The 437,262-nt window shown below is 64.6% G+C and carries 403 protein-coding genes, 2 tRNA genes, 2 other RNA genes and 7 pseudogenes (1 of these 414 cut by a window edge); 216 read left to right on the top strand and 198 right to left on the bottom strand.

Annotation, left to right across the window (positions count from 1 at the left end; genetic code table 11):
• The coding region (locus R6258_RS04700; RefSeq protein ID WP_318448014.1) for a hypothetical protein at positions 1-234 on the top strand (234 nt) is incomplete at its 5' end.
• A 240-nt stretch (positions 235-474) separates the two neighbouring features.
• Here R6258_RS04700 and pssA read toward each other — a convergent pair.
• Together pssA and ilvC are read right to left on the bottom strand one after the other, a co-directional pair.
• Positions 475-1,350, bottom strand: a complete 876-nt coding sequence (gene pssA, locus R6258_RS04695) for a CDP-diacylglycerol--serine O-phosphatidyltransferase (RefSeq protein WP_318448012.1) — start codon at positions 1,348-1,350, stop codon at positions 475-477.
• A 142-nt stretch (positions 1,351-1,492) separates the two neighbouring features.
• Positions 1,493-2,509, bottom strand: coding sequence for a ketol-acid reductoisomerase (ilvC, locus tag R6258_RS04690; protein WP_318448010.1), 1,017 nt, complete (start codon positions 2,507-2,509; stop codon positions 1,493-1,495).
• A gap of 157 nt (positions 2,510-2,666) precedes the next feature.
• On the opposite strand from ilvC, the gene ilvY reads away from it, so the two are divergent.
• Positions 2,667-3,572 carry an HTH-type transcriptional activator IlvY gene (gene ilvY, locus R6258_RS04685; RefSeq protein ID WP_318448007.1) on the top strand — a complete coding sequence of 302 codons (906 nt, stop codon included), beginning with the start codon at positions 2,667-2,669 and terminating at the stop codon, positions 3,570-3,572.
• Positions 3,573-3,640: 68 nt separating this feature from the next.
• Here the strand turns inward: ilvY and ilvN are convergent, their stop codons facing one another.
• Together ilvN and R6258_RS04675 are read right to left on the bottom strand one after the other, a co-directional pair.
• The gene (gene ilvN / locus R6258_RS04680; RefSeq protein WP_031385249.1) at positions 3,641-4,132 is read right to left on the bottom strand and encodes an acetolactate synthase small subunit; all 492 of its coding nucleotides are present in this window, start codon (positions 4,130-4,132) and stop codon (positions 3,641-3,643) included.
• Positions 4,132-5,856: an acetolactate synthase 3 large subunit gene (locus R6258_RS04675; protein ID WP_318448004.1), complete on the bottom strand. Its 1,725-nt coding sequence runs from the start codon at positions 5,854-5,856 to the stop codon at positions 4,132-4,134. Before R6258_RS04675 ends, ilvN begins: the two co-directional genes overlap by 1 nt.
• A 511-nt stretch (positions 5,857-6,367) precedes the next feature.
• Here R6258_RS04675 and R6258_RS04670 point away from each other — a divergent pair.
• Positions 6,368-7,705 (top strand): sugar porter family MFS transporter, encoded by a 1,338-nt coding sequence (locus R6258_RS04670; protein ID WP_318448002.1) that lies wholly within the window; start codon positions 6,368-6,370, stop codon positions 7,703-7,705.
• An 82-nt stretch (positions 7,706-7,787) separates the two neighbouring features.
• Here R6258_RS04670 and clpB read toward each other — a convergent pair whose 3' ends face one another.
• The gene (gene clpB, locus R6258_RS04665) at positions 7,788-10,379 is read right to left on the bottom strand and encodes an ATP-dependent chaperone ClpB (RefSeq protein ID WP_318447999.1); all 2,592 of its coding nucleotides are present in this window, start codon (positions 10,377-10,379) and stop codon (positions 7,788-7,790) included.
• A gap of 257 nt (positions 10,380-10,636) precedes the next feature.
• Here clpB and treF point away from each other — a divergent pair, with 257 nt between their 5' ends.
• Positions 10,637-12,292 (top strand): alpha,alpha-trehalase TreF, encoded by a 1,656-nt coding sequence (gene treF, locus R6258_RS04660; protein WP_318447996.1) that lies wholly within the window; start codon positions 10,637-10,639, stop codon positions 12,290-12,292.
• Between the two features lie 25 nt (positions 12,293-12,317).
• Here treF and pgeF read toward each other — a convergent pair whose 3' ends face one another.
• The gene (gene pgeF / locus R6258_RS04655; protein WP_318447993.1) at positions 12,318-13,073 is read right to left on the bottom strand and encodes a peptidoglycan editing factor PgeF; all 756 of its coding nucleotides are present in this window, start codon (positions 13,071-13,073) and stop codon (positions 12,318-12,320) included.
• A complete protein-coding gene (gene rluD / locus R6258_RS04650; protein WP_318447991.1) occupies positions 13,070-14,029 on the bottom strand; it encodes a 23S rRNA pseudouridine(1911/1915/1917) synthase RluD in 960 nt (319 codons plus the stop codon). The genes pgeF and rluD overlap by 4 nt, the downstream gene beginning before the upstream one ends.
• Positions 14,030-14,183: 154 nt before the next feature.
• On the opposite strand from rluD, the gene R6258_RS04645 reads away from it, so the two are divergent.
• Positions 14,184-14,975 carry an outer membrane protein assembly factor BamD gene (locus tag R6258_RS04645; protein WP_318447988.1) on the top strand — a complete coding sequence of 264 codons (792 nt, stop codon included), beginning with the start codon at positions 14,184-14,186 and terminating at the stop codon, positions 14,973-14,975.
• 109 nt (positions 14,976-15,084) lie between these two features.
• Here R6258_RS04645 and R6258_RS04640 read toward each other — a convergent pair whose 3' ends face one another.
• Positions 15,085-16,716, bottom strand: a complete 1,632-nt coding sequence (locus R6258_RS04640) for an NAD+ synthase (protein ID WP_318447985.1) — start codon at positions 16,714-16,716, stop codon at positions 15,085-15,087.
• A gap of 152 nt (positions 16,717-16,868) precedes the next feature.
• Between R6258_RS04640 and R6258_RS04635 the strand changes: the two genes are divergently transcribed.
• On the top strand, positions 16,869-17,120 hold the full coding sequence (locus R6258_RS04635; RefSeq protein ID WP_318447983.1) for a PP0621 family protein: 252 nt from the start codon (positions 16,869-16,871) through the stop codon (positions 17,118-17,120).
• Positions 17,121-17,156: 36 nt separating this feature from the next.
• Here R6258_RS04635 and thiO read toward each other — a convergent pair whose 3' ends face one another.
• Positions 17,157-18,200, bottom strand: a complete 1,044-nt coding sequence (gene thiO / locus R6258_RS04630) for a glycine oxidase ThiO (RefSeq protein WP_412176353.1) — start codon at positions 18,198-18,200, stop codon at positions 17,157-17,159.
• 178 nt (positions 18,201-18,378) lie between these two features.
• Between thiO and R6258_RS04625 the strand changes: the two genes are divergently transcribed.
• On the top strand, positions 18,379-18,897 hold the full coding sequence (locus R6258_RS04625) for a GspH/FimT family pseudopilin (protein ID WP_318447978.1): 519 nt from the start codon (positions 18,379-18,381) through the stop codon (positions 18,895-18,897).
• Here the strand turns inward: R6258_RS04625 and R6258_RS04620 are convergent.
• The 16 genes from R6258_RS04620 to rplU all read right to left on the bottom strand — a co-directional run bounded on the left by R6258_RS04620 (position 18,894) and on the right by rplU (position 37,346).
• A complete protein-coding gene (locus tag R6258_RS04620) occupies positions 18,894-19,316 on the bottom strand; it encodes a type IV pilin protein (protein WP_318447976.1) in 423 nt (140 codons plus the stop codon). The genes R6258_RS04625 and R6258_RS04620 overlap by 4 nt on opposite strands.
• On the bottom strand, positions 19,316-23,833 hold the full coding sequence (locus R6258_RS04615) for a pilus assembly protein (protein ID WP_318447974.1): 4,518 nt from the start codon (positions 23,831-23,833) through the stop codon (positions 19,316-19,318). Before R6258_RS04615 ends, R6258_RS04620 begins: the two co-directional genes overlap by 1 nt.
• Positions 23,834-23,885: 52 nt before the next feature.
• On the bottom strand, positions 23,886-24,437 hold the full coding sequence (locus R6258_RS04610) for a PilX N-terminal domain-containing pilus assembly protein (RefSeq protein ID WP_318447972.1): 552 nt from the start codon (positions 24,435-24,437) through the stop codon (positions 23,886-23,888).
• A complete protein-coding gene (locus R6258_RS04605) occupies positions 24,434-25,207 on the bottom strand; it encodes a PilW family protein (protein ID WP_318447970.1) in 774 nt (257 codons plus the stop codon). Before R6258_RS04605 ends, R6258_RS04610 begins: the two co-directional genes overlap by 4 nt.
• Positions 25,204-25,665 (bottom strand): type IV pilus modification protein PilV, encoded by a 462-nt coding sequence (gene pilV, locus R6258_RS04600; RefSeq protein WP_318447968.1) that lies wholly within the window; start codon positions 25,663-25,665, stop codon positions 25,204-25,206. The genes R6258_RS04605 and pilV overlap by 4 nt, the downstream gene beginning before the upstream one ends.
• 125 nt (positions 25,666-25,790) lie before the next feature.
• Positions 25,791-26,744 (bottom strand): 4-hydroxy-3-methylbut-2-enyl diphosphate reductase, encoded by a 954-nt coding sequence (gene ispH / locus R6258_RS04595; protein WP_318447965.1) that lies wholly within the window; start codon positions 26,742-26,744, stop codon positions 25,791-25,793.
• 63 nt (positions 26,745-26,807) lie between these two features.
• Complete coding sequence (gene fkpB / locus R6258_RS04590) at positions 26,808-27,257, bottom strand: FKBP-type peptidyl-prolyl cis-trans isomerase (protein ID WP_318447963.1); 450 nt, start codon at positions 27,255-27,257, stop codon at positions 26,808-26,810.
• 23 nt (positions 27,258-27,280) lie between these two features.
• Entirely contained in the window at positions 27,281-27,760 is a 480-nt protein-coding gene (gene lspA / locus R6258_RS04585; protein WP_318448047.1) for a signal peptidase II, read from the bottom strand.
• A 64-nt stretch (positions 27,761-27,824) separates the two neighbouring features.
• Entirely contained in the window at positions 27,825-30,665 is a 2,841-nt protein-coding gene (gene ileS / locus R6258_RS04580; RefSeq protein WP_318447960.1) for an isoleucine--tRNA ligase, read from the bottom strand.
• Between the two features lie 10 nt (positions 30,666-30,675).
• The gene (gene ribF, locus R6258_RS04575; protein WP_318447958.1) at positions 30,676-31,743 is read right to left on the bottom strand and encodes a bifunctional riboflavin kinase/FAD synthetase; all 1,068 of its coding nucleotides are present in this window, start codon (positions 31,741-31,743) and stop codon (positions 30,676-30,678) included.
• A 106-nt stretch (positions 31,744-31,849) separates the two neighbouring features.
• Positions 31,850-33,373: a murein biosynthesis integral membrane protein MurJ gene (murJ, locus tag R6258_RS04570; RefSeq protein WP_318448045.1), complete on the bottom strand. Its 1,524-nt coding sequence runs from the start codon at positions 33,371-33,373 to the stop codon at positions 31,850-31,852.
• A 448-nt stretch (positions 33,374-33,821) separates the two neighbouring features.
• A complete protein-coding gene (gene rpsT, locus R6258_RS04565; RefSeq protein WP_136068395.1) occupies positions 33,822-34,088 on the bottom strand; it encodes a 30S ribosomal protein S20 in 267 nt (88 codons plus the stop codon).
• Between the two features lie 189 nt (positions 34,089-34,277).
• Positions 34,278-35,426, bottom strand: coding sequence for a glutamate 5-kinase (proB, locus tag R6258_RS04560; RefSeq protein WP_318448042.1), 1,149 nt, complete (start codon positions 35,424-35,426; stop codon positions 34,278-34,280).
• A 31-nt stretch (positions 35,427-35,457) separates the two neighbouring features.
• Positions 35,458-36,654 (bottom strand): Obg family GTPase CgtA, encoded by a 1,197-nt coding sequence (gene cgtA, locus R6258_RS04555; RefSeq protein ID WP_318447954.1) that lies wholly within the window; start codon positions 36,652-36,654, stop codon positions 35,458-35,460.
• A gap of 86 nt (positions 36,655-36,740) precedes the next feature.
• Positions 36,741-36,998, bottom strand: a complete 258-nt coding sequence (gene rpmA / locus R6258_RS04550) for a 50S ribosomal protein L27 (protein WP_318447951.1) — start codon at positions 36,996-36,998, stop codon at positions 36,741-36,743.
• 36 nt (positions 36,999-37,034) lie between these two features.
• Positions 37,035-37,346: a 50S ribosomal protein L21 gene (gene rplU / locus R6258_RS04545; RefSeq protein WP_318447949.1), complete on the bottom strand. Its 312-nt coding sequence runs from the start codon at positions 37,344-37,346 to the stop codon at positions 37,035-37,037.
• 313 nt (positions 37,347-37,659) lie between these two features.
• Here rplU and ispB point away from each other — a divergent pair, with 313 nt between their 5' ends.
• Together ispB and R6258_RS04535 are read left to right on the top strand one after the other, a co-directional pair.
• Positions 37,660-38,634: an octaprenyl diphosphate synthase gene (gene ispB, locus R6258_RS04540; RefSeq protein WP_318447946.1), complete on the top strand. Its 975-nt coding sequence runs from the start codon at positions 37,660-37,662 to the stop codon at positions 38,632-38,634.
• Between the two features lie 74 nt (positions 38,635-38,708).
• Positions 38,709-38,785, top strand: a tRNA-Pro gene (locus R6258_RS04535).
• A gap of 94 nt (positions 38,786-38,879) precedes the next feature.
• Here the strand turns inward: R6258_RS04535 and R6258_RS04530 are convergent.
• The 4 genes from R6258_RS04530 to R6258_RS04515 all read right to left on the bottom strand — a co-directional run bounded on the left by R6258_RS04530 (position 38,880) and on the right by R6258_RS04515 (position 44,219).
• Positions 38,880-40,181, bottom strand: coding sequence for a TRAP transporter large permease (locus tag R6258_RS04530; protein ID WP_318447943.1), 1,302 nt, complete (start codon positions 40,179-40,181; stop codon positions 38,880-38,882).
• The gene (locus tag R6258_RS04525) at positions 40,178-40,675 is read right to left on the bottom strand and encodes a TRAP transporter small permease (protein WP_318447941.1); all 498 of its coding nucleotides are present in this window, start codon (positions 40,673-40,675) and stop codon (positions 40,178-40,180) included. The genes R6258_RS04530 and R6258_RS04525 overlap by 4 nt, the downstream gene beginning before the upstream one ends.
• Positions 40,676-40,747: 72 nt before the next feature.
• Positions 40,748-41,776 carry a TRAP transporter substrate-binding protein gene (locus tag R6258_RS04520; protein ID WP_318447939.1) on the bottom strand — a complete coding sequence of 343 codons (1,029 nt, stop codon included), beginning with the start codon at positions 41,774-41,776 and terminating at the stop codon, positions 40,748-40,750.
• A gap of 94 nt (positions 41,777-41,870) precedes the next feature.
• Positions 41,871-44,219 (bottom strand): cytochrome P450/oxidoreductase, encoded by a 2,349-nt coding sequence (locus tag R6258_RS04515; protein ID WP_318447936.1) that lies wholly within the window; start codon positions 44,217-44,219, stop codon positions 41,871-41,873.
• Between the two features lie 165 nt (positions 44,220-44,384).
• Here R6258_RS04515 and R6258_RS04510 point away from each other — a divergent pair, with 165 nt between their 5' ends.
• From R6258_RS04510 to maiA, 4 genes are all read left to right on the top strand, one after another.
• On the top strand, positions 44,385-45,056 hold the full coding sequence (locus R6258_RS04510; protein ID WP_318447934.1) for an IclR family transcriptional regulator: 672 nt from the start codon (positions 44,385-44,387) through the stop codon (positions 45,054-45,056).
• 176 nt (positions 45,057-45,232) lie between these two features.
• Positions 45,233-46,543 (top strand): homogentisate 1,2-dioxygenase, encoded by a 1,311-nt coding sequence (hmgA, locus tag R6258_RS04505; RefSeq protein WP_318447931.1) that lies wholly within the window; start codon positions 45,233-45,235, stop codon positions 46,541-46,543.
• Positions 46,544-46,577: 34 nt separating this feature from the next.
• Positions 46,578-47,597: a fumarylacetoacetate hydrolase family protein gene (locus R6258_RS04500; RefSeq protein ID WP_318447929.1), complete on the top strand. Its 1,020-nt coding sequence runs from the start codon at positions 46,578-46,580 to the stop codon at positions 47,595-47,597.
• 12 nt (positions 47,598-47,609) lie between these two features.
• Complete coding sequence (gene maiA / locus R6258_RS04495; protein WP_318447926.1) at positions 47,610-48,251, top strand: maleylacetoacetate isomerase; 642 nt, start codon at positions 47,610-47,612, stop codon at positions 48,249-48,251.
• Positions 48,252-48,407: 156 nt separating this feature from the next.
• Here maiA and R6258_RS04490 read toward each other — a convergent pair.
• The 4 genes and pseudogenes from R6258_RS04490 to R6258_RS04475 form a co-directional block, all read right to left on the bottom strand.
• Positions 48,408-48,527 (bottom strand): annotated as a pseudogene (locus R6258_RS04490) (4-hydroxyphenylpyruvate dioxygenase); the annotation flags it as partial.
• 282 nt (positions 48,528-48,809) lie between these two features.
• Positions 48,810-50,078: an NAD(P)/FAD-dependent oxidoreductase gene (locus R6258_RS04485; RefSeq protein ID WP_318447924.1), complete on the bottom strand. Its 1,269-nt coding sequence runs from the start codon at positions 50,076-50,078 to the stop codon at positions 48,810-48,812.
• Positions 50,078-51,601 carry a Na+/H+ antiporter NhaC gene (gene nhaC, locus R6258_RS04480; RefSeq protein ID WP_318447921.1) on the bottom strand — a complete coding sequence of 508 codons (1,524 nt, stop codon included), beginning with the start codon at positions 51,599-51,601 and terminating at the stop codon, positions 50,078-50,080. Before nhaC ends, R6258_RS04485 begins: the two co-directional genes overlap by 1 nt.
• Before the next feature lie 64 nt (positions 51,602-51,665).
• Positions 51,666-52,622: an ornithine cyclodeaminase family protein gene (locus R6258_RS04475; RefSeq protein ID WP_318447919.1), complete on the bottom strand. Its 957-nt coding sequence runs from the start codon at positions 52,620-52,622 to the stop codon at positions 51,666-51,668.
• A gap of 120 nt (positions 52,623-52,742) precedes the next feature.
• On the opposite strand from R6258_RS04475, the gene R6258_RS04470 reads away from it, so the two are divergent.
• A complete protein-coding gene (locus tag R6258_RS04470) occupies positions 52,743-53,528 on the top strand; it encodes an AraC family transcriptional regulator (RefSeq protein ID WP_318447916.1) in 786 nt (261 codons plus the stop codon).
• A 655-nt stretch (positions 53,529-54,183) separates the two neighbouring features.
• A complete protein-coding gene (locus R6258_RS04465; protein WP_318447914.1) occupies positions 54,184-54,387 on the top strand; it encodes a hypothetical protein in 204 nt (67 codons plus the stop codon).
• Positions 54,388-54,406: 19 nt separating this feature from the next.
• On the opposite strand, the gene R6258_RS04460 is transcribed toward R6258_RS04465, so the two are convergent.
• Positions 54,407-55,654, bottom strand: coding sequence for a cation:proton antiporter (locus R6258_RS04460; protein WP_318447912.1), 1,248 nt, complete (start codon positions 55,652-55,654; stop codon positions 54,407-54,409).
• A gap of 302 nt (positions 55,655-55,956) precedes the next feature.
• Here R6258_RS04460 and R6258_RS04455 point away from each other — a divergent pair, with 302 nt between their 5' ends.
• Positions 55,957-56,139, top strand: coding sequence for a hypothetical protein (locus R6258_RS04455; RefSeq protein ID WP_318447910.1), 183 nt, complete (start codon positions 55,957-55,959; stop codon positions 56,137-56,139).
• A gap of 51 nt (positions 56,140-56,190) precedes the next feature.
• On the opposite strand, the gene R6258_RS04450 is transcribed toward R6258_RS04455, so the two are convergent.
• Both R6258_RS04450 and R6258_RS04445 read right to left on the bottom strand, forming a co-directional pair.
• Positions 56,191-58,248: a CocE/NonD family hydrolase gene (locus R6258_RS04450; protein ID WP_318447908.1), complete on the bottom strand. Its 2,058-nt coding sequence runs from the start codon at positions 58,246-58,248 to the stop codon at positions 56,191-56,193.
• Positions 58,249-58,315: 67 nt separating this feature from the next.
• Positions 58,316-59,617 carry an ATP-grasp domain-containing protein gene (locus R6258_RS04445; protein WP_318447905.1) on the bottom strand — a complete coding sequence of 434 codons (1,302 nt, stop codon included), beginning with the start codon at positions 59,615-59,617 and terminating at the stop codon, positions 58,316-58,318.
• A gap of 330 nt (positions 59,618-59,947) precedes the next feature.
• Here R6258_RS04445 and R6258_RS04440 point away from each other — a divergent pair, with 330 nt between their 5' ends.
• From R6258_RS04440 to R6258_RS04430, 3 genes are all read left to right on the top strand, one after another.
• Entirely contained in the window at positions 59,948-60,814 is an 867-nt protein-coding gene (locus R6258_RS04440; protein ID WP_318447902.1) for a RibD family protein, read from the top strand.
• 109 nt (positions 60,815-60,923) lie between these two features.
• Entirely contained in the window at positions 60,924-61,346 is a 423-nt protein-coding gene (locus R6258_RS04435) for a VOC family protein (RefSeq protein WP_318447900.1), read from the top strand.
• A 93-nt stretch (positions 61,347-61,439) separates the two neighbouring features.
• Complete coding sequence (locus R6258_RS04430) at positions 61,440-62,579, top strand: PQQ-dependent sugar dehydrogenase (RefSeq protein ID WP_318447898.1); 1,140 nt, start codon at positions 61,440-61,442, stop codon at positions 62,577-62,579.
• A gap of 16 nt (positions 62,580-62,595) precedes the next feature.
• Here the strand turns inward: R6258_RS04430 and R6258_RS04425 are convergent, their stop codons facing one another.
• Positions 62,596-62,847, bottom strand: coding sequence for a hypothetical protein (locus R6258_RS04425; RefSeq protein ID WP_318447895.1), 252 nt, complete (start codon positions 62,845-62,847; stop codon positions 62,596-62,598).
• A gap of 141 nt (positions 62,848-62,988) precedes the next feature.
• On the opposite strand from R6258_RS04425, the gene R6258_RS04420 reads away from it, so the two are divergent.
• Together R6258_RS04420 and rapA are read left to right on the top strand one after the other, a co-directional pair.
• On the top strand, positions 62,989-63,804 hold the full coding sequence (locus tag R6258_RS04420; RefSeq protein ID WP_318447892.1) for a TlpA disulfide reductase family protein: 816 nt from the start codon (positions 62,989-62,991) through the stop codon (positions 63,802-63,804).
• A 241-nt stretch (positions 63,805-64,045) separates the two neighbouring features.
• Positions 64,046-66,982 carry an RNA polymerase-associated protein RapA gene (rapA, locus tag R6258_RS04415; protein WP_318447891.1) on the top strand — a complete coding sequence of 979 codons (2,937 nt, stop codon included), beginning with the start codon at positions 64,046-64,048 and terminating at the stop codon, positions 66,980-66,982.
• 25 nt (positions 66,983-67,007) lie between these two features.
• On the opposite strand, the gene R6258_RS04410 is transcribed toward rapA, so the two are convergent.
• On the bottom strand, positions 67,008-67,919 hold the full coding sequence (locus tag R6258_RS04410) for a TIGR01777 family oxidoreductase (protein WP_318447888.1): 912 nt from the start codon (positions 67,917-67,919) through the stop codon (positions 67,008-67,010).
• Positions 67,920-68,179: 260 nt separating this feature from the next.
• Between R6258_RS04410 and R6258_RS04405 the strand changes: the two genes are divergently transcribed.
• From R6258_RS04405 to R6258_RS04365, 9 genes are all read left to right on the top strand, one after another.
• Positions 68,180-68,560: a CbiX/SirB N-terminal domain-containing protein gene (locus R6258_RS04405; RefSeq protein WP_318447885.1), complete on the top strand. Its 381-nt coding sequence runs from the start codon at positions 68,180-68,182 to the stop codon at positions 68,558-68,560.
• Positions 68,561-68,697: 137 nt separating this feature from the next.
• Positions 68,698-69,609, top strand: a complete 912-nt coding sequence (locus R6258_RS04400; protein WP_318448040.1) for a MerR family transcriptional regulator — start codon at positions 68,698-68,700, stop codon at positions 69,607-69,609.
• A gap of 35 nt (positions 69,610-69,644) precedes the next feature.
• Positions 69,645-71,060 (top strand): deoxyribodipyrimidine photo-lyase, encoded by a 1,416-nt coding sequence (gene phrB / locus R6258_RS04395; RefSeq protein WP_318447883.1) that lies wholly within the window; start codon positions 69,645-69,647, stop codon positions 71,058-71,060.
• A gap of 50 nt (positions 71,061-71,110) precedes the next feature.
• Entirely contained in the window at positions 71,111-71,539 is a 429-nt protein-coding gene (locus R6258_RS04390; RefSeq protein ID WP_318447880.1) for a nuclear transport factor 2 family protein, read from the top strand.
• 44 nt (positions 71,540-71,583) lie between these two features.
• Positions 71,584-72,381 (top strand): SDR family NAD(P)-dependent oxidoreductase, encoded by a 798-nt coding sequence (locus R6258_RS04385; RefSeq protein WP_318447878.1) that lies wholly within the window; start codon positions 71,584-71,586, stop codon positions 72,379-72,381.
• Complete coding sequence (locus R6258_RS04380; RefSeq protein WP_318448037.1) at positions 72,381-73,685, top strand: NAD(P)/FAD-dependent oxidoreductase; 1,305 nt, start codon at positions 72,381-72,383, stop codon at positions 73,683-73,685. Before R6258_RS04385 ends, R6258_RS04380 begins: the two co-directional genes overlap by 1 nt.
• A complete protein-coding gene (locus R6258_RS04375) occupies positions 73,682-74,470 on the top strand; it encodes a DUF1365 domain-containing protein (RefSeq protein ID WP_318447876.1) in 789 nt (262 codons plus the stop codon). Before R6258_RS04380 ends, R6258_RS04375 begins: the two co-directional genes overlap by 4 nt.
• Positions 74,467-75,747 (top strand): cyclopropane-fatty-acyl-phospholipid synthase family protein, encoded by a 1,281-nt coding sequence (locus R6258_RS04370; protein ID WP_318447874.1) that lies wholly within the window; start codon positions 74,467-74,469, stop codon positions 75,745-75,747. Before R6258_RS04375 ends, R6258_RS04370 begins: the two co-directional genes overlap by 4 nt.
• Positions 75,744-76,244, top strand: a complete 501-nt coding sequence (locus tag R6258_RS04365; protein ID WP_318447871.1) for a DUF2878 domain-containing protein — start codon at positions 75,744-75,746, stop codon at positions 76,242-76,244. Before R6258_RS04370 ends, R6258_RS04365 begins: the two co-directional genes overlap by 4 nt.
• Here R6258_RS04365 and R6258_RS04360 read toward each other — a convergent pair.
• Positions 76,222-78,075: a putative bifunctional diguanylate cyclase/phosphodiesterase gene (locus R6258_RS04360; protein WP_318447868.1), complete on the bottom strand. Its 1,854-nt coding sequence runs from the start codon at positions 78,073-78,075 to the stop codon at positions 76,222-76,224. The genes R6258_RS04365 and R6258_RS04360 overlap by 23 nt on opposite strands.
• A 220-nt stretch (positions 78,076-78,295) precedes the next feature.
• On the opposite strand from R6258_RS04360, the gene fabA reads away from it, so the two are divergent.
• Together fabA and fabB are read left to right on the top strand one after the other, a co-directional pair.
• Positions 78,296-78,811, top strand: coding sequence for a 3-hydroxyacyl-[acyl-carrier-protein] dehydratase FabA (fabA, locus tag R6258_RS04355; protein WP_318447866.1), 516 nt, complete (start codon positions 78,296-78,298; stop codon positions 78,809-78,811).
• A gap of 13 nt (positions 78,812-78,824) precedes the next feature.
• Positions 78,825-80,042: a beta-ketoacyl-ACP synthase I gene (gene fabB, locus R6258_RS04350; protein ID WP_318447864.1), complete on the top strand. Its 1,218-nt coding sequence runs from the start codon at positions 78,825-78,827 to the stop codon at positions 80,040-80,042.
• 106 nt (positions 80,043-80,148) lie between these two features.
• Here fabB and R6258_RS04345 read toward each other — a convergent pair whose 3' ends face one another.
• Positions 80,149-80,910 (bottom strand): lysophospholipid acyltransferase family protein, encoded by a 762-nt coding sequence (locus R6258_RS04345; protein ID WP_318447861.1) that lies wholly within the window; start codon positions 80,908-80,910, stop codon positions 80,149-80,151.
• Positions 80,907-81,779 (bottom strand): sugar nucleotide-binding protein, encoded by an 873-nt coding sequence (locus tag R6258_RS04340; RefSeq protein ID WP_318447858.1) that lies wholly within the window; start codon positions 81,777-81,779, stop codon positions 80,907-80,909. Before R6258_RS04340 ends, R6258_RS04345 begins: the two co-directional genes overlap by 4 nt.
• Before the next feature lie 197 nt (positions 81,780-81,976).
• Here R6258_RS04340 and R6258_RS04335 point away from each other — a divergent pair, with 197 nt between their 5' ends.
• On the top strand, positions 81,977-82,849 hold the full coding sequence (locus R6258_RS04335; protein ID WP_318447856.1) for an SMP-30/gluconolactonase/LRE family protein: 873 nt from the start codon (positions 81,977-81,979) through the stop codon (positions 82,847-82,849).
• A gap of 158 nt (positions 82,850-83,007) precedes the next feature.
• Positions 83,008-83,445: a hypothetical protein gene (locus R6258_RS04330; RefSeq protein ID WP_318447853.1), complete on the top strand. Its 438-nt coding sequence runs from the start codon at positions 83,008-83,010 to the stop codon at positions 83,443-83,445.
• A 213-nt stretch (positions 83,446-83,658) separates the two neighbouring features.
• Here the strand turns inward: R6258_RS04330 and ssrA are convergent.
• Positions 83,659-84,037, bottom strand: a transfer-messenger RNA (tmRNA) gene (gene ssrA / locus R6258_RS04325).
• A 58-nt stretch (positions 84,038-84,095) separates the two neighbouring features.
• Positions 84,096-84,575, bottom strand: coding sequence for an SsrA-binding protein SmpB (gene smpB / locus R6258_RS04320; RefSeq protein ID WP_318447852.1), 480 nt, complete (start codon positions 84,573-84,575; stop codon positions 84,096-84,098).
• Positions 84,576-84,707: 132 nt separating this feature from the next.
• On the opposite strand from smpB, the gene R6258_RS04315 reads away from it, so the two are divergent.
• On the top strand, positions 84,708-85,145 hold the full coding sequence (locus R6258_RS04315; RefSeq protein ID WP_318447851.1) for a type II toxin-antitoxin system RatA family toxin: 438 nt from the start codon (positions 84,708-84,710) through the stop codon (positions 85,143-85,145).
• The gene (locus R6258_RS04310) at positions 85,132-85,458 is read left to right on the top strand and encodes an RnfH family protein (protein WP_318447848.1); all 327 of its coding nucleotides are present in this window, start codon (positions 85,132-85,134) and stop codon (positions 85,456-85,458) included. The genes R6258_RS04315 and R6258_RS04310 overlap by 14 nt, the downstream gene beginning before the upstream one ends.
• Positions 85,459-85,489: 31 nt before the next feature.
• Here R6258_RS04310 and R6258_RS04305 read toward each other — a convergent pair whose 3' ends face one another.
• A complete protein-coding gene (locus tag R6258_RS04305; protein ID WP_318447846.1) occupies positions 85,490-85,975 on the bottom strand; it encodes an outer membrane protein assembly factor BamE in 486 nt (161 codons plus the stop codon).
• 33 nt (positions 85,976-86,008) lie between these two features.
• On the opposite strand from R6258_RS04305, the gene fur reads away from it, so the two are divergent.
• The gene (gene fur / locus R6258_RS04300; protein ID WP_318447844.1) at positions 86,009-86,458 is read left to right on the top strand and encodes a ferric iron uptake transcriptional regulator; all 450 of its coding nucleotides are present in this window, start codon (positions 86,009-86,011) and stop codon (positions 86,456-86,458) included.
• 106 nt (positions 86,459-86,564) lie between these two features.
• On the opposite strand, the gene R6258_RS04295 is transcribed toward fur, so the two are convergent.
• Positions 86,565-87,359, bottom strand: coding sequence for an SDR family oxidoreductase (locus tag R6258_RS04295; protein WP_318447842.1), 795 nt, complete (start codon positions 87,357-87,359; stop codon positions 86,565-86,567).
• Positions 87,360-87,861: 502 nt separating this feature from the next.
• Between R6258_RS04295 and R6258_RS04290 the strand changes: the two genes are divergently transcribed.
• Positions 87,862-88,077, top strand: coding sequence for a hypothetical protein (locus tag R6258_RS04290; RefSeq protein ID WP_318447839.1), 216 nt, complete (start codon positions 87,862-87,864; stop codon positions 88,075-88,077).
• Between the two features lie 67 nt (positions 88,078-88,144).
• Here R6258_RS04290 and R6258_RS04285 read toward each other — a convergent pair whose 3' ends face one another.
• Positions 88,145-88,357, bottom strand: coding sequence for a hypothetical protein (locus R6258_RS04285; protein WP_318447837.1), 213 nt, complete (start codon positions 88,355-88,357; stop codon positions 88,145-88,147).
• A 407-nt stretch (positions 88,358-88,764) separates the two neighbouring features.
• Between R6258_RS04285 and ybiO the strand changes: the two genes are divergently transcribed.
• Together ybiO and R6258_RS04275 are read left to right on the top strand one after the other, a co-directional pair.
• Positions 88,765-91,170, top strand: a complete 2,406-nt coding sequence (gene ybiO, locus R6258_RS04280; protein WP_318447835.1) for a mechanosensitive channel protein — start codon at positions 88,765-88,767, stop codon at positions 91,168-91,170.
• A gap of 152 nt (positions 91,171-91,322) precedes the next feature.
• Entirely contained in the window at positions 91,323-92,981 is a 1,659-nt protein-coding gene (locus tag R6258_RS04275; protein WP_318447833.1) for a dihydroxyacetone kinase subunit DhaK, read from the top strand.
• Between the two features lie 78 nt (positions 92,982-93,059).
• On the opposite strand, the gene R6258_RS04270 is transcribed toward R6258_RS04275, so the two are convergent.
• From R6258_RS04270 to hemC, 4 genes are read right to left on the bottom strand one after another with little or no spacing between them, the layout of a single operon-like run.
• A complete protein-coding gene (locus tag R6258_RS04270; protein ID WP_318447831.1) occupies positions 93,060-94,283 on the bottom strand; it encodes a heme biosynthesis HemY N-terminal domain-containing protein in 1,224 nt (407 codons plus the stop codon).
• Positions 94,280-95,800, bottom strand: coding sequence for a uroporphyrinogen-III C-methyltransferase (locus R6258_RS04265; protein WP_318447829.1), 1,521 nt, complete (start codon positions 95,798-95,800; stop codon positions 94,280-94,282). The genes R6258_RS04270 and R6258_RS04265 overlap by 4 nt, the downstream gene beginning before the upstream one ends.
• A 6-nt stretch (positions 95,801-95,806) precedes the next feature.
• Positions 95,807-96,589, bottom strand: coding sequence for a uroporphyrinogen-III synthase (locus R6258_RS04260; protein ID WP_318447826.1), 783 nt, complete (start codon positions 96,587-96,589; stop codon positions 95,807-95,809).
• Positions 96,589-97,521, bottom strand: a complete 933-nt coding sequence (hemC, locus tag R6258_RS04255; RefSeq protein WP_318447825.1) for a hydroxymethylbilane synthase — start codon at positions 97,519-97,521, stop codon at positions 96,589-96,591. The genes R6258_RS04260 and hemC overlap by 1 nt, the downstream gene beginning before the upstream one ends.
• Before the next feature lie 268 nt (positions 97,522-97,789).
• Between hemC and argH the strand changes: the two genes are divergently transcribed.
• The 6 genes and pseudogenes from argH to R6258_RS04225 all read left to right on the top strand — a co-directional run bounded on the left by argH (position 97,790) and on the right by R6258_RS04225 (position 103,195).
• Complete coding sequence (gene argH / locus R6258_RS04250; protein WP_318447823.1) at positions 97,790-99,190, top strand: argininosuccinate lyase; 1,401 nt, start codon at positions 97,790-97,792, stop codon at positions 99,188-99,190.
• Positions 99,190-99,297 (top strand): annotated as a pseudogene (lptM, locus tag R6258_RS18855) (LPS translocon maturation chaperone LptM); the annotation flags it as partial. The gene argH and the pseudogene lptM, both read left to right, overlap by 1 nt.
• Positions 99,298-99,434: 137 nt before the next feature.
• Positions 99,435-100,703, top strand: a complete 1,269-nt coding sequence (lysA, locus tag R6258_RS04240; protein ID WP_318447818.1) for a diaminopimelate decarboxylase — start codon at positions 99,435-99,437, stop codon at positions 100,701-100,703.
• Positions 100,703-101,536, top strand: coding sequence for a diaminopimelate epimerase (gene dapF, locus R6258_RS04235; protein WP_318447815.1), 834 nt, complete (start codon positions 100,703-100,705; stop codon positions 101,534-101,536). Before lysA ends, dapF begins: the two co-directional genes overlap by 1 nt.
• 56 nt (positions 101,537-101,592) lie before the next feature.
• Positions 101,593-102,309, top strand: coding sequence for a DUF484 family protein (locus tag R6258_RS04230; protein WP_318447812.1), 717 nt, complete (start codon positions 101,593-101,595; stop codon positions 102,307-102,309).
• A complete protein-coding gene (locus tag R6258_RS04225; RefSeq protein WP_318447810.1) occupies positions 102,293-103,195 on the top strand; it encodes a tyrosine recombinase XerC in 903 nt (300 codons plus the stop codon). Before R6258_RS04230 ends, R6258_RS04225 begins: the two co-directional genes overlap by 17 nt.
• Before the next feature lie 34 nt (positions 103,196-103,229).
• Here the strand turns inward: R6258_RS04225 and R6258_RS04220 are convergent, their stop codons facing one another.
• Positions 103,230-103,646, bottom strand: a complete 417-nt coding sequence (locus R6258_RS04220; RefSeq protein WP_318447809.1) for a hypothetical protein — start codon at positions 103,644-103,646, stop codon at positions 103,230-103,232.
• 105 nt (positions 103,647-103,751) lie between these two features.
• On the opposite strand from R6258_RS04220, the gene R6258_RS04215 reads away from it, so the two are divergent.
• From R6258_RS04215 to R6258_RS04195, 5 genes are all read left to right on the top strand, one after another.
• Positions 103,752-104,108 carry a metalloregulator ArsR/SmtB family transcription factor gene (locus R6258_RS04215; protein ID WP_318447806.1) on the top strand — a complete coding sequence of 119 codons (357 nt, stop codon included), beginning with the start codon at positions 103,752-103,754 and terminating at the stop codon, positions 104,106-104,108.
• Entirely contained in the window at positions 104,105-104,518 is a 414-nt protein-coding gene (arsC, locus tag R6258_RS04210; RefSeq protein ID WP_318447804.1) for an arsenate reductase (glutaredoxin), read from the top strand. The genes R6258_RS04215 and arsC overlap by 4 nt, the downstream gene beginning before the upstream one ends.
• Positions 104,515-105,231: an arsenical resistance protein ArsH gene (arsH, locus tag R6258_RS04205; RefSeq protein WP_318447802.1), complete on the top strand. Its 717-nt coding sequence runs from the start codon at positions 104,515-104,517 to the stop codon at positions 105,229-105,231. The genes arsC and arsH overlap by 4 nt, the downstream gene beginning before the upstream one ends.
• Before the next feature lie 14 nt (positions 105,232-105,245).
• On the top strand, positions 105,246-106,556 hold the full coding sequence (locus tag R6258_RS04200) for an arsenic transporter (protein WP_318447800.1): 1,311 nt from the start codon (positions 105,246-105,248) through the stop codon (positions 106,554-106,556).
• A gap of 79 nt (positions 106,557-106,635) precedes the next feature.
• Positions 106,636-107,433, top strand: coding sequence for an HAD family hydrolase (locus R6258_RS04195; RefSeq protein WP_318447797.1), 798 nt, complete (start codon positions 106,636-106,638; stop codon positions 107,431-107,433).
• On the opposite strand, the gene yihA is transcribed toward R6258_RS04195, so the two are convergent.
• Positions 107,420-108,037 carry a ribosome biogenesis GTP-binding protein YihA/YsxC gene (gene yihA / locus R6258_RS04190; protein WP_318448035.1) on the bottom strand — a complete coding sequence of 206 codons (618 nt, stop codon included), beginning with the start codon at positions 108,035-108,037 and terminating at the stop codon, positions 107,420-107,422. The genes R6258_RS04195 and yihA overlap by 14 nt on opposite strands.
• 347 nt (positions 108,038-108,384) lie before the next feature.
• Here yihA and R6258_RS04185 point away from each other — a divergent pair, with 347 nt between their 5' ends.
• The 5 genes from R6258_RS04185 to R6258_RS04165 all read left to right on the top strand — a co-directional run bounded on the left by R6258_RS04185 (position 108,385) and on the right by R6258_RS04165 (position 113,131).
• On the top strand, positions 108,385-109,017 hold the full coding sequence (locus R6258_RS04185) for a thiol:disulfide interchange protein DsbA/DsbL (RefSeq protein ID WP_318447794.1): 633 nt from the start codon (positions 108,385-108,387) through the stop codon (positions 109,015-109,017).
• A 4-nt stretch (positions 109,018-109,021) separates the two neighbouring features.
• Positions 109,022-109,834: an endonuclease/exonuclease/phosphatase family protein gene (locus tag R6258_RS04180; protein ID WP_318447792.1), complete on the top strand. Its 813-nt coding sequence runs from the start codon at positions 109,022-109,024 to the stop codon at positions 109,832-109,834.
• A gap of 125 nt (positions 109,835-109,959) precedes the next feature.
• The gene (locus tag R6258_RS04175; protein WP_318447790.1) at positions 109,960-110,517 is read left to right on the top strand and encodes a TRAP transporter small permease subunit; all 558 of its coding nucleotides are present in this window, start codon (positions 109,960-109,962) and stop codon (positions 110,515-110,517) included.
• On the top strand, positions 110,517-111,923 hold the full coding sequence (locus R6258_RS04170) for a TRAP transporter large permease subunit (RefSeq protein WP_318447787.1): 1,407 nt from the start codon (positions 110,517-110,519) through the stop codon (positions 111,921-111,923). Before R6258_RS04175 ends, R6258_RS04170 begins: the two co-directional genes overlap by 1 nt.
• A gap of 107 nt (positions 111,924-112,030) precedes the next feature.
• Positions 112,031-113,131 carry a TRAP transporter substrate-binding protein gene (locus tag R6258_RS04165; protein ID WP_318447785.1) on the top strand — a complete coding sequence of 367 codons (1,101 nt, stop codon included), beginning with the start codon at positions 112,031-112,033 and terminating at the stop codon, positions 113,129-113,131.
• Between the two features lie 102 nt (positions 113,132-113,233).
• Here R6258_RS04165 and nuoN read toward each other — a convergent pair whose 3' ends face one another.
• From nuoN to R6258_RS04095, 14 genes are all read right to left on the bottom strand, one after another.
• Positions 113,234-114,691: an NADH-quinone oxidoreductase subunit NuoN gene (gene nuoN, locus R6258_RS04160; RefSeq protein WP_318447782.1), complete on the bottom strand. Its 1,458-nt coding sequence runs from the start codon at positions 114,689-114,691 to the stop codon at positions 113,234-113,236.
• Positions 114,688-116,232 carry an NADH-quinone oxidoreductase subunit M gene (gene nuoM / locus R6258_RS04155; RefSeq protein WP_318447780.1) on the bottom strand — a complete coding sequence of 515 codons (1,545 nt, stop codon included), beginning with the start codon at positions 116,230-116,232 and terminating at the stop codon, positions 114,688-114,690. Before nuoM ends, nuoN begins: the two co-directional genes overlap by 4 nt.
• Before the next feature lie 87 nt (positions 116,233-116,319).
• Entirely contained in the window at positions 116,320-118,179 is a 1,860-nt protein-coding gene (gene nuoL / locus R6258_RS04150; protein ID WP_318447777.1) for an NADH-quinone oxidoreductase subunit L, read from the bottom strand.
• A gap of 11 nt (positions 118,180-118,190) precedes the next feature.
• The gene (gene nuoK / locus R6258_RS04145; RefSeq protein WP_318447775.1) at positions 118,191-118,499 is read right to left on the bottom strand and encodes an NADH-quinone oxidoreductase subunit NuoK; all 309 of its coding nucleotides are present in this window, start codon (positions 118,497-118,499) and stop codon (positions 118,191-118,193) included.
• Positions 118,496-119,041, bottom strand: coding sequence for an NADH-quinone oxidoreductase subunit J (gene nuoJ, locus R6258_RS04140; RefSeq protein WP_318447772.1), 546 nt, complete (start codon positions 119,039-119,041; stop codon positions 118,496-118,498). Before nuoJ ends, nuoK begins: the two co-directional genes overlap by 4 nt.
• A 27-nt stretch (positions 119,042-119,068) precedes the next feature.
• Complete coding sequence (gene nuoI, locus R6258_RS04135; RefSeq protein WP_318447769.1) at positions 119,069-119,608, bottom strand: NADH-quinone oxidoreductase subunit NuoI; 540 nt, start codon at positions 119,606-119,608, stop codon at positions 119,069-119,071.
• Positions 119,609-119,639: 31 nt separating this feature from the next.
• Complete coding sequence (gene nuoH / locus R6258_RS04130) at positions 119,640-120,620, bottom strand: NADH-quinone oxidoreductase subunit NuoH (RefSeq protein ID WP_318447767.1); 981 nt, start codon at positions 120,618-120,620, stop codon at positions 119,640-119,642.
• A complete protein-coding gene (nuoG, locus tag R6258_RS04125) occupies positions 120,617-123,397 on the bottom strand; it encodes an NADH-quinone oxidoreductase subunit NuoG (RefSeq protein WP_318447764.1) in 2,781 nt (926 codons plus the stop codon). The genes nuoH and nuoG overlap by 4 nt, the downstream gene beginning before the upstream one ends.
• Positions 123,398-123,430: 33 nt before the next feature.
• Entirely contained in the window at positions 123,431-124,789 is a 1,359-nt protein-coding gene (gene nuoF / locus R6258_RS04120) for an NADH-quinone oxidoreductase subunit NuoF (RefSeq protein WP_318447762.1), read from the bottom strand.
• Positions 124,786-125,295: an NADH-quinone oxidoreductase subunit NuoE gene (gene nuoE, locus R6258_RS04115; RefSeq protein ID WP_318447759.1), complete on the bottom strand. Its 510-nt coding sequence runs from the start codon at positions 125,293-125,295 to the stop codon at positions 124,786-124,788. Before nuoE ends, nuoF begins: the two co-directional genes overlap by 4 nt.
• A gap of 1 nt (position 125,296) precedes the next feature.
• Positions 125,297-127,072 carry an NADH-quinone oxidoreductase subunit C/D gene (gene nuoC / locus R6258_RS04110; RefSeq protein ID WP_318447756.1) on the bottom strand — a complete coding sequence of 592 codons (1,776 nt, stop codon included), beginning with the start codon at positions 127,070-127,072 and terminating at the stop codon, positions 125,297-125,299.
• Between the two features lie 40 nt (positions 127,073-127,112).
• Positions 127,113-127,793, bottom strand: coding sequence for an NADH-quinone oxidoreductase subunit B (locus R6258_RS04105; RefSeq protein WP_318447754.1), 681 nt, complete (start codon positions 127,791-127,793; stop codon positions 127,113-127,115).
• A 97-nt stretch (positions 127,794-127,890) separates the two neighbouring features.
• Positions 127,891-128,298, bottom strand: coding sequence for an NADH-quinone oxidoreductase subunit A (gene ndhC, locus R6258_RS04100; protein ID WP_318447752.1), 408 nt, complete (start codon positions 128,296-128,298; stop codon positions 127,891-127,893).
• Positions 128,299-128,544: 246 nt separating this feature from the next.
• On the bottom strand, positions 128,545-128,973 hold the full coding sequence (locus R6258_RS04095; protein WP_318447750.1) for a YqaA family protein: 429 nt from the start codon (positions 128,971-128,973) through the stop codon (positions 128,545-128,547).
• A 60-nt stretch (positions 128,974-129,033) separates the two neighbouring features.
• Between R6258_RS04095 and thiD the strand changes: the two genes are divergently transcribed.
• Positions 129,034-129,846 (top strand): bifunctional hydroxymethylpyrimidine kinase/phosphomethylpyrimidine kinase, encoded by an 813-nt coding sequence (gene thiD, locus R6258_RS04090; RefSeq protein WP_318447748.1) that lies wholly within the window; start codon positions 129,034-129,036, stop codon positions 129,844-129,846.
• Positions 129,847-129,951: 105 nt separating this feature from the next.
• Positions 129,952-130,803 (top strand): universal stress protein, encoded by an 852-nt coding sequence (locus R6258_RS04085; RefSeq protein ID WP_318447745.1) that lies wholly within the window; start codon positions 129,952-129,954, stop codon positions 130,801-130,803.
• A gap of 122 nt (positions 130,804-130,925) precedes the next feature.
• Here R6258_RS04085 and dctP (R6258_RS04080) read toward each other — a convergent pair whose 3' ends face one another.
• Positions 130,926-131,888 carry a TRAP transporter substrate-binding protein DctP gene (gene dctP, locus R6258_RS04080; RefSeq protein ID WP_318447743.1) on the bottom strand — a complete coding sequence of 321 codons (963 nt, stop codon included), beginning with the start codon at positions 131,886-131,888 and terminating at the stop codon, positions 130,926-130,928.
• 271 nt (positions 131,889-132,159) lie between these two features.
• Here dctP (R6258_RS04080) and dtd point away from each other — a divergent pair, with 271 nt between their 5' ends.
• Entirely contained in the window at positions 132,160-132,597 is a 438-nt protein-coding gene (gene dtd, locus R6258_RS04075) for a D-aminoacyl-tRNA deacylase (protein ID WP_318447741.1), read from the top strand.
• A gap of 26 nt (positions 132,598-132,623) precedes the next feature.
• Positions 132,624-133,403: an SDR family NAD(P)-dependent oxidoreductase gene (locus R6258_RS04070; protein ID WP_318447739.1), complete on the top strand. Its 780-nt coding sequence runs from the start codon at positions 132,624-132,626 to the stop codon at positions 133,401-133,403.
• A gap of 21 nt (positions 133,404-133,424) precedes the next feature.
• On the opposite strand, the gene R6258_RS04065 is transcribed toward R6258_RS04070, so the two are convergent.
• Positions 133,425-135,359, bottom strand: coding sequence for an ABC-F family ATP-binding cassette domain-containing protein (locus tag R6258_RS04065; protein ID WP_318447737.1), 1,935 nt, complete (start codon positions 135,357-135,359; stop codon positions 133,425-133,427).
• A gap of 53 nt (positions 135,360-135,412) precedes the next feature.
• Between R6258_RS04065 and R6258_RS04060 the strand changes: the two genes are divergently transcribed.
• The 3 genes from R6258_RS04060 (at position 135,413) to R6258_RS04050 (ending at position 138,045) form a co-directional block, all read left to right on the top strand.
• Complete coding sequence (locus R6258_RS04060; protein WP_318447735.1) at positions 135,413-135,952, top strand: TIGR02444 family protein; 540 nt, start codon at positions 135,413-135,415, stop codon at positions 135,950-135,952.
• Positions 135,953-136,087: 135 nt separating this feature from the next.
• The gene (locus tag R6258_RS04055; protein WP_318447733.1) at positions 136,088-136,717 is read left to right on the top strand and encodes a TRAP transporter small permease; all 630 of its coding nucleotides are present in this window, start codon (positions 136,088-136,090) and stop codon (positions 136,715-136,717) included.
• Between the two features lie 44 nt (positions 136,718-136,761).
• Positions 136,762-138,045, top strand: a complete 1,284-nt coding sequence (locus R6258_RS04050; protein WP_318447731.1) for a TRAP transporter large permease — start codon at positions 136,762-136,764, stop codon at positions 138,043-138,045.
• A 243-nt stretch (positions 138,046-138,288) separates the two neighbouring features.
• Here the strand turns inward: R6258_RS04050 and dctP (R6258_RS04045) are convergent, their stop codons facing one another.
• Positions 138,289-139,317: a TRAP transporter substrate-binding protein DctP gene (gene dctP / locus R6258_RS04045; RefSeq protein ID WP_318447729.1), complete on the bottom strand. Its 1,029-nt coding sequence runs from the start codon at positions 139,315-139,317 to the stop codon at positions 138,289-138,291.
• 194 nt (positions 139,318-139,511) lie between these two features.
• Here dctP (R6258_RS04045) and R6258_RS04040 point away from each other — a divergent pair, with 194 nt between their 5' ends.
• On the top strand, positions 139,512-140,267 hold the full coding sequence (locus R6258_RS04040; protein ID WP_318447727.1) for an FKBP-type peptidyl-prolyl cis-trans isomerase: 756 nt from the start codon (positions 139,512-139,514) through the stop codon (positions 140,265-140,267).
• Positions 140,268-140,291: 24 nt separating this feature from the next.
• On the opposite strand, the gene R6258_RS04035 is transcribed toward R6258_RS04040, so the two are convergent.
• Complete coding sequence (locus tag R6258_RS04035; RefSeq protein ID WP_318447725.1) at positions 140,292-140,546, bottom strand: hypothetical protein; 255 nt, start codon at positions 140,544-140,546, stop codon at positions 140,292-140,294.
• A gap of 139 nt (positions 140,547-140,685) precedes the next feature.
• On the opposite strand from R6258_RS04035, the gene R6258_RS04030 reads away from it, so the two are divergent.
• The gene (locus R6258_RS04030) at positions 140,686-141,600 is read left to right on the top strand and encodes an AEC family transporter (protein ID WP_318447723.1); all 915 of its coding nucleotides are present in this window, start codon (positions 140,686-140,688) and stop codon (positions 141,598-141,600) included.
• 285 nt (positions 141,601-141,885) lie between these two features.
• Here R6258_RS04030 and R6258_RS04025 read toward each other — a convergent pair whose 3' ends face one another.
• Complete coding sequence (locus tag R6258_RS04025) at positions 141,886-142,794, bottom strand: LysR family transcriptional regulator (protein WP_318447721.1); 909 nt, start codon at positions 142,792-142,794, stop codon at positions 141,886-141,888.
• Between the two features lie 91 nt (positions 142,795-142,885).
• On the opposite strand from R6258_RS04025, the gene R6258_RS04020 reads away from it, so the two are divergent.
• Positions 142,886-143,806, top strand: coding sequence for a DMT family transporter (locus R6258_RS04020; protein WP_318447719.1), 921 nt, complete (start codon positions 142,886-142,888; stop codon positions 143,804-143,806).
• Positions 143,807-143,829: 23 nt separating this feature from the next.
• On the opposite strand, the gene trmB is transcribed toward R6258_RS04020, so the two are convergent.
• The 4 genes from trmB to R6258_RS04000 form a co-directional block, all read right to left on the bottom strand.
• Positions 143,830-144,561 carry a tRNA (guanosine(46)-N7)-methyltransferase TrmB gene (gene trmB, locus R6258_RS04015; protein WP_318447717.1) on the bottom strand — a complete coding sequence of 244 codons (732 nt, stop codon included), beginning with the start codon at positions 144,559-144,561 and terminating at the stop codon, positions 143,830-143,832.
• 58 nt (positions 144,562-144,619) lie between these two features.
• Positions 144,620-145,417, bottom strand: coding sequence for a thiazole synthase (locus R6258_RS04010; protein ID WP_318447715.1), 798 nt, complete (start codon positions 145,415-145,417; stop codon positions 144,620-144,622).
• 56 nt (positions 145,418-145,473) lie between these two features.
• Entirely contained in the window at positions 145,474-145,674 is a 201-nt protein-coding gene (thiS, locus tag R6258_RS04005; RefSeq protein WP_318447714.1) for a sulfur carrier protein ThiS, read from the bottom strand.
• 95 nt (positions 145,675-145,769) lie between these two features.
• Positions 145,770-147,251 carry a sodium:alanine symporter family protein gene (locus R6258_RS04000; protein ID WP_318447712.1) on the bottom strand — a complete coding sequence of 494 codons (1,482 nt, stop codon included), beginning with the start codon at positions 147,249-147,251 and terminating at the stop codon, positions 145,770-145,772.
• 209 nt (positions 147,252-147,460) lie between these two features.
• Here R6258_RS04000 and R6258_RS03995 point away from each other — a divergent pair, with 209 nt between their 5' ends.
• On the top strand, positions 147,461-147,844 hold the full coding sequence (locus R6258_RS03995; protein WP_318447710.1) for a DUF423 domain-containing protein: 384 nt from the start codon (positions 147,461-147,463) through the stop codon (positions 147,842-147,844).
• 1 nt (position 147,845) lies between these two features.
• Here the strand turns inward: R6258_RS03995 and R6258_RS03990 are convergent, their stop codons facing one another.
• The gene (locus tag R6258_RS03990) at positions 147,846-148,265 is read right to left on the bottom strand and encodes a PaaI family thioesterase (protein ID WP_318447708.1); all 420 of its coding nucleotides are present in this window, start codon (positions 148,263-148,265) and stop codon (positions 147,846-147,848) included.
• 164 nt (positions 148,266-148,429) lie between these two features.
• On the bottom strand, positions 148,430-150,598 hold the full coding sequence (locus tag R6258_RS03985) for a malate synthase G (RefSeq protein WP_318447706.1): 2,169 nt from the start codon (positions 150,596-150,598) through the stop codon (positions 148,430-148,432).
• A 206-nt stretch (positions 150,599-150,804) separates the two neighbouring features.
• On the opposite strand from R6258_RS03985, the gene R6258_RS03980 reads away from it, so the two are divergent.
• The 4 genes from R6258_RS03980 to R6258_RS03965 all read left to right on the top strand — a co-directional run bounded on the left by R6258_RS03980 (position 150,805) and on the right by R6258_RS03965 (position 154,591).
• Complete coding sequence (locus R6258_RS03980; RefSeq protein WP_318447704.1) at positions 150,805-151,785, top strand: alpha/beta hydrolase; 981 nt, start codon at positions 150,805-150,807, stop codon at positions 151,783-151,785.
• Positions 151,786-151,787: 2 nt separating this feature from the next.
• Positions 151,788-152,300: a hypothetical protein gene (locus R6258_RS03975; RefSeq protein WP_318447702.1), complete on the top strand. Its 513-nt coding sequence runs from the start codon at positions 151,788-151,790 to the stop codon at positions 152,298-152,300.
• A 169-nt stretch (positions 152,301-152,469) separates the two neighbouring features.
• Entirely contained in the window at positions 152,470-153,573 is a 1,104-nt protein-coding gene (locus tag R6258_RS03970; RefSeq protein WP_318447700.1) for an aminotransferase class I/II-fold pyridoxal phosphate-dependent enzyme, read from the top strand.
• A 4-nt stretch (positions 153,574-153,577) separates the two neighbouring features.
• Positions 153,578-154,591 (top strand): DUF4105 domain-containing protein, encoded by a 1,014-nt coding sequence (locus R6258_RS03965; protein ID WP_318447698.1) that lies wholly within the window; start codon positions 153,578-153,580, stop codon positions 154,589-154,591.
• Positions 154,592-154,609: 18 nt separating this feature from the next.
• Here the strand turns inward: R6258_RS03965 and R6258_RS03960 are convergent, their stop codons facing one another.
• From R6258_RS03960 to R6258_RS03950, 3 genes are all read right to left on the bottom strand, one after another.
• Positions 154,610-155,665, bottom strand: a complete 1,056-nt coding sequence (locus tag R6258_RS03960) for a sodium:calcium antiporter (RefSeq protein WP_318447696.1) — start codon at positions 155,663-155,665, stop codon at positions 154,610-154,612.
• 162 nt (positions 155,666-155,827) lie between these two features.
• Positions 155,828-157,381, bottom strand: coding sequence for a YifB family Mg chelatase-like AAA ATPase (locus tag R6258_RS03955; RefSeq protein WP_318447694.1), 1,554 nt, complete (start codon positions 157,379-157,381; stop codon positions 155,828-155,830).
• Positions 157,382-157,559: 178 nt separating this feature from the next.
• A complete protein-coding gene (locus R6258_RS03950) occupies positions 157,560-157,913 on the bottom strand; it encodes an accessory factor UbiK family protein (RefSeq protein WP_318447692.1) in 354 nt (117 codons plus the stop codon).
• Between the two features lie 247 nt (positions 157,914-158,160).
• Between R6258_RS03950 and R6258_RS03945 the strand changes: the two genes are divergently transcribed.
• The 3 genes from R6258_RS03945 to R6258_RS03935 all read left to right on the top strand — a co-directional run bounded on the left by R6258_RS03945 (position 158,161) and on the right by R6258_RS03935 (position 160,305).
• On the top strand, positions 158,161-158,499 hold the full coding sequence (locus R6258_RS03945; RefSeq protein WP_031384898.1) for a P-II family nitrogen regulator: 339 nt from the start codon (positions 158,161-158,163) through the stop codon (positions 158,497-158,499).
• Between the two features lie 25 nt (positions 158,500-158,524).
• Complete coding sequence (locus R6258_RS03940; protein ID WP_318447689.1) at positions 158,525-159,772, top strand: ammonium transporter; 1,248 nt, start codon at positions 158,525-158,527, stop codon at positions 159,770-159,772.
• Positions 159,773-159,966: 194 nt separating this feature from the next.
• A complete protein-coding gene (locus tag R6258_RS03935) occupies positions 159,967-160,305 on the top strand; it encodes a P-II family nitrogen regulator (protein WP_136068168.1) in 339 nt (112 codons plus the stop codon).
• Between the two features lie 164 nt (positions 160,306-160,469).
• Here R6258_RS03935 and R6258_RS03930 read toward each other — a convergent pair whose 3' ends face one another.
• Entirely contained in the window at positions 160,470-161,246 is a 777-nt protein-coding gene (locus R6258_RS03930) for a ferredoxin--NADP reductase (RefSeq protein ID WP_318447685.1), read from the bottom strand.
• A 147-nt stretch (positions 161,247-161,393) separates the two neighbouring features.
• Here R6258_RS03930 and R6258_RS03925 point away from each other — a divergent pair, with 147 nt between their 5' ends.
• Together R6258_RS03925 and R6258_RS03920 are read left to right on the top strand one after the other, a co-directional pair.
• A complete protein-coding gene (locus R6258_RS03925) occupies positions 161,394-162,320 on the top strand; it encodes a LysR family transcriptional regulator (RefSeq protein WP_318447682.1) in 927 nt (308 codons plus the stop codon).
• Positions 162,321-162,435: 115 nt separating this feature from the next.
• Positions 162,436-164,208, top strand: a complete 1,773-nt coding sequence (locus R6258_RS03920; RefSeq protein WP_318447679.1) for a putative bifunctional diguanylate cyclase/phosphodiesterase — start codon at positions 162,436-162,438, stop codon at positions 164,206-164,208.
• A 19-nt stretch (positions 164,209-164,227) separates the two neighbouring features.
• On the opposite strand, the gene R6258_RS03915 is transcribed toward R6258_RS03920, so the two are convergent.
• Together R6258_RS03915 and R6258_RS03910 are read right to left on the bottom strand one after the other, a co-directional pair.
• Positions 164,228-165,232 carry a diguanylate cyclase gene (locus tag R6258_RS03915; protein WP_318447676.1) on the bottom strand — a complete coding sequence of 335 codons (1,005 nt, stop codon included), beginning with the start codon at positions 165,230-165,232 and terminating at the stop codon, positions 164,228-164,230.
• 33 nt (positions 165,233-165,265) lie between these two features.
• The gene (locus R6258_RS03910; RefSeq protein ID WP_318447673.1) at positions 165,266-166,063 is read right to left on the bottom strand and encodes an alpha/beta hydrolase; all 798 of its coding nucleotides are present in this window, start codon (positions 166,061-166,063) and stop codon (positions 165,266-165,268) included.
• Between the two features lie 216 nt (positions 166,064-166,279).
• Here R6258_RS03910 and R6258_RS03905 point away from each other — a divergent pair, with 216 nt between their 5' ends.
• Positions 166,280-166,843, top strand: coding sequence for a gamma-glutamylcyclotransferase (locus R6258_RS03905; protein WP_318447671.1), 564 nt, complete (start codon positions 166,280-166,282; stop codon positions 166,841-166,843).
• Positions 166,844-167,138: 295 nt separating this feature from the next.
• On the opposite strand, the gene R6258_RS03900 is transcribed toward R6258_RS03905, so the two are convergent.
• Positions 167,139-168,653 (bottom strand): sensor domain-containing diguanylate cyclase, encoded by a 1,515-nt coding sequence (locus tag R6258_RS03900; RefSeq protein ID WP_318447668.1) that lies wholly within the window; start codon positions 168,651-168,653, stop codon positions 167,139-167,141.
• A 109-nt stretch (positions 168,654-168,762) separates the two neighbouring features.
• Here R6258_RS03900 and R6258_RS03895 point away from each other — a divergent pair, with 109 nt between their 5' ends.
• Positions 168,763-169,722, top strand: coding sequence for a GlxA family transcriptional regulator (locus tag R6258_RS03895; protein WP_318447666.1), 960 nt, complete (start codon positions 168,763-168,765; stop codon positions 169,720-169,722).
• 129 nt (positions 169,723-169,851) lie between these two features.
• The gene (locus tag R6258_RS03890; protein WP_318447663.1) at positions 169,852-171,114 is read left to right on the top strand and encodes a TauD/TfdA family dioxygenase; all 1,263 of its coding nucleotides are present in this window, start codon (positions 169,852-169,854) and stop codon (positions 171,112-171,114) included.
• Between the two features lie 19 nt (positions 171,115-171,133).
• Here the strand turns inward: R6258_RS03890 and R6258_RS03885 are convergent, their stop codons facing one another.
• Positions 171,134-172,564: an FAD-binding oxidoreductase gene (locus R6258_RS03885; protein ID WP_318447661.1), complete on the bottom strand. Its 1,431-nt coding sequence runs from the start codon at positions 172,562-172,564 to the stop codon at positions 171,134-171,136.
• Positions 172,565-172,725: 161 nt separating this feature from the next.
• Positions 172,726-173,751, bottom strand: coding sequence for a GlxA family transcriptional regulator (locus R6258_RS03880; RefSeq protein WP_318447659.1), 1,026 nt, complete (start codon positions 173,749-173,751; stop codon positions 172,726-172,728).
• Positions 173,752-173,903: 152 nt separating this feature from the next.
• Here R6258_RS03880 and R6258_RS03875 point away from each other — a divergent pair, with 152 nt between their 5' ends.
• The 9 genes from R6258_RS03875 to R6258_RS03835 all read left to right on the top strand — a co-directional run bounded on the left by R6258_RS03875 (position 173,904) and on the right by R6258_RS03835 (position 182,805).
• Positions 173,904-175,106: a TauD/TfdA family dioxygenase gene (locus R6258_RS03875; protein ID WP_318447656.1), complete on the top strand. Its 1,203-nt coding sequence runs from the start codon at positions 173,904-173,906 to the stop codon at positions 175,104-175,106.
• The gene (locus R6258_RS03870; RefSeq protein WP_318447653.1) at positions 175,106-175,708 is read left to right on the top strand and encodes an HD domain-containing protein; all 603 of its coding nucleotides are present in this window, start codon (positions 175,106-175,108) and stop codon (positions 175,706-175,708) included. The genes R6258_RS03875 and R6258_RS03870 overlap by 1 nt, the downstream gene beginning before the upstream one ends.
• Positions 175,705-177,303 carry a 5-guanidino-2-oxopentanoate decarboxylase gene (locus tag R6258_RS03865; protein ID WP_318447650.1) on the top strand — a complete coding sequence of 533 codons (1,599 nt, stop codon included), beginning with the start codon at positions 175,705-175,707 and terminating at the stop codon, positions 177,301-177,303. Before R6258_RS03870 ends, R6258_RS03865 begins: the two co-directional genes overlap by 4 nt.
• A 42-nt stretch (positions 177,304-177,345) precedes the next feature.
• Positions 177,346-178,293, top strand: a complete 948-nt coding sequence (locus tag R6258_RS03860; protein WP_318447648.1) for an ABC transporter substrate-binding protein — start codon at positions 177,346-177,348, stop codon at positions 178,291-178,293.
• Positions 178,294-178,336: 43 nt separating this feature from the next.
• A complete protein-coding gene (locus tag R6258_RS03855; protein ID WP_318447646.1) occupies positions 178,337-179,521 on the top strand; it encodes a pyridoxal phosphate-dependent aminotransferase in 1,185 nt (394 codons plus the stop codon).
• A 101-nt stretch (positions 179,522-179,622) separates the two neighbouring features.
• A complete protein-coding gene (locus R6258_RS03850; protein WP_318447643.1) occupies positions 179,623-180,408 on the top strand; it encodes an ABC transporter ATP-binding protein in 786 nt (261 codons plus the stop codon).
• A gap of 90 nt (positions 180,409-180,498) precedes the next feature.
• Positions 180,499-181,272 carry a transporter substrate-binding domain-containing protein gene (locus R6258_RS03845; RefSeq protein WP_318447641.1) on the top strand — a complete coding sequence of 258 codons (774 nt, stop codon included), beginning with the start codon at positions 180,499-180,501 and terminating at the stop codon, positions 181,270-181,272.
• A gap of 75 nt (positions 181,273-181,347) precedes the next feature.
• Positions 181,348-182,052 (top strand): ABC transporter permease subunit, encoded by a 705-nt coding sequence (locus tag R6258_RS03840; RefSeq protein ID WP_318447639.1) that lies wholly within the window; start codon positions 181,348-181,350, stop codon positions 182,050-182,052.
• Between the two features lie 21 nt (positions 182,053-182,073).
• Complete coding sequence (locus tag R6258_RS03835) at positions 182,074-182,805, top strand: ABC transporter permease subunit (RefSeq protein ID WP_318447638.1); 732 nt, start codon at positions 182,074-182,076, stop codon at positions 182,803-182,805.
• Between the two features lie 400 nt (positions 182,806-183,205).
• Here R6258_RS03835 and R6258_RS03830 read toward each other — a convergent pair whose 3' ends face one another.
• The 5 genes from R6258_RS03830 to R6258_RS03810 all read right to left on the bottom strand — a co-directional run bounded on the left by R6258_RS03830 (position 183,206) and on the right by R6258_RS03810 (position 187,957).
• Positions 183,206-184,489 (bottom strand): TRAP transporter large permease subunit, encoded by a 1,284-nt coding sequence (locus tag R6258_RS03830; RefSeq protein ID WP_318447632.1) that lies wholly within the window; start codon positions 184,487-184,489, stop codon positions 183,206-183,208.
• Positions 184,483-184,980: a TRAP transporter small permease gene (locus tag R6258_RS03825; RefSeq protein WP_318447628.1), complete on the bottom strand. Its 498-nt coding sequence runs from the start codon at positions 184,978-184,980 to the stop codon at positions 184,483-184,485. Before R6258_RS03825 ends, R6258_RS03830 begins: the two co-directional genes overlap by 7 nt.
• Positions 184,981-185,003: 23 nt before the next feature.
• Positions 185,004-186,008, bottom strand: a complete 1,005-nt coding sequence (locus R6258_RS03820) for a C4-dicarboxylate TRAP transporter substrate-binding protein (protein WP_318447625.1) — start codon at positions 186,006-186,008, stop codon at positions 185,004-185,006.
• Positions 186,009-186,134: 126 nt separating this feature from the next.
• Complete coding sequence (locus R6258_RS03815) at positions 186,135-187,220, bottom strand: Ldh family oxidoreductase (protein ID WP_318447622.1); 1,086 nt, start codon at positions 187,218-187,220, stop codon at positions 186,135-186,137.
• Complete coding sequence (locus R6258_RS03810; RefSeq protein WP_318447619.1) at positions 187,217-187,957, bottom strand: SDR family oxidoreductase; 741 nt, start codon at positions 187,955-187,957, stop codon at positions 187,217-187,219. Before R6258_RS03810 ends, R6258_RS03815 begins: the two co-directional genes overlap by 4 nt.
• 247 nt (positions 187,958-188,204) lie before the next feature.
• On the opposite strand from R6258_RS03810, the gene R6258_RS03805 reads away from it, so the two are divergent.
• Complete coding sequence (locus tag R6258_RS03805; RefSeq protein WP_318447611.1) at positions 188,205-189,200, top strand: GntR family transcriptional regulator; 996 nt, start codon at positions 188,205-188,207, stop codon at positions 189,198-189,200.
• 13 nt (positions 189,201-189,213) lie between these two features.
• Here R6258_RS03805 and R6258_RS03800 read toward each other — a convergent pair whose 3' ends face one another.
• Complete coding sequence (locus R6258_RS03800) at positions 189,214-190,695, bottom strand: PLP-dependent aminotransferase family protein (RefSeq protein ID WP_318447609.1); 1,482 nt, start codon at positions 190,693-190,695, stop codon at positions 189,214-189,216.
• A gap of 99 nt (positions 190,696-190,794) precedes the next feature.
• Between R6258_RS03800 and R6258_RS03795 the strand changes: the two genes are divergently transcribed.
• The 5 genes and pseudogenes from R6258_RS03795 to R6258_RS03775 all read left to right on the top strand — a co-directional run bounded on the left by R6258_RS03795 (position 190,795) and on the right by R6258_RS03775 (position 192,879).
• Positions 190,795-191,244 carry a GNAT family N-acetyltransferase gene (locus tag R6258_RS03795; protein ID WP_318447607.1) on the top strand — a complete coding sequence of 150 codons (450 nt, stop codon included), beginning with the start codon at positions 190,795-190,797 and terminating at the stop codon, positions 191,242-191,244.
• A gap of 26 nt (positions 191,245-191,270) precedes the next feature.
• Positions 191,271-191,927, top strand: a complete 657-nt coding sequence (locus R6258_RS03790; RefSeq protein WP_318447604.1) for an FMN-binding negative transcriptional regulator — start codon at positions 191,271-191,273, stop codon at positions 191,925-191,927.
• A gap of 290 nt (positions 191,928-192,217) precedes the next feature.
• Positions 192,218-192,436: pseudogene (locus R6258_RS03785) on the top strand (general stress protein); the annotation flags it as partial.
• A 9-nt stretch (positions 192,437-192,445) separates the two neighbouring features.
• Positions 192,446-192,571, top strand: a pseudogene (locus tag R6258_RS03780) (general stress protein); the annotation flags it as partial.
• 104 nt (positions 192,572-192,675) lie between these two features.
• Complete coding sequence (locus tag R6258_RS03775) at positions 192,676-192,879, top strand: hypothetical protein (protein ID WP_318447601.1); 204 nt, start codon at positions 192,676-192,678, stop codon at positions 192,877-192,879.
• Positions 192,880-193,044: 165 nt separating this feature from the next.
• On the opposite strand, the gene R6258_RS03770 is transcribed toward R6258_RS03775, so the two are convergent.
• Positions 193,045-193,554 (bottom strand): ferritin-like domain-containing protein, encoded by a 510-nt coding sequence (locus R6258_RS03770; protein ID WP_318447598.1) that lies wholly within the window; start codon positions 193,552-193,554, stop codon positions 193,045-193,047.
• 333 nt (positions 193,555-193,887) lie between these two features.
• On the opposite strand from R6258_RS03770, the gene R6258_RS03765 reads away from it, so the two are divergent.
• From R6258_RS03765 to cyoD, 6 genes are all read left to right on the top strand, one after another.
• Positions 193,888-194,823: a manganese catalase family protein gene (locus tag R6258_RS03765; protein WP_318447595.1), complete on the top strand. Its 936-nt coding sequence runs from the start codon at positions 193,888-193,890 to the stop codon at positions 194,821-194,823.
• A gap of 826 nt (positions 194,824-195,649) precedes the next feature.
• The gene (locus R6258_RS03760) at positions 195,650-195,973 is read left to right on the top strand and encodes a hypothetical protein (RefSeq protein WP_318447593.1); all 324 of its coding nucleotides are present in this window, start codon (positions 195,650-195,652) and stop codon (positions 195,971-195,973) included.
• 272 nt (positions 195,974-196,245) lie between these two features.
• Positions 196,246-197,268 (top strand): ubiquinol oxidase subunit II, encoded by a 1,023-nt coding sequence (locus R6258_RS03755; RefSeq protein ID WP_318447587.1) that lies wholly within the window; start codon positions 196,246-196,248, stop codon positions 197,266-197,268.
• Positions 197,265-199,370 (top strand): cbb3-type cytochrome c oxidase subunit I, encoded by a 2,106-nt coding sequence (locus R6258_RS03750; protein ID WP_318447584.1) that lies wholly within the window; start codon positions 197,265-197,267, stop codon positions 199,368-199,370. The genes R6258_RS03755 and R6258_RS03750 overlap by 4 nt, the downstream gene beginning before the upstream one ends.
• Positions 199,367-199,990 (top strand): cytochrome c oxidase subunit 3, encoded by a 624-nt coding sequence (locus tag R6258_RS03745; protein ID WP_318447575.1) that lies wholly within the window; start codon positions 199,367-199,369, stop codon positions 199,988-199,990. The genes R6258_RS03750 and R6258_RS03745 overlap by 4 nt, the downstream gene beginning before the upstream one ends.
• The gene (cyoD, locus tag R6258_RS03740; RefSeq protein ID WP_318447572.1) at positions 199,987-200,337 is read left to right on the top strand and encodes a cytochrome o ubiquinol oxidase subunit IV; all 351 of its coding nucleotides are present in this window, start codon (positions 199,987-199,989) and stop codon (positions 200,335-200,337) included. Before R6258_RS03745 ends, cyoD begins: the two co-directional genes overlap by 4 nt.
• Positions 200,338-200,350: 13 nt before the next feature.
• Here cyoD and R6258_RS03735 read toward each other — a convergent pair whose 3' ends face one another.
• The 4 genes from R6258_RS03735 to R6258_RS03720 all read right to left on the bottom strand — a co-directional run bounded on the left by R6258_RS03735 (position 200,351) and on the right by R6258_RS03720 (position 203,601).
• Complete coding sequence (locus R6258_RS03735; protein ID WP_318447570.1) at positions 200,351-200,488, bottom strand: hypothetical protein; 138 nt, start codon at positions 200,486-200,488, stop codon at positions 200,351-200,353.
• A gap of 205 nt (positions 200,489-200,693) precedes the next feature.
• Positions 200,694-201,896 carry a nicotinate phosphoribosyltransferase gene (gene pncB / locus R6258_RS03730; protein WP_318447568.1) on the bottom strand — a complete coding sequence of 401 codons (1,203 nt, stop codon included), beginning with the start codon at positions 201,894-201,896 and terminating at the stop codon, positions 200,694-200,696.
• Positions 201,897-202,086: 190 nt separating this feature from the next.
• Complete coding sequence (locus R6258_RS03725; protein WP_318447566.1) at positions 202,087-202,875, bottom strand: sulfite exporter TauE/SafE family protein; 789 nt, start codon at positions 202,873-202,875, stop codon at positions 202,087-202,089.
• A gap of 48 nt (positions 202,876-202,923) precedes the next feature.
• Positions 202,924-203,601, bottom strand: coding sequence for a GntR family transcriptional regulator (locus R6258_RS03720; protein WP_318447560.1), 678 nt, complete (start codon positions 203,599-203,601; stop codon positions 202,924-202,926).
• Between the two features lie 152 nt (positions 203,602-203,753).
• On the opposite strand from R6258_RS03720, the gene dctP (R6258_RS03715) reads away from it, so the two are divergent.
• The 11 genes from dctP (R6258_RS03715) to R6258_RS03665 all read left to right on the top strand — a co-directional run bounded on the left by dctP (R6258_RS03715) (position 203,754) and on the right by R6258_RS03665 (position 216,065).
• Positions 203,754-204,752: a TRAP transporter substrate-binding protein DctP gene (dctP, locus tag R6258_RS03715; protein ID WP_318447558.1), complete on the top strand. Its 999-nt coding sequence runs from the start codon at positions 203,754-203,756 to the stop codon at positions 204,750-204,752.
• Between the two features lie 88 nt (positions 204,753-204,840).
• Positions 204,841-205,380 carry a TRAP transporter small permease gene (locus R6258_RS03710; RefSeq protein WP_318447555.1) on the top strand — a complete coding sequence of 180 codons (540 nt, stop codon included), beginning with the start codon at positions 204,841-204,843 and terminating at the stop codon, positions 205,378-205,380.
• Entirely contained in the window at positions 205,364-206,692 is a 1,329-nt protein-coding gene (locus R6258_RS03705; RefSeq protein ID WP_318447553.1) for a TRAP transporter large permease, read from the top strand. The genes R6258_RS03710 and R6258_RS03705 overlap by 17 nt, the downstream gene beginning before the upstream one ends.
• A 24-nt stretch (positions 206,693-206,716) precedes the next feature.
• Positions 206,717-208,075, top strand: coding sequence for a malonyl-CoA decarboxylase (locus R6258_RS03700; RefSeq protein WP_318447550.1), 1,359 nt, complete (start codon positions 206,717-206,719; stop codon positions 208,073-208,075).
• Positions 208,072-209,601: a malonyl-CoA synthase gene (locus R6258_RS03695; protein WP_318447548.1), complete on the top strand. Its 1,530-nt coding sequence runs from the start codon at positions 208,072-208,074 to the stop codon at positions 209,599-209,601. The genes R6258_RS03700 and R6258_RS03695 overlap by 4 nt, the downstream gene beginning before the upstream one ends.
• A 619-nt stretch (positions 209,602-210,220) precedes the next feature.
• Positions 210,221-210,886, top strand: a complete 666-nt coding sequence (locus tag R6258_RS03690; RefSeq protein WP_318447542.1) for an ABC transporter permease — start codon at positions 210,221-210,223, stop codon at positions 210,884-210,886.
• A 33-nt stretch (positions 210,887-210,919) separates the two neighbouring features.
• Complete coding sequence (locus R6258_RS03685; protein ID WP_318447541.1) at positions 210,920-212,086, top strand: ABC transporter ATP-binding protein; 1,167 nt, start codon at positions 210,920-210,922, stop codon at positions 212,084-212,086.
• Between the two features lie 4 nt (positions 212,087-212,090).
• Complete coding sequence (locus tag R6258_RS03680) at positions 212,091-212,822, top strand: ABC transporter permease (protein ID WP_318447539.1); 732 nt, start codon at positions 212,091-212,093, stop codon at positions 212,820-212,822.
• A 69-nt stretch (positions 212,823-212,891) separates the two neighbouring features.
• The gene (locus R6258_RS03675) at positions 212,892-213,773 is read left to right on the top strand and encodes a glycine betaine ABC transporter substrate-binding protein (protein WP_318447537.1); all 882 of its coding nucleotides are present in this window, start codon (positions 212,892-212,894) and stop codon (positions 213,771-213,773) included.
• 117 nt (positions 213,774-213,890) lie between these two features.
• On the top strand, positions 213,891-215,210 hold the full coding sequence (locus R6258_RS03670; RefSeq protein ID WP_318447533.1) for an MmgE/PrpD family protein: 1,320 nt from the start codon (positions 213,891-213,893) through the stop codon (positions 215,208-215,210).
• Positions 215,211-215,222: 12 nt separating this feature from the next.
• Positions 215,223-216,065, top strand: a complete 843-nt coding sequence (locus R6258_RS03665) for a nitrilase-related carbon-nitrogen hydrolase (protein ID WP_318447531.1) — start codon at positions 215,223-215,225, stop codon at positions 216,063-216,065.
• A gap of 111 nt (positions 216,066-216,176) precedes the next feature.
• Here the strand turns inward: R6258_RS03665 and R6258_RS03660 are convergent, their stop codons facing one another.
• The 11 genes and pseudogenes from R6258_RS03660 to R6258_RS18850 all read right to left on the bottom strand — a co-directional run.
• A complete protein-coding gene (locus R6258_RS03660; RefSeq protein WP_318447526.1) occupies positions 216,177-216,653 on the bottom strand; it encodes a YbhB/YbcL family Raf kinase inhibitor-like protein in 477 nt (158 codons plus the stop codon).
• 255 nt (positions 216,654-216,908) lie between these two features.
• Positions 216,909-217,424, bottom strand: coding sequence for a hypothetical protein (locus tag R6258_RS03655; protein ID WP_318447523.1), 516 nt, complete (start codon positions 217,422-217,424; stop codon positions 216,909-216,911).
• A pseudogene (locus R6258_RS03650) lies at positions 217,423-218,091 on the bottom strand (integrase core domain-containing protein); the annotation flags it as partial. The gene R6258_RS03655 and the pseudogene R6258_RS03650, both read right to left, overlap by 2 nt.
• A gap of 100 nt (positions 218,092-218,191) precedes the next feature.
• On the bottom strand, positions 218,192-218,818 hold the full coding sequence (locus tag R6258_RS03645) for a hypothetical protein (RefSeq protein ID WP_318447520.1): 627 nt from the start codon (positions 218,816-218,818) through the stop codon (positions 218,192-218,194).
• A gap of 342 nt (positions 218,819-219,160) precedes the next feature.
• Positions 219,161-221,515, bottom strand: coding sequence for a hypothetical protein (locus R6258_RS03640; protein WP_318447518.1), 2,355 nt, complete (start codon positions 221,513-221,515; stop codon positions 219,161-219,163).
• Between the two features lie 132 nt (positions 221,516-221,647).
• The gene (locus R6258_RS03635; protein WP_318447515.1) at positions 221,648-222,154 is read right to left on the bottom strand and encodes a hypothetical protein; all 507 of its coding nucleotides are present in this window, start codon (positions 222,152-222,154) and stop codon (positions 221,648-221,650) included.
• Between the two features lie 353 nt (positions 222,155-222,507).
• Positions 222,508-222,759: pseudogene (locus tag R6258_RS03630) on the bottom strand (aldehyde dehydrogenase family protein); the annotation flags it as partial.
• 108 nt (positions 222,760-222,867) lie between these two features.
• The gene (locus tag R6258_RS03625) at positions 222,868-223,104 is read right to left on the bottom strand and encodes a hypothetical protein (protein WP_318447509.1); all 237 of its coding nucleotides are present in this window, start codon (positions 223,102-223,104) and stop codon (positions 222,868-222,870) included.
• A 111-nt stretch (positions 223,105-223,215) separates the two neighbouring features.
• Positions 223,216-223,890 carry a hypothetical protein gene (locus tag R6258_RS03620; RefSeq protein ID WP_318447507.1) on the bottom strand — a complete coding sequence of 225 codons (675 nt, stop codon included), beginning with the start codon at positions 223,888-223,890 and terminating at the stop codon, positions 223,216-223,218.
• 136 nt (positions 223,891-224,026) lie between these two features.
• On the bottom strand, positions 224,027-224,368 hold the full coding sequence (locus R6258_RS03615; protein ID WP_318447505.1) for an SH3 domain-containing protein: 342 nt from the start codon (positions 224,366-224,368) through the stop codon (positions 224,027-224,029).
• Positions 224,369-224,786: 418 nt separating this feature from the next.
• Positions 224,787-224,930: pseudogene (locus R6258_RS18850) on the bottom strand (methylmalonate-semialdehyde dehydrogenase); the annotation flags it as partial.
• 435 nt (positions 224,931-225,365) lie between these two features.
• On the opposite strand from R6258_RS18850, the gene R6258_RS03610 reads away from it, so the two are divergent.
• A complete protein-coding gene (locus tag R6258_RS03610; protein ID WP_318447503.1) occupies positions 225,366-225,893 on the top strand; it encodes a TetR/AcrR family transcriptional regulator in 528 nt (175 codons plus the stop codon).
• A 274-nt stretch (positions 225,894-226,167) separates the two neighbouring features.
• Positions 226,168-227,358, top strand: coding sequence for an MFS transporter (locus R6258_RS03605; RefSeq protein ID WP_318447501.1), 1,191 nt, complete (start codon positions 226,168-226,170; stop codon positions 227,356-227,358).
• Between the two features lie 107 nt (positions 227,359-227,465).
• Here R6258_RS03605 and R6258_RS03600 read toward each other — a convergent pair whose 3' ends face one another.
• The 3 genes from R6258_RS03600 to R6258_RS03590 all read right to left on the bottom strand — a co-directional run bounded on the left by R6258_RS03600 (position 227,466) and on the right by R6258_RS03590 (position 231,235).
• On the bottom strand, positions 227,466-228,953 hold the full coding sequence (locus R6258_RS03600) for a CoA-acylating methylmalonate-semialdehyde dehydrogenase (protein ID WP_318447499.1): 1,488 nt from the start codon (positions 228,951-228,953) through the stop codon (positions 227,466-227,468).
• Positions 228,954-228,996: 43 nt separating this feature from the next.
• Positions 228,997-230,280 carry a Xaa-Pro peptidase family protein gene (locus R6258_RS03595; RefSeq protein ID WP_318447496.1) on the bottom strand — a complete coding sequence of 428 codons (1,284 nt, stop codon included), beginning with the start codon at positions 230,278-230,280 and terminating at the stop codon, positions 228,997-228,999.
• 67 nt (positions 230,281-230,347) lie between these two features.
• Positions 230,348-231,235, bottom strand: coding sequence for a hypothetical protein (locus R6258_RS03590; protein ID WP_318447492.1), 888 nt, complete (start codon positions 231,233-231,235; stop codon positions 230,348-230,350).
• Positions 231,236-231,341: 106 nt separating this feature from the next.
• Between R6258_RS03590 and R6258_RS03585 the strand changes: the two genes are divergently transcribed.
• Positions 231,342-232,226, top strand: a complete 885-nt coding sequence (locus R6258_RS03585; protein WP_318447490.1) for a LysR family transcriptional regulator — start codon at positions 231,342-231,344, stop codon at positions 232,224-232,226.
• Between the two features lie 135 nt (positions 232,227-232,361).
• On the opposite strand, the gene R6258_RS03580 is transcribed toward R6258_RS03585, so the two are convergent.
• The 7 genes from R6258_RS03580 to R6258_RS03550 all read right to left on the bottom strand — a co-directional run bounded on the left by R6258_RS03580 (position 232,362) and on the right by R6258_RS03550 (position 238,922).
• Positions 232,362-232,898 carry an HPP family protein gene (locus R6258_RS03580; RefSeq protein ID WP_318447487.1) on the bottom strand — a complete coding sequence of 179 codons (537 nt, stop codon included), beginning with the start codon at positions 232,896-232,898 and terminating at the stop codon, positions 232,362-232,364.
• Positions 232,899-233,031: 133 nt separating this feature from the next.
• Positions 233,032-233,463 (bottom strand): PaaI family thioesterase, encoded by a 432-nt coding sequence (locus R6258_RS03575; protein WP_318447485.1) that lies wholly within the window; start codon positions 233,461-233,463, stop codon positions 233,032-233,034.
• On the bottom strand, positions 233,460-234,287 hold the full coding sequence (locus R6258_RS03570) for a CoA ester lyase (protein WP_318447482.1): 828 nt from the start codon (positions 234,285-234,287) through the stop codon (positions 233,460-233,462). Before R6258_RS03570 ends, R6258_RS03575 begins: the two co-directional genes overlap by 4 nt.
• 10 nt (positions 234,288-234,297) lie before the next feature.
• Complete coding sequence (locus R6258_RS03565; RefSeq protein ID WP_318447479.1) at positions 234,298-235,503, bottom strand: CaiB/BaiF CoA-transferase family protein; 1,206 nt, start codon at positions 235,501-235,503, stop codon at positions 234,298-234,300.
• A complete protein-coding gene (locus tag R6258_RS03560; protein ID WP_318447477.1) occupies positions 235,500-236,912 on the bottom strand; it encodes an MmgE/PrpD family protein in 1,413 nt (470 codons plus the stop codon). The genes R6258_RS03565 and R6258_RS03560 overlap by 4 nt, the downstream gene beginning before the upstream one ends.
• A gap of 10 nt (positions 236,913-236,922) precedes the next feature.
• On the bottom strand, positions 236,923-238,086 hold the full coding sequence (locus R6258_RS03555) for an acyl-CoA dehydrogenase family protein (RefSeq protein ID WP_318447475.1): 1,164 nt from the start codon (positions 238,084-238,086) through the stop codon (positions 236,923-236,925).
• The gene (locus R6258_RS03550; RefSeq protein WP_318447473.1) at positions 238,086-238,922 is read right to left on the bottom strand and encodes a MaoC family dehydratase N-terminal domain-containing protein; all 837 of its coding nucleotides are present in this window, start codon (positions 238,920-238,922) and stop codon (positions 238,086-238,088) included. Before R6258_RS03550 ends, R6258_RS03555 begins: the two co-directional genes overlap by 1 nt.
• Before the next feature lie 143 nt (positions 238,923-239,065).
• Here R6258_RS03550 and R6258_RS03545 point away from each other — a divergent pair, with 143 nt between their 5' ends.
• Complete coding sequence (locus R6258_RS03545; protein ID WP_318447471.1) at positions 239,066-239,989, top strand: LysR substrate-binding domain-containing protein; 924 nt, start codon at positions 239,066-239,068, stop codon at positions 239,987-239,989.
• A 104-nt stretch (positions 239,990-240,093) separates the two neighbouring features.
• The gene (locus R6258_RS03540; protein ID WP_318447469.1) at positions 240,094-241,092 is read left to right on the top strand and encodes a TRAP transporter substrate-binding protein; all 999 of its coding nucleotides are present in this window, start codon (positions 240,094-240,096) and stop codon (positions 241,090-241,092) included.
• A 122-nt stretch (positions 241,093-241,214) separates the two neighbouring features.
• On the opposite strand, the gene R6258_RS03535 is transcribed toward R6258_RS03540, so the two are convergent.
• From R6258_RS03535 to uraH, 9 genes are all read right to left on the bottom strand, one after another.
• The gene (locus tag R6258_RS03535) at positions 241,215-242,519 is read right to left on the bottom strand and encodes a VOC family protein (RefSeq protein ID WP_412176352.1); all 1,305 of its coding nucleotides are present in this window, start codon (positions 242,517-242,519) and stop codon (positions 241,215-241,217) included.
• 279 nt (positions 242,520-242,798) lie between these two features.
• Positions 242,799-243,260: a ribose 5-phosphate isomerase B gene (rpiB, locus tag R6258_RS03530; protein ID WP_318447464.1), complete on the bottom strand. Its 462-nt coding sequence runs from the start codon at positions 243,258-243,260 to the stop codon at positions 242,799-242,801.
• A 20-nt stretch (positions 243,261-243,280) separates the two neighbouring features.
• On the bottom strand, positions 243,281-244,555 hold the full coding sequence (locus R6258_RS03525; RefSeq protein ID WP_318447462.1) for a TRAP transporter large permease: 1,275 nt from the start codon (positions 244,553-244,555) through the stop codon (positions 243,281-243,283).
• A gap of 9 nt (positions 244,556-244,564) precedes the next feature.
• Positions 244,565-245,032: a TRAP transporter small permease gene (locus tag R6258_RS03520; RefSeq protein ID WP_318447460.1), complete on the bottom strand. Its 468-nt coding sequence runs from the start codon at positions 245,030-245,032 to the stop codon at positions 244,565-244,567.
• Between the two features lie 71 nt (positions 245,033-245,103).
• Positions 245,104-246,090 (bottom strand): TRAP transporter substrate-binding protein, encoded by a 987-nt coding sequence (locus R6258_RS03515; protein WP_318447458.1) that lies wholly within the window; start codon positions 246,088-246,090, stop codon positions 245,104-245,106.
• A 7-nt stretch (positions 246,091-246,097) separates the two neighbouring features.
• Entirely contained in the window at positions 246,098-246,868 is a 771-nt protein-coding gene (locus tag R6258_RS03510) for a FadR/GntR family transcriptional regulator (RefSeq protein WP_318447456.1), read from the bottom strand.
• Between the two features lie 399 nt (positions 246,869-247,267).
• Positions 247,268-247,344, bottom strand: a tRNA-Arg gene (locus R6258_RS03505).
• An 89-nt stretch (positions 247,345-247,433) separates the two neighbouring features.
• A complete protein-coding gene (locus tag R6258_RS03500; RefSeq protein WP_318447454.1) occupies positions 247,434-248,183 on the bottom strand; it encodes a GntR family transcriptional regulator in 750 nt (249 codons plus the stop codon).
• Positions 248,184-248,264: 81 nt separating this feature from the next.
• Positions 248,265-248,618: a hydroxyisourate hydrolase gene (gene uraH, locus R6258_RS03495; protein ID WP_318447451.1), complete on the bottom strand. Its 354-nt coding sequence runs from the start codon at positions 248,616-248,618 to the stop codon at positions 248,265-248,267.
• A 185-nt stretch (positions 248,619-248,803) separates the two neighbouring features.
• Here uraH and uraD point away from each other — a divergent pair, with 185 nt between their 5' ends.
• Together uraD and R6258_RS03485 are read left to right on the top strand one after the other, a co-directional pair.
• Positions 248,804-249,331, top strand: a complete 528-nt coding sequence (gene uraD / locus R6258_RS03490; protein WP_318447448.1) for a 2-oxo-4-hydroxy-4-carboxy-5-ureidoimidazoline decarboxylase — start codon at positions 248,804-248,806, stop codon at positions 249,329-249,331.
• Positions 249,332-249,458: 127 nt separating this feature from the next.
• On the top strand, positions 249,459-250,286 hold the full coding sequence (locus tag R6258_RS03485) for an IclR family transcriptional regulator C-terminal domain-containing protein (protein WP_318447446.1): 828 nt from the start codon (positions 249,459-249,461) through the stop codon (positions 250,284-250,286).
• Positions 250,287-250,308: 22 nt separating this feature from the next.
• Here the strand turns inward: R6258_RS03485 and R6258_RS03480 are convergent, their stop codons facing one another.
• Entirely contained in the window at positions 250,309-251,025 is a 717-nt protein-coding gene (locus tag R6258_RS03480) for a GNAT family protein (RefSeq protein ID WP_318447443.1), read from the bottom strand.
• Positions 251,026-251,087: 62 nt separating this feature from the next.
• On the bottom strand, positions 251,088-251,942 hold the full coding sequence (locus tag R6258_RS03475; protein ID WP_318447441.1) for an SDR family oxidoreductase: 855 nt from the start codon (positions 251,940-251,942) through the stop codon (positions 251,088-251,090).
• Between the two features lie 263 nt (positions 251,943-252,205).
• On the opposite strand from R6258_RS03475, the gene R6258_RS03470 reads away from it, so the two are divergent.
• A complete protein-coding gene (locus R6258_RS03470) occupies positions 252,206-253,237 on the top strand; it encodes an aspartate carbamoyltransferase (RefSeq protein ID WP_318447438.1) in 1,032 nt (343 codons plus the stop codon).
• 2 nt (positions 253,238-253,239) lie between these two features.
• Here the strand turns inward: R6258_RS03470 and R6258_RS03465 are convergent, their stop codons facing one another.
• Positions 253,240-254,064 carry a helix-turn-helix transcriptional regulator gene (locus tag R6258_RS03465; RefSeq protein ID WP_318447436.1) on the bottom strand — a complete coding sequence of 275 codons (825 nt, stop codon included), beginning with the start codon at positions 254,062-254,064 and terminating at the stop codon, positions 253,240-253,242.
• Between the two features lie 148 nt (positions 254,065-254,212).
• Between R6258_RS03465 and R6258_RS03460 the strand changes: the two genes are divergently transcribed.
• Together R6258_RS03460 and R6258_RS03455 are read left to right on the top strand one after the other, a co-directional pair.
• Positions 254,213-255,025 (top strand): carbon-nitrogen hydrolase family protein, encoded by an 813-nt coding sequence (locus R6258_RS03460; protein WP_318447434.1) that lies wholly within the window; start codon positions 254,213-254,215, stop codon positions 255,023-255,025.
• 79 nt (positions 255,026-255,104) lie between these two features.
• Entirely contained in the window at positions 255,105-256,427 is a 1,323-nt protein-coding gene (locus R6258_RS03455) for an APC family permease (protein WP_318447432.1), read from the top strand.
• Between the two features lie 94 nt (positions 256,428-256,521).
• On the opposite strand, the gene ruvX is transcribed toward R6258_RS03455, so the two are convergent.
• The 9 genes from ruvX to R6258_RS03410 form a co-directional block, all read right to left on the bottom strand.
• Positions 256,522-256,974: a Holliday junction resolvase RuvX gene (gene ruvX, locus R6258_RS03450; protein WP_318447429.1), complete on the bottom strand. Its 453-nt coding sequence runs from the start codon at positions 256,972-256,974 to the stop codon at positions 256,522-256,524.
• Complete coding sequence (locus R6258_RS03445; RefSeq protein ID WP_318447427.1) at positions 256,974-257,531, bottom strand: YqgE/AlgH family protein; 558 nt, start codon at positions 257,529-257,531, stop codon at positions 256,974-256,976. The genes ruvX and R6258_RS03445 overlap by 1 nt, the downstream gene beginning before the upstream one ends.
• Before the next feature lie 14 nt (positions 257,532-257,545).
• Complete coding sequence (locus R6258_RS03440) at positions 257,546-258,499, bottom strand: TonB family protein (RefSeq protein ID WP_318447424.1); 954 nt, start codon at positions 258,497-258,499, stop codon at positions 257,546-257,548.
• Between the two features lie 67 nt (positions 258,500-258,566).
• Positions 258,567-259,538: a glutathione synthase gene (gene gshB / locus R6258_RS03435; RefSeq protein WP_318447423.1), complete on the bottom strand. Its 972-nt coding sequence runs from the start codon at positions 259,536-259,538 to the stop codon at positions 258,567-258,569.
• A gap of 76 nt (positions 259,539-259,614) precedes the next feature.
• Positions 259,615-260,370: a S1 RNA-binding domain-containing protein gene (locus R6258_RS03430; protein ID WP_318447420.1), complete on the bottom strand. Its 756-nt coding sequence runs from the start codon at positions 260,368-260,370 to the stop codon at positions 259,615-259,617.
• A 189-nt stretch (positions 260,371-260,559) separates the two neighbouring features.
• A complete protein-coding gene (locus R6258_RS03425) occupies positions 260,560-261,504 on the bottom strand; it encodes an STM4504/CBY_0614 family protein (protein WP_318447418.1) in 945 nt (314 codons plus the stop codon).
• A gap of 384 nt (positions 261,505-261,888) precedes the next feature.
• A complete protein-coding gene (locus R6258_RS03420; RefSeq protein WP_318447416.1) occupies positions 261,889-262,617 on the bottom strand; it encodes a 16S rRNA (uracil(1498)-N(3))-methyltransferase in 729 nt (242 codons plus the stop codon).
• A 43-nt stretch (positions 262,618-262,660) separates the two neighbouring features.
• A complete protein-coding gene (gene secB, locus R6258_RS03415) occupies positions 262,661-263,149 on the bottom strand; it encodes a protein-export chaperone SecB (RefSeq protein WP_318447414.1) in 489 nt (162 codons plus the stop codon).
• A gap of 51 nt (positions 263,150-263,200) precedes the next feature.
• The gene (locus R6258_RS03410) at positions 263,201-263,620 is read right to left on the bottom strand and encodes a rhodanese-like domain-containing protein (protein ID WP_318447411.1); all 420 of its coding nucleotides are present in this window, start codon (positions 263,618-263,620) and stop codon (positions 263,201-263,203) included.
• Between the two features lie 259 nt (positions 263,621-263,879).
• Here R6258_RS03410 and gpmI point away from each other — a divergent pair, with 259 nt between their 5' ends.
• The 3 genes from gpmI (at position 263,880) to R6258_RS03395 (ending at position 268,030) form a co-directional block, all read left to right on the top strand.
• Entirely contained in the window at positions 263,880-265,454 is a 1,575-nt protein-coding gene (gene gpmI, locus R6258_RS03405) for a 2,3-bisphosphoglycerate-independent phosphoglycerate mutase (RefSeq protein WP_318447409.1), read from the top strand.
• A 7-nt stretch (positions 265,455-265,461) separates the two neighbouring features.
• Positions 265,462-266,658: a murein hydrolase activator EnvC family protein gene (locus tag R6258_RS03400; RefSeq protein WP_318447406.1), complete on the top strand. Its 1,197-nt coding sequence runs from the start codon at positions 265,462-265,464 to the stop codon at positions 266,656-266,658.
• 67 nt (positions 266,659-266,725) lie between these two features.
• The gene (locus R6258_RS03395) at positions 266,726-268,030 is read left to right on the top strand and encodes a S41 family peptidase (protein WP_318447403.1); all 1,305 of its coding nucleotides are present in this window, start codon (positions 266,726-266,728) and stop codon (positions 268,028-268,030) included.
• Between the two features lie 15 nt (positions 268,031-268,045).
• Here R6258_RS03395 and R6258_RS03390 read toward each other — a convergent pair whose 3' ends face one another.
• From R6258_RS03390 to R6258_RS03375, 4 genes are all read right to left on the bottom strand, one after another.
• Positions 268,046-269,320 (bottom strand): UbiH/UbiF/VisC/COQ6 family ubiquinone biosynthesis hydroxylase, encoded by a 1,275-nt coding sequence (locus R6258_RS03390; RefSeq protein ID WP_318447400.1) that lies wholly within the window; start codon positions 269,318-269,320, stop codon positions 268,046-268,048.
• 39 nt (positions 269,321-269,359) lie between these two features.
• Positions 269,360-270,574: a 2-octaprenyl-6-methoxyphenyl hydroxylase gene (gene ubiH / locus R6258_RS03385; protein WP_318447398.1), complete on the bottom strand. Its 1,215-nt coding sequence runs from the start codon at positions 270,572-270,574 to the stop codon at positions 269,360-269,362.
• Between the two features lie 108 nt (positions 270,575-270,682).
• Entirely contained in the window at positions 270,683-272,035 is a 1,353-nt protein-coding gene (pepP, locus tag R6258_RS03380) for a Xaa-Pro aminopeptidase (protein WP_318447396.1), read from the bottom strand.
• 33 nt (positions 272,036-272,068) lie between these two features.
• Positions 272,069-272,653, bottom strand: a complete 585-nt coding sequence (locus tag R6258_RS03375; protein WP_318447393.1) for a YecA family protein — start codon at positions 272,651-272,653, stop codon at positions 272,069-272,071.
• Positions 272,654-272,808: 155 nt separating this feature from the next.
• On the opposite strand from R6258_RS03375, the gene R6258_RS03370 reads away from it, so the two are divergent.
• From R6258_RS03370 to R6258_RS03360, 3 genes are all read left to right on the top strand, one after another.
• Positions 272,809-273,108, top strand: a complete 300-nt coding sequence (locus tag R6258_RS03370) for a cell division protein ZapA (protein ID WP_318447390.1) — start codon at positions 272,809-272,811, stop codon at positions 273,106-273,108.
• 71 nt (positions 273,109-273,179) lie between these two features.
• A non-coding RNA gene (gene ssrS / locus R6258_RS03365) (6S RNA) lies at positions 273,180-273,364 on the top strand.
• A 26-nt stretch (positions 273,365-273,390) separates the two neighbouring features.
• Positions 273,391-274,020 carry a 5-formyltetrahydrofolate cyclo-ligase gene (locus tag R6258_RS03360; protein ID WP_318447388.1) on the top strand — a complete coding sequence of 210 codons (630 nt, stop codon included), beginning with the start codon at positions 273,391-273,393 and terminating at the stop codon, positions 274,018-274,020.
• A gap of 356 nt (positions 274,021-274,376) precedes the next feature.
• Here R6258_RS03360 and ilvA read toward each other — a convergent pair whose 3' ends face one another.
• Entirely contained in the window at positions 274,377-275,918 is a 1,542-nt protein-coding gene (gene ilvA / locus R6258_RS03355; protein WP_318447385.1) for a threonine ammonia-lyase, biosynthetic, read from the bottom strand.
• A 180-nt stretch (positions 275,919-276,098) separates the two neighbouring features.
• On the opposite strand from ilvA, the gene rpiA reads away from it, so the two are divergent.
• Entirely contained in the window at positions 276,099-276,770 is a 672-nt protein-coding gene (gene rpiA / locus R6258_RS03350) for a ribose-5-phosphate isomerase RpiA (protein ID WP_318447382.1), read from the top strand.
• A gap of 22 nt (positions 276,771-276,792) precedes the next feature.
• Here rpiA and waaA read toward each other — a convergent pair whose 3' ends face one another.
• Genes waaA through R6258_RS03335 form a run of 3 tightly spaced genes read right to left on the bottom strand, consistent with a single transcriptional unit; the run spans position 276,793 to position 280,593 of the window.
• Entirely contained in the window at positions 276,793-278,073 is a 1,281-nt protein-coding gene (gene waaA, locus R6258_RS03345) for a lipid IV(A) 3-deoxy-D-manno-octulosonic acid transferase (RefSeq protein WP_318447379.1), read from the bottom strand.
• A gap of 2 nt (positions 278,074-278,075) precedes the next feature.
• Positions 278,076-279,506 carry a bifunctional D-glycero-beta-D-manno-heptose-7-phosphate kinase/D-glycero-beta-D-manno-heptose 1-phosphate adenylyltransferase HldE gene (hldE, locus tag R6258_RS03340; protein WP_318447376.1) on the bottom strand — a complete coding sequence of 477 codons (1,431 nt, stop codon included), beginning with the start codon at positions 279,504-279,506 and terminating at the stop codon, positions 278,076-278,078.
• On the bottom strand, positions 279,496-280,593 hold the full coding sequence (locus R6258_RS03335) for a glycosyltransferase family 9 protein (RefSeq protein WP_318447375.1): 1,098 nt from the start codon (positions 280,591-280,593) through the stop codon (positions 279,496-279,498). Before R6258_RS03335 ends, hldE begins: the two co-directional genes overlap by 11 nt.
• Between R6258_RS03335 and R6258_RS03330 the strand changes: the two genes are divergently transcribed.
• The 4 genes from R6258_RS03330 to R6258_RS03315 all read left to right on the top strand — a co-directional run bounded on the left by R6258_RS03330 (position 280,592) and on the right by R6258_RS03315 (position 285,024).
• Positions 280,592-281,383, top strand: a complete 792-nt coding sequence (locus R6258_RS03330; protein WP_318447372.1) for a 3-deoxy-D-manno-octulosonic acid kinase — start codon at positions 280,592-280,594, stop codon at positions 281,381-281,383. The genes R6258_RS03335 and R6258_RS03330 overlap by 2 nt on opposite strands.
• 84 nt (positions 281,384-281,467) lie before the next feature.
• A complete protein-coding gene (locus R6258_RS03325; RefSeq protein ID WP_318447370.1) occupies positions 281,468-282,547 on the top strand; it encodes a glycosyltransferase family 9 protein in 1,080 nt (359 codons plus the stop codon).
• On the top strand, positions 282,547-283,320 hold the full coding sequence (locus R6258_RS03320; RefSeq protein ID WP_318447366.1) for a glycosyltransferase family 2 protein: 774 nt from the start codon (positions 282,547-282,549) through the stop codon (positions 283,318-283,320). Before R6258_RS03325 ends, R6258_RS03320 begins: the two co-directional genes overlap by 1 nt.
• A 123-nt stretch (positions 283,321-283,443) precedes the next feature.
• The gene (locus R6258_RS03315; RefSeq protein WP_318447364.1) at positions 283,444-285,024 is read left to right on the top strand and encodes a sulfatase-like hydrolase/transferase; all 1,581 of its coding nucleotides are present in this window, start codon (positions 283,444-283,446) and stop codon (positions 285,022-285,024) included.
• Between the two features lie 60 nt (positions 285,025-285,084).
• Here the strand turns inward: R6258_RS03315 and waaF are convergent, their stop codons facing one another.
• A complete protein-coding gene (gene waaF, locus R6258_RS03310) occupies positions 285,085-286,101 on the bottom strand; it encodes a lipopolysaccharide heptosyltransferase II (RefSeq protein WP_318447362.1) in 1,017 nt (338 codons plus the stop codon).
• Positions 286,094-287,050, bottom strand: coding sequence for an ADP-glyceromanno-heptose 6-epimerase (rfaD, locus tag R6258_RS03305; protein ID WP_318447358.1), 957 nt, complete (start codon positions 287,048-287,050; stop codon positions 286,094-286,096). The genes waaF and rfaD overlap by 8 nt, the downstream gene beginning before the upstream one ends.
• Positions 287,051-287,180: 130 nt before the next feature.
• Here rfaD and glyQ point away from each other — a divergent pair, with 130 nt between their 5' ends.
• The 3 genes from glyQ (at position 287,181) to gmhB (ending at position 290,944) form a co-directional block, all read left to right on the top strand.
• Positions 287,181-288,143, top strand: coding sequence for a glycine--tRNA ligase subunit alpha (gene glyQ, locus R6258_RS03300; protein ID WP_318447355.1), 963 nt, complete (start codon positions 287,181-287,183; stop codon positions 288,141-288,143).
• Positions 288,144-288,145: 2 nt separating this feature from the next.
• On the top strand, positions 288,146-290,212 hold the full coding sequence (glyS, locus tag R6258_RS03295; RefSeq protein ID WP_318447353.1) for a glycine--tRNA ligase subunit beta: 2,067 nt from the start codon (positions 288,146-288,148) through the stop codon (positions 290,210-290,212).
• Positions 290,213-290,344: 132 nt separating this feature from the next.
• Positions 290,345-290,944 carry a D-glycero-beta-D-manno-heptose 1,7-bisphosphate 7-phosphatase gene (gene gmhB / locus R6258_RS03290; protein WP_318447351.1) on the top strand — a complete coding sequence of 200 codons (600 nt, stop codon included), beginning with the start codon at positions 290,345-290,347 and terminating at the stop codon, positions 290,942-290,944.
• Positions 290,945-291,102: 158 nt separating this feature from the next.
• Here gmhB and gyrB read toward each other — a convergent pair whose 3' ends face one another.
• The 4 genes from gyrB to dnaA all read right to left on the bottom strand — a co-directional run bounded on the left by gyrB (position 291,103) and on the right by dnaA (position 297,350).
• Positions 291,103-293,523: a DNA topoisomerase (ATP-hydrolyzing) subunit B gene (gene gyrB / locus R6258_RS03285; protein WP_318447348.1), complete on the bottom strand. Its 2,421-nt coding sequence runs from the start codon at positions 293,521-293,523 to the stop codon at positions 291,103-291,105.
• Positions 293,524-293,526: 3 nt separating this feature from the next.
• Positions 293,527-294,636 (bottom strand): DNA replication/repair protein RecF, encoded by a 1,110-nt coding sequence (recF, locus tag R6258_RS03280; RefSeq protein ID WP_318447346.1) that lies wholly within the window; start codon positions 294,634-294,636, stop codon positions 293,527-293,529.
• A 67-nt stretch (positions 294,637-294,703) separates the two neighbouring features.
• Complete coding sequence (dnaN, locus tag R6258_RS03275; protein WP_318447343.1) at positions 294,704-295,807, bottom strand: DNA polymerase III subunit beta; 1,104 nt, start codon at positions 295,805-295,807, stop codon at positions 294,704-294,706.
• A 61-nt stretch (positions 295,808-295,868) separates the two neighbouring features.
• On the bottom strand, positions 295,869-297,350 hold the full coding sequence (gene dnaA, locus R6258_RS03270; RefSeq protein WP_318447341.1) for a chromosomal replication initiator protein DnaA: 1,482 nt from the start codon (positions 297,348-297,350) through the stop codon (positions 295,869-295,871).
• A gap of 570 nt (positions 297,351-297,920) precedes the next feature.
• Here dnaA and rpmH point away from each other — a divergent pair.
• The 4 genes from rpmH to mnmE all read left to right on the top strand — a co-directional run bounded on the left by rpmH (position 297,921) and on the right by mnmE (position 301,673).
• Positions 297,921-298,055, top strand: coding sequence for a 50S ribosomal protein L34 (gene rpmH / locus R6258_RS03265; protein WP_011508608.1), 135 nt, complete (start codon positions 297,921-297,923; stop codon positions 298,053-298,055).
• Positions 298,056-298,068: 13 nt separating this feature from the next.
• Entirely contained in the window at positions 298,069-298,452 is a 384-nt protein-coding gene (gene rnpA, locus R6258_RS03260) for a ribonuclease P protein component (protein ID WP_318447338.1), read from the top strand.
• A gap of 61 nt (positions 298,453-298,513) precedes the next feature.
• Entirely contained in the window at positions 298,514-300,193 is a 1,680-nt protein-coding gene (gene yidC, locus R6258_RS03255) for a membrane protein insertase YidC (RefSeq protein WP_318447336.1), read from the top strand.
• 103 nt (positions 300,194-300,296) lie between these two features.
• Complete coding sequence (gene mnmE, locus R6258_RS03250; protein WP_318447333.1) at positions 300,297-301,673, top strand: tRNA uridine-5-carboxymethylaminomethyl(34) synthesis GTPase MnmE; 1,377 nt, start codon at positions 300,297-300,299, stop codon at positions 301,671-301,673.
• Positions 301,674-301,676: 3 nt separating this feature from the next.
• Here mnmE and R6258_RS03245 read toward each other — a convergent pair whose 3' ends face one another.
• From R6258_RS03245 to rdgB, 4 genes are all read right to left on the bottom strand, one after another.
• Positions 301,677-302,531: a 23S rRNA (adenine(2030)-N(6))-methyltransferase RlmJ gene (locus R6258_RS03245; RefSeq protein ID WP_318447330.1), complete on the bottom strand. Its 855-nt coding sequence runs from the start codon at positions 302,529-302,531 to the stop codon at positions 301,677-301,679.
• Between the two features lie 68 nt (positions 302,532-302,599).
• Positions 302,600-303,274 (bottom strand): OmpA family protein, encoded by a 675-nt coding sequence (locus R6258_RS03240; protein WP_318447328.1) that lies wholly within the window; start codon positions 303,272-303,274, stop codon positions 302,600-302,602.
• Between the two features lie 49 nt (positions 303,275-303,323).
• Positions 303,324-304,499, bottom strand: a complete 1,176-nt coding sequence (gene hemW / locus R6258_RS03235; protein ID WP_318447326.1) for a radical SAM family heme chaperone HemW — start codon at positions 304,497-304,499, stop codon at positions 303,324-303,326.
• The gene (gene rdgB / locus R6258_RS03230) at positions 304,496-305,086 is read right to left on the bottom strand and encodes an RdgB/HAM1 family non-canonical purine NTP pyrophosphatase (protein ID WP_318447324.1); all 591 of its coding nucleotides are present in this window, start codon (positions 305,084-305,086) and stop codon (positions 304,496-304,498) included. Before rdgB ends, hemW begins: the two co-directional genes overlap by 4 nt.
• A 429-nt stretch (positions 305,087-305,515) precedes the next feature.
• On the opposite strand from rdgB, the gene R6258_RS03225 reads away from it, so the two are divergent.
• The 6 genes from R6258_RS03225 (at position 305,516) to R6258_RS03200 (ending at position 309,826) form a co-directional block, all read left to right on the top strand.
• Positions 305,516-306,187 (top strand): LuxR C-terminal-related transcriptional regulator, encoded by a 672-nt coding sequence (locus tag R6258_RS03225; RefSeq protein ID WP_318447321.1) that lies wholly within the window; start codon positions 305,516-305,518, stop codon positions 306,185-306,187.
• Between the two features lie 5 nt (positions 306,188-306,192).
• Positions 306,193-306,696, top strand: a complete 504-nt coding sequence (locus R6258_RS03220) for a CsgE family curli-type amyloid fiber assembly protein (RefSeq protein WP_318447319.1) — start codon at positions 306,193-306,195, stop codon at positions 306,694-306,696.
• A 34-nt stretch (positions 306,697-306,730) separates the two neighbouring features.
• The gene (locus R6258_RS03215; protein ID WP_318447317.1) at positions 306,731-307,129 is read left to right on the top strand and encodes a curli assembly protein CsgF; all 399 of its coding nucleotides are present in this window, start codon (positions 306,731-306,733) and stop codon (positions 307,127-307,129) included.
• A gap of 13 nt (positions 307,130-307,142) precedes the next feature.
• On the top strand, positions 307,143-307,979 hold the full coding sequence (locus R6258_RS03210) for a CsgG/HfaB family protein (protein WP_318447314.1): 837 nt from the start codon (positions 307,143-307,145) through the stop codon (positions 307,977-307,979).
• Positions 307,980-308,237: 258 nt separating this feature from the next.
• The gene (locus R6258_RS03205; protein WP_318447312.1) at positions 308,238-308,708 is read left to right on the top strand and encodes a hypothetical protein; all 471 of its coding nucleotides are present in this window, start codon (positions 308,238-308,240) and stop codon (positions 308,706-308,708) included.
• A gap of 95 nt (positions 308,709-308,803) precedes the next feature.
• On the top strand, positions 308,804-309,826 hold the full coding sequence (locus tag R6258_RS03200) for a hypothetical protein (protein WP_318447310.1): 1,023 nt from the start codon (positions 308,804-308,806) through the stop codon (positions 309,824-309,826).
• Positions 309,827-309,913: 87 nt separating this feature from the next.
• Here R6258_RS03200 and R6258_RS03195 read toward each other — a convergent pair whose 3' ends face one another.
• The 6 genes from R6258_RS03195 to R6258_RS03170 form a co-directional block, all read right to left on the bottom strand.
• On the bottom strand, positions 309,914-311,482 hold the full coding sequence (locus R6258_RS03195) for an AAA family ATPase (protein WP_318447307.1): 1,569 nt from the start codon (positions 311,480-311,482) through the stop codon (positions 309,914-309,916).
• A gap of 28 nt (positions 311,483-311,510) precedes the next feature.
• Positions 311,511-312,797, bottom strand: coding sequence for a glutamate-1-semialdehyde 2,1-aminomutase (hemL, locus tag R6258_RS03190; protein ID WP_318447305.1), 1,287 nt, complete (start codon positions 312,795-312,797; stop codon positions 311,511-311,513).
• Between the two features lie 75 nt (positions 312,798-312,872).
• Positions 312,873-313,514 carry a thiamine phosphate synthase gene (gene thiE / locus R6258_RS03185; RefSeq protein WP_318447302.1) on the bottom strand — a complete coding sequence of 214 codons (642 nt, stop codon included), beginning with the start codon at positions 313,512-313,514 and terminating at the stop codon, positions 312,873-312,875.
• Positions 313,511-314,341: a hydroxymethylpyrimidine/phosphomethylpyrimidine kinase gene (locus R6258_RS03180; RefSeq protein WP_318447300.1), complete on the bottom strand. Its 831-nt coding sequence runs from the start codon at positions 314,339-314,341 to the stop codon at positions 313,511-313,513. Before R6258_RS03180 ends, thiE begins: the two co-directional genes overlap by 4 nt.
• On the bottom strand, positions 314,341-314,772 hold the full coding sequence (gene hemJ / locus R6258_RS03175; protein WP_318447298.1) for a protoporphyrinogen oxidase HemJ: 432 nt from the start codon (positions 314,770-314,772) through the stop codon (positions 314,341-314,343). Before hemJ ends, R6258_RS03180 begins: the two co-directional genes overlap by 1 nt.
• Positions 314,773-314,790: 18 nt before the next feature.
• Entirely contained in the window at positions 314,791-316,539 is a 1,749-nt protein-coding gene (locus tag R6258_RS03170) for a chloride channel protein (RefSeq protein WP_318447296.1), read from the bottom strand.
• A 206-nt stretch (positions 316,540-316,745) separates the two neighbouring features.
• On the opposite strand from R6258_RS03170, the gene erpA reads away from it, so the two are divergent.
• From erpA to R6258_RS03060, 22 genes are all read left to right on the top strand, one after another.
• The gene (gene erpA / locus R6258_RS03165; RefSeq protein WP_318447293.1) at positions 316,746-317,099 is read left to right on the top strand and encodes an iron-sulfur cluster insertion protein ErpA; all 354 of its coding nucleotides are present in this window, start codon (positions 316,746-316,748) and stop codon (positions 317,097-317,099) included.
• Positions 317,100-317,210: 111 nt separating this feature from the next.
• Positions 317,211-317,990: a transporter substrate-binding domain-containing protein gene (locus R6258_RS03160; RefSeq protein ID WP_318447290.1), complete on the top strand. Its 780-nt coding sequence runs from the start codon at positions 317,211-317,213 to the stop codon at positions 317,988-317,990.
• A 108-nt stretch (positions 317,991-318,098) separates the two neighbouring features.
• Positions 318,099-318,770, top strand: a complete 672-nt coding sequence (locus R6258_RS03155) for an amino acid ABC transporter permease (RefSeq protein WP_318447288.1) — start codon at positions 318,099-318,101, stop codon at positions 318,768-318,770.
• 10 nt (positions 318,771-318,780) lie between these two features.
• Positions 318,781-319,569: an amino acid ABC transporter ATP-binding protein gene (locus tag R6258_RS03150; protein ID WP_318447285.1), complete on the top strand. Its 789-nt coding sequence runs from the start codon at positions 318,781-318,783 to the stop codon at positions 319,567-319,569.
• Between the two features lie 589 nt (positions 319,570-320,158).
• On the top strand, positions 320,159-322,069 hold the full coding sequence (gene mnmG / locus R6258_RS03145; RefSeq protein ID WP_318447282.1) for a tRNA uridine-5-carboxymethylaminomethyl(34) synthesis enzyme MnmG: 1,911 nt from the start codon (positions 320,159-320,161) through the stop codon (positions 322,067-322,069).
• A complete protein-coding gene (rsmG, locus tag R6258_RS03140) occupies positions 322,066-322,692 on the top strand; it encodes a 16S rRNA (guanine(527)-N(7))-methyltransferase RsmG (protein WP_318447280.1) in 627 nt (208 codons plus the stop codon). The genes mnmG and rsmG overlap by 4 nt, the downstream gene beginning before the upstream one ends.
• 40 nt (positions 322,693-322,732) lie before the next feature.
• Positions 322,733-323,500 carry a ParA family protein gene (locus tag R6258_RS03135; protein WP_318447278.1) on the top strand — a complete coding sequence of 256 codons (768 nt, stop codon included), beginning with the start codon at positions 322,733-322,735 and terminating at the stop codon, positions 323,498-323,500.
• A gap of 58 nt (positions 323,501-323,558) precedes the next feature.
• Complete coding sequence (locus R6258_RS03130; protein ID WP_318447277.1) at positions 323,559-324,473, top strand: ParB/RepB/Spo0J family partition protein; 915 nt, start codon at positions 323,559-323,561, stop codon at positions 324,471-324,473.
• A 308-nt stretch (positions 324,474-324,781) separates the two neighbouring features.
• Entirely contained in the window at positions 324,782-325,144 is a 363-nt protein-coding gene (locus tag R6258_RS03125) for an ATP synthase subunit I (protein ID WP_318447276.1), read from the top strand.
• Between the two features lie 165 nt (positions 325,145-325,309).
• Complete coding sequence (atpB, locus tag R6258_RS03120; protein ID WP_318447274.1) at positions 325,310-326,134, top strand: F0F1 ATP synthase subunit A; 825 nt, start codon at positions 325,310-325,312, stop codon at positions 326,132-326,134.
• A 38-nt stretch (positions 326,135-326,172) separates the two neighbouring features.
• Complete coding sequence (gene atpE / locus R6258_RS03115) at positions 326,173-326,457, top strand: F0F1 ATP synthase subunit C (RefSeq protein WP_412176351.1); 285 nt, start codon at positions 326,173-326,175, stop codon at positions 326,455-326,457.
• Positions 326,458-326,496: 39 nt separating this feature from the next.
• Positions 326,497-326,967 (top strand): F0F1 ATP synthase subunit B, encoded by a 471-nt coding sequence (locus R6258_RS03110; RefSeq protein WP_318447271.1) that lies wholly within the window; start codon positions 326,497-326,499, stop codon positions 326,965-326,967.
• A gap of 11 nt (positions 326,968-326,978) precedes the next feature.
• Positions 326,979-327,515, top strand: a complete 537-nt coding sequence (locus R6258_RS03105; protein ID WP_318447268.1) for a F0F1 ATP synthase subunit delta — start codon at positions 326,979-326,981, stop codon at positions 327,513-327,515.
• 16 nt (positions 327,516-327,531) lie between these two features.
• Entirely contained in the window at positions 327,532-329,076 is a 1,545-nt protein-coding gene (gene atpA / locus R6258_RS03100; RefSeq protein ID WP_318447266.1) for a F0F1 ATP synthase subunit alpha, read from the top strand.
• Positions 329,077-329,144: 68 nt separating this feature from the next.
• A complete protein-coding gene (atpG, locus tag R6258_RS03095) occupies positions 329,145-330,020 on the top strand; it encodes a F0F1 ATP synthase subunit gamma (RefSeq protein ID WP_318447263.1) in 876 nt (291 codons plus the stop codon).
• A gap of 36 nt (positions 330,021-330,056) precedes the next feature.
• Positions 330,057-331,436, top strand: a complete 1,380-nt coding sequence (atpD, locus tag R6258_RS03090; protein WP_318448030.1) for a F0F1 ATP synthase subunit beta — start codon at positions 330,057-330,059, stop codon at positions 331,434-331,436.
• 24 nt (positions 331,437-331,460) lie between these two features.
• Positions 331,461-331,889 carry a F0F1 ATP synthase subunit epsilon gene (locus R6258_RS03085; protein ID WP_318447261.1) on the top strand — a complete coding sequence of 143 codons (429 nt, stop codon included), beginning with the start codon at positions 331,461-331,463 and terminating at the stop codon, positions 331,887-331,889.
• Positions 331,890-332,166: 277 nt separating this feature from the next.
• Entirely contained in the window at positions 332,167-333,540 is a 1,374-nt protein-coding gene (gene glmU / locus R6258_RS03080) for a bifunctional UDP-N-acetylglucosamine diphosphorylase/glucosamine-1-phosphate N-acetyltransferase GlmU (protein WP_318447258.1), read from the top strand.
• Positions 333,541-333,552: 12 nt separating this feature from the next.
• Positions 333,553-335,388, top strand: a complete 1,836-nt coding sequence (gene glmS / locus R6258_RS03075) for a glutamine--fructose-6-phosphate transaminase (isomerizing) (RefSeq protein WP_318447255.1) — start codon at positions 333,553-333,555, stop codon at positions 335,386-335,388.
• A gap of 249 nt (positions 335,389-335,637) precedes the next feature.
• Positions 335,638-336,243: a hypothetical protein gene (locus R6258_RS03070; RefSeq protein ID WP_318447252.1), complete on the top strand. Its 606-nt coding sequence runs from the start codon at positions 335,638-335,640 to the stop codon at positions 336,241-336,243.
• Between the two features lie 212 nt (positions 336,244-336,455).
• Positions 336,456-336,884, top strand: a complete 429-nt coding sequence (locus R6258_RS03065) for a phage holin family protein (RefSeq protein WP_318447249.1) — start codon at positions 336,456-336,458, stop codon at positions 336,882-336,884.
• Positions 336,881-337,957 carry a DUF3618 domain-containing protein gene (locus tag R6258_RS03060; protein WP_318447246.1) on the top strand — a complete coding sequence of 359 codons (1,077 nt, stop codon included), beginning with the start codon at positions 336,881-336,883 and terminating at the stop codon, positions 337,955-337,957. The genes R6258_RS03065 and R6258_RS03060 overlap by 4 nt, the downstream gene beginning before the upstream one ends.
• 115 nt (positions 337,958-338,072) lie before the next feature.
• Here R6258_RS03060 and R6258_RS03055 read toward each other — a convergent pair whose 3' ends face one another.
• Positions 338,073-339,038: a murein transglycosylase A gene (locus R6258_RS03055; protein ID WP_318447243.1), complete on the bottom strand. Its 966-nt coding sequence runs from the start codon at positions 339,036-339,038 to the stop codon at positions 338,073-338,075.
• Between the two features lie 289 nt (positions 339,039-339,327).
• Between R6258_RS03055 and R6258_RS03050 the strand changes: the two genes are divergently transcribed.
• On the top strand, positions 339,328-340,197 hold the full coding sequence (locus R6258_RS03050) for a DUF72 domain-containing protein (RefSeq protein WP_318447240.1): 870 nt from the start codon (positions 339,328-339,330) through the stop codon (positions 340,195-340,197).
• A gap of 328 nt (positions 340,198-340,525) precedes the next feature.
• On the top strand, positions 340,526-341,887 hold the full coding sequence (locus R6258_RS03045) for a sodium-dependent transporter (protein WP_318447236.1): 1,362 nt from the start codon (positions 340,526-340,528) through the stop codon (positions 341,885-341,887).
• A 9-nt stretch (positions 341,888-341,896) separates the two neighbouring features.
• Here the strand turns inward: R6258_RS03045 and R6258_RS03040 are convergent, their stop codons facing one another.
• Positions 341,897-342,100, bottom strand: coding sequence for a PA3496 family putative envelope integrity protein (locus R6258_RS03040; protein WP_318447234.1), 204 nt, complete (start codon positions 342,098-342,100; stop codon positions 341,897-341,899).
• A 226-nt stretch (positions 342,101-342,326) separates the two neighbouring features.
• Between R6258_RS03040 and hexR the strand changes: the two genes are divergently transcribed.
• The 3 genes from hexR to R6258_RS03025 all read left to right on the top strand — a co-directional run bounded on the left by hexR (position 342,327) and on the right by R6258_RS03025 (position 346,684).
• Complete coding sequence (gene hexR, locus R6258_RS03035) at positions 342,327-343,190, top strand: transcriptional regulator HexR (protein ID WP_318447232.1); 864 nt, start codon at positions 342,327-342,329, stop codon at positions 343,188-343,190.
• 75 nt (positions 343,191-343,265) lie between these two features.
• On the top strand, positions 343,266-345,488 hold the full coding sequence (gene uvrD, locus R6258_RS03030; protein ID WP_318447229.1) for a DNA helicase II: 2,223 nt from the start codon (positions 343,266-343,268) through the stop codon (positions 345,486-345,488).
• A gap of 107 nt (positions 345,489-345,595) precedes the next feature.
• Complete coding sequence (locus R6258_RS03025; RefSeq protein ID WP_318447226.1) at positions 345,596-346,684, top strand: TRAP transporter substrate-binding protein; 1,089 nt, start codon at positions 345,596-345,598, stop codon at positions 346,682-346,684.
• A gap of 37 nt (positions 346,685-346,721) precedes the next feature.
• Here R6258_RS03025 and R6258_RS03020 read toward each other — a convergent pair whose 3' ends face one another.
• Positions 346,722-347,129: an acyl-CoA thioesterase gene (locus R6258_RS03020; RefSeq protein ID WP_318447224.1), complete on the bottom strand. Its 408-nt coding sequence runs from the start codon at positions 347,127-347,129 to the stop codon at positions 346,722-346,724.
• On the opposite strand from R6258_RS03020, the gene R6258_RS03015 reads away from it, so the two are divergent.
• From R6258_RS03015 to cysZ, 6 genes are all read left to right on the top strand, one after another.
• Positions 347,128-348,174 (top strand): phosphate ABC transporter substrate-binding protein, encoded by a 1,047-nt coding sequence (locus R6258_RS03015; protein ID WP_318447221.1) that lies wholly within the window; start codon positions 347,128-347,130, stop codon positions 348,172-348,174. The genes R6258_RS03020 and R6258_RS03015 overlap by 2 nt on opposite strands.
• A gap of 47 nt (positions 348,175-348,221) precedes the next feature.
• On the top strand, positions 348,222-350,432 hold the full coding sequence (locus tag R6258_RS03010) for an ABC transporter permease subunit (protein ID WP_318447219.1): 2,211 nt from the start codon (positions 348,222-348,224) through the stop codon (positions 350,430-350,432).
• Positions 350,429-352,009 carry a phosphate ABC transporter permease PstA gene (gene pstA / locus R6258_RS03005; RefSeq protein WP_318447217.1) on the top strand — a complete coding sequence of 527 codons (1,581 nt, stop codon included), beginning with the start codon at positions 350,429-350,431 and terminating at the stop codon, positions 352,007-352,009. The genes R6258_RS03010 and pstA overlap by 4 nt, the downstream gene beginning before the upstream one ends.
• A 53-nt stretch (positions 352,010-352,062) precedes the next feature.
• The gene (gene pstB / locus R6258_RS03000) at positions 352,063-352,836 is read left to right on the top strand and encodes a phosphate ABC transporter ATP-binding protein PstB (RefSeq protein ID WP_318448028.1); all 774 of its coding nucleotides are present in this window, start codon (positions 352,063-352,065) and stop codon (positions 352,834-352,836) included.
• A 34-nt stretch (positions 352,837-352,870) separates the two neighbouring features.
• Complete coding sequence (phoU, locus tag R6258_RS02995; RefSeq protein ID WP_318447214.1) at positions 352,871-353,599, top strand: phosphate signaling complex protein PhoU; 729 nt, start codon at positions 352,871-352,873, stop codon at positions 353,597-353,599.
• Between the two features lie 86 nt (positions 353,600-353,685).
• On the top strand, positions 353,686-354,411 hold the full coding sequence (gene cysZ / locus R6258_RS02990; RefSeq protein WP_318447211.1) for a sulfate transporter CysZ: 726 nt from the start codon (positions 353,686-353,688) through the stop codon (positions 354,409-354,411).
• Between the two features lie 33 nt (positions 354,412-354,444).
• Here the strand turns inward: cysZ and R6258_RS02985 are convergent, their stop codons facing one another.
• The gene (locus R6258_RS02985) at positions 354,445-355,428 is read right to left on the bottom strand and encodes a LacI family DNA-binding transcriptional regulator (RefSeq protein ID WP_318447208.1); all 984 of its coding nucleotides are present in this window, start codon (positions 355,426-355,428) and stop codon (positions 354,445-354,447) included.
• Between the two features lie 333 nt (positions 355,429-355,761).
• Here R6258_RS02985 and R6258_RS02980 point away from each other — a divergent pair, with 333 nt between their 5' ends.
• Genes R6258_RS02980 through R6258_RS02955 form a run of 6 tightly spaced genes read left to right on the top strand, consistent with a single transcriptional unit; the run spans position 355,762 to position 363,490 of the window.
• Positions 355,762-356,691 (top strand): tripartite tricarboxylate transporter substrate binding protein, encoded by a 930-nt coding sequence (locus R6258_RS02980; protein ID WP_318447206.1) that lies wholly within the window; start codon positions 355,762-355,764, stop codon positions 356,689-356,691.
• A gap of 30 nt (positions 356,692-356,721) precedes the next feature.
• Positions 356,722-357,159 (top strand): tripartite tricarboxylate transporter TctB family protein, encoded by a 438-nt coding sequence (locus R6258_RS02975; RefSeq protein WP_318447203.1) that lies wholly within the window; start codon positions 356,722-356,724, stop codon positions 357,157-357,159.
• Between the two features lies 1 nt (position 357,160).
• Positions 357,161-358,681 (top strand): tripartite tricarboxylate transporter permease, encoded by a 1,521-nt coding sequence (locus R6258_RS02970; protein WP_318447200.1) that lies wholly within the window; start codon positions 357,161-357,163, stop codon positions 358,679-358,681.
• Between the two features lie 39 nt (positions 358,682-358,720).
• Positions 358,721-360,478, top strand: a complete 1,758-nt coding sequence (locus tag R6258_RS02965; protein WP_318447197.1) for a solute:sodium symporter family transporter — start codon at positions 358,721-358,723, stop codon at positions 360,476-360,478.
• Between the two features lie 42 nt (positions 360,479-360,520).
• On the top strand, positions 360,521-361,672 hold the full coding sequence (locus tag R6258_RS02960) for a mandelate racemase/muconate lactonizing enzyme family protein (RefSeq protein ID WP_318447194.1): 1,152 nt from the start codon (positions 360,521-360,523) through the stop codon (positions 361,670-361,672).
• A gap of 27 nt (positions 361,673-361,699) precedes the next feature.
• Positions 361,700-363,490 (top strand): alkaline phosphatase family protein, encoded by a 1,791-nt coding sequence (locus R6258_RS02955; RefSeq protein WP_318447191.1) that lies wholly within the window; start codon positions 361,700-361,702, stop codon positions 363,488-363,490.
• A 66-nt stretch (positions 363,491-363,556) separates the two neighbouring features.
• Here R6258_RS02955 and phoR read toward each other — a convergent pair whose 3' ends face one another.
• From phoR to R6258_RS02935, 4 genes are all read right to left on the bottom strand, one after another.
• Positions 363,557-364,903 (bottom strand): phosphate regulon sensor histidine kinase PhoR, encoded by a 1,347-nt coding sequence (phoR, locus tag R6258_RS02950; protein ID WP_318447186.1) that lies wholly within the window; start codon positions 364,901-364,903, stop codon positions 363,557-363,559.
• 9 nt (positions 364,904-364,912) lie between these two features.
• Positions 364,913-365,602, bottom strand: coding sequence for a phosphate regulon transcriptional regulator PhoB (gene phoB, locus R6258_RS02945; protein ID WP_318447182.1), 690 nt, complete (start codon positions 365,600-365,602; stop codon positions 364,913-364,915).
• Between the two features lie 116 nt (positions 365,603-365,718).
• Positions 365,719-366,624: a 4-hydroxybenzoate octaprenyltransferase gene (gene ubiA / locus R6258_RS02940; RefSeq protein WP_318447180.1), complete on the bottom strand. Its 906-nt coding sequence runs from the start codon at positions 366,622-366,624 to the stop codon at positions 365,719-365,721.
• A 25-nt stretch (positions 366,625-366,649) separates the two neighbouring features.
• Positions 366,650-367,201, bottom strand: coding sequence for a chorismate--pyruvate lyase family protein (locus tag R6258_RS02935; protein ID WP_318447178.1), 552 nt, complete (start codon positions 367,199-367,201; stop codon positions 366,650-366,652).
• Between the two features lie 105 nt (positions 367,202-367,306).
• Between R6258_RS02935 and R6258_RS02930 the strand changes: the two genes are divergently transcribed.
• The 4 genes from R6258_RS02930 to yccS all read left to right on the top strand — a co-directional run bounded on the left by R6258_RS02930 (position 367,307) and on the right by yccS (position 371,597).
• Entirely contained in the window at positions 367,307-368,470 is a 1,164-nt protein-coding gene (locus R6258_RS02930) for an FAD-dependent oxidoreductase (protein ID WP_318447175.1), read from the top strand.
• A 117-nt stretch (positions 368,471-368,587) separates the two neighbouring features.
• Positions 368,588-368,863, top strand: coding sequence for an HU family DNA-binding protein (locus tag R6258_RS02925; protein ID WP_031385014.1), 276 nt, complete (start codon positions 368,588-368,590; stop codon positions 368,861-368,863).
• Between the two features lie 101 nt (positions 368,864-368,964).
• Positions 368,965-369,324: a hypothetical protein gene (locus R6258_RS02920; protein WP_318447170.1), complete on the top strand. Its 360-nt coding sequence runs from the start codon at positions 368,965-368,967 to the stop codon at positions 369,322-369,324.
• 98 nt (positions 369,325-369,422) lie between these two features.
• Positions 369,423-371,597, top strand: coding sequence for a YccS family putative transporter (gene yccS / locus R6258_RS02915; RefSeq protein WP_318447168.1), 2,175 nt, complete (start codon positions 369,423-369,425; stop codon positions 371,595-371,597).
• Positions 371,598-371,617: 20 nt separating this feature from the next.
• Here the strand turns inward: yccS and recG are convergent, their stop codons facing one another.
• Entirely contained in the window at positions 371,618-373,699 is a 2,082-nt protein-coding gene (gene recG / locus R6258_RS02910) for an ATP-dependent DNA helicase RecG (RefSeq protein WP_318447163.1), read from the bottom strand.
• Positions 373,696-374,622 carry a hydrogen peroxide-inducible genes activator gene (locus R6258_RS02905; RefSeq protein ID WP_318447160.1) on the bottom strand — a complete coding sequence of 309 codons (927 nt, stop codon included), beginning with the start codon at positions 374,620-374,622 and terminating at the stop codon, positions 373,696-373,698. The genes recG and R6258_RS02905 overlap by 4 nt, the downstream gene beginning before the upstream one ends.
• Before the next feature lie 70 nt (positions 374,623-374,692).
• On the opposite strand from R6258_RS02905, the gene R6258_RS02900 reads away from it, so the two are divergent.
• Positions 374,693-375,568, top strand: coding sequence for an SDR family oxidoreductase (locus R6258_RS02900; protein ID WP_318447158.1), 876 nt, complete (start codon positions 374,693-374,695; stop codon positions 375,566-375,568).
• 34 nt (positions 375,569-375,602) lie between these two features.
• On the opposite strand, the gene R6258_RS02895 is transcribed toward R6258_RS02900, so the two are convergent.
• From R6258_RS02895 to gmk, 6 genes are all read right to left on the bottom strand, one after another.
• A complete protein-coding gene (locus R6258_RS02895; RefSeq protein WP_412176350.1) occupies positions 375,603-375,941 on the bottom strand; it encodes an acyloxyacyl hydrolase in 339 nt (112 codons plus the stop codon).
• Positions 375,942-376,213: 272 nt separating this feature from the next.
• Positions 376,214-376,747 carry an RNA 2',3'-cyclic phosphodiesterase gene (gene thpR, locus R6258_RS02890; protein ID WP_318447155.1) on the bottom strand — a complete coding sequence of 178 codons (534 nt, stop codon included), beginning with the start codon at positions 376,745-376,747 and terminating at the stop codon, positions 376,214-376,216.
• A 28-nt stretch (positions 376,748-376,775) separates the two neighbouring features.
• The gene (locus tag R6258_RS02885; protein ID WP_318447153.1) at positions 376,776-377,165 is read right to left on the bottom strand and encodes a RidA family protein; all 390 of its coding nucleotides are present in this window, start codon (positions 377,163-377,165) and stop codon (positions 376,776-376,778) included.
• A gap of 122 nt (positions 377,166-377,287) precedes the next feature.
• The gene (gene spoT, locus R6258_RS02880) at positions 377,288-379,426 is read right to left on the bottom strand and encodes a bifunctional GTP diphosphokinase/guanosine-3',5'-bis pyrophosphate 3'-pyrophosphohydrolase (protein WP_318447151.1); all 2,139 of its coding nucleotides are present in this window, start codon (positions 379,424-379,426) and stop codon (positions 377,288-377,290) included.
• 143 nt (positions 379,427-379,569) lie between these two features.
• Positions 379,570-379,824: a DNA-directed RNA polymerase subunit omega gene (gene rpoZ / locus R6258_RS02875; protein ID WP_318447148.1), complete on the bottom strand. Its 255-nt coding sequence runs from the start codon at positions 379,822-379,824 to the stop codon at positions 379,570-379,572.
• 75 nt (positions 379,825-379,899) lie between these two features.
• Positions 379,900-380,532, bottom strand: coding sequence for a guanylate kinase (gene gmk / locus R6258_RS02870; RefSeq protein WP_318447146.1), 633 nt, complete (start codon positions 380,530-380,532; stop codon positions 379,900-379,902).
• 239 nt (positions 380,533-380,771) lie between these two features.
• Here gmk and R6258_RS02865 point away from each other — a divergent pair, with 239 nt between their 5' ends.
• The 3 genes from R6258_RS02865 (at position 380,772) to R6258_RS02855 (ending at position 384,435) form a co-directional block, all read left to right on the top strand.
• Positions 380,772-381,974 (top strand): MFS transporter, encoded by a 1,203-nt coding sequence (locus R6258_RS02865; protein ID WP_318447144.1) that lies wholly within the window; start codon positions 380,772-380,774, stop codon positions 381,972-381,974.
• 16 nt (positions 381,975-381,990) lie between these two features.
• A complete protein-coding gene (gene pyrC, locus R6258_RS02860; RefSeq protein ID WP_318447140.1) occupies positions 381,991-383,040 on the top strand; it encodes a dihydroorotase in 1,050 nt (349 codons plus the stop codon).
• A 192-nt stretch (positions 383,041-383,232) separates the two neighbouring features.
• Positions 383,233-384,435 carry an MFS transporter gene (locus R6258_RS02855; protein WP_318447137.1) on the top strand — a complete coding sequence of 401 codons (1,203 nt, stop codon included), beginning with the start codon at positions 383,233-383,235 and terminating at the stop codon, positions 384,433-384,435.
• 8 nt (positions 384,436-384,443) lie between these two features.
• Here the strand turns inward: R6258_RS02855 and R6258_RS02850 are convergent, their stop codons facing one another.
• Both R6258_RS02850 and R6258_RS02845 read right to left on the bottom strand, forming a co-directional pair.
• Complete coding sequence (locus R6258_RS02850; RefSeq protein WP_318447134.1) at positions 384,444-385,595, bottom strand: glycosyltransferase family 4 protein; 1,152 nt, start codon at positions 385,593-385,595, stop codon at positions 384,444-384,446.
• A gap of 256 nt (positions 385,596-385,851) precedes the next feature.
• A complete protein-coding gene (locus R6258_RS02845) occupies positions 385,852-386,694 on the bottom strand; it encodes an inositol monophosphatase (protein WP_318447132.1) in 843 nt (280 codons plus the stop codon).
• 226 nt (positions 386,695-386,920) lie between these two features.
• Between R6258_RS02845 and R6258_RS02840 the strand changes: the two genes are divergently transcribed.
• The 7 genes from R6258_RS02840 to R6258_RS02810 all read left to right on the top strand — a co-directional run bounded on the left by R6258_RS02840 (position 386,921) and on the right by R6258_RS02810 (position 397,132).
• A complete protein-coding gene (locus R6258_RS02840) occupies positions 386,921-388,084 on the top strand; it encodes a Fic family protein (RefSeq protein WP_318447129.1) in 1,164 nt (387 codons plus the stop codon).
• Positions 388,085-388,162: 78 nt separating this feature from the next.
• Entirely contained in the window at positions 388,163-389,881 is a 1,719-nt protein-coding gene (locus R6258_RS02835; RefSeq protein ID WP_318447127.1) for a class I SAM-dependent DNA methyltransferase, read from the top strand.
• Positions 389,871-391,265, top strand: a complete 1,395-nt coding sequence (locus tag R6258_RS02830; RefSeq protein WP_318447124.1) for a restriction endonuclease subunit S — start codon at positions 389,871-389,873, stop codon at positions 391,263-391,265. The genes R6258_RS02835 and R6258_RS02830 overlap by 11 nt, the downstream gene beginning before the upstream one ends.
• 196 nt (positions 391,266-391,461) lie before the next feature.
• On the top strand, positions 391,462-392,298 hold the full coding sequence (locus R6258_RS02825; RefSeq protein WP_318447122.1) for an SIR2 family protein: 837 nt from the start codon (positions 391,462-391,464) through the stop codon (positions 392,296-392,298).
• Positions 392,295-395,447: a type I restriction endonuclease subunit R gene (locus R6258_RS02820; protein WP_318447120.1), complete on the top strand. Its 3,153-nt coding sequence runs from the start codon at positions 392,295-392,297 to the stop codon at positions 395,445-395,447. Before R6258_RS02825 ends, R6258_RS02820 begins: the two co-directional genes overlap by 4 nt.
• A gap of 22 nt (positions 395,448-395,469) precedes the next feature.
• Positions 395,470-396,369, top strand: coding sequence for a GIY-YIG nuclease family protein (locus R6258_RS02815; protein WP_318447117.1), 900 nt, complete (start codon positions 395,470-395,472; stop codon positions 396,367-396,369).
• Positions 396,370-396,454: 85 nt separating this feature from the next.
• Positions 396,455-397,132 carry a hypothetical protein gene (locus R6258_RS02810; RefSeq protein WP_318447114.1) on the top strand — a complete coding sequence of 226 codons (678 nt, stop codon included), beginning with the start codon at positions 396,455-396,457 and terminating at the stop codon, positions 397,130-397,132.
• 209 nt (positions 397,133-397,341) lie between these two features.
• Here R6258_RS02810 and R6258_RS02805 read toward each other — a convergent pair whose 3' ends face one another.
• Complete coding sequence (locus R6258_RS02805) at positions 397,342-398,205, bottom strand: YicC/YloC family endoribonuclease (RefSeq protein WP_318447111.1); 864 nt, start codon at positions 398,203-398,205, stop codon at positions 397,342-397,344.
• 158 nt (positions 398,206-398,363) lie between these two features.
• Between R6258_RS02805 and rph the strand changes: the two genes are divergently transcribed.
• Entirely contained in the window at positions 398,364-399,101 is a 738-nt protein-coding gene (gene rph, locus R6258_RS02800; protein ID WP_412176349.1) for a ribonuclease PH, read from the top strand.
• Positions 399,102-399,219: 118 nt separating this feature from the next.
• Here the strand turns inward: rph and R6258_RS02795 are convergent, their stop codons facing one another.
• On the bottom strand, positions 399,220-399,987 hold the full coding sequence (locus tag R6258_RS02795; RefSeq protein WP_318447106.1) for an exodeoxyribonuclease III: 768 nt from the start codon (positions 399,985-399,987) through the stop codon (positions 399,220-399,222).
• Positions 399,988-400,201: 214 nt separating this feature from the next.
• On the opposite strand from R6258_RS02795, the gene pyrE reads away from it, so the two are divergent.
• From pyrE to mprF, 5 genes are all read left to right on the top strand, one after another.
• Positions 400,202-400,885, top strand: a complete 684-nt coding sequence (gene pyrE / locus R6258_RS02790) for an orotate phosphoribosyltransferase (protein WP_318447103.1) — start codon at positions 400,202-400,204, stop codon at positions 400,883-400,885.
• Positions 400,886-400,996: 111 nt separating this feature from the next.
• On the top strand, positions 400,997-401,551 hold the full coding sequence (locus R6258_RS02785; protein WP_318447100.1) for a YfaZ family outer membrane protein: 555 nt from the start codon (positions 400,997-400,999) through the stop codon (positions 401,549-401,551).
• 189 nt (positions 401,552-401,740) lie between these two features.
• Entirely contained in the window at positions 401,741-402,307 is a 567-nt protein-coding gene (trmL, locus tag R6258_RS02780) for a tRNA (uridine(34)/cytosine(34)/5-carboxymethylaminomethyluridine(34)-2'-O)-methyltransferase TrmL (protein ID WP_318447098.1), read from the top strand.
• A gap of 3 nt (positions 402,308-402,310) precedes the next feature.
• Positions 402,311-404,362 carry a DNA helicase Rep gene (rep, locus tag R6258_RS02775; RefSeq protein ID WP_318447095.1) on the top strand — a complete coding sequence of 684 codons (2,052 nt, stop codon included), beginning with the start codon at positions 402,311-402,313 and terminating at the stop codon, positions 404,360-404,362.
• A gap of 84 nt (positions 404,363-404,446) precedes the next feature.
• Positions 404,447-407,086, top strand: coding sequence for a bifunctional lysylphosphatidylglycerol flippase/synthetase MprF (gene mprF, locus R6258_RS02770; protein ID WP_318448023.1), 2,640 nt, complete (start codon positions 404,447-404,449; stop codon positions 407,084-407,086).
• A gap of 191 nt (positions 407,087-407,277) precedes the next feature.
• Here the strand turns inward: mprF and R6258_RS02765 are convergent, their stop codons facing one another.
• Positions 407,278-408,639 (bottom strand): NCS1 family transporter, encoded by a 1,362-nt coding sequence (locus R6258_RS02765; protein WP_318447094.1) that lies wholly within the window; start codon positions 408,637-408,639, stop codon positions 407,278-407,280.
• Between the two features lie 152 nt (positions 408,640-408,791).
• Positions 408,792-409,532: an aspartate/glutamate racemase family protein gene (locus R6258_RS02760; protein ID WP_318447092.1), complete on the bottom strand. Its 741-nt coding sequence runs from the start codon at positions 409,530-409,532 to the stop codon at positions 408,792-408,794.
• A gap of 302 nt (positions 409,533-409,834) precedes the next feature.
• Here R6258_RS02760 and puuE point away from each other — a divergent pair, with 302 nt between their 5' ends.
• Genes puuE through R6258_RS02745 form a run of 3 tightly spaced genes read left to right on the top strand, consistent with a single transcriptional unit; the run spans position 409,835 to position 412,128 of the window.
• Positions 409,835-410,770 (top strand): allantoinase PuuE, encoded by a 936-nt coding sequence (gene puuE / locus R6258_RS02755; RefSeq protein ID WP_318447090.1) that lies wholly within the window; start codon positions 409,835-409,837, stop codon positions 410,768-410,770.
• Positions 410,771-410,801: 31 nt separating this feature from the next.
• Entirely contained in the window at positions 410,802-411,629 is an 828-nt protein-coding gene (locus R6258_RS02750; RefSeq protein ID WP_318447088.1) for a bifunctional allantoicase/(S)-ureidoglycine aminohydrolase, read from the top strand.
• A gap of 10 nt (positions 411,630-411,639) precedes the next feature.
• Positions 411,640-412,128, top strand: coding sequence for an ureidoglycolate lyase (locus tag R6258_RS02745; protein ID WP_318447086.1), 489 nt, complete (start codon positions 411,640-411,642; stop codon positions 412,126-412,128).
• Between the two features lie 153 nt (positions 412,129-412,281).
• Here R6258_RS02745 and efeO (R6258_RS02740) read toward each other — a convergent pair whose 3' ends face one another.
• From efeO (R6258_RS02740) to R6258_RS02695, 10 genes are all read right to left on the bottom strand, one after another.
• On the bottom strand, positions 412,282-413,121 hold the full coding sequence (gene efeO, locus R6258_RS02740) for an iron uptake system protein EfeO (RefSeq protein WP_318447084.1): 840 nt from the start codon (positions 413,119-413,121) through the stop codon (positions 412,282-412,284).
• 82 nt (positions 413,122-413,203) lie between these two features.
• Positions 413,204-414,586 carry an iron uptake transporter deferrochelatase/peroxidase subunit gene (efeB, locus tag R6258_RS02735; protein ID WP_318447082.1) on the bottom strand — a complete coding sequence of 461 codons (1,383 nt, stop codon included), beginning with the start codon at positions 414,584-414,586 and terminating at the stop codon, positions 413,204-413,206.
• A gap of 34 nt (positions 414,587-414,620) precedes the next feature.
• Positions 414,621-415,763 (bottom strand): iron uptake system protein EfeO, encoded by a 1,143-nt coding sequence (gene efeO / locus R6258_RS02730; protein ID WP_318447079.1) that lies wholly within the window; start codon positions 415,761-415,763, stop codon positions 414,621-414,623.
• A 21-nt stretch (positions 415,764-415,784) separates the two neighbouring features.
• On the bottom strand, positions 415,785-416,621 hold the full coding sequence (efeU, locus tag R6258_RS02725; RefSeq protein ID WP_318447077.1) for an iron uptake transporter permease EfeU: 837 nt from the start codon (positions 416,619-416,621) through the stop codon (positions 415,785-415,787).
• Positions 416,622-416,821: 200 nt separating this feature from the next.
• A complete protein-coding gene (locus tag R6258_RS02720) occupies positions 416,822-417,586 on the bottom strand; it encodes a cytochrome c oxidase assembly protein (protein ID WP_318448022.1) in 765 nt (254 codons plus the stop codon).
• 24 nt (positions 417,587-417,610) lie between these two features.
• Positions 417,611-418,078 (bottom strand): DUF2243 domain-containing protein, encoded by a 468-nt coding sequence (locus R6258_RS02715; RefSeq protein ID WP_318447075.1) that lies wholly within the window; start codon positions 418,076-418,078, stop codon positions 417,611-417,613.
• 179 nt (positions 418,079-418,257) lie between these two features.
• The gene (locus tag R6258_RS02710) at positions 418,258-419,754 is read right to left on the bottom strand and encodes a sodium:solute symporter family protein (protein WP_318447072.1); all 1,497 of its coding nucleotides are present in this window, start codon (positions 419,752-419,754) and stop codon (positions 418,258-418,260) included.
• Positions 419,755-419,932: 178 nt separating this feature from the next.
• On the bottom strand, positions 419,933-420,325 hold the full coding sequence (locus R6258_RS02705) for a RidA family protein (RefSeq protein ID WP_318447070.1): 393 nt from the start codon (positions 420,323-420,325) through the stop codon (positions 419,933-419,935).
• Entirely contained in the window at positions 420,322-421,806 is a 1,485-nt protein-coding gene (locus R6258_RS02700; protein ID WP_318447068.1) for a D-aminoacylase, read from the bottom strand. The genes R6258_RS02705 and R6258_RS02700 overlap by 4 nt, the downstream gene beginning before the upstream one ends.
• A 2-nt stretch (positions 421,807-421,808) precedes the next feature.
• Positions 421,809-422,672: a MurR/RpiR family transcriptional regulator gene (locus tag R6258_RS02695; RefSeq protein WP_318447065.1), complete on the bottom strand. Its 864-nt coding sequence runs from the start codon at positions 422,670-422,672 to the stop codon at positions 421,809-421,811.
• A 207-nt stretch (positions 422,673-422,879) separates the two neighbouring features.
• On the opposite strand from R6258_RS02695, the gene R6258_RS02690 reads away from it, so the two are divergent.
• Together R6258_RS02690 and R6258_RS02685 are read left to right on the top strand one after the other, a co-directional pair.
• Entirely contained in the window at positions 422,880-424,106 is a 1,227-nt protein-coding gene (locus R6258_RS02690; RefSeq protein WP_318447063.1) for an amino acid deaminase, read from the top strand.
• 117 nt (positions 424,107-424,223) lie between these two features.
• A complete protein-coding gene (locus R6258_RS02685; RefSeq protein WP_318447060.1) occupies positions 424,224-426,338 on the top strand; it encodes a TonB-dependent receptor in 2,115 nt (704 codons plus the stop codon).
• Between the two features lie 126 nt (positions 426,339-426,464).
• On the opposite strand, the gene R6258_RS02680 is transcribed toward R6258_RS02685, so the two are convergent.
• From R6258_RS02680 to serA, 3 genes are all read right to left on the bottom strand, one after another.
• Positions 426,465-428,489, bottom strand: coding sequence for a CocE/NonD family hydrolase (locus tag R6258_RS02680; protein ID WP_318447058.1), 2,025 nt, complete (start codon positions 428,487-428,489; stop codon positions 426,465-426,467).
• A 10-nt stretch (positions 428,490-428,499) separates the two neighbouring features.
• Positions 428,500-429,849 carry an ATP-grasp domain-containing protein gene (locus tag R6258_RS02675; RefSeq protein ID WP_318447056.1) on the bottom strand — a complete coding sequence of 450 codons (1,350 nt, stop codon included), beginning with the start codon at positions 429,847-429,849 and terminating at the stop codon, positions 428,500-428,502.
• 230 nt (positions 429,850-430,079) lie between these two features.
• Positions 430,080-431,330: a phosphoglycerate dehydrogenase gene (gene serA / locus R6258_RS02670; RefSeq protein WP_318447053.1), complete on the bottom strand. Its 1,251-nt coding sequence runs from the start codon at positions 431,328-431,330 to the stop codon at positions 430,080-430,082.
• A 334-nt stretch (positions 431,331-431,664) separates the two neighbouring features.
• On the opposite strand from serA, the gene xseB reads away from it, so the two are divergent.
• From xseB to R6258_RS02640, 6 genes are all read left to right on the top strand, one after another.
• Positions 431,665-431,958, top strand: a complete 294-nt coding sequence (xseB, locus tag R6258_RS02665) for an exodeoxyribonuclease VII small subunit (protein WP_318447051.1) — start codon at positions 431,665-431,667, stop codon at positions 431,956-431,958.
• A complete protein-coding gene (locus R6258_RS02660) occupies positions 431,948-432,838 on the top strand; it encodes a farnesyl diphosphate synthase (protein ID WP_318447048.1) in 891 nt (296 codons plus the stop codon). The genes xseB and R6258_RS02660 overlap by 11 nt, the downstream gene beginning before the upstream one ends.
• A gap of 9 nt (positions 432,839-432,847) precedes the next feature.
• Positions 432,848-434,785, top strand: coding sequence for a 1-deoxy-D-xylulose-5-phosphate synthase (gene dxs / locus R6258_RS02655; protein ID WP_318447046.1), 1,938 nt, complete (start codon positions 432,848-432,850; stop codon positions 434,783-434,785).
• Positions 434,786-434,824: 39 nt separating this feature from the next.
• Positions 434,825-435,595, top strand: coding sequence for a co-chaperone DjlA (gene djlA, locus R6258_RS02650; protein WP_318447044.1), 771 nt, complete (start codon positions 434,825-434,827; stop codon positions 435,593-435,595).
• 90 nt (positions 435,596-435,685) lie between these two features.
• Complete coding sequence (locus R6258_RS02645; RefSeq protein ID WP_318447042.1) at positions 435,686-436,645, top strand: alpha/beta fold hydrolase; 960 nt, start codon at positions 435,686-435,688, stop codon at positions 436,643-436,645.
• Between the two features lie 55 nt (positions 436,646-436,700).
• A protein-coding gene (locus R6258_RS02640) for a glutathione S-transferase family protein (protein WP_318447039.1) crosses the window boundary here: on the top strand, positions 436,701-437,262 show its 5' portion. 68 nt of this gene lie beyond the right edge of the window; only the first 562 of its 630 coding nucleotides appear in the window; its start codon is at positions 436,701-436,703; its stop codon lies beyond the right edge, outside the window.

Below are 437,262 nucleotides of genomic sequence, written 5' to 3'. Positions count from 1 at the left end.
CGTCGCGCCATCGGGTGGCTCGCCAGCGCCCTGCGAGGAAGGCGTATTCTACCGATCCGGGCCGCGCTGTCAAGCGCGTCGTTCGCCGTGGCAACCGAAACCAACGTCTCGAAGGCCTGCCCGAAGCGCTTTCTGAAAAGCCGGTCCGAGCCGTCGGGCGAACCCCGATCGCGGGGCGCATTCTACCGCATCCGGCGTCCCTGTCAATCCTCGTTCGCTCGACCGAGCGACTGAAAACCTAATAGGAACAAGACCTTGCGCCACCTCCACCGCCTGCGACGTGGGTCCGTCGTGAGCAGCGGATGCGTACTTTACGGCCCGCGAGCGTCGCTGACAAGCCCCTGGGGCGAAAAAAGTGTGCGACGCGAAACGCGTTGATCCACACCCCCAAGCAAACCTTCGCGCGAAACCGGTCGTGGATAACAGAACGCCCGCACAAGGCGGGCGTTTTACAAGCATCGTGGCGAGAGTGAATCAGTCGGCCGATCGATCGGAGGCAGCCGGTTCGGTATCCGTCTGAAGATCAGGCGCCGGCTTGCCCTTCATCTTGCGCATCGCGGCCATGGCCGGCCCCGACACGACATAGCCGGCGAACAGCAGCAAGAGCATGACCGAAGGCTCGAGCGAGATCACCACGAACCCCAGCACGATCGCCAGCAGCGCCACGAAGGGCACCGGCCCCTTGAGGTCGATCTCCTTGAAGCTGTAATAGCGGATATTGCTGACCATCAGTGCCCCCGCGCAGACGACGACCAACGTCATCAATAGCTTGAAGGCGTAGGCCTCGATATCGAAGTTGTGAAAGACCCAGACACAGCCGGCGACCAGGGCGGCGGCCGAGGGGCTGGGCAGACCGATGAACCATTTTTTGTCGGTGGAGCCGATCTGCACGTTGAAGCGCGCCAGACGCAGCGCCGAACAGGCGACATACAGGAACGCGGCGATCCAGCCGAACTTGCCGACATCCTGCAGGATCCAGGTGAACGCCACCACCGCCGGCGCCACACCGAACGAGAGCATATCGGCCAAGCTGTCGTACTCGGCACCGAAGGCACTCTGGGTATTGGTCATGCGGGCGACCCGGCCATCGACGCCATCAAGCACCATGGACACGAACACAGCGATGGCCGCGGCCGAGAAATTACCATTGATCGCGGCGACCACGGCAAAGAATCCCGAAAACAGCGCCGAGGTCGTGAACAGGTTGGGCAATAGGTAGATGCCGCGTCGACGGACCTTCTTGCCGTTCTCGACAGTCTCTTCGACGACATCGGTCTCTCGTGCGAAATCGGCAAACTCGTTGCTGGCGGCCGGAGTCTCCGGCCTGTTCTGCTGAGGGTCTAAGGTCATCGCTGTCGTTCCGTTGCCGTATTCAGTGAATCCATTCTACACACTACTACGGTTAACGATAGGCGACGCCACGCACCCCGCAAAACGAGCCAGGGCGCGGATTTCCGCGCCCTGGCTCGTTTGGATGCCATGCATCAAGGTGCTAGTTCTTGCTCTTGTCGACCAGCTGGTTGGCGGCGATCCACGGCATCATCGAGCGCAGCTTCTCGCCGACCTGTTCGATCGGAAGTTCGGCATTGAGTCGGCGACGGGCATGCATCGAGGGATAGTTGGTATTGCCTTCCTGGATGAACATCTTGGCGTATTCACCGCTCTGGATGCGCTTCAGGGCATTGCGCATCGCTTCGCGCGACTGCTCGTTGATGATCTCGGGGCCGGTCACGTATTCGCCGTACTCGGCATTGTTGGAGATCGAGTAGTTCATGTTGGCGATGCCGCCCTCGTACATCAGGTCGACGATCAGCTTGAGCTCGTGCAGGCACTCGAAGTAGGCCATTTCCGGCGCGTAGCCGGCTTCGGTCAGGGTCTCGAAACCGGCCTTGACCAGCTCGACGGCACCGCCGCACAGCACGGCCTGTTCGCCGAACAGATCGGTTTCGGTTTCGTCCTTGAAGGTGGTCTCGATGATCCCGCTGCGTCCCCCGCCGATCGCCGCCGCGTAGGACAGCGCCAGTTCCTTGGCGGAACCCGAGGCGTCCTGCTGGATGGCGATCAGGTCGGGGATACCGCCGCCGCGGGTGAACTCCGAGCGTACCGTGTGACCCGGCGCCTTGGGCGCGATCATGATCACGTCGAGATCATTGCGCGGGATGATCTGGTTGTAATGGATGTTGAAGCCATGCGCGAAGGCCAGCGTGGCGCCCTGCTTGAGGTTGGGCTCGATCTGCTGCTCGTAGATCGCTTTCTGGTTCTCGTCGGGCGCCAGCATCATGACCACGTCGGCCTCGCGGCTGGCGTCGGCGACGGAGGCCACCTTGAGCCCGGCCGACTCGGCCTTGGCGGCCGACGAGGAACCCTCACGCAGCGCCACGATGACATCGACGCCGGATTCCTTGAGATTGTTGGCATGGGCATGGCCCTGGGAGCCGTAGCCGACGATGGCGACTTTCTTGGCCTGAACCAGCGACAGGTCGCAATCCTTATCGTAATAAACGCGCATAGGGTACTCCGGAATTCGTTGGATAGTGGTCGTGTCAGCGTTGATGGCCCGCCGTCTAGCGCGGCGTGGTCGAGCATTGAGGGTACGATACGGCAGACATTACGTTGCGTAAAACGCTATATTTGCAATACCACGATTCACGAAGTGAAATGCCAATATGGACCAACGCCCGCTACGCCACTTCCTGGCGCTCGCCGAAACGCTGCACTTCGGTCGCGCCAGCGACGCCTGCCACGTCAGCCCCTCGACCCTCAGTCGCAGCCTGCGCCAGCTCGAGGCCAGCCTCGGCGTGCGACTGGTCGAGCGCGACAACCGCACCGCCTACCTGACTCGCGAAGGTAGGCTATTCCAGCAATATGCGCGAGAGGCCCTCGAGCAGTGGGCGGCGCTGCGCCAGACTCTGATGGAGGAAGCCGGCGAGCTGGCCGGCGAGATCAGCATCTACTGCTCGGTAACGGCGAGCTACAGCTTTCTCTACGAATTGCTCAGCGAGTTCCGCCTGCGTCATCCGCGCATCGAACTCAAGCTGCACACCGGCGACCCGGCCGATGCCATCGCCCGCATCCTGGGCGGCGACGAGGACATGGCGATCAGCGCGCGCCCCGAGACGCTGCCGGCCCAGCTCGCCTTCAAGCCGATCGCCACTTCGCCGCTGGTGTTCATCGCCCCCCACGAGGCCGCGGACTGGCTGCCGGCGGAGAGCCAGCCGCCGCTGGCCGCGGCCTGGGCCGACACGCCGATGATCCTCTCGGAATCGGGGCTGGCCCGCGAGCGCACCGACGCCTGGTTTCGTAGCCTCGGCGTCAAGCCGCGCATCTACGCCCAGGTGGCCGGCAACGAGGCGATCGTCAGCATGGTCGGGCTGGGCTTCGGCATCGGCGTGGTGCCGCAGATCGTGCTCGACAATAGCCCGCTGGCAGATCGCGTGCGGACGCTCGAGGTCAGCCCCCGGCTCGCGCCTTACGACGTGGGACTCTGCGTGCTCGAAAAGAAGCTGCGCAACCCGCTGATCCGCGCGCTGTGGACGCAGGTAGCCGAGACGCCCCGCCCGGCCGACGCCTGAACCGAACGCTGCGGCCGCGCACAAAAAAGCCGCTCCGAAGAGCGGCCTGGGCGACGCGGCGGCTGGCCTCAGAGGCTCAGCACCTTGTCGCCGCGGGAGATTCCCGATACCCCGGTACGCGCCACCTCGAGGATGCCGATCGGCGCCATCGCCTGCAGGAAAGCATCCAGCTTGCCGGCATCGCCGGTGATCTGCACGGTGTACACGCTCGGCGTGACGTCGACGACCTGCGCGCGGAAGATATCCGCGGTGCGCTTGACCTCGTCGCGCGCCGCGCCCAGCGCCTTGACCTTGACCAGCATCAGTTCGCGCTCGATGTGATTGCCCTCGGTCAGGTCGACCAGCTTGACCACGTCGATCAGCTTGTTGAGGTGCTTGGTGATCTGCTCGATCACCCGGTCGTCGCCCACCGTGGTCACGGTCAGCCGCGACAAGGTGGCATCGTCGGTCGGCGCCACGTTCAGCGATTCGATGTTGAAGTTACGCTGCGAGAACAGCCCCACCACGCGTGACAGGGCGCCGGGTTCGTTTTCCATCAGGATCGAGATGATATGGCGCATCAGGTCCGCTCCGTCTTCGAAAGCAGCATGTCGCGCATGGAGCCCAGGGGCACATGCATCGGATAGACGTGCTCGCGCGGGTCGACGTAGACGTCGAGGAACACCAGTTCATCCTTGTCGGCGAAGGCCCGCTCGAGCGCCGGCTCGAGATCCTCCTGACGCTCCACCTTGATTGCGGTGAAGCCGTAGGCGCCGATCAGCTGCTGGAAGTCGGGCAACGACTCCATGTAGGAGTGCGCATGGCGCGACTTGTAGTTCAGATCCTGCCATTGGCGGACCATGCCCAGCGATCCGTTGTTGAGATTGACGATCTTGACGCCGATCCCGTACTGCTTACAGGTCGACAGCTCCTGCATCATCATCTGGAAGCTGCCCTCGCCGGTGATGCACACCACATCGTCGTCCGGGTAGCTCTGCTTGACGCCCATCGCCGCGGGAAAGCCGAAGCCCATGGTGCCCAGCCCGCCCGAGGTGATGAAGCGGTTGGGCTTGTCGAACTTGTAGTACTGCGCGGCGAACATCTGGTGCTGACCGACGTCGGTGGTCACGAAGGCCTCGCCGCGCGTCGCCCGGCAGATCGCCTCGATCACCGTCTGCGGCTTGAGCAGTTCGTCCGCAGCGGCCGGATCGAACAGCTTGCCGCGACGCTCGTCGCGCCAGCCGTCGATCTTCTGCCACCACTCCTCGAGCGCCTCGGGATTGGCCGGCTCGCGGCCCTGCACCAGGCTGATCATCTCGTTGATCACGCTCCCCGCCGGGCCGACGATCGGCACGTCGGCACGCACCGTCTTGGAGATCGAGCTGGGGTCGATATCGACATGCACGATCTTGGCGGTGGGGCAGAATTTCGAGGTGTTGTTGGTCACCCGGTCGTCGAAGCGCGCGCCGACGGCGACGATCAGGTCGGCGTGATGCATCGCCATGTTCGATTCAAACGAGCCGTGCATGCCCAGCCAGCCGAGTGATTGACGGTCGCTCTGCGGATAGGCGCCGATCCCCATCAGGGTGGTGGTGATCGGGTAGCCCAGTCGCTGGACCAGATCGGTCAGCGCCTCGCTGGCACGCCCGGTGATCACCCCGCCGCCGGTATAGAACACCGGACGACGCGCCTTGAGCATCATCTCCACGGCCTTCTTGATCTGGCCGGTGTGGCCGCGCGTCACCGGGTTGTAGGAGCGCAGCTTGACCTTCTTGGGATAGACGTACTCGTAGCGCTCGGTGGGCGCGGTCATGTCCTTGGGAATATCGATGACCACCGGCCCGGGACGCCCCGACGAGGCCAGGTAATAGGCCTTCTTCAGCACCGTGGGGATTTCCGACGGGTGCTTGATCGTGAAGCTGTGCTTCACGATCGGTCGGGTCACGCCGACGATGTCGGTTTCCTGGAAGGCGTCCTCGCCGATCAGGTGGCTGGCGACCTGGCCGCACAGCACCACCATCGGGATCGAGTCCATGTAGGCGGTGGCGATCCCCGTCACGGCATTGGTAGCCCCCGGGCCGGAGGTGACCAGCACCGTGCCCGGCTTGCCCGAGGCCCGCGCATAGCCGTCGGCGGCGTGGGTCGCGCCCTGTTCGTGACGAACGAGGATGTGTTTGACGGCATCCTGGCGGAACAGCGCATCGTAGATATGCAGCGCTGCGCCACCCGGATAGCCATAGATATATTCAACGCCCTCATCCTGCAGGAAGCGGGCGATCATATCGGCGCCGGAAAGCAATTCCACTGTGTTTCTCCCCTAGAGGTCTCGAGTGCGGTCTCGCGGCCCGGCATGGGTCGCGAAAGTCGAGTGCGGCGGTATGCCGCTGCCGGTCAACCCGGCACCTGATGCCAAACCCTGGCGTTGTTCGGCCCGGATGGGGCCTGCACTCTTCATCGCGACGGATCGCCGCGTCGGGGGTTGGGCCAGGCCAGGCGGTTAGCCCGCGCCCGGAAATCCGTTTAAGGCGGGTAAAGGCCCTACAGCCTACCCATCACGCAGCGCTCGGGGATCGCCCGTTGATGCCACGTCCATAAATCAGGAACGAACAAGATTCCAATAGCCTCACGGGGCTGTCAACCGTAAGCCGGCCGAGAGACGCGCCACAAGGGAGCGGCAATCGCCAGGTGCGACTAAAGTTGAAACCCCGGCGAGTAGTCATTCCAGCATCTTAAATGCTGTACTGGGGCCCGCTGACTCGATTCATCTGGGCTGATAAAGCCAAGGATCGCTATTTCGACGAACGGAGAGCGTCATCATGTCCAAGATTTTGAAATGGTCGCTCTTCGTGGCCATGGCCGGTTTCCTGTTCGGCTTCGATACCGCCGTCATTTCCGGCGCGGACAAACCTATCCAGGAGCTCTGGGGCCTCAGCGACCTGCAACATGGCCTGTTCATCATGTCGATGGCGCTGTGGGGAACGGTGATCGGGGCGATCTTCGGCAACTGGCCGACCGACCGGCTGGGGCGCCGCCCCACGCTGCTGATCATCGGCGTGCTGTATCTGGTGTCGGCCGTGGGCTCGGCACTGGCCGCCGACCCCATGTGGTTCTCGGCCTTTCGACTGATCGGTGGCCTCGGGGTGGGCATGTCGACCGTCGCCGCCCCCGCGTATATCTCCGAGATCGCCCCCGCCGAGCGCCGTGGCCAGTTGGTGGCGCTGTACCAGTTCAACGTGGTGTTCGGGATTTTCATGGCCTACGTCTCCAACGCCGCGCTCGGCGCCCTGCTGGATGCCGACGCCTGGCGCTGGATGGTGGGTATCGAGGCCCTGCCCGCGCTGGTCTATACCCTGCTGGTCTTTTTGGTGCCGCGCAGCCCGCGCTGGCTGATCCTCAACCGCAACGACGACGCCGGCGCCGCCGATGTCCTGCAGCAAATCGATCCCCGAGCCGATACCGGCCGGCAGATCGCCGAGATCCGCGCCGCCGACGAACGCGACCAGCGCTCGCACAGCCGCTTCTTCTCGAAGCGCTACCGGCTGCCCATCCTGCTGGCGTTTTTGATGGCCTTCTTCAACCAGTTCACTGGCATCAATTTCGTGCTGTATTACGCACCCCGCATCCTCGAGGCCGCCGAGCTGGGCAGCAACGCGGCGCTGCTGTCGACCGCCGGCATCGGGTTGATCATGGTGCTGTTCACCATGCTGGGCATCGCCCTGATCGACAAGCTGGGCCGCCGCACGCTGATGTACATCGGCTCGGCGGGCTATCTGATCTCGCTGTCGATCATCTCGCACGCCTTCTTCACCAATGATCTGGGTGGCGCGCTGATTCCCCTGCAACTGTGCCTGTTCGTGGCCGCTCACGGCATCAGCCAGGGCACCGTGATCTGGGTATTCATCTCGGAGATATTCCCCAACCGCGAACGCGCCCGCGGCCAGTCGCTAGGCAGCTTCACCCACTGGTTCTTCGCCGCGGCGATCACCCTGGTCACCCCCTGGGTGCTGGGCGCCTTCGATGGCGGCCCGGTGTTCGCCTTCTTCGCGGTGATGATGGTCCTGCAGGTCGTGTTCGTGGCCTGGCTGATGCCCGAGACCAAGGGGGTATCGCTGGAGGGGATCCAGCAACGCCTGACCGGCAAGGCGCAAGCCTGAGAGCACGCTCTTCCCGTCTCGCAACGGATAAATGAGAAGCCCGCCATAAGGCGGGCTTCTGTATTCCATCACAACAGAACGCTCACTTGGCAAAGGCCAGGTGGCCCTCCTCGGCACTGACGCGGATGGCATCGCCGGGGCCGAAACGGCCGGCAAGCAGTTCCCGGGCCAGCGGGTTCTCGAGCCGGTTCTGGATCGCCCGCTTGAGCGGTCGCGCACCGAACACCGGATCGAAGCCGACCACCGCCAGTTGCGCCAGCGCGTCGTCGCTGACCGTCAGCGTCATGTCGCGCTCGGCGAGCCGCTCGCGCAAACGCTGCAGCTGGATCTCGGCGATCTTCTGGATCTGCTCCTGGTCGAGCGGATGGAACACCACCACCTCGTCGATGCGGTTGATCAGCTCGGGCCGGAACTGCTGGCCGACCACTTCCATCACCGCATCCTTCATGCGGGTGTAGGCCTCCTCGCCCTCGCTGGCGAACTTCTGGATCAGATCCGAGCCCATGTTCGAGGTCATCACGATCACCGTGTTGCGAAAATCCACGGTGCGTCCCTGGCCGTCGGTCAGCCGGCCGTCCTCGAGCACCTGCAGGAGGATATTGAAGACGTCCGGGTGGGCCTTCTCGACCTCGTCGAGCAGCAGCACCGAGTATGGCTTGCGGCGTACCGCCTCGGTCAGGTAACCGCCCTCCTCGTAACCGACATAGCCGGGAGGCGCACCGATCAGCCGCGCCACGGAGTGTTTCTCCATGAACTCGGACATGTCGATGCGCACCATCGCCTCCTCGGTGTCGAACAGGAAGTTGGCCAGCGACTTGCACAGCTCGGTCTTGCCCACCCCGGTCGGGCCGAGGAACAGAAACGAGCCGTTGGGCCGGTTGGGGTCGGCGAGCCCGGCGCGCGAGCGGCGCACCGCATCGGCGACCGCCCTGACCGCTTCGTCCTGGCCGATGACCCGGTCGTGCAGCGCCTCCTCCATGCGCAGCAGCTTGTCGCGCTCGCCCTCGAGCATCTTGGCCACCGGGATGCCGGTCCAGCGCGACACCACCTCGGCGATCTCCTCCTCGGTGACGTTGGAGCGCAGCAGCACGTGTCTGGAGGTATCGGCCGCGCCGTCGCTCTCACTGGATTCGGCGATCTTCTTCTCGATGGTCGGGATCACCCCGTACTGCAGCTCGGACATCCGCCCCAGATCGCCCTGGCGGCGCGCCGCCTCGAGATCGATGCGCGCCTGCTCGAGCTCGGCCTTGAACTGCGCGGCGCCCTGAATGCTGGCCTTCTCGGACTTCCACACCTCGTCGAGGTCGGCGTATTCGCGCTCGAGTTCGCCGATCTGCTCCTCGAGGTTTTCCAGGCGCTTCTTGGAGGCCTCGTCGGTTTCCTTCTTGAGCGCCTCGCGCTCCATCTTGAGCTGGATCAGCCGGCGGTCGAGGCGGTCCATCTCCTCGGGCTTGGAGTCGAGCTCCATGCGGATCCGCGAGGCCGCCTCGTCGATCAGGTCGATCGCCTTGTCGGGCAACTGGCGGTCGGTGATGTAGCGGGTCGACAGCTTGGCGGCGGCGATGATCGCGCCGTCGGTGATGTCGACGCCGTGGTGCACCTCGTAGCGCTCCTTGAGGCCGCGCAGGATGGCCACGGTGTCCTCCTCAGAGGGCTCGTCGACCAGCACCTTCTGGAAGCGGCGCTCGAGCGCGGCGTCCTTCTCGATGTACTTGCGGTACTCGTCGAGGGTCGTGGCGCCCACGCAGTGCAGTTCGCCGCGCGCCAGCGCCGGCTTGAGCATGTTGCCGGCATCCATCGAGCCCTCGGCCTTGCCGGCGCCGACCATGGTGTGCAGCTCGTCGATGAACAGGATCACCCGACCCTCTTCCTTGGCCAGTTCGTTGAGCACCGCCTTGAGTCGTTCCTCGAACTCGCCGCGGAACTTGGCGCCGGCGAGCAGCGCGCCCATGTCCAGCGATAGCACCAGCTTGTCCTTGAGGCCTTCCGGCACCTCGCCGTTGATGATGCGCTGGGCCAGGCCTTCGACGATCGCCGTCTTGCCCACGCCGGGCTCACCGATCAGCACCGGGTTGTTCTTGGTGCGCCGCTGCAGCACCTGGATGGTGCGGCGGATCTCGTCGTCACGGCCGATCACCGGATCGAGCTTGCCCTCGGCGGCCCGCGCGGTCAGATCCAGGGTGTACTTGTCGAGCGCCTCGCGGCTCTCCTCGGCGCTGGCATCGTCGACGGCCTGGCCGCCGCGCAGGCTGTCGATGGCCGCCGTCAGCGCCTTCTTGGACAGCCCGGCCTGGGTCAGCACCTTGCTGATCGCGTGGTTCATTTCCAGCGCGGCGAGCAGCACCAGCTCGCTGGCGATGTATTGATCGCCGCGCGCCTGGGCCTCGCGGTCGGCGAGGTTGAACAGCCGCGCCAGGTCCTGACTCATGTTCACGTTGCCGTCGAACTGGCCGACGCTGGGCAGGTCGTCGAGATACTGGGCCAGGCCATCGCGCAGTTTGCCGAGATCGCCCCCGGCCTTCTGCACCAAGCCCTTGATGCCGCTATCACGGGCGTCGAGCAGCGCGCTCAGCACATGCCCGGGGTCGAGCTGATTGTGCGCACGCCCGACGGCCAGGGATTGGGCCTCGGCCAGGGCGTTCTGCAACTTGCTGGTCATGCGATCGATACGCATCGAAATCCTCCATCGGGGCGGCGGCGCGGTCGGACGCGCCGTGGGCCCATTGTCGCTATGTTTGACACTATCAATGGAGGTGTGTTGGGGCGCTTTCAAGTCGCGGCCCGGCGAATTGCCGTACGACTTGATCAACGTCAAGCGGCTGCATACCTTGAAGGCAGCGTCCGCACGAGGTCCGACGCAACGCCGATAGCCACGCGGATGCACCAGAGCCGGATTGCCCAACTGGATTTCACAACAACAAGGACGTCGCGATGAACATGGAGCAACGCACCTCTCGCCACCCCGCCTGGCTGAGGACCCTGGTGGTCGCCTGGCTCACCCTGCTGTCACTGGCCCTCCATGCGGCACCGCGCGATACGCCGGCGCCACCCGACGAACTCTGGGGCGAACTGTTCTATCAGGTCCAGATTCGCCAAATTTACGAAGACAGCAAGACCTTCGTCGACCTGATTCCCGACGCCTCGCCCGAGGCGATCCTCGCCGACTATCGGCAGCAGCGCGACGGCGCCCCCCTCGACGACGACGCACTCAAGGCCTTCGTCGAAGCGCACTTCAGCCATCCGGACAGGAATACCCACGCCGCGCTGCCCAGCGGCCAGCCGGTAACCGCACATATCGACGCGCTGTGGCCGATCCTCACTCGCCAACCGCAGCCCCTTGAAAGCCGCTGGTCGTCGCGATTGGCGTTGCCCAACGCCTATGTGGTGCCGGGCGGGCGATTCAACGAGATCTATTACTGGGATTCCTACTTCACCATGCTCGGGCTGGTCGAAAGCGGCCTGGAACAGCGCGTGCGCGACATGACCGACAACTTCGCCTTCCTGATCGAGCGTTTCGGGCATATCCCCAACGGTAGCCGCACCTACTATCTGACACGCTCGCAGCCGCCGTTCTTCGCCAGCATGGTCGACCTGGTCGCCGATATCGACGGGAGCGACGCCTATCGCCATTACCTGCCCGCGATGCAGGCCGAGTACGATTTCTGGATGGCCGGCGGCGAGACGCTCGAACCCGGCCAGGCGTATCGCCGCGTGGTACGCCTCGATGACGGCACGCTGCTCAATCGCTACTGGGACGACGTCGCCAAGCCGCGCCAGGAATCGTTCCGCGAGGACCTGACCACCGCCGAAGCGGCTTCGCGCCCTAAGGAGCAGGTCTGGCGCGATCTGCGCGCCGGCGCCGAAAGCGGCTGGGACTTCTCCTCGCGCTGGCTGGCCGATGGCGAGACACTGTCGACCATCCGCACCACCTCGATCGTCCCCGTCGACCTCAACAGCCTGCTCTACCATCTCGAACAGACGCTCGCCACGGCCTATGCCCTCGATGGCCAGCCCCGGCAAGCGGCGGACTACCGCGAGCGCGCCGCCGCACGCAAGCGAGCGATCCGCGACGTGCTATGGAGCGATGCAGATGGCGCCTTCGGCGACTACCTATGGCGCGAGGGCCGGCTGACCGGCACGCTGAGCACCGCCACCGCCTACCCGCTGTTCTTCGGCATCGCCGACGCCGAGCAGGCCGCCGCCGTGGCTCAGACCCTGGAGAACAAGCTGCTCAAGTCCGGCGGGCTGGTCACTACGCTCAACGACACCGGCCAGCAGTGGGATTCACCGAATGGCTGGGCGCCGCAGCAGTGGTTGGCCATCCAGGGGCTACGCCACTACGGCAATACCCGGCTGGCGCGGATGATCGCCGAACGCTGGATCGCCACCAACGTCGAGCGCTATCGCAAGGAGGGTAAACTGGTCGAGAAGTACAACGTGCTCAAGGACAAGCGTGCCGGCGGCGGCGAATATCCCGCCCAGGATGGTTTCGGCTGGACCAATGGCGTGCTGCGCAAGCTGCTCACGCTCTATCCCGAGGCGCTGCCGGCGCCGAGTCGCCAGCCGGCGACCGACCACGCCGGCTAGCGCGTGGTCGGAACGACGCTGCTGCTCAGCGCAGCCAGATCATGCTGGCCATGCGCCCGGTCACCCCGTCGTCGCGGCGGTGCGAGTAGAAGCGCCCCTCGCAAGCGGTGCAGAAGTGGCCGCCGCTGATGTGCGCCACCCCCAGCCGCTCGAGGCGCAGCCGCGCCAGCTTGTAGAGATCGGCCATGTAGTGCCCGAGCCGGTAGGGGCTGGGCTCGAAGGCGCTCTCGGCGGCGGGCTGCACGGCGACGAAGGCTTCGCGGACCTCCCCGCCCACTTCGAACTGGGCGTTGGAGATCGCCGGCCCCAGCCAGGCCATCAGTTCGTCGGGCGGACAGCCCAGTGCGGCGACGCTGGCCTCGAGCACGCCGCCGGCCAGGCTGCGCCAGCCGGCATGCGCCAGGCCTACCCGGGTGCCGCGCCAGTCGCAGAAGAACACCGGCAGGCAGTCGGCGGTCAGGATCACGCAGGCGTGGCGGTTGTCGAAGGCCACCGACGCGTCGGCCGGCGGCGGCTGTTCGGTGTAACTCGGCCGATAGTCCTGCGCCACCGCGGCGCCATGGACCTGGTCGAGCCACAGCAACGGCCGGGCATCGCCGACCTGCTCGCTCAACGACGCCCGGCAACGCGCCACCGTGGCCGGGTCGTCGCCGACATGCAGCGCCGGATTGAAGGCCGCAAAGGGGCCCTGACTGGGGCCGCTCTCACGGGTGGTGACCAGCGCACCGACGGTGGTCGGCGCCGGCCAGTCGGGCAACAGCAGCGTGGGTTGATCGCTCATGTTCGCTCCTCGCTATCGGCGCGCAGGCCATCCAGCAGTACCCAGAGATCGTCGGGCAACTCGGCGCGAAAGCTCACCGACTCGCCGCTCGCCGGATGGATGAAGGCCAGCTTTTGGGCGTGCAGTGCCTGACGCGGAAAGCTGCGCAACTGCTCCTTGAGCGCCTCGCTGGCCCCCGCCGGTAGCTTCAGTCGCCCACCGTACAGAGCGTCGCCGACCAGCGGGTAGCGGCGATGCGCCATGTGTACGCGAATCTGGTGGGTACGCCCGGTTTCCAGCCGACAACGCACGTGGCTATGGCCGCGGAAGCGCTCGACCACTCGATAGTGGGTCACCGCCGGCTTGCCCGATTCGGTGACTGCCTGGCGCTTGCGGTCCTTGGGATGACGGCCGATCGGCGCATCGACCGTGCCGCCGGCGGTCATCACCCCGGTGACCACCGCGGCGTATTCGCGCGAGACGCTGCGCGCCTGCAGCTGGCCGACCAGCGAAGTCTGCGCCGCCAGGGTCTTGGCGACGACCATCAGCCCGGTGGTGTCCTTGTCGAGGCGGTGAACGATCCCCGCCCGGGGGATCGCGGCGAGCGCCGGGCAGTGATGCAGCAGCGCGTTGAGCAGGGTACCGTCGGGATTGCCGGCGGCGGGATGCACCACCAGCCCGGCCGGCTTGTCGATCACCAGCACGTCGTCGTCCTCGTGAACGATGGCCAGTTCGATCGCCTGCGGCTGCCAGCGCACCTCCTCTTCGAGCACCGCCTCCAGCACCAGCCGCTCGCCGCCGTAGACCTTGTCCTTGGGCTTGGCGGTGGCCCCGTCGAGGGTCAGCGCGCCCGACTTGATCCAGCCCTTGAGCCGCTCGCGGGAAAAGTCCGCGAACAGCTCCGCGGCGGCCTGGTCCAGGCGGATACCGACCATTGAATCGGGAATGCGCTCGTCACGCTGCAGGATATCGGGCATAGCTCGCTGGGTGCCTGTGGAGGGTCGACTGGGGTGTTTTGCCGGCGGGGTGTCCCCGCTGGGGCGGTGTGCTTTATAGTGTGGGACTTTACGAGTCACCGGATCCGGCCGATTCTAGCATGGCCGTTGACGATTGCCCGATACGAGGATGACGATGCGCGTTTCTCCCCTTGCCGCCCTGGCCCTTGTCGCTGCCTTGCTCGCCGGCTGTGCCAGCAACGAGGTGGACCCTGACCTTCAGGAGCAGGAACTCTACCAGCAGGCCCAGTCATCGCTCGATACCGGGCGCTATAGCGCTGCCGTCGAACAGCTCGAGGCGCTGGATACCCGCTTCCCGTTCGGCAACTATGCAGAGCAGGCCCAACTGGAATTGATCTACGCCTATTATCAGATCGAGAACTGGGAAGCCGCACGCGCCGCCGCCAGCCGCTTCATCCGCCTGCATCCCGACCATCCGCAGATCGACTATGCCTACTACCTGCGCGGCCTGGCCGCCTACGAGGCCGGACGCTTCAGCCTCGAGGGGCTCGAGCTGATCGACATCTCCAAGCGTGACCTGGGCGCCTCGCGGGATGCCTATGTCGACTTCGGCGAACTGGTGCGGCGCTTCCCCGACAGCCCCTACGCCGCCGACGCCCGTCAGCGCATCATTTATCTGCGCAACGTCCTGGCCCGTCATGAGCTGCAGGTCGCCGACTTCTATCTGCGCAAGGGCGCCTACGTCGCCGCCGTCGAGCGCGGCCGCTGGGTGCTCGAGCACTACCCGCAGGCTACCGCCACCCGCGATGCGCTGGCGACCATGGTCGAGGGCTATCTGGGGCTCAACATGCGCGATCGCGCCCGCGATGTGCTCAAGACCCTGGTCGAGAACGATCCGGACAACGAACGCCTCGACGGTCGCACCTTCGAGCCGCGTCACGTCGATGCCAAGCCGCTGACGCTTTAACGGCTTCGGGCGGCAAGCTTAATCCTTCACCATAAAAACACCTCCGCGGGAAGTTTCCGGCGGAGGTGTTTTGCTTTTCGTAGCTCGCGGCGCGATGCCCGAAGCCGGGTTATTCGCCCGGCTGCCAACCGTTGACGATCGGATAGCGGCGGTCGCGCCCGAAGCCGCGCAAGGTGACCCGCACGCCGACCGGCGCCTGGCGACGCTTGTACTCGCTACGGTCGACCAGCTTGACGACCTTGTAGACATCGTCGCTGGCGAACCCCGCAGCGATGATCGCCTCGGCGCTCATGTCGCGCTCGATGTAGCGCTCGAGGATCGCATCGAGCGTGTCGTAGCCGGGCAGCGAATCGCTGTCCTGCTGGTCGGGAGCCAGCTCGGCCGAGGGCGGACGGGTGATCACGCGTTCCGGAATCGCCAGCCCCTGGGTATTGCGCCAGCGCGCCAGCCGGTAGACCCAGGTCTTGTAGACGTCCTTGAGCGCGTTGTACCCGCCAACCATGTCGCCGTAGAGCGTGGCGTAACCCACCGCCATCTCGCTCTTGTTGCCGGTGGTCAGCACCATCAGGCCCTTCTTGTTGGAGATCGCCATCAGCAGTACGCCGCGACACCGAGACTGCAGATTCTCCTCGGTGGTGTCTTCCGGCGCACCGGCGAAGCTCTCGGCGAGCGTTGCGTTGGCCGCCTCGACCATCGAGGCGATCGGCAGCGACTCGTAATGCACGCCGAGCAGCCGCGCCTGTTCGGCGGCATCGTCACGCGAGATCTGCGCCGTGTAGCGATAGGGCATCATCACCGCCTGGACACGATCGGGGCCCAGGGCATCGACGGCGATCGCCAACGACAGCGCCGAATCGATGCCGCCCGACAGTCCCAGCACCACGCCCTGGAAACCGCTCTTGTTGACGTAGTCGCGCAGTCCGGTGACCAGCGCGCAGTAGAGGTTTTCCTCGGTGTCGGGCAGTTCCTCGATCTCGCCGGCTTCCGGCGTCCAGCTACCGCCTTCGTTGAGAAAGCGCACCGGCATCAGTCCGACCTGCCAGTGCGGGGCGTGGACACGCAATTCGCCGGCCGCGTCGACGACCAGCGAGCCGCCATCGAAGACCAGCTCGTCCTGACCGCCGATCTGGTTGACGTAGACCACCGGGCGCTGCGCCTCGCGGGCGCGCTCGGCGAACAGCGCCAGGCGTTCGGCGGACTTGTTCTGATGAAAGGGCGAAGCGTTGAGGGTCACCAGCACGTCGGCGCCGGCGTCGCGGCACTGGCGTACCGGCGCGCCGTCCCATAGATCCTCGCAGATCAGGATGCCGAGCTTCGCACCGCCATGCTCGATGACCAGAGGCTCGCTGCCGGGCATGAAATAGCGCCGCTCGTCGAAGACCTGGTAATTGGGCAGCGCCTGCTTGGCGTACTCGCCCAGCCACTCGCCGTTGTAGAGCACTCCGGCCAGGTTGTGATAGCCACTGTCACGATGGCCGGGATAGCCGATCACCACCATCACGTCCTTGGCCACCTTTTGTGCCATGCGCGCACGCGCCGCCTCGAGCCGCGCCTCCATCGACTCGCGAAACAGCAGGTCTTCGGGCGGATAGCCGGTCAGGAACAGCTCGGGAAAGACGACGACGTCGGCCTTGTGCTCGATGCGCGCTTCGCGCACGGCCTCGATGGCGCGCTCGGCATTGCCGGGTATATCGCCCACCAGCGGGTCCAGCTGGGCCATTACCAGGGTCAAATCTTGCATGAGCGAACAATCCTCGCAGTAGCTGGGCCAGAAATGGGGCGGGGCGCGATTGGCGAGCCATGAGGCTGGCTTTACACTACCCCCTGACCCTCATTGTCCCGCAAGGGCTGTCGCGTGCAAAGCACCGCCGGGCCGTCATGGGAGACCAAGGAATGAACCTATTGATCATCCGCCTGATCATCTTCGCGGTGCTGTTCTGGGCCGGCCTCAAGCTCTATCGCATGTACCGTGAATGGAAGCTCGAGCAGGACGCGCCGCGCCGCGTCGAGGACGCCAAGATGGTGCGTTGCGCCTATTGCCGCGTGCACCTGCCCGAACAGGATGCCGTACGCCGCGACCAGCTGTGGTTCTGCTCCAGCGATCATCACGCACGCTTTCTCGAGGAGCAGACGCCTCCCTCCTGACGCCACGGCGCCCCGTGGTTCGACGCGGGCAACGATTCACCCCAAGCGATAGGGACGCGGATCGACGATCGGCTCGCGGCCAAGCAATTCGTCGACCAGCAGTCGTGTCGCCGCCGGCGCCAGCACCAGCCCGTTGCGATAGTGACCGGCGTTGACGTAGAGCCCGGCGACGCCCGGCACGCCGCCGATCATCGGCACGCCGTCGGGCGAGCCCGGCCGCAGCCCGGCCCAATGATGTTCTATCTCGCAGTCGGCCAGCGCCGGCACGATCCGCATTGCGCTCGCCCACAACGACTCGCGCGCGGCGGCGCTGGTGGTCTTGTCGAAGCCGCACTCTTCCAGCGTCGAGCCGGCCAGCACGCGGCCATCGGCCCGCGGGATCACATAGCGCCCATCGAGCAGCACCACCCGCTCGACCAGCCCGGGCGGCGCACGGAAGAGGATCATCTGCCCCTTCACCGGACGTACCGCCAGCGTATAACCGACGCTATCGAGCAATCCGGCGCTCCAGGCGCCGCCACAGACGATCACGCGGTCGGCCATGATCCGCTCGCCACCGGCCTGGACACCACCAACCCGTTCGCCCTCGACGAGCAGGCGCTCCACCGCCATCCCCTCGCGCAGGGTGACCCGCGGCATCGCCGCCAACCGCGCCCGCAAGGCTTGAGCCAGGCGCGGATTGCGGATACTACCCAGGGTCGGCATCCACAACGCCTGTTCGAAGCCCGGCGCGGCCTGGGGCTCCTTGCGATAGATGAATTCCCCATCGACACGCTCCAGCGGCTTGCCGACCTCGCGCGCCCAGTCGAGCGCCCGCGCTTCGTCGTCGACGCTCAAGTACAGCAATCCGCGCTGGCGATACTCGGGGTCGATACCGGTTTCTTCCAGCAGGCGCAGCGAGAGTTCGGGATAGAACCCCTCCGACCAGCGCGAGAGCGCCGAGACCGGCACCCCGTAACGCCAGGGATAGAGCGGCGAGACGATGCCGCCGCCCGCCCAGGATGCCTCGTGGCCACAGCGCCCACGCTCGATCAGCGTCACGCGTTGGCCGGCGTCCGCCAGTTGCAGTGCGGTCATCATGCCGATGACCCCGCCGCCGACGATCAGGAAATCGGGATGTTCGGAATGGAAGTGGCTGGCAGTCACGCAAAAGCCTCCAGGCTGCGTTAGTTACACAAGCTCACGGAACGCTTGATGCGCGGGGCGCTTTCCCGGAAGCTTCGTGGAGCCCCATTCTAATGCAGTGAGTGTCTTTCGCATGAGCGTGTCCCGTAACCGAGGTTTCACCTTGATCGAACTGTTGGTGGTGATCGCGATCATCGGCATCCTCGCGGGCTGGGCCGTGCCGAGCTTCTCGCAGCTGGCCGCACGCAACGCCCTCGACCGCCAGGCCGACCGCCTGTGGCAGGCTATTTCCGCAACACGGCTCGAGGCCGCCGAACGGCGGGCTACAGTCCACCTATGCCCGAGCGAGGACGACAGTACTTGTACGAACGACTGGCAGAACGGCTTGATAATGTTCGAGGATGCCGATGACGACGCCATCCTCGATGGCGGCGAGACGCTTATCCGGCGTTATCCGGCCAATGTCGGCGCGATAAGGATTACGAACAACAGTAATCAGTCCAACGGATTCAGCTATCAGCCTACGGGTTTCACCACGGAACCCGGCACCTTCGACCTGTGCCATCCCGACCTAAAGAGCGGCAATGCCCGCCAGATCGTCACCAGCTTCGGGCGGGTTCGCCGTGCCCGCGATGACAACGCCGACTGCTAGTTCCAGCAGTCGCTTGCCGCAGCCGTCTGAGTGCCATCCTGGCCAAGCGTCAGTGTACCGCACGGGTCGTCGGCTTGGGCGCCCTGTGGCGTTGCGGTGATGGTGAAGTTACTGCCATTGCCGGAAACCGTGACCTTTAGCGTATAGCGCTGAGTGCCGGAACTGGGGACGGCGTCGGGCGCTAACGCCGGCGTCATTGTCGACGGCACTTGATCGCTTCCATCGGTGCCGTAACTGTAGGTCTGGCTGTAGTAGCGCTCCAGGCGCTGGGCCATCTCGTGCATCGAGGCCTGAGCCTGGGCGCGGTAGGAGCGATCCACATAGCGTTCGTAGGAGGGCCAGGCGATGCCCGCCAGAATGGCGATGATCGCTACCACGATCATCAGCTCGATGAGTGAGAAGCCACGCTGCTTGTTCATCAGTTCTCCAATTCGCGCCATGAGACACGTCCCAGTTCCAGCGGATTCAAGGGCGTCCCGCGATAGCTTTGTGTCTGGGCTCCGGTATTTACCGAGAGCTTGTTCTCGGTATTGTCCTCTAGGTTGGTATCGATGACCGGCGTATAGATCGCGCCTTGCGTGCCGATACCTACCGGCACCACATCACCCCCGTTATCGGAATCAACGACCTTGTCTTGCCCATTGACGAGCCCATCGCCGTTCGCGTCATTGGCGGGCGCGTCTGGAGCCAGGCCATCGAATGCCGATAGCTCATAGAGAAAACCATTGTCCTCCGCGCCACATAGTCCCTGCCCTGGTATCAAGCTGGTAAAAATGATGTGATTGCCATGCAAGGCCGGCGCATCGATGACACGTTCGTTACCCGGAAAGTCCATATGCCAGCCATTGGCAGCGTACGTCCCCTTACTGGGCGGATTCTCGAAATAACGCAGCGTCACTGAATTGCCGTCCTCATCGATACGCTCCTGGGTCGCCAACGTACGCTCCGCCAAACTGGACCGTGTAAGCGGATCATCGGATGGCCCCCGGCTGCCGTCATCACGTATCGCATAGAAACCATCGACGGCGCCGCGTGCCTGGGATGTTGGCAGGGAACGCCCCGGACGACTCCCGGTACCGAAGAAAACCATTAACCCGCCCTCGGGATGCCGTCCTACTTCCACGGCTGTGGTGATCAATGGATAGGCATCACCTTGCTTGGCGGTAAACAGATGCGTAATGGAGTGCTGCCAGGTAGACGAGTCGCCGCTCAAGTCGAAACGCCAGAGGTTGCCCAGCAGGTCGCCGGCATAGGCGGTATCCATCTGACCATCCTTGTCCCGATCGATCAGGGATGCCGTGGAAAGGCCGTTCTCTCCGGCATTGGCCGCAGAAGGTGGCACCAGGCGCATCACGTCGCCGGTAGAGATGGTGCCGTCAGCGGCGGCATCAAGATAGATGATGTAAAGAGCAGCCTTGCCGGAGGGGCTGAAATAGCCATTGCCGAATACCAGCGCGTAACGTCCGTTCTCGAGCTGAACGATGCTTGGCCGCCCGTAGATATAGCCTAAATGCAGTTCATCTGTATCGGAGCCGGCGCTACCTTCCTCATCCTCGCCCTCATCGCCGCCTTCGCTGCCGCCAAACAGCCGCTGTTCGGTGGCCGGGCTATATTCGAAAAGCGCTAGCTGATTTGCATTCGCTTCACTGAAATTATCGGGATCGGTGACATCCAGCGTAAAGATACCCCGTCCGCCGGAGCCAAGCCCACTGGCCAGTACCGAATGCCAACTAGCATCGCTTTGCCCGCCCCAGCGCGCATCAAGCACCGTCGGACTACCATCGACATAGAAGCGATGCTCGTAGTCCGGGTCAGCCAACTCGGCGACCGAGTCAAGCAACATCCCCGGGACATAGGCAATTTCTTCATCGCCGGTTGCAGCGTTGAAGCCATGCAACATGGCGTCATTCGCTCCCACGTAAACCATCGGGGTGCGCTGCTTGTATTCGTTAACGAACTGGAGATACGACGTGTCTTCGACATTCTCAGGCACGTAGTAACTGTCGGGTGAAGCCACCACAAAAGGGCGCGAATCGATGATGTCGCCAAGTGGTGCCGCGCTATTGTCCAGCCAGAGTCGTTCTCGGAACTGGCCGTCTTCGCCGGGATCGCCTCTCAGGTAGCTCACGATAGCTTCGGCATCTTCAAGCTGCTGGGGTAGTTGATTGGCCTCGAACGGCACACCTTGCCCTGTCGCCGGATTGGTAGAGATGACCTGGCGATTGCCATTGCCGGATATCAAGGCATTCAAGCGTTCCCGCGCACTCCATTTACGGCCTGCTATTCCGGCCGACGAGGTGTTATAGGCAATAAGATCGCCCGACCAGCTATTGAGGTTATTGTAAACCGTTTGAAAGACCGCACCATCGTAGTTGGTGCTGTAACCCAACCCCGAGCCCGTCTGGTTGGAACTCGTCAGAACGCCACCCAGTACATTCCTCAGTGAGGCAGCAAGCTGGTTGATGTTATTGACTTCAAAATAAGCCTTTTCGCCCTCATCGTTACCATATTTTGCAGCGTAGTACAGCGGCGGCCTTAACGAAGAGGCACTGGCTGAGCTTCCAATATGGTAGCTCATAGTTGTAGCCGCATTGCCTACGGAGCACCCATTGCTACACAAAGAGCCTCTATAGTTGCCAACCCCGGAGTGAGCGACAAAGCCATCGCTAGCCACTCGTGTACCGTTGTTATTCATGACGAACTCGGTGCTCGAAGTCGAAGTGTAGCGGCCATCTGTGCCGCTCAGCACGTACCCGACTCCAGCGGTTCTGCCAGACGAGTCATTGACCACATCCGTCCTGATATTCAAACGATCCCCAACTCGTTCATAGGAAAAAGTCATTTCGTAATCGGAATCGTAATCGCCGCCGAACTCGGAATCCTCCCAGGTAACATCGAAGCTACCTGAGTTCTGACCTAGTTGCTTGGGTCTAAAATCGACGATCGAGCATCGCCCATTGTCCTGGGTATTGTTACAGGCGGGCACGATCTTGGCATCACCAAGATCGATAATGGGCGTGTTTGCCGCGAGTCTAACCGCATAGGTGCTGACGTTTTCACCCTGAGTGTCACTTTCATTACGGATAATGGGTGTTTCATAAGCATATTTGGCCAAACCAGCTACGTTATAGCTACCGCCGACCCCCGGCGCGCCTGGGCAGATACCTCTAACATTGGAAAAATTTCCCGAATTGACGGTCTTGGCAGTGCAAAGGCGGTCATTGTCCGCGCCCGACTCACCCACAAAATATTTCCCGCTGATATTTTCGCTTTCAGCAATTTTATTAGTCCAACTCCTTACACTACCGCTGCGCAAAGAAATCTTTGACAAGTCAGCGTCATTATCAAACGAGACTTCACTAGAGTTAATCAAAATCATGGAATGCGAGGCACACCACTCGGCATCACTATCGTTAGACCACTCGGGTGAGCTTAATCCTTTTACATAATTGCTTTCCACGCTTCCAGTTCCGACGCTGAATGACTCGGTCCTGGCAGCCCCCGTCAAGTAATTAAGGGCCTCAGCAGTAATTTCCGAGAATGGGTTACCCCAACTCGAGCATCGGCCATTGCCAACATTTCCAAAGTAGGTGCCCCACGTACAACTATCATTAGTATTATAAGTTCCATCATTGTTGCCATAGGTATAACGAGAAATACGGAAAGCATCGATATTACTGACTATGCCATCGACATCAAGAAACTCGCCTGTGCTAGGGTTTATTTCATCATTAAAACTGCGCACATTGGAGCGTAAAACGCCACCCTGAGTATTCTTAGCGTAGGAACCGGTTGTCAAGCCAAAATCGATACTGTCGGCATACTCGTGCAACAATCCGGTTGGCTTCAACTGCTGAGAGTCGGGATAGGCTTTGCACCCCTCTTTCGAGTGGCTACATACCTCGACCCGCACAAGATATTCCTCGCCCAAGCTGTTGCTCGACTTATCGGGGCGCTTACTACCATCTCCATTGCTACGCTTCGATTCGTTACGCCAGGTGCACTGCCAGCGTTCATTGGCAGCCCAGTTCCGCCACTCACCCTCGGCAACGCGAATCAACGGCGGTTCATCAACATCCTTTGACTGCCCAGTGCCGCCATAGCCTGTGGTATTGCAGAATGAAACTGAGCTGTTTCCGTCAAAGGGAGTGTGCCGATTAAGTAATGGCCTATTACTAACTACCTTTACAAAAGAGTGCGCATCGTAGGGCAGATAGGCACGTTCCAAAATAGTCGTCTGTGAATCATTGTCACGAAACCGCTTACCGCCATATAGGACCTTGCGTATTATATCCATCCGGGTCATAGAGACCCAATTCAGAAAATTGCCGCTCCATTTCTTATTGTCAGCACAGAAGTAGGCTCCATTAATCCTCGAGGAATATTCGAAAGCTCCCCCATCGAGCGAGGGATTATAAACATAGCAGGCATCACTATCAAAGTAGCCATAATACTTTATATCTTCGTCAAACGTGGCATCGATATCGCCATCGCCATCGACGTCGCTCCAGTCCGTGTAAGCCTTGAAGAAAAGCTGATGATCGTTTGACATGACTACCATGGAGCGCGGCTTGACATCCGCCTGGGCATTCTCCGGCGTTTTATAGGGAACCTCGGGGTAGCTTTCCACGATGTCATTATTCTCACCCGAGTCACCCGAACTACCCGAACTACCCGAACTACCCGAACTACCCGAGTCACCCGAACTACCCGAACTACCCGAACCACCCGAACTACCCGAACTACCCGAACCACCCGAACCACCCGAACCACCCGAACTCCCCATCGGATCCGCGCCTACACCTTCATTTCCTGCCGCGCTTTCACCGGCATCATTGCCGCTGCTATTTTCAGTGGGTGTCGGGAAATAACCCATGGCGTGCGCCATTGCAGGCGCAAGCACACATCCCAATACCAAGACCAGCAAGACAGCCAAGGCTCTCGTGCGCATTAGTCCGAATATGGCTAGTTTCCTCGGCGACGGATATTCAAAAAACATAACGGGCCTCGATCACGCGCGATAGCTGGCCTCTCGGACCAAAACCCTGGGCGTAAATACGGAAGAAATGATATTCGCCGACCGCCGTCTCGTTCTTGCCCTCGACCATACTCTGCGGCGGGATGTAATCCTCGATGGCGCCCTCGTCGACGCAGGTAATCACGTAGCGCGGCTGTGTACCTAGCGGCAGGTGCTCGCCATTATTGTCCCCCACCGTGAAATCGACATCGGTTCCATGGTCCGCCAGGCTCTGAAGTACATCGTCGGAGTTGAGCGTGGCCAGGCTATCGATCGTCGGACGGTTGGCTTTGCCCTTACAGAAGCTGGCTAACTGTGGCGCTCCGAGTATTTGTTCGACCGCCTCCTTGAGCGCGGCTTCAGCCGCCTGAAACGCGATCTGGGCCGCCTGATCGTTGCTCGCCAGACGTTGCTGCAAGCGTATGTTTTCGCTGCCGGAGAACGCCATGAGCGCCATCAGCGCGATCAACACCAACGTCACCAGTAGCGCCATTCCCGCTTGGCGACGAAGCGGAGCCATCATGAAGCCACCCCGGCGGAATTGCGCAGCGTCACGATGCGCGTGACTCGCGAGCGCATGTACCGATCAGTGAAGTCTTTGGTCGCGCTACCCGGCCATTGGAAGGACTGCTGGACCGGTGCGTCATAGGTCTGGGCTTCACTGCGAATCAGCAAATCCACCTGGATTGCACGCACGGAGGGCCAGTCGACCGCATCATTGTAAGTCTTGAACTCATCGGAGTCGTCGAGATAGCTGAAGGCGACGGCTTCGACACCATCGAGCAGAGGACTTGTCTGCGGGTCCCCGCCAAAACGGGTTTCGCATTTAAGCGTATCGTCCTCGATAAAGAGGTGTATCAAGGCAATATTGGTATTCTTGGTGATTTGCTGGTTATTGCAGGCCATAGTCGGCTGATTGGCTAGCGCCGCTCCCTGCATGCGCAACCAGAGTTCGCCTGGCTTATTGCTGGCGATGATCCCGCCCGCCGCGAATGGGGGAACTTCGCCACCGCCACCGCCGGTTGGGAAAACGGTCTCTTGATGCATCCACGAGTCGCTATAGCCAGCCAGCATCAACTGCCGGCGTATCTGCTGCATGGCGTAGCGCTGGGCGTCGGTCAGTTCGCTCGAGACGACCGTGGTCTGATAACTCTGACGGCTGGAAAGGTAATAATTGGTCACCAAGGCCACCAGTACCAGGCCGATGGTGATCGAGATCATCAACTCGACCAGCCCTACCCCCGACTGACGTCTTCCGGTCGTGGCTGCGCCGGTCAGGGCGGGGCGCATCATAGACGGGTTTCCAGCATCACACAGCCGCCCGAGTCGGCGGCGGTGCCACAACTGGGCAGCGGGTCGTTGGCCTCGGCGGGTTGCTGGCGCCAATGCAGCGAGATCGTCACCTGAGCCACTTCGCTGGCTTTCGCTACGGCGATCTTCGCCGCCCCGTTGGGCAAGGCGCGCTGTACCTCGCCCAACCAGTCGTGCATGCCGCTGCAGATACTCCCGCCTCCGGCGCAATTGGGAAAGGTGTCATCGTCGTAATCGATCATGAACGCCTCGGCCTGGTCGGGACTGGCGCGCATGCGCTCCAGCGCCGCGGAAGCCAGCGACGTCGCCTCGACGCGCCAGCGAGCATCGCGGGCATCCTGCAGCGTCACCAGTTGCAAGCCGGCGATACCCAGCAGTGCGATGCTGATCAGTAACAGCGCGATGAGCGATTCGATCAGCGAGACCCCGGCTTGTCGCACAGAAGACCCTCGAAAAAAGACAGATTTGTTTCAATATGTATCAGTCTAGCGCAGCACAGTAGCTTTTAATCCATAAAAAAGTCGGGCATAAGCCCGACTTTTCAACGTTCGACGAAGGAGCTATCTCAGCCGCTGACGATGACCTGCTCTCTCAGTTCGCGCGGCATGGAGAAAGTGATGTTCTCCTCGCGGCCCTCGAGTTCCTCGGGAATCTCGGCGCCCAATGTGCGCAGGCGCTCTATTACCCCTTTGACCAGCACTTCGGGCGCGCTGGCGCCGGCGGTGATGCCGATGCGCTCGACGCCTTCCAGCCATGCCGGTTCGATCAGGCTGGCGTCGTCGATCAGTTTGGCCGGTGTGCCCATGCGCTCGGCGAGTTCGCGCAAGCGGTTGGAATTGGAGCTGTTGACGCTACCCACCACCAGCACCAGGTCGGAGTCGGCGGCCAGTTCGCGCACCGCGTCCTGGCGATTCTGGGTGGCGTAGCAGATGTCGTCCTTGCGCGGTCCCTGGATGACCGGAAACTTGTCGCGCAGGGCATCGATCACCCGCGCGGTGTCGTCCATCGATAGCGTCGTCTGGGTGACGAAGGCCAAGCGCTCAGGGTCCTTGACCTCGAGGGCGGCGACGTCGGCCTCGTCCTCGACCAGGTAGACGGCGCCGCCGTGCGAGGTGTCGTAGCGGCCCATGGTGCCCTCCACCTCCGGGTGGCCGGCATGGCCGATCAGGATGCACTCCTGGCCGCGCTTGGCATAACGCAGCACTTCCATGTGCACCTTGGTGACCAGCGGACAGGTGGCGTCGAATATCTTCAGCCCGCGCCGCTCGGCCTCCTGCTGGACGGCGCGCGATACACCATGGGCGGAGAAGATCACCGTGACGTCGTCGGGCACCTCGTCGAGCTCATCGACGAAGATCGCCCCACGCTCGCGCAACGAATCGACCACGAAGCGGTTGTGCACGACTTCGTGGCGCACGTAGATGGGCGGGCCCAGCACGTCGAGCGCCCGGTTGACGATATCGATCGCCCGATCGACGCCCGCGCAGAAGCCGCGGGGGTTGGCCAACTTGATCTGCATGATTGCCTCGCTCGATACGCGCGGTATCAGTGGCGGTGTATAAAAACGCTACGCACGGTCGATTCAGTGAGTCGTCGCCGGCCGCACTTCGATCACCTCGACGTCGAAGGTCAGGGTACGCCCTGCCAGCGGGTGGTTGAAATCCACTTCGACGCGCTTTTCGCCGATCTCGGCGATCACACCCGGCAGTTCGCCGCCCGCCGGGTCGGCGAACGACATCACCAGCCCCTCCTCGAGTTCGGTTTCCGCGTCGAAGCTATCGCGGGGCAGCGATTGAATGTTCTGCGGGTTGTGCTGGCCGAAGGCGTGTTCGGGAGAGATCGTGTAGCTGCCGGTCTCGCCGTCGGTCAGGCCCTTGAGCGGCGCCTCGAAGCCCGGCGGCAGGTTGCCGTCGCCGACTTGGAACGTCGCCGGCTGCTTGTCGCGGGTGGAATCGACCACCGTGCCATCCTCGAGCTTTAGGGTGAAGTGCAGGGTGACTTCCATGCCCTCGCCGATCCGATATTCACTCATCTCATCGCTCCACGTCAGGAGTGTCAGGCCTTTGGACGCCGGGCATCGCGCAGGGTTTCGAGAATCAGCCCGATCGCTCCCAGCGTGATGGCCGTGTCGGCCAGATTGAAGGCGGGAAAATAGCTGCTTTCCCAGTGGAAGGAGAAAAAATCCACCACGTAGCCATGCACCAGGCGATCGTAGAGATTGCCCAGCGCACCGCCGATGATCAGCGCCAGTGAGCCGGCCAGCAGCACTTCACCGCGCTTCAGCCGGGTCAACCAGATACTCAGGCCGATGCTGGCGCCCACCGCGAGCAACGCGAATAGCCAGCGTTGCCAGCCGTCGTGCGTCGCCAGAAAACTGAACGCCGCGCCCGTGTTGTGCAGCAGTGTCAGGTTGAAGACCGGCAACACCTCGACCGGCTGGCCGTAGATCAGCAGGCTGCTGGCGAGCGCCTTGCTGCCCAGGTCGAGGACGACGACCAGCAGCGACAGCCATAGCCAGCGCAGCGGCCGGCGCATCGGCGCGGATGTAGCCTTTCGGGCGTCGCCGGTCTCGGCCGCCCGGGTCTCGGGTCCACTAGGCTCATGCATAGTGCCGCGTCTCCCCGGGACCGTCCGGCAGGTTGCTGATGCAACGCCCGCACAGGTCCGGATGCTCGTCGTGGCTGCCGACGTCCGGGCGATGCTGCCAGCAACGCTCGCACTTGGCGTGCGGGCTGGGAACGACCGCCACCCGCAGGCCGTCGAGCTCGCTGGCTTCGGCCTGCGCCGCGCCGTCGGCGCCCTGAGAGGCCAGATGCACCTCGCTGGTCAGCAGCACGAAGCGCAGCTCGTCGCCCAGTTGGCCCAGCGTCTCGCGCAGTTCGTCGCTGGCGTAGAGGGTGACCTCGGCGGCCAGGCCGTTCTTGATCTGCTTGGCGTTGCGCGCGTCTTCCAGGCACTTGTTGACCGCCTGCTTGACCTGCAGCACCCGCTCCCAGAAGTCGCGGCCGAACGCGGCGCCGTCGTCGAGCGTGGTCAGCCCCGTGTAGTAGCGCTCCAGCAGCACGCTCGGCTTACGCTCGCCGGGGATGTGCTCGTAGATCTCCTCGCCGGTGAAGGAGAGGATCGGCGCGACCCAGCGGGCGAGCGCCTCGACCACGTGATAGAGCGCGGTCTGGCAGCTGCGCCGCGCCAGCGAATCGGCCTGGGTGGTGTACTGGCGGTCCTTGATCACGTCCAGGTAGAAGCCACCCAGCTCGCGCGAGCAGAAGGTATGCACCTGCTGGTAGACGTCGAGGAAGCGGTACTCCTCGTAGGCCTGCTCGATACGCGTCTGCAACTGGGCGGCGCGGTCGACCACCCACTGGTCCAGCGCCAGCATGTCCTCGAAGGCGATGGCGTCGCGCGACGGGTCGAAGCCGTTGAGGTTGGCGAGCAGGAACCGCGAGGTATTGCGGATACGCCGATAGACGTCGGCGGTGCGCTTGAGGATCTCGTCGGAGACCGCCATCTCGCCGGAGTAGTCGGTCGAGGCGACCCACAGCCGCAGGATGTCGGCGCCGAGCTTGTCCATCACCTCCTGCGGGGCGATCACGTTGCCCACCGACTTGGACATCTTGCGGCCCTGGGCATCCACGGTGAAGCCGTGGGTCAGCAAGCCCTTGTAGGGCGGATGGCCGTCGATCGCGCAGCCGGTCAGCAGCGACGAGTGGAACCAGCCGCGGTGCTGGTCGGAACCTTCCAGGTACAGGTCGGCGCGCGGGCCCTGCTCGTGGCCCAGCGCGTGGGAGCCGCGCAGCACGTGCCAGTGCGTGGTGCCGGAGTCGAACCACACGTCGAGGGTGTCGGTGACCTTCTCGTAGTCGCCAGCCTCGGCGCCGAGCAGCTCGGCGGCGTCGAGACGGAACCAGGCGTCGATGCCCTCGGCCTCGATCAGCTCGGCAACCGCTTCCATCAGCTCGAGGGTACGCGGATGCAGCTCGCCGCTCGCCTTGTGCAGGAAGAACGGGATCGGCACGCCCCAGTTGCGCTGGCGGGAGATGCACCAGTCGGGACGGTTGGCGATCATCGAGTGCAGGCGCGCCTTGCCCCAGGCCGGCACGAACTGCGTCGCCTCGATGCCTTCCAGCGAACGCTCGCGCAGGGTCTTGCCATCCTCGCCCTGGATATCCATGCCCACGAACCACTGCGCGGTGGCGCGATAGATCACCGGCGTCTTGTGCCGCCAGCAGTGCATGTAGCTGTGAGTGATCTTCTGGTGGGCCAGCAGTGCGCCAACCTCCTCGAGCTTGGCGACGATCTGCGGGTTGGCCTTCCAGATCAGCTGACCGCCGAAGAACGGCAGGTCGTCGACGTAGACGCCGTTGCCCTGCACCGGGCTTTCGATCTCGCTGAACTCCATGCCGTGGGCGCGGCAGGTCACGAAGTCATCCATGCCGTAGGCCGGTGCCGAATGGACGATCCCGGTGCTGCCCTCGTCGGCGCCCACGTAGTCGGCCAGGTAGACCGGCGAGCGGCGATCGTAGAACGGGTGGCGGAATTCGATCAGATCCAGCGCCTCGCCCTTGGCGGTGGCGATCATCCGACCCTGCAGGCCGAAGCGCTCCAGGCAGCTCTCGACCAGCTCCTCGGCCAGCAACAGCAGGCGATCGCCGACATCGACCAGCGCGTAGCTGAACTCCGGGTGCACGTTGAGCGCCTGGTTGGCGGGAATGGTCCACGGCGTGGTGGTCCAGATCACCACGGCGGCGGGCTTGGGCAGCTCGCTCAGCCCGAACGCCGCGGCCAGCTTGGTGTCGTCGGCGCTGGCGAAGGCCACGTCGATGGCGTCGGATTGCTTGTCGGCGTACTCGACCTCGGCCTCGGCCAGCGCCGAGCCACAGTCGAAGCACCAGTTGACCGGCTTGAGCCCCTTGAACACATAGCCGTGGCGAACCATCTCGGCCAGCGCACGCACCTCGCCGGCCTCGTTGACGAAGTCCATCGAGCGGTAGGGATGCGCCCAGTCGCCGACCACGCCGAGGCGCTCGAAGTCCTGGCGTTGGCCCTGGATCTGCTCACCGGCATACTCGCGGCACAGCGCACGGGCCTGCTCCGGCGGCAGGTGCTTGCCGTGCAGGGTCTCGATCTTGTGCTCGATGGGCAGCCCGTGGCAGTCCCAGCCCGGCACGTAGGGCGCGTCAAAGCCCGCCAGGCCCTTGGCCTTGACGATGATGTCCTTGAGGATCTTGTTGACGGCGTGACCGATGTGGATGCTGCCGTTGGCGTAGGGAGGGCCGTCGTGGAGCACGAAGGATTCCCGCCCCTGCCCGGCGTCGCGCAACCGCTGGTAGAGATCGAGCTCCTGCCAGCGCGCAAGGCGCGCCGGTTCCCGCTTGGGCAGATTGCCGCGCATCGGGAAGTCGGTTTCTGGCAGGTTGAGGGTGTGCTTGTAGTCGCTCATAGCCTTGGAGTCAGCCGTCGTCGTTGTCGGCGGCTGGGGCCGCCGGGGATTCGGAAGTCGTCGGCATCGCCGCCAGCGGCGCCGATGCCAGAAAGGATTGCCAGGCCGAGTCGTCCGTGGCGGCCTCAACCGAGCCGCCATCCGCCAGCGCGACGCCCCGGAAATAGTCCCGTGCTCGCGCCTGGTCGCGTTGGATCTGGCGCTTGAGCGCCTCCAGCCCGTCGAAGGTCAGCTCGCCGCGCAGCCGCGCGCAGGGCACCACGGTGATGCGCTGGCCGTAGAGGTCGCCGTCGAAATCGAACAGATGGACTTCGAGCACCGGTCGCGGCGTGCCCACCGTCGGCCGCCAGCCGATGTTGGCGACCCCGGTGAACTCGCGACCATCGGCGAGCCGGGTGAGTACGGCATACACGCCGCGTAGCGCCATCGGTCCGGGCAGCAACGGCAGGTTGGCGGTGGGCACGCCGATCGTGCGGCCCAGCTGCTGATCGCGCACCACGCGTCCCGCCAGTCGGTAGGGCCGGCCCAGCATGCGCTGAGCCTGGGCGAAGTTGCCGCTGGCCAGCAGCGTGCGTACCCGCGAGCTCGAGACCCGTTCGTCGTCGAGCACGAAGGTGCGGGTATGCTCGACGGCGAAGCCGCGCGCCTCGCCGACCTCGCGCAGCAGCGCGAAGTCGCCGACCCGGTCGCAGCCGAAGCGGAAATCATCGCCGACGACTAGATGGCGAACGCCCAGCCCGTCGACCAGCACCCGGTCGATGAACGCCCGTGCCGTCAGGCTGCGCAGTGCCTCGTTGAACGGCAGGCAGACCACCCGCTCGGCGCCGTGTTCGGCAAGCAGCCGGACCTTGTCGCGCAGCCGGGTGAGCCGCGGCGGCGCCTGGTCGCCGGCGAAGTACTCGCGCGGCTGCGGCTCGAAGATCACCACCGCCACCGGCAGTCCCAGCGCGGCGGCACGATCGCGCAGCTGATCGAGAATCGCCTGGTGCCCGCGGTGCACGCCATCGAAATTGCCGATGGTCGCCACGCAGCCCCGGTGCTTCGCCGTCAAGTTGTGCAAGCCGCGAATCAGTTCCATACGTCCTTCACGATCACAAATGGCTCCATCACGCACCGGGAAAGCCTTCGATTATAACGAAGGGGGGTGGCCTTGACAGCCGTCGCACTGCATATCAACGCCGTGCTCAACTGCGCAGCCGGAAGTGACGCACGCGCACGCCGGTCACCGCCAGCCAGGCGAAGTACACCACGGCGCCCCCCGTGACCAGCGCGGCCAGCGTGCCGGCCCGGCGCCATACGCCCCACTCTAGCCACACATGCCAGTCGGGCGCGAACCACCACAGCGTCAGCGTCATCAGCGCACAGCCGCCCAACAGCTGTAGCGCGTAGCGTCCCCAGCCGGGCTGAAACGCCAGCACCCCGCGGCGGCGCAGCCCGCGGGCCAGCAGCCCGGCGTTGAGAAACGCCGACAGCGCAGTGGCCAGCGCCAGCCCGGCGTGGGCCAGCGGCAGTATCAACGCCAGGTTGAAGACCATGTTGGCGACCATCGCGACCACCCCGATCTTGACCGGCGTGGCGGTGTCCTGGCGGGCGAAATAGCCCGGCGCCAGCACCTTGATCAACATGAAGGCGATCAGCCCCAGGGCATAGGCGCGCAGGCTCATCGCCGCCATGGCGATATCGCGATCGGTCATCGCGCCGTAGTGGAACAGGCTGACCAGCAGCGGTTCGGCGAGCACTTCCAGCGCCAGCGCCGCCGGCAGCCCCAGCAGCAGTACCGCGCGCAGCGCCCAGTCGAGCATCTGCGCGAAGTGCTCGGCCGAGCGCTCGGCGTGACGCTTGGACAGCGCCGGCAAAATCACCGTGCCCAGCGCCACGCCGAACACCCCCAGCGGCAGCTCCACCAGGCGATCCGAGTAGTACAGCCACGACACGCTGCCGTCGCTGAGCAGCGAGGCCAGCACGGTATCCAGCAACAGGTTGATCTGCGACACCGAGACGCCGAACAGCGCCGGCGCCATCAACCACAGGATGCGCCTGACGCCGGGATGCCGGAAATTCGGCCAAGGCCGCGGCAGCAATCCCAGCCGGGCCAGGAACGGCACCTGGAACGCCAGTTGCGCGGCGCCGGCGATCAGCACGCCCCAGGCCAGCGCCATCGACGGCACGCTCATCCACGGCGTCAGCCATACCGCCGCGCCGATCAATGCCAGATTGAGCAGCACCGGCGTGAACGCCGGCACGGCGAAGCGGTTCCAGGTATTGAGCACGCTCCCCGAGAACGCCGTCAGCGAGATCAGCAGCAGATAGGGGAAGGTCAGCCGCAGCATTTCGGCGGTCAACGCCAGCTTGTCGGGGTCGCGGGCGAACCCCGGAGCGAAGGCTATCGCCAGCCATGGCGCCAGCACGATCGCCAGCGCGGTCATCAACGCCAGGACCACCGCCAGGCTGCCGGCCACGGCATCGAGCAGCTCGCGCACTTCCTCGCGGGTGCGTCGGGAGGCGTATTCCGAGAGCACCGGCACGAACGCCTGATTGAACGCACCCTCGGCGAACAGCCGGCGCAAGAAGTTGGGGATCTTGAAGGCGACGAAGAACGCATCCGCGCCGCTGCCGGCACCGAACAGCGCGGCGATCGTCACGTCCCGCGCCAGCCCCAGCACCCGCGACAGCATGGTCATCGCGCTGACCACCATGCCCGAGCGCAGCAGGCCGCCGCTCGCCGGCGTCGCGCGACCCGCTACGACGCCCGGCGCCGCGTCACTCGGCGCGGCATCGCCAGCGGTCGGGGCATCCAGCGAGACGGGATCGTCCTGCGCATCATGCACCGCTCTATTGGGCTCGTCGTCGGGCTGCACCGTGCTAATCCCTTCCCGTGTCCTGGCCCGCCATGTGCGGGCCTATCACGCCTGCATCGTAAGAGGGTGTTTAAAAAGGGCTACGCTCGACAATACGGCGTTAAAACCATCCTCAATATGCTCATTTAACCCCATGTAAACTCCGCTATTTCGTCTGATTTTGCCTTGCCTTGTCTTCGCTCGCCTGCTTTGAAAGCACCCTCTAAACGGCATGCACAAAAAAACCGGCCGCAGCCGGTTTTTCTCGGGTCTCCCGCCGCCCGTTGGGGCTAGGCGAGACACCTCAGCGACGTCCGGCTTACGCAGCCAGCGCCTTGACCCGCTTGTTGAGGCGGCTCTTCAGGCGCGCGGCCTTCTTCTTGGAAATCGCGTCCTTGTCGGCGATGCGGTCGATGACCGGCTGCGCCGCCTTGAAGGCGTCCATGGCCTGGGCATGATCGCCGCCCTGCACCGCCTTGATCACGCGCTTGATGTAGGTACGCACCATCGAACGCTGACTGGCGTTGTGCTTGCGACGCTGTTCGGCCTGACGGGCACGCTTCTGTGCTTGCTTGGTATTCGCCACCGTAATCTCCTTGGAGAACCATAAAATGCGGTGTAAGTGTTTGATCCGATTCGGTAATCAGATGCTTCCAAACCGGTCTGGCCATGCAGCAACGAACTCGCTGGTGACGGCCATGTCTGAGAGGATGCGGCATTCTATCACGCGCCACCGTGGCTTGCCACAGGGCGCATGACGACTGGCCTGCGAGGGTTAAACGACCACCAGATTGTCGCGGTGGATCAGCTCGGGGGCTTCCATGTAGCCGAGGATCGCCTCGATCTGATGGCTCGGCTGACCGGCGATGCGCGCCGCCTCGTCGCTGCCGTAGTTGACCAGCCCCTTGGCGACCCGCTCGCCCTGTTCGTCGACACAGACCACCATGTCGCCGCGCACGAACGCACCGCTGACCGCCTTAACGCCGACCGGCAACAGGCTCGAGCCCCGATCGCGCAGCACGCTGACTGCGCCGGCATCCAGCGTCAGGCTGCCGCGCACCTGCAGCTGCCCCGCCAGCCAGCGCTTGCGCGCCGCCAGCGGCGCATGCTCCGGACGCAGCAGGGTCCCCAGGCGTTCGCCGTCGACCAGCCGGGTCAGCACCTCGGCCTGGCGACCGCTGGCGATCGCCGTGACCGCCCCGGAGCGCGCCGCCAGCCGCGCCGCGCGAATCTTGGTGGCCATCCCGCCGCGCCCCAGTGCGCCGCCACCGCCGGCTACCGCGGCCAGTTGCGGATCGCCGGCCCGGCCCTCGTGAATCAGCCGGGCGGCGGCGTTGTGACGCGGGTCGGCGTCGAACAGCCCCTCCTGGTCGGTGAGGATGACCAGTACTTCGGCCTCGAGCAGGTTGGCGACCAGCGCGCCCAGGGTATCGTTGTCGCCGAAGCGGATCTCGTCGGTGACCACGGTATCGTTCTCGTTGATCACCGGCACCACGCGCAGGTCGACCAGCGTGCGCAGCGCCGAGCGGGCGTTCAGGTAGCGCTTGCGGTTGGACAGGTCGTCGTGGGTCAGCAGGACCTGGGCACTGCGCAAACCGTGGCGCGCGAAATGCCCTTCGTAGCACTGCGCCAGGCCGGTCTGACCGACCGCCGCCGCGGCCTGCAGCTCATGGACCGCCGACGGCCGCATGCTCCAGCCCAACCGGGCCATGCCCGCCGCCACCGCGCCGGAGGAGACCAGCACCACCTCGATGCCGCGCGCGTGCAGGGCGGCGATCTGATCGACCCAGCCGCCGATGGCGGCCTCGTCGAGGCCGCGTCCATCATTGGTCAGCAACGCACTACCGATCTTGACCACCACCCGACGCGCGCCGGTCAGCGCCTCACGGCCCGGGGCCCGCTCGCCCCTGTTATCTTCCGCCATCACGACCCAGCCTCATCTCAGCCACACCGCCCTACGGCGTGTATTCGACCTCGACGTCGTAGTCATCGTCATCGAAGTCGTCGTCGTCGTCCTGATCCGCCTCGACCGGCTTGCGCTTGCGGCTCAGCCGCGCCTCGGCACGCGCCACCGCCTCGGCCTCCATTCGCGCGCGCATCTCGCGCTCGAACTCGGCGGCCGACTCGTCCTCGGCCTCGAGCCGGCGCTGCTCGGTCAGCCAGCGATAGACCGCCTGGACCAGCGGCGCGGTGCCCTCGCTCGAGATCGCCGAGGTCCGAAATACCGGCCCCTGCCAGCCCAGCGCGTCGACGATCGCCTGGGCCCGCGCCTCGCGCTCCGCCTCGTGCAGCAGGTCGAGCTTGTTGAGCACCAGCCAGCGCGGTCGCTCGGCGAGCGCCGGGGAGAACTGCTCGAGTTCGCGGGCGATGGCGCGGGCGGAGTCCACCGGGTCCGACTCGTCGAAGGGCGCGACATCGACCACGTGCAACAGCAACCGCGTGCGGGTCAGGTGCTTGAGGAAGCGCAGCCCCAGCCCGGCGCCGTCGGAGGCCCCCTCGATCAAGCCCGGCACGTCGGCCATCACGAAGTGCTCGTGGGTGCCCAGCTTGACCACCCCCAGGTTGGGCACCAGCGTGGTGAACGGGTAGTTGGCGACCTTGGGCTTGGCGGCGGACACCGCGCGAATCAGCGTCGACTTGCCGGCATTGGGCATCCCCAGCAGACCGACATCGGCCATCACCTTCATCTCCAGGCGCAGGTTGCGGCGCTCGCCCGGCGTCCCCGGGGTGGTGCGCCGCGGCGCGCGGTTGGTCGACGACTTGAAGTGGATATTGCCCAGTCCGCGGCGCCCACCCTGGGCGACCAGCACGACCTGGCCGATCTCGGTGACGTCGGCGATCACCTCGAGGGTGTCCTCGTCGATCACCGTGGTGCCCACCGGCACCTTGACGTGCAGCTCGTCGCCGGCCTTGCCGCTCATCTGGCGACCCTGCCCGGGCTGGCCGTTCTGCGCCTTGTAGAAGCGCTGGTACTTGAAATCGATCAGGGTGTTCAGCGCGTCGTCACCGATCAGGTAGACGCTGCCGCCATGACCGCCGTCGCCGCCATCCGGGCCGCCCTTGGGCACATACTTCTCGCGGCGGAAACTCAGGCAACCGCTGCCGCCATTGCCGGCCTCCACGATGATCGAGGCTTCGTCGACGAACTGCATCTGACATTCTCCTGACGGCCACCGCCGCCATATACGAAAAGGCCCCGCGCTGGCGGGGCCTTTTCAGTGCTCGTTCGAGAGAGGTCTCAGGCGGAGACGACGCTCACGAACTTGCGGTTTTTCGGACCCTTGGTCTCGAACTTGATCACGCCTTCGTCCAGTGCGAACAGGGTGTGATCCTTGCCGATGCCCACACCGGTGCCGGCGTGGAAGCGCGTGCCGCGCTGGCGGACGATGATGTTGCCCGGGGCCACGACCTGGCCACCGAACAGCTTGACGCCCAAGCGCTTGGATTCGGAATCGCGACCGTTACGTGTACTACCGGCTGCCTTCTTATGAGCCATTGCAAAGTCCTCGCAGGTTCAGGGGAGTGCTACCGCTCAGGCGGAAATCCCGGTGATCTTGACTTCGGTGAACCACTGACGGTGGCCCTGACGACGCATGGAGTGCTTGCGGCGACGGAACTTGATGATGGTGACCTTCTCGCCACGGCCGTGGGACACGACCTCGGCGGAAACCTTGGCACCATCGACCAGCGGTGCGCCGACCTTGACGTCGTCGCCATCGGCGACCAGCAGTACCTGGTCGAAATCCAGGCTGTCGCCGGTGGCCACTTCAAGCTTCTCGAGCTTCAGGGTCTGGCCTTCCTGGACGCGGTATTGCTTACCGCCACTCTTGATAACAGCGTACATACTTTGTCTCCAGACACTCATCGGGGATTGGCTCTTCATCGGCCTGCGGCGAGTGGCGCCCCTTCCGGCAGCCATCTGACAGGGAGCGTGATGAGTTAGGGTCGCGGATTATAACCATCGGCGCCGGAGTTCACAAGGGGATCGCGCAGGTGGATCCCGCGTGACGCCTCGCCTTGACGCCCCCCACCCCCCCTCATAGCATAGCGGGCAAGCCATGGCCGGCGCCGGACGCAGGAGCGACCCATACGGCGCCTCGAAGAAACGCTGGACGCGCGTCCCGGGTTTCGCCAACTCCCTGACAGACAGCCACTACATGCAACCCAACGCATCGCCTATCCATGCAGCGGTGGCCGAGGACTTCGCCGCCGTCGACCGCACCGTACTCGCCCAGTTGAACTCGCGGGTTCCGCTCGTCGAGACCATCGGCCATTACATCATCGAGAGCGGTGGCAAGCGCCTGCGCCCGCTGCTGGTACTGCTTTCGGCGCGCGCGCTCGGCTATGCCGGCGACAAGCACATCACCCTGGCCACGCTGATCGAGTTCATGCACACCTCGACGCTGCTGCATGACGACGTGGTCGACGAATCCAGCCTGCGCCGCGGACGCACCACCGCCAACGAACACTGGGGCAACGCGCCCTCGGTACTGGTCGGCGACTTCCTCTATTCGCGTTCGTTCCAGATGATGGTCGAGGTCGGTTCGATGCGGGTCATGGAGGTGCTGTCCGCGGCCACCTGCACGATCGCCGAGGGCGAGGTGCTGCAGCTGACCAACGTCGGCAACCCGGACATCGACGAGACCGCCTACTTCGACACCATCCACGGCAAGACGGCAATGCTGTTCGAGGCCGCCTCGCACAGCGGCGCGATCCTCGCCGAAGGCAGCGACGAGCAGCAAGAGGCACTGCGTCTCTACGGCCGCTACCTGGGACTCGCCTTCCAGCTGATCGACGACCTGCTCGACTACCAGGGCGATGCCGACACCATGGGCAAGAACGTCGGCGACGATCTGGCCGAGGGCAAGCCTACCCTGCCGCTGATCCACGCCATGCGCGAAGGCAGCCCCGAGCAGGCCAAACTGATCCGCCGGGCGATCCGCCAGGGCGGCCTCGAACGGCTCGACGAGGTACTGACCATCGTCCACGCCACCGGCGCGCTCGAGTATACCCGCACGCGCGCCGAAGAGATGGCCGAGCGCGCGCTGGAACAGCTCGACATGCTGGCGCCGAGCCGCTATCGCGACACCATGGCGGAGCTTGCCCGACTGGCCGTGGACCGCCAGTCCTGAGCGTCGCACGGGGGTTGCCAAGCGCCTTGCAGTGCGTATAATGCACCTCCGTTGAGGCACACGCCCAACCGCGTCGGAGTATAGCTCAGCTTGGTAGAGCGCTGCCTTCGGGAGGCAGAGGTCGTAGGTTCGAATCCTGCTACTCCGACCAAGAACATCGCAAAAACCGCCACCGTCGGATCGCTCCGGGTGGCGGTTTTCGTATGCGCGCCATTCCTAGGCCGTAGTGACGCTGAGACCCGAGGTCAGAACATCTTTCCCGGTAGCCATAGCGTCAGCGCCGGGATTGCCGCCAGCAACACGAGCCGCACCACATCCGCCAGGATGAAGGGCAATATCCCGCGAATGACCGTCCGCTGGGTCAATTCCGGCTGGGTCGCCTGCACCACGAACAGGTTCATGCCGATAGGCGGAGTGATCAGGCCGATCTCGGCGACCGTCACCACGAGAATGCCGAACCACACCATGTCGAAATCCAGCGAGGCAGCGACCGGCGCCAGGAACGGCACGGTCAGCAGAATCATCGACATGGCATCCATGAAGCAGCCGAGGATGATGTAGAACAGCATGATCAGGGCCAGCACCATGGCCGGGGATAACCCGCTCCCGTCGATGCCGTCGATCAGCGCGCGGGGCAGCCCCGTGGTCTCCAGGAAGTAGTTGAACAGCGAGGCGCCGATCAGGATGAAGAAGATCATGCCGGAGAGCCCGGCCGTTTCCAGTACCGCCCCCCGCAGCGCATCACGCGTCAATTCGCCGGACAAGAGCGCCAGGACAAAGGCCCCCACGGCGCCGACCGCGGCGGCCTCGGTCGGCGAGAACCAGCCGAGATAGATGCCCCCGATCACCAGCGCGAACAGCACTACCACGCCCCAGACCCGGCGTAGCGCGGCCAGCCGCACGCCCCATCCCGCCCGGGGCGTGGATGGCGCCAGATGCGGCGCCATACGCACGCGCACCACGATCGCCAATCCATACAGCAGCGCACCGAGGATGCCGGGCAGGATGGCGCCGATGAACAGTTGGCCGATCGACGTCTGGGTGAGAAGGCCGTAGATCACCAGCAGGATGGAGGGCGGAATCAGTACGCCCAGCGTGCCGCCCGCGGCGATGGACGCCGACGACAGCGAGCCGTCGTAGCCTCGCTTCTGCATCTCGGGAATGGCTACCCGCCCCATGGTCGCGACCGTGGCCAGTGACGAGCCGCAGATGGCTCCGAAGATGGCGCAGGCGCCCACGCCGGTGACGGCGAGCCCGCCGCGAACATGGCCGAGAAAGCTGTTGACCATGTCGAACAACGAGCGCGACAGCCCGGCACGGGCCGCGAAGACGCCCATCATCACGAACAGCGGCACCACGCTGAGCGAATAGGGAAAGATCGCCTCGAAGGGGGAAGACCCCAGGATGAAGCCGGCGCCCATGACGCCGTTCAGCCACCAGAAGCCCCCGACACCGACGAGCGCCATGGCCACGGCAACCGGGAATCCGAACGCGATCAATACCAGGGTGAGGCCAAAGCCTGCCAGGCCGAGCATGGCACCGCTCATGGGCTTGCCTCCGTCGAGGGGACCGGCTGTCGAGACGGCGTCAGTCCCAGCGCGACCCCGACGATGGAGAGTCCGATGCCAAATAGCAGCGGCAGCCAGTAGTAGAAGATCGGGATGCCCAACTGTTGAGAGCGATCACCGAACATCATCTGCTGCTGGAAGGTGGCGTGACAGAAGTAGAGCATCATCGCCAGCAGCGCCATGGCCGCGAGCCCCGCGACGCCGCGCATCACGCCCGTCAGCCGGCGGGGCAGCGACTCGACGAGCAGGTCCACCCCCACGTGCGCCCCGGTCATGAAGGCGTAGGGAATGACCAGCCAGGCGCCGCCCAGCACGAACAGCTGGACCAGATCGACGACGCCGGGCACGGCGTGGCCCAGCTGGCGGCCGATGACGTCGGCCACGGTCAACAAGGCGGCCGCCGCGTAGGCGGCGACTCCCGTCACCGCGGACAGCGTGACGAGCGACCGCAACCCCGCTATCAGATAATTCATACAAGAACTCGCATCGCTAACGACATTCCGGCGCCGTAACTGGCGCCGGTCCGTTCAGGAAGGTTCCGTCGCTTATTGTTGCTGTTGCTTCTCGGCGAGCAGTTCACGCATGCGCTCATAGATCTCGCGTGCGTTGTCGACCCCCTGGTTGGCCGTCTCCTCGATATAGGCCTCGGTAACGGGCTGCAGCGTTTCACGCCAACGCTGGCGCTCGGCGTCCGAGAGATGGGTGATGACATCGCCGGACGCCTCGGCCTCCTCGCGACCCGCGGCATCCCATTTGTCCCACCAGTCACCGAACTTGGCCACCAGCGAATCGCCGGATGCCTCGTCGATGCACGCCTGGACGTTCTCGGGCAGGGAGTCGTACTTGCGCTGATTCATCACGAAGAAGAACGGCACCGTGTAGGCACCGGCATCCAGGTGATAGTCGAGCACCTCGTTCAGGCCGAAGGATTTCACCGGATCCCAGGGAAACACCGTACCGTCGATCACATGCTTCTGGATGTTCTCGTAGACCTCGCCCGGCGGCAGCCCCTGCGGCGTGGCACCCAGCGCCGTGAGCATCTGGGAAACAGCGGGACTCGGGGTGCGCAGACGCAGCCCCTGCATGTCCTCCATGGTTTGCACCTTCTTGTCCGCGGTGTGGATGAGTCCGCCGTTATGGGCGTGCAGCGCCAACACCTTGAGCCCACGATATTCCGGAGCCAGGTAGTCGGGGTACATCTGCCAGAGGGTCTCGCTGGCGGCGCCGGCGTCGCGGGTCAGGAAGGGCAGCTCGATCAGCGACGTCCGTGGGAAGCGTCCGCGCGGGATGCCTTGAAGGCCATGGGCGATATCCACGACCCCGGCCATCACCTGTTCCTGCTGCTTGGCGACGTTGCCCAGTTGGGTGCCGCCCGGGTAGATCTCGAACTGGACCTCACCGTTGGTGCAGGCGGTCACCTGCTCCGTCCAGGGCACGATGAAATCGGTGTGGATGCCATGTACCGACGGCAGGTAGTGGCTGACCTTGAGCGTGGTCTGGGCGGACGCGGTTCCCGCCAGGAGTAGCGTGGCGCCGCAGGCGAGCGTGGCGAGCTTCGAAGTGTTGTTGTTCACAGGAGACTCCCTGATTGTTCCGCGCGGGCGGAATGATGGATTGGTATTGTTGTATGGCCGTCAGGCCCAGGAGCAGCACGGCGCGCCCTCCCCTTCAGATACCCAGGACAAGCTTGCCGCCCCGGGCCCGTGAGCAGCAGGTCATCATGCGCCGGTTGGCGGCTCGCTCCTGCGCGGTCAGCACCTTGTCGCGATGATCGACCTCCCCGTCAAGCACGGCCACCTCGCAGGTACCGCAAAGCCCCTCCTCGCAGTCGCTGGGCACGTCGACCCCCACGCCGCGCAAGGCCTGCAGCACGGTCTGGTCGGCGGCGACGGGGACGTTCAATTCGGAATCGCCGAGCACCACCTCGAAGGCATGCTCCTGGCTGGGAACCAGGGCCGCGCCACTCGCCGAGAAGTGCTCCACATGGATGCACTCCGAGGCATCTCCGGCGCTGGCCGCCAAGGCATCGAGCAGGCGTTCGGGGCCGCAGGCATATACCTGGGCCTGACCGCGGTCGGCCAGGATAGTGGATAGCTCGATGCGCCGCCCTTCATCGCCAGGATAGAGCTGCAGCCGGGCGCCGTGATCGCGCGCCAGCCGCTCCAGCAGGGGCATGGTAGCCCGGGAGCGACCGCAGTAGTGAATGACGTAGTCCTTGCCGAGCCGCTTGAGCCGGTCGGCCATCGCGATGATCGGCGTGATGCCGATCCCGCCGGCGATCAGCAGGTAGCTCACGGCACTCTCGTCCAGGCGGAAGTGGTTACGCGGCCCCCGCAGGCGCAGCCGTGTGCCCGGCTTGACGGTGTCATGGATGTGACGGGAACCGCCGCGCCCCGGCGATTCCCGGCGGATCGCTATCTGCAGGTGGCGGTCGTCGTCGGGATCGCCGCACAGCGAGTATTTGCGGGTGTAGTCGCCTATCACCACCTCGACGTGCGCGCCCGGGGTCCAGCGTGGCAGCGCCCGGCCGTCCGGATCGGCGAGTTCCAGCCGCAGGACGTTCCTGGCTTCACCCACGGCCTGGGTGACCACGACCTCGCGCTCGGCGTCTCGCTTGGAGGGCGCACCCAGGGGGAAGTCGCGGCCCCGCTCGCGTAGCGAGGCATCGCGGCGTTCGGGGTTGGCGGCCGGGTCCCAACGCACCCACAAATGCTCCGGACCACGGAAGGAGGTATTCGGGACGAAGGTGAAGGTCTGGTCCGGGACGAGCTCCATGTGCGGCAGGCGGCGGGTGAACTCCTCGAGGAAGATGCGCATCTCCATGCGCGCCAGGTTCTTGCCCATGCACTGGTGGCTGCCATAGCCGAACGTCAGGTGATCCGTCGTGTTGTCGCGGTAGATGTCCAGGACGTCGGGGTTCTCGAAATGACGCTCGTCATGGTTCGCCGAAGCGCTGACGATCAGCAGCTTGGCTCCCCTGGGGATCGGCACGTCGCCGATGCGAGTCTCGGTGGTGGCGATTCGCCGCCAGGCGGCAACGGACCCCGACAGACGCAGGCACTCTTCCACGGCGTTGGGAATCAGCGAGGGGTTGGCGCACAGGTCCTCCCACACCGTGCGGTTTTCCAGCAACAGCCGCAGCATGTTGGCGGCGGCGTGGGCGGTGGTCTCGTGCGCAGCCACGATGCCGGCCATCATCATCGAGTGCAGGTAGGAGTCGGTGACCACCTCCGGCAGTTCCTGCTGGCGGCGAATGGCATATTTCATCCAGCCATGACCGGACGGGTCCTGGCGCATCCTATCCAGGACCTGGCCGGCGTATTGCCAGAACTTGCCCACCGCTTGTGCGACGGCGACCTGCTCTTGCGGCGATGGACGGCCCCAGGTATTCACGGTGTGCGCAATGGAATACTCGCGCAGGGTGTCCATGTCCTCCTCGGGCACCCCGAGAAAGTGCAGGGCCACCGTCAGCGGGATCTCCCAGAGCATCTCGTCGACCAGTTCGGCCTCGCCCTGGTCGACCAGCCGATCCAGGGACTCGCGCGTCAGGCGGCGCACCATGGCCTCGTGGTGCGCCAATTCCTCAAGCTCGAAGGATTTCATCAGCGCCCGGCGCCGCTCCATGTGCGCCGGCTCGTCCTCGTTGACCAGCGTGCGATTCATGGCATAGCCGTAGCGCTTGAGCGTGTCCTGGGCAGCCTGCGAGACCGGGGTGATCTTCTCCAGCGCGATGGACGGCGAGAACGTCCGGTTGTCGCGGAAGATGGCCTTCACATCGGCATAGCGGCTGACGACCCAATAGCCCAGCCTGGGGCTGTAGAACACCGGTTCCTGATCGCGCGACCAGCGCAGGGCCTCGGCCGGATCGAGCTGATAGTCGCGCTCGAACGGGTCGAACGTCGCGGCCCGGGGGGAAACGGGGCAACCATTCGGCGATTCGGCGACAGGGCCTGAACCGGCAGCACTGAAAGGGCAGCGTTCCCCTGCAGCGAGCGGCGGGGTCCGGGGCGTGGGCATGGCGGGCCTCGTCTTGCGCTATGTTTTACTTTTATTGAAAAGCCTTGTTCTGTGAACGAACATAGGTAAGCGCTTGATCAGGGTCAAGCGGAAAGCGGGCCCACAGCGGGCTCTCTAGCCCAAAGTCTAAAGGGCGTTTAATTCAGTCATGACGAGTCACGAACGATGAGCCAATTGCAAACCCTCGACCGGGGGCTCCACGCACTCAAGATCATCGCACGCCACCCTGGTGGCCTGAGCATTGCGGAGCTGGCGACGGAACTCGCCATCAATCGCGCCATCGTCTATCGCATCGTGGCGACGCTTGAAGCCAACGCCCTGGCGTATCGGAAGGAGGACGGCGCCATTTGCCTGGGTGGCGGCATTCTTGCCCTGGCGTCTCAGTTCGAACCGCAACTGCGCAGCGTGACCGAGCCCCTGCTGCGCCGGCTGGCCCGGGACACTCACGCCACGGCCTATCTTTCGGCCGCCCAGGGCGAGGAGTGCGTGGCCCTGATGGTGGCCGAACCGGAAGACGGCTTGCTGCGGGTCGGCTACCGGGTCGGTAGCCGCCACCCGCTGGCCATCGGCGCGGCCGGCATCGCCATCCTTTCCGCGCGCCCCGAGAGCGAGACGGACAGCAGCGAGATCCGCACGGCCCGCCAGCAGGGCTACAGCATCACCCGCGGTCAGTTGCAGCGCGGCGCCGTCGGCGTGGCCTGCCCGCTCGCGGGCAAGTCCTCGCGCTCGGGCTTCGAGGGCAGCATCGGCGTGGTCGCGCTGGACGACCTGGACGCTGAAGCGGCCGCCGGCGCGGTAAAGACATGTGCGTACCAACTTGCCGACCTCTTGGCATGAGCCGTCATCGGCCGTTTCAAACGTGAGCAGTCGGTGCCGTGCGGGGCAATGACGACGGCTCGGCGCGTCACGCTTGACGCCGTCATTGGCAAGCTCTTAGCATCACTATAAAGTTTCAAATGAAACTATTTGGCGGCGTGGTCATGTCTTGCCCTTATCGATGACGAGGAACGCTCATGGACAACAACGAACCGGAATACTCAAGCGGATTCCGTAACCATCATGCCACCGAGGCCCTGCCCGGCGCCCTGCCGGAAGGCCAGAACTCGCCCCAGCGTTGCCCCTACGGACTCTATGCCGAGCAACTGACCGGCTCGGCGTTCACCGCCCCGCGCAGCCATAACCTGCGAAGCTGGCTGTACCGCATCCGCCCCTCGGTGGCGCAGAGCGCCTATCGTCCGCTCGAGGCGGGGCAATGGGACACGGCGCCGCCGCGCGAGCCGGCCGCCGATCCCAACCAGATGCGCTGGGACCCGCGTCCGCTGCCCGATGCCCCCACCGACTTCATCGACGGGCTGATGACGATCGCCGTCAATGGCGACGCCACGACGCAGACCGGTTGCGGCGTGCACGTCTACGCCTTCAACCGCGACATGACCGAGCGCTTCTTCTATAACGCCGATGGAGAACTGCTGATCGTGCCGCAGCAGGGCACGCTCGCGCTGCGTACCGAGCTGGGCGCGTTGCAAGTCGTTGCGGGCGAGATTGCCGTCGTGCCACGCGGGATCAAGTTCCAGGTCCGGCTCGCCGACGGCGCCAAGGCGGCCCGCGGCTATGTCTGCGAAAACTATGGCAGCCCCTTCGAGCTGCCCGGCCTGGGGCCGATCGGTGCCAACGGGCTGGCCAACCCGCGCGACTTCCTGAGCCCGGTGGCTTGCTACGAGGACGAAACCGGCGATTTCGAGCTCATCGCCAAGTTCTCGGGCCGGCTGTGGGCGACCCGGCTCGATCATTCGCCACTCGACGTGGTGGCCTGGCACGGTAACTACGCGCCCTACAAGTACGACCTGGCTCGCTTCAATACCATCAACACGGTCAGCTTCGACCATCCCGACCCGTCGATCTTCACCGTGCTGACCTCGTCGTCCGACACGCCGGGAATGGCCAACATCGACTTCGTGATCTTCCCGCCGCGCTGGATGGTGGCCGAGCACACCTTTCGCCCGCCCTACTTCCATCGCAACCTGATGAGCGAGTTCATGGGCCTGATCCACGGCGAGTACGACGCCAAGGCCGAAGGCTTCCTGCCTGGCGGGGCCAGCCTGCACAACAGCATGTCGCCCCACGGGCCGGACGCGGAGACCTTCGAGAAGGCGACGTCCGCCGAACTGGCCCCGCAGCGCCTGGGCGACACCCTGGCCTTCATGTTCGAGAGCCGCTACGTGTACCAGCCTACGCCGGCCGCCCTGGACGCCGACTTCCGCCAGCGCGACTACGTCGACGTGTGGGCGGGACTGCGCTCGCACTTCACCCCCGACCAGCGCTGATGACCGATTTTCCGATGACAACAAGGACGAAGTAATGAAACTCGCCACACTCAACCAGGGCCGCGACGGCCAGCTGATCGTGGTCTCCCGCGACCTGACCCGCGCCGTTCGCGTGCCGCAGATCGCCGCCACCCTGCAGCAGGCCATCGAGGACTGGGACGCCCTCGCCCCCCGGCTGGAGCAAGCCTATGCCGAGCTCAACGACGGCCGGGCCGCGGACGCCTTCGATCTCGACACGAGCGCGCTGCACTCGCCGTTGCCGCGCAGCTACCACTGGGCCGACGGCTCGGCCTACCTGAATCACGTCCAGCTGGTGCGCCAGGCCCGCGGCGCCGAGATGCCCGAGACGTTCTGGAGCGACCCGCTGATGTACCAGGGCGGCGGCGACCGTTTCCTGGCGCCGACCGCGGATATCGAGGCGCTCAGCGAGGAGCACGGCATCGACCTTGAAGGCGAACTAGCGGTGATTACCGACGACGTGCCGATGGCCGTCAGCCCCGAACGGGCCGCCGGCCACATCAAGCTGATCATGCTGGTCAACGACGTCAGCCTGCGCGGGTTGATCCCCGGCGAGCTGGCCAAGGGCTTCGGGTTCTTCCAGTCCAAGCCGGCCTCGAGTTTCTCGCCGGTCGCCGTGACGCCGGACGAGCTGGGCGACGCCTGGCACGACGGCCGGGTCCACCTGCCGCTGACCGTGCATCTCAACGGCGAGAAGTTCGGCGAGCCCGAGGCCGGCCCCGACATGATCTTCAGCTTTCCGCAGCTCGTCGCCCATGCCGCCAGGACCCGCCACCTGGGCGCGGGCGCGATCATCGGCTCGGGCACCGTCTCCAACCCCGGCGTCGATGGCGGCCCCGGCAAGCCGGTCGCCGACGGTGGGGTCGGCTACAGCTGCCTGGCCGAGGTGCGCATGGTCGAGAAGATCCTGCATGGCGAGATGGCCACACCCTTCCTGCGCTTCGGCGATCGGGTACGCATCGAGATGTTCGACCGTCAGGGCGACAGCATCTTCGGCGCCATCGACCAGCAAGTCGTCCAATACCAGGCGAAATGAGCGGAGGCCCCGATGAAACTCTACGGCTACTTTCGCTCCTCGGCGGCCTATCGGGTGCGCATCGCGCTCAACCTCAAGGGTCTCGACTATGAGCGGGTCGCGGTCGACCTGGTCAACGGCGAGCAGCGCAGCGGGGACAACCTCGCCCGCAACCCCCAGGGGCTGGTCCCGACACTCGAGACCGACGACGGCGCGCGGCTGACCCAGTCGCTGGCGATCTGCGAATACCTCGACGAGCGCTATCCCGATCCGCCCCTGCTGCCCTCAGACGCCGAGGCCCGCGCCCGGGTGCGCGCGCTGGCCCAGTTGATCGCCTGCGAGATCCATCCGCTCGACAACCTCAAGGTGCTCAAGTACCTGACCGGCGAGCTGGGTCTCGACGAGGCCGCCAAGCTGACCTGGTACCGCCACTGGATCGCCGAGGGCTTCGATGCGCTGGAGATGTCGCTTGCCGATTCCCCCGCCACCGGCGCGTTCTGCCACGGCGACGCACCGGGTCTGGCCGATCTGTGCCTGGTGCCGCAGGTGTTCAATGCCAAGCGCTTCGAGTGCGACCTGAGCGGCTACCCGACGCTCCGGCGCATCGCCGAGCGCTGCGAGACGCTGGAGGCCTTCCAGCGGGCCCGTCCGGAGCATCAGCCGGACGCCACCTGAGACATGGCAAAGCAACTGCACAAGTCAGGGCCTGCAGTCCCATTGATGTAGAGTTCTCTGACGCAGTCAGCCCCTTATCGTATGAATGGTATGAATGCTAAGGGGCTGAAGTAAGCCACAGTAGCATCAGGCTAACCGGTCAGTCGTTGGCCTCGACTACCCACGGCGAACCTGATCGCGTTCGACCGATTCGAAGAGCGCCTTGAAATCGCCCTCACCAAAGCCGTCCTCGTCCTTGCGTTAAATGAACTCGAAGAACACCGGTCCAAGCAGGGTCTGGGAAAAAAATCTGGTCAGATATCTAGATTCCCCATACAGATATATTTGATTTCTAGATAATCATCGAGCCCATATTTGGAGCCCTCACGACCAAGCCCTGACTCCTTGATACTCGTCCATCGCCGGTTCGCCGGCGACTCTCTCAGCTACTCACCGATGTTTTCTGGCATCGTGAATGCTCGGATAACTCAAGGCAGGAACCCATTCGCTCTTCGAGCTTCGAAACAGGCGCTCCATAGGTGCATTGACGCTCCTATTGGTTTCTATATTCTCCGCAACTCAGGCACGCTCGAAACGACCTGCTCGGAAAGGCGTCAGGTCGATATCCGGAGCACGACCCATCAGCTGATCGGCAACAAGCTCCGCCGTAATCGCTGCTTGAGTCAGCCCCAAGTGCTGGTGGCCGAAGGCGAACTGTACTTGGGGATGACGCGGGTGTTTGCCGATAACCGGCAGGGAGTCAGGCAATGTGGGACGAAACCCCATCCAGTCCCGGGCCTTCTCAACACCAACATTATCGCTCAACAGTGCCGATACATGATGCTTGAGCGTACGCGAGCGTTTGGGGTTGGGCTTGAGCGCCAGCCCGCCCAATTCGGAAAACCCCACCGCCCGCAGACCGCACTGCATGGGCGTCAATACTACGTTGCGTTCGGCCGAGCCAATGGGCTGACGTAGCGCGCCTATACGATCCGAGAGCGTCAGGTGATGGCCGCTTTCGCTCTCCAGCGGAATCTTCAGGCCCAACTGCTCGGCAAGCCGGCTGCTCCACGCACCGGTGGCAATGACTACACGGCCCGCCTCGATACGGCGCTGATCGGTGGTTATCGTCACGCCTTCGTGGGTGGCGTCGATTTGCTCGACACTTTCGCAATCGATCTCGCCACCTGCCTTTCTGAATGCTTCAACCAGACGCTGCACTACCCGATAAGGATCGCTGACCTGATGGGCGTTAGGAAAGAGCAGGGCGTGATGGATGCTGCGGCTCAGACCGCTATCTCGCGTCTGCACGGCGTTGGCGTCGAGCAGTTCTGCATCGATGCCATACTCGTTGAGGCGCGCCTGATGCCGGCGCGCCTGATCCAGCGCGTTCGGCTTTTCCCATACCATCAGATAGCCTGAGGCGATCAGTTCATCCTGGGCGCCGATACCGTCTAGACAGCGTTGCCAGGCTCCCAGTGCTTGAGCGTTTAGCGCGGCCAGGGCGCGCTGGCCCTGACCGACTGCTTTTTTGCGTGCAGCCAGTGTAAAGCGCCAAAGCCAAGGCATCAGCGATGGTAGATAGCGCGGCGGCAGTACCAGTGGGCCATGGGGATCAAGCAATAGCTCTGGCGCCCTACGTAGGGTATTTGGGGTCGAGAGCGGGTTGACCAATTCGGTGGCCAGATAGCCCGCATTCCCGAAGGAGGCCCCCTTGCCAGGCTCGTCGCGATCGAGCACCAGTACCCGAAGCCCCTCCTGGCGGAGCTTCAGGGCACTGGTCATGCCAATAAGGCCTGCTCCGACGACAACGACGTCGGGGCGGAGTGAATATGCCTTGGCAGTCATTATATACCCGAATTCTCAAGTGCAATGTTCTCATCGCGAGACGGTATCGGCCCTTCGGCGTCTACTTGCGAGGATAGCCGTGCGGGCTGGTCGCTGTTGGGACGCTTTTGCGGATCCGCCTTGTAGGAGAACAGGCCGAACTGGGCGTAGATGATGCTCAGCAGCGGCGAGAGCCAGCAGGCAAAGGCAAGCGGAATATAGAGCAGTGCGCTCAGATCGCCGTCGCCGACCGTAAGCCCCAGCGTGGTCATCACGAAGGCGCCCCCCACGTTCCAAGGAATGAGGGGGGACACCAACGTGCCGCCCTCTTCGATGGCGCGAGAGAGGTTGAGTCGTGAGTAGCCCAGACGATCATAGGCGCTGACGTACATACGCCCCGGCAAGGCAATGGAAAGATAGACATCGCCGGCAATGGCATTGACGAAAATCGGCGTGAGCACTGCACTGGTCTGCAGCGCCCTGAAACTGCGCGCCTTCTCGGTGATGGCCGTTACCACTTTCTCAAGGCAACGGGTCCTCTCAAGAATACCGCCGAATACCAACGCAAAAATGATCAGCGTGACTACCCAGGTCATGGAGGTGACCCCACCACGGTTGAGCAGGCTATCCAGCGGCCCCACGCCGGTCTCGACGGTATAGCCGCTGTGAGCGTAGGTCAGCACATCATGGAAAGATGCGTTCTGGGTCAGTATGGCGATCACGCCGCCCAGACAAGTAGCCGTAAACAGTGCTGGAATGGGCGCCACCTTCAGAAAGGCCAGAGTCAGGATGATCAGCAGCGGAATCAGCTGCCAGAAACCCAGATGGAAGGTGGCGCCTAGCCCCTCGCGAATATTCACGATGCGCTCAAGCGAGCCTGCACCGGCGTGATCGGCGCCTCCCGCCCATGCGTAGATCACCAACGCTATCAGCATTGCCGGTACGGTGGTCGGCAACATATTCCTGATGTGATCGAATATATTGGTTTCGGTGACTGCCGGAGAGAGGTTGGTGGTATCCGAGAGCGGCGACATCTTGTCACCAAAAAAGGCACCAGAGACGATAGCGCCCGCTGTCCAGTACACCGGTATCTCCAATGCGACGCCGATACCCATCAGCGCTAGCCCTACCGTACCGACGGTGGTCCAGGAGGAACCGACCACCAGCGACACCACGGCACACATCAGCATAGTGGCGGCCAGAAACCACTGCGGGCTGAGAAGCTCGAGCCCGAAGTAGATCAGGGTCGGTACGGTGCCGCTAGCAATCAGTACACCGATCAGCATACCGACCACGACCAGCGTGGCGACCGCCGGCATCGCTACGTGTAGGAGTTTGAAACCGCCGGCCTCCATCTCCTTCCAGCGATAGCCTCGGCTCCAACCGAAGATGGCGGCAATGGCCGCGCCCAGCGCCAACGGAATATGAGGCGTGAAATCGTCATAATAGAACAATTGAATGGCCAGCAGCCCGATCGTCAATACGATCGGCAGCAATGCCATGCCAAGCGATGGAAGCGCAACCGCCTCGGAGTCATTTTTCATGGTTAGTCGTCACTTATATTGGCATTGTTTTGTTTACGTCTTTGATCGGCGGTAATCGTCGCGATCAGCCAGTGCTTCTCTCAAAGGCAGCAATAGCAGCAGCCAGATCCTCAATGGAGGCACCGACCGACTTGAAGACGGTAATGGCTCGGTCGGCGTCGGCCAGAGCAGGGCGTCCGGCATGTCTGACGCCGCAAAGATCGGGGAAATCGGCAAGAATATCCGCTTCGGTAATGACACCACTAGCCAGCGGATCGATCAGGTCGCCGGTTTCGCTCAACGCCCCGGCACGCGTATCCACGAAGATCGCGCCCCGGCGCATGACTTCGTCATCGGCTTCGCGCATCTGCGGTGTAAAACTGCCGACCAGGTCCACATGGGTCCCGGGTGACAGCCATTCCCCTCGAATCAGTGGTTCCCGACTGAGCGTGGCGCAACTGATGATATCGGCACGTCCTACGGCCTCGGCCAAGCCATCTGAGGGAATTACCTGAGCATCGATTCCCTCGGCGACGAGTTCTTCAACCAGCGCTTGCGCAGAAGATTCACGAATGTCCCAGACCCGCACCCGCTCGATCGGTCGAATGGCTCGGTGTGCAGGAATCAGCCGGTGGCCCATGCGCCCTGCCCCGACCATCAGCAATTCCCTGGCATCCTCCCGGGCCAGATAACGTGCAGCCAGTGCGGAAGCGCCTGCCGTGCGACGCGCTGTCAATTCGTTACCGTCCAGTTGCGCCAGGTGGCGGCCGGTACGAGCGCAGCTCAACAGGTAGTGGCTGCTGAGTCCGGGTTCCCCCCTGGCACTGTTGCCGGGAAATACGTTTACCTGCTTGACGCCAAGGTACTGGCCTTCGATCCAAGCGGGCATAAGCAGCAGGGTGGCATCCGGATCGCCAGGAACGTGCATATGGTGGTGGTGACGCACCGGAGAATGAACGGTACGAGTGAAGACAGCGTCCAGCGCCTCGACCATGGCATCCCAAGGCAGCGCCTGGGTCACTTGTTCGGCATTGAGAAACATGTCAACCTCTTTTTAATTGTGCCAGAGGCCAGTCTATGAGGCTTACGGTCGGTTCTATTGCTCCAGGCTCCGCAAGCGTTGACTCAGGCTCCGCAATGCCACCCTTCCGGTAACAGGCTCATGCAGCAGACTCAGGCTCGATGCAATCCGATTGCTCGCACGTCAGGCGAACATTGTCACGACGCTCCGCAACTGATGTTGGGCTGGCATGGCGCCATGGATTATGAGTTTACGCACGGGGGTGGCCGTTTAGTGCTGGGCCAAGCCGCCATCTTGCCTTCCGGGGAACCTCACTCCTATCTGGGCCGCCAGGCCGAGTGCGAGGTTTTCGTGATCGATCTTGATGCCGCCGATCCCTGCCTGGCCTCCTTGGAAGAGAGTTGTGCGCTAGACCTACGCGAATCGCTGTTTGCCGAACCTCGTACGCTCAGCTTGCCTCCAACACTGCTTCCCCTGGTGGAATTCGCGACGACGCAGGTAAAAGCAGCCAGCGATGAGAAGCGAACACGCCTGGTCAATCATCAGTTGGCCATGCTGTTCGTGAGTCAGTTCAGCCAGCTGGTGGACGATGTCTATAAGGGAGCCATGCAGCGTCAGAGACTCTCCGTAGAGGCGTTGAATCGCTTTATCGACCAGCGACTCGCATCTCCCCCGGACAATACGGAGTTAGCTGACGCCTTGCATCTTGGTCAGAGCCAATTCCACCTTTTGTGCCAACGCCAGTTCGGCGTGTCGCCTCAGCAATATGTCATGAACCGTCGACTTTTTTGGGCGAGGCATTGGCTACACCATACCCAGCGGCCCATTGGTGTTATCGCCATGGACCTAGGATTCGCAGATGTTTCGAGTTTCTCGCGCGCCTTTCGGCGGCGCGTTGGTTACCCGCCTACTCAGGAGCGCCACTAAAAGTTGAATAATGATTCTCTACGCCTCCTTGAAAAATTTAAAAATGTATATCAACTCGTTAAACACCCCTTGAAAGCCATGTTGGATTCGGCCGTTACACCATTCATATGGCGATGCGCTATCCCCACATGACGCCAGATCACATTCAGCAACTAAACCGTAACCAAGTAACCTTTAGGGTCGCGCACAAGTTAGGATGACAAAGTGACACAATACAGCCCTAAGTGCATGGCACCGGTCCCTACCCCGGAATAATACACTTAAGAAACTCACGAAATAGAACGCTGGTCCGAGCACTCTTCAGGGCGTGGCACTTGGTGCTTACCCGCTGCGACTGAGAATTTATAGTTAACGCTTCCCTGAATCCGGTCTACGCTGCCATCTCGATGATCCATGGTTTCTCGCATCGCGTGCTCCAACTCAATCCCATAGATGACATTATCGACCGGACTCCAGAGATAAGCTGATGTCTATCAACACGTGAATCTCATCGTAAACGTCGACGAATCCGCCGGAGCTATTAGTGTCGATCAGTGATACACCATCGCGCTCGGCATCATTCCAATCCGCCTCGACCCGGGGATAGGAGACGCTGAACGTACCTGGCCCCACGTCCTGGCTGAATACCGAGCGTACCGCCCCAGTCGCGAGGTCGTTGCCGACACGGTACGCCGGCGCGTTCTGCCACGGCGACGCGCCGAGTCTGGCCGATCTGTGCCTGGTGCCGCAGGTGTTCAATGCCAAGCGCTTCGAGTGCGACCTGAGCGGCTACCCGACGCTCCGGCGCATCGCCGAGCGCTGCGAGACGCTGGAGGCCTTCCAGCGGGCGGCGCCGGGCGTGCAACCGGATGCCCGTTAAGGGGACCGCCCCGGGAGCGTCACCCCGGTTTCTGCTCGGCCCCGGCGAGAGCCGCCTGACGCCGATCCAGCCAGCTCATCAGGGGCGCCGACAACATGCCGTAGGAAAAGATCGACAGCAGCACGATGAAACCGACGAAGGCCCAGGCCGCATCGATCTGGGCAAAGTCGCCGATGTTGGTCGCATAGGCGAGGTAGAAGAACGAGCCGACGCCGCGGATGCCGAACAGGCTGACGATGACCCGTTCGCAGCTTCGCAGGCGGGAGCCGAGCAGGCTGATCATGCCGGCGAGCGGACGGATGACGAACAGCACGACTATCGCCGCGATGGCCATCGGCCAGGTCAGTTCCTCGAGCAACGGCCCGGCGAGACTGCCGCCGAACAACACCAGCAGCATCATCATCAACAGGTGTTCGATCTGTTCGATGAAGCCGTGCAGGCGCAGATGGTAGCCATACTCGTCGTCGCGGCTGCGCAGCATCAGCGCCGCCACGAAGACGGCGATGAAGCCGTAGCCATGAATGTACTCAGCCGCGGAGTAGGCGACGAAGGTGATGCCCAGCGATGCGAAACCCTGGCCGGTGCGGGCGATCGTCTGCGCGCCGAGGCGAAACACCATGTTCCCCAACAGGCGGCCGACGAGCCAGCCGGCGGCTACACCCGCGACACAGCGCCACAATCCGTCGACGGCCAGCCAGTGCCAGGTCCAGTCACCCAGCGTGCCATGCGCGGCGAGCCCGAGCGCCAGCATGGTGAAGGGGAAACCCAGCCCGTCGTTGAGACCGGCCTCGGAGGTCAGACTGAAACGCACCTCGTCTTCAGCCTCTTCGCGCGGCGGCCCTACGCGCACGTCGGCGGCGAGCACGGGGTCGGTGGGCGCGATGACGGCACCGATCAGCACGGCCGTCTCCCAGGGCAGGCCGAGATAGATCGCGGCCAGCGCGGCGCAGGCCGCGATCGTCAAGGGCATGGCGATCCCCAGCAAACGCCAGGTATTCATCCATTGCCGCCAGGCCCACGGCCTGTCGATGCTCAGCCCCGCCCCGGCCAACGAGACGATGATGGTCAGCTCGGTCAATACCGACAGCGTGCCTGGATAGTCGCGCGGGCTCAGCCCGTTCTCGCCGAGGAGCGAAAAACCGCCGAAGCCGATCGCCACGCAGAGCATCGGTAGCGTCAGCGGCAAGTGCGAGATGAAGATCGGAAACCAGGCCACCAATAGAATCAGTAGCCCGAAGCCCCCCATGATAAGGGTCTGTGCGTCCATGCTAATCCATCGCCTGACAGTTGGTCCGCGCCTTCCTGGCGCACCCGGCAGCCCTCTGCGCTGCCATGCCTTACTAGCTTAGCGCCTCGGCGCACCGTCGCCGGGTTATTTCACGATTGCGTGTCGATCCGACGCACGCCTTCGGCTGATTGCGGCTAATAGGCAGGATCAGAAACCTGATACTCAGCGACTCGTCGTCCTAACCGGCGTTCCCTTATTTTTCGGTTAGAAAACCATGTTTCCCAGTGTCCGTAACTCTTCCATGCTGATTGTGTACTTATGTAATCTAGATGGAGGTTGTCATGGCCAAGCGAAGCTTCAAGATCACTCCCGCCACGCTCGGACCCCGCGGTCACTTGCAGCAGCCGGACTACTGGCTGTTGCTGGAAACCACCGGTGGCAAGGTCAGGGAAATCGACCGTTACCCGACCTACCCCGAAGCGGTCCAGGCGAACCGGGAAGTCTGCGAACGCCTGCTGCACTGATGCGATCCGGCGTGGCAAGCCGCCTCGCGACCGGGCGCCTAGCGCTTAGGTCTAGACCAGGTCGCGAGGTATCTCCTCGTCCCAACTCTTGGCGAACACCCGGCTGTCGCCCTCGTAGGCGTCGAGCGTGGCGCGCAAGCGAAAGTTGTCGGCATCCGAGGTCATCAGCGTGCGGGCCACGGTGCGCACCAGCCAGTCGCCACGCCGGAAGTGGCGCTCCCACTCGGTCCAGCCGCTGAGGCTGTCGTAGTTGCCGTAGGCGTAGCTGTAGCGCTCGGTGACCCGCACGGCGAGTTCCAGATCGATGTCGTCGAGACGATAGACGCCCGCGTCGTTGACCACTTCGAGGGTGGTGCGATCGTTGGCCAGATCGCGGATCACGCACCAGGCCTCCTGGCTCGGCTGGATCAGCGTGCGCGCCAGCGGCGGCGCGCCTTCCGGCATGGCGAATGCCGGCAATGCCGCCTCCTCGGCCGGATCCGGCTCGCGGCACGGCAAAATCAGCCGACTCGAAGCCGGATACAGCGTCAATCGCACCGGCTTCGGCGACGGCCAGGCCAGCGGCCAGTAGCTGGTCGACAACGACAGTCGCAAGGCGTGTCCCACCGGGAACTGCTGGGCGATGTGCTTGAGCGGCACCCGCACCCGGTAGCGCCTGCCCGGCTCGAGCGGCTCGGGGTGCTCGTCGCTGTCGCGGTGGGTGAGGTTGAGCAGGCCGTACGAAACCCGGGTGGCCTTGTCGTCCATGGCGATGTCGTTCAGGCGCAGGGCAATCATCGCCACCGGCTGGTCGGCCTCGAGTTCGAGCTCGGCCACCGGCTGGCCGCAGATCTCGAGCGTCTCGCCGAGCGGCTGGGTCTGGAAGATCAGCGCGCCGCCATCCTCGTCGCGCTGGTCGTGCGGCAGGTCGGGAGGCGCATTGTAGGAACACCACTTGCCGGCATAGAGGCCGACGAACAGCGGCGAGCGGATCGTCAGCGGCGCGGCGGCGCCCGGCACGTCGTCGACCCCAGGCGCGGCGGCGATCCGGTCGACTTCGGGGATCAGGTCGTGACCGCTGGTCAGGCGAAAGGGCTGTGGCACGATCGTCGGCGACGGCCAGCTCGGCTCGCTGACCCAGCGCCCGGGACGCACCTCGTAGCGCGCCGAAGGTGGCACGGAATCCTGCATCCAGACCCGCAGCATCGGCTCATCCATGATCCCGGTCTCCTGGCCTTTCAGCCAGTAGTCCCACCAGCGCAGCGTCTCCTGCAGAAAGCCGATCGCCGGGCCCGGCACGCCAAGGTGCGGGTACTTGTGCGCCCAGGGCCCGACCAACCCCTTGCGCGGTACGTCGAGTCCTTCCAGCAGGCGGAACACGGCATTGCAGTAGCCGTCGGCCCAGCCGCTGACGGCGTAGACCGGACAGCGGATCCGCGTGAAGTCCTCGCCCACCGAGCCGTGCTTCCAGTAGGCGTCGCGGCGCTGGTGGGCCAGCCAGGTCGCCAGCCACAGGCCGCTGCCTTCCAGACGCTGCTGCCACATCTCGCGCCAGCGCTCGCCGACCAGTGCCGGGTCGGGCGGGCTGGCGTTGGCGTCGAACATCGTCGAGGCCCACGACAGATTGTCGCCGAGCAGGCAGCCGCCCATGTGGTGAACGTCGTCGGCGTAACGATCGTCGGTGGAGCACAGCGTGATCACCGCCTTGAGCTGGGGCGGTTGCAGGGCGGCGATCTGCAGGCCGTTGAAGCCGCCCCATGAGATGCCGATCATCCCGACGTTGCCGTCGCACCAGGGCTGGCGCTCCAACCAGTCGAGAATCTCGACGCCGTCGTCGAGCTCCTGCTGCAGGTACTCGTCGGTCAGCACGCCGTCCGATTCGCCGCTGCCGCGGATGTCGACGCGCACCCCGGCGTAGCCGTGACCGGCCCAGTAGGGGTGGGTCTGGGCATCGCGCGGGGCCGTCAGGTCACGCTTGCGGTAAGGCAGGTATTCGAGGATCGCCGGCACCGGATGCTGCTCGGCGTCCACCGGCCGCCAGATGCGTACCGCCAGCCGACAACCGTCGGCGAGCGTGATCCAGCTTTCCTCTTCGTGAATCCGGCGTGTGAAATCGCTGACGATGCGCATGGCGGCCCCTCATCGTGTCGTCGTTAGGCATGGATGCTTTCAGGGTAGGCGAAGCGCCGCGCGCCGTTCAGCCGATGATCTCCTCGAATTCGAAAGCCAGTGATGCGGCAAGCGCGGCATAGTCGTCGAGCAGCGCTTCTTCACTGTCGGCACCCATCCAGATGTGCGCCAGCGCGAAACTGTAGCTGTCCTGTTCGGGCAGCGTGGAAAGCCGCGTGCCGACCTCGACCTGCAGGGCGATCACGCACCCCGGGAAGCGTTGCTGCAGCGACTCGAGCTCTTCGTCGCTGGGTACCCGCGTGACCACCGCGTCGACGAAGAACACCCGATAGAAGAACTTCGCGGCGATTGCGAACGCGCCTTCGGCCGAGGGCATGTCGGGGCGCTGACCCAACGCCAGATCGACGGTGACCTGCTGATGGCTGACCCCATCGACCTTCTCGAACAGGTCGCAGTGCGACTGGGAGATTCGCGTGTTGATCTCGAGCAGCCAGATGCGGTTCTGGACCTCGTCCCAGAAGAACTCGACATTGAACGCGGCGTTGTCGTAGCCGATATGCGTCATGATGGTCGTCGTCAGCTCGCGCATCTTGTCCTGAATGTGGGCCGGCAGACGCGAGGGATAGCGATAGTAGAAGAAGCTCAGCACCTGGGGGTAGCGAATCGAATCGACGATGCCGTAGGGCGCCACCTCGCCCTGGAAGACATAGCCTTCGACCGTACACTGCCAGCCACCGATGATCTCTTCGGCCATGCAGAAGCCGCCATCCACCGCGCGCACCGCGTCGGGCAGGTTGGCCTGTTCGAGGATGAAATTGAACGGCTCGGAAATCAGCCCGATGTCCTCGCGCAGCCGGGTGATCGCGGCACCGAAGTCCTCGGGGCTGTCGATGCGAAAGCCCAGCCGCGATCCCGATGACTTGATCGGCTTGACGAAGAACGGGAAGTACAGCCCCGCCTCGCCGATACGCGACAATGCCTCGTCGTCGAACGGGTCGAAGGCAGTGAAGCGCGGGATGTAGTTGCCGATCACCTCGCGCTGGGTCAGCCGACTCCAGTACTTGTGCTCGCACTTGAGCAGGCTTTCGAGACTGGTGGTCCGGGTGCCGTAGCGCTCGCACAGCAACGGCAGCATGGTCGAGACCGGGAAGTCCATGTAGCCGACGATGGCGTCGATGCTGCCATCGAAGGCATCCAGTTGCGCCGAGGCCTGCTGCAGCATCTCCGCGATGGGAAATATCTCGGTGTCGTAGACCGCTTCCGGTTCGATCACGCCATGGAAACGGTACTCGCTGGCGCCGCGCAGGTGCTCGAGACGCTCGCGATTGAACGCATTGAGCCCGACGACGAAGACGTTGCGCGGATCCATCGCTGCCTCCCTGGCATCCCGAACGGGTCGCCTGTTGTGACGTGAGCGGGTCACCTTGTAGCGACGAGCACGGGTCGCCGTAGTGACACCTGGCGAGAGCGGAGCGCTGCCTTGCGGCCCGCTCTCGCCAGGCGACCGCTCCTGCTGTAGCCGGCCCGTTGCCGAGCCGTCCGTACCCGCAGCGTTATGCTCAAGATAGCCGCTGGCGCCGAGGCAAAAGTATGAAAAAAGCCATCCATCCAGGCACCCAACGCGGCGCCGTCGCGCGTGCTATCGTGCCATTTCACTGTCGTATCGAATCGATCTGAAAGGCACCTGGAACGCACGGCCATGACACTACTCAGGCTCTATCCCGCCCCGGCACAGGCGTGTTCGCTGGAAGGACTCTATCTCGACACGCCGCTCGCTCATGCCACGCCCGACTCCCCCTTCGTCTACAGCAACTTCGTCACCAGCCTCGATGGCCGGGTCGCCGTCGAGAATCAAGCGGGTCAAGACGAGGTGCCGACGAGCGTCGCCAACCGCCATGACTGGCGGCTCTATCAGGAACTCGCGGCACGCGCCGACGCGCTGCTGATCGGCGGGCGCTATTTCCGTCAGCTGGCCGAGGGTCGCGCCCAGGCCGCGCTGCCGGTGGCCGACGAACCAGCCTTCGGCGATCTTCTGGCCTGGCGCCGCGCCCAGGGCCTGCGGCCTCAGCCCGACGTGGTGGTGCTCAGCAATACGCTCGATTTCTCGCTGCCCGAGACGCTGCTCGAGCAGGGCCGGCGGGTGTTGATCTTCGTCGCCCGGCCGTTGATCACCGCCGAGCGGCGCGCTCGCCTGACCGCCCAGGGGGCCGAAGTGATCGGCTTGGATGCCGAGCCGGACGCCGCCAGCGTCACCCGCGAGCTCGACGTCCGCCAGGTCGTTCGCGCACTCGGCGAGCGCGGCTACCGACGGGTTTATTCGGTTGCCGGTCCCTATTCCCTGCATTCGCTGCTGCGCCATGGTGTGGTGGATACGCTGTTCGTCACCCAGCGCCTGGCGATGATCGGCGGCGAGCGTTACCAGAGCCTGCTCGAAGGTCCGTCGCTCGCCACTCCCGCCGGCTTCTCGCTGGCCAGCCTCTACTACCAGGAGAGCGTCGACGGGGATGCCGGGCAGCTTTTCGCCCGCTTCGACCGGCGCCCCGGCGCGGACGCGGCGAGTCGATAGCCAAAACCGATTGGCGGCTTGCAAGGTTTCAAACGGCGTCCTCGCGACGTTTAAACCAGACTGGAGACGCATAACAGCCTATAACACGAACAAGATCGAGGAGTGCGCCATGCAACGCCTTTCACTAGGCAAGTCGGTCCTGCGCGTCCGGGACCTTGCCGCCATGCGGGAATTCTTCGCCCGCGTGCTGCGCCTGCCGCTGTTGGTGCAGTCGACGACCACGGCGGTCTTCGAGCTGGGCACCGATATCCGCGGCCACACTCAGGTATTGATGCTGATCAGCGGCGACGGCGCCGATGCCCCGCAACACCTGACGCTCGAGGTCAGCGACGATCAGTTCCCCGCCACCTGCGAGCACCTCCGCGCGCAGGGGGCGGCACTGTTCGAAAGCGACAACAGCAGCGCACCGGGCTGCGCCTGGCGGATCCTCACCTGCCAGGCGCCGGAGGGGCATCGTCTGCAGGTGGTGAGCATCGATCCCGGACGCTGCGCACCGGCCTCGGCGTTCCCCCCGGCGACCACTCATCCCTGATCGGAGCGCGCCGGTCTTTTCGCGCATCGCTTGCCAACCGGCCAATGCCGATTACTTTGCAAGAAAGCGATGACAGCAAGTGAGGAGACCGCGATGTTACGCACCGCCCCATGGCAGGCCGGCAGTGTCGCCGCATTGGCCGCCGCGCTATTGATGCATGCCTCGGCAAGCCCGGCACAACCGCCGCCCAGCGTCGAGACTCAGGCCGGCAGCATTCGGGTCGAGGCGCTGGCCGAGGGTCTCGTGCACCCATGGGGGATCGCGTTCCTGCCCGACGGGCGAGCGCTGATCACCGAGCGTCCCGGGCGACTGCGGATCCTCGCTACCGACAACACCCTTTCCGAGCCGCTGGCCGGCGTTCCCGAGGTCTTCGCCCAGCGTCAGGGCGGCCTGCTGGACGTCGCCCTCGATCCCGATTTTGCAAGCAATCGCCAGGTCTATCTGTCCTTCGCCGAACCCGGCGACGGTGGGGCGTCCACCGCGCTCGGCCGCGGCCGCCTGGGCGACGGTCGGATCGAGGATTTCCAGGTGATCTTTCGCCAGCAGCCCAAGGTCGGCGGCGGTAACCATTTCGGCGGACGGATCGTGTTCACCGGTCAGGGCACGCTGTTCCTGACCCTGGCGGAACGCTTCAAGTTCGACCCGGCCCAGGATACCGGCAACCATCTGGGCACCATCGTGCGCCTCACGCACGATGGTGCACCGGCGCCGGGCAACCCCTTTCTCGGCGACGACCGGGCGCGAGACGAAATCTGGTCCTACGGCCATCGCAACATCGAAAGCGCGGCGCTGCACCCCGAGACGGGTCAGCTGTGGATCGCCGAGATGGGCCCGCGCGGCGGCGACGAGCTCAACCTGCCCGAGCCGGGCGGCAACTACGGCTGGCCGGTGGTGAGCTGGGGGGAGAACTACGACGGCAGCGATATTCCCGACCCGCCGAGCCGGCCGGAATTCGCCGACTCGATCAGGCACTGGACGCCGGTGATCTCGCCGTCGGGCATGGCGTTCTACACCGGCGAGGCGTTCCCCGACTGGCAAGGCAGCCTGCTGATCGGCGGCCTGAGCAGCCAATGCCTGGTACGCCTGGAGCTCGACGGCGAGACGGTGACCGATGAAGAGCGCATTGCGCTGGGAGCGCGGATCCGCGACGTCGAGCAGGGCCCGCAAGGACGCGTGTATTTGCTGACCGACCAGGACGACGGCGCCGTCTGGCGCCTGCAGCCTGCGGATTGATCGGGCGGGGAAGCGCTCAATCCACCGACTCGTGCTCATGGCTCTCGTCGTCACGAGCACGTTCAGCCGCCGCCTTGCGGCCGCGATTGTCGCGGTACCGACGCAGCACCGCGATGGTCAGCGCGGCGAGGAGCATCGCCGCCAGCGTCGCCCCCTGCCAGGGCCGTGCGGCGTCGCCGAGCACGGTTTCCAGGGTGATGATCAGGATGAAGCCCAGCGCCTGGCTGGCGATCGCCAGCGCGCGCAGGGCGTCGTAGCGCTTGGCCATGACGGCGACTCCAGTGACGCATCGTCGTGCGATGAGCGGGGCGGATGACAGCGGGACCTCGGCCCCGTAGGCTGGCCATTGTAGCCTGCCCGGGTGGCGCTGACGACGGCCCACCCGCCGTCCCGCATGGAACCGTCGCTCATGGACGCTATCGCCCTCGGGCCATTGCTCATCGCCCTGCCGCGCCTGTACGCCTTCGCCACCGCGCTGCTGCTTCTCGCCGGCGCGCTGTTGCTGCGCCTGCCCGCCACCCAGCGTGGCCGCTGGCTCAACGGTCTGTGGGTCGCTTGCCTGCTCGGCGCGCGGCTGGGCTACGTGCTCCTTCACGCCGACAGCTATCGCGCCGCGCCTCTCGATGTCTTCAAACTCTGGCAGCCCGGCTACCTGCCGCTCACCGGCTGGCTGGCCGGCACGGCCTGGACGCTGTGGTCGCTGCGTCACCAGCCTCGCCAGGCATTCGTCGCCCAGGGCCTGCTGATGGCCGCCACCGGGCTGTGGCTGGGGCTGATGGCCTGGCAACCGCTCGGCCATGACGCCGCCCCGCAACGCCTGCCCGAGATGACCCTCGAAGACCTCGACGGCAATCGGGTGAGGCTGTCCGCGCTCGGCGGCGAGCCGCTGCTGGTCAATCTCTGGGCCAGCACCTGCCCGGCCTGCCGGCGGGAGTTGCCGTTGCTCGCCGAGGCGGCGCAGCGCGGCGATGTCCGAGTGGTGACGATCAACCAGGGCGAGAGCCTGCTCGAGGTCGCCCGCTATCTGGACCAGCAAGGCCTGGACCGGCCGGCGACGCTGCTCGACCCGCACCAGAGGCTGATAGCGCTCAGCCAGGCCCCCGGGCTGCCGACGACGCTGTATTACGCGGCCGACGGTACGCTCCTGATCAGCCACGCCGGCGAGTTCGGCCGCGCCCAGCTGGACGCCTGGCTCGACCGCGGAGAGAGGGTGCTTAAAAAATAGGCGAACGAAGGCAAAACAAGGCGAAATTGAGCGAAAAAGCGCAGTTTACGCTGGATAAATGAGCATTTTGAGAACAATTTCAACGCCGTATTGCCGAGTGCAGGCGTTTTGTAGGCGCCCTATCAGCGCTTAATCGTCGCCCGAGATTGCTGTACCATACGCGCCCCGTCGCCGGCCGGGCGCCTTGCCGCCACCGGCGGCCCGGAGGCGACGCACCGTATTCCTGAGCATCCGAGGCACCATGAGCGAATTCATTCCCGGTCAGCGCTGGATCAGCGACGGCGAGGCCGATCTGGGCCTGGGCACCATCCTCAACGTCGATGCGCGCAGCGTCACCGTACTCTTCGCGGCCAGCCAGGAGACGCGCACCTACAGCGTGCGCCAGGCGCCGCTGACCCGTGTGCAGTTCGGCAGCGGCGATCGTATCGAGTCCGCCGACGGCAGCCGCCTGAACGTCGACGACACCAAGGAACGCGACGGCCTGGTGGTCTACATCGGCCAGGACGAGTCCGGCGAGTGGCACGAGCTCTCCGAGGCCAAGCTTTCCGATCGCATGCAGTTCAATCAGGCTCGCGACCGTTTGCTGACCGGTCAGGTCGACCGCAACGACTGGTTCGACCTGCGCTTTCGCACCCTGCACCATCACCATCGCATCAGCCAGAATCCGGCGCTCGGCCTGGCCGGACCCAAGATCGACCTGATCCCCCATCAGCTGTACATCGCCGACGAGGTCTCGCGGCGCCATGCCCCACGGGTGCTGCTCGCCGACGAGGTCGGCCTGGGCAAGACCATCGAGGCCGGGCTGATCCTGCACCGCCTGCTGCTCAACGGGCGAGCCGAGCGTGCGCTGATTCTGGTGCCCGACAGCCTGACCCACCAATGGCTGGTCGAGTTGCTGCGGCGTTTCGCCCTCGACGTCACGCTGCTCGACGAACAGCAGAGCCAGGCCCACGGCGAGGCCAACCCGTTCGACGCCGGTCAGCTGATCCTGGCCAGTCAGCAATGGCTGTTCGCCAATCCGCATCGCCAGCGCCAGGCCGAGGCCTGCGCCTGGGATCTGCTGATCGTCGACGAGGCCCACCACCTCGATTGGTCGCCGGCGGCCAGCGGCCCCGGCTATGACTGCGTCGAGCGCCTGGCGCGTGCCGTGCCGGGGCTGCTGCTGCTCACCGCCACCCCCGAGCAGATGGGCGTGCATAGCCACTTCGCCCGGCTGCGCCTGCTCGACCCCGATCGCTACCACGACCTGGCGCGCTTTCGCGCCGAAGAGGCCGGCTACGTGCAGGTCGCCGAGGCCATCGACGCGCTCGAGCGGCTGCCCGGCGACGCCGCGGCACTGGCCAGCGTCGCGGCGTCGATCGACGATGCCGACAGCCAGGCGCTGCTCGAGACCTTGGCCGACCCGCAGAGCGCCGCCGCCCAGCAGCAATCCGCCCGCGACCAGCTGCGCGAGCAGTTGCTCGACCGCCACGGCACCGGCCGGGTGATGTTCCGCAACAGCCGCCGTCACGTCGGCGGCTTTCCCGAGCGGCACCTGCACGTCACCCGGCTCGATCCCCCCTCGGCCTATCGTCGGGTGTTGCGCAGGCTCGAGCGCGACGAGGACTACCTCGACGAACTGCTGATCGAGACCGGGCTCGACCATCCCGATGTGATGCTGTATCTCGACACCACCTACCGTGCGTTGAGCGACGACCCGCTCAATGCCGAGCCGTGGTGGCAGATCGACCCGCGCGTCACCTGGCTGCTCGAGCACCTCACCGAGACGGGCCGCGACAAGACCCTGGTGATCGCCCACGACCGCGCCACCGCCAGCGACCTGGCCGAGGCGCTGCGCGTGCTCGGCGGCATCCACGCGCCGGTCTTCCACGAGGGCCTGACGCTGGTCGAGCGCGACTGCGCCGCGGCGTCCTTCGCCGACGAGGAGGACGGCAGCCAGGTCATGGTGTGCTCCGAGATCGGCTCCGAAGGACGCAACTTCCAGTTCTGTCGTCACCTGGTGATGTTCGACCTGCCGCAACTGCCCGACCAGCTCGAGCAGCGCATCGGCCGCCTCGACCGCATCGGTCAGCGTCATGCCATCGAGATCCATGTGCCGGTATTCGCCGGCAGCCCCGGCGAACGGCTGTTGCGCTGGTATCGGGAGAGCATGGACGCCTTCGATGCGCCGCACGGAGTGGGCAGCGAACTGCATGCGGCCTTCGGCGACGAGCTGGCCGAGGCGCTGCTCGACGATGCGGCGCTCGAGGCGGTGATCGGCGAGACCCGCGCGCTGTTCGAGACCCGCCTGGCCGAGCGCGATGCCGGGCGCAACCGCTTGCTCGAGCTCAACGCCTGCCGCGGCGATCGCGCCGCGACGGTCGCCACGGCGATCCGCGAGCTCGACGAGGACCGCGCGCTGCCACGCTACCTGGACCAGGCGCTGGATATCTTCGGCGTCGACAGCCAGGATCTCGGCAACCAGCTCGTCCACCTGCGCGCCGGGGCGCACATGCTCGACGGCCTGCCCGGGCTGGTGAAGGGCGAGGAAGGCTTCACCGCGACCCGCTCGCGCGAGCGGGCGCTGGCCCGCGACGACGTCGAGCATCTGTCGTGGGAACACCCGCTGATCCGCGAGCTGATGGGCCGGATCCTCTCCGGCACGCTGGGCAATACCGCGCTGGCGCTGCTCGATCACCCGTCGATCCCCGCCGGGCGGCTGATGGCCGAGCTGGTGTTCGTCACCGACTGTCCGGCGCCTTCGCGGCTGCATGTCGATCGCTTCCTGCCGCCCACCGCGGTGCGCGTGCTGCTCGACGAGTCCGGCGCCAACCTGTCCGCCAAGGTCTCGTTCAGCGGGCTGGCCAAGAACCTGCACAAGGTCAAGAAGGCGGTCGCCCGTGATCTGATCAAGTCGCGCCACGACCAGTTGCGCGAACTGCTGGAACAGGGCGAACTCGAAGCCGAGCGCGAACTGCCGACGATCGTCGAGGCCGCGCAGCGCCGCATGCGCAGCGTGCTCGACGACGAACTGTCGCGACTGCAGGCCCTGGCGCGTCACAACCCCGCGGTGCGCCAGGACGAGCTCGATGCCCTGCGCGACGAGCGTCAGGCGCTCGACACGGCGATCGAGGGCGCGCGCCTGCGCCTGGACGCCGTGCGAGTGATCGTCACCGTCGATCGCGAGACCCGCCGCTGACGACCGGCCGCGGCGTGACGGACGGCTAGGCCGCCGCGCGCCCGCGCTGGAGAATGTCGGCCAGCGCCGCGTCGAGGGTCTCGAAGTTGAAGCGGAAACCGGCGTCGAGCAGCCGTCGCGGACGCATGTCGGCGCCGGTCAGCAACAGGTGCGACATCTCGCCCAGCCCCAGTTCGAGCAACGGCGCCGGTACCGGCAACAGTGCCGGCCGGTGCAACCGCCGGGCAAGGGTGGCGGTGAACTCGGCGTTGCTCACCGGATGCGGCGCCGAGGCGTTGAAGGCACCGCTCAAGGTGTCGTGATCGAGCAGGAATTCGATGCTGCGCACGTGATCCTCGCGGTGGATCCACGGCATGAACTGACGGCCACTGCCGAAACGCCCGCCCAGGCCCATCCTGAACGCCGGCAGCAGCTTGGCCAGCGTGCCGCCGCCGGCGTCGAGCACCAACCCGGTGCGCAGCAACACGACCCGCACCCCGTGGCGCTCGGCCTCGTGGGCCTTGGCTTCCCACTGTGCGCACAACCGGTGCGCGAACTCCTCGTTGGGCGAGGTCTTTTCGTCCACGGCGCGCTGGCCCTGGTCGCCGTAGTAACCCATCGCCGACCCCGAGACCATCACCCGCGGCGGCGTGGACGACTGCCGGCAAAGATCCACCAATTGCTGGGTGACGCTCAGCCGTGAGTCGAACAGGCGTCGCTTCTGGGCGGCGCTCCAGCGCTTCCCGGCGATCGGTTCGCCGGCCAGATTGACGATCGCCTCGGGCTCTCGCTCGGCGAAAGCGGCCACCTCGTCGCGAATGTCGCAACCTTCGGGCAGAACCCGCCGGGCCGCGTCCGGCGACCGCGACAGGACCATCAGCTCGTGACCGGCCCGCGCCAGCCGCTGGCAGAGTAGACGCCCCACGAAGCCGCTTCCTCCCGTGATCAGAATGCGCATGGCGCCTCCCCGTTCTTGTCTGTTTCGCGACGCGCTGGACCTCGTCGCGGATGAACCGGCGATATGCGTCGAACGCTTCGGCCGGGTGCCTGCTGGCAGCGGCCTCGATTCGGCACGTGCCAAGTTATACGGCTATTGTACGCATCTGATAGTCTAGTCAGTGGCCGTCGCCCCTGCCCAGCCATACGTGGGCTCAGGCCATGCGCGCGGAGCCCGGCCGGGCGCACCCCGTCCGCAGCATCGATCCTTGAGGAGGCATCATGAACGACGCCCTGATTCTGCTCGCCCACGGCTCGCGCGATCCGCGCTGGCGGGCTCCCTTCGACGAGCTCGCCAGGACACTCGCCGCACGCGTCGAGCGGCCGCTAAGGATGGCCTACATGGAACTCTGCGAGCCGTCGCTGGAGGCCACCGCCGCCGAGCTCGATGACGCCGGCTGCCGGCACGCCGACGTGCTGCCACTGTTCTTCGCCGCGGGGCGTCATCTGCGCGAGGACGTTCCCGGCCAGATCGCCGCCCTGCAGACCGCGCATCCGCAGCTGAGCCTGCGCCTACTGGCGCCGGTCGGCGAACACCCGGCCTTCGTCGACGCCCTGGCCGCCATCATCGAGGGCCGAGCCGACGCCGCACCCGGCAAATAAATTGGAACAGTTGTACAAAGCAATTATTCTGTATAACTCTTTACCCACCCCTGTCGGCATCGCGGCTATGCGCAGGGCACCGACCGCCTTCTTGGATCCCGGGCGGTATCGCCAGACAGCTAGAGGCACGCGTGCGCATGATCAATGACAAGCCCATGGATCACGCCGGCTCGGCGCTGTATCCGATTCGCGAAGTCTCGCGCTTGACCGGCGTCAACTCGGTGACGCTGCGCGCCTGGGAACGCCGCTATGGCTTGATCCGCCCGCAACGCACCCCCAAGGGACACCGGCTCTACGCCCGCGAGGACATCCAGCGCGTCGAGCACATTCTCCATTGGCTCGATCGCGGCGTACCGGTCAGCCAGATACGCGAGCTGCTCGACCGCCCCGACAAGGCCGAGGCGATAGCGATCGACGAGGGCGATTGGGCCGGTCAGCGCCAGCAATGGATCTCGGTCGTCGAAGCGCTCGATGTGCAAGGCCTCGAGGCGCTGTTCAACCAGGCCCTGGCGCTCTATCCCGTCGAGGTCTGCCTTCTGGAAATCTGGCAACCGGTCGTCGACGAGCTCGAGGAGCGCTGGCACGACCAGTTGGGCGCCGCCGTGCAACGCCAGCTGCTGGAGAGCTTTTTGCGCACGCGCATCGGGACCCGTCTGTATCACGCCAATCAGTACGTGCATGGACCGCTGCTGCTGCTCTCGCGCCTGTCCGACGATGCCGACCGGCTGGGCGCGCTATTGCTGGCGCTGGCCGCCAGCGACGCCGGCTACCGCATCCAGCTGTTCGACACGCCGCTGCCGCTCGGCGAGTGGACGCTGGTCATGGAGCGCCTGAGTGCCGCCGCGCTGCTGCTGACCAGCGACCGCGCCGAAGGCAACGAACTGATGCGCCGCCACTTGCCGCGGCTCGCCGAGCAGCTCAAGGCGCCGCTTTGCCTGGCCGGCCCGGTCGCCCATATACGCGCCGCCGAGCTTGAAACCAGCGCCATCCAGCCCCTCGGCACCATGCCGGTCGCGGCGATCGAGCGGCTACGCAGCGTAATCGGCTGACGCAAGCGGCCCTCAACCAGCGACAGGAGGCGCGGATGGCCCGCCAATTGATGTGGTTTCGTAGCGACTTGCGCACCCTCGACAATACCGCGCTGGCCGCTGCAGCTCGGCGCGGCCCGGTGGTCGCGGTCTTCCTGCACGCACCCGAGCAGTGGCGCGGCCATGGCCACGGCGCCAACAAGATCGACTTCCTGCGCCGCGGTGTCGAGGGCCTGCGCGATGCCCTGGCCGGGCTCAACATTCCGCTCATCCAGCGCGATATCGGCCGATTCGAGGCCGCGCCGCGGATGCTCGCCGCGCTGGCCCGCGAACACGACGCCGAGGCGCTGCACTTCAATCGCGAGTATCCGCTCGACGAGCGCCGCCGCGACGCCGCGGTACGCCAGGCCTGCGAGGCGGCCGGCCTCAGCGTGCACGGCTATACCGACGCGGTGGCCTTCGCCCCGGGAGAACTGCTCACCGGCCAGGGCGACTACTACCGGGTCTTCACGCCGTTCGCCAAGGCCTGGCACCGCCAGATCGATGATGACCGCCTGGCGCTGCGCGATACGCCCGCCGTCCAGCCTCGCCAGCCGATCGCCGGCGATCCCCTGCCCGAAGCGCCCGAGTACGCGGAGCGCCCGGTCGATGCCGCGCTGTGGCCCGCCGGCCAGGAAGCCGCCGCCGATCGCCTGGCGCGCTTTCTGCGCTTCCGTGCACGTCACTACGCCGAACAGCGCGACCTTCCGGCGCTGGCCGGTACCAGCGAGCTGTCGCCCTACCTGGCGCTGGGCATGATCTCGCCGCGCCAGTGCCTGCAGGCCGCGATGAGCGAGAACGATGGCCACCTCGGCGATGGCGACAAGGGGCTGACCAGCTGGGTCAATGAACTGGTGTGGCGCGAGTTCTACCGTCACATCGTCGTCGGCTTTCCCGAGGTATGCCGCTACCGGCCCTTCCAGGCGCATACCGACAAGCTCGCCTGGCACCGCGACGACGAGCGCTTCGCCGCCTGGTGCGAGGGCCGCACCGGCTATCCGCTGGTCGACGCCGCGATGCGTCAGCTGGTGCAGACCGGCTGGATGCACAATCGCCTGCGCATGGTGACGGCGATGTTCCTGGCCAAGCATCTGCTGATCGACTGGCGGCGCGGCGAGGCGTTCTTCCTACGCCACCTGGTCGACGGCGAGTTCGCCGCCAACAATGGTGGCTGGCAATGGGCGGCGTCGACGGGCACCGATGCAGCCCCCTACTTTCGTATCTTCAATCCCACCACCCAGGCCAGCCGCTTCGACCCCGACGGCCGGTTCATCGCGCGCTACCTGCCCGAGCTCGCCGAGCTACCGGCCAGGGCGCGGCACGCCCCACCTCGCGAAACCCTCGACGGCAACCGCTACCCGGCGCCGATCGTCGATCACAAGGCCGCCCGCGCCCGGGCGCTCGACGCCTTCAAGGCGCTTTCCAGCGACTGACCCGCCGCCGGCGCAGGTCGGTTCACCGCCCTACACGACAGGAGACAGCGATGGCCGTCGACCCGCCATTGGAGGCCTTTTGCGCCTTCTACAATAAGTTGGACAAAAGCTGTACAAAACACCTACCCGAAATTTACACTGCGGATATCCGCTTCATCGATCCCTTTCAACGGATCGAGGGTATCGCGGCGTTGACCGGCTACTTCGACTCACTCTACGCCAACCTCGAAAGCGCCCACTTCGAGTTTGCACAGCGCCAGCGGCAAGGTGACCAGGCGTTCGTCTGCTGGACGCTGACCTTGGTGCATCCAAGGCTGGCCGGTGGCCGTCGGGTAGCGATAGAAGGCTGTTCGCGATTGCGCTTCCGGGGCGACCGGGTCTGCGAACACCACGATTACTTCGATGCCGGCGCCCTGCTCTACGAGCACCTGCCTCTGCTCGGCACGGCGATTCGCTGGCTCAAGCGGCGCCTGGCCTGACGGCGGCCCGATCGTCGAGCGCCACACTGATGAGGAGAGTCGAGATGACGGTGTTGAGCGGACAGCGACGCATCTGGCTGACCGGCGCTACTTCGGGCATCGGCCTGGCGCTGGCCCGGCGGCTGCTCGCCCAGGGCCACCGCGTGGCGCTCAGCGCGCGTCGTCGCGAGACGCTCGAGCGACTGGCCAGCGGCTACCCGAACGCGCTGGTCGTACCCTGCGACATTACCGATCGCGACTCGGTCGCCGAGGCCGCCCGCCGCATCGACACGGCGTTCGCCGGCCTCGACCTGCTGCTGCACGACGCGGGTATCTGCGAGTATCTCGACGTCCGCCATTTCGACCTGGCGCTGGTCGAGCGCGTGCTGGAGGTCAATCTGCACGGCGCGCTGAAAGTCGTCGACGCCGGCCTGCCGTTGCTGCGCCGCGCCCGCGACGAAAGCGCCAGCCGTCCGCTGCTGGCCGCGGTATCCAGCGCCGCGGCCTACCTGCCGTTGCCGCGGGCCGAAGCCTATGGCGCGTCCAAGGCCGCGCTCAGCCATTTTCTCGAGTCGCTGCGTATCGACCTGGCCGACGAGGCGATCGACGTCAGCGTGATCCATCCCGGCTTTGTCGAGACCCCGCTCACCGCGCGCAACGATTTCGCCATGCCCATGCGCCTCGACGCCGATAGCGCTGCCGATGCGATTCTCGCCGGTCTCGAGCGGCGCACACTAGATGTGCATTTTCCGCAGCGCTTCACGCGCCTGGTCAAGCTGCTGGGCATCCTGCCGCCGACGCTGCGCCTGCGCCTGGGACGGTATATCGCCGGACGCAACCGCACTGCGAAGGCGGGCTCGTGATGGGTGGCGCGCAGCGTATTGCCGTGATCGGCAGCGGAATCAGCGGCCTGAGCGCCGCCCACTATCTGTCAGCGCACCACCGGGTATCGCTGTTCGAGGCCGAGCCGCGCCTGGGCGGGCATACCGCCACCGTCGAGGTGTCGCTGGCGGGTCGCGACTACGCCATCGACACCGGATTCATCGTCTTCAACGACCGCACCTATCCTCACTTTCAGCGCCTGCTGGAAGAGCTCGGCGTCGCCTCGCAAGCCACCGAAATGAGCTTTTCTGTGCACGAGACCCACCGCGACTTCGAATACAACGGCCATAGCCTGCGCTCGCTGTTCGCCCAGCGCCGCAACCTCATCAGCCCGCCCTTCTATCGCCTGCTCGCCGACATCCTGCGCTTCAACCGCACGGCCAGCGACGATCTCGACGCCGGGCGGCTCGCTCCGGCGACCACGCTGGGCGAGTATCTCGACGCCGCCGGCTATGGCGCCGACTTCCGCAGGCGCTACCTGCTGCCCATGGGCGCGGCCATCTGGTCGGCGAGCATCACCGACCTGGCGCGCTTTCCGGCGGCATTCTTCGTGCGCTTCTTTCGCAACCATGGCCTGTTGTCGCTCGGCGACCGGCCACAATGGCGGACCCTGGTCGGCGGCTCGAGCGGCTATATTCCGGCGCTGGCCCGCCGCTACGCCGAGCGCATTCATCAGCGCTGCGCGGTCTCGCGCATCCGTCGCGACACAGGCGGCGTCGATCTCGACACGGCGCTGGGCGCGGCGCGATTCGACCAGGTGGTGCTGGCCTGTCACGCCGACCAGGCACTCGCGCTGCTCGGCGATCCCAGTCCGGCCGAGCGCGAGATATTAGGCGCCATCCCCTACCGCGACAACGAGGTCGTGCTGCATACCGACACCGGGCTGTTGCCGCGCCGGCGCCGGGCCTGGGCGAGCTGGAACTATCGCCTCGACGGACGCGCCGACGAGGCGCGGGCCGCGGTGACCTACAACATGAACATCCTCCAGCGGCTGTCGGCGCCCGCCACCTTCTGCGTGACGCTCAACGACACCGCGGCGATCGACCCCGCGCAGGTGCTTGGACGCTATAGCTACGCGCACCCCACCTTCACTCGCGAAGGTGAGATGGCCCGGGCACGCCATGCCGAGATCTCGCAACCGCGGTTGCGCACCCACTATTGCGGTGCCTACTGGCGCAACGGCTTCCATGAGGATGGCGTCTGGAGCGCCCTGCGCGTGGCCCGCGCCTTGCAGCCGGAGGCCGGCGAAAGCGTCCGCCACGCCCATGGGGAGACGACACCATGATCGCCATGCCGCGCAGTTGCATCTACCGTGGCCAGCTCCGCCACCGGCGCTTCGTGCCGTGCGGACACGTCTTCAGCTACCAGCTGTGGATGGCCTGGCTGGACCTCGACGAACTGCCGCAGCTGTTCACCCACGTGCCCGGCTTCAGTGCGCAGCGCAGCGCCCTGGCGCGCTTTCGCCGCGAGGACTACCTGGCCCCTCACGATCGGCCGCTCAAGCAGGCGGTACGCGAACGCCTGGCTAGCGAACTGGGCGGCGAACTGGCCGCGGCGGCGGACGGCCGGGTCTGCATGCTCGCCCAATTGCGGTTGTGCGGCGTGGCCTTCAACCCGCTCACCCTTTACTACGTCTATGACCGCCACGAGCGGCTGCGTGCGGTCATCGGCGAGGTCACCAACACGCCCTGGGGCGAACGCCACGTCTACGCCTGCGCCGTCGATCCCGCCCGTCACCTGCACGGCGCGACGTTCACCAAGGCCCTGCACGTGTCGCCGTTCAACCCCATGAACATGGACTACCGCTGGCGCTTCAACGCCCCCGGCGAACGCCTCTACCTGCACATGGAGAACTGGCAGGAGGGCGCACGCCATTTCGACGCCACCCTGACGCTGACGGCACGACCGGCAACCCGCCGCGTACTGCTCGAGACGCTGTCCCGCCAGCCCTGGATGAGCCTCAAGACCGTCGCCGCGATTCACTTCGAGGCGCTGCGTCTATGGGTCAAGCGAGTACCGGTCTACGTTCATCATCGCCGCGATTCCGGCCATCGGGAGAATTCGCCATGACCTCGCTTCGCCCGCCCGCTGCGCGCCCCGCCAAACCCGCCGCATCGAGCATCGATAGGCTGACGCGCTGGCTCAAGCCGCGCCTGCTGGCCCAGCTCGACCGGTTCGAGGGCGGCTGCATCACGCTGATCGAGCCCGACGGCGAATGCCACCAGCTCGGTCGCGGCGGGCCACTCGCGGTGCGCGTCACGCTGAAGCGCGAGCGCACCTGGCGGCGCCTGGCGCTGGGCGGCACCGTGGGGGCCGGCGAGGCCTACATGGACGACGACTGGGACACCGACGACCTGGTCACGCTGATCCGGCTATTCGCGACCAACCTGGAACGCGTCAACGGCGAGGTCGAGAACGGCAGCGCACGGTTCGCCCGCTGGCTGCTCGGGGCGTGGCACACGCTCAAGCGCAACACGCCACGCGGCTCGCGCCGCAACATCAGCGCTCACTACGACATCGGCAACGAACTGTTCGAACTCTTTCTCGACCGACGTCACCGCATGTATTCGAGCGCGCTGTTCCCGCACGCCGAAGCGAGCCTCGAGGAGGCCTCGACCTACAAGCTGGAGCGGCTGCTCGACGCGCTCGACGTCGGCGCCGACAATCATCTGCTGGAGATCGGCACCGGCTGGGGCGGGCTGGCGATCCACGCCGCCCGAACCCGCGGTTGCCGCGTCACCACCACCACCCTTTCCGCCGAGCAGCATGCGTACGCTGCCCGCCGCATCGCCGAGGAAGGACTCGAGGACCGCATCACGCTGCTCCAGCAGGATTACCGCGAGCTCGAGGGCCGTTTCGACCGGCTCGTCTCGGTGGAAATGGTCGAGGCCGTCGGTCACCAGTACCTGGGCACCTACCTGGCGACGCTGGATCGCCTGCTCAGCGACGATGGCCTCGCCGCGCTGCAAGCGATCACCATTCGCGACCAGCGCTTCGAGGCCGCCAAGCGCGACGTCGACTTCATCAAGCGCTATGTGTTCCCGGGCGGCTTCCTGCCGTCACACAGCGCCATCCTCACAGGGCTAACGCGGCACACCACGCTCAACCTGCTCGATCTCGAGGAGATCGGCCCGCACTATGCACGCACCCTGCGCGAGTGGCGCAAGCGCTTCGAGGCCAACCTGGAAACCGTTCGCAGGCTCGGCTACGAGGAGCGCTTCATCCGCCTGTGGCGCTATTACCTGTGCTATTGCGAAGGCGGCTTTCTCGAGCGTTCTATCGGCACCTGCCAGTTGCTGCTGGCCAAGCCCGGGGCGCGGCGCAGGCCACTCACCGGCCAGCCATGAACCTGCACCGGCGCTCGGTCTACAATGCGCTCGCCTTCAAGATGGGCTGGCTGAGTTGCGTGCTGGGCGGCAATGCCGTGGGTCTACCGATAGCCGCGGTGCTGGTGGCGATCCATCTGCACTGGCTAGCGCTGGCGGGCGAGTGGCGCAGGCTGGCCGGGTTTGCACTGCTCGGCCTGATCGTTGACGGTGGCTTCGCGCTGGCGGGCGGCTTCGCCACGACCGCCGCCAGTTCCTGGCCGCTACCGTTGTGGCTGTGGGCGCTGTGGCCGCTGTTCGGGACCCTGGTGGACCATTCGCTGGCCGGGCTGTGGCGGCACCGATGGCTCGCCATGCTGTGTGGCGCGATCGGTGGGCCGCTGTCCTATTACGGCGGGGCGCGGCTGGCGCAGGTCGAACTCGCCGCCTGGCTACTGCCAGGCGAGGCACTGGCCTGGGCGGCAGTGTGCGGCTGGCTGGCTCGACGGCACTCGCTCAGGTCGCCGACGACGGCCTGAGCGAGGCATTCGATGCGGCCTTGATGTAGCGCGCCTCGATGGCCTCGGCCGGCTCCGGCCGAGCAAACAGGAAGCCCTGGGTGATGGGGCAGCCGTGCGCGACCAGGAAGTCGCGCTGGGCCTGGGTCTCCACGCCCTCGGCGACCACTTCGAGGCCCAGCCCCTCGGCCATCGCCAGCACCGCCGCAACGATGGCGGCGTCGGCGACATCCTCGGGCAACGCACGAATGAAGGCGCGGTCGAGTTTGAGCTTGTCGATCGGCAGCCGCTTCAAATAAGCCATCGAGGAATAGCCGGTGCCGAAGTCGTCGATGGCGATCGGATGGCCTTTGGCGCGCAGCGCCTCGAGACGCGGCGAAATGTCCCCCGCGCGCTCGTCAAGCAGCACCGACTCGGTAAGCTCCAGGCCGAGCATGCGCGCGGGCATGCGATGCTGGGCCAATGCTGCGGCCAGCCGCGACTCGAGATCGCCCTGGATCAGCTGTAGTGCTGAGATGTTGACCCAGATCGGCACTCGCGGCATGCCGCTGGCGTACCAGCTGGCCAGTTGGGCGACGGCCTGCTCGATGACCCAGTTGCCGAGCGCCGTCATCAGACCGTGGCGCTCGGCCAGCGGGATGAAATCGCCCGGCGAGACCATGCCCAGCTCGGGATGGCGCCAGCGCAACAGCGCTTCCAGGCCGACCATGCCGCCGTCGCTCAGACGATGCTGGGTCTGGTAGTAGAGCTCCAGTTGATCGCCCTGGGCCAGGGCGCGTCGTAGGTCGTTGACCATTGCCAGCTGGCGGTCGCCGGCGACTTCCAGCGAGGGCCGAAAGCGCCGGTCGTGATTGCGGCCGTGGCGCTTGGCCGAATACAGCGCCGACTCCAGGCGCTGGAACAGCACCCCCGAATCGTTGCCGTCGTCGGGCGCCCGGCAACTGCCGATGGTCAGCCCCAGGCGCAGCGAGCTGCTGTCGATCTCGAACGGCTCGCTGAGATGCTCGCGCAATCCGGCAACCCACTTCTCATGATCGTCGAAGGTGGTGGTCCGGATCACCATGAACTCGTCGCCGCCCAGCCGGCCGACGACGCCGCCGGCGACGAAGGCCGCCAGCCGCTGGCCGAAGCGCGCCAGCAGACGATCGCCGCAATCGACACCCAGACCATCGTTGATCGACTTGAAGCCGTCGATGTCGATCAGCGCCATGTCCAGCCCCTCGCCGGCGCGCAACCGATGCAGCCGCGAAGTGAGCAGATCGTGCAGCCGACGGCGATTGGGCAGGCCGGTCAACGGGTCCTCGAAGCCGATCCGCCGCAGATCCTGCTCGCGCGCCTTGTGCCGGGAGATGTCGGTGAACAGGCCGACGTAATGGCTGATCCGGCCCTTGTCCCCGGTGCACGCCTGCACCCGCAACCATTCGGGATACTGATCGCCATGCTTGCGCTGATTCCAGATTTCGCCTTCCCAGCGCCCGGTGGCGTCCAGCGTCTGCCAGTAGCGCTCGTAGAAGGCCTTGTCGTGGCGCCCGGAAGAGAGCGTCGAGGCGTCCAGGCCCAGCACTTCCTCGCGGGTATAGCCGGTGATCTGGGTAAAGGCCGGGTTCACGCAGATGATGCGGTTGTGCTTGTCGGAAATGATCACCCCGTCGCCGGACAGCTTGAGCGCCTCTTCGCTGAGCTGGCGGCGGCGATGCTCGCGCTTGATCTGGCGCCAGCCGTCGAGCAGGGCAACCAGCACCATGGCTAGCGCGGCCAGACGCAGCGACACCAACGGCAGCCAACTCATCGCCGCCAAGGCGGCCAGACCCATCCAGGTCATCGGGCGATTAAGGGTAAAGGTGGGCCACATGGCTGCTCATCTTGAATGTAGGTTGGCGCGACAAAATAGTTGCATCATGCCCCGCGCGTTAAGTCTGGCGCAAGCTGCAACGCCACCAATGTCGGCGTTGCGCGACGCCTTCACCACGGCTAGCCTGGGGGCCGGCGTGCATTCACCTCGCGGTGCCAGTAGACTAGGCGCGTCTGCGCCGGGTGCGTGGCACAACAATTCGGACTCTCGGAATGACTCAGTGACCAAGCAACACTCTTTCAGCTACGAAGAACTGCTGGCATGCAGCCGCGGCGAACTGTTCGGCCCGGGCAATGCCCAGCTACCGGCTCCCAACATGCTGATGCTCGACCGCATCACGCAGATTCACGAGGCCGGCGGTCAGTACGACAAGGGCGAACTGATCGCCGAGCTGGATATCCATCCCGACCTGTGGTTCTTCGACTGCCACTTCCCGGGCGATCCGGTGATGCCCGGCTGCCTGGGCCTGGATGCCATGTGGCAATTGGTCGGCTTCTATCTCGGCTGGCTGGGCCATCCGGGCCGCGGACGTGCGCTGGGCTGCGGCGAGGTCAAGTTCTCGGGCCAGATCATGCCGGATGCCGACAAGGTCACCTACCGGATCAACCTCAAGCGGATCATTACCCGGCGGTTGATACTGGGCATCGCCGACGGCACCGTTTCGGTCGACGGCCGTGACATCTATCAGGCCAATGACCTGCGTGTCGGCTTGTTCACCTCCACCGCGAATTTCTGATCAGGAGGCTTCCATGAGACGAGTGGTAGTCACCGGCCTGGGCATCGTTTCCTGCCTCGGCAATGACCAGCAGCAGGTTCTGGATGCCCTCAGAAGCGGCCGCTCCGGCATTCGCTTCAAGGACGACTACGCCGAACGCGGATTCCGCAGCCATGTCGCCGGGGTGGTCGATATCGACCTCGATGCGCTGGTCGACCGCAAGCAGCGCCGCTTCATGGGCGATGCGGCCGCCTACGCCTATGTATCCATGGCCCAGGCCATCGAGGACGCCGGGCTGACCCCCGAACAGGTGTCCAACGAGCGTACCGGATTGATCGCCGGTTCCGGCGGCGCCTCGAGCGCCAACCAGGTCGAGGCCGCCGATGTGTTGCGCGAAAAGGGCCTGCGCCGGGTTGGCCCCTACCGCGTCACGCGCACCATGGGCAGTACCGTATCGGCGTGCCTGGCCACGCCGTTCCAGATCAAGGGGGTCAACTATTCGATCTCCTCGGCCTGCGCGACCTCTGCCCACTGCATCGGCAATGCCGTCGAGCAGATCCAGCTCGGCAAGCAGGACGTGGTGTTCGCCGGCGGCGGCGAAGAGGAACACTGGACGCTGTCGTGCCTGTTCGACGCCATGGGCGCCCTGACCACGGGCTATAACGACCGCCCCGAGCAGGCTTCGCGGCCCTACGACAAGGGCCGTGACGGCTTCGTCATCGCCGGCGGCGGCGGCATCGTGGTGCTCGAGGAACTCGAGCACGCCAAGGCGCGCGGTGCCAAGATCTACGCCGAGGTGGTCGGCTACGGCGCGACCTCCGACGGCTACGACATGGTCGCGCCCTCCGGCGAAGGTGCGGCGCGCTGCATGCGCCAGGCCATGGCCACGGTCGACGGCAGCATCGACTACATCAATACCCACGGCACTTCGACGCCGGTCGGCGACGTCGCCGAGCTCAAGGCGGTGCGCGAGGTATTCGGCGATCGCACCCCGGCGATGAGTTCGACCAAGTCGCTGACCGGTCACTCGCTGGGCGCTACCGGCGTTCAGGAAGCGATCTATTCGCTGCTGATGATGGAGCACGGTTTCGTTGCCGCCTCGGCCAATGTCGAGGCGCTCGACGACCAGGCCGAAGGTTTCGACATCGTCACCCAGCGCCGCGACAACGTGACGCTCGAACGGGTACTGTCCAATAGCTTCGGCTTCGGCGGCACCAATGCCTGCCTGGTGCTACAGCGCCTGAAGGACTGACACCGGCCGTCTTCGGCCTGTGCAATGGCCGCATGTATAGCAAAGGCACCCTAAACGGGTGCCTTTTGCTTGTTCATGGCTCGGGAACGATGGCCCAGTGGTCCGGCTAGACCGGCAGCTTGCCGGCTGCCGCCTCGCTGGCGGTCGCCGGGCGCGGCACTTCGGAAATCGACGTCAACTGCTCCTCGATCCAGGCCTCGACCTCGACCAGCACCGCTTCCGGCGTGCGCCCCTCGGTAGCGATCGGCGGACCGACCACGACATTCAACGGGCCTGGGTTCTTGACCCAGTGCCGCCCCGGCCAGCGCTCGCCGGCATTGTGCGCCACCGGCAGCACCGGCACGCCGGCCCGACAGGCGATCACCGCCCCGCTCTTGTTGTAACGCCGCCGATGACCCGGCTCGACCCGCGTGCCCTCGGGGAAGATCAGCACCGACAAGCCTTCGCGCAGGCGCTGCGGGCCCTGCGAGAGGACCTGCTTCATGGCCCGTGCCGGGCGCGAGCGATCCAGCGCAATCGGATGCAATAGCCGCAGCGCCCAGCCGAACAGCGGCAGGTTGAGCAGCTCCTGTTTGAGCACGGTGCATACCGGCGGCTTGAGAATCTGCAGGAACAGCGTCTCCCATTCGCACTGGTGATTGGCGAGTATCACCACCGGCCCCGCCGGCACGTTGTCGCGTCCGCGCACCGTGTAACGCACCCCACAGGCCCAGGCGAACCAGCCGACGATGAAGTGATTGTAGAGATTGAGCAGCCGATAGCGCCCGGCCAACGGCAACAGCGGTGTGACCGGCAGGCACAGCAGACCGAATACCAGGATGGCCAGGAAGTAGCCGACATAGAAGATCGCGCTGCGAATCGCGTTCATAGCGCCTCCTGGGCCTGGTAGGCCTGGCACCAGGTATCCAGCATGCGGCCCAGCTCGAGCCGCCAGGGTTTCTGGTGGACGCCGAAGGCATCCAGCACTCGCCGGCAGTTGAGCACCCGCCTCAGCGGTTGATCGTGGTGATGATTGAGCGCCATGAGCTCGCCGAGCGCCACCTGCTTGCCGAGCCCCTCGAGACGCGTCGCCAGCTGGGTGCGCACTACCGAGGCAAAGGTGTAGCCGCTGACCGGCTCGGTTCCGGCCAGGTGATAGGCACCCCAGGCATTGGCGCCGCAGCCTAGCTGCTGCAGCATGCCGATCAATGCCAGCGCCACGGAATCCACCGAAGTGGGACAGAAGATGATGTCTTCGGCGACCCGCACTTGCCGGCCGGCCATCAGCGTATCGATCAGCTCGGTCAGCCAGGCTCCGGCGCCTTCGAGGGCAAACAGCGGCCCCAGGCGCACGATCAGGTGGCGGCCGTGTTGCTCGCGAACCCGGTTGCCGGTCACGATCAGCCGGCGCAGGTTCTCGTCACGCGGCGACGGGATCACGTGTTCGTCGATCGGCGTGTCGGCGCCGTCTTCGTAGAGCTGGTCGGACACGCACCAGACCAACGGCACATCGTAGCGCTGGCAACACTCCAGGCACCCTTCCACCGCTTCGGCATGGGCCATGACCGCGGATGGATCGGCATCGCTCGGCTGCACCAGTGGCGGAATCAACACGGCATCCGGTGCCGTTTCAGTGAGCCGGTCAGGGTCGAGGACCAAGTCCTCCTCGATGGTCAGCTCGGTGTCCCCCCGCCGGTTGGCCTCGCGCGCCAGCGCCAGGCTCAAGCAGTGGGGGGCGTCCAGAATCAACAACTTCACGGCGCTTCCCTTATAAAATTGGCTTCGCGACAAATCGGCTTCGCGTTCAACGGCGCGGCGTGCAGCGCGACTCGGTCCGGCAAACGGTGTCCATACTTAGCACTTCCGCCGAAAGCTGTCATCCGCATGCGTTCTCATCGCGGCTCGCTTGCGGCACTCTAGTAGAACGCGTTCGTACCGTTCTCGACGAGGAGCCCATGACCACACAACCGCAAAATCTCTGGAACGCCCGAACCCGGCTCGGCGAAGGGCCGCTGTGGTCTAGCGAGTACCGCTGCCTGCTATTCGTCGACATACTCGGCAGCCGCCTGTTGAGCTATACCCCGGACAGCGGCGAAACGCATAGCTGGCCGCTCGAGGAGGCCTGCTGCTGGCTGGCGCCGCATGCCGATGGCGGGCTCGTCGCCGGGCTACGCTCGCGGCTCGTCCATCTCACCCTGGAGGATGGTTCGCCACGCATCCTGGAGACGCTCGCCGAGCCGGTCCTCGATGTTCCCGGCCATCGCCTCAACGACGGCAAGGCCGATCCCAGGGGTCGGCTCTGGTTCGGCAGCATGGACAACCAGGAGCAGGCGGCCAGCGGCCGACTGTTGCGCTTCGACAAGCGCGGCCTGCACGAGATGGACCGCCCCTACACCGTGACCAACGGCCCGGCGATCAGCGCCGATGGCGGCACGCTCTACCACACCGATAGCCCGGCGCGCACGATCTATGCATTCGATCTGGCCGACGACGGCATGCTCGCCAACAAGCGTCTCCACATCCGTTTCAGCGAGGAAGACGGCTTCCCCGACGGCATGACGCTGGACGCCGAAGACGGCCTCTGGGTCGCCCATTGGGAGGGCGCCCGGGTGACCCGCTTCCTTGCCGACGGCCGCCGCGATCAGGAGATCCGACTGCCGGCCTCGCGCGTCACCTGCTGCACCTTCGGCGGCGACGATCTCGCCACGCTGTATATTACCACCGCCGCCGAGGGCTGTGACGCACAAAGCCAGGCCGGCGCCCTGTTCAGCGTGCGCCCGGGCGTTCAGGGCCTGGCGCCTTGTGCCTATCGCTCGTGTGACCGGTAAGACTTAGCAGCGCGGGTTGTCTCGGATGAGAAAACGCACAGAGTTAACCCATGATCAGGCATCCCGGGCGATGCTGGGTTACTTTCGGGTGTTCTCGGCAGCCGGGGGCGCTCCGACTACCGGGTACAAGGAGCATGATTATCGACAGGGAGATCACCATGACCGAGCAGAACGATTACTTCGCAGACGATGCACGCCAAGTGCAGCCCAGCGAACTGATCGCCTTCGATGTACCGATCGTCAGCGCCAATGCCCGCGCCAACGAACTCGCCGAGATGCTGCGCTTTGTACAGGATGCCGCCACATTCGGCGTTGCGCCCCATATCGAGCGAGTGCGTTACGACTCCCGTGAAGGAACATGCGATATCAGCGTCCGCGACGCAGCCACTCTCCCCCAACGGGTCGAGCATCAGCTGTTCGGAGCCGCGCGCAAGCACCTGGCACGTTTCACGCTTTGCGGCAGCAACGAACTGGGCGAGCCGCTGGAACCCGGCAACTTGCGCGTTCAGCCCAGCGCTACGACCGGTTATCCGAACGCCGCTAACAGTGATGCCGACACCAGCGCAGCGATCGGCAGCAACGTCCACAACGGCTAGGCCACTTCACCGCACTCGGTCGTCAACCGTTTCGCAGCGTCAAGAGCCCGTCCATTGGCCGGGCTCTTTCGTGTTCGCGTTGGTCGCTGTGCGCCGCAAGTGCCAAGTCCGGGCGCCCGGGGATCATAAAAGCAGCCACGCCATGTTGCGACGAGCCAGACTATTGCTAGAAACGAAAAAAGCACCCGTAGGTGCTTGATTCGTATGCTTGAGTGGTGGAGGCGGGGGGAATTGAACCCCCGTCCGCCGGCACTCGCCCATTGGCTCTACATGCTTAGTTCCGTCTTTTGTTTTAGCGTTGCTGACTCCGACGGGCAGGATCCAGCAACGCGAGCCTTCTTAAGTTTGACGATTGACGTGAAGGCGCCGCCAATCGCGATCCCATTACTTTGCGCTCGTCTCCCGTCCACGATGAATGGGCACATCGCTTCGGGGCCAGGCTAACACTAGCAGTTTTTAAGCTGCCAGTGCGCCCTGAGCGTAGTTTTCGTCGTTTGCGACTATTTAATCGTGATGTTGGATTTACGAGATACATCACGCTCTCGGCATGCACCTCAGGGATTGTCACCGGCGTCGAAGCCATGTCGCCCCCAAAACACGAAGAAATTATACCAGAGTGCTTTTCTCAGGTACAACGCAGCTCGTTTCTCTCACTTGTTGTCGCGCATGATACGCGCCTTCTGACGATTCCAGTCGCGCTCCTTCTCGGTGGCACGCTTGTCGTGTTGCTTCTTGCCGGTGACCAGCGCCAACTCGCATTTCACCAGGTTCTTTTTCCAGTAAAGCTTGAGCGGTACACAGGTATGCCCCTTGTCCTGTGTGCGCGAGAATATCTTGGCGATCTCCTTGCGGTGCAGCAGCAACTTGCGCGTGCGCGTCGGATCGGCCAGCACATGGGTACTGGTAGTGTTGAGCGGCATGAAATGGCTACCCAGGAGCCAAGCCTCACCGTTCTTGACCAGAATATAGGTATCGGTGAGCTGAGCCTTGCCGGCACGCAGGCTCTTTACTTCCCAACCCGCCAGAGCCAGGCCCGCCTCGAAGGTTTCCTCGATGTGGTACTCGAAGCGCGCCTTCTTGTTGAGCGCGATGGCGCTGCTGCCCACCTTGTTGGCTTTATTCTTGCCCATGAGTCCTCGTATGTCGCTATGCGGTGACGCCCAGTAGACCCCACATGGGGTGAGGCATGATATCCTTCAAGGGCTTGGCGAGATAAATCGCCATGATACGCTCCAGTCACAGGGAAGTCAGCGGAGAGGTACATGCCCACGGTCAATCGGTCCGCATTGGTGCGACATTCCGCCCAGGCCATGTTCGATCTGGTCAACGATTTCGAGCGCTACCCGGAATTTCTGCCGGGCTGTCGGCGTACCCGACTGATCGAGCGCGATGAAGAGCACTTGATCGGCGAACTGACACTGGCAAAGGCCGGCGTCGAGCAGAGCTTCACCACTCGCAACGACCTCTACCCGCCCGAGCGCATCGAGCTGTCGCTGGTCAGCGGCCCGTTCAAGCGCCTGCAGGGCCAGTGGCTATTCACCCCGATGGGCGAGAACACCTGCAAGGTGTCGCTGGAGATGCACTTCGAGTTTTCCAACCGCATACTCGGCATGGCGTTCGGCAAGCTGTTCAGCCAGGTTGCCAGCCAGTTGGTTGATGCCTTCACGCGGCGTGCCGATGATGTCTATGGCCGCTACTGAACACGACAAAGCGGCAACGATCAGCGTCGAAGTGGCTTTCGCGCTTCCCCAGCGCCAGAAAATCGTCGCTTTGAGAGTGGCTGCAGGCACGACGGCCCGCGAGGCCGTACGCAAGGCGGATCTCGCCCGCTTCTTCCCCGAGCTGCCTGAGTCGACCTTTACGCAGGCGGCGCTGGGTATCTTCGGCAAGACCCTGCGCGAGCCTCAGGCGCATATCCTGCAACCCGGCGACCGGGTCGAGGTGTATCGCCCGCTGCTCATCGACCCCAAGCAGGCCCGCCGTCAGCGTGCCGACCGTTCGGCCGGCCAATAGCCGGCAACCCTGGGCTCCGGCCGGCAAGCGATTACTCGGCCGGCGTATCCCTAAACGAAGTACGGCTGGGCGTCGCGTCGATGACGCTGTCCGGGCGTGCATTGTCCTGCATCGCCGGGCCCGGCCCATTTTCCGGCTTGAGGTCGATGTTGGTACCGATGTCGCCAAAAGCCTGCATGTCGATCAGACGATCGTTGTCGAAAGTGAGCGTCAGGCGTTTGTAGATGACACCGCTGTAGGCCTCGTCAAGGCGGAATACATAGTCCCACTGGTCGTCATTGAATGGCGCTTCGAGCAGTGGACTGCCCATCACATACTGTACCTGCTCACGGCTCATGCCGAGCTCCAGTTGAGCCAGCATGTCCTGGGTGATCAGGTTGCCCTGGGGCAAGTCGCGCTTATAGACGCCTAAGTAGCTACAGCCGCTGACGAGTATCAGCGCGAAGGAGAAGATGACTGTTTTGATCAGGTTTTGCATTTGGCCCCGTTCTTCACTATCGTTGCTTTGGTCGATCATAACCGACCCACCACGATACTGCGAAGAGTAACCATGGCCGACCAGAACCATGAATTGCGCCGGGCAGGGCTGAAAGTCACGCTTCCTCGCGTCAAGATCCTGCAAATTCTTGAGAAGTCTCGAAACATGGAGACCCATCTCAGCGCCGAGGACGTCTACAAGGCCTTGCTGGATGCCGGTGAGGATGTCGGTCTGGCTACCGTGTACCGCGTGCTGACTCAGTTCGAGGCCGCCGGCCTGGTCATTCGCCATCACTTCGATGGCGGGCATGCCCTGTTCGAGGTGTCCCAAGAGGAACATCACGATCACATGGTCTGCCTGGAAAGCGGCAAGATCGTCGAGTTTTTCGACGAGGGCATCGAAAGGCTTCAGCACGAGATAGCCGAAGAACACGGTTACGAACTCGTCGACCATGCCCTGGTGCTTTACGTGCGTCCCAAGGGCTCCAAGGCCACACGCCAGGAAGGTAGCAAGAAGGCGTGACCTAACCGCTAGCCGGTGGCGATGCTCATCGCCACTGGCTTTTTCGTACTCGGCAGCCAGCAGCGCACCCGTCTTGCAAAAGACCCGCTACAAGCGTTGCCGAGGCTCAAAGATCGCCGGGATAATTCTCGGAATGACGCCCCTCCCGCTTGAGCGACTCTCCCCCGTCGACGAACAACGTCTGCCCCGCGACGAAGCGATTCTTCAGCAAATAGTCGAGCGCCTGCCCCAGTTCGTCCAGTTCGCCCTGACGCGCCAGCGGAATGCCGCCGCGACGCCAGGCCAGGTAATCGTCGCTGCGTACCGAGGCCGGTAGCACCACGCCCGGCGCAATGGCATTGACGCGAATGCGTGGAGCGAGTTCCAGGGCTGCCATGCGGGTCAGCTCACCGAGACTTTTCTTGGCGAGCAGATAGGCCGCATAGGCTGGCTGATTGAACGCGATCTTGTTATCGAGAATATTGACGATATCGCCCTCGCCGATCTCTTTGGCAAAGCTGCGTGTCAGTCGAAACGGCGCGAAGAGATTGACGGCGAACTGCTCCTCGAGAAGCGCCCCGGAGGTTTCGGCAATAGCAGCTGCCGCATAGGCCGACGCGCTGTTGACCAAGACGCAAAGCCCCGGAAAGCGTGCCCTGGAGCGCGAGATAAGCGTCTCGACATCGCCCTGACGAAAATCGCAGGGCAGGCACTCACAGGCCTGCCCCATATCGCGAATCGCTTCGGCTACCTGAGTAGCCTGCTCGCTGGAATGGTGGTAGTGCAGTGCGACGTCATAGCCTTGCTGCGCCAGGTGCATCGCAAAGAAACGACCGATACGGGTCGCCCCACCGGTAACAAGTGCGGCCTTATTGAGGGTTTCGATGCTGCCACTCCCGGTATCACTGAATTGAGTCGTCAAACACGCTCAACATACCGAGCCACCTCGACACCGACAAGCCTTACCGCACGTCGGCCATCAATAGATGTCCGAGGGCCTTCGGCGTCCGACCGGTCGCGGAACTGACGACGGGCTCATACTCATGATGACAGCATTGTGGGCAAGCAGGAGGCATGGCATCCAACGCATGCTGGATATATACGAGCGTCCAACAATATCGGCAGATATGTAACGAGCGATCACTTTCCATTTTCATTTTTCTCACTGTCCTTAGTAAGTCGCAACAACAACAGGTCGAAGTTTGGCAGCCTAGGCGGCGGATCGTCGAGATGGAAAATGCCCGCTGGATAGGCGAAATTTCAGGTCACACTCGCAGAGTGCTCGACTCCTGCGTCATGTAACCAGGGAAGCCATGCTCAAGCGAGGCAATGGACCAACCGGCACTCAGGGCCGCAGAGGCTTCGATACCCGGCCCTCCCTGTGCCACACTCGAACGACATCCCGCCAAGGAGGCAAACCAGCGATGCTCAAGAAAACCATCACCTGGCGTGAACTGCCGGATCCTCATAACGTCGAGACTGCAAAATACGAGGTCTACGATAGCGACACCGGTGCCACCATCGGCATGTTCGATAGCCGCGAGGCCGCAGAGGAAGAAGTCGCCCGCATGAACCGTTCGGACGTCGAGGGCCTCGGTGAGCAACAGCGCAAAAAGGATGCCGATCCCGCCGCCGGTTGAGCCGCACCTGCCAAGCCCTGCAAAAGCCACCCTGTTGCCGGGGTGGCTGTAACTTCAGGCTACCCCTTCAGCGGGCGGCCAATTGCCAGGAAGCCGAGCGCTGAGCATGACGCGGCAAACCGCTGTCGCCCGCCAATATCCTCTCGAGATCGTCGCCATGACATTTGAACGCTCGGCATTCGGCACAGCGGATGGTCTGATCGGTCTCGTCCAGCGATGGCAGCATGAAGCGCTCGCCGCTACAGACGTTGCAACGCAGTTCCAGCGTGACTTTAAACATGGATGATCCCTTCCTTTTTAATTGTCGCGGTCGCGTTCAGACCGATCCGGCGGCGGCTAGCCGCTGCCTCTTCGAAACGGCATGCCTGGCGCTTCCACGCTCCTTGCAGTTACCCAGTCAATGAGTAGCGTCAGGTTATGGTAGCCTTGCGTATCTACCACCTCATGTACAACATGCGTATAATAATTTTACTGTTTTTTTTCCAAGCCAGCGCTTACCGAAACCCTGCTGGCCACCTTAAAAACGTCTATTCACGCCCTAGCCGCAGACTCCAGATAGGGTAGTGAAGGATAGAGAGCTTTGCCTGACTCTTCATCGAGCTGGCTACGCCTGACGCGGGTTTTCAGCGACACCGATGAGCGACAACCAACCGGCAGGCCAGCGCCGCCGTTACATGGAGGTTTAACGTGCCGAAATCGCGCAATATCCCTTGGCTAGGTTACTGGCTGGGGCTGGCCTTGATGGTGTGCTTCGCCTTGCCGGCATTCGCCCAGGAAGTCTCCGCGCCGTCGGACGCCGCGGAACCGGAACAGTCGGGACCGGCCTACGCCACGCTCGCCGATCTGCTCGAGAACGAAGCCTCGCGGCAGCGCCTGATCGAGGAGTTGCGCGCATTGGCCAAGACGACCACGGCAGGCGAGCGAGCGCTCCCCGGCGAGGCTCCCAGCGCCGAGGCCGTGGCCGAGCAGGCACCCAGCGATCAAAGCCCCGAGCAGGTCTCTCTGGCGCGGCGTCTGGCCGAGCTGACCAGTAGCGTCGCCGGCGATATCGGCAGTCAGTTCAAAGCCCTGGCCATCGCGCTGGGCGGGCTGTTCGCACCCCAGGTCGATGTCAGCCCGGGCATCGACAGCGCGGCCGTCATGGCGGCGGCGATCAATCTGGGCCTGGTGATCATCGCCACCTTCGCGGTGTTCTTCATCCTGCGGCGCCTCGGCCACCCGCTGTTCAGCCGCATCAGCCGATGGTCGCAAGCAAGCGAGGGGCGTAGCGCGCTGCTGCGCTTGATCGGTGCCGTGGCCGTTGCCGCGCTTATCGACGTGCTCATCGTCGCTCTGGCCTATATCGGCGGCAACCTGATCGCCACCTTCGCCATCGGCGATAACGGCAGCCTGTCCACCCAGGCCTCGCTGTTCCTCAATGCCTTCTTGATCATCGAACTGGTCAAGGCGGCGATACGCATGTTGTTCTCATCGCACTACGAGGGCCTGCGGCTGGTACCGATCGCCACCGATGAAGCGAAACACTGGAACCGCTGGCTGGCCACGCTCACCGGCTTCGTGGGCTACGGTATGCTGGTGCTGGTACCGATCATCAATTTCAATCTGTCGCCGGCTCTGGGCCAGGGAGCCGGTCTAATCATCATGCTGCTGGCGTTCATCTACGCCACCCTGATGGTACTCAAGAACCGTACCAAGGTGCGTGCCGCCCTCGAGGCCAAGGCCGAGCAGGCCACCATGAGTCCCAGCCGGGTGGCTCTGCGGCTGCTGGGCAAGGTCTGGCATCTGCTGGCCATCGTCTACTTCCTGGTTGTCCTGCTGGTCAGCATCGCGCGCCCCGAAGACGCCCTGCCGAGCGTTGCCGCGGCGACCCTCCAGACGCTGATCATAGCCGGGCTGGGGCTATTGCTATCGGGCGTACTCACCCAGTTGATCGGCCGGCGCATCACGCTCTCCGACGACCTGCGACGCAAGCTGCCCAAACTGGAGGCGCGGCTCAATGCCTATATCCCCACCTTCCTCAAGATAATCCGTGCGATCATTCTGATCGCCGTGACGATGCTGATACTCAACGCCTGGGGCGTCTTCGACCTGGCCGCCTGGTATGCCACCGATGCCGGTCGCGGTACGGTCAGCAAGCTGACCGACGTAATCATCATCCTGGTGGTCGCCTGCGCTCTGTGGATCGCCCTGGCCAGCCTCATCGAGCACCGTCTCAATCCCGAGACCGGCAGCGGCGAACCTACCGCCCGCGCCAAGACGCTGCTCAGCCTGTTCCGCAACGCCCTGGCGATCGCCCTGATCACCATGACCGCGATGATCGTGCTGGCCGAGATAGGCATCAACATCGGCCCGCTAATCGCCGGCGCAGGGGTGATCGGTCTGGCGATCGGCTTCGGCGCCCAGAAGCTGGTTCAGGACATCATCACCGGGGTATTCATCCAGGTGGAGAACGCCATGAACACCGGCGACGTGGTCACCGTCGGCGGGGTCACCGGTACCGCCGAGCGGCTGAGCATTCGCTCGGTGGGCATTCGCGACCTGGCCGGCACCTACCACATCGTGCCGTTCTCAAGCGTCGATACCGTCTCCAACTACATGCGCGAATTCGGCAATCATGTCGGCGAGTACGGCATCGCCTATCGTGAGAGCATCGACGACGCCATCGCCCAGTTGGAGCTCGCCTTCGAGGACCTCAAGTCCAGCGAGGAGCACGGCCACAAGCTGCTGGCGCCGCTGACCGTAGCCGGCGTGATAGCGCTGGCCGATAGCTCGGTCAACATTCGCGTGGTGATCAAGACCACGCCGGGCGACCAGTGGGGCGTGGGCCGTGCCTACAATCGCCTGGTCAAGCTGCGCTTCGACGCCGCGGGTATCGAGATTCCGTTCCCGCATACCACACTGTATTTCGGCGAAGACAAGAATGGCGGCGCACCGCCGGCCAACATCCGCCTGGTCGAGGAGCGCCGTCAGGCCGTGGACACGCGGGAAGCGGACGACGCCAGCGGCGACGCAGCGCCACCGGTCTACCAGGTCAGCGACCCGTCTCACCGCAAGCCCGACAGCGACGACATCGACGATCCCCAGGATCGCTGATACCGAATGGGCACACTGGCCACCCGAATCACGGGCGGCCAGGACACTACAGATCCCGCTTTCAGGCGGGATTTTGCGTTTGTGGGCCTGTCGTTGGCGCCTCCAGACGCTACCCTTTAGGCGCCACCTTCGCTTTGTTCCAGGAGTCACCGATGGATCATTTCTACAATGCCCCGGACGATCTCGTCGCGGAAATCCTCGAAGCCGAGGCGTACCTGGGCCCCGTGCGCCTCTCGTCCGCCGCCAGCGGCATGCGCCTCATGCTGCGCGCCGACTGGGACAAGGACCGCCACGGTAACGACCAGGTGGCCGTGCTCTCCGGTGGCGGGTCAGGCCACGAGCCCGCCCACGCAGGCTTCGTCGGCGAGGGCATGCTGACCGGAGCGATCGCCGGCAACCTGTTCGCCTCGCCCAGCGTCGAGGCCGTGCTCAGCGGCATTCGCGAAGTCTGTGGCCAGGCCGGCTGCCTGCTGATCGTCAAGAACTATACTGGCGACCGACTCAATTTCGGCCTGGCCGCCGAACGCGCCCGCGGCGAAGGGCTCGCTGTCGAGATGGTGATCGTGGCCGACGATATCGCGCTGGAGGACGCGCCACAGCCGCGCGGCATCGCCGGTACCGTCGCCGTTCACAAGGTCGCGGGCTATCACGCCGCGCAGGGCGAATCGCTGGCCGAAGTCGCCCGGCTGGCAAGCGAAGCCGCAGGACAGATGGCCTCGCTGGGCATGGCACTGCGCGGTGCGAGCATGCCGGGCCAGGCCCCCGACGAGCGCTCGCCGGAGCTAGGCCTGGGCATCCACAACGAGGCCGGCGCCCAGCGCGTCTCGCCAGCCACGGCCCGCGAGGCGATGAGCGCAGTGCTCACGCCCCTGCTGGCGACGATGGGTGAACGTCACGACGCACAGACACCGATGGTCGCCCTGCTCAACAACCTCGGCGGCTGCGCCACCCAGGAGATGAACGTGCTGGCCCAGGCGCTGCTCGCCGAACTCGGCACCGAGCGCCTGGCGCTGCTGGTCGGCCCCGCACCACTGATGACCTCGCTCGACATGCACGGTTTCTCCGTCACCTTGATGGCGCATAGCGAGTCGCTTGCCGCCGCGCTGAACGCACCGACGGCGGCACCCGGCTGGCCGGGCGTGCGTCGCGTTCGCACGCCGCAGCGCTTCGAGCCCGCCGCCGTCAGGCAAGCCAGCATGCTCACAGACGCTGCGCCGCAGGAGGCAGCCACTGCCCATGCGCTGCGCCGGATCCTCGATGCGCTCAGCGAGGCCCGCGAAGCGCTGGACGAGCTGGATGCGCGCAGCGGCGATGGCGATGCCGGCAGCAGCATGGCCAGCGGCGCGGCGGCCATCGGCAGGGCCCTCGAGGCCGGGCGCCTCGACACGCGCAATTCCGCCGCCCTGATGAACGGCATCGGCGAACTGCTGGCCCGGGACATGGGCGGTTCGAGTGGCGTATTGCTGTCGATCTTCGCCACCGCGGCCGGCGCGGCACTCGGCCGGGGCAAGCCATGGGGCGAGGCCCTGGGCGCCGCCGTCGAGGGCATGCAGCACTACGGCGGCGCCCGCCCAGGCGATCGCACCATGATCGATGCGCTGGTGCCGGCCATCGAGGCACTCAAGGCCGGCCAGGGACTGGGCGATGCCGCCGCCGCGGCACGCCAGGGTGCCGACGCCACCGCGCGCCTCAAGCGGGCCGCGGCCGGTCGCTCGGCCTACGTTCCGGAAAGCGCCCTCGACGGCGTCACCGACCCGGGCGCCGAAGCGGTCGCCCTGGCCTTCGCGGCGCTGTGCCACGGGGACGACTGACAGCGGGAATCTGCTGCATCTCGACTGGATGCCATAAAAAAGGGCGCCCGAGGGCGCCCAGGAGAGCATTCGTTGCAGTCAGGGATTGTGGTCGCTCGGCTGCGGCAACGCCGGTAGCGACTTGTCGAGCAGTTCGACGCTCTGACGGTAATACAGCTGGCTCTTGTTGTGTTCGCCGAGGTTGGCGAACAGCCGCGCCAGTTCGGCGCACACCACGCCGCTGGGGCGCTGGCGCTGACTGGCCTCGAAGTACTCCTGCGCCTTGCCCCAATAGGCATTGCGCAGCGAAAGCCGCCCCAGGGTCAGCAGCAGATCGGGATCGTTGGGACGTTCCTGCAGCCATTTCTCGGCATAGGCCAGCTGGCGTCCGGCATCGACGTTGAGCAGCCCGTAGCGCAGCACCAGGCGATTGTCCCAGCGCTCCTTGAGGGTCTGGCGCAGCAGCCGTTCGGCCAGGCCCTCCTCCTTGCCGCGCACCAACGCCTCGGTATACAGGGCGACCAGCTCGACCTCGTTGCGCAGATGATCGGGCATGTCCGCCCATAGATTGCGCACCCGCTCCAGATCGCCGGGTGGCCGGGCCGCCTGCAGGATCAACTCGCGATAGGCGCGCTGCTCGAGCTCACGACGCTCGTCATCGCTGACCAGTTGCTGGCGAGCCAGCCGCGGCATCAGGCGGCGCAGTCCCTCCCAGTCATTGACGCTGAGATAGGCCTGCTTGAGCAGCTTGAGTACCTGCGGATGCTCGGGCAATTGCTTCTCGAGGCGCGTCAGCGTCGCCAGCGCTTCCTCGAACTGTTGACGGTCGAGCATCAACTGCGCCTGCACCAGCCCGACCGCGGTTTCGGCGCCCTCGGTGCTGAAATGGGCCCGCTTGAGCAGGCTGTCGGCCTGTTCGTAGCGCCCCTGATAGTGCGCCGCCAGCGCCGCCGACAGATAGTTGACCAGCGGCGTGCTGGAGTCGTCGGCCGCCTTGGTCAACGACTTCTCGGCGCGCTTCCAGCGGCCCTCAGCGAGCGCCACCAGACCGCGCACGGTACGCCGCATGGCATTGCGGTTACGGGTGCGGCTGTTCCAGACCTTGAGCCGACTGACCGGACGCCGCAGCCGCATCAGCAGCCGCAGCACGAAGTGCAGGACCAGGAACGCGGCCAGCAGCAGGATCAGCCCGAACCAGAAGGAGGTCTGGAAGGAGGTGTCGCCGACCCGGATCAACCAGTAGCCGGGCAGCGACTTCATCAACTGGCCGAACAACGCGCCGACGGCCAGGCCGAAGACGACGATCAGGACGAACTTTCTCATGCCGCGTCGCTCCCGGCGTCATGGCGACGCTCCATGAAGTCGCGCAGTTGCTGCAGCGACGCGCTGATATCCGGCAGCTCGGGATGCACGTTCTTGCCGGCCAGTGTGGCCAGCCGCTCGAGCGAATTGGCAACCCCCTGATTGTCGGTATCGTAGTAGCGCTCGATCAGCTTACGCGCCTTGTCGAGGCTCGCCTCGTAGAGCTTGGCATCGCTCTGCAACAGCGCCAGTTGGGCCTGCTCGAGCTGCAAACGTACGTTCTGACGCAGGTAGGATTCCTGCTCCGGGGTCATCAACGCCTCGAGTGCCTGATCGTGCTTGCGCACCACCACCAGATCCTTGAGTTCCTGACCGAAGCGCGACAGCTGCTGCTCCCAGCCACCTTTCACCGGCGAGGTATCGCCGGCCTCGGCGGCCTGCTGCTGGATGTCCTGCTCCAGCGGCAACTGGGCAAGCTGCTCCTGCTGAGCCATCAGCTCCAGATAAATCCCGGTGCGGTCGACCTCGACGACCGAGTCGAGCGCGGCGAGCTCCGACTGAATGGCGCGCCGCACCGGCGTCAGTGCCGGGTTGTCGATCTGCGCCAGGCGCTCATCGGCGGTCTTGAGCAGCGACATCGCGCCCCTGACGTCGCGTTCGAGCTGCAGGCGCTGGTTAGCCAGCCGCAACAGGTACTCGACCTCGGCGAGGCGCCATTCGCTGGTGTCGGTCTGCTGCTTGCTGGCGAGTTGCTTGAGCACCTTGTCGAGGGTGGCGTTCATCTCCTCGCGGTACTGCTGGAAATCGTTGCGCAGCGCCTGCATCGCCTGCTGGCGTTGCTGGTCGCCATCGCCGAGTTGCGACTGGAGCTGGGAGATCGCCTGAGCATTGCCTTCGGCCTGCGCCAGACGCTGCTGCTGGGCCTGGAATTTCTGCCAGCCCCACCAGCCACCCAGCAGCACGACCAGCGCCAGGACGATCACCAGCGCCAGCGCGATGCCTCCGGCCTTGCCGCCATTGCCGGACTGATCGCCCGGCGGTTTGCCACCCGAACCGCTGCCGCCGGTCGGCTTGGCGGCCGCGCTCGCCGCAGCAGGCTTAGCGCTATCGCGCGAGCCGGCGGGCTTGTCGCTCGGGGGCGTGGTCGAGGATGCCGCGGCACTCGACTTGGCGTCGTCGGATGCCGGTCTGTTGCCGCCCCTCTTCTTGCCCGAGTCGCTCTTGCCCGAATCGCTCTTGCCCGCGTCGGCGTTTTTCGTCGTCGCGGTGGCCGAGCGCGTGCTCGAGACGTTCGCGCTGTCCGGGCTAGCGGAGCTGCCAGGCGGGGTCTTGGTGGCCGACGCGCCTTGCTCCGACGTGGCCGGCTTGCCTTCGTCGGCCTTCGATGCGGCGGGCCGCTCGCCGTTCTGCGGCGCCGAAGCGTTCTGCTCGGGGGTCGCGTCGGCCGGGCGCTTGGACGCCTCGTCCGCCTTGCCCTTGTCCTTGCCCGCGCCTGAAGACGCACGCTGTCCGTCCTGATCGTGCTCTTGCTTACTCATCTGTCGCTAGCCCTTTTCAAGATCGTCATGATCGGCGCCATCCAGGTCGCAGGCATCGGCCACCGCTGTCGTCAGCGCGGCCGGGGAGGCGCCTCGCGCCACCCGGGGGCGCAGAAAGCCCAGCGTGTCGGCCAGTGTAGCCAAACGCCGACTGGAAACGATTAGCGGTTGGTTCAACGCATCCGCACCACACCATCCTGCCAGATGTTCTAGCAGTTCGCCGCTGGTGACCACCAGCGCGGCGTAATTGCCGCTGGCCAGCAGTCGCTCGCCCCCCCCTTCGGGGGCACGCAGCACGCGCCGGTAGAGCGCCAGCCGGGTCAGCCGCGCGCCGCGCCGGGTCAACTCCTCGGCGAGCCGCTCACGACCGCCTTCGCCGGCCACCAGCAGCACCCGCTGCTCGGCGAGACACTGCAACGAGGGTAGCGTCAATAGCGCCTCGCTGGTGCTGTCCTGCCCGCCGGGCGGCAGGTGCACGCGGACGCCAAGCCGCTCGTTGAGGACCTGCGCGCTGCCCGCACCCAGCGCATAAAAGCGCGGCCCCAGCGGCAACTGCGGCCAGTAGCGGTCGAGCCCCTCGGCCAGGCACTGTGCGGCGAAGGGGCTGACCACAACCACCCGCTGGAAATTATCGAAGTCGAGCCAGGCCTGGCGCACCGTCGGCGTTTCGGCGCACGCCTCCAGGCGCATCACATCGAGCGTCTCCACCTCGGCGCCGCGCGCCGCCAGCGCCCGCTGCAGTGGCCGGGCGCGCTCGCCGGGGCGGGTGATCAATACCCGCGGGCGCATCAAACCTCGCCGTAGACCTGGGCGAGAATCTCGCCGGCGCCCTGGTCGAGCAGGTCCTCGGCGACTCGCACGCCGAGGGTTTCGGGCTCGTTCACCGAGCCGCGGCCTTCGGCGCGCAGCACCCGCGAGCCGTCGGGCATGCCCACCAGGGCACGCAACCACAGCGTGCGCCCGCCCTCCTCGAGCACCGCATGACCGCCGATGGGTACCTGGCAGCCACCTTCGAGCCGGGTGTTCATGGCGCGCTCGGCGCGCACCCGGGTGGCGGTCTCGGCGTGATCGAGCGGCGCCAGCAGCGCCAGCAGCTCGGGGTCGTCGGTACGGCATTCGATGCCCAGCGCGCCCTGACCGCAGGCCGGCAGGCTGACTTCGGGGGGCAATTCATAGGTGATGCGTGCATCCAGCCCCAGCCGGCGCAGCCCGGAGGTGGCGAGGATGATCGCATCGAAGTCGCCGGCATCGAGCTTGCCCAGCCGGGTCTGGACGTTGCCGCGCAGGCTGAGCACCTCGAGATCGGGACGCGCTTCACTGATCTGCAGGCCGCGACGCAGGCTCGAGGTGCCCACCCGGGCGCCCTCGGGCAACTGCTCGGGATCGGCGTAGTGGTTGGAAACGAACGCATCGGTGGGCTCGGCGCCCTCGAGGATCACCGACAGGCCGAGCCCCTCGGGGAAGTGCATCGGCACGTCCTTCATCGAGTGCACGGCGATGTCGGCACGCCCGTCGAGCATGGCATCCTCGAGCTCCTTGACGAACAAGCCCTTGCCGCCGACCTTGGCCAGCGGCGTATCGAGGATCTTGTCGCCCTTGGTGGCCATCGCCACCAGTTCCACGTTCAACCCCGGGTGCAAGGCCATCAGCCGGTCGCGCACGTGTTCGGCCTGCCACATGGCCAGGCGGCTCTTGCGGGTGGCGATTCGTAGAGTCGTCATAGTCGGTACTGGGCTCTCCCGGCACGGCCCCGGCAAGGGCTCGGTGAAATGGGCTCGATGCTTGGCTCGACGCGCGAGGCCGAGCAAAAGACGGCGAATCGATCGCCAGCGTATGCGGCATACATGGCGTCATCATAAAGCAGTCGCCAGACAAGGAAAAATCGCCCGTCCGGCGGGCCGCGGGCCGGCCGGCTCACTCGCCTGATGCGCTGACTCTGGTACACTCGTGACACTACGTTCTCGTGACCATGCAGGATCCGCAACCCCGATGAGCCAGCATACCAACCAGTCCTGGGGTGGCCGCTTCAGCGAACCCACCGATGCCTTCGTCGAGCAGTTCACCGCCTCGGTGAATTTCGATCGCCGTCTCTATCACCACGACATTCGCGGCTCGATCGCGCATGCCACCATGCTCGCCCGCGTCGGCGTGCTGACGCTCGACGAACGCGACGCGATCATCCAGGGACTCAGCGACGTCGAGCGCGAGATCGAGGCCGGCGAGTTTCCCTGGTCGGTGACACTGGAAGACGTGCACATGAACATCGAGGCACGTCTCACCGAGAAGATCGGCATCACCGGCAAAAAGTTGCATACCGGGCGCTCGCGCAACGATCAGGTGGCCACCGACATCCGTCTCTACCTGCGCGACGAGATAGACACCATCGACGCCGAGATTGCGCGCCTGCGCCGCGGCCTGATCGAGCTGGCCGACGCCGAGGCCGAGACCATCATGCCCGGCTTCACGCACCTGCAGACCGCCCAGCCGGTGACTTTCGGCCACCACCTGCTGGCCTGGCAGGAGATGGTCGCCCGCGACCACGAGCGGCTGCGCGACTGCCGCAAGCGAGTCAACGTCATGCCGCTCGGCGCCGCCGCGCTGGCCGGTACCACCTATCCCATCGACCGCCACGTCAGCGCCGAGCTGCTGGGCTTCGAGCGCCCCGCCGAGAATTCGCTCGACGCGGTCAGCGATCGTGACTTCGCCATCGAATTCACCGCCTTCGCCAGCCTGCTGCTGATGCACCTGTCGCGGATGAGCGAGGAATTGGTGCTGTGGACCAGCGCGCAGTTCGCCTTCATCGACCTGCCCGATCGCTTCTGCACCGGCAGTTCGATCATGCCGCAGAAGAAGAACCCCGACGTGCCCGAACTGGTGCGCGGCAAGACCGGTCGCGTCTACGGCCACCTGATGAGCCTCTTGACGCTGATGAAGTCGCAGCCGCTGGCCTACAACAAGGATAATCAGGAGGACAAGGAGCCGCTGTTCGACGCCCTCGATACGGTCAAGGGTTGCCTGCGCGCCTTCGCCGACATGATCCCGGCGATCGAGGCCAAGGCCGACAACATGCACGAGGCGGCCCGTCGCGGCTTCTCCACCGCCACCGACCTGGCCGACTACCTGGTGCGCAAGGGCGTGGCCTTCCGCGATGCCCACGAGATCGTCGGCCAGTCGGTCGCCTATGGGCTCGAGCAGGGCAAGGATCTCTCCGAGATGTCGCTCGACGAGCTCAAGCGCTTCTCGGCGAGCATCGACGACGACGTCTTTGCGGTGCTGACGCTCGAGGGCTCGGTCGCCGCGCGCAACCATATCGGCGGCACCGCGCCCGATCAGGTCCGCGCCGCCGCCCAGCGCGCCCGCGACGCCCTCGCCGCCCTGGGAGAAGGCTGATGAGCGCATTTCGCATCGCCGCACTCGCCATCGCGCTCGCCGCGCTCAGCGGCTGCGGCCAGAAAGGCCCGCTCTACATGCCCGGCGACGAGCAGGCCGCCGAACAATACGACCCGGCCGACGTCTATCCGGAGGAGTCCGAGGCGCAGCCCCAGCCGTCCCAGACGGAAGGGGCTGCGGACAGCGCCGACGATGACGCCACGACGAACGGCAACGCCACCACCCGCGGGGCCGGAGAGTAAGCATGGATCATTTCGATTATCGCGACGGCGTGCTGTATGGCGAGGACGTGCCGCTGGCTCAGGTCGCCGAACGCTTCGGTACGCCCTGCTACGTCTACTCACGAGCGACCCTCGAGCGCCACTACCGCGCCTACAGCGAAGCGCTGTCCGGCCATCCGCACCTGATCTGCTACGCGGTCAAGGCCAACTCCAATCTCGCGGTGCTCAACTTGCTGGCGCGCCTCGGCGCCGGCTTCGATATCGTCTCGGTGGGTGAGCTCGAACGCGTGCTGGCCGCCGGCGGCGATCCCGCCAAGGTAGTGTTCTCGGGAGTCGCCAAGCAGCGCCACGAGATGGCCCGGGCGCTGGAAGTGGGCATCAAGTGCTTCAACGTCGAATCGCTGGCCGAGCTCGAGCGCCTCGACGAGGTGGCCGGCGAATGCCGCGAGACCGCGCGGGTCTCGCTGCGCGTCAACCCCGATGTCGATGCGCGCACGCACCCGTACATCTCCACCGGGCTCAAGGCCAACAAGTTCGGCATTCCCGCCGACCAGGCCTTCGACATCTATGCCCGGGCCGCCGAATTCGCGCATATCGAAGTGGTCGGCATCGACTGCCATATCGGCTCACAGCTCACCGAGCTCGCACCGTTCATCGCTGCGCTGGACCGTCTTCTGCTGCTGCTCGACCGGCTTGCCGAGCGCGGCATCCACGTCGAGCATCTGGATCTCGGCGGCGGGCTCGGCGTGCCCTATCACGGCGAGACCCCGCCGGCGCCGTACGACTACGCCCGCGCGCTGCTCGAGCGGCTCGCCCAGTGGGACAGCCAGCGCAAGCTGACGCTGCTGTTCGAACCCGGCCGGTCGATCGCCGCCAACGCCGGGGTACTGCTGACCCGCGTGGAGTATTTAAAGCCCGGGGAGGAGAAGAACTTCGCGGTGATCGACGCCGGCATGAACGATTTGATCCGCCCGTCGCTATACCAGGCCTGGCAGTCGATCATTCCGGTGGATACGCGCAAGCCGCGCGATTCGGCGCGCTACGACGTGGTCGGCCCGGTCTGCGAGACCGGCGACTTCCTGGGCAAGGATCGCGAGCTGGCGATCGCCGCCGGCGACCTGCTGGCGGTGCGCTCGGCCGGCGCCTACGGTTTCGTCATGGCCTCGAACTACAACAGCCGCCCGCGGCCCGCGGAGGTGATGGTCGATGGCGAGCGCATGCACCTGGTGCGCCAGCGCGAAAGCCTCGAGTCGCTGTGGGCGGGCGAAGCGCTACTGCCGGAGAGCCGCTGATGCGGGTGCATTTCACCAAGATGCATGGATTGGGCAACGACTTCATGGTGGTCGACCTGGTCACCCAGCGCGTGCGTTTCGAGCCCGAGCAGATACGCCGCCTGGCCGATCGCCATTTCGGCATCGGCTTCGATCAACTGCTGCTGGTCGAGCCGCCGCGCGACCCGGAACTGGATTTCCGTTATCGCATCTACAACGCCGACGGCGGCGAAGTCGAGAACTGCGGCAACGGCGCGCGCTGTTTCGCGCGCTTCGTGCGCGACCAGCAACTGACCCACAAGCGCGAGATTCGCGTCGAGACACTGGGCGGGCCGCTGACCCTGCGCGTGGACGACGACGAACGCGTCCGCGTCGATATGGGCACGCCACGCTTCGACCCGGCGGCGGTGCCGTTCGCGGCCGAAGCCGATCTGGTCCGCCATGCGCTGGAGGTCGACGGCGAACGGCTCGAGGTCGGCGTGGTATCGATGGGCAATCCGCATGCGGTGCTGCGGGTCGACGCCGTCGACAGCGCCCCGGTGGAGCGGCTGGGACCGGCCATCGAGCGCCACCCGCGCTTTCCGCGCCAGGTCAACGCCGGCTTCATGCAGGTCGTGTCGCGCCACGAGATCCGCCTGCGGGTCTATGAACGCGGCGCCGGCGAGACGCTGGCCTGCGGCACCGGGGCCTGCGCGGCGGTGGCCAGCGGGATTCGCCAGGGGCTGCTCGACAGCCCGGTCGACGTCCACCTGCGCGGTGGCCGGCTGACCATCGAGTGGCCGGGCGACGACGCCGCGCTTATCATGACCGGCCCCGTCGAGCGGGTCTTCGACGGCCGTGTGCAACTATGCTGAGCCGCCAAGCTGTATCATCGAGCTGAAATCAGCGAGCCGAACGACAAGAGGACGCCATGCCCACTGCGAAAGCGCCCGAATCCCGCCAGACACTCGACCCCGAACGAGTGGCCCGCTGGCTGGCCCGCCATCCCGATTTCTTCATCGGCCGCGAGGGCCTGCTCCAGCAGCTCAAGGTGCCGCACCCCGAGTCGCACGGCGCCATTTCGCTGCTCGAGCGGCTGGTGATCGACCTGCGCGAACGTGCCGAAGGCGCCGAATGGCGCCTCGAACAGCTGCTCGAATCGGCGCGCTACAACGAGTCGCAGTACCGCCGCACCCGCGAACTGGTGCTGGCGCTGCTCGAGGCCGAGGACAGCGACGCGCTCGGCGAGGCGCTGGCCACCCAGCTCGCCGAACGCTTCCAGACCCAGGCGGTGGCGCTGTGGTGCGCCCCCGAACTCACCGATATCGAGCCACGGCCGCCGCAACCGCCCCGCTTCGTGCTCGACGAGAACAGCGGCACCCGCCTGGGTGCGCTGCTCGACGGCCGCGCCAGCCGCTGCCGGCGTCTGTCGCGCAAGGACTGGCAACGCCTGCTGCCGCACAGCGAACCGCCCAAGCAGGCCGGCTCCTGCGCGCTGACCCGGCTGACCCTGGGCGAGCCGATAGGCTACCTGATCCTCGCCAGCCACGACGGCGACTACTTCCGCGCCAGCCTCGACACGCTGTTCACCGAGTATCTCGGCGAAGTCGTCGCCCGCCTGATGATGCGCCATGCCGGACGCCTGTGAGCGCCTGACGGCCGAGATCGAGGCCTTCCTCGCCGGACTCGCGCAGCACGCCAGCCCGGCGACCGTCGACGCCTATCGCCGCGATACCGCCGCGCTGCTGCGCTTCGCCCGCACCCGCGAACTTGGCGACTGGGCCGCGCTCGACGCCGCCGAGGTGCGCCGCTTCCTGGGCGGCGAGCGCAGCCGTGGCCTGGCCCCGCGCAGCCTGGCGCGCCGCCGCGCCGCGCTGTCGAGTTTCGCCGAGCACCTGGTCCAGCGCGGCGTGCTCGCCCACAATCCGGTGCGTCTGGCACCCTCGCCGCGCACGCCCCGGCACCTGCCGCGCCCCGTCGATGTCGATCAGCTGGCGCGCTTCCTGGACACCCCCCATGACGGCTCGCCGCTGGCGCTACGCGATCAGGCGATGTGCGAGCTGCTGTACTCCTGCGGGCTGCGCCTGGCCGAGCTCGCCGCGCTGGACCTGTCGAATCTCGACGGCCAGCGCGTGCGGGTAATCGGCAAGGGCGGCAAGCCGCGCCAGGTCCCCGTCGGTCGCCGCGCCCGCCAGGCGCTCGATGCCTGGCTGACGACCCGTCAGGGCTTGGCCGGCGACGACGAGCCGGCGCTGTTCGTCGCAGGCCGCGGCACACGACTCGGCCACCGCGCCATCCAGCAGCGCCTGGCCAAGCTCGCCATCGAGCGCGGCCTGCCCGAGCACCTGCACCCGCATCGCCTACGTCACTCCTTCGCCAGCCATCTGCTGGAATCCAGCCAGGATCTGCGCGCCGTGCAGGAACTGCTCGGCCATGCGCACCTGTCGACCACCCAGGTCTATACTCACCTGGATTGGCAACAGCTGGCCGGGGTCTACGATGCCGCCCACCCGCGTGCGCGACGCCGCGATTGAACGAGCGCCGACTCTCTCGCCCCGGCTCGACCGCTCACTCCCCGCCCAGGCGCACTTCGCTCCCGGTATATTTCCCGTTCGGGTAACGGCTACCCGGGTTCAGGTGCTCGGCGACCTCGAGAGTCACCTCGGTCGGGGTCGTCCCGTAGGCGGTCTCGATTTCCGCAAAGGCCGCCTGCATGTGCCTGTCGACGATCGCCGCCATGGCCTCCTTGGCGGCACGATAGTCGGCGATGGTCCTGTCGAGGCCGGAACGACGAGGCTCCTCGGGTTGCTCGGGCTCGCTGGCGCCGGGGGCGGTCTCGCCCTGGTAGGTCGTGGAGCCCTTGCCGACATAGGCCCGCAGGGAGTCGATGAGTTCATCGATGACCTGCCTGTCCCCTTGCCGCGCTCGCGCCGCAAGCGCACCTGCCCGGGCGAGGTTCTTGATCAGTCTGTCAAAGTCGCTCATGCCGCTCTCCCTTGGGCCCATGAAATGGAATGTTCAGTGTAATCGCTGATCGGTACGAACGATTGGCCGGTTGAATTGCTTCGATATGTCTGTAATTCTGGACATATGGACAATACGACCGTCATCGATGCGTTCGCCGCGCTTTCCCAGTCGACCCGCCTGGAGACCTTCCGGCTCCTGGTGCGCCATGAGCCGGAGGGCCTGCCGGCAGGCGAGATCGCGCGTCTGCTGGAGGTGCCTCACAACACCCTGTCGACGCACCTGGGCGTGCTGTCGCGGGCCGGCCTGGTGGTCGCGCGCCGGCACAGCCGCTCGATGATCTATCGTGCCAACCTGGAGCGCATGCGCGAAACGCTGAGTTTTCTGGTGCGGGACTGTTGCGCGGGGAGTCCCGAGCTCTGCGAGCCCCTTCGCCAGGAGCTGCGCCCCTGCGACCCGACCATCGAGGCAGACCCTTCATGACCAGCGTGATCTATCACAACCCCGACTGCGCCACCTCCCGCAATACCCTGGCGATGATGCGTCAGTCCGGGGAGGCGCCGCATGTCATCGAGTACCTGAAGACACCGCCCAGCCGGGAAAAGCTCATCGAGCTGCTGACGGTGATGGCCATCACCCCGCGGGAACTCCTGCGGCGCAAGGGCACGCCCTACGACGAACTGGGCCTGGACGATCCCGGGCTCAACGATGATCGGTTGATCGACGCCATGCTGGCGCACCCCATCCTGATCAACCGCCCCATCGTGGTTACCGACAAGGGTACGCGCCTGTGCCGGCCCTCCGAGACGGTATTGCCCCTGCTGGCTAACCCGGTAGCCGAGTTCACCAAGGAAGACGGCGAAATAGTGCGCTTCCAGGGGGCCGCTTCGTGACCCCCGAGCAGCTACCCAACATCGATCCCGAGTGCTTGCATCCCATCGACGTCGACGCGCTAATCGGCCCGGATCAGCCACGCCATCCGCCGCGCATCCTGGTGCTGTACGGTTCGCTGCGTCAGCGCTCCTACTCGCGCCTGGTGTCGGAAGAAGCCGGGCGCCTGCTGCGCTGGTACGGTTGCGAGGTCCGCACCTTCGACCCCTCAGGCCTGCCGCTGCCGGACGATGCCGAGGCCAGCCATCCCAAGGTGCGGGAACTGCGCGAACTGGCCGAGTGGAGCGAAGGCATGGTCTGGGTCAGCCCCGAGCGCCACGGCGCGATGACCGGGATCATGAAGGCCCAGATCGACTGGATCCCCCTGGCGCTCGGCGGCGTGCGGCCGACCCAGGGCAAGACGCTGGCCGTAATGGAGGTTTCCGGCGGCAGCCAGAGCTTCAATGCGGTCAACCAGTTGCGCATCCTCGGGCGCTGGATGCGCATGCTGGCCATCCCCAACCAGTCCTCGGTGCCCAAGGCCTTCAACGAATTCGACGACGCCGGACGGATGCGGCTGTCGCCGCTCTACCTGCGTATCGTCGATGTCTGCGAGGAGCTGGTGAAGTTCACCTGGCTGACGCGGGGCCGATCAGCGTATCTGACCGACCGCTATTCCGAGCGGGTCGAGAGCGCCGAGGCCGTCTCCAGGCGCGTCAATCAGGCCACGCACTGATAGGGGAATCGTTCATGCTGGCCTTTGCGATCTTCCTGCTTACGCTGGTGCTGGTCATCTGGCAGCCGAGAGGACTGGGTATCGGCTGGAGCGCGCTGGGCGGCGCCGCGGCGGCCCTGGCAACCGGCGTCGTCGACTGGCATGACGTGATCGTCGTCTGGCATATCGTCTGGGATGCCACCTTCACCTTCGTGGCGCTGATCGTCATCTCCCTGATCCTCGATGAGGCCGGGTTCTTTGCCTGGGCGGCCCTGCACATCGTGCGCTGGGGCAACGGGCGAGGACGCCTGCTGTTCCCGCTGATCGTCATGCTGGGCGCGCTGATTGCCGCGGTGTTCGCCAACGACGGGGCGGCGCTGCTGTTGACACCCATCGTGGTGGCGATCCTGGCCCGGCTGGAGTTCAGTGCCGGTGCGGCGCTGGCCTTCATCATCGCGACGGGGTTCGTGGCCGACTCGACCAGCCTGCCGCTGGTCATCTCGAATCTGGTCAACATCGTCAGCGCCAACTACTTCGAGATTGGCTTCGATCGTTACGCCCGGGTGATGGTGCCGGTCGACCTGGTGTCGCTGGCCGCCACGCTGCTGGTACTGGGCATGTACTTTCGCCGGCAGATACCGCGACGTTATCCGGTCGAGCGGCTGGAAGCGCCGGCCACGGCGATTCGCGACCACCAGGTCTTTCGCGCGGCCTTTCCGCTGCTCATCGTGCTGTTGATCGCGCTGTTCCTGACCGCCCGCTGGGAGGTTCCATTCGCCTTCATCATGGGCACGGCGGCGCTCGTGCTGATGGCCATCGCCGGGCGCTGGTTTTCGCCGGGGCATGTGCACATCGTCTCGCTCAAGAGAGTACTGAGCAACGCCCCCTGGCAGATCGTGCTGTTTTCCGTGGGCATGTATCTGGTGGTGTATGGGCTGGGCAACGCCTGGCTAACGGCGTGGGCGGCGGATGTGCTGGTATGGCTGAGCCGTCAGGGCGACTTCATGGCGACAATCGGCACCGGCTTTGCCTCCGCCATCCTGGCCTCGCTGATGAACAACATGCCGTCGACGCTGGTCGGCGCGCTGGCCATCGACCAGGCGCAGGTATCGAGCCAGACCCAGCAACTGATGGTCTACGCCAACGTCATCGGCAACGATCTGGGCCCCAAGTTCACGCCCATCGGCAGCCTCGCCACGCTACTCTGGCTGCACGTGCTGGCCGGCAAGGGCTACCGCATTAGCTGGGGACAGTACATGAAGGTCGGGCTGGCGATCACGCCGCCGGTATTGCTGGCCACGCTGGTTGCGCTGGCGCTGTGGCTGCCGGCCATCTCTGCCCAATGACTAGCCCGGCCAGTGCTCAACGGTACGATCTGTGTCAGATTCGTATGAGCGATAGAACGACGACGGCTCCGGAGCGCCCATGAACGCGATGACACACCACGCCCGCATCGAGGCGTTGACCTTCGATCTCGACGACACGCTGTGGGACAACCGGCCGGTGATGGAGCATGCCGAGTCGACACACTATGCCTGGCTCGACACCGCGCTGGCCGACTGGCTGGCCGCCGCGCCGCTCGGCGAGCTGTTCGCCGGGCACGATCGCTATGCGCAGCGTTTTCCACTGGACGCCTACATCGAGCGCCGCCTGGCGCTGGCTCGGCGCTATCCGCTGCGCCGCGGCGACTTCACCTGGCTGCGCGAGCGGGCGCTGGTCGAACTGCTCGAAGAGTATGGCCTGCCACGCAGCGCCGCCCACCTATGGGCGACGGCGGCCATCGGCCACTTCCTGACGCTGCGCCATACGCTCACGCCCTATCCCGAGGCGATCCCGCTGCTCGATGCACTGCGCCAGCGTTACGCGTTGGCCGCGATCACCAACGGCAATGCCGATCTCAAGCGCCTGGAACTGGCGCAGCATTTCCCGGTGGTGATCGCCGCCGGCGAGCTGCTCGCGCCCAAACCCGACGCCCGGCCCTTCCTCGCCGCCCTGGCGCGTCTCGGTAGCCGCCCAGCGCGAGCGCTGCATGTCGGCGACTCCTGGAAGGAGGACGTCCTGCCGGCATGGCGGTTGGGGATGCAGGTGGCCTGGATCGACAAGCACGATGAACGCCGGACGGACCTGCCGCCCGGCGTTCACCGCCTGGGTCATATCCGCGAGTTGACCGCCCTGCTCGGGCGCCTGAATGGCGAGTGCCGAGAGCCCGTCAGCGATCGGTGAGGCCGCTCGACGCGGTCTCGTCGCCATCGAGCTCGTCGAGCAGCCATGCATCGAGACGCGCCGCGAGCTCGTCGACACCCTGGCGCTTGAGCGCGGAGAACAGCTGGATGCTGACCAGGTCTTCCCAGTCGGCTAGCTGGCGGCGCACCTTGAGCAGCGTGTTCTTGGCGGCGCCGGGCTTGAGCTTGTCGGCCTTGGTCAGCAGGATGTGCACGGGCATGTCCTGCTCGTCGGCCCAGCCGAGCATCATCTCGTCGAACTCGGTCAGTGGGTGACGCACGTCCATCATCAGCACCAGTCCCTGCAGCGAACGGCGTTCCTGCAGATACTGGGAAAGGTGGCGCTGCCATTCGCGCTTGACCGATTCGGGGACCTTGGCGAAACCGTAACCCGGCAGGTCGACCAGTCGCTGGCGGGTGTCGTTGGCGATACCGAAGAAGTTGATCAGCTGAGTGCGCCCCGGTGTCTTCGAGGTCCGCGCCAGCGCCTTCTGCTGGACCAGGGCGTTGATGGCACTCGACTTGCCGGCGTTGGAACGGCCGGCGAACGCGACCTCACGGCCGTCATCCGGCGGACAGGCTGCCAGCGTCGGGGCGCTGGTCATGAACTGGGCGGTATGGAAATTGAGGCGGCTCACGACGGCTGGCTTCCTGGCGTTACGGTACTGACGAATGGCATGGCTGCGTGCCGCTTGGCGCGGGCGTCGCTCGCCAGGACCTCGATGAAGTGCCGGGCGGCCGCCCGGTGCGGGCGAGAGTGTACCATCACGTTCTCACAAGCGGCGAACGTCGATAGTCAAGCGTTGGCAAACGAGGGTGCCCCGTGCGGTAGCGGCATTCCCGGGAACCCGCTTGCCGTTTCGGGCTCCAAGTTGGGCCGGTCGCCGTCTCATGGGACCGGGATATCTGTTACCTTTGCCGCATACTCGGCTTTTAAAAGGAGAAAGGGCGCATGTTGAAACAGTGGATCGCCGCGGTCGCCGGCCTGGGCCTGTCGTCGCTGGTCATGGCCGCGCCGCCGGTCGCCGGCGAGGATTACAAGGTCCTCGACACCCCGGTCGAAACCAGCGTGGATGAGGGCCAGATCGAAGTCACCGAAGTGTTCTGGTACGGCTGCCCGCACTGCTACAAGCTGGAAGAGCCGCTCAACGCCTGGGTCGACGAACTTCCCGACGACGTCACCTTCCAGCGTGTCCCGGCGACCATGGGCGACACCTGGACGGCCCATGCGCGCGCCTTCTTCGCCGCCCAGCAGCTGGGCATCCTCGACAAGGTCCACAGCGACTTCTTCGACGCCATCCATCAGCAGGGTCAGCGGCTGACCGACCCCGACGATATCGCCGCCTTCTTCAGCGACTACGGCGTCAGCGAGGCGGATGCCAAGGAGGCGTTGAGTTCGTTCGGCGTGAAGAGCCAGATCAATCAGGCGCACGCCAAGATGCGTGCCTACGAGCTGATGGGCGTGCCGGCGCTGGTGGTCGATGGTCACTACGTAGTGACCGCGCGTACCGCCGGCAGCCTGGAAAACATGCCCCAGATCGCCGGCGCGTTGATCGACAAGGTACGTCAAGAACGCAGCGAGTGACGCCATGAGCAGCGCACGCGCCACACCGGCCGAGGTCCCCGCCAAACTGCGGCTGATGACCTTCAATCTGCAGGTCGGCATTCAGACCTCGGCCTATCATCATTACCTGACGCGCAGTTGGCAGCATCTGCTGCCCCACCCGCGACGCCAGCACCGCCTGGATGCGATGGGCGAAGTGCTCAAGTCCTTCGACATCATCGGCCTGCAGGAGGTCGACGGTGGGAGCTTCCGCTCGGGCAACGTCAATCAGGTGGAATACCTGGCCCATCGGGCCGGGTTTCCCCATCACTTCAAGCAGCTCAACCGCAACCTCGGGCGGGTCGCCCAGCACAGCAATGGCCTGCTGTCGCGCCTGGTGCCCGAGCATGTCGAGGAGCACCGGCTGCCCGGCACCCTGCCCGGTCGCGGCGCCATCCATGCTCGCTTCGGCTCGGGCCCCGACGCGCTGCACGTGTTCGTCGTTCACCTAGCCCTGAGCCATCGTTCGCGGGCTCGCCAGTTCGACTATCTCGGCGAGATCATCGCCCCGCTCAGGCATGTGGTGGTGATGGGCGATCTCAACTGTACCCCGGATCAACTCCACAGCCGCCACTCGAGCTTCTGCACCGCGCTACCGTTAAAGCCGGCGCGCCCCATGTTGAGTTATCCTTCCTGGCAGCCAAGCCGGGCGCTGGATCACATCCTGCTGTCCTCGTCGCTGGAGGCGGACAACCTGCAGGTGCTCGACCAGCTTTACTCGGACCACCTGCCGATCGCCGTGGATATCCACCTTCCCGCTGCCTGCCGGCGCGCCCTGGCCAGACCGTCAGACCAATGATCCATTGCCGGGATTCCCGGCACACGGCACTCTGACGCTGATTTCAGGCGTGGCTTGGTCGTTGCCCGCACAGGGCCTAATAACATCCAGAAAAACGCAACCGCTGCCACGATAGCGAGGGATCCATGAATCGAGCTGCATCCGAGCCGGCACTCCTGGCCTGGATCGACACCCTTACCGAGCGGCTGGGCAAGGCACTCGCCTGGCTGGTCCTGGTAATGATGCTGGTCCAGTTTTTGATCGTAGTGCTGCGCTATCTCTTCAATTTCAACAGCATCCCCATGCAGGAATCGGTGATGTACATGCACGCCGCGCTGTTCCTGCTGGCGGCCTCCTATACCCTCAAGCATGATGGCCACGTGCGCGTGGATATCTTCTATCGCGGCTTCTCGCCACGCGCCCAGGCCTGGGTCGACCTGCTGGGCACGCTGTTTCTGCTACTGCCGTTCATGGGCTTCGTGATCCTCTCCAGCCTGGGCTATGTCGGCGCATCGTGGGCGATCCTCGAGGGCTCGCCGGACAATGGCGGCATCCCCGCCGTGTTCCTGCTCAAGACCCTGATACCGGCCTTTGCGGGATTGATGATCGTTCAGGGCATCGCCGAGATCATTCGCAAGTCGCTGATCATTTCCGGTCGGCTGCCCCCCCAGCCCAAGCATGATCACAGCGAGGAGCCGATCTGATGCTGGAGTTCATGCCGCTGGTGCTGTTCGCACTGATCTGTACCGTACTGATGCTCGGTTTCCCGGTGGCGCTGACGCTGGCGGGCACCTCGCTGGTCTTCGCCGGACTGGGCATGGGACTCGAGTCGCTGGGTATCGACGCCAATTTCGATGCCAGTTTCTTGTCGGCCTTCCCCAATCGTCTCTACGGCATCATGTCCAACCAGACGCTGCTCGCCGTGCCGCTGTTCGTGCTGATGGGCGTATTGCTGGAAAAATCCAAGGTCGCCGAGACCCTGCTCGACGCCATGGCGCTGCTGTTCGGCTCGCTGCGCGGCGGGTTGGGGATCTCTGTGACGCTGGTCGGCATGCTGCTGGCCGCCTCCACCGGGATCGTCGGCGCCACCGTGGTGACCATGGGCCTGTTGTCGCTGCCGACCATGCTCAAGCGCGGTTACAGCCAGTCGCTGGCCACCGGCACGATCTGCGCCACCGGTACGCTGGGCCAGATCATTCCGCCCTCGATCGCCCTGGTGTTGCTCGGCGACGTGCTCTCGTCGGCCTATCAGCAGGCGCAGCTGGCGATGGGCATCTGGAGTCCCAAGACCGTATCGGTCGGCGACCTGTTCATCGGCGCGCTGGTCCCCGGGCTGATCCTGGTGGTGCTGTACATCGCCTATGTGGCGTTCGTCGCCTGGCTCAAGCCGGAATCGGCACCGCCCGCCGACCGCCAGGAGTTGATGGCCGAGCTCAATCATCAGGGCAACCTGTTCACCTTGCTGCTCAAGGGCCTGGTGCCACCGCTGGCACTGATCATCGCCGTACTGGGCTCGATCCTCGGCGGCTTCGCCACACCCACCGAGGCTTCTGCGGTGGGGGCCTTCGGCGCGCTGATGCTGGCACTCGCCTACCGCAAGCTGGACTTCGTCACTCTGCGCGACGTGGTGCGCTCGACGACCCACGTCACCACCATGGTGTTCCTGATCCTGATCGGTGCCGCGCTGTTTTCGCTAGTGTTCCGCGCCTATGGCGGCGAGGAACTGGTCAAGGACCTGTTCGCGAACATGCCCGGCGGCGTGGTCGGCGCGACGATCATCGTCATGCTGGTGATCTTCCTGCTCGGCTTCATCCTCGACTTCATCGAGATCACCTTCGTGGTGGTGCCGATCGTCGGTCCGGTGCTGCTGGCCATGGGGCTCGACCCGATCTGGCTGGGGATCATGATCGCCATCAATCTGCAGACCTCGTTTCTCACTCCGCCGTTCGGCTTCGCGCTGTTCTACCTGCGCGGCGTGGCCCCCGAGTCGGTGCCCACCACGGCGATCTATCGCGGAGTGATCCCGTTCATCGTGCTCCAGCTCGGCATGCTGATAGCGCTGGCCTTCGTACCCGAACTGGCGACCTGGCTACCGGCCCAGTTCAAGTAGCGGGAGCGACGTTTTTTCAAGGTGTTAAGGAGGACGGGTAATAAGCCCGCCCACTACCAAGCAGCGCGCTAGCCAGGCGCGTACGACACAAAAAAGGGGAACGCACCATGCAAATCAAGACGTTGGCTTCCGCGGTCGCGATGGCGACCAGCGCGGCCGGGCTGATGGCCCTGGCCGCAACGGCCCAGGCGCAAGAGAACTTCGAGTGGAAGATGGTCACCTCGTGGCCGAAGAACTTTCCCGGAGTCGGCCAGGGACCCGAGCGCCTCGCCGAGCTGGTCGACAAGATGTCCGACGGCCGGCTGACCATCGATGTCTACGGCGCCGGCCAGCTGGTCCCGGGCTTCGAGGTCTTCGACGCGGTTTCCGAGGGTACCGCCGAAATGGGCCACTCCGCATCCTACTACTGGAAAGGCAAGGCGCCGGCCGCACAGTTCTTCGCCGCCGTGCCGTTCGGCATGAACGCCCAGGAAATGAACGCCTGGTTGCAGTACGGCGGCGGCATGGAACTATGGAACGAGTTGTACGACCAGTTCGGCGTCGAAGTCATGGTCGCCGGCGCCTCCGGCGTGCAGATGGGCGGCTGGTACAACAAGGAGATCAATTCGGTCGCCGACCTCGACGGCCTGAAGATGCGCATGCCGGGGCTGGGTGGCGAAGTCATGAGCCGCATGGGCGTGGCAATCGTCAACATGCCGGGAGGCGAGATCTTCACTTCGCTGCAATCCGGGGCGATCGACGCCACCGAATGGATCGGGCCCTACAACGATCTGGCCTTCGGTCTCTACCAGGCCGCCGATTACTACTACTACCCGGGCTGGCACGAGCCGACCGTGATGTTCGAGGCGATCGTCAATAAAGAAGCCATGGCATCGCTGCCGGACGACCTGCAGGCGATCCTGCGCACCGCCGTGGCCGACGTCAATCAGTCGGTGCTCGACGAGTACACCGCCCGCAACAACGACGCCCTGCAGACGCTGGTCAACGAGCACAACGTCCAGCTCAAGCGCTTCCCCGACGACGTACTCGCCAAGGCCCAGCAGCTCTCCGAGGATGTGGTCAGCGAGCTCGCCGCCTCCGACCCCATGGCCAAGAAGATCTATGACTCCTATAGCGCCTTTCAGGACAAGGTCGAAAACTACCACGCGATTTCCGAGCAGGCCTTCTACAACGCCCGCAACCCCGAGGGCGACACTACCGCCGACTGAGGCGAGCGAGCATCATCGAAGAACGCAAAACAAAAGCCCCGCGCATCGGCGCGGGGCTTTTTATTGCTCATGATGCAGCTCTCGCAGGATCGAACGCTGGCGTTAGCCCGCCGTCGCCAGCATGGCGCTGCTCATGAGCCGCACCCATTCGATCATCGGCGTCGGGTAGATACCCAGCAGGATGATCAGCAGCGCCACCCCCAGCACGACCACACCGCCGGCACGCATGCCCCAGTTCTCCGGCGCATCGCGTTTCTGCATGCCCGCCTCGGCCAGGTACAGGGTGACCATCACCCGCAGGTAGTAGTAGAGCCCGATGGCACTGCCCACGATCACCGCTCCCACCAGCCACCAGCGCCCGGCCTCGACACCCAGCGCGATGATGTAGAACTTGCCGATGAAGCCCGCGGTGAAGGGGATACCGGCCAGCGACAGCATGGTCACGGTGAGCACCGCGGTCAGGTAGGGGCGTCGCCAGAACAGACCACGATAATGGTGCAGCCCCGCCGCATCCTCGCCGCGATAGGGCGAAGAAATCAGCGTCACCACGCCGAACGCGCCCAGCGTGGTCAGCATGTAGACCACCAGGTAGACCCCGGTCGCCTCGACCGAAAGCCCCTCGCCGATGACCAGCGCCGTGAGCAGGTAACCGAAGTGGGCGATCGACGAGTAACCCAGCAGACGCTTGAGGTTGGACTGGGTCAGCGCCAGCAGGTTGCCGACCAGCATGGTGAGGATTGCCAGCACCGCCAGTACCCCGTGCAGCCAGGCATCCTGAAAGGCCGGGGCCGCCATGACCAGCCGCAGCAGCACCACGAATACCGCGACCTTGCTGGCCGAGGCGAGGAAGGTCGCTGCCGGGCCCGGCCCGCCCTCGTAGACATCCGGTGTCCACAGGTGAAACGGTACGATCGACAGCTTGAAACCCAGCCCCATGAGCATCAGCGCGGCACCGGCAAGGCCCCAGGCACCGGGGTTTTCCGCCAGCCCGGCGGTCAGCCCGGCAAAATCGAGATGGCCGGTCTCGGCATAGAGCAGCGACATGCCGAATAGCAGGATGGCGGTCGCCGCCGCGGACAGCACCAGATACTTGACCCCGGCCTCGAGCGAGCGCCGCTCATGGTAGGTGTAGGCGAGCATGCCATACAGCGGCATCGACAGCAGCTCGAGACCGAAGAACAGCGTCGCCAGATGGGTGCTGGCGGCCAGCACCATGCCGCCCGCCGTGGCACACAGCAGCAGCAGGTAGAACTCCTCGCGCGGCCCCCGATAGTGTTCGAGATAGGCATGGCCCAGCGTGGCACAGGCCAGCGCTGCGATCAGGATCAGCACCGCGGCGAAGATCGCCAGGCCATCGACGGCCAACATCGGCGTGGCCAGCGGCGCCATGAACCACACACCGATCAGCGAGACGAGCGCCAGGTTGAGACCCACCGCCGTGGTCACGGCGATGCCGGTGTGATGGCGGCGCCAGGCGATCCCCAGCATCACCACTAGGGCCGTGGCGCAGACCAGGATCAGCGGCGTCAGCGCCAGCAGATGCGTCGCGGTCAAGGTCATGGAGCCCCCGTCAGCAGAGTGGATGACTGCGCAGCGGCGCCGAACAGCTGCTGCACCTCGAGCATCGCCGCGCCGGTGGTGTCCAGCAGTGGTTGCGGATAGAGCCCGAACAGCAGTACCAGGCCGAGGATCGAGAGCATCATCAGGTATTCGCGACTATCGAGATCGGCGAACCGCCCATCGCCCTGGGACGGGCCGAAGTGAACCCGCTGCATCAGCAGCAGCGAGTAGATCGCCGCCAGCACCAGTCCGCCGCTGCCGATGACCACCGTCCAGGGCGCGACCGGGAAGGTGCCGAACAGGACCATGAACTCACCGAGGAAATTGGCGGTGCCGGGCATGCCCAGCGAGGCGGCGACGAAGCACAGCGAGAACCCCGGCAGGCTCCCCATGCGTCCCCATAGGCCGCCCATCTCGCGCATGTCGCGGGTGTGCAGCCGCTCGTAGATCTGGCCGCTCAGGATGAACAGCCCGGCCGCCGAGAAGGCGTGGGCGACCATCAGCATCACCACACCCTGCAGGGCGAGCTCGGTACCGGCATAGATACCGATCAGCACGAACCCCATGTGCGAGATACTGGTGTAGGCGATCAGGCGCTTGACGTCCTGCTGTCCGCAAGCCAGCAGCGCTCCGTAGAAGACCCCCACCAGGCCCAGCGTCATGGCCACCGGGGCGAAGGTCTGCGAGGCCTCGGGGAACAAGGGCAGGGCGAAGCGCAGCATGCCGTAGGCGGCGGTCTTGAGCAGGATGCCGGCGAGATCGACGCTACCCGCGGTCGGCGCCTGGGCATGAGCATCAGGTAGCCAGCCGTGCAGCGGCACGACCGGCAGCTTGACCGCGAAGGCGATGAAGAAGCCGAGCATCAGCAGCATCGCCACCCCCTCGGACAGCGGCGTCTCCATCAGCGTCGCGTAGCCGAACGAGTACTCGCCGGTATTGGCGTGGTGCACGAAAACCAGGCCGAGTATCGATACCAGCATCAACAGGCCGCTGGCCTGGGTATAGATGAAGAACTTGGTCGCCGCGCGGATGCGGGTCCGCCCTTCCGAGCCGCTATGCCCCCACAGCGCGATCAGGAAGTACATCGGTACCAGCATCATTTCCCAGAAGAAGAAGAACAGGAACAGGTCGATCGCCAGGAAGACACCCACCACGCCGCCGAGTATCCACAGCAGGTTGAGATGAAAGAAGCCGACCCGGCGCACGATCTCGTTCCAGGAGCAGAGTACCGCCAGCATGCCCAGGAAGCCGGTCAACGCGATCAGCACCAGCGACAGGCCATCGAGCGCCAGGTGGACGTTGATGCCAAAGCGCGGGATCCACGCTACCTGCCACTCCATGGACCAGCGAGTCGCCTCGCTGGCGGTGCCCATCTGCGGCAGATGGTAGTCGCCGTGGAACCACAGCCCCAGCGTGATCAACAGCTCGATCAACATTGTCGCCAGCGCGATCCAGCGCGGCGCCTGATCGCCGAAGCGTTCACCCTGCCAGCACAATAGACCGCCGACGAAGGGAATCAGGATCAGCCAGAGCAGCGTCATAAGCGGTGCGTTCCCTGTGTTTGTCGATACATTGGTGGCATCCCCCTGCCCCTCGTTATGTAAACCATGTTGCGCGAATCCCGCCGTTCAGCCGCCCAGCACCAGCACGATCAGGACCACCGTGACCCCCAGCGCCATGCTGGTGGCGTACAGCCGCAGCTTGCCGGACTGGGTGTAGCTCAGGCCGCGGTGCGACAACCAGGCCATCCAGCCCGCCACCAGCATCAGTCGATCGATGATGTCGTTGCGCAGGACATGCACCAGGCCGCGATAGGGGCGCACCAGCAGCCGGTCGTAGGCGATATCGAAGCCCCAGGCGTGATTCCAGAGCCGCCATAGCCGGGCCTCCCAACCGTCCGAGACGCGCTCGGCGAGCCAGCGCCGCCGCTTGAGGAACAGCCAGGCGGCCAGTCCCAGACCGCCCAGCGAGGCGGCCGCGGCGAAAATGCCCAGTACGGTGTGCCCTACCCCGTGGGCGTCGGCCCCGAGGCCCACGGGCAGCACGCCCTCCAGCGGCGGATGGATCCCGGCGCCGAGGAAGGTCGAGAGGATCGCCAGTAAGACCAGCGGCAGGCCGTGCACCAGACCGCGACCGGCCTCGGCATGACGGGCATTGTCGCTTTTCATCTCGCCGTGGAAGGTGCCGATGATCAGGCGCAGGGTATACAGCGAAGTCAGGAAGGCACCGACCAGGCCCGCCAGCATCAGCCCGCCATCGCCGGCGGCCCAGGCTTCCCAGAGAATCTCGTCCTTGCTGTAGAAGCCGGCGGTGACCAGCGGCAGCGCCGCCAGCGCCGCGCCGCCGACCACGAAGCCGGCATAGGCCAGCGGCAACCGGCGCCACAATCCACCCAGGCGGCGCATGTCCTGCTCGTGATGGCAGCTGACGATCACCGCACCGGCGGAGAGGAACAGCAGCGCCTTGAAGAAGGCATGGGTCATCAGGTGGAAGATCGCCGCGTCATAGGCGCCCACCCCCAGCGCCAGGAACATGTAGCCGATCTGGCTCATCGTCGAGTAGGCCAGCACCCGCTTGATGTCGGTCTGGGCCAGCGCCGAGAAGCCGGCCATCAGCAGCGTCAGCGCGCCGATCACGCCGACCAGATAGAGCACCGCCGGCGCCAGTTCGAAGATCCCGTGCAGCCGAGCGATGAGGTAGACGCCGGCGGTGACCATGGTTGCCGCGTGGATCAGCGCCGACACCGGCGTGGGACCGGCCATGGCGTCGGCCAGCCAGGTGTGCAGCGGCAACTGGGCCGACTTGCCCAGTGCCCCGCCGAGAATCAGCAAGGCCGCCAGTTGGACCTCGAGGGAACCCTCGCTCCACACCTCGGGGGCGCGCGTGAGGATCTCGGCGATGTTCAGCGTACCCAGCGCGCGGAACAGCAGAAATAGCCCGATGGCCAGGAATATATCGCCCAGGCGGGTGATGATGAACGCCTTGAAGGCCGCCCAGCCGTTGGCCGAGACTTGATAGTAGTAGCCGATCAGCAGATAGCTGCACAGGCCGACGCCTTCCCAGCCCAGGTAAAGCAGCAGGACGTTGTCGCCGAGCACCAGCAGGATCATGCTGAACACGAACAGGTTCATGTAGGCGTAGAAGCGGGTAACGCCGCTTTCGCCGCGCATGTACCAGGCGGCGAACAGGTGGATCAGGAAACCGACGCCGGTAATGATCGACAGCATGGTCAGCGAAAGGCCATCGAGACGCAGCCCGATGGTCGGTCGAAAGTCACCCACCGACAGCCAGGTCCATAGCGTCATGTCGACGCCGGTGCCGCCGCTGGTGTGAAAGGCCCAGCCGACCCAGGCGGTGACCAATGCCGCCAGCCCGACACTGGCCACGCCGACCACCGCGCTGGCCCGTGCGTTGAGCGTGCCCCGCGACAGGGCCAGGATCAGGGTGCCGACCAGCGGCAGTAAAAACGTCAGTGGCAACAACGACATCGACAGCTCCCTTAGCCGCGCATTCGGTTGGCGGCGTCCACATCAAGCGACTTGAAGCGATGGTGGAGCTGGATCAGCAGCGCCAGACCCACGCTCGCCTCGGCCGCGGCCAGGGTGATCACCAGCAGGAACATCGCCTGACCTTCGGGCTGCCCCCAGGCCGTACCGCCGACGATGAACGCCAAGGCCACGGCATTGAGCATGACCTCCAGGCTCATCAGCACGAACACCATGTTGCGCCGGGTGACCAGCCCGGCGAAGCCCAGCACGAAGAGGATCGCGGCCAGCACCAGGCCATGTTCCATGGGTATTCCGTTCATGACGCCTCCTTGCGGGCACCGGTTTCGGCGTGAATCTCGGGCTTGTCGGGCGATGCCACGCGACCGACGTGCGAGGCCGTGACCAGCGCCGCCAGCAGCAGCATGGCACCCAACTCGACGACCATCAGCCAGGGCCCGAACAGCAGCGAGCCCACCGCCTTGGCGGTCAGTATCTCGCCGCTGATCATGCGCTCGGCATTCCCCGACCACAGCGTGGCGACCAGCGTCACCAACAGCACCGCGGCGAGCAGCGCCGGGCCCAGCCAGATGCGCGGCTTGAGCCAGGCCTTCTCCTGGGCGGTGGTCTGCTCGCCCAGGTTGAGCATCATCACCACGAACACGAACAGCACCATGATCGCCCCGGCGTAGACGATCACCTCCAGCGCCCCGGCGAAGGGCGCGCCCAGCGCGAAGAACACCAGCGCCACCGAGATCAGCGAAACGATCAGGTAGAGCAGCGCATGCACCGGATTGGTGTTGGTGATGACCCCCAGCGTCGCCAGTACGGCGACCAGGCCACTCAGGTAGAAGGCGATTTCCATGGTTGCGTCCCGCTAGTGAATGCTGACTTACGGCAGCAGCGACTTGACGTCGATCGGTTGTTCCTCGTTCTGCGCCCGGCCCTTGTCCTTGCCGGCGATCGACAGCCCCGCCACTTTATAGAAGTGGTAATCGTGATCCTTGCCGGGCCCGTCGATCAGCAGGTCCTGCTTCTCGTAAACCAGCTCCTGGCGCCGGAACTCGCTCATCTCGAAGTCCGGGGTGAGCTGGATCGCCGAGGTCGGGCAAGCCTCCTCGCACATGCCGCAGAAGATGCAGCGCGAGAAATTGATGCGAAAGAACTCGGGATACCAGCGACCATCCTCCTGCTCACCCTTTTGCAGCGAGATGCAGGCCACCGGGCAGGCCACCGCGCACAGGTTGCAGGCCACGCAACGCTCCTCGCCGTCGGGGTCGCGGGTCAGCACGATGCGCCCCCGGTAGCGCGGCGGCAGATAGACCGACTCCTCCGGGTAGTTGAGCGTCTCGCGCTTGCGGAAACTGTGCATGAAGACCATGCCCAGCGTGCGCAGCTGGGAGACGGTGCCTTCGATCACTTTCATGAACATGGCCGTATCTCCTCGGTTACAGTGGCGGTGATCACAGCGGATCGGCAATCAGGATCACCGCCCCGGTCACCAGCAGATTGATCAGAGTCAGCGGCAGACAGAACTTCCAGCCGAAACTCATTACCCGGTCGTAGCGTGGCCGCGGCAGTGCGGCGCGCAGCAGCACGAAGAACACCAGGAAGGCGCCGGTCTTGAGCGAGAACCAGACGATCGGCGGCAGCAGCGGCCCGTGCCAGCCACCGAAGAACAGCGTCACGATCAGCGCCGAGACCAGCACCATGCCGACATACTCGCCGATGAAGAACATGCCGAACTTCATGCTCGAGTATTCGACGTGATAGCCGTCGGCAAGCTCCTGCTCGGCCTCGGGCTGGTCGAACGGGTGGCGGTGGGTCACCGCGACCCCGGCAAGCAGGAAGGTGCAGAAGCCGAAGAACTGCGGAATCACGAACCACAGGCCCTCCTGGGCGTTGACGATCTCGCGCATGTTGAACGAGCCGGTCATCGCCACCACGCCCATCAACGCCAGGCCCATGAACACCTCGTACGAGAGCGTCTGCGCCGAGGCGCGCATGGCGCCGATCAGGGCGTACTTGTTGCCGCTCGACCAGCCACCGAACAGCACCGCATAGACATTGATACCGGCCATGGCGAGGAAGAACAGCAGGCCTATATTGAGATCCGCCACCCCCCAGCCCGGGGTGATGGGAATGATCATGAACGACAGCAGCAACGAGGCCATGGCGATCGCCGGGGCCAGCACGAACAGCGTGCGGTCGGCGAACGGCGGAATCCAGTCCTCCTTGAAGAAGATCTTGATCATGTCGGCGACCAGCTGCAGCGAGCCGAACGGACCGACCCGGTTGGGCCCGTAGCGGTCCTGCCACAGCCCCAGCAGGCGCCGTTCGACCACCGTCATCACCGCGCCCAGCAATACCGCGCCGAGCAGGATCACCACGGCCTGGAGCATGGCGATCAGACTGGCGACGACCGTCGGCGACAGCCAGCTCATGGGCGGTCTCCTATCTCATCGTCACGGCGGGCCGCGGCACCGGCATCGTGATGGGTCGTCGCGCCCGGGCTCAACTCGGCCCAGTCGCCGCTGACCAGCCCCGGCTCGACACCCGCCGGCACGCCGATCAGTCCGGCGGGCAGCGCGGCATCGAGCTGTACCGGCAGACTGATCCGGCCACCCTCGGTGGCCACGCTGAGCAGGTCGCCGTCGCTGCAGCCCAGCCGCTGGGCATCATCGGCCGACAGCCGCAGCGTCGCCGGCGCGCTACGCTCGACGATCGGCGCGGCGCGCGACGAGGTTTCCTCGCCACCGAACAGCCGCGGCAGCACCACTACTTGCCAGGCCGAGTCGCGGGGAGTGAAGTTCGCGGGTAGCGCGGCGTGATAGTCGTAATTGTCCGGCTGCGGGTGCAGCAGGCGCACCCCCGGGTCGCCGGCGCTCAAATGGCCGCCGACCTCGTCGGTGAACTTGTTCCATGCCTGCGGCGAGTTCCAGCCTGGCGCCCAGGCGAAGGCGACCTCTTCGCGTGGCCGGTCGAAGCCGTTATAGCCTTCCATCGAGAAGGTGAATGGCGAATCGGCATCTTGCGGGGCACGCGGCTCGTTGACATCGAGATGCGCGCGCATCGCGGTACGCCCGCTGTAGCGGTGTGGCTCGCGCGCCAGCTTGAGCCCGCGCACCCGGTAATCGGCGCCCGGCGCGGCGCCGAGGATGCCGTGCAACTCGGGATAGCGCTCGGCGCAGGCCTGGGTCACCGCATCGAGGGTGATCTCGCCGGCGTCGTGGCGCAGCATGTCGGCGCGCAGCGCGTGCAGCCAGCGCCAACTCTCGTGGATGCGCGTCTCGGGGCGGATGTAGCGCGGATCGAAGACCTGGAAGAAACGCTGGGCGCGCCCCTCCAGGCTGACCAGGGTGCCGTCGGCCTCGGTGAAGGCCGCCGCCGGCAGGCCCAGGTGGGCATGCTGCCAGGTGGCGGTGCGCTGATGGTCGAGCGCGATCACCGTCTCGGCACGCTCCAGCGCGGCGTCGATCCGGTTGCGCGGCGCACGCTGGTAGAGGTCATTCTCGAGCACCACCACCGCATCGGCACGGGCACTGTCGAGTTCATCGAGCGCCCACTCGAGTGACTCGCCGCCGAGCATCGCCAGGCCGGTGCTGTTGGCCTCGCCGCGTATCAGCAACAGGCCGCCCTCGCGGGTGCGCCGGGCCAGCGCCCGAGCCACGCTGCCGGCCGCCTCGATCACCGCCAGCGAGCCCAGCGAGCCACCGCCGACGACCAGCGGACGGCCCGCCGCGAGCAACCGCTCGGCGATGGTTTCGGCTTCGCGCCGGGTGGCCTCGTCGAGGCCCTCCACCGCCGGGGCCGACGCGTCGATGGCGTGCGCCACGGCGAAGCCGAGCCGGGCGATATCGTCCGGCGCCAGCGCCCAGCTCGCGGCGCTGACGTCGTCGAGTCCGGTGACGGTGGGGTAGGCGATGTACAGCGGGTGGTAGCTGTCCTGGCCGAGCGTCCTGACCGCGTCGTCGTTCCAGGCCGGGATGCCGCGCTCGGCGGCCAGTTCGGTGCGCCGAGCGGTGGCCGCCTGACGCACCGCCAGGCCGACCCGGGCGGCGCTGGCGATCAGGTCCTCGCCGAGCACCAGGATGGCGTCGTGGTCCTCGACATCGCGCAGCGTCGGGATGGGCAGCCCGCAGGTCCGGTTGAGGGTCTGCATGGCCGTCAGGCAGGCCTGCTCCCGCGCGGCGATACCGGTCGAGAAGTTGCCTTCGCCGACCAGCTCACGCAGTTGATGGTTGCTTTCGAGACTCGCCCGCGGCGAGCCGATACCGATCACCCGGCGCGCGGTGCGCAGCAGGTCGGCGCCGCGATCCAGCGCTGCATCGACTTCCAGGGTGACCGAGGTGTCGCCGCGGTCGCTGCGCCACTCGGGGCGTAGCGGGCGGTCGCTGCGATTGACGTAGCCATAACCGAAACGACCCCGGTCGCAGAGGAAGTAGCGGTTGACCTCGCCGTGATAGCGATTCTCGATGCGCCGAATATCGCCATAGCGCTCGCCGGGGCTGATGTTGCAGCCCGAGGCGCACTGATGGCAGATGCTCGGCGCGAACTGCAGGTCCCATTTGCGGGTGTAATGGTCGGAGTGGGTCTGGTCGGTGAACACCCCGGTGGGGCAGACCTCGGTGAGGTTGCCGGAGAACGGACTCTCGAGCACGCCGTCCTGGTGACGGCCGAAGTAGATGTTGCTGTTGGCGCCGAAGGCACCGAGATCGGTGCCGCCGGCGTAGTCGCGGTAGAAGCGCACGCAGCGATAGCAGGTGATGCAGCGGTTCATCTCGTGGGCGATGAACGGCCCCAGATACTGGTTGCGATGGGTGCGCTTGCGAAAGCGATAGCGCCGCCGGTCGTGACCGGTCATCACGGTCATGTCCTGCAGGTGGCAGTGGCCGCCCTCCTCGCACACCGGGCAATCGTGCGGGTGGTTGATCATCAGCCACTCGATGACGCTGGCGCGAAACTCCTTCGCCTCCTCGTCGTCGATCGAGATCCAGCTGTCGTCGGTCGCCGGCGTCATGCACGACATCACCAGCATACCCTGGGTATCGTCGGCGTCCTTGTACTTCTTGACCGCACACTGGCGGCAGGCGCCGACGCTACCCATCGCCGGGTGCCAGCAGAAGTAGGGTACATCGAGGCCCAGCGACAGGCAGGCACCGAGGAGATTGTCCGCCCCGTCGACGTCGTAGCTCTGCCCGTCCACGTGAATCGTCGCCATGCCGTTACCTCGCCTTGGGGTGAATGGATCCGCTCATACCTCGCCCACCGGAATCGGGTCGGCATGAGCGGAACGCGGCGGATGCGCGACGCCGCGCTCGAATTCGTCGCGGAAGTACTTGAGCGCCGACTGCAGCGGCATTGCAGCGCCCGGGGCATGGGCGCAGAAGGTCTTGCCCGGCCCCAGGTCACTACCCAGCTTGTCGAGCATCTCCAGGTCGCCGCGCTCGCCCTCGCCGCGCTCGAGCGACTGGAGAAGCTTGACGGTCCACGGCAGCCCATCGCGACACGGCGTGCACCAGCCGCACGACTCGCGGGCGAAGAACTGTTCGAGATTGCGCACCAGCGAGAGCACGCTCTGGTCCTCGTTGACCACCGTCAGTAGCCCCGTTCCCATACGGCTGCCCTGCTTGCCGATGCTGTCGAAGTCGAGCGGCAGCTCGAGGTGCTCGGGCAACAGAAAGCCGGTACTGCCGCCACCGGGCAGCCAGGTCTTGAGCGCACGGCCATCGCGCATGCCGCCGGCAAGTTCGAGCAGTTCGTTGCCGCTGATGCCGATCGGCAACTCCCACAACCCCGGCCGATTGACCTTGCCGGAGACGCCGTAGAGCTTGGTGCCGCCGTCGTCGCTCAGCCCGCCGGACAGCTCCTGGTACCACTTTGCGCCGTGGCGCATCACCGCCGGCGCGTTGCAGAAGGTCTCGACGTTGTTGACCACGGTGGGCTTGCCCCAGGCGCCCGACTGGCCCGGAAACGGCGGCTTGGCACGCGGGTTGGCGCGCTTGCCCTCCAGCGAGCTGATCAGCGCCGTCTCCTCGCCGCAGATGTAGCGCCCGGCGCCGGTATGCAGGGCGATGTCGAAATCGTAACCGCTGCCGGCGATGTCGCTGCCCAGCCAGCCGGCGGCCCGCGCCTCTTCGATCGCACGGGTCAGGGCGCGAGCGGCCTCGACGTATTCGCCGCGCAGGAAGATGTAGCCGAAGCGCGAGTGGTTGGCGTAGCCACCGATGATCATGCCTTCGATCAGCAGGTGAGGCAGCTGCTCGAGCAGCAGGCGGTCCTTGAAGGTGCCCGGCTCCATCTCGTCGGCGTTGCACACCAGGTAACCGCGCGGGATGCCTTCGCCCTTCATGGTCAGGCTCCACTTCATGCCCGCCGAGAAGCCGGCGCCACCGCGTCCGCGCACGTTGGCTTCCTTCATGGTGGCGACCACGTCGTCGGACGACTGATGGTTGAGCACCTCGCGCGCGGCGGCGTAGCCGTCCTTGTCGAGGTATTCGTCGAGTCCGACCATGGCGCCGTCCTCGCGCAACCGCCAGGTCAGCGGATGGGTTTCGGCGCGGCGCTCGGCGGCGCCTTGGCGCAGCTGGCAGTGATAACGGCTGACGCTCATGCATAGCCCTCCAGCAGATCGGCCACGTCCTCGGGCGCGACGGGGCCGTAGGTGTCGTCGTCGACCATCAGCGCCGGGCCGCGGTCGCAGGCGCCCAGGCAGCACACCGGCAGCAGCGTGAAGCGGCCGTCCGCGGTGGTCTGGCCCAGGCCGATGCCGAGCCGGGCCGACAGCGCCTCGCGCAGCTCGTCGTAGTCGTTGAGAAAGCACGAGCTGCTGTCGCAGACCAGGATCACGTGGCGCCCCACCGGCTGGCGGAAGATCAGGCTGTAGAAGGTCGCCACGCCCTCAACGGAGGCGGGGCCGATGCCCAGCACCTCGGCAATGGCGGGGATCGCCGCGTCGGGCACCCAGCCGTGGCGGCGCTGGACGATCTTCAGCGCCTCGATGCAGGCCGCCTGGGGCTGCTCATAGTGATCGCGTTCGTGTTCGATCGCCCGGCGATCCTCGTCGGCAAGAGTGAAGCCTTCGCCATCGCTGGCGATGTGTCGTGCGGTCTCGGTCATGTCAGCGATCCACGTCGGCCATCACGAAATCGATACTGCCCAGGTGGGCAATCAGGTCGGGCACGAAACCACCGCGCATCACCGCCGGAATCTGCTGAAGATGCGGGAAACTCGGCGTGCGGATGCGCGTGCGGTAGCTCATGGTATTGCCGTCGCTGGTCAGGTAGTAGCTGTTGATACCCTTGGTCGCCTCGATCATCTGCTGCGACTCGTTGGGCTTGAGCACCGGCCCCCACGACACCTGCAGGAAGTGGGTGATCAGGGTCTCGATGTGCTGCAGCATCTTCTCGCGCGGGGGCGGCGTGGTCAGCGGATGGTCGGCCTTGTAGTCGCCGGTCGGCATGTGGTCGATGCACTGCTGAATGATGCGCAGGCTCTGGCGCATCTCCTCGATGCGCAGCTGGCCGCGGTCGAAGACGTCGCCGTTGGCGCCCAGCGGCACTTCGAAATCGAAGTTCTCGTAGCCCGAATAGGGACGCTTCTTGCGCAGGTCGAAATCGCAGCCGGTGGCGCGCAGGTTGGGGCCGGTGACCCCCCAGGCGAGCGCCTCGCGGGTGGTGTAGGCGGCCACGTGCCGGGTCCGCTCGCGGACGATGGCGTTCTCCATCATCGCCCGCTCGTACTCGCGCAAGCGCTTGGGCATCCAGTCGACGAAGCCCTGCACCAGCCGCTCCCAGCCCTTGGGCAGGTCCTGGGCCACGCCACCGATGCGAAACCACGCCGGATGCATGCGAAAACCGGTGATCGCCTCGATCACTTCGTAGGCCTTCTGGCGGTCGGTGAATGAGTAGAACACCGGCGACATGGCGCCCAGATCCTGCAGGTAGGTGCCCAGAAACAGCAGATGGCTGCTGATGCGGAACATCTCGGCCATCATGATGCGGATGGTCTGGGCCCGCTCGGTCACCTGAATGCCGGCGAGCTTCTCCACCGCCAGGATATAGGGGAAGTTGTTCATCACCCCGCCGGTATAGTCGACGCGGTCGGTATAGGGAATGTAGCTGTGCCAGGACTGGCGCTCGCCCATCTTTTCGGCGCCGCGGTGGTGATAGCCGATATCCGGCACGCAGTCGACGATCTCTTCGCCGTCGAGCTGCAGGACGATACGGAAGGCGCCGTGGGCCGAGGGGTGGTTGGGCCCCAAGTTGAGGAACATGAACTCGGTGTCGGCGTTGCCGCGCTGCATGCCCCAGTCTTCGGGCTTGAACTTCAGCGCCTCCTGCTCGACGTTCTGACCCTCGACGGTCAGGGTATAGGGGTCGAACTCGGTGGCCCGCGCGCCATGATCCTTGCGCAACGGATTGCCCTGCCAGGTCGGCGGCATGAGGATCCGGGTGAGATGCGGGTGGCCCCGGAACTCGACGCCGAACATGTCCCACACTTCGCGCTCGTACCAGTTGGCGTTGGGGTAGATCGACACACAGGTGGGAAGCGCCAAGTCATCCTCATGCAGCGCCACCTTGAGCATCACGTCGCGATTGCGCGATATCGACAGCAGCTGATAGAAGACCGTGAAATCCGATGCCGGCAGGCCGCGCCGGTTGCTGCGCAGACGCTCATCGATCGCCGACAGATCGTAGAGCATTTCGAACGGCTCGGGCATGTCGCGCAGGAAGCTCAGTGCCTCGGTGAGTATCTCGCGGGCCACCCACAACACCGGCATGCCGGTCAGCGTCGCCTGCTCGAGGATGGCTTGATCGCCGAAGCGCTGCTTGAGCGCACCGACGACAGGATCGTCGGCGGCCGTCGAATCGATGGTCGGTGTGGCAACGCTCATGAAGGTGAACTAGCTCCTGCAACGAAAGGTGAAGGCGCGCTCAGATGCTGTCGGGCGTACGCAACTCGGTGGCCTGGATGCGCCGATCACGATGCTTCTCGCGCTGCGAAGGCATTTCGGCGCGGTAGACCCCCTGATCGCCGACCACCCACGACAAGGGCCGCCGCTCCTCCTGGATCGAGTCCTGGAGCAGCTGCAGGCCCTGCAGGAAGGCCTCGGGGCGCGGCGGACAGCCGGGCACGTAGACATCCACCGGCAGGAACTTGTCGACACCCTGGACTACCGAGTAAATGTCGTACATGCCCCCTGAGTTGGCGCAGGAGCCCATCGAGATCACCCACTTGGGTTCGAGCATCTGATCGTAGAGCTGCTGGATGACCGGTGCCATCTTGATGAAGCAGGTGCCGGCGATGACCATGAAATCCGCCTGGCGCGGGGAAGCGCGAATCACCTCGGAACCGAAACGGGCGATGTCGTGCGGCGCGGTAAACGCCGTGGTCATCTCCACGTAACAGCACGACAGGCCGAAATTGTAGGGCCACAGAGAGTTCTTGCGCCCCCAGTTGACGGCCGAATTGAGCACGTCTTCCAGCTTGCCGGTGAAGACGCTGCGATGGATCTGCTGCTTCATCGGGTCGTCCTCGACCCGCTGGCGCTCGCCCAGCGGATAGCGCGCATCCGCTGCCACAGCGTCTTCGGCACGCGTGAGGGTGTAAGCCATGCATCTCCTCCAGCTAGCGGCTAGCTGCCACGTCGTTATTGAGCATCCGGGGCCGGTGTCGAACGGGCCTGGCTGTGCCAAGACCGGAGCGTCCGGGTCAGGAACCGGGGTCGCGCATCTTGCGCCTCGGGGCCCAGTCGAGGGCACCGACACGGCTGTCGTAAACCAGCCCGGCGAGCAGGATGAAGATGAACACCGCGGCCCCCAAGAAGCCGGCCCAGCCCACCTCACGCACCGACACGGCCCAAGCGAACAGGAACACGGCCTCGATATCGAAGATCACGAAGAGCATCGCGACCAGGTAAAACTTGACGGAAAAGCGTTGGCGAGCACTACCCGTACCCACGATGCCGGACTCGAACGGCAGGGACTTGCTGCGCCCCTTGCTGCGCCCACCGAGCAGGCTGGCGGCACCGATCATGAAGGCGCACAGAGCGACGACGGCAACGACGAACAAGCCGACGGCCCAGTATTGCGCGATGATCGCGGTAGCGTTCTGGTTCATGCATTCCCTCGTTAAAACCATGAACGGCAGGCAGACCCGATCACTCAGCGATCATTGATTGTAGTTCTTGAGGCCTGGCATTTGACCGTACGGGTTAAGCATAGGAGATCATTAAAGAATTGTCAGAGGCAAGCGGTACTTTCGGCGCACCCGGATGACTGAGAAACATTCGTACTTATTGATATCCGACCCGCTCACTCTATCGGCAGCCACGGGGCATTCTTGAGCTTGAGTCCTGATAGCGATTCAGCACAGCGGCGCCAGCCAGCGTGCGGCCAACCATAGCAACACGGCGTAGCGCATCCCCTTGGCGATCAGGATCAGCAGGCTCGCGCGCCACCAGGACAGGCGCATCACGCCGGCCAACACGGTCAACGCATCGCCCGCCAGCGGGGCCCAGCTCAACAGCAGGCTCCATGCACCCAGCCGGGAGTACCAGCGCTCGCTGCGCGCCAGGGCATGCGCCGAGACGGGGAACCAGCGCCGTCCCTGGAAATGACGGGCATAGCGCCCCAGGGCAACGTTGACCAGGCTACCTAGCGTGTTGCCCAGCGTGGCCACGCCCCATAGCGCCAGCGGCGGCTCGCCGAGGCACCACTGGCGCGCCAGCCATGCTTCCGAGCCGCCGGGCAGTACGGTGGCGCTGGCCAGCGCGATCAGGAACAGGCTCAGCATGGCCGATACCCCGGCCAATGCACTAGGCTATAGTTTTTCCAACTCAATCTGCATCCGCTAATGTCCGCGACTCCTCGTATCGCCAATGTATTGACCATTGCCGGCTCCGATCCCTCGGGGGGCGCCGGCATCCAGGCCGATCTCAAGACCTTCTCGGCGCTGGGCACCTACGCCACCAGCGTGATCACCGCGCTGACCGCGCAGAACACTCGCGGCGTCAGCGGCGTGCAGCCGGTGCCGGCCGCGTTCATCGCCGAACAGTTCGACACCCTGCTCGACGACGTCGTCATCGACGCCGTGAAGATCGGCATGATCGCCAGCCGCGAGGTCGCCGAAACCGTGCGTGCGTGTCTGGAGCGCCGTAGGCCGCGCTGGGTGGTGCTGGACCCGGTGATGGTCGCCAAGAGCGGCGATATCCTGGTCGACAACGAGGGCATCGAAGCGGTCCGCGACGTGCTGGTGCCCTGTGCCGACCTGATCACGCCCAACCTGCCCGAGGCGGCGGTGCTGCTCGGCACCGACACACCGCGCGATGTCGACGCCATGCAGGCATTGCTCCCGCGACTGCTCGACCTGGGCGCGCCGAACGTCCTGCTCAAGGGCGGCCATCTCGACGGCGAGCGCTGCCCGGACCTGCTGGGTTCCGCCGAGGGCTGCAGCTGGCTCGAGGCCGAGCGCATCGCCACGCACAATCTGCACGGCGCCGGCTGCACACTGTCCTCGGCGATCACCGCCCACCTGGCCCGGGGCGAACCGCTGGTCAGCGCGGTTCAGCATGCCAAGGTGTGGCTCAGCCAGGCGCTGCACGCGAGCGAGCGACTCGACGTCGGACGTGGCCAGGGACCGGTGCATCACTTCCATGCCTGGTGGTAACCGACCGGAACTTGCAGACCGCGACAGGCCGCACCATGCTTCCAATCACGCTTGCGAGATCATCGCCGGCCGACCCGCCGAGTGAAACCATGGGAGGATGCCGTCATGCCTCAGACCCTGCTGTTCGCCTGTGATCTTTCCGCCGAGAATCGCGCGGCCTTCGCCCGGGCGGTGCGCCTGGCCGTGGACAACGGGGCGCGCCTCGATGTGCTGCATGTGCTCGATCCGCACTTGCCCTACCAGGCGCTGCGCGATCTCGAAGGCGCCGTGGTCGCCGATATGGAACGCACCCTGCAGGACCTGCGCGAGGATTATGCACTCCCCGAGCCGGAGGTGCTGATTCAGACCATGACCGGCGACCCGTATGCCGAGATCGTGCGCGAGGCCCATGAGCGCGAGGCCTCGCTGATCATGCTCGGCGCCCACCGCAAGCGCGGCCAGCCCGACCTGGTTGGCGGCACGACCCTGGCCCGGGTGATGCGCAGCGCGCCCTGCCCGGTCTTCTCGGTCAGCCACTCGCCCGATCAGCAGTGGCGCGACATCCTGGTTCCCATCGACTTTTCGCTGGCCGGCCGTCAGATCCTGCGCCAGGCCCTGACCCGCTTCCCCGAGGCTCGCCTGACCCTGCTCTATGCGTGGGACATCCCCGGCGAACACGAGCTCGCCTCGAACAGCGACTACGCCCGCTGGCGCGATCGCGAACTCGCAGGGCTGCGCCGTCAACTCGAGCGCGAGGTCGACTCGCTGCTCGATGAACTGGGCGACGTGCCGGAACTCGAACTGGTACTCGAGCAGGGGGATCCGAGCGAGGTCCTGATGAGTCGTCTGCGCCGCCTGCCCCCGGATCTCCTGGCGCTGAGCAATCAATACCGCCGAGGCCGGGATCATCCCAACTCCCTCAACGAGCAGCTACTCGCCGACCCCCACTGCGACCTGATGATCTGCCGGGCCTGGTAGCGGACCTCCCGCCATCGACTGACCGGACCCGACCGGACGCACGCTCGCCATGCAGAAGGCCCGGCAATACGCCGGGCCTTCGTTCTTCGGCCATGGGTCGCGGCGATCGGCTACCGCTTCTCTCACTCGACTGCCGCCTGCTCGGCTGCCTGAATGTCCTTTTCGAGAGTGTCCAGAATCCGCTTGCCGCGCTCGCCGGCCCGTTCGATGAAGATGTCGCGGACCGGCATGCTCATCTCGCGAAAAGCGTCACGCTGCTCCTCGCTGAGCGTGGAGATCTGGATATTGCTGTCCTGCCTAATGGCTTCGAGACGCTCTTCGTTGAACCGCGCCTGCTTGTCGAAAATGTAGCTGCGCATGCTCTCGGCGACCTCGCCGAGCATCTGCCGCCGGTCGTCCGGCAGGTTCGCGTAGAAGTCCTCGGCGGCCACCAGGGTGGTGATGAACTGCGCCTGCTTGGCCTGGATCAGGTAATCCTGAACATCATAAAAGCCCATCTCCTCGATGGCGAAGATCGGGTTGACCTGGCCGTCGATCTGCTCGAGCTCCAGCCCCGAATAGACCTCGGAATAGGGCATCGGCACCGGATTGGCGCCATAGGCACGGTAGGACTCGATCAGGATCGGCGAGGCCATGGTGCGAATCTTGAGGCCCTTCATATCCTTGGGCGTCTGGATCCGGCGATCGGCGGTCCAGGCCATCCAGCCCTCGGGAATGACCCCGAGCAGTTCGAGATTCTGCTCGCCGTAGGCCTCCTCAAGCATGCCGATGGCCTTGGAGCTGCCCAGTACCTTCTCGTTGACCGCGTTATCGTCCGAGAATAGGAAGTGCAGGGTGAACACCCCGGTTTCGGGGATCAACGAAGCCAGATGGCCCGGTGACGCAAAAGCCAGTTGGATGGCGTTCTGCTGCAGCAGTTCGGTCAACTCCGAGGACGTACCCAGCGACCCATAGGGGTAGATTTCGACCCTGACATCGCCGTTGGCCTTCTTCTCGATGCGCTTCTTGAATTCCTTTGCGTAGGCATCCTGCACGCTGCCATCGACCTCTTCGAGGGCGAAACGCCAGGTTTGCGCGTGAGCCATGCTCGCGAACGGGATCCCAGCGATGGCGACTACGGCGACCAGAGCGGTTCTCCAGAGCATATCGTTACCCTTCCGTGATGATGGCTTTGCCTATGACAGCTTGATCGAGGGCTTGCCGTAAATCCACCGGCTCGGCGACACCGTCCTTCATCATGCCGCGTTCGCCGCACTGGTCATCCCTGGTCCGCAGCGGTTCGGAACCCGGGCGTTAGCCGCGCCCGGGACCATGCTACGCTCGTCTGCGAACGAATTTTTTGCTATCAGGATTCTCATGCGAGCATTGATCCAGCGCGTCGAGCGCGCCAGCGTCGCGGTCGACGGGCAGACCATCGGCGCGATCGATCACGGCCTGCTGGCGCTGATCGGCGTGCAGAAAGGCGACGATACGACGCGCGCCGACAAACTATTGCACAAGCTGCTGCACTACCGGGTGTTCGGCGACGACGCCGGCAAGATGAACCGCGACCTGATGCAGGTCGACGGCGGGCTGCTACTAGTCTCGCAGTTCACCCTGGCCGCCGATACCGGCAAGGGCCTGCGGCCGAGCTTTTCCAGCGCCGCACCGCCCGACGAGGGCAAGCAACTATTCGATTACCTGCTCGACGAGGCGCGCCGGGCCTGGCCGCGCGTCGCCAGCGGCGAGTTCGGCGCCGAAATGCAGGTCGCGCTGGTCAACGATGGACCGGTGACCTTTCTGCTGGAAACCTGAGTATCCGTCCATCCGAGGAGCCCCTTATGACCGACCATCGACTCGCTCTGATCACCGGCGGCGCGCAGGGCATCGGTCGCGGCATCGTCGAATACCTGCTGGCCCGCGGCTGGCGGGTCGCCACGTTCGATCGCGACGCGGCGGCGCTCGCCGAACTCGAGGCCGCGCATCCCACCTCACCGCTGCTGGCCCTGTCAGCCGATGTCGGTGACGAAACGGACGTCGAGGACGCCTTCAGCCGACTCCAGGACTGGCAGAACGCGCATGAACAACCGCCGGGACTCGACCTGCTGGTCAACAATGCCGGCATCGCCGATCCCGAGAGCGGGCCGATCGAAGCGCTGTCGCTGAGTGACTGGCGGCGCTGGCAGAACAGCCACCTCACCGGCGCGTTCCTGTGCACCCGCGCGGCGGTCGCCGGTCTGCGCATCCGTCATGGCAGCATCGTCAATATCGCCTCGACCCGCGCCCTGCAGTCCGAGCCGCACTGCGAGGCCTACGCCGCGGCCAAGGGCGGCCTGCTGGCGATGACCCACGCCCTGGCAATCAGTCTCGGCCCCGAGGTGCGCGTCAACGCCCTGTGCCCGGGCTGGATCGAGACCGGCCCATGGCAGAAGAGCAGCGCCCGCAGCGTGCCCGAGCATCGTCCCAGCGACCGCGAACAGCACCCCGTCGGCCGGGTCGGCGAGCCCGAGGACATCGCCGCCACGGTGGCCTTCCTGGCGAGTCCCGAGGCCGGCTTCATCACCGGCCAGCACTTGGCGGTGGATGGCGGCATGACGCGCAAGATGATCTATGCCGACTGATGTCCTCGGCGCGAGCCGGACTCAGCTTTCGCCGACCAGCTCGGCCTCCAGCCGTTCCAGCTTCTCCTCGGCCTCGAGCCACGCCTGCTCGAGCGCGTCGACCTCGGCCTTGAACTCGCCCTGGCGAGCCAGCAGGTCGGTCAGTTCGGTCTTGCGGGCCGTATCGGTGTACAGCTCGGGCTCGCCCAGCGCCGCCTCGAGCTCACCGAGCTTGCTCTGGGCCTCGCCCATGCGCCGTTCGATCTTGTCGCGCTCGCGCTTGAGCGGGCGCAGTTTTTCGCGCAATTCGGCGGCGGCACGCCGCGAGGCCTTGCGATCGGCCGGCGGCGCCTCGGCCGTCGTGGCGCCGGCCTTCTCGGCCCGCGCCTCGCGCCGCGCACCCTCGAGGCGCGCCTTGAGCCAGGCCCGGTAGTCGTCGAGATCGCCGTCGAACGGCGTCACCCGGCCGTCGGCGACCCGCCAGAACTCATCGACCGTGGCGCGCAGCAGGTGGCGATCGTGCGAGACGATGATCACCGTGCCCTCGAAAGCCGCGAGCGCCTCGGTGAGCGCTTCCCGCATCTCCAGGTCGAGGTGGTTGGTGGGCTCGTCGAGCAGCAGCAGGTTGGGTTTCTGCCACGCCACCAGCGCCAGTGCCAGGCGGGCTTTTTCACCGCCGGAAAAGCGTCCCACCTCGCCGAAGGCGTCGTCGCCCTTGAAGCCGAAGCCACCCAGGAAATTGCGGACCGCCTGGTCACTGGCGGTCGGCGACAGGCGCTGCACGTGCATGAACGGGGTGGCGGTGAGGTCGAGCCCGTCGAGCTGGTGCTGGGCGAAGTAGCCGATCTTCAAGTGCTCGCCGGGCACCCGCTTGCCGGCCAGCAACGGCAAATCGCCGGTCAGCGACTTGATCAGCGTCGACTTGCCGGCGCCATTGGGGCCCAGCAGGCCGATGCGCTGACCGGGCAGCAGCGTCAGCTTGACGTCATCGAGCAGCGCCGAGACGTCGCCGTAGCCCAGCCGCGCCTCGTCGAGCACCAGCAGCGGATGCGAGGTCTTGTCGGCGGACGGCAGCGTGAAGTGGAACGGCGAATCGACGTGCGCCACGGCGATGGTCTGCATGCGCTCGAGCATCTTCAGCCGGCTCTGCGCCTGGCGCGCCTTGGTCGCCTGGGCGCGAAAGCGCGCCACGAAGCGCTCGATCTCCTCGCGCCGCGCCTGCTGCTTGGCCGCCTCGGCCTGCTGCTGGGCGAGCTTGTCGGCGCGGGTGCGCTCGAAGGTGGTGTAGTTACCGCTGTAGAGCGTCAGCCGGCGCTGGTCGACGTGAACGATGTGCTCGCATACCGCGTCGAGGAAGTCGCGGTCGTGGGAGATCAGCAGCAGCGTCCCGGGGTAGCGCGTCAGCCATTGCTCGAGCCACAGCAGCGCATCCAGGTCGAGGTGGTTGGTGGGCTCGTCGAGCAACAGCAGGTCGGATGGCATGAACAGCGTCTGGGCGAGATTGACGCGCATCCGCCAACCACCCGAGAACGATGCCAGGGGGCGCTCGAGGTCGTCCTGGGTGAAGCCCAGGCCAACCAGCAGTCGCGCGGCCCGGGCCGGCGCACTGTAGCCGTCGAGCGCCTCGAGCCGGCCGTGCAGCTCGGCCTCGCGATGGGCCTCGCCGTTGGCGCTGGCGGCCTCGAGCGCAGCCTGGGTACGACGCAGTTCACGGTCGCCATCGAGCACGTAGTCGAGGATCGAGCGCGACAGCGACTCGACCTCCTGGGCCATGTGGGCGATTCGCTGGCCGCCGGACAGGCTGACCTCGCCGCGGTCGGGGGCCAGTTCGCCGAGCAGCAGCTTGAACAGGCTCGACTTGCCGCTGCCGTTGGCACCGACGATGCCGGCCTTGTGACCGTGGTGCAGGGTCAGCTCGGCGTCCTCGAACAGCGGCTGGGTGCCGCGTTGCAGGGCCAGCTGGCGTAATGCGATCATGCCGTTCTCCCGTCGACTCTGAAGGCTGCAGGACACACTGTCCGTCGTCGCTAATGACCGACCATTGTACCCAATCCCCCTTCGCCGTGACCGCCCCCGATGCACTCTGGCGCTATGCCTTGGCAACGTATGGCGATCCGGCAATCGCCAGCGCCTGCCTCGTCCTGCAGGATCGGGCCGACGCCGACGTCTGCGAACTGCTATGGCTGGGCTGGCTGGATCACCTCGGCCTGGTGACGACCCCCTGCGTCTGCGAGGCCCTGGCGCCGGTCCGCGAGCATCAGACCCGCCGGACCTATCCCCTACGCGCGCGACGTCGCGCCCTCAAGCCCCATGCCCGGCCCGGCTCGCCACTGGCCGACTGGCGAGAACGGCTCAAACACGCCGAGCTGGCGGCCGAGCGCGAGGCGCTGGAGCAGTTGCAGGCCCTGACGCGATGCGGCGAAGGCATTCGTCCTTGGCGCTCGTCAGACGGTGACCTGCAGACCCGCCTGGCAAGCCATCTGGGAGGCCATCTCGACGACACGCTCGCCGGCGCGCTGATGACTTTGGCAGTCGGCCTGCAAGCGATTCGGGAGCCGGGCGGCGTGTAGCGCTGTTGCAACAAAGGCTGTAACTTCAAGTGAGCGATTCGTCTTCGTCCATGGGCAACGTTGTCGGTGGCTTTCGGGCTAGAGGCCAGCCACTGTCGGCGCGCCACTCCTGACATAACAAGGAAAGCTTGCGACATGACTCCAACATCCCCCTCCTCCGGCGATCGCCAGAAAAAACCCGCCGGTCTGCTGCGCATCCTGAGCGTCCTCGATCGGGGCCTTGGCGTGATCGAGCGAACTATCGTGGCCGGTAGTGTACTGGTCATGGCCGCGCTGATGAGCGCTCACGTGGTCGGCAACATCATCTTCGGCAGCGGTATCGCCGGCACCTACGAAGTCACCGAGATGCTCATCGTGGTAATCACCTTCGTCGGTGTCGGCTATGCTGCACGGCACGCCCGCCATATCAGCATGTCGGCCTTCTACGATCAGTTAAGCGGTCGGCTGCGCAAGGCGTTGCTGATCCTCATTTGTCTGGGCACGGCGGTGCTGATGTTCTACTTCGCCTACAAGTCTACCGAGTACGTCATCACCATTCAGGAGCGCGGGCGCGCCAGCGCCTCGTTGGGCATTCCGCTGTGGATTGTCTATCTCGCGCTTCCCGTCGGCTTCACCCTGGCCGGTGCCCAGTACCTACTGACCACTGCGCGCAATTTCGTGAGCGATGATATCTACCGCTCTTTCAACGAAAAGGAAACGTATTCCGAGGTGCCCAACGACGATGACGATTCGCCGGATAGCGACGCGTCGAAGCGCGATGCATAGCCACTCAACAACACCAATACCATGCTAGACACGAGGATTATCTCATGCTCATTTGGCTAGGCGTGATCATGCTCGTGCTTCTCCTTCTGGGGTTCCCGATGATGGTTCCCTTGGCGGCGGGCACGCTTTATATGATGTTCACCGGTATGACCTTCTTCGGCCCCGATCAAGCGGTCAGCTGGATGATCAACGGTGTGGGCAGCTGGGTGCTGGCCGCGGTACCGATGTTCATCTTCGCCGCGGATATTCTCACCAAGGGCCATACGGCCAATCGGCTGCTGGATGTGGTCGATGCCTTCACCCGGCACATCCGTGGTGGCCTGCCCATCACCACCGCCGCCTCCTGCGCCTTGTTCGGCGCTGTTTCGGGCTCCACCCAGGCAACGGTCGTAGCGATGGGCGGGCCGATGCGCCCGCGCCTGCTGGCCCGCGGCTATTCTGACAGCTTCACCCTGGCGCTGATCATTAATGCCAGCGACGTCGCCTTGCTGATTCCACCCAGCATCGGCTTCATCGTCTATGGCGTGGTGATGAAGACCTCGATCGGCGACCTGTTCCTGGCCGGCATCCTGCCGGGGCTGTTGATCCTCGGCCTGTTCTCGCTCTACTGCTATATCGATTCGCGCCTCAAGGGCATCGAGCCTGAACCCAAGGCCACCTGGAGCGAGCGCTTCCACGCCATCCGGCGGGTGATCCTGCCGCTCGGCTTCCCGGTGTTGGTCGTCGGGGGCATCTATGGCGGCTTCTTCAGCGCCGTCGAGGCCTCGGCAGTGGCCGTGGCCTATGCCCTGATCCTGGAAGTGGTCATCTATCGCCAGGTCTCGATCCGCGATCTCGGCAGCCTGGCCCTGTCCACGGGCATGATCACCGCCGTGGTCTTCATCCTCGTTGCCATCGGCGCCGCCTTCTCCCAGACGCTGGGCACGGCCGGCGTGCCGGAGCAGATCCTCGGCCCCATCATCGATGGTATCGGCGACAGCCAGTTCCTGGCGCTGCTGCTGATCGCCGCCGCCTTCTTCGTCGGCTGCATGTTCGTCGACCCCATTGTGGTGATCCTGATCCTGGTGCCGATCTTCAAGCCGCTGGTCCAGTCCACCGGGCTCGATCCGGTGCATGTCGGCGTCATCGTCACGCTGCAGGCGGCTATCGGCTCGGCGACGCCGCCGTTCGGCTGCGACATCTTCACGGCCATCGCCGTGTTCCGCCGCCCCTACATGGACGTGATTCGCGGCACGCCGCCGTTCATTGCCATCCTGCTGCTGGCGACCCTGATCCTTATCCTGTTCCCGCAGATATCCCTGCTGCTGCCCTCGCTGGGCGGCGATTGATCCCGTCGGCCCGGCCCAGTGCCGGGCCGCCTCGCTTTGCGCCGTGCGTCACGCTCATCCACCACCACACCGGCCGCCCTGCCATGTGGCGGCTGTTTGTCGAGGCCTGCAACTTATGCCACGGCTCCGCCCCCGGGGCTGGAGCGACGCCTTCGTACGGACAAACGAAACTGCCCGGAAGCTCTCGCTTCCGGGCAGTGAGTCGACGGGCCAGTCACCCTGGCCGGCACGTTGGTTTTGCGATCAGGAGCCCTGGTTGCCCTGAGCCTGCTTGATCTGCTCGAGCAGGATATCGAGCGACTGCTTGCCACGCTCACCGGCCATGTCGACATAGACCTGGCGAACCGGCTTGGCGAGTTCGCGGAACTTGGCGCGCTCTTCATCATTCAGCTTGATGACGTTGATATCACTCTTTTCCTTGATGGTGTCGAGACGCTCTGAGTTGAACTGCGTCTGAATATCGTGCCCCTTCTGGACCATTTCATCCAATGTGGAGTCGAGCATCTGACGCTGCTCGTCGGACAGCCCTTCATACCAATCGAGATTACCGATCAGATTGGCGATGAACTGCGACTGGTCTGCGAAGATCATGTAGTCCTGAACTTCGTAGAAACCCATGTTCTCGTGCGCGAAGACCGGCTGGATATTGCCTTCGGCCTGGCCCTGTTGCAGAGCGCTGTACAATTCACCATAAGCGATGGTGATCGGTGCCGCGCCGTAAGCCTGATAAGTCTTGCGCAGCAGGCTGTTGTCCATGACGCGAATCTGCAGCCCCTGCATGTCTTGCGGAGTGCGGATCTCCTTGTTGGCGGTCCAGACCTGGTAGCCCTCGGGTAGCGCGCCCAGCGGCACCAAGTCGCGCTCGCGGTACGACTGCTGCCAGGGATCGCTCTTCAGGAAGGCGTCGGAGTTGAGTATCTTCGCCGTTTGGAGCTGGTCATTGGGCATGACGAAGTTGAGACTCATCAACTGGCTTTCGGGTACCGTGCCGCCGAGAAAGCCAGAGCCGAAACCGATCTGGATCGCACCATTCTGGATGGCATCGTAGAGCGCCGAGTAGCTAGAGCCCCAGGAACCGTAGGGGAGAAGTTTCACGGTGATATCACCGTCGCTCTTCTCCTCGATCATCTTCTTGAATTCTTCGGCGTAGCTGTACTGAACACTGCCTTCGGTCTCCTCGAGGCCGAAGCGCCAAGTTTCGGCGAATGCCGATGAAGCGACACTCACCATACCCAAAGCGGTAACACCGATCACGATATTGCGCATTTGCATCACGTTCCCCTTTATTGTCGATGTCAATCCAGAAAAGAGCAAAGCCATGGCAATGTCAAGTCGGAGCCCGGGAGCGCATGGATGCGGAACCCGACACGCCCTGTTAGAGTCCTAATGACGGTTGGGCGTGCTGTGAGTCATCGCCCACCGAAAGACTTTCATCGCATGCCGAATCACGAAACCAAGGAGATTTCATGAAAACTCGGGTGACCGCCGTTGCCTTAACACTACTGGCAAGCGCGCCGTGGGCCCTAGCCGCCCCCCAGAGCGATCAGGAAAAGCTCAGCTACAGCATCGGCGTAACGCTCGGCCAGAGCCTCTCCCAGGATATTAAGGACCTGGATATCGACAGCTTCACCAAGGCCGTCGAGGACGTCTATGCCGGCAAAGACCTGCAGATGAGCAAGAAGGAGATGACCGAGGCGTTGACCAAGTTCCAGCAGCAGCAGAACGCCGAGCGTCAGAAGCTGGCCAAGCAGGCCGCCGAGCAGAACAAGGCCAAGAGCGAGGAGTTCCTCGCCGAGAACGCCAAGAAGGAAGGCGTCAAGGTCACCGACTCAGGCCTGCAGTACAAGGTGCTCGAGTCGGGTGACGGCACCTCGCCGGATGCCAACGATACCGTCAAGGTCAACTATGAAGGCAAGCTGATCGATGGCACCGTCTTCGACAGTTCCTACGAGCGCGGCGAGCCGGTCGAGTTCCGCGTCGACCAGGTCATTCCCGGTTGGCAGGAAGCGCTGAAGATGATGAGCGTCGGCGATACTTGGATGGTCTACCTGCCGTCCGACCTGGCCTACGGCCCGGCCGGCACCGGCGGCCCGATCGGCCCCAACCAGGCGCTGACCTTCAAGGTCGAGCTGCTCGACGTGACCAAGGCCGAAGCCAAAGCCGAGTCGAAGGCTTCAGACCAGAAAGAAGGCGACAAGAGCCAGAGCGACCAGAACGGCTAAGGCTTTCGAGAACGCCTAGCGATGCTAGCCATGAGAATGGCGCTCGCCCCCGCACGCCTGGCGTGCGGGGTTTTTTGTGCCCGCGTCCGGCGCGGCCTGGACAACACTCCGCGCGACGCGGCATGTCGTCTCCGAAGCGGCGGCCCGCGTGCCGTCCCCGGCGCGGCTCAGGTCGTAATGCAGCAGGTAGCCCAACGCGACGACGACCGTCGTCAACGTGACGACGATCAATAGATCGAGCAGCGGCGGGCGTGCATTGTCGGCGTCTTGGCGATGCATGGCGTGATTGGCAAGTCCATCCTGGCCGGAAAAATCGCGATAAGCTTAGCAGCTCGCCGGCACCGGCAGCCTGCGTAAGGATGTCGCATCCGCATCGCGACCGATCTTTGTGACCGCCCCCTGGGATAAGGAGAACTCGATGAGCAGCGTTCAAGGCGCCCTGGGCCCGCTGTTTCTGTTGATCCTGCTGGGTGCCCTGCTCGGCTGGCGACGCCTGCCCGGTGACGATTTCTGGACGCAGATGGAGCGCCTGATCTACTTCCTGCTGTTCCCCGCCATGCTGGTGTCCACACTGGCCACCGCCGATGTCTCCCAGGTTCCGGTGGGCCGCGTTGCCATCGTGCTGCTGGGCGCCATCGTCGGCTTCGCGGCCGTGCTGTGGTGGGTCCGCCCCGCGCTGGGGCTCGACGCGGCGGCGTTCACGTCGGTGTTCCAGGGCGCGTTGCGCTTCAATACCTACGTCGGCGTCGCCGGTGCGGCCGCTCTGCACGGCAGCGCCGGGGCGACGGTCGCCGCGGTGGCGGTGGCGCTGATGGTGCCCGTCGTCAACGTGCTGTGCGTGGCGTGCTTCATCGCCGCCGGCACCCTGGGCCCGTCGAGCCTCGCCAAGAGCTTCGCGGCACTGACCCGCAACCCGCTGATCCTGGCCTGTATCGCCGGCATCGCCCTCAATCTCTCGGGCATCGGTCTGCCAGGGTGGAGCGAACAGGCCGTCGCCCTGCTGGGCCGCGCCGCGCTGCCACTCGGCCTGGTTGCGGTGGGCGTGGCGCTGCGCCCGCGCGCGTTGACGCGCCTCGACCGTGGCGTGTGGAGCGCCAATCTGGTCAAGCTTTTGCTGATGCCGGCCCTGGTCTTGGCGCTGGCCTGGCTGACCGGGCTCGATCCGATCAGTCGCGACGTCGCACTGCTCTTCGCCGCCCTGCCCACCGCCACCTCGGCGTACATCCTGGCGCGCCAGCTGGGTGGCGACGCCGAATTGATGGCGGCGCTGATCACCGGCCAGACGCTGCTCGCCATGCTCAGCCTGCCGGCCTGGCTGACGCTGACCGGCTAGGCATCAATTCAGCGCGGCGTCTTATTGGAAATATTTCTCTTTTAGATTGACATCACAAATGAGAACCATTACCTTTTGATTGTGGCGTTTGCCAAAGCGCCACAGACCATCGCAGCGAATGTCAGGTTCCTGCCATGGTTATCTCCTCATCAAGCTAGTCACGGTCTTACAGCCGCCCTCCCCCGGGCGGCTTTTTTTGTGACGTCACCTTTTATGACACCCTTCCCGACGAGTCGTTTGCTTATCGAATCTTGTCTTCACGGTGTCGCCGTTGTGGGCGGCAACTCAGCGCAGCGCCTCCGCTCGCCATGGCCCACGCTCGAAAAGCCGCTCGCGCAGCAGTGCAGCCAATGCCTCGACGGCGGGGCGCGATGACTGCTCGATCTGCGTGGCGAGGTACAAGCGTGCCTCACAGGGCCGAAGTGCAGGCAGCCCTTCCGCTTCACCCAGTTCACGCATCGAGGGTGTCAGGCGCTGGCGGTCGATTACACCGATCGCCAATCCCGCCTCGATCGCTTTCTCGACTGCATGAATACTGGTGCTGGTAAACACCGCATGCCAGGGCTTGCCAATGACGTCCAGCGACTCCACCGCCAGGTCCCGATAAGGGCAATCGATAGAGTGCAACGCCAGCGGCAGGCTGAAGTGCTCGGTGAGTTGCCCCAGGCGTGGGCCGGCCCATACCGGTGAGGTCTGCCACAATGCTTCGCCACCAGGCAGGCGCTGCGGTCTGTCCAGCAGCACCGCCAGGGCCAGGTTGGAGTGGCTCAACTGGCGAGCCAACTCGCCACTGGTCGCGGTGAACGCCTCGAGCAAAACGTCAGGATGGCGCGCCATAAAATCGGGTAGTACATCGCCCAGCAGTTCACGCGCATAATCCTCGGGCAAGCCGAAACGCACCTTGCCACCCAGCCCGCGCCCGGTGAAGCGCGCCAACATGCCATCATGCAAGCGCAGCAATTCACGCGATTCGCGCAGTAACGACTCGCCCGCTGCGGTCGGTGTGACTCCGCGCGGGCCGCGCTCGAGCAGCCGGGTCTCCAGCACATCCTCGAGCCGCTTGAGCTGCATGCTGATCGCGCTGACGCTACGGTGACGCTGCTCGGCGGCGCCAGCCAACGAGCCTAGATGCGCCGCGGCCTGAAAGGTACGCAACAGCTCGAGATCGAGTGCGGCGACAGAGACTTCACTCATATTGAACCCTATGTGCAATATTATTCGATTTATTGAAGCCTGATGCTGCGCCACGCTCAAGCCCTGAATTCGCCTACACAGGGGAAAGCGCATGGCGGCATCGCTAGTGTCTTTGCTGGTCGCGTTGGGCTTTGTGGTGTGCTGGAGCTCGGGATTCATCGGCGGCCGGCTGGCAGCCGAGGTCGCCCTGCCGCCGATGGCGCTATTTGCCTGGCGCTTCGCGTTGGCCACGCTGCTGGCTGTCTTATGGTGGCGAATAGCGGGGACACGCTCAGCCGCGTGCCGCGGTCTATTCATCGAGGCGGGGATCGGTAGCCTGACCATGGGCGGGTACCTGCTCGGCGTGATGCTGGCCATCCAGGCCGGCGTCGGCACCAGTGTCACCGCCTTGATCACCGCGCTGCAGCCGCTACTGGCGGCGAGCCTGGCCAGCCTGGTGCTGAACGAACGCTCGGGCAGGCTGCGCTGGCTGGGCATGGCCATCGCCAGCGCGGGTGTCTTCCTGTGCGTCGCCGAAGATTTTGACACCCAGGGCGGTGCGGCATGGTGGGCCTATGGGCTGCCGCTACTGTCCGTCGTATCGGTGACGCTGGGCAGCGTACTCGCCGCACGCTACCCGACAACGTTGGCCATGGACGCCACCCTGACCGCCCAGTTGGCAGCGGCGACCGGTGTGTTCGCGGTCGCCGCGCTGATCGAGGGATACGGCCGGGTGCCGCTGCCGACGCTGGACTCGCCCACCCTGACGGCCATCGGCTGGCTGGTGCTCTTCTCCAGCCTCGGCGGTTACGGCTTCTTCGTCGCCTGCCTGCGCCGCTTCGGGGTCAACCTGACCTCGACACTGATTTATCTGACCCCGCCGGTGACGATGGCCTGGGCGGCGGCGATGTTCGGCGACACGCCGGGAGCGCTGGGTATACTCGGTATGCTGCTGGCCTCGGTCGGTGTCGGCATGGCGTTGATGAGAGCCGGCACGCGAGCGCCCCTCGTCGGCAACCGGCGCGCCTGCTGAACACGCACCAGCCCGACCGCCGCTCAGTCGCTGCGAGAAAAGATCAGGTCCCACACGCCATGCCCGAGCTTCGCGCCACGCTGCTCGAACTTGGTCAGCGGGCGGAACTCGGGGCGCGCCACGTAATCGCCCTCGTTCGCGGTGTTGCGATAACCGGGTGCGGCGGCCATGACCTCGGCCATGTACTCGGCATAGGCCTGCCAGTCGGTCGCCATGTGCAGCGTGCCGCCGGGCTTGAGCCGCGTGCGTACCAGCTCGACGAAGGCCGGCTGGACGATACGCCGCTTGTGATGCTTCTTCTTCGGCCAGGGGTCGGGAAAGAACAGTTGCAGGCCGTCGAGGCTGGCCTCGGGGATGCATCGCGACAGCACCTCCAGGGCGTCGTCGCGATAGACCCGCAGATTGCCTAGCTCACGCTTGTCGGCCTCGTCGAGCAGCTTGCCCACGCCCGGGGCGTGCACCTCGATGCCGATGAAGTCGGTCTTCGGATGGGCCTGCGCCTGTTCGATCAGCGAGGCGCCCATGCCAAAGCCGATCTCCACCACCCGCGGTGCGTGGCGCCCGAACAGCGCATCGAGATCCAACAGGCCATCGGCGACGCTCAGTCCAAGGCGCGGCCAGACCTCCTCGAGACCGCGGGTCTGGGCGGCGGTCATGCGCCCGGCACGCAGCACATAGCTCTTGATGCCACGCTGCGGGCGCGGGCCGTCGGATGCTGGGGTCTCGCTTTCGACGCTCAAACGGTTATCACTCATGCCACTCGCACTTGGATTGATCGCATTGGGATTGTATCGGGACAAGAACGCCGCGCGCTCAGGAGTTGATTCGCCCACTGGCGGGAGAGGATGCCTCGGCATGGCCACGACGCGGCATGCGCTCGGCGAGGAACGCCTCGCGGCCGGCCTCGATGGCCTTCTTCATGGCGCCGGCCATCACCACCGGGTGACGGGCATGAGCAATCGCCGAGTTCATCAGCACCCCGGCACAGCCCATCTCCATCGCCAGCGCCGCATCGGATGCGGTGCCGATGCCGGCGTCGACCAGCACCGGCACGCCGGCGTTCTCGACGATCAGCGCCAGGTTCGCCGGGTTGAGCAGGCCGTGGCCCGAGCCGATCAGCGAGCCCAGCGGCATCACCGCGCTGCAGCCGAGATTCTCGAGTTCCTTGGCGACGATCGGGTCGTCGCTGGTATAGACCATCACCTCGAAGCCGTCGCGGACCAGTTCGTCGGCGGCCTTGAGGGTCTCGACCACGTTGGGATAAAGCGTCTTGTCGTCGCCCAGCACCTCGAGCTTGACCAGCTTGTGGCCATCGAGCAGCTCGCGCGCCAGCTTGCAGGTGCGCACGGCGTCCTTGGCGGTATAACAGCCGGCGGTGTTGGGCAGCAGCGTGTAGCGCTCGGGCGACACGGCGTCGAGCAGGTTGGGCTCGCCGGGGCTCTGGCCCAGATTGGTACGGCGCACGGCGAAGGTGACAATCTCGGCACCGCTGGCGGCGACCGCCGCGGCGGTCTCGTCGAGGTCACGGTACTTGCCGGTGCCGACCAGCAGCCGCGAATGGAACGTACGTCCGGCGACCTGCCACGGCCGATCGAGTTGAAGATCCGTCATAATGACTCCGAGGAAATAGTGACTGCGACCATCGCGCCTGCCGCGCCGTACGGCAATCAACCGCCGCCGATGGCGTGTACCACCTCGACCCGGTCACCGTCGGCCAGCCGGGTCGCGGCGTGCTGGCTGCGCGGCACGATCGTTTCGTTGACTTCGACCGCAATGCGCCGCCCGGTCAGGCCCAGCGTCGTGACCAGATCGTCGATGGTCGGTTCACCGTCGAGCGTATGGCGCTGCCCATTGAGCTGAATCTGCATGGCGTCTCTGCGTCGGTGATCGAAAGCGTTAACGGCCCGTCATTAAGGACGGGCCGTCATTTTAACGCCAAACGTTGCCGCGAACACCCTCGGCGTCAGACATCGCGTGGCGGCCAGACGTCGCTGTCGACCTGCTCGGGCTTCTTGAGCACCTTGGGGTCGAACACCGGTTCGGCGATGCCCTCCCGGCGCTGGCGCTCGTAATCCTGGAGCACGCGGATGGCGATCGGCGACATGATCAGGATCGCGAACAGGTTGGTGGTCGCCATCAGCCCCATCGCCAGGTCGGCGAAGTGCCAGACGAACTCGAGCTTGGCCAGCGCGCCGATCATGGTCATCGCCAGTACCGCCCAGCGCAGCACGCTCACCGCCCGCTTGGCATGGCCGCGGAACAGATACTCGATATTCACCGCCGAAAACGAGAAGTTGGCGATGATCGAGGTATAGGCGAATAGCAGGATCGCTATGGCGATGAATATCTCGCCGAACATCCCCAGATGGTCGGCCATCGCATCCTGGGTCAGCTTGATGCCTTCGATCGAGTCGCCAGGCGAGTTGCTCAGCAGCGTTTCGTAGACGCCCGACAGCAGGATCGCCACCGCCGTGCAACTGCAGATCACCAGGGTATCGACGAACACCCCGAACGACTGCACCAGCCCCTGGGCGGCGGGATGCTTGACCGTCGCCTGCGCCGCGGCGTTGGGCGCCGAGCCCATGCCCGCCTCGTTGGAGAACAGCCCGCGCTTGATGCCGTTCTCCATCGCCGCCTTGATCGCGTAGCCGGCCGCGCCGCCGACCGCCGGGCCGAAGCCGAAGGCGCTCTTGACGATCAGCGCGAGCATCGCCGGCACTTCACTGATGTTGGCGAACAGGATCCACAGCGCGACCAGCAGATAGGCGATCGCCATCACCGGCACGATCATCTCCGCGGTGCGCGCCACCGCCTTGAGGCCGCCGAAGATCACCACCGCCACCACGCAAACCAGCACGATGCCGGTCAGCCAATGGGGGACGCCGAAGGCGCCGTTCATGCCCTGGGCGATGGTGTTGGACTGCGCGGCATTGAAGGCCAGGCCGTAGGCGATCAGCAGGAAGATCGCGAACAGCGCACCCAGCCAGCGCCAGCCCAGGCAACGCTCGATGTAATAGGCCGGGCCGCCGCGGAACACGCCATCCTCGTTGCGATGCTTGTAGGTCTGCGCCAGCGTCGATTCGACGAAGGAGGTGGCGAAGCCCACCAGCGCGGTCATCCACATCCAGAAGATCGCCCCCGGGCCACCGACCCACAGGGCAATCGCCACACCGGCCAGGTTGCCGGTACCGATCCGCGCCGCCAGCGAGGTGGCGAACGCCTGAAAGCCGCTGACTCCCTCGCCGGCGCCACGCGCCGAGACGGTGACCCGCGCCATGTGGCCGAACAGCCGGAACTGCATGCCCCGGGTGAGCACGGTGAACAGCAGCCCCGCCCCCAGCAGCAGATAAACCAGGATGTAGCTCCAGATGAAGTCGCTGATCGGCATCATGACCGCTTCGATACTGTCGCGCAGGGGCGCGACGAGCGACATTAGGGCTTCCATGGCGGCATTTCTCCTTGGCTGTTGTTGTCTCTTCGCGGTCGAGTCGCCGGGCAAATGGCTCGCCAGGCAGGCCGACGGGGCGGCATCATAGCGAGACACGCCGAGTGACGAAAGCCTCGGTGAGGCCTCGGCCCTCCCCAGGGCCGCCCCGAACGGTCTCCACCGTCCAATAGGACTCACTAAAACAGCGTAGTCAGGAGTGCCCAACCATGCCCCATCGCTTTGCCTGGATCGGCGTCGCGCTCAGCGGTTTGCTCAGCGTGGCCGCCGGCGCCTTCGGCGCGCACGGCCTGCAGGCTCACGCCTCGCCGCGCCTGCTCGAGGTCTTCGAGACCGCCGTGCGCTACCAGGCCTGGCACACCCTGGCGATGCTCGGGATATTGATCTGGCGAACCACCCAGCCGCTGCGCGGCCAGCGTCTGGTGCTGGCGCTGTGGGCCACGGGAACCCTGCTGTTCTCGGGTTCGCTGTATCTGCTGGTGCTGACCGGCGCCCGCTGGCTGGGGCCGGTCACGCCATTCGGCGGGTTACTGCTGATGGGCGGCTGGCTGGCGCTGGCCGTCTGCGCGGCGCGGGCGCGCCCCGCGACATGATTCAGTCGTCGTCCCGATCGGGCAGCACGTAGGTCGCCGTGACCAGCGCCACCGGCCGGTCATCGCCGGCCGAGAACAGCTCGACCTCGCCCACCGCCAGGCGCTGGCCCAGCTTGACCACCCGGGCATTGGCGATCAGGTCGCGATCGCCGCGGGCACGGCGCAGGAAGTGGCAGTTCAGATCGCTGGTCACCGCCATCGACTCGGGGCCGATCTGGGCGAGAATCGCCACGTACAAGCAGACGTCTGCCAATGACATCATGCTCGGCCCGGAAACGCAGGCGCCGGGGCGCAGATGCTCGTCCTCGATCGCCAGGCTCATGGTGGCGCGCATTTCGTCGACACCTTCGATGGTGCCCTGACGATGAGGAAACACCTCGTCGAGAAACTCCTCGATGGCGGCGGCGGTCATTACGGTCATGGCTCTCTCCTGGCGGGCTCGATGGCGCTCGGCGGTTGCGCCCAAGATAGCGCAAGCGCCCCGCGACGCACAGACCGCGAGCCGCGAGCCGCGAGCCGCGAGCCGCGAGCGCCAGGATAGCCCGTAGCCCGTAGCCCGTAGCCCGTAGCCCGTAGCCCGTAGCTTCAGTGTTTCGCCTTGTGCACCGCGCGCCAGTGGTGCAGCAGCGGCTCGGTGTAACCGGCCGGCTGCTCGCGCCCCTTGAAGATCAGGTCGGAGGCGGCCTGGAAGGCGCTGGAGTCGGCCAGGTGCGCAGTCATCGGCGTGTACTCCGGGTCGCCGGCGTTCTGATCGTCGACCACCTTGGCCATGCGCTCCAGGGTCTCGCGCACCTGGGCCTCGCTGACCACGCCGTGATACAGCCAATTGGCGATGTGCTGGCTGGAGATACGCAGCGTGGCGCGGTCCTCCATCAGGCCGACGTCGTGGATGTCGGGTACCTTCGAGCAGCCCACACCGTGTTCGACCCAGCGCACCACGTAGCCGAGAATGCCCTGGCAGTTGTTGTCGAGCTCCTGCTGGATCTCATCGCTTGCCCAGTCGGCCGATTCGACCACCGGCACCGTCAGCAGATCGTCGAGCAGGTCAGCTTCGCCCTGGCTTTCGAGTTCCTGCTGGATGGCGGCGACATCGATCTGATGATAATGCAGCGCATGCAGCACCGCGGCGGTCGGCGAGGGCACCCAGGCGGTATTGGCACCGGCCTTGGGATGGCCGACCTTCTGCTCGAGCATCGCCGCCATCTTGTCGGGCATCGCCCACATGCCCTTGCCGATCTGGGCGCGTCCGCGCAGACCGCAGGCCAGCCCGACCTGAACGTTGTTCTTCTCGTAGGCGGCGATCCACTTGGCGCCCTTCATGTCGCCCTTGCGCAGCATCGGCCCGGCTTCCATGGCGGTGTGCATCTCGTCGCCGGTGCGATCGAGGAAGCCGGTATTGATGAACGCCACCCGCGAGCGCGCCGCATCGATGCAGGCCTTGAGGTTGACGGTGGTACGCCGCTCCTCGTCCATGATGCCGATCTTCAGCGTGTCGCGGGCCATCCCCAGCACGTCCTCGACACGCGAGAACAGCTCGTTGGCGAACGCCACTTCCTGCGGGCCATGCATCTTGGGCTTGACGATGTAGACCGAGCCGGTGCGGCTGTTACCACCCTCGCGCTTGAGATCATGCAGCGCGATCAGGCTGGTCACCAGGCCGTCGAGAATGCCTTCGGGGATCTCGTTGCCGTCGCCGTCGAGTATCGCCGGAGTGGTCATCAGATGGCCGACGTTGCGCACGAACAGCAGCGAGCGTCCGGGCAGGCTCAGCTCGCTGCCGTCGGCCGCACGGTACTCGCGGTCCGGGTTGAGTCGGCGGGTGAAGGACTTGCCATTCTTGTCGATGGTCTCGGTAAGATCGCCGCGCATCAACCCCAGCCAGTTGGCGTAGACGCCGACCTTGTCCTTGGCATCGACCGCCGCCACCGAATCCTCGCAGTCCATGATGGTGGTCACCGCCGCCTCGAGTACCACGTCCTTGACATGTGCCGGGTCGGTCTTGCCGATGGCGTGCTCGGCGTCGAACTGGATCTCTAGGTGCAGGCCGTGGTTGGCGAGCAATATCGCCGTCGGCGCGGCGGCTTCGCCCTGGAAGCCGAGGAACTGGTCGGGGCGCTTGAGGCCGACATCCCGCCCGCCCTTGAGCGTCACCGTGAGATGACGGCCGCTGATGGTGTAGCGCTGTGCATCGCGATGCGAGCCCTCGGCCAGCGGCGCGGCCTGGTCGAGCACGTTGCGGGCGTAGCCGATGACCTTCTCGCCGCGCTTGGGGTTATAGCCGCTGCCCTTCTCGGCGCCGCCTTCCTCGCCGATCGCGTCGCTGCCGTAGAGCGCATCGTAGAGGCTGCCCCAGCGCGCGTTGGCGGCGTTGAGGGCGTAGCGGGCGTTGCTCATCGGCACCACCAACTGCGGGCCGGCCTGCACGGCGATGGCATCGTCAACATTGCGGGTGGTAGCCGCGACGTTCGCCGGCGGGTCGACCAGATAGCCGATCCGCTTCAGGAAGTCCCGGTAGGCGCCCAGATCGCGCACCGGCCCGGGATGGGCCTTGTGCCACGCATCCAGTTCGCCCTGCAGGCGCTCGCGTTCGGCGAGTAGTTCGCGGTTTTTGGGTGTCAGATCGTGAACCAGTGCATCGAGCCCGGCCCAGAAGGCCTCGGGATCGACCCCGCTACCGGGAAGCGCAGCCTCGTCGAGGAAGCGATCGAGTTCGGCGGCCACCTGGAGACGGTGGCGTGTGACGCGTTGAGTCATGGCAAGCTACCTCCTGCTGCACTGCATGAGCGTCAGCGCGGTGCGAGAAGCGCTCATGAAAGAAAATATGGAAATCCATTCCACATAATAGCCCAGAAAACCCCGGGAGGGGCAAGCGCTCGAGGAGCGTCATCGGTTAGCGACACATGGCCTGCACTGGTTCACAATCGACGCTAGCATGGAGGCGTATAAAACAAAGGAGCCCAATGAGCCAATTCGAACCCCTACAGGCCCTCGGACCGCTGGCCCGGGTAAGTGCATCGCCGCCTCGCGCGCTGAGCGACTACCTGGAGCACTATCGGCTGGCGCCGCTGCTCAGTCGTCGGGTCGGCCTCTACGCCGGCTTCGTCGACACCGAGCGCTACCGGCTGTGGGCACAGATCTGGACGCCCGAGCAACCGCGCGGCACGGCATTCGTCGTGCACGGTTACTTCGACCACCTGGGGCTCTACCGGCACCTGCTCGAGCGCCTGCTCGACCAGGGCTGGCGCGTGGTGCTGTGGGACCTGCCGGGCCACGGCCTGTCCAGCGGCGCGCGCGCGACCATCGACGACTTCGAGGACTATGGCGCCTGCCTGCAGGCCCTGCAGCGTCAACTCACCGACGAAGGCCTGGCGCCTCATCCGTGGGTGGGCATCGGCCAGAGTACCGGCGCGGCGATCCTCGCCACCGATGCGCTGGGTCGCGGTACGGCCTCGCCCTGGCAAGGCCTCGCGCTGCTCGCACCGCTGGTGAGACCGTGGGGCTGGCCGCAGTCGAGCTGGCTGCATCGCCTGGCCAGCCCGTTCATCCGCTCGATCCCGCGCACCTACCAGGCCAATTCCAACGATGCCGACTTCGCCGCCTTCCTGCGTGAAAGCGACCCACTGCAGCCCGACCGCCTGACGCTGACCTGGGTCACGGCGATGCGCCGTTGGATGAGCCACATGCTGGCGCTGCCGGCCAGCGATCTGCCGGTGCTGATTCTGCAGGGCGAGCAGGACCTGACCGTCGACTGGGCGTGGAATCTCGAGGTGCTAACCGGTAAGTTTCCGCGGGCGCGAGTGGTCCGCCATCCCGAGGCACGTCATCATCTGGTCAACGAGTCGGCCTTCATCCGCGAGCCGCTGTTCGACGAGCTCGACGCTTTTCTCGCCGGCTTCCACAGCGCCCCGGCCCCTGCCGATCACCCCACCACGACGCCCTGAACATGCCCCGATACGCATCGACGATTCATACCGCAGGATGGCTGATCGCGCTGCTGATCGCGCTGACCCTGAGCGGCTGCGCGAGCAACCCCGGCCCGCCCAAGACCGTCCGTCAGGCGCTCTATGGACTGGGCGAGCGAGCCGCCGAGACGGCCCTCGCCGCCCCCGTGTGGCAGGTGCCGGATGGCGAGCGCGTTCTGCTGCTGGCGCCCGCCGAAATCGATGCCGCACTGTCGATCGAACCCGCGCAGTTCGGCGAGACCCTGACCCGCGCCCTGCTGGCCGTCAATTCGGGCCCCCAGGTGCTCGACTGGACGCCGGACAGGGCCACTCGCGAAGCGCCGGACAACCAATGGTTGCTGGAAAGCCGCTTGATCGCCGAAGGACCGGCGCTGACGCTCTCCGATCGCCGGCTGCTGCCCTACCGGCTGGAACTCGCGTTGCGCCGGCCCGGCAATGCCGAGCCCCGCTGGCAGCAGACGCTCACCGGCGCACTCGACGCCTCGGCGCTATAGGAAGCGCCCGAAACCGCGCCAAACGCGCCCAAATCGTGCTCGAAATGCATCCGAAGCGCACCCACGGCGCTTTTGCCAGACCCGGGGCCGAGCGTCACAATGGGCCCAGCGAGAGCGCTTGTCCTCGCTCCATCACGCTCGCCCGTGCGTCCGCCAAAAAGGAACCGTCATGTCGCGTTATGCCCGCCATCTTGATCGCCAGGGACCGACCAACCCCTTCCCGGGCCTCAAGGCCCTCGAGCGCCGCCTGGGACGCCGCATCCCCCATCGCCTGGGTTCCAATGAAGGGCTCGACATGCCGCATCGGGCATTGACGGCGCGCTTTGGCGCCGAATTCGCCGAACTGGCACGCGCCTACGGCGACGCCGAGGCGTTCGGCGTCCGCCAACGCCTGAGCGATGCGCTGGGCACCCCGCTCGAGTCGCTGCTGGTCGACGCCGGCGCCGACAGCCTGATCGCATTGGCCTTGCGCGCCACCTGCGAGCCGGACAGTCCGGTGATCGCCAGCGCCGGCACCTACCCGACCTTCGGCTACTTCGCCGCGGGTCAGGGCTGTAGGATGAGCGAAGTCGCCTACCGGGATGCCCCGGGGCTGCTCGCCCCCGACCTGCAGGCGCTTGCCGAGCGGGCGCATCGCGAGAATGCGCGCCTCGTGTATCTGGCCAACCCCGACAACCCCGGCGGCCACCTGCACGACGACGACGCGGTGCTCGCCCTGCGCGAGGCCCTGCCCGAGGCCTGTACGCTGCTGCTCGACGAGGCCTATCACGACTTTCGCCGCGACGCCGAGGCGCCCGCGGCGGGTGCGGTGTGGCCCGGGGTGATCCGCCTGCGCACGTTCTCCAAGGCCCATGGGCTGGCGGGGCTGCGCATCGGCTACGCGATCGCCGAGCCCGAGGCCCTGACCATGCTGACCAAGGTACGCATCCACTATGCCGTCTCGTCGCTGGCGCTGGCCGCCGCCGAGACCGTGCTCGACCATCCCGACGAGACCCGCGACCACGTGGGTGCGGTCGTCGCCTGCCGCGAGCGCCTCGCCGAGCGGTTGCGCGGCCTGGGCGGCGACGTGCCGCCCAGCGACACCAATTTCATCGCCGTGCGCCTCGCCGATGCCGACCGGGCCGCCAGAATCCATCGCCAACTGCTCGATGCCGGCACGCTCGTCCATCGTCCCGCTCATCCCGCGCTCGGGCACGTGCTGCGCATCAGCACGCTCGCCGATGCCCTCGCGCCGGGACGACTCGACGCGCTGATCGCCGGGCTCGACGGCTGAGCGGATGTCGCTAGCCTGCCTGCTGTCGCTTGCCGGACGCTTGCTGCTGGCGCTGGTCGTCGCGCTGTCGGCGGGCTGGGCGTGTCTGGCCCTGTGGTTCCGCCTGCCGGGCTCCGAGGGGTTGCGAATCACCGCCGGCGCACTGTGGGGCCTGCTCGCCCTGGGCTGCTGCGTGGCGCTGTTCTATCCCCCGCCCCTGCGCTGGCGGGCACTGGCCGGCTACCTGCTGCTGTTCGTGGTGTTGGGGCTGTGGTGGCTGTCGATCCGGCCATCGGGCGAGCGCAACTGGGCGCCCGAGGTGGCCAGGCTGGTTTCCGGCGAGCGCCACGGCGACAGACTCACGCTGCATAACGTGCGCAACTTCGACTGGCAGACCCCCGAGCGCTATACCGAGCGCTGGGAAACCCGCAGCTACGACCTCGGCCAGTTGAGCTCGGTGGATCTGCTGGCGTCCTATTGGATGGGTCCGGCGATCGCCCACACGCTGGTCAGCTTCGGCTTTGCCGATGGCCGCCAGCTGAGCTTCTCGGTGGAGATCCGCAAGGAGCGTGGCGAGGCCTTCTCGACCCTGGGCGGGTTCTTCAAGTCCTACGAGGTCGCGGTGATCGCCGCCGACGAGCGCGACATCGTGCGCCTGCGCAGCAACGTACGCGGCGAACAGGTCTATCTCTACCGGGTCGCCATGCCGCCCGAGGTGCGCCGCGCACTACTGCTCGCCTATCTCGACGAAGCGCAATCGCTGCGCGAATCGCCGCGCTTCTACAACACCCTGACCAGCAACTGCACCACCTTGGTCTACGACATGATGACGCGAATCGTGGCGGGGCTGCCGCTCGACTATCGGTTGCTGCTGTCGGGCTACCTGCCGCAGTACGTCTACGATGTCGGCGCGCTGGCCGACCGCCTGTCGTTCGCCGACCTCAAGGCCCGCGGCTTGATCAACGAGCGCGCCCGGGCAACCGAGCGCAGTGACGACTTCTCCGCGCGCATTCGCGACGGCGTACCGTCACCGCGCTGAGCGGCGCAGCGCCGAGGCCTAGCCGGTCCGACCGCCGCCGCCGCCGAAGACCACCATGACCACGCCCGCGGTGTAACAGCCGATGATCGCCACGCTCTCGAAGCCGATGCCTCCGGGGCCCCGCTCCTGGCGGCGGAGCAGTCCGGTGATCAGGATGCCGGTCATCAGCAGCGCCAGGGCGACCCACAGCGATACCTCGTCGGGCACCGCGTGGTAGATCGAGCCGCCCCGGTAGGCGATATCCGAGACCGCCGCGAACAGGGTGTCGAAGGCATTGCCGCCGATGATTCCGGCCACCGCCAGGGTCAGCGCACCGCGCCGCACGGCGGCGATCGAGGTCACCAGTTCGGGCAGCGAGGTGGCGATCGAGGTCAGCAACACCCCCACCGCGACCTGGCTGAGCCCGGTCTCCTCGGCAATCACCGTGGCGCTGCGCTCGAGCAGCCAGCCGGTCACGCCGAGGACTGCCGCCATAAGCACGAAGGCCAGCCACAGCGAACCCAGCGAGCGTTGCAGGGCCTGCGAGTCGGGCTCGTCGAGCCGCGTCTCGTAGGTGCGCGACGGGCTCCACATGGGATTGCTCTCGGCACGGCGCACCAGGTGCAGGCCGAACAGGTAGCCACAGAACAACAGCGGCGTGATCGGATGCACCTGCCACAGCGTCCACTCCGGCGAGAAGCGCCCCACCAGCAGCAGTGCCAGCAGGCACAGCAGTAGCCCGCCCTGCATCAGGTTGCCGAGCGAAGCGGCGGCATGCTCGAGATTGGCGCGCCGGTGCACCACATCGGCGATGGTCAGGAACAGGGTCTGTACGGCGATGCCGCCCAGGGCGTTGCTCATCGCCAGCTCGGGTCGATCGGCCAGTGCCGCGGAGACCGACAGCACGATCCCCGATAGCGAAGTCGCCATGCCCAGCAATACGGCGCCGGCGATCGCCTCGCCGAGACCGGTGCGATCGGCCAGATCGTCGACGACCCGGGTCAGCCGTGTGCCCAGCACGCCGATGACCAGCGCGCAGCCAGCGAACAACCCCCAACTGGCTACCAGCGGTAACGATTGCAGCAGCTCGATCATCGCGCCGACCGCCCGCCGCAGTCAGTCGGCGTCGTGTTCGTCGCTGATCGGGTATCGCGTTCCTTGCCCATCGAGCCTCCTTGGCATTGGCGTGGCTGTCGTTTCACGACGGCGAAGACACCGGACATCTAAAAAGGGCCGTCCTGGCCCTTGTAGATCTTGTCAGCCGCCTTGCGACGGATATGAACTGCTCGCGGTGGCGGGCCGGTCCTGGCCGCTGCGCAGGCGATCGAGCTGACGGTAGCCGATCGCTTCGAGCAGCTGACTGCGCCCCAGATGCGGCTCGCCGGCAAGATCGGCCAGCGTCAACGCCACCCGCAGCACACGATGATAGGCCCGCGCCGAGAGCTTGAGTCGGGTCAGCACGTCGGCCAGCCAGGTGCGCTCGGCGTCGCTCAGCGCACAAGCCGTCTCGAGCTCGGGCCCCGGCAGGCGGGCATTGAGGAAGCCGCGTGCGCGTTGCCGCTCACGGGCCGCCAGCACCCGCTCGCGGACGCGCGCGGAGCTCTCGCCCCGGGTGTCGGCCGTGAGCTGGTCGGGCGGGATCGCCGGCACCTCGACCTGCAGGTCGATGCGGTCGAGCAACGGCCCGGAAAGCCGCCCTTGATAGCGCTGCACCTGAGCCGGGGTGCACACGCAGGTCTGGCGCGGGTCGCCCAAGTGCCCGCAGGGACACGGGTTCATCGCCGCGACCAACTGGAAACTGGCCGGAAAGCTGCGCTGCTGGCTGGCCCGGGCGATATGGATCTGCCCCGACTCCAGCGGCTCGCGCATCACCTCGAGCACGCTGCGATCGAATTGCGGCAGCTCGTCGAGGAACAAGACTCCCTGATGAGCCAGCGAGATCTCCCCGGGACGCGGCCGCGAACCGCCGCCGACCAGCGCCACGCCGCTGGCGGTGTGGTGCGGCGAGCGAAACGGGCGCTCGCCCCAGCGATCGAGCAGGTCGAGCCCGCACACCGAGCGGATCGCCGCGACCTCGAGCGCCTCGTCGCTCGACAGCGGCGGCAGGATGCCCGGCAGGCGGCTGGCGAGCATGGTCTTGCCGGTTCCCGGCGGGCCTGAAAAAAGCAGGTTGTGACCACCCGCCGCCGCAACCTCCAGCGCCCGGCGCGCCTGATACTGGCCACGCACGTCGGCCAGGTCGGCCAGCGGTTGCTCGGGCAGCGCGGGCGTCGTCACCCGGTGCGGTGCAAGTCGGGCCTGGCCCAGCAGATGGGCGACGACCTGGGACAGATGCTCGGCGGGCAGCACCTGCAGGTCGCCGGCCAGCGCGGCCTCGTCAGCGTTGCCCGCCGCGACCAGCAGGCCGCGCCCCTGCGCCTTGACCGCCAGCGCCGCCGGCAGTACTCCGGTGACCGGGCGCAGCCGGCCGTCGAGGGCCAACTCGCCGAGACATTCCACCCCCTCGAGGGCGGCGGCCGGAATCTGCTCGGAGGCCACCAGGATGCCCAATGCAATGGGCAGATCGAAACGCCCGCCCTCCTTGGGCAGATCGGCCGGCGCCAGGTTGATGGTGATGCGTCGTGTGGTGGGAAATTCGAAACCGGCATTGAGCAGCGCACTGCGCACCCGCTCGCGACTCTCGCGGACCGCGGTTTCCGGCAGACCGACCAGCGTCATGCCCGGCAGGCCATTGGACAGGTGGACCTCGACCAGCACTTCGGGCGCATCCAGCCCCAGTCCCGCACGCGTGGTGATGATGGCTAATGCCATGGCGGCTCCTTGCCCGGCGGTTGCTCAAGCGAAGCCGCACGCCATAGCCCCTTTACATACGGAAACTTAGCGGCCCCGCGCCCCGTTTTCTGTTCATGACTGTTTATCGATACAGGACTAGTGATACAGATCGCCACGGGGACTGCAAGTCTCGAGATCAACGCAAGGGGGGCCAGCGCTATGTCCGCTTGGACGACGAGGCGTCGGTATCTTCGGCGGGCGCCGTGTCCTCCGGCGGCGCTGCCGTGTCGGCCGCGACCATCGCCGGCGAGCCCGGCGCGCCGGCATTGTCGTCGAGACTGGCCTCGAGCGCGGCGACCTGCTTTTCCAGCGACTCGACCCGGGCGCGGGTGCGCTGGAGGACATCCATCAGGATGTCGAAATCCTCGCGAGTCACCAACTCCATGCGATCGAAGGCTCCACGCATCACGTTGTGCACGTTGCGCTGGATCTCTTCGGGCGCGTGAGAAGCATCCTGAAGGCGCTCACCCAGCTGCTGGGCGAGACGGCTGATCCGTTCGTTACTGATCATCGACCCACTCCTTGTTGAGATTCTCTCCAGCATACGCAAGGCGATTCGACAACGCATGCCCCGTTATGGCGCATCGCCGCTGCATCGGTGCACCAAAATAGCGATCCGCGCCGCAGCATGGCTGCCCAAGGCCATTCAGCCCTCCCCGAAATACAATCCATGACCTTGAAATAAATGACAAAAACACGGACTGGCATGACTCGCGCTTAATGGGTTTCAGGCGCAAGCCGACAACGGGAGACAAGGGATGAAACTCATCACCGCCATTATCAAGCCATTCAAACTCGACGACGTCCGGGAGGCACTGGCCGACAACGGTGTCCAGGGCATCACCGTGACCGAGGTCAAGGGTTTCGGTCGCCAGAAGGGCCATACCGAACTCTACCGGGGTGCCGAGTACGTGGTCGATTTCCTGCCCAAGGTGAAAATCGAGATCGCGGTCGACGACAGCCGCGTGGAAGGCGTGCTCGAAGCCGTCAGCCAGGCCGCCAACAGCGGCAAGATCGGCGATGGCAAGCTGTTCGTCACGCCGCTTGAAGACGTCATTCGTATTCGCACCGGCGAACGCGGGGCCGACGCCGTTTGAGGCGCGGACTTAGGAGACTATAACGATGACAGAGCTCAATTACGCGCTCGACACATTCTACTTCCTCATCTGCGGCGTGCTGGTCATGTGGATGGCCGCGGGCTTCGCGATGCTGGAAGCGGGTTTGGTACGCTCGAAGAACACCGCAGAAATTCTGACCAAGAACGTCGTCCTGTTCGCCATCGCCTGCACCATGTATCTGGCGATCGGCTACTACATCATGTATTCGAGCAGCGCCGGCGGCTTCCTGCCCAGCCTCGGCTTCCTGATCGGCAGCGAGAACGGCGTCGATGCGGTCCTCAGTGGTGGCGACGACGCGCCCTACTACTCGGCGCGTGCCGACTTCTTCTTCCAGGTGGTGTTCGTGGCGACCGCCATGTCCATCGTTTCGGGCGCCGTCGCCGAGCGCATGAAGCTGTGGGCATTCCTGGCCTTCGCCGTGGTGATGACCGCGTTCATCTACCCCATCGAGGGCTACTGGACCTGGGGCGGCGGCTGGCTCTCCGAGCTGGGCTATTCCGACTACGCCGGCTCCGGCATCGTCCACCTGGCCGGCGCTGCCGCCGCACTGGCCGGCGTGCTGGTGCTCGGCCCGCGCAAGGGCAAGTACGGCAAGAACGGCGCCATCTACGCCATCCCCGGCGCCAACATGCCGCTGGCCGCGCTGGGTACCTTCATCCTGTGGATGGGCTGGTTCGGCTTCAACGGCGGCTCCGAACTGAAGGTCTCCGACGTCGCTTCCGCCAACAACGTGGCCCAGGTGCTGCTCAACACCAATGCCGCCGCCGCCGGTGGCGTCATCGCCGCGCTGATCCTGGCCAAGATCTGGTTCCGCAAGGCCGACCTGACCATGGCGCTCAACGGCGCGATCGCCGGCCTGGTCGCCATCACCGCCGACCCGCTGTCACCGACCGGCCTGGGCGCGACCCTGATCGGGGCCATCGGCGGCCTGCTGGTCGTGGCCGCGATCGTCATGCTCGACAAGATCCGCATCGACGACCCGGTGGGCGCCATCTCGGCGCACGGCGTGGCCGGCATCTGGGGCGTGATGGTCGTGCCCTTCAACAACGGCGACGCCTCCTTCGGCGCGCAGTTGATCGGCGCGATCGGCATCTTCGCCTGGGTCTTCATCGCCAGCCTGGTCGTATGGCTGATCATCAAGGCGATCATGGGCGTGCGGGTTACCGAAGAGGAAGAATACGAAGGCGTCGACCTGGCCGAATGCGGCCTCGAGGCCTACCCCGAGTTTACCGCCGGCGGCGGCAACAAGTGAGCGTGTCCGGGCTCAGCAAGCGGCCCTGGCGCAACGAGTGAGCTGGCGTGCTCCCCTGGCCCCCTTCGGGGGGTCTTTTTTTATTCCTATAGCGAGCGGTGTATGCTTGAGAGCAAAGCAACCGACGCAAACCGGGGCCGCGATGCCGTCAGGCGCGCGACGATACCCGCACCCTAGCTGCGAGGAGTATGAGCATGAAACTGGTGACCGCCATCATCAAGCCATTCAAGCTGGACGATGTCCGTGAATCGCTGTCCGAAATCGGCGTTCAGGGCATCACCGTGACCGAGGTCAAGGGCTTTGGTCGCCAGAAGGGTCACACCGAGCTGTATCGCGGTGCGGAATACGTGGTCGACTTCCTGCCCAAGGTCAAGCTGGAAGTCGCCGTCGACGACGCCATGGCCGAGCAGGTCATCGAAGCCATCACCCAGGTTTCCAATACCGGCAAGATCGGCGACGGCAAGATCTTCGTCTCGCCGCTCGAACAGGTCATCCGCATTCGTACCGGCGAAACCGGCAAGGATGCGGTCTAAAGCCGCGAGCCGCGAGCCGCGAGCCGCGAGCCGCGAAAATCAGGCTGTCACCCTTGAGCGAGAAGATGCCAGCGACGATATCGTCGCTGGCATCTTTCCGTTCGGCGCTAGAAACCGGCGTGCGGTTTTGCGCGAAGTCCGTAGCTCGCGACTCGTGGCTAGGGTTACTTTTCGACGAACGCCCGCTCGATCACGTAGTCGCCGGGCTCGCCCATGCGCGGCGAGATCTTGAACCCCAGGTCGTCGAGCAGCGCGCTGGTCTCGTCGAGCATCGCCGGACTGCCGCAGATCATCGCCCGGTCCTGCTTGGGGTCGAGCGGCGGCAGGCCGGTATCCTCGGCGAGCTTGCCGCTACGGATATGGTCGGTGAGCCGGCCCATGGTATGGAACTCCTCGCGGGTCACCGTGGGGTAGTAGACCAGCTTCTCGCTGATCTCCTCGCCGAGGTATTCGTGCGCCGGCAGCTCCTTGCCGATGAAGTCCGCATAGGCAAGCTCGCTGACGCTACGCACGCCGTGGATCAGCACGATCTTGTCGAAGCGCTCATACGCTTCCGGATCCTGAATCAGGCTCATGAACGGCGCCAGGCCGGTGCCGGTAGACAGCATGTAAAGGTTGCGACCCGGCAGCAGGTCGTCGGTGACCAGCGTCCCGGTCGGCTTGCGGCTGACCATGATCTGGTCGCCTACCTGGAGGTGCTGCAGGCGCGAGGTCAGCGGGCCGTCGGGCACCTTGATGCTGAAGAACTCGAGATGGTCCTCGTAATTGGGACTGGCGATCGAGTAGGCGCGCATCAGCGGCTTGCCGGCGACTTCCAGGCCGATCATCACGAATTGCCCGTTCTTGAAGCGCAGGCTGCGTTCACGCGTGGTGCGAAAGCTGAACAGGGTGTCGTTCCAGTGATGGACACTCAGCACTTCTTCCAGGGCAAACTTGCTCATCAAAGCCTCCAAGGCTATTCCATAATCGCATAATAGATGGCGAATTTCGTTACAGACATTCTAAGTCAGCGACGATTATCTGTTAAATGGGTTGTCTGGATAACGCTTATCGACAATATTGATATAGGACATGCCAACGGGGTTCCCATGCGTTACACCCTGCGCCAGCTCGAGGTCTTCGTCGCCGTCGCTCAACAGCAAAGCGTCTCGCGCGCCGCCCGCGAATTGGCGCTCTCGCAATCCGCCGCCAGCACCGCGCTCGCCGAACTCGAACGCCAGTTCGATTGCCAGTTGCTCGACCGCATCGGCAAGCGTCTCAAGCTCAACGCCCTGGGCTTTCAACTGCTGCCCAAGGCGGTTGCCCTGCTCGATCGCGGCGAAGAGATCGAGGAGTTGTTGCGCGGCCAGCGCGGCGTCGGCTCGCTCGACGTCGGCGCCACGCTAACCATCGGCAACTACCTGGCCACCCTGCTGATCAGCGACTTCATGCAGCGCCATCCGGGCAGCCGGGTGCGCCTGCAGGTGCGCAACACGGCGTCGATCATCGAAAGAATCGTCCAGCACGAGCTCGACCTGGGGCTGATCGAGGGCGACTGCCAGCATGCGGACATCGTCATGCAGCCCTGGGTCGAGGACGAACTGACGGTATTCTGCTCGCCACGCCATCCGCTGGCCGGTACCGCCGATGTCTCGCTCGAACGCCTGCTCCGCGAGGCCTGGATCATGCGCGAACAGGGCTCGGGCACCCGGCTGACCCTGGAACAGGCCACCCGCCACCGCCGCGGGCGCTTCAATATCCTGCTCGAGCTCGAGCACACCGAAGGCATCAAGCGGGCGGTCGAGTCCGGCCTGGGCATCGGCTGCGTTTCCCACCTCGCATTGCGCGACGCCTTTCGCCGCGGCAGCCTGGTGCCCATCGCCACCCCGCAGCTCGATCTCAAGCGTCAGTTCGCCTTCATCTGGCATCGTCATAAGTACCTGAGCACCGGCATGCGCGAGTTTCTGCGACTGTGCCAGCAGATGACCGAAGGCGTGCGACGCAGCGACGAGATCGAGCTGCCAACCATTCCCTGAGCATGCGGCGCGGCAAGCGTTGAGGCGCCGTCGATGAATTAGCGGTGCCCGTCCCCGCTGGGCTAGGTATGATTAACCTTTCTTTCAACGGTCGTTCGCGACCAGGAATACGCGCATGTGCCAACTACCCGGGATAGATTCCGCGGCGACGCCTGACGCAGCGCCCCATGCCGACGGACGGGCCACGCCCGACACGGCGTGCGACTATCTCGGCGGCGTATTCCAGGCTGCCAGCGAAGCGATCATCGTCACCGATATCCAGCAGCGCATTCTCGACGTCAACCCGGCCTTCGTGCGACTGACCGGCTTCACCCACGAGGCCATGCTCGGACGCTCCACCGAGACCTTCATCGTCTCGCTGCAGCAAGCGCCCGAAGCGTCAGTGCCGATGGCCATCGAGCCCCGCAAGCCCGGCGATCTCGAGCGAAGCGAAATCACCTACCGCAACCGCCAGGGCCGCGTCTACCCGGGGCTGATGTCGACCAGTCGGGTGCGCGACGAGCAGGGCCACGTGTCGCACCACCTGATCGTGCTGGCCGACCTGTCGCTGCTCAGCAGTCGCACCCAGCATGTCAGCCGGGAAGTCTACTTCGATGCGCTCACCGGCCTGCCCAACGCGTATCTGCTCACCCAACTGATCCACGAATCGATGCGCCACGCGCGGCGCAGCAAGCGCACGGTGGCGCTGTGCGCGCTGGACATCGACCACTTCAAGGCCATCAACGACCGGCTTGGTCACGAGGCCGGCGACATTCTGCTGGCCCTGTTCGCCCGGCGCATCGGCGAGCTGCTGCAGGGCGACGACATCCTCGCCCGCCTCGGCGGCGACGAATTCGTGCTGCTGCTCCATCGGCAGATGGACGACGCCTTCTTCGAAGCGCTGCTGACGACGATCCGCAGGCCGTTCTGGATCGACGGCCACTGCCTGCACGTCAGCGCCAGCCTGGGGGTCACCTACTACCCCAGCGATGATGTCGAGGACGACCTGCTGCTGCGCCACGCCAACCAGGCGATGTACCGCGCCAAGCAGCTCGGACGCGACACCTTCTGCCACTTCGACCCGAATCACGATCGCCAGCTACAGCAATGCCAGGAGAAGCGCCAACGTTTCGCCCAGGCGCTCGGCGCTGGCGAGCTGCGCCTGCATTATCAGCCGCAGGTCGACATGGCGAGCAATGCCGTGGTCGGCGTCGAGGCGCTGATCCGCTGGCAGCACCCCGAGGACGGCCTGCTGCTGCCGGGCGCCTTCCTGCCGCTGATCGAAGACAGCGTGCTCGAGCTCGACATGGGCGAGTGGGTGATCGATCAGGCGTTGCGCCAATTGCAGTGCTGGCAGCGCGAAGGCATCGAGCTGCCGATCCATATCAACATCAGCCCCACCCACCTGTTGACGGGCGATTTCATCGAACGCCTGGTATCGCGCCTGGCCCACTACCCCGAGATACGGCCCGGCAGCCTCAAGCTCGAGGTGCTCGAAACCGCCGCGATGCACGACATCGGGGCCGCACTGGACGCCATTTCGCAATGCCAGGCGCTGGGCATCGACATCGCCATGGACGATTTCGGCACCGGCTTCTCGTCGTTGACCTATCTGCGCCAGCTGCCGGTCGACCTGATCAAGATCGACCAGAGCTTCGTGCGCGGCATGCTCATCGATCCCGACGACATGGCGATCGTCGAGAGTGTGATCTACATGGCGCAGCGTTTCGGCAAGCCGATGCTCGCCGAAGGGGTGGAATCGCTCGATCATGCAAGGGCGCTGCTAACGCGCGGCTGCCAGCTCGCCCAAGGCTTCGGCATCGCCCGGCCGATGCCCGCCGCCAGGCTGCTCGGCTGGCTCGCGCAGTGGCCGACACGCCGCGACTGGCATGCCCTGGCGAGCGTCTAGCCTTGGTGAACGGCGCCGGTCAGCGGGCCGGGGCGGGCTCCATCCCCAGCCTCGAGGCGTGCAACACCCGGTCGCGACCGTCATGTTTGGCGGCGTAGAGCGCATCATCGGCGCGCCGGTAGAGCGAATCGCTGCCATCGCCCGGCTGATGATTGGCGATGCCCCCGCTGACGGTCACCGCGGCGACCGACCAGGCATGCTCGCGCAGCGCCTGGCAAAAGCGCTCGATCGCCCTCAGCGCCTGTTCCGGTGACGCTTCGGGCAACATGATCGCGAACTCCTCGCCGCCGATGCGGAACAACAGATCCTGGTCGCGAAAGGCGCGCTGCATGAGCATGGCGAGTTCGGCCAGCACCTTGTCGCCCGCCGCATGCCCGAGAGTGTCGTTGATGGTCTTGAAAAGGTCGATGTCCAGCAATGCCAGCGCGAAAGGACCGCCGGCCGGCCCCACCCGGATGCGCTCGGTCAGCGCCTCGCTGAAGGCGCGCCGATTCTTGAGCCGCGTCAGCTCATCACTGTAGGCGCGCACCTCGAGACGCCGGTTCTGACGAGACAGCTCATGGCGATGTGCCTCGAGCTCCGCCTGGAGGCGCTGCAACTCGTCTATCGCCAGCTGCTTTTCATGCAGCGCCGCTTCGGCCGCCTCGCACGCCGCGATCAACGCTCCTTCGAGATCGCTTCGAAACGGGACCGGCGACAACGACCAGTGGACACATGCCTGGCCCACGTACTCGGCGGTCCGAAAGCCGCCCAGCACCGGCAGCGATCGCTCGTCATGGGTGGCGAGTGCCAGCTGGATTTCGTCGCCCTGGTGGTGGCGCTCGACGCTGACCGCCACGTGCCAGTGGTAGAAGGCATGCGCAGCGGGCGTCAACAGGTCGGCAAAGTGCTTCCCGGCCAGGCTCGAACGGCCCAGCCAGTCCTCGATCCGGGCATTGGCGGCCAGCACCCGCCCCTCACGATCGGTCACCAGCAGGCCACACGGAGCCTCGTCCCAGCATGCCGTAGCCTGCTTCGCTTGCATTTTCGTCTCCTCGGAGCGCCAGGTCGGCTCGCGCTACAGGTGCGCCCGCAACCGCTCGGCCAGCAGCCCCGGGTCGCTCATGTGCGGATAATGCCCACGACACGGCAGCCACTCGAGGCAGGCATCGGGAATGTTGGCGTGCAGGTATTCGGCGGCCTGGCGCGGCACCACGGCATCCTCGTCGGTATGCATCACCAGCGTGGGTGTCGTCAGCCGCGGCAGTGCCTCGCGGGTGTCGCTGTAGAAGGTGATCTCGGCGAACTGGCGGGCGATACGCGCATCATTGGCCAGGAACTGGTTGCGCAGGTGGCGCTCCGCGACATCCTTGGGCTGCGAACCGATGGCGTTGGCCGCCATCGAGCCCGCCCAGGCGAAGTAGTTCTGCTCCATCATCGTCAGCAGCTCGAGGAGTTGCGCCTCGTCGAAGCCGCCCCGGTAAGCGGGCGGATCGTCGAGATAGCGGCTGGAAGCGCAGAGCATCACCAGACGCTGGAAACGCTGCGGCGCCTCGATGGCCGCCAGCATGGCGATGATGCCGCTGATCGAATGGCCGATCACGGTCAGCGCTTGCCCCTCGAGCGCCGCGCAGATCTCCAGCAGATCCTCGGCGTAGCCCTGCAGGGTCGCGTGCCGGTCCCGGCAGTAGGCGGACTTGAGGGCGCGGCCACAGCCGGCCTGGTCGTAGCGCACCACACGCCAGTCGCTTTCGAAGCTGCGGGCCAGTGGCTCCCAGACCCGCTGATCGCAGCCGAAGCCATGCAGCAGCAGCAGCGTACGCTCGCCCTGCCCGGTGATGGTCACGCTGTGTCGATCGAGTATCGATGCGGCCATGCAAGCTGCCCATGGATGGTGACGGCTACCGTCATGGCCGGTTGAGGGGCGGCCCGATACGGATCAGCCTCGTCGGATTTGTAACATCCTAATGTAACCGCGAACCAATTACACGGCGCCTGGCGCCACCCGGATTAACGCTTGGCCGGCTTGCCCCGCCTCCATGGCCTGTCGCAGAGTAGAGGCACCGTTGATTCCCCAGGCTCCGCGCAGCACATGTCTCTAGATACCACGACCCTCAACCAGCAGATGACCCACTTCGACGGCCACGATTCGCTGTGGCTGTTCGGCTATGGCTCGCTGATCTGGAAAGCCGACTTCGCTTACCTGGAACGCCGCCCCGCGCACATCCGCGGCTGGACACGGCGATTCTGGCAGGCCTCCCACGATCACCGCGGCACGCCCGAGGTGCCCGGCCGGGTCGTCACCCTGATCCGTGAGCCGGAAGCGGCGTGCCACGGCATGGCCTACCGCGTCATCCCGCAGACCCTGCAGCCGCTCGACGTGCGCGAGAAGAATGGCTATCTGCGGGTCGTCACCCCGCTCTATTTCGACGATGGCGCTCGCCACGAAGGGCTGGTCTACATCGCCAGCGAGGACAACGCCGCCTTTGCCGGTCCCGAGCCGGAAGACACCCTGGCCCGGCGCATCGCCCGCGCGCAGGGTCCCAGCGGCCCCAACCGCGACTATCTGCTCAACCTCGCCAGCGCGCTGCGCGAACTCGGTCGCGACGATCCGCACGTCTTCGCCCTCGAAGAGCGCCTGCTGACCGGGGAGTGAGGCGGCAGGTTAAAACCGGAGCCTCGCAGAGCGCACGCTCCAGACGCCTCACTCATAACCGTAATTTATTCAAAAAGCTTTATTACCCTCTTTACACTAATGAACAGGCATACTAAATTAGCGGTGTTCGATCGTGATCAGGACGATTGCGATAGCAAGGATTGCTACCGGCCAGGAAGGCCGACGACGGGCAGGAAAGGCACTCTCAAGACAGGACGTCTCGACCGCCAAGGAAGCCCGGAACGGCAGTAGCCACGCCCCGCGTTGACCCGCGGGGCGTTTTTTATGCGCCGGGTCAGCTGGGGATGTCGTCGGGTCCCGCGCTACGATTGCGTCCCGCCGCCTTGGCCCGATACAACGCTTCATCGGCCCGCTTGACCAGCTCCTCGGCGGCGTTGTCGCGCCTCGGTGTCAGCGTCGCCACGCCGATGCTCACGGTCAGGTAGCCAGCCACCGGCGAATCGTCGAAGGCCACCGCGCGTTGTCCCAGGCGCCGATGAATGCGCTGGGCGATCTCCATGGCCCCCACCTCGGGTGTACCGGGCAGCAGTACGGCCAACTCCTCTCCGCCATAGCGGGCGATCAGATCGCCGGAGCGCGCGACGGCCTCGCCGAGCACGCCGGCGACCTGCTGCAGCGCGACATCCCCGGCGGGATGGCCGTAGCGGTCGTTGTAGCGCTTGAAATGGTCGACGTCGATCAGCAGCAGACTGAGCGGTTGGACGTATCGCTGGGCGCGCTGCCACTCCGTCTCGAGCGCGTCATCGAAGCGCCGACGGTTGCTGATGCCCAGCAGTGCATCGGTGCTCGCCAGCCGATCGAGCTCGCGGTTGGCGCCCTGCAGGGCACGCAATACGCCGTTGATCGCCATGACCGAGAGCAGCGTGCCGACGGCGAAGATCACCCACAGGATCCCGTTGCGCCACCGGTCGGGCCCGAGTTCGGCGCGGAACTGGCGGTAGCTGCGCGACACCGTCACCGCCAGTGGAAAACTCGCCAGGTTGCGATAGGCGGCGATCCGCTGGGTGCCGTCGAGTGGCGAGGTAAGTAGCGTGACATCGGCAATGCGCGAGGCGAACAGCTCGGCCAGATCCCTGCGCGCCCCCGGCAGCACCTCGCGGGGCTCCGGGAACATCGCCAGGGTCGTTCCGTCGGCGTGGAACATGCCGATCCGATACTGATGATTGCGGCTGACCGCGTCGTAGAAGTCGTGGAAATAGTCGGAATCCAGCATCACCATCGCGACGCCGGCAAACGCCCCTTGAGGGCCGTTGAGACGCTGGCTGACCGGAATCAGCCGACGCTGCGTACCGGTCTGGACGATCGGCTCGCCGATTCTCATGAACTCCCCGCCGCGGTGCGCCGCGAAGAACGGCTGGGCCAGCACGCGCCACGCCTGGATGGGTTGCCGGTTGGCGGTGAATATCACCTCGTCCGCGGCATCGGTGACCATCAACCCGGCAAACTGCGGGGTCCGCAGGATGCGCTGGTAGAACGGCTGCGCGGCGAGGCTTTCGCGCAGCCTCGCCGGGTCGCTGTCCCATTCGATATCCATCAATAGCCGCGTCGCCGTGGCGAAGGTCAGCTCGGCGTGTTCGGCGAGCAGCGTGGCCTCGGCGGCCAGGTTCTCCTCCAACGCGGAGAGCTTGCGCTGCTCGAGTTTGCGCGTTTCCTCGAACAGAAAGCCGCCCACCGCCATCACGGCCAGCGAGCCGAACAGGATCAATAGGCGTTGCGGAGTCTTCCAGGCCGGCGGGACACCTGGCCGCTTGGCGGAGGGCGAGGCTCGCTCGCGCGGAATCGGGATCATGTAGTCATAGTATCGGCTATATCGGTCGCGCACTGAACCATTGCCGTCTGCAACGCCGCGTGCGATCGCCTATCATCGTCGGGCTATTCCTCCTCTTGGCGAGCCACCCATGCGTCTGGACTACACCGGGCCCTTGCCCGAGCCCATCGGCTTTCTGTTGATGCCGCGCTTCTCGATGATGGCGTTCTTCTCGGCGGTCGAGCCGCTGCGCATCGCCAACCGCATCGCCGGACGCGAGCTGTTCGCCTGGCGGGTGATCAGTCAGGACGGCGCGCCGATCACCGCCAGCAACGCCATGACCCTGCTCGCCGACGAATCCATCGCCAGCGTACCGGCGCTGCCCACCGTGGCGGTATGCGCCAGCTTCGAGCCCGAGGCGACGCTGACCCGGCCGCTGATCCGCTGGCTCAACCGGCTGGCCAACGGCGACTGCGTGCTCGGCGGCATCGATACCGGCAGCGTGGTACTGGCCAGCGCCGGGCTGTTGCGCGGCCAGCGAGTGACCCTGCACTGGGAAAGCCTGCCGGCCTTTCGCGAACGCTTCCCCGACATCGAGACCCGCGAAGCGCTGTTCGAGCTCGGTCCGCGCGGCTTCTCCTGCGCCGGCGGCGCGGCGGCGATGGACATGTCGCTCGACCTGATCGCCCGGCGCCACGGCGAGACGCTGGCCACCGCGGTCTCCGAGCAGCTGATTCACGCCCACATGCGCACGCCCCACGACCAGCAGCGCATGGCGCTGACCCAGCGACTCGGCACCCACAAGCACGTGCTGATCGAAGCCGTGGCGCTGATGGAGGCGCATATCGAGACGCCGCTTTCGATCAACGACGTGGCACGCCGCGTGGGCATCTCGCTGCGCCAGCTGCAGCGCCTGTTCGAGCGCGAACTGGGCGTGCGCCCGCGCGACCATTACCTGACGCTGCGCCTGACGCGGGCCCGCCAGCTGCTGCTGGAAACCGACCACGACATCCTCGGCATCGGCCTGGCCTGCGGCTTCACCTCGGCGTCGAGCTTCTCGCGCGCCTATCGGCAGCGCTACGCCGAGAGCCCGCGCGATGCCCGCCAATGAGGCAGGTGCCGCCCACCCGCAATCCACGCCCCCGGTGACGACTCGTGACAACTGACCGTCGCCTGATGGCTAATCGCCGCGGCGACGACTCGGCATCCTGAAAGGCGACATTTCACCAGGGACGCCGCCATGCCCACGACCGCCAAGCCGACGCTGCCACCGACCCCGGACTACGATGCCTGGCCGATCGAGGTCGGCCTTGCGCGGGTCGACCACGACGCCCACCGGGTCGAGCTGACCTGGGCCGATGGCCGGGTCAGCCGCTATCACGCCGTCTGGCTGCGCGAGAACGCCGCCGACGAGACCACCGTCAACCCGGCGACCCGCGAGCGCATCCTCGACCTGTCGCGGCTCGCCGCCTGGCCGACCCTCGCCGCGGCCTGGCTCGACGACGCCGGCGCGCTCAGCGTCACCTTCGCCCCCGAAGCGCGCACGCTGCGCTTTCACCCCGGCTGGCTGCGTGCCCACGACTACGACAATGCCGAGGCGTTCGACACGCCGCTGGTCGCGGTCAGCGTGTGGACCGCCGCCGAGCTCGACGCCCCGCCGAGCCTCGACGCCGCCGGGTGGATGGACCGGGACGAACACGCCGAGGCCGCCGAGGCGCTGCTCGAGCAAGCGCTCGACGCGGTGCTCAGCCACGGCCTGGTGCGGTTGCGCAACCTGCCCAGCGTACCGGGCAGCCTGGACGCCATCGCCCGGCGCATCGGCCCGCCGCGGCCGACCAACTTCGGCACGCTGTTCGACGTGCGTGCCAAGCCCGACCCCGACTCCAACGCCTACACCTCGATCGCCCTGCCGCCGCACGTCGACCTTCCGACCCGCGAGTACCAACCGGGCCTGCAGCTGCTGCACTGCCTGGAGAACAGCGTCGAGGGCGGCCAGGCGGTGATGATGGACGGCTTCGCGGTGGCCGAGGCGCTGCGCGAACGAAACCCCGAGGCGTTCGCCACGCTGACCCGGGTCAAGTGGTGCTATGCCAACACCGCGCGCACCAGCGACTACGTCTGGTTCAACCCGATGATCCAGTGCGACGCCGAGGGTCGCCTGAGCGAGGTGCGCATCGCCGATTTCCTGCGCGGGCCGTTGATGGCGCCGTTCGACGAGGTCGAGCCGGCCTACGAGGCGCTGATGGCGCTGCAGCGGCTGATGCGGGAACCGCGCTTCGCGATGCGCTTCAATTACCGCCCGGGCGATCTGGTGATCTTCGACAACCGCCGCCTGCTGCATGCTCGCGATGCCTTCGAGGGCGCGTCCGGCCATCGCTGGCTGCAGGGCTGCTACCTGGAGCGCGACGAAGTGCGCTCGCGCCTGCGCATGCTCAAGCGCAGCGCCCGGCAACGCCGCGTCGAGGCGCTGGGTCAGGACGGCGGGGCGGACACCTCCGGCTAGGGAAATGCCCTCACGGCGGCTAGACCAGCTTGCCGGGGTTCATGATCCCCAGCGGGTCGAGCGCCGCCTTGATGGTACGCATCACCGCCAGGCCCTCGCCATGCTCGGCCTCGAGGTAGCGACGCTTGCCCAGCCCGATGCCGTGTTCGCCGGTGCAGGTGCCGCCGGCCGCCAGCGCGCGTTCGACCAGCCGCTCGTTGAACGCCGCCAGCGTCGCCACTTCCTGCGCGTCGTCGCGGTCGACCATCACCACCAGGTGGAAGTTGCCATCGCCGACATGGCCCAGCAGCGGCGCGACCAGGCCGCTCTCCTTCACGTCCGCCTGGGTGGCCTCGATGCACTCGGCCAGCCGCGAGATCGGCACGCAGATGTCGGTGGCCAGGAATTCCGTGCCGGGGCGCAGCTGCTTGGCGGCATAGGCCGCGTCGTGGCGCGCCTGCCATAACTTCCTACGCTCCTCCTCGCGGGTCGCCCAGGCGAAGTCGCTGCCGCCGAACTCCTGGCATAGTTCCGCCATCGTTTCCGCCTGCTCCTTCACCCCGGCATGCGTGCCGTGGAATTCCAGGAACAGCGTGGGTTTCTCGGCGTAGCCGAGCTGCGAAAAGCGATTGACCGCGGCCATCGCCAGGGCATCCAGCAGTTCGATGCGCGCCAGCGGCAGGCCGTACTGGATCGAGGCGATCACCGCCGCCACCGCGTCGCCCACCGTGTCGAAGGCGACGACCGCCGACGACACCGCCTCGGGCAGGCCGTGCAGCTTGACGGTGAGTTCGGTGATGATGCCCAGCGTGCCCTCGGCACCGATCAGCAGATGGGTCAGATCGTAGCCCGCGGCCGACTTGCGCGCCCGGGTGCCGGTGCGCACGATCCGCCCGTCCGCCATCACCGCGGTGAGCGAGAGCACGTTCTCACGCATGGTGCCGTAGCGCACGGTGTTGGTGCCGCTGGCGCGGGTCGAGGCCATGCCGCCCAGGCTGGCGTCGGCGCCGGGGTCCACCGAGAAGAACAGCCCCGTGGCGCGCAGGTGTGCGTTGAGCCGGGTGCGCGTCACGCCGGGCTGCACGGTGGCGTCCATGTCGTCGGGGCGCACCGCGACGACCGCGTCCATCGCCGAGAGATCGACGCTCAGCCCGCCATGCTCGGCGATCACCTGGCCCTCGACGGAGGTACCGACGCCGTAGGGAATCAGCGGCACGCGATGCGCCGCGCAGGCGCGCACCACCGCCGCGACCTCCTCGGTGGTGTGCGGAAAGCACACCGCATCCGGCGCCGCCGGACGATGCCAGGATTCGTCGTGGGCGTGCTGGTCGCGAATGCCCCGCGCCGTGGTGATGCGCTCGCCCAGCCACGGCTCGAGCTCGGCGATCAGCGCGGCGATGGCGTCCGCCGAGGGGCGCGGCGGTACGGTCGGTTGGAGGGGGGGAACTTCGGCGGCAACGGAAGCGGGCATGGCGCGATACCTTGAACGGTTCGGGTCGGAGCGGAGCGGATCGGCGAGGCCGACAGTGAGCAGGCTAGCCAAGTCGACAGCATACCCGCTTCGCGGCGCGGCGAAACCCGCCTTCATCGATGGTCGTAGCGTGGTTGCCGGCGCTGTCGACCCGGCGCCGATCACCGCATCCCGCGCTCCCCGGTCCTGCTCGGGCGCTCGCCGAAACGCGCCTGGTAGGCCCGCGAGAAGTGCGCCATGTTGGTAAAGCCGGTGGCCAGCGCCGCCTCGGTGACCCGGCAGCGACTGTCGGCGAGAATCCGCCGCGCCAGGTCGAGGCGCATGCCCAGGTAGCACTGCTTGGGCGTCTCGCCGAAGTGGCCGACGAACAGCCGCGTCAGCTGGCGCTGCGACTGGCCGACCAGCCGGCAGATCTCGGGGATCGCCAGCGCCTGGCCGAGATGCGCCTCCATGATCGCCAGCGCCCGCACCACCGCGCGCGGCAAGCGATCGAGTCGCTGCTGGCCGGGGCCCTGCAGCGCATCCTCCTCGGGGACCCGCTGATGGACCAACTGGCGGCCCACCGCGTTGGCCAGCGCCGGGCCGTAATCGGACTCGATCCACTGCAGCATCATGTCGATGCCCGCCGCGCCACCGGACCCGGTCAGCCGCCGGTCGGCGAATTCGAAGCGCGCCGGGCTGATCGCGATGTGCGGGAACTCCTCGCGAAACGCCGGCACGCTTTCCCAGTGCAGGGCCACGCGCTGGTGCTCGAGCAGCCCGGCGCGGGCGAGAATGAACGGCGCGGTATCCAGCCCGCCGACCCGTCCGCCGTGCGCGGCGACCTGGCGCAGCACCGCACGGTCGGCGGCGGTCACCGTGGCCTCCGCCTGGTAGGAGGAGATCGCCATCAGCATCTCGCAGTCGCCCGCCTCGCCGAGCGCGCCGTCGGCGTCGATGCGCACGCCGTTGCTGGCGACCACCGCCTCGCCATCGCTGGACAGCAGTTGCCAGGCGAACAGCGCGCGTCCGAAGCGATTGGCGACGCGCAGCGGCTCGAGCAGGCAGAACAGCGTCAACATCGAGAACTTGGGCAGCAGCCATACGCTGACGGTGTGCTCGGCTTCGCCGGGGCGCGCCACCGGCGGTTGGTCGGGGCGCGGGTAGGGCCAGGCCCGGGCCCAATGGGCCGAATCGAGTTCCTTCATGGCCAAAATAATCCATTATATGGCTATTTTAGGCAAATCCATGGGGCGTCATGGCTCTAGGGTAGTACTTGGTCGCGCCCAGCCGGGTGTCGACAGCGCTTCGGATTCGTGTCCGGTTCCCTTGATCAGCCAGCCGTGGAGGTTCGGCCGCCATGTCCAATTCCGTCGACGCCATCGTCAACGCCCAGGGCCGTCAGTTGACGCTCAGCGGTCCCGAACTCGAACGACGCTTCGCCGCGCTGTGGCTGCGCGAACGCGCACCGGACAGCGAGACCCTCGATACCCAGACCGGCCAACGGCTGATCGAGGCCGCCCAGCTGCCGCTCGACCTGGCCATCGAATCCGCCGTCGTCGACGGCGAGACGCTGCACCTGGCGTTCAGCGACGGCCACCGCACCGCCTTCGCGCTGCCCGCGCTGCTCGCCGAGGATCGGCCGCCGCGGGACGCTTCGCGCGGCACGGTCAGCGACGAGCACGAATTGTGGGACGCCGGCCTGAGCGCGTTGCCCCAGGCCGATTTCGCCGCCGCCCTGGGCGACGACCGCGCTCTGCTGGCGCTACTCGAGGACCTGCAGCGCTACGGCTTCGTGCGCGTCGCCGGCGTGCCCACCGAGGAGGACGGCATGCAGGCGCTGATCGACCGCATCGGCCCGCTGCGGCGTACCAACTGGGGTGGCATCGCCGACGTCAAGTCGGTGGCCAACGCCTACGACCTGACCATGACCCAGCGCGGGCTCGAGCCGCACACCGACAACCCCTACCGCGATCCGATCCCCGGCTACATCTGGCTGCACTGCTTGAGCAACGCCGCCGAGGGCGGCGACAGCACGCTGGTCGACGGCTTCATGGCCGCCCGCCGGCTCAGGCAGGAGGACCCGGCGGCGTTCGATTGCCTGACCCGGCTGGCGCCCGGCTTTCGCTACGTCGACGCCACCACCCGGCTGGAGAGCGAAGGCCCGCTGATCGAACTCGACGGTCACGGCCGGCTGACGCGGGTGCGCTTCTCCAACCGCACAGAGCGCGTCGCCGCCTACGAGGCCGAGACGCTGGAGCGCTACTACGCGGCACGTCAGCGCTTCCACGCGCTGATCACCGACCCGGCGCTGACCGTGCATCTCAAGCTCGCCCCCGGCGAGATGCTGATCATGGACAACTATCGGCTGCTGCACGGGCGCACCGCCTATCAGCTCGAGGGCGGCGTGCGTCACATGCGTCAGGGCTATGTCGATCGCGACAGCACCGCCAGCCGCCGCCAGGTACTGCGCCATGCGCTCGCCGGTTCGGCCAGCGCCAACGACGACGCGCCCGGCACCGACGATCAAACGCTTGCCGGCGCCCAAGGAGGACAGCCGTAATGGACCAGGCCCGCTTTACGCGCTTCGACGAGAGCACCGCCGACGACTGGGCGATCATCGACGCGCACTTCCAGATCTACCAGAACGACGCCAGCCGCCGGGTGCTCGAGCACCTGCTGCGCCTGAAGGGCGACAACCACGGCTATCCGATCGACCGCTACGCGCACTGCCTGCAGACCGCCAGCCGCGCGCTCGATGCCGGCGCCGACGAGGAGACCGTGGTCTGCGCGCTGCTCCACGACATCGGCGACGACCTGGCGCCGGCCAATCACGCCGAGATCGCCGCGGCGATCCTCGAGCCCTACATCGACCCGCTCAACGTGTGGATGATCCGTCACCACGAGCTGTTCCAGGGCTATCACTACCGCGCCTTCTACGGCATGGACCCCCACGCCCGCGAGGCCTACCGCGACCACCCGGCCTACGCACGCACCGTGCGCTTCTGCGACGAGTGGGACCAGCGCGCCTTCGACCCGGACTACCCGACCCGACCGCTGGACTACTTCGTGCCGCTGGTCGAGCGGATCTTCTCCCGCGAGCCGTTCGGGGATGCACCGGCTGATGCGTCGGGCTTGACCCAAAACGTCGAGGCCCGCCCATGACCGCCTGCGCGCAACGCTTGCTCGAACTGCTCGAGGCCCACGGCATCGACACCGTGTTCGGCATCCCCGGGGTGCACACCATCGAGCTCTACCGCGGCCTCACGGACAGCTCGCTGCGCCACGTCACCCCGCGCCACGAACAGGGCGCCGGGTTCATGGCCGACGGCTATGCCCGCGCCAGCGGCAAGCCGGCGGCCTGCTTCATCATCAGCGGCCCGGGGATGACCAACATCGCCACCGCGATGGCCCAGGCGCTGGGCGATTCGGTGCCGATGCTGGTGATCTCCAGCGTCAACCGCCGCGACACCCTGGGCCGCGGTCAGGGCCGCCTGCACGAACTGCCCGACCAGCAGCGCACGCTGGCCGGGGTCAGCGTGTTCAGCCATACCCTGCAAAGCGCCGAGGCGTTGGACGAGGTCATCGCCCGCGCCTTCGCGGTGTTCAAAAGCGCCCGCCCCGGTCCGGTGCATATCGAGATCCCGCTGGACGTGATGACCCAGCCGGTTGCCGACACGCCGGTCAAGACCGCTGCGGTCTATCCGCCGGCCGCGCCGGCCGCCGGACTCGACGCCGCCGCGGCCTGGCTGGCCGCCGCCGAGCGCCCGCTGGTACTGCTCGGCGGCGGCTGCGTCGACGCCGCCGCGGACGCCCGCGCACTCGTCGAACGCCTCGACGCGCCGACCATGACCACCATCAACGCCCGCGGCGTGCTCGGCGAGCGTCACCCGCTCGATCTGGGCGCCTGCGCCAGCCTGCCGGCCGGGCGCCGGCTCGCCGCCGAGGCCGACGTGATCCTGGCGTTGGGCAGCGAACTCGGCGAAACCGATTATGATCTGGTCTTCGACGACGGCTTCGCGCTCACCGGCAGGCTGATCCGCGTGGATATCGACGCCCAGCAGTTGGCCCGCAACCAGGCCGCCGACCTGGCGCTGCTCGCCGACGCCGGTGAGGTCATGCGCGGCCTGCTCGAGCGGCTGCCGGTGGCCGCCCAGCGCGACGCCGCGGCGCAGGTGAGCGCGACGAAGGCCGCCCTGGCGCTGCGCGAGGCCGACGACGTGGCGCCCTACGCCGAGTTTCTCGACACTTTGCGCAGCGCGCTGCCCGAGGCCAGCATCGTCGGCGACTCCACCGGGCCGGTCTACGCCGGCAACTTCATCGTCGAGATGCCCGCGCCACGACGCTGGTTCAACGCCGCCACCGGCTACGGCACGCTCGGCTACGGTCTGCCCGCGGCACTCGGCGCGGCACTGGCCACTCCCGAGCGGCCGGTGATCGCGCTGGTCGGCGACGGCGGATTGATGTTCACCCTCGGCGAGCTGGCCACCGCCCGCGACGCCGGCGTGCCCCTGGCCGTGGTGGTCTGGAACAACGACGGCTACGGCGAGATTCGCCGCTACATGGACATGCACGCGGTCGCCCGGCTGGGCGTCGACCTGCCGGCACCCGACCTGGCCACACTGGCCGAGGCCTTCGGCTGCCACGCGACGCGGGTCGACGACCCCGCGGCGCTCGGCCAGGCGTTGGCCGCCAGTTGGGCCGCCACGGCGCCCACGCTGATCGAGGTCGATGCCGACGGCTGGAGCCGTCGCCGCTGAGGCAGCGGCTTAGCCGATGACAATTTCAAACGAGGAGAGGCCATGCACCCCCGTAATCGCAACCGGCTGAAGATCGCCGCCCTGGCGCTGCTGCCGGCGCTGGGCCTGTCGGCCCAGGCGCACGCCGCCGACCGCGATGCCCGTGTCGATTTCATCGTGCCGCCGTGGCCCGGCGTGACCGTCAAGACCGAGATAGTGGCGCAGCTGCTCGCCCCACTGGGTTACGCAAGCGAACAGCAGGAGCTGAGCAGCACGGTCGGCTACAAGACCCTGCAGACCGGCGACAGCGACGTCTTCCTGGCCGGCTGGCTACCGGCCCAGCAGGACAGCTATGAAGCCGCCATGGCCAACGGGGCGATCGTCGATCTTGGCAATAACGTCAACGGCGCGCGAATGGGGTTCGCGGTACCCGGTTACGTATTCGACGCCGGGGTGACCAGCGCCGAGCAGCTCGATGCGCACCGCGACCGTTTCGACGCGCGCTATTACTCGATCGAGAGCGGCTCGACGGTCAGCGATGACATTAACCAGGCCCAGCGAGACGACCTCTACGGCCTGGGCGACTGGGAGCTGATGGAGTCCTCGACCCCGGGGATGCTCGCCGAGGTCCAGGCCGCCTACGACGAGCAGCGCTGGATCGCCTTCTACGGCTGGACCCCGCACTGGATGGTGCTGGCCTACGACATGCGCATCCTCGACGACCCGGCCGGCGTGTATGGCGCCGACAACGGCCACAGCGACGTGCGCACCATCGTCAGCCGCGCGTTCAGCGAAACCAACCCCAACGTCACGCGGCTGCTCGACCAATTCGAGCTCAGCGCCGACGACCAGAGCGCGTTCATCCAGGGCTTCGGTCGCGAGGACCGCGATCCCGAGGCGGTCGCCCACGACTGGCTGGTCGCGCACCGCGACAGGCTCGCCGCGTTCCTCGACGGCGTCACCACCCGCGACGGCAAGCCCGGGCTGGCGGCGGTCGAGGCCAGCCTGTGACGTCCGCCCAGCGCCTTATCCACACCGCCGCGCGAGGAACCCCATGCATTATTCAAGCCTGACCACCCGCATCGCCGGCGAAGGCGCCGCCGCCTGGGACATCCACTACCGGGCCCTCGAGCGCCAGGCCGACGGCGACGAGGTGATCATTCTCTCGGTGGGCGATCCGGACTTCACCACTCCGGCGCCGATCGTCGACAGCGCCGTCGCCAGCCTGCGCGCCGGCGCCACCCACTACGCCGACGTGCAGGGCAAGGCGCCCCTGCGCGAGCTGATCGCCGCCCGCCATCGCGCCCGCGGCGGTGCGGCCGGCGCCGATAACGTGGCGGTGATGGCCGGCGCGCAGTGCGGGCTCTACGCCGTCGCCCAGTGCCTGCTCGATCCCGGCGACGAAGTGATCGTCCCCGAGCCGATGTACGTGACCTACGAGGCCGCACTGCAGGCCGCCGGCGCGACGCTGGTCCGCGTGCCGCTGCGCGCCGGGGAAGGCTTCCAGCCGCGGCTGGCCGATCTCGAGGCCGCCGTCACCCCACGCACCCGGGCGCTGCTGATCAACAGCCCGCACAACCCCACCGGCCAGTGCCTGAGCCGCGAGGCCTGGCAGGGCATCGCCGAGCTGTGCCGGCGCCGCGATCTCTGGCTGATCTCCGACGAGGTCTACGCCGAGCTGGTGTTTGAGGGCGAGCATCTGTGCCCCGCCACCTTGCCGGGCATGGCCGAGCGCACCGCGGTGATAGACAGCCTGTCCAAGTCGCACGCCATGACCGGCTGGCGACTGGGCTGGGTGATCGGTCCCGAGGCGCTGATCGGTCATCTCAGCAACCTGGCGCTGTGCATGCTCTATGGCAGTCCCGAATTCATCCAGGACGCCGCCTGCGCGGCGCTGGCCGACCCGCCCGGGCAACTGGCGACGATGCGCGAGACTTACCGGGCGCGTCGCGACACGGTGTGCCGGGCGCTCGAGGGCAGCGCGGCGGTCGAGGTGCTGCGCCCCGCCGCCGGCATGTTCATGATGATCGACATCCGCCGTACCGGGCTCACCGCCCAGGCCTTCGCCGACCGGCTGCTCGACGAGCAGGGCGTGTCGCTGCTGGCCGGCGAGGCCTTCGGCCCCTCGGCGGCGGGTTTCGTGCGGCTGAGCCTGACGGTCGACGCCGAGCGCCTGGGCGAGGCCTGCCGACGCATCGAGCGCTGTGCCCGGGACTGCCTGGCGACGGCCCTCGACTGATCGAACGGGCGGCCCGGGGCGCGTCTTGCCCCGAGCCGCGATCTTTTCACCGGCAACAGGAGGGGTATGGCTAGCGCGACACTCCACCCCCGACACCGTCCATGACCCAACATACCGATAACAATAGGCTGGCGATCGACGCCCGCCATCTGGTCAAGCGCTACGCCGAGCACGAGGTCCTCAGGGATGTCTCGCTGCGCGTGCGCGAAGCCAACGTGGTCTCGATCATCGGCTCCAGCGGCTCCGGCAAGAGCACCTTGCTGCGCTGCATGAACCTGCTCGAAACCCCCGACCGGGGCGAACTGACCATCGCCGATGAGGCGATTCGCTTCACCCGCGACGCTAAAGGTGCCAACGTCGGCCTCGACCGTCGCCAGATCCAGCGCCTGCGCTCGCAGGTCGCGATGGTCTTCCAGCAATTCAACCTGTGGCCGCATCTGACGGTGCTCGGCAATGTCATCGAGGCGCCGCTGCGGGTGCGCGGCCTGCGCCGCCGCGAGGCGGTCGAACTCGGCGAGCATTTCCTCGCGCGGGTCGGACTGGCCGACAAGCGCGACGCCTATCCCGGCTATCTTTCCGGCGGCCAGCAGCAGCGCGTGGCGATCGCCCGGGCGCTGGCCATGCAACCCCGGGTGCTGCTGTTCGACGAGCCCACCTCGGCGCTCGACCCCGAGCTGGTCAGCGAGGTGCTGGGCGTGATCCGCGGCCTCGCCGACGAGGGCCGCACCATGCTGCTGGTCACCCACGAAATGAGCTTCGCCCGCGACGTCTCCCACGAAGTGGTGTTCCTGCACCAGGGCGTGGTCGAGGAGTGCGGCAGCCCGCGCGAGGTATTCGAGAACGCCGCCAGCGAACGCTGCCGGCAGTTCGTCTCGAGCGTCGCCTGAGCGTCTGAGTCCCAGCGCCGGCGCCCAGGCGGCGGCGTACCTTCCGAGTCGCCCAGCGCGGCTCGTCACAACAACCAAGGGGAAACCTTGATGAAACGTACTTTGCTTCCTGTCCTGAGCGCCGGCGTACTGACCCTGACGGCAATGACCGCCAGCGCCGCCGAGCCGCTGAAGATCGGCATCTCCGCCGAGCCCTACCCGCCGTTCACCTACAAGAGCGCCGAGGGCGAGTGGACCGGCTTCGAGGTCGAACTCGGCCAGGCGCTGTGCGAGGCGATGCAGGCCGACTGCGCGATCACCCCGACCGGCTGGAGCGGCATCTTCCCGGCGCTCAACACCGGCAAGATCGACATGATCATGAATTCGCTGTCGATCACCGACAAGCGCAAGAAGGTGATCGACTTCACCGATCCCTACTACTACACACCGGGCGCCTACGTCGCCGCCAAGGACGCCGAGTTCGCGATCCCCGACGGGCTCGACGGCAAGGTGCTAGGCGTGCAGGGCGCGACCACCAACGCCAGCTATGCGCGCCGCGCGCTGATCGACAGCGGCGTCGAGATCAAGATCTACGATCAGCAGGAACAGGCCAACCGCGACCTGCTCGCCGGGCGCGTCGATGCGATCCTCGCCGACAAGATCGCGATGGCCGAGTTCGTCAAGCGCGACGAGGCACAGGGGTACGAGATTCGCGCCACCGCACCGCGTCATCCGGCCTTCGGCGAAGGCGTGGGGATCGGCCTGCGTCAGGACGACGACGCCCTGCGCGAGGACCTCAACGCGGCGATCGCCCAGGTACTCGAGGACGGCACTTGCGCGGCGCTGTCGCGGGAGTACTTCGGCACCGATATCTGCGGCGGTTGATCGTCGCGCCATCGCAGCGACGGCGGCCCCAGCCGACACGGCCGATACCGGCGTCGCTGCCACCGGAAGACGCTTATGGATAGCACTTCGAACGACAGCCTGCTGGCCTGGACGGGGCCGATCCTGCACGGTGCGGTGACCACCGTGGAGATCGCCGTGCTCGCCTATGCCATCGGCCTGGCGTTGGGGCTGATCGGCGCCAGCGCGCGGCTGAGCCCGTGGCCGGCGCTGCGCGCGCTGGGTACCGGCTATTCGACGCTGGTCCGCGCGGTGCCCGAGCTGCTGCTGATCATCCTGCTCTACTATGCCGGCAGCCAGGCGTTGACCGCCGCCTATGCGGCGCTGGGCGGCGTCGGCCAACTGGCGATCGGCGGCTTCACCACCGCGGTCGGTGTGCTGGCGTTCGTCCAGGGCGCCTACATGACCGAGGTGTTCCGCGGCGCGATCCTGGCGATCCCGCGCGGCCAGCTCGAGGCCGCCGACGCCTACGGCTTCTCGCGCATCAGTCGCTTCCGGCGCATCGTGATCCCGGCGATGCTGCCCAACGCCCTGCCGGGGATGTCCAACCTGTGGCTGATCCTGGTCAAGGACACCGCGCTGGTCAGCGTGATCGGCTTCGAGGAGCTGTTCTTCACCGTCCAGCAGGCCGCCGCCAGCACCCGTGCGTACTTCGTTTTCTATGCCGTCGCCGGGGCGCTCTACCTGGTGATGACGCTGGGCTCCAATGCCCTGTTTGCCCGCGCCGAACGCCACGTGCGGCGCGGTCAGACCGGCACCTGAGGGGCTATACAAGGGGCTACGATGGACTTTTCCTGGCTTACCGATCCGTTCTACCAGCGCTATCTATGGACCGGCTTCGTCAACACGTTGTGGCTGGTCGCCGTCTCCGGCAGCCTGGGGTTGGCGCTCGCGGTGGGCGTGGCGCTGGCGCAGATTCGCGGCCCGCGCCCGCTGGCGCTGGTGGTGCGCGGTTTCACCACGGTGATCCGCGGCACGCCGCTGCTGGTCCAGCTGTTCTTCTTCTACGACGGCGTCGGACGCCTGCTGCCGGCAATCCCCGGAGTGCAGGAAAGTCCGTTGTGGCCACTGCTGCGCGACCCGTTCTTCTACGGCGCACTGACCTTCACGATCAGCGTCGGGGCCTATTCCGGCGAGGTGATCCGCGGTGCGCTGCTCAGCGTGCCGCCCGGCGAGCTGGCGGCGGGCCGCGCCTTCGGCCTGTCGCGCTGGCAAATCCTCTATCGGCTGTGGCTGCCGCGGGGCTTCCAGCTGTGTCTGCCGACGCTGACCGGCGAGATGATCCTGCTGCTCAAGTCGGTGCCGCTGGTCTCGACGATCGCCATGATGGATCTGCTCAAGGCCGCCAACCTGGTGCGCGACGAGACCTTCCTGGTCTACGAGCCGCTGCTGCTGATCGCCGGCATCTATCTGGCGATGACCCTGGTGCTCACCGCCGCCATGCGCCTGGTCGAGACGCGCTTTCCCGGGGCTCGCCCGGTCAAGCCGCGGCGTCGCTGGCTGCTGCCGGGCTGAACCGTCAATCAAGCGGCGCTTGGTCGCCGTGCGACTCATGAAACAATTTCTGTCATTAGCGATGGCTATCAATCAGCTACGCGCTGAATGCAGGATTCATCCGCTCATGGCCAGGTGTTTTGTCGGCGATCTCTTACAGAGTGATTTAACTTGGGTTAGGTCGAGCCCCCTCGATAGGCGCGTAGAGTACCCTCATCGGCGCAAGGAAAGCGCCAGCACGGAAGACCGAGCCAGGACGGCTCGCAGTGCCAAGGATGCATGGGCTGGATGCCCATGGACGTGCCGCAAGGAAGCGCAGCATTGATGGCCCGGTCGCAAGACCGGGCTTTTTTGTGCGCGTTTGGCCACTTGGCTGATGCGGCAATGGACAAGGAACGCCACCCGCCCACCGGCCCGAAATTCAGCGGCCGAAGAGCGCGTCGGGCAGGAACAGCACCAGCTGCGGGACCATCACCAGCAGCACGATGACCGCCACGGCGGCGATGAAGAACGGCACGGCGCCGCGCGTATACTCCTCGACCGGACACTTCATGATGGTGCAGACCGCGTACATCGCCGCGCCCACCGGCGGCGTGAAGTTGCCGATGGTCGCCGCGATGATGAAGACGATGCCGAAATGCACGGGATCGCCGTCGAGATCCTGCACCACCGGCAGGAAGATCGGTGCCAGCATGATGATCAGCACCGTGGCATCGACGAAGAAGCCGATGACCAGCACGAAGGCCAGGATCAACAGCTCGACGCCGATCAGACTCTGGGTCTGTCCCACGATGACGCTGGAGATCGTCTCCGGCAGGCGCTCCAGGACGATTCCGTAACTGAAGATCGCCGATAGCGCGATCAGCAGCATCACCGCGCCGACATCGGCCAGGCTCGCCTCGATCGCTTCGCCGCCGCTGCGCGCGGTCATTTCGCGATGCACCAGAAAGCCGACCGCCGCCACGTAGGCCACCGCGAAGGCGCCGATTTCGGAGGGCGTGAAGACCCCGCCGCGCAGGCCCAACAGCAACAGTACCGGAAACAGCAGCGCCCACACCCCGCCGCGCAGCGCCTTGCCGGCTTCGCCACGCGGCAGCCGCGAGGTGCGTTCCGGCGGGTAGCCGCGGCGCCGGGCGATCAGCGACACCGTCACCGAGAACGCCAGCCACAGCAGCAGCGCCGGCACGATGCCGCCGGCGAACAGCCGTCCTACCGAGACCTGGCCCACGCTACCGAACAGCACCATGCCGATGCCCGGCGGTACGATGGGCGTGATCAGCGCGCTGAACCCCAGGATCGCCGTGGCGAAACCGCGGGCCATGTTGCGTCGAAGCATCTCGCCGCCCAGCATCCGTGACTGCATGGCGGCATCGGCGATCGCCGAACCGGACACCCCGCCCATCATCGCCGACAGCGCGATGGTGACCTGGGCCAGTCCGCCGCGCAGCCGCCCGGTGATCACCGAGGCCAACGCCAGCAGGCGTTGGGTGATGCCCGAGCGGTTGGCCAGGCTGCCCGCCATGATGAACAGGGGAATCGCCAGCAGGGCGAAGTTCTGGGTCTGGGAAACGGTGCGCTGGACCGGGATAGTGAAGGGCAGCGCCGGCTGCTGCAGGAAGAACAACGCCCCCGAGATGCCGATGGCGAACGCCACCGGCATGCCGATCACCATCAGCACGAAGAAGGCCAGAGTCACGATCAGCATGAGGCCTTCTCCCCTTCGGCGGCGTGTGTGTCGGGACGCAATTGTCGCCGCACCTTGAAGCCGGTGGTGAGTAGCATCAGCAGGCTGCCCACCGGCAGGCTGAGCGTCACCCATGAATAGCTGACCCAGGGAATCCCCCGGAAGCTACGCGCCCATGACGCCCACGACAGCCACAGCCCGGTGACGAACAGGAACACCAGAAAGAGCACGATCAACAGATAGTTGAACAGCAGCAGCGCCCGTTGCAGGCGTGCCGGCAGCCTGCGCATGAGCAGGTCCACCGACATCAGCGCGCCGCGCCGCCAGGCGATGTCGGCGCATAGGAAGGTCGCCCAGGCGAACGCACAGGTCGCCATGTCGAGCGTCCAGTTCAGCGGCACATGCAGGAAACGGGCGATCCCGCCCAGCAGCACCAGGACGACCATGGCCACCAGCAGGATGCCGGCGGTCCACGTTTCGACCCGGATACCGACGCGAAACAGCGTGTGCATCGCTCACCTCCGGCTGCCCGGCTTCACTTGCCGATCTCCTCGGCCAAGCGCTGCTTGGCGTCGGTCAGGCCGAGGGCCTCGTAGGCCTGCTCGCCGGCCTTCTTGAACGCCTCGCGATCGATGTCGGTGATCACCGTCATGCCGTCTTCCTGCAACTGCGCCTTGGCCTCGCTGGCGGCGGCCTCCATCTGGCGCGACGCGTCCTGGCCGGCCGCGCGGCACTCCTCGACGAGGATCTTCTGGTACTCCTCGGGCAGCCCCTCGAACCAGCTCGAACTGACCACCTGGAAATTGACCAGGGTGATGTGGCCGGTCTCGATCGCGTAATCGAGGACCTCGCCCAGCCCGCCGGCGGTGATGTTGGGATAGACCAGTTCCGCGCCGTCGATGGCCCGCGACTGCAGGCCCGAGTAGACGTCGCCGAAATCCATCGCCACCGGCGCGGCGCCCAGCGCGCGGATCGACTCCTGCCAGATCGGTGCCGGCGGCGTACGCACGCGTACCCCCTCGAGATCGGCCGGCGAATGAATCTCCTGATTGGTGAAGAAGTGGCGCTTGCCCTGCACCCAGTCGAAGCACACCACCTGCAGGCCATAGTCGTCGGCCAGCTGCTTTTGCCACGCCTGCATGGTCGGTGCGTCGTTGAGCTTTTCGACGTCGGCCATCGACTCGATGAAGTAAGGGCCGTTGATCACCGAGATCCCCGGCACGTAATTGCCCAGCCGCGCGGCGTCGGTGTTCTGACCGATGTTGGCGCCCTGGCGGATCTGCTCAATGATGTCCTCCTCGACGCCCAGCTGGGCGCTGTGAAAGACATCGATCTTGAGATGCCCGTCGGTACGCTCCTCGACGTTCTCGGCCCACTTCAGAAAGCCCTGGTGGAAAGGCTCGTTGGGGCCCAGCACGTGGTTGAAGCGAAGCGTGTAGTCTTCCTGGGCCGCCGCCGCGCCCGGCGCCAGGCTGGCGAACGCCAGCGCCGTGCAGGCCGGTGCCGTAAAGCGGATGAGTATCTGGCTCAACGTAGGCATGCTCGTCTCCTTGTCGTTATCTCGCTTGCGTGCTGGGTTGCCGCTTCTGGCGCGTCTCGCGGCAGAAGCGGCGTCACTACAACCGGTTGTTGTTGTTGGCGGTGCGTGTTGTCGGTATCCGCGGCGTCATGGCGTGCCCCGCTCGCTGTCGGGCGGCCAGGCCAGGCCGAAGCGCTCGGCCAGTGCCGCAAAGTGGGCCAGCGTATCGGGGTCGAGCGGAATGCCGCGATGCTCGCGCTCGGCGGCCTCGCGCCATTCGCGGTCGCCCGGCGCCATCACCGCACCGCCGTCGATTGCCGGCGAGGCGCGCAGGATATCCAGGTAGCGCGCCATGCCCGCCTCGAAGGTGACCGGCGCCACGAAGGCCGCCGGATCGAGCGCCAGCACGAAGGCGCCGAGCCCGCGCGGCGTGCTGAGGTCGGGGCCGGGCATCGGCGCGATGTCGAAGCTCAGCTTCATGCCCGTCAGCACCGCGCTGAGAATCTCCACCAGGCCGCCGAGCCCGGCGCCCTTGAAGCCGAAGGCACCGCCCAGCGGGGCGAGCATCTCGGCCTGCTCGGCGTCGCGCACATCACGCCCTTCCACGTCCGAGGCGACGCCCTCGGGCAGGACCTGGGCCAGGCTGCGGTATAGCTTCACGCGGTTGTAGGGGATGGCGCTGGTCGCCATGTCGAGCAGCCATGGGCGCTGGCCGGCGGCAGGCACCGCGGCGGCGATCGGGTTGGTGCCGTGAAAGCGGGTCTTGCCTTCGTGCAGGCGCACGAAGCTATCCGAGTTACAGAATGCCAGGCCGATATAGCCCCGCTCGGCGGCCGCCAGGGCATAGGCCCCGGCGGGGCCGAAATGCGAACTGCGCCGGATCGCCACCGCGCCGATGCCCTGCCGCCCGGCCAGGGCGACGGCCTCATCCATCGCCCGATACGCGGCCAGCGCGCCGTGGCCGTCGTCGGCATCGAGCACCGCGGTGGCGCCGATACCCGCTTCCAGGCGCAGCTCGGGGCGAGGATTGACGCGTCCGGCCTCCATGACCGTCACGTAGTGCTGCAGCAGGCGCGCGCCGTGGCTATCGATGCCCAACCGCGAGCCGTGCATCATCGCCCGAGTGGCGGCGTCCGCGGTCGCCTCGTCGGCGATCCGGGCCAGAACGTCGCGAATGAAGTGCTCGAGGTGCGCGGCATCCACCCGCCGTGGGTCATGCGTGGTCGGGCTCATAGCGTCTGCCCTCCGTCGATGACGATGGTGGTGCCGGTGGTGAAGCCGGATTCATCGCTGCCCAGCCATACCGCCGTGGCGGCCATCTCCTCGACGCTGCCCAGGCGGCCCATCGGCTGGCGGGCGATGAACTCGCGCCGCGTGGCCTCGGGGTCGGGGGTGGCCGCGATACGCGCTTCGAGCGACGGCGACAGGGTGGTGCCAGGACACAGCGCGTTGCAGCGTACGCCGTTGCCGATGACATCGCGCGCCACCGCCTTGGTGAGGCCGATCACCGCCGCCTTGGCGGCGCCATAGGCGGCGCGGCGCGGCACGCCGCTAATGCTCGAGGCCACCGAGGCGACATTGATGATCGAGCCGCTCCCTCGCTCGAGCATGCCGGGCAGCACCGCACGCAGGGTGTGATAGATCGAGGTCACGTTCTGGTCGAAGCTGCGCTGCCAGTCCTCGGCATCGCAGTCGAGCAGGGTGCCGTCATGCACCCAGCCGGCGCAGTTGAAGAGGATGTCGACGCGCTCGCCACCGAGCAGTGCCGCCACGGCCGCGGCATCGGTAACGTCCAGCTCGGCGATGGTGATTCCCGGCGCCTGCTCGGGGAGATCGGCCATCTTGGCCCGGGTTCGGCTCGCGGCGATCACCTGCGCACCTTCGGCCGCAAAGGCCAGAGCCACCGCTCGACCGATGCCCTGGCCGGCTCCAGTCACTACCGCTCGCTTACCGTTCAGGCGTGCCGCCATGCTTCCTCCGCCGCGCTGTTGTCGTGGGCGCACCACGCTGATGCGCATCGCCATATTGTCTAATGTGTACGTTAGACAGCGATCACCGGCCTCGCAAGCGGGACAGGCGGTCTTGCAACCAAAGTCGAGGAGCTCGCCAGCGAGTCCTTTCGAGTCCGCGCCGGGCATGGAAGAATGCAATGCGAACCGAACACGGCCACCGCCTCCGTCGGCATTATCAGCCCCTGGGTCGAAGCGAACATTCACCATGACCGAGTCAACCGATCACGCTGCGCCTCGCGGTACTGCGCCCCGCCTCCACGAGCGGGTCCGGGCGATCCTCGCCGAGGAGATTCGCAGCGGTCAGCTCGCCGCTCGGGAGCGCCTCGCCGAGACGGTCCTGGCCACGCGCTTCGGGATCAGTCGCGCGCCGGTGCGCCAGGCGCTGATGGCGCTGGCCGCCGAAGGCCTGGTCGAACGTCGTCCCGGGCGGGGGTTTCGCGTATGTGCGGCGCATCACGCCCCACCCCGGCCAGGCACCGCGCGCCAGCCTCAGGCGCTGGCCAGCCAACCCAGCTGGGAGAAGATCTACGCGGAAGTGGTCGACGAGATCGTCCCGCGCACCGCCTTCGGCGACTGGCGGGTCATCGAGAGCGAGCTGGCCCGCTACCATGGCGTTAGCCGTACGGTGGCGCGCGAGGTGATGGCACGCCTGCAGCAGCGCGGCATCGTGCGCAAGGCCGGCCATTCGCGCTGGCACGCCCCGGCGCTAACCCCGGCGCACGTCAACGAGGTCTACGAGATGCGCGAGGTGCTGGAGCCGGCCGCGTTGTCGCGGGCCGTCCCGCACGTCGCCCCGGAGCGGATCGCGGCCATGGCCGACCGGCTGCGCGCGGCCATGGCGAGAGCCTCGACGCTGGCCGGGCACGAACTCGACCGGCTGGAAAGCGATCTGCATACCGAGCTGTTGGGGGCCTGCCCCAATCAAGAGATGCTCCAGGCGATCCGTTTCTACCACTCGTTGCTGGTGGCGCATAGCTTCCTGTACCGCTGGACGCCGCCGCTCTACGCGACCGAACCGTTCCTGCCCGAGCACCTGAGCATCTTCGAGGCGCTGGAAGCCGGCCACACCGCACTCGCCGCCAAGGCGCTCAAGCAGCATCTGCGGGCCTCTCGCGAGCGCGCCATCGCGCGCGTCGAGGCGGTCGCCAGTGCACCCCGCCCCGCGCCGTTGCCCTATCTCACGGCCATGCCCGAGCCCTGACCACCGCTTGGCCTCAGCGGCTGCGCAGGTCCAGCCAGGCCCGGCTCAGCCAGCCGCCCGCGCGCGCGATCTCGCCTTCATCGCTGCCCGCGTAGCCCAGCACCAGTCCCGGCCGGCCCGGGCCCAGGTAGTAGCGCGACAGCGGCGACAACGCCACCTCGGCGGCGTGGCCGGTATCGACCAGCCGTTGCTCCTGTTCGAGCGAGGCGAGCCGGGCGACCAGATGCATGCCGGCGTGTCCCGACGACAGCTCGAGCCCCTGGGCCACCGCCGGGGCCAGGGCCTGGCGTAGCCACGCCTGACGCTGGCGATAGGCGCTTTTCATGCGTGCCACGTGGCGGGCGAAATGCCCGGCCTCGATGAACTCGGCCAGCGCCGCCTGCACGACGTACTGCCCTTCGCGATGCAAGCGGGCGCTGGCCCGGCGGAACACCTCGACCAGTGGCTCGGGCAGCACCAGATAGCCCAGTCGCAGGCCGGGATAGAGCACCTTGCTGAAGGTGCCGACATAGATCACCGGCGCGCCCTCGGCGAGCCCCTGCAGCGAGGCTAGTGGCGCGCTGGTATAGCGAAACTCGCTGTCGTAGTCGTCCTCGATGAGCCAGGCGCGGTGGCGTTCGGCCGTCTTCAACAGCGCCAGCCGCCGGTTCAGCGACAGGGTGACCCCGAGCGGGTACTGGTGCGATGGTGTCACGTAGATCAAGCGCGGCGGCGGACCCGCCGCCTGCTCCGGGTCGATTCCCGCCGCGTCGACGGGGATTGGCTGCATCGCCAACCCGGCCATCGCGAAGCAGGCCTGCGCGCCCCCGTAGCCGGGCTCCTCGATCCACGCCGTATCGCCGGCATCCGCCAGCAGCCGGGTGATTAGTTCGAAGCCCTGCTGGGCGCCCTGGGTGATCAGGATCTGCTCCGGATGACAGCGTACCGAGCGCGATAGGCGCAGGTAATCGCACAGCGCCGACTTCAGCGCCGGCAGACCGCCCTGGCTGCGGTAGTCGAACCAGTCGGTGGGTGAACGCTGCTGGTGGCGACGCAACAGCCGCTGCCAGCGTTCGCGGGGAAACAGATCGAGCGCCGGCACACCCGGGGCAAAGGCGCGATGGCCGCCGCTCAGGGTCGCGCAGAAATCGAGCAGCCGCTGGCCGCGGCCGGACAGCGGCGGCGCCTCGACCATGGCGGCCCGCGGCGCCGGCGCCACCGGCAGCGGGCCGAGATCGGCGACGCTCAGGCCCGCCCCCTGGCGGGCCACCACGAACCCCTCCGCCGCCAGGCGCTCCATGGCCGTGAGCACGGTATTGCGGCCGATGCCGAGCGCTCGCGCCAGCCGACGCGACGACGGCAAAGCCTCGCCGGCGGTCAACTCGCCCTGCTGGATCCAGCCGCGCAACGGCGTATAGAGGCGCTGCGCCAGGGTCGCCGGCTCGTCCCGATGCTGGTTCAGCCGCAGGGCCAAGGCCTCGACGATCCACTCGCTACGCCTGCGCTCGATGGTCACTGGTTCCCTCGATATGCTCGTAATTGGCTCTTACCGGCAAACCACTATGCGCCGACACTGGAACCCTGTCATCCCTCTTCCGACCGGCAGGAGAGCCCAATGAGCGCCATACGTTCCGCCACGGTGTCCGACCTCGAGCCGCTGAGCCAACTGCTCGACGATTATCGCCGCTTCTATGCGCAGCCGAGCGACCCAGCCGCCGCGCGGGCGTTTCTCGCCCAGCGCCTGGGCGCGGCCGATTCGCGCCTGCTGGTTCATGCCGGGCAAGCCGGTGCGCTGAGCGGCTTCGTGCAGCTCTACCCGGTGCTCTCCACCGTGAGCCTCGCGCCGCGCTGGCTACTCAACGATCTGTATGTGCACCCCGAGGCGCGCGGCCGCGGTATCGGTCGCGCCTTGATGCAGGCCGCCGCGACACTCGCCCGCGAGCACGGCGTTCCTCGCCTGACGCTCAGTACCCAGACTCACAACAAGGCCGCCCAGGCGCTCTACGAGTCGCTGGGATGGCAGCGCAACGACGCCTTCCACGGCTATACGCTGACCCTCGATTGACGATCGCCCTAACCACAGGAGCCGGCATGTACCTGCCCGAACGTTTTGCGATGACCGAGCCCGAGCAACTGCATGGCGTCATCCGTGCCCATCCCTTCGCAACGCTGGTCAGCGTCGACGGTGGCGGTCTCGAAGCCGACCATCTGCCGCTACTGCTGGCGCCCGAGGCGGGCGACCACGGCGTGCTGCGCGGCCATATCGCGCGCGCCAATCCGCTCTGGCATGGTGGCGAACGGGCAGCGCTGGCGATCTTCCATGGGCCGCAGGCCTATATAACGCCGAGCTGGTATCCCGCCAAGCGCGAGCATGGCCGCGTGGTGCCGACTTGGAATTACCAAGTCGTCCACGCGCACGGCCAGTTGCGATTCATCGACGACCCCGCGTGGCTCGAGCGCATCGTCGCGGCCCTGACCCAACGCTTCGAGCATTCCCGTCCGCAACCATGGAGCCTGGACGATGCGCCCCGTGACTACATCGAGGCCATGTGCCGGGCGATCATCGGTGTCGAACTGACCGTTACCGCGCTGAACGGCAAGCGCAAGGCCAGCCAACATCGCCCACGGGCGGAGCGCACCGGCATCTGTACCGGTCTGCAGAGCGACTATGCATTCGATGAGAAAAGTGCCCGCTGCCTATGCGGTATCGACGAGGCAAGCGAGCCCGGCATCAAACCCGGCCAGTGAAAGACAGCATTCGAGAAAAGCTTTATCGCTTCGCAAGCGATGTTTATTCACATTTTTATATGTGTGGTCGAAAACTTTATCCTATATAAATAACTTGGGTTAAAAAAGGCTTTATATTAAAAAACAGACATCGATCTTTGCCTTTTTTTACATACCAGGATTTGCCTAAACCGCACCGCATAGCTAGCGTTAAGAGTGTCACACGGAAAAGTGGCATATCGAAAGTGAAGTGACGCAACGCCTTCCAAGTAAGGCAAGCGCACATACACCAGAGTAAAAGGAGTATTGTCATGGCTGAACATCGTGGCGGTTCTGGTAACTTCGCAGAAGATCCCAAGCGTGCATCCAAAGCTGGCCAGAAAGGCGGCGAGCACAGCGGCGGGAATTTCGCCAACGACCCTCAGAAAGCTGCTGAAGCCGGCCACAAAGGCGGGCAGCATAGCGGGGGGAATTTCGCCAATGACCCCGAAAAAGCTTCCGAAGCCGGCAAGAAAGGTGGCCAACAGAGCAGCGGCAACTTTGCCAATGATCCAGAAAAGGCTTCTGAGGCAGGTCAGAAAGGCGGTAAGCAAAGCGGTGGCAACTTTGCCAATGACCGCGAAAAAGCCTCAGAGGCTGGCCAGAAAGGTGGTCGCAACAGCTAACTAATTCTGCCAACTCGACATGGAAAGCGCACAAGCACAAGGATGTGCCGAGCACAAGGACGTGCCGAGAGTCGACTATGAGGTTCAAGGAAAGGAGCTTAGTTATGGCCAACCCAGTGAAAGATAAGAACTATAACTTGATTAGTTCTATCTACCATCTCGCTCAGGGCTCGGAAAACTGCAAGCAGTACGCTAGCGATGCCCAGCGTGATAATGACGATGAAGCGGCCAAGTTTTTTGAAGAGCTACAGCGCTTTTACTCAGAGCATGGTGATAAGGCCGCCAGCATCTTGAAAAACCGCCTTTAGAAACCAGCACTCACATGAATAAATAGGATCGGCTATTGCCGATCCTATTTTTTTGTCTCTAACTCATAAACGCCCAGCTACACAATAAGCGGCCCGGCATATTATAGCCGGGCCGCTTTGTCAAATGTCAGAGCCGAACTGCCGTGCTAACGGCTTATGCGCGGCTCAGCGTTTGGCCGTATCGCTCGAGTCTGCGTCGCGTTGCAGGTACTGCTGTACCGTCTGAGGCATGTGCTCGTCCAGCCAAGCGGCCATGGCCTTCTCCTCCTCGAGGATTTCTTCGCAGACTCGCTTGGTTTCCATATCGCCGGCTTCTTGCGCCGTTGCGATCAGAACCTTGTAAGAAGAAATCTCCAGTTGCTCGAAGGTATAGCCGGCGATGCAGCCCTTGACGATCTCATCGCCGCTGAACATACCGCCAACCGCCTGACCCATCGCCGACATTCTTCCGGTAGCGTCTTTCAGAAAGGACGAGCTTTCATCGTAACGCGCGATACAGCCCTCGATCCTTTGGCTCTGCGCCCGCGTTTCTTCGATATGACGCTCGATGCGCTGCTTGATTTCCGGGTAATGCTCGATGCGGCTGGCCTGGGCTTTCAGCATCTGCTCTGCTTGCTCTTCCATGGCATGAGCATCACGCAGCCACTCGAGTAATCGCTTCTCTGCAGCTTTCATTACCGCCTCCTTGGCAGCCCCTTGCAGGGCTTATCGACCACAATCAAAGAAGTTTACAACTTCGCGCTGAGGCATCCTGCCCAGCATTTAGTAAGGTAGTAGATAAACACGGCCTAGCCATTAACTCATGTTATTAACTTTTATCAGCATACTGCGAAGCAACACCTATCATGGCCGATTTATCGGTACAGCCCAGCATTGTCGTCGGAGATAATTTAAATTTAGGTTAAACTCTTTGCCTTCATTTTCCATTTAAAAAACCAAGCCCTGTGTCTACGCTAAACAAGGGCACACGACGGTAGCGAAATCAAAAATCGAAGAAGGAGGAACTTTATGTTCCATCATGCAAAGGAGCTGCAATTCAACGCTCGAGTATCTGGCCCGGACCCCAAGTTCGCTAGTTTGCTTCTCGAACAGTTCGGTGGGATGAATGGCGAACTCAAGGCGGCAATGCAGTATTTCATTCAGGCTTTTTCTGTACGCCAGCCCTACCCCAAGCAGTATGACATGCTCATGGACATTGCCACTGAAGAGTTCAGTCACCTGGAAATCGTCGGCGCAACCATCCAGATGCTGCTCAACGGCGTTAACGGTGAACTCAAGGATATTTCTGAGCAATCCGAGATAATGCAGCTTGTCGGTGGCGGGAAGGCCGAGAAAGAAAGCATGATCCATGAAGCCTTGGTCAATCCGCAGTTCCTGGCTTTGAGTGGCGGCAGCCCCGTGCTTACCAATAGCCAGGGGGTGCCCTGGTCGGGTTCCTATGTCGACGCCAATGGCGATCCTACGGTCGACATGCGCTCGAATATCGCTGCAGAGTCGCGTGCCAAGATCGTCTATGAATATCTGATGCAGTTCACGAACGATCCTGCGGTCAAGGAAACGCTGCAATTCCTGATGACACGCGAGATCGCTCACCAGCAGATGTTCGAAGCCGCACTCGCCACATTGGAACCCAATTTCCCGCCGGGCGTCATGCAGGGCGATCCGCGGTACAGCAACCTGTATTTCAACATGTCCAAGGGAGAGGAAGCGAAAGGTCCATGGAACGAAGGTGAAAGCCCGCTGCTGGGCGAGCCCTGGCAGTATGTGGACGATCCGCAGAGCCTGGTGAACTCCACCAACGGGCTGCTGGATCAGCAGCCGGGCGAAGGAGCGAGAACCGAGGAGGAAGCTGACAAGAAGAGCAAGGAAATCAGCAAGACCAGAAGCAAGCAGATCAAGGACGCCGTTCCTAATGGCGCCAATCAGTGGAGCAAGTACGAATAATCCTTGCATCTATATCAACTGCCCACCAGTAACCTGGCGGGCAGTTTTTGTCTGTGAGTCGCTCAGCTCGCCGCTGAAAGCTGACGACAGCCAAGCGAACCGCACTTAACGATAAGTCGCCGGAACGAGACCATGAAGTCAATAATCGCATAACCATGCAAGGTTAGAGGTGTAGCAAGGATTGTTAGTTAACGAATCCCCATAAAAAGCAGCCGACATAGCGCCGGCTGCTTTTAAACGTTCGGCTTTTAGAACAAGCCGTCTTCCTCTTCCTGTTCCTGCTGACCACCCTGGCGCTGGCCACCTTGGCTTCCACTGAACAGAAGCTGCTGGTTTAAGCCTAGGGCAGAAATTAGCCTGAGGTTCTGTTTTCCTTTCGACTCAAGGCCCCGCGCTTGCTGAGTGCAATCGAGACGGCTGTTGTGATGAGTCGTTTCTTGAACACTGGCTCTCCTTTTAGCCTGACTTACGTGAACAGCATTGATAAATGCTGCCCACGCGGCTCACCGTAAATAACGAGCCACATAACAAAAATGTCAAAAAGCATCTTTTTTAACCGCGATTATGTACAGCCATGTGGAGACCGTTTATATGCATTGAAGGCCGTTCAAACAAAGTGAATTCTTAAAATTCTTAAGGTATTAACTTATCATATCGCAAACTTTTCAATGTCTTTCATCGAACCTTGCCACCCAATGGCCCGGGGTCGTCTCGTTCTGAAATGACGGTTCATATAGGGGCCCTCGCCACTCTCGGCACTTGCCCTTTCGGCAATTCGGATACTACCCTTCTAGAGTCTCTTGCCGAGTTGCAACAAGGAAGAATCATGTCGGAATCCAATGGAAAGGATGCGGGTAGCGCAGACGGCAAGCGCTCTACCGAAAGGGAAAAGAGCCGTCGCCTCGTTGACAAGGACAGGCCCGAAGGAGCAGCCGAAGCTCAGCCCACGAAAGGGCAAGACGCTGAAGTTTATCGGCCTGATGCCAATGTCGATAATGAGAAATCCCGCGACTCACGCAATACGCCGGGGCATAACACCTCGATCGACCAGACGCCTGTGCCAGGCGCCCAGGCGAGTGAACAGAAGGAAAGGAAGCGTCATATCGACGACGCCTCGGAAGAGGCCGATTCGGCGCGTCGAGACGGGTGATAACTGGCTCATTGCCTGATCAGGGTCCGGCCCGTGGCATCTGCGCTGGACGCTGAGCCACAACACCATTCAAATCTGTATCGGGTCGAGGTCGCCAGCTGTTCCTGCCTATTTTCAAGCGCTCGGAAGCGGGCAGCGAGGGCTTCGCCTGGCGACTCGGCTCGGAGATACACCGATAGATCACGCATAGGCGCCATGGCTGTCCTCCGTCATTACATGTTTTCCTGTCCAAAATGCCCCATAGCCACTCGGCTCCTAGCTGAGGAAATCCTATGAAGAGTCATGGCCGACCCGTATGGCCGGTTCATCCCGCGCGGGGTTGCTACGCTGGCCTGCTGTTGCTCATCTTCGCCACGCTCACGGGATGCAGTGGTGAGCACTTGGGTTTCCTGGATCCACAAGGGCCTGTCGCTGCGGCACAACGCAGTCACTACTGGTTCGTAGTGGCGCTGTCGATGGTCGTGGTATTGCCGGTCATCGTACTCACGCCCTGGCTGGTGTGGCGCTATCGCTACGGCGGTACGGCCGTCTATCGTCCCCGCTGGACGTTCTCCAAGAAGATGGAGTGGCTCATCTGGGGGCTGCCCTTTCTGATCGTGGCCGTCCTGAGCTATGTGCTGTGGACGGCGACGCATGAACTCGATCCATACCAGCCGTTGCCCTCCGCCAAGGAGCCGTTGCGCGTCCAGGTCGTGGGCTACGACTGGAAATGGCTCTTCATCTATCCCGAGCAGGGCATCGCCACCGCAGGCAAGCTGGTCTTTCCCGCCGACCGCCCACTGGCCCTCGAGCTGACCTCGACTACGGTAATGCAGTCATTCTTCGTGCCGGCATTGGGTAGCCAGATCTACGCCATGAACAACATGGTCACCCGATTGCACCTGGCGGCGGATGGACCGGGCGCGTTTCGCGGCCAGAACGCCCAGTACAACGGCAAGCACTTTCACGAGCAGCGCTTCACCGCCGAGGCCCTCGAGCCGCAGACGTTCAACGATTTCGTCGAGGCAACGCGTGAAGCAGGCATTCCGATGGGTAGCGAGCATTATGCGATCTTCAAGCATCACAGCACGCTTCGTGAGGCGGAACGGGCGTTAAACGGCAAGGCTTCCGATGGTCTGATCCGCTTCTCGCACGTGCCCGAGGGGCTGTTCGAGGCCATCGTCGATGGGCCACTGGTCGTCCAGGCCCTGCTGGCCTCCGAGCCCGCCGCCATGGCAGCCGAGAATATACCCGCCACGCTCGAGGCGCCGGCCGGCGCGCCCATCGTTCCGTTCAAGAAGGAGAAAGTTCAATGAGCCATCTTCTGGATATCCTTCTCGGCAGGCTCGGCTGGGATGCCCTGCCCTTCTGGGAGATGCTCCAGGAACCGACGACGTTCAACATCATCAACGGCACGATCGTCACCGGCGCCGCGTCCCTGGTCGTGTTCGGTGCGCTAGCGCTGGTGATCCTGATCACCTGGTTCGGCAAATGGCGCATGCTGTGGAGCGAATGGCTGACCAGCGTCGATCACAAGAAGATCGGCATCATGTTCATCGTGGTCGCTTTCGTCATGCTCGCCCGGGCGATCATCGAAGCCGTATTCATGCGCGCCCAGCAGAGCGTGGGGCTGGAAGGCGGTTTCCTGTCGCCCGAGCATTTCGGCGAGTTCTTCACCACCCACGGCACGATCATGATCTTCTTCATGGCCATGCCGTTTCTCACCGGGCTCATCAACTACATCATGCCGCTACAGATCGGCGCCCGCGATCTGGCTTTTCCGGTGATGAACTCGATCAGTCTCGCGCTTACCGCGGCCGGTGCCGCGCTGGTCATGGTCTCGCTGGTGCTAACGCCGTTTTCCACCGGCGGCTGGAGTGGCTATCCACCCTTCACCGAAAGTCCCTACAGTCCCGGTGCGGGGGTCGATTACTGGATCTGGGCGGTCACGCTGTCGACGCTCAGCTCGACGATGACCGGCATCAACTTCGCGGTGACGATCTACAAGAAGCGCGCGCCGGGCATGCATCTCATGCGCATGCCGCTGTTCTGCTGGACGGCCCTGACCACGGCGATCCTGATGATCTTCGGCATGCCCCCGCTCACCGTGGCGACCGCCCTGCTGGCGCTCGATCGTTACCTGGACTTCCACTTCTTCACCACCGATCTCGGTGGCAACATGATGAACTACGTCAACCTGTTCTGGGCGTTCGGTCACCCCGAGGTCTATATCCTCATCCTGCCCGCGTTCGGGGTGTTCTCCGAGGTCTTTTCGACCTTCTCGGGCAAGCGCATCTACGGCTACAAGACCCTGGTTATCGCCACCATCAGCATCTCGGCACTCTCCTTCACCGTATGGCTGCACCACTTCTTCACCATGGGGCAGGACGCCAGCGTCAACGCCGTCTTCGGTATAGCCACCATGCTGATAGGCATACCCACCGGCGTGAAAGTCTATGACTGGATGTTGACGATGTATCGAGGCCGGATACGCCTGACCATTCCCATGGTCTATGCGATCGGCTTCATCATGCTGTTCGTCATCGGCGGGCTGACGGGCATCATACTCGCCAATCCGAGCATCGATTATCAGGTCCATAACACGCTGTTCCTGATAGCGCATTTCCACAACATGCTGGTCCCGGGGATGCTGTTCGGCATGCTGGCCGGCTACAACTTCTGGTTTCCCAAGGCCTTCGGCTTTCGCCTCAACGAACGCTGGGGTTACCGCGCCGCCTATTCATGGATCATCGGCTTCATACTGGCGTTCTTTCCGCTCTATGCGCTGGGACTGCTGGGGATGCCACGGCGCAAGGTCGCGTTCTTCGAGCCGGCGTACCTGCCGTGGACCATCATCGCCGGCGTCGGCGCGCTGGTGGTCCTGTTCGCCCTGTTCAGCCTGGTCATGCAGCTCGGCGTGAGCATTCGCCGGCGATCCGACTATGCGGCACCCGTCGGCGACCCCTGGGATGGATTCAGTCTCGAGTGGTCGACGTCCTCGCCCCCGCCGGAATACAACTTCCCGGTGATCCCCCAGATCGCCAGCCGCGACCCCTTCCTGAGCGAGAAGGACCGCGGCCAGGCCTACCAGCGACCGAAGAGCTACGCCAATATCGAAATGCCCGCCAACAGCGCGCTGGGGCCAATTCTAGCCGTCGTCAGCTTTCTGATGGCCTTCGGCCTGGTGTGGTACATGTGGTGGCTGGTGATCGGCGGCGGGCTGATCGGTCTGGCAGCGCTGATCGGGCGTAGCTTCGTGCGTCGTACCACGCGGATCATTGGCGCCGACGAGGTCCGCCGCACTCATGAGCGTTGGCTCGATCAGGTGGCCCACGCCCAGGCCATCAAGCGCGCCGACGAGCGCGACACGGCCAACCAGGGCCTTGCGGTGCCCCCCGTGGAAGGAGCCGTGCAATGACTGCCAGGATCAACAGACACCCGGGGCTCAATCTCGGCGACATGCACGAGGAAGCCAACAACGCCAGCGAAAGCCTGGTGTTCGGCTTCTGGGTGTTCATGATGAGCGACCTCATCACCTTCGCGTTGCTGTTCGCCACGTATGTCGTGATGTTGGGCGGCATGGCCGGCGGGCCGGGCCCCCATGAACTCTTCGAGATCAAGAGCGCCTTTCTCGAAACGATGCTGTTGCTGGCCAGCAGCTTTACCTTCGGCATGGCCTCGCTCTCGCTCAAGTATGGCCGAACCAAGGGGCGGCTACTCGGCTGGCTGGTGCTCACCTTGGCGCTTGGGCTCACCTTCGTCGGTCTCGAGCTGCACGATTTTCATCTGATGGCGGCAAAAGACGGCGTGCCGAGCCGTAGCGGTTTTCTTTCCGCCTTCTATGCGCTGGTCTCGCTGCATGGCCTTCACGTGACCGGCGCCTGCCTCTGGTTGCTGACGCTGCTCGGTCAGATAGCCGTCCATGGCCTGGATACCGGAGTAAAGACCGGGCTACTGCGCCTCGGCATTCTCTGGCACTTCCTGGATATCGTCTGGATCGGAATCTTCTCGGTCGTCTACTTGGGAGGGCTCGTATGACACGCCAGGACTTGTCAGAACAGCAGAAAAGCGAGCGCTCAAGTGAACTGCGTTCGTACGTGATCGGTTATGTACTCGCGCTGATATTGACGCTGACCCCGTTTGCGATCGTCGCCTGGAGCGACCTGACACCGGTGACTCAGTGGTCGGTGATCGGGGCTTGCGCATTGATACAAGTCGTCGTGCACTTTCGCTTTTTCCTGCATGTCTCGTTAGCCAGGCAAAAGCGTGAAGACCTGCACCTGATACTCTTCACCACGCTTATTCTCGTCATCATGGTCGGCGGCACGTTGTGGATCATACTCAATCTTTACACGCGCATGATGCCGTCCATGCTGCCCTGGTGAAGTATCCCTATGCTCAGCCTAGATAAGCGGCGACAGTATCGAAAGCGGCACGTTGGGTTAGCGCCTGATCAGCCCAGAACTTAAGAACCTCCGGATCGAATTGCAGACTCTGGGCATCAACCGGGCGGACAATAGCAGAATAAGTATTCATGAGGACGCTCCTGATTAGGTGAGTCCTCAATATAATACATTTTTCTGCTGCAGAGCAGCATCTAAGACTAAGGCCTATTTTTTAGCAATCGCTAAACAAACAGTATTAACGGAGCCTGAATTACTTGGAGTTTGTTCATAGTCGCTGCGCGCCCGGAAGCTTCCTGCGCATCGATGGCGACTTCTATCGCCAGCTCCATGCCGATTCAATGCGTTACACCGAAGACACTCTTCAGATAGCTGACGTAATCGGCATTGCGCGATGTGGTCTTTCCCGGCTCATCGGAAATCTTGGCGACCGGCTGGCCGTTGCATGAGACCATCTTGATGACGATATTCAGCGGCTTGAGCCCTGGCACATCGCACGTCAGGCTCGTACCAATACCGAAGCTGGTCCTGATTCTGCCCTGCAGTGCCGTCTTGATCTCCATGGACCGATCGAAAGTCAGGGCATCGCTGAATATCAGCGTCTTGGTCATGGGATCGATGCCTAGCCCTTCGTAGTGGCGGATGCATTTGTCGGCAAAGACCATGGGGTCGCCGCTGTCGTGACGCAGCCCATCGAACAGCTTGGCAAAGTACAGGTCGAAATCGTTCAGAAACGCATCGAGCGTGATGGTGTCGGTCAGGGCAACGCCCAGATACCCTCGATACTCCTGAACCCAGGCTTCCAGCGCGGCTCGCTGGCTGTCGATCAGCCGGCTGCCCAGTTGCTGGTGTGCCATGACCCACTCATGAGCCATGGTGCCCATCGGTGAAAGACCGTGCCGACGGGCGATATCCACATTGCTGGTGCCAACGAAATTACCCGGGAACTGCTGCCCGAGTACGTCGATGATGGCTTCCTGAACGGGCTGGGAAAGTCGCCGGCGAGTCCCGAAATCGGCCAGATTGAATCCCTCGAGCTGTTCCGGCGAGTAGTTACGACGCAGCGTGTCCAGCTTTGCATGCAACTGCGTCACTGCCTGATCGATGGTCACCTCGGGAAACAGGACCCGATTACGTATCTCGCTGATGATCGCCAATATGACGATCTCGTAGAGGATGCTATGCGACCAGGGCCCGTCTATGACGATACACAGGTCGCTGCCATCCATGCCGACGACGACGTATTCCGGACTGAAGCGAAACAGCTCCAGAAAGCGAATGAAATCCGGCGACAGGTAAGGAAAGGAGCTCAGATAGGCCGACTCCTCTCTGGTCAATCTCAGCGTTGCCAAATAATCGATCTGCGCTCGTATCTCATCGACGTAAGGCGCCAGATCCTCCGCGTTGCGAGAGCGGAATTCCCACGTCACGCTGGCATTGGGGTACTTGTGGTGAACCCCCTGCATCATCGTGAGCTTGTACCAATCGGTATCCAGCAGAGAATTGATGATCGGCCCTTGCGTGCGGTAGGTGTCCGTCAATTCAGCCTCCGGTGCTTGCGTTAATCTGGAATTACCTATGAGCCTAGTTGGCAGCGACAGCCCGGTAAAACGCTAACGGGAACCGCCTCTAAAGCCTAGCGAGTCGCAGGTTTCGGCCGGCGCTTACTCATGCCGGGCCAGCCATTGACGACAGACCTGAGTGTCTGTTCTTCGGGGCTCGGCACTTTTTTCAGAGCAGGATCTTGAGTCCCACCAGCATGATGACCAGGGCGAAAAGCTTTCTGAGCAGGCCGGCCGGTAGCCGGTGGGCGGCGGCCACGCCGAGCCTGGCGGCCGGCACGCTGCACAGCACCATGCCGAGGAAGGCCGGCCAGTAGAGGAAACCGCTGGCGTAGTCCGGCAGCGCCGCGTGGCGATAGCCGGTCACCACGAAGGTCAATGCGCCGAACGCCGCGATGGGAATGCCACAGGCCGCCGAGGTGCCGATGGCCCGGGTCATGCTCGCCCCACTGCGCAGCAGCCAGGGCACGCTGAGCACGCCGCCGCCGACCCCGAACAGCGCCGAGAATGCGCCGATCACCGTGCCGGCGGCCGTCGTCTGCAGCCCACCGGCACGCTCGCCCGCCGCGGTCGGCATGCGGGAAAACAGCAAGCGCAGCGCCAGCAGGATCAGGAACAGGCCGAACAGCGTCTGCAACTGGGCGGCCGGAAGCACGCTCGCCAACATGCCGCCCAGGACCGCGCCGGCGATCAACCCCGGGAGCAACCGAACCAGCAGTGGCTTGGCGACGCCGCCGCGCTGCCAATGGCCGAATGCCGACGAGGAGCCGGTCACGGTAATGGTCGCCAGCGACGTGCCGATGGCCATGTGGGTCATGACCGAGGCATCGATGCCCTGCTGGGCAAACGCAAAGAGCAGCGCGGGGACGATGACCACGCCGCCGCCGATGCCGAACAACCCGGCCACGAACCCCGCGACGCCGCCCACCAATGCAAAGTACAGAAAAGACAACAACATGCCGGACCCCGGTTCCGCAATGGGTGGCTGGAAGAAGTGCTGGCCCGGTCAGGACAACTCGGGCTGCGTTGCCCGACTCAGGTCCTTGACGCTGGCCACCAGATCGCTGAACCGCTCGCCCTGGACCAGCACATGCGAGCGCAGTGCGTCCTCGGCCGCCTGGGGGTCGCCCGCCTCGATCGCCGTGACGATACGCCGGTGTTCGTCGAGCGACGACTGCATGCGGTGGCGTACCTTGAGCTGCAGGCGGCGATAAGGCTTCAGGCGCATCTTCAGGTGCCGGGCCTCGTCGGCGAGAAAGGCGTTGTGGCTGGCCGCATAGACGCAGCTGTGGAAGGCTTCGTTCTCGTAATAGTACTCGTCGGTATCGCCGTTCCCGGCGGCCTGTTCGCAGCGCGCCAGGGCGTCGCGAAGCTCGTCGAGCTCCAGCGGCGTGATGCGGCGTGCGGCGAGCCGCCCGCACATCCCCTCCAGCTCCGCCATGACCTCGAACATCTCGATCAGCCGGTCGATGCCGACCTCGGCGACGAAGGTGCCCTTCTTGGGTTGCACGGTGACCAGCCCGCTGGCCACCAGCTGATGGATGGCTTCGCGAACCGGGGTGCGCGAGACGTTGAACTCCTGGCCCAACGCTTCCGGATCGAGGCGTTCTCCGGGTGCGCGGCGCCCGTTGAGAATGTCGTTCTCCAGGGCGTCCCTGAGTCGCTGCGTATTCGATCGCTTCATGCCGCCCACGCGTCACCTCCCGGTCCGTTCGCCTCTGCCACCATGGTCTAGGGTCAAAAAATTGACATAAATATACTAGCACCGCTATTAAAGTATACATCAGCAAGCCTGATATATACCTAGCACAATAATAATCGACAGGAGACGCCACGATGAAATCCACTTCACTCCCGATACTGGCCGCGCTCGGCCTGGCCGTTGCCTTCAGTTCCGCCGCCTCCGCCGAAACCGTCCTGCGTGCTTCCCATCAGTTCCCCGGCGGCAAGGGCGACGTGCGTGACGAGATGGTCCAGTTGATGGCCAAGGAGGTCGAAGCCGCCGATGTCGACCTCAAGATCCAGGTCTATCCCGGGCAGTCGCTGTTCGACGCCAAGGAGCAATGGGGCGCGCTGGTGCGCGGCCGCCTGGACATGACCTCGCTGCCGCTGGATTACGCCAGCGGTCGCCATCCCGAGTTCTCGGCGACCCTGATGCCGGGCCTGGTGCGTAGCCATGAACGCGCGCAGCGCCTCAACGACTCCAAGTTCATGGACATGATCAAGAAAGTGATCAACGATGCCGGCGTTAAGGTGCTGGCTGACGCCTGGCTGGCTGGCGGCTTCGCCTCGAACAAGCAGTGCATCACCTCGCCGGACACCGTGAAAGGGCAGGCCATGCGCGCCGCCGGCCCGGCCTTCGACGAAATGCTGGCCACCGCCGGTGCGTCGATCGCCTCGATGCCCTCCTCGGAGATCTACACGGCCATGCAGACCGGCGTGCTCGATGGCGCCAATACCTCGTCGGGCTCGTTCGTCTCCTACCGCATCTACGAACAGGTCACCTGCCTGACCGCGCCCGGCAAGAACGCCCTGTGGTTCATGTACGAGCCGGTCCTGATCTCGCAGCAAAGCTGGGACAAGCTCAACGAGGAACAGCAGCAGGCCCTGACCGAAGCCGGCCAGAAGGCGGAGGACTTCTTTGCCGGCGAAGCCGCCGCGCTCGACCAGAAGATGATCGATGTCTTCAAGGAGAACGGTGTCGAGGTGGTCAGCATGTCACCGGAGGATTACAACGCCTGGCTGGATATCGCCAAGCAGAGTTCCTACAAGACCTTCGCCGAGAACGTGCCCAATGGCCAAGCTCTGATCGACGCGGCACTGGCCGTGGAGTGAGCCTACCCGCCCGGCCGTTGGTGCCGGGCGTTCGTCTTGTCGGCCGCCCTATCCAGGCGGCCTTTCACTCATTGATCGGGAGGGCGCCATGGCCCATACCTCGAGTCACTCTTCATTGCCCAAGCGTGGCGTGACCGGAGGCTACATCCACCTGATGGACAAGATGTCGGGCGGCCTGGCGGTACTGGCTGCCATCGCCCTGGGCGCGGGTGTCCTCGCCGTATGCCACATGGTCTTCATGCGTTACGTGCTGGACCAGAGCACCGTCTGGCAAACGGAATTCGCGGTGTTTTCCGTCACCGCCGCGATGCTGCTCGGCGCCCCCTATGTGCTGATGACCGGCGGCCACGTCGCCGTCACCGTACTGCCCGACGCGCTGGGCGGCCGCCTCAGGAAGGCCATGCTGCTGATCGCCTCGCTGGTCGGCCTGAGCTTCTGCATCGCCCTGACCTACGGCGCCTGGCTGTATCTGCTCGAAGCCTGGCACGGCGGCTGGACCACGGGGACGGTATGGAACCCGCCGCTGTGGCCGGCGCTTTTGCCCATGGCCATTGGTGCCAGTCTGCTCTCGTTGCAGTACGTGGCGGAAATTCTTCGCGGAGAGTCCGAGCATGGATCCAGTCACTAGCGGCATCATGATCGTCGTCGTGCTGATGGTGCTGATGGCCATCGGCACGCCGATCGCCTTCGCCCTGGGCAGCGTGTCCCTGGGCGCCCTGGTACTCGACCGGGGCATGGGCGAGTTGACCTATTTCGGGGAAACCTTCTACGGCAGCCTCGCCTCGTTCAGCTTCGTGGCGATCCCGATGTTCATCCTGATGGGCGCGGCGGTGGCCTCCTCGCCCACCGGGCGCGACCTGTACCGCTCGCTCGATCTATGGATGGGCCGCGTCCCGGGCGGTCTGGCGATCTCCAACATCGGCGCCTGCTCGATCTTCGCCGCGCTGTCCGGCTCGTCCCCCGCGACCAGCGCGGCGATCGGCAAGCTGGGCATCCCCGAGATGCGCAAGCGCGGCTATCCGGATGGCGTGGCGGCCGGCTGCATCGCCGCGGGCGGCACGCTGGGGATTTTGATTCCGCCGTCGGTGACCATGATCGTCTATGGCATCTCCACCGAGACCTCGATCGGCCGGCTGTTCATCGCCGGCGCCGTGCCCGGCGTCATGCTGGCGGTGCTGTTCATGGCCTGGACGCTGATCGCCTGCAAGCTGGCCGGCGGCTACGACACCCCGAGCCCGGTCACCCAGGCGGCCGCGCAGGTCAAGGAAAACGTCGAGGGCAATCTCAAGGCGCTGTTCCGGGTGCTGCCGTTCCTGGTGGTGGTCACCGGCATCCTGTTCGCCCTCTACGGCGGGGTCGCGACGCCCTCGGAGGCCGCCGCGGTCGGCGCCTTCCTGTGCCTGACGCTGGCCATCGTGGTCTATCGCATGTGGCAGGCGAAACCGCTCAAGCTGATCATGCGCGACGCACTGCGCGAGAGCGTGATGATCATGCTGATCATCGCCGCCGCGGAGATCTTCGCCTATGCGCTGTCGTCGATGTTCATCACCCAGACCGTGGCCGGCGCGATTGCCGATCTCGAGGTCAACCGCTGGGTGCTGATGGGCATCATCAACGTGTTCCTGCTGGTGGCCGGGTTCTTTTTGCCGCCGGTGGCGGTGATCGTGATGACCGCGCCGATCCTGCTGCCGATCATCCTCGCCGCGAACTTCGATCCCTACTGGTTCGCGGTGATCCTGACCATCAATCTGGAGATCGGGCTGATCACCCCGCCGGTCGGCTTGAATCTCTTCATCATCAAGGGCATCGCCCCGGATATCGCGCTGCGCGACGTGCTGCTGGGCAGCCTGCCCTATGCCCTGTGCATGGTGCTGGGCATCGTGCTGCTGTGCTTCTTCCCGAGCATCGCCACCTGGCTTCCCGACCTGATGATGAACTGATCGTCCACGACAAGAGCATCCATCATGAACATGAGCTTTCTGCAGGAGCTGTTCAGCACCATCACCCAGCGTGATGCCTTGCGTCGCAAGCGCTCGGAGGCCCTCGCACCGGTCAGTCACGCGGAACTGATCGCCGCCTGCAAGGCGTTGCTCGAAAGCGATGGCGAAGCCTCGAGCATCACCCTGGCGCGTCGCGCGCTGGACCTGTATGCGCGGCTCGACGAAGACAACAAGCTGCGCTTCTTCGAGCGCCTGACCAACGAGTTCTCCGCCGATCCGGAGCAGATCGACGCGACCTACCAGCGCTATCAGGCCTCGCGCGACAACCGCGACCTGCAGGCGTTGTTCGATGCCTGCGAGCCCAGCCGCCAGGAAGTCCTGCGGCGCCTGAACCTGACCACCGACGGCACCCACGAGCTGGTCGGCATGCGCGAGGACCTGCTTGGACTGCTCAAGGCGCACCCCGATCTGCAACCGGTGAACGCCGACTTCGGCCACCTGTTCGCCTCGTGGTTCAACCGCGGGTTCCTGGTCCTGCGACGCATCGACTGGAACACCCCGGCGGCGATCCTCGAACGCATCATCCACTACGAGGCGGTGCACGAGATCCAGGACTGGAACGACCTGCGTCGGCGGCTCGACGCCCGCGACCGGCGCTGCTTCGCCTTCTTCCATCCGGCGATCGGCGACGAGCCGCTGATCTTCGTCGAAGTGGCGCTCTATCGGGGATTGCCCGATCAGATCCAGCCGATCCTCGACGGTACCCACGGGCTCATTGAGGACCCCGAGAGCGTCGACACCGCGGCCTTCTTCGGCATCAGCAACTGCCAGACCGGCCTGCGCGGCATCTCGTTCGGCAATTTCCTGATCAAGCAGGTCGTCCAGGAGCTCAAGCAGGAGCTGCCCAATCTGCGCAACTTCGTGACCCTGTCGCCGGTGCCCGGTTTTCGCCAGTGGCTGGACGGCGTGCGCGAGAACGAGGATCGACTCGACGACGAAGCCAGCGAGACGCTGGCGCTGCTCGACGAGCCCGACTGGCACAGCGACCCGGCCAAGGCCAATTCGCTACGCGACGTGATCAAACCCTTGGCGGCCCACTACCTGTTGCAGGAGAAGAACGCCAAGGGCCTGCCACTGAACCCGGTCGCCCGCTTTCACCTGGGCAACGGCGCGGAGCTGCATCGCATCAACTGGCTGGGCGACGTTTCGGCGAAGGGCATCCAGCAGGCCGCCGGGCTGATGGTCAACTATCTCTACGTACTCGAGGACATCGAGCGCAACCACGAGCACTACACCACCAACGGCACGATCGCGCGCTCCTCCAGCGTACGCGACCTGGGGCGGCGTGCCCGGAAACTGCTCACGGGAGAAACGGAAAAATGAGCGACAACCTGTTCGAGACGTTTGCGGCGCGCATGCAGGCCCGCGAAGAGGCCCCCTTCATCACCACCCGCGATGGCCGGCAGTACTCCTATCGCGAGGCGCTAGCGCACACGGCACGCATCGCCGGCGCCCTGCAGGCGCTGGGCGTGGCGCCCGGCGACCGGGTGGCGGTGCAGGTCGACAAGAGCCCCGAGACCATCCTGCTGTACCTGGCGTGCCTGCGCCTGGGCGGGGTCTACCTGCCGCTCAACACCGGCTACACCGCCGAGGAGATCCGCTACTTCCTCGGCGACGCCGAGCCGGCGCTGTTCGTCTGCCGGCCCGACGACCTGGACGCCGCCCAGCGCGTCGCCGACGAGACCGGCTGCCCCCAGGTCGCCACGCTGGGCACCCGGGCCGACGGCAGCCTGCTGGAGCAGGCCGAGCGGGCCACCCCGTTCGAGACGATCCAGTCACGCGCCGACGACGACCTGGCCGCCATCCTCTACACCTCGGGCACCACCGGACGCTCCAAGGGCGCCATGCTGACGCACCGCAACCTGGCCTCCAACGCGGCGGCGCTGGTCGAGACCTGGCGCTTCAGCGAGGCCGACCGGCTGATCCACGCGCTGCCAATCTTCCATACCCACGGGCTGTTCGTGGCCTGCAACGTGGTGCTCATGGCCGGCGCCAGCATGCTGTTCCTGCCGCGCTTCGACATCGACACGATCATCGAGGAGCTGCCCCGCGGCACGACGATGATGGGCGTGCCGACCTTCTACACGCGGCTGCTCCAGGACGAGCGGTTGACGCGCGAACTCACCGTCAACATGCGCCTGTTCACCTCCGGCTCCGCGCCGCTGACCGCCGAGACCCACCAGGCCTTCGAGCAGCGCACCGGGCATGCCATCCTCGAGCGCTACGGCATGACCGAGACCAACATGAACACCTCCAACCCCTACGACGGCGCGCGCATCGCCGGCACCGTGGGCATGCCGCTGCCCGGCGTGGAGATCCGCGTCACCGACCGTGAGACCCACCAGCCGCTGGCCCAGGGCGAGATCGGCATGCTCGAGGTGCGCGGCCCCAACGTGTTCATCGGCTACTGGCGCATGCCCGAGAAGACCCGCGAGGAACTGCTCGAGGACGGCTTCTTCGTCACCGGCGACCTGGCGCTGGTCGACGAGCGCGGCTACGTGCACATCGTCGGGCGCGACAAGGACCTGGTGATCTCGGGCGGCTACAACGTCTACCCGAAAGAGGTCGAGCAGATTATCGACGAGCTCGACGGGGTGGTCGAATCCGCAGTGATCGGCCTAGCCCACCCCGACTTCGGAGAGGGCGTGACGGCGGTGGTGGTGCGCGAGCCGGGTGCCGATATCGACGAAGCCCGGGTACTCGCCTCGCTATCCGGACGGCTGGCCAAGTACAAGCAGCCCAAGCGGGTGTTCTTCGCCGACAGCCTGCCGCGCAACACCATGGGCAAGGTGCAGAAGAACCAGCTGCGTCAGCAGTATCAGGACACTTACGCGGCAAAGTCCCGCTGAGAGTTTGCATGACGGCCCAGCTACCGGATGGGATGCTGAAGCCCCTGGGTCTGGCGACCCAGGGGCCCCGAGCCGGTCGGCAATTGTCTCGACGAAATCTACGACTGCACGCATGTCGCCGGAGGTCCGAGCCAGGGCAAGAAGCCGAGACCATCACGGGGCTTGGCGACCCGCGGTGTCTGCGCCATCAATTAATAGCCGGTTAATGAAAGTTTGGGAAAGACGAGTACATCGATCCCCGTTTTCTGTGCCTTGGCTATTCAGTGACGATGCATATCGAAATTGTGCCAGGTCGTCCAGCACAATTGATTGGGGCGGTGCCTACCCTGTAGTGAGTATTAAAAGCGCGCATGGCCGCGATCCTTCATTAATTACCCAGGCATAAATGGCTGTTTCATCGCGTTTAAAGGGTACGGCCTGCGGTCGGAATTTCATCCTTTCATAGCACCATGAGTATTTAAAATGAAAGGCATTGCACATCCCAATGACCCACCCATCTTTAGCGCTTAAAAAGCGTGTTATGCTCAGCGCATAATTCGAAATTATAAGTGTTAGCCCATCTAGAAATGTACCCGCTCAAAAAAGGCGCTCGCCTAGAGGCCTATAGAGGGCAATACCTGTGGAACTCATACAATACGTCCTCGATAACCTCGAGCTGCTGTTCGACCTGACCCTGGAACATATTTCGCTGGTCGGGGTTGCGGTGGGCATCGCCACGTTGACGGGCGTGCCGATCGGCATCGCCATTACCAAGGATGAGCGTCTGGCCAAGGGTGTGCTCTACTTCGCCTCGGTCATCGTCACCATCCCCTCGATAGCGCTGTTCGGGGTGATGATTCCATTGCTGTCGATCTTCGGCTATGGCATCGGTTATGTACCTGCCGTTATTGCCGTGCTGCTTTATTCGCAGTTGCCGATCATCCGCAACACCTATACCGCGATAAACAACGTCAACCCGGCACTTCGCGAAGCCGCCCGCGGCATCGGCATGAGCCCCAACCAGCGCCTGCGCATGGTCGAGATCCCCCTGGCTGTGCCGGTGATCATGGCCGGGGTGCGCACCGCCGTCGTGCTCAATATCGGCGTCATGGCGATCGCCGCCTACATCGGCGCCGGCGGCCTGGGCACGCTGATCAGTCGCGGCATCTCGCAATCCGACCCGCGCCAGCTGATCGTCGGGGCGGTAGCGGTGAGCCTGCTGGCAATCACCGTCGACTATGCCCTGCTGGCCTTGCAGAAGCGCCTGACTCCCAAGGGTATGGAACGCGACGCCAGCGCGATGTAAACGCGCCCACTGCCGACTCGACAAAGGTTTCCCATGATACGACTCGATAGCCTCACCAAGGTCTTCGACACGCCCAAGGGGGCTGTCGTGGCGGCCGATCACATCAATATGGAAGTGCCCGAGGGGGAGATCTGCATCCTGCTCGGCCCTTCCGGTTGCGGCAAGACGACCACGTTGAAGATGATCAACCGCATCATCCGGCCCTCCTCGGGCAAGGTGTTCCTGGATGGCGAGGACACTACCGGCATGAACACCCAGGACCTGCGCCGCAACATCGGCTACGTGATCCAGCAGATCGGGCTGTTTCCCAACATGACCATCGAGGAAAACATCACCGTGGTGCCGCGCCTGCTGGGCTGGGACAAGGCCGCCTACAAGAAGCGCGCCCGCGAGCTGATGGACATGATAGCCATGGATGCCGAGGCCTTCCTCAAGCGCTACCCCAGCGAGCTCTCCGGTGGCCAGCAGCAACGCATCGGTGTCGCTCGCGCGCTCGCGGCCGACCCGCCGGTGATGTTGATGGACGAGCCGTTCGGCGCCATCGACCCCATCAACCGGGCGGTCATTCAGGACGAGTTCCTGAAGATGCAGGCCGAGCTCAACAAGACCATCATGTTCGTCAGCCACGACATCGACGAAGCCATCAAGATGGGCGACCGCATCGCGGTGTTTCGCGAGGGTAAGCTCGTCCAGTACTCCCCCCCGGACGACCTGCTCTCGGCGCCGAAGAACGCCTTCATCGAATCCTTCCTGGGCGAGGACCGTGCGCTCAAACGACTCAACCTGGTCAAGGTTCGCGAGGTGTTTTCCGACGACCTGGGCACCGTGCGCCCGGACGACACCCTGGAAACCGCGCTGTCGCGTATCGACGAGTACGGCTACCAGAACGCCATCCTGATGGTCAACGACCGCAACGAGCCGGCCGGAATGATCACGCGCTCGGTGGCCCGTACCACTCGGGGTTTCTGCCGCGATCATTTCCAGGCCGCGCCACCGGTGGCCGAGCTCGATGACGACCTGCGCAAGGTCGCCTCGCAGATGTTCGCCAACGACTCCACCTGGCTGCCCTGCGTGGATGCGCAGGGTCGGGTCAGCGGGCACATCACCCAGCGGGCGATGACCCACCACCTGGGTTCGCGTTATCGCTCGCGCCCCGGGGACAGCGCATCGATCCGCTCGGAAACCGCCACCAAGGAGTAAGCTCATGCCGAGTCGTTCGCTGCAACGTGGGTGCCGCTGGCTGCTAGCGATTGCGCTGTTTCTGGCCGGTGTCTGGGCGCAACGCAGCGGCATGATCGAGGAGTTCATTTTCTATCTCCCCGACGTGCGCTACCTGGCCGTTCAGCACCTGTTCCTGACGGCCGTGTCGGGTGGACTGGCCATTCTGGTCGCCGTGCCGCTGGGCATCGTCCTGTCTCGCCCCAGCGTCGACCGCTATGCCGAATCGCTGATGCAGGTGCTCAACGTGGGTACCACCATCCCGACGCTCGCCGTCCTGGCGCTGTCGATGAGCTTTCTCGGCATCGGCACGGTGCCGGCGGTCTTCGGCCTGTTCGTGGCGACCCTTTTACCGATTACCCGCAACACCTACGTCGGGCTCAAGGGTGTCTCGCCGGCGCTGATGGAAGCCGCGGCGGGGCTTGGCATGTCGCCCACCCAGCGCCTGTTCCGGGTCGAACTGCCCAATGCGCTTTATGTAATCTTCGCCGGCGTTCGCACAGCGCTGGCCATCAACGTCGGAACGGTACCGCTCGCCTTCCTGATCGGCGCCGGCGGCTTGGGGGAGCTGATCTTCACGGGTATCGCCCTCTACGACACCATCATGATGCTGGCTGGCGCCATCCCCACGGCACTGTTGGCGATCGCAGTCGACATGCTCATCGCCATCGCCGCCTTCCTGTTAGTCCCACGCGGGGTCAACCCGAGCCGTGCCTAGGAAGACCCATCACCCACGCTTGTGATCCGACGATCAACGCTATCCAACAATCAACGAAGGAGTGACACCATGCGAACCTTGATGACCCTACTTACCGGCGCGGCACTGGCCGGCACCCTGGCCACCGCTCAGGCCAACGAGATCGTGGTCGGCGGCAAGGGCTTTACCGAGCAACTCATTCTGTCGAGCATGACCACCCAATACTTGGAAGAGCTCGGCTATGACGTCGAAAAACGCGCCGGCATGGGCTCAGCCATACTCCGCCAGGCCCAGGAAAACGGCCAGATCGATCTCTACTGGGAGTACACCGGCACGTCACTCATCACCTACAACAATATTACCGAGAAGCTCTCCCCCGAAGAGACGTATCAGCGCGTCAAGAAGCTCGATGCCGAGAAGGGGCTCGTCTGGCTCGAACCCTCCGATGCCAACAATACCTACGCACTGACCATGCGTGCCGACGATGCCAAAGCGCGGGATATCGAAACGATCTCCGATCTTGCCGAGACCATCAACAACGGGGAGACGCTTACCTTCGCCTCCAACGCGGAGTTCTACGCCCGTGAAGACGGCCTGCGGCCACTGGAAAAGACCTACGATTTCAAGTTCGGTCGTCCCAACATCAAGCGCATGGATTTCGGCCTGACCCTGCCCGCCTTGCGCGACAAGCAGGTCGACGTGTCCATCGCCTATTCCACCGACGGACGTATCCCGGCCTACGACCTGGTGACGCTGAAAGACGACCAGCAGTTCTTCCCGGCCTACGCGCTGACCCCGGTCGTACGCAAGGAAACCCTGGAAGCCAACCCGAAGCTGGATGAACAGATGAACAAGCTCTCGGCGCTCCTGAACGACGACGTCATGGCCTCGCTCAACGCCAAGGTCGACGTCGACAAGAAGGCCGTCGAGCAGGTTGCCGAAAACTTCCTCAAGAAACACGACCTACTGTGATCGACACCTGAACGGGGCCATTCCTCACCGTAATCGATCACTAAGAAGGCCGCCCCGCGCGGCCTTCTTTCTGAGTCATTCGGGTCTTCGCCACCCGCCAGCGCCCTAGGCTTCGCCATGCACGATCATATTCCGCTCGACTGGATGCATCGATTCGATCTTTCGAGTCTCGACGATGAAGCGTTGCACCAGGCCAAGCGCTGCCTGCTCGACTTGCTGGGTGTGGCGGCCGGCGCCACCCGCACGCCGCTTGCCGACAAGGCCGCGCGTTTCGCGACCATCCAGCACGGCGGCGCGCGTCCGTTGCTGTTCGCCCCCGGCAAGGCCTCGCCCACCGGCGTTGCCCTGCACGGGGCCTGGCTGATCGATGCGCTCGACGCCCACGACGGTCATGTGCTGACCAAGGGCCATGCCGGCGTGGCCTTGCTGCCCGGCTTGCTGGCGCTGCCCGAGGTCAGCGGACTTTCGGGATGCGACTTCCTCGCCCTGCTCGCTTACGGCTACGAGATCGCCACCCGCGCGGGTATCGCCCTGCACGCCACCAGCCCGGACTATCACACCTCGGGCGCCTGGAATGCCCTGGGCGTGGCCGCCGTGGCCGCGCGCCTGCGCGGGGCCGATGTCGAGACCCTGCATCATGCCCTCGGCATCGCCGAGTTCTATGGCCCACGCAGCCAGATGATGCGCTGCATCGACCACCCCACGATGCTCAAGGATGGCTCTGGCTGGGGGGCGATGACCGGCATCTCGGCGGCGCTGCTGGCCGAAGACGGCTTCACCGGCGCCCCGGCGTTGACCGTCACCGCACCACAAGTGGCCAGTATCTGGCAGGATCTAGGCGAGCACTGGTATCTCCACGAGCAGTACTTCAAGGCCTATCCGGTCTGCCGCTGGGCACAGCCCGCGATGGAAGCCGTGCTCGCCCTGGCCGCCGAGAAGCGCGACCCGGCGACTATCGCGTGCGTCGAGATCGTCACCTTCCACGAGGGTAAGCGCCTGCACGTGACGCACCCGACCACTACCGAGCAGGCCCAGTACAGCCTGCCCTGGTCGGTGGCTTGCGCTTTGGGCCGGGGCACCGTGGATGTCGCGGGCGTCAGCGACGAACTCGACGCCCCTGACCTCAAGGCCCTGGCCAGCAAGGTGGAAATCCACGAGGACGACACCTTCAATGCGCGCTTTCCCGCCGAGCGCTGGGCGCGCGCCCGGCTGCATCTCGACAGCGGCGAGATCATCGAAAGTGCCGACTTCGAGGCACGCGGCAATCCCGACCGGCCCTTATCGGATGCCGAGGTGATCGCCAAGTACCAGGCACTGGCCGAGCCCGTGCTGGGCGACCGAGCGGCACGACTCCGCGAGGTGGTGATGAGCCTCGAGACACGTCCCGCAGGCGATCTTCTCGCCCTGCTCGGCGCACCAACATTTTCCACGCAATAGCGAGACGCCACCATGCACTACCAAGATCACCTGCGCGTCGGCGCCGCGCAGATCAACGCCACCCTGGGCGATGTCGACGCCAACCTTGAGCGTCACCGCGAACGGATCGCCGAGGCCCACCAACGAGGACTCGAGCTGCTGGTCTTTCCCGAGCTTTCACTGACCGGCTACGGCCTGGGCAACCGGGTGATCGAGGTAGCCTGCCCAGCCCATGACCCGCGCCTTACCGAGCTCGCCCGCGCCGCCGGCGAGATGCAGGTGGTGGTGGGGTTCGTCGAGGAAGCGAGCCCCGGCGAGTACTACAACGCCCTGGCGATCCTGCAGCACGGCAAGCTCCAGGCCGTGCATCGCAAGCTCAACCTGCCCACCTACGGCGGCCTGGAAGAGGGCAAGCTGTTCACGCATGGCAACAGGCTGACCCACCTCGCGGTGCGCCCCGGTTGGTCGGCGACCTCGCTGATCTGCGCCGACCTGTGGAATCCGGGACTGGTACACGCCGCCCTGCTGGACCGGCCCACGATCCTCTGCGCGCCAATCAACTCGGCCTCGGGCATCGTCAGCGACGACTTCTCCAACGAGCGCAACTGGCCTCTCAACCTGCAGTTCTACGCCATGACCTACGGCACCCCCGTGATCATGGCCAACCGCTTCGGCCCCGAAGGCGACAGCCACTTCTGGGGCGGTTCATGCATTCTCGGCCCACAAGGCGACACCCTGGCCGTGGCCGAAGATTGCGAGATGCTGATCGACGCGACTCTGTCACGCACCGCCATCGCCCGTGCCCGCTTCGAGCTGCCTACCCATCGCAACGCCGACACGCCGCTGGTGCGCGAGCTGATGGCCGGCTACCGCTGAGAGAAAGATACTGGCTGCGCGCCGGATTAGCAGACCCAAAACGACACTCGGCGCCTCCCAGGGGAAGGCGCCGAGTGTGTTTGAAGCGGCGTCTAAGTAGTTAAAGACTATTCAGTCACGGCGGTACGTCCCCACCAACCGACTCATGCCCAAGATGTGAGGCTCCAGCTTATTAAGCAGTTCCGGCTGCGTCAGCCCCTCGGGCAGTTCGGTGAGGGTATCCAGCGCCAATACCCAGAAATAGTACTGGTGCGGCCCGTGGCCCTGTGGCGGCATGGGACCACCGTAGCCGTTGGCGCCGCCATCGTTGACGCCGGCGGTGCCCAGCTTCGTGCCCTCCTCCAGCGAGGTGACATCCGACGGCAGGTTGTAGAGCAGCCAATGAACGTAGCCATAACTGCCATCCTTCACCAGCGGCGCATCCGGGTCGTGGCAGATCACCGCGAAGCCCTGGGTGCCCGCCGGCGCATCCTTCCAGCTCAGGGCCGGGGACACATCGTCACCTTCTGCCGAATGGCGCTTGGGAATCGCCCCATTCGGCGTAAAGGCGGGGCTTTCGACGTGCATGCTGGACGGTGCAAAGGGCATAGAGCTTCTCCCATGGAACGTACTGAAAGGTGAATCGAGCGACGCCATTGCGGCGGCTTGTCTTTAGGAAATGATGGCAGCAGTGGGGGATTCAACCCGTCGCGCGGGCGATTGCCGAAGCTCGAGGCCATACACCTAGGCATTGATCTTCCTTTGCATGACGTAACGCTAACCAGCGCTGCGCGGCTTTATCGCGCAGCGTCCCGCGACTGAAAGGAGCGAGATTAAACGCCGGATTAGAGCACGTCCCAAGAGTTACTGTCCGGCTTTCTTTGCGGGAATGCCGAAACCAACACCAAAGTAAAAGTCGGTTTCTGGAGGAGGAGGGAATGTTGCCGACTGAATGCCAGTTCCAAGACAAGAAAAAAATGGAGTTTTCTCTTTCCAATAGATGGCACCAACCTTTCCTGAAGTGGTTACCACAAATACAAGATCTACCCGAGCGGGGCGTTCGAGAGGTGGCTGGTTAAGGCATTTACCTATTATTTGACCGACAGTGTTGCGAAAGGCAGGTTGCATCTTAGTTTGATACCACTCCAGCAATGCGGGATTTGATGATGCCGCTTCTGACTTTTTTTCTGCTTCTTCGTAGGTCTCGGCAAGACAGACAGACGACGCAAGGAAAGCCATGGCGAAAACAACTTGCTGGAAACACTTGAACATACGAGCTGACTCCTGATAAGTACTATAACGTTTGCCATCACCGGTGACAAAGCCGGAGCGAAGCGAAGGCTCTGGCATGAACTTCCCCAATAACTTGGACACGTCCATCAGTAATTCCTTCGAACTCTAGCGGGGTCCGGTAACCTAGGCCACTGTGCATCCGTTGGTGATTATAAAAGCCTCCAATATAGTCATATATAGGTCGTCGTAATTGCCTTAACGTCACAAAGCGGGTCGCATGGAGAAATTCTCCCTTCAGCGTTTTGAAGAAGGATTCAACCTCGGCGTTATCGGTGCATTGCCCGGGGCGATTCAGCGACGGATCTTGAACAACAGATCTGCGTTCCCAGCCGCCCTCTGGCCGGGCTTCCGGTTAGCCCAGGCATAGTAGCCAGATCGCGAGATATTCAGGTGGCGGCATAGTGTCTTTACTCCGTGTTCTCCCCGGTGTTTCCAGGCGAACCGGAACGCTTCCGTCGTTCCTCGGCCTGAAACGTTGAAACTTTTTTAGGATGTCATTTTCCTTCTGAAGCTCCGATACCCGGCGTTTCAGGCGGGCAACCTCATCCTGTTCATGAATCTTCTGCTTGGCGTCGGCTGGTGCCTTCTTGACCCGTTTCATGGCGAACTTGCCCTCCCGGTATTCCTTGCGCCAGCGTGACAGCATGAACGGGTGAATATCCAGCGCTTCCGCGACTCCTTGAACGCTTCGGTGAGCCTGATGGCTCCACTCGACCGCCTTCACCTTGAACTCAGTGCTGTAACGTTGCGTCATCTTCCCGTGATTATTGTGGGCACCGGTTTTCTCCTCCGTGGGAGTTATCGATGCGTGTCTACTAAACCGGGGGAAGTCCATGGTCGGCTTGATTCACTTGTTATCCTGGATTTCCCGGAGTAATAAACACCGTTGAGATCCCTTCAGGATCATCGCTAACGGGAATCTCTCCCTCAAAGCCTCCATTCAACCTACCTGGAAAATCCATATTACGAGAATCGAGATATAAGTAGGTATGCTGCTTCTTGCCCCTGGCGGTCCCCCCTGAAGAGGCCAAAGTCTCGTTTATCAGCACAGTTATTAATCTATCCCAGTCATCAGACATGTTTCCAAGAGTAAAATGCTTCCCCATTGCATTAATAGGTCGAGTAATCATACCGAGGATTGCTTCACTATATGTCTCTGGGTGTGAATTCGGTGGCCACATTGTTTGCCATGAAGGAATTATTGTTGACCAGCGTTTAGCTTTAGCATCCTTGATCTGCAGGAAAGTACAGTGCTGAAGCCGTGAGGTTCCATATGAAGGAAGCTGGAACTCGCAGTTGACCTTTGGATTCAACGGATTCGGACTGCTGCCGGACGCAACAGATGTTTGACTACTGAGTAAAAACTTAGGAGCGCCACCTAGAAGCTGAAGTTCTTTTTTTGTTGATTTATTAGAAACTGAAATTCGGTTATGGCTCTTACCTTTCTTTGCTTGAACAAGGAGAGCCCTGCCAGCTTTCATTCTGTGGTCGTCCCACGTAACGATCAAGAGATCCGCTAGTTCACAACTTGGCTTGTGCCAAGTTCCTCTTTTCTGTGTATACCAACACTGCGGAGTATGGTCGACCCACACAGATGCCACCGAAACAGCTGGATAACCTAAACTCAAAAGCTCAAGATTTAAACTAGTAGCCCACACGTATAACCCGGGTGGATGGTGGACCGCCCGTAAGTAGTCTCTTTCACTAGGGAAAGGGCCGCTAAAATGCGGAGCAATGTGCCATATATGTTCAAATGCAGACTCTAACGGCATATCTCTCCTTAAGGATAACGCTTGCGCAACAGGCGCGAGCTTGCGAGCGCCCTAATTGACGCAATTTTTGTGTAATGATTCGTCATCTCGATTCTCTGCAAGCGCTATATAATGGTATGGTAGATCGTCATTATCTATATTGATTGCAATAATTAAGCTATACTTAACATGATCCGGCTCCAGGCCCAAAGCAGTTGCATGATCAATAAAATCATAACGTTTATCGCTATTCCCGTCTTTAAATAGGACCACAGCCAAAGCGTACTCTGATGATTCTGGCGGCCTATATATAACAATATTCTTATGGCCCTCGGATTGCCACGTTCTATGTACCACCTTGGATAAGTCTTTTATATGCTGAACTAGCTTTCTCTGATCATCTGGCGGGAAGCGATTGAGTATACATCCAATCTCTGTCCAACGTGCGGTAGATCGCTCCTCAAGCTTACTAAATATCTTCGTGAAAAAAGGCGATATTTTGGGTTTAGGCTTATCAATTAATATGCCCTGGTCTTTTGACATATAATATTTATCTAATGGTTCAGACATTCCTGATATTATGACTTCTACTTCATCATCACTAACCATACCCCCAATATTCAGCAAGTTAGTAATGTATAGCCCCATAAAATCGAGCTCATCCCCTAAGAACTTATACTTGCCTTCAAGCTCAGTTCTTCTTAGTAGATAATGGATAATTTGAACAGGGTGTTCGAGAAAATCAAACAAAGTTTCGAAATCGGCAAGGTTCATTGATGGGCAAGGTGCGAAACCATCTGGAATCCACCCGGTTTCATTAAATAGCCTCAAGTTTGTTTGAAGAGTCGCAAAATCTTCTAGAGACACTGAAACCCGAAGCACTTTATTTATAGACCTTATGTCTACAGGGATTTCTTTCAAAAGAGAATCTTCAGGTTCATCTTGAACCCTAAGATTGTTAAGCTTATTTTCTAATCGGTTCGACTGAACTCCTGGCTCTATCAGGACTTCCTCAAGGTGCCTCTTTATTCGGTCCGGCGCGCCTCTTAAAGCAGGCCTCGATATTTTTTGTGATTTCGCCTCAATAATAATTGCATGAGAATCAATAAATGCAATAAGGTCGGTTTCATACTGAGCTTCACCCTGATTCCATTTAACGCCAGAAACTATTTGTGACTCAGGAAACCTTGTCTTAACAACCTCTTCAATCTTTGACTCCAGATAATCAGCTCGCCGTTCGTGAAGAGACTTCTTATCTACCCCCTCAACAATCTCATCTAACGTGTTTATAACGAAGCTAAAGAATAGCTGGGGTAATACGCAATAATACCCACTATCTGATGAAATTATTGGCTTCTTCCACACAGGGTTTTCCAAAAAGAAAAACTCTTTCTTTTCGCCACCGAGATCGCCGAATCTGTATGAAAAATGGGTTAGAATATTATCGATAACACTTTTATCAATTTCGAGCTGCTCCGACAATTCATCACTATTGATAAAGTAGTAGCCAGGCATTCTCATATCAAAATGCGACAAGAGCATGAAGAAAAGATTTTTTCGCGACATCTTTTTTATATCAATATTCTCGAAAAACCTGTCAGCCTGCTCTTCCCCTTGCCCAATCAATTCATGATATTTAACTAGCATATCGTACGGCTTTTTTGTGGACTCTAGATCGGACAAGATATTAAATCTTTTAGAAAGCTTTTTCTCTACAGATTCAGTCAACACCTCAAAAACATCAATGGCATTTGTGGCTGAAAAGCCAAACTTATTATGGACTTGCTCATCAAATGGGCTATATAATTCCTTTGAAATCCCAACTACTTGAGAATAAAACCCCCAATTCCTAACCATTTGCGTATGACTTCGTAGAAACTCTTGGACCTGATTGATAGCCATTTCAATACCGGATGAATTCAACAGATCTACATTCATTCTGCTGAATTTAAAGGCGTGACTTATTTCTATTAATTGATCCCATACCTTCTGAACCATGTCAGGAGTGACAGGGAGCGTGCCGAGTTCGTTCTCTGGTATTTGTAGAGCAAGCGCCTGAACTAGTTCTACATGTGCTTGGTTTAGGCCTCCAGATGATTCTTTTGACTGTACTCCACCATCGCCTGCCCCAACAGTCAAACCATAGGCCGAGAGAATACTTATAAGGGTGACAGGGTCATACTGCCTCAAAATATCGTTCAACGATTCGAACACCTCAACAACTTTGTCTTTCCCATTCTTTCCTAATTCTACAATCAACTCTTTCCTTTGTTCATCAGTGAGACCAGACAGTGGGTTTTCCACCATTGTCATCGCTGGGCCAGAGAAAGGTTGTTTACTAGCAATATTTTTGTTCGGTTTAAGACGGTTGCGGATTTTATTTTCTTTCCTTTTAGCATCTCGTCTGGACTTACTATTTCGGCCCATAATATATCCCTATTGGCAGTACGGAGCGGGCACATAACGCTGCGCACAACGGCGCCCTTGGAATGGAGGCGAAGCCGCAATGTAAAGGGCGTCCGGCGGCCGCAGGCCGCGAATTGATGCGCCTTGTTATATTCAGAGATCCCCGCAACGACCAAGTGCAGCGTCCAATGGACTGTCATCAAGATCAGCGGCCAATCTCGCTAACTCTTGTGCCCGAACATCAAGCTCTGTTAACTGCTCATTGCTCAATTCTTTGAGCTCTTCAGAACAGTCCTCAGAGTAATCTTTAAAAGCATCGCTTTGTCGTGACCCGACAATCATTGTGCGGCAATAATTTATAACCTGAGCCTTCTGAGCAATATAGGCTCGACTAAGGACATCGAATGTTGCTGCATAGACCATGACATTCTTCGGATCTACGATTGACGAAACTACAGTGTCAGCTATGCATTGCTGCTTCTTCGTTAGGGTCTCACCTTGCTCTAGTTTTTCTGAATGTTTTCTGCTGTCTCTTCGCCACAGCCAACCAACATTAGAAATGAAAGAAAAACTAACAGATTTCGCATGATTCTCCTTATTTTTGGATTGAAATATAACAGGTATTAGGTCGCGCGCTCGAATAGCTACTTGAACGAGCACGCGCGTTTAAGATTCTTATGCTTCGCACCCAACCCTTTGATTTACAATAACCATGCGCTTTATCTCACCATATAACACCAATAACCGCGCATGCCACATTTTCCGCCATAGTGACTTCGGGCCGACTTCCGCCCTCCCCACTCGCCCAGTTACTGCTTTGCCCACGCTACCGCCAAGGTGAGGACTACAACCCTCACCGCCTCGCCCATAATTTATGTCGTCAAACCCTTAAGTATCCCTAAACCTATCGCGATTCAGCGCCGAGAGACATGGCGTTACACGAAAGGCTTACACACAAAAACGCCCACGCCGGTGTGAACGGCGCGGGCGTGGTGTTCAACCGTGCGGGTGGCTTACGAGGGGAAGTTGAACTGGGCACTTTCCTGGGCGCTGCGCTGCGGCCAGCGTTGGGAGATGGCCTTGCGGCGGGTATAGAAGCGCACGGCATCGGGGCCGTAGGCGTGCAGGTCGCCGAACAGCGAGTCCTTCCAGCCGCCGAAGCTGTGGAAGGCGACCGGCACCGGCACTTTGATGCCGACCATGCCGACCTCGATGGCATCGGCGAAGCGTCGCCCGGCCTTGCCGTCGCGGGTGAACACGTAGGTACTTTTACGCAACAAAATGAGTGAAGCGAATACACAAAAGGCGCGTAGACTACTGTGACGGCACTTATTATGCAACTTTTGCACTTCAGGTAAAGTCTAGAAAATAATTCATATACTTGGCACACTACCAAAATATATAGAAATAAACACTAGCACCAGCCCTGCGATATTCATTAAAAACGGATTTTTCCCAACATCCCAGTGTTTGATTAAAAACAGGATTGATATAGGTGAAATCAGAAAGCAACCCACCCCCCACGCCACACTAACTTTAAACGCCTCAACCAACAGCCAAACCCCTGAGAATATTACAATAATCACACCAACAGAAAAAACTATATTCATTCGGTTAATCTCCTGACTCCCTTTGATTTCATTGCCTTGCACAACGCTTGCAGTATGCGCGCCAATGAAATGGGGGAAGTCCAGCGTCGGATGGAACCGGTTGTTAGATTGCTATATCTTCAACCTAAATGATTTAAAGAAAGACTTGATTCTTGTACTGGTTGATATGACATCTGCCTCTTTTCCACTAGCACATGTGTTGCAACCATGTGGCCACTGAACCCAAACCGATCCTCCGCCACCATTAGGTGATTCAACAATATATATAATATGGTGCACCGTATAACTCGGCGACCTACCCTGGTAACTACTTTGAGCAGGCATAGCTTGTTCTAGTGTTACTAACATAGCCCTCTTTCCATCCAACCTTGTTTCGATGCGCTGCAACTCCTTAGCCTTACTACCATACCCAGATAGCTGTTGTTTGTAACCTTGCAATAGGCCATTTACCAGTTGATCCAATGTTGGTGATGGCTGTGACTTATCCAGCTTTTTACCTATCTCTACACGATAGAACTCATTTGGATGAACTGAAGTATTAAAGCTCACATACGCCCCTACATTGGCATATTGCTCTTTAACTTCCATGTATTTGTATGAGTATGACCCCTGTTCAAATGGGGTTTTAATTTCAAATGATCCATCCATCGCGTAATAAATACTATTTTCGACTTTACCCTTCATCAATTTCGGAGCGGGAATTAGGCCGCCAATAGTTCCACCTGTAGTGCTGCAACCATAAATGGCGGTGACCCCGAGAAGGAAAAGCAACTTTACAAACCTCATTAATCTCTCCTTAACAATCTAACGCCTTGTTAAGGTGTGAGGCACGCAATACCGATGCCGCCGCATACCACCTTAACCACTGATAACAACGCATACTATACATGCCACGCGTGCCGAATTGCTCTTGAACAACTTGTTATGTACGTTTTACCGAGCGCACTGGTACCCAACCGATTTCACCCGTTGACCTCGAAACTCGATACCACTCATTGAGTTCAAATAGCACTGACAGCTTTTCACCAATGACGGTATTGAGCTCAACATTGTCGTAGTCTTGAAGCAAAATACCTTCAGAGATTCCTTCAGTCTTTTCGATATATTGAACTGGAGCCCAACCCTGCTCCCCTTCACTACTGGTTATAAAGATCCAATTGGGGAACTCGTCGTCAATTGCACCGAGAGCTACTTTATCGCCTTGCTTCAAATAAAACGGATTAGGATATTCTGAGACGTGTTTGTCAGTAGTGACTACTTCCATATTTTCTCCAAAGTACATAACAGATATTAGACAGCGCGCGCGTTTCCCCACTTGAACGAGCAGGCGCGTTCAACAATCTTATCGAGCCAATCTTTTCGCTCTTAAGTTTTTGATTTTAAGAAATACTAAGAAAAGTTCGGCGCGTTATGCAGAATTCGCGTGCCTGCTGCCTTTGCCGGCTCTGGTACCTTGGAGCCAACACCCCCCTGCCCCGCTACCATTTGCCCACGCTACCGCCAGGCGGAGCACTGAACGCTCCGCCGTCTGGGTCATTAAGGTTGTATCGGCAACCTCTAACCAGACTTAACCTATCGCGAATCAGCCTCGCGTAACATGGCGTTACACGAGAGGCGTACACACAAGAACGCCCGCGCCGTTGGGCGGCGCGGGCGTGTGGGTCAGGCTTGCGGGGCTTAGCTTACGAGGGGAAGTTGAACTGGGCGGTTTCCTGGGCGCTGCGCTTCGGCCAGCGTTGGGAGATGGCCTTGCGGCGGGTGTAGAAGCGCACGGCGTCGGGGCCGTAGGCGTGCAGGTCGTCGAATAGCGAGTCCTTCCAGCCGCCGTGATGCGGGGAAGCCGAGCCGCTAGCAGATAGCCACTGCGCCGCTCGACCAGCGTCACCAGACCAGACTCTTTGAGTCCCTTGAGCACGATGACACCCCAGTGTCCGAGATGGCGTCGATGGGCTACCTCGCTGGGATGGTGTTCGTTATCCACACGATGGAGAATGTTGCCCAGGCCGGCGCGCCTGGCAAGGTAGCGTTGATAACGCCGCCGCTGAGACAATCGGAGGGCCTTATAAGCCTGCCACCGCAGGCTTTATCTTCCCGAATCAATCCCGGCTCAGCGAATAGATCCACCGGTGACTCAGGGTGATTCCGTTGGCTTTTGCCATGAAGCCACTGATCTGTACGGGACTCCTTTCGTCCGCCAATCTCAGGACTTTGCGTCTGCGCCTCGGCTTGCGCATGTAAAATGATCGTTTTACACTTCAGCCATGGACATTCGTACACGATTAATCTCGACCGCCGAGCAACTATTCGACCGTCACGGCTTTAACGCCACCGGCATGGACCGGCTGACGGCAGGTGCGGGGATCTCGAGCCGCACGCTCTACAAACATGTGGGCAGCAAGAACGGCCTGATCGCCGCCGTCCTCAACGAGCGGGATCGCCGCTTCCACCGCCAGGTGGAAAAAGACAGCATCGATGCGCTATTCGGCGCGCTGGAGGCCTGGTCGGCCCAGGAGAGCGCACGGGGTTGCTTGTTCCTGCGCGCCTGCCAAGAAACCGGCGGCGACGTTCCGGAGATCGCCGAGGCGATGGCGCGCCACAAGCAGCGCCTGCGGGACCGGATCGGCCAGATCGTCGTCGCGGAGATCGGCCGGCGCGACGACGAGCTCGTCGAGACGATTCAACTGCTGTTCGAAGGTGCGACCCACATGGCCGCGTATCGCGGCATCACGACCGTCGATGTCGCGCGCAGGGCGGCACAGCGTTTGGCCGACGCCGCGCGGGCATCATAGCGACGCCGAGTTCAGTAACACGCTTGCCGCCTCGCCACACATCATAACCAGCGAGTAGCGACGTTAACCGGGCTCGAACCGGCAGCGCCATCATGTCAACGATGAAAACGATCGTTTTACATGCTGAACTACCGAGCCCGGCGCCAGCCCCCTCAGGGAGAGGAAACATCATGACGCCTACCGACTCACCACAGGCACAGGCCACGCATACGTCGACTCCCCGTGAGACGCACCGGGGAGCCGTGATGGCGGATATCCGCAGAGAGTGCGCCTCATGAACCGCATCGAGTTTCGTTTGATCGTCGCCGGTACCATGTTGATCGGTACCACATACGGCCTGGCGCGCTTCGCCTATGGGTTATTCCTGCCCAGCATGCGCGACGATGTCGGGTTGAGCCCGACTCTGGCCGGCATCATCGGCAGCGGCGCCTATGTCGGTTATTGCCTTGCCATCGTGCTCAGCGCGCTGCTGGTGGAACGTTTCGGCTCGCGGCGGATCGCTGTCGCCGCTGCTCTGATTGCAGCCGCCGGCATGGTAGGCGTCGCCGCCAGCACGCAGGCATTGTGGCTGGCCGTCTCCATTCTGCTTGCGGGGACGAGCACCGGGCTGGCATCGCCGCCCATGGCGCAGGCGGTGTCGCGCTCGGTGGCGGCGCCCCGGCAGGGGCGGGCCAATACCGTCATCAACGCCGGTACCAGCCTGGGCGTTGCTGTTTCCGGGCCGGTCGCCTTCCTCGCCACCGGGCAGTGGCGGCTCGCCTACACCGCCTTTGCCGTCGCCGCGTTGCTCAATGCGCTGCTGTTGCTGATCAGCGTGCCGCGCGCGAGCGCCGGCGACCCCGCCCCGGTTGACAGTCATCAAGACGCCGACCGCCCTGGTGGGCTCTGGCGCCCCCACGCGTCGATGCTGATCGTCGCAGCCACCGGCATGGGCACAGCCAGCGCCGCCTTCTGGACCTTCTCGAGCGATGTACTCATCACGTTGGGGCATTTCGAGCAGGCGACGGCCAACATCGTCTGGATTCTGATCGGCGTTGCGGGATTGGTGGGCGGCGCGGCGGGCGACCTGATTACGCGCTTCGGCCTCAACATCGTCCATCGCGGCAGTCTCGCGGCAATGGCCTGCGCGCTTGGCTTGCTGGTACTCAGCCCTTCGAACCTGGCGGCAGTGCTCGTCGCGGCCGCGCTGTTCGGCTCGGCCTACATCATGCTGACCGGTGTCTATCTCGTCTGGGGCATCCGGCTGTATGCGGATCGCCCCGCCATCGGGCTGGGGCTTCCCTTCCTGATGATCGCCGTGGGGCAGATCGTCGGCTCGCCGCTCGCGGGCAACCTGATCAGCAGCCATGGCTATCTCGTCTGCTTCATCGCCTTCGCGCTGCTCGCGGTGGCCACGGCCCTCACCGGGTATAGAACGGCCGGGGCCGTGGCTTTCCAGCCGCCTTCTACGTCACCCCATCATTAGCGCGATTTAACGTCGATCAACATGGCGCCACACGAAAGGCGTACACACAAAAACGCCCGCGCCGTCTGGGCGGCGCGGGCGTGGGGTCAGGCTTGCGGGGGCTTAGCTTACGAGGGGAAGTTGAACTGCGCGCTTTCTTGGGCGCTGCGCTGCGGCCAGCGTTGGGAGATGGCCTTGCGGCGGGTGTAGAAGCGCACGGCGTCGGGGCCGTAGGCGTGCAGGTCGCCGAACAGCGAGTCCTTCCAGCCACCGAAGCTGTGGAAGGCGACCGGTACCGGCAGCGGCACGTTGATGCCGACCATGCCGACCTCGATGGCATCGGCGAAGCGGCGCCCGGCCTCGCCGTCGCGGGTAAACACGCAGGTGCCGTTGCCGTACTGGTGGGCGTTGATCAGCGCGATGGCCTCCTCGAAGGTCTCAACGCGCACCACGCACAGCACCGGGCCGAAGATCTCGTCGCGGTAGATGCTCATCTCCGGGGTGACGTGGTCGAACAGCGTGGCGCCGAGGAAGAAGCCGGGCGAGCCTTCCACCAGCGGATGCTCGAGGCCGTCGACCACCAACTCGGCACCGGCGGCGGTGCCCTGCTCGATGTAACCCGCGACCTTGTCGCGCTGGCCGGCGTTGATCAGCGCGCCCATGTCGAGGCCGCGCTCGGTGCCCGGGCCGATCTTGAGCTCGCGGGCCTGGGTAGCGAGACGCTCGACCAGGGCGTCGGCGGTGGCGTCGCCCACGCAAACAGCCACGGAGATCGCCATGCAGCGCTCGCCGGCACTGCCGAACGCGGCGCCGATCAGGGTGCTGGCGGCGTTGTCGATGTCGGCATCCGGCAAGACCACGGCGTGGTTCTTGGCGCCACCGAGGGCCTGCACGCGCTTGCCCTGGCGGGTGCCGCCCTCGTAGATCTTGCGCGCCACGGGGGTGGAGCCGACGAAGGAGAGCGCGCGCACCTCGGTCGCTTCGATCAATGCGTCGACGGCCTCGCGGTCACCATGGACGACGCTGAACAGCCCCCTGGGCAGCCCGGCCTCGTCGAGCAGTTCGGCCATCTTCACGGCGGCCGAGGGCGCCTGTTCGGAGGGCTTCAGGATGAAGGCGTTGCCGCAGGCCAGCGCCATGGGGTACATCCACAGCGGCACCATGGCCGGGAAGTTGAACGGCGTGATGCCGGCGACAACGCCCAGCGGCTGATGGTTGGACCAGGTGTCGATGCCCGGCCCGGCGTTGTGGGAGTACTCGCCCTTCAAGAGTTCCGGCACGCCGCAGGCGTACTCGACGTTCTCGATGCCGCGCTTGAGCTCGCCCATGGCGTCCTCGAGCACCTTGCCGTGTTCCTCGCTGACCAGCGCGCAGATCTCGTCGGCGTCGCGCTCGAGCAGGGTCTTGAAGCGGTACATCACCTGGGCGCGCTTGGCCGGCGGCATGTCGCGCCAGGCGGGCTGGGCCTCGCGGGCGGCGTCGATGGCGCGCTGCACGGTGGCGGTATCGGCCATCGCCAGGCGACGTACCGGCGCGGCGGTGGCCGGGTTGAGCACCTCGATGGTGCGCTCGCTGGTCAGCCGTTCGCCGGCGATCCAGTGGCCTAGGTCTGTCATTACGTCTCTCTTCATGTCGGGGGATGCGGGCACAGTCGCCGCCTCAAAACTCTCGACCGAGCAGGGCTTCATCGAACGGATAGCGCGAGAGCTTCTCGATGCCGGTGTCGGTGACCAGCACTTCCTCTTCGAGCTTGACGCCATCAGCGGCGCCGACCTCGCCGATGTAGCTCTCCACCGAAACCACCATGCCGGGTTCGAGGACGCCGTCCTTGGAGAAGCGGTCGAAGTCCATGTGGTGGGCGACCAGCGGCGTCTCGCCGTGCATGCCAACGCCGTGGATGATCGACGGGTAGCGACGGTCGAGGAAGCGCTCGGGAATCTTCCAGGCGCTTTCGGCGATCTCGCGGTAGCTCATCCCCGGCTTGAGGATCTGCATGTTGTGATGCACCTGTTCGTAGGCCATCCGGTAGAGGCTCTGCTGGTAGCCGCTGGGGCGGCCCGGCCCAACGTGGAAGGTGCGCGAGAAGTCCGAATAGTAGCCGTGGCAGCCGATGGTATCGGTATCCAGCGCCACCAGCTCGCCGGCACGGATGACCCGGTCGCTGGCCTCGTTGAACCAGGGGTTGGTGCGCGGGCCCGATGAGAGCAGGCGTGTCTCGATGAACTCGCCGCCCTGCTGGATGACGTTGCCATAGAGCGTGGCGAACAGGTCGTTTTCGCGCACGCCGGGCTTGATCGCCGCCTCGACCTCGGCGACCGCCGCCTCGCAACCAGCCATCGACTGCGCCAGGCAGGCGATCTCCTCGGGGGTCTTGATGCGCCGGCAATGCAGGGTGTCCTGCATGCAGTCATAGACGTCCAGCCCCTGGGCTTCCAGCGAGCGGGCCAGGTTCAGCGCGCAGCGGTCCAGGCCGATCTTCTTGTTGCCCTTGCCGTGTTCTTCCATCAGCTCGGCGATCTCGATGCCGAACGGGTCGGAAGACAAGTTGTCGCGCTGGTTGACCGCCGACCACACCACCTTGGAGGTGCGCGCTTCGTCGATGGTCTCGAGCCAGGTGGAGACGTGGGCGCTGCCCGGGTACTCGAACAGGATTATCGGGCCTTCGAGCGGCACGTAGATGTAGCGCGTGGAGTTGCGCAGAAAATAGCCGAACATGTTGCGCGAGCCGGTGGCGTAGCGCTGGTTGTAGGGGTCGAACAGCACCAGCGCGGCATAGCCCTGCTCGGCCATCATCGCGCGCAGGCGCGCCAGGCGCCCGGCGCGCAGTTGCAGCGGATCGAAGGCGGTGGGGATGCTGTCGGTGTTGGCCATCGGCGCCGAGGGGACGACCGGGATGGAGGACGGCTCGCTGTCGCTGAGTCGGGCGGATTCGATACGGTTCATGGCAATCCTTTGGGCAAAAGCAGCGCCCGGCGATGGCCGCCGGGCGTCGAAACAGAGGCGCTTGCGTTCAGTCGGCGAGGTTGTCGCTGCGCTGGGTCCGGCCCTCTTCGAGCATGCGCTCATGAACCGGCGCCATGCGCCCGAAGATACGCTGGGCGCGCTCGGGGCGGCCGACGAAGCCCGGCTCCTTGGCATAGGCGAAGATCACCGTGTGCCGCTCGCGGCTACCCTCGACCGGGGTCACGCGGTGCAGCGAGTAGCGCCCGAAGAACACCTGGAGATCGCCCGGCTGCAGGTCCAGCGTCTTCAGGCGGCTGCGGTCGCCGTCCAGCACCGACTGGACCGCTTCGAAGTTCTCGCCCTCGGGGCTGCGGATGCCCGGCGCGTACTCGAACCGGCCTCCGCCCTCGGATTGGCGGGTCATCATGGTGACGATGAATTCGTTGGTGTCGTAGTGCCACGGGTGCTGGCAGCCCTCGCGCAGCACGTTGACGACCAGGTCGGCCAACGGATCGGCGTATTGGTGAATCGTCTCGATGCCCACCACCGCGGCGATGAAGCGCTGAAAATCCGGGTGCTGATAGACCTGGCGAATGATGGTGTCGCGGTCGATCCGATCCCCGGCGACGAAGCCGTTGGTACGGTCGCCGAAGCGGTTCTTGGGGTGTTCCGCCGGCAGGCCGGGATCGCCGTCGGAGTTGTAGGGATTGGTTTCGTTCTGGTTGTAATGCGCCGCCGGCGAGAGCCGCTCGGTCTCGCGCTCGAGCCGATCGAGTGCATGGTCCGGCACGAATCGCGGCAGCACGACGCAGCCGTCGTCGGCCAGCTGGTCACGGCAACGCTCGATCAGCGCTTGCCCGGCGGAGCTCGCAAGATCGTTCAGTGGGTAACGCGCCAGATCGACGAGTCCCTCCAACGAGGTACTGTCCGGCCGGGTGTCGGCGGTAGCGTGCATGCAAGGTCTCCTGATCGCGGTCTTGACACCATGTCAGCCTAGGGCGTGAAATTTGATAATAGAAATGAATGATTAAGATACGATCAATTTCAGAGGCTCATAGACGATGGATACGGACCTGTTGCGTGCCTTCGTGGGCGTCGCCGAATGCGAAGGCTTCAGTGCCGCCGGCAAGATTCTCTGCCGTACCCAATCGGCGGTCAGCCTGCAGATCAAGCGGCTCGAGGACCGCATGGGTGAATCGCTGTTCGAGCGCACCAGTCGCAGTGTATTGCTCACCCCGTCGGGTGAAAGGCTACTGCCCTATGCCCGACAGATTCTGAAATTGCAGGATGAAGCCCAGCGCATGATGGGGGCCGATAATCAGTGTGAATTGATCAGATTGGGTATTTCCGAGGAACAGGCGAGCGCTTATCTGCCCAGCCTGCTACCGCGCTTCGCCGATTCCCATTCACGGGTACATATCGAAGTCTATTGCGATATCAGCGCCAACCTTATCGCTCGATTCCAGGAGGGGCTTCTGGACCTCGTGCTGGCCGTACGCCATGGACCCACGCATACCGGGGAATTGCTGGGCCGCGAGCCGATGGTCTGGGTCGTTGCCGACAACATCGATCTTGCCGACTGGCAACGCCTGCCATTGGCCTTGAACCCCGAGGGCTGCATATTTCGCGCCCATGCCCTGGCTGCGCTGGGGAGAGACGAAAGGCAGTGGGACGTGCGCTACATCAGCCAATCGCCGACGGGCATCAATGTCGCGGTGCAAAGCGGCCTGGCCATGACCGTCAAGACGCCGCGTAGCGTACCCGCCGGCTGCCGAATCATTGGCGATGACGAGGGGCTGCCCGATCTGGGGTATGTCGAAATCGAACTTCATCGAAGCCCCGGTCAAATGAGCGAGTCCTTCGATAGTTTCTGTACGGCTCTAGCAGCCACGGTGACCGGTATGCAAAGCGTGGAGAGCGTGGATTTACAGGCTTCCATAAGTTAAAGCCACTTGATCGAGTAGCCAACCTGTCGCTCAGTTGCATGACAGGAAGTCCGAGCTTTGTCTTTTAGACTTCAAGCCGCGTTTATACTGGAGCCGCTTCGCCTTTAGGCGGGCGATTCTTCATGCAATCCACGCTTACCACCAGTGCTGGGGATAGCGCCGGTGCCTTGCCAGGTTGTTGATGAGCACGGCGATCGTGAGCATCAGCAGGCAGCCTACGGCTATCGGGAACAGCACATAGCCCCAGCCCAGGGCATGCAGCTCGTCCGAGCCGATGACGGCGATCAGTGCCGCTGCCCCGCCCGGCGGGTGAAGGGTATGGGTCAATTGCATGGCCAGGATTGCCGTCGAGACGGCGACCGCCGCCGCCAGCCAGGTCTCGCCGAGCAACTGCCAACTGAGCACGCCGACGAGCGCCGAGAGCATGCTGCCGAACAGCACGTTGCGGGGCTGGGCCAAGGGGCTCTCCGGGGCCGCGTAAAGCAACACCGAGGAGGCGCCGAAGGAGCCCACCATCAGCAAGGAGTGGGTCTGCAGCGATTGGGCGCTCAACCAGCCCACGCCGGCGATACCCAGGAAGGCGCCGACCCAGGACCACAGGGCGTCGCGCCAGCAGGGCGGCGTGCGTTCGACGCGGGTGCCTTTCATCTTGCCGATGTATGTTCTAACCATGGACCTTCATTGCGCGTTGAGAAAGCCGGCTATCCTGCCAGAGCCTGAGTCGCGCTTGAAATAACCATTGGCTATGGTGGTAGGTCATGCCTGCCGCCCTGAGATGTAGTTCGCAGGCAGTCATGTCAGCGCTTCAGCCGCCCCGCTCGGCGGGATAATTGAGACGAAAGCTCCCGGAGGCGGTTGCAATGACGGTATCGTCATCGCAGCTCATCAACTCGGCCGTGGCGAAGAAGATGCGCCGCCCCCCACCCGTACGCCGCCCCCGGGCGATCAGCCGCCCCTGGCTGGCCTTGGCCATGTAGTGCACCGTCAGCGAGATCGTCGCCGCCCTGGCCCCTGAATCATCGGTTGCAAGGCAAAAGCCGCTGTAGCCGCACGCCACATCCAGCAGCGTGGCGATGATGCCACCGTGCAGCGACCCTTGCGTGTTGAGGTGCTGCGGCCCGATATCCAGGGCCCATTCGCACCGGTCCGTCGTCCATTCGCTCAGGCGCGCCCCGATCAGGTCGATGAACGGATTGTCGAGAACGGCGGCGTCCTGCTCTTTGGATCGTTCGGTCATGATTCATACGCCTTGTACCGGGCGAGAATGGCCTGGGCGCGCGCGATGACCGGCGCATCGACCATCTGACCCTCGACGCTGAACGCGCCCTCCTGGCGGGTCGCACCTTCGACGACCTTGCTGGCCCAGGCCACTTCGGCCTCGCTGGGGGAGAAGGCCCGGTTGACGGGGGGCAGCTGCCTGGGGTGGATGCACAGCATCCCGGCAAAGCCCATCTCCCGGGCACGCGTGGCAGCCTGCGCCACGGCTTCCGTATCCTCGAGGGCCGGATGTGGGCTCTCGATCGGCGGGGCCAGGCCCGCGGCACGCGAGTAGACCAAGAGTTGGTAGCGCGCCTGATCGAGAATCTGCCGGGCGCCCGGGGTGTCGGGTGTCAGCCCCAGCTCGGCGCTCAGGTCCAGCGCGCCGAAGCTCAACCGCTCCACTCCCGAGACATAGACCAGCGTGGGCAGTGCCAAGAGCCCCCGGGCCGTTTCTATCAAAGGCCACAGCGGTTTGTTGCAGATCGCTGCTGTCTCTAGAGACTGGCAGGACTCCGCCTTGGGAATGACCAGGTGCGTGACGGTGGCATGGCGGGAGCACAGTTCCAAGTCGGGCTTGTAATGATAGGTACCGGGGGCATTGACCCTGACCATGATCCTGGCCTGCGGGTTGTGCGCCAGAAACGCATCGAGGGCGTCCCGGGCGCTGGCCTTGTCGCTTTCGGCGACGGCATCCTCCAGGTCGACGATGACGGCATCCGCCGCACTGGCCAGGGCCTTGGCGATGCGCTCCGGCCGGGTGGCGGGAACGAACAGAATGGAGCGCAGGGCAACCGGATTCATAAGGGCTCCGTCAGATGACACTGTGGGCTTTCAGGCGCTGGATCGCTTCGCGTCCGTAACCCAGTTCGGCCAGGATGGACTCGCTATGCTCGCCCAGGGCGGGCACCGGCTGCATCTGCGGGACGAAGTCGCTGTTGCGACCCGGCGGCAGTAGCGCGGGGATCTCGCCGGCGGGGCTGCCGATGCTCGCCCAGCGCTGGCGCGCCTTGAGCTGCGGATGCGCCCAGACGCCATGCATGTCGTTGACGTGGGCATTGGCGATCTGCGCCTCGTCGAGCCGGGCCAGCACGTCGTCCGCGCTCAGCGCGGCAAACGCCTGCACGATGAGTGAGCGCAGCTCGTCACGGTGGGCGGAGCGCCGGGCGTTGGCGGAAAAGCGTTCATCCGCGGCCAGCTCGGGCCGTTGCAGGACCTTCTCGCAGAACACCTGCCACTCGCGCTCGTTCTGCAGGCCCAGCATGACGGTCTGGCCGTCGCCGGTGGGAAACGGCCCGTAGGGATAGATGGTGGCGTGCGCAGCACCCGCCCGCGGCGGCGGCTCGGCGCCCTCGAAGGCGTAGTACATGGGGTAGCCCATCCACTCGACCAGGCTCTCCAGCATCGACACGTCGATGTGGCTGCCGGTGCCGGTACGCCCGCGCAGCAACAGCGCGGAGAGGATGTTGCTGTAGGCGTACATGCCGGCGGCGATGTCGGCGATCGAGCAGCCCGCCTTGGCCATGCCCTCCGGCCCCGGGGCACCGGTCGTCGACAAAAAGCCGCCCTCGCTCTGGATCAACAGGTCGTAGGCCTTCTTGGCGTGATAGGGGCCATCCTCGCCGTAGCCCGAGATGTCGCACACGATCAGGCGCGGAAAATCGGCGTGCAGCGCCTCGAAGGACAAGCCCAGCCGGGCCGCGGCGCCCGGCGCCAGGTTCTGCACCAGCACGTCGGCCTGGGCCAGCAGGCTGTCCAGGACCGTCCGGGCCTCGTCGTTCTTGACGTCGAGCGTCAGGCTCTCCTTGGAACGGTTGGTCCACACGAAGTGGGACGACAGGCCGTGGACCCGCTCGTCGTAACCGCGGGCGAAGTCGCCGACGCCGGGGCGCTCGACCTTGATGACCCGCGCGCCCATGTCGGCCAGCTGCCGGGTGCAGAAGGGCGCGGCGATGGCGTGTTCCAGGCTGACCACGGTAATGCCGTCCAGGGGGCGTTGGGGAATGCCGGGTGCGTTCATGCGTCGGCTCCCTTGTCTTCACGAGTGCTTTCACGCGTGTTCTCGCGCGCCGGGGTCTGGAGTAGCGGCGCGATGCGCGCCTGCTCCCGCAACCGCCAGGCCCAGTCGATCAGGCGCTGAGCTTCGGCGGGCGACGCCGCGCCGGAAAAGGCCGCCAGGCGCCGGAACTTGTCCTCCAGTTCGGCCCGCGACAGGGTATTGTCGGGATCGCCCTTGGGGTCGTCGATCGCCTGGCTGAATGCCTGCCCGTCCCGGGTGGTCAGCGCGACGCGCCCCAGCCACTTCTTCGGGTAGGCCGCGTCGACCTCGGGGTCGAGCTGCATGCTCACCCGCTCCCTGAACGCGAGGACCTGCTCGTCCGCCAGCGCATGGCGCTGGAACTCCTCGAGACCCGCCTGGCCATGCACGGCGATCAGCCCCAGCACCGTGCCCATCGAGAACTTGGCCTGGTGGATCGAGGTGGGCCGGGTCACCGGACCCAGCACGTCGATGGCCGCCTGGTGCACGCGGGCGGTCACGTGTTCGATATCACCATGCCTCAGGCCATGCGTCTGCATCAGTTCGAGCAGCGCATCGGCGGCGGGATGGGTGTGCCGGCACGAGGCATGGAACTTGAACGAGGTCTCCTCGAGTGCCCAGCGCTCGCCCAGCCGATCCGTCAGGTAGCCGGGATCGGCGTCGTGCGACATGCCCGCGGCCATGCCCTGCTTGCCATCCAGGATCCGCTGCGCCCCGGTCAGGCCCTCGGCGGTCAGGTAGGCGGCGAGCAGCCCGTCGGCGGCCGCCTTGGCGGTATGCAGCTGCTTGGAATGCGCACCGTCGCGCAGGAACTCCCAAAGCCCGGCGGCCTGCGTGCCGGCGCTGCCCAGCACGTGGACGAAGCGCGCCTCGTCGAAGCCGAGCAGCTTGCCGACCGCCACGCCGGCGGCCAGCGTGCCCACGGTGCCCGTGGTGTGGAAGGTGGCGTAGTGGGAGCGCCCCAGGAACTCGCCGATGCGGATGCCGGCTTCGTAGCCGGCCACGGCGGCCACGATCAGCTCGCGGCCCGAGGCGCCTAGCTCCTGGGCGGCCGCCAGCGCGGCGGGAAAGACCACCGTGCCGGGATGCAGCACCGAGCTGTTGTGCAGGTCGTCCTGCTCGACGACGTGCGAGGCGGCGGCGTTGACCAGCGCGGCGAAGTGCGGCGACGTCTGCCGCCGGTCGGTCAGCGATTCGCTGGCGCCGTTCGCCGGCCCCATGCGCTGGGCGTAGCGCTCGAACAGCGGAATCGGCGGCTGGTCCCTGCCGGCCAGCGCCGAGCCCAGCCAGTCGAGAAACAGCTCCTCGCAGCGCGACACGACCCGCTCGGGCAGCGCCTCGTAATCTAGATCGGCCAGGAAGGCGGCCAGGGTCCGGGTGGGATGGCTCATCAAACGTCTCCTAGAAGGACCGCGGCAGCTCGAGCAGGTGCTCGGCGACGTAGGACAGGATCAGGTTGGTCGAGATCGGCGCGACCTGGTAGAGCCGGGTCTCGCGGAACTTGCGTTCGACGTCGTATTCGCTGGCGAAGCCGAAGCCACCGTGGGTCTGCAGGCAGACGTTGGCCGCCTTCCACGACGCCTCGGCGGCCAGGTACTTGGCCATGTTGGCGCTGGCCCCGGCAGGCAGGCCGTTGTCGTACTCGTGGCAGGCCCGCCAGCGCATCAGGTCGGCGGCCTCGACCTCGATGTGCGCCTGGGCGATGGGAAACTGGATGCCCTGGTTCTGGCCGATCGGCCGGCCGAACACCTCGCGGCTGCGGGCATAGTCGCTGGCCTTCTCGATGAACCAGCGACCGTCGCCGATGCATTCGGCGGCGATCAGCGTGCGTTCGGCATTCAGCCCGTCGAGGATGTAGCGAAAGCCCTTGCCCTCCTCGCCGATCAGGCTGTCCGCGGGGATCTCGAGATTGTCGAAGAACAGCTCGTTGGTCTCGTGATTGACCATGTTGGCGATCGGCTGCACGGTCAGGCCGTTGCCGATCGCCGCGTGCAGGTCGACCAGGAAGATCGACATGCCTTCCGACTTGCGCTGCACCTGGTCGAGTGGCGTGGTGCGCGCCAGCAGGATCATCAGGTCGGAGTGCTGGATGCGCGAGATCCACACCTTCTGGCCATTGATGACGTACTTGTCGCCCTGCCTGACCGCGGTGGTCTTGATCTTGGTGGTGTCGGTGCCGGTGGTGGGCTCGGTGACCCCCATCGACTGCAAACGCAGCTCGCCCGCGGCGATCTTCGGCAGGAAATACTGCTTCTGCGTTTCGCTGCCGTGACGCAGCAGGGTGAACATGTTGTACATCTGGCCGTGCACGGTGCCGGAGTTGCCCCCGCAGCGGTTGACCTCCTCGAGAATGACCGAGGCCTCGGTCAGGCCCAGCCCCGAGCCGCCGTACTCCTCGGGAATCATCGCCGCCAGCCAGCCCGCCTCGGTCAATGCCTCGACGAACTCCTGCGGAAACGCCTTGCGCTCGTCGACGCCGCGCCAGTAGGCCGCGTCATAGTGGCTGCACAGGCTGCGCACGCCGTCGCGGATGGCCTCCAGGGCCTCGGTGTCATGGGCAAACATCAGCCATTCTCCTTGTAGTGAATTTCCGCCTCGTGCGCCGGGCCCTGCTCGTTGAACGCCCACAGCGCGGCCCGGCCGGCCGCTTCGTGGCGGCCGGCGACCTGGAAGTCACTGTCGGCGATCAGCGGGCGCAGGCCGCGATAGGTCAGGCGCGTCGGCACGGCGTGGGGATGGGCGTTGCAGAAGGCCTGGACCAGCAGCGTGGCGATCATCGGGCCGTGCACGACCAGCCCGGGGTAGCCTTCGGTCGCGGTGGCATATGGCCAGTCGTAGTGGATGCGATGGCCGTTGAAGGTCACCGCCGAATAGCGGAACAGCATGACCGGCGTGGGCCGGATGGACTCCGCCCACTCGGGCTCGGGCAGCGGCGTATCCAGCGACAGCCGCGGCGGCGAGGGCTCGCGGTAGACGATGTCCTGCTCCTCCTGGATGCAGGTCTCGCCCTGCTGGATGTAGTCATGGCGCACCGTGACGAACAGCAGCTTGCCGGTCCGCCCCTGCTTCTCCTCGATGGCCGCGATCGTCGAGTGGCGCGCCGCGGGCACGTCCACGCGCAGCGGTTGGAGGAAGTCCACTCGGCCACCGGCCCACATCCGGTTGCGCCCCTCGGCGGGCGGCAGGAAGCCACCGCGCGCGGGATGGCCGTCCCTGCCTAACTGCGCTGGAGCGACGGGTTCCTGAAAGAAGGCCCAGTGCCATAGCAAAGGCAAGGGCTGCCCGCTCGCGGGACATGGGAGATCGAACGTCGCCGCGACGCGCGTGACCAGGGCCGCGCTCAGCCCGTCCTCACTGTGCTCCTGGTTGCCGACCCAGTCGCCGACCTCAGCACCCACCATGTCCTGTCCTCCCGTTGTCGTGCCATCAGGATGCGCAGGGATGGGACCTTTAGAGAATTTGCTTTTGCATAAGGCGGTGTTTTGCTGAGCCGAAAGCCCGAGCTATCGAGCGACTTGGTGAGCAATGCTCAGGAGAAAGGTACATGCACTTCGATTTGCCTGACTTGCGATTGTTCATCCACGTCGCCGAGGCCTGCAGCATGACGGGGGGCGCCCAACGCGCTCACCTTTCGACGGCGGCGGCCAGCACCCGCATGAAAGCGCTCGAAGGCCAGTTGGGAAGCCGCCTGTTCTATCGCAGCAGCCAAGGCGTGGAACTCACCCCGGCGGGAGAGCGCCTGCTCCGTCATGCCCGGACGATCCTGCGTCAGGTCGAGCACGTAAAAAGCGATTTCTCGGAATATGCCGATGGTGCCGCTGGCCACCTGCGCATCTTCGCCAACACCACGGCGGTGACCGAGTTCATGCCCGAGGTGCTGGCACGCTTCCTGGCCACCCGCCCCGGCATCACCGTCGACCTTCAGGAACGCCTGACTCGGGATATCGTGCGGGGCGTGCTGGACGGCACGGCGGATCTGGGCATCGTGGCGGGGGTGGTCGAGGCCCAGGGACTGCAGTTGCTGCCGTTCAGCCTGGACCGGCTGGTCCTGGCCGTGCCGCGGGGGCATGCGCTGGCCGACAGGCCACGGGTCAGCTTCCACGAGACGCTGGATTACCCGCATGTCGGGCTACACGACGGCAGCACCCTGCTGCAGTTCCTTCAGGATCAGGTCAAGGACATGGGCCGCAGCCTGCCCCTGCGCATCCAGGTGCTCGGCTTCGAGCCGGCCTGCCGGATGATCGAGGCCGGGGTGGGTATCGGCATTCTTCCCGAGTCGTGCGCGCTTCGCTATCAGCGCACCCTGGCCATCCAGTTGATCGAACTGGAAGATGCCTGGGCCCAGCGTGAGCGCAGTATCGTCGTCAGGGAGTTGGAAGCCTTACCGAGCTGTGGCCAGGAGTTGCTGCAGGCGATCTTCAGTTACGAAGGTTTTACCCCCACCCAGCAAGGTTTCAGCGTAGGCTAACCCTGGTTTGCTCAAATATTAATACTCGCCGTTATGGAGCTATGCCAGCATCAAAAAAGTCCATTGGGCTAACCAACACTATTACAATCACAAGGATTTATGGCATGTCTACCTACAAGCTCGCTTCGCTCACCTCGCTGGCCGCCGGCATCCTGATGGCCGGCTCGGCCTTCGCCGCCGACCCGATCACCATCAAGTTCGCCCACGTGGTCGCCGAGAACACCCCCAAGGGCCAGATGGCCGAGAAGTTCAAGGAGCTCGTCGAGAAGAGCTCGGTCGGCGACCAGGTCGACGTCGAGGTCTATCCCAACTCCCAGCTCTACGGCGACGACCAGGTGCTCGAGGCCATGCTGCTGGGCGACGTCCAGCTCGCCGCACCCTCGCTGTCCAAGTTCCAGAAGTACACCAACCAGCTCCAGGTCTTCGACCTGCCGTTCCTGTTCAAGGACATGGACGCGGTCGAGCGCTTTCAGAACAGCGAGACCGGCGAGCAGTTGCTGACCTCCATGCAGGACAAGGGCCTGATCGGCCTCGGCTATCAGCACAACGGCCTCAAGCAGCTGTCGGCCTCCGAGCCGCTGCGCGTGCCCGAGGACGCCGCCGGCAAGAAGTTCCGCATCCAGACCTCCGACGTACTCCAGGCGCAGTTCGAGGCGGTCGATGCCGCGCCGCTCAAGAAGCCGTTCTCCGAGGTCTTCATCCTGTTGCAGACCGGGGCCATCGATGGCCAGGAGAACACCTACTCGAACATCTACTCGCAGAAGTTCTACGAGGTGCAGCCGTACATCACCGAGTCCAACCACGGCGTCATCGATTACATGGTGGTCACTTCGGATCGCTTCTGGAACGGCCTGCCGGATGACGTGCGCCCCGTGCTGGAACAGGCCATGCATGAAGCGCTCGACTACGGGAACTCGATCGCAGCCCAGGAGAACCAGGAGGCCAAGCAGGCGATCGTCGACTCCGGCAAGTCCGAGATCATCGAGCTGACCCCCGAACAGCGCCAGCAGTGGGTCGACGCCATGAAGCCGGTGTGGAAGCAGTTCGCCGACGAGATCGGTCAGGACGTGATCGACGCCGCCCAGGCCGCCAACGAGGGTTGAGGCAGCGGCTATGTGCAAGACGGCGAGCCCGAGGGGCTCGCCGTCTTGGCGATCGAGCGAGCTAGAACCAGCGATCGCTCTAAACGGATGATCGCGAGCGTCCGCCGCTCATCTCTTCCGCGTCAATCCTGGAGTGCTTGCAGCGCCGATTGATACGAAGTCCGTTCACGCTCGGCGTAGAGCTCCAGTTCATCCAGGACCGTGCCTTGCAGCGCCGCTTCGAAGGCTTCGCGGTTCGCGTTGCCTTCATAGGCGTCGCTCTGACCGCCGCCGAGGTTCGACTGGAAGATACCTGCCGCACTGACCGGGAGGAAATCCTCGTAGGTGATCGGCCGAGCCTCCACGAGGCCCTGCTCGATCAGCGTCTCGATATCCGCATCCCCCGCCCTGCCCGGCTGACGGCCGGCCTCGGTCAGCCGGTAGTCGAAGAAGGCCAGCTTCTGGCGACGCAGTTCCGCTTCCGTATCGGGGAACGCGGTGAAGACCTCGGCCAGGACCCGCTGATGCTCGTCGTTGGCCAGCCCCGCCGTACGGCGACGCGACTCGCCGAGCAGACGGTCGTAGAGCTCACGACCTTTCGCGGTCAGCGCCACCCCACGCTGCTCGATCTCACCGAAGCGGGCGGTATGCGTGCCTTGGCGCTCCCCCGCGAAGCGGATCGATTCCTCCAGCGCCTTGAAGCTGGTCTGGCGCAACAGGATCGGGCAGTCGCGGCGCGGCGGCCCCTCGATCACGTCCTTGGGGTTCATGCCTGCCTGCGGCATGCGGCGCTGGGCCTCGTCGATGTCCAGGGTGCGCGGCGTCAGGTGGTTGATATGCGGTCCCCGGAAGCAGACCACATCGGCAATCAGCCGATGCTCGGCCTGTAGCGCCTCGTAGGTCTCCAGATCCACCGTGGCATCCTTGTGCCAGCGGAAGGTCTCCAGCGCCTCGTTCACGAAGCGCTCGGCCTGCTCGTCGGTCAGTCCACCCTGCGATTCATGCAGCGCGACCAGCTCACGGGCCTCGCGGGTGAAGATGTCACGCTCGCTGAGGATCTTCGCGGCTCGCTCGCGCAGCGTATCGCTCTCGATCAGCTCGAGGCGCAGCAGCGAGGTGAAGATCCTGAAGGGGTTGTAGGCCAGGGCGTCGTCAGCGACCGGACGAAACGCCGTGGAATGCACGGGAACGCCGGCTTCCGACAGATCGTAGTATCCGACCGGGACCATGCCCATCACGGCGAATAGCCGACGCAACATGGCCAGCTCATCGGCCGTCCCCACCCGGATTGCGCCATGGCGCTCCACGCCGAGACGGTTGAGTTCATCGAAGTTCGAAAGCCGCCCGGCCATTGCCGGATCATGCTCTAACGTTTCCCGGTTCACCTGATCGACCAGCTCGAGCAGCGTCTCGTACTGCGGCACCTCGGCCTGGTACATGGCCGACATGGCCTTGGAGAAGCGATCGCGGATCTCGTTCGGTGAAACGTGGGTAGGGTGACTCACAGCCTGCCTCCTTGGGTTTCCTGTTGATGCTCGCTGGCCGCTGGTAGCGCGCAGACCGTCGAGCAGGCCCTGCGGCGCATGCGTCAAGAGCATGGCCGAGAGCCGCAGGGCCTGGCTGCAACAAGAGTAGCCGGTAGCCGACCACTTTCCGGCATTGAGGACGGGATTGGCAATGGCCGGGCTTAACTCGATGCTTCAAGCATCGCTCGAAGCACTGAGGCCTTACTGGCTGTCGCCCTGACCCTCGTTTTCCATGGCATGCAGCTTATCCACCCGCCGGCGAAACTCCTCGCTGGTGGAAAACTCGGCTTCGAGATAGGCCTTGATCAGGTCATTGGCCAGCCAGGGCCCGACGATCTGCGCGCCGATGCACATCACGTTGACATCATCATGCTCGACGCACTGATGGGCCGAGTAGATGTCGTGACACACCGCCGCGCGAATGCCGCGGATCTTATTGGCGGCAATGGATGCCCCCACGCCGGTACCGCAGACCATCAATCCTCTGACCGCTTCGCCGCTGGTCACCCGCCCGGCCAGCTGTTTTGCGATATCCGGAAAATCCACCGGGGTGTCATCGTGTGATCCGACATCGATCACCTCATGGCCGAGCGATTCCACGAACGCCACTACCGAGGCCTTGAGTCTGTAGCCCGCATGGTCCGAGCCTATGACAATCTTCATACATCTATCTCCAAGTTTGTTTAGCGAAGCATGCCGGGCAACCAGAGCACGAGATCCGAGGCAAAAGTGATGATCGCTAGCGTCATCAGCAGCGGCACGTAGAAAGGAATCAGCGCCCAGAGCAACTGGCGCAGGGATACTTTGGCGATTGAAGATATCAGGTACAAAGACAGCCCCATGGGAGGCGTCAATAGCCCGATCATCAGGTTGAATATCGCAACGATGCCCAGATGCACGGGGTCAACGCCGGCCAGCACCATGGGCGGGGCAATCACTGGCACCACCAGCAGCGTAGCGGTGGTGGAGTCCAGAAACATCCCCACAGCAAAGAAGATCAGGTTGGCAATCAGCAGTAGCACCAGCGGATCCTTCGAGACCTGCAATATCCAGCCGGCAAACTCCTGAGGGATCTGCTCGACGGCCAGAATCCATCCAAAGAGCGAGGCGGCGGCCACTATGATCAATATGGCACTGGTACTGCGAATCGTGACCATCATGGCATTCCACAGGTGGCGCCAGGTCAGTTCCCGGTACACCAGCCCGCTGATCAACAGCACATAGCCGGCCGTGACCGCCGCCGCTTCGGTCGGGGTAAACAGACCGCTCATCATGCCGGCGATCATCAGCACCGGTGCCAACAGGGCCGGCAGGGCCGGCAGCAACGCCGCAACGACCTCCCAGAAAGTGGGCCAGCGCGCGGCGCGCGGCATGCTGCCACGCAACGCCAGAAGGGCCGCAGTCACCATTAGCAGCGCGATACAGATCAAGGCCGGAACGATGCCGGCAATCAGCAGTTGTACGATGGATACGCTGGTCACCGAGCCATAGACGATCAGCGGAATGCTGGGCGGAAAGATCGGCCCCACAACCGCCGAAGAAGCCGTGACGGCTGCGGAAAAAGGCGCCGAAAAGCCGCGCTTGCGCATAGCTTCGATCTCGATCCTGCCCAGCCCGCCGACGTCGGCCAGCGCCGCGCCGGACATGCCCGAGAAGATCAGGCTGGAGAAGATGTTTACCTGCGCTAGACCGCCCGGCACCCGACCCACCAGGGTATCGGCGAAGCGAAAGATTCGCTCGGTCACACCCGCCAGATTCATGAGGTTGCCCACGAAGATGAAGATCGGCACGGCCACCAAGGGAAAGCTGTCGAGTGCGTAGGTGATGCGCTGGGCCAGTAGTCCGCTGGGGAAGCCCTCGATCAGGACATAGCCAATGGATGGGATCAGGATGGAATAGACGACCGGAAAACCCAGAACGAACAGAGCCAGAAAGCCGATGATCAAGGCAATGCCCATGATTACCCCTTATTGGTTTGGCCCGATTTCAGCGGCGGGTGGTTTGATGCCATGGGCGATATGCAACAGGCATGCGGCACTGAATCCGAGGGCTGTCGAACCCAGGAACAGCCAGAACGGAATCTTGAGGGTCGGTGTGGTATTGCCTAGATTCGCCTGAATGGTAATGACCGTGGCATAGGCGATAAACACGCTGGCCGCGACCGTGCACAGCAGAGTCAGCGTTATCACGGCCCGTTGTAGCTGTGCCGGCAGTGACTCGCGAAGCTCGGCCATGACGATGTTCTCGCCATTGTCGACCACCAGCGGATAAGCCATGAACACCAGACAGACCAGCAGGAATCGGGTGAACTCCTCGGCCCCGACCAGTGGACTAACGAAGACTTCCCGCAGAATGACCTGCAACAGCGGGACCAGCACGATTCCCGCCAGCAGCAAGGCGCACAGCCCTTCCAATAGCCGCCTGACCAGATGCATGCCGAAACTCCTTTACCGACCGTTTGAATCACCACGCCAAAGAGCCCCTGTCCGGGGCTCCTGGCGCTAGCTCACTTCACCTGAGAGATCATCTCGATGTAGGGCTTGAAGTTCGGAAAGTCCTTGTCGATCTGAGCACTCACCTTGTCGCGGAAGGCATCCACATCCAGTCCATCCTCTTCGCTAAGGACCGTCATGCCCTTGTCCTTCAGCGTCTTCACCAGATCGGCTTCCGAGCTTTGTGCCCACTGAAGGGACTGTTCGGCCTTCTCATCGAGGACCTTCTTTATGGCGATGCGATCCGATTCATCCAGCGACTGCCACTTCTGCTCGTTCACGAACACCGCCAACACGGAATCCATGTGACCGGTGAGCGATACATGCGACTGGACTTCGTAGAGCTGGTTGGCGTTGATCATGGTCAGGGGGTTTTCCTGGCCCACGACTAGCCCGGTCATCAGTGCCGTTGGCAGCTCCGAGACGGCCACAGGCGTCGGGGTGGCGCCAAAGCCCTTGACCATGGATACCCAGAGGTCCAGCGGCACGGCCCGGAAGGGCTTGTTCTTGAGATCCTCGGGGGACTTGACCGCGAAGTTGGAGGAGATGTGCCGCTTGCCCCGGTAGATCCTGCCGATGATGCGCACACCGCCCTTTTCGATCAGTTGCTGGTTGATCTTTTGGACGGCTGGTGAATCCGGATCGGTCGCGTGCAACGCATGTTCGGCGTCGCGATATACGTAAGGGGCATTGAAAACCGCCGCCTCTGGCACGATCCGCGCCAGCGAGGCAAAGTCATGATGGCCCATGCTAATAGAGCCCATACGAACCCCATCAACCATTTCGGCCACGCCGCCCAACTGGCTGGCAGGGAAAACCTGAATGGTGATGTTGCCTTTGGTCGCTTCTTTGATCTCTTGCGCGACTTCCGTCGCGTAGCGGGTTTGCAGATCGCCTTCCGCCCCTACGTGGGCGTAGCGCAGGGTTTCAGCGGATGCCGTGGTGGTCAGGCCCAGCGCCAATGCCGCGGTGGCCAGCCCCATGCCGATTTTCGTGAACATGCGTGCCTCACTTGTACTTGTCGGTTGAGTACGTGCTGGAACTGCCCTTGCTATGGGCAGCGATGATACTTCGCCGGCGCAGCTCGTCGCCTATCGCGAAGTGTTCGCGGAGCCTCTGATGGGCCAGGTCGCCATCGCCCTCGACTATCGCCAGGAACACCTGGCGGTGGGAATCGATATGGCTCTCGATAATTTCGGGTACGTTCGCCGTCGTCTTTCGCCGCTCGACGTGACTTTTCAGCAGCATGGTGGAGATGGCGTGATAGAGGGTTATCAGCGTCTGGCTGTGACTCGCCTCTACGATGGCGACATGGAATTCATAGTCCGACCGTCCGCCCCGCTCCGGATCATCCACGGTTTCCGTCAATTGCGTGAAGCAAGCTTCTATGCGGGATATGTCGGCATCCGTGGCTCGTTCGCAGGCGAGGCGGATGGCCTGGCACTCAATGGCGATGCGGGCCTGCATGACGTCATCGAGGGCGCTCTGCTCCTGGGCCAAATAGAAGGTGAAGAAGTCCGACAGCATCCCGAAGCTAGCGCGGGCGATGAAGGCGCCCTTGCCATGGCGAATGTCGAGCACGCCCAGCATGTTGAGCGAGCGCATTACTTCGCGCAGCAACGGTCGCCCCACCCCCAGGGTGAGAGACAGCTCCCGCTCGCTGGGTAGGCGATCTCCAGGTTTCAGAGCCCCCGATAGAACCTGATCGCGGAAATAGCCGAATACCTTCTCGCCGCCGCGCAGTTCCTCACCCTCTCTTGGGGTAGTCTCTTCAGCCATGTGCCCTCCACTGGTCTTACCTCTTGATACCGCTTATATGCTTCAGCTGAGCGGCACGAAGGAGTCGAACTCTGCAACCTAGGCGTCGCTGAGACTAAGCCCATTGCCCTCAGCTGCAGTTAACATTATGGAGGCTTCAAGTGGTCAACAATTAAACTTTCGTACGTAGCAACTGGTCTTACCTCTTTGAACTGCTCAGGCCAACAGCTGCTCCGGCCACTACGGCGGGGACAGTGGATAGCAACTACTTCTCGTGCCAAGCAGAGCCCGGTGGGGTAATGGGGGTTTTTGCGCTATCGATCTTTTCCAGGCTTGAAGATGCTGGTCGCAGCATGATCAAAATTGACCGCAGAAAAAACAAAAGGGCCTGCGATCGCTCGCAGGCCCTTTTCGATGTTCTGGCCCGCCCTGAAGGATTCGAACCTTCGACCTTTGCCTCCGGAGGGCAACGCTCTATCCAGCTGAGCTAAGGGCGGTTTTTGGTTGCGCGCCGTAAGCGCCATCAACGCGCCGTATCGTACCTTCTCGCCCCCGAGGTGTCCATAGCGGGGCCGCCGCCGAGGCGCTACAGGGCGAAGATCTGGCGCAGGTCGGGAGCCTCGTCGCGCTCCTCCTCGATCGACAGCGAAGCCTCGATCGCCTTGAGGTGACGCCCCATGAATGCCGCCGCCCGCTCGCCCCCTCCGGCTTCGAGATGGCCGATCAGCTCGTCGTGGTCGTGCGACTCGCAGCCCAGGTGACCGGAGCTGCCATAGACCGCGAGGATCAACGACGAGCGCGAGCACAGCCGTCCGACGAACTCGGCGAGCGTGGCATTGCCGCACAGCCCGGCCAATCGCTCGTGGAACTCGGCGGAGAGCTTGATCGCCACGCTCTGCTCGCCTTGCTTGAGCACCTGGCGTTCGCGGGCGGCAAGCTCACGCAGTGCCCGCGCATCGTCGGGGGTCATGCGCTGGGCGACATCCGCCATGATGCCGCACTCGACCAGTTGCCGCGCGGCGAAGACGTCGCGGGCCTCCTCGGCGGTGGGCCGGGTCACGCTGGCGCCGCGCCGCGGCGTCAATGTCACCAGTTGCTCGTGGGCGAGGCGCTGGAGAATCTTGCGAATGCCGGTACGGCTGATGTCGAAGACCTCGGCCAGGGCATCTTCACGCAACCGCGCCCCGGGGCGCAGGCGGTGCTCGACGATCGCGTTGCTGATGGCCCGGTGGATGACCTCGTGGCGCTGTGCACCGTCGCCGTCCTTGCCGCGTCGACGCTTTGCCGGTCCGTCACGATCGGCCACGGCATCGGGCGATTGCTGGCGCTCGGTCATGCTCGAAGTCCCCGTATCCGTCATCGTCGATGCAAGCCATTGTATACGGGTCGGTCCCGCGGAGGCGACCTGGCGAACTCGTCAGCTGCCACGGTAGGTGGAATAGCCGAACGGCGACAGCAGCAACGGCACATGATAGTGCTGGCTGGCATCGGCGACCCCGAAGCGCAACGGGATGCGATCGAGAAAGCGCGGCCGCTCGCCGCCGGAGCCCCGCGCATCGAGATAGTCTCCGGCGTGGAACAGCAGTTCATACTCGCCGGGCGTGAAGGACTCGCCTTCGAGAATCGGCGCATCGCAACGGCCGTCGTCGTTGGTGATCACCTCGCCCAACGGAATCCGATCGTCGCCGTCGAAGCGGAAAATCTCGATGCGCAGGCCATTGCCGGGCCGCCCCGAAGCGGTATCCAGAACGTGCGTGGTCAAGCGTCCCATCGGTCTTGCTCCTGTTATAGCGGCTCGTGGACGAGCGGCAGGCTCGCGACACGTTTCATAACGGATTTGTATACCGTTTAATGGTGGCCTGTCCCACACCGGACAAGCAACCGCTGCCAGCGATTGCCGGTACAGTGCGCCCCGACACAGCACGACCCGAGACAATACGAATAGGGAGACCCGAGATGAGCGCCCCGCTTCTGACCCCCCGCCCCAGCACGCTGGGGCGCGACGCCTTCGTCAGCCACTACGGCGAGGTCTACGAGCACTCGCCGTGGATCGCCGAGGCGGCCTGGGAGGGCGGGCTGGATGCCGGACAGGACACCCCCGAGGGCCTCGCCACGGCGATGGCCGCGATCCTCGAGGCGGCCCCGGCCGAACGCCAGCTGGCGGTGATCCGTGCCCATCCCGACCTGGCCGGCAAGGCCGCCGAGCGTGGCGAGCTGACCGCCGACTCCACCCGCGAGCAGGCCGGCGCCGGGCTCGACCAGTGCAGCCCCGAGGAGTACGCGCGCTTTCACCGCTACAACACGCGCTACCAGCAGCGCTTCGGCTTCCCGTTCGTGATGGCGGTCAAGGGCAGCGACCGCCACCGGATTCTCTCCGCCTTCGAGCGCCGCCTCGAACACACTCCCGAGCAGGAGCGGCGCACCGCCATCGGCGAGGTCAATCGCATCGCCCGGCTGCGCCTGGAGGCCCGCGCCGGGTCGTGAGCCAGCCGCCGAGAGGGCACGCCGCAGACGAGATGGAAAGCGATTCCGCAACGGCGGACAGGGTCCCTGCGAGCGTGTATTCTGGGTCGCCAGAATCGGTGACTTCGAGCGACACGGAGAACGGGGCGTGACAGTAGAGAGCAAGCGCAAGCCAGTCGGCCGCCCGGCGAGTTCCGCCAAGAGCGGCGGCGGTCACAGCCAGTCGCTGGTCCGCGGCTTGAATATCCTCGAAGGCCTGGCGGCGGCCCCGGGCGGGCTCGGCCTGTCGGACATCGCCCAGATCGTCGGCCTGGCCCCGTCGACCACCCACCGCCTGCTGCAGGCCCTGCACAAGCAGGGCTACATCATGCAGGACGCCGAGCTGGGGCTCTGGAAGATCGGCGTCAAGACCTTCCAGGTCGGCAACACCTTCCTCGAAGCGCGTGATTTCGTCGCTACCGCCCGCCCTTACCTGCGCCGGCTGACCCAGGACAGCGGCGAGACCGCCAACCTGGCGATCCGCGACGATGGCATGGCGGTGTTCCTCGCCCAGAGCGAATCGCCGCAGATGATGCGGATGATCACCCGGCTGGGCTCGCGGGCGCCACTGCACGCCTCGGGCGTGGGCAAGGCGCTGCTCGCCTGGCTGCCCGAGCGGGAGGTCGAGCGCATCCTGCAATCGCGCGGGCTCAACCGCGTCACCGAGAACACCCTCGATACCCCCGCCCGGCTCCGCGAGAGCCTGGCCGCCATCCGCCGCCAGGGCTACGCCTGCGATCGCGAGGAACACGCCATCGGGCTGAACTGCGTGGCCGCCTCGCTGCACGACCAGGACGGCCTGCCACTGGCCGCCATCTCGGTATCCGGGCCGGTGGCGCGGATTCCCGAAGCGCGCCTGGTCGAGCTCGGCGGGCTGGTCAGCCGCGCCGCGCGCGAGATCAGCGAACAGCTCGGCGGCTACGTGCCGCAGCCCTGACCGGGCAAGCGCTCGCCCGGTTTCAGCGCCCGGCGAGTGCTTGCCGGGTGAGCAGCGAGAGCGATTCGCGCTGGCGCCCCGACGAGTCGAAGTTGTCCGGCGCCAGCCAGCGCTCGAAGGCCGCCTCCAGGGCCGGCCACTCCCCATCGATCACCGAGAACCAGGCGGTGTCGCGGTTGCGCCCCTTGACCACCGTGGCCTGGCGGAAAACGCCCTCGAAGCGAAAGCCCAGCCGCTCGGCGGCACGCCGCGACGGCGCGTTGAGCGCATCGCACTTCCACTCGTAGCGTCGGTAGCCCAGCGCGAAGGCCTCGCGCATCATCAAAAACATCGCCTCGCTCGCCGTCGGACTGCGCTGCAGGCGCGGCGAGAAGTGGATATGTCCGACCTCGATGCTGCCGGCGGCCGGGGCGATACGCAGGAAACTCGCCACGCCCACGGCCTGGCCGCCGGCAAGCTCGACGATGGCGAAGAACTGCGGGTCGCGCTGCTCGGCCATCTCGCTCAGCCAGTCGCGATAGGTGGCCTCGTCGGCAAAGGGGCCGTAAGGCAGGTAGGTCCAGTTATGCTCGCCGCCCGGCAGGGTCGTCGCCTGCCACAGCGCTTCGCCGTGCACCGCGGCGTCGAGGGGCTCGAGGCGACAAAAATGCCCGCCGAGCCGCCGCCGCTCGGGCCAGGCGGCACCCTGCCAACCCGATACGGGCTCGCCGACCGGGTGGCTGTCTTGCAACTGGGACATGGCGCGTCTCCGTGTGAAGGTTCACGCAGTCTACGCCATCGGGGCGGTCCAGCGCGCCGGGGTCAGGTGTTGAGAATCACCCCGCCGTTGAGGTGCAGGGTCTGGCCGGTCATGTACGAGGATTCCTCGCTGGCCAGGTAGACGTAGGCCGGCCCCATCTCGCTGGGCTGGCCGGCGCGATCCATGGGCACCTGACCGCCGAAGCCCTCGACCTTCTCGGCGTCGAAGCTGGCCGGAATCAGCGGCGTCCATACCGGCCCGGGCGCCACCGCATTGACGCGGATGTCACGATCGACCAGCGACTGCGCCAGCGAGCGAACCAGGCCCTGGATGGCGCCCTTGGTCGACGAGTAGTCGATCAGCGTATCGTTGCCCTTGAAGGCATTGACCGACGAGGTGGCGATGATCGTGTCGCCCTCGTGCATGTGCGGCAGCACCTGCTTGATCATGTAGAAATGGCTGAAGATGTTGGTCTGGAAGGTCCGCAACAGCTGATCGTCGGGGATCTGGGTGATGTCGTCCCAGTCGTACTGCTCGGCGGCGTTGTTGACCAGGATGTTGACCCCGCCCAACGCGCTGACGGTGCGCTCCACGGCCTCGCGACAGAAGGCCGGATCGCCGACATCGCCCTTGATCAGCTCGCAACGCCGACCTTCGGCCTCGACCAGTGCGCGGGTGTCCTGGGCGTCGCGCTCCTCGTCGAGGTAGACAACGGCGCAATCCGCGCCCTCGCGGGCGAAATGCAGGGCCACGGCGCGACCGATGCCGCTATCGCCGCCGGTGATGATCGCCACCTTGTCCTTGAGCTTGTCGGTACCGCGATAGCTGTCGCGGATGAACTCCGGCTCGGGTTGCATCGCGTATTCATCGCCGGGCTGCTTCTGCTGTTCCTGGGGGGGTTGCTTCTGATCGGCCATGTGCTTTCACTCCTGTGTTGCACGTCACTCGGCAGGTGCGCCGCCATCCCGCGACGCTTGTGCTTTCTACCAAGGTAGAAGCTCATGCCAGCCATCGGCAAGCCGCTCGACTGGGCCTCGAAGACGGATGTCCCCAGCGATGGATGTACGCAACGATGTACGCAGCGTAGTGCCGCCCAACGGATGCCGCGGCCGGCGTTCGCCGCTACACTAACGGCCATTTCTCCCGGCACACTTCTTCCCGGCATACTGCGAGGCCCGCGATGAACACTCACCTGCTGTCCGTCGATTCGTTGTCCAAGGATCAGGTCGATCACCTGCTGCGCGTGGCCAGCCGCATGGAGCCGATCGCGGCGCGGCGCAAGGTCACCCGGGTGCTGGAGGGCGCGGTGCTCGGCAATCTGTTCTTCGAGGCCAGCACGCGGACCCGCGTCAGTTTCAATGCGGCGTTCTGCCGGCTCGGCGGCAGCGTCTGCGACACCACCGGCTTCACCTTCTCGTCGATGGCCAAGGGCGAATCGCTCTACGACACCAGCCGGGTGATGAGCGGCTATTGCGACGCCATCGTCATGCGTCACCCGGACCAGGGCTCGGTGGCCGAGTTCGCCGAGGCCACCAACGTGCCGGTGATCAACGGCGGCGACGGCCCCGGCGAGCACCCCAGCCAGGCGCTGCTCGATCTGTACACCATCGACAAGGAATTCACCCGGCTCGGCAAGCACCTGGGTGGCGCCCACCTGCTGCTCACCGGCGATCTCAAGCACGGCCGCACCGTGCATTCGCTGATCAAGCTGTTGTCGCTCTATGAGCCGCTGCGCATCACCCTGGTCTCGCCGCCGGGGCTGGAGATGCCCAGCCCGCTGGTCGATCTGGTCGCCTCGCGCGGGCACCGCGTCGAACAGCGCGAAAGTCTCGACAGCGACTTTCGCGACCTGGACGTGGTGTACACCACGCGCATCCAGAAGGAGCGCTTCACCGACGAGCTGTCGGAAAGCTTCGCCGGGGTTTCGCAGGACTTCCGCGTCGACCGCGCCTTCCTCGACAACCACTGCAGCGCCACCACCATCGTCATGCACCCGCTGCCGCGTGACAGCCGCCCCGGGGCCAACGACCTGAACGTCGACCTCAACGGCGATCCGCGCCTGGCGATCTTCCGTCAGACCGACAACGGCATTCCGGTACGCATGGCGATCTTCGCCACGCTGCTCAAGGTCGAGGATCTGATCGAGAAGGAGATGCGTGACGTGCGCTGGTTCGTGCCGGCACAGTTCGGCGCCGACGACCGTCAGCTTTAAGCCTAGCGGCGCGCCTGCCAGAACAGCGAGAACAACTCCGACTGGGAGTTGATGCCCAGCTTGGCGTAGATGTGCTTCTTGTGGGCGCGCACGGTTTCCACCGAGATCGCAAGGCGCCGGGCGATCTCCTTGGTCGAGCCCCCGGCCAGCATCAGCTGGCTGATCTCGCGCTCGCGCTCGGTCAGCGCGGGCCGCGTCTCCAGGGGCTGGGTGGGCTCCGGATCGGGATGCCACGGATGCGGCCCGGGTCGCGACCCCGGCTCGCTCTCGAAGTGCATGCGCTGGCGCATCAGCGCCAGCAGCCAGGGCTGGATCAGGCTCAACAGCCCCAGCGTGGCGTGGTCGAATGCCACCACCGAGCCCAGCGACAGGCACAGGGTGCGCTCGTCACCGAGCACGCAATTGAACTGGATCTCGTCGGCGACGATGTTGCGTCGGAAGTAGCGCTGGTAGTACTCGGTGTGAGTGAAGCGCTGCGGGGCCACGTCGGCCAGGGTGTAGAGCCCCGAACGCCCGCGTCCCTTGGCGTCGATGTAGAACGGGTCGAGCAGGTAGAGCCCGCGCTGGTAATCCTGGAACAGCGTCTCGTCCGAACCGTCGTCCTCGTCGCTCTCGGCGAGGATGCGCGGTGGCTGGCGAGGGTCGAAGATCAGCGCCACCCAGGTGTTGAAATCGACGTGCGCGGCCAGCGTGCGCACCACGGCGAGCCAGAAGTCGCCACTATCCAACCTGTCGACCAGCCCGGCGAAGCTGCGATGCCAGGCGAGGCTCTCCAGGCTGGTCGCCGGCCCGCCGGGCCGATCCTCTTGCGCGTTACGCCCCGTCATCTCCCACCCCGTTGGTCCCGTCCCGCTGCAATGCGCCAGCCGCCTCCCCCATCGGGGGTAACCCGTTCATGGGATAGGCAGCGACGCCTGAGTCCGGATACTGAAAAAGAACCGATCATCGCACAGCAATAACACGTCGGAGCCCCCCATGCAGATAGCCTTGGCCCAACTGGCCAGCCGCGAGGGCGATATCGCCAGCAATCTATCACGCGTCGTCGACTGCGTTCGCGACAGCGACCCCGCGACAGCGCTGATGGTGTTTCCCGAGACCCAACTGACCGGCTTCGCCGAGCCCGGCCACGTCGCCGACCGGGCGCTGACCCTCGACGGCCCCGAACTGGCCACGCTGGTCGAGCTCAGCCGCGAACACGACACCGCCCTGGCGCTGGGCCTGCTCGAACGCGCCGGGGACGCCGTCTACAACACCACCGTGCTGATCACCCCCGAACAGGGCCTGGCGCTGCGCTACCGCAAGACCCACCTGTGGCCCGACGAGCGCGAGCTGGTCAGCCCCGGCGACAGCGTGAGCTGCGTCGCCTGGCGCGGCTACCGCCTCGGCCTGCTGATCTGCTACGACCTGGAATTCCCCGAACCGGCGCGCGCGCTGGCCACCATGGGCACCGATCTATTGGTTGTCACCAACGGCAACATGGACCCTTACGGGCCGGTGCACGCCCGCGCGGCCCAGGCCCGCGCCCAGGAAAACCAGTGCTTCCTGGCCATGGCCAACCGCGTCGGCGAGGGCGCGGGGCTGACCTTCGCCGGCGAGAGCGCGCTGGTAGCGCCCGACGGCGAGCTGCTGTTCCGCGCCGGCCGCGAGGAGTGCGTGACCAAGCTGACACTCGACCACGCGCGGCTCGAGCGCGCCCGCCGCGACTACGACTATCTCCGCGATCGCCGCCTCGCCCTGCCGGGGCACCGTGAAGAGACACCACTGGGCCGGGTCTGGCACTTCGCCTGAGCCCGCTGCCCTCCATCCAACCGCAGCAAGCTGCACCTACAACAACCTCAGTCGCGACAACCACAAATAGGAGGCGACGATGTCAGAGATGAAGAAGACCCTTTCGCTGGGCCAGGTAGTGCTGTTCGGCCTGGCCTACATGACCCCGATCATCGTGCTGGGCACCTTCGGCGTGCTCGCCGTGATCACCGATGGCGCGGTATCCGGCGCCTATCTCGCCGCGCTAATCGCCATGCTGTTCACCGCCCACAGCTATGGCCGCATGGCCAGCGCCTACCCGGTCGCCGGCTCGGCCTATGCCTACGTCCGCCACGCCATCGACGACCGGCTGGGCTTCATCGCCGGCTGGGCGATCCTGCTCGACTACCTGTTCCTGCCGATGGTGATCTGGCTGATCGGCGCCGCCTACCTCAATTCGGCCTTTCCGGCGATTCCCCAGGCGGTCTGGCTGCTGGCGTTCATCGGCGTGACCACGGTGATCAACGTGCTCGGCCTCAGGCTCGCCAGCCTGGTCAACAGCGTGATGATGCTGGTGCAGGTGCTGGTGCTCGTCGCCTTCGTCGGCCTCGCCGCGCATTACGTGCTCGGCGATGCCAGCCAGCCGTTCTGGAGCCTGGCACCGTTCCTCGGTGCCGAGTCCTCGGCCTCGCTGGCGACGCTGATGGCCGGCGCGGCGGTGGCCTGCTACTCGTTCCTCGGCTTCGACGCGGTGACCACCCTGACCGAGGAAACCAAGGACCCGCAGCGCAACCTGCCGCGCGCCATCCTGCTGATCACGCTGATCGGCGGGTTGATCTTCATCGTCGTCTCTTACGTGGTGCAGCTCGCCGCCCCGGGCACCGACTTCGCCAATCCCGACGCCGCCGCCTACGACATCGCCCGCAACATCGGCGGCGACATCTTCGTCACGGTCTTTCTGATCGGCCTGATCGTCGGCCAGTTCGCCTCGGGCATCGCCGCCCAGGCCAGCGGCGCCCGGCTGATCTACGCCATGGGTCGCGACGATGTGCTGCCCAAGCGCTGGCTGGGCCGGCTGGGGCGCTTCGGCACTCCAATCGGCGGCCTGGTGCTGAGCGGCCTGGTGGCCCTGCTGGCGCTGACCATGGACGTGCTCTCGGCGGCCTCGTTCATCAACTTCGGCGCCTTCCTGGCCTTCGCCCTGGTCAATGCTTCGGTGATCTGCCACTACTACCTCAAGCAGCGCCGCCGCGGCGGTCTCGATACGCTGTGGTTCCTGGTCTGCCCGCTGATCGGCCTGCTCGCGATCCTGTGGCTGATGGCCAGCCTCGATCACCTCGCCGTCACCCTGGGCAGCATCTGGCTGGCCTGCGGCCTCGCCTGGCTGACCTGGCTGACCCGCGGCTTTAGCCGGCCGACCCCCGAGCTTCACCTGGATAGCTGATCGGGTGGCCAGCTAGCCGCCCCGAACGACCACGGCCGGCCCCCAGGGGCCGGCCGTGTCGCGTCTGCGTGCCGTGCGTAACGTGCTGTGCGGTTCAGCCAAAGGGCCGCGCCGGCAGCCCCTCGTCCCGGGCAAACCAGCTTTCGAGGATCAATTGCGCGGCCAGGCCGTCGACGCTCTCCTCGCGGTAGTTGCCGCGATGGCCGAAGTCACGTGCGATGGTCTTGGCCTCGCGGGTCGAACCGCGCTCGTCGACCATCTCGCAGGGCTTGCCATAGCGCCCGTAGAGCCGCTTGCCGAACTTGCGCGCGCGCCGGCTCATGTCGGATTCGCTGTCGTCCATGTTGAGCGGCAGGCCGACCACGAACAGATCAGGCTGCCATTCCTCGACCAGCCGGGTGACCACGTTCCAATCGGGAATGCCGTCGCGGGCGGGCAGCGGGTCGAGCGCCGTGGCGCGGCGAATCAGCTCGTTGCCCACCGCCGCGCCGATGCGCCGGGTGCCGAAGTCGAACGCCAGTACCAGCCGCTGCCCCGCCGCGGCCATCAGCTGTGGCCGGCCTGGCTGGTGAGCAGGCTGAGATCGACCCCGAGGATGCCCGCCGCGGCGTTGAGCCGCTGCTCGGCCGGCAGGTCGAAGATCACTCCCGGCTGGGCCTCGACGGTCAACCAGGTATTTTCCTTGAGTTCCTGTTCGAGCTGGCCGGCGCCCCAGCCGCAGCAGCCCAGGCAGACGATGAACTGCTCGGGACCTTCGCCGGCGGCGATCGCCTGCAGCATGTCCATCGAGGTGGTCAGCGCCACGTCATCGGCGACCTGGATGCTGGAGTCCCACGGTGCGCTGCTGCCACGATGCAGGATGAAACCGCGATCGCGATGAGTCGGTCCGCCATAGTAGACCGGCTGGTCGCGCATCGGGCATTCCTCGGCATCGAGCTCGAGCTGCTCGAGCAGCGCATCGAGGGTCAGCTCCAGGGGATGATTGACGATCACCCCCATGGTGCCGTTGTCGTCGTGATCGCACAGGTAACTCAGGCTCCCCGCGAAATTGGGGTCCTCGAGATGAGGCATCGCCAGCAGGAAGTGATTGCGCAAGCTTTGCATGGGTCTCCCGGGCGTCAACGCACGCCGAAATTATTGCCTTTCCCGTACTGCCAGACCCGCGTAATGGTAAGGCTGTCGCGCTCGCCCATGCCCCGGTCGAAGGGCCGGTAAGGCGCCGCGCCGCGCACCGTATCGAGCGCGGCCTGGTCGAGTTCGGGCTGTTGCGATGATTGTATCACCTCTGCCTGGCGTAGCTGACCGTCGCGGCCGATCACCACGCGGATGCGCAGCTGGCCGTCCAGCGCCTCGGGGGCCGGATAATAGCGGTTGCCGTACTCCTCGACGCGACGCGACCAGGCATCGATATAGCGCGCCTTGGCGGCCCGTTGCGCGGCCTTCTGGCTGTCGCTGGCGTTGTCGTCACCCTCGCCGGCCGCGCTCGAATCGAAGCCGCGCTCGCGCACGCTGGCCGAGGCCTGCGCCAGCAGCGCCTGGGCATCGGGCGTTGACGAGGCCTTGGGCGGCGCCGTCGGTTCCGGCGACGTTTTGGGCCGAGGAGCTGGCTCGGGCTTGGGCGTCGGCTCGGGCGTCGCCGGCTGCGGGGCGGGTTCGGGCGCCGGTGGCGGCTCGGGTGTCGCCGGCTCGGGGGCGGGTTCGGGCTTCGGCGCCTCCTGTGGCGCGGGCGGCGTCTCGGGATTCGCCGGGGCCTGCGGTTGCGGCGGGGCCGCTGGCGCAGCGACCTGCGAGGCCACCTGCTCCTCGACCGTGCGTCCCGTGGATTTCGGCCCCGAGGCCTGCTGGGCGGCGGCGGCGATCGCCTGGGCCGCCTGCGGCTCGACCGATGGCTGCCGGGCCAGCACCACGTCGATGCTGACCGGCTCACGCGGCGCTTTCGCGGGCGCCCACTGCCATTGCGTGGCGGCAACGATCACCGCCCCATGCAACGCCACCGCCAGCGCGCCCGCCAGCCACTGGCGGTAGCCGCGATTGACCGGGGCATAGCGGATCGGATCGGTGACGAAAGCCATGACGCTATTCTCTCTCTTCGTCCTCTGCGCCCCCTCGCCTTTCCGGCGACAGCGAGCCGGCCGTTACTCAGCCTTGCCGGCGTTCGCCGAGGTTTCGCTCGATGGCGTCCATCAACAGGCCGGCGATGTCGGTGCCGCGCTGGTCGTCGATCTCGCGCACGCAGGTCGGGCTGGTGACGTTGATCTCGGTGATGTAGTCGCCGATCACGTCGAGGCCGACGAACATCAGTCCCTTGTCGCGAATCATCGGCTGGACCTGCTCGATCAGCCAGTGATCGCGCGCGGTCAGCTCCCGCGAGCGGCCCTGGCCGCCGGCCGCCAGGTTGCCGCGGGTCTCGCCGGCCATCGGTACCCGCGCCAGGCCGTAGGGCACCGGCTCGCCGTCGATCAGCAGGATGCGCGTATCGCCGTCCTTGATCTCGGGCAGGTAGCGCTGGGCCATGATCTGGCGCTGGCCGCGCTCGGTCAGCGTCTCGATGATCGCGCCGATGTTGCGGCCCTCGGGCTGGACGTGAAAGATCCCGGTGCCGCCCATGCCGTCGAGCGGCTTGAAGATCACGTCGCCGTGCTCGGCGTGGAAGGCGCGCAGCACCTTGTCGTTGCATGCCACCAGCGTCGGCGGCACGCATTGCGGAAACTGCTGGGCGAAGAGCTTCTCGTTGCACTCGAGCAGCGCGCGGGTCGGGTTGACCACCAGCACGCCCTCGCGTTCGGCGAAGCCCAGCAGGTGCACGGCGTTGAGGAAGTGGCTGTCGACCGGCGGGTCCTTGCGCATCAGGATCACGTCGAGCTCGGCCAGCGGTGTGGCCTGCGGCTCGCCGAGCTCATACCAGTGCTGCGGGTCGCGAAAGGCGTTCAGCGCGCGCAGCCGGGCCATTGCGCGGCCCTGCTCCAGGTAAAGGTCCTCCTGCTCCATGTAGTATAGCGAGGCGCCGCGTGACTCGGCGGCCCACAACATGGCCAGCGTGGTGTCCTTCTTGTAGGTGATGTCGGCGATGGGGTCCATCACCACCCCGATCTTGAGGGCGCGTTCGCTCATCGGTGCGGTCTTCCATGGGTAGGAAATGATTGCGGCAGTATGCCGTAGCGACCATCACATGACCAAGCGGCGGCGCTCAGTCGCCCGCAGGGGCAGTACCGGGGTCGGCGTCGGGCTCCAGGCGGCGGATGCCGTCGGCCTCGAGGCGAATCCGGCGCTGCCGATAGAGCCCGCCGATGGCCTGCTTGAAGGCGCTCTTGCTGATTCCCAGCCGCGCCTTGATGGCGCTCGCCGGGCTCTTGTCGTTGAGCGCCAGGAAGCCCTGGCCATCCTCGAGCGCCGCCATGATTCGTTCGCCGGCCAGGTCGCGCCGCGCGCCGCCCAGCGGCTGCAGCGTCAGATCCAGCCGGCCGTCGTCGCGAATGCGCTTCACGTAGCCGGTCAGGCGCTCGCCACGGCGCGGCGGCCGCGAGCCCACCGCCTGGTATTCGTCGTGATACAAAAGGCCCCAGAAACGATGCTCGACCACCGCCTTGACACCTAGCTCGGTGCGATCGCCGATCACCAGCGTCACCGCATCGCCCGTGGCCAGCCCCTCGGCTTCGTCCGTGATGAAGCGGTTCAGGCGCATCGAGGCCACCGGCCGGCCGCTATCGTCGACATTGATCTTCACCAGCACCGACTTGCCGACCGCCGGGCGGAGATCCTGCTCGCCGAACGGCAGCAGCAGGTCCTTGGGCCGCCCCCAGTCGAGAAACGCGCCGGTGGCGTTGACCGTGACTACCTTGAGCAGCGCCACCTCGCCGACCTCGGCAATTGGCTGGCGCGACTCGGACGGCGAGCGCCGACCGGGGCCGGGTGAACGCGGGGAGGAATCCTGGTAGCGGGACATAGACAATCACCAACGAGAGATAGACGCTCATTATCACGCCGGGCGGCGGCACGGGCAAAGGCCGTTGCCGTCGGGCATACAGAATGTAACCATTGCCCGAACCCTTGGCTTGGCAAATAGTGAGGAGAGGATAACGCCGGGCTCTGGGACTTCCCTAAGATTTGCTTCGGAAAGTCTAGCAGAGCTATGTTATTTAAAGTTTTTCTCAGCTGTGGTTAAGAATACTAATGTTGACGCCGTCATATGAAGCATATATGCAACAAGATAATCTGGCACCACAGTTGGCGTTGTCCCCTGGCCATGCCCGCTTAACTTATTCCTCCCTGTTGGGATGCTGCTCTCCAGCATACTGCGTAAGGAGCTAAGCTGTTGTTGCCAAAATGAAGGAACCAGATCGTGATCAAAGCAAACTTGAATTAGAGCTTTAGCTGTAGCATTGGGCTGATAGGGCCATTTGCGCTTATCACAAATAGCCTTCATGGCACTTTCAAAAGATTTTAAACAATCATTTAGGGATTCTTTATATTTCCCGTGGCGGTAATGTTCATAAGCGCTCAGAAACTCCTGTTGCGCACCTTGGTAATCTTTTTCGTTTAGCAATCTAAGTGCAGGTTTTACGGCCTCAATATGGAGTAGCTCTGAGTCCACCCTAATAACTTCACCTTCAATAAACTGAAACCCAACCCCATGCTCTTTGAATCGGCTATTAAGTTCATCTATCGCGTTATCTGCGATTTTAGACGCATCATCGCGATACAGATAATACTCTCTGGTTAGGCGATCTATATATCTAAAACTCAATTCTACAACGTCTAACTGTCTCTCAACATCTTCCTCTTGAAGCAAGAAATTTGCTAGCTCTTTCAAGTACATTCTATCTTGGTACTTTTCAGCCGTAGGCAATTGAAAAATTCCGTATTCGCGGCACAGGGTATCAACGATAAACTTATATCCCGACCTGACTCTATCTCCATGAGTGTAGTCATAGTAATCGCTATCACCACCAATAGAATCAGCCCATATGTGTACTATTTGGACTCTCAAGGGGCTTGGCAAATAATCATAGACATATACATCTGGGACGTCGCCTCGCAGAGCTTTCTGCCTCTTTGAAAAAAGATCAAAAATCGCCACTTGCTCAAAACTCCTTATTTGCGTAGCGCTGAAACTAGCCAACGGTTTGGAGCGGCAGCGGAACCGATCAATTGAGCTTTCTAAAGCCGCCTTTCTGAAGAATTTGTCACAGATTGTTTCCAAATCCTAGCGCGGCATCTAATCCTTTCCTCCTAGAACCATCGAAATGCACGATCTGCTTCATGCGGTGCATGACTGCAGCTCGGCCTCCGTGCTCGCGCAATCTGGAGTTCAGAACCCAGGATGCAACCGGGTTAGCGCGCGGGCGGCTAATCGACAGCGCGCCGAAGAGGTACACCGATGCCGAGGGTGTCGGATCTGGTATCAGGTCAGGAAAGGCTACGGCCGTCGATTCACCCGCGAGCGCTGGAGAAGGCCTACCACTTACCCCAGATCGCCGAAATGATGCTGGAGCAGCGTCAGGGCAACGACGGGGGCGGTTTCGGTGCGCAGGATGCGCGGGCCGAGGGTCAGCGGAGTGAAGCCGGTCGCGGTGGCGGCGTCGACCTCGGCGGTCGACAGGCCACCTTCGGGGCCGATCAGCAGCGCGGCACTGGTGACCGCGCCGGCCTGTTGCCAGGTGGTGTCGGTGGCCGGGTGCAGCACCAGCCGCAACGCTTCGTTGCGGCTGGCCAGCCACTCGCCGAGCGGCTGCGGCGGGTGAATCGTCGGTACGGTGGCGCGCCCGCTCTGCTCGCAGGCGCTACTCGCCACGCCCTGCCAGTGGCCGAGCTTCTTGGCCTCTCGCTCGCCCTTCAAACGCACGTCGCCGTGCTCGGTGTAGAGCGGGGTGATCGCCGCCACGCCCAGCTCGACGGCCTTCTGGATTGCATAGTCCATGCGATCGCCCTTGGAGATCGCCTGGCCCAGATGCACCGCCAGCGGCGATTCGCCACGCCCCGCCGTCACCGTGTCGATGCGCGCGACGACGCGCTTGCGGGTGGCCTCGACGAGCACGGCCGTGGCCTCCTGGCCACGGCCGTCGAACAACGTCAGCGCCGCACCCTCGCGCAGCCTGAGCACCGCCGCGACATGGCGCGCCGGACCTTCGGGCAGGGTCAGCTCGGCGCCCGCGGTGAGCGTGGCGTCGAGATGGATGCGCGGGACGCTCATCGCGGTGTCGCCTTACTGGTTACTAACTTACTGGCTGACTGACTTACTGAGTAGTCTCGCTGCCTTCGGCCTGACGCTGCTTCTTCTGGGCGTACATCGCCTCGAAGTTGACCGGCGCCAGCATCAGTGGCGGGAAGCTACCGCGGTTTACCAGGTTGTCGATGCACTCGCGGGCATAGGGGAACAGCACGTTGGGGCAGAAGGCGCCCAGGGTGTGGTCGAGCTGCTCGCCGGCCAGCCCGGCGATGCGGAACAGGCCGCCCTGCTCGACCTCGACCAGAAACGAGGTGGTGCCGCTTTCGGCATGCGCGACCTGGGCGGTGACCTTGACCACCACCTCGTAGAGGTTCTCACCGACCTGCTCGCTGGTGGTGTTCAAATCCAGGCTCACCTTGGGCTTGAACGGCTGCTGAAAGACCGCCGGCGCGTTGGGCGACTCGAAGGAGATGTCCTTGACGTAAATACGCTGCAGGGAAAATTGCAGTTGCTGTTCGTCGCCCTGGGCGGCCTGCGGATTGTTGTCGTCTGCCATAACTGTGTCTCTTGTCTTGATGGGATTGTTCGATGAACGCGGGCGTGCCGGTTACTTCTTGACCACCGGCATGTTGTCGGCCTGCCACTGTGCCATGCCGCCCTTGAGTTTGACCGCGCGCGCGAAGCCGGCCTGGGTCAGCTTGGTGACGGCGGCGCCGGACGACTGGCCCTGCTTGCAGACCACCACGATCGGCTTGTCCTTGAACTTGTCGATCTCGTTGATGCGCTCGTCGAGCTTGCCCTGGGGAATGTTGCGGGCGCCGGCGATGTGCCCGGCCTTGAACTCCTTGGGGTCGCGGATATCGACGATCACCGCGTCGTCGCGATTGACCAGCTTGGTGGCCTCGCCGGTATCGACACCGTGGTTGCCGGTCCTGGCCTCGTAGGCCAGCCAGGCGGCGAGCACCGCCACGAAGGCACCCACCAGCAGCGGGTGGTTCTGCACGAATTCGAACAATTGATCGATCATGGGTCTGGGTAACTCTGCCGGATAGCGCTAGTTGATAGCTCGGGTTGAAATCGGCCCGCGCGTACGGGCGGCGCCCAGTATACACAAGCCTTGCGGATGCGTCCGTCGACCATGGGTGGGGTTTGTGACGCCCGCCCATGCGCTGCGGTATGATGCCATCCGAAGACGTGAGTCGCGAAGCCCGGAGGCTGGTGCAGCCAGTGCCACCGGCCGATTCGCCACAGCAAACACGAGGCCCTTCATGTCAGATGCTACAGCCATGTCAGATGCCAAAGCCGCCCGTCCGCGCCCGGTAGCGCTGATCATCCTCGATGGCTACGGCCACAACGAGTCGACCGAACACAACGCCGTCGCCGCCGCCCACACACCGGTGATGGATGCGCTCAAGTCACGCTACCCGCACGGCCTGATCCACACCGACGGCGGCTACGTGGGCCTGCCCGACGGGCAGATGGGCAACTCCGAGGTGGGCCACATGAACCTCGGCGCGGGCCGCATCGTCTACCAGGATTTCACCCGCATCACCAAGGCGATCGCCGACGACGAACTGGCCGGCATCGCCGCGCTGACCAAGCCGATCGATGCCGCGGTCGCGGCCGGACGCGCCGTGCACCTGCTCGGGCTACTGTCGCCGGGTGGCGTGCACAGTCACGAGGATCATATCCTGGCGATGGCCGAGCTGGCCGCGACGCGCGGCGCCCAGCGCATCTACATCCACGCCTTCCTCGACGGCCGCGATACCGCGCCCAAGAGCGCCCAGGCGTCCCTCGAGCGCGCCAACGCCAAGCTCGCCGAGCTGGTCGGCGCCGACAACGGCTTCGTCGCCTCGATCGTCGGGCGTTATTTCGCCATGGACCGCGACAACCGCTGGGATCGCGTCGAGCAGGCCTACCGCGTGGTGACCGAAGGCGAGGGCCAGTATGTCGCCGAGTCCGCCGAAGCCGGCCTGGCGGCCGCCTACGAGCGCGACGAGACCGACGAGTTCGTCGCCGCCACCAGCGTACGCCCGGCGGGTGAGCCGGTGGTCATGGCCGACGGCGACGCGGCGATCTTCATGAACTTCCGCGCCGACCGCGCCCGCGAGCTGACCCGCGCCTTCGTCGAGGACGACTTCAGCGGCTTCAAGCGCCAGGCGCGCCCACGGCTGGCCGGTGACGGCCTGGTGATGCTGACCCAGTATGCCGCCGACATCCCCGCCCCGTGCGCCTTTCCGCCCAGCGATCTGGTCAACACCCTCGGCGAGGTCGTCGCCAAGCGCGGCATGCGCCAGCTGCGCATCGCCGAGACCGAGAAGTACGCCCACGTGACGTTCTTCTTCTCGGGCGGCCGCGAGGCCGAGTTCGAGGGCGAACATCGCGAGCTGATCCCCTCGCCGCAGGACGTCAAGACCTACGACGAGAAGCCCGAGATGAGCGCCTTTGAACTCACCGATACGCTGGTCTCGGCGATCGACGCCGGCAGCTACGACCTGATCGTCTGCAACTACGCCAACGGCGACATGGTCGGCCACAGCGGCGACTTCGACGCCGCGGTCAAGGCCATCGAGGCGGTCGACGTCTGCCTGGGCCGGGTGGTCGAGGCGATCGAACGCGCCGGCGGCGAATGCCTGGTCACCGCGGACCATGGCAACGCCGAGCAGATGGTCAACCCCGAGACCGGCAATCCACAGACCGCCCACACCACCTTCGAGGTGCCGCTGGTCTACGTCACCCAGCGTCAGGCCAGCCTGCGCGACGGTGGCCGGCTGTGCGATCTCGCCCCCACGCTGCTGGCGATGATGGGCGAGCCGATCCCCGACGAGATGACCGGCAACGTGCTGGTCGACTACCGCTGACCGGCGGGTGGCTGTCGGCACGCTGAGCGGCATCGTCCGCGTCTTGTGCAACGTGGCGCTGGCCCTGGTGGTCGGCGCCACGTTGCTGGCAGGCGGCCTGCGCGAATCGGCGGCGGCGCAGCCCGCCAGTCAAGCCGACGCCCAGGCCGCAAAAGCGCGTGTCGATGCGCTCGGCAAGGATCTCGAGGCGCTCAACCGACGCCTGGCGGCGACTCGCGAAGCGCGCAGCACCGCCAGCGAGGCGCTCGCCAAGGTGGAGACCCGGCTCGCCGAACTGCACCGGCGGCTGGCTTCGCTGGAAGGCGAGCAACGTCAGCTGGATGGCGAGATCGCCGAACTCGAGAGCCGCCGGCAGGCGCTTCGCGAGCGTCGCCGCGAACAGCTCGCGGCCCTGTCGAAGCAGCTCGACGCGCTCTACCGGCTCGGCGACTCGCCGCAGTTGAAACTATTGCTCAACCAGGACGAGCCGGGGCGGCTCGATCGCCTGCAGACCTACCTCAACCATCTCTCCCGGGCCCGGGCCCGCCAGCTCGACGAACTGGCGCGGCTCGACGCCCAGCTCGCCGAGACCCGCAGCGCGCTCGATAAACGCCGGCAGCGCCTCGCCAAGCTGGCCGCCGACGTCGCCGAGCAGCGCGAAGCTCTGAACCGCGAGGCGCAGGAGCGCGAAAAGCTGCTCGCCAAGCTCGATGCGCGCTACGGTGACGAGCACAGCCGCCAGCAAGCGCTGGCGAGCGCGCGCCAAGAGGCCGAGAAGCGGCTCGCGGGCATCCGTGAAGCGCTCAAGCGGCTCGAGCAACCGCCGCCCTCCACCGCCATCGACAAGACCCAGGGCGACCTGCCCTGGCCGGTGCAGGGCCGGATCGTCTCGGCCTACGGCAGCGGCGAGGGCGTCAACCGCAACGGCCTGGTGATCGCCGCCGCCGCCGGCACGCCGATCAAGGCGATCCATGCCGGGCGCGTGGTGTTCGCCGACTGGATGCGCGGCTTCGGCAACCTGTTGATCATCGACCACGGCGACGACGTGATGTCGCTCTACGCGCACGTCCAGCGTTTCGACGTCGCGGTCGGCGCCCGTGTCGCCAACGATCAGACGATTGCCGCCGTCGGCGCCAGCGGCGGGCGCAGCGCCCCGGCGCTGTATTTCGAGATACGCAAGGATGGCGAGCCGATCGACCCGCGACGCTGGATCAGCCAGCGCTGACGCGGGTAGCACTGGCCCCGCCGCTAACGCTATGCTGAACCCTCGCCCGACGCGACCCGGAGTAAGCATGCGCGTTCATTGTCTTCGCTGGCTGCTGCCAGTCCTTCTCATTTCTTTTACGACGCCGACGCTGGCCGCCCCCGAGGCGCCCGACGACGACCTGCCGGTGGCCGATGTCCAGACCTTCGCCGAGGTCTTCGAGCGCATCAAGCGCGCCTATGTCGAGGAGGTCGACGACAGCACGCTGATGCGCAACGCCATGCGCGGCATGCTCAGCGAGCTCGACCCGCACTCCAGCTATCTCAACAGCGAGGATTTCGAGGCCCTGCGCGAGTCCACCGAGGGCGAGTTCGGCGGCGTGGGCATCGAGGTCGGCATGCAGGATGGCCAGTTGACGGTGATCGCGCCGCTCGACGACACCCCGGCCGCAGCCGCCGGGCTCCAGCCCCGCGACACGATCCTGCGCATCGACGAGACGCCTACCGAGGGCATGTCGCTGCAGGAAGCCGTGACGCTGATGCGCGGCGATGCCGGCACCGAGATCCAGATGACCATCCTGCGCGAGGGCGAAAGCTCGCCGCGTACGCTGACGCTGACCCGTCAGATCATCCGCAGCGACAGCGTCAAGCACGAGATGCTCGAACCCGGCTACGGTTACCTGCGCATCAGCCAGTTCCAGAGCCGCACCGGCGAGCAGGTCAAGGACGCGCTGGCCGCGCTCAAGCAGAAAGGCCAGTTGAAGGGGTTGATACTCGACTTGCGCAACAACCCCGGCGGGGTCCTGGACAGCGCCGTCGAAGTCGCCGATGCCTTTCTCGACAGCGGCCTGATCGTGTATACCGAGGGCCGCCTGCCCGACAGCGACATGCGCTTCACGGCGCATGCCGATGGCGCCCTGACCGACGTGCCGATGGTGGTGTTGATCAACGGCGGCAGCGCCTCGGCGGCAGAGATCGTCGCCGGCGCCCTGCAGGATCAGAGCCGGGCGGTGGTGATGGGCACCCAGAGTTTCGGCAAGGGTTCGGTCCAGCAGGTCATGCCGCTGGGCAACGGCGACGGCCTCAAGCTGACCACGGCGCTCTATTACACGCCCAGCGGTCGCTCGATCCAGGCCCAGGGCATCGCCCCCGATGTCGAGGTGGTGCGCGGCCGGCTCGAGATCGCCGAAGGCAACGACTTCGGCCTGCGCGAATCGGATCTCGCCGGGCGACTGGCCAACCCCAACGGCAGCGCGCCGCAGGACAGCGAGTCCAGCCAGCCGGTGCAGGATTACCAGCTCGGCGAGGCGCTCAACCTGCTCAAGGCGCTCAACGTGCTCGAGCGGCGGTCCGCCCGGACCGAGGACGCGTCGGGCGAAGCGCCCTCCGGCTAGCCGCAGCGGCGGCGGCTAGCGGCAGCGCGCCGGTAGCCGCCCGCGTTCGCCGATCGCCTGGCGCATCATCAGCCGCTTGACCGGCACCAGCCGGTCGGCCCCGCTCAGCCCCACGTTGCGCAGTAGCCGCAGCGCCGGGGCTTGGGCGCCGAACAGCACCCTGAAACCGTCCATCAGCGCCAGCATCAGGCCGTTGTCGCCGCGCCGGCGGCGTTCATAGCGCGACAGGATGCGCACGTCGCCCATGCCGGCGCCGCGGCGGCGTGCCGCGAGCAGCTCCTCGGCCAGTACCGCGGCGTCCATCAGCCCTAGGTTGACGCCTTGCCCGGCCAGCGGATGGATGTTGTGCGCGGCATCGCCGATCAGCGCCAGCCCAGGCTCGACGTAATGCGCGGCGTGACGCTGGGTCAGCGGAAAGCGCGCCGTGACGCCGGTCACCGTCACGCGGCCCAGGCGTTGCTCGAAGGCCTCGCCCAGCGCCGTCGCCAATGCCTCGTCGGGCAGCGCGGCGAGGCGCTTGGCCTCGTCCGGCGTCGTCGACCAGACGATCGAGCAGTAATGCGCATCGCCATCCACCGTCAGCGGCAAAAACGCCAGCGGTCCGTCGGCCCGGAACACCTGGCGCGCGACGCCGCCGTGTGACCGCTCGCAACGCACCGTGGTGACCAGCGCCGCCTGGCCGGTGTCGCGTTCGCGCACCTCGATCTCGGCCAGCTCGCGCAACTGCGAGCGCGCCCCGTCGGCGGCCACCACCAGCGGCGCCTGCAACTGGCGGCCATCGTCGAGTATCAGCCGGCGGCCACTGGCCGGACTCTGCAAGGCCCGTAGCCGTACGCCGTAATCGATGCGCACCGAGGGCAACGCCTGCAGGCGCGCTTCCAGCGCGGCGAGCACCACCTCGTTCTCGACGATGTGCCCCAGCGTCGCGACCCCCACCTCGTCGGCATGGAAGCGGATCTCGCCGCTGCCTTCCGCCTCCCATACCTGCATGCCGGTATAGGGCGTGATGCGTCGTCCGGCGATCGCTGCCCAGACGCCGAGATTGTTGAGTAAGCGCTCACTGACCGGCGTCAGCGCGCTGACCCGCGCCGCCGGCGGACCCTTGCCGACCGCCTCGCCATCGAGCGGCTGCGCCCGGGTCTCGAGCACGCGCACGGCGACGCCCGCCTCGCCGAGCAGCAACGCCAGCGTGGCGCCGACCAGGCCGCCGCCGACGACGATCACCTCCGCGGTGAAATCCGTATCTCGCGGCGGAGCTTGTCGATCCGCCGAGACATCGCTGTCTGTCATGAGTCGTTGTCCTTTGCCATGTGACCGTTGCCGGCAACCTTAACGTTCGATGCCCATCGCTCGGCGCGCCAATGTCCGGCGCAGCGGCCCGGCGAGATTGAGCCCCGTCAGACCCGCCGCACGGGCGTGGGAGAGCAGCGGATGATCGAGGCCGAACAGCCGGATCAGGCCGTCGCTGAAGCGGATCACGTTGTGGCGGTCGCGCTCGCGGCGCGCCTCGAAATCCTGCATGACGCGCATCTCGCCCGGACCCTGGCCATTCGCCAGCCCCGCCTCGAGCGCCGTCACCAGGTCCATCACCCCACGCAGCGCCAGGTTGAAGCCTTGGCCGGCGACCGGATGCAGCGAGTGGGCGGCATTGCCCAGCACCGCGAGTCCCGGACGCGCGGTTTCCTGCGCGGTAACCAGCGACAGCGGATAGACGTGACGCTCACCGACCCGGCGAAAGCGCCCGACCCGCTCGCCGAACGCCGCCTGCAGGCGCGCCAGGAAGGCCGCGTCGTCGAGCGCCAGGGTCGCCTGTTCGCGGCCCTGCTCATGAGTCCAGATCAGCTCCATGCGGTTGCCCGTGAGCGGCAGCAGCGCCAGCGGACCATCCGGCGCGAAGCGCTCGAAGGCCACGCCGCGATGCGGCCGGCTGACCTCGAGGGTGGCGATCAGCGCGCTCTGCTCGTAGGGGGTCGTCTGGCTGGCGATCCCCAGGCGCTCCTTGAGTCCCGAGCGACTGCCGTCGGCGAGCACGGTCAACCCGGCGTCGAGGGTTTCGCCGTTGGACAGCGCCAGACGGTGCCCGTCGGACTGCGGGGCGATCGACTCGACCCGCGCCGGGCACTGCCAGTCGAGTTCGAGTTCGCCCAGCCGCGCGTGCAGCACGCGGCCCATCCAGGCGTTGGGCATTACGTAACCCAGCGCCTCGGCTTGCATCTCGCGGGCCGTCAGCCGGGTCGCCCCCAGTCGGCCACGCTCGCTGACGTGGATGGTCTCGATGGCCGTGGCCTCGCGGGCCAGGTCCGGCCACACCCCCAGCGCCTCGAAGTGCCAGCGCGAGCCCAGTGCGATGGCACTGGCACGCACGTCGAAGCTGGGCTGGTAGGCCTCGAGCAGGTCCGATCTGGAGGGCGTCGCCAGCGGCGCCGCCTCGATCACCGCCACCCTGAGGCCATGGCGCTCGATCAGCGGAGCCAGCGCACAGCCCAGGCTCGCGCCGACCAGTCCGCCGCCGACGATGGCGATATCTACCGTGGTTACGCCCATGGACTCTCCCTAATGTCCTGTAGCTCCTGTAGCGCGTCCTGCAGTGCGAGCCTACGGCAGCGCTTTACGTAAATTACGTATGGTTAAAAATCGCGCACTCGCGAGTGGTCAAGAATCGACCATCAACGCCTCGATCTCCTCGACCCGCTTGGGCACATCAGTTGTCAGCACCTCATGGCCGGTGGCGGTGACCGCCACGTCGTCCTCGATGCGAATGCCGATGCCGCGCAGGGTCGCCGGAATGTCGTCGTCGGCCGGAATGTACAGCCCGGGCTCGACGGTGAGCACCATTCCCGGCTCGAGCTGGCGCGGCTCGCCATCGCGACGCGCGCCGCCGACGTCGTGCACGTCGAGCCCCAGCCAGTGGGAGGTCGAGTGCAGGTAGAAGCGCCGGTAGCTTTCGTCGTCGATGCGCGCGTCGAGCTCACCCTCGAGCAGTCCCAGCTCGATCAGGCCGTGGGTCAGGTCGCGGACCACGCCGCGATGGATCTCGCCGAGCGTCACCCCGGGACGTACGGCCTCGACGGCGCGTATCTGAGCGCTGAGCACGATTTCGTAGACGCTGCGCTGGGTGTCGCTGAAGCGGCCGTTGACCGGAAAGGTGCGGGTAATGTCGCCGGCATACAGCTCGAATTCGGCACCGGCGTCGATCAGCACCAGATCGCTGTCGTCGAGGATTGCGGCGTTCTCGATGTAATGCAGTACACAGGCGTTGGCGCCACCGCCGACGATGGTGCTGTAGGCCGGGGCGCGAGCGCCGTGCCATTGGAACTCGTGCTCGAGCTCGGCCTGCAGCTGGTATTCGGCGAGCCCGGGCCGGGCGCTGCGCATCGCACGCACATGCGCCCGGGCGGAGATGCGTGCGGCGTGGCGCATCAGTTCGAGCTCGGCATCGCTCTTGATCAGGCGCTGTTCATGAATCAGCGGCGCGACGTCGACCAGCGCCTGAGGGGCACGCGCGCCCTGACGCGCGCGTGCCAGCAACTGCTGGCGCGCCTCGTCGGCGAGCGCCATCGCACAGTCGTCGCCGAGCGGCAGGTAGAGGCTATGCCGGCCATCGAGCAACCCCGCCAGACGCTCGTCGCGCTCGCTGTTGGCGAAGGCCTGATCGACGCCATAGCGTTCGACCGCCGCCTCGGCGCCGACCCGGATGCCGGTCCAGGCTTCCTGGGTAGGGTCCTTGTCGGGGCAGAACAGGATCGCCTCGCCCTCCTCGCGGCCGGGCAACAGCAGCAGCAGCGCGTCGGGCTCGGGAAAGCCGCACAGGTAGTGGAAGTCGCTGTCCTGGCGGAAGGTATATTCGCTGTCGTTGCTGCGCGTGACCAGCGTCGCAGCCGGCATCAGTACCGCGCTCGACGCCGGCAGCGCAGCCATCAGCGCCTGGCGCCGCCGGCGGTATTCGTCGAGCCCGATGGCCGGCGGGCGGGGCGATGATGAGTAGGTCAGTGTGTCGGGTGCCATGCGCGCTCCTTTCATTGCGTCATCGACGCTCGATCATTGGGTGGGTGGCGGGGTGTCGCCCTGTTCGACCTGCGGGCTGGCAGGGTGCTGTTCGGTGTACAGCAGCATCGCCGCCATCCGCGCGTGCTCGGTGAGCGTGAACAGGTCGTTCTCGTTCTCGGGGCTGTCGTCGAGGGCCAGTTCGTCGAGTCCGGCCAGGGTCTCCAGGTCCTCGATCGCCTCGCGCAGGTTGGCCGACCAGGCGTCGCGGGTTTCACCGCCGACCTCGTTGACCACCTCGAGAAAACCCAGCGTCCACTCGCGCAGGCCGCGGGCGCGCTCGGCGAGCGAGAACAGTTCGTCGGGCAGCAGCGGTTCGAAATTGAGATCGGCGGCGGAGAGCGCCTCCAGTGCCTGGCGGCGCCAGGCCAGCAATACCTCGCCGGATTCGCGGTCATGGGGTTGTTCGACCCCCATGGCCAGGCATACCGTCTCCAGCCAGGACTCGGCGGGGATGTCGTGGAGCGCCAGGGCGGCGCTCAGCTGGCCATCCAGGAACGCCGGCGACTGCAGGCTGCCGTGGACCAGAAAGACATCGGCGACCGTGGAGAAATCGAGCTGATCGTTGATGATAGACATGAGCTTCCATAAATGGCGGTTGGGGAGGCGCCCGCGACGGTCGCAGCGGGCCGGAGCGGCGCGTTGACCGGCCGTCGGGGCCTCTCTATAGTGGCTCGAAACCTGAGTTCATCTTATCGTACGGGCCGCTTATTGGCCCGCGCCTGGAGCCTGCCATGAGCGACGACGCACGGTCGACCACCGAGATCACCCTGCTGGGACGCTCTTACGTCATTGCCTGCCCGCCCGACGAAGAGGCCGAGCTCAAGCGCACCGCCCGTTACCTGGACCGCGCGATGCACGGCATCCACTCCCGCGGCAAGGTGCTCGATGCCGAGAAGATCGCCATCATGGCCGCGCTCAACATCACCCACGAGCTGCTTCAGGTGCAGGACGAGAAGCGCGCCGGCGAGGATAGCCTGGCCGCGCTCAGCCAGCGCCTGGAGCGCGCGCTCGGCGAGATTCCCAAGCGCTGAGCCGATGGGCGAGCGCCGCGAGTCGACAAAACAGCCCTTTGGCCATGCCCCCAGCTCTGTTACGATGAATGCGTTCCCTGGGGTGTACGTCAGTCGTTGACGTCCCTCGAGCCTATGCGCAGTACCCAGGGGGCCAATTGCTAGACAGACCCGTGTGCATGTCCGTGCGACGGAAAGCCTGACGGTCTGTCTGCGGCCACCCACCTTGAACCAGTGGGTTCAAGGGCCAGAACGACAACGGCACTCTGGGGAACCCCCTTTTCAGCCATTCATGGCCAGCCCGTGTCTGACCCGCAGCTTCTCAACGATCAGCGCAAGGCGCTGAGACGCTCCCTGCGCCAGCGCCGTCGCGCGCTGACGAGGGCCCAGCAGCGTCAGGCCACCGAGGCGTTATGCCGCCGGTTGCGAGGCCTGCCGGAAGTCCAGCGCGCCCGACGGGTGGCGCTCTATCTGCCCAACGACGGCGAAATCGACGCCACCCCGCTGTTGCGCTGGCTGCGCCGGCGCGGTGCGCGTGCCTACCTGCCGGTGCTACGCCCGCTGGCCGAGAACCGGCTATGGTTCGTGCACTATCACGCCGCCACGCCGATGACCCGCAACCGCTTCGGCATTCGCGAGCCCGATACCCGTCATGGCGCTCACCGTGCCCGCCAGTCGCCGCCCTGGGCGCTCGATCTGGTGCTGCTGCCGCTGGTCGGCTTCGACGATTTGGGCAACCGGCTGGGGATGGGCGGTGGCTTCTACGATCGCAGCTTTGCCTTCACCCGCCAGCGCGGGCCGCGCCCTCGCCTGATCGGCGTCGCTCACGACTGCCAGCATGTCGAGCGCCTGCCGTTCGCCGGCTGGGACGTACCGCTCGACGCCATCGTCAGCGACCGCCGGATAGTGCGCCCGCAACGTCACCAGCATTAACGAACCGCCATTAAAAAACCGCCAGCGGCAAAGGCCCCTGGCGGTTCTTGGCAGGCTCACGGTACTGGCCCGTCTGGCAAATCAGGTACCGATCAGTGTCTGCGCGTAGCCGGTGGCGACTACCCCCAGACCGAAGATCAATACCAGCGCCATGACCAGGTCGGGCTTGCGTTTCATGACTACTCCGAGATTTATCGTATTAATAATACTGCACCCAAATAACGCCCCGACTATAGGGCTACGATAAAAGAATGACAATAGTCAGCTCGCAAACGCCAATTAACAGAGCCCCCTGTTTACAAGGGGTTACAGGTTAGCGAGTGGCCACTCACCTGAATTGGACGATAAAACTCGCGTTATTCCATGAACAGCCGGTAGGCAACGTTCTCGGTTTCCTTCCAGTAACGATAACCAATCTTCTCGAAATACTCTTCGACATGATAGCGATCGCCGTTGGGAACCTGCATGCCAACCAATACACGACCGTAGGCAGCGCCATGATTACGGTAGTGAAACAGTGAAATGTTCCAGTCGGCCGGAAGATGGGTAAGAAAGTTCATCAGCGCGCCGGGGCGCTCGGGAAACTCGAAGCGGTAGACTTCCTCCTCGAAGCGTTCCTTGGGCCGGCCGCCACCGAGATGGCGAATGTGCAGCTTGGCCAGTTCGTTGTCGGTCAGGTCCTCCACCGGATAGCCCGCCTCGCGCAGCTTGTCGGCCACCGCCCGACGATCCTCGCCGCCCGGCTTGACCTGCACGCCGACGAAGATGTGCGCGCTGTCGGCATCGGCGTAGCGGTAGTTGAACTCGGTGACCATGCGCTTGCCGAGGGTCCGGCAGAACTTCTTGAAGCTGCCCGGACGCTCGGGGATGGTCACCGCCAGGATCGCCTCGCGCTGCTCGCCGAGCTCGGTGCGCTCGGCGATGTGCTGGAGACGATCGAAGTTGGTGTTGGCGCCGGAGTTGATGCAGACCAGCGTCTCGCCTTCGGCGCCGCTCTGCTGGACGTACTTCTTGAGCCCGGCCAGCGCCAGCGCGCCGGAGGTTTCGGCCACCGCGCGGGTATCCTCGAAGGTGTCCTTGACCGCCGCACACATCTCGTCGGTGGTGACGGTGATCACCCCATCGACCAGGTCGCGCATCACCGCGAACGGCACCTCGCCGATCTGCGCCACCGCGACACCCTCGGCGAACACCCCGACCTGATCCAGGGTGACCCGTTCGCCGGCCTCCAGGGCGGCCTTGAGGCAGGCACTGTCCTCGCTCTCGACACCGAACACCTTGATCTCGGGACGCAGATACTTGACGTAGGCGGCGATGCCGGCGATCAGCCCGCCGCCGCCCACCGGCACGAAGATCGCGTCGAGCCGCCCGGGTTGCTGACGCAGGATCTCCATGCCCACGGTGCCTTGGCCGGCGATCACGTCGATATCGTCGAACGGCGGGATGTAGGTGTAGCCGTGCGCCTCGATCAATTCGCGGGCATGGGCCAGTGCCTCGCCGAAGGCGTCGCCGCGCAACACCACCTTGGCGCCCCGGGCACGCACCGCCTGGACCTTGATCTCCGGGGTGATGCGCGGCATCACGATCACCGCCTTGACGCCTAGCTGCTTGGCCGCCAGCGCCAGTCCCTGGGCATGGTTGCCGGCCGAGGCGGCGATCACGCCCTTGGCCTTCTGCTCCTCGGTAAGCTGCACCATCTTATTGTAGGCGCCGCGCACCTTGAAGGAATAGACCGGCTGCAGGTCTTCGCGCTTGATCAGAATCTGGTTGTTGAGACGGCGGGACAGGAAATGCGCGGGCGAGAGCGGGGTTTCGCGGGCCGCTTCGTAAACGCGGGCCTGGAGTATCTTCTTGACGGTGTCTTCGAGCATCCTGGAGTCCTGAGTCGCACGTCGCATGGGCCGCGTCGCGTGGGCGTTGCATCCGGTCGGGAAAGCCCCTATTGGTAGCAGACGCGGCGCCTCGGCGTCCAGCTAAAGACCGCCGTCGTTGCCCGTCACGCCGCGCCTGGCGGCATCTACAGCGGCTCCTCGCTGGCCTATAATGATCGAACTTGCCATCGACCAACGAGCCTTACCATGACCCAGGACGAACTCAAGCAGGCCGCCGCCGCGGCGGCGATCGACGATATCAAGCCGCTACTGCTAGCGGATGCGGTAATCGGTATCGGCACCGGCTCGACGGTCAACCGGTTCATCGACCTGCTGGCCGGCTCGCGCCATCTGTTCAGGGGCGCCGTCGCCAGCTCACAGGCGACCACCGCACGCCTCAAGGCGAACGGCATCGAGGTCTTCGAACTCAACCATGTGGGCAGCGTGCCGGTCTATATCGACGGTGCCGACGAGATCAACCATCACTTGCAGATGATCAAGGGCGGTGGCGGCGCGTTGACCCGCGAGAAGATCATCGCCGCCTGTGCCGAGCGCTTCGTGTGCATCGCCGACGCCTCCAAGCGCGTTCAATTGCTCGGCGGCTTTCCGCTGCCCATCGAGGTGATCCCCATGGCGCGCTCCTATGTCGCGCGGGAACTGGTCAAGCTCGGCTTTAATCCGATCTACCGCGACGGCGTGGTTACCGACAACGGCAACCAGATTCTCGATTGCCATGGCTTGATGCTCGAGGATCCGCGTCACACCGAAAGCGAGCTCAACAACATCGTCGGCGTGGTCACCAATGGCCTGTTCGCACGCCGCCCGGCCGACGTGCTGTTGCTGGCCGGCGAGGACGGCGTGTCGCGCTTTACGCACTGAAGGCGTGCCGGCGCCGGGTTGGCTAGGCACCGGCACGCAAGTAAGTGCTTACTTTTTCGAGCGTCCTCGTCAGTGCACCGCGGTTGGCCTCGACCACCGCCCGGCCCGCCGCGCCCAGGCGACGACGTTCGTCCGGGGCGTCGAACAGCGCGACCAGCGCCTCACCCAGCGCCGGACCATCGGCTACTTCACGCCGCGCATCGGCCTCGGCCAGGGTATCGGCGATTTCGCGCAGGTTGTCCAGGTAGGGGCCGCTGATAACCGCCACGCCGAGTGCCGCCGGTTCGAGCAGGTTGTGCCCGCCCACCGGTACCAGCGAGCCGCCGACGAAGGCCACGTCCGCCGCGCCGTAGAAGCGCATCAACTCGCCCATGGTGTCGCCCAGCAGAATGCCGGTTTCCGGCCCCGGCAACTCGCCGCGCGAATGCCGCGCCATCGCCAAGCCCTGCGACCGGCACAGCGTGGCGACCGCATCGAAGCGTTGCGGATGACGCGGCACCAGCACCAACAGGGCATTCGGATAGCGCTCCCGCAGCCGGGCGTGGGCCTCGAGCACCGCTTCATCCTCGCCGGGATGGGTCGAGCCGGCGACCCACACCGGCCGCTCGCCCCACTCGGTACGTAAGCGCTCACTTTCGTCTTCGAGGCCCTCATTGAGCTCGATGTCGAACTTGAGTGCGCCGGTGACGGCGACCCGCGAAGCGGGGCAGCCGAGTTCGCGAAAGCGCTCGGCGTCCTCGCGCGACTTGGCGCCCACCCAGGCGACCGTTTCAAGCATGTCACGGCTCAACGCCGCGAAGCGCCGGTAGGTGGCGAAGGCGCCGGCACTGAGGCGGCCGTTGGCGATCACTATCGGCACCCCGCGAGCCGCGCAGGTGTGCAGCAGATTGGGCCACAGCTCGGTTTCGGCGATGATCGCCAGCGCCGGCTGCAGACGATCGACGAAGCGCCGTGTGGCGCCGGGAAAGTCGAGCGGCAGGAAATGGTGATGAACCGCGTCGCCGAACAGCGTGGCGACGCGTTCGGCGCCGGTGGCGGTCATGGTGGTGATCACCAGCGCATAATCGGAATGGCGCGCCAGCAGTGCGCGGATCAGCGGCGTGGCAGTGACCACTTCGCCGAGCGATGCCGCATGCAGCCAGATGCACGGCCGTTCGTCGACACACCGGGGAATCAGCCCGAGGCGTTCGCCGCGCGAGTGAGTGGGCGCCGACTCACGCCACACCCGGCGCCAGATCAACGGCGCGGCCAGATACAGCACACCGCTGTAGGCGAGCCGCGCCAATGCGTGGCGAGAAGCCACGCTCAGCGCTCGCGATCGAGGATGGTGGCGATCATCGCGGTGGTCGAGACGCCATCCTCGAAGCCCAGCACCTTGACCTCACCGCCGTTGGCGATCACCGCCTCGCCGCCGGCGATCTCCTCGGGCCGGTAGTCGCCGCCCTTGACCAGCACGTCGGGCAGCACCGCCTCGATCAGCCGGGCCGGCGTTTCCTCGCCGAAGGCGACGACCCAGTCGACGGCGGCGAGACTCGCCAGCACCTGCATGCGCCGCGCCAGGGTGTTGATCGGTCGGCGCGGTCCCTTGAGTCGCGCCACCGAGGCGTCGTCGTTGACCGCGACGATCAGCCGGTCGCCGAGCCGCCGGGCCTGTTCGAGATAGGCGACGTGTCCGGCATGCAGGATGTCGAAGCAGCCGTTGGTCATTACCACCCGCTCGCCCCGGGCCTGGGCGGCGCGTACCGCCTCGACCAGCGTCGCCGAATCGATGGCGCCGAATTCGGCGAGCTTGTCGCCATGCAGGGCGGTATAGAGCTCGGCCACCGATAGCGTGGCGGTGCCCGGCTTGGCGACCACCAGCCCGGCGGCGAGGTTGGCCAGGGTCACCGCCTCGGGGTAGGCATGGCCCGCGGCCAGCGCCAGCCCCAGCACGCCGATCACCGTATCGCCGGCGCCGGTGACGTCGAACACCTCGCGGGCGTGAGTCGGCAGGTGCAGCGGCGCATGATCCGCGCGGATCAGCGTCATGCCGCGCTCGCTACGCGTGATCAGCAGCGCCTCCAGTTCGAGCTCGGCGCGCAGCCGCTCGCCCTTGACGGCCAGCTCGGCGTCGTCGTGGCAGACTCCGACCACCGCCTCGAACTCGCCCAGGTTGGGAGTAATCACGCTGGCGCCGCGATAGCGGCGGAAGTCGCTACCCTTGGGGTCGACCAGCACCCGCTTGCCGCTGGCGCGGATCAGTGCGATCAGTTCCTCGACGCGGCCCAGCGTGCCCTTGCCGTAATCGGACAGGATCACCAGGTCGCTGTCGGGCAGCGCGGCCTCGACCCGGCCGAGCATCTCGCCGGTATCGATGCCGGCCAGGCTGTCCTCGAAATCCAGGCGGATCAGTTGCTGGCTGCGGCTCATTACCCGCAGCTTGGTAATCGTCGGTATTGCCGAGCTGCGCTGGAAGTGAGTGCTCACATCGGAGTCTTCCAGGCGCGCGCTCAGCAAATCGGCGTTGTCGTCGTCGCCGACCAGCCCCGCCAGCGCCACGTGGCCACCCAGCGAGGCGATGTTGAGCGCCACGTTGGCGGCGCCGCCCGGGCGGTCCTCGCTCTCGCCGACGCGCACTACCGGCACCGGCGCCTCCGGCGAGATGCGCGAGGTACCGCCATGCCAGTAGCGGTCGAGCATCACATCGCCCACGACCAGCAGGCGGGCCCGTTCGAGGGCGGTCAGGTCAAACTGCATCGCGCGGCTCCAGCGTCTCGGTGGATCGGGGAAGGGCCAGGACCTGGTCGACGCGCGCGATCACGTCCTCGGCGCGAATCAGGGCCATGGCGTCCGGATGACGGACCCGCTGCCCCCAGGGGATCGTCGCGGGGTCCTTGTGCAGATAGCGGCGTACCGCCTCCGAGTAGCGATCGACGACATGTTCGCGCCAACAGTAGGGCGCGGCGCGATCCGGGTTGGTGGTGGCGTAGAGCCCGACGGTGGGCGTGCCCAGGGCGTTGGCCATGTGCACCGGGCCGGAGTCCGGGGCGACGGCCAGCCGGGCCTGGTCGATCAGCGCCAGCAGCCCCTTGAGCGAGCTCGCGCCGATGGCGTCGATCACCGATTCGGCGACGGCAAGTGCCCGGATGCGCTCGCCCATCTCGCGCTCCTGGGCGCTGCCGCCGCCGGTCAGCACGCTCTTCAGACCATGCTGGGTCCATAGATGCTCGATCAGCGTCGCGTAACCCTGCGCCGACCAGTTGCGAAAGTTGCGCAGCCGGGGGTTGGCGCAGGGGCTGATCACCACGTAGTCGCCGTCGCCGCTCACCCGCTGCGCCTCGGCGCGCGCGGCGTCGGGGATCGGCAGACCCCACTCGAGCCGGGTATCGTCGACGCCCAGCAGGCGGGCGAAGTCCATGAACGACTCGAGAACGTGCGCGCGCTCGTGAACCGCGAGCTGGCGGTGGGTGAACCAGTGTTGCCAGTCCTTGGCGCGGGCCTTGTCGTAGCCCACCCGCACATCGCTCTTGAGCCCCATCAGCAGTACGCTGGCACGCAGCGCCTGCTGCATGTGCAACAGCACATCGAAGCGCGTCTGCGCCAGCTGTCGCCAGAGCTCACGCATCCCGGCCAGTCCCGTCGCCTTGTCGTAGACCACGAACTCGACCCCGGACAGGCCCGCCAGTAGACTGTGCTCCGTCTTGCCGATGATCCAGGTGATGCGGGCGGTGGGCCACTGGCGTTGCAGGGCACGCACGGTGGGCACCAGATTGCAGACGTCGCCCAACGCGGAAAGGCGCAGAATGCCAATGTGCGCGGGCTGAGCTGGCAGAGGATGCTTCATGCGGTTGGCAACACTCCATGTGGACAGACAGTTCATTTTACATGACGCCGGCATTCTATGTGACGCCGGCATTCTATGTGACCCCAAGATGGCGCCACAAACGGCGACGAGCGGAAGCGACTCGGCCGCAAGCGGTCCGACGACGTTCGATCCGGCATGGTTCAGCGCCGCCTTCTGGCAGCGCCACGATGCGGTGGTCGGCCAGGCCCCGGGGCGCGGGACCAGCCTGTTCGTCGATGCCGCGAGGATCGCCGTGGCCGACGAGCAATGGGTGCTGCGCGATTATCGCCGCGGCGGCATGGCGGCGCGGCTCAGCGAGGCGCGTTACGTTTGGACCGGCCTCGAGCGCAGCCGTGCCTTTCGCGAGATGCGCCTTACCGCGACGCTGTTCGCGCGGGGCCTGCCGGTACCGCGGCCGGTGGCCGCTCAAGTGACGCGCCATGGCGTCACTTACGCCGCCGCCCTGCTCACCGTTCGCCTGGCCGGCGCGCGCGCCCTGGCCGACTGTTTAGAAGATAACGATCCGGCACTGCTCGAGCGCGTCGGGGCCACGATTCGCCGCTTCCACAGCGCCGGGCTCGACCACGTCGATCTCAATGTCCGCAACCTGCTGATCACCCCCGACGAGACGGTATGGCTGATCGACCTGGACCGTTGCCGGCTGCGCCGACCGGGGGGCTGGCAGAACGCCAATCTCGAACGCCTGCAGCGCTCGCTGGCGAAGTTCGAGGCCGAAGAGGCGGTGCCGGCGATTCTGCGTGGCTATGAACGGGTCGTGAGCCAGCGCTGAGTCGGCTGCCCGCGATCGCCGGCTCGGGTATAATTCGCGACCAATCCATGCCACGACGTTGACGCGCCACTGCGGGGAGTTGACATGCCACAGCCCAGGGGCCAGCGACTGCTGGTCGTGCGCAACGACAAGCTCGGCGACTTCATGCTCGCCTGGCCCGCTCTGGCCTGCCTCAAGCAAGCCCATCCGGACAATTACGTCAGCGTGCTGGTGCCGAGCTATACCGCCGCCCTGGCCCGGGCCTGCCCATGGGTCGACGAAGTGCTCGTCGACCCCGGCGACGCTGCGCCGCGCGATGCGCAACGCACCCTGCTCGCCCGGCTGCGCGAGCGCCGCTTCGATGCCCTGCTGACGCTGTTCTCGACGCCGCGCATCGGTTGGCTGGGCTGGCGGGCCGGCATTGCGCTGCGCCTGGCACCGGCGACCAAATGGGCTCAGGTGTTCTACAACCGGCGCATCGTCCAGCGCCGCTCGCGCTCGGAGCGCCCCGAGTATCGCTACAATCTCGAACTCGCCGAGGCATTGTTGAGCCAAATCGGCCAGCCGGTTCCGGCGCTCGAGCCGCCCTACTGGCCGCTGCCGACCGCGGTGCGCGCCGAGCAACGCCAGCGTCTGGCCCGCGAATGCGGGCTCGACGTGCGACGCCGCTGGGGCTTCGTTCACGGCGGCAGCGGGGGCTCGGCGGTCAACCTGACACCCGCGCGCTATGCCGCGCTGGTCGCGCGCATCGACGCTCAGCTGGACAAGCCCGCGGAGTGGGTGCTCACTTCGGGGCCCGGCGAGCACGCTGCCGCCGCCACCCTGTGCGAAGACCTCGCCGCCCGGGGCGTGGCGGCGCAGGTCATGCCGCCGCGTGACGACCTGGTCGATTTTGCCCATAGCCTGAGCGCCGCAGACCTGCTCATCGCCGGCTCCACCGGGCCCTTGCATATCGCCGGTTGCCTGGACGTACCCACCGCCGGTTTCTACCCGGCCAAGCGCTCGGCGACGCCGCTGCGCTGGCAGACCTGTAACCGCGATGCCCACCGCCTGGCTTTCAGTCCACCAGCCGACGAGCGCGCCACCGACATGAGCCGCATCGACATCGAGGCCGCAGCGCAGGCCATCGCCGGCTGGTGGCCTACACCGGCCACGCCGTCCATGCCCGCCACGGGGAGCCGCTAATGGCCATCACCGGCATCGTCATCACCCTCAACGAGGCCGCCAACGTCGCCGCCTGCATCCGCTCGCTTCAGCGTGTCTGCGACGAGGTGATCGTCGTCGACTCGCTAAGTGAAGACGATACGGTGGCGATCGCCGAAGCACATGGCGCGCGAGTCATCGCCCAGGCCTATCTCGGCGACGGCCCGCAGAAGGCCTACGGCGTGCCCTTCGCCCGCAACGACTGGATTCTCGCCCTCGATGCCGACGAGCGCCTCGATGACGATGCGGTCGCACTGATCGAGGGCCTGGCGCTGGACGATCCTTCCCGAGCCTACGCCTTCCGGCGCAAGAACTACGTCGGCCACCACTGGATCCGCGCCGCCGGCTTCTACCCCGATACGGTGACGCGGCTATACAACCGCACCACGGCGGGCTATTTGCCCAAGAAGGCTCATTCGTCGGTCAAGGCGCCCCGCGTCACGCTCACCTCGGCCCACCTGCGTCACTTCACGTATGCCAGCCTGTCGCACTGGATCCAGCGCATCGATGCGCTCTCGACCCGTGACGCCTGGGCGATGAAGGAACGCGGCGTGACGCCCTCGCCGCTGCGTCCCGCCCTGCACGCCTTGACGGCGACGCTGCGCAAGTTGCTGTTCAAGGGCGGTTTGTTCCAGGGCGCCGACGGTATGACGGTCACCCTGACCACGGCGTTTCACGCCTACATGAAGTATGCCAAGCTCAACGAGCTCTACGAAAACGAGTGTGCCGCCGACACGGACGATCCGCGTCGGTAACATAGCGCTATGATAGCCCCGTGACGCGCTTGCTAATCTAGGAATCTGTCGGATTTGACCGATCGCCGTAGATCAGCATCAAGTCCGGTCGGCGCCTAGCGTTGCTCGAAAGGATTCTTGCAGATGTCTACCCGTTTACCCGCCGGACGCTGGTGGGCCATCGCCTACCTGGGTCTCTGTATCGGCTACGCCATGACCACGGCGTTCAGCCTACCGCACCTCTGGACGCTACCGGTCCTGGCCCTATGGCTGGGGCTCGGCTGGCTGTTTCGCTGGGGGGCCCCCGCCTATCAGGTCGTCCGGCCACGCGCCTGGCCCTGGTCGCTGCTGCCGCTGGCATTGTGGTGGATTTACCTGTTTCTGGCCGATAGCTACGGCAAGGTCGACCTTGGCGCAGTGATCTTTCACCTGCAGGCGGGAATCGCCGAGAACGGTAGCGGCGAACGGATCTTCTTCGCGGTCATCTATACCCTGGCCGGGATCGTCATGCTCGGCGTATTCACCTGGCTGGTGCGTGTCGATCAACGCTGGCGGCTACTCGAGCGCGTGCTGGTGCTGTTCCTGCTGGCGTTCAACCCGCTGCTGTTCGGAATCACCCTGCAGGGCGCGGCGATCGTCGCCGAGGATGACGCCTGGCTGGAGCGCCGCTACGTGCCGCCGCAGATCGAGGCCATGCCCGAGAACCCGCCCAACCTGATCTATCTGTACATGGAAAGCACCGAAGGCACCTATGCCGACGAGTCGCGCTTCGGTGACGTCTACGATGATCTGGAGATGCTCGGCCGGCGCGGCGTGGTGTTCCATGATCTGCGCCAGATCGCCAACACCGGCTGGACCACGGCGGGCATGATCTCCAGCCAGTGCGGCACGCCGCTGATGCCCGCCGGGCTGATGCACGACTCCCAGTTCGAGCCTCTGGAGCACGTGGTGCCGGGCGTCGACTGTCTCGGCGACCTGCTCTCCAGGCGCGGCTACAACCTGACCTTCATGGGTGGGGCCAGCATCGAATTCGCCGGCAAGGGGCTGTTCTATAAGCAGCATGGTTTCGACACCGTGCTCGGCCGCGAGGCATTGAGCCCGCGTCTCGACGATCCCAGTTATCTCAACAGCTGGGGGCTGTACGACGACTCGCTATTGGACATGGCGGTCCAGCGGGTGCGCAACCTGCAGCGCCAACCCGAGCCCTTCGGGCTGTTCGCGGTCACCTTGTCGGCGCATCCGCCCTACGGTCATCCGGCCCAGAGCTGCCGCGACAATCAGGGGAGCTTCGATGGCGAGAACATTCTCTACTCCATCAAATGTACCGGGTGGCTGACGCGTCGCTTCATCGAACGCCTCGAGCGCGAGGGTTTGCTCGACAACACCCTGGTGGTGATTGCCAGCGATCACCTGGCGATGAAGAACTCCGCCTGGCAGTCGCTGATCGCCGGGGAGCGCGAGAACACCCTGATCATGCTGGGAAATGGCCTCAAACCACGAGTCATCGAGCGCGAATCGTCGATGGTCGATGTGCTGCCGACGGTGATGGAAGCGATGGGCTTCGAGGTGCCCGCCCACCGCGCCGGGCTCGGCGCCTCCTTGCTGTCGCCGGCCCAGACGCTGCTGGAGCGTCACGGCATCGAGGCGATCAATGCGCGTATGCGTGCAGAAAACGCGCTGCAGAAACGCCTGTGGAAGGTCCCCTCGGACGAGTCGCCGCGTTAGCCTCATGCGCGGCACCGATACCGCGCAGGCCCTGGCGTCGAAGATAGTCAGGTCGGGTCGTCAGCGCCGGGAGATGGCGTGGCTCAGCCGCTCGGGCATGATGTGCTTGAGACAGTGTGTGTGCCCCAACGGGCAGCTTCGCTGGAAGCAGGGCGAGCAGTCGAGATCGAGGTCGTGGATGACGGCGTTATCGGTCAATGGCGGCGTATAGGCCGGCGACGATGAGCCGTAGATGGCCTGGATGCGCGTACCCACCGCAGCGGCGACGTGCATCAGACCCGAGTCGTTGGTGACCACCTGCTCGCAGGCGGCAAGCAGGTCCACGGCGTCTGCCAGCTTCGTCCTGCCACACAGGTTGACGACCCCATCGAGCCGGCGGGCGATATGCTCGCCGTCATCGCCATCCTTGGGCCCGCCAAGTACCCAGACCCCGTAACCGCGCTGCGTGAGCGCTTCGGCGAGTTCGCGGAAGTAACTCAGCGGCCACTGCTTGGCGGGGCCGTATTCGGCGCCGGGCATCAGGCCGATGGCCGGGCCGTCACCCAGACCGAGCGACTCGCGAAGACGCCGCTGGCTGTCCGGGTCGACGCGCAGGCGCGGCCGGGGGATGGCGAAATCGCCGCGTGCCGCCTGCTCCTCCTCCAGCCCCAACGAGACGAAGCGCTTGACGGTCTGGTCGAGCGACGACTTGTCGAGCCTGCGCCGGCGGGTCAGCAATACCACGCGCTGCTCGCCGGTAAAGCCGATGCGCTCGGGAATCCCCGCCAGAAACGGCACCAGCGCCGACTTCCACGAGCGCGGCAGAACCAGCGCCCGGTCGAAGCGGCCGCGCAGCGAACGGGCCAGTGTGCGGCGTGCCTGCCAGCCGAACTCGCCATGCCCAACTTCGAGGGCGATCGCTTCGTCGACTTCCGGCATGCGCGCCAGGATCGGCTGCGACCAGGCCGGCGCCAGAACGCCCAGCGTCGCTCCCGGATAGCGCGCCTTGAGCGTCATGAGCAGGCTCTGGGCCATGACCATGTCGCCGACCCAGGAGGGACCGACGATCAGGATGCGCGGCGCGGCTGCCTCAGCCATTCAGCCAATCCAGGTAGGCGCGCACACCCTCGCGGACGGTCTTGAACTCGGCGGTATAGCCCGCCTCGCGCAGCCGCGAAATATCCGCGCGGGTATAACTCTGGTAACGACCCTTGAGCTCGTCGGGGAACTCGATGTACTCGATTTCGCCTTTTGCGTAGTAATCGATCACCGTCTCGGCGATCGCCTTGAACGGCTCGGCGCGGCCAGTACCCAGGTTGTAGATGCCCGAGACCTCGGGGTTGTCGAGGAACCACAGATTGACGTCGACCACATCGCCGACGTAGACGAAGTCGCGACTCTGCATGCCGGCCTCGTAGCCTTCCCAGGCGCCGAACAGACGCGGGTTCTGGCCCTGGCTGACCTGGCTGTGATGATGGAAGGCTACGCTGGCCATCTTGGCCTTGTGCTGCTCGCGCGGGCCGTAGACATTGAAGTAGCGAAAGCCCACCACCTGGCTGGTGAAAGTGTCCCAGCGCGCGCGCACGTACTGGTCGAACAGCAGCTTCGAGTAACCATAGACGTTGAGTGGCTTCTCGTGCTCCGGCGCCTCGACGAACACCTCGCTGCCGCCGTAGGTGGCCGCCGACGAGGCATACAGGAACGGGATACGCTTGTGCTGGCAGTACGCCAGCAGCACCTTGGAGTACTCGAAGTTGTTGTCGAGCATGAACTGGCCGTCCCATTCGGTGGTATCCGAACAGGCGCCCTCGTGGAAGATCGCCTCGATCGGCGGCAACTCGCTTTGCTCACCGCGTAGCGCCGCCTCGACGCGCATGCGGAAGTCTTCCTTGTCCAGATAGTCGCCGAGAGTGCAGTCGGCGAGATTGACGAACTTGGTGCCGTCGGTCAGGTCGTCGACCACCAGCACGTCGTCGCGGCCCCGTGCATTGAGCGCCTTCACCAGATTGGCGCCGATGAAACCGGCGCCGCCCGTCACTACGATCATGTCGCGAATCCTCTTGGTGGTTGCGGCCCGCCCGGCCAGGGGCAGGCAATTCGGCGCGGTGCCTATAACCGATTACCCGCTAATTGTATACTTGGCGGTCCGCGAATTCATGGGCCAACGGTGACCCGCAATGACACAGTCGACGCCAGACGTCACAACCTTTCAGGGTTTGATCCTCGCCCTGCAGCAGTACTGGGCCGAAAAGGGCTGCGTGATCATGCAGCCGCTGGACATGGAAGTGGGCGCCGGCACCTTCCATCCGGCCACCTTCCTGCGCTCCATCGGTCCCGAGACCTGGAACGCCGCCTACGTGCAGCCCTCGCGCCGCCCGACCGACGGCCGCTACGGCGAGAACCCCAACCGCCTGCAGCACTACTACCAGTTCCAGGTAGTGATGAAGCCCTCGCCGGCCGACCTTCAGGACCTCTACCTCGGCTCGCTGGAGCGGCTCGGCATCGATCCTCTGGTCCACGACATCCGCTTCGTCGAGGACAACTGGGAGTCGCCCACGCTGGGCGCCTGGGGCTTGGGCTGGGAAGTCTGGCTCAACGGCATGGAGGTGACCCAGTTCACTTACTTCCAGCAGGCCGGGGGCATCGAATGCTTCCCGGTGACCGGCGAACTGACCTACGGACTGGAACGCATCGCCATGTACCTGCAGGACGTCGACAGCGTCTACGACCTGATCTGGGCGATCGCCCCCGACGGTTCGCGAGTCACCTATGGCGACGTCTACCTGCAAAACGAGCGCGAGCAGTCCGCCTACAACTTCGAGCATGCCGACGTCCCGGCGCTGTTCGCGAGCTTCGATCACCTCGAGGGCGAATGCAGCAAGCTGATCGACGCGAACCTGCCGCTGCCCGCCTACGAAATGGTGCTCAAGGCCTCGCACACCTTCAACCTGCTCGACGCCCGCCACGCCATCTCGGTCACCGAGCGCCAGCGCTACATCCTGCGCGTGCGCACCATGGCCCGCGATGTCGCCCAGGCCTATTACCAATCGCGCAAGGCCGCGGGCTTCCCGATGGCCCCCGAGCCGCTGCGCCAAGAACTGCTGGCCGAAGAGCCACTAGCCGAAAAGGGAGACGCTTGAGCATGGCTGCCAACACCCTACTGGTCGAACTGGGCGTCGAAGAGCTGCCACCGGGCGCCATCGATTCGCTGGCCGATGCCTTCGCCGACGGTATCGCCGGCGGCCTGCGCGACGCCGAAGTCGGCTTCGGCGCGGTCCGGGCCTATGCCACGCCGCGCCGTCTGGCGGTACAGATCCAGGCCCTCGAAGCCAAGCAGCCCGACCGGCTGATCGAACGCCGCGGCCCGGCCTTGGCCGCCGCCTACAAGGATGGCGAGCCGACCAAGGCCGCCCAGGGCTTCGCCCGCTCCTGCGGCGTCCAGGTCGATGAGCTCATCCAGCTCGAAACCGACAAGGGCATCTGGCTGGGCTATCGCTTCGAGCAGCCCGGCGCAACGATCGATGAGCTGCTGCCCGCTATCATCCAGCAGAGCGTTGCCGGGCTGCCGGTGCCCAAGAACATGCGCTGGGGCGACTCGCGCATCGAGTTCTCGCGCCCGGCGCACTGGCTGGTGACCCTCTACGGCCGCGACGTGGTCGATGCCGAGGTACTGGGACTGCGCGCTGGTCGCGAGACGCGCGGCCACCGCTTTCACGCCCCGGCCACCATCGCCCTGCCCCAGGCCGACGATTACGTGAGCGCTCTGGAAAACGCCTATGTGCTGGTCGATCGTCAGGTCCGGCGCGAACGGATCCGCGAGCAGGTGCTTGCCGAGGCCGAAGTCCAGGCGGCCACCGCAGTCATCGATGAGGACCTGCTCGACGAGGTCAACGGCCTGGTCGAGTGGCCGGTGGCGCTGGCCGGCAACTTCGACGCGCGCTTCCTCGAGGTGCCCGCCGAATGCCTGATCTCGTCGATGAAGGCCAACCAGAAGTATTTTCACCTGCTCGACGCCGCCGGCAAGCTCGAGCCCGGATTCATCACCATCGCCAATATCGACAGCCACGATCCGCAGCGGGTAATCGAGGGCAACGAACGGGTCATCCGTCCGCGCCTGGCCGACGCTGCGTTCTTCTACGAGACCGATCTCAGGCACAGCCTGGCCTCGCGTCGCGAGGGGCTGGCCAGCGTGGTCTTCCAGCAGCAGCTGGGCACCCTGGCCGACAAGGCCGAGCGCAGCGAAGCCCTCGCCCGTTATATCGCCGAGCGCATCGAGGGCGACGTCGAGCATGCCGCACGCGCCGCACAGCTCGCCAAGTGCGACCTGACCAGCGAGATGGTGCTCGAGTTCCCCGAGCTGCAGGGCATCATGGGCTGCTACTACGCCCGCCACGACGGCGAGCCCGAGGCAGTGGCGCAGGCGATTCACGAGCAGTATCTGCCGCGTTTTGCCGGCGACGAGGTGCCTCGAAGCAAGACCGGCCTGGCACTGACGCTGGCCGATCGGCTCGACACCCTCACCGGTATCTTCGGCATCGGCGCGCGGCCCACCGGCGCCAAGGATCCATTCGCCCTGCGCCGGGCGGCGATCGGGGTGCTCAATATCCTGATCAAGGCCGAGCTCGATCTCGATCTGCACGACCTGCTCACGCAGGCCGCCGCACGGCACCGCGACCTGCCCCAGTCAGCGGGCCTCGCCGAGGACGTGCTCGACTACATGCTCGATCGCTTTCGCGCCTGGACGCAGGAAGAAGGCATCGCCGTCGAGGTCTATCTTGCGGTGCGTTCGCGGCCGGTCACACGGCCGCTGGACTTCGCGCGCCGCGTGCGCGCCGTGCATGCCTTCAGCCAACGCGAGGAGGCCGCCGCTCTGACGGCCGCCAACAAGCGCGTCTCCAACATCCTGACCAAGCAGGCCGACGAGATCGCTGAGTCGGTGGATGCCTCGCTGCTCGCCGAGGACGCCGAGCGAGCGCTTGTAGAGGCCCTGAACGACCGTCGCCGTGTCGTTGCTCCACTGTTCGCAGAGGCTCGTTACAGCGAAGCGCTCGACGCGCTGTCGGCTCTTCGCGAGCCCGTGGACAGGTTTTTTGACGACGTGATGGTCATGGCGGATGACAGCGCCGTGAGGCGCAATCGCTTGGCCATACTCGCCGAGCTACAAGCCTTGTTCCTCGAAGTGGCGGATATCGCGCAACTCCAGCAATAAGCTGTTACGCACAGCGATACCAACCCTGTTTCAGACCGGCCCCTTAGGGCCGGTCTTTTTTTGCATGTGTTTCACGTGAAACCTTTTTTGCGTCATGCTTGTTTCACGTGAAACACTCGACCAGGCCACGCCATGACCATGCAACCACTACCCGTTCAGCCCTATGACCTGACACCGAACAAGGTGGTCATCCTCGATCGCGACGGTGTCATAAATGAAGACTCGGAGAACTACATCAAGTCGCTCGAGGAGTGGCGCCCTTACCCTCAGGCCATCGAGGCCATAGCCCGGTTGAGCCTGCATGGCTGGACCGTGGCCGTCGCCACCAACCAGTCGGGGCTGGCACGCGGTTATTTCGACGAAGCCACCCTGCAATTGATGCATGACAATCTATGCGAGCGTGTATCGGCTGCGGGGGGAAGCATCGCCCATATCGCCTACTGTCCCCATGGCCCCGATGATGACTGTGCTTGCCGCAAGCCGAAAGTCGGTCTCCTCGATCAAATCCAGCAACGTCTAAATCTGGAAAATCTTCGGGGCGCCTGGATGGTCGGTGACAGCGGCAGGGACTTGGAGGCGGGAATCGCCAAGGGCTGCCATCCGGTTCTGGTTCGCACGGGCAAGGGAAAGAAGACCGAAGCCAGGGAAAACCTGGAGCGGGTATGGATCTTCGATGACCTGGCAGCCTTCGTCGATCACCTGATTGAGGCTGAGCGTCGGGCTCCACAGTGAAGAGGCACTGACTCCACGCTTCAGCATGGAGCGGTTCAGCAACGATTGACGGAGCAACCGAGCCGCTAACGCTGATTGGTGAACCAAATCAAAAAGCCCAGCACTTGGCTGGGCTTTTTTCGGCTTTCTGCGCGGGCCTTAGCGTTTCACGTGAAACATTACACGTCCAGATTGGCCACCAGTGCGTTCTGCTCGATGAAGAATCGACGGGGCTCGACCTCGTCGCCCATGAGCGTATTGAACATCATGTCGGCGGCCACAGCGTCCTCGATCGATACCCGCAGCATGCGCCGAGTCTCGGGGTCCATGGTGGTTTCCCAAAGCTGGTCGGGATTCATCTCGCCCAGCCCCTTGTAGCGCTGGATGGAGAAGCCACGCTGCGCTTCGGACATCAGCCAGTCGAGCGCTTCGTAGAACGTATCGACCTTCTTGCTGCGTTCGCCGCGGGCCACGTAGGAGCCCTCTCCCATAAGCCCGTTAAGCGTCTCGCCCAACGCAGCCATCGCACGATAGTCGGCGCTGCGGAAGAAATCCGCGCCCCAAACGTACTCGGTAGTCACGCCGTGGGCGGTCAGCGACACACTCGGCAGGAAAAAGCCTCGCTCATCGTCTTCCTGCAGATGGAAGACGTAGCGCGGCCCACCCTCATAGGCGATCAGCGCATCCATTTCCTGCTGCAGGGAATCGATCCAATGCTGCATGGTGATCCGGTCACGCAGGCTCTCTTCGCCATTCAAGGTAGCCGCATGGACGATCTTGCGCAGGACTTCGTGAGGATAAACCCGCAGCAGGCGATCGATACGCTTCATCACGTCACGATACTGATTGACCAGGGCTTCAAGATGCTCGCCGCTGATGCCCGGGGCATCCGCGTTGACATGCAGACCCGCACCGTCCAGCGCCGTCGTGGTGAGGTAATCAAGCAGGGCCTGCTCGTCCTTGAGGTACATCTCCTGCTTGCCGCGCTTGATCTTGTAGAGCGGCGGCTGCGCGATGAAGATGTGGCCGCGTTCGATAAGCTCCGGCATCTGGCGGAAAAAGAACGTCAGCAGCAGGGTACGAATATGCGAACCATCGACGTCGGCGTCGGTCATGATGATGACCGAATGATAGCGCAGCTTGTCGGGGTTGAACTCCTCCCGGCCGATACCGCAACCCAGCGCCGTGATCAGCGTGCCGACTTCAGCGGAAGACAGCATCTTGTCGAAGCGGGCCTTCTCGACGTTGAGTATCTTGCCCTTGAGCGGCAGGATCGCCTGCGTGCGCCGATCACGGCCCTGCTTGGCGCTTCCTCCCGCCGAATCGCCCTCGACCAGATACAGCTCGGAAAGACTCGGGTCCTTTTCCTGGCAATCGGCGAGTTTGCCCGGCAGACCGGCGATATCCAGCGCCCCTTTGCGGCGAGTCATTTCGCGCGCCTTGCGCGCAGCCTCGCGCGCGCGCGCTGCATCGATCATCTTGTTGACGATCGACTTGGCTTCGTTGGGGTGCTCGACCAGGTAATCGGAGAACTGCCGACCGAGTTCCTGCTCGACGGCCGTCTTGACCTCCGAAGAGACCAGCTTTTCCTTGGTCTGCGAGGAAAACTTGGGGTCCGGGACCTTGACGGAAATGATCGCGGTCAGGCCTTCGCGGGCGTCATCGCCCGAGGTATTGACCTTGGCCTTCTTGAGCACGCCCTCGGCTTCGATGTAGCTATTGAGGGAACGGGTCAGTGCGGCACGGAAGCCGGCCAGGTGCGTACCACCATCGCGTTGCGGGATGTTGTTGGTATAGCAGAAGATATTCTCGGCGAAGGTATCGTTCCACTGCATCGCCACCTCGACGGCAATCCCATCCTCGCGCTCGGAATTGAAGTGGAAAACGGGGTTCAGCGTCGACTTGTTGGTATTCAAGTGGTCGACGAAGGCTCGCAGTCCGCCTTCGTAATGAAACAGCTCTTCCTTTCCGCTTCGCTCATCCATCAAGCGAATGGCCACACCGGAATTCAGGAACGAGAGTTCACGCAGCCGCTTGGCGAGGATATCGTAATGAAACTCGATATGCGTGAACGTGTCCGGTGACGGGCGGAAATGCACCCGCGTACCGCTCTTCTCAGTCTGTCCTACGACGGAAAGCGGCGCGTCAGGTACGCCGTGATGGTACAGCTGCTCATGTACCTGGCCGGCTCGCCAGATGGTCAGCTTGAGTTCCTCGGAAAGCGCGTTAACGACCGAGACGCCGACACCGTGCAGCCCACCGGAGACCTTGTAGGAGTTATCGTCGAACTTACCGCCGGCATGCAGCACCGTCATGATCACTTCAGCCGCCGAGACCCCCTCACCGCTGTGGATGTCGGTCGGCACGCCGCGGCCGTTGTCGCTGACGGTGATCGATTCATCGGGATGAATGACTACGCGTATCTCGCTGCAAAAACCGGCCAGCGCTTCGTCGATGGAGTTGTCCACCAGCTCGAACACCATGTGATGCAGTCCCGTTCCGTCATCGGTATCGCCGATGTACATGCCGGGGCGCTTACGCACCGCATCCAACCCTTTCAGGACCTTGATGCTCGTTGAGTCGTAAGCTTGTTCGCTCATTGACTACTCCGTCGTGAAGTCTTTCGTTCCGTATGTCGCAAGCCGACCCTGTTTCACGTGAAACATCGCGACCGTTGTATCCGCCTGCCAAAGCCCTGCCAATGCATCCCGATCGACGCTGGTAATGAACGCCTGGCAGCCCATGTGTTCGAGCCAACGACAGAAGACGCCTCGATGCTCGGCATCGAGTTCCGCCGGCAAATCATCGATCAGATAGACGCAGGTACGTCCCGTGGTCATCTCCAGCAAGCGTCCCTGGGCCAGTTTCATGGCACTGACTACCAGCTTTTGCTGACCTCGTGAGAGGACCTCCACCGCTGGCCGCCGCTCAATGCGTATGCGAAGGTCGGCACGCTGTGGGCCTTGCTGAGTGAATCCCATCTGACGGTCGGTAGCGCGCCCCTGAGCCAAGATTTCCGCCAAGTCGCGCTGGCGATCCCAACCGCGGTAGTAACGCAGCGTCAGGTCGGGGAGCGGCAGGAGCTCGGCGAGCGTCTCTTCGAAAACCGGTAGAAAAGCCGCCATGTAGTCGTCGCGCAGGGCGTCCAGGCGGTTACCCCAGTGCGCAAACTCACGCTCCCAGACCACAATCGATTGCTCATCGATTCTATCATGTCTGAGCAATGCATTCCGATGTTTAAGCGCGCGCCGAGTACGCTTCCAGGCATCGAGAAAGTCGTGTTTCACGTGAAACACACCCCAATCGAAGAACTCGCGGCGCGAAGCGGGCGCGCCTTCGAGCAGACGAAAGGCATCTGGGTTGATCAACTGGAGTGGCAGCGCTTCGACCAGCTCGGCGACCCGAGCCACCCGCTCGCCGGCCAGGCGCATCTCGAGCTCGCTTTGGGCGCGGTGTCTGCGCACTCCCAGCGGTACAGGAGGATCGCCAGCCAGGCGGCCATGCAGGGTGACGCTGTCGCCGCCATGGCAGATGGCATGGCGGAGCTGCTGTGTGCGGAAGGAGCGTCCCATGCCGAGGATATGGATCCCCTCCAGCAGGCTGGTCTTGCCGCTACCGTTGTCGCCGACGATCACGTTGATCGACGGCGAGGGATGCATGTCGAGCGCCTCAAGGTTACGCAGACCCTGAAAGGTTAAACGGTCAAGAGGCATTCAGGCACCGCTTTAAGGCTAGCCGCATAAGCCCTTCTGACAACAACAGAGATTGCATATCAATGCGTTACAGGCGCATAGGCATGACCACGTACAGCGCATCGCCGCCACCCGGCTCTTCCATGATGGCGCTGCTGTTGGAGTCGGAGAGGGTCATCTGCATGCGATCCTCGTCGAGTGCGTTGAGCACATCGATCAGATAGCCGACGTTGAAGCCGATCTCCAGGGTGTTGCCGTCGTAGTCGATGGCGACGTTTTCCTCGGCTTCTTCCTGCTCGGGATTGTTGGCCAACACCCGCAAGTTGCCGGCCTCGAGGTTGAGGCGCACGCCCCGGTACTTCTCGTTGGAGAGGATCGAAGTCCGCGAGAGCACCTGACGCAACTCGGCCCGGTCGGCGATGAAGACCTTGTCGCCGCCGCGGGGAATCACGCGCTCATAGTCGGGAAACTTGCCGTCGACCAGCTTGGAGGTGAAGGTGAAGCTGCCGGTATGCGCCCGGATGTGATTGGCGCCCAACGTCAACTCGACCGGCTCGTCGCTGCCATCGAGCAGGCGTACCAGCTCGAGTATCCCCTTGCGCGGCACGATCAGCTTCTGCGTCGGCTCGACGTTCACCTCGGCGCTGCGCGTGCACATCGCCAGTCGGTGGCCATCGGTAGCCACGGCGCGCACCAGGTTGTGCCCGAGCTCCAGCAGCATGCCGTTCAGATAGTAGCGTACGTCCTGCTGCGCCATGGCGAAGGACGTGGCGTCGATGAGCTGCTTGAGGGTGCCGCGCGGCAGGGTCAGCTCCTGGCTGGCCTGGCTGTCTTCGATATTTGGGAATTCGGCGACCGGCAGCGTCGACAGCGTGAAGCGTGAGCGCCCCGAACGCAGGATCGCCCGTCCCTCCTCGAGGGTGAAGACGATTTCCGCCTGCTCGGGCAGCGACTTGCAGATATCCATCAGCTTACGAGCCGGTACCGTGGCCGATCCCGGCTCATCGACCTGGCTGGGCTCGATGCGGCCGATCAGTTCGACCTCGAGATCCGTGCCGGTAAGCGCCAGCTGAGTGTCCTGGACCTCGATCAGTACATTGGACAGCACCGGCAGGGTCTGGCGCCGCTCGACCACACCGGCCACCAGCGATAACGGGCGCAGCAGGGCTTCACGGGAAATGGAAAATTTCATGAGGGCTCCACTCTTCTCCTGAGTTTCAAAGACGGGAACAGGCTGTGATGGACGGCATGCATCAGCTGGTCAACAACCGCAGCAAGTTCTTGTAATCCTCGCGAATATCCGCGTTTTCTTCCTGTAGCGCCACAATCTTGCGGCAGGCATGCAACACAGTGGTATGGTCGCGTCCGCCAAAGGCGTCACCGATTTCCGGCAGGCTGTGGTTGGTCAGTTCCTTGGCCAGGGCCATGGCGACCTGTCGCGGACGGGCCACCGAGCGCGAACGGCGCTTGGAAAGCAAGTCCGCCAGCTTGATCTTGTAGTACTCGGCAACGGTGCGCTGGATATTGTCCACCCCGACCTGCTTGTCCTGCAAAGCCAGCAGGTCCTTGAGCGATTCGCGGATGAAATCCTGGGTGATCGGCTTTCCCATGAAATGGGAATCGGCGATCACCTTCTTCAGCGCGCCCTCCAGTTCCCGCACGTTGGAGCGTATCTTCTGAGCAATGAAGAAAGCCGCGTCGTGGGGCAGGTCGACCTTGGCCTGGTCGGCCTTTTTCATCAGGATCGCCACCCGTGTTTCCAGCTCAGGCGGTTCGATCGCCACCGTCAGTCCCCAGCCGAAGCGCGACTTGAGCCGCTCCTCCACTCCGCTTATCTCCTTGGGATAACGGTCGGACGTCAGGATCATCTGCTGACCGCCTTCCAGCAAGGCATTGAATGTATGGAAGAATTCTTCCTGCGAGCGCTCCTTGCCGGCGAAAAACTGTATATCGTCGATCAATAGCGCATCGACGCTTCGATAAAATCGCTTGAAGTCGTTGATGGCGTTGAGCTGCAGCGCCTTGACCATGTCGGCGACGAAGCGCTCGGAGTGCAGGTAGACCACCTTGGCATTGTCGCGCAGGGTGGCCAGCTGGTTGCCCACGGCGTGCATCAGGTGAGTCTTGCCCAACCCTACCCCACCGTACAGGAACAGTGGATTGTAGGCACCGCCGGGGTTCTCCGACACCTGTCGGGAGGCGGCCCTGGCTAGTTGGTTGGACTTACCCTCGACGAAGGTGTCGAACGTGAAGTTGGGATTGAGACCGCTCTGATGCTTGAGGCTGCCTTCCACCTGCACCTGACGCTCGCCCGCGGGCTGCTGGGCGGAACGCCGCGGGCCTTCGCTATTGAGCCTGTCGATCTCGCGCTCATCGGCGTATTCGTCGCCGCGGGGTGGCGTGTGAACCGCGGGCGCGGGGGGCTGACGAAAGCGACTGGCCGAGACAGGGTTACCCAAATCCCGCGGTTGTGGACTCGGCGCAACACGCCGGCTACCCACCGCCAGGCTCACCTTGGGCGGCTTGTGGGGCGCCAGCTCGCGCAGCAGCTCGTTGATCCGCTTTAGATACTTGTCGCTGACCCAATCACGCACGAAACGATTGGGCGCCAACAGATTGAGCTCGTTGGGCGTAGCGTCTTCCGCCTGCAGGGGACGAATCCAGGTATTGAACTGCTGCGAGCTCAGCTCATCCTGCAGATAAGCCAGACATTGTTGCCAAAGAGCGACCGACACGCGACCTCACCATCCCGTTGCGAAAAGACCGAACATTGTATCGCCCTCACTGCGAGTTATCCACACGCGAAGCGATGCGCATCATGCTGTGGAAAACTACAGTACACCTCGGTGGACCGACACGGTATGACTCTGCGGACCATTCCCGGCGGTGGATATTAGCGCTATCGGTACACAGCTTAATATCCCTCTAATCACTACCTCTGCATGCTTTGTCCACGCTTTTATACCGCCTGTAATTATTTGATGGATAACCTTTTAAAGAAGTTACCCACAGAAACTGTCCCCACCATTAGTAACAACAGCATTTAAGTAACCCCTTTAGTTATTGTAGTAACATGACAGCCGCGAATGGCGAGCCCCCAACCGTGGCACACCGGTCATCACGAGAATCCGTCGAATGCCACTGACGCCCCCTGGCGATGAGGCGGTGTGGATAATTGCGCGCAGAAATTGCACCCGGCTTGCAAAGCCTCTAGAATTCCCGGCCTTGAACGAAATCCGCCCGGGTTCCATGTGGGAGCCGGGGCATCGGTCAATGTCAAATCAACCACGTGGGAATCCGCCGTCATGAAACGCACATTTCAACCCAGCGTATTGAAGCGCAAGCGTGTCCACGGCTTCCGTGCACGCATGGCCACCAAGAACGGTCGCCAGGTCCTGGCTCGCCGCCGTGCCAAGGGCCGCAAGCGTCTGAGCGCTTGATCGCGGCTCGCGAATGTCCTGTCAGGGCTTTCCCCGGCAACTGCGTCTGCTGACTGCCGGGGACTATCGGTACGTCTTCGAACAAGCCTCGTACAAGGTACACGCCAAAGGGTTGCTGGTACTGGCCAGAAACAACTCCTTGGGCCATCCGCGCGTGGGCCTGGTCTTCAGTAAGAAAAACGTTCGTCGTGCCGTAGATCGCAACCGTCTCAAGCGCTTGGTGCGCGAGTCCATCCGTCTCCGGCAGCATCGCCTACCCGCTGTGGATATCGTTGTCCTAGCCCGCCGTGGCGTACACGAACTGGACAATCCCACACTGCACCGCCAGCTTCACGGCTTGTGGCGACGCCTGGAAAAGGAGGTTGGCAAGCAATCGCCTGTGACCTCGACCTCCTGAACCGGAACAGCGTGCCGACCAACCCGCAGAATGATCCAATATCCCATCGGGCAGATCCCTAATGGACGTAAAACGACTCCTCCTTGTCATTCCACTTGCGGTACTCGCCTATCTCTTGGTGATCCAGTGGAATGAGGATTACGGCCAGACCGCCGTCGAGACCGAAGCCCCTGCCTACAGCCAGTTGAACGGCCGCAAGACGGATAACGCTACCGACACCGAGCAGAGCCTGGCGGCTCCCTCCAGTGGCGCCCAATCGGCGAACGGCAACCCGGACATGGCCGAGAGCGCTCAGGACGGCAATCGCCGCAGCCTGATCGAAGTAGTGACCGACACTCTCGATGTGCGTATCGACCCGCGTGGCGGCGATATCGTCTATGCGGCGTTGCCCCAGCACAAGATGAGCCAGGATGCCGAGCATCCCTTCGTACTGCTCTCGGATGGCCAGAGCCGCAGCTACGTCGCCAAGTCGGGCCTGCAACTCGAGGGGCACCAGGGGCGCATCGCGTTCGAAAGCGAAAAGACGCGCTATACCCTCTCGGAAGGCCAGGACGCCCTGACCGTCGATCTGCATGCCACCGTCAATGGCATCGAGGTCATCAAGCGTCTGACCTTCGCGCGTGACAGCTACGCGGTACAGGTCAGCTATCACCTTGCCAACCAGAGCGAAACGCCGGTTACTGCGCGGTTCATCGGTCAGTTGGCCCGGGACAACAGCCCCGACCCCTCATCGGGCGGCGGCATGGGCATGAAGTCCTACCTCGGTGCGGCCTATTCCTCGCCCGAGAATCACTACGAAAAGATCGATTTCGAGACGATTCAGGAAAGCCAGTTCAACAACCGTGACGTGCAGGGCGGCTGGGTCGCGATCATTCAGCACTATTTCACCTCGGCCTGGGTGCCGGAAAAGAACCAGCAGAATCTCTACTATGCGACCACCGACTCGCGTGATCGCAATGTGGTGGCCTTCGCCAGTCCTACCCAGACCATCGCCCCGGGGGGAGAAAGCACGCTCGAGGCGACGCTCTACATGGGCCCCAAGGTCCAGGATCGACTCGAGGAGATCGCCCCCAACCTGGAACTGACCGTCGATTTCGGCTGGCTGTGGTTCCTCGCCAATCCGCTGTTCTGGCTGCTCGAACAGATTCACGACGTGCTGGGCAACTGGGGCTGGTCGATCGTGATGCTAACGGTGATCGTCAAGATCGTGCTCTTCCCGCTTTCCGCCACGGCCTACAAGTCGATGGCCAAGATGCGCAAGCTCGGGCCCGAGATGCAGCGCATCAAGGAGCAATACGGTAGCGATCGCCAGAAGATGTCCCAGGAGATGATGAAGTTCTACCAGAAGGAAAAGATCAATCCTCTGGGGGGCTGCCTGCCGATCATCATCCAGATGCCGGTCTTCATCGCCCTGTACTGGATGTTGATGGAATCGGTCGAGCTGCGTCATGCGCCGTTCATGCTGTGGATCGATGATCTGTCGGTCAAGGATCCGCTGTTCGTACTGCCGATCATCATGGGCCTGACGATGTTCGTGCAGCAGCAGCTCAACCCGTCGCCGCCGGATCCGACCCAGGCGAAGATCATGAAGATGCTGCCGATCGTCTTCACCTTCTTCTTCCTGTGGTTCCCGGCCGGCCTAGTGATCTACTGGATCGTCAACAACAGCATCTCGATCCTGCAGCAGTGGATCATCACGCGGAAGATCGCCGGCGACCCGGCGCCTGCCAAGGGCAAGTAACCGCTCAAGCGCGCCGCCAGATCCAGACCCCCGCCACAGTGCGGGGGTCTGGCGTTGGGGCCCGACTATCGGCAATGGCCCGACCGCTATCCAGGAAACGCACATGCTCGACCAGCCGCTCTACACCCAGGACACCATCGCCGCCTTGGCTACGCCTCCCGGACGCGGCGGCGTTGGCATCATCCGCGTCTCGGGGCCTGCCTGCCAGGCGATCGCCGAGGCAGTGCTGGGTCGCTGCCCGGCGCCCCGCCACGCCTTCTACGGCGCGTTCACGGGGGCCAGCGGCCAGGCGATCGATGAGGGGATCGCCCTGTACTTCCCCGGCCCGCATTCGTTCACCGGCGAAGACGTGCTCGAACTGCACGGCCACGGCGGCACGGTGCTCATGGATCTGTTGCTCGAGCGCTGCGTCAACCTGGGCGCCCGGTTGGCCCGCCCGGGCGAATTCTCCGAGCGGGCCTTTCTCAACGACAAGCTCGACCTGGCCCAGGCCGAGGCGATTGCCGACCTGATCGACGCCAGTTCCCGCGCCGCCGCGGAAAATGCCCTTCGCTCGTTGCAGGGTGAATTCTCGACCCGGGTCGGCAGCCTGGTCGAACGCCTGATCGAATTGCGCATGTACGTCGAGGCGGCGATCGACTTCCCCGAGGAGGAGATCGACTTCCTGGCCGACGGCCGGGTCGCCGCGAAGCTCGGCGAGGTTCAGGACGAGCTCGCCGAGGTTCGCCGGGCGGCCGGCCAGGGCGCGCTGATGCGCGAAGGCATGAACGTGGTGATCGCCGGCCGGCCCAACGCCGGCAAGTCGAGCCTGCTCAACGCCTTGACCCAGCAGGAAACGGCGATCGTCACCGAGATCGCCGGCACCACCCGAGACGTCCTACGCGAGCATATCCATCTCGATGGCATGCCGTTGCATGTCATCGACACGGCCGGGCTGCGCGACACTCCGGACGCCGTCGAGCGGATCGGCGTGGCCCGTGCCTGGGCGGAGATCGAGAAAGCCGACCGGGTATTGCTGCTGGTCGACGCCACGACCGACCAGGCGACCGACCCGATGTCCATCTGGCCGGAGTTCGTCTCGCGGCTGCCCGACCCCGCTCGATTAACGCTGGTGCGCAACAAGATCGACAGCAGTCACGAGCCGCCCGGGCTCGAGTTATCCACAACCGCACCGATCATTCGCCTGTCTGCGAAAACCGGCCAGGGTGTGGATAGTCTCAAGGAACACTTGAAGTCGATCATGGGTTACTCGACCACCGCCGAGGGGCGTTTCTCGGCCCGCCGACGTCACCTGGATGCGCTCGACCGTGCCGAGCGCGCCCTGGACAATGGCGAAGCCCAGCTTCAGGGCTACGGCGCCGGCGAGTTGCTGGCCGAGGACCTGCGCGAGGCCCAGCAGGCGCTGGGTGAAATCACCGGCGCATTCAGCGCCGACGAATTGCTGGGCAAGATATTCGGCGAGTTCTGCATCGGCAAGTAAGCGCTATTCCGCAACCCACCAACCGGCTCGCTGACGCGCCTGCGGCCCGAATCGCGGCAACAGGCAAGCCAGCGCGTTCTCGAGCTCGTCGCCCAGCCCCCAGGGCGGATTGAACACCAGCAGGCCACTGCCGTACATGCCGTGCGTCGCGCTATCCAGTGAGTGCACCTCGAGCTCGCTGCGCCAGACCTTGCGTATGTCGGCCTTGCGTACCGCCTCGAGCAATGTCATGTGACGCCCCGCCGGAAGCAAGGGATACCAGATCATGACCACCGCGTGGCGAACCTTGCGCGCCACGAAGCTTAGCGACTCGGCCACTTCCGCGTACTCAGCCTTGCGCTCATAGCTGGGATCGATCAACACGCACAAGCGGGGCGTCGCGACCGGCAGCACCCGCTGCAGCCCCGCCAGGCCATCGCCATGGATCCGCCTCGCCTCCTGCAGGAGTGGCTGGCCGTCGAGATGACCATGCTCACCGGGATGCAACTCGAACAGCGACAGTCGATCGTGGCTTCTCAGGCCCTGGGCCAGCCACCATGGCGAGCCGGGGTAATGGCTCAGCGTCTTCGCGACACCAGGCTGTAGGCGCTGCAAGGCTGCCAACCAGCCATCAAGTAGCTCACTGCTTCCCGAGAGCGCCTGGCGTGCCGACCACAGCGCACCCACTCCCGATTCATACTCCTTGAGCTTCTGCGTCTCGGGTTCGGCGAGCCGGTAAAGGCCACGGCCGGCATGGGTATCTATATACGTAACAGGGCTTTTTTTACGTAATAAATAGCGGGTGAGGGAAAACAGCGCCAGATGTTTATGAACGTCGGCAAAGTTGCCGGCATGATAGGCGTGTTGGTAAGCGAGCATATGCCATCCTACGTAAAGAGCCCACCGCCGGCGAGGCGATGGGCTCGTTGGGCAATCGCTGCCGGAGATTACTGCTGCTGTATCGGCGTCACGGTGATCTCGACGCGACGATTCTGGGCGCGACCCTGTTCGGTATCGTTGCTGGCGACCGGCCGGCTTTCACCATAACCGACCCGGCTGAGGCGTTGGCTTTCTACCCCGCCCTGGACCAGGTAATCGCCGACTGCCGCGGCACGCCGCTCGGATAGCTGCTGGTTGTACGACTCGGCGCCGGTGCTGTCGGTGTAACCCGCGACGGTGATACGCGTTTCGGGGTACTGACGAAGCACCGTGGTCACGTCGTTGAGCGCCTGACGAGCCTCGCCGGACAACTCACTGGAATCGACGCCGAAGGTCACCTGGTTGGGCATATTGAGAACGATGTCGTTGCCCTGGCGTTCGACACCGATGCCGGTGCCCTGGAGACGCTCGCGCAGCTGCTGTTCCTGGCGATCCATGTAATAGCCGATACCGCCGCCGGCAGCGGCACCCACCGCGGCGCCAATGGCTGCATGGTCGCGTCGGCTCGAGGCGCTATCGCCGCTCAGCAGGCCCGCCACGGCACCTACGGCAGCGCCGATTCCTGCGCCGGTGGCGGTATTGTTGCGCTGGGAGTCACCGGCCTGGGGGGTGGTCGTGCTACAACCGCCAAGCGCCAGTACGCTCGCCAACGGTATGGCCATCCAGAGTCGCTTATCGATCATCCTGAACAAAACTCCTATCTCCTTGGTTTGCTTTATCGCTTGCAAAGGATCACTCGGTTTCATCGAGCAGGCCCAGCAAGTCGTTCAAGAATAACAGACCCTTCGGGGTCGCCTGCAGACGCTCATCGGAATCCACCAGAAGTCCTTTTTTGCGGGCCTGCTGTAGATGCGGCTCCAGCACGCCGAGCGAGCGCCCCGTGTGGGCCGACCACAGCGGCAGCGGCACGCCTTCCACCAGACGCAGCGCGTTCATGGCGAACTCGAGCGGTAGTTCATCGGCTTCAACGCGTTGGCGGCCGGCAATAAAGCCACGCGGGTCGTCGTGGCGGCGCAGGTAGGCATCGGGCTGACGACTCTTCCAACGCCGTTCCACGATCAGCTCGGCGTGTGCGTTCCAGGCACTCAGCTTGCCATGGGCACCCGCGCCGATGCCCAGATAGTCGCCGAATTGCCAGTAGTTGAGATTGTGGCGGGAAATGGCTCCCGGCCGGGCATAGGCGGATATCTCGTAACGAACCAGGCCGGCGGCCTCGAGGCGCTGGTGACCGGCATCCTGGATTGCCCAGAGCGTCTCGTCGTGCGGCAATACCGGTGGCTGGACGTAGAATTCCGTGTTGGGCTCGAGGGTCAACTGATACCAGGAGAGATGCTCGGGTGACAAGGACAAGGCCTGATCGATATCGGCCAGGGCCAACTCGAGGTCCTGCCCCGGCAGGCCGTGCATCAGATCCAGATTGATGTTGTCGAAACCCGCCCGCCTCGCGCTGTCGACGGCTCGGTAAGCCTCGTCACCGCTATGGATTCGTCCCAGCTTCGCCAGCTGATCCGGCTGAAAGCTCTGGATGCCCAGTGAAAGGCGGTTGATGCCGGCCTCGCGAAAACCCTCGAAACGCGACTGCTCCACGGTACCGGGATTGGCTTCCAGAGTGATCTCGCAATCATCATGCAAGAACAAGCGTTGCCGCAGCCCTTCGAGCAATTGCCGAAAGAAGCCGGGCGACATCAGGCTCGGCGTACCGCCGCCGATAAAGATGCTCTGCACCGGACGATCGCCAACCAGCGGGAGATCGTCCTCCAGGTCGGCGAGCAACGCCGACAGGTATTGCCGTTCGGGCAGCGCTGCATCACGGCCGACACCGTGGGAGTTGAAATCGCAGTAAGGGCACTTGCGGACGCACCAAGGCACGTGCACATACAGGGAGAGAGAGGGTAACGATGGCCTCAAGACAACTGCTCCAGAAGCGCACGAAGTGCGCGACCGCGATGGCTGAGCTGATTCTTTTCGCCAGCGCTGAGTTCAGCAGCGCTCATCCCGCACTCCGGCACCCAGAACAGCGAATCGTAGCCGAAACCGCCGTCGCCCCGCGGGTGCGCCAGGATTTCGCCGGACCAGTGTGTCTGGACGATGCGCGGAACGGGATCCTCGGCATGGCGCAACCATACCAGGACGCACCAATAACTGGCCGTACGCTGGCCTTCGGGAATATCCGCCAGTGCTTCTAGCAACTTGCGATTATTAGCGTCGTCGCTCTTGGGCTCGCCGGCATAGCGTGCCGAATGAATGCCCGGCGCACCATCCAGGACATCCACCGCCAGACCGGAATCATCGGCCAGCGCCGGTCGGCCACTGATGCGGCAGGCATGGCGGGCCTTGATCAGGGCGTTTTCCAGAAACGTCAGTCCCGTTTCATCGGCCTCGCTGACGGCATACTCACTTTGCGGCTCAATATGGTAGCCCAGCGGCTCCAGCAGGTGTCTGAACTCGTTCAGCTTGCCGGGGTTGCCGCTGGCCAGGACCAGGGATCTTTCCATGTGCTTGCGCTCTTGAATGGGTCTATACCCATTCTAAAGGCCGAGGCGCTTGACCGCGAATGGCTTTCAGACAGCAAGAAGCTAATGAAAAAAAGTCAGAGAAATAATCATTTAAGTATTAGAAAACTAATACCAAACTAGCTAAAAAATACTAATCTAAAAGGATTATTGGCCTGATTTTTTACCTACCAGATTTTTGTATCTATCGCCACCCACAATAGGTTTACCTTTAACTACCTATAAAATAATGGTTTTTGTAAAAGCAATAGACGTACGCGCGGCGATAGACAAAAAACTCATAAGCACTTCTATGTAACCTAACTTTACAAAAAGACAAAAAAGGACAACGCTCAGTCAAGCCTAAGCATGAGTGCGCAGGGACAGCATTAAAACTCAAAGATCGGCCCATACTTCGGGAGTAACAAAAAAATGAGTCAAGGGAACGCAACAATCATCCTGGTTACCGACTGCAATCCGCAAACGCAGCTGTTCATGGAGTACATCGCTGAACGGCTGGATTGCCAGATTTCGGCGGTCGCCCCGCATGACACCCAGGAAAACCTCGAAAACGGCAAGACCCTAGTTCTTCTGGATGCCGATCACGTCGATGAGAGCAGCATGCAGCAATGGCATACCAAGGCCGCCGAAAGCGAATCCATGACCCTGGCGGCGATCAATCTGCGCGACGAGGATCATGCCGCCGATGTGCTCTCTTCACTGCACTTGAAGGGAGTTTTCTACCGTCGTGACAGCATGGCCCTGATTTGCAAGGGCATCGGTGCCTTATTGGACGATGACCTATGGATGTCTCGTTCACTGATGACACGGCTGATCGAATTCTACCGCCGTCAGCAGCTCAATGCCTATCGGCCCGTCTGTGGCCTGACCCACCGCGAACTCGAGATCATCGGCCTGCTGGGTTCCGGCGCTTCGAACACTGAAATTGCCGACAAACTGTTCGTCAGCGAGCACACGGTCAAGTCTCACTTGTACAACATCTTCCGGAAGATCAAGGTGCATAACCGCATCCAGGCCATGAACTGGGCGCGACAGAATCTGGGCGCTCCTCCACCCAACCCCATCAAGCCGCAGCGTCGGTGATGGTCATGTCGCGCGCCAACTTATCCGTTGTCCTTCTGGTCGCCGCGATGACGCTCACAACGGCGGCAGGGGCACAGGATGTAACCGTACCGGATCCACAACGTGCGGCATCAGCGCAAAACGATAATCCTGAGGGAGCGGATGGCCCGGTACTCAACGACGCCTACAAACCTCATGGCGCTGCGAACCTCAGTGGCTTATTGATAGACCGTACGGTAACGATGATCGGTAAGACCTTTTTTCGGCAATTCAGCCAAATCCGTCTGGACAGCTTGTTACTGAGCGATATAAGTCTCACCGTCCATGAAAGGCCCTCGGCACGTTGGGGCAGCTTAATCTGGATTACCGAAGACAATCGCATACTTTACCAGGCGACATTGCCACCCAGGCTGAGCGACGTCGACCAATACGCTACCGCAGCGGTGGAGCAGGTCGAGCAACTTCATTTACAACGAAAAATCATGCAGGCCCTAGACAATAATGGCGATCTAGCTGGCGACGAATGGTAACCAGGTCTAGGTCGGATACGCGAGGAAACGAGTCATGAAAGCATACCCCACTATCCTGGCAATGATGTTAGCCAGCAGCCCGCTATACGCCGGAGAACTGATCTATCAGCCAATCAACCCCTCATTTGGCGGCGACCCCTTGAATGGCAACTACTTGCTGAACAAGGCCCAGGCTCAAGACAACAACAAAGACCCGGACGCACTCGACTACGGCAGTTTCAGTGAATCGGATTTGTTCCTGCAGGATTTACGTAGTTCATTGACCAATGATGCCATAGAAGATGCTTTGGAAAACGGCACCAACAGTACCATTGATAGCTCCAATTTGAACATCAAGATTACCAGTCTTCAAGGCGGCGGCTTCGAGATGCTGATCCTTAATAAACAGACGGGTGAAAGAACCACCGTCAGATTTGGCACGCCCAGCCTTTGAGGAGTCGCGCAACATGAAAATTATCACTACAAGCCTTCTCACTTGCACTCTGCTGCTTTCAGGCTGTACTGGCATGGTCACCAATGTCGAGGGCCTGGAGGAGGCACCCGCAACCTTGATGCCCCGCTCCGGAACCTATAGCGATCTCATAAGCCTGCCACGCCCGAGCGCCAGGATTTATGCGGCCGTTTACGATTTCCGCGATCAGACCGGCCAATACAAGCCACAACCGGCGAGCACGTTCTCCACCGCGGTGACCCAGGGGGGGGCGGCCATGTTGAGCGGGGCCTTGGCCGATTCGGGCTGGTTCATTCCGCTCGAACGGGTCGGGCTGCAGAATCTCCTGACTGAACGCAAAATCATTCGTGCCAATCTCGAACGCACGGGACGCACCGATGAACTCAGCTCGCTCAACGCTGCACGCGTGCTGCTGGAAGGAGGGATCATAGCCTACGACTCGAACGTTCGTACGGGAGGGGCAGGAGCCGAGTACTTCGGGATCGGCGCTTCGGGGAAATATCAGGTCGATCAGGTCACGGTCAACTTGCGAGCCATCGATATCGCTACGGGAGAAGTGCTCGGCAACGTGACGACCAGCAAGACGATTTTTTCGCACGAGTTACGGGCGGGTGTGTATCGCTTTATCGACTTCAAGAGATTGCTGGAAGGAGAGATCGGCTACACCAATAACGAGCCGGTACAAATGGCCGTCATGTCAGCCATCGAGTCTTCAGTGATCCATCTTATTGCACGTGGCATCCAGGACGGACTCTGGACACTCGCCGATCCCGCTAAAATCGATGACCCGATCCTCAGTGCCTACCTGGAAGCGCCGACACCGATGCTCTAGTCGCTGCCGCTTTCCATTCCAGACGCCCTCATTGAGGGCGTTTTTTATATCGTAAATCTGCCAGCCATGTCCGAGAGATGACAAGAGTCAATTTCAAGACCCTTTGGTATTAGATTTCTAATGTCGACAAGTTAACCTCGCCACTAAAACTCTCTTGTAATTAGTTAAACAAACCATCTGCAACTCCATTTTTTCTTCCTATGGCGCGAAAGCCAAAAGGTATCAAAATGTAAACAAATGATAACGCCAGGACACGAAATGAAACGCCTTCTTCTCCTCGCCTGCTTCCTGGTAACGCCAACAGTTTATGGGTACGACATGGCTATTGGTTCGGAGCTTGAAGTAACAGGATCATCCAGGGGCTCGAATACATCCCTTATTCAACAGACCGGCACCTCTAATCGCGCCATCAACGTACAGAGTGGCTACGGCAACAGTGCCACCATCGCGCAACTAGGCCAGAGCAACCAGGCATCGATCCGCCAGAATGCCTACAGCAACGAAGCTGCCATATTGCAGTCGGGCGGTTACTTACGCGCCGACATCACACAAACCGGCGCCAGCCATGACGCCACGATAGTTCAATCAGGGTACGACAAGGAAGCGGCCATTAACCAACTAGGGGTTTCCGGCGCTGCAGCCGTACTCCAACTGGGTGGCGGTCATACCCCAATCAGCGTGACACAGTTTTCCCGAGGGCGAGCCAGCATTCAGGTCATTCAGCACTAGTCGCCAACGGCAGTTTTTGGAGCAGTAACGACAGGACGTCGACCACGAAAGCAGTAAACGAATTACACAATCAAAGTAAAAGAAGGGAACATATCATGAAATTCAAAATGACACTGTTGGCTACCGCTATTGCACTATCCACCAACGCCATGGCCAATAACGAATCCGACATAGAACAGACTGGATTCGGTAACCGCGCCGACGCCACCCAGTATTCAAGCTGGTTCGGTGGGCATAACGACTCCACCATCGATCAGGAAGGCGGCCACAATCAGGCGACGGTCATGCAAAGCGGCCTGCGCAATGAAGCCACCCAGCTTCAAGAAGGTTGGGGCAACAGCTCGCAGGTCTCTCAACATAACGCCTTCAATGAAGCCGTCGTCACCCAGAGCGGCGTCGGCAACCAGTCTCAGGTAGATCAGGAAGGGTACAACAGCGCAGCCAAAGTGACCCAGAACGGCTATTACAATGACTCCTCTGTCTACCAGGCCGGGGGGGATTTTGCCGCCGTCACGCAGAACGGTCATAGCAACGATTCCACTGTCACGCAAACCGGTCACGACGATGTCGCCCTCGTTACACAGAATGGCAGCTATCACGACTCATCGGTAGAACAAGGCGGCCACGACAACTACGCCAAGATCGAGCAAAGCGGTTTCGACCAGGATTCCACCGTCACGCAACGCGGGGAAGACAACGCAGCTACCGTCTACCAGTCCGGTGCTCATAACGACTCAACCATCTCTCAGCGTGACGAAAACAACTACGCTACGGTGGAGCAGTCAGGATTCGGACAGTCCTCCGATATCTACCAGAGCGGCGAGAGCAACTTCGCCGAAACGACCCAGAGTGGCTTCAACAACGATGCCATGGTCGAGCAGACAGGCTGGAATAGCGATTCCTACATCACCCAGAGCGGCTACAACGACGTGGCAACGGTCAGCCAAGACGGCCTGAGCAACGAATCGACCATCACCCAAGGGGCGCTGGGCGGCTTCGTCGGCAGCATGATGAGCATGGCCGCGAACAACGCGACAGTGGTACAGCATGGCTACAACAATGCTTCCACAATCGCCCAGACTGGCGGCGGCAACATGGCCAACGTCTATCAGTACTAAGCTGCAGCCTCCTGACCGTCATCAGTGACAAAAGCTGTACGAAAAAGCCCCGCGCAAGCGGGGCTTTTTCTTGTACCGCGGCTACAACTATTGCAATCGCAAGCGTTCCTGGATCAGCCCCACCAGGGTCAAGTTGGCGTTATCCGCGGTGGTATCCAGATGGACCAGATGCAGCCGTTCATCCTCTTCGAACGCTTCGAAATCGCGCAGCTGTCGCTCGAGCACGGACAATCCGGCTTCCGAAGGATCGCCTCCTCGCTTCGCGCGCTTGATGATACGGGCACGCAACGTCTCCTCATCGGCTTCGAAGCTGACCATCAGCACCGGCAATCCGCGAGCTTCGGCCTGTTGGCGTAGCAGATCACGTTGTTCGCGCTTCAGGCATGTCGCGTCGATACATACCGGGAAACCGGCCTCCAACAATACGCCGCTCAGTTGTGCCAGGCGCCGATAGGTCTGCTCGGTGGCCTCGGGCGTGTAGATATCCACATCCGCCCGTCCGGTTCTGGCCTGTGGATCGAAGCCGAACAGCCGCTTGCGCTCGACATCCGAACGTAGCCGGATTCCACCCAGACGCTGGACCATTTCGCCGGTGAAACGGCTCTTGCCACTGCCCGAAACACCCACCCCGATAACCAGATAGGGGAAATTGAACTCGGCGTATTGCTCGGCCAGGGCGATGTAGCGTCGGTAATCGGCCATGATCGCCTGACGGTCGACCGGGTGCAGTTCCGGCTGGTGATAGCGCAGCATTGCCACCTTGGCCCGCACCAGCGCACGGTACAGTTTGTAGAAAGGCAGCAATCGCACCAGCGTGTGATCGCCCGACAGCTCCAGATAGCGATTAAGGGCGTGATTGGCGAACGCCTGCTCGCCACGCGCTTCCAGATCCATGAGCAGGAAGGCGAGATCGCTGCCGACATCGTTCCAGCGCAGCTCATCGTTGAACTCGATGCCATCGAAGAGCAGTGCCTGCCCCTCGTGCTGGACGGCATTGCCCAGGTGCACGTCGCCATGGGTTTCGCGCACGTAGCCTTCGCGATGGCGTCGGCCGAACTCGCCGGACAGCCGTTCGAAGGCCTCCGTCACCCAGGTCCTGAGGTGCTCGAGACGGCGCAGGTCGGCGCCGCTCGCCAGGCGCGATTCGATCAGTTCGAACTCGCGCGCGAGAATCGCCTGCAGCGCAACGCGCGAGCCGTGGTCGCTCTCGGAGGGGAGACGTTCGGCGCCTTCATGGAACACCACCAACTGGTCGACCAGATTGTCGAGCAACTCCAGTGAGAGTTCGCCGCTGGCCTGCAGATGGCTGAAAAGATGACGGTTACTGAACTGGCGCATCTTCACCGCGTATTCGAAGGGTTCACTGTCGTCGTTGACCCGGGGTCGCCGGGCATCGCCGGACAGCGCCACCACACCGAGATACAGATTAGGCGACAAGCGACGATTGAGGCGCACCTCCTGCTCGCAGAAGCGCAGGCGTTTCTCGCGTGTGGAAAAGTCCAGGAAACTGCCGTAATCGAGCGGCTTCTTGATCTTGTAGGCGAACTCGCCGGTCAGCACGATCCAAGAAATATGCGTTTCGAAGATCTCGATGGCCGTGACCGGATGGTCATAGCATGCGGGGTCGTTGAGGGCATCGATCATAACCTGGCTCACGGCAGTCTCCCTACAGTCTGCAAATGGTTCAGCTTGCCATCCCGGCAAAAACATGCGCCGCAGCATCCAGCGTCTGACGGATATCCTCATCGCCGTGGGCGCTCGACATGAAGCCGGCCTCGAAGGGCGAGGGCGCCAGGTAGACGCCGTGATCGAGCATCGCGACGAAGAAGCGGCGGAACTGTTCGGCGTCGCAAGCGGTCGCCTGGGCGAAATTCTCGACCCGGGACTGACCGGTGAAGAAGATCCCGAACATCCCCCCGGCTCGCTGCGTGATCAGTTCGATGCCGGCCTCCGCGGCGCGCTGCTCGAGCCCGTCGCACAACGTCGCCACCCGCGTGGCCAACGCCTCATGGAAACCCGGCTCACGCACCTTGCCGATCAGCGTGATCCCGGCGGCCATGGCCAGTGGATTGCCGGACAGCGTACCGGCCTGGTAGACCGGTCCCAGCGGCGAGATGTGCGACATGATCTCCTGCTTGCCACCGAACGCCCCCACCGGCATACCACCGCCAACGATCTTGCCCAGGCAAGTCAGGTCAGGAGTCACCGCGTAATGCGCCTGGGCGCCGCCCAGCGCGACGCGAAAGCCGGTCATCACCTCGTCGAAGATCAGCACGCTACCGTATTGATCGCAGCGTTCGCGCAGCGCCTCGAGGAAGCCGGGACGCGGCGGGATGCAATTCATGTTGCCGGCGACCGGCTCGACGATCAGCCCGGCGATCTCATCGCCGATTTCGGCGAAGCACGCATCCAGCGCGTCGCTATCGTTGTAGGGCAGGGTGATGGTGTGTTCGGCGAGCGAGGCAGGGATGCCCGGCGAGCTCGGCTCGCCATGGGTCAGCGCCCCCGAACCGGCCTTGACCAGTAACGAGTCGGTATGGCCATGGTAGTTGCCCTCGAACTTGACGATCTTGTCGCGTCCGGTATAGCCACGCGCCAGGCGCACCGCCGACATCGTCGCCTCGGTGCCGGAATTGACCATCCGCACCATGTCGATCGACGGGATGATCTCGCAGATCAGATCCGCCATGGTGGTCTCGATAGCGGTCGGCGTGCCGAACGATAGGCCGGCATCGAGCCGCTCGCGCACGGCGCCAAGCACCTCGGGGTCGGCGTGACCGGTGATCATCGGCCCCCACGAGCCCACGTAGTCGATATAGCGCTTGCCCTCGACGTCGAACAGATAGGCGCCCTGGGCACGCTCCATGAACAATGGCGGGCGATCCATGCCCTTGAAGGCCCGGACCGGTGAATTCACGCCCCCGGGGATGTGCCGGCAGGCCCGTTCGAAGAGTTCGGCGGAAGTGGTCATGTCGGCCTCACGTCAGAATTGTGGATAACTCTCTGGACAGTTGGAATAACTTGCAGTTGGCAGCTTGTGGATAAGCTATGCATAGCCGGCACGGCGCCGCAACAGGGCGACGCGCTCGGCCGGGTCACCGCCACCGAATACCGCGTGTACCGTCGCCAGCAGATCGCCCCCGGCACGTCTCACCCTGGCCACATTGTCGACGTCCAGCCCGCCGATGGCCACCCGCGGCAGGCCGAAGCGCGCCGCTTCGTCGAGCAGTTCGAGCGACGCCGGCGTGGCCTCGGGTTTGGTGTGCGAGGCGAAGAAGCGGCCGAAGGCCAGATAGCTGGCTCCCGCTGTTGCTGAGCGCTCGGCGATCGCCAGACTGGCGTAGCAGCTGGCACCGACGATCGCGTCGCTGCCCAGCAGGCGACGCGCCTCGTCCAGCGAACCATCCTCCTCGCCGAGATGCAGGCCGACGCCGTCGAAGCCTGCCTCGCGCAAGCGATGCGCCAGCGCGAGATCGTCGTTGATGATCAGCGGCACCCCGTAGCGCCGGCACAACTCGGCCAGCGCCCGCGACTGTCGCCAGCGGCGTGCGTCGTCGGCGGACTTGTCGCGATACTGCAGCAGGGCCAGGCCGCCCTGCAACGCCGCCTCACAGGCTGCGATCAGCCGCTCATCGTCGGGCAACAGGCTGCTATCGGTGATCGCGTAGATGCCCCGCTGCCAGCTCATAGGGTGTCCTCTTCGGTGGTGAATGGCGTCGACTGCTGCCACACGCGACGCGGCAAGGCTTGGCCATTGCCCGGTCGCCAGCCGTGGCGCAGGCTGTGCCAGGCGAAGCGCTGTGCCTGTTCGCAAGCGCTTACCAACCGCTCGCCGGCCGCCATTCGCGCGGCCAGCGCGGAGGCCAGCGTACAGCCGGAGCCGTGATAGTGATTCGCCAGGCGCGGCCATTGCCATTGGCGGCTACAGTCGGGGGTGTGCAGGGTATGCACTACCTGGTCGGCGGCGGTGCCGGGGGCCGGCTCGTCGGTGCCGGTGATCAGCAGTGCCTGGCAACCCAGCGACAGCAGTTCGACGACGCGCTCGACATCGTCACCCTGCTTGCCGGCCAGGCGCGCCAGTTCGCGGCGATTGGGGGTCAGCACGTCGACCAGCGGCAGCAAGCGACGGCGCAAGTCGTCGATCAGCTCGGGCGAACTCAGTTCGCTGCCGCCGCCGGCGCTGAGCACGGGATCGACCACCACCGGCACTCCGGGGCAGGCGCGAATCACGTCCTCCACGGCATCGAGCGTTTGCTCGGCGGCGATCAGGCCCACCTTGATCGCCGCGATCTCGAACTCATCGAGTAGCGGCCAGACCATGTCGCGCACGCTATCGGCCGAACAGGGCATGACCCGCAATACGTCGCGGGTAGTCTGCACCGTGAGGCTGGTCGGCACGGTGAGCGCCCACCCGCCACAGGCGGCGATCGCCTCGGCATCGGCAATCAGCCCGGCGCCGCCGGTCGGGTCGTGACCGCCCAGTGCGAGCACCACGGGTAACGAGGCATCCAGCATCAGAACGGTCTCACCACGGCCAAGATGAGAATCAGCACCAGCGCGATTGTCGGCACTTCGTTGAAGACTCGGAAGAAGCGCTCCGACTTCCCGCAGGTTCCCGTCGCCAGGCGCTTCATGTAGGCCAGGCAGATATGGTGATAACCGATCAGCGCGGCCACCAGCAGCAACTTGGCCAGCAGCCAGCCTTTACCTAGGAAACCCGGCGCCAAGTATAGGATCCAGCCGCCAAAGACCAGCACGGCGAGCATCGAAGGGGTCATGATGCCGCGATACAGCTTGCGCTCCATTACCTTGAAATAGTCGATGGCTTGCTCATCGCCCCGGTCGCGGGCCTGGGCATGGTAGACGAACAGCCGCGGCAGGTAGAACAGCGCCGCAAACCAGGCCACCATGGCCAGCAGGTGCAGGGTTACTATCCACGGATACATCCATATCTCCCGGTTGATTCAGCGCTTGTAGCGGTAGTAGTTCTCGATGGCGTCGCGGGTGATGATACCGGAAATCTTCTGGATCATCGGCGCCGTGGTGTGCTGAACGTAGAGCGCGTCGACACCATAGTCGTTGAGACGATCGAAGGCTTCGCTGAGCGTCGCCTGAAGATGGATCGGCGCCAGCTCGAGGCGCTGGCCGGGGATCTCGAGCAGGTCGATGCTCTCCTCCTCGAGTCCCTGCTCGTCGAGCAAAGCCCGCGCCAGGTCGGCGGCCTTGAGCGCCAGCGGCGGCTTGTCGTCGCTGGAACGGGTGATCACCAGCCAGGTGGGCTTGTCCTCGAGCAGGGCCTTGGCCTGTTCGCGGCTGACTCTGCGCTGGGTGCGCGCCAAGCTGCGTTCCATCACCGCCGGCACCGCGACCCGCGACAGCGCCTGCATCAATGGCTGCTGCAACCGATGCAGGCCATGTTGCGTCTGGGTCACGAAGAACCCCTGGCACTTACAGACTTGGCGTGAAGTGAGCATCGCCACCGCAACCGACAGCATGCCCGGTAGGATGATATTGGGATTGTGAGTCAGCTCGAGCAGCGCCATCAGCGCCGCCAGCGGTGCCTGCAGCACGGCGCCCATCATCGCCGCCATGCCCAGCATGGCGTAGAGCGCAGCGTCAGAAGCGACCTGCGGCCATAGCCAGCCTCCTAGCATTCCGCATAGCGCCCCCGCAGCGGCACCGACCACCAGTACCGGCCCGATGATGCTGACCGACACTCCGCAGGCGACGGCGCCGGCGGTCAATAACAACTTACCGATAGCGACGGCAACAAGAACGTCCGTGGCCACGTTGCCGGTCAAGGTGGCGCCCAAGGTGTCATAGCCCATGCCCTGGACCTGGGGATACCACCAGGCCACTGCGCCGACGGCCACGCCGACCATGGCCAGACGCAGCCACCCGGGCACAGACTCCAGGTACGAGCCGCTGCGGGCGATATGGACGAACAGACCGGCAAGAAGCCCGATGACCAACGCGGTGACGATGATCCACGGCAAATCGATCAGCGACCCCAGGCTCACCGGAGGGACCTGGAAGGCCGGATCGCTCCCGTAGACCAACTGTGCGATCACTGCTCCGGTGCTCGATGCCAGGATCACCGGCAGGAAACCGGCCGTGGTGTACTCCATCAGCACCACTTCCATGGCGAAGATGACCCCGGCGATGGGCGTGTTGAACGACACCGCGATACCCGCTGCCGTGCCGCACCCGACCAGCACTCGCAAGCTGTTGTGAGGCAGACGCAGGCGCTGGCCAAGCCCACTGGAGGCCGCCGCGGCGAGATGGATCGCCGGCCCCTCGCGCCCGGCAGAGAGCCCGCCGACCACGGAAACGATCCCGATCCACCACTGGTTGATCCAGTTGCGTAGCGGAAAGCGCCCCTGGTGGTAACTGAGCCGTTCGATGACATGGGCAATGCCGATCTTGCGTGCCTGGGGTGGCTGGCGCCACAGCCAGAGCCCGATCAGGGTGACCGCGGCGATCGGCAACAGCGAGCGCAGGCAGGGCGACAGCGCCTCGAAGGACTCGATGTTTCCATGCGGCATCAGCAGCCAGGCGCCCAAGCTGAGGAGCAAGCGGAAGATGACCATCACGCCGCCGGTCACCACCCCCGAGGCAACCCCGAGTACACAGAGCTGGGGCAGCGAATCGACACTGGCCAGCTGGCGGCGGAAACGCTCGAGGCTAAGATCGGGCAAGGTCAGACGAGGCAAGACACGTTCCTTACAGTCTGGCTGGGGAAGGCTGGAAATAGGCCAGAGAAATCACCCACACCTTGTGTATCATATTTCAGGGTTAACGTCTCAGCCGCAGGCGGCCACGCGCCCGCTGGCAAAAGTTGACCCTTTTGCTAGGGATTGTGGATAATTGGCCCAGTCACTGACGTAATGAGTCACTCACGAATTCCGGAGGCCCCATAATGAGCGGTGCCGCATCCTTCGCCCCCACGCCGTTGCTGCTGACCGATTCGGCCGTTCATCGCCTGCGTGCGCTGGCCGACGAGGAGGGCAATACGTCCCTCAAACTGCGCGTCTACGTCACCGGCGGTGGCTGCTCGGGCTTTCAATACGGCTTCGATTTCGCCGACAGCGTGGCCGAGGACGATACCCTGATCGAGATCGACGACGTCGCCATGGTCGTCGACCCGCTGTCCTATCAATACCTGGTCGGCTCGACCGTCGACTTCGAGGAAGGCCTGGCCGGCGCACGATTTTTGATCAAGAATCCCAATGCCACCTCGACCTGCGGCTGTGGTTCCTCGTTCATGGTCTGAGCCATCCGTGACGGCCATAACGGACCGCTCGACCCCGCTTGACGCTTCCCCGGGAACTCGCCAAGGTAAAAAGGCATGTTCCATGAACAATATTCGAACTTGGGGAACTTCATGAAAAACAAACTCGTTAAACAGATTTCGCTGGGCTCGGCACTGGCGTTCGGCGTCGGGCTTTCCGCCGCCGCCCAAGCCGAGACCCTGCAGGCCGCGACCGATCCGAGTTTCGTACCGTTCGAGATGATGGACCAGGAAAGCGGCGAAATGGTCGGCTTCGACATGGATATCCTGCATGCCATCGCCGAGCGTGCCGGCTTCGATGTCGATCTGCGTACCATGGATTTCAACGGCATCATTCCCGCCGTGCAGACCGGCAATGTCGACCTGGCCATTGCCGGCATCACCATCACCGACGAGCGCGAAGAGATCGTCGACTTCAGCGACCCGTACTACGATTCGGGCCTGCGCATCCTGGTCGCCGCCAATAACGACGAGGTACAGGAAATCGGCGATCTCGAAGGGATGCGTATCGGCACCAAGATCGGTTCTACCAGTTACGACTACCTGCAGGAAAACCTCGGCGACAGCGCCGAAATCACCCCTTATCCGGGCAGTGCCGATATGTACATGGCACTGATGGGTGGCAGTGTTGATGCCGTTTTCTACGATTCTCCCAACGTCGGCTACTTCGCCAAGACCAAGGGTGAAGGCCGGGTCAAGACCGTCGGTCCGCTCTATGAAGGCCAGCAGTATGGGATCGCGTTCGCCAACGGCAGCAAATGGGTCGAACCGGCCAACGAAGCGCTCGCCGAAATGAAGGAAGACGGTACCTACGACGAGATTCACAAGAAGTGGTTCGGTGAGGCGCCCAGCCAGGACAGCACCGCCAAGTAACCGCACTTCACCGTGATGAACGGGGCCGGGTAGCCAAGCGTCCGGCCCCGTTTCGTTGCATGCCCAACAAGCGCTCCGTTGTCGGGGCGCCCACCCGGAGACCACGACGTGGACGTCACTTTCCAGTTCGACTGGCAGGCGGCCATCGCCTCGATCCCTTATCTCCTCGAGGGGATCCCCTGGACGCTGCTGATCTCGTTCGGTGGCCTGGCCATCGGCTTCATCATCGGCATCGTCTTCGGCCTGCTACGCATCAATCCGATCCGCCTGCTGCGCTGGCCGGCGATCGCCTACATCGAGATCTTCCGCGGCACCCCGGTGCTCGTCCAGGTGCTGTTCATCTTCTATGGCCTGCCACAGATCATCGGCGGACCCATCAATGCGCTCACCGCCGGCATCGCTGCCATCGCCCTCAATTCGGGTGCGTACATCTCGGAAATCGTACGCGGCGGCGTGCAGTCGATCGAGAAGGGCCAGCGCGAAGCCGGCTTGTCGTTGGGGCTCTCCCGTACCCAGGCGTTTCGCTACATCATCTGGCCGCAAGCCTTGCGCCGCATGATTCCGGCACTCGGTAACCAAGGTATCGTCAGCATCAAGGATACCTCGCTGTTCTCGGTGATCGGTGTCGGCGAGCTGGTCCGCCAGGGCCAGATCTACATCGCGACCACCTTCACCGCGCTGGAGGTCTACTTCATGGTCGCGCTGATGTATCTGGCGATCACCCTGAGCCTGTCATTCGCCCTGCGGCTACTCGAACGCCGCGGTCTGGTCGGCCAATAAGGAGCACGCCATGAACGATACACAGCGTCACGCCGCCGTCCCGGCCGCCGACAAGGCGCCCATCGTCAAGATGGAAAAGGTCAACAAGCATTTCGGTTCGCTGCATGTCATACAGGACATCGATCTCGAGGTGGCCACCGGTGAGGTAGTGGTGATCGTCGGTGCCAGCGGCTCCGGAAAGTCGACCCTGATTCGCTGCGTCAACGGCCTCGAAGAGTTCCAGAGCGGCGCCATCGAAGTCGACGGCAACCAGCTGCTGCCCTACGGCAAGAGCGGCAAGTCGCTGCAGACCATTCGCACCGAAGTCGGCATGGTCTTCCAGCAGTTCAATCTATTTCCGCATCTGTCGGTGCGCGACAACGTCACCCTGGCACCGCTCAAGGTGCGTGGCTGGAACCGCCAGCATTCGACCGAGATCGCCGACCGGCTGCTCGAGCGGGTCGGCATCAGTGATCAGGCCGACAAGTACCCCAGCCAGCTCTCCGGTGGCCAGCAACAGCGCGTCGCCCTGGCCCGGGCGCTGGCCATGGAACCGCGGCTGATGCTGTTCGACGAGCCGACCTCGGCGCTCGATCCGGAAATGATCGGCGAGGTGCTCGATGCCATGCGCGAACTGGCCAACGAGGGCATGACGATGATGATCGTCACCCACGAGATGGGCTTCGCCCGGGAAGTCGCCGACCGGGTGATCTTCGTCCATGGCGGCCGCATCGTCGAACAGGGCCCGCCGGACGAGATCTTCGACAACCCCCGCCACGAACGCACCCAATCCTTCCTCGCGCGGGTGCTCAAGCACTGACGGTTTGGCCGCACCCAGGCAGGCATTAATGACTCCTTTTGCCTGCCTGGACGTGCCGACCCATCCAATTCGAGGATCTGTCTTGCCTACCAAGCCGCCCACAGCGGCTTTTTTCGTCTGTGGATAAAATTTTCTGCCAGCCCCCTTAAATCTCTCCACAACCCGCATGCCAGACGACGTTCGCGCTTTCTAACCCGACTGTTGATGATTACCGGCAATGTCCAGGTACTGGTCGGTGGATAACCGGGGCACATTTCCGACTGTGGACATCGTGCACAATCATCCACAGCCTGACGACCGCCTGTACAGCTCCCGTCGACTTGTTTTGCAATGCACCATCAACAATGCAAGGTTTTGTTTTCCATTTGTAAAAATGGCTTTTCCACAAAAAATGTCCACACCAGTAGTAACAACAACAACAGAACTTCTTCTTTATATATTTACTTTGTTATTAATAGTGATCCGCCGACCGCTTCTCGACGAAGGCGGTGTGGAAAACCCCTGACGGTTACCCACAGGGACGTTATACTGGCGCACTTCATTACACTCGCCAGAAACGTACGCGCACCGCGCAAGTCGAGGTAAAAACGTGGATTATCCCAACCGCTTCGATGTCATCGTCATCGGCGGTGGCCATGCGGGAACGGAAGCCGCATTGGCCGCTGCCCGCATGGGCTGTCAGACGCTGCTGCTGACGCACAACATCGAGACACTCGGACAGATGTCCTGCAATCCGGCCATCGGCGGTATCGGCAAGAGCCACCTGGTCAAGGAGATCGACGCCCTGGGCGGCGCGATGGGGCTGGCAACCGACCAGGCCGGCATCCAGTTTCGGGTGCTCAATTCCCGCAAGGGGCCGGCGGTGCGCGCCACGCGCGCCCAGGCCGACCGCGTTCGCTACAAGGCGGCCATCCGCGGCCTGCTGGAGAACCAGCCCAACCTGACGCTGTTCCAACAGGGTGTGGATGACTTAATCGTCGAGAATGACACGGTGCGTGGCGCGGTGACCCAGACCGGGATCCGCTTCCACGCTGAAACCGTGGTGCTGTGTACCGGCACCTTCCTCGGCGGCGTCATCCATATCGGCCTGGATACCCATACCGGCGGTCGCGCCGGCGATCCACCGGCCAACGCCCTGGCTCAACGGTTGCGCGCGCTGCCGTTTCGCGTCGACCGGCTCAAGACCGGCACGCCACCACGCATCGATGCCAAGAGCGTCGATTTCAGCGCTCTCGAGGAGCAGCCCGGCGATGCGCCGAGCCCGGTGATGTCCTACATGGGCTCGCGCGATATGCACCCGCGCCAGGTTAGTTGTCACATCGCGCACACCAATGAGCGCACCCACGAGATCATCTTCGCCAATCTCGACCGCTCGCCGATGTATTCGGGGGTGATCGAGGGCGTCGGGCCGCGCTACTGCCCGTCGATCGAGGACAAGGTCCATCGTTTCGCCGACAAGTCGAGCCATCAGGTGTTCATCGAACCCGAAGGGCTGGAGACCAACGAGCTCTACCCCAACGGCATTTCCACCTCGCTGCCGTTCGACGTGCAGCTCGAGGTGGTGCGCTCGATCAAGGGGCTGGAAAATGCCCACATCACCCGGCCTGGCTACGCCATCGAGTACGATTTCTTCGATCCGCGCGATCTCAGGCATTCACTGGAAACCAAATTTATCCACAACCTGTTTTTCGCCGGGCAGATCAACGGCACCACGGGTTACGAGGAGGCCGGCGCCCAGGGACTGTTGGCCGGCGTCAACGCCGCGCTGCGCGTACGCGGCGAAGCCGGCTGGTGCCCGCGGCGCGACGAGGCCTATCTCGGCGTGCTGGTCGACGATCTGATCAGCATGGGTACCCAAGAGCCCTATCGGATGTTCACGTCACGCGCCGAGTACCGCCTGTTGCTGCGCGAGGACAACGCCGACCTGCGACTCACCGAGACCGGACGTTCGCTGGGACTGGTCGACGACGCCCGCTGGACGGCGTTCAGCGCCAAGCGCGAGTCGATTGACAGCGAACGGACACGCCTGCAGGCGACCTGGATCCAGCCGGGATCGGATGCAGCCGCGCAACTCGCCGGCAAGCTGTCCAAGCCGCTCAATCGCGAGTACAACCTGCTCGAGCTGCTCAAGCGTCCCGAGCTGAGGTATGCCGATCTGGCCAATCTCAGCGGTGTGGGCGTTGCCGACGAGAGCGTCGCCGAGCAGGTCCAGATCCAGGCCAAGTACCAGGGCTACATCGACCGTCAGCAGAGCGAGATCGACAAGCTCAAGCGTCACGAAGCGACGCCGTTGCCGGCCGATCTCGATTACACCCGGGTCGAGGGGCTGTCCAACGAGATTCGCGACAAGCTCAGTGCGGCGCGTCCCGAGACACTGGCCCAGGCCGGGCGCATCTCGGGGGTCACCCCGGCGGCGGTATCGATCCTGTTGATCTACCTGAAGAAGCGGCGACTGGTGGGCGACGCCCGCGGCGACGACAGCCGCGCGGTGAATGCATGACGCCGACCTGCGAACGGCTGCTCGATAGCGGCCTCGACGAGCTGCGAATCGACATCGATGGCCGGGTCCGCGAGCGGCTGCTGGCGCTGCTGGCGTTATTGCACAAGTGGAACCGCGCCTATAACCTCACCGCAGTGCGTGAGCCCGAGGCCATGGTCACCCGTCATCTGCTCGACAGCGCCTCGGTCGCGGCTGCGGTGCATGGCCCACGGTTGCTGGACGTCGGCGCCGGGCCCGGGCTGCCCGGGCTGGTACTGGCGATTCTCGATCCGACGCTTGCAGTGACGCTGCTCGACAGCAACGGCAAGAAGGTGCGTTTCCAGCGCCAGGCGGTGCTTGAGCTGGGGCTCACCAATATCGAACCGGTGCAGGCTCGCGTCGAGGATTACACCGCGGCGCCGTTCGACCAGATCATCTCGCGGGCCTTCGCCAGCCTCGCCGACTTCGTCTCCCTCAGCGACCGGCTGCTGGCCGTTGACGGCGAATGGCTGGCGATGAAGGGGCCGGCCTGCGAGGATGAGGCGAGCCGGCTGCCGGCCTCGGTCGTCCTCAGCGAACAGCGTCGACTCAGCGTGCCCGGCGATTGTGCCGTTCGCCACCTGCTGCACTTGCGCCGACGCTAGTCGGCGTCTTGGGGATCATCGTCGAGATAGGGAGTCACCCGTGACCAAGATCATCGCCTTGACCAACCAGAAGGGCGGCGTTGGCAAGACCACTACCGCGGTCAACCTGGCGGCCTGCCTGGCGGCGCTCGACCGTCGCGTGCTGCTGGTCGACCTCGATCCGCAGGGCCATGCCACCATGGGCAGCGGGGTCGACAAGCATGAGCTGGATGGCAGCGTGCTCGACGTGCTGCTCGGCGAGAAGCGCGCCGCCGAGGTGATTCTCGATTGCCCCGAGGCCGGCTATGCGCTGCTGCCGGGCAACGCCGACCTGACCGCCGCGGAAGTCGATCTGCTCGATCGCGCGGGACGCGAACGCTGCCTGCACGAGGCGATCAGCGGCGTGGCCAGCGAGTACGACGTGGTGCTGATCGATTGCCCGCCATCGCTCAACATGCTGACCGTCAACGGCCTGACCGCCGCCGATGGCGTGCTGATCCCGCTGCAGTGCGAGTTCTATGCCCTCGAGGGGCTCTCGGCGTTGCTCGATACCGTCGAGCAGATCCAGGCCAGCGTGAACCCCGCGCTGCAGGTGTTCGGCATCGTCCGCACCATGTACGACAACCGCAACAGTCTGACCCGCGATGTCACCAAGCAGTTGCGCGAGTACTTCGGCGATACCCTGCTCAAGGCCGCCATCCCCCGTAACGTGCGGGTCGCCGAGGCGCCCAGCCACGGTCTGCCGGTGACCAAGTACGCGCGTTTTTCGCGTGGCAGCCAGGCCCATCGGGTGCTGGCCAAGGAACTCATTCGTCGCCTTTCGCTATGAGCTGTCGCTATCAATCGGCCAACCTGGCTGAGCCGGGCCAACAATCAAGGAGCGCCCCATGACTCGTAAACGTGCCCTGGGCCGTGGCCTGGATGCCCTGATCGGAGCGAACGCCCGCCGTCGCGATCTGCTCGAGACCGATGTGCAGATCGACGGGCCGCTGGAAAGCAGCTACGGGGAACCTTCGACACACGCTGAAGAGCGTCTGGCGCGCCTGCCGCTGGGTCAACTGAGTCGCGGCAAGTACCAGCCGCGCCGCGAGATCCAGCCCGAAGCGCTCGAGGAGCTCACCGACTCGATCCGCAGCCAGGGGGTGATGCAGCCGATCGTGGTGCGCCCGATCGGCGAGGATCGCTACGAGATCATCGCCGGCGAGCGGCGCTGGCGGGCCGCCCAGCTCGCCGAGCTCGACACTATCCCCGCGGTGGTGCGCGAGGTCAGCGATCAGAGCGCGCTGGCGCTGGCGCTGATCGAGAACATCCAGCGCGAGAACCTCAATCCGGTCGAGGAAGCCATGGCGCTCAAGCGCCTGCTCGAGGAGTTCGAGCTGACCCAGCAGCAGGTCGCCGATGCGGTGGGCAAGTCGCGCGCCCAGGTCGCCAACCTGCTGCGGCTGCTCTCGCTCGACCCCGAAGTGCAGACGTTGCTCGAGCGCGGCGATCTCGACATGGGCCATGCCCGGGCGCTGCTGGTGCTGCCTGGGGCGAAACAGCGCAAGGCCGCCCACGAGGTGGTCAATAACGATCTTACCGTGCGTCAGACCGAAGCGCTGGTGAAGAAATACCAGGAGGGCAAGCCTGCGGACAAGCCGGCCAACAAGCCCTCGGCCGACGTGGCCCGGCTCGAGAGCAAGCTCGGCGATCTGCTTGGCGCGCCGGTGAAGATTCGCCATGGCCAGAGCGGCAAGGGCCGAGTGACCATTCACTACGCCAGCCTCGACGAGCTCGATGGAATTCTCGGGCATATCCGCTAGGGAGCCGTTTCGACCGATTAATTGCCGCTTTCGACGTGTTGTAAACCCCCATACGTTGGCCTATGATCGTGCCGTTTGAGCGGTAAGTCGGCAATGACGAGCTACGATGCTCTGCCGAATGGCTTTTTTCAATTCGAGACGTTTCTTTAAGCCGATGACTCAGCGCTTCGGACTGGGTTTTTTATGCGCTGATTGTCGTGGACCATGGTGCTGTTGCCGCTCTTTCAGCGACTAGGTATACTCGCTGCGATTTTTTGCGCTGCGGGTCGTGGACATCGCTATCGTTAGGTTCGAGAGGAAGACAGTCGATGCGCCGCGATATTCGTAGACTTTTTTTGTGGCAAGTGGGATTGGTCGGCATTGCCATGATCGCCGTCTACCTTTGGCGCGGTCAGCCGGAATCGGTGTTGGCGGCGACCTTCGGCGGAGCGATCGCACTGATCAATACCTTGCTTTCGTGGTGGCGCGCCAAGCGCGCGTCGGCGATGGCGCCGAGCGATATGAAACGCAGCACCGTCACGCTTTATGCCGGGGTAGTGGAACGATTCGTTTTTACCCTGGTGGCGTTCGGTTTCGGCATGGGGACATTGCAGCTCGATCCCCCCGCCATGCTTGTAGCCTTCGTCATCGCGCAGTTGAGCTATATCGCCGTGAGTGCAAAAGCTGGCTAATCGAAAGCCGGCTAATAATAGACTGTCAGCCATCGGGCAGGCAAAGTTCTCGTTCGGGCTTTTCGTCTGTTTCGAAACGTCGGACAAATTGATGCGTTTCCCGCAGCCAAGGCTGCGGGAATTTACTAAAGTCGAATCGAGCAGGCCGATTGAGGGGTTACTATTTTGAGCAGCGGCGAAATACTCAAAGAAGTGGATTCGGTCCAGTACATCCAGCACCACCTGCAGAACTGGTCGATCGGCGAGGGCTTCTGGGCGTTGAATCTCGACACGCTGATCCTCAGTTGGTTGCTGGCAGGCGGCGCCATTTACTTTGCATGGCGCGTCGGTCGTCAATTCACCACTGAACGCCCGGGACGCATACAGAATTTCCTGGAGTCGGTGGTCGAGTTTGTCAATGTGCAGTCATCGGCGCTCTTTCCACAGCGCGATCCCCTCGTGGGGCCTTTGGCGCTGACCATCTTCATTTGGGTTTTCCTGATGAATTTCATGGACCTGATTCCCGTTGACCTGCTGCCGTTGGCGGCACAGTGGGTAGGTAGCTGGTTCGGTGCGGACCCGCATCATGTTTATTTCCGTGCGGTACCCACCGCCGATTTGTCAATGACCTTCGCTATGGCGATTTCGGTATTTTGTCTAACCATTTTCTATGGAATCCGTTCAAAAGGCGTGGTCAATTGGGTCAAGGGATATTTGACTCACCCATTTGGAAAGTGGCTGGCGCCGGTCAATGTCATCATGAGTCTGGTCGAGGAAGTAGCCAAGCCGATCAGCCTGGCACTGCGTCTATTCGGCAATCTATTCGCCGGCGAACTGGTCTTCATGTTGATTGCACTGGTGGGTTTCCACTGGTACATGTTGCCCGTGCAGGCCGCTTTTGGTTTTGCCTGGACGACCTTTCATCTGCTGATCATCCTGATTCAGTCCTTTATCTTCATGCTACTTTCCGTGGTCTATCTAGCCTTGGCCACCAGTCACGACGCGCATTAACCATAACCAGTTACATTCGAAACTAAGGAGCATCAACAATGGATCCACAAGCAGCTGCAATGATCTACGCGTACACGGCGACCGGTGTAGGCATCATTCTCGGCCTGGCGGGCCTGGGCTCGGCACTGGGCTGGGGCCTGATCTGCGGACGCTTCATCGAAGCCATCGCTCGCCAGCCCGAGCTGCGTGCCCAATTGACCGGCCAGATGCTGTTCGTCGGCGGTCTGATGGAGGCATTCCCGTTCATCGTGCTGGGTATCGCCATGTGGTTCACCTTCGCCAACCCGTTCGTAAGCGCCGCTCAGGCAGCCGTCGGCGGCTAACGTTCGGTAGACTCCGAGTACACAACAAGGGGTGTTACGGTGAATATAGGCATTACCCTACTCGTCGAGATCCTCAGCTTTGGCCTGTTCATCTACTTCTTCAAGAGGGTGCTGTGGGGCCCGCTGATGAAGGTGATGAACGATCGTCAAGCGCGTATCGGCGACGGCCTGGAAGCCGCTCAGCAGGCACAGCAGGAACTCGAAGCTGCCAACGCCGAGGCACAAAGAATCCTACGTGAAAGTCGCGAGGAATCGGCCAGCATTCTCGACCAGGCGCGTGCCCGTACCAATACGATGATCGAAGAGGCGCGTGAGGAAGCCCGTGCCGAAGGTGACCGCATGATCGAGCGCGCACGCGGCGAGATCGAGCAGGAACTGAACCGGGCCCGTGAAGAGCTGCGCGCGCAGGTGGCAAGCCTGGCGGTGGTCGGCGCCGAGCGCATCCTCGAGTCCTCGATCGATGAGCAAAAGCATAACGAAATGCTCGACAAGCTCGCGGCCGAACTCTAAGGGAGTCCTCCATGGCGGATACCTCAACGCAGGCTCGACCCTATGCCAGAGCGGCATTCGCCCTGGCCCGGGAAGATCAAACGCTGGACGCCTGGTCGGCCATGCTAGCCGAAAGCGCCGGAGTGATACGCCATCCGCGTATCCGGACCCTACTCGGCGATCCACGGCTGACGGCAAGCCATAAGGTGGATGTGCTGATCGATGTGCTCGGCGACATGCTCGACGAACATCGCAGCAATTTCCTGCGGGTGCTGAGCCGCAAGGAGCGGCTCGATGCGCTGCCGGAAATCGCCGAGCAGTTCGAGGCGGAGCGCGCCGACTATGAACGCTTGGCCGTCGTCGACGTCGTATCCGCCTATGCGCTGAGTCAGGCACAGCAGGACAAGCTCGCAGGAGCGCTCGAAAGGCGCCTGGATCGCAAAATCACTATGACCACTTCGGTGGACCGGACGCTGCTGGGCGGCGTCGTCATTCACATCGGCGATACCGTCATCGACGGGTCGGTGCGTGGACGACTGGCCAGGCTCAAGCGCGACCTGAACGCCTGAAGTCGAGGGACATGGCATGCAGCAACTGAACCCTTCCGAAATCAGCGACATCATCAAGGGGCGCATCGAAAAACTGGATATCGATGCCCAGGCCCGCAATGAAGGCGCCATCGTCAGCGTGGCTGATGGTATCGTGCGTATTCATGGCCTGGCCGAGGCGATGTTCGGCGAAATGATCGAATTCCCTCACGGTATCTACGGCATGGTGCTCAACCTAGAGCGCGATAGTGTCGGTGTGGTCGTGCTGGGTGACTATCAGCAACTCCAGGAAGGCATGACCGGCAAGTGCACCGGGCGCATCCTCGAAGTGCCGGTAGGCCCCGAACTGGTCGGCCGTGTGGTTGATGCGCTGGGCACACCCATCGACGGCAAGGGCGAGATCGACGCCAAGCTGCGCGACGCGGTCGAGAAGGTCGCGCCAGGCGTGATCACCCGCCAGTCGGTCGACCAGCCGATGCAGACCGGTCTCAAGTCGATCGATGCGATGGTGCCGATTGGCCGTGGTCAGCGTGAGCTGATCATCGGCGATCGCCAGATCGGTAAGTCGGCGATTGCCGTCGATGCGATCATCAACCAGAAGGGCAAGGGCATCACCTGTGTCTATGTGGCGATCGGTCAGAAGCAGTCGACCATTGCCAGCATGGTGCGCAAGCTCGAAGAACATGGCGCCATGGAGCACACCATCGTGGTGGCCGCCGGTGCTGCCGATCCGGCCGCCATGCAGTTCCTGGCGCCGTACGCCGGCTGTACGATGGGCGAGTATTTCCGCGATCGTGGCGAAGATGCGCTGATCGTCTACGACGATCTGTCCAAGCAGGCCGTCGCCTATCGCCAGATCTCGCTGCTGCTGCGTCGTCCGCCGGGCCGCGAAGCCTACCCGGGTGACGTCTTCTATCTGCACTCGCGTCTGCTCGAGCGCGCCGCGCGGGTCAACGTCGATTACGTCGAGAAGTTCACCAACGGCGAAGTCACCGGCAAGACCGGCTCGCTGACCGCGCTACCGATCATCGAGACTCAGGGTGGCGACGTCTCGGCGTTCGTACCGACCAACGTGATCTCGATCACCGACGGTCAGATCTTCCTCGAGACGGGCCTGTTCAACTCGGGCATTCGTCCGGCGATCAACGCCGGTCTGTCGGTGTCGCGTGTGGGCGGCTCCGCTCAGACCAAGATCATCAAGAAGCTCGGTGGTAGTGTTCGCCTGGCCCTGGCCCAGTATCGCGAACTGGCGGCATTCTCGCAGTTTGCCTCGGAGCTTGACGAAGCCACGCGCAAGCAGCTCGAGCACGGTCAACGTGTGACCGAACTGATGAAGCAGAATCAGTACTCGCCGATGTCCATCGCGGAGATGGCGCTGTCGCTGTTTGCGGCCAACGAGGGTTACCTCGATGACGTCAGCGTCGACAAGGTACTGGATTTCGAAAGCGCATTGCATGATTACATGAAGGCCGAACACGGCGATCTGCTCGACAAGATCAACCAGTCCGGCGACTACAGCGATGAGATCAAGCAGGGTCTCAAGCAGGGCGTCGAAACGTTCAAGTCGACCCAAAGCTACTGATGAGTGCCATGGCGGGGCTTCGAGGGTGTCGAAGCCCCGCCGGCTGAGTCGATCAACAGGACATCGCTATGGCAGCCGGAAAAGAGATCAAGTCCCAGATCGGGAGCATCAAGAATACCCAGAAGATCACCAGCGCCATGGAAATGGTCGCGGCTTCGAAGATGCGCCGTGCCCAGGAACGCGTGGCGGCCAGCCAGCCCTATGCCCGGCAGATTCGCCGGGTGGTCGGGCATGTGGCGAAGGCCAACCCGGAATACCAGCACCCGTACTTCATCGAGCGTGAGGTCAAGCGGGTAGGTTACATTGTGGTCACCTCGGATCGCGGCCTATGCGGCGGTCTCAACAGTAATCTATTTCGCGCGGTGATACGCGACGTTCGTCAGCGCCGCGAGCAGGGCGTCGAGGTAGCGTTCTGTGCACTGGGTACCAAGGGAGCGAGTTTTTTCCGCAAGTATGGCGGTGAACTGCTTGCCTCGCGTGGCAATCTCGGCAATGCGCCGCAAGCCAGCGATCTGATCGGTAGCGTTCAGGTGATGCTCGAAGCGTTCGATAACGGCGAACTGGACCAGCTGAATGTCGCGTCCAACGACTTCATCAATACCATGACCCAGAAGCCGACGATTAGCCAGTTGCTGCCACTTGGCGGTGACGAATCGCCGACGGACGATCGCCAGCGCGCCGGTCATTGGGATTACCTGTACGAGCCGGACGATGCGCGAGCACTGCTCGACAAGCTGTTGGTACGCTACGTCGAATCCCAGGTCTATCAAGCGGTGGTCGAGAATATTGCCAGCGAGCAGGCGGCGCGGATGCTGGCGATGAAGAACGCCACCGACAACGCCGGCGATCTGATCGACGAATTGCAACTGGTCTACAACAAGGCCCGGCAGGCGGCCATTACCCAGGAAATTTCCGAAATTGTCGGCGGGGCTTCGGCGGTCTAGCGATCGGACAGTTTTTTTATAGGTTCAAGAGGAATCATCATGAGCGGACGTATCGTACAAATCATCGGTGCGGTGATTGATGTCGAGTTTGCCCGCGACGAGATCCCGCGTGTCTACGATGCCTTGCGCGTCAAGGATGCCGGCACGATTCTCGAAGTGCAGCAGCAGCTCGGCGACGGCATCGTGCGCGCGATCGCGATGGGCACCACCGAAGGCCTGCAGCGTGGCGTCGAGGTCGACAACTCCGGAGCGGCGATTTCCGTGCCGGTCGGCAAGGCAACCCTGGGACGAATCATGAACGTCCTTGGCGAGCCGATCGATGAAGCCGGTCCGATCGGCGAGGAAAAGCGCAGTCCGATCCATCGCGAGGCGCCGGGTTATGCCGACCAGGCGGTATCCAGCGAGCTACTGGAAACCGGGATCAAGGTCATCGACCTGGTCTGCCCGTTCGCCAAGGGCGGTAAAGTCGGCCTGTTCGGCGGTGCCGGGGTCGGCAAGACCGTCAACATGATGGAACTGATCCGCAATATCGCGACCGAACACAGCGGTTATTCGGTGTTTGCCGGGGTCGGTGAGCGTACCCGTGAAGGTAACGACTTCTACTACGAAATGCAGGAGTCCAACGTTCTCGACAAGGTATCACTGGTTTACGGTCAGATGAACGAGCCGCCGGGCAACCGCCTGCGTGTTGCCTTGACCGGTTTGACCATCGCCGAAAATTTCCGCGATGAAGGCCGTGACGTCTTGCTGTTCGTCGATAACATCTACCGCTACACACTGGCGGGGACCGAGGTATCGGCGCTGCTGGGCCGCATGCCCTCCGCGGTAGGTTACCAGCCGACGCTGGCCGAGGAGATGGGCGTGCTGCAGGAGCGCATCACCTCTACCAAGGACGGTTCGATCACTTCCGTCCAGGCCGTCTATGTGCCCGCGGACGACTTGACCGATCCATCGCCGGCCACCACCTTCGCGCACCTCGATGCCACCGTGACGCTGGCTCGCTCGATTGCCGAACTGGGGATCTACCCGGCCATCGATCCGCTGGATTCCACCTCGCGCCAGCTCGATCCGCTGGTGGTCGGTGAGGAACATTACAATACCGCTCGTGGCGTTCAGATGGTGCTCCAGCGCTACAAGGAGCTCAAGGACATCATCGCCATCCTGGGGATGGATGAGCTGTCGGACGAGGATAAGCTGTCGGTGAGTCGGGCGCGCAAGATCCAGCGCTTTCTATCGCAGCCGTTCTTCGTCGCCGAGGTATTTACCGGCGCCCCGGGCAAGTACGTGTCGCTCAAGGACACGATCCGTGGTTTCCAGGGGATCCTCAACGGCGAATACGACGAGTTGCCGGAACAGGCTTTCTACATGGTCGGCACCATCGACGAGGCCGTCGAGAAAGCCAACAAGATGAAGTAAGCCGCGCATCCAAGAGGACCAAGCATGGCGAACAGCATTCAATGCGAGATCGTCAGCGCCGAGCGCTCGATCTTTTCCGGCACGATCAGTCAACTCATCGCCGCCGGGGTGATGGGCGACCTGGGTATTATCCCCGGTCACTCGCCGCTGCTGACCGAGCTAAAGCCAGGCCCATTGCGGGTTTTCGATGAGGGTGACGAGGAGCAGATCTACTACGTGGCCGGCGGCTTCCTCGAAGTCCAACCCGACGTGGTATCGGTGCTCGCCGACAGTGCCGTGCGCGCACGCGATCTCGACGAGGCCGAGGCCGAGTCGGCGCGCGAGGAGGCGCAGAAGGCGCTCAACGAGCAGAAGTCGGACCTGGACTACACCCGGGCCGCGGCCGAGCTCGCCGAGGCGATGGCCAAGCTGCGCACCCTCGATCAGCTGCGCCGCATGAGCGGCAAGCGCTGATTCGCGCAAGCGCCGTGATAAATACCCCGTGGCTTTGCCTCGGGGTATTTTTTTGTCTGCCGAAAGCCTTCCGCGCATGAGCGAACTTGCAACACGGCTTATGCCTATAAGCCGATCGAGCCTGCCACAACGGGACGCCCTTACGGGAAAACGCTGACTGTCGGCAGGCAATGGTCGCGGTCGACCGCCGGCGTTGGTAGCGTCAGGCACAGCGCCGTAGAATGGCAGGCAACGATCGGCAGTACTTTAGACGGTACTTTAGAACATAGGAGCGGTAATGACTCTCGATGTGGTGATCCTGGCGGCGGGCCAGGGGACACGGATGCGTTCGGCACGGCCCAAGGTATTGCATAAACTGGCGGGCAGGCCGCTGATCGATCATGTTATCGCCACCGCATCCGGCCTTGAAGACGCCCGATTGCACGTGGTGATCGGCCACGGCGGCGAGCAAGTCCGCGAGGCGCTCGCCGAAGCCGGGGTCAATTTCGTCGTCCAGGCCGAACAGAAGGGCACCGGCCATGCCGTGGCCCAGGCGCTCGAGGGGCTCCGCGATGGCAAGGTGCTAATACTCTATGCCGACGTGCCGCTGATCCGCCGTGACACGCTGGCGGCGCTACTCGAACGGGTCGACGAGCAGCGTATGGGACTGCTCACCGTTGATCTGAGCGAACCCGCCGGCTACGGACGCATCAAGCGTGACGCCGATGGCGAGGCGGTGGCGATCGTCGAACACAAGGACGCCAGCGCCGAGGAGCGCGCCATCGGCGAGTGCAATACCGGCATCATGGCGATGACCGCCGCGCAATTGCGGCGCTGGCTGCCGCGCCTCTCGGCCGATAATGCCCAGGGCGAATACTATCTGACCGACGTGATCGCCATGGCCGCCGATGAGGGGACGGCGATCGCCACCACCCAGCCCGGCTCACCCGGCGAGGTCGAGGGCGTCAACGACCGCGTGCAGCTGGCGCGTCTGGAGCGCGTTTATCAGGCCGACGAGGCCGAGCGGTTGATGCGTGATGGCGTGGCGCTGGCCGATCCGGCGCGTATCGACGTGCGTGGCGAGCTGGTCTGCGAGCGCGATGTCGCCATCGATGTCGGCTGTGTCTTCGAGGGCCGGGTCGAGATAGCCAGCGACGTGAAAGTGGGTCCCTACTGCGTGATCCGCGACAGCCGCATCGGCCCGGGGAGCGTGATCGAGGCGCATAGCGTGATCGACGGCGCAGTCATCGACGGCGATAGCCAGATCGGCCCGTTCGCGCGGCTGCGTCAGGGTACGCACCTGGCGCGCGGCGCCAAGGTCGGCAATTTCGTCGAGACCAAGAACGTCGCGGTCGGCGAGGGCGCCAAGATCAACCATCTCAGCTACGTCGGCGATGCGCGGCTGGGGCGTGGCGTCAATGTCGGTGCCGGCACCATCACCTGCAACTACGATGGCGCCAACAAGCACCGCACCGAAATCGGCGATCATGCCTTCATCGGCTCCAACACCGCGCTGGTGGCGCCGGTGTCGGTCGGCGAGGGAGCGACCGTCGGTGCCGGTTCCACGATCAGCAAGGATGTCGAGGCCGGCGCGCTGGCGGTGGCGCGTGGCCGACAGATCAGCAAGTCCGACTGGGTGCGTCCGCAGAAGTCGCCCAAGCGCGATCATTAAGGAGTAGCGAACATGTGTGGAATCGTTGGCGCCGTTGCCGAGCGCAACGTGCAGGAGATCCTGCTCGAGGGGCTACGACGGCTCGAGTACCGGGGGTACGATTCGGCGGGCATGGCGGTGTTGTCCGACGATGCGCGACTCAATCGCCAGCGAGCGATGGGCAAGGTCGCCGCCCTCGAGGAGCGGCTCGCGTCGTCGTCGTTGAGTGGTCGGGTGGGCGTCGCCCACACACGCTGGGCGACCCACGGGCGCCCCAGCGAAGAGAATGCCCACCCCCACCAGTCCGGCGAGAGCCTGGCGGTGGTGCACAACGGCATCATCGAGAACTTCGAGCCGCTCAAGCGCGAACTCGAGGGTCAGGGGTATGTCTTCACCTCGCAGACCGACACCGAGGTCGTCGCGCACCTGCTGGCGCGTGAATTCAACCGCACCCAGGACCTGCTCGCGGCGGTGCAGACGGTGGTCGCGACCCTCGATGGCGCCTATGCGCTGGCGGTTCTCCACAAGGCCCAGCCCGACGTGATCGTCGGTGCCCGCCAAGGCAGCCCGCTGGTCGTCGGAGTCGGCATCGGCGAAAGCTTTCTGGCATCGGATCCGATGGCCCTGCTGCCGGTCACCGATCGCTTCATCTATCTTCAGGAAGGCGATGTGGTGCGCATCGCACGCGGCGAGCCGGTGACCGTCTTCGACCGTCGCGGCGACCATCAGGAACGTGCCGTACAGACCTACGAGCATGGCGACGGTACGATCACCAAGGGTGGCTATCGGCATTTCATGCTCAAGGAGATCCACGAGCAGCCGAAGGTCATTGCCGCCGCGCTGGAAGGCCGGCTCAGCGAGCGTCATGCCCTGGTCAAGAGCTTTGGTACCGAGGCCGAGGCGCTGTTCGCCGAGGCCCGCCATATCCATATCATCGCCTGCGGTACCAGCTACCATGCCGGACTGGTGGCACGCTATTGGCTGGAAAGATATGCCGGCATTCCCACGCAGGTCGAGGTCGCCTCGGAGTACCGTTACCGCCAGGTCGTGGTTCCCGAGGGGACGCTGTTCGTGACCCTGTCGCAATCCGGTGAAACCGCCGACACGCTGGCCGCCCTGCGTTTCGCGCGGGAACGCGGCTACCTGGCCAGCCTGGCGATATGCAACGTGCCGGGCAGCTCACTGGTACGCGAGTCGGATCTGACGCTGATGACGCATGCCGGTCCGGAAATCGGTGTAGCCTCGACCAAGGCGTTTACCACTCAGTTGGTTGCGCTGCTGCTGTTGACGCTGTCGCTGGGACGATTGCGCGGCATGGATGAGGCCCGCGAGAGCGAGATCGTCCAGGCCCTGCATGGCTTGCCCCAAGCCATTTCCCAGGTGCTCGGTCTGGACGGCGCCATCGAGGAGCTGGCCATGGCCTTCGCCGAGAAGGAGCATGCGCTGTTCCTCGGTCGTGGCGCGCACTTCCCGATCGCCCTGGAAGGCGCGCTCAAGCTCAAGGAGATTTCCTACATCCACGCCGAGGCCTACCCGGCCGGTGAACTCAAGCACGGTCCGCTGGCGCTGATTGACAGCGAAATGCCGGTCATCTCGGTCGCGCCCAACGACGAGTTGCTGGAAAAGCTCAAGTCCAATCTCCAGGAGGTGCGCGCCCGCGGCGGTGAGCTGTTCGTATTCGCCGACGAGGCGGTCGCCCTGGAGGAAGCGGAAGGCGTCAACGTGATGCGGCTTGCGCATATCGACGAGGCGCTGGCACCGATCCTCTACACCGTGCCGCTGCAGTTGCTTTCCTACCATGTCGCCGTGCTCAAGGGCACCGATGTCGATCAGCCACGCAACCTGGCCAAGTCGGTTACCGTGGAATAAACCGACCCGGCAGGCTACCTCCCTTGGTTGTAGCCTGCCGGACCGTTGCGCTTGCCGTTCGGTTTAAATATCTATTCTGGTGTCGTTGCATCCTTTTATTGAATATCTTCTACGCTTGTCACGCCGCTTTGGACGTGAAGAGATCTGTTGACAGATCGGCAATGAAAACTACTTTTTAAAGTACGGAAAGTAGTCATGGATCCAAAAGTTAAAAGTGAATTTAACTTGGATTAAATAGGGAGATGCCACATGACAGAACCAGAAGATCGTAAAAACCAATACACTAATTCACCGAGCGTTACATCCAGCTCACCGGGCGTTACTTCGCAAACGCCCGGCAGTAGTACTGAATCGAAATCCGGCGAGGATCACGATAAAGGCTCGTCCCGGCAGCATGAGGCCAAGGAAAAGGGGCGCGAGACTGTCGATAAAGTCAGAAACGCGGCGCGAATGAAAGCCGAGGGCATGTTCGATGAACAGAAGTGGATGTTCGCGGACCATGTCGAGAGGACGTCGACGGTATTGCGTCAGATGGCGAAGGGCTTTGAGGAACAGGACCAGCGCTATTTTTCCGTTTATGCCCATAACATTGCTCGTTGCACGGACGCCCTTTCACAGCGGCTACGGGAGCAAGACCTGGGTAGCCTCGTGAATCAGGTCCAGCGCTATAGTCAACGTCAGCCGGCGATATTTCTGGGCGGTGCGATTGCCGCAGGGTTTTTCCTGGCGCGCTTCCTGAACAGTTCGCAACAGCACAACGCAGCCAATACTTCTCAAGCCGGTAATCCAGGGGGGCCTTCAGGCACGACGGGATACGGTACTACCAGCGGAACGCCGAACACGAGCGCCTACTGACCTGACGTTTGTCGAAAACTCGCCAAGCACTGTTCGCATGGACACCGGTTTTCTGAAAGACGGTTTTCGTCGGAATGAAACGACCAGCGAGAGGCTATCTATAGGCGGTCCAGGTTTGACTGATGTGCTGATGTTTCGTGAGTGGGCCTGATGGTCCCTAAGCGCTAGAAATGCTTGAACGGTTCATTGGATAGCCAGGGAGGCTAGAGAGTATGGATACGGAGAACGGAAATACGCGGGAAGGCAGCTCATTCGGCTCACTTATCTCAAATGTGACCCAGGAAATTACCGCGCTCATTCGTAATGAAGTCGAGCTTGCCAAAGCCGAGATGCGCCAGAAGGCCTCGCAGTTGGGCATGGGGGTCGGTTCGATCGCGGCGGGTGGTGGTGTTCTGTTGTGCGGGTTTCTCGTCTTGCTCGCCTCGGCAGTGTTCGGTCTGAATATAGTGGTGCAAGCCATGTGGCTTTCCGCACTGATTGTCGGTGCGATCGTGGTCATCGTCGGGTTCATCATGCTTCAGGGCGGCAAGAAGAAGCTGAAGGCCACTAACCTGACCCCCGACAGGACCATGGCTAGTCTGCAGAAGGACCAGGGAATGGCGAAACGGCACAAAAGCCAGGCTAAGGAGCAGCTGAAATGAGCGAACAGCGCAATCAGCGTAACCCCGAAGAGATCGAAGCGGATATCGCACAGCACCGTGAGCGGTTGGATGAGTCTCTCGAAGAGCTCGAGGAGAGGTATTCTCCTCAGCAACTGATCAACAGGACCTTCGATTACGTGCGTCATGGAGGAGCGAACGAATTCGCAGCCAACCTGAGCGAGACCATCAAGCAGAATCCGGCCCCATTCTTGATTACCAGCGTGGGGCTGGGCTGGTTGATATGGTCATCGCAGCGCAGTGTGAACAGCCGGCCCCAGTCCGGTAATGCGACCCGTGGCATAGAGGCTTATTACCCTTCGAAACCGGTAGGCACCGCGAACAAACCGGTAGGTACAACGGGCGATAATGATTCACACGGTCGCGGGCGCACGGCCGCGGCCAAGGAAAAGGCACAGCATATGTCCGATAAGGCACAGCATATGTCCGGCAGCGTCAAGGATCGAGCTCGGGAGATGTCGGATGGCATGCGCGAGCGCACCTCGCGGGTCAGGGCCGGTTCACGAAACGCCATGCATGGCGCCTCGAGCAGAGCGCAGAACTTGGGTCAGCAGACGACCCACTTCATCAAGGAGCACCCGGTGATGGCCGGCGCTCTGGGCATCGCCGTCGGCGCGGCCATCGGCAGCCTGTTGCCCTCGACACGCACCGAAGATGAGCGCATGGGCGGGTTACGCGACAAGGCGGTCGATCGCGCGACCGAAGAGGGTGAGCGTTATGCCGAGGAGGCCCGCGCCAAGGTGCATGAAAAGGCCGAGCAGGTAGAAAATCAGGATACCTCGGAATCGGGGAGCTCCGGAACTGGTGGGGCTTCCAAAACGGGCGGAGACAGCGCCTCCAGGGAAGCCACTACCAACAGTTCCAGCATGGGCGTATCCGGTGCCGGTGGTGACACGGCGAGCCGGGGTTCGAGCGGCTCTACGGGGACGACATCCTCTAGCGCAATTCCTCCATCGAGCACCACGCCCGGCTCCGCAGCGGAGGCGACCGAGCCGAATACGACTCGGCGATCCGGCGTGAATGGCGACGATTCGCGCTCGGGCGGCAACCGCTGACGGCGAGCCATTGACGCCAGTGGCAGGCCAGTGGCAGATAACAGGAACCGGGAGCTTGGCTCCCGGTTCCTGCGTCTGGCTGCGACGATTTAAACGACGAGCGCGTTCAGCGCGTTCAGCGCGTCCTGGGCATCAATACCCAAAGCTGCCCGGTCTGCTTCATACGACCGGCATTTTCGCCGGCTTCGTCGCCATAACCCCAGAAGAAATCAGCCCGTACCGAACCCTTGATGGCGCTACCGGTATCCTGGGCGACCATCAGGCGCCGTAACGGCTCCTCGGAGAGCGGTTGCGTGGTCGCCAGGAACACCGGCGCCCCCAGCGGAATGCGCGAAGGGTCGACGGCGAGGCTGCGCTGCGAAGTCAGTGGCACGCCCAGCGCGCCGACCGGGCCCTCGCTGGTGACCTGGGGATCGATGCCTCGCGATTGGAAGAACACCATGCGTGGATTGACGTCGAGGGCGCTATCGACTTGCTGGGGGTTGCGCCGCGCCCAGTCTCGTATGCCGGCGAGCGTCGCCTTGCCGGGCGTGATCTCGCCGCGATCGATCAGCGCCCGGGCGAACGAGCGGAACGGCTGATTATTGGTGCCTGCAAAGCCCACCCGCATCACGCCGCCCTCGGCCAGCTCGACACGTCCCGATCCCTGAATCTGCAGATAGGCGGCTTCTATCGGATCGTCGACCCAGACCAGCTCCTGACCGCGCAGCGCCCCCGAGGCCATCAATTCGGCGCGCGCCGGGCGAGTCTTGTCGGGATTCTGCGCCCAGGCTTCAGGCAGGCGGTAGAGCGGTACCTGATAGCGTCCATGGCGCTGAAGCGAGCCCTGTAGGCGCGGCTCGTAATAGCCGGTAATCGTGCCGGTGGTCGAGCCGTCGTCGTTGATCATCAGATGGGGCGCGAAGCGCTGCTCGAAGAAGCGGATGATGGCCTGGTTGTCGAGCGGATCGACGCGCCTGGCATCGGCGCAGATCCCGTTCCAGGCGGGCTTGCCGGCCAGTTGGGTGCAGCTGGCACGGAAGGCGCTCCAGGCACTGATGGCATTGTCCTGTGGCCAGCCGGGCAGGGCCTGCCATGACATCGGCTGCATCCGTCCGCTGAGGCCATTGCCGGCCGACGGGGGCGGCAGGGTTGGCGAGGGGGGCCGGCTGCTACAGGCGGCCAGCAGAAGCACGAGACACAATCCAGCAAGGCGTGAGCCGAATTTATGGGGTAGGCCGGACGGCCGCCAGTCGATAGCCAGATTGCGCACGCAGATTCCCTCTGTTCCGTTCCTGAAAGCGGCCGGTAGCAGCCGGCCGTCAGCGATTATAGGCCAAGCCATGCGTTACGCTATACGCCAAGGGTTGCGGCAAGCGAGAGAGTGAGCAATGGCAACGAGCAACGAGCCCCGGCTTCATCTGGGACTGCCCATGTGGGCCAACACCGACTGGCGCGGTGGGCTCTACCCGCGGCACGCCAAGAGCGAGACGTTCCTCGCCGACTACGCGAGATTCTTCAGCAGTGTCGAAGGCAACACCACCTTCTACAGCGGAGCGCCGCGGGCATCCATCGTGGCCGGCTGGGCGCGCCAGGCCCCGGCGCACTTTCGTTTCTGCTTCAAGCTGCCGGCACGCCTGACCCACGAGAAGCGCCTGGTGGCGATCGATGAGGAACTGACAGCGTTTCTGGCCAGCCTGGCACCTCTCGAGAACCGGCTCGGGCCGTTGATGATTCAATTGCCGCGTGACTTCGGCAGCGACGAGTTGCCCCGGTTGGCCGAATTGCTCGAGCGCTGGCCACGGAATATTCCCTGTGCCGTCGAGGTCAGAGCCAGTGAATTTTTCCACAAGGGGGACGCCGAGCAGCAACTCAACCGCTTGTTGATAAGTCACGGTGCCGACCGCGTGATGCTCGACGTGAGACCGCTGTTTTCGACGCCGCCCGGCGACGACACTCGCCTGGTCAAGGCTCAGGGCGAAAAGCCACGACGCCCGCTACATGTGCTCTCCACAGGAGATCGTCCGGTCGTCCGCTTTATCGGACATCTTGACACGGCCATCAATCAGCGGTATTTCGCGCCCTGGATCGAGCGCCTGAACCTGTGGATAAAACAGGGGAAAACCCCTTTTCTCTTTGTGCATACACCGGACAACCGCCGCGCTCCCGAACTCGCGCGAGCATTGGCTGAGCGGCTGCCCGCGACGACCCTGAAGCCGCTTGGCGAATTTCCCGGCGAACGCCAGGCGGATCTGTTCTGAGTAGCCATATCACGGCGGCTTGGACTGGCCATTCGTCCTCTCATCGGATAGTTTTGTCGGGCTTTTTTCGCCTCGATGGCGATCTTTGCTGAAAAGCGCTCATTTTGGCGTTTTTCGGTAGTCCTCCGGCACGTTTCATCGCCTGACGCCTTACCGGGCCACGACGATGCGGCGCTGCCGCGCGGCAGAGATCCTGCTGGCTTTCATGGATCCTGTCATGCCCCTGGCCAGCGTTGCGCGATCCGCAACGCGCGGGACGTGGCACAACAAGCACAAGCCGTCATCGCATCCGATCGATCGATGACGACACGTATCTTCAGGGTGAGTTATGGCTAAACAGCTTCACGCACAATGGTCGTCGCGACTGACCTTTATCCTGGCGGCGGTGGGTTCCTCCGTCGGGTTGGGCAATATCTGGAAGTTTCCCTACATGACCGGAGAGAGCGGGGGCGGCGCCTTCGTACTCATTTACCTGTTGTGTATCTTGCTGGTGGGCATTCCGATCCTGATGTCCGAGTGGCTACTGGGGCGGATCGGGCAGCGCAACCCTATCTCGACGATGGCCTCGCTCACCGCTCGGCTCAAGCGCAGCCCGGCCTGGGTGCTGGTTGGCGTGTTCGGTATTCTCGGCGCTTACCTGATCCTGTCGTTCTACAGCGTGATCGGCGGTTGGGCGCTGGCTTACATTCAACTGGGTGCGGTCAATACCTTCACCGGGCTCGAGGGCGACGCGATCGGCGCGCTTTTCAGCGATTTGCTGGCTAGCCCCCTACGGCTGCTGCTGTGGCACAGTCTGTTCATGGTGCTGACCATCGGCGTGGTGCTTGGCGGCGTCACCGGCGGCCTTGAGCGGGCGACCAAGACGCTGATGCCGACCCTGGTCGTGCTGTTGATCGTGCTGGTGGGCTACGCTGCTGCCTCGGGCGCCTTCGCCGAAGGGGCGGCATACCTATTCACGCCCGATTTCTCCAAGCTGTCCAGCGACGGTGTGCTCGCGGCGATGGGGCACGCCTTCTTCACCCTGAGCCTGGGCATGGGGATAATGATCGCTTACGGCTCCTACCTGCCTAAGGAGGTCAACATCGGACGCAGCGCGATCATCGTGGTGCTGATGGACACGGCGATCGCGCTGATGGCGGGCCTGGCCATCTTTCCGGTGGTGTTCGCCAACGACCTCAGCCCCGGCTCCGGACCCGGCCTGATTTTCCAGACGTTGCCGCTGGCCTTCGGTCATATGCCGGGCGGTTGGTTCTTCGGCTTGCTGTTCTTCATCCTGCTGGTGTTCGCCGCCTGGACCTCGGCTATCTCGCTGTTGGAGCCGATCGTCGAATGGCTCGAAGAGAAGACGCCACTGTCGCGGGTCGGCGCCACGCTCACCGCCGGTGGCGCGACCTGGGCGCTGGGTATCGCCACCGTGCTGTCGTTCAACGTATGGGCCGACGTGGCGCCGCTGGGTGTGTTCGCCAAGTTCGAAGGCATGACCATCTTCGCGCTGCTCGACTACTTCACCAGCAAGTTGATCCTGCCGTTGACCGGTCTGGCAACGGTGATCTTCGTCGGCTGGCGGATGAGCCGCGAGGAAGTTCGCGAAAACCTCAATATGGGGGAGACGGCATTCGGACTGTGGCGCTTTGCCGCGCGTTTCATCGCCCCGCTTGGGGTCATCGTGGTGTTTATCGTCAGCTTGTAACGGGATAAATCACTGGAGCGCGAGATCATCGAAATCGGCGATATCGCGCTCCAGACGCTTTATCTCGTTATGCATCTCGATGCCGCGGCGGGCCCTGAGATAACGAATGGCGGCGGTCTTCTTGCGCGTTTCGTGATCGGCGACCTCAAGGTCCATGAAAATGTCGAGGAGTTCACGTTTCACGGCGCCAAGCTGCTGCGTTGCGTTAGGCATGATCGACTCTCCTTTCTTCGTGCGGTGTCACTGCGACACCTTTTTTACTATACCCCAGTTGACAAAAGCGAGACATTGACGTCCAGAAATGGCGTTTTAACGCTTGATTGCAAGTGCAGGGTCGGTCAGCCTGAGCGGGCATGGTCGTGACCCGCGCGAACCAGCGCCAGCCCGCCCTTGTCAGGGCACTATTTCATGCCGCAAGGCCATCACCGAGGAACCCGCCGTGAGCCGTGCCCTGTTCGATGAAATGAGACGTCGCATGGAGCTGTTCCGACGCTCCGAGCAGAAGGTCGCGCGCTTCGTGCTGCGCAACCCCGATGAAGTCATCCACATGCGCATCGTCGATCTGGCCACCGAGGCCAAGGTCAGCGAGCCGACCGTGGTGCGCTTCTGCCGCGCGCTGGGCTGCGACGGCTTCCAGGACTTCAAGCTCAAGCTGGCGCAGATGCTGGCTACCGGCAGCCAGTTCGCCCAGTTCTCGATGAACGACAGCGACAGCGTCGCCGAGTTTTCCCACAGCATCTTCGATTCCACCGTGGGCACGCTGCTGTCGATACGCGACCGCCTCGACAACGAGGCGCTGGGCAAGGCGGTCAATGCCTTGGCGATGGCCAACCGGGTGGAATTCTACGGTTTCGGGGCGTCGGGCGCGGTGGCCTTCGATGCCCAGCACAAGTTCTTTCGGCTGCAGATATCGACGTCGGCCTACGCCGATCCGCACATGCAGAACATGTCGGCGGCGACCCTCAAGGAGGGCGACGTGGTGGTGGCCATCTCGCAGACCGGGCGTACCCGTGCGCTGGTCGACAGCGTGCGCCTGGCGCGCGAGACCGGGGCCACGGTGATCGGCCTGTGTCCCAGCGATACGCCGCTGGCCGAGGAAGTCGGCCTGCCGCTGTACATCGACGTGCACGAGGACACCGAGATCTATACCCCGATGAGCTCACGCATCGCCCATCTGGTACTGATCGACGTGCTCGCGGTGGGCGTGGCCAAGACCCGCGGGCCGCATCTCACCGAGCAGCTCAAGGCCGTCAAGCGCAGTCTCAATCCGTTGCGCTTTCCCGAACCGGACCAAGACGCCTAGCGGTTCCGGCAGTCGGACTGACTGGCGGGGGATATGCTAAGCTGGGCGTCCATTTCGACACCCCCGAACAATCCCATGGACGACGTTTCGCCGGGCGACGTTTCGCCGCTTCTCGACGATCTCAATCCGGCCCAGCGCGAGGCCGTCAGCGCACCGATGGGCAACATGCTGGTGTTGGCCGGTGCCGGTTCGGGCAAGACCCGGGTGCTGGTTCACCGCATTGCCTGGCTGATGCAGGTCGAGCAGCTCTCGCCCTACGCCATTCTCGCCGTGACCTTCACCAACAAGGCGGCCCGCGAGATGCGCACCCGCCTCGAGGCGCTGCTGGGCCTGTCGCTGCGCAACACCTGGGTCGGTACCTTCCACTCCATCGCCCATCGCCTGCTGCGTACCCACTGGCAGGACGCACGGCTGCCCCAGCACTTCCAGATCATCGACAGCGACGACCAGTTGCGCCTGATCAAGCGCCTGCTCAAGGATCACAACATCGACGACGAGCGCTATCCGCCGCGTCAGGTGCAGCATTTCATCTCGGGTTGCAAGGAGGAGGGCCTGCGTCCGCACCAGGTGCAAACCCACGGCGACGCCTACCTGGGGCAGATGGTCGAACTCTACGAACGCTACCAGCTGACCTGCGAGCGCGGCGGGCTGGTCGACTTCGGCGAGCTGCTGCTTAGAAGCCTCGAGCTGCTGCGCGACAACCCACGGCTGCTGGCCCACTACCGTGAGCGCTTCGCCCACCTGCTGGTCGACGAGTTCCAGGACACCAACACCCTGCAGTACGCCTGGCTCAAGCTGCTCGCCGGCGACAGCGCCGGGCTCACCGTGGTCGGCGACGACGATCAGTCGATCTACGGCTGGCGCGGGGCGCGGGTCGAGAACATCCGTCGCTTCGAGCAAGAGTTCGCCAATACCCGCACCGTGCGCCTCGAGCAGAACTACCGCTCGACCAGCGCGATCCTCGACGCCGCCAACGCGCTGATCAGCCACAACGCCGGTCGCATGGGCAAGGAGTTGTGGACCGCCGGTGCCAAGGGCGAGCCGATCTCGGTGTATGCCGGCTTCAACGATCTGGACGAGGCCCGCTTCATCGTCGACACCATCAAGGGCAAGGTCGACGAGGGCTTCAACCGCCGCGAAGTGGCGATCCTGTATCGCTCCAACGCCCAGTCGCGAGTGCTCGAGGAGACGCTGATCCGCCAGGGCATGCCGTATCGCATCTACGGCGGCCAGCGCTTCTACGAGCGCCTGGAGATCAAGAATGCGCTGGCCTACCTGCGCCTGCTGCTCAACCGCGAGGACGATGCCTCGCTGGAGCGGGTGATCAACGTGCCGGCGCGCGGCATCGGCACCCGCACGGTGGAGATCCTGCGCGAGCGGGCCCGCGATCACGGCGTCTCGCTGTGGCAGGCGCTGCACGACAGCGTCAGCGACGGCACCTGCAAGGGCCGCGCCGGCAATGCGCTCACGGCCTTCGCCAACCTGATCGAGCGTCTCGACAACGAGACCGCCGGCATGGGGCTCCACGAGATCATCGAGCACGTCAACGCGATCACCGGGCTGGTCGAGCACCACCGCAGCGAGAAGGGCGAGAAGGGCCAGGCGCGGGTCGAGAACCTCGAGGAACTGGTCAACGCCGCGCGCGCCTTCACCCAAGGCGACGCCATGAGTCTCGGGGAGAGCGGCGAGGGCAGTGCCGCGCTCGCGCCGTTCCTCGCCGAGGCGGCGCTCAACGCCGGCGATCACGAGGCCGACGAGTTCGAGGACTGCGTGCAGTTGATGACCCTGCACTCGGCCAAGGGCCTGGAGTTCCCGATCGTGTTCGTCGCCGGCGTCGAGGAGGGGCTGTTCCCGCACAAGATGTCGATGGAGGAGCCGGGCCGCCTGGAGGAGGAGCGCCGGCTGTGCTACGTCGGCGTGACCCGCGCCATGCACAAACTCTACCTGACGCATGCCGAGATGCGCCGTCTGCACGGCAAGGAAACCTTCCAGCGGCCGTCGCGGTTTATCCGCGAGCTGCCCGAGGAGCTGCTCGAGGAGGTGCGTCTGCGCGGTCAGATCTCGCGTCCGGTCACCGCGACGCGTGTGGGACGCGGGCTGTCGCAGCAGGCCACGGTCTCGGCCGGCGACGACCTGCCCGCGCTGTCGCTGGGCCAGCGGGTCAGCCATCCGCTGTTCGGCGAGGGGGTGATCCTCAATGCCGAGGGGCAGGGCGAGCGCGCCCGGGTGCACGTCAGCTTCGAGGGCGAAGGCGACAAGTGGCTGGTGCTGGGCTTCGCCAAATTGACGCCGCTCTGAGCGGCGCCATTCGCTTGCTCATGAAAACGCCCTTCGCGCATACTCCGACACGGACCCCTGCGCCCATCAAGGGCCAAACAGAACAATCACCTGGAGTCACGCCCGTTATGCAACGTCGTAAGTTTCTTACCGCGCTCGGCGCCGGTGCCGCCGGCGCGGTCGCCGCCCCCTTCGTTTCCACCGCTCGCGCCCAGGACACCGTGCGCTGGAAGATGGTCACCTCCTGGCCCAAGAACTTCCCGGCGCTGGGTACCGGCGCCAACGATTTCGCCAAGCGCATCGGCGAGCTGTCCGGTGGGCGCATGCAGGTCGAGGTCTATGGCGCCGGCGAGATGGTCCCCGCCTTGGAAGTGTTCGATGCGGTGTCGTCGGGCACCGCGCAGATGGGCCACTCCGCCTCCTACTACTGGCTCGGCAAGGTCAAGGCGGCGCAGTACTTCACCGCCGTGCCGTTCGGCATGAACACCACCGAAACCAACGCCTGGCTGTACCAGGGCGACGGCTTGAAGCTGTGGGACGAACTCTACGCCGAGCACAACCTCAAGCCGTTCGCGGTGGGCAACACCGGCACCCAGATGGCCGGCTGGTTCAAGAAGGAGATCAACTCCCTCGAGGACATGCAGGGGCTCAAGATCCGCCTGCCCGGGCTCGCCGGCGAGGTCATGAACCGCATCGGCGCCACGGCGCTGACCATTCCCGGTTCGGAGATCTTCACCTCGATGCAGACCGGCGTGCTCGACGCCGCCGATTGGGTGGGTCCCTACAACGATCTGGCCTTCGGTCTTCACCAGGTCGCGGAGTACTACTACACCTCGGCGTGGAACGAGCCCAGCGCGGTGCTCGAGGGCACCGTCAACCTGGACGCCTGGAAGGCATTGCCCGACGACCTCAAGGTGGTGGTCGCCGAAGCGGCCCGCAGCGCCAACCTGGCGATGATCAACGAGTTCACCCTGCGCAACGCCGAGGCGCTCAAGACGCTGGTCGACGAACATGGCGTCAAGCTGCGCTCGCTGCCCGATGACGTGCTCAAGGCGCTGTACGAGGCCTCGCAGAAGGTGCTCGAGGAACAGGCGGCAAGCGATCCCGCTTCGGCCAAGATCTACGAGTCGTATAACGCCTTCCAGCAACACATCCGGCCGTACACCGATGTCGGCGAGTTCGCTTACCTGAAGAACCGCGCGATGGTCCGCGGCTAGGCGCGTCCTTAAGGCAGCTCGGCGATGCCGGCCGGGGTCAGCCCTCGGTCGGCACTGCGCGGATGCGCCCGTTGTCGTCCAGCGCGACCATCACGAAGCGAGCCTCGGTGACCTTGTAAAGCTCGTCGGGGTTGCGCTCGTGGGGCGGGCGAATCCATACCTCGGCATCGATGGTGATCGAGCTGTGGCCGATGTCGCGCACGGCGGTGAAGATGTTGACCACCGAGCCGATGCGCACCGGGCATAGGAAGTCCATCGATTCGACGGCCACCGTGGCGGTGCGCCCATGGGCCTGGCGGCCGGCACACAGCTCGGCGGCCTGGTCCATCTGATTGATCAGCCAGCCACCGCTGATATCGCCGTAGTAATTGGTGTCCTGGCGCCTCGCCAGGACCTTCAGGGTCAGATCGCCCTGCGGGGCGGGTACGTCATCGAGGTCGGTCATGCTCGCTCCCTATCCAGCGCTTGTTGTTATCCGCCTGCTCGGCCTCATCTTAAACGTCGGCACGCCCGCTCGACCACTCTCCCGGCCCGGTCGACGTGGCATCGGCGCGCCGACGCTGGTCGGATTGGCGCTCACGGCCGCGCTGGGCGGTTCGCCGCTGGCGGCGGCGCAGCCCATCGTCGGCACACTCGATGCGATCGGCTCGGATACCCTGGCGGGGTTGATGATGCGCTGGGGCGAGCAGTTCGCGGCGCGCCACCCGGGCGTGCGCCTGCAACTGCAGGCGAGCGGTTCGGCCACCGCGCCGCCGGCGCTGGCCCAGGGCACCACGCGGCTCGGGGCGATGTCGCGGCGCATGAGCGACACCGAGCGTGCGGCCTTCGCCGCCGGCCAGGGCTACCCGCCGACCGCGGTGCCGGTGGCGCTCGACGCGCTGGCGGTGTTCGTCCACCGCGACAATCCCATCGAGGCGCTGAGCCGCGACCAGCTCGATGCGATCTTCTCCGACACCCGGCGCTGCAGCGACCGGCCACCGCTCACCCGCTGGGGCCAGCTCGGCCTGGCGGGGCCCTGGGCCGAGCGGCCGATCACCCGCCACAGTCGCAACAGCGTCTCGGGCACCTTCGAGATTTTCCAGCGCGAAATACTGTGCCACGGCGTTTTCCAGCCGTCGGTCAATCAGTATCCGGGCTCGGCGGCGGTGGTCGCCGCGGTGGGCGACAGCCCGGGTGGCATCGGTTACGCCGGCATGGGTTATCTCACCGCGGCGGTCAAGCCGCTGGCACTGATCGATGCGCAGGGCCGGCGTGTCCGTCCCACGCCGAAGACGGCGATCAACGGTGCGTATCCGCTGACCCGGCCGCTTTACCTGTATCTCAACAAACGCCCCGGTGAGCCGCTGCCGGCGCTGGAGCGGGCCTTTCTCGCGCTGGTGCTGTCGCCGGCCGGCCAGGCGCGGGTCGCCGAGGCGGGTTTCGTGCCGCTGCCCGAGGCGACCCGTCAGCGTTGGCGAAAGCGGCTGGGGCTCGATCCCGCGTCCGAGTGAGCCGTCATCAAGCTGTCATGCTACTGTCGTAGTTTATCGTTCTACCCATGATGGGCCTGCCCTGCTGCATGTTCGCTCTCATTCCCGAGCTTTCCGCCCCCTCCGCTTCCCGCCGCCGGCGTCGCCAATGGCGCGATCGCCTGGCCAGCCTGGTGATTCGCGCGGCGGGAATCGGCGTGGTCGCCGCGGTGCTGGCGATCGGCGTGTTCCTGGCCGTCGAAGTAGTGCCGCTGTTCGCGCCGACGCGCATCGAGCCGGCCGGCCCGGCCGCTGGACCGGCGATCGATCCGCCCGATACGCTGGCCGGCGCCGTGACGCTGGACGGCGATACGCTGCTCGCCATCACCGCGGACGGCCGCTATCGCACCCGTTCCCTCGATGACTCGTCCTCGAGCGAATGGACCCAGCTGCCGGGTGCGTTGCTCGCCGGGCAGCGGATCGTGACCGTCGCCGCTAACGAGGCGGCGCTGGCGCTGGGCCTTTCCGGCGGCGATGTAATGCTTGTGCCGCGTGCTAGCGGGGGCGAACCCGAGTGGACGCAGCTGCGACGCTATTCGTTGTTCGCCGGAATGCGGCTCGCCGAGCTGACACTGGCCGGCGATTCCCGGCGCTGGTGGCTGGCGGGGCGCAGCGAGGATGGCCAGGTCGCGGCGCTTCGCGGCGGCCGGGACGAGGCGAGCGGGGAAACCGCCGTACGCCGCTTCGCGCTTCCCGACGAGGCCGAGCATCTCGCGCTGGACGGCGACGGCCGGCTGGTGCTGGCGAGCGCTCGGCGGCTCGCCGTATGGATGCTGGACGCCGACCGGCCACAGGCGCTGGGCGAGATGGAGGCGTTCGACGAGCCGGATCGCCGCATTACTGCGCTGGGCTATCTCGCCGGCGGCGAGACGCTGCTGGTCGGCGACAGTCACGGTGACCTGCGGCGCTGGCTGGACCGCCACGATGGCCAGGCGCCGCTGATCGCCGCGCCGCGCGAATCGGCTCGCGCCGGCGACGCGATAACCCGCCTGTTGCCGCTGCCCGGGCGGAAGGCGGCGCTGGTGCTCGATGCCGGCGGCGGGCTGAGTTTCCACCAGGCCCTGAGCGGACGACGCTGGCAGGGGCAGGCGCCGTCCAGCGATCCGCTGGCGTGGGGGGCGACGGCCGCGGGGCGACTGTGGTGGCTGGACGCCCAAGGGCTGCGTGTGCGCGCCCTGCATGCCGAGCATGCCGTGGTGACCTGGCGCACCTTGTGGCAGGCGCAGCTCTACGAGGGGCATACCCAGCCCGTGCAGCGCTGGCAGGTCGATGTCGGCGGGGCCGGCGGCGAGTCGCGGTTCGGTCTCACGCCGCTGGCCTGGGGCACGCTCAAGGCGGCCGGCTGGGCGTTGCTGTTCGCGGTGCCGCTGGCGCTCGCTGCGGCCATTCACACCGCGGTGTACATGCCGGCGACGCTACGCAGCCGCGTGCGCCCGGCGCTCGAGCTGATGGAAGCGCTGCCCGGCGTGGTGATCGGTTTCGTCGCCGGGCTGGTGGTCGCGCCGTATGTCGATCGTCATCTGGCCGGCGCGCTGGCGCTGGCGGTGGTCGTGCCGCTGGGGCTATTGCTGGCCGGTGCGCTGTGGGCACGCTTGCCGGTCCGCCTGCAGCGCCGGTTGCCGCTGGGTTGGGCCGGGCTCTGGCTGGTGCCGTGGCTGGCGCTGCTGTGCGCGGCGTCGCTGGCGGCGTCGCCGTGGCTCGAAGCGACGCTGTTCGGCGGCGACCTGCAGGGCTGGCTGGCCGCCGAGCTGGGGCTGACCTATGTCACCCGCAACGCCCTGATCGTCGGCGTGGCGATGGGCTTTGCGGTGATCCCGACCATCTATGCGCTCGCCGAGGATGCGCTTTCCGGGGTGCCGCGCGCGCTCGACGAGGGCGCGCGGGCGCTGGGCGCGACCCGCTGGCAGGCGCTGTGGCGGGTGTGGCTGCCGGCCGCCGGCCCGGGCCTGTTCTCGGCGGTGATGATCGGCGCCGGGCGCGCGGTGGGCGAGACGATGATCGTGCTGATGGCCACCGGCAACACCGCGCTGATGACCGCCAATCCCTTCGAGGGGCTGCGCTCGATCGCCGCCAACATCGCCATCGAGCTGCCCGAGGCGACGCTCGGCGGTACTCATTACCGGGTGCTGCTGTTGAGCGCGCTGGTGCTGTTCGTTTTCACCTTCGCCGTCAACACGCTGGCCGAGGTGGTGCGTCAGCGTCTGCAGCGTCGCTATCGACGCCTCGGAGGGGCGCGATGATGGATACCGCAACCCGACTGGCGCGCGACATGAACCGTGGCGCGGGGCGTGGAGAAGGCGCCTGGCCGTGGCTGGCCGCCGGTGGCGTGGCGCTGTCGCTGCTGATGGTCGTGGCGCTGCTGGTGCTGTTGGCCGGCCGCGGGCTGGGGCAGTTCTGGCCCGCTTCACTGGAGCGCGTGACCCTCGACGACGGTCGTGTATTCGCCGGTGAGCCGGTGCGCCAAATCGAGACCTGCGACGGGCATCGCGAATGGCTCTACGCCACCGCCAACCGCGATCTCGACGGTCAGGCCTGGCGCTGGGTCGAGGCCGGGCGCATCGTCAGCCGCGAGACGCCGGAAGACCTCGTACGCCTGGAGCGCCAGCGCTGGGGGCCGTTCATCGGTTACGTGCGGGCGGTGCAACCGTCGGCGAACTCACCCCTCGGGCAGCCGGCCGTCGAATCGTCGGCCTGGCGGATCCTGCAGGCGCGCCTGGTCAGGGCACGAGCGTTGCGCGAACGACTGGCGACGCTGCGCGCCTCGACCCTCGCGCCGCTGGCCGAGGAGCTTGCCGCCGCCGAATCGCCCAGGCCGGCGACGCTGGCGGCGTTCGACGCCGCGCAGCAGCAGGCCGCCAAGCTTCGTGACGCGCTGGGCGGCGAGTCGCTGGTGCTCGAAAGCGCCGACGGGCGGCGTCTGACGGTGCCCCTCGAGTCGGTACTCGACGCCTGGCGGCCCAATGCCATGGGCCCGCTCGCCAAGCTGGGCCTCTGGGGGCAGCGGGTGTGGGCGTTTCTCAGCGAGGGACCGCGGGCCGCCAATACCGATGGCGGCGTGTGGCCGGCGATCTTCGGCACGGTGTTGATGGTGATCCTGATGTCGCTGGTGGTCACGCCGTTCGGCGTGCTGGCGGCGGTCTACCTGCACGAGATCGCTTACCAGGGGCGGCTGACCCGGCTGGTGCGCATCGCCGTGCGCAATCTCGCCGGTGTGCCGTCGATCGTCTACGGCGTGTTCGGGCTGGGGGTGTTCGTCTACGGCATCGGCGGCACGCTCGATCAGTGGCTGTTCAGCGCGCAACTGCCGTCGCCGACCTTCGGCACCGGTGGCCTGCTGTGGGCGTCGCTGACCCTGGCGCTGTTGACCCTGCCGGTGGTGATCGTCGCCACCGAGGAGGGCCTGGCGAGGATTCCCGACCATCAGCGTGAGGGGGCGCTGGCGCTCGGCGCGACGCGCTACGAGACGCTCACCCGGGTGGTGCTGCCGATGGCGTTGCCGGCGATGCTCACCGGGATGATCCTGGCGGTGGCGCGGGCCGCCGGCGAGGTGGCACCGCTGATGTTGGTCGGGGTGGTCAAGCTGGCGCCGCGGTTGCCGCTGGATGGCGATTTCCCGTTTTTGCATCTCGACAGCAAGTTCATGCACCTCGGCTACCATGTCTTCAACCTGGGCTTTCAGAGCGGCGACATCGAAAGCGCGCTGCCGCTGGTCTATGCCACGGCGCTGTTGCTGGTGACGGTGATCGTGGTGCTTAACCTGACTGCAATATTTCTGCGGCATCATCTGCGGGCACGTCACCGTGTCCTGCATCGTTAGGAGGTTAGCTACCGTTGTCCGTTATCCACAGCCCGTCGGCCGCTCCCTCGCCGATCGTCGATTTCGCCGACGCAGCGAGCTGCTTCGTCATCGACGATCTGACGCTGGACTACGCCGGCAAGCCAGCGTTGAGCGGCTTGACGCTGCGTATTCCGCGTCAGCGGGTGACCGCCTTCATCGGCCCGTCCGGCTGTGGCAAGTCGACCCTGCTGCGCGCCCTGAACCGGCTGCACGATCTCAACGACGAGGCCGGCCGCCAGGGTCGCATTCGCCTGGAAGGCACGGACATTCATGGCGACGAGGTCGACGTCGCCGAGTTGCGCCGGCGGGTGGGAATGGTCTTCCAGGCGCCCAACCCGTTCCCGATGTCGGTCTACGACAACGTGGCGTTCGGCCTGCGCCTGCAGGGCATCAAGCGCAAGCGGGTACTCGACGAGGCGGTGGAATCGGCGTTGGCGTCGGCGGCGCTGTGGGACGAGGTCAAGGATCGCCTGCACGGCTCGGCCTGGGCGCTGTCCGGCGGCCAGCAGCAGCGCCTGGTGATCGCCCGCACGCTGGCGGTACAGCCCGAGGTGCTGCTGCTCGACGAGCCGGCCTCGGCGCTCGACCCGATCTCGACGTTGAAGATCGAGGAGCTGATCCGCGGCCTCAAGTCGCGGCTGACCCTGGTACTGGTCACCCACAACATGCAGCAGGCCGCGCGGGTCTCCGACTACACCGCCTTCCTGCAGGCCGGCGAGCTGGTCGAGTACGCCGCCACCGACCGGCTGTTCACCAATCCACGCCTGACGCGCACCGAAAACTACATCACCGGCCGCATGAGCTGAGCTTTTTCGAAACCCTTGCGGCCCCGGAGGAAACATGGACATCACCAGCGATACCCACAGCCAGCACATCTCCAACCAGTTCAATCAGGAGCTCGAGGATCTCAAGACCCACCTGATGGCGATGGGCGGGCTGGTCGAAAAGCAGATCCAGGACGCCATCGCCGCGCTGCTCGAGGGCGACAGCCGGCTGGCCGAGCGGGTGCGCGACAACGACACCGCGGTCAACGACATGCAGCTCAAGATCGACGAGGAGTGCACCCGGGTACTGGCGCGCCGCCAGCCGGCGGCCTCCGACCTGCGGCTGGTGCTGGCGGTGATCCGCGCCACCTCGGATCTCGAGCGGATCGGCGACGAGGCCAACAAGATCGCCCGCAACGCGCTGTCGCTGGCCGAATCGGGACGCTCCGCGCGCGGCTTCGTCGAGGTTCGCCACATCAGCGAGCACGTGCGCAACATGGTCCGCGACGCGCTGACCGCCTTCGCCCGCTTCGATACCGAACTGGCGCTCAAGGTGGTCCGCGAGGACGACGCGGTGGACAGCGAATACACCTCGGCGATGCGTTCGCTGGTGACCTTCATGATGGAGGACCCGCGCTCGATCACCTCGATCCTGAGCGTGATGTGGATCCTGCGCGCGCTGGAGCGCATCGGTGATCACGCCGACAACCTCGCCGAGTACGTCATCTACCTGGTCAAGGGCCTCGATATCCGTCACAGCGACGTCGATACCCTTGACGAGCGGGACCTGGGCAGTAAAGGTTAGGCCTCGCCCGCCGCCGTCCTGGCCGGCGGACGAACATCGTCGCCGCGCTGGCGGCCCTCAAGTACGTCGGCCTACGGATCGCTGTCATGCTCAACGCCTTTGGCGCCCTGTCGCAGGGCACCCGGTTGGTGCTCTCGCCGGGCCTGCGCCGCTACGTGTTTCTGCCGATCGTCGCCAACCTGGCGCTCTATGTCGGCACCATCGTCTATTTGCTGAACAACTTCGGCGGCTGGCTCGATTACTGGATGCTCAAGGTGCCGGATTGGCTGGATTGGCTCGAGTGGTTGATCTGGCCGTTGCTGGTGATCAGCCTGGTGGTGGTGGTGTTCTTCACCTTCACGCTGGTCTCCAACCTGATCGCCGCACCGTTCTACGGCTTTCTCGCCGAGAAGGTCGAGACCCGGCTCAGCGGCCGGCCGCCGGCCGACGAGCGCAGCCTGATGCGTGGCGGCATCGACGCGCTGGGCCGCGAACTGGTCAAGCTGGGCTACATCCTGCCGCGCATGGCGCTGCTGTTTTTGATCGGCTTCGTGCCCGGGCTCAACCTGGCGATGCCGTTTCTGTGGGCGGCGTTCTCGGCGTGGATGATGGCGATCACCTACCTCGACTACCCGATGGACAATAACCGCGTGGCCTTCGCCGACATGCGCCGGCGGCTGCGCGCGCGCTGGTGGCCGACGCTGACCTTCGGCGGCTGGGTGCTGGCGGCGACCTGGCTGCCGCTGATCAACCTGGTTCTGCTGCCCGGCGCGGTGGCCGGCGCGGTACTGATGTGGCAGCAGCACTATAGCCAGCTGCCGGTTCGTTCATGAGCGAGCGTCCGCCAGGTGCGGGGCTCTTGTCGGTCAGGTGCTCCCGCGAGCCACCAGCCTGACTCCCAGGTCGAGCTGCTTGTCGGTTTCCGGCAAGTTGCCCTTGAGGCGGGCCAGCAAGAGCCGGGCGATGTGCTGGCCAATCTCCAGGCGCGGCGGTTCGACGCTGGTCATCGGCGGCACGGTGCTGGCGGTGAAGTCCTGGTTGCCGAAGCCGGCCACGGCGAGGCGGCCGGGAATCGACCAGCCCCGTCGCTGGCATTCGAACATCACGCCGAGGGCGACCATGTCGTTGGAGCAGCAGATCGCTTCGATTTCAGGGTGTTCGGCCATCAGCTCGCCGAGCAGTCGCCCGGTCTCCGCAGTGTCACTGCGTCCCGCGAGTTGACGCAGCACGACCTGGCCGCCGGCGGCTTCGACGGTCTCGCAAAAGCCATGGTAGCGATCGCCGGCGCGCACATCGCGTTGGAAGTTGGTGCTGATGAAGGCGGTACGCCGGTAGCCTTTGTTGACCATATGCTCGGCCACCTGGCGGCCGATGGCGTGGTGGGAAAACCCGACTACCATATCCAGCCCCGGCCTGCCGTAGTCCCACATCTCGACGATCGGCGTGTCGCTTTTGGCCAGCAGCGAGAGTGACTGGCGGCTGTGCAGGAAGCCGGTCAGCACCAGCCCGGCCGGATTCCAGCTCATGATCGAGCGGATCAACTCCTCTTCGCGCGATTCATCGAATTCGGTGTTGCCGATCAGCAGTTGATAGCCGGCACTACGCAGATGGCGTTCCAGGGTCTCGAGCGTGGCGGAGAAGAACGAGTTGGTGATGGTCGGTACGATCACGCCGATGACATTGGAACGCGACGAGGCCAATCCACCAGCCATGGTGTTGGGTAGATAGCCCAGCCGGTCGATCGCTGACTGGATCTTCTCGGCGCGTCGCGGTGAAACCTCGTCGGGGCGCCGCATGTAGAGAGACACCGTGCTCGGCGATACATCCGCCAGCTGCGCCACCTCACCCATGGTGACTCGTTGTGAACTGCGCCTGCGTCTTGCCACGGCCTTGGTCCTTATCCCTGTCGCTTGATCGCTGCTCTTACTGCCCGTCGTGCCCGGTCCGTCAGTGTACCGGGTCGGGTGTCGATTCGTGATCGTGCCTTCGTGGAGTCGCATCCACCATGCCTGGGACTACGACGAATGGACGACGAGGATCGATTGTAGGGTAAAAATCGCAGCGCTACGATAATCGACGTAACCAGAGGATCTCTATACAGCGCCGGTCGGCACAAGAGAAGCGACCGGGCCGGCGAAAACAACACAATCAATTTCGTAGCGCTACGAAATAGGGAGTTCACCATGAAATCACTGCGTTGTAGCCTGGCTGCACTGACGCTGGCCGGCGCCGCTCACTCGGCCCTGGCCGCCGACACGCTGGATATCGTCGTGCCGTTCGCCGCTGGCGGAGCGACGGATATCGTTGCCCGTAGCTTCGAGCCGATCTTCTCGCAGCAACTGGGCGTGACCTCGGTGGTGCGCAACGTCGCCGGTGCCAGCGCCACGGTAGGCACGGCCGAGGTCGCCGGCAGCGAGGGCAATCCCAATATCATCGAGTACGCGCCGGCGGGCTCTTTGAGCATCCAGCCGTCGCTCAAGGAGCTTTCCTATGGCCCGGACAGCTTCACCTACATCTGTCGCACCGTCTCCAACCCGATGTTCCTGATGGTCTCGAAATCCTCCGACATCGAATCCTTCCAGCAACTCGTCGAGCAGTCGCAGGAGTATCCCTTCCTCTACGGCTCTTCCGGCCCCGGCACGCTGCCGCACCTGGCCATGGCGGCACTGGTGGTCAATAGCGACCTGAAGGCCGAGCACGTGCCCTACAGCGGCTCGGGACCGGCCATGAACGCCCTCGCCGGCGATGAGATCCAGATCATGGCCGACACCGAGACCATCCTCGAGAACTACGACCTGCGTCCGCTGGCGGTCTTCGCCGAACAGCGCGTGGCGGGTTACGAGAACGTGCCGACCATCGATGAGCTCGGCCTGCCGGCCTTGGATTTTGCCGTCTGGCAGGGCGTGGTGGCGCCCAAGGGCATCTCCGAGGAGCGCGCGAGTCAGTATGCCAAGGCCTGCAAGGCCACGGTCGAGTCCGAGCGCTTCAAGACCTTCGCTGACAAGGCCAAGGCCGGCATCGCCTATCTCGGTCCGAACGATTTCGAGGCCTTCGTGAAGCGGCGCTTCGAGGCCAACAAGCAGGTGCTGCAGGACGCCGGCCTGACGCAATAACGATTCGACCGTCCCCAGGAGAAGCGCTCCATGCTCGCATCCCTGATTCATCCCCGCTTGTGGCTGGCACTGACGCTGCTGGCCGCCGGCATCGGTCTCTCGGTCGTGGCCTGGAATGGGCCGGCCGACGCCATGCTAATGCCGCGCGTGGTGCTTGCCATCTGGTGCGCGATGGCGCTCACGCTGACGATCATCGAAGCGCTGCGCCACGCGCCGAGCCCGCGATCTTCGCTTTCGCCGCTGCCATTATTGATGGCCGCGGTGCTGCTGGCCGCCATGACGATGGACACGCTCGGCTTTCTTTTGCCGGCCTTGGTGCTGGTGGCGCTGACGCTGTGGCTGTTTCGGGTGCGCCGTACGCTGCCATTGCTGGTGGGAACGGCGCTGATCGGCGGCGGCTTGTGGTTCTTGTTCCACCATGTGCTGCTGATCCGCCTGCCGGCAATGCTGAACAGCGGGGTGATCTGAGATGGACGTGATACTCGCGGCGGTGGGTGACGCTTTCACCTGGCAGGCGCTGCTGGCGATCGTGGTCGGCACCTGGGCCGGCATCATCATCGGCGGGCTGCCCGGCCTGGGTTCGGTGGTGGGACTAACGATCTTCCTGCCTTTCACCTTCGGACTCGACGTCATCACCAGCATGGCGCTGCTGATCGGCGTCTACTGCGGTTCGGTCTACGGCGGCTCGATCACGGCGATCCTGATCAACACGCCGGGAACGCCGCAGTCGGCGGCGACCACCTTCGACGGCTATCCGATGACCCAGCAGGGCCGCGTCGACGAGGCGCTGGGCTGGGCGACCTTCGCCTCGTTCTTCGGCGGCGTGCTCTCCTGCGTGCTGCTGATCTTCTGCGCGCCGCAACTGGCCAAGTTCGCCGTCAACTTCGGCTCGATCGAGGTCTTCGCGCTGGTCTGCCTGGCGATGCTGTGCATCGTCGGGATCTCCCGTGGCAGCCTGCTCAAGGGGCTGCTGTGCGGGATGATGGGCTTCTTCTTCTCGATGGTCGGCTCGGATCCGATCACCGGTGCCGATCGCTTTACTTTCGGCACCCAGGCGTTGAGTTCGGGACTGGACCTGATCCCGGTGGTGGTGGGGGCATTCGCGCTGTCGGAAATCTTTGTCCGCTTCTCGGCGCGCGACGACGAAGCGACGGTGATTCCCGAGGCGCGACTGCGCTTTCCCGGCCTGCGCGAGATTGGGCGCCGCTCGATCGAACTGCTGCGCGGCTCGCTCATCGGTAGCTTCGTCGGTGCGCTGCCGGGTACCGGTGCGGCGGCGGCGGCCTTCATCAGCTACGCCACCGCGCAGAAACTCTCGCCACGCCGCGCCCAACTGGGCAAGGGCGAGCCGGACGGCATCATCGCCTCGGAGTCCTCGAACAACGCGGTGACCGGCAGCGCCTTCATCCCCACCCTGGCGCTGGGCATCCCCGGCGACGTGGTCACGGCGATGATGATGGGGGCGATGGTCATCCATGGCATCACCCCGGGCGTGCGGCTGATGGCGGACCAGGCGCAGACGGTCTATGCGCTGTTCGTGGTGCTGATCATCGTCAACGTGGTCATGCTGATTCTCAGCAAACCCTCCATCGGCCTGTTCCGCTACCTGTTCAAGTTGCCATTGGGGTTCGTGATGGCCGGCATCGTGATGTTCAGCTTCATCGGTGCAGCGTCGGTGCGCGGCAATCCGCTCGATCTGGTGGTCGCCGCGCTGACCGGCATTCTCGCCTACGCGCTGCGGCTTGGCGGCTATCCACTGGCGCCGCTGGTCATCGGCATGGTGCTGGGGCCGGCATTGGAGAGTTCGCTGCGCCGGGGCCTGCTGATCTCCCGGGGCGACTTTCTGTCCTTCTTCACCCACAGCGGCATCGCCACGACGCTGTTCGCGCTGATCGGCCTGTTCCTCGTCTGGACGCTGTGGTCGTCGCTTGCCCAGTGGCGTGCCAACGTCGCGAGTCGCCGCCAGGCGTCGGCTCGCGTCGCCGAATAAATACAAGACCAACGCCCGCCCTACTTGCGAGGTATTGTCATGCTGACGCTTGTGTCGTTTCTGTTCTTCACGGCGCTGGTTGCCGTCATCGCCTATCTCAAGACCCGCCGGGAAGACCTGAGCCAGGTCACCGGGTATTTCCTGGCCGGGCGCAGCCTGACCTGGACGGTGATCGCCGGTTCGCTGTTCTTGACCAACATCTCGGCCGAGCAGCTCACCGGGCTTAACGCCAACGCCTTCAGCAACGGTGCCAACGTCATGGCCTGGGAGACCATGGCGGCCCTGGCGCTCATCGCGCTGGCGTTCCTGTTCCTGCCGCGCTACCTGCGCTCGGGAATCAGCACGGTTCCCCAGTTTCTGGAAAACCGCTTCGGCAAGCGCATGCGCGTGGTGGCGTCGTTGATCTTCATCTACGCCATCGTCATCGGCTTTTTGCCGTTCGTGCTCTATGCCGGCGCCATCACGCTGGGCCAGCTGTTCGACATCGGCGGTCTGCTGGGTATCGGCCAGGCCGCGACGACCTGGCTGATGGTGATCGCCATCGGCGTCACCGGCGGCATCTATGCGGTGTTCGGCGGGCTCAAGGCGGTGGCGGTCTCGGACAGCATCAATGGCATCGGCCTGCTGATCGCCGGGCTGCTGGTGCCGATCCTGGGACTCTACACGCTGGGCGACGGCGATTTCACGGCCGGTTTCCACACGCTGATGACGGAATCCCCCCAACGGATGAGTGCCGTGGGCCTGAGCGACGACGCCAACATCCCGTGGTATGGGATGATTTCCGGGGTCATCATCATCAACCTGTTCTACTGGTGCACCAACCAGGCCATCGTGCAGCGCGCCCTGGGCGCCAAGAACCTGGCCGAGAGCCAGAAGGGCGTGCTGGCGGCGGGCTTTCTCAAGATCGTCGGCGTATTCATGCTGGTGCTGCCGGGGATCATCGCCTACCACCTGTTCCAGCACGGCCTGCTGGACATTCCCAGCAAACCGGGTAGTGACGCGCTCAACGCCGATACCGCCTACCCCGTGCTGGTGCGGGCGATACTCCCGACCTGGCTGACCGGGTTCTTCTGCGCGGCGATGTTCGGCGCCATCCTGAGCTCCTTCAACAGCGGCGTGAATAGTCTGTCGACGCTAATCAGCCTGGACCTCTACAAGCAGCTGATCCGGCCCGATGCCAGCGACCGCCAGACCGTGGCCGTGGGCCGGTTGTTCGCCATCCTCACCATCGTGCTGTGCATCGTCATCGCGCCGTTCATCGCCAGTGCCGACAGCCTCTACACGCTGATGCGCACCATCATGGCGGTGATCAACGTGCCGATCTTCACCGTGGTGCTATTCGGGGTGATCTCCAGGCGCGCGCCGGCACTGGCCGGCTACCTCGGCCTGGCCTTCGGCATGGCGTTCTTCTACGTCACGCACTTCGTGCTGGGCGACGATCTCGGCTTCGTGCAGGTCCACTGGCTGGTGCTGGTCGGAATCAATTTCATCCTGATGCACGGCGTGATGAGCCTGGTGCGCTACCTGAAGCCCCAGGCCACGCCCTTCGTGCTGACCTACACCCGGGAGGTCGACGTGACTCCCTGGCGCTACGCCCGCCACGCCAGCTGGGCCCTGGTGGCACTGCTGGTGCTGCTCTACGCGGCGCTGTCGCCGCTCGGCGTGACATCACCGTCGGGCTCCGCAACGGCCGTGATCGGCGTCACGCTGGCCGCGCTGGTGGTGCTTTACGGCCTCTATCGCCTGATCGTGGCGCGCTACCGACGCATGGCGCCGCTCGCCACCAAGTCCGGGTAGCCCGCAGGCCGATCCTTCCACTTTCTCGATGAGCGAATCGTCATGACCATTACCGATCTCAAGACCCATGTGCTGGCCGCGCCGCTGGACCAGCCGTTCGCCTTCTCCCAGGGCTGGGTGCATCAGCGCACCGCGATGCTGGTCGAAATCCACACCGACGACGGGCTGGTCGGCTGGGGCGAGTGCGTCAATCACGGCCTGCAGCCGCCGCAGGTCGCCCAGGCGATGGTCGAGCATGCGCTCAAGCCGTTGGTGATCGGCCGCTCGATCTTCGATCGCGAAGTGCTGTGGGAGGCGATGTACAACCACACCCGGCCCTACGGCCAGAAGGGCGCGGCGCTGTTCGGCATCGCCGCGATCGACATCGCGCTGTGGGATCTGGCCGGCAAGGCGCTGGGTCAGCCGATCCACCGCCTGATGGGCGGGGCGTTCCGCAAGGAAATCCGCCCCTACGCTACCGGCTTCTATCGTCGCGAGGGCGGCAAGTATCCCGAGGAGGTGGTCGAGGAGGCGCTGCGCCACCAGGCCAACGGCTACCGGGCGATGAAGCTCAAGACCGGCTTCGGCATCGAGGCGGATATTCGCGACATGCGCGCGGTGCGCGAGGCGGTGGGCGACGACGTGGCGCTGATGATGGACGCCAACTGCGCCTACAGCGTGCCCGCGGCGCGGCGCATCCTGATGGAGCTCGAGGAGACCCGCGTGCACCTGTTCGAGGAGCCGTTGAGCCCGGAAAACCGCCACGGCTACCGCGAACTCAAGGGGCTCTCCCGCACCTGGATCGCCGCCGGCGAGAACGAATACACCAAGCTCGGCTATCGCGACCTGATCAGCGAGGGCGCGCTGGACGTGATTCAGCCGGATCTCGGCGCCGCCGGCGGTCTTACCGAATGCCAGAAGATCGCCGCGCTGGCCCAGGCCTGGCACGTACCGCTGATTCCCCACGTGTGGGGCTCCGGTGTCGGCCTGGCGGCCGCGGTGCAGTTCATCGCCAGCCTGCCGCCCCAGCCACTGTCGCTGACGCCCGATGAGCCGATGCTCGAGTACGACCAGTCGGCGCATCCGTTTCGCCAGGAACTGATCGGCGGCGAATTCCAGCTCAATGCCAATGGCTGCGTCGAGGTGCTCGACAAGCCGGGTCTGGGCATCGAGATCGACCGCCGCGTCATCGACCGCTATCGCATCGACGCCTGATCGCCGCCACTGCCAAAAGGACACCGCATGACCAATCGAGCCAAGAAAGTACTGCTGCTGGGGGTCGACGGGCTTATTCCCGAACTCGTCGAGCGCTTCTGCGCCGAGGGCGAGCTGCCCAACATCCAGCGGCTGCGCGATGAGGGTGGCACGACCCGGTTGTTGCCCTACATCTCGACCTGGGGCGATACCAACTTCGTCGCTTTTCTTAGCGGTCAGGCGCCTGGCACCAGTTGGGTCGGCCAGCGTCTGCCGCCGCGCGGGACTCGGCATCTGCTCGAACTGATGCGTGAGGCCGGTAAGCGCGCCGCGCTGGTCCATTTTCCCGAGAGCCTGCTGCCCGCCGACGTCGACGACTTTTGTCTAGCGCCATTTTGGAGCGGAAGCGGCCCGGCACCGATGGAGCTGGCCCCGGCCTGCCTGCACACCACCCACATGGGCGAGTGGCCGGAAACGCCCCGGAGCCAGGCGCTGGGCTGGCCGCCGAGTGGGACCCTGGCCCATCACCACAAGCACAACCGTTTCGCCATCGAGCGCGCCGGCGACGCTTATCATGCGCTCATCCCGCTCAATCGCGGCGAGCCGCTGGCGGTGACGCTGACGCCTCGGGATGCCACGCGGCTGGCCCTCGGCCTGGGCGACCGCCGGGCCGGGCTGGATGTCGGCGACTGGAGCGAGTGGCTGCCCGTCGAAGCCGGCGGCGAAAGCGGCTGCGTGCGCTTCAAGCTGCTGGCTTTCGACGCAGCCGAGGGGCGGCTCGATCTGCTGCAGTCGCAGATCACCGCTCCCGGCAGGCTGAGCAACCAGCCGGCGCTGGCCGAGCGCCTGATCCAGCGTCACGGGCCCTTCATCTCCAAGTGGGCGGTTTCGGCCGATCCCGACATCCATTACTTCGAGACCAGCTTCGAGGAGGGGCGCCATCAATTGACGTGGCTGGCCGACAGCGCCTTGACGCTGCTCAACGAGGAGGACTTCCAGCTGTTCGCCACCGTGTTTCGTCTCAACGACGAAACCCACCACACCTGCCTGGCCTACTGCGATCCCGAGTCGGCGTTCTACTCGCCGGCCGAACAGGCGCGTTACCTGGAAGTCATCCGCCACTCCTACCGGATTCTGGACGAGGCCGTGGGCCGGCTGCTGGCGGGGCGGCGCGACGACACCGTGATCGTGCTCGCCTCCGATCACGGCGACGTGCCCAATCGCTACCTGTGCGACATCCATCGCCGGCTGGCCGAGTTCGACCTGTGTACGCTCGATGCCCAGGGTCGGGCGTTGGTCGGGCGCAGCCAGGCCTTTCTCAAGGACGAGCGCGGCGGACTGGAGATCTTCGTCAATCGCGATATCGTCGATGCCGCTGATGTCGACCGGGTACAGACCCGCATCCTCAAGGCGCTGACAACGTGGTATGTCGACACGCCCGAGGGCGAGCGCAATGCGGTGGCTGTGGCGGTCAAGAAGCAGGATGCCTGCGTGCTGGGCTACTGGGGCGAGCACATGGGTGACGTGCTATTCGCCTACGCGCCGGGCTTCGTCTGGGGCACCAACGGCCGCGGCGATACCGTAGCACCAGTAACCAGCGCCGGCGCCAATCATGGCCCCCAAGTGCCCACGGCGAGCACGGCGTTCGCCTCCAACCAGGGCCTGGCGATCTTCCATGGCGAGGGTATCCGCGGCGGCGTGCAACTGCCGTTCGACACCGTCAACGGGATCCAGCGCATGGACGACGCCGGCGCCACCCTCGCCGAGTTGCTGAGACTCGACACGGCGTCGCTGGACGGCAAGCCGCTGGCGGCGCTGCTCGACCGGGGATGCAATTGATGTGGGAGCCACTGAGCGACAGCCTGCGTACCCGCTATCCGTCGCTGGCCGAGCGCCACGTGGTGATCAGCTGGCGGGATCGTTGATGGCACCCGGCGTCTCGCCGGCTGCCGGCAGGCAGAGCCGCGCGGCGGGAAACACGCAGCGAAACAGTGCGCCTTCGCCGGGCTGCGAAACGATCTCCAGCTGCGCGTCGTGGCGCAGCAGCACGTGCTTGACGATCGCCAGCCCCAGCCCGGTACCGCCGGTGGCCTTGCTGCGGCCCTGGTCGACGCGGTAGAAGCGCTCGGTCAGCCGCGGGATGTGCACCGGGTCGATGCCTTCGCCATCGTCCTCGACCTCGAGCGCGGCGCCTGCCTGCCAGGGCCGCCAGCGCAGGGTGACGGTCGAGCCCGGCGGCGTGTAGCGCACCGCATTGAAGGCCAGGTTGGACAGCGCGCTGCGCAGTTCCTGTTCGATGCCGGACAGCGCCTGATTCGTTTCGATCTCGACGCGCACCACGTGGCCCTCGTCGGTCAGCGCGCGGGTGTCGACGGCGACCTGTTCGAGCAGCGCGGCGACATCGACGCGGCTTTCCTGCTCGAGGCGATGGTCGGTTTCCAGCCGCGACAGCAGCAGCAGGTCGTCGACCAGGTTCTGCATGCGCGTGGTCTGCTGTTGCATCTGGCTGAGACCGCGTTGCCAGCGTGGCGGCAATCGCTCGGCCGGCATGTCTTCGGTCATGGCGGCGTAGGTTTCCAGGTAGCCGGCGAGCACGGTCAGCGGCGTGCGCAGCTCGTGGGAGACGTTGGCGACGAAATCGCGGCGCATCTGCTCGAGACGGTGCAGACGGGTGATGTCGCGGGCCATCACCAGCCGTTCGTCGTCGCCGTAGAGGGTGATCTGGAACTGCAGGATCAGGTCGTCGCGCAGCGGCGAGGGCAGGGTCAGCGGCTCGCGGTAATCGCGGGCGTTGAAATAGTCGACGAAGCGCGGCGCGCGCAGCAGGTTGGTGATGTGCTGGCCGCGATCGTGGCGGGTCTGCAGGCCGAGCATGCGTTCGGCGGCGCTATTCCACCACTCCAGGTCGCCGCGGCTGTCGAGCATCACCACGCTGTCGCGCATCGCCTCGGAGGACTCCTGCACGCGGCGGATCACGTCGCGCAGGCGCTGCTGGGTCAGCCGCTGGCTCTTCTGGTACTTGTACAGGCGATCGAACAGATCGCCCCACACGCCGCTGCCCACCGGCGGCTCGCGCCCCGGGTGGTAGGTCAGCCAGACGTACAGTTCGCGCAGATGGCGCAGGTGGATGAATACGAACAGCCCGAGGCCGACCGCCAGCCCCCAGCCCGGTTCGCCGAGTACCCAGCCCAACAGCCCCAGCCCGCCGACCAGATAGCCCAGCCGCCAGAGTTCGTTGGTCCAGTAGTACATCGCAAGCGCTCAGAGTCTGGCCGAGAAGCGGTAGCCAGTACCGCGCACGGTCTGAATCAGATGCTGATGGGGCTCGCCGAGCGCCTTGCGCAGGCGACGGATATGCACGTCGACGGTGCGTTCCTCGACGTAGACGTTGCCGCCCCACACCTGGTCGAGCAGTTGACCGCGGGTATAGGCGCGCTCCTGGTGGGTCATGAAGAACTGCAGCAGGCGGTATTCGGTGGGGCCGATCTCCAGCGACTGACCATGCGCGGAGACCCGGTGACTGGCTGGGTCGAGCAGCAGCCCCTCGATCTCGACCGCATCCTCGATGCCGCGCGGCGTGGTCCGGCGCAGCACCGCCTTGAGCCGCGCGACCAGCTCGCGCGGCGAGAACGGCTTGGTGATGTAGTCGTCGGCGCCGGCCTCGAGCCCGAGGATCTTGTTGTCCTCCTCGCTCTTGGCGGTGAGCAGGATGATCGGCAGTTCGGCGGTGGTTTCCTCGCGCTTGAGACGCCGCGCCAGCTCGATGCCGCTGGTGCCGGGCATCATCCAGTCGAGCAGCAGCAGGTCGGGCTGGTCGTCGACGATCATGGCGTGGGCGGTCTGCGCGTTGTCGGCTTCGAGCACCCGGTAGTCGGCCATCTCCAGCGCCACGGCGATCATCTCGCGGATCGCGGATTCGTCATCGACGATCAGTACGGTCTTGGATGTCATGTTGCCTGGTCTCCACCAATGACAGGTCGATGACGATTACAACGTCTCTATATGACAAGCTTGTGACAAGCGGCGCACCGCTGCAATCGCGGCTTGGCGTGGCGTGGCGAGCAGGCTCAGCCAGCGACCGGCCACAGCGTCAGCGCCAGCCCGGCCCACAGCACCAACCCCGCCCAGTGATTGTTGAGGAACGCCCGGAAACAGCGCTCCCGCGAGCGATCGCGGATCAACCAGTGCTGATAGACGAAGATCAGCCCCATGGCCGCCAGGCCCGCCCAGAAGAAGCCGCCCAGCGCCTGGCGCGTGCCGACCACGGCCAGCAGGGTCAGCGTGGCGAGCTGCAAGAGGCCGATCATCAGCCGGTCGTAGTGGCCGAACAAGACCGCGGTGGACTTGATGCCGATCTTGAGATCGTCGTCGCGATCGACCATCGCGTACTGGGTGTCGTAGGCCACCGTCCACGCCACGTTGGCGAAGAACAGCAGCCAGGCGTCGGCCGGCACCGTGCCCAGCACCGCGCCGAAGGCCATGGGAATCGCCCACGAGAAGGCCGCGCCTAGGAACGCCTGGGGCCAGTGGGTATAGCGCTTCATGAACGGGTAGATGAACGCCAGCGCCACGCCGCCCAGCGACAGCATCACGGTGAAGGGATTGGTCAGGCAGACCAGGCCGAAGGCGAGCGCCACCAGCACGCCGAACAGCACCTTGGCCTCGCCCTCGCCGATCCGCCCGGTGGCCAGCGGGCGGCTCTTGGTGCGCTTGACGTGGCCGTCGAAGTGGCGGTCGGCGTAGTCGTTGATCACGCAGCCCGCGGCGCGCATCACATACACCCCGGCGATGAAGATCAGCAGCGTGGCGCGTTCGGGCAGGCCTTCGGCGGCGATCCACAACGCCCACAGCGTCGGCCACATCAACAGCCAGGTCCCGATCGGCCGGTCGAGGCGGGTCAGGTGCAGGAAGTCGGGCAGGCGCGCCGGACTGAAGCGCGCAAGGCCGGTGGGGGGCGAGCTGGATTGCTGCATGGGGGCCTCCGGTGACGATCGCCGCTCAGTCTAAGGGCAGTTCCAGTTCATCCGCCATGCGCGTCAGGAAGAATTCCTGCACCAGCACCGCGAAACGTCCATGGCGCAGCAGCGAGCGCCGCCCCCAGGGGCCCGCTTCACCGTGCAGGGGCGGCGGCTGGCGGATGATCTCGATCGGCCCGCGGACGAGCCCCGGCTGGCGAAACAGCCAACTGCCCAGCGAGCGCTCGCCGAGCTGGCCGAGGCGCTGGCCGCGCAGGCTGGCGAGTGTCGCCACCGAGCGGGCGACGACCCAGGGCCGGCCGCCGACGCACAGCGCGACCTCGCGGCACCATACGCGCTGGCTGGGCGCGATGCCCAGCGCCAGCGCTTCGTCGGGACGGACACGCGCGACGTGCTGCGCCAACAGACGCACCCGGAAGTCGCCTGCGCCGGCCTCGACCAGCCGCCGGGTCAACGAATCGCGGCTCGCCAGCCATCGCCACCAGGCCGGGCTCATCGCCGTGCGCCAGGCCGCCGCGGGGCGCCAGTGGGGCCAGCGTGTCGACGCGGCATGGCTGGGCAGGGCCTCGTGCACGGCGTTCTCTCCTGTGGTTTCGGGCCGGGTCCCGGGTCAGATTGGGCGCGCTAGTGTATCATGGGCGGCCCATTCCACGGCCTGGTGAACGCTGGACGACTGCGCATGAATGCACCCCTGACCATCCTCGGTAGCGGCATGGCCGGGCTGGGCCTGGCCCGCCAGTTGCGCGCGCGCCAGCCCGACCGGCCGATCACCCTGATCACCGCCGACAGCGGCGACGAGTATGCCAAGCCGTTGCTCTCCACCGGCTTCGCCAAGGGCCTGGCGCCGGATGCGCTGGCCACGCGCTCGGCGCTGGACGTGGCCGACGAACTGAAGCTGGTGGTGCGCACCCATACCCGCGTCGAGGCGCTCGATCCGGCTGCGCGCGAAGTGCTGATCGGTGCTGAGCGCCTGGCCTATGACGAACTGGTGATCGCCACCGGTGCCGCGCCGCAGCCGCCGTTCGCGATCGATGCGGCGCTCAGGCACCGGCGGGTCTTCACGATCAACGACCTCGACGACTACCGCGCCTTCCATGCCGCGCTGGCCGGGCTCGGGCGGCCGGCGCGGGTCGCCATCGTCGGCGCGGGTCTGGTGGGCTGCGAGTACGCCAACGATCTGGCTGCCGGCGGCCACGCGGTGGCGCTCGTCGCGCCGGAAAGCGCGCCGCTGGCGCGACTGCTGCCCGAGCCGCTGGGCCAGGCGCTGGCCGGAGAACTGGCCGCCGCCGGCATAGAGTTGCATCTCGGGCGCAGCGTGACCGCGCTCGAGCACGACGGCGGCGACCTGCGCCTGGCCCTCGACAACGGCCACGGCCTGGACGCCGATCTGGTGCTGGTCGCCACCGGCCTGGCGCCGCGCCGCGAACTGGCGCACGCGGCCGGGCTCGAGACCAGCGCGGCGGGCATTCATACCGATCGTCGGCTGCGCACCTCGGCGCCGGGCGTCTATGCGCTGGGCGACGTGGCCTGCGTCGAGGGGATCAACGCGATGTACGTGCAGCCGCTGCAGGCCAGCGTCAAGGCGCTGGCGGCGACGCTGGCCGGCACCCCGAGCGCGGTGCGCTACGGGCCGTGGCCGGTGATCGTCAAGACCCCCTGCTGCCCGGTGGTCGCGTTGCCTCCGCACACAACCCCCGCGCGCTGGCGGATCGAGGGCGAAGGCATCGATTTGACCGCCCTCGCCGAGGACGAAAACGAGCGTTTAATGGGCTTTGCGTTGACAGGCGCCTGCGTGCGGCGGAAAGTCGAACTGGCGCGGGCCGCACCGGCATTGCTAATCTAGGGGCGTCATATCGCCCGCCGGCCTGTCGGCCGCGGATACATCGCACACACCCACGACATGAAAAACAACAAGCGGCGGTAGCGACCGCTGTCTTACCAGCCAAATCAGGAGGGCTTTATGCGCAAGCCAGAACTCGCTGCGGCGATCGCCGAGCGTGCCGATCTTTCCAAAGACAAGGCCAGTCAGGTACTCAACGTCATCCTCGACGAGATCACCGGTACCGTGGCCAAGGGCCAGGACGTGTCACTGATCGGCTTCGGCTCCTTCACCGTGCGCGAGCGGGCGGCCCGTACCGGCAAGAACCCGCAGACCGGCGAGTCGCTGACCATCCCGGCCAGCAAGACCGTCGCCTTCAAGGCCGGCAAGGCCCTCAAGGACGCCGTCTCCAAGTAGACGGTGTGTTCCGGAGGAACCGGTGTCCCGGGTTCCTCCGGCAGGCCGGCTGCCAGGCAGCCGGCACGCTTTCTCCCCCATCGCCAACCTCTGGATGCTTCATGAAGCTGCGAATGCTGCTGTGGCTACTCGGCTGGATGCTCAAGCGCGCGCGTCGCCGCCAGGGGCGTTTTCGCGACCTGCTGCGCGACAAGGGCCGGCTCGACTGGGGCATCGCTACCGAGGATCTCAGCATCGCCCGACACTATCGAATGAGCGCCGAGGCTATCGACAGCGCGCCCGGGCTGCCGGTGGATCTCGATCTGGAACTGCGCTTTCGCGACGCCGACAGCGCCCTGGCGATCCTCAAGAGACCCACGCAGCGCGCCTTTCTCGACGGCATGATCGACGGCCGGGTCCGGCTGGTCGGCGACTCCCGTGATCTGCAACGCCTGCAGAAGCTGCTTGGCCATCTGCGCTGACCGGGCGATTGCCCGCACGCCCGAATGGTGGTTGGTGTTATACTAAAGTCGTAGCCTGGCGAAGCCAGCCCTGCCATCCAGGACACGATCCGCCGCCTATGTTGCCCCGCCTGCTCGATCAGCCGCTCAGACGCCTATGGTCCCTGGATACCTTCGCCTACAGCCTGCGGGTGTTCATCGCGCTGGCCGGGGCGCTGCTGGTCTGCTGGCAGCTCGACGACATGGCCAAGCTGATTCCGCTGTTCCTGGGCATCATCGCCAGCGCCCTGGCCGAGACCGACGACAGCTGGCAGGGCCGGCTCAAGGCGCTGGGCGCGATCCTCGCCTGCTTCAGCATCGCCGCGCTGTCGGTGGAAGTGCTGTTCGACTACCCCTGGGCGTTCGCCGTGGGCCTGGCGTTGTCGACGTTCGGCATGACCATGCTCGGCGCGGTGGGCCAGCGCTACGGCACCATCACCTACGCCACGCTGATCCTGGCGATCTATACCATGATCGCCATCGAGCGCCACGGCAGCGTGGCGCTCGGCGAGCTGTGGCGCGAACCGCTGCTGCTGGTGGCCGGCGCGGCCTGGTACGGCGCGATCTCGGTGGTCTGGTGCGCGCTGTTCTCGCGTCAGCCGCTCAAGCTGAGCATGGCCCTGCTGTTTCGCGAGCTGGGCGAATACCTGCGCCTCAAGGCGCTGCTGTTCGAGCCGCTGCGCGGGCTCGACATCGAGGCCCGCCGGCTGGCGCTGGCCCAGCAGAACGGTCGGGTGGTCAACGCCCTGAACCAGGCCAAGGAGATGATCTTCCGGCGCCTGGAGGGCCAGCGCAGCGCCCACAAGCTCAACCGTTACCTGCGGCTGTATTTCATCGCCCAGGACATCCACGAGCGCGCCAGCTCCTCGCACTATCCCTACGGCGAGCTGGCCGAGGCGTTCTTCCATCACGACGTGCTGTTCCGCTGTCAGCGGCTGCTCGACCAGCAGGGGCGCGCCTGCCGGTCGCTGGCCCGGGCGCTGTTGATGCGCCGGCCGTTCGATCATGGCCAGAGCGAGCAGGCGCTGCGCGACCTGAGCGCCTCGCTGGCGTACCTCCATGCCCAGCGGCGCCCCGAGTGGCGCGGACTGCTGCGCTCGCTGGATGCGCTGGCCGACAACCTGACCACCCTCGAGCATCAACTGGGCGGGGCGCAGAACCCCGATGCCAGCTCCGAGCATCCCGACAGCAGCCTGTACGACCGTTCGCCGAGCGGGCTGCGCGACGTGCGCGATCGCATCCAGTCGCATCTCACCCCGGCCTCGCCGATCTTCCGCCACGCCCTGCGGCTGTCGGCGACGCTGGTGGTCGGCTACGGCGTGCTGCACTTGGTGCATCCCACCCAGGGCTACTGGATCCTGCTCACCAGCCTATTCGTGTGCCGGCCCAATTTCGGCGCGACGCGACGCTTCCTGTGGCAGCGCATCGTCGGCACGGTGGTCGGGCTGCTCGCCGGCTGGGCGCTGATCACGCTGTTTCCCAGCCAGCTGGTCCAGCTGTCGATCGCGGTGGTCGCGGGGGTGGTGTTCTTCGCCAATCGCGCGCGGCACTACATCGTGGCGACGGCCGCGATCACGCTGCTGGTGCTGTGCTGCTTCAACCAGGTGGGCGACGGCTTCGGGCTGATCTGGCCGCGGCTGTTCGACACCCTGGTCGGCGCGCTGATCGCCGGCCTGGCGGTGATGCTGATCCTGCCCGACTGGCAGGGCCGGCGCCTGCATCGTCAGGGCGCCGAGACGCTCACCGCGAGCGTGCGCTACATGCGCGAGATCATCGGCCAGTACATCGGCGGCAAGCGCGACGATCTCGACTACCGGCTGGCGCGGCGCAACGCTCACAATGCCGACGCCGCGCTGTCCACGCTGCTCGCCAACGTGCGCCTTGAACCCGGACATTTCCGCAAGGACGCCGAGGTCGGCTTCCGTTTCCTCGGCCACTCCCACACCCTGCTCAGCTATCTATCGGCCTTGGGCGCGCACCGCGGCGAGACCCGCGCGCTGGCCGACGACGCCACGCTGCGCCAGGCCGCCGAGGCGATCGGCGACGATCTCGAAGCGATCGCCGGGCGGCTGCGCGAACGCGGTACCATGCCGGCGCTGGAAGCGGCCGAGGCGCGCGGCCTGGCGCTGCAGGCCCAGGCCATGGAGGAGACCAGCGAGGAGCGCCGGCTGTTGCAGACGCAGCTGGCGTTGATCAGCCGCCAGTTGGTTGCGCTGCGCGACGCAGCGGCGCGGTTGGCGGCCCAGGAGGGCTGAGTCGGGCCTTTCTTAGTCTCTCAAACCTGACCGTAGCGCCCGGCTTCCTCGCCCAGCCAACGACGGATCAGCGGCTCGCTGGCATCCGGCGCTTCCTCGAGCAGCGCCCGCGCCAGGGGACTGACGCGTTCCAGCAGGTCGCGGTCGCGTTCCAGGTCGGCGATCTTCATCTGCGCCAGGCCGGTCTGGCGGGTACCCAACACCTCGCCGGGACCGCGCAGCTCGAGATCCTTCTCGGCGATGCGAAAGCCGTCCGAGGTTTCGCGCATCACCCCCAGCCGCTCGCGGGAGTGCGCCGACAGCGGCGGCCGGTAGAGCAGCACGCAGAAGCTCTCGGTACCGCCGCGTCCGACCCGCCCGCGCAACTGGTGGAGCTGCGACAGGCCCAGGCGCTCGGGATTCTCGATGATCATCAGGCTGGCGTTGGGCACGTCGACGCCGACCTCGATCACCGTGGTGGCTACCAGCAGGTCGAGCTCGCCGCTCTTGAAGGCATCCATCACCGCGGCCTTCTCGGCGACCTTCATGCGTCCGTGGACCAGGCCGACGGCGAGTTCCGGCAACGCCTCGGTCAGCGCGTCGCGGGTCGCCTCGGCGGCCTGGCACTGCAGCGCCTCGGACTCCTCGATCAGCGTGCACACCCAATAGGCCTGGCGGCCGGCCTCGCAGGCCCGGCGAATGCGTTCGACGACCTCGGGGCGGCGCTCGTCGGGCACCGCCACGGTCTGCACCGGGGTGCGGCCGGGCGGCAGCTCGTCGATCACCGACAGGTCGAGATCGGCGTAGGCGCTCATCGCCAGGGTGCGCGGAATCGGCGTGGCGGTCATGATCAGCTGATGCGGGGTCAGCCCGCCGGCCTCGCCCTTCTGGCGCAGTGCAAGGCGCTGGTGGACGCCGAAGCGGTGCTGCTCGTCGACGATCGCCAGGCCCAGGCGCTGGAAGTGCACGTCGTCCTGGAACAGCGCATGGGTGCCCACCACCACCTGCGCCCGGCCGTCGGCGATCGCCGCCTTGGTGTCCAGGCGCGCCTTGCCCTTGAGCTTGCCGGCCAGCCAGGCGACGTCGATGCCCAGCGGCGTGAACCAGTCGCGGAAGTTGCGAAAGTGCTGCTCGGCGAGGATCTCGGTGGGCGCCATGACCGCCGCCTGACAGCCGCCGGCGATGGCGGCCAGGGCGGCCATCGCTGCGACCACCGTCTTGCCCGAGCCGACGTCGCCCTGCACCAGGCGCAGCATGGGCTGGGCGGTTTCCAGGTCGCGGGCGATCTCGTCGAGCACCCGGCGCTGGGCGCCGGTCAGCGAAAACGGCAACTGGGCGACGAAGCGCGTCTGCAGGCTGCGCCCGGTGGGTAGCTTGGGTGCGCCGTCGGCCTGGATGCGCAGGCGCACCTGGCGCAGGCTGAGCTGGTGGGCGAGCAGCTCTTCCAGGGCCAGCCGGCGCTGAGTGGGATGGGTGCCGGCGGCGAGGCGCTCCAGGTCGGCATCCGGCGGCGGCTCGTGCAGGTAGTGCAGGCAGGCCTGCAGCTCGGGCAGCCGGAAGCGTTCGCGCAGCGGCTCGGGAATGCCGTCGGGCAGCGCCTGCGGCGCGCCGTCGAGACGCCGCATCGCCTGGCCGATCAGCCCGCGCAGGCGTGGCTGGGTCAGGCCCTCGGTGGTCGGGTAGATCGGCGTCAGATGATCCTCGACCGGGGTCTCGCCGGACTTCAGCAGGCGATACTCGGGATGATAGATCTCGAGCCCGGTGGCGCCGGCGCGCGCCTCGCCGAAACAGCGCACGTGCACGCCGGGGGCGAACTGCTGCTGCTGGGCCGGCGAGAAGTGGAAAAAGCGCAGGCTGATGATGCCCGAGCCGTCCTTGAGGCGCACCAGCAGGCTGCGTCGGCGGCCCTTGACCACGTCGGCGGCGGCCACCTCACCTTCGACCACGCCCTCCATGCCGGCCCGCAGGGTGCCGATCGGGGTGATTCGCGTGCGATCCTGATAGCGCAGCGGCAGGTGGAACAGCAGGTCGCTGACCGTGTCGATGCGCAACCGCGCCAACTTGGCGGAGAGCGCTTCGCCGACTCCGTCGAGCGCGCTGACCGGTTGGTCGAGCTCGCTCATGCAGGCTCGGGTTCGACATGACGCTGCTGGCAGACGTCGATCGCCGCGATCAGCGCATCGATCGCCTTGGGCCGCGGAAAACTGGCTCGCCAGGCGATCGCCACGGTACGGCTGGGTGCGGTGGGCGTGAAGGGCCGGCTCTCGAGCAATCCGGACTCGTAGTGATTGGTGCCGATCGCCGAGCGGGGCAGCACGGTGATGCCAAGCTTGGAGGCGACCATGTGGCGGATCGTCTCCAGCGAGCCGCCCTCGGCGGTCAGCGTGTTGCTCGGGCTGTTGAGGTGGGTGCCGATCGCCGGACAGGCCTCGAGGATCTGATCGCGGAAGCAGTGGCCTTCACCGAGCAGCAGCAGGCGCTCGTCGAGCAGGTTCTCCTTGTCGATGGTCGCCTTGCGCGTCCAGGGGTGGTCGCTGGGCATCAGCACCTCGAACGGCTCCTCGTAGAGCGGACGCGTGACCACGTCGGCCTCGGTGAACGGCAGCGCGACGATGATCGCGTCGAGCTCGCCGCTGCGCAGCTTGCGACGCAGCTCGGCGGTGAAGCTCTCCTCGATGTACAGCGGCATCTGCGGCGCGCTGCGCGACAGCTCGGGGATCAGATGGGGGAACAGGTAGGGGCCGATGGTGTAGATCGCGCCGATGCGCAACGGGCTGGTCAGCTGATCCTTGCCCTCGTTGGCCAGCTCGCGGATCACGCTGGCCTGTTCGAGCACGCGCTGGGCCTGGCCGATCACCTTCTCGCCCAGCGGGGTGACCTGGACGGTGGACTTGGAGCGCTCGAACAGCGCCACGCCCAGCTCCTCCTCGAGTTTCTTCACGGCGACCGACAGCGTGGGCTGCGAGACGAAGCAGCGCTCGGCGGCACGCCCGAAGTGGCGCTCCTGCGCCAAGGTTACGATATAGCGAAGTTCTGTTAGAGTCATGAGTGGGCCCGAGAGGGCTTATCCTATTGCATCGATGAATGACTTCGTTTTACCAAGGAGCTGGGTAAAGGTGAAGAATACGAGTCTTATTCTGGGCTGCGGCGACATCGGAACGACGCTGGGCCTGCGGCTGGTGGAAGCCGGCCATCGCGTGATCGGCGTGCGTCGCCATCCGCAATCCCTCGACGATACGCCGATCGAGCCACTGGCGCTCGATCTCAACGACCCGGCGGCGTTTCCGCAACTGCCCGATGCCGACATTATCGTTTATGTGGCCAGCGCCGACCATTTCGATGAAGCGGCCTATCGGGCGGCCTACCTCGATGGCCTCAAGGCGGTGCTCGACGAATTCGGCCGGCGCGACGCGGCGCCCAAGCGGGTGTTCTTCGTTTCCTCGACAGGGGTCTATGCCCAGCAGGACGGCGAACAGGTCGACGAGCACTCGGCGACCGAGCCGCGCGGCTTCTCCGGACAACTGATGCTGGCCGCCGAACAGGCGCTGCAGGCGCATTCGCTGCCGGGCACCGTGGTGCGCTTCTCGGGCATCTACGGGCCCGGCCGCGACCGGTTGATCCAGCAGGTACGCGAGGGCCGCATGGGCGCCTCGATCCCGCCGATGTACACCAACCGCATCCATCGCGACGATTGTGCCGGCGTGCTCGCTCACCTGATCGAGATGACGCTGGCCGAACGCGAGATCGATACGCTGTATCTGGCCAGCGACTGCGAGCCGGTGCCGCTGCACGAGGTCACCGCCTGGCTGGCGCAGCGGCTCAAGGTCGAGTCCAGCGAGACCATGCAGTCGCCGCTCAAGCGCCGCTCGAGCAAGCGCTGCAACAATACCCGGCTGTGCGAGACGGGCTACCGTTTCCGCTACCCGACCTTCCGCGAAGGCTACGCCGAGTTGCTGGCGGCCAGCGCGGCGACCCGCCCCGAGAAGGCCTGAACCCCAGGGCGCGCCGGAAGCAGATCCAGTGTCCTCAGAGCTCCAGCCGATAGCCCAGCGCCGCGACGTTGAGGCCATCGTTGGGGCGTTTGATGCCGGCGTTCGAGTAGTGGGTCAGGCTCAGGCTCATTTCGCCGCGGCCTAGCGCCATGCCGGCGGCGAGCCGGTCCTCGAACTGAAACGAGGTCGAGACGCTACGCTCGTCGAGTTCGGTGTCGAGGAACAGCGCCGCACCGATGCCGAACTCGACGAACGGGCGAGAAGCGGCCGGAAACCATTGATAGCGCAGCGCCGGCGCCGCCAGCAGCGCCGCGTTGTCGTCGTCGCCCAGCGAGGGCAGCAGCAACACGCCGCCGGCCAGGCGCAGCGACACGTTCGGGTGCCACTGCGCCAGGCTGTACTGCCGGTCCAGCGTCAGCCGCGCCGCTGGCGATGCCTGATCGGTCCAGCGCGGTGGCGAGGGAAGAATCGGCCTGGGCCGAGGCGGCGAGCAGCGTGAGGCACCCGGCGAGCGCGGCGCGAGGTAGCAGCGAGGCGGCGAAGCGGCGAGGCATGCAGAGGTTCCCGTGGCTTTTCATAGGGCGCGTCGGCGCCGTTTTTCGTCAGCTAACCAGAAGCCCCGGCAGTGAGCAAGACGCGGTGGCATCACCGCGGCGTCGCGGAGCGCGCCAGCTCGACGTAGCGATGCCGGCCTTCGGACTGCGTGGAGTGAACCAGGGCGAGCGTCGTGTAGTCCCAGTCGAGGCCGCTCGGTTCCTGTGCGAGCGGCCACTCCGGGGGTGGCCGCTGGGCATTGCGCAGTAGCGTGACGTGGGGCACGAAGCCAGGCTCGACCCGCGCGGGGCGTCCGCCGTGGCGCTCGCCGAGCGCCGCGAGTCGCTGGTGCAGGCCGCCCAGCGCCGGGCTGGCTTCCCGGCTGCCCAGCCAGGCGATGCCGCCGCGCGGAAAGTGGCCCGCGCGCGTGAGTCGCCAGCGCCCGGGGGCGATCGTCAGCGCGCCTGTCGCCGCGACCAAGGCGTCGGCCCGGGCCGGTGCCACGTCGCCGACAAACGCCAGCGTCAGGTGCAGCTTCTCCGCGGCGATCGGCCGCCCGCCGCAGGTTTGCCGCCAGCGCGCAGCGATTGCGGCGAGCCGCTCGCGCAGCGCCGGCTCGGGCCACAGCGCAAAGAACAGTCGCATGACGCGTACCGATGGCGGCCTGCGAAGGTTAGTCGCCGATCACCATGATCGCCTCGGCCTCGACCTGACTGCCCTTGGGCAGCGCCTTGACGCCGACCGCCGCGCGCGCCGGGTAGGGCGGCTCGAAGAACTCCTCCATGACCGCGTTGACCAGTGCGAAGTTGTCCAGCTCGACCAGATAGAGGTTGAGCTTGACGATGTCCTGCAGCGAGCCGGCGGCTTCCTCGCAGACCGCGGCGAGGTTGTTGAATACCTGGCGGGCCTGGGCCTGGATATCGCCGTCGACGATCTCCATGCGCTGCGGATCGAGCGGGATCTGGCCCGAGAGATAGATGGTGTTGCCGGCCTTGATGGCCTGCGAGTAGGGGCCGATGGCGGCGGGCGCCTTGTCGGTCTGGATGACGGCCTTGTTGCTCATGGCGAGACTCCTTCAGTTATCGTTGTGCATGGCCGGGGCCAGGCAAGTCCTGCAAAAACAAACCAAAAAACGCAACGCCCGCCCGCCCTGCCGTCGCCGGACGGCGGGGCGGGCGAGACGCTTCAGTTGGAGATGCGGTTGATGCGGCTGACGTGCGGCAGATTGCGGATCCGCTTGATGATGCGTGCCAGGTGCACGCGGTCGCGCACCGAAAGTGTCAGGTTGATGATCGACAGGCGCGCGTCGCGCTCCTCGATGCCCACCCGCTCGATATTGGCGTCGGCGTCGGTGACCAGGCCGGCCAGTTCGGCGACCAGCCCGCGCCGTGTTTCCATGGCGATGCGCAGGGCGACCGGGAAGTCGCCGCTGACTTCCTGCGCCCACTCCAGCGCGAACAGCTTGTCGGGGTCGTTGCGCAGTTCGCGCACGTTGCGACACACGTTGCGGTGCACGACGATGCCCTTGCCGACTGACAGGTGGCCGATGATCGAATCGCCGGGCAGCGGATGGCAGCAGCGCGCGAAGCTCAACACCATGCCTTCGGTACCGCTGATCACCATCGGCCCGGTCGGGCTGGCCTGGCTGGTGGAGGCCACGGTGTCGGTGTCGGCGATGGGCTGCTCGATCAACTGGCGGGCGATGGCGTAGGCCATGCGCTTACCCAGGCCGATCGACTCCAGCAGGTCGTCGGGTGCCTTGAGCTCGAGGGCAGCGAGCAGCGCCGGCAGCCGCGTCTCGGGCAACTCCTCGAGGCTGGTGTCGAAGTCGGCCAGCGCCTTGTTGAGCAGTCGCCGGCCGAGATGGATCGACTCGGTGCGCTGCTGGTGCTTGAGCGCGTGGCGGATCGCCGAGCGCGCCTTGGCGGTGATCACGAACGACAGCCAGGCGAGGTTGGGCCGCGCGCCGGGGGCGGTGATGATCTCCAGCGTCTGGCCGCTTTCCAGGCGGCTCGACAGTGGCGCCAGATGGCGGTCGATACGACAGGCGATGCAGCTGTTGCCGATGTCGGTATGCACGGTGTAGGCGAAATCGACCGCGGTGGCGCCCTGCGGCAGCTCCATGATGTCGCCCTTGGGCGTGAACACGTAGATATCGTCGGGGAACAGGTCGTTCTTGACGTGCTCGATGAACTCCAGCGAGTTGCCGGCGTGGCGCTGCATCTCGAGCAATCCGCGCACCCACTCGCGGGCCCGGGCATGACTACCGGCGGCGATCGGCCGGTCGGTCTGGCCGGCCTTGTACAGCCAGTGCGCGGCGATGCCGTTGTTGGCCATCGCCTCCATCTCGCGGGTGCGGATCTGCACCTCGATGGGCATGCCGTTGGCGCCGAACAGCGTGGTGTGCAGGCTCTGGTAGCCGTTGGCCTTGGGGATCGCGATGTAATCCTTGAAGCGCCCCGGCACCGGCTTGTAGAGGTTGTGCACCGCGCCGAGGATGCGATAGCAGGTGTCGACGTCGTCGGTAATGATGCGAAAGCCGAACACGTCCATGATCTCGGCGAACGGCTTGCGCTGGTCGCGCATCTTGCGATAGATCGACAAGAGGTGCTTCTGGCGACCGATCACGGTGCCCGGCAGCTCGTCGTCGTCGAGACAGTTCTGCAGGCTGGTCTGGACCTGGCGGATCATCGTCCGGCGGTTGCCGCGGGCCATCGATACGGCGCGCTTGATGCGCTCGGCGCGCATCGGGTAGATCGCCTGGAACGATAGATCCTCGAGCTCGATGCGGATGGTGTTGATGCCCAGTCGACCGGCGATGCGGGCGTAGATCTCGAGCGTCTCGCGGGCGATGCGGCGCTTCTTGTCGGGACGCAGCGCGCCCAGCGTGCGCATGTTGTGCAGCCGGTCGGCGAGCTTGACGATGATCACCCGGATGTCCTGGGACATCGCCAGGACCATCTTCTGGAAGTTCTCCGCCTGGGCGACCGCCTTGTCCTCGAAGGTGATCTGGGTCAGCTTCGAGACGCCGTCGACCAGTTCGGCGACCGGCTCTCCGAACTGCTTGGCCAGCGCCTCCTTGGTGACGCCGGTATCCTCGATCACGTCGTGCAGCATGGCGGCCATCAGGCTCTGATGGTCCATGTGCATGTTGGCGAGGATGTTGGAGACGGCGAGCGGATGGGTGACGTAGGGCTCGCCGGAGCGCCGGCGCTGGCCGTCGTGGGCCTGCTCGGCGTAGTAAAAGGCGCGCTTGACCTGCTGGATCTCGTCCTGCGGGAGATATCCGCCGAGGCGGTCGGCCAAGTCATCGATGGTAAACATGCAGCGCGCCTATGCGTTAAGCCCTGACGTTAAAGCCCCATTAAAGCCTGGTGGGATGCGTGCGGCCGTCGGCAACGGCCGGCTCGCCCCGGGGCGTGGCGACAGGCCGGAAATCGGACCCGTCGTCGGCTCCGTCGCGGGCCTCAGGCCTCCGGGTCGTAGCTCGGCTCGGGGCGCGGGCGCACCGGCGCTTCCACCGGCTCGTTGAGTACGTTCTCGTCGATCTGGCCAGCGGCGATCTCGCGCAGCGCCATCACGGTGGGCTTGTCGTTTTCCCACGGTAGGCGGGCATCGCGGGTGCCACGAGCCAGTTGCCGGGCGCGCTGGGTGGAGATCATCACCAGCTTGAAACGGTTTTCGACGTGATCGAGACAATCTTCTACAGTAACTCGCGCCATGAACGGTATTCCTGACTTAGCTGACTAAAGCGTGATTCGGGGGCGCGATTGCGTCGCGCGGTAGGACAGATCAGTCTACTCGACCCCCTCGATGCGTGACAAGAGCGCTTCCAGCAGGGCGCCGTGGCGTTCGCGCATCCGTTCGAGCCGCGAACGTTCGGCAAGTACCAGGCCGCCCATCTGGACCAGCGCATCGTCGAAATCGTCGTTGATGATCACGTGCTGGTATTCGTCGAAATGCGACATCTCGCTGACCGCGTCGCGCATGCGCCGGGCGATCACCTCGGGGCCGTCGGTGCCGCGCGAGGCCAGCCGCTGGTAAAGCGCCTCGCGCGAGGGCGGCAGGATGAACAGCGAGACCGCGTCGGGCATCTGCTCGCGGACCTGGCGTGCGCCCTGCCAGTCGATCTCGAGGATCACGTCCTCGCCGGCGGCGAGGCGTGCCTGGACCGCCGGGCGGGAAGTACCGTAGTAATTGTCGAAGACCCGCGCATACTCGAAGAAGTCGCCGCGCTCGACCATGCGTTCGAAGGTCGCGGCATCCACGAAGTGGTAGTTGACGCCGTCGATCTCGCCGGGCCGCATGGCCCGGGTGGTGTGCGACACCGAGACCTGAATGCCGTCCAGGCGCTCGATCAGCGCGCGCACCAGGCTGGTCTTGCCGGCGCCCGACGGCGCCGAGACGATGTAAAGCGTGCCATGGGACATAACGGGTCCGATTGAGCCGGTTCAAGGGAGCCGCGAATTATCGCACATTGTCGCGCTGGCTCTACACTAGGCTTCGTTTGAAAAGTCGACGAGCGATGGCCAGGCAAGGCAAAAATGGGTGAAAAGGCGGAGTTTACGGTTGTAAATGAGTACTTTGAGCCTATTTTTAACGCCGCATGGCCGAGCGCAGGCACTTTTCGGACAAGCCTACCCGAACGATTCTAACTTTAAGGACGCTCATGGCTTCCACCGCCGCTGCTTCTACCGTCGCCGGCCGTTCGCCGGCCCTGGCCTTTCTGGGCGCCGCTTTCGCCTTCCTGGTGACCATGTTGGGAACCACGCTGCCGACGCCGCTGTACCCGATCTATCAAGCGCAGTTCGGCTTCTCGCAGCTGATCATCACGGTGATCTTCGCCGCCTACGCGGTCGGAGTGATGGGCGCGCTGATAATGACCGGGCGCTGGTCCGACCAGCTCGGCCGGCGGCCGCTGCTGTTCGCCGGACTAATTGCCGCGGCGTTGAGCGACGCGCTGTTCCTGGCCAGCGACGAGCTAGCGATGCTGCTCGTGGCGCGTGTCGTCTCGGGGATCTCCGCGGGCATCTTCACCGGCACGGCGACGGTGGCGGTGATCGAGCTGGCACCGCCGGCCTGGCGGCGTTCGGCGACCTTTGTCGCCACCGCCGTCAACATGGGCGGGCTGGGCCTGGGCCCGGTGATCGCCGGGCTGCTCGGCCAGTATGCGCCGTGGCCGCTGCAGTTGGCCTACGTCGTGCACCTGGGCTTGCTGGTACTGGCGGTGGCCACCGTGGCCTACGCGCCGGAAACGGTATCGCGACCGGCGCGGCCGAGGTTGCGCATGCAGCGTCTGCGCGTGCCGGTCGAGGTGCGCGGGGTGTTCCTGCCCGCGGCGATCGCCGGATTCGCCGGCTTCGCGGTGCTGGGTTTCTTCACCGCCACCGCGCCGGCCTTCATGAAGCAGGTGCTCGGTGAGTCCAACCTGGCGCTGATCGGGTTGGTCGCCGGGTCGGTGTTCTTCGCCTCGACGCTGGGCCAACTGGCGCAGGGCCGGCTGCCGTCGGCACGGCGGTTGCCGCTGGGCTGCGCAATCGTCGTTGTCGGCGCAGCGTTGGTCGGCCTCGGCATCGCCCTGGCGGTGACGTGGGTGTTTCTCGGCGGCGCGCTGATCGCCGGGTTCGGCCAGGGCATCGGCTTTCGCGCGGGGCTGGGCGCCATCGCCGCGGCGAGTCCGGCAGACCAGCGTGGCTCGGTGACTTCGACCTTCTTCGTCATCGCCTACGTGGCGTTGTCGATTCCGGTGGTGGGCATCGGGCTGGTGTCGCGCTCGATCGGCCTGGCGCCGACCGGGGTGGGATTCGCCGGTTTCGTGGCGCTGCTTTCCGCCGTGGCGCTGGTATTATTGCTGCGCCGTCCGGCCCATTGATCTACAGGAGTCCGCCATGACCGCCCCCACGACACTGCGCATCCGCCGCCCCGACGACTGGCACCTCCACCTGCGCGACGGCGAACTGATGGCCGCGGTGCTGCCCTATACCAGCGCCGTGTACGGCCGGGCAATCGTGATGCCCAACCTGGCGCCGCCGGTGACCACGGTGGCCGCCGCCGCGGCCTATCGCCAGCGCATCCTCGACGCGCTGCCCGCCGGTCACGACTTCACGCCGCTGATGACCTGCTACCTGAGCGAGAGCGTCACCGCCGAGGAACTCGAGCGCGGCTATCGCGAGGGCGTTTTCACCGCCGCCAAGCTCTACCCGGCCAACGCCACTACCAACTCCGCCCACGGCATCCGCGACGTCACGGCGATCTATCCGCTGTGCGAGGTCATGCAGCGCATCGGCATGCCGCTGCTGATCCACGGCGAGGTGACCCGCGCCGAGGTGGACATCTTCGATCGCGAGAAGGTCTTCATCGACACGGTGATGGCGCCGCTGCGCCACCGATTCCCCGAGCTCAAGATCGTCTTCGAGCACATCACCACCGCCGACGCCGCGCAGTACGTGCAGGCCGGCGACGATTTCCTGGCGGCGACGATCACCCCGCAGCACCTGGCCCACAATCGCAACGACATGCTGGTCGGCGGCATTCGTCCGCACCTGTACTGCCTGCCGATCCTCAAGCGTGGCAGCCACCAGCAGGCATTGCGCGCGGCGATCGCCAGCGGCAACCCGCGCTTCTTCCTGGGTACCGACTCGGCGCCGCATCTGGCCCACACCAAGGAGACTGCCTGCGGCTGCGCCGGGGTGTTCAACGCACCCACCGCGCTCGAGGTCTATGCCACGGTGTTCGAGGAGGAGGGCGCGCTCGAGCACTTCGAGGCGTTCTGTTCCGAGAACGGCCCGCGTTTCTACGGCTTGGCGCTCAACGAGGGCAGCGTCGAGCTGACCCGCCGGGAGCAGATGGTGGCCGAGTCGATCGCCTGCGGCGATGAACGCCTGGTGCCGTTTCGCGCCGGCGAGTCGCTGGCCTGGCGGCTGGCTGCGGATAGCTGAGCCAAGCTACCGAGCGGCTCGAGATACGCCACTTCTTGATCACACCGGCTCTTATGCTTAAGTCGTAATTCTGCAAGAATAACCGCGTTCCACTGAACCGTTGCCAGTACCCGGATGCGTGGCCACCAAGGCCGCGCGTACCGCTCGTGTGCATCGCCGCCGCCGGCCATTTTTCCGTCAGGGAGTCCTCACATGAGCGATGCCACTTCGTCACAGCCGCCCGCGGTCGCCCATCCGCGCCTGGCGGAGCTCGCCCTGGCGCTGGGCGGCTTCGGCATCGGCACCGGCGAATTCGTGATCATGGGGCTGATGAACCGGGTCGCCGGCGATCTGCAGGTCGCCGTGCCCGATGTCGGCTACGCCATCAGCAGTTACGCGCTGGGCGTGGTGGTCGGCGCGCCGCTGATCTCGTCGCTGGCCGCACGGGTCCCCAAGCGGGCGCTTTTGATCGTACTGATGCTGGTGTTCGCGATCGGCAACCTGGCCAGTGCCTTCGCGCCGGACTTCTGGTCGTTCGTGCTGCTGCGCTTTCTGGCCGGGCTGCCGCACGGGGCCTACTTCGGCGTCGCCGCGCTGGTGGCCGCGGCGGCGGTGCCCATCGACGAGCGTGCCCGGGCAGTGAGCCGGGTGATGCTGGGGCTGACCACGGCAATCCTGGCCGGGGCGCCGCTGGCGACCTGGGCCGGCAACCTGCTCGGCTGGCAGGCGGCGTTCGTCGGGGTGGGGGCGATCGCCCTCGCCACCGCGCTGATGGTGCGGCTATGGGTGCCGGCGCAACCCAGCAATCCCAACGCCAGCCCGTTGCGCGAGTTGACCGCGCTGGTCAAGCAGCGCGTGCTGTTCACCCTGGGCATCGCCTGTATCGGCTTCGGCGGGATGTTCGCGGTGTTCAGCTATGTGATGCCCACGCTGACCGAGCAGGCGGGCATGGCCGATGCGCTGGGGCCGCTGGTGCTGGCGGTGTTCGGCGTGGGTACCATCGTCGGTAACCTGGTTGGCGCGCGGGCCGCGGATCGCAACATCATGCGCGCGATCCCCACCATCCTGATCTGGTGCTGTGTCGTCCAGGGACTGTTCTATTTCGCTGCCAACGATGTGTTCCTGGGACTCTTGTTCGTCGGCCTGGTGGGCACCAGCATGGCGCTGGGACCGACCATCCAGACCCGCCTGATGGACGTCGCCGAGGACGCCCAGACCATGGCCGCCTCGCTCAACCACGCCGCCTTCAACGTCGCCAACGCCCTCGGCGCCTGGCTCGCCGGGGTGACTATCAAGCTCGGCTTCGCCTGGTCGTCGACCGGGCTGGTCGGTGCGGCGTTGGCCCTCGGCGGGTTGGCGATCTTCTACACGGGCCTCTGGGCGGAGCGGCGCAGCGCGTCGTTGGCGCCCGGCTGAACGAGCGCCTAACCCCTGGCCCCGGATATCGGGGTGCCCTCGGAACGCCCCGACGCCGGCTTTTTCCGGTTGTTGTGGACGTACTTGATGTGACCGAAGACTTCCCGTGCCCAGTCGAAGCTGTAGTTCGCGGACAGCACGCCGACCTCCCGGCACATTTCCCGATAGTTGCCCATGACCTGCCCGATCCTGTTCGCCAGGGCGGCTTCCCCTTCCGCCAGGTCGAATAGCAGCCTTGGGTTGCCCTCGACCATTTCCGGACTGCCGCCGGTAGCGGAGAGCAGCACGGGAATGCCGTTGGCGATGGCATCGAGTGCGGCGTTGGAAAAGTCGTCGAACAGCGACGGCAGCACGAACAGGTCGATGTCCCGGTAGAAGGCCTCGGTATCCGGGCCCCAGTCGCGGAAGTGGATGTTCGGGTAGCGCTCGGCGTCGAGGTAATCCTCCACCCAGGAATACGCTTGCCAGTTGCCCTGGATGATCAGGCGGCACGCTTGCTGCTGGTGGCGTTCCAGCTCGAGAAAGGCACGGATCAGGAACTCGACGTTCTTGCGCTTCGATAGCTGACCGCAGTAGCCGATGGTGAACGGCTCGGGGTTGCGGGCGATGCGACACTGCGGGGCCACTTTCGAGTCGTTGGGGATCTTGTGCACCATCGGCTGGTACTTGCCGAGCAGTTCGGCTTCCCGGCGCATGGACGGCGAATTGTTGTAGACGACGGTGTCGGCACGCGCCTTGACGAGGCGGTCCATCGCCCGGATGAACAGCCCGTAGAAGAAGGGCTCGTTGTACTTGGCCTGATAGTGCGTTTCGCCGCGGATGAACAGCGCCTTCAGCGCGCGATTGGGCGTCGCGACGAAGCTCAGGCCATTGTGCGTATCGAAGGAGACGATCGCCGGATTAGCCAGTTGCTTCGTCAGGCGCCGGGTCACCAGGGCGAAGGTCAGTGCCGTCTTGATCTTCGCCAGGCCCCATAGGCGGGACTTTCGGGTTTCCACGGGTACCTTCACCACACCCGGCCGGGCGCCGACGTCGAAGTGTGCCGGTACCACCAGGTGGATCGTATGGCCCTGGCTGGCGATGAAGTGGGCGAGTGCCTTCAGGCGCAGCCAACAGCCCTTTTCCATCGATCCGTTATAGGCGGCGATCACGTTATCCATAACAACCCCGCTTGGCTAACTCCCCTCATGCCTTCCTGGCAAAAGCGTGGCCTGGCGAGACAGGCCGCAACGAGCTAACGCATATTCATTGATTGTATCGGGGGGCCCGGCCTGCGCTGAGGCTGTAACTCCCAGACGCTCAGGGCGACGCCCCAAAATGGCTACCAAAATTAACAGTGTAGCCACAATTTGCGCCGTTTCCATAACGTGGACTTACGAATCTCTCGGCGATGGCGCTCGGTGATGGAGAGCGGGGCTAGACCAGAAAGGCGTACTTCTCGCGCAGCCGCTCCCAGTTTTCCCGCGAGTTGGCGGCGAGCAACCGGCCCTGATGAAGGGTCGGCTTGTAGGGCGTGCCGTCGAGCAGCGCCGCATGGCCGCCGGCCTCCTGGTGGATCAGCAGGCCGGCGGCGTGGTCCCACGGCATCAGCTTGCCGGCGAGCATGAAATCGACGTAACCGAAGGCCATGGTGCGGTATTCGTGGCAGGCGCAGCCGAACGCCATCATCCGTTGCAGGTCGGGAAAGGTGGCGGCGAGCTGATACTGCAAGGGTTTGGGGAATAGCCGGATCGAGGTAGCACCGACCATTTCGTCGATATCGGTGGTGTCGGAAACGCGCAGGCGACGCTGGGTGCCGTCAGGCCGGCCGAAGAATGCCCCCTCGCCGTGGCGGGCGACGATCCAGTCGTCGCCCAGCGGATCGTAGAGCAGCCCGAAGATCGTCTCGCCGAAGCTCGTCGCCGCCAGAATCACCCCGAACTGATTGAGCCCACGCGCGTAATTCCAGGTGCCGTCGACCGGATCGATGATCAGCGCCAGCTCGGCCCCGGCAATGTCGGCGAGCCGCGCGCTGCCCTCGGCCACGGCCTCTTCGCCGATGATCGTCGCCGTCGGCAACAGCTCGGCAATGGCCTGGCCGATCAGCCGTTCCGCGCCCTGGTCGGCGTCGGTGACCAGGTCGTCGGGGGCGCTCTTGGTGCGGATGCTCGCGTCGCTCAGGTTGCGAAAGCGCGGCAGAATCTCGGCCTTCGCGGCACGGCGAACGATGTCAATGAGTTGCTGCTGCTCGGCGGGATCGATGTTTCTGGCAGTAGGCATGGGGGCTCCTGAGTTGTCAGCGGCTGCTATCAGGGTACGCCATTCCCGAGCCGATCTCTTCGGGGCTACTCATGTGACCAGTGCCAAAGGCCGCAGCCTGCCCATTGGCTAATCGAAGCCATGGAATACAAGAGAAGGGAAGCTAAAATAAGAGAGACTGCTATTTCAATTTAAGAGCTAAAGTGAAATAGTACGACAACTTATTTTAACTTTGCTGAGGAAACTCATGCACCGTGGGCTAACGGGCTACCATGTCACCAGCATTGCCGGTGGCGTGAATTGCCAGGCGTTCATCCCGGCGCCACTGCCGCCCGAGCCTGCGCTGTCGCTGGATGACAAGCTACAGAGTCGGCTTTCCGCCGCCCACGTGGCCCTAGGGCGGCTCGATGGCATTTCGATGCTGCTGCCCGACGCGCAGTTGTTTCTCTACAGCTACGTGCGTAAAGAAGCGGTGATGTCATCGCAGATCGAGGGCACGCAGTCCTCGCTCAGCGATCTGATGATCTACGAGATGGACGGCATCCCCGGCGTCCCGATGGATGACGTGCAGGAAGTCTCCTGCTACGTACGCGCGCTCAACTTGGGCGTACAGCGCATTCGCGAAGGGCAACCGATCACGATCCGGCTCGTGCGTGAGCTGCACGACGCCTTGATGACCCACGGGCGCGGCACGCATCGCCGCCCGGGTGAATTTCGCCAGAACCAGGTCTGGATCGGTGGCCACCGTGCCGACGAAGCCGCTTTCGTGCCGCCCCCGGCCAACCAGCTCGCCGACTGTTGGGGCGCCTTCGAGCACTTTCTCAATGACGAGCCGGTGGCGACGGAACCGGTGATCAAGGCCGCCCTGGCACACGTGCAGTTCGAAACCATTCATCCATTCATGGATGGCAATGGCCGGCTCGGGCGCTTGTTGATTCCGCTGATTCTGGTGCAGGCAGGCATTCTGACGGAGCCGCTGCTCTACCTTTCGGTGTTCTTCAAACGCCACCGGCAGGTCTATTACGAGCACCTCCAGAACGTGCGTCTGACCGGCGATTGGGAAAGCTGGTTGCTCTTTTTCGTCGATGCCATCGCCGATACCGCCAACCACGCCGTTGCCACGGCGCAGGCGCTAAATGCGCTACTGGCCCGGGACAAGGCGCGCCTGAGTGAGCTCGGCCGCCTATCCGGTTCCGCGACTCAGGTTCTGGAAGCGCTCTACCGCCACCCCATCGCCAATATCGCCACGCTGCATCGGGATACCGGGCTGACCCAGGCCACCGTCGGCAAGGTGCTGGAAGCTCTGGCGCAGCAGTTGAATATCGTACGGGAGCTGACCGGCCAGAAGCGCAACCGGGTGTTCGCCTATGGCGACTATATCGAGCTATTGAATCGGGAGCCGGCCGTGTAGCGCTCCAGTGACCAACTGATAACATCACCTTCATCGTGCAGGTCCTCAGAGGCCTACTTTTTGTTCAAAGAGGTCACAGTGGATAATACCGAACAGCAATTTTTGAAAGCGCTTGAAGACAAGCTTTGGAAAGCCGCGGACAAGCTGCGCAACAACCTGGACGCCGCCAACTACAAGCACGTGGTGTTGGGGCTGATCTTTCTGAAGTATGTCTCCGATGCGTTCGAGGAGCGCCAGCGCGAGCTGCTCGCGCTGTTCAAGAGCGACGCCGAAGACAATATCTACTACCTGCCGCGCGAGGATTACGACAGCGACGCCGAGTATGAGCAGGCGCTCGAAGATGAGCTGGAAATTCTCGACTACTACCGCGAGGCCAACGTGTTCTGGGTGCCAAAAGAGGCGCGCTGGAGCACGCTGAAAGAGAACGCCGCACTGCCTATCGGCTCGGTGCTCTGGCAGAACAGCAAGGGCGAAGACGTGCGCCTGCGCTCGGTCGGCTGGCTGATCGACAACGCCTTGGAGGCCATCGAAAAAAACAACGACAAACTCAAGGGCGTGCTGGAAGGCATCAGCCGCTTTCAGGTCGATAACGACAAGCTGATCGGGCTGATCAACTCCTTCTCGGACACCTCCTTTACCCAGCCGACCCTCGACGGCGAGGCGCTGAACCTGCGCAGCAAAGACATTCTCGGCCACGTTTACGAGTACTTCCTCGGCCAGTTTGCGCTGGCCGAAGGCAAGCAGGGCGGGCAGTACTACACGCCCAAGAGCATCGTCTCGTTGATCGTCGAGATGCTGGAACCCTACAAGGGTCGCGTATATGACCCGGCGATGGGCTCTGGTGGTTTTTTTGTCTCATCGGACAAATTCATCGAGGAGCACGCCCGCGAGCACCACTACGACCCCACCGAGCAGAAAAAGAACGTGTCCATCTACGGGCAGGAGTCCAACCCCACCACCTGGCGGCTGGCCGCCATGAACATGGCCATCCGCGGCATCGACTTCAACTTCGGCAAAAAAAACGCCGACAGCTTCCTCGATGACCAGCACCCGGACCTGCGCGCCGACTTCGTGATGGCCAACCCGCCATTCAACATCAAGGACTGGTGGCACGAATCGCTGGCCGAGGATGTACGCTGGCAGTACGGCACCCCGCCCAAGGGCAACGCCAACTTCGCCTGGCTGCAGCATATGCTGCACCACCTGGCCCCCGTGGGCAGCATGGCGCTGCTGCTCGCCAACGGCTCAATGAGTTCCAACAGTGGCGGCGAGGGCGAGATTCGCCGCCGCCTCGTCGAGAAGGATCTGGTCGAGTGCATCGTCGCCTTGCCGGGCCAGCTCTTTACCAACACCCAGATTCCCGCCTGCATCTGGTTTCTGACCCGCGACAAAACCGGTGGCCTCTCGCCCAACGGCGTTGAAAAACGCCGACGTAAAGGCGAAGTGCTGTTTATCGACGCCCGCCAGCAGGGCTATATGCGCGACCGCGTACTGCGCGACTTCACCCGTGAAGATATCGCCAGGATCACTGACACCTTCCATACCTGGCAGCGCACCGACGCCTTTGAAGACGTGCCCGGCTTCTGTGCCTCAAAAGATCTCGCCGCGATTGAAAAGCACGACTTCGTGCTCACCCCAGGGCGTTATGTGGGCGCCGCCGCGCAGGAAGAGGACGACGAACCCTTCGCCGATAAGATGGCGCGGTTAACGGCACAGCTGAAAGAGCAGTTCGAGGAAAGCGACCGGCTGGAAAGGGAGATTAAGCGGAATCTTGGGGGGCTGGGTTATGAGCTCTGAGTGGATAACAATCCCGCTAGGTAAAGTTCTGACTTTACAGAGAGGGCATGATCTCCCCGCTCAAGATAGGGTTGCTGGCGGCGTGCCCATATTGGGGTCATCAGGTATAACTGGCTATCATAATGAGTCAAAAGCTAGTGGCCCCGGAGTCACGGTAGGTCGTAGCGGGAATGCTATGGGTGAAATAAACTACTCCGATAAGGGTTTTTGGCCGCTCAACACAGCTTTGTACGTCACCGACTTCAAAGGCAATGACCCTAAGTTTGTTTATTACTTGCTAAAAACTATCGATTTTGATCAATTTAATTCTGGCAGTGCACAAAAGTCTTTGAATCGAAATGCTGTTTATCCTTTTGAAGTAAAAATACCAAGAGACTTCATTGAGCAAAGAGCCATTAGCTCGGTACTATCTTTATTAGAAGATAAAATCGAAATTAATCACCAAATCAACCAAACCCTCGAACAAATGGCCCAGGCCCTGTTCAAAAGCTGGTTTGTCGATTTCGAGCCGGTCAAGGCCAAGATCGCTGCGCGCCAGCGCTGGCAAGCCCTGCAACCGGAAAACGAGCCCGCCTCGCCCGGCTGCTATGCCGCCGAGCTGGACGGTCAGTCCGCGACAGGGGGGCTGGAATCCTATATGAACCGCGCTGCGATGCAGGCGATTGCCGGAAAGACGGCGGCGCAGCTCGATGCTCTGCGCGCGGAAGATCCAGAGCGCTACCAAGAGTTCTATAAAACCGTCGCGCTGTTTCCCTCGGCGATGCAGGCGAGTGAGTTGGGGGAGATTCCGGAGGGGTGGGAGACAGGTAGTTTATCTGATCTTATCGATTTTAACCCTCGCCGAACCCTTCGGAAGGGAGAGCTTGCCCCCTATCTGGATATGAAAAATGTGCCAACCTCAGGCCATCTTGCAGAAGAAGTCGTGCAACGTGAAATGGGTAGTGGTACTAAATTTATAAACGGAGACACACTACTCGCCCGAATTACACCTTGCCTCGAAAACGGCAAAACAGCATTCGTCGATTTTCTTGAAGATGGGGAAACGGGTTGGGGATCAACTGAATATATTATTTTACGGCCTACAGAAGCTTATCCAAAATCGCTGGGTTACTTCATAGCTCGCGATGAAAGTTTCCGTTCAGCAGCCATACAGTCCATGACAGGAACGAGCGGTAGACAAAGAGCCGATGCAAAGTCTTTGTCAGGTATGAAATGGCTGATTTATCCTCCAGCGATAGTTGGGAAGTTTGATTTGTTTGCCAGTTCTTATCTTAGGCTTGCTAGGAATTATGGTGATCAAAACAAGGTGTTGTCAAAAACGAGAGATGCTCTCCTTCCCGAACTACTTTCAGGCAATTTAACTTGCCCTGTTCTCAAGGAGTAGTTATGGAATATTTGAGAACCCTTTTTGAGTCAGAAATGACTTGTGAGGTGAATGAGGCGGGCGAAATAACTATCGCAGGTATTGTTTTTATCCAAGTTCTATTTTAAAAGACTTTGATCCTACTGCTTATGAGGAGGCCTTTGTTGACTGGTGTAGCCAAAAAAGCGAAGAAAAAATTATAAAGGCTGAAGAAATATTGGATCTATTTAGCAATAGAGATCGTTTTGCAAGGCTCAAGGAGATTTATAATAGAGGGGCAGTGACTCCTTTTGTAGGCGCAGGGATGTCAATATTGTCAGGCTATCCTGGATGGACTTCTTTTTTAAGAGAGGTACATCGAGATACTGAAGTTGAAAAAGATGTGTTCGATGACTTGATTGAGCGTGGTCAGTTCGAAGAAGCGGCAGAGCTACTAAGTAATGACCTGTCGCCTGCTGGGTTTTCAGAAAGGGTAGAAAGCTCTTTTGGTACTTTGAGAGATGTAGGGGGGTGTGTTAAAAAGCTGCCCTATATTTTTAACTCTGCTGTAATAACAACGAATTTCGATAGCGTTTTAGATCGGGTTTATAAGGAAAGCCCTTCAGGGTCCTTTGACGAAAAGCTTCTGGCAAGTGAGGGTCAAGAGCTGCCTAAGTTGATAGGTGAAGGGGAAAGGGTTTTAGTTAAGCTGCATGGTAAAGCAAACAAATTGAAGTCCCGGGTGCTTACCAAGTCTGAATACGAAGCATGTTATAAAGAGGACGGAGAACTTGAGGCGGTTATCGAGTCATTGTCCACTAGAACACTTCTTTTTTTGGGGTGTAGTTTAACAGTAGATAGAACATTGACTTGCTTGAAAAATATAGTAGAGCGCAAAGGTCAAGAGAACTCTCCTAGGCATTATGCTTTTTTGCCGCTTGAAAGTCCAAATAATAGGATCAAGCGCAATAAAGAGCTGGCTGCATGTAACATCCATGTAATTTGGTATGTCGATGACCATGATGAATGTTTGGATGCTTTGTTAGAGAAGCTTGCTGAAGGGAGCGGGGCATGACCGAAGATCAACTGGAGCAGCTCTGCCTTGAGTGGTTCACCGAAAACGGCTGGGAAACCGCCCACGGACCGGACATCGCCCACGATGGCGCCGCGCCCGAGCGTGACGATTATCAGCAGGTGCTGCTCCGCGCAGATATCGAGAAGGCTATCAGAACGCTCAACCCGCAGCTGCCGGATGACGCCGTTCAGCAGGCCGTGGCCCAAGTCAGTAAACCGCAAAGCCCCGATCTCGTGCTCAGTAACCGTGCCTTTCACCAGTGGCTGCTCAGCGGCGTGCCGGTGCAGTACAAGCACGATGACGACGTCGTGTATGACCACGCCTTTCTGATCGATTTCGAGCGCGTCGAGACCAACCGTTTCCGCGCCATCAATCAGTTCACGGTTCAGGGCAGCAAGCAGCCCCGCCGCCCGGATATCGTTTGTTTTATCAATGGCCTGCCGATGGCGGTGATCGAGCTGAAAAGCCCGAGCAGTGAAAGCTCCGATATCACCGGCGCCTTCAATCAGCTGCAGACCTACAAGACGGAAATTCCCGACCTGTTCGTCACCAACGAAGCGCTGGTGATCAGCGATGGCTATACCGCATGGGTTGGCTCGCTGACGGCGGATCAGGAGCGCTTCATGCCGTGGCGCACCATCAAGAATGAAGACGACAAGCCGCTGCTGGAGTGGCAGCTCGAAACCCTGGTGCGGGGCTTTTTCGACCGGGCGCTGTTGCTCGATTATCTACGCTACTTCGTGCTGTTCGAGACCGACGCCGAGCGGGTGATCAAGAAGATTGCGGGCTACCACCAGTTCCATGCCGTGCGCGAGGCGGTGAAAGCGACGGTGATTGCCGCCGAGGAGCCTGCGACAACCGTGAGCGAGAAACGCGCAACTTACGGCGATGAGGTCAAACCCGGCAGCAAGAAGGCCGGGGTGGTGTGGCACACCCAGGGCTCGGGCAAGAGCATCTCGATGGTCTGCTACGCGGGCAAGCTGTTGCAGCAACCGGCTATGCACAACCCTACGCTGATCGTGGTGACCGACCGCAACGACCTCGACGGCCAGCTGTTCGGCACTTTCAGTAGCGCTCGCGACCTGCTCAAGCAGGACCCTATCCAGGCCGAAGACCGCGAGAGCCTGCGCCAGAAGCTCGCCGAGCGCGAGTCCGGCGGCATTATTTTCACCACGGTGCAGAAGTTTGCCCTGCTGGACGACGAGCGTGGCCACCCGATTCTCAACGATCGCCACAATATCGTGGTCATCTCGGACGAAGCCCACCGCAGCCAGTACGGTCTGAAAGCCACTCTCAAGCAGGATGGCACCTACCAGTTCGGTTTCGCCAAACACATGCGCGATGCGCTGCCTAACGCCTCTTTCATTGGCTTTACCGGCACGCCGATTGCCAGTGAGGACAAGGACACCCGCGCCGTCTTCGGCGATTACGTCTCGATCTACGACATTCAGGACGCCGTCGATGATGGCGCCACCGTGCCGATCTTCTACGAATCGCGCTTGGCGCGGCTCGACATCAACCGCGAGGAAATCAATCAGCTCTCCGAGCAGGTCGACGACCTCATCGAGGATGAAGAAGATACCGGCGCGCGGGAGCGCACCAAGGGCGAGTGGAGCCGCCTCGAAAAACTGATGGGTGCTGAGCCACGGCTACAGCGTATCGCGGCGGATCTCGTCGAGCACTTCGAGACGCGCAACAAGGCCATCGAGGGCAAGGCGATGATCGTCGCCATGAGCCGTAGCATCTGCGCCCAGCTCTATAAGGAAATCGTCAAGCTCCGCCCAGACTGGCACGACGACGACCCGGAAAAGGGCGCGATCAAGGTCATCATGACCGGCTCGGCCGCCGACAGCTCGCTGCTGACACCCCACATCTACAACAAAGCCACCAAAAAGCGGCTTGAGAAGCGCTTCAAGAACCCGGCCGACCCGCTCAAGCTGGTGATCGTGCGCGATATGTGGCTGACCGGCTTCGACGCGCCGTGCTGCCATACCATGTACGTCGACAAGCCCATGAAGGGCCATAATCTGATGCAGGCCATTGCTCGTGTGAACAGGGTGTTCAAGGACAAGCCCGGCGGGCTGGTGGTCGACTACATCGGCATTGCCAACGAGCTGAAAAATGCCCTCAAGATCTACACCGACTCGTGCGGCAGGGGGCAGCCCACCTATAGCGCCGAGGAAGCCTTCGAGGTGCTGGAAGAGAAGCTCGATATCATTCACGGCATGTTTGCCAAGGGCGCCAACCGTGAAGGCTTCGACTACAGCGGCTTCGAAGAGGCGCCGCACAAACTGCTACCGCCGGCAGCCAACTACATCCTGAGTCTGGACGATGGCAAAAAGCGCTTTCTCGATACCGTACTGAAGCTTACCAAAGCGTATTCGTTGTGCAGCACGCTGGATGAAGCTAAGGCGCTGCACAAGGAAATCGCGTTTCTCTCGGCGATCAAGGCGGCATTGGTCAAGCACACCAGTACAAATCGTTCGCTGAGTGAGGAACAGAAAAATTCCGCGCTCAAGCAGATCCTCGATAACGCCGTAGTGGCCGAGGACGTGACGGACGTGTTCGCGCTCTGCGGGCTCGACAAGCCCAATATCGGGCTGCTCTCCGATGAGTTTCTCGAAGACGTGCGCCAGATGCCGTATCGCAATCTGGCCGTCGAGCTATTGGAGAAACTGCTAAAGGATGACATCAAGGCCAAAACGCGCACTAACGCCGTGCAGGAGAAAAAGTACTCGGATCGCTTGCAGGAGACGCTGCGCAAGTACAACAACCGCGGCATCGAAACGGCGCAGGTGATCGAAGAGCTGATCGAGATGGCCAAGCAGTTCAAGGCCGATATGGAGCGCGACGAGGTGCTGGGCCTGAACCCCGACGAGATCGCTTTTTACGACGCCTTGATCACTAACGAGAGCGCGGTACGCGAGCTGGGTGATGATCGTTTGCGGGCGCTGGCGGTCGAGGTCACCAACAAGCTGCGCGGCTCGACCACCGTCGATTGGCAGGTGCGCGAAAGCGTGCGCGCCAAACTGCGCATTCTGGTGCGCCGGACGCTGCAGCGCTACAAGTACCCGCCAGACAAATCGCCGGAAGTCATCGAGCTGATTCTCAAGCAGGCCGAGCTTCTGTCGAATCAATGGTCATCCTGATCATCAATATTCTGGAGTTTGTATGACATCGCCGCAGGCCCGCCCAACCTCCATCCGTATCTTCCTCGCCGACGGCACGCCGGAAGGGCTACGCATCGTCGAGAAGTCCAACTGGACGGGCCGGGCGGTAGTGGCCAATCGCTCCCAGCTCGAAGGGGCGCTGAAGCGAAGCGAGATGGCGCAGCCGGGTGTTTATGTGCTCACGGGACAAACGGATGACGGCGCTGCCAAACTTTATGTGGGCGAAGCGGATGTTCTCGGCGAGCGGATCAAACAGCATGTGGCGGGCAAGGAATTCTGGACGCGGGTCATCGCCTTTACCAGCACCAATGAGGGGTTGAACAAGGCGAGTGTGCGTTATCTGGAAGCGCGTCTACTGGGGCTGGCGAAAACCGCCAACCAGTGGGCGGTAGATAACACTGCCTACCCTTCACCACCTCCTCTCAACGAAGCCGACAGCGCCGATGCGGAGTGGTTTCTGGCCGAGATGCTGGTGATCTTTCCGCTTCTGGGCATTGATGCTTTCGAGTCCGCCAGTAGTCAAGCAAAGGAGATATCGACTGACCCGGTTACCCCATCACTGACGCTTTATCTCGATGAGCGGGGTGCCAAAGGCACCGCTAGAGAAGTGACGGATGGCTTCGTGGTGTTGAAGGGCTCATTCGCGCGTGCGGAAGAGACGGCGTCTATCCACAATTATATGCGCGAGCAGCGTCAGACGCTGAAAGCGCGCGGCGTACTGGCGCCGCAGGATGGTGCTCTAGTATTCACCCAGGATTTCCGCTTCTCCTCACCCTCCACCGCTGCGGGGGTATTGGTTGGCGGCGCGTCGAATGGGCGAACTGCCTGGAAAGATGCGAGCGGCAAAACCTTGAAAGCGCTTCAAGAAGCGAGATTGGAAAAATTGGAAAAATGCTTATAGGCGTTACGCTATTCTAGTCCGTCACGAAAATCACAGAATTACCTCTTGTTGGTCGAGTGGTTCTCTAAGCTCAGGGTAAGTTTATATGTCTGAAATTCATCACTACTTGCAAGAGTTCGATAACGCTTTCGATAAATTGCTACATTATCAAGCCTACCCGCGTATGCGCCCTTTCATTGGGCGCTTTTATGGCCAGCATGGCCCAAAAATTCTATTGGTCGCTGAAAGCCATTACCTGCCAGCGGGAAGATCGCTTCACCTTGATGCACAACGTTGGTATGCGGGCTCTGAGAAGAATTTTGAAACTGACGATAAACCAGGTTGGATACACACGCGCAACATCATCGATAAACCAGACGGCCAGTGGAACGCGAGAGGCCACGAGATCTACCGGCGCTTGAACCGGGCGTTGAGTGAAGCGGGATATATGGGAGACGGTAATCTATTTAGATACGTCGCATTCATGAACGGGTTCCAACGGCCAGCCGTTACTGGGAAAAGCCTTAATGTCCAACGAGAAGACCTGGAGGTTGCCAAGCAAACGCTCAATGGTGTGATTGATGTTATTAAGCCTGACCGCGTGATTTTCGTTTCCACAAAAGCGAAAAGGCACTTGGCCAAGCATCTTGAAATTGAGTCGAAAGGCGTTCCTCATCCTGCGTGCGCTTGGTGGTACAGGGCCTCGAAACATGGGACGGGAAAAGAGCGATTCATTAGTCTGGTGTCTGGCATCTACCCTGGCACAGAAGCTGACCGATACTGATCAGATTGAGTTCTACTGCGAGCGGGGGCGACGGGCGGTAGGGGTTAGCTACGATCAGTGGAGATTAAGGTATCTGCTTCGATCGCTTTTCCATACTCCAGATAGCGAAAAACCCCGGTGCACTCACCGAGGTTTAGACGCCGACCGAGTGCTCCCAGTCCATTTGCCAAAGATTGTGAGTACGCTGGCTTACGAAATCAACTTACCACTCACTCCAAGTTCTGAATCTGCTCCCGCATCTGTTCGATCAGCACCTTCAACTCCACCGCGCAGCGGGTGGTATCGGCGACCACCGCCTTGGACGATAGGGTGTTGGCCTCGCGGTTGAGTTCCTGCATCAGAAAGTCCAGCCGCCGGCCGATCGGGCCTTTCTGCTTGAGCTGACGCTCGATCTCGGCGATGTGGATTTCCAGGCGGTCGAGTTCCTCGTCGACGTCGGCTTTCTGGGCGAGCAGCGCGACCTCGGCCTCGATGCGCTGCGGATCGAGTTCGGCCTTGAACGCTTCGAGGCGTTCGATCAGCTGGCTGCGTTGGCGCTCGAGAATCTGAGGGAGCAGTTCGCGGACCGTGGCGACCTGCGCGCGTACGCCATCGAGCCGGCTACGAATCAGCTCGGCGAGGCGTTCACCCTCCCGGGCGCGCCCGGCGATCAGGTCGTCGAGCGCGGTATCGAACAGCGCCAACGCCTCGCGCTTGACGGTATCGAGGTCGGCGCCCTGGGTGTCGACCACTCCGGGATGGTCGAGCAGCGCTAGGGCGTCGGGCATTGGCGCGTCGGGAAGCTCGGCGCGCACTTCATGCAGGGCGCGGTTGAGTTCAGCGAGTCGCTCGCGGTTGACGCTCAGCGATTCGCCGGCGGCGGCGGGATCGAAGCGCAGCTGGCATTCGACCTTGCCGCGCGCCAGGCGCGTGCGCAGGGCCTCGCGGAAGCCCGGCTCGAGATCGCGCAGGCTCTCGGGCAGGCGGAAGTGCGGCTCCAGGTAGCGCTGGTTCACCGAGCGCAGTTCCAGTTGCAGGCTACCCCAGGCGGCATCCAGGGTCTGCCGGCTGAAGGCGGTCATGCTGTAGGCCATGCGAGTTCCTCGAAGACAACGGTGAAAGGGTTCGTCCGGACAACGGTTCGCCGGAACATTGCTCAGTGTAACGGATCGACACGGGTCAAGCGTGTAGAATGGCCGTCCATTCAGGAGCTGTGCTCCGACGATTACCCAGCCAAGCGATGAGAGGTGACATGCGCCCAGCGGCCACACGACCCAGCGGACGACAGCCCGATCAGCCCCGCGAGATTCAACTGATCCGCGACTATACCCGCCACGCCGAAGGCTCGGTGCTGGTGGCCTTCGGTGATACCAAGGTGCTGTGCAACGCCAGTGTCGAAGCCGGCGTGCCGCGCTGGTTGCGCGGCAAGAGCCAGGGCTGGATCACCGCCGAGTACGGCATGCTGCCGCGCGCCACCCACAGCCGCAGCGGCCGCGAGGCGACCCGCGGCAAGCAGGGCGGGCGCACGCTGGAGATCCAGCGCTTGATCGGCCGATCGCTGCGCGCGGCGGTCAATCTCAAGAAGCTCGGCGAGTTCACCATCACCGTCGACTGCGACGTGATCCAGGCCGACGGCGGAACGCGTACGGCGTCGATCACCGGCGGCTGCGTGGCGCTGGTCGATGCCATTCGCTACCTGCAGCGCGAAAAGCAGATCAAGACCGATCCGTTCAAGCAACTGGTCAGCTCGGTCTCGGTGGGCGTCTACAAGGGCACGCCGGTGGTCGATCTCGACTACCCGGAAGACAGCGCCGCGGGCACCGACATGAACGTGGTGATGACCGAGGATGGCGGGCTGATCGAGGTGCAGGGCACCGCCGAGACGGCGGCGTTCTCGCGTGACGAGCTCAACGCCATGCTCGATCTTGCCGAGAAGGCTGGCCAGAGCCTGTTCGAGCATCAGCGCGAGGCGCTGGAGATTCGTCGCTGATTCTTGGCGAAGGCTACTCGCCACTTTCTTTCGCCACCACGCAAAACGCCGGCTCCTGGGCCGGCGTTTTGCTGTCTAGGCACTCGTTAAAACGCGACGAAAGGCCGTGGGAGAGGGCTCAGAGGGTCAGGTCGTACTCGACGATCAACGGGGCGAACTCGGAGAAGGTCGCCTCGCGGTCGATCCAGGCGTCGACCACATGGCGCCGGAAGTTGGGACCGACGATTTGATAGTCGATGCGCCAGCCTTCCTGGCGGCTGCGCGGGACTTCCTGATCGAGCTTGGGCCACCAGGTGTATTCACCGGCATCGCGGTTGACTTCGCGGAAGGTGTCGATGAAGCCGGTGGGACCGAACATCTGGTCCATCCAGGCGCGTTCCTCGGGCTTGAAGCCCGGGGTGGTCTGGTTGTCGGCCCAATTGGCCAGGTCGACGGTCTTGTGCGCGATGTGCCAGGTGCCGCAGATAATGTACTCGCGGCGCTTGCGAGCCATCTTGGACAGGTATTCCTGGTACTGGCTCATGAAGCTCTGCTTGGCGGCATAGTCGCTGCCGTCGGGCATCAGGAAGCTGGCGATGCTGAAACGATCGTAATCGGCCTGCAGGAAGCGGGCCTCGTTGTCGCACTGCTCGAAGCCCAGGCCGTACATGATCGCCTTGGGGATCTTGCGACAGTACAGGCCGACGCCGGAGAAGCCGTCCTGTTCGGCATCGAGGAAGTAGCCCTCGTAGCCTTCGGGATAAAGAATGCTGTCGTCGAGCTCGAAACTCTTGGCCTTCAGGTTCTGCACGCAGACGACATCGACATCCTGATCGGCCAGCCAGTCGAGAAACCCTCGCTCGACCGCGGCACGAATTCCATTGACGTTGATGCTGGCGATTTTCATACATGGTCCCTTTTTCGTCGCGCGTGTATGATACCTGAGCTTTCGACGTTTGGGTAAATGACTCGGGCCAATCGTTCGTTTAAAGCGCTCTCGTGTTTCAGGGTAGCCATTCGCGTCGAACCGTCACCCAGTTAGCCGTCTCTAGAACGTCAGGCTATCGCTAAAAAGCCAAGCAGTCCCCAAACGCAATCAGTTGCTACAAAGAGGAAGCCCCGTGGCCGGCCAGTTGCAAGCCTACCAGCGCGACTTCATCGCCTTCGCCATCGAGCAGGGCGTACTCAAGTTCGGCGAGTTCACGCTCAAGTCGGGACGCGTGAGTCCCTATTTCTTCAATGCCGGCCTGTTCAAGAGCGGTGCCGCTCTGGCGCGTCTCGGCCGCTGCTACGCGCAGGCGATCGTCGACAGCGGCCTCAAGGCCGACGTGCTGTTCGGCCCCGCCTACAAGGGGATCCCGCTGGGTACCGCCACCGCCGTGGCGCTGGCCGAGTATCATGGCCGCGACCTGCCATTCGCCTTCAATCGCAAGGAGGCCAAGACCCACGGCGAGGGCGGCCAGATCGTCGGCGCCGAGCTCACCGGGCGGGTGCTGATCATCGACGACGTGATCACCGCCGGCACCGCGATCGGCGAGGTCATGACGCTGATCGAATCGGCCGGCGCCAGTGCCGCCGGGGTGGTGATCGCCCTCGATCGACAGGAGTGCGGCCAGATCGACGGCGAGATGACCAGCCACAGCGCCATCCAGGAAGTCGAGGCGCGTTACGCCATGCCGGTGATCAGCATCGTCACCCTCGATCAGGTACTCGCCTACCTCGAGCAGTACGCTGGCAGCGAGCTTCAGCCGCATGCCGAGGCGATCCGCGATTATCGGGCCCGCTACGGCGTGCTGGCGCGCTGAGTCGTTCGAGAGCAGCGTTTTAAAACGCCGTTTGATAACCCGGTCATTTCTGCCATAGTTGAGTGGCAAGCCCACTCGTTGCAAGCCTATTCGTTGTAAGGACATGCAGTCATGATCAAGTCATTCGGTTTCGCGCTCTCTTCCGCCGGGCTCTTGCTGGCCAGTCATCAGGCCATGGCGCTCAGCGTTTCCGCCAGCGGCGGCCCGCACTCTCAAGGCATCGAAGCCAGCCAGACGATCTTCCCCACGCTACGCGCCGGGGTCGGCTACTTCACTTCTGACGACAGCGGCGACGATGCCGATTTCTATTCCGGCTCGCTGATGTTCACGCCCTACCTGCCGGGCATCGACCTGGCGGTGGGCGGCCGCTACCAGTATCAGGACACGGCCTATGGTGACGGCGGCGGCCTGGGACTGGGCGGCTCGGCGTTCGTCGACACGCCGATTCCGCTGACCTCGGTAGGCGGTTATGGCTTCTACATGCCCAACGGGCTGAGCCACGGCGACATCGAGAAGAGCTATGAATACGGTGCCCAGCTACGAGTCAACGTGGTCGCGCAGACTTATCTCTACGGTGGCTACCGCTACTACCGCACCGAGTTCGACGACCGCGGCGAGCACACCCTGCACAGCGGGCCGACGTTCGGCGTCAGCGTCGGTTTCTGATGGGAGACTGAGCTACGAGCTACGAGCTACGAGCTACGAGCTACGAGCGTTGGCGCCGGCTTTGGGGCGCTATAAAGAGTATTCGAGCGCCGGCTCCGGAGCGCTACAAAGAGCCATTCGGGGCGCCGATTGCGTATCATGCACCGCGCGCGCCAGCCTTTTCTCAGCCGCCATCGGCCCGGAACTTTCATGCTCGATATCGTGCTCTTCGAACCCGAGATTCCGCCCAACACCGGCAACCTCATCCGGCTGTGCGCCAACACCGGCTTCCGCCTGCATCTGGTCGAACCGCTGGGCTTCACCCTCGATGACAAGCGCCTGCGCCGTGCCGGGCTGGATTATCACGAATGGGCGCGGGTCAAGGTCCACGCCGACTGGCCGGCGTTCGTGCGCGACGTGGCCCCCGACAGGGTCTTCGCCATTTCCACCCGGGGGCGCACCGGCTACCATGAGCCGGCCTACGCGCCCGGCGATGCGCTGGTATTCGGGCCCGAGACCCGTGGCCTGCCACAGGCCATGCTCGACGCCCTGCCGCCCGAGCAGCGCCTGCGCCTGCCGATGCTGCCCGACAGCCGCAGCCTCAATCTGTCCAACGCCGCCGCGATCCTGGTCTACGAGGCTTGGCGTCAGCTTGAATTCGTTGGCGCCGGGCTTCCGGGGGCAGGCCTTCCTGGCGCCGGGCTTCCGGGGGCCGATACAGCGGGTGAGCGCCCGGTAACCGATACAGACATACCCGACACGGCCGGCAACGAGTAACCGATGTCTATTCAGCAACGCCTCGCCAAGCTCAATCCGCGCCAGCAGGAAGCGGTGCGCTTCATCGACGGTCCCTGCCTGGTGCTGGCCGGTGCCGGCTCCGGCAAGACCAGCGTGATCACCACCAAGATCGCCTACCTGGTTCAGGAGTGCGGCATGAGCGCGCGCAAGATCGCCGCGGTGACCTTCACCAACAAGGCCGCACGCGAGATGAAGGAGCGCGTCGGGCAATTGCTCAAGGGCCGCGAGGGCCATGGCCTGACGGTGTCGACCTTCCATACTCTGGGGCTCAACATCATTCGCGGCGAGCTCAAGACGCTGGGCTACAAGCCGGGCTTCTCGCTGTTCGACCCCGAGGACGCCAAGGCGCTGCTGCGCGATCTGATGCAGAAGGACGCCCAGGTCGACGCCGACCAGATCAACCGCGTGCAGGGCCAGATTTCCACCTGGAAGAACGACCTGGTGCTGCCCGGCCAGGCGCTGTCGCACGCCGCCGACGAGGACGAGCAGTACGCGGCGCGTCTCTACGAGGCCTACGGGCGCCACCTCAAGGCCTACAACGCGGTCGACTTCGACGACCTGATCATGTTGCCGGTGGTACTGCTGCAGAGCGACCCCGAGGCGCTGGCACGCTGGCGGCGCAAGATCCACTACATGCTGGTCGACGAGTATCAGGACACCAACATCAGCCAGTACCAGCTGGTCCGCCTGCTGATGGCCGAGCGCGGCACCTTCACCGTGGTTGGCGACGACGACCAGTCGATCTACGCCTGGCGCGGCGCGCGCCCGGAGAACCTGGTCACGCTGGGCGAGGATTTCCCGCGCCTCAAGGTGATCAAGCTCGAGCAGAACTATCGTTCGACGCAACTGATCCTGCGCGCCGCCAATACGCTGATCAGTAATAATCCGCACGTCTACGACAAGGCGCTGTGGTCGGACAAGGGTGTCGGCGCGCCGATCCGCATCGTCGTCAATCGCCACGAGGAGGCCGAGGCCGAGCGGGTGGCCAGCGAGATTCTCACCCGGCGCATCAAGGAGTCCGCCGAGTGGCGCGACTTCGCGGTACTCTATCGCGGCAACTTCCAGGCCCGGCTGCTGGAACTGAAACTCCAGCACTATCAGATTCCCTACAAGCTCTCCGGTGGCACCTCGTTCTTCTCGCGCGGCGAGATCAAGGATGCCATGGCCTATTTGCGACTGCTGATCAATCCCGGCGACGACAACGCCTTCCTGCGCATCGTCAACGTGCCGCGCCGCGAGATCGGCCCCGGCACGCTCGAGAAGCTCGCCAACTACGCCACCGAGCGCAGCATCTCGCTGTTCGCCGCCTGTCATGAGATGGGCCTCGAACAGGTACTGCCGACCCGCGCCGTCGAGCGCCTGGGGCGCTTCACCCACTTCATCGACGGCGTGCGCAAGCGCATGGACCATGGCGATGCGATCAGCGCGATCCGCGAGATGATGCGTGACATGGACTACGAGGCGTGGCTTTACCAGAACGCCAGCGCGCCCACCGTCGCCGAGCGGCGCATGGCCAACGTCTGGATACTCATCGATCAGCTCGAGAAGTCGATGCAGCGCGATCCGGAAGAGGCCACGACCAGCGAGGACAGCGAAACCGACGACGTCGAATCGGCGATCTCGCGGCTGGTGCTGCGCGACATTCTCGAGCAGCAGGCCGAGGAGGACGACTCCGACCGCATCCAGCTATTGACGCTGCACGCCGCCAAGGGCCTGGAGTTCCCCCACGTCTACGTGATGGGCCTCGAGGAGGAGCTGCTGCCGCACCGCAACGCCATTGAGCTCGATACCGTCGAGGAGGAGCGCCGGCTGGCCTACGTGGGCATCACCCGCGCCCGCCAGACGCTGACGCTGACGCTGGCCCGCCAGCGCAAGACCTATGGCGAGCTGATGGACTGCACGCCCAGTCGCTTCCTCGACGAGCTACCGGCGGACGACCTGGAATGGGAGGGCCGCGCCGACAAGGAAGACCCGGACAAGAAGCAGGCCCGCGGCAAGGACGCCCTGGCGGGCATCCGTTCGCTGCTGGGTTGAGCGGCGCCAATGAGAGGATGAATCTGCCATGCGTTCTGAAAGGACGCACTTGAACGAAGCTTTAGGAGCCCTAGCGTGACCGATATGCCGGACCCCGTGACCTCGACCGACCCGGAGGGCTCGCTGGAACAACGGAGAGGCCATGCCAACCGTCTCTTGCTCTGGCTGCGACGTCTCGTGCCGCCCATGCTGCTGCTTGTCGTCCTAGTGCTGGTTGGCCTGGAAGTTCAGGGCCTGAATTTCTATCAGCTGCGTCGGACGACCGAAAACCTCGAGCTGTGGAAGTTGGTTCTGGTCGTGCTCGCCGGGCTCATGGCGGTGATTGCCATGACCGGGTACGACCTGGCGGTGGCGCGGGGCCTTCGACTGAACCTTTCGGTTCGCTACATCTTCCGCTATGCCTGGGTAGCCAATACCTTCAACAATATCGCTGGTGTTTCTGGACTCACCGGTTCGGGGATCCGCTTTCTAGCCCTGAATCGGGCCGAGATAGACAATGCCACGATCACGCGCTACGTAGGCCTGACGGCCTTGTCCACACCGCTGGGCCTGGCTGGGCTGGCTATCGCCGGGCTGCCTTCCATCCATCATCTGCTTGAGCAGACCACGCTACCTTCCTGGCTGGGGTATGCCCTGGTTGCCCTGGCCACGCTCTACCTACTGGGCTATCTGTGTTTCGAGCGGTTCCTGCCCCTGCCAGGGCTGGATGCCAGGAGTGCCAGCATCGGCCTGAAAATGGTTTTGCTGGTCATATCCGCACTCGAGTGGACGGCCGCGGCAGGCGTTTTCTGGTTATGTCTTTGGCTGGTCGGTGTCACGTTGCCGCCTTGGATATTGATGGCCGCCTTTGCATTTTCCGCCACATTGGGTGTGCTCAGCTTTCTGCCGGGCGGCCTGGGTGTGCTGGATGGCACCCTGATCCTGCTGCTCACGGCCCAGGGCGTACCCGCCGAGGCGGTATTGACGGCGGTGCTGCTGTTCCGGGTGTGTTACTACCTGGTTCCCTGGTTGTTGGGCGTGGAATGGGGGGCCCAGTTGTTCGTCCTCCAGGAGCCACGGGCGTTGCGCCTGCTGGCAGGACGGTTGCGGCACATTCCTCTATTCGGTGTGTTGCAGATACCCGTGGAGTGGCTGTCCACCCTAGGTGTGCGCATGCTTGCTTGGGTGACGCTGAGCGCTGGTATCGTGCTACTGCTGTCCAACCTGCTGCCCGTACTCGGCGATCGCGCCGGGCTCATCCGTGAGCTTGTCCCGTTGTTTGCGCGGGAAACGTCCCATCTGGCTACGGCGATGATCGGTACCCTGCTGATCGGTCTGTCACGAGGCATTGCCGCCCAGACGATCCAGGCCTATCGGCTGACCCAGTGGCTGCTCTTGCTGGGCATGGTCCTGAGCCTGCTCAAGGGGCTCAGCCTGGAAACGGCACTCTACCTGGGTGCTGTCAGTCTTTTGTTGTGGACACGGCGCAGCGATTTCCGGCGCACCACTTTTCCTCTTGTCAGCCGCCAGACGTTGGGCTGGCTCGTCGTGCTCATGGCGGCCGTCGGCGGTTATCTCGTCTTTGGCGGGATCATCTACGGCGATGGTCCGGTAATCGACATGCTGAGCCGCTTCGGCTATGCACTGGATCGCCCGCGCTTCGTGCGCGCCGGGCTGGTGGTGTTCACGACGGCCCTGGCGCTGGTGGCCTGGGTCGCGTTCACCCGCACCGGCCCCCGGCTGAAGCGGCCGACGCAGGAAGACCTGGCCCGGGCCCGGGAGGTCATGGCGCGCCATGGCGGCACGCCCTTTGCGCATCTGGCCCTGCTGGGGGACAAGCACCTCATGTATGACGACGCGGGGGAAAGTTTCGTCCAGTTCGGCCTCATCGGAGATTGCATGATTGCCTTGGGCGATCCGGTCGGTGCGCCGAACCGCTTGCGTGAAGCCATTGCCGTTTTTCGGGCTTTTGCCGATCGTAACGGCTGTACGCCGGTCTTCTACGAGATCGACGAAGACCATCTTCATCTCTATCACGATCTGGGTTTTGCCATCTTCAAGCTGGGCGAGCAGGCGATTGTCGATCTCCACACATTCTCGGTCCAGGGTCGGCAAGGTCGAGACTTCCGTCTGGCGATCAACCATGCCGAGCGCGAAGGGCTGAGTTTCGAGTTGATCGAGCCGCCATTGTCCGATGAGGTTTGGGAGGAACTGAAGAGGGTATCCGACGACTGGCTGGGCGGGCGCAATGAGAAGGGCTTCTCACTGGGGACGATGAACCGCGACTACCTGAATTGGGCGCCGATCGCGGTCGTTCGCCAGGCACAGCGCATCGTCGCCTTTGCCAATCTGATGCCAGCCTACGGGCCGATTCGCGAGATGAGCCTGGATCTGATGCGCTATCGATCGGATGCACCCAAGAGCACCATGGATTTCCTGTTCGTGAAGTTGCTGTTGCACGCTCAGGCGACCGGTCACGAGACCTTCAATCTGGGCATGGCACCGCTGTCAGGGGTTGGTGAACATCCCTACGCGCGCTTCGCGGAGCGCGGGATGCGTATCGCCTACGAGCATGGCAACGTCCTCTATAACTACAAGGGGCTACGCGCCTACAAGGAGAAGTTCCGGCCCCACTGGCGAAGCGCCTACCTGGTCTATCCGTATACCTCGTCTTTGCGCCGGGTTCTGTTGGACAGCGCCGCCCTGGTCGCAGGGGGATACTTGCGCCTGCTGCGCCGCGGCTAGTGGGAGGCAAGCACGACAAGGCGCAAGAAGCGCCCGTAACATTGTGCATGGCGAAGACTTACTGCACGACGGAAAGACCTTGGGTGAAATTTGCGAGAGCAGGCAGATCAATGCAGCGCTCGATGGCCACGAGTCAGGCGCCGGCCACTCGGCCGACGCCATGCTTCCTACCTACAGGGTAGCGCTTGGGTCTATTCGCGAAAGCGCTGGCAGGCCGGCCAGTACTGCATCAGCAGGTAGTAGAGGATGCCCGCCGGCAGCAGGCTGGCATACCACGACACCGCCGAGACGTTGAGTGCCACTACCGCGCCGATTAGTGCCGCGACGATCGCCGCGTAGTTGACGCCGCGATAGGGCCCCTGGACGTCGTAGAGCTTGTCGATGTCCAGCGTGCGCCGGCGAATCAGGTAGTAGTCCACCGCCATGATCGCGAAGATCGGCCCCAGGAAAGCCGAGTAGGTCTGCACGAACAGCTGCAGGCCGGCGGCCGAGTCGTCCTTGACCAGCTCCCAGGGGAAGGTGGCGAAGGCCAGCAGGCCGACGATTACCGTGGCGCTGCGGAACTTGAGCTTGAACACATCCATCAGCACGTAGGTCGGCGGCACCACGTTGTTGAGCACGTTGGTCGTGACCTGGGCGAAGGCGATGAACAGCAGCGTGGTGACCAGCAGCGGGGTGTTGTCCACCGCGTTGGCGAATACCTGAATGGGATCGGCGACTCCGGTGGCGCCCGAGACCATCAACCCGATCAGTCCCATGAACAGCGTGCAGGGCAGAATCGACATGGCGTAGATGGTGGCCAAAAGCCCCGGTCCGGTGCCGTGCTTGAGCTCGCGGGAGTAGTCGCTGGCGTTGAGGATCATGGTGCTGTAGATGCCCAGGAACAGCATCGTCGCGCCCCAGAACGGCAGCCCCCAGGTGCCCTCGATGTTTATCAGCTGCTCGCCGAGCACGTCGCCGTACTTGTTGATCACGCTGACGAACATGTACACCAGCGAGACCAGGATGAAGCCGCTGCCGATGTTCTCCAGCCACTTGATGCCCTGGAAGCCGAACACAGACAGGCCGATCTGCAGGAACTGAAAGGCGATGAAGTAGAACACCAGGTTGTCGAAGCCGAACAGCGTCGCCGACACCGCGTTGAGCGCGCCGGCGCCGATCCAGCTCTGGAAGCCGTACCAGACGATCGCCGGCACCGCGCGTACCAGCCCGGGAAAGCGCGTGCCGGTGAAGCCGAAGGCGCTGCGCGCCTGGACCATGAACGGGATGCCGTACTTGTAGCCGGCGGCGCCGTTGATCGCCAGCGCCACGCCGATCACGAAGCAGCCGATGGCGATGGCCAGCGAGGCCTGCAGCAGGTTGAGCGTGCCGACGATGCTCGAGCCCATGGCGAAGGTGCCGATCGATACGCAGCCGCCGAACCAGGCCAGCAGGTAGGAAAAGCGCCCCATGATGCGGGTCTTCTGCGGTGCCAGCGATTCCTCGCCGGGGGCCTTGGTCGCCGTGACGATGGCGTCGGGCGCCGCCCCGGGCTGGGAGGTTGAAGTGGTCATACGTTGCCTCGCGGTGGTTGCCGGTTTGTTGTCGTTGCCGCAAGCGGCGGTTTTGGGTCTGAGGCGTACTGTGTCGTTGTCGTTATGTTTAGAGGTGTCGCGAGTCGTTGGGTCGTCGGGATCGCCTTGTGTCGTGTGGGTGGCAAGGCGCGTCAGTGGCGCGAGTCGCTCCAGTCGGCGAACCGGCCACTGAACAGCTTGGGCCGCGGAAACGCCAGATCGCCGTGCTTGCTGGTGTGAAGACCCAGCCCGACCAACGCCTCGGCGAGCTTGACCGAGGCGGTCACACCCTCGATCACCGGCAGGCCCACGGCGTCGCTGATCCGCGCGGTGAGATCGGCCATGCCGCCACAGCCGAGCACGATCGAGCCGATGCCGTCCTCATCGCGGGCACGCCGGCACTCGACGACGATGCGCTCGAAGGCCGCCTCGCTGTTGTCTTCCAGCTCGAGCACCGGGATCTCGGCGGCACGCACCCGCCGGCAGTGTCCGGCGAAGCCGTAGCTGGCGAGCAGATGTTCGGCGATGATTGCGGTGCGTCCCAGGGTGGTGACCACCGAGAAGCGCGTACTGACCAACGTGGCCATGTGGAAGGCAGCCTCGGCGATGCCGATCACCGGCGCCCGGGTCAGCTCGCGCGCGGCCATCAGCCCGGGATCGCCGAAGCAGGCGACGATGTAGGCATCGACCGCCTCGCTCTCGCCGCGGCGGACCTCCTCGGCGACGCCGACCGCACTGATCGCCTCGTCGAAATGGCTCTCGATGGACACCGGGCCGTCCGGTGGGTTGACCGCGCTGATGCGGGTATCCGGCGCGGCGATGGCCAGGGCCGCTTCGCCGATCTTGGCGGTCATGCTGGCGGTGGTGTTGGGGTTGATGACGCGAATGTGCACGGTTGCCTCGCGGCTGAAGGCCGGCTTCGGCCGTTGTTTACGATTTAAAAACTCTTTGTACACAAAACCTAGGCGCCGAATGCTTTGAGCGCAAGCAGCAAAAGCGTTTGCCAAGTATTGGCGTATCAACGCGCCGCGCGGGAGGGCCCGGTGATGGCTGCTGGGCGTATATAAAGAGGCGAATAAAACCGGCATGTGCCGCGAGTGGCCGCCTTGCCGTAGAGTCCTGTTAGGCGCTAGGTTAGTCTTGTATACATTAGCCTCCGGGCGTCACGCTTCATACAACGACAAGGAAAGCCGCCATGTCCCTATCGGATGCCGCCTACCCCCGCGATCTGATCGGTTACGCCGGTAACCCTCCGCAGGCCGACTGGCCGGGCCAGGCGCGCATCGCCGTGCAGTTCGTCCTCAACTACGAGGAGGGCGGCGAGAACAGCGTGCTGCACGGCGACAGCCACTCCGAGAAGTTCCTCTCCGAGATCGTCGGCGCCGAGGCCTATCCCGAGCGCCACATGAGCATGGAATCGATCTACGAGTACGGCTCGCGGGCCGGGGTGTGGCGGGTGCTGCGGGAGTTCGAGCGGCGCGGCCTGCCGCTCACCGTGTTCGGCGTGGCGATGGCTCTGGAGCGCAACCCCGAGGCCGCCCAGGCGTTCAAGGAGCTGGGTCACGAAGTCGCCTGTCACGGCTGGCGCTGGCTGCATTATCAGGGCGTGCCGGAGGCGATCGAGCGCGACCACATGCGCCGGGCGATCGCGATCTTCGAATCGCTCTACGGCGAGAAACCGCTGGGCTGGTATACCGGCCGCGACACCCCCAACACCCGGCGGCTGGTGCTCGACGAGGGCTCGTTCCTCTACGACAGCGACTACTACGGCGACGACCTGCCGTTGTGGATGCGCGCCGAGGATAGCCAGGGCCAGGCCCACGATCATCTGGTGATACCCTATACCCTCGACAGCAACGACATGCGTTTCGCCTCGCCGCAGGGCTTCAATACCGGCGAGCACTTCTTCAGCTATTTGCGCGATGCCTTCGACGTGCTCTACGCCGAGGGTGAGGAGACCCCCAAGATGCTCTCGGTGGGTCTGCACTGCCGGCTGATCGGCCGCCCCGGGCGTTTCCGTGGCCTGCAGCGCTTTCTCGACCACATCGAGGCCCACGACCGGGTGTGGGTGACCCGGCGCGTCGACATCGCCCGCCACTGGGCCGAGCATCACCCGGCGCCGCGCGGCTGAGCGCCGCCACTGCAACGATCAAGGTAACCCCATGAATCGACCCAGCTATTACGCCCCGCGTGGCGGACTGCCGCCGCAGACGCAATTGCTCACGGACCGCGCGGTATTTACCGAGGCCTACGCGATCATCCCCAAGGGGGTAATGCGCGATATCGTTACCAGCAACCTGCCGTTCTGGGACAGGACCCGGCTGTGGGTGCTCTCGCGGCCGCTGTCGGGCTTCGCCGAGACGTTCTCGCAATACATCATGGAAGTGGCCCCGGGCGGCGGCAGCGACAGGCCCGAGCTCGACCCCACGGCCGAGGGCGTGTTGTTCGTGGTCGAGGGCGAGCTGAACCTGACCCTGGCCGGCGAGCGCCATGTGCTCACCCCGGGCGGCTACGCCTTCATCCCCCCGGGCTGCGACTGGCGGGTGCGCAACGAAGCCGACGGTGAAGTGCGCTTTCACTGGGTGCGCAAGGCCTACGAGCGCGTCGAGGGCATCGCGCTGCCCGAGCCGTTCGTCGCCAACGAGAACGACATCGAGCCGCTGGTGATGCCCGACACCGACGGCAAATGGAGCACCACGCGCTTCGTCGACCCCTCCGACATGCGCCACGACATGCACGTCAACATCGTCAATTTCGAGCCCGGCGGGGTGATCCCCTTCGACGAGACCCACGTCATGGAACACGGCCTCTACGTGCTCGAGGGCAAGGCGGTCTATCATCTCAACCAGGACTGGGTCGAGGTCGAGGCCGGCGACTACATGTGGCTGCGCGCCTTCTGCCCGCAGGCCTGCTACGCCGGTGGCCCGGGGCGTTTCCGCTACCTTTTGTACAAGGACGTCAACCGGCACATGAAACTGCGCCTGAGCTGAGGACAACGCGATGCTCGAACTCACCGCCCAGCCCCTCAGCGAAGAGGCCTTCGCGCCGTTCGGCGAGGTCATCGACAGCCGCGTCGCCGACTATTTTCATATCAACGGCGGGCGGACCCGGCGCTATCACGACCTGGCGCGCGTCGAGACCCTCGGTAAAGGCGGCCAGGCACTGATCAGCATCTTCGTCAGCCAGCCGGTCGAGGTGCCGCTGACGCTGGATTTCCTAGAGCGCCATCCGCTCGGCAGCCAGGCGTTCATGCCGCTGCACGAGGAGCGCTTCCTGGTCGTGGTGGCGCCCCCCGGCGAGGCCATCGAGCCGGCCAATGTGCGCGCCTTCGTCACCGACGGCCGTCAGGGCGTCAACTACCGTGCCGGCACCTGGCACGCCATTCAGTCGGTGCTCGAGCGCGAGGGCGAGTTTCTGGTGGTCGACCGCGGCGGGCCGGGCGACAACTGCGACGAGTACCCGCTGGCGGTGCGCATCAGCCTGCCCTGAGCTAGTTACCTGTTTACCTGTTTACCTGTTTACCTGTCCTCAGCCGCTGGCCGGTGACCACCACCGAGGCGGGGCTGGGTTGGCTTAAGACACTGAAATGGAAACGCCCCGCGCCGGCAAGGCCGGGCGGGGCGTTGGCGCTTGCGCCAGACGTTACTGCAGGCCGAGCAGCCCGCGCAGCGTCGCCAGGTCCTCGGCGAGTACGGTGACCGGGCCGACGAAGGCGCGACGATCCTCGTCGCTGACTTTCTCGTAGCTGACGAAGCCGGCTTCGGGATTGTCGGCTTCCAGGCGGTAGTGGGCGAGCGTCGCCTCGACCGCGGCGAAGTTCTCCTCCACCCGGGCGACGAACTCGGGGTCTTCCTCGGCGGCCAGCGGCTTGAACAACTGGAAGATCTCCTGCGAGCCATCGACGTTGCCCTGGAAGTCCCACAGGTCGGTGTGGCTGTAGCGGTCCTCTTCGCCGCTGACCTTGGTCGCGGCGACCTCTTCCATCAGCGCCGCGGCGCCACCGACGACTTTCTCGGGCGGGAAGGTCAGCCCGCGCACGCGCTCGTCGAGGTCCTCGACGTCGGCCATCAGCCGCTCGGCGAAGGGCGTGAGGCTCTCGGTGGTCTTCTCGTGGAACAGTCCGTACTCGAGACGATGGAAGCCGGTGAAGTCGGGGTCCTCGACGCCTTTTTCGTAGTCGTCCTCGCGGGCGTCGATGCTGGCGTCGAGATCGGCGAATAGCTCGGCGATCGGCTCGATGCGCTCGTAGTAGACCCGCGTCGGGGCATACAGGTCCTGGGCCTTGTCCAGCTCGCCGGCCTTGATGGCCTCGGTGAACTCCCGGGTGTGGCGGGTGAACTCGCCGAGGTTGTCGAGTACGTAGAGCTTGTACTCGGCGACCGGGGCGATCAGTTCCTCGGGCTCGACGGCGGCCTGCGCGGGACCCTGCAGGGCCAATAGCCCGAAGGCGCTGGCGGCGAGGAGAAGCGAGCGTTTTGGCATGCGATGTGTCTCCAATGGATGTGGGTAGTGCCAGTCCGGTCGTAAGCGCGCCGGGTGTTTACCGCCAGCGCATTTGGCGATGCTAGGTGGCCGCCAGCAGCGAGCGGCCCAGGTAATCCTCGGGGTCGGTGATGCCGGGCAGGGTGAAGAAGTAACCGCCGCCGACCGGCTTGATGTATTCCTCCAGCGGCTCGCCGTTCAGGCGCTTCTGCACGGTGATGAAGCTGGCCTCCAGGTCGGCCTGGTAGGCGATGAACAACAGCCCCATGTCGAGCTGTCCGTTGGCCTCGACGCCGTTCGAATAGTTGAACGGCCGACGCAGCATCAGGTGTTTCTCGAACCCCGGCTTGCGCGGGTTGGCGAGCCGGATATGGGCATCCAGCGGAGTGATCTTGCCGTCCGGATCATGGCTGTAGTCCGGCACGTCGTGTTCGACGCCGTCGCTGCCCAGCGGTGCGCCGCTGGCCTTGCGGCGACCGAAGACCGCTTCCTGCTCGCCCAGCGGCGTGCGGTCCCAGCGCTCGACGAAGTTGCGGATGATGCGCACCGCCTGGTAGCTGCCGCCGTGGGCCCAGGCCGGCTCGGTGCCGTCGCCACCGACCCACACCACATCGTCCATGAGCGGCTCGTCACGGGCATCGGGGTTGGCCGAACCGTCGCGAAAGCCCAGATAGTTGCGGGCGCTCTCTTCGGGCTGGCCCGGCTTGGGCGGCAGCACCGGCACCGTGCCTTCCTGCTTCCAGCGCACCATCAAGAGTCCCGGGGTGTGCTTGATCACGTCGCGCAGCGCGTGAACGGTGGTGTCGTGGCTGTTGGCGCAGATCTGCAGCGACAGGTCGCCATGGCAGCGCGCGGCGTCCAGCGCGTCGTTGGGAAACTCGGCCATGCGCTGCAGGTGGATGGGCCGGGCGTCGGCCAGGCCGAAGCGCGAGTCGAACAGCGAGGCGCCCAGCGACAGCGTGACGGTCAGCGCATCGGGGGCGATGGTCGGCCCGAGGATGCCCGAATCGGCCGGTGGGAAGGCCGGGTCGCGCTGGGGATAGCTGCCGCCCTGGGTGAGGAAGGCGATGCGCTCGGTGAGGGTCCGGAACAGCCGCTCGAGTCCGTCGCGGTCGCGCGCCAGCACATCGAAGGCCACGACCATGCCGGTGGCCGGGCGGGGGGTGGTGATGCCCTGCTGGTGAGGGCCGAGATACGGGTGGGCTTGATGGGTCGACAGGCTGACCGGCGAGCCGGTGACGTCGTGGTGGTCGCCGGCCGGATCGTCGGCGAACGCCCGATTGGCGAACCCGCCGCTGGCCAGGCCGGCCGCGCCGAAGCCGGCCGCGCCGAGGCCCTGGAGGAAGCGTCGCCGGTCGAATCGGCGCGCGGGGCCATCCGCGGCGGAGTCGTCAGTGGCTTGATGGGCAGGCTCGCTGGCGCCGGCAAACGGGCAGCGCGGAGCGTCATCGCGATTACGGGTCATGTCGGCAGAACCAAGATAATGGCATGGATGAAAGTCAGGCGTTCAGAGCCAGCGCGGCGTTGACCTCGCCCAGCGTCTCGGCCAGCGCCCCGGCGTCCTCGAGTAGCGCCTGTGGATCGTCCTTCGGGGGCGCTTCCAAGTCGGCGTGCAGCGCCGCGAGCCGCGTGTTGAGCGTGGCCAGCATGTCCGGCGCCTGACGCTCGAGCAGCGGGGCGAGCAGGGCGACGATCTTCCCGGCACCCTGCGTCAGACCTCGCAGGTCGGCGCGTTCACGTTCGTCCAGCGGGGCGTCGGTGGGCTGATGATCGTGCCAGGCTTGCAGCACCCGGGCGCTGCCACTGGCCAACTGTGCGGGCGGAATCGCCTGGTCCTTGAAGCGCTGGGCAAGCGCCTCGATGTCATCGACCAGCTGCGCGGCGACCGGCGCCAGGCCCGCGGTGCTGTGGCGCTGGTAGAGCCCCAGCGCCAGGCGGTGGAAACCGCCGAAGGCCGGGTCTTGCTGGCGCTTGGCAAAATACTCGGCGCGGGCGTTGATGCGCTGGTCGAGATCGCTGAACAAACCGATCGCCATCGCCAGGCGCTGGTCGGCGAGACGCGCCTGACGGTAGCTCGCCCGGGCGGCGTCGAGGTCGTCGGCGACGATCGCCTTGTGGAGTGCCTGGGCCGCTGCCTTCAGCTCGCGGGTCTGCAGGGTCAGGTAGACCGAGTACTCGGCCAGCGGGGCGATGAAGGCCTTCCTGGACAGGGGTTCCATGGCCGCGTCGGCGTCGCCGCTGGCCACCACGTGCAGCGTGCCGCGCGGATTGCTGAGCAGCCCGCAGGTCATCGCGTAGTCGCCCGGCGTCAACGTCGCGGTCAGCGGTTGGCGCAGTTCGGGGGCGATGTTCTCGCGCTCCTCGAGCACCATCACGCCGTCGAGAATCTCCCACTCGATGGCGCGCGGCGAGTGGTTGATCACCAGGAAGGTGGTGCGACCCGCAGGCACGGTGATGTCGTTGGGTTGGCAGCCGCTGGCGGTGACGGTGACCGTGGTGGCCGCGTCGTCGGGGGCGTCGTCGGCGTGGCGCAACGAGACGTAGAACAGCGCCAGGGCGGCCAGCGTGATCAACGCGGCGAGCGCCACGCCGAGGCGCAGCAGGCGTGTCGACGGTTGTTGCGAGGAAGCGGATCGGGACATGCGATGACTCGGTTTGTTCACTCAGCGGGCCTCGGCCACAGGCGCGCGCTGCGCGCCGGACCGGGGGCGGAAGAAGAGGATCAGGGTCACGGCCAGGTAGACCGCATAGGCGATCAGCTCGCTCAGGGTGGGGGCGGGCTGGTAGCCGAGCACGCCTGAGAATACCGCACCCAGCGGCGAGTCGAGCGGCAGGGCCGCGCTCAAGTCGAAAACTACCTGCTGGGCGTGGTTCCACAGCCCGGCTTCGTGCAGCGCGCGCACCGACCCGGCGGTGAGTCCGGCCGCCACCAGCAGGATGAACAACCCGGTCAGGCGGAAGAAGTGGCGCAGGTCGAGACGCAGGCTGCCGCGATAGAAGGCCAGCCCGACGACTACCGAGCAGGCGACGCCCAGCAGGGCGCCCAGCGGTGCGCTTCCGGTACGGCTCTGCTGGAATACCGCGAGCAGGAAGAAGATCGACTCCAGGCCCTCGCGGGCCACGGCGAGGAACACCATGCCGATCAACGCGTAGGTATGGCGACGGCCGCTGGCGAAGGCGCTGTCGAGGGCGCCGGTGAGTTCGGCACGCATGCCGCGGGCCGCGCGGCGCATCCAGAACACCATCCAGGTCAGCACGCCGACGGCGACGAAGCCGACCACCGCCTCGAACAGCTCCTGCTGACGCTGCGGGAACTCGGCGCTGGCGAACTGCAGGCCCGCCCCCACGCACAGCGACAGCGCGGCGGCGAGCAGGATGCCGATCCATACCGCGGGCATCCAGGCGCCGCGCCCGGTCTGCTTGAGATAACTGGCGATGATGCCGACGATCAGGGCGGCTTCGAGCCCCTCGCGCAGCATGATCAGAAAGGGTACGAGCATGACGGGTCCTGGTGGCTGACGGCGATGACGAAAACGAGCGCGGCAAGGATGCGGCTGCATAGCCGATGCTAATTATTATCAGGAGAGGATGGTAGGCGTTTGTCCGTCTGCCGGCAAGTCGCGCGTCCGCCCGCCCGAGAAGAAAAGCCGGTGAGTTGAGCCCGGTCAACCTCGGCGGATCGGCCCCAGGCTCGGCAGGCTCAGGCCGGGTCCGCGAGCGGGCTGCGTTCTGCCGCGCGGCGCCGCCGTAGCCATTGCTGCATCAGCGCCATCAGCAGGACGATTTCGGCCAGGTCGCCGCCGTAATACATCCACTGCGCGGCCGCCTGGATTTCGTCGACGCCGGCGCCGGTGCCCTGCGGCATCCGCCAGGCGTAAATCAGCTTGCCGAGCGTGGCGTGAGTGGCGATGGCCAGGAACAGCACGCCCAGGCGGGTCCGCCAGCGCGGACGATGCGGCGCCGGGTCGGGCCCGGCGATCGCCCAACTGAACAGACAACCGGAGATCACGAAATGCAGGTGGATGAGGTGGTGCAGCCACGGCGTGGTCATGCTCAGGGCATACAGCGGGGTCAGGTACAGCAGGTACATGCCGCCGATATCGAGCACGGCGGCGCTCAGCGGATGGCTGAGCACGCGCACCGGGACGCTCCCCAGTAGTCTCACTATCCCTCGTGCCCGGGCGGGGGACAGGTTTCTCAGCAGCAGCCCCATCGGTGCGCCGAACACCAGCCCCAGCGGCGCGAACATGCCGACCAGCAGGTGCTGGAGCATGTGTCCGCGCAGGTCATGATGAGCAAATGCATTGAGCGGCGGTGCGAACGCCACGACCAGCGTGACGATGCCGGCAGTGAAACTCGCGCTGCGCCAGGGCGACCACGACTTGCCGGTGCGGGTGCTGCGCCAGGCGCCGACCAGATAAAGCAGTCCGGCCGTCAGTGCGAGCCATTGCGCGACGCTGGGCATGAGTGGCACGCCGAACGCTCCGGGCTAGCGCTGGCTCGAGGCGCGACCGCGCCGGGCCCGCCTGAGCAGCAGCCAGCCGATCGCCAGGATGATCGCGCCGGCGCCGATCCAGGCGACGTCGTAGAGCCAGACGTCATCGACGTAGCGCACCTGGTGCAGGCGCAGGAGCTTGTGATCGACCACGCCGTCGAAGACCTGGAAGCCGCCCGCCCCCAGCAGAAAGCCGGGGCCTCGGTAGCCGGGCGCCTGGCGGCCGGCGCCGTGCAGCTCGATCATCACGAAGAAGCCGACCACCAGCAGCACCAGCTCGCCGGCATGCAACACCCCGTCCGAGGCCAGCGCGAAGGCCGTGCCGCGATCGACGAAATGATGCCAGGCCAGCAGCTGGTGAAAGACGATCTCGTCGAGGGCCGCCATGCAGCCGATGCCGATCAGTACGCTGGCCAGCAGGGTGCGGCGTGGGTTGGCGTGCTTGGGGTGGGGGATGGACATTGGGCCTCCTGCCTGGGTCGACTAGCGGATGCCCGCTCCCTGAGCATCCTTCTAAAACGTAGCAGCCGATCGCTTGCGGTAAAGCCTGGGCGAATCGTCACGCGCCAAGGTCACGCACAAAGACAATGGCCCCGGCATGTGCCGGGGCCATTGTCGAACGGATCGCTGCGGGCTGGCGCTCAGCCGGCCGGCGGGGTGCTCGGCTGGGTCAGCGTCGCCTCGGGGGCGCGTTCCATGCGTTCGCGCTCGTGGTCGAGCTTGGCCAGCGCCTCGGCTTCGCTGATCCGCGTGGCCGGCGTGACCAGGCTGACGACCACCCCGCCGAGAGTCGCCACCAGCACCGCGGGAATGCTGGGGTTGCCCCAGAAGGCGCTCCAGTCGGGGTTGGCGATCACCGCCAGCGAGGTCGCCGAGGCGGCGATCAGCGTGGCGATCGCGCCCTGCCAGTTATAGCGCGGCCAGAACCGGCCCAGCATGCCGCAGACGAACATCCCGGCGAGTACCGTCGAGATCATCTTGGTGATGTAACTGATGACGTTGTCCGAGGTCAGCGCGAAGGCCAGCGCCAGGCCGATGGTGGCGACCAGCGCCAGGCGCGAGTAGAGCACCACGTGGCGCGCCGAGGGCGTGCGTCCGGTGAACAGCACGTAGATGTCGCGCATCAGTGTCGAGACCCCGGCGATGGCATCCGAGCTGGCGCTCGACATGGTCGCGGACAGCCCGGCGACCAGCAGCAGCAGACCCAGGCCCAGCGGCAACACCTCCGTGGCCAGGAACGGGAAGGCGTAATTGCTGTTGTCGAGATCGGGGTTGAGCACGTGGGTGGCCATGCCGATGATCGCCGGAACGATCGAGAAGGCCAGATACAGGAGCCCGGTGATCACGAACGAGCGGCGCACCGTGCGCACCGACCGGCCCGAGTAGATGCGCTGGCGGAACGACGGCGTGGCCAGCACCCCGACGGCGATCACCGTGGCCAGCGACAGCGCCGGCAGCCCGCCGATCTTGTCGATGCCCAGAAAGCTCGTCGAGGCGGCGTCCATGCCCGCGGTGAGGCCGTCGAAGCCGCCGACCTCGATCAGCGCCAGCCCGGCCATCAGGAAGAAGCCGACGAACAGCACCACCGCCTGGATGGTGTCGGTCCACACCACCGCCATGTAGCCGCCGATCACGCAGTAGACGCCGAAGCCCAGCGCCACCACCAGCTTGGCGAGGTTGGGGTCGATGTCGGCCATCCAGGCCAGATACAGCCCGCCGCCGAGGATATGCGCGCCCAGCCAGCCGATGCAGGCGATGTAGATCAGCAGCGCGACGACGTTGCGCACCAGCCGATTGGCGCCGACATAGTAGGAGAGTTCCTCGCTCATGGTCATGAAGCGGAACTTGCGCACCGGGGCGAAGCACACCGCCAGCAGCAGTACGCCGACGGCGCCACCGATGCCGTAGAGCGCCCCCGCCCAGCCGTTGGAATAGCCGAAGCCCACCGCGCCCATGCTCGAGCCGGTGCCGACCATGGTCGCCACGGTGGTGCCCACAGTGAGGAATAGCGGCACGCTGCGCCCGCCGAGCAGGAAGTCGTCGCCGGTGCCGCGACTGTTGCGCGACACCCACCAGCCGAAGCCGATCATCAGCACGATATAGGCGAAGAAGGTGCCGAGGAAGATATGACTGTTCATACATGCCTCTTATACTTGTTGGCTCGGTCGTTGCCGCGACCGAGGCAGTGGTAGAAACCGTTATTGGTAGAAACCGGAATATCGCTGCAGTGTGTGGCGTCGGGGCCTTGCCGGGCCTCGGCGCCTTTTTGTTGCCCGTTTGATGGCTCGCGGGTTGCCGCCCGCGGGCCCGACCGGCTCAGGCGCGGTCGGCGCGGTAGCACTTGACGTCGACCTCGACCTTGCAGTCGACCACCAGGTCCTGAACGCTGCAGATGCGCGCCGGGGGATGCTCGCCGAAGATCTCCTTGAAGACCTTGTTGAACGAGGTGAAATAGCGCGCGTCGGTGAGCACCGCGGTGACGTGGACGACGTCGGCCACCTCGTAGCCGGCCTCGTGCATGATCGCCAGGCAGTTGTCGAAGGCCAGCCGGGTCTGCTCGACGATGCCGCCCTCGACGACCTCGCCGTCGGTCATCGGGGTCTGGCCCGAGACGAACAGCCAGCCGGCGGCCTGGGTGGCGCGTGCGAACGGCAGCTTCTGGCCGCCGGTGCCGACGCCGCCTTCGACGCCGTAACGCTGGATTGTCATGGGGTTTCCTCCGCTGTGAATGGGATTGTGGGTTGGGGGGACAAGCGCTCGCTACGGCGCAGCAGGCGCCCGCCGCGATCGCCGGTGGCCGTGCCGGTGCGATAGCCGATCACGCCGTTGACCATCACCAGCTCGATGCCGCGGGCGGCGGCGATCGGCCGGGCGTAGTCGGCGACGTCCTCGAGGGTGTCGAGATCGAACAGCGTCAGGTCGGCGTAGCCGCCCTCACGGATCACGCCGCGATCGGTGAGGCCGAATTGGGCGGCCGACAGGCCGGTCATCTTGCGGATCGCCTCGGCGAGCGGCATCAGCTTGAGATCGCGGCTGTAGTGGGCGAGCACCCGCGGAAAGGCGCCCCACAGCCGCGGGTGCGGGTGCGGGTCGTTGGGCAGTCCGTCGGAGCCGACCATCGCCAGCGGGTGGGCCAGCACCCGGCGCATGTCGTCTTCGCTCATGTTGTGGTAGACCGCACCGGCCGGCTGCAGGCGGCGCGCGGCATCCATCAGCGACACGCCCCACTCGGCGGCGATCTCGGCGAGTGCGCGCTGGGCCTGTTCGGGGTGCGGGTCCGACCAGGTGATGAAGATCGCGATCTCGTCGGTGACCTGACCCAGATCCAGCGTCGACGAGCCGGCGGTATACGGATAGCAATCGCAGTGCGCGCGCTGATGGCGCGCGGCGTGCTCGAGCTTGGCCAGCGCACGTGGCGCGCCGCCCCAGTTGCCGGCGCCGGCACACTTCAGGTGCGAGATCACCAGCGGCGCCTGGCCCTGGCGCGCGGTCTCGAAGGCCTCGTCCATTGCCTCGGGCAGGCCGGCGAACTCATCGCGCAGGTGCGTGGTATAGACGCCGCCGGCGGCGCCGACTTCGGCGACCAGCGGGCGCAGCTCCTCCATCGGGGCGTGAAAGGCGTTGCGATAGGCCAGCCCCGAGCTCATGCCCAGCGCGCCGGCGGCGAGCGCCTCACGCAGCGCGTCACGCATGGTGGCGGTCTCGGCCTCGCTGGCGGGGCGGCTGAAGTCGCCCATTGCTTGGCTGCGCAGGCTGGTATGGCCGATCAGCGCGGCGACGTTGACCGCGGGCGCGGCGGCATCCACCGCGTCGGCGTAGGCGTCGAAGCTCGGGTAGCGGAAGTCCTCGGCGCGGCCCAGCAGGTTCATCGGGTCGGGGACTTCACCGCTAAGCGTGACCGGCGCGGCGCTGATCCCGCAGTTGCCGACCACCACCGTGGTCACGCCCTGCGAGAGCTTGGGCAGCATCTCGGGGGTGCGGATGACGTTGGTGTCGTCGTGGGTATGGACGTCGATGAAGCCCGGCGACAGGTAGCGCTCCCGGGCGTCGATCACGGTGTCGGCCGTGGCCTCGCCGAGCGCGCCCACGGCGGCGATGCGCTCGCCGCGGATGGCCACGTCGGCGCGAAATGGCGCGGCGCCGGTGCCGTCGATGATCCAGGCGTCACGGATCAGCGTGTCGTAGCGCATGGTCAATCCCCCAACGGTTGACGGTTGTCGCCGCCGCGGTGGGCGTCGAGGGTGATCTTGAGCCGGCGCAGCTTGGTGCGCGAGCGGTCCTGATGGCGCAGCGCCAGTTCCAGCGCCAGCACGTCGATGGCGGCGAGCATGGCGTAGCGCGACGCCGAGGGGTGATAGATGAAATCGGTCTCGCGGGCCACCACCGGCAGCACCACATCGGCGGTTTCGGCCAGCGGCGAGCCGTTGGCGGTGATCGCCACCACCCGGGCGCCGTACTGGCGGGCGATCTGCGCCGACTCGACGATCTCCGGGGTGTAACCGCTCACCGACAGCGTTACCACCACGTCGCGGGGCTCCAGTGTCGAGGCGACCATTCGCGGCAGCAGCGACTGCGGGTAGGCACTGATCGCGTAGCCCAGCCGCACCAGCCGGAACTGCAGTTCCTGGGCGAGCATCGTCGAACCGCCGCCGGCGCCGAATACCAACACCTGGCGCGCGCCGTCGAGCAGTTCCACGGCACCGGCGACATCGGCCTGTTCCATCAACTCGCGGTTGAGCGCCAGGGTCTGGGTGGCGATGTCGTAGACGGCGCTGGAGCCGTCGGCGTCGCCGGCGTCCTGGATGAAGCGGCGTCCGGCGGCCAGCGCGCGGGTCAGGCGCAGCTTCAGATCGCGCACGTTGCGACAGCCCACGGCCCGGGCGAAGCGCGTTACGCTGGCATCGGAGACCTGGGCCCGTGCGGCGATATCGCCGATATTGGCCTCGGCGACGAAGTCGATGTCGTCGAAGATCAGCTCGGCCACCTTCTTCTCGGCGTCGCGCAGCCCGGCGAAGTCGCTGGTGATGCGTGACAGGATGTCGATGTCCTGGGTCAACGGTGTCTCCTCGGCAGGAATTGGAAGGCCCCGGGAGCCGTGTGGCTTGCTATCGATCGCTTGTGTATCGAGAGAGTTGTTTGTTGAGATCAGTATGGTATTTTCTAACAATAAATCAATAGGTGTGAAAATAACTATCATAAGACCTTTGGGTAACAACGAGTCGAACAGGGCGCCAGCCCGGGAGAAGCGGTGATGAGAGAACCGATGAGTGAACCGGCCAAGCGCATGGCGGCAGGCGACAAGGGCATGCCCGAGATGGGGCGGTCGTTGTTGGACGGCGTCAGCCTGCCGGCGGCGGCGATCTTCGAGGCGCCGCTGGCGCACAACCTGGCATGGATGCAGCGCTTCGCCGAGGCCCACGGCGCGCATCTCGCCCCGCACGGCAAGACCACCATGACCCCGGCGTTGTTTCGCCGTCAGCTCGAGGCCGGCGCCTGGGGCATCACCCTGGCCACCGCGCCGCAATGCCGCGCGGCCTTCGCCGGCGGCGTTCAGCGGCTACTGCTCGCCAACCAGTTGATCGGCGAGCCCAACATGGCGATCGTCGCCGAGCTGATCGAGGCCGGCACCGAGTTCTACTGCGTGGTCGACGGGGCGGACAACGTCGCCGCGCTGGGGCACTACTTCGGTGCGCGCGGCCAGACCCTCAACGTGCTGATCGAGCTGGGCGTGACGGGCGGGCGCAGCGGTTGTCGCGATGCCGATCAGGTCGAGGCACTGGTGGCGGCGATCGGCGAGCAGCCGGCCCTGGCGCTGGTTGGCATCGAGGGTTACGAGGGCATGATCGCCGGCGGCGATGAAGTGGCCGCGGTACGCGCCTACGGCGAGCGGCTGGTGGATACCGTGAAGTCGCTCCGGGCGAGCGGGGTGCTCGAGCGCGAAGCACCGATCGTCACTGCCTCGGGGTCGAAATGGTTCGATTTGATCGCCGAGGCGTTCGACCGCTCGGAACTGCGCGAACACTACACGCCGGTGCTGCGTCCGGGCTGCTATGTGGTCCACGATCATCGGCTCTATGCCGGCGCCATGGCCGACGTGAAGGCACGCCACCCCCAGCTCGAGGGTGAACTCAAGCCGGCGCTCGAGGTGTTCGCCCACGTTCAGTCGCTACCCGAGCCGGGGCTGGCGATCGTCGCCCTGGGCAAGCGGGACATCGGCCATGAGCCGGACCTGCCGCTGGCGTTACGGCTCTATCCGCTGGCCTCGCGTCCCTCGGCGGCCGAGACGCCGAGGGACGTGGGCGACTGGCGCACGACGCATATCATGGACCAGCACGTCTTCCTGACGATCCCTCGCGACGCCGAAGTTGCGGTCGGCGACGTGATCGCCTTCGGCACCTCGCACCCCTGCCTGACCTTCGACAAGTGGCGTCGGTTGTGCCTGGTGGACGCCACGCTGACGGTGCGCGAGACGCTGGCGACGCAATTCTAGGCGACTGGTCGGTTCGCCGCGTTGCGCTGCTAGGCTGATAGAATAAGGCCGCCCGGCTTCAGGGATCGCCCGGGCGCCATCGTCTTACGCTATCGCCACACGTCACAGGGAACCGACATGGTCCATCGCCACCTTCCCCTCGCGTCCTTGCTGGGGCTCAGCCTGCCGGTAGTGCTGGCGCCCACGGCCGTCGCCCAGACGACCGCCGCCACGCAACCCGACCCAGTCCCGGTCATCGAAGTCACCGCCCCGCGGCTCGACCGCGAACTCTACGCGACCCCCGCCGCGCTATCGGTGGTCGAACGCGAGGAGATCGCCCAGGGCCAGCAGCGGGTGCGCCTCGACGAATCGCTGGTGCGTGTGCCGGGCGTCTATTTGCAGAATCGCAACAACTTCGCCCAGGGCGAACGTATCTCGATTCGCGGCTTCGGCGCCCGCACGCCCTGGGGGGTGCGTGGCATCACCCTGATGGTCGACGGCATCCCCTACACCCTGCCCGACGGCCAGGCCCAGACCGATGCCATCGATCTGGACAGCGCCGAGCGCATCGAGGTCATCCGTGGCCCGGCGGCGGTCCAGTACGGCAACGCCGCCGGCGGCGTGATCAGCATTACCACGGCGGATGGACGCGACGACCCGGGTAGCAGCGTGCGCCTGGGGGGGGGAAGCGACGGCTATCGCAAGCTGTCGGCGCAAAACGGCGGCGCGGACGGCCCCTGGTCGCACCACGTGAGCTTTTCCGCCCTCGAGATCGATGGCTATCGCGATCACAGCGCGGCGGAGAAGTATCTCTTCAATGCCAAGCTGCGCCGCGAACTGGGTGACGATCGCGCGGTCACCGCCATCGTCAATCTGCTCGACAGCCCCTCCGCCGAGGATCCGGGTGGAATGACCCGGGAGCTGGTCCGAGAAGATCGTGAAGGCACGATCGACAGCGAAGGCTTCTACGACTATTCCCCCGAGCGCATCGACGCCGGGCAGGAGGTCGATCAGCAGGTGATCGGGCTGCAGTACGAGGATCTCTCCGCCGGCCCCGGCGAGTTCTACCTCAAGGGGTTTTATCTGCACCGCGACTATCAGCAGCAGCTGGCCTTTGCGGGCGGCAGCCCCTCGATAACCGACGTTCAGAACTACGTCGCCTACGATCGCGACTATTACGGCGGCAGCGCCGAGTACCATCAGGCGCTGGAACTCGGCGGCCTGCCGCTGCGCTACATGACCGGTATCGACGTGGCACGCCAGGTCGACGATCGTCATAGCGACGACGTGCTGATCGACGGCGAGCACGTGCGCCGCAGCCAGGACGAAACGCAGAAGGCCACCTCCATCGGCGCGTTCGTCCAGGGCGATCTGGATCTGACCGAGCGCTGGACGCTCTCGCTGGGTACCCGCTACGACCGGGTGAGGTTCGATATCGACGACCAGCTCTTGAGCGATGGCGGGGACGGCAGCGGCGAGCGTACCTTCGATCAGTGGAGCGGCAGTGCCGGCCTGAGTTTCCGATACCTGCCCACCCATCAGTTCTATCTGTCCACGGGCACCTCCTACGAGACGCCGACGTTTTCCGAATTTGCCAACCCATACGGCGGCGGTGGCTTCAACCCCGACATCGAGCCGCAGAAGGCCTGGAATCGGGAAATCGGCCTGCGCGGCAATTTCGCCTATGGCCTGGATTACGACGTTGCGCTGTTTTCGACCCGCGTGCGCGATTCCCTGATCGCTTACGAGAATGCCGCCGGGAAGACCTACTACCGCAATGCCGGCAAGAGTCGGCATGAAGGAGTCGAAGCCTCGCTGGGCTGGCAGTTTACCCCCGCCTGGCGCGTTGATAGCGCATTGACGCTGGCGCGTTACGAATTCGAGGATTACGCCGCCAACGGCAACGACTACGACGGCAATCGCATACCCGGCCTGCCGGAGCAGACCTGGAACAACCAACTCACCTGGCAGGGCCTCGATGAGCGCTTCGCGACGCTCGAGACGCAGTATGTCGGCGACATGGTGGCGGACGACGCCAACCAGGTCGAGGTCGACGATTATTGGCTGGTCAACCTGCGTGCCGGCGATGGCTGGCGGCTCGGCGGTGACACGCTGCTCACCGGCTATGTGGGGGTGCGCAATCTCTTCGATCGCGAGCACTACGCCAATCTACTGATCAATGCGAGCAACGAGCGCTACTTCGACACCGCGCCGGGGCGCACCTTCTACGCCGGGGTGGGGGTCGAGTTCTGAACGGCCAGCCCGGATTCGCCAAGACCGTCGACGCTGGCCCGTCGGCGGCGGCATAAAAAGCCCCCGGGGGGCGGGGGCAAACAAGCATGCTTGGAGCATGCGCGAGGAGAGTGGATCGGATAACGCCTAGATATGGTCCCTGGGGATGGTCCGGTCCCAGTTCTGCGAGTAGATGCGATAGCCCTCCTCGAAGGCGTCGAGCTGGGCGTGGATGAAGAAATCCTTCTCGTCGCAGGTCAGCACCGTGCGGGTGATGACCTGGATGTCCCAGTCGTCGCGCTTGAAACCACGTTCGGTATAGGTCTCGCCGCGCGCCGAGGTGTAGTTGTCGTCCTGGCAGGAATACCACTCGCGGGTGCTGCGGCGGATCTCGGTACCGATCTCGTCGAGGCGAAAGCCGCCCTGGTCGTTGATGACTTCGAGCGTCGACAGGTTGTTGGCGAGGTCGCGGTGCACGCACCAGTTGTGCTGACTGGGCTCGAGCCGGGTGGTTTTCACCGCGGGCGCCTGCTCGGGTTGCTCGAAGGGGTGCAATGCGGCGTCGGCTTCCTGGTGAGCGCGCTCCGGCAGCACCAGCGCGCTGTTGCTGGTGTACACGGTCAGCAGCGCCGGTTCGGGGGGTGTCCAGGCCAGTGGCCAGTAGGAGGTCGAGACCGAGACCCGCAACTGGTGGCCGGCGGGGAAGCAGTGCGCCATGCCGTTGAGTTCGACCCTCACGCGATAGCGCTTGCCGGGCTCCAGCGGCTCGGGATTGGCATCGCTGTCGCGGTGCGCCAGGTTGAGCAGGCCATAGGTCACGCGGGTGGACTTGCTGCTGGGGGCGGCATCGGAGAGCCTCACCGCGATCATGCCCAGCGGCTTGTCGAGCGACACTTCCAGTTCGACCACCGGGCGCCCGACGATCTCGAGGGGCTCTTCCAGTGTCTGGCTCTTGAACACCAGCGAGCCGCCGTCGTCTTCGCGCTGGTCGCCGGGTAGATCCGGCGTGGCGGCGTAGGAGCACCACTTGCCGGCCGATACGCCGACGCTCACGGGCGACTGAACCGAGACTTCCGCGTCGGGCAGGTTGTCGTCCTCGCTGGCGCCGATGGTGTCGCGCCCCAGCGGGTAGCGCTTCTCCGCGATATTGGGCGACGGCCAACTGGGCTCGCCGATCCAGCGCCCGGGGCGGTCCTCGTAGGAGGTATGCGGCGGCATGCTGTCCTGCAGCCAGGCGCGCAACATGGGCCCCTCCATCACCCCGGTCTCCTGGCCCTTGAGCCAGTAATCCCACCACTTGAGGCTCTCCTGGAGGAAGCCGATCGCCGGTCCGGGGATACCCTGATGGGGATACTTGTGACCCCAGGGGCCGATCAGCCCCTTGCGCGGTACGTCGAGGTGCTCGAGCAGGCGAAACACGGTATTGGTGAAGCCGTCGGCCCAGCCGCCCACGGCATACACCGGACACTGGATCGCCGAATAGTCCTCGCAGACCGAGCTTCGGCTCCAGTAGTCGCTGCGCCGCTGGTGGGCCAGCCAGTCATCGAGCCACAGGCCGCTGCCCTTGAGTCGCTCGAACCACATCTCGCGCCAGCGGTCGCCGACGATCTGGGGATCCGGCGGCAGGCTGTTGAAGGCGAACATGACGGTCGCCTCCGAGAGGTTGTCGCCCAGCAGGCAACCGCCCATGTAATGCATGTTGTCAGCGTAGAGATCGTCGCTCGAACAGATCGTCATGATCGCCTTCAATGCCGGTGGGCGCCGCGCCGCGACCTGCAGGCTATTGAAGCCGCCCCAGGAGATGCCCATCATGCCGACGTTGCCGTTGCACCAGGGCTGCTCGGCGATCCAGGCGATGGCGTCGACGCCATCCTCCTGTTCCTGCTGGGTATATTCGTCGACGACGACGCCGTCCGAATCGCCGCTGCCGCGCATGTCGATGCGCACGCATGCATAGCCGTGACCGGCCAGGTAGTCATGGTTGTTGGCATCGCGTCCGCGGGTCAGGTCGCGCTTGCGATAGGGGATGTACTCCATGATGGCGGGTACCGGCTGGCGTTCGGCGCCTTCCGGTAGCCAGATGCGTGCGGCCAGCTTCGCGCCGTCGCGCATGGTGATAAAGGTATTCTCGATGATCTGGACGTCATAAGGATACGAAGTCACCGTCTCCATCGGTCCTCCTTTATGCGGATAAATTCACCGACGGGGAATTGTCGCCATCCATTGGCGGTCGCTCGTCGGCGACGGGGTCGAACTCGAAGTGCAGCGCCTCGAGGCAGGCGTGATAGTGCTCCTTGATCTGCTCGTGGGTATCCGCGCCCAGGTAGATGGTGCCGATGTGATAGGAGTAGCTGTCCTGGTTGGGCAGCTCGCTCAGGCGCATGCCGGACTCGACACTCAGCCGCACCTTGGTGCCCGGGAAGCGGTCGCGCAGCGCATCGAGTTCTTTCAGGCTGGGTACGCGCCTGACGATGCCATCCTTGCGTTCGTGCGGAATGAGGCACTTGGCCGCCACCGCGTAGGGGCCTTGGCGGTTGGCCATGGAGGGGCGCTGGCCCAGCGCTATATCGATCGCCACTTCATGGTTCGACATGCCGTCGACCATGATGAACATCTCGCTATGAGACTGGGAGATCCGCGTATTGAACTCGACCAGCCATAGTTGATCCTGCTCCTCGTCCCACATGAACTCGGCGTTGAAACAGCCGTTGTCGTAGCCGATGTGCTCGAGGAAGCGCCGGCTGGCGTCGATCATCTGGCGCTGTATGCGCTCCGGCATGCTGGAAGGGTACTCGAGTCGACCCCACATCTCCTCGCCCTCGTCCTTGGGCTGGTCGAACACCCCGTGGACGTTGAACTCCCCGCGGTACATCGTGCCCTCGGGGGCGCCCTGCGTACCGCTGATGATCTGCTCGGCGATGCAGGTATTGCCGTCGGCATGATGGATTTCCGGTGGCAGGTCGGCATGCTCCAGCGCCTCGTTGAACGGCTCGCCGAAATGGCGAATCTTGTCACGCGTCTCTTCGATGGCGGCGTGGAACTGCTCTTCGTTCTCGATCTTGAAGCCGAGCTGGGACGAGAACGCCTTGACCGGCTTGAGCCAGAACGGGTAGTCCAGAGTCACCTGCTCGAGGGGATTATCGGCGAAGGGGTCGACGCTGCAGAAGGCCGGTACCATCTCGGGGATCACCTTCTGCTGTTCCAGGCGGCTCCAGTACTTGTGTTCGCACTTGAGCACGCTTTCCAGCGACGGCGCGGGGATGTCGTATTCCCGGCACAGGATCGGTACCAGCACGCTGGTGGGGAAGTCCCAGTGGGCGATGATCGCATCGACGCTGCCGGTGAACTGCTTGAGTTCGTTCAACTCCTGGCGCGCCTTGGCCAGCACCTGATTGAAGCGCAACGACGTCGGCTCGATCAGCGTGGGGATATCCAGCAAGCCATGAAATGAAAGCTCATCGGTGTTGCGTAACGTCTCGAGCTCGATGCGCTGCTGTTCCTCCAGCGCGGGGATGAACACATTCCTTTTCATCTGGTGCCTCCATGGCAACGTTGGAAAGAAGCGATTAGCGACTGCGTTCCCTGCTTCTTATGCTCCTAACGTAGTCAGACAGACCCCTGAATGCTATTCCGCGTACTTAAAAAAGCGCAAATGTAACCTGCAGATACGCAAGGACAATCTCGATAACCGAGCGGCAATTAAAAACCCCGGCATGAAGCATGCCGGGGCGAATGGGCAAGGCCGAAATCCGAGCGACGGGTCTACTCCTCGTAGTTCGTCTCCGAATAGAGCGCACGGGTCCGCAGCGTGTGATCGACATGCTTGATCGCCTCCAGCGCCTTGGCGCCGTAGGCCTTGTCGACGTCGACCACTACGTAGCCGACCTGCTGGTTGGTCTGCAGGAACTGGCCGGCGATATTGATGCCGTTCTCGGACAGCACGCGGTTGATCTCGGAGAGCACCCCGGGCACGTTCTCGTGGATGTGCAGCAGGCGATGCTTGTCCGGGTGGGCGGGCAGCGCCACCTCGGGGAAGTTGACCGAGGTGATGGTGGTGCCGTTGTCGGAATAGGTGATCAGCTTCTCGGCGACCTCGATGCCGATGTTCTCCTGGGCCTCGAGGGTCGAGCCGCCGATGTGCGGGGTGAGGATCACGTTCTCGAGCCCGCGCAGCGGCGAGACGAATTCCTCGGCGTTGCCCTTGGGCTCGACCGGGAAGACGTCGATCGCCGCGCCGAGCAGCCGGCCGCTCCTGAGCGCCTCGGCGAGCTCCTCGATCACCACCACGCTGCCGCGCGAGGCGTTGATCAGGATGCTGCCCTGCTTCATCAGCGCCAGCTGTTCCTTGCCGATCATCCAGCGCGTCGAGGGTACGTCGGGGACGTGCAGGCTGACCACGTCGGCGCGCGCCAGCAGTTCCTGCAGGCTACCGACCTGGCGGGCGTTGCCCATGCCCAGCTTGGTGATGGTGTCGTAGAAGATCACGTCGAGGCCGACCGACTCGGCGAGTACCGACAACTGGGCGCCGATGTTGCCGTAACCGATGATGCCCAGCGTCTTGCCACGCGCCTCGTGTGAGTTCTTGGCCGACTTCAGCCAGCCGCCCTGGTGCGCGCGGGCGCTCTTCTCGGGAATCCCGCGCAGCAGCATGATCGACTCGGCCAGCACCAGTTCCGCCACCGAGCGCGTGTTGGAGTAGGGCGCGTTGAACACCGGAATCCCGCGCGCCAGGGCGGCCTCGAGATCGACCTGGTTGGTGCCGATGCAGAAGCAACCCACCGCGGTCAGCTTCTCGGCGGCGGCGAACACCCGCTCGTTGAGCTGGGTGCGCGAACGGATGCCGATGAAGTGGACGTCGCGGATCTTGTCGATCAGCGTTGCCTCGTCCAGCGAGGTCTGCAGGTGCTCGATATTGGTGTAACCGGCGTTCAGGAAGTTATCCACCGCCGACTGATGAATGCCCTCAAGCAGCAGGATCTTGATCTTGCTCTTGTCCAGGGACGTCTTGGCCATTGTCGGTTCAACCCTTTTCGTCGCTGACGACGCGCTCGTTGGTGGGAAAGCGACCCGTTGGCTCCGGCTGGAAGAGGCTGCGACCGGGCGGCAGGCCAAGCCAGGCAAGGGGTAGCGCAACAGGGCGCCTATCGTAGCACAGCGTCGGCGGGCGACGATGAAAATGCCGCAGCTTGACCATGAGCGCGATTGATGGGGCCGGGTCGCGGCATCGCCTGCAGGCCGCGTCGGGGCAGGCACCCCGTTGCACAGCGTGTATACTGTCCGCCCAGACCCTGACCCGTGCGGGCCGGCCGCAAGGGCGCGGCCCGTTTCGATGAGCGAGAACGACGGCATGGCAGACAAGCACCCCGCAGCGCCCGTGGATAGCGAGGCGCCGCCCGAGGATTTCGCCGCCACCCTGGAGCGGCTCGAGGCGCTGGTCGGCGAGCTGGAAGCCGGAGAGCTGACGCTGGAAGCGTCGCTGGCGGCCTTCGAGCAGGGCGTACGGCTGACCCGCGACGCCCAGCGCCGGCTCGATGCTGCCGAGCTCAAGGTCCAGGCGTTGGTCGAACAGCCCGACGGCCGCTTCGAAGCGACGCCGTTCACGGCTCCCAACTCGCCCTCGGAGAGCGGCAATGATCGATGAAACCATGGAATGGCCGCTGCGCCTGAGTGCCGACCAGGCGCGCATCAATGCCGAGCTCGAGGAGCTCTTCGACCATCGCGACACGCCCGCCGACCGGCTCGAGGCGGCGATGCGCTACGCCGTGCTGGGCAACGGCAAGCGCCTGCGTGCGGTACTGGTGTATACCGCCGGGCGCGCGCTGGGCGCCGACGACGAAGCGCTCGACCCCGCCGCAGTGGCGATCGAGCTGATCCATGCCTATTCGCTGGTCCACGACGACCTGCCGGCGATGGACGACGACGACCTGCGGCGTGGCCAGCCCACGGTGCACAAGGCCTTCGACGAGGCCACCGCGATTCTCGCCGGCGATGCACTGCAGACGCTGGCCTTCGAGTGGCTGGCCGATGCCGGCCATGGGCGGCTGGCGGCGATGATCCGCGTGCTCGCCCAGGCCGCCGGCCGCGACGGCATGGTCGCCGGCCAGGCGCTCGACCTGGGCGTCGTCGGCGGTAGCATCGACGCCGACGCACTGGCCGAGATCCACCGCTACAAGACCGGGGCACTGATCCGTGCCGCGGTGCTGCTCGGCGGGTTGACGGCGGTGCCGATGAGCGACCCGCGGCTGCAGCACCTGGAGCGTTACGCCAGCGCCATCGGCCTGGCCTTCCAGATCCACGACGACATCCTCGACGTCACCGGCGATACCGTGACGCTCGGCAAGGCCTCGGGCGCCGACGCCGCCCGCGCCAAGCCCTCCTATCCGGCCCTGATGGGCCTCGAGGCGGCCCGGGCCAAGGCCAACGAGCTGCTCGCCGAGGCGCTGGCCGTGATCGCCCCGCTGGGCGAGGCCGGCGAGCCGTTGGCCGGCCTCGCCCGCTACATGATCGAGCGCGACTACTAAAGAGCCTTTATGAAGCTGTTCGACGAGATTCCTGTCGAGCGCCCGGCAACGCCGTTGCTCGACACCATCGATACGCCGGCCGCGCTGCGCGCCATGAGCGCTGGCCAGCTCGACGAGCTGGCCGATGAACTGCGCGCCTACCTGCTCTACAGCGTCGGCTGCAGCGGTGGTCACTTCGGCGCCGGGCTGGGCGTGGTCGAGCTGACCATCGCCCTGCATCACGTCCTCGACACGCCCCACGACCGGGTGGTCTGGGACGTCGGCCACCAGGCCTATCCGCACAAGATCCTCACCGGGCGCCGCGAGGCGATGCACAGCATCCGCCAGTTCGGCGGGCTGGCGGCGTTCCCCAAGCGCGACGAGTCGGAGTACGACACCTTCGGCGTCGGCCATTCGAGCACCTCGATCAGCGCCGCACTGGGCATGGCGCTGGCCGCCCGCACCCGCGGCGAGAAGCGCCGGGTGTGCGCGGTGATCGGCGACGGCGCGCTGACCGCCGGGATGGCCTTCGAGGCGCTGGCCCACGCCGGCCACGTCGACGCCAACCTGCTGGTGGTGCTCAACGACAACGAGATGTCGATCTCCGAGAACGTCGGCGGCATGGCCAGCTACCTGGCGCACATCTTCTCCAGCAAGACCTACATCAGCGTGCGCGAGGGCGGCAAGAAGGTGCTCTCGCGGCTGCCCGGCGCGCTCGAGCTGGCGCGGCGCACCGAGGAGCACATGAAGGGCATGGTCAGCCCGGCGACGCTGTTCGAGGAGATGGGCTTCAACTACATCGGGCCGATCGACGGCCATGACCTGGCCGGGCTCACGCAGACCCTGCGCAACCTGCGCGACCTCGACGGCCCGCAGTTCCTGCACATCAAGACCCGCAAGGGCAAGGGCTTCCGCCCGGCCGAAGCCGACCCGATCGGCTATCACGCCATCACCAAGCTCGAGAAGGAGCCCGCGCCGCCGCCCGAGATCGAGACTCAGGCGCCGATCGAACAGGGCGCCGCCTTGCCCAAGGCCAAGCCACGCAAGTATTGCAACGTGTTCGGCGACTGGCTGTGCGACATGGCCGCCGTCGATGCGCGGCTGATCGGCATCACCCCGGCGATGCGCGAAGGCTCCGACCTGGTGCGCTTCTCCAAGGAATATCCCGAGCGCTACTACGACGTGGCGATCGCCGAGCAGCACGCGCTGACCCTGGCCGCCGGTTTCGCCTGCGAGGCCATGAAGCCGGTGGTGGCGATCTATTCGACCTTCCTGCAGCGTGGCTATGACCAGCTGATTCACGACATCGCCGTGCAGCACCTCGACGTGACCTTCGCCATCGACCGCGCCGGGCTGGTCGGCGAGGATGGACCGACCCACCACGGCGCGCTGGATCTATCCTACCTGCGCTGCGTGCCGGGAATGGTGATCCTGGCGCCCGCCGACGAGGCCGAATGCCGGGCGATGCTGAGCACCGCCTATCACCACGAAGGTCCCGCGGCGGTACGCTACCCGCGCGGCAAGGGCCCCGGCACGGCGTTGCCCGAGAGCCTGGAAACCATCGAGATCGGCCGCGCCGAGCCTCGCCGCCAGGGCAACGGCGACGTCGCCCTGCTGGCCTTCGGCAGCCTCAACGGTCCTGCCGGCGAGGTCGCCGAGCGTCTCGACGCCACGCATATCAACATGCGCTCGGTGAAGCCGCTGGACGGTCAGGCGATCCTCGACGCGGCGCGCGATCATCGGCTGATCGTGACCCTCGAGGAGAACGCGATCGCCGGCGGCGCCGGCAGCGGCGTCAACGAACTGCTGGCCGCCGAGGGCGTGCAGGTGGCGTTGCTCAACCTGGGCCTGCCCGATGCCTTCGTCGAACACGGCAAGCCCGGCGAGCTGCTTAAGTCCTGCGGTCTCGACGTCGCCGGCATCGAGGCGTCGATTCGCCGGCGCCTGGGCGACCACCAGCCATCCTAATCCGGCGTATACGCGCCTGACACAGCACACGAGGACACCATGGCGATCCTGATCGGGGCGATTCTGGGGTATATGATCGGCCGCTGGCCGGGGCTGTTGATCGGCGCAATGCTGGGCTACTGGCTCGGCCGGCGCCTGGCGCGGGGCATCGGCGTCGCCCGGGTCGCCCAATTGCAGTCGCAGTTTCTGGATTCGACCTTCGCGGTGATGGGCTGCCTCTGCAAGGCCGACGGCCAGGTCAGCGATGCCGAGGTCCAGGTCGCCGAGACGCTGTTCACGCGCATGCGCATGAGCGGCGACATGCGCAACCGCGCGCGCGACGCCTTCGAGCGCGGCAAGGCCGACGATTTCGATCTCGACGCCGAGCTCGCCGAGGTGCGTCGCATCACCCGCGGGCAGCGTGCGCTGCTGCAGGTGTTCCTGCAGGTTCAGCTGTCGGCGATCGCCGCCGATGGCAAGCTCGACCCCGCCGAGCACGACATGCTGCTGCGCGTGGCCCGCGGGCTGGGTTGCAGCGAGGCCGAGATCGCCCAGATCGAGGCGATGCTGCGCGGCGAGGCCGGCCAGGCGGGTGGCGGGCCGCCGTCAGGGCAGGCCCTGACGGACGCCTATCGAGTGCTCGGCGTCGAGCGCGATGCCAGCGATGCCGAACTCAAGCGCGCCTATCGCCGGCTGATGAGCCAGAATCATCCCGACAAGCTGGCCGGCAAGGGCCTGCCCGAGAGCATGCGCGAGGTCGCCGAGGCGCGGACCCGCGAGATTACCCACGCCTACGACCAGATCAAGCAAGCCCGCGCCGCCGGCGCCTGAGCGGGGCGCCGCCGCGCCGGACGCCGCCGCGCCGGACGCAACGTGGCACCGGGTCGCATTGATTGATCGAAGCGCTCGAGGAGAGCACGCATGGACAGCATCCTGTTGGCGCTAGGCGTCGTCCTGCTGATGGCCATCGCGCTGGGCCTGTGGGGATTGCGTCGCTTCAGCGTACGTGTCGCCCGCCGTGCCGAGGCCGACGTACCGCCGGCGGGGCGCTTCGTCGATACGCCCGGGGGACGCGTGCATCTCGTCGAGGCCGGCCAGGGGCCGCCGCTGGTGCTGATTCACGGGTTGGGCGGACAGCTGCAGCACTTCACCTACGCCCTGACCGAGCGGTTGGCCGACGACTTCCATGTAATCGCCGTGGACCGGCCCGGATCGGGTTACTCCGAGCGTGGCGCAAACGGTGCCGGCCTTGCCGCCCAGGCGCGGCAGATTCGCGATGCCTGGCATGCACTGGGCGTCGAACGGCCATTGCTGGTCGGCCATTCCTTGGGCGGCGCGGTGGCACTGGCCTTGGCCGAGGACTACCCCGACGAGGTGGCGGGCCTGGCACTGCTGGCGCCGTTGACCGCCCAGGAATCCGAGGTGCCCCCGGCCTTTCGCGGTATGGCGATCCGCTCGCCGCGCTGGCGACGCTTCGTGGCCGACACCTTTGCCGTGCCGCTCGGCCTGCGCTATGCAGCGCGCATGCTCGCCGGGATCTTCGCCCCCGAGCCGGTGCCCGCCGACTTCGCGCTGCGCGGCGGTGGCCTGCTGGCGCTGCGCCCGCAAGCCTTCTATGCCAACTCGACCGACCTGATGACACTCGAGAACGACTTGCCGCCCCTGGTTCGCCGCTATCATGAGCTGCGCCTGCCGGCGGCGATCCTGTTCGGCGAGCGCGACGCGATCCTCGCCCCGACACGCCACGGCACGGCCATGCGGGACAAGGTGCCCGGCCTGAGCGTGGAGATACTGCCCGATGCGGGCCACATGCTGCCGCTCACCCGCCCCGATGAAACCGCGGCGCTCATCCGCCGGATGGCGGCTCGCGTCGGCGAGTGATCCCGCCGGGCCGTCGATGACCTAGACTGCGAGGATCAATCCCGGAGCCACGCCCATGATCACCCTCTACGGATATCCGCGCAGCCGCTCGCTGCGCATCGCCTGGACGCTCGAGGAACTCGAGCTCGACTACGCCTGCGAATGCATCGACCTGGCGAGCGGCGCCGGTCGCCAGGAGGCGCACCTGCGCCGTCATCCGTTCGGCAAGGTGCCGGTACTGGTCGATGACGGCCTGACGCTGTTCGAGTCGGCGGCGATCGCCCGCTACCTGGCCGAGCGCTACCAGCCGGGACGGCTGCTGCCCACCGAGACCGGCGCCCGCGCCCGGGTCGATCAATGGCTGAGTTTCGCCACCACCGAACTCGAGCAGCCGCTGTGGACCATGGCCAAGCATTGCTTCGCTCTGCCCGAGGCACAGCGTGTGCCGGCGATCCTGCCCACCGCACAGTGGGAACTCGCGCAGGCGCTCAAGGCCCTGGCGCGGCGCTTCGATGGCGAGGAGTGGCTGTTCGGCGAGACCTTCAGCCTGGCGGACGTGTTCATCGGCCATACCCTGGAGTGGGCGCGCGCCTTCGAGCAGCCGCTGCCCGCCGGCCTGGAGGCGTATCGCGAGCGTT

The sequence above is a fragment of the Halomonas sp. HP20-15 genome, from assembly GCF_033446685.1.
Classification (GTDB): domain Bacteria; phylum Pseudomonadota; class Gammaproteobacteria; order Pseudomonadales; family Halomonadaceae; genus Modicisalibacter.
This window is presented reverse-complemented; position numbering and strand designations above follow the sequence as displayed.

Excerpts from the sequence above, each read along its gene's own strand:
- ileS (WP_318447960.1), bottom strand. The coding sequence starts at position 30,665 with ATGAGCGACTACAAGCACACCCTCAACCTGCCAGAAACCGACTTCCCG.
- R6258_RS03535 (WP_412176352.1), bottom strand. The coding sequence starts at position 242,519 with ATGTCGGCCATGTACCAGGCCGAGGTGCCGCAGTACGAGACGCTGCTC.
- gpmI (WP_318447409.1), top strand. The coding sequence starts at position 263,880 with ATGTCAGATGCCAAAGCCGCCCGTCCGCGCCCGGTAGCGCTGATCATC.
- R6258_RS03410 (WP_318447411.1), bottom strand. The coding sequence starts at position 263,620 with ATGATCGATCAATTGTTCGAATTCGTGCAGAACCACCCGCTGCTGGTG.
- R6258_RS03825 (WP_318447628.1), bottom strand. The coding sequence starts at position 184,980 with ATGCACACGCTGTTTCGCGTCGGTATCCGGGTCGAAACGTGGACCGCC.
- treF (WP_318447996.1), top strand. The coding sequence starts at position 10,637 with ATGAACATGGAGCAACGCACCTCTCGCCACCCCGCCTGGCTGAGGACC.
- ilvA (WP_318447385.1), bottom strand. The coding sequence starts at position 275,918 with ATGCGACGTGCGACTCAGGACTCCAGGATGCTCGAAGACACCGTCAAG.
- R6258_RS03015 (WP_318447221.1), top strand. The coding sequence starts at position 347,128 with ATGCTCGCTCCCTATCCAGCGCTTGTTGTTATCCGCCTGCTCGGCCTC.
- efeO (WP_318447079.1), bottom strand. The coding sequence starts at position 415,763 with ATGTCCCGATCCGCTTCCTCGCAACAACCGTCGACACGCCTGCTGCGC.
- R6258_RS03880 (WP_318447659.1), bottom strand. The coding sequence starts at position 173,751 with ATGAAGGAACTCGATTCGGCCCATTGGGCCCGGGCCTGGCCCTACCCG.
- R6258_RS02970 (WP_318447200.1), top strand. The coding sequence starts at position 357,161 with ATGGACGTGATACTCGCGGCGGTGGGTGACGCTTTCACCTGGCAGGCG.
- R6258_RS04310 (WP_318447848.1), top strand. The coding sequence starts at position 85,132 with ATGGCCGCTACTGAACACGACAAAGCGGCAACGATCAGCGTCGAAGTG.
- R6258_RS04640 (WP_318447985.1), bottom strand. The coding sequence starts at position 16,716 with ATGCAAGATTTGACCCTGGTAATGGCCCAGCTGGACCCGCTGGTGGGC.
- R6258_RS04290 (WP_318447839.1), top strand. The coding sequence starts at position 87,862 with ATGCTCAAGAAAACCATCACCTGGCGTGAACTGCCGGATCCTCATAAC.
- gshB (WP_318447423.1), bottom strand. The coding sequence starts at position 259,538 with ATGAGCGAACGCGCCCTCAAGATCGGGGTGGTGATGGACCCCATCGCC.
- R6258_RS02865 (WP_318447144.1), top strand. The coding sequence starts at position 380,772 with ATGGCTTCCACCGCCGCTGCTTCTACCGTCGCCGGCCGTTCGCCGGCC.
- R6258_RS03055 (WP_318447243.1), bottom strand. The coding sequence starts at position 339,038 with ATGTCATGGCAGGCCCTGCCCGGCTGGCCACAGGACAATGCCATCAGT.
- R6258_RS03980 (WP_318447704.1), top strand. The coding sequence starts at position 150,805 with ATGAGCCAATTCGAACCCCTACAGGCCCTCGGACCGCTGGCCCGGGTA.
- R6258_RS04065 (WP_318447737.1), bottom strand. The coding sequence starts at position 135,359 with ATGATCGCATTACGCCAGCTGGCCCTGCAACGCGGCACCCAGCCGCTG.
- pyrC (WP_318447140.1), top strand. The coding sequence starts at position 381,991 with ATGACCGCCCCCACGACACTGCGCATCCGCCGCCCCGACGACTGGCAC.
- R6258_RS03735 (WP_318447570.1), bottom strand. The coding sequence starts at position 200,488 with ATGAATACTTATTCTGCTATTGTCCGCCCGGTTGATGCCCAGAGTCTG.
- arsC (WP_318447804.1), top strand. The coding sequence starts at position 104,105 with ATGACCAGCGTGATCTATCACAACCCCGACTGCGCCACCTCCCGCAAT.
- cgtA (WP_318447954.1), bottom strand. The coding sequence starts at position 36,654 with ATGCAGTTCGTCGACGAAGCCTCGATCATCGTGGAGGCCGGCAATGGC.
- nuoJ (WP_318447772.1), bottom strand. The coding sequence starts at position 119,041 with ATGGAAATCGCCTTCTACCTGAGTGGCCTGGTCGCCGTACTGGCGACG.
- R6258_RS03475 (WP_318447441.1), bottom strand. The coding sequence starts at position 251,942 with ATGGCCGATCAGAAGCAACCCCCCCAGGAACAGCAGAAGCAGCCCGGC.
- rapA (WP_318447891.1), top strand. The coding sequence starts at position 64,046 with ATGAGCGAATTCATTCCCGGTCAGCGCTGGATCAGCGACGGCGAGGCC.
- R6258_RS03960 (WP_318447696.1), bottom strand. The coding sequence starts at position 155,665 with ATGATCGAGCTGCTGCAATCGTTACCGCTGGTAGCCAGTTGGGGGTTG.
- R6258_RS03750 (WP_318447584.1), top strand. The coding sequence starts at position 197,265 with ATGAGCCATCTTCTGGATATCCTTCTCGGCAGGCTCGGCTGGGATGCC.
- R6258_RS04420 (WP_318447892.1), top strand. The coding sequence starts at position 62,989 with ATGGACGCTATCGCCCTCGGGCCATTGCTCATCGCCCTGCCGCGCCTG.
- thiS (WP_318447714.1), bottom strand. The coding sequence starts at position 145,674 with ATGCAGATTCAGCTCAATGGGCAGCGCCATACGCTCGACGGTGAACCG.
- secB (WP_318447414.1), bottom strand. The coding sequence starts at position 263,149 with ATGGCAGACGACAACAATCCGCAGGCCGCCCAGGGCGACGAACAGCAA.
- R6258_RS03935 (WP_136068168.1), top strand. The coding sequence starts at position 159,967 with ATGAAACTGGTGACCGCCATCATCAAGCCATTCAAGCTGGACGATGTC.
- R6258_RS04260 (WP_318447826.1), bottom strand. The coding sequence starts at position 96,589 with ATGCGCCCGCGGGTATTGATCACCCGCCCCGGCGAGCGCGCCCGGCCA.
- serA (WP_318447053.1), bottom strand. The coding sequence starts at position 431,330 with ATGGCCAAGACGTCCCTGGACAAGAGCAAGATCAAGATCCTGCTGCTT.
- mprF (WP_318448023.1), top strand. The coding sequence starts at position 404,447 with ATGCCGGACCCCGTGACCTCGACCGACCCGGAGGGCTCGCTGGAACAA.
- R6258_RS02705 (WP_318447070.1), bottom strand. The coding sequence starts at position 420,325 with ATGACAATCCAGCGTTACGGCGTCGAAGGCGGCGTCGGCACCGGCGGC.
- R6258_RS03315 (WP_318447364.1), top strand. The coding sequence starts at position 283,444 with ATGTCTACCCGTTTACCCGCCGGACGCTGGTGGGCCATCGCCTACCTG.
- R6258_RS02765 (WP_318447094.1), bottom strand. The coding sequence starts at position 408,639 with ATGACCACTTCAACCTCCCAGCCCGGGGCGGCGCCCGACGCCATCGTC.
- R6258_RS03565 (WP_318447479.1), bottom strand. The coding sequence starts at position 235,503 with ATGAACGCACCCGGCATTCCCCAACGCCCCCTGGACGGCATTACCGTG.
- R6258_RS04335 (WP_318447856.1), top strand. The coding sequence starts at position 81,977 with ATGACCACACAACCGCAAAATCTCTGGAACGCCCGAACCCGGCTCGGC.
- ispB (WP_318447946.1), top strand. The coding sequence starts at position 37,660 with ATGCAACCCAACGCATCGCCTATCCATGCAGCGGTGGCCGAGGACTTC.
- ruvX (WP_318447429.1), bottom strand. The coding sequence starts at position 256,974 with ATGGCCGCGGCGGGGCAGCGGCTGGTACTGGCGTTCGACTTCGGCACC.
- clpB (WP_318447999.1), bottom strand. The coding sequence starts at position 10,379 with ATGCGTATCGATCGCATGACCAGCAAGTTGCAGAACGCCCTGGCCGAG.
- R6258_RS03925 (WP_318447682.1), top strand. The coding sequence starts at position 161,394 with ATGCGTTACACCCTGCGCCAGCTCGAGGTCTTCGTCGCCGTCGCTCAA.
- R6258_RS02795 (WP_318447106.1), bottom strand. The coding sequence starts at position 399,987 with ATGAAAATCGCCAGCATCAACGTCAATGGAATTCGTGCCGCGGTCGAG.
- R6258_RS03440 (WP_318447424.1), bottom strand. The coding sequence starts at position 258,499 with ATGGCTTTCGTCACCGATCCGATCCGCTATGCCCCGGTCAATCGCGGC.
- R6258_RS03755 (WP_318447587.1), top strand. The coding sequence starts at position 196,246 with ATGAAGAGTCATGGCCGACCCGTATGGCCGGTTCATCCCGCGCGGGGT.
- R6258_RS03995 (WP_318447710.1), top strand. The coding sequence starts at position 147,461 with ATGCCCCATCGCTTTGCCTGGATCGGCGTCGCGCTCAGCGGTTTGCTC.
- nuoG (WP_318447764.1), bottom strand. The coding sequence starts at position 123,397 with ATGGCGACGATTCACGTGGACGGGCAGAGCTACGACGTCGACGGGGCG.
- R6258_RS04460 (WP_318447912.1), bottom strand. The coding sequence starts at position 55,654 with ATGGACGCACAGACCCTTATCATGGGGGGCTTCGGGCTACTGATTCTA.
- R6258_RS03445 (WP_318447427.1), bottom strand. The coding sequence starts at position 257,531 with ATGCAAAGCTTGCGCAATCACTTCCTGCTGGCGATGCCTCATCTCGAG.
- glyS (WP_318447353.1), top strand. The coding sequence starts at position 288,146 with ATGGCTGCCAACACCCTACTGGTCGAACTGGGCGTCGAAGAGCTGCCA.
- smpB (WP_318447852.1), bottom strand. The coding sequence starts at position 84,575 with ATGGGCAAGAATAAAGCCAACAAGGTGGGCAGCAGCGCCATCGCGCTC.
- R6258_RS02855 (WP_318447137.1), top strand. The coding sequence starts at position 383,233 with ATGAGCGATGCCACTTCGTCACAGCCGCCCGCGGTCGCCCATCCGCGC.
- R6258_RS03595 (WP_318447496.1), bottom strand. The coding sequence starts at position 230,280 with ATGAACCGTATCGAATCCGCCCGACTCAGCGACAGCGAGCCGTCCTCC.
- R6258_RS04410 (WP_318447888.1), bottom strand. The coding sequence starts at position 67,919 with ATGCGCATTCTGATCACGGGAGGAAGCGGCTTCGTGGGGCGTCTACTC.
- R6258_RS04635 (WP_318447983.1), top strand. The coding sequence starts at position 16,869 with ATGAACCTATTGATCATCCGCCTGATCATCTTCGCGGTGCTGTTCTGG.
- fur (WP_318447844.1), top strand. The coding sequence starts at position 86,009 with ATGGCCGACCAGAACCATGAATTGCGCCGGGCAGGGCTGAAAGTCACG.
- R6258_RS04025 (WP_318447721.1), bottom strand. The coding sequence starts at position 142,794 with ATGAGTGAAGTCTCTGTCGCCGCACTCGATCTCGAGCTGTTGCGTACC.
- R6258_RS04485 (WP_318447924.1), bottom strand. The coding sequence starts at position 50,078 with ATGACTGCCAAGGCATATTCACTCCGCCCCGACGTCGTTGTCGTCGGA.
- R6258_RS04180 (WP_318447792.1), top strand. The coding sequence starts at position 109,022 with ATGAGCAGCGCACGCGCCACACCGGCCGAGGTCCCCGCCAAACTGCGG.
- R6258_RS03010 (WP_318447219.1), top strand. The coding sequence starts at position 348,222 with ATGATGGGCCTGCCCTGCTGCATGTTCGCTCTCATTCCCGAGCTTTCC.
- R6258_RS03620 (WP_318447507.1), bottom strand. The coding sequence starts at position 223,890 with ATGAGGTTTGTAAAGTTGCTTTTCCTTCTCGGGGTCACCGCCATTTAT.
- R6258_RS03605 (WP_318447501.1), top strand. The coding sequence starts at position 226,168 with ATGAACCGCATCGAGTTTCGTTTGATCGTCGCCGGTACCATGTTGATC.
- atpE (WP_412176351.1), top strand. The coding sequence starts at position 326,173 with ATGGATCCACAAGCAGCTGCAATGATCTACGCGTACACGGCGACCGGT.
- ilvC (WP_318448010.1), bottom strand. The coding sequence starts at position 2,509 with ATGCGCGTTTATTACGATAAGGATTGCGACCTGTCGCTGGTTCAGGCC.
- R6258_RS04055 (WP_318447733.1), top strand. The coding sequence starts at position 136,088 with ATGACTCCAACATCCCCCTCCTCCGGCGATCGCCAGAAAAAACCCGCC.
- R6258_RS04405 (WP_318447885.1), top strand. The coding sequence starts at position 68,180 with ATGAACGACGCCCTGATTCTGCTCGCCCACGGCTCGCGCGATCCGCGC.
- R6258_RS03480 (WP_318447443.1), bottom strand. The coding sequence starts at position 251,025 with ATGTCCCAGTTGCAAGACAGCCACCCGGTCGGCGAGCCCGTATCGGGT.
- R6258_RS03885 (WP_318447661.1), bottom strand. The coding sequence starts at position 172,564 with ATGCCCGCTTCCGTTGCCGCCGAAGTTCCCCCCCTCCAACCGACCGTA.
- R6258_RS03470 (WP_318447438.1), top strand. The coding sequence starts at position 252,206 with ATGAACACTCACCTGCTGTCCGTCGATTCGTTGTCCAAGGATCAGGTC.
- pstA (WP_318447217.1), top strand. The coding sequence starts at position 350,429 with ATGATGGATACCGCAACCCGACTGGCGCGCGACATGAACCGTGGCGCG.
- R6258_RS03245 (WP_318447330.1), bottom strand. The coding sequence starts at position 302,531 with ATGCTCGCTTACCAACACGCCTATCATGCCGGCAACTTTGCCGACGTT.
- R6258_RS04500 (WP_318447929.1), top strand. The coding sequence starts at position 46,578 with ATGAAACTCGCCACACTCAACCAGGGCCGCGACGGCCAGCTGATCGTG.
- rdgB (WP_318447324.1), bottom strand. The coding sequence starts at position 305,086 with ATGGAAAGATCCCTGGTCCTGGCCAGCGGCAACCCCGGCAAGCTGAAC.
- R6258_RS04220 (WP_318447809.1), bottom strand. The coding sequence starts at position 103,646 with ATGAGCGACTTTGACAGACTGATCAAGAACCTCGCCCGGGCAGGTGCG.
- R6258_RS03710 (WP_318447555.1), top strand. The coding sequence starts at position 204,841 with ATGGCCCATACCTCGAGTCACTCTTCATTGCCCAAGCGTGGCGTGACC.
- R6258_RS04265 (WP_318447829.1), bottom strand. The coding sequence starts at position 95,800 with ATGAGTAAGCAAGAGCACGATCAGGACGGACAGCGTGCGTCTTCAGGC.
- R6258_RS02980 (WP_318447206.1), top strand. The coding sequence starts at position 355,762 with ATGAAATCACTGCGTTGTAGCCTGGCTGCACTGACGCTGGCCGGCGCC.
- nuoN (WP_318447782.1), bottom strand. The coding sequence starts at position 114,691 with ATGACCTTGACCGCGACGCATCTGCTGGCGCTGACGCCGCTGATCCTG.
- R6258_RS04010 (WP_318447715.1), bottom strand. The coding sequence starts at position 145,417 with ATGACGGATCTTCAACTCGATCGGCCGTGGCAGGTCGCCGGACGTACG.
- phoU (WP_318447214.1), top strand. The coding sequence starts at position 352,871 with ATGGACATCACCAGCGATACCCACAGCCAGCACATCTCCAACCAGTTC.
- R6258_RS03060 (WP_318447246.1), top strand. The coding sequence starts at position 336,881 with ATGAGCGAACAGCGCAATCAGCGTAACCCCGAAGAGATCGAAGCGGAT.
- R6258_RS02810 (WP_318447114.1), top strand. The coding sequence starts at position 396,455 with ATGTCTGAAATTCATCACTACTTGCAAGAGTTCGATAACGCTTTCGAT.
- pgeF (WP_318447993.1), bottom strand. The coding sequence starts at position 13,073 with ATGAGCGATCAACCCACGCTGCTGTTGCCCGACTGGCCGGCGCCGACC.
- R6258_RS03240 (WP_318447328.1), bottom strand. The coding sequence starts at position 303,274 with ATGATCGATAAGCGACTCTGGATGGCCATACCGTTGGCGAGCGTACTG.
- R6258_RS03510 (WP_318447456.1), bottom strand. The coding sequence starts at position 246,868 with ATGGCTGAAGAGACTACCCCAAGAGAGGGTGAGGAACTGCGCGGCGGC.
- rep (WP_318447095.1), top strand. The coding sequence starts at position 402,311 with ATGTCTATTCAGCAACGCCTCGCCAAGCTCAATCCGCGCCAGCAGGAA.
- R6258_RS03930 (WP_318447685.1), bottom strand. The coding sequence starts at position 161,246 with ATGAGCAAGTTTGCCCTGGAAGAAGTGCTGAGTGTCCATCACTGGAAC.
- R6258_RS03910 (WP_318447673.1), bottom strand. The coding sequence starts at position 166,063 with ATGGCCGCATCGATACTCGATCGACACAGCGTGACCATCACCGGGCAG.
- R6258_RS03915 (WP_318447676.1), bottom strand. The coding sequence starts at position 165,232 with ATGCAAGCGAAGCAGGCTACGGCATGCTGGGACGAGGCTCCGTGTGGC.
- R6258_RS03680 (WP_318447539.1), top strand. The coding sequence starts at position 212,091 with ATGCCGAGTCGTTCGCTGCAACGTGGGTGCCGCTGGCTGCTAGCGATT.
- R6258_RS03105 (WP_318447268.1), top strand. The coding sequence starts at position 326,979 with ATGGCGGATACCTCAACGCAGGCTCGACCCTATGCCAGAGCGGCATTC.
- thiD (WP_318447748.1), top strand. The coding sequence starts at position 129,034 with ATGTCCGCGACTCCTCGTATCGCCAATGTATTGACCATTGCCGGCTCC.
- R6258_RS04095 (WP_318447750.1), bottom strand. The coding sequence starts at position 128,973 with ATGCTGAGCCTGTTCCTGATCGCGCTGGCCAGCGCCACCGTACTGCCC.
- R6258_RS03550 (WP_318447473.1), bottom strand. The coding sequence starts at position 238,922 with ATGGTGGGTGCTGAGGTCGGCGACTGGGTCGGCAACCAGGAGCACAGT.
- fkpB (WP_318447963.1), bottom strand. The coding sequence starts at position 27,257 with ATGAGTGAATATCGGATCGGCGAGGGCATGGAAGTCACCCTGCACTTC.
- R6258_RS04610 (WP_318447972.1), bottom strand. The coding sequence starts at position 24,437 with ATGATGGCTCCGCTTCGTCGCCAAGCGGGAATGGCGCTACTGGTGACG.
- pssA (WP_318448012.1), bottom strand. The coding sequence starts at position 1,350 with ATGACCTTAGACCCTCAGCAGAACAGGCCGGAGACTCCGGCCGCCAGC.
- R6258_RS02685 (WP_318447060.1), top strand. The coding sequence starts at position 424,224 with ATGGTCCATCGCCACCTTCCCCTCGCGTCCTTGCTGGGGCTCAGCCTG.
- glmS (WP_318447255.1), top strand. The coding sequence starts at position 333,553 with ATGTGTGGAATCGTTGGCGCCGTTGCCGAGCGCAACGTGCAGGAGATC.
- dctP (WP_318447729.1), bottom strand. The coding sequence starts at position 139,317 with ATGCAAATGCGCAATATCGTGATCGGTGTTACCGCTTTGGGTATGGTG.
- R6258_RS03370 (WP_318447390.1), top strand. The coding sequence starts at position 272,809 with ATGAGCGACGACGCACGGTCGACCACCGAGATCACCCTGCTGGGACGC.
- R6258_RS03575 (WP_318447485.1), bottom strand. The coding sequence starts at position 233,463 with ATGACCGAACGATCCAAAGAGCAGGACGCCGCCGTTCTCGACAATCCG.
- R6258_RS02700 (WP_318447068.1), bottom strand. The coding sequence starts at position 421,806 with ATGCGCTACGACACGCTGATCCGTGACGCCTGGATCATCGACGGCACC.
- phrB (WP_318447883.1), top strand. The coding sequence starts at position 69,645 with ATGGCCCGCCAATTGATGTGGTTTCGTAGCGACTTGCGCACCCTCGAC.
- R6258_RS04445 (WP_318447905.1), bottom strand. The coding sequence starts at position 59,617 with ATGGATCCGCGCAACGTCTTCGTCGTCGGGCTCAATGCGTTCAATCGC.
- R6258_RS03840 (WP_318447639.1), top strand. The coding sequence starts at position 181,348 with ATGGATAGCACTTCGAACGACAGCCTGCTGGCCTGGACGGGGCCGATC.
- R6258_RS03580 (WP_318447487.1), bottom strand. The coding sequence starts at position 232,898 with ATGGTTAGAACATACATCGGCAAGATGAAAGGCACCCGCGTCGAACGC.
- R6258_RS03625 (WP_318447509.1), bottom strand. The coding sequence starts at position 223,104 with ATGAATATAGTTTTTTCTGTTGGTGTGATTATTGTAATATTCTCAGGG.
- R6258_RS04450 (WP_318447908.1), bottom strand. The coding sequence starts at position 58,248 with ATGCGCATCGTCAGCGATTTCACACGCCGGATTCACGAAGAGGAAAGC.
- R6258_RS03180 (WP_318447300.1), bottom strand. The coding sequence starts at position 314,341 with ATGCTGGATGCCTCGTTACCCGTGGTGCTCGCACTGGGCGGTCACGAC.
- thpR (WP_318447155.1), bottom strand. The coding sequence starts at position 376,747 with ATGCGACTGTTCTTTGCGCTGTGGCCCGAGCCGGCGCTGCGCGAGCGG.
- R6258_RS03590 (WP_318447492.1), bottom strand. The coding sequence starts at position 231,235 with ATGCACGCTACCGCCGACACCCGGCCGGACAGTACCTCGTTGGAGGGA.
- recF (WP_318447346.1), bottom strand. The coding sequence starts at position 294,636 with ATGCCTCTTGACCGTTTAACCTTTCAGGGTCTGCGTAACCTTGAGGCG.
- R6258_RS04435 (WP_318447900.1), top strand. The coding sequence starts at position 60,924 with ATGCAACGCCTTTCACTAGGCAAGTCGGTCCTGCGCGTCCGGGACCTT.
- R6258_RS03335 (WP_318447375.1), bottom strand. The coding sequence starts at position 280,593 with ATGAAGCATCCTCTGCCAGCTCAGCCCGCGCACATTGGCATTCTGCGC.
- yccS (WP_318447168.1), top strand. The coding sequence starts at position 369,423 with ATGTTGCCCCGCCTGCTCGATCAGCCGCTCAGACGCCTATGGTCCCTG.
- R6258_RS03150 (WP_318447285.1), top strand. The coding sequence starts at position 318,781 with ATGAACGATACACAGCGTCACGCCGCCGTCCCGGCCGCCGACAAGGCG.
- R6258_RS03890 (WP_318447663.1), top strand. The coding sequence starts at position 169,852 with ATGCCCACGACCGCCAAGCCGACGCTGCCACCGACCCCGGACTACGAT.
- rpmH (WP_011508608.1), top strand. The coding sequence starts at position 297,921 with ATGAAACGCACATTTCAACCCAGCGTATTGAAGCGCAAGCGTGTCCAC.
- R6258_RS03965 (WP_318447698.1), top strand. The coding sequence starts at position 153,578 with ATGTCGCTAGCCTGCCTGCTGTCGCTTGCCGGACGCTTGCTGCTGGCG.
- R6258_RS03210 (WP_318447314.1), top strand. The coding sequence starts at position 307,143 with ATGAAAATTATCACTACAAGCCTTCTCACTTGCACTCTGCTGCTTTCA.
- xseB (WP_318447051.1), top strand. The coding sequence starts at position 431,665 with ATGGCAGACAAGCACCCCGCAGCGCCCGTGGATAGCGAGGCGCCGCCC.
- R6258_RS03390 (WP_318447400.1), bottom strand. The coding sequence starts at position 269,320 with ATGACAGACAGCGATGTCTCGGCGGATCGACAAGCTCCGCCGCGAGAT.
- R6258_RS04000 (WP_318447712.1), bottom strand. The coding sequence starts at position 147,251 with ATGGAAGCCCTAATGTCGCTCGTCGCGCCCCTGCGCGACAGTATCGAA.
- R6258_RS03515 (WP_318447458.1), bottom strand. The coding sequence starts at position 246,090 with ATGTTCACGAAAATCGGCATGGGGCTGGCCACCGCGGCATTGGCGCTG.
- R6258_RS04440 (WP_318447902.1), top strand. The coding sequence starts at position 59,948 with ATGACACTACTCAGGCTCTATCCCGCCCCGGCACAGGCGTGTTCGCTG.
- R6258_RS02965 (WP_318447197.1), top strand. The coding sequence starts at position 358,721 with ATGCTGACGCTTGTGTCGTTTCTGTTCTTCACGGCGCTGGTTGCCGTC.
- R6258_RS02805 (WP_318447111.1), bottom strand. The coding sequence starts at position 398,205 with ATGGCCTACAGCATGACCGCCTTCAGCCGGCAGACCCTGGATGCCGCC.
- R6258_RS02680 (WP_318447058.1), bottom strand. The coding sequence starts at position 428,489 with ATGGAGACGGTGACTTCGTATCCTTATGACGTCCAGATCATCGAGAAT.
- R6258_RS03955 (WP_318447694.1), bottom strand. The coding sequence starts at position 157,381 with ATGGCATTAGCCATCATCACCACGCGTGCGGGACTGGGGCTGGATGCG.
- R6258_RS04185 (WP_318447794.1), top strand. The coding sequence starts at position 108,385 with ATGTTGAAACAGTGGATCGCCGCGGTCGCCGGCCTGGGCCTGTCGTCG.
- R6258_RS03320 (WP_318447366.1), top strand. The coding sequence starts at position 282,547 with ATGGCCATCACCGGCATCGTCATCACCCTCAACGAGGCCGCCAACGTC.
- R6258_RS03050 (WP_318447240.1), top strand. The coding sequence starts at position 339,328 with ATGGCAACGAGCAACGAGCCCCGGCTTCATCTGGGACTGCCCATGTGG.
- djlA (WP_318447044.1), top strand. The coding sequence starts at position 434,825 with ATGGCGATCCTGATCGGGGCGATTCTGGGGTATATGATCGGCCGCTGG.
- R6258_RS03875 (WP_318447656.1), top strand. The coding sequence starts at position 173,904 with ATGTCCAATTCCGTCGACGCCATCGTCAACGCCCAGGGCCGTCAGTTG.
- R6258_RS04020 (WP_318447719.1), top strand. The coding sequence starts at position 142,886 with ATGGCGGCATCGCTAGTGTCTTTGCTGGTCGCGTTGGGCTTTGTGGTG.
- hemL (WP_318447305.1), bottom strand. The coding sequence starts at position 312,797 with ATGACCACTTCCGCCGAACTCTTCGAACGGGCCTGCCGGCACATCCCC.
- R6258_RS04525 (WP_318447941.1), bottom strand. The coding sequence starts at position 40,675 with ATGAATTATCTGATAGCGGGGTTGCGGTCGCTCGTCACGCTGTCCGCG.
- R6258_RS04225 (WP_318447810.1), top strand. The coding sequence starts at position 102,293 with ATGCCGGACGCCTGTGAGCGCCTGACGGCCGAGATCGAGGCCTTCCTC.
- R6258_RS04060 (WP_318447735.1), top strand. The coding sequence starts at position 135,413 with ATGACCGACCATTGTACCCAATCCCCCTTCGCCGTGACCGCCCCCGAT.
- efeB (WP_318447082.1), bottom strand. The coding sequence starts at position 414,586 with ATGACCCGTAATCGCGATGACGCTCCGCGCTGCCCGTTTGCCGGCGCC.
- uraD (WP_318447448.1), top strand. The coding sequence starts at position 248,804 with ATGAGCGCCCCGCTTCTGACCCCCCGCCCCAGCACGCTGGGGCGCGAC.
- R6258_RS04430 (WP_318447898.1), top strand. The coding sequence starts at position 61,440 with ATGTTACGCACCGCCCCATGGCAGGCCGGCAGTGTCGCCGCATTGGCC.
- R6258_RS02850 (WP_318447134.1), bottom strand. The coding sequence starts at position 385,595 with ATGGATAACGTGATCGCCGCCTATAACGGATCGATGGAAAAGGGCTGT.
- yihA (WP_318448035.1), bottom strand. The coding sequence starts at position 108,037 with ATGACCAGCGCCCCGACGCTGGCAGCCTGTCCGCCGGATGACGGCCGT.
- rsmG (WP_318447280.1), top strand. The coding sequence starts at position 322,066 with ATGACGCCGACCTGCGAACGGCTGCTCGATAGCGGCCTCGACGAGCTG.
- erpA (WP_318447293.1), top strand. The coding sequence starts at position 316,746 with ATGAGCGGTGCCGCATCCTTCGCCCCCACGCCGTTGCTGCTGACCGAT.
- R6258_RS03815 (WP_318447622.1), bottom strand. The coding sequence starts at position 187,220 with ATGAGCCCGACCACGCATGACCCACGGCGGGTGGATGCCGCGCACCTC.
- hemC (WP_318447825.1), bottom strand. The coding sequence starts at position 97,521 with ATGACGACTCTACGAATCGCCACCCGCAAGAGCCGCCTGGCCATGTGG.
- R6258_RS02820 (WP_318447120.1), top strand. The coding sequence starts at position 392,295 with ATGACCGAAGATCAACTGGAGCAGCTCTGCCTTGAGTGGTTCACCGAA.
- R6258_RS04345 (WP_318447861.1), bottom strand. The coding sequence starts at position 80,910 with ATGAACGCGATTCGCAGCGCGATCTTCTATGTCGGCTACTTCCTGGCC.
- nuoC (WP_318447756.1), bottom strand. The coding sequence starts at position 127,072 with ATGAGCGTTGCCACACCGACCATCGATTCGACGGCCGCCGACGATCCT.
- nuoF (WP_318447762.1), bottom strand. The coding sequence starts at position 124,789 with ATGAGCGTCAGCCGTTATCACTGCCAGCTGCGCCAAGGCGCCGCCGAG.
- R6258_RS03160 (WP_318447290.1), top strand. The coding sequence starts at position 317,211 with ATGAAAAACAAACTCGTTAAACAGATTTCGCTGGGCTCGGCACTGGCG.
- R6258_RS02975 (WP_318447203.1), top strand. The coding sequence starts at position 356,722 with ATGCTCGCATCCCTGATTCATCCCCGCTTGTGGCTGGCACTGACGCTG.
- R6258_RS03560 (WP_318447477.1), bottom strand. The coding sequence starts at position 236,912 with ATGAGCCATCCCACCCGGACCCTGGCCGCCTTCCTGGCCGATCTAGAT.
- R6258_RS03835 (WP_318447638.1), top strand. The coding sequence starts at position 182,074 with ATGGACTTTTCCTGGCTTACCGATCCGTTCTACCAGCGCTATCTATGG.
- R6258_RS02745 (WP_318447086.1), top strand. The coding sequence starts at position 411,640 with ATGCTCGAACTCACCGCCCAGCCCCTCAGCGAAGAGGCCTTCGCGCCG.
- dctP (WP_318447743.1), bottom strand. The coding sequence starts at position 131,888 with ATGGCTCACGCGCAAACCTGGCGTTTCGCCCTCGAAGAGGTCGATGGC.
- rpmA (WP_318447951.1), bottom strand. The coding sequence starts at position 36,998 with ATGGCTCATAAGAAGGCAGCCGGTAGTACACGTAACGGTCGCGATTCC.
- glyQ (WP_318447355.1), top strand. The coding sequence starts at position 287,181 with ATGACACAGTCGACGCCAGACGTCACAACCTTTCAGGGTTTGATCCTC.
- trmL (WP_318447098.1), top strand. The coding sequence starts at position 401,741 with ATGCTCGATATCGTGCTCTTCGAACCCGAGATTCCGCCCAACACCGGC.
- R6258_RS03685 (WP_318447541.1), top strand. The coding sequence starts at position 210,920 with ATGATACGACTCGATAGCCTCACCAAGGTCTTCGACACGCCCAAGGGG.
- rpiA (WP_318447382.1), top strand. The coding sequence starts at position 276,099 with ATGACCCAGGACGAACTCAAGCAGGCCGCCGCCGCGGCGGCGATCGAC.
- rph (WP_412176349.1), top strand. The coding sequence starts at position 398,364 with ATGCGCCCAGCGGCCACACGACCCAGCGGACGACAGCCCGATCAGCCC.
- R6258_RS03570 (WP_318447482.1), bottom strand. The coding sequence starts at position 234,287 with ATGAATCCGGTTGCCCTGCGCTCCATTCTGTTCGTTCCCGCCACCCGG.
- R6258_RS03705 (WP_318447553.1), top strand. The coding sequence starts at position 205,364 with ATGGATCCAGTCACTAGCGGCATCATGATCGTCGTCGTGCTGATGGTG.
- R6258_RS03660 (WP_318447526.1), bottom strand. The coding sequence starts at position 216,653 with ATGCCCTTTGCACCGTCCAGCATGCACGTCGAAAGCCCCGCCTTTACG.
- R6258_RS04215 (WP_318447806.1), top strand. The coding sequence starts at position 103,752 with ATGGACAATACGACCGTCATCGATGCGTTCGCCGCGCTTTCCCAGTCG.
- R6258_RS04275 (WP_318447833.1), top strand. The coding sequence starts at position 91,323 with ATGGATCATTTCTACAATGCCCCGGACGATCTCGTCGCGGAAATCCTC.
- R6258_RS03585 (WP_318447490.1), top strand. The coding sequence starts at position 231,342 with ATGGATACGGACCTGTTGCGTGCCTTCGTGGGCGTCGCCGAATGCGAA.
- R6258_RS02750 (WP_318447088.1), top strand. The coding sequence starts at position 410,802 with ATGAATCGACCCAGCTATTACGCCCCGCGTGGCGGACTGCCGCCGCAG.
- R6258_RS03700 (WP_318447550.1), top strand. The coding sequence starts at position 206,717 with ATGAACATGAGCTTTCTGCAGGAGCTGTTCAGCACCATCACCCAGCGT.
- R6258_RS04270 (WP_318447831.1), bottom strand. The coding sequence starts at position 94,283 with ATGAGAAAGTTCGTCCTGATCGTCGTCTTCGGCCTGGCCGTCGGCGCG.
- R6258_RS04620 (WP_318447976.1), bottom strand. The coding sequence starts at position 19,316 with ATGAACAAGCAGCGTGGCTTCTCACTCATCGAGCTGATGATCGTGGTA.
- R6258_RS03720 (WP_318447560.1), bottom strand. The coding sequence starts at position 203,601 with ATGAAGCGATCGAATACGCAGCGACTCAGGGACGCCCTGGAGAACGAC.
- R6258_RS03950 (WP_318447692.1), bottom strand. The coding sequence starts at position 157,913 with ATGATCAGTAACGAACGGATCAGCCGTCTCGCCCAGCAGCTGGGTGAG.
- R6258_RS03200 (WP_318447310.1), top strand. The coding sequence starts at position 308,804 with ATGAAATTCAAAATGACACTGTTGGCTACCGCTATTGCACTATCCACC.
- R6258_RS02720 (WP_318448022.1), bottom strand. The coding sequence starts at position 417,586 with ATGCCCAGCGTCGCGCAATGGCTCGCACTGACGGCCGGACTGCTTTAT.
- rpoZ (WP_318447148.1), bottom strand. The coding sequence starts at position 379,824 with ATGGCGCGAGTTACTGTAGAAGATTGTCTCGATCACGTCGAAAACCGT.
- R6258_RS02930 (WP_318447175.1), top strand. The coding sequence starts at position 367,307 with ATGAATGCACCCCTGACCATCCTCGGTAGCGGCATGGCCGGGCTGGGC.
- cysZ (WP_318447211.1), top strand. The coding sequence starts at position 353,686 with ATGCTCAACGCCTTTGGCGCCCTGTCGCAGGGCACCCGGTTGGTGCTC.
- R6258_RS04040 (WP_318447727.1), top strand. The coding sequence starts at position 139,512 with ATGAAAACTCGGGTGACCGCCGTTGCCTTAACACTACTGGCAAGCGCG.
- R6258_RS03790 (WP_318447604.1), top strand. The coding sequence starts at position 191,271 with ATGTACCTGCCCGAACGTTTTGCGATGACCGAGCCCGAGCAACTGCAT.
- R6258_RS02710 (WP_318447072.1), bottom strand. The coding sequence starts at position 419,754 with ATGAACAGTCATATCTTCCTCGGCACCTTCTTCGCCTATATCGTGCTG.
- R6258_RS03025 (WP_318447226.1), top strand. The coding sequence starts at position 345,596 with ATGCAACGTCGTAAGTTTCTTACCGCGCTCGGCGCCGGTGCCGCCGGC.
- R6258_RS03850 (WP_318447643.1), top strand. The coding sequence starts at position 179,623 with ATGACCCAACATACCGATAACAATAGGCTGGCGATCGACGCCCGCCAT.
- rluD (WP_318447991.1), bottom strand. The coding sequence starts at position 14,029 with ATGCCCGATATCCTGCAGCGTGACGAGCGCATTCCCGATTCAATGGTC.
- R6258_RS04035 (WP_318447725.1), bottom strand. The coding sequence starts at position 140,546 with ATGCATCGCCAAGACGCCGACAATGCACGCCCGCCGCTGCTCGATCTA.
- R6258_RS04360 (WP_318447868.1), bottom strand. The coding sequence starts at position 78,075 with ATGTGGCCCACCTTTACCCTTAATCGCCCGATGACCTGGATGGGTCTG.
- R6258_RS03795 (WP_318447607.1), top strand. The coding sequence starts at position 190,795 with ATGAGCGCCATACGTTCCGCCACGGTGTCCGACCTCGAGCCGCTGAGC.
- R6258_RS03615 (WP_318447505.1), bottom strand. The coding sequence starts at position 224,368 with ATGGAAGTAGTCACTACTGACAAACACGTCTCAGAATATCCTAATCCG.
- R6258_RS03865 (WP_318447650.1), top strand. The coding sequence starts at position 175,705 with ATGACCGCCTGCGCGCAACGCTTGCTCGAACTGCTCGAGGCCCACGGC.
- R6258_RS02840 (WP_318447129.1), top strand. The coding sequence starts at position 386,921 with ATGCACCGTGGGCTAACGGGCTACCATGTCACCAGCATTGCCGGTGGC.
- R6258_RS04515 (WP_318447936.1), bottom strand. The coding sequence starts at position 44,219 with ATGCCCACGCCCCGGACCCCGCCGCTCGCTGCAGGGGAACGCTGCCCT.
- nuoM (WP_318447780.1), bottom strand. The coding sequence starts at position 116,232 with ATGACGCTGCTCTGGCTGATCCTGATTCCCTTCGTCGGCGGTCTATTG.
- R6258_RS02660 (WP_318447048.1), top strand. The coding sequence starts at position 431,948 with ATGATCGATGAAACCATGGAATGGCCGCTGCGCCTGAGTGCCGACCAG.
- R6258_RS04305 (WP_318447846.1), bottom strand. The coding sequence starts at position 85,975 with ATGATCGACCAAAGCAACGATAGTGAAGAACGGGGCCAAATGCAAAAC.
- R6258_RS04105 (WP_318447754.1), bottom strand. The coding sequence starts at position 127,793 with ATGGCTTACACCCTCACGCGTGCCGAAGACGCTGTGGCAGCGGATGCG.
- R6258_RS03455 (WP_318447432.1), top strand. The coding sequence starts at position 255,105 with ATGTCAGAGATGAAGAAGACCCTTTCGCTGGGCCAGGTAGTGCTGTTC.
- R6258_RS03225 (WP_318447321.1), top strand. The coding sequence starts at position 305,516 with ATGAGTCAAGGGAACGCAACAATCATCCTGGTTACCGACTGCAATCCG.
- R6258_RS03900 (WP_318447668.1), bottom strand. The coding sequence starts at position 168,653 with ATGATCCCGATTCCGCGCGAGCGAGCCTCGCCCTCCGCCAAGCGGCCA.
- ispH (WP_318447965.1), bottom strand. The coding sequence starts at position 26,744 with ATGCAGATCAAGTTGGCCAACCCCCGCGGCTTCTGCGCGGGCGTCGAT.
- nuoL (WP_318447777.1), bottom strand. The coding sequence starts at position 118,179 with ATGTCGTTGTTGCCACTGACGTTTTTACTGCCGCTGGTCGGCACCCTG.
- R6258_RS04670 (WP_318448002.1), top strand. The coding sequence starts at position 6,368 with ATGTCCAAGATTTTGAAATGGTCGCTCTTCGTGGCCATGGCCGGTTTC.
- R6258_RS03375 (WP_318447393.1), bottom strand. The coding sequence starts at position 272,653 with ATGTCTATCATCAACGATCAGCTCGATTTCTCCACGGTCGCCGATGTC.
- R6258_RS03220 (WP_318447319.1), top strand. The coding sequence starts at position 306,193 with ATGTCGCGCGCCAACTTATCCGTTGTCCTTCTGGTCGCCGCGATGACG.
- nhaC (WP_318447921.1), bottom strand. The coding sequence starts at position 51,601 with ATGAAAAATGACTCCGAGGCGGTTGCGCTTCCATCGCTTGGCATGGCA.
- R6258_RS04380 (WP_318448037.1), top strand. The coding sequence starts at position 72,381 with ATGGGTGGCGCGCAGCGTATTGCCGTGATCGGCAGCGGAATCAGCGGC.
- ndhC (WP_318447752.1), bottom strand. The coding sequence starts at position 128,298 with ATGAACCAGAACGCTACCGCGATCATCGCGCAATACTGGGCCGTCGGC.
- nuoK (WP_318447775.1), bottom strand. The coding sequence starts at position 118,499 with ATGAACGGAATACCCATGGAACATGGCCTGGTGCTGGCCGCGATCCTC.
- R6258_RS04645 (WP_318447988.1), top strand. The coding sequence starts at position 14,184 with ATGCGCGTTTCTCCCCTTGCCGCCCTGGCCCTTGTCGCTGCCTTGCTC.
- R6258_RS03855 (WP_318447646.1), top strand. The coding sequence starts at position 178,337 with ATGCATTATTCAAGCCTGACCACCCGCATCGCCGGCGAAGGCGCCGCC.
- R6258_RS02845 (WP_318447132.1), bottom strand. The coding sequence starts at position 386,694 with ATGCCTACTGCCAGAAACATCGATCCCGCCGAGCAGCAGCAACTCATT.
- atpA (WP_318447266.1), top strand. The coding sequence starts at position 327,532 with ATGCAGCAACTGAACCCTTCCGAAATCAGCGACATCATCAAGGGGCGC.
- cyoD (WP_318447572.1), top strand. The coding sequence starts at position 199,987 with ATGACACGCCAGGACTTGTCAGAACAGCAGAAAAGCGAGCGCTCAAGT.
- hldE (WP_318447376.1), bottom strand. The coding sequence starts at position 279,506 with ATGCAGTTTGACCTGACCGCCCTCGAACGGGCCCGCCTGCTGGTCGTG.
- gmhB (WP_318447351.1), top strand. The coding sequence starts at position 290,345 with ATGACCATGCAACCACTACCCGTTCAGCCCTATGACCTGACACCGAAC.
- R6258_RS03645 (WP_318447520.1), bottom strand. The coding sequence starts at position 218,818 with ATGAAAGCTGGCAGGGCTCTCCTTGTTCAAGCAAAGAAAGGTAAGAGC.
- dapF (WP_318447815.1), top strand. The coding sequence starts at position 100,703 with ATGCGGGTGCATTTCACCAAGATGCATGGATTGGGCAACGACTTCATG.
- yidC (WP_318447336.1), top strand. The coding sequence starts at position 298,514 with ATGGACGTAAAACGACTCCTCCTTGTCATTCCACTTGCGGTACTCGCC.
- R6258_RS02830 (WP_318447124.1), top strand. The coding sequence starts at position 389,871 with ATGAGCTCTGAGTGGATAACAATCCCGCTAGGTAAAGTTCTGACTTTA.
- proB (WP_318448042.1), bottom strand. The coding sequence starts at position 35,426 with ATGGCGGAAGATAACAGGGGCGAGCGGGCCCCGGGCCGTGAGGCGCTG.
- R6258_RS03045 (WP_318447236.1), top strand. The coding sequence starts at position 340,526 with ATGGCTAAACAGCTTCACGCACAATGGTCGTCGCGACTGACCTTTATC.
- R6258_RS04375 (WP_318447876.1), top strand. The coding sequence starts at position 73,682 with ATGATCGCCATGCCGCGCAGTTGCATCTACCGTGGCCAGCTCCGCCAC.
- ubiA (WP_318447180.1), bottom strand. The coding sequence starts at position 366,624 with ATGCAGCAATCCAGCTCGCCCCCCACCGGCCTTGCGCGCTTCAGTCCG.
- hemJ (WP_318447298.1), bottom strand. The coding sequence starts at position 314,772 with ATGTATCCGTGGATAGTAACCCTGCACCTGCTGGCCATGGTGGCCTGG.
- R6258_RS03920 (WP_318447679.1), top strand. The coding sequence starts at position 162,436 with ATGTGCCAACTACCCGGGATAGATTCCGCGGCGACGCCTGACGCAGCG.
- uvrD (WP_318447229.1), top strand. The coding sequence starts at position 343,266 with ATGGACGACGTTTCGCCGGGCGACGTTTCGCCGCTTCTCGACGATCTC.
- R6258_RS04390 (WP_318447880.1), top strand. The coding sequence starts at position 71,111 with ATGGCCGTCGACCCGCCATTGGAGGCCTTTTGCGCCTTCTACAATAAG.
- ribF (WP_318447958.1), bottom strand. The coding sequence starts at position 31,743 with ATGGAACTGATTCGCGGCTTGCACAACTTGACGGCGAAGCACCGGGGC.
- hmgA (WP_318447931.1), top strand. The coding sequence starts at position 45,233 with ATGGACAACAACGAACCGGAATACTCAAGCGGATTCCGTAACCATCAT.
- R6258_RS03325 (WP_318447370.1), top strand. The coding sequence starts at position 281,468 with ATGCCACAGCCCAGGGGCCAGCGACTGCTGGTCGTGCGCAACGACAAG.
- atpG (WP_318447263.1), top strand. The coding sequence starts at position 329,145 with ATGGCAGCCGGAAAAGAGATCAAGTCCCAGATCGGGAGCATCAAGAAT.
- R6258_RS04085 (WP_318447745.1), top strand. The coding sequence starts at position 129,952 with ATGCCTCAGACCCTGCTGTTCGCCTGTGATCTTTCCGCCGAGAATCGC.
- R6258_RS02715 (WP_318447075.1), bottom strand. The coding sequence starts at position 418,078 with ATGTCCATCCCCCACCCCAAGCACGCCAACCCACGCCGCACCCTGCTG.
- R6258_RS03420 (WP_318447416.1), bottom strand. The coding sequence starts at position 262,617 with ATGAGCGTCCCGCGCATCCATCTCGACGCCACGCTCACCGCGGGCGCC.
- spoT (WP_318447151.1), bottom strand. The coding sequence starts at position 379,426 with ATGTTTACCATCGATGACTTGGCCGACCGCCTCGGCGGATATCTCCCG.
- nuoE (WP_318447759.1), bottom strand. The coding sequence starts at position 125,295 with ATGACCGAGACCGCACGACACATCGCCAGCGATGGCGAAGGCTTCACT.
- efeO (WP_318447084.1), bottom strand. The coding sequence starts at position 413,121 with ATGCCAAAACGCTCGCTTCTCCTCGCCGCCAGCGCCTTCGGGCTATTG.
- R6258_RS03020 (WP_318447224.1), bottom strand. The coding sequence starts at position 347,129 with ATGACCGACCTCGATGACGTACCCGCCCCGCAGGGCGATCTGACCCTG.
- R6258_RS04175 (WP_318447790.1), top strand. The coding sequence starts at position 109,960 with ATGAATCGAGCTGCATCCGAGCCGGCACTCCTGGCCTGGATCGACACC.
- R6258_RS03520 (WP_318447460.1), bottom strand. The coding sequence starts at position 245,032 with ATGCATCTGGTCAGGCGGCTATTGGAAGGGCTGTGCGCCTTGCTGCTG.
- R6258_RS03860 (WP_318447648.1), top strand. The coding sequence starts at position 177,346 with ATGCACCCCCGTAATCGCAACCGGCTGAAGATCGCCGCCCTGGCGCTG.
- dctP (WP_318447558.1), top strand. The coding sequence starts at position 203,754 with ATGAAATCCACTTCACTCCCGATACTGGCCGCGCTCGGCCTGGCCGTT.
- R6258_RS03765 (WP_318447595.1), top strand. The coding sequence starts at position 193,888 with ATGTTCCATCATGCAAAGGAGCTGCAATTCAACGCTCGAGTATCTGGC.
- R6258_RS03830 (WP_318447632.1), bottom strand. The coding sequence starts at position 184,489 with ATGCTGATCGTGACTCTGGCCTTCTTCGTGCTGATGGTGATCGGCATG.
- R6258_RS02690 (WP_318447063.1), top strand. The coding sequence starts at position 422,880 with ATGAGTGAACCGGCCAAGCGCATGGCGGCAGGCGACAAGGGCATGCCC.
- waaF (WP_318447362.1), bottom strand. The coding sequence starts at position 286,101 with ATGGCTGAGGCAGCCGCGCCGCGCATCCTGATCGTCGGTCCCTCCTGG.
- efeU (WP_318447077.1), bottom strand. The coding sequence starts at position 416,621 with ATGCTCGTACCCTTTCTGATCATGCTGCGCGAGGGGCTCGAAGCCGCC.
- R6258_RS03555 (WP_318447475.1), bottom strand. The coding sequence starts at position 238,086 with ATGTTTGCCCATGACACCGAGGCCCTGGAGGCCATCCGCGACGGCGTG.
- R6258_RS02885 (WP_318447153.1), bottom strand. The coding sequence starts at position 377,165 with ATGAGCAACAAGGCCGTCATCCAGACCGACAAGGCGCCCGCCGCCATC.
- R6258_RS04050 (WP_318447731.1), top strand. The coding sequence starts at position 136,762 with ATGCTCATTTGGCTAGGCGTGATCATGCTCGTGCTTCTCCTTCTGGGG.
- R6258_RS03970 (WP_318447700.1), top strand. The coding sequence starts at position 152,470 with ATGTCGCGTTATGCCCGCCATCTTGATCGCCAGGGACCGACCAACCCC.
- R6258_RS03065 (WP_318447249.1), top strand. The coding sequence starts at position 336,456 with ATGGATACGGAGAACGGAAATACGCGGGAAGGCAGCTCATTCGGCTCA.
- R6258_RS03770 (WP_318447598.1), bottom strand. The coding sequence starts at position 193,554 with ATGAAAGCTGCAGAGAAGCGATTACTCGAGTGGCTGCGTGATGCTCAT.
- R6258_RS04285 (WP_318447837.1), bottom strand. The coding sequence starts at position 88,357 with ATGTTTAAAGTCACGCTGGAACTGCGTTGCAACGTCTGTAGCGGCGAG.
- R6258_RS02785 (WP_318447100.1), top strand. The coding sequence starts at position 400,997 with ATGATCAAGTCATTCGGTTTCGCGCTCTCTTCCGCCGGGCTCTTGCTG.
- R6258_RS03945 (WP_031384898.1), top strand. The coding sequence starts at position 158,161 with ATGAAACTCATCACCGCCATTATCAAGCCATTCAAACTCGACGACGTC.
- R6258_RS02645 (WP_318447042.1), top strand. The coding sequence starts at position 435,686 with ATGGACAGCATCCTGTTGGCGCTAGGCGTCGTCCTGCTGATGGCCATC.
- uraH (WP_318447451.1), bottom strand. The coding sequence starts at position 248,618 with ATGGGACGCTTGACCACGCACGTTCTGGATACCGCTTCGGGGCGGCCC.
- thiE (WP_318447302.1), bottom strand. The coding sequence starts at position 313,514 with ATGAGCTGGCAGCGGGGCATCTACGCGATCACCGATAGCAGCCTGTTG.
- R6258_RS03775 (WP_318447601.1), top strand. The coding sequence starts at position 192,676 with ATGGCCAACCCAGTGAAAGATAAGAACTATAACTTGATTAGTTCTATC.
- R6258_RS04200 (WP_318447800.1), top strand. The coding sequence starts at position 105,246 with ATGCTGGCCTTTGCGATCTTCCTGCTTACGCTGGTGCTGGTCATCTGG.
- R6258_RS03085 (WP_318447261.1), top strand. The coding sequence starts at position 331,461 with ATGGCGAACAGCATTCAATGCGAGATCGTCAGCGCCGAGCGCTCGATC.
- R6258_RS03640 (WP_318447518.1), bottom strand. The coding sequence starts at position 221,515 with ATGGGCCGAAATAGTAAGTCCAGACGAGATGCTAAAAGGAAAGAAAAT.
- dnaN (WP_318447343.1), bottom strand. The coding sequence starts at position 295,807 with ATGAAATTTTCCATTTCCCGTGAAGCCCTGCTGCGCCCGTTATCGCTG.
- R6258_RS02955 (WP_318447191.1), top strand. The coding sequence starts at position 361,700 with ATGACCAATCGAGCCAAGAAAGTACTGCTGCTGGGGGTCGACGGGCTT.
- R6258_RS03805 (WP_318447611.1), top strand. The coding sequence starts at position 188,205 with ATGACCGAGTCAACCGATCACGCTGCGCCTCGCGGTACTGCGCCCCGC.
- R6258_RS04330 (WP_318447853.1), top strand. The coding sequence starts at position 83,008 with ATGACCGAGCAGAACGATTACTTCGCAGACGATGCACGCCAAGTGCAG.
- rpiB (WP_318447464.1), bottom strand. The coding sequence starts at position 243,260 with ATGAAGATTGTCATAGGCTCGGACCATGCGGGCTACAGACTCAAGGCC.
- R6258_RS03725 (WP_318447566.1), bottom strand. The coding sequence starts at position 202,875 with ATGTTGTTGTCTTTTCTGTACTTTGCATTGGTGGGCGGCGTCGCGGGG.
- R6258_RS04385 (WP_318447878.1), top strand. The coding sequence starts at position 71,584 with ATGACGGTGTTGAGCGGACAGCGACGCATCTGGCTGACCGGCGCTACT.
- R6258_RS04165 (WP_318447785.1), top strand. The coding sequence starts at position 112,031 with ATGCAAATCAAGACGTTGGCTTCCGCGGTCGCGATGGCGACCAGCGCG.
- R6258_RS03940 (WP_318447689.1), top strand. The coding sequence starts at position 158,525 with ATGACAGAGCTCAATTACGCGCTCGACACATTCTACTTCCTCATCTGC.
- R6258_RS04195 (WP_318447797.1), top strand. The coding sequence starts at position 106,636 with ATGAACGCGATGACACACCACGCCCGCATCGAGGCGTTGACCTTCGAT.
- R6258_RS04475 (WP_318447919.1), bottom strand. The coding sequence starts at position 52,622 with ATGTTTCTCAATGCCGAACAAGTGACCCAGGCGCTGCCTTGGGATGCC.
- recG (WP_318447163.1), bottom strand. The coding sequence starts at position 373,699 with ATGAGCGAGCTCGACCAACCGGTCAGCGCGCTCGACGGAGTCGGCGAA.
- R6258_RS04530 (WP_318447943.1), bottom strand. The coding sequence starts at position 40,181 with ATGAGCGGTGCCATGCTCGGCCTGGCAGGCTTTGGCCTCACCCTGGTA.
- R6258_RS04510 (WP_318447934.1), top strand. The coding sequence starts at position 44,385 with ATGAGCCAATTGCAAACCCTCGACCGGGGGCTCCACGCACTCAAGATC.
- R6258_RS03975 (WP_318447702.1), top strand. The coding sequence starts at position 151,788 with ATGCCCCGATACGCATCGACGATTCATACCGCAGGATGGCTGATCGCG.
- R6258_RS03545 (WP_318447471.1), top strand. The coding sequence starts at position 239,066 with ATGCACTTCGATTTGCCTGACTTGCGATTGTTCATCCACGTCGCCGAG.
- R6258_RS03460 (WP_318447434.1), top strand. The coding sequence starts at position 254,213 with ATGCAGATAGCCTTGGCCCAACTGGCCAGCCGCGAGGGCGATATCGCC.
- pepP (WP_318447396.1), bottom strand. The coding sequence starts at position 272,035 with ATGGCACCCGACACACTGACCTACTCATCATCGCCCCGCCCGCCGGCC.
- R6258_RS03905 (WP_318447671.1), top strand. The coding sequence starts at position 166,280 with ATGTCTCTAGATACCACGACCCTCAACCAGCAGATGACCCACTTCGAC.
- R6258_RS04605 (WP_318447970.1), bottom strand. The coding sequence starts at position 25,207 with ATGATGCGCCCCGCCCTGACCGGCGCAGCCACGACCGGAAGACGTCAG.
- R6258_RS04030 (WP_318447723.1), top strand. The coding sequence starts at position 140,686 with ATGAGCAGCGTTCAAGGCGCCCTGGGCCCGCTGTTTCTGTTGATCCTG.
- R6258_RS02985 (WP_318447208.1), bottom strand. The coding sequence starts at position 355,428 with ATGGGTGAGGTGGCGCAGCTGGCGGATGTATCGCCGAGCACGGTGTCT.
- R6258_RS04315 (WP_318447851.1), top strand. The coding sequence starts at position 84,708 with ATGCCCACGGTCAATCGGTCCGCATTGGTGCGACATTCCGCCCAGGCC.
- R6258_RS03810 (WP_318447619.1), bottom strand. The coding sequence starts at position 187,957 with ATGGCGGCACGCCTGAACGGTAAGCGAGCGGTAGTGACTGGAGCCGGC.
- phoR (WP_318447186.1), bottom strand. The coding sequence starts at position 364,903 with ATGTACTACTGGACCAACGAACTCTGGCGGCTGGGCTATCTGGTCGGC.
- R6258_RS03695 (WP_318447548.1), top strand. The coding sequence starts at position 208,072 with ATGAGCGACAACCTGTTCGAGACGTTTGCGGCGCGCATGCAGGCCCGC.
- gyrB (WP_318447348.1), bottom strand. The coding sequence starts at position 293,523 with ATGAGCGAACAAGCTTACGACTCAACGAGCATCAAGGTCCTGAAAGGG.
- R6258_RS02925 (WP_031385014.1), top strand. The coding sequence starts at position 368,588 with ATGCGCAAGCCAGAACTCGCTGCGGCGATCGCCGAGCGTGCCGATCTT.
- lspA (WP_318448047.1), bottom strand. The coding sequence starts at position 27,760 with ATGCGCCGGCCGCTGCGCTGGCTATGGCTGTCGCTGCTGGTCGTCGTC.
- gmk (WP_318447146.1), bottom strand. The coding sequence starts at position 380,532 with ATGTCCCATGGCACGCTTTACATCGTCTCGGCGCCGTCGGGCGCCGGC.
- phoB (WP_318447182.1), bottom strand. The coding sequence starts at position 365,602 with ATGACATCCAAGACCGTACTGATCGTCGATGACGAATCCGCGATCCGC.
- R6258_RS04400 (WP_318448040.1), top strand. The coding sequence starts at position 68,698 with ATGATCAATGACAAGCCCATGGATCACGCCGGCTCGGCGCTGTATCCG.
- argH (WP_318447823.1), top strand. The coding sequence starts at position 97,790 with ATGAGCCAGCATACCAACCAGTCCTGGGGTGGCCGCTTCAGCGAACCC.
- R6258_RS02920 (WP_318447170.1), top strand. The coding sequence starts at position 368,965 with ATGAAGCTGCGAATGCTGCTGTGGCTACTCGGCTGGATGCTCAAGCGC.
- ubiH (WP_318447398.1), bottom strand. The coding sequence starts at position 270,574 with ATGGGCGTAACCACGGTAGATATCGCCATCGTCGGCGGCGGACTGGTC.
- R6258_RS03465 (WP_318447436.1), bottom strand. The coding sequence starts at position 254,064 with ATGACGGGGCGTAACGCGCAAGAGGATCGGCCCGGCGGGCCGGCGACC.
- rplU (WP_318447949.1), bottom strand. The coding sequence starts at position 37,346 with ATGTACGCTGTTATCAAGAGTGGCGGTAAGCAATACCGCGTCCAGGAA.
- R6258_RS03205 (WP_318447312.1), top strand. The coding sequence starts at position 308,238 with ATGAAACGCCTTCTTCTCCTCGCCTGCTTCCTGGTAACGCCAACAGTT.
- R6258_RS03675 (WP_318447537.1), top strand. The coding sequence starts at position 212,892 with ATGCGAACCTTGATGACCCTACTTACCGGCGCGGCACTGGCCGGCACC.
- R6258_RS02815 (WP_318447117.1), top strand. The coding sequence starts at position 395,470 with ATGACATCGCCGCAGGCCCGCCCAACCTCCATCCGTATCTTCCTCGCC.
- puuE (WP_318447090.1), top strand. The coding sequence starts at position 409,835 with ATGTCCCTATCGGATGCCGCCTACCCCCGCGATCTGATCGGTTACGCC.
- rnpA (WP_318447338.1), top strand. The coding sequence starts at position 298,069 with ATGTCCTGTCAGGGCTTTCCCCGGCAACTGCGTCTGCTGACTGCCGGG.
- R6258_RS04170 (WP_318447787.1), top strand. The coding sequence starts at position 110,517 with ATGCTGGAGTTCATGCCGCTGGTGCTGTTCGCACTGATCTGTACCGTA.
- R6258_RS04230 (WP_318447812.1), top strand. The coding sequence starts at position 101,593 with ATGCCCACTGCGAAAGCGCCCGAATCCCGCCAGACACTCGACCCCGAA.
- R6258_RS04425 (WP_318447895.1), bottom strand. The coding sequence starts at position 62,847 with ATGGCCAAGCGCTACGACGCCCTGCGCGCGCTGGCGATCGCCAGCCAG.
- R6258_RS03990 (WP_318447708.1), bottom strand. The coding sequence starts at position 148,265 with ATGACCGTAATGACCGCCGCCGCCATCGAGGAGTTTCTCGACGAGGTG.
- R6258_RS04370 (WP_318447874.1), top strand. The coding sequence starts at position 74,467 with ATGACCTCGCTTCGCCCGCCCGCTGCGCGCCCCGCCAAACCCGCCGCA.
- R6258_RS03600 (WP_318447499.1), bottom strand. The coding sequence starts at position 228,953 with ATGACAGACCTAGGCCACTGGATCGCCGGCGAACGGCTGACCAGCGAG.
- R6258_RS03820 (WP_318447625.1), bottom strand. The coding sequence starts at position 186,008 with ATGCCTACGTTGAGCCAGATACTCATCCGCTTTACGGCACCGGCCTGC.
- R6258_RS03670 (WP_318447533.1), top strand. The coding sequence starts at position 213,891 with ATGCACGATCATATTCCGCTCGACTGGATGCATCGATTCGATCTTTCG.
- R6258_RS04470 (WP_318447916.1), top strand. The coding sequence starts at position 52,743 with ATGCAGCAGACTCAGGCTCGATGCAATCCGATTGCTCGCACGTCAGGC.
- R6258_RS04365 (WP_318447871.1), top strand. The coding sequence starts at position 75,744 with ATGAACCTGCACCGGCGCTCGGTCTACAATGCGCTCGCCTTCAAGATG.
- R6258_RS04625 (WP_318447978.1), top strand. The coding sequence starts at position 18,379 with ATGAGCGTGTCCCGTAACCGAGGTTTCACCTTGATCGAACTGTTGGTG.
- lysA (WP_318447818.1), top strand. The coding sequence starts at position 99,435 with ATGGATCATTTCGATTATCGCGACGGCGTGCTGTATGGCGAGGACGTG.
- maiA (WP_318447926.1), top strand. The coding sequence starts at position 47,610 with ATGAAACTCTACGGCTACTTTCGCTCCTCGGCGGCCTATCGGGTGCGC.
- R6258_RS03130 (WP_318447277.1), top strand. The coding sequence starts at position 323,559 with ATGACTCGTAAACGTGCCCTGGGCCGTGGCCTGGATGCCCTGATCGGA.
- fabB (WP_318447864.1), top strand. The coding sequence starts at position 78,825 with ATGAGACGAGTGGTAGTCACCGGCCTGGGCATCGTTTCCTGCCTCGGC.
- R6258_RS03070 (WP_318447252.1), top strand. The coding sequence starts at position 335,638 with ATGACAGAACCAGAAGATCGTAAAAACCAATACACTAATTCACCGAGC.
- R6258_RS03655 (WP_318447523.1), bottom strand. The coding sequence starts at position 217,424 with ATGGACGTGTCCAAGTTATTGGGGAAGTTCATGCCAGAGCCTTCGCTT.
- R6258_RS02675 (WP_318447056.1), bottom strand. The coding sequence starts at position 429,849 with ATGAAAAGGAATGTGTTCATCCCCGCGCTGGAGGAACAGCAGCGCATC.
- R6258_RS03395 (WP_318447403.1), top strand. The coding sequence starts at position 266,726 with ATGCGCGTTCATTGTCTTCGCTGGCTGCTGCCAGTCCTTCTCATTTCT.
- R6258_RS03330 (WP_318447372.1), top strand. The coding sequence starts at position 280,592 with ATGCGGTTGGCAACACTCCATGTGGACAGACAGTTCATTTTACATGAC.
- R6258_RS03760 (WP_318447593.1), top strand. The coding sequence starts at position 195,650 with ATGTCGGAATCCAATGGAAAGGATGCGGGTAGCGCAGACGGCAAGCGC.
- R6258_RS03745 (WP_318447575.1), top strand. The coding sequence starts at position 199,367 with ATGACTGCCAGGATCAACAGACACCCGGGGCTCAATCTCGGCGACATG.
- dxs (WP_318447046.1), top strand. The coding sequence starts at position 432,848 with ATGAAGCTGTTCGACGAGATTCCTGTCGAGCGCCCGGCAACGCCGTTG.
- R6258_RS03125 (WP_318447276.1), top strand. The coding sequence starts at position 324,782 with ATGCGCCGCGATATTCGTAGACTTTTTTTGTGGCAAGTGGGATTGGTC.
- R6258_RS03525 (WP_318447462.1), bottom strand. The coding sequence starts at position 244,555 with ATGGGCATTGCCTTGATCATCGGCTTTCTGGCTCTGTTCGTTCTGGGT.
- dtd (WP_318447741.1), top strand. The coding sequence starts at position 132,160 with ATGCGAGCATTGATCCAGCGCGTCGAGCGCGCCAGCGTCGCGGTCGAC.
- R6258_RS03895 (WP_318447666.1), top strand. The coding sequence starts at position 168,763 with ATGCGTCTGGACTACACCGGGCCCTTGCCCGAGCCCATCGGCTTTCTG.
- R6258_RS03870 (WP_318447653.1), top strand. The coding sequence starts at position 175,106 with ATGGACCAGGCCCGCTTTACGCGCTTCGACGAGAGCACCGCCGACGAC.
- R6258_RS02905 (WP_318447160.1), bottom strand. The coding sequence starts at position 374,622 with ATGACTCTAACAGAACTTCGCTATATCGTAACCTTGGCGCAGGAGCGC.
- R6258_RS04455 (WP_318447910.1), top strand. The coding sequence starts at position 55,957 with ATGGCCAAGCGAAGCTTCAAGATCACTCCCGCCACGCTCGGACCCCGC.
- nuoI (WP_318447769.1), bottom strand. The coding sequence starts at position 119,608 with ATGTTCATGAAAGTGATCGAAGGCACCGTCTCCCAGCTGCGCACGCTG.
- R6258_RS03610 (WP_318447503.1), top strand. The coding sequence starts at position 225,366 with ATGGACATTCGTACACGATTAATCTCGACCGCCGAGCAACTATTCGAC.
- mnmE (WP_318447333.1), top strand. The coding sequence starts at position 300,297 with ATGCTCGACCAGCCGCTCTACACCCAGGACACCATCGCCGCCTTGGCT.
- ilvY (WP_318448007.1), top strand. The coding sequence starts at position 2,667 with ATGGACCAACGCCCGCTACGCCACTTCCTGGCGCTCGCCGAAACGCTG.
- glmU (WP_318447258.1), top strand. The coding sequence starts at position 332,167 with ATGACTCTCGATGTGGTGATCCTGGCGGCGGGCCAGGGGACACGGATG.
- thiO (WP_412176353.1), bottom strand. The coding sequence starts at position 18,200 with ATGATGACCGCACTGCAACTGGCGGACGCCGGCCAACGCGTGACGCTG.
- R6258_RS03540 (WP_318447469.1), top strand. The coding sequence starts at position 240,094 with ATGTCTACCTACAAGCTCGCTTCGCTCACCTCGCTGGCCGCCGGCATC.
- ilvN (WP_031385249.1), bottom strand. The coding sequence starts at position 4,132 with ATGCGCCATATCATCTCGATCCTGATGGAAAACGAACCCGGCGCCCTG.
- R6258_RS03430 (WP_318447420.1), bottom strand. The coding sequence starts at position 260,370 with ATGTCCCGCTACCAGGATTCCTCCCCGCGTTCACCCGGCCCCGGTCGG.
- R6258_RS04070 (WP_318447739.1), top strand. The coding sequence starts at position 132,624 with ATGACCGACCATCGACTCGCTCTGATCACCGGCGGCGCGCAGGGCATC.
- trmB (WP_318447717.1), bottom strand. The coding sequence starts at position 144,561 with ATGAGTGATAACCGTTTGAGCGTCGAAAGCGAGACCCCAGCATCCGAC.
- R6258_RS02960 (WP_318447194.1), top strand. The coding sequence starts at position 360,521 with ATGACCATTACCGATCTCAAGACCCATGTGCTGGCCGCGCCGCTGGAC.
- nuoH (WP_318447767.1), bottom strand. The coding sequence starts at position 120,620 with ATGAGCTGGCTGTCGCCGACGGTCGTCGCCAGTCTGATCGCCATGCTC.
- R6258_RS03845 (WP_318447641.1), top strand. The coding sequence starts at position 180,499 with ATGAAACGTACTTTGCTTCCTGTCCTGAGCGCCGGCGTACTGACCCTG.
- rfaD (WP_318447358.1), bottom strand. The coding sequence starts at position 287,050 with ATGATCGTAGTGACGGGCGGCGCCGGTTTCATCGGCGCCAATCTGGTG.
- R6258_RS03215 (WP_318447317.1), top strand. The coding sequence starts at position 306,731 with ATGAAAGCATACCCCACTATCCTGGCAATGATGTTAGCCAGCAGCCCG.
- R6258_RS03665 (WP_318447531.1), top strand. The coding sequence starts at position 215,223 with ATGCACTACCAAGATCACCTGCGCGTCGGCGCCGCGCAGATCAACGCC.
- R6258_RS03040 (WP_318447234.1), bottom strand. The coding sequence starts at position 342,100 with ATGCCTAACGCAACGCAGCAGCTTGGCGCCGTGAAACGTGAACTCCTC.
- R6258_RS03985 (WP_318447706.1), bottom strand. The coding sequence starts at position 150,598 with ATGACTCAACGCGTCACACGCCACCGTCTCCAGGTGGCCGCCGAACTC.
- R6258_RS03500 (WP_318447454.1), bottom strand. The coding sequence starts at position 248,183 with ATGACCGAGCGCCAGCAATCGCCCGATGCCGTGGCCGATCGTGACGGA.